Raw genomic sequence first — 333723 nt, 5'->3', positions numbered from 1 at the left:
CCCGTGTTGGTCGATGATTTCAATATGAAGTATAGGGTTGAGGCGGATGAACATTATGCAGGGATGATTAATGTGTTTGTAGATGTCGAGCAAGAAAGCAAGCAGGGAAAAAAATTGCGAAAAGCCTTTATTCAGAAATTTGGTGACGGAGATGCGGATGCCAATTATCAAATTTTGATTTTAACTGAAGACGAAAGTGTTATTGCAAGGGTTTCATTACCTGAATTATAAAAGGAAGGGGCAGTCTGTTGCCCTTCCTTTTTGTTATTGTCTTTTTAATTGAATTTAAACTAACCTGCCCCGTTTGTTTAAGTGAAGATCTTCACAATTTTGATTTTATATTTTAACAAAATATCTCCCATAGTATTGAACACGTTCCTCCATAATCTGGCCCGATTGTTGAAAAATAGTAGGGTGGATATGTAAAAGCATTCTTACTTAGTAAGAATGCTTTTATTATTTATGTAATTATTCTTCTTGGTGGTGACATTTTAATTGGTGAACCGATTTTAAGATGATCAGCTGCGTCAGGTAAAAATTCATCACAAAAATAATTATGATAGTTTGCTATCCATGAATACTTTTTTAGTAATTTATGATCATTTGCATAGGTAGTTAATGCACTTTCAATTTGATTGCGATGTGTCTCTAAGTGAAGTGTGACATCTTCACTGTGCCATTCTAATAAGACATATAAGTAATTTAAAAACCATTCTCCATCCATATCCTCAAGTAATACAGAATTAAAGGGATTATCAGGTTGAGGGGCATATTGTATGTATTCATGCACTTTTTCTATACTTTTTTCACTTAGGATAATTCTAGGATAAACAGCTACTTGTGATTCTAGTTTATATGCCGTAATCAATTCCGGGCCGAAAACGGTTTCTTCATCCATAAAATGAGGACCAATACTTACTCCGCCTCGAGTAAAAAAGCCATTAAGCGCTAACGAAAATTGATATTCTAATAGGTTAAGGAAAGTGGTTCCTAATTCTCCCTCTCCATCTCCATCTTCATGAATAGGCCATCCAATTACTACGTTGTCAGTAAAAACTTTAACTTTTGCTAGTGGCAATTGATCGGTCATAGTACGTCGAGCGTTTTTTAATGAAGTATGTATTTGATTTAAAAATTCATTACCTGTACCATTGGTAAACGCTCTGATACCCAATTGCGAAAATCCTAATACATCAATAAAAGTAACAACTGAAGGAATTAATCTGGGATTACTTGAATCATACTCTATTGGCAAAATATTCTACCTCCTTTATATATTTGTATTATACGCCTAAATAATATAAATATATAATGGTACTTGATAATACTTAATAAATTAATTAAGATATAACTATATTTATTGTTTAATTGATTCCGTTTATTCCCACACCTTATGCGTTGTGGTTGAGTTGTAGAAGCAAGTTGCGTCTTGTTTCAATTGTGAAAGGGCTTCTTTGAGCCGATTAGTGTATATATAGCTTATTTTGCTATGCACATTATTAATCGACTTGAAGAAGCCCTTTTTATGTTGTTTTCAAGTCTGTTTGATTGGTAAAACCCATTATCACATTGGGCAAAAATTATTATTTAGGGGGATTTTTAATGAAACTGAGTTATGAAGTATCCATATTTTGTTCTGCACATCCAAAGGATTTTATACCAAGTTTGCGTGCATTACGAATGAGAGTTACAAAAGAAGGAGCATTTTGGGAACGAGATTGTTATCAGTTTTCAATTAAACCATCAAACTTGTCACAGCGAGCAGCAAAACAAGCAGGGGAAATCTATTTGTATCATGTCTATTTCAATGGATGTATACGAGATTTCCTTTTTTTATTGGAAAAGTGTTTTAGAGGGACGAGTTTTCGTTTTACTGCAATCCGTGGTTTTTTAGATGTAGAAGGGTATTCACTTAAGAAGTGGAAAACGATTCTGCGTAGCCATCATGTAAAGCCTTCAGATGTAGATTGTATTTTTAAGAAAGATGATCTTACAATGCTTGTTCATCATCATGGATGTTTAGAAGTGGTTAAGCGTGCGGAGAAAGGCGAACAATTAAAAAAAGTAAACTTTCTAAAGGTAGATAGCTGGTTACAATCACTTAATCCAACAAAAGAGGATTTATTCTCTTTAACAGGTGTAAGTGTATCGTAATGAATGATTTACAAAACCATATGGAAGTATGCAGACAGAGGGAATGACAGAAATCCGTAGTGGAAAATTACTATGAATTTCTGTCTTTTTATTTTATTGAGGAGGATTAGAGTATGAATTTATTTGAAATGTTTGATTTAGAGGTAGGAGAAAACGTAATGGTACAAGATGTGAGAACAGATAAACAAGTTCGCAATCGATACAGTTATGATGTCGGTGAGAAATTAGTTGGAGCTAAGAAAGAGTTACGAGCCTTAAAAGAATCATTTTTAGTATCTTTTTCCTTAGAAATTTTAGCAGAAATTGAAAAAGAATCTGCAACAGAGGCGCTAAATGCATTAGATCGAAATACACTGATATCATTTTCTTTTGAACAAGAAAAAGAAAATGATATCCCGCCACATGTTGCAAAGTTAAAGCAATTACTGGTAGGTAGGATAAATAAGAAGCCAATTGTAGATACACCGACTGCAAGGAAATTGTATGTTCAAGCATGTAGAAGAATATGGAATGATATACAGTCAGTACATACCTCAGAACAATGGGTAGACCTTGTTGTTTCTTATGGTATGGAAATGAGCAACGGTTGGTCTGCATTTAGAAAAAATAAGAGTGTTACATACACATTTAAAAGAATGGTGGAAGAATATTTTGATGAATTTGTTGATGCAGATGGTATGGAGTTATTGATATTAGGAAAGAAATTCATATCACTTTGTACAAATTCTAAAAGTATTAATTCTACGTATCATCGTGTATCAAATGAACTAACATGGAATGATTTACTTACGAAAAAGGTTACGACTCGTAAGAAATCCGCAGCTGCTTGGAGTAGGAAACTACCAGATACCCTGCAAAGAAAAGGACCAGGAGTAGAACTTGCTACCAAACCTGAGGACGTAGTTGCTATGTTTGGTTTAAAGGGAATGCAATTTGGGCATTATTGCACCGAGCAATATGCGAAAGAGCATATTGGGCATGTATCTGAAGCGTTACATGATTTAGCTCGTATATTGGGGATTCCACCTGAATATATAGGGCTAGGAGGACGCTTAGGACTTGCGATTGGTGCGAGAGGAAGCGGCAATGCATTAGCACATTATGAACCTTCTACCAAAGTAATTAATTTAACTCGTGATAATGGAGTTGGAGCATTGTGTCATGAATGGAGCCATGCATTGGATCATTTCTTGTATGATTGTAGTCATGATTTTCAAAACGGTAGCTTTGCTTTCCTATCAAGTGGGAAGAGTGTCGGGAATATCTTGCCTGCTATTATCAAGGAAAGGATGCAAGATGTGCTAGATGCTTGTAAACAAGGAAAAGTGGCCAGAGTAATAAACGTGGAAAACGCCTACAGTAGAAAGTGGTATTTCTATGGTGGTGTTATCGATAGTTATGATGTATTTAAAGGGAATGTTTCAAATATTTTAGAATCACATCATGCAAGTTTGTACAGGAAACTTGATACTTTGTTAGGAGCAGCAAAAACGCGTATGGAACGTAAAACTGAAAAGGAATTTGAGCGAACTGCACAAATGCTAGCTGCTTTCCATTATAAAAAAACAGGGAAAAAATTTGATGAAATATCCTATCAAGCGAAAGGGTCTGTATACTTTGATACAGCAATTAAGTTAGATAAGAAGAGAACCAAAAAGTATTGGTCTACAAATCATGAGATGTTTGCTAGAGCATTTGAAGCATATGTAGAATCGGCTTTGTTAGATCAAGAACATAGAAGCGATTATTTAGTTTGTGATACACATTCTTTTGTATATCCATTAGGTGAGCAAAGAGAATATCTAAATAGAAGTATAAAGAGTTTAATGGAAGTGGCAGTTCCATATATAATAAACAGTATACAAGGAGTGGGAAATAATGAATTATAACATACAAAAAGGACAGTTTCGTTTAACAAGTGCTTATCCAAGAGGGAGCTGGTGGGAATTTTACCGTGTTACGTGTCCGATTTGTCATGATACAGGTAATTGCATGCTGCATGTTTCGCAAGAGAAGGTAGCATGTACACGTGTAGAAAGTAAATGGATTTACGGAAAAAACACGGGTAACCCAAGCTACATTCACTACATAAATGGAAAAGATAAGTATCAATTGCCTGAGGCGGATGAAATTCAGATTCATGATAAGAAAAGTAATGAGGAATTAGATGTGTTTAATCGTAAATTAATGGATTTCATACCATTACAGGAGCATCATCATACACATTTATTACGAGATAGAAAAATGACTGAAGAACAAATACAAGTTCGTCAATATCGTTCTTTCTTAAAACAACAAATTGTGTTAGAGGAGGATAATACGTATACGACTGTTTGGGAGCAGCTATTTAAACAGATGGGGAATAAAAACTGTTGGCAAGGTGTTCCAGGCTTTTATGAGATGAGGAAAGGTCAACTTTCTCTTCGTTTGATGTCAGGATCTCCTGGTATATTGATTCCTTTTCGAAACCAGTGCAATCAAATTGTTGGATGGCAGGTTCGTGTGGATGAAGTGAAGAACTCCGTTCATTTGAAATTGGCACCTACTGGAGTTCAAGCGGAATTAATTGAACAACCTAATGTTGTAAAGATAACTAAGAATGGTGATTGTATCTTTGAAGGCGAACTAGAAGTGAGCAAAAAAGTAGAGATTCCATTCCGAGAGGAAAGAATTGTTGTAAAGATTCATAAAGGACAAAAATACCTATGGCTCTCATCAGCAAACAAAAATCAAGGAACTGGTGCAGGAGGTAGTGAAAATCCACTTCCTGTACACGTAGCGGTACCGAGTTCTCATTTAAAACATTGGAATTCTGGTACATTGCATCAAACTAAATCAGTAATGATCACAGAAGGACCCATGAAAGCTGATTTGATTGCTGATTTGATTCCAGAGCGATTTAATAAAGCAGAACTTATTGAAGTAGGAACGACGGTTCTTGCGATTCCTGGTGTAAACGCTTGGCGAATTACTATGCCTGTATTAAAGGATATGGGCGTAGAAAATGTCTATTTAGCGTTTGATGCGGATTTAGTAGAGAATCAAAAAGTAAGGAAAGCTCTTATAGACTTTGCGACAGAGTTAAAGCGAGTGGGTTATAACGTAGTTATTGCAGCGTGGAATCCAACGCAAGGGAAAGGACTGGATGATGCTATGCAAGCATTTTTCAAGCCAGTTTTCCGCACAATATAATAAATCGTAAAATTTCAGCTAGGGGATTTTATATAAAAGAAAGGCGTGTATGAAGTACATGAATCTTATGCAACAATTAATGGACGTAGACAAAAAAGCTAGGGAACAAGAAAGAAGGGAACTCATTCAACGATTTTATAATGAGGGGGTTTCTATTACGACAATTGCAAATGCGACAAATATGTGTGAAGAGGACATTTCATATATAGTAAACAACTAGTAGTTGCATTTGGTGAGATAAATAGAAGGAGAAAAAGATAGAATTGTACTTCTATCTTTTTTCTGTTTTTAAATAAAAATTGCAAAAGTAGAAAGGTAGAGGGAAAATATGAGTATATATGTAAAAAAAAATCTAGTGAATTTACGAGTTGATTTTGCTTTTAAGCGTTTATTTGGAGTGGAAGGGAACGAGGATATATTAATTGGGTTTCTTAATGCGGTGCTACAATCTTCTCTAGATGAGAAAATTATTTCTTTGCATTTAGATGACCCACACCTTCCAAGAGAGCAAAAAGATGATAAATTGTCTATTTTAGATTTGCGAGCCACTCTTAATAATGGTATAAAATTAAATATAGAGATACAGGTTCGAGACAAAAAAGATATGATTAAGCGTTCTCTGTTCTACTGGTCAGGTATGTATTATTCTCAGATGACTCAAGGAATGAAATACACGGAATTAAGACCGACAATTTGCATTAATATAGTGGATTTCATTTTGTTTCCTGAAGAAGAAGATTTTCATAATATTGGTGTAGTCATGAACAAAAAATCAAAACACGTACTTACGGAGAATATGCAATTGCACTTTCTTGAGATTCCAAAAGTAATTCGAGAATGGCAAGAAGATCGAATGGATCCATGGGATGATATATTAGCACGTTGGCTACTATTATTTCCTGCATATGAAGATGAGAAATTAACTACAATCCTGGAGGGGATCGCGATGGAAAAAGATCCAGTTTTGAAAAAGGCAATAGAGGATTGGGAGCGTCTAAGTAGCGATAAGGATTTTTTACGCTTATATGAGGCGAGAGAAAAGGCAATAAAAGATAGAATATCTGAAATAGAAACAGCAGAGGAAAAAGCTGCAGAAATAGCCACAAAAAAAGCCACAGAAGAAACTAGAATTGCAACTAAGATAGAGATAATTCACAATTTGATTAAAATGGGGTTGCCTATAGAACAAATTGCGAAAGCTGCTGATTTAAGTGTGGAAGAGGTTAATGAAATTTTAAAAAATAAATAGGTGAAAGTGAGAAAAACAGGTAATTGCGTCAGTTCACATGCAATTGCCTGTTTTTTTATTTTTTTCCATTGTAATTATTATTTCGAATAGAATTTTAGCGTATAGACCTTTATTATAATCTATCTTTTAAAAAAATTTAAAAGATAGAAAAAAGGAATATATTGCATGTTTTAATTTATAGAATTAAAATATAAAGATATAGATTTACATTGAACTTCTGTAATGAGTCTAGCACATTAGTTTAGATGAAGTAGTGAGTGTACTCAAGTATTATATTGAGGGGAAATAATCATATAAACGTAATTTGAATGAAGGAGATAATTTATGAAACTTAAACAGACGGTATTAGCAGGCAGTATTATGTTAGCAACAACATTAACACCAATGATAGATGCGCAGGCAGAAGGAAAAAAGTTTAATGATGTTCCACAAGGCCATTGGTCCTTTAATGCTATTACAGATTTAGCAAATAAAAATATTATTGCAGGTTATGGAAATGGTATGTTTGGTTTTGGTGATAACATAACTCGTGGTCAAGTAGCTAGAATGATTTATGCTTACTTGAAGCCTGCAGACGACCCTAATATTAAAAATCCGTTTACTGATGTCAAAGGGCATATGTTTGAAAAAGAAATCTTAACTCTTACTAAAGTTGGTATTATGAATGGCTATGGTGATGGGAAATTTGGACCTGATAATATCTTAACACGTGAGCAGTTAGCTACTGTGATAACAAAAGCCTTTAATTTAAAAGCGACAGCAACTACTACATTTAAAGATGTGGAAAAAAACTATTGGGCTACGAATGCTATCAGTGCATTACAAGAAAATAAAATTGCTGCTGGTACAGGAAATAATATGTTTGAGCCAAAGCAGGTTGTAACACGTGAGCAATATGCGCAATTTTTATACAGTGCAATTAATTTGAATGAGAAACCAACAACGGTACCAGAGAAGCCAGATAAAGAGAATAACGGCGGTGCAACAACAGAGCAGGAAAAACCAGATAAAGAGAATAATGACGGTGCAACAACAGAGCAGGAAAAACCAGATAAAGAGAATAATGGCGGTGCAACAACAGAGCAAGAGAATCCTAATAAAAATAATGATAATGGGACAACTAATCAAGAAGATATTGCACCACCTAAGCTAAATAAAGTAGAAATAGACAAAAAGACATACCAAGCGGGAGAAAGTGTACAAGTAAGCGTAGAAGCTGAAGATGATGTTTCTGGCGTGAAGTCTGTGTTTATAACTATACAAGGTCCTGAAGGAGAGGACATGAAACAGCATGCAAATTATGATGCTCAAACAAAAAGATGGGTTGCAAATATTCCACTAAGTCCATATGCACAACCTGGAGAATATATAGTAGATAAGATTCTTTTAGAGGATAATGCTAATCATTATAAAGTATATCAGGACAAAGTAGATTTTAATGTGGATTTCATGGTCGGAAATGATTTAGGATCTGATCAACAACCACCTAAGCTAAATAAAGTAGAAATAGACAAAAAGACATACCAAGCGGGAGAGAGTGTACAAGTAAGTGTAGAAGCTGAAGATGACGTTTCTGGCGTGAAGTCTGTGTTTATAACTATACAAGGTCCTGGAGGAGAGGACATGAAACAGCATGCAAATTATGATGCTCAAACAAAAAGATGGGTTGCAAATATTCCACTAAGTTCATATGCACAACCTGGAGAATATATAGTAGATAAGATCCTTTTAGAGGATAATGCTAATCATTATAAAGTATATCAGGACAAAGTAGATTTTAATGTGGATTTCATGGTCAGAAATGATTTAGGATCTGATCAACAACCACCTAAGCTAAATAAAGTAGAAATAGACAAAAAGACATACCAAGCGGGAGAAAGTGTACAAGTAAGTGTAGAAGCTGAAGATGACGTTTCTGGCGTGAAGTCTGTGTTTATAACTATACAAGGTCCTGGAGGAGAGGACATGAAACAGCATGCAAATTATGATGCTCAAACAAAAAGATGGGTTGCAAATATTCCACTAAGTTCATATGCACAACCTGGAGAATATATAGTAGATAAGATCCTTTTAGAGGATAATGCCAATCATTATAAAGTATATCAAGGTGGGCAGGACTTTAATATTTTCTTTAATATTACAAAAAAATAATATACCTTAATAATTTTGTAGTCTGATATAAATTTCTCTCTTTTCTTTGTTGTAAGTATAAGTAACCTATTAGATAGAAGGATATCCATTATTTAATGGATTAGATTCAATCTGATAGGTTAATTTTTTATAATTATCAATATACTGAATTAAGTGTATAAAGGAAGCGGATAAAAAGTGGGAATAAAGTAACATCATCTACCTAATCAACACATATTAATTCATAATACACTTAATAATTATGTAATTTTTATATATCTATATGGTTTATTATTTTGTAGTAAAGGAGGCTATTATACAAAAGAATGCAGAAGCCTATTATGTACATGTGTATACACTTAGAGACAAAAGTACAAACTCTATAAAAATAGAACCATCGTGCTCATTGAAAGAAGAAATGAATGTTTTAGGTCTTACGGGCAGTGATATTTTTCAAATGCAAATGATATGGTACGATCCAAATAAAGAGGCTAAAAAGTAATAAAAGGTGTAAATAAAGGGTTGTATTTTAGAAATCGCATTGCTATAATATAAAAGTAATAAGATTTAACAATAAAATAAAAAATGAATCAGTTCGCATATAAGAGAAGACCTCAATATGCGCCATGTCCTTAGGGGACGTGTGCGTATATTGGGGTCTTTTTGCGTTTTGCGAGCAAAAACACCCGGAGGTGCAGGAATTATGTTGAATTGGTTGTCTGCAAAACTTATGACAACATCAGTAGGAGATTTCTTACTGGCAAAAAATAGTTTTACGGGGGGGCTTGGTGGTAATGGCGGTAAAGGCAATGCTGCAACTGTCCAAAACAGTATGAATACCCTTGTAAAAACATTAATTGGTTTTGGTAGTATTTGGGTAGTTGCTTGTGTTGTATTCGCAGCTATTAAACTTTCTGGTGCGCAAGGGAAGAACCCTGAAAACCGTACACAAGCTATGGTTGGTTTAGCTTGTGCGGCAATTGGAGGCTTTGTCATGATCAAAGCGTACGACATCGCTGCTTGGGTTGCAACAATCTAACATAAGAGTTTGTACAAGCTCTCCTCCATTTGGGGAGAGCTTCTCTTATACAAGGGAGGAAACAATATGAGAAAAGTAACTGTTCCTGTTGACATGACTTCGGAACAAAAAACGTTGTTAGGTGTATTAAGTAAACGCCAATTGATTTATCTATTAGGTGGCGGGGCGGCTCTTTATTTATATGTACCATTTTTATGGCGGCTATTTGCACCTATTGATGCGGTAGTAGCGTTTTTTATTTGCTTAATTTTAGCAATACCAATGGTGGTAGGTGTAATAGCGTTTGCTTTTATTTATAAAGAAAAACAACACATGTATCTAGATAGATTTTTACTTATCAAGATGCGTAGCCGTTCCGAAAAAGGGAAGTGGAGAAAAGGGTACGAGCCAACTATATGGGTAAAGGAGAATGTATAGATGTTGGAAATGATATATTTTGCGGTGATAGCCATTGTAGGGTTTTTCTTTTATCGGAAAATGAACGGGAAACCGCTGTTTGGGTTTAAAAAAAAGGGGAAAAAGCAGGGCGGGGTAGAGAAACACATTGCTGAAAAAGGCGGAAAGAAAAATAGAAAGAATATGCCTCCTGAATCAGAAGTTGATGAGGATAATGTTGATTTCTTTAGCACTTTTGTAGAGGACATTAAGGAAATTGACAATCATATGATTCGGTATCATGATGACACATTTGTCCTAATCGCGGAAGCGCATCCAGTAAACTATTACTTACTTTCCAACATGGAACAAGAAGCGATTGATATCAAAATTGAATCATGGTTAACAACATTAGAGTTTAATACAAAAGTATATATCCAAAGTAAATTTGTAGATTTAACAGATCCTGTACGAAAAATGACAGAAACGATGAAAGGTGCGAAGGACCTTACACCAGAGACAGTACTATATGGTCAAGAAGTTATCGATAACTTAGAGTACTGGCAACGTTCGCAGCCTCGATATGAGCAAAAGCGTTATTTAATTTACCCATACAAGGTGGATATTAGTACGATCACAGCTGATACAGAGGAAGAATTGGAAGAAAAGATTGTAGATAAAGCGTTTAACGAATTATATCGTCGTTATAATGCTTCGCGAAATTTATTATCAAAAGCAAAAATTAATGTAGAAATGTTAACGAAAGATAAATTGATAGAACTCTTATACGTAGCGTTTAATCGTCGTAAAGCTGTGAAAGCACGTTTCCAAGATTTAATTGAAAATGAAAACTTCTCTCTGTATTCAACAGGTGAAACAAATGAGAGAAAACTAGAGTTAATAAAGAAAGTTCTAGCAAAAGAAAAAGCTGAAAAATCAAATAATGGGGTGGCGTAAATATGAAGTTGTTTGGAAAGAAGAAAAAAGAAAAAAAGAAATTAGAAGCAGAAAAAACAGATGAATTAGAGCTAGAGGAGGAAGAGCAGGAGCAAGAAGAAGTGTCTACTCAATTAGACAATCAAACAACAGTGTTTGATGTTATTGCTCCTGAAGGAATGAAAATTGATGCAGAAGACTATGGGGTGATTAAGCAGTCTTTAGGAAGTAATACCTTCTTCCGTCCGTTTTATATTCCACGTGATGGATACCCTCGTATGATGCAAACCAATTGGTTGAACATGTTAACTTCAGCTGGGGAAGTCGATGTCATGATTGATATTCATAAAGAGCCAAAAGCGAAAGCGATGCGATCGTTAGATATGCAGCTAACGATGTTACGTTCGAACCTTTCTTTCCAACGCACAAGAGGAAACATTGACCAAGAAAAAGACTTAGATGCAAAAATTCAAGATACAAACAATTTAATGGATGAAATTCAATTTAATGAGAATGACTCCTATATGGTGAGTACGGTGGGGGTTGCGTATGCTGATTCAAAGAAAGAATTAGACGTTTTATGTGAGTATCTTGAGGATGAAATGCAAGCATCACACTTTAAGATAGCAAGTACTTGGAATCGTGTGAAAAGTGGTTTGAAAGCGGTTATGCCACTAGGTGCACCAAACACTTTGCAAGATACATATCGAAATATTGATAGACGTGCCTTATGTACATTTGCACCATTTGTATCAGGTTCAGGACGATTTAATGGTGGTGTGCCAATTGGTAAGAATAAAATTACTGGCCAAATTGAATTTTTAAATTCATTTGGTAGTGGCGATTATCGTCCACCAAACTACAACATGGGTGTGACAGGTATTTCGGGTTCAGGAAAAAGTTTATATCTTAAAATGAAACTCGCTCGTGAGACGTCTCTTGCAGATACTCATGCGATGATTATTGATCCTGAGGGAGAATTCGTAAAAATTACGAAACGTTTAGGCGGTATTAATTTAAATATTTCACCAGAGAGTAATATCATTATCAACCCTTGCGCGATTGCTGTAACAGAACTTCCGATTACCGATAAAGATGAAGAGTTAGAAGCACTAGAACAATATGATAAGAAAGAACTGGTAGAACGTAATGGTGTGAAATATGTAAGATTCGTACCGATTCTAGAAAAGATTAATGAGCTACTTGGATTCTTTGACATTATTATCCGAGGACAAGACTTTGATCAACCAGGATTAAATGTGTTCCAGCGTACCATGCTAGAAGACGCAATTCGTGAAGTATTTGATCAACATGGGATTACGTCACATCCCACTTCTTTATATACGGATGAGGTAAAGAAGGTAGATGGTCAATTAATCCAGTCTCAAGTCAGAAAACCAGAGCCAGAGCTACAAGAAATCTATGATGCATTAGTAGAGCATCATGGGGAAGATGTGAAAGCGGAAGAGTTAATTGCCGCTATTCGTCCATTCTTACGAGATGGTTCCAAACCGCTATTTGATGGGCAAAGTAACTTTGGCCGTGGTGTAGAAACGCAATTAAATGAATCACGTGTTGTTAACTTTAATATTAGCCATTTAGAGGAAGGGTTCTTAAAACCAATTGCCTTCCACGTTATCTTGAACTATATCTGGGAGCATTGGATTAAGAGCCCGGAGCACGCTGTAAAAAGAAAAGTACTGTATGTGGATGAGATGTGGCAGTTTATCGATTATGAACAAACGGTTAACTTCCTAGAAAAAGTAGCACGTCGTTCTCGTAAGAGAAATGCAGGTATGTGTTGGGCAAGTCAGGACTTTGTTCGTATTTTAGAAAATGTAAAAGCGCGTGGTATCTTGCAATCTACTTTCTCTTATTTCTTCTTAGAACAAAACAAAATAGATAAGAAGAAAATAGAAGAAAACTTCAACTTAACAGCTGGGGAGCTCGATATTATCTTAAATAACCCAGGAAAAGGAGAAGGAATCTTCCGTGTAGGGGATAGTTCGGTTTGGATTCAAACAGATCCATCTGAAAAAGAAATGATGTTCATTGAATCGAATGAAGCCGTACTACAAGAGCTTTTAAATAATATGAAGCAAGTACAAGGGTACGCAGGGTAATAGCGTACCTTTGAAAAGGAAGGTGAAATTATGCTTGAGAAAATAGTAGAGTGGGTCGGAGGTCTAATTATTGTTTTAGTGAAGGCTTTTCTTGGTCCGGTTTATGCGACTTTAGATCCTCTTCCAGTCTTAGTGTTTGGGGGGAATGGGACAGAAGGAAAAGGGACAAATTTAGATTTCTTATTTTCGGGAGATTCCCTAACCAAAGTATTAGACACAGGTATGCCTGTCATGTTTAAGCTTGTTGCTTTTTGTGTCCTCATCAGTGTAGTGATTACAGCAGCAAAATATTCAGCGACAGCTATTAATCCGAATAATCGAACGGCATTAATAGAGTATGCGAAAGATTTAATGATTATCTCGATTTGTCTTTGGCATTTGGATTACTTCTATACTCTTATATTTGATATCAATTCGTGGGTAATAGTAGAGTTCCGAGATGCTATCAATGGAGTAAGTGGTGGGAATTTTGACCCGGATAAGGGTACTAAATTTCTACAGCCTGGATTTGGTGGGGCTGGACTTACAATTACTGAGCTGAGTCTGAAAGGTCATGAAAACGACTATATGTTTATTATATTTGGTTTGTTTATAGAGGCTGGTCTCATCATCTGGGCAAACTTTTACTATTTAATGCGTGCGGTGTCACTATATGTCTTAATGTTAATGGGTCCTTTAATGGTAGGTATGTGGCTGTTCCCACAAAAGAAACAACAGACATTATATTGGATACGTGAATTTATGGGGGCAGTGTTCATACAAGCGATTCATGCAATTACTTTATGGCTCATTATTTCTTTAATTGGAGCAGCAAATAGTCCGTTACTCAAATTAATGTTACTTGCTATGTTTATCCCAATAGGTGAGATTGTGAAAAGTTTTATTGGTCTTAGTACCAATGCATCAGGTGGTATTCATAAAGCGGGTACGATGATGGGTATGGGGGCCTTAGCAAGTGTGGCTGGGCTGGTTAAAGGTGTTCGTGATGACTACCGTAATTCGAAAGCGAAACCTAATGATAAAGGGAATAAAGAAGAGACAAAAGAAGATGCTGACAATCCCAAAAATGCATTGGGAGCGAATTTAGGAACAGATATTGGTACAACATCTCGTGCAGCTCGTATGTTAAAAGCAGGGCAAATTGGAAGTTCAATTGGTAAAGCGGCTGGTGGACTTGCAGGTATGGCCGCAGGAGCTGGGCTTGGACCAGAAGGAATGGCAATAGGGACAATGGTTGGTAGTAAAGCGGGTGGAATTACTGGTGCAGTGGCTGGTAGAACTGCTGCTACAGTAGGCGAAGGAGCTGTAGCCTTAGGAAAACATATTGGTTCAAGTGTGAAGAAGGGTACAGATACTTATAATGGGTTAAATAGTGAATCTTATCCAGAACTAACGGATGAAGATATCGCACAGGATTTAGCTACAAAAGATTTTGAATCTTGGAAAGCGGATAATTCGGATTCTGCAGTTGCTAGTCGATTAAAACAAGCATTCCCTGGTGCTTCTGATGCAGAGATTGCTAAAAAAGTAGCAAAGACAAATAGCGATCAAATGTCTCATTTCAAAAATCAGCGTAAACAAGATTTGCAAAATATGAAGAAAAACGCTACACCATATGGAAATGCTAGAGATTTAGTCAATGCTGCGACTAACGCATTCCAAAAGGGATATGAGGCAGATCATAAAGACGCGTTTATGAGTCAACTGCCAGAAAATATGTCGGCGGAAGAAAAAGAGAAAAAATGGAACGGCCATCTTAATTCAAAAGTACAAGGGTTTAGAAATCATGCAGAACAAGCGGCAATAAAAGCGGGGGCTATGCCTGTTGATACATCTGCTTCTCAACTTGCACTTGGAAAAGCAGTTGAAGGGGTAAAGGGAGAAACACTAGAGGGTGGTCATCAAAACATGGGACAAGTAGACTCTCTTGTTGGGGCGTCCACTGCTGCATTTAAAAAGGGGTATGCTGCAGATCATAAGGCTGGATTTATGAAGCAATTTTCTGCAGGTGTACCACAACAAGAAAAAGAGGCGGCATGGAACAAGCATTTGAGTCAGGAAGTCCAAGGATTTAAAAATCATGCACAGAAAGCTGCCGAACAAGCAGGGATTGTACAACAAAAAGATGGGACTAGCTATGCCAATAAGGAAGCTTTTGCTTCTCAGTTATCACAACAATTACAAAGCAATCCAAATAAGCAAGGAAATAACTTGTTTGATAAGTCCTATGTTAATAAAGATGCTTTTGCTTCTCAACTTGCATTAGGAAAAGTCGGAAAAGCAGTTGAAGGGGTAAAAGGAGAAACGTTAGAAAGTGGCCATCAAAAGATGGGACAAGTTGGTGCTCTTGTAGGTGCTTCAACCGCTGCGTTTAAGAAAGCATATAGTGCAGATCATAAGGCTGGATTTATCAAGCAATTGCCTGCGAATTTACCACAACAAGAAAAAGAAGCTGCATGGAACAAGCATTTAGGCCACAAAGTACAAGGGTTCGAAAATTATGCCCAAAAAGCTGTAGAGCAAGCAGGTATTGTTCAGCAAAAAGATGGAACAAAATTTGCGAATAAGGAAGCATTCGCTTCTCATTTATCACAACAGTTACAAAATAATCCAAACTTAAATGCAATGGGTGTATCCAGCACTGCGGGCATTCAAAAGGCAGTCAATGGCGTGAAAACACATGGTTTGACAAGTGGATATGGAAGCCAGAATGCAAAACAAGTAAGTAATGTTGGGAACCTGGTACAAGCTTCTACGGAATCCTTTAAACAAGGGTATGCAGGAGAGAACAGGGCAAACTTTATGAAAAACTTGTCTCCAACCATGGCTCAACCGCAAAAAGAGCAAGCTTGGCAGACACATCTAAACCAAAAAGGAAGTGAATTTAAAGCAGTAGCCCAGCAAGCAGCAGTACAAACTGGAGCGATGCCAGTACAAGCAAAAGATACGAGTGGTAAGAGTCTACATGCCCAGTCGTATATCAATAAGGATGCTTTTGCTTCGCAATTAACGAAAGGTTTACAGAGTCATGCAACCCTTGGAACAGTGAGCCAACAAGTAAGCTCTGGGATTACAAGTTCTATTCAAGGAGTTAGATCACACGGTGTTGCTGCAGGTGGTGCAATCAATAAAGCTGTGTATGCAGCTACACAAACGCAAGCGAGTATGGCGCGTGCAGGAAATCTTTCCGTTTCTGAAATTCAACGTTCGTATGCAGATGCGTCTGCAGGTGTAGCAAGTATTGCACAAAGTGCTGGCAAAATGTCTATCCCCACTTCAGCTGTGGGACGTATGACACAGCAAAGTACGAAGATTGGCATGAGTGTGATGGAAGGTGTCAAACATTTTATGCCTACAAATGCACTAGAGAATGTTTCAAAAGCATACTTTAATGCGTCAGATACTGTTCAGCAGGCAGGAGGGAATGCAGTACAAAAAGCGATAAGTGGAAGTGCAGCCGCTGTTCATACTTCATTAGGAGGTAACGCGGCAGAACGCCATTACAATGTCACAAAAGGATTAAGCTATGCTGCTGGTGTGATTGGTGGCGCAGGTGCTTACCAAGCAGCTGCACGTACGGTAAGTAAATATAACCCGTACAATAAAGCAGTTCAAACTGAAGCAAAAGAGATTCAGGAGATTCAGAGAATGGTACCAACGACAATAGACCATACAGGAACGCAATCTGTTGCCAAAGGCGCTGTACGTCTAGTTACAACGAATAATAAGTCATGGATTGAAGCAAAAGATTCCAGTGGAATGACACAGGTTGTATCTCGTTATGGTAGTGGAGATAGTAGTATTCGTTCTGGACAAATGGTATATCAAGATTTAAATATTGCAGACGGGCAGTTGACACAGTACCGAAATGGTATGAAAGCTTCTCCAGCATATATACAAGATTCAAGTGGTGGGAAAATTAGTATAAATCGCTCGATTAATACGAATCCAAATCAATTGGTAGGAAATCAAAATCCAAGACCAATACAACAAAAACCAGTGATAAGTGAACCACCACTTACTGTGAGTCATAAGGTAGACAATGGCCACTTCTATATGTCTGACTTAGATCAAGGTGGATATAAGAATGTACAAATGGTCGTAGAAAGAGACCGTAGTTATATGGTGGCTACCACAACAGAAGGTACAGTTTCACGTATCTCACCATTTGGAAAAGGAGATACACGTTTACAAACAAACCAAAGAATTGAAAGAAATTGTGAAGTAAAAGATAGCAGTATTAAACCAAAAGAAGAAATTTTGGTTACACATACACAGGACGAAGTAGTACGTGCAGAGACACAACTGAATTTATCAGAACATGACCCGCAAAATCTGATTCTATTTGCACCAAACCCGCGTTTAGCACAACGAAAAAGACGAAATGATGAGCATGGAAAGTATGGTGTGACAAGTCTATGAGTCAGAACCCAAACGATCCAAATGAACAGAAAAAAAGCAATCCCTTAAAAGATGTAGCGTCTCACTTTATCAAGAAAAAAGGGATGCAAGCTGGCGGGAAAATGGCAAAATTGGCAGGAAAAGCAGGAAAGGCGGCAGCGAAAGCTGCTGCCAAACTGCTAAAAAAGGCAACGCTTAAAATTGTAGGGTCAATATTAGCCGCGGTTGGATTACCTGCAGCTATCATTATGTCGCTGATTATTGTGGTGTGTGTCATTTTAGCATCTCTTGTACCGTTTACAAAAGATGAAAGTAAAACAGAAGAACAAGTGAAAAAGTATATGGAAGTAGCGATGGCTTTAAATGTGGATTGGAAAGAGGTTGTCGCTTTTGACATGGCGCGTTATGATAATGACCTCACCGGTAAAGATCCACATGATGCCATTTCATATTTTTTGGATATCCAATATGAAGAATATACGGAAAAAGAGGTATGCGAGGCAGGTCCAAACGGTCCTTGTGAAAAAAAGAAAAAGGAGATGCAAAAAACAAAATCTGAGAGTTACTCCGGACCAGATGTAAAAAAGATTTTAGGAGATACAGATTTTAAGAAAAAAATAGATGAGATTAATGCTAGTGGTAGTAAAAAGGTGACAACCTCTTCTCATGGGCTAGAGAAAGCGATGGAACTTGCAAAATTTAGTGAGAGTCAAAAAGATCGCGCGCGTGAGATAGTAGCTGCAGGGATGTTAGAGGGAATGTATGGACATCTAGCCCCAACTGGTGGATTTATCGGGGGCATGTGCGTAGGTTCTGTTAGTCCTGGTGGAGAGCCTGTTAATATCAATGAAAAAGTAACAGGTTATCTTCCCAAAATTAAAGAGATGGCAGAAAAACATGGTGTTGCTCAATATGTTGGTATTCTGGCAGCTCAAATGATGCAGGAATCAGCTGGAGCAGGAAATGACCCGATGCAAGCATCAGAGGGACATTATGGAGACTTGAGTCCATCTTGTATAGGTGTAAAAGGAAATGCTCGAATGGGGTGTATTACAGATCCGAATATTTCTATTGAAGCAGGAGTACAGGAATTTAAAGATGTGCTAGGACAAGCGAATGGTGACGTCGCTCTCGCCTTACAGTCATATAATTTTGGGAGTGGTTTTATTAGCTATGCATTAGCAAAAGGCGGTTATTCAGAGGAAACAGCCATTGAATTCTCAAGAAGTAAGGCACATTTAAATCCGGGTGGTTGTTCTGACCATAATAACTTCCGAACCAAAGTCGGAGCGTGCTACGGGGATTTTACATATGTTTCCAAAGTTTTGAAATATTACAAAGATTTGGGTTGTGTGGCGGATGCATCAGGCGAATGGATTTCTGATAAAGGTTGGAAATGGCCAACGAAATCAGGTCGTATTACAGATACGTTTGATGCTTTTCGTGGTGGAAAACAACATAATGCTGTTGATATTGGAGCTATGACTGCTGGAAAAGCTGGAGATCCTGTATGGTCAATGGAAGCAGGTATTGTAACAAACCAAACAGGAAATGTAAACGGTGGCGGTCTAGGTGTCTATGTAGACCATGGAAATGGTATTGTATCTCGTTACTTACATTTGAGTAAAATATCAGTTGCACCAGGAACCATGGTAACAAAAGGACAAATCATTGGGGAGATGGGCGGTTCTAACTATAATAAAGATACTGGTTTACTTAATATGAATGGATACGCTGTCCATTTAGACTTCCAGATTCGTATTAACGGCCAACCAACAGATCCAATGAAATTCTTTAAGAAAAATGATGATCCGGGATTATCATCAGGCAGTTCTCCTGTTATGACGAATGACAAAAGACAAAAGGTACTAGCAGAAGCGAAAAAATGGCTTGGACAAGGAAAAGTGAGATATGTATTAGGAGATCGTAATCCACCAGGTGGTACTTCAGATTGCTCAGGATTTACGCAGTATGTTTTTAGAACAAGTATAGGTGTACAACTTGGAGAGTGGACAGGTGCTCAAGTCGGACAAGGAAAACAAGTACCAGATATTAATCACGCCCAACCAGGGGATCTTATATTCTTTGAAAACCCAGGACATGTTGCAATTTATATGGGGAACCAGAAAATGATTCATATTGGTGATGATAAGGGTGTACAAATTACAGGTCTAAACTATACGGCAAGAGGACAACATATGACTCAAATTCGTAATGTTATAGACTGATAAAGGATGAGAGAAGATGAAGAAAGTAATCAATATTTTGTCCAATATGCCTCGTAAGTACTTGGTGGTATTGGGGGTCATAGTTTTAGTGCTAGGTGTAGCTACCTATAATACCATTCATCGTTACATGATGAAATCACAAGTACAAGAGGAAGAACAAGTAAATCAAGATGAAATAGAGATGCTTGGAGATAAGCCAAAGGAATTTGATACAAAAGAAGAGGAATATATCGCGAAAACAAGAACAGTAGAAGACTTACTACGAAAAATATCTTCCAGTAGTTATGATGTACCATATTTGTTTACAAAAGCTGGATTTGGTATTGAGCCAATGAAAATGACAAGTAATGAGCGCATGCTTGCTACAGAAGCTGTACAACGATATTTCCTGCATGGAGATAAATTCTATAATGCTCGTATTACAAAAATAGAACGCGGAAAAAAAGTAGATACGTACCACATTGAAGTTCAAATTCAACAAGTGAATTTCCTTGAACCACGTCAATTTAAAGTGCAAGTCAATCAATATGCACAAATTGTAACACCAATTGAACAAATTCCGCACGGGCAAGAAGAAGTACCAGTGGATTAAGTGGAACATGAGGGTTGTGGAAGAAAAAACACAACCCTTTCTAAAAAAATAAAGAGTACCCTAAAAATATTTATTGAATATTCATAATTTTCCGATATAATAAAACCATAGCTAAATGAAATCTATATATATAACTGATTTGAAATAGATATGGAGGAAAGAAAAAATGAGAATGTTATTTGGAACAGCAGCAAACTTTTTTGCGGGATATTCTTCTGGAAGGGGATCAGGATTTTTAGGGGCATTATTCGGATGGGCTTTGTTTTTGGGGGGAGGATATCTATTAGTAGAACATTGGGACAGTATCACGGTTTGGATGCATAGCTTAAATATAGTGCAAGGGTTAGACGGTTATGAAGACATGAGTAATGGGTTCATCTTTGTATGCTTGGTCGTAAGTGCTTTTATTTTTATGCTGTTGTTACCTATTTTCGCAATTGTATTCATAGTAGGTTTAATAATCATGAATATTGTAGTTTGTACGCTTGTATTGTTAACAACACCAAGTACATACACAAAAAAGAAAAATAAGGAGAGTGAGTGGGAATGAATACAATTCTAGTATTAGGTGGATCAAATGGTAGGACGTTAGAAAAACTAGCGAAAAAAAGAGATTGTCAGGTGATTTTTCATGACGGAAAGAATCATGGTGGCGTAAAGAAGACTTTTCGTAGTGTCATTAAAAAATGTGATGTCATTGTAGTGCAGAAAGGTGCATGTGGACATGTCTCTATTGATGTAGCAAAGGAATACGCAAAGAAGTATGATGTCCCGCTTCTATTTAATCAAGGGTTTGGTGGAACGGGTGCGTTAGAAATAGGTTTAAAACACCTGCAGGCAGCGTGAGATTAGTAGGAAAAGAATATTTCGGTTTATAAATCATAAAATTTTTATATATAGATTATATTTTGGTAGGTTTTAATAATATATAATTTGAATTTCATTCAGGATGGGGATTCAGTATAACCAAAAGTAATAAATAAAAGAGAAAATCCCTGCGGGGACAGGGACTTTTTAGGAGAGATATTGTTGTATAATGTCGAAATTTGGCGAATTCAACAAATTAATATTATCACGAATTTTCAAGTAATTGCGGTGGCTGATGTGTCAAAACTGTGTACGATTTTCATATAAAAGCGTTATTTTAATCGGAAATGGCAGGTAATTGACTAGGTTACCTGCCATGCTCTAAAACAATCCGAAGGAGTGAGCACCTGTTTGAAAGAGTGCCGCCGTGGGAAGTCGGCTTATAGGTAGTATGTGGAATGTGAAAAAGATTATTCGAAAAGGGGAATGGAAAATGGAAAACCAAGAAAAATTAGTTGTTTTAAATGCAGATCAAAAGGCAGTTGCTTTAAAAGGGTTAAAGGATTTGTTCTTTGCAGCAAAACAAATGCATGAATGGTTATCACAAGATACATTAACCGAAGAAATGAAAGGCATTCTCATTTCTTTATCAGAAAGTCATATTTCAGATGTGGCAAAAGTAACGGACTATGAATCAAATTTAGCGAAAGAAAAAGAAAAACGTTATGCGGAAATTCGTAATGCCAATATGCGTATTCACGACTTGGAACGACAAATGGCTGATATGAAACCGATCGATGGATTAAAAGAGCAATTGGCGGAGTTAACTCGGAAGATTGATGAATGGTGGGACGAACTAGGGTTCAACTACATTTCGGAAATGAGTTTTAGTAAATGGGGTGGATTAGATATAAAGTTTGGTTTTCAATTAGGTAGACTTTCAATGTTGTTGAGTAGTACACCTGTATCGGATAAGGAAGAAGATGCGGATAAAATACAACAACTTCGCGATAAAGGATTTATTTTCACAGAGGAAGATAGGGAAGCACATCTTGCTGACAATAATACAAACAAGAAATTATTGGTAGAACTTTTAGAAGAAAGATTTCCGAGTATACGAATTACAGGAATGGAAACTTGGAACGGGAGAAGAAACAAGGAAGCGCACATTCGATATGTTACAGCCTATCTAGGCGAATTGCATGAAATTTAAACAAAATAGTTATTTTGTAAACGGAAAATAGGAGTGCTTGACCAGAGCACTCCATAACGCCAATAACAAAACCTATAAAAGTATATGAGACATTTAACTAAATATGCTTAATCCTTATTCAAACAAAAAAGAGCACCAGGGAAAGTGCTCTTTGGCCAAGATTCATATCGAAAAGCTTACCGTGATTAGTGTATGTATATTTTTGATATATGTGCAGTTTTATATAAAATCCTTATTTAAACGGAAAAAGAGCACTCGGGAAAGCGCTCTTTGACCAAGACTCATATCATGTTGAGATGTAATAACGTGACAGCAATATATCTTATGTATGTATTGAGTGTATGTGCAAGTTTAAAACAAAATCTTTATTTCATAACAAGCGAAAAAGAGCACACATATAAGTATGCTCTTTGACAAGAAAGGTAGATTTCTATGAGCGGAGAGCCTCCATACAATAACATATGCTTGTCCAGTTAAAAAGTGACAAGTTTTTAATAAAATCGTTATTTGAATGAAAAGACAACAAACGGAGGGGTTTGCTGTCTTGATAAAAAGGAATGGCACTAAGTATATATTAAAGAGGTAACTGGTTAGTAAAAGTATATGCATTATATATATAAATATCACCAAACAAAGGTGATAATTTTTAAAAACACGTTATTTCATAGTAAATACAAAAGAGCACACATATAAGCATGCTCTTAAATAAGAGAGATTAAGGGTGGATAATCCCATACAATAACATATGTTTGTCTAGATAAAAGGTGAAAGATTTTAATGAAATCGTAATTTAAATAAAAAGAGCGCTTTTTAAGGCGCCCTATGCCCCAGATTTATATATAAAGGTGACTATAATTAGTGTATGTATGCTTTTAATATATGTGCAGTTTTTAAACAAAATCGTTATTTTGCTGAATAAAAATTAGAATCTCTCAAAGAGAGATTCATGGGGAAATTTGTATTTTAAACTACTCTAAAAATCTTTTTTTGATATCCGGAGTAGGGATAAGACATTGTTTTTGTTTGCCAAACCAGTTGTATCTATTTTCTGCAATTTTTCTGTAATAAAGGTTCCGAATAGGTTTTGGGATTATTAAAAGGATGAAAAATAATTTGCAACTTCCTTTTAAGTGCCTACAAATATTCAGTATGGCATCTGATTCTGTATAAGCCTTATTATTATCAATTAATACCACGCTATCTATTGTTTCGCTAATGTTGTATTGATTTAATAACTGAATACCTATGTTACTTTGGCGTGATGCAAATTTAAAATATCCTTTAGGATCTCTTTTAATAATAAATTGAACACTTTGATTACATAAGTTGCAGTCTCCATCAAAAAGTATAATTCGTGTCATTTATAATCCTTTCTAAAATGTTTATTTGAATGCTTTTTATTTTAACTGAAAAGAGAATATAAATACACTCATTGTGAATTATTGAATTACGAAGAGTTTTTAATAAAAATGCTATTTTAGAGAAAAAGGTAAAGGGTGAATCCAAGAATATGAATAATAGTAATATATACAAATCAGGTTATGTCATTCTTATTTATTTTGTTATGACTCAATTTGTCGGAATTATAGGAGTACAATTACTGGCTAAGACAGGTTGGTATGATATTCAGGGGAATCAGCAACAAGCGATTCAAGAGATCCTTGTACATTGGGAGTTAATAGGGTTTCTGCTTACATTAGGAATCATATTTTTTGTATATAAGAAAGAAGGGATTAAAGAACCTAGGCTATCAATTAAATTATCGAAAGCCACATGGCGGTGGATTCTTGCTGGAATCGTATTCGTTTTTCTTGCACAGATGATTGGTAGCTTTTTAGATAAGAGTTTATTCCAGTTATCTACGCAATCAGAAAATACATCTAGTACAGTCGCAGCTGCAGTGATATCACCAATTGCGATTGTATCCATTGTAATTCTTGCCCCATTAGTAGAGGAACTGGTATTTCGATATGCAACCATGAATATTTTAATAAAGAAGTTTAAAGAAACAGGGAGTATCGTAATCAGTGCCTTGTTCTTTGCAATTATGCATTTTGATTTTCCATTTATCTTTGGGTATTTTTGTATTGGGGTTGTATTAGCCTTCGTATATAAACGTTCAAATCAATTATTAGTTTCTTATATTGTTCATGCAGCGATGAACTTCATTGTACTGATGTTACAAATAATCTAAATATGAGTAAATAAAAAGACATGCTGGACAAAACAGCACGTCTTTTTATTTATAAGTCCATTTTCTCCATAGCCATTCGATAGGTCCATATCGGAAATACTTACTCCATAGTGTACTGCATATACATTGTACGATACAAATAAGAAGTCCAAAGATACATAGCTGCCAGTAAAATAAGTGTGAGATATCCTGAAAACATCCTGAAAGAATGATAAGTGTTAGTATGCTTTGGGCTATGTAATTTGTTAAAGCATATTTACCTACGTTCATAAGGGGGTATAGCCACTTTATATATCTTTTTTTCTCACAAATTAAAAGTAGAGAACAAATATAGAATATAGATAGCGTTTTTCCTCCAAAAAGAATCCATAGCTGGATATGGCTAGAGTAATAGACATCTATTTCAATAAAATAATAGATGATAGGGAGAGAGAGCAGACATGATAGGAATAGCGAAACCCACTGTAAAACTTGAATTTTCCCTCTGAGATCCGATATACTTCTAAAAATATTCTTCTTTCCAGCCCATAAACCTATTAAAAATAACCCAATATATTCCGGGATTCCTATTAGAAGTTGCTGAAATTCCTGTGTCATAAGAAAGAACAAACGAGCTTTTACTTGATGTAAATAATTCGAAAATAGATTCACTGTTTGATTAGTAGTGTTGCCTGTAAACATATATTGATAGTATTTTGGTATCTCTTCAGGAATAGAAGGACTTGCCTGTAAAAATAAAATAACATGTAGAGTATAACTAGCAAGTAAAAAACTACAACCTGTTATAAAAATAAGCTTAGTAGACCGCTTATAAAAGAACAATAGAACAAAACCAGCTATAGCATATGCATGTAAAATATCTCCATACCACAGAAAGATAAAGTGAATTACACCAAATAGTAATAGAATACATAACCTACGACTAAATAGTTTATATATGGGATACCCCTTTTTTTCTGTATTTCTCATAAAGATATAAAATCCCACGCCGAATAAGAATGCAAAAATGGTATAAAACTTTGATGATAGTAGTAAATCTACTAGAAAACGAACTACTTTATCTATACCGGAGTAACCTGCTTGATTAAAGGGATCTAGTCCTGTCATAGTAGGTAGATTAGCAAATAGGATACATAGTATGGCCATACCCCTTATTATGTCTAAAGAATAAATACGGGCGTTTTGCTGCATGTAAATTCTCCTTTCTTACAAAGAAAAACGAGCACTATATTAACTAGCACTCGAATTACGTCTCGCAAAGAATCCATCATATGTAGCAGCTGACACTGCCCCTTCTAGGCGTTCAATTTCTTCGCCTCTGTTATAAGCTACAACAACTGGAGTACCAGGAATGTCGAACTCTTGGAAGGCACTTTGATTTTCGGGCGTAGAGATATCAATACGATAGATGGTTCTATCATGCTTTTTTGACATACTATCGATATCTGGTGCAGCCTTTTTACAATAATGACAGGTTGGTTGATAGTAATATGCAATAAACTCTTCATGGGATTCTATTTTTTTCTTCAATTCTTCTTTTGAAATATCTTTTATATTTTTGGGTGCTCTTTCTGCATCTGCAGCAGATACAATTGCTTTTTCTGGTGTTACAGTTTCTGTTTTGACTGATTCATTCTTAGTTAATGTAAAGATCGCGATACAAGCAACGCATAATGTGGTGACAATTGCTCCGATTTTATACATTTTTTTCATAGTAAATTCCTCCTTAAAATAAAAAAAGGACAAACCTCGCCCGAGTTAACTGGGCGTAAGGTTTGTCCTTCACGCTACGTACAATAGAGTATAAACAATGGATAACAATTTTTCTACTTATATATTACCATATAATCCATATAGAATGCTATATTAATTTTTACAAGTAACACAAAGAATATACAAAATCATTATAATTTCACGTACCAGAATAATAATAGAAAAACAAACAACATACACAAGGGGATTCTATACAGTTTATAACTATGTATTAGTTCTACCCTAGTATTAGGGGTCAAAACGTATAAAAAGACACTTTAAGTAGTGTCTTTTTATACGTTGACATGCTATTTAAGAAAATGTAGTGATTAATCAAGATTAATCAAGATTAATTAGATGCTTCCCGATTAATCTTAGTATAACATCAATATAGAAGATATCAAATGTAATTTCGTATATATAGATTATTATATATAATTCTACCTTAAATCTCAATTACCAAAATTACCAGTTCCCTTATTTTTATATTTATACTATAATTTAACTGCTAAATAGTATTAAAGGAGCTTTTAAAGATATGGAGATGAGAGATTTACAAAAACTAATTGAATCAAAGAAACAAGAACTAATTAAACTTGTAGAGAAGTATGGGTTTACCCATAAGCAAGTTTTGTATTTAAGTCAAGACATCGATATGTTAATTAATGAATGTATATATAATAATTTTAATAAAGGTGAATGAAGTTACAGTTTACATAGGGAAAGCACCACATCGCTTAAAGCTAATAAAAAGAAATTCCCCCTAAAATAAAAAAATACGCTATCCTTTCTGTAGAATCATAGGAAAGGATGGCCTTTTTTACTCTTGAGGGCAGTTAATATTTTTAAGTTGATGGGCATGTGGGGGTCCCGCCAACATAACGCGAATTTCGTACGCTAAGAAGGTTCCATAAACGGTATTTGTTATTTAGTATGATGCTTTGTTTTTGGTAATGAGTTTTGGAACTAGTCTATAAACATATTTCAGTCAGTTTTGATAGATATAAATAAAGTTCCTTAAACGACCGTTTTCAGTACTTTTTAGACGTATTGAAATGGATAAATATGTTATTATGGAATTGACATTGCAAAAGAATGCACTTAAATGCTTTGTGATAATAAAGTCTTTTAAAATTAAAATGTCGATTATACTATTCCACAAACGGGCCATTTAATTGAGCAAAGCTTTTTAAGATAATGTGTAAATAAGTATATATTTTTAAATTAATACCTTAAAATAAATGGAAAAACCGAAAGGAAGAAACTCATGAAAAACTTTATTATCTTCGGAGCAAGCAAAGGATTGGGTCAGGCATTCGCCAAAGGGTTGCCAGATACGGGTGATAGTTTATGGATTGTTTCCAGAAGTTGTCCTGAGAGTTTGAAACTAAACGATGGAGTCAATAGATATTGGATAGAAGCTGACCTATCGAAATCTGATGCAAGCAATCGGATTGCGAATACATTAAATGGCGTTAAATTAGACGTATTAATATATAATGTTGGCATATGGGAGAGCAAAGGATTTAGAGAAGACTATGATTTTGAGAATGATGATCCAGAAGAAATTGCAAAAATAATTCATGTAAATGTAACATCCGCAATTACCTGTATACAAAAGTTATTACCGAATCTTAAAAAATCTGATAACGCAAAAATTTTCTTAATCGGATCTACGGCAGGTCTTGAAAATAATCAATTAACACAAATTTCATTTGTGGCTTCTAAATTTGGTTTGCGTGGTATTGGTAATTCTTTAAGAGAACATGTAAAAAAATATGGAATCGGTGTAACCTGCATTAATCCTGGCGAAATTGCAACCCAAATTCCTTATGAAGATGGAATTGAGAAGGTTTTGACAACTTACAATGGCACACAAATTCCCCTTCAGGATATCGTTTCATTAGTTAAATGCGTTATGAACCTTTCCAAAGCGTCTTGTGTAAAAGAAATTAATATTCCAGCAATGCTCGATACAAATGCATAATTAATGGGAAACGATATATTACTAACCGTCCTATCAATTGGGTGGTCATTTCTTGGTCGAACAATAAATGAAAACAGAGCCAAAAATTTAAGCAATGATCTTCAACAAAAAGGCGCGATTGTCGCATAAAAATCAAATTTTTAAACGACTTTATTATTACATCCGAACTAGCACTTTCTTGTTAAGCTAACGGGTAGAACAAACCAATCTAAAAAAGTGGCATCCACATATTTTTGTGGATGCCACTATCCGTATAGTATAACTATACGGATAGTAGTTTGTTATGCTGCCTTTAGCTTGATGGGAATTCTTTGATCCATTTTAATTTGGAATGTCCCATATGGATTTACATGGCTGTAGAATAGGGGAGTCAATCCCCTAAAGTCCTCCGGTGTCATTCGCTTCAACCAATATTGGTTATCATGATAAAGAATGTCTTGCAGTATGAGCGTATTCATGTAGACTAGGCAATTTTGCAATAGCTGTAGGGAGAGAGCCGAGACCTCCTGGTCTTCTATGGAATTAAACCGAATCTCACTGTTCTTTCCATAAAAAATGTAACTGTTCACTGAATTCCATTGTTCCACCGTATTGAGCCCTTCATGAATTTCTCTCCGGATTTCCTCATGATGCAAGTAATCACATAAAAAGATTGTCTTAATGGCTTTTCCTAATTCACATAAGGCTTGATAGGTTGGGTGCTTCGTATCCCTTGTAAAGCGCTTCAGAATTGCTTCGGCTGATGCAGTCCCAACCCGTAATGCAGTGGCAAATTTGATAATTTGCTCATATTGTTGACGAATGAGATCCCAGTTAATAGGCTTACTCAGGATTGGATGCAACTCCGGATACTCCTGGTTCATTATCCGGACCAGTAAGCTCTCGAAAACCAAAAAATTCCCTTATCGTGTTACGATGTCGAGTATAAGTTTTTTCTTTTCCACCCCATCCATACTCTTCAAATCGATCTGGGGATAAATCTATTTGTTTTGCAATATATTCAATAATAATCCTTGGAATATCTTGTTTTGCCGTTGGGAATTTTGCTTCCTGTTGGAAGTATTTCAATAACAGAGCAAAACCCAGACGGTTTGCCTCCTTTCTATTACCCATAAGTAAATTTAGTTCATCTGGCATGAGTATAAAATCAGTTATAAGCTCTTCTTCAGTCCAGTTTCGTTTCAAGATTTTCCCCTCTAATCTATGGTGTTTATTTCTAGTATAATTTTGATAGGGGAACACCAGCAAGAGAGCTAAAAGAATTAATTTCATTTATTCTTTTCCACTTATTGTAATCCTTATGACGGACTAGAACAGCAACCCTGTGATCGGTCACAAGTAGAGGAATTATAGAGGAGACTAGATTCCACTGAAAAAAATACAAAGCATCGCAACTTTATTTCAAATATATAGTGTACTAATAATTATTATTTTCAAAATTTAACAAATATGATATAATTTATGTTAAGCGATGTTTCTTAAAAGTAAATGGCGGTTCAAGTTAGGGGAAGGGCACTCATACGGGTGCCTTTTTCTTTAGAAATCATTAAAGGAGAGTGCAACATGACTATTATCAACTTGGATGATTTTCGAAAACAAAAAGAAAAACAAGTGGTGACGATACCAATCATTGAACGGATATACAAAGAAGATGGCGAGATTAAGATTGAAGTATCTGGAGAACGAAAAGTTTCTAAATCCTGGTTAAACAGACACGATAAGCAAGTATAATATGTCACTAAAGAAAAAGGACCTGATATGAATATCAGATCCTTTTTCACTATGTATAATTATTTCACTGCTTCTTTTAATTCTTTTCCGGCTTTAAATGCAGGTGCTTTAGATGCAGCGATTTGCATTTCTTCACCTGTTTGTGGATTACGCCCTGTACGTGCAGATCTTTCACGCACTTCAAATGTACCAAAACCAATAATCTGTACTTTCTCTTCATTTGCAAGAGCATTTGTTATAGCATCTAATACAGCTTGTGTTGCTGCAGCTGCATCTTTTTGTGTAAGTTCTGCTTTTTCTGCTACCATTTTTGTTAATTCGGTTTTATTCATTTTTTGCACCTCTTTGAATGTAATAAGAAATTATTATAACGTACCTACGTTTCTGATGTAAATAAGATATATAGAAAAGGCCCTAGCAAGGGGTACCGCCACATCGCTATCAAGCTAACAAAACAAGAGTCACTTTTGTTATAAGATATTTTTGACTTATGTTTCATTTATTATATCTCTAAAATATAGTTTCATATCCTTAGCTTCGAATTCATTTATTTCAAGGGGGGAGCGCAATCATCACATTTAGTATTTATACTTTGCATTGAATGCTTTTATTTTGCATCAATAACATCCATAAATTTAAGAGTAATCCTGTTATAAAAAGCATCTGTACATAGTATAGAACAATTCAATGGATCAATATCAGTCACGGTCATGTAGTTAGTAAGCAGATATCCATCCTCGTAATATGTAATCAACACCTCTTTTTCAGATAGTAATGAGCATAATAACATGTTCTCGATAAGTTCTTTTTCTTCAGAAGTTAAGAGTGGACGTGCTACTTTATTTTTTTCCTTAATAATCTCACGTATACCGTCAAATTGTTCTGTCATTGCAGCGAATGGCGTCCATTTCACCATTCCTCTTCCCTTTGGCATATTAGTGTCGTTCATGATTTGTGCCCTCCTAACAATGTGTTTCTGTATCTTGCTGTAGCACTATTTGTATAAGAAATTCCTCTTAATATGCTATTCTTACCAAACTTAGTGCGTATTTCATCCATCACCTTCGTTAATTTCATTTCTTTTTCTCGTTGTGTTACATTGTCAAAAAGAGATATTTGTTCTTCACCTTCATTGATTAAGTTGGTTAAAGAAACATTGATGGATCTAATTGGTTCCCCGGTATAAAACTTATGTAAAAAATATGTACAAATATGATAGATATCCATTGTTAAATTGGTTGGTCGATTCATAGTGTGAGTTTTTCTGAAACCGCCAGCGTAGTTTTTACTGTAACCAATGGAAAAATGGATTGTTTGAGCTAGTTTGTTTTGTCTTCTCATCCGATAACAAACTTCCTCGATATGTTCCAGTAGGATGATCGCGAATTCCTCTATCGTGTAATCACGCATGAGTATTTGACTTTTACCAATAGATGTTGTTGCGGGTATGTGTTTTTCTGCAATGCGGCTAAAATCAATACCGTTGCTATGCAAGTGTAATTCTTCACCAATAACCCCAAAGCTTTGTATTAAGTATTTGAGAGGATACACAGCTAGGTCACCGATTGAATGTATTCCTTTTCGGTTTAACTTCGCTTCTGTTTTACCCGAAATCCCCCAAAACTTGTTAAGTGGTCGTATCGGCCATAATTTTATAGGGACATCTTCGTAATTCCAGTATGCTATGCAATCTTTCGTTTTCTTCGCTTCCACATCTAATGCCACTTTGCTCATTAAAGGATTAGGTCCAATCCCAATCGTGCATTCAATTCTTGTTTTTTCATATATTTCACGTTTGAATTTTAATGCAAATTCATAGGGCTCATTCGCAAACAGATGAATGCTATTTGTAATATCCATAAAGAATTCATCGATGCTGTATTGATGGAAATCCTCAATCGGAACGTATTGTAGAGCTAATTTCGTTATGTAATTTGAGCATTTTATATAAGTTCCCATGATTGGGTTTACCACAAGAATGTCTTTACGCCGTGGTATTTCGTACAACCTTGCCATTTTCTTAATACCTAATGCCTTTAATGGTGGTGTTGCAGCCAAAACAATGGAGCCACTCCTGTTCACATCTCCTACTACAGCTAATTTAGTATGCAGTGGGTCTAAGCCCATCTTGATACAGGACACGCTTGCATAAAAGCTGCGAAGATCTACACATAAAACAATTCGATTTGGCAAAATTGAGTAGTCATACACCGTTATACCTCCTTAAATAAGAACGTCTGTTCTTATTATATGCGAATGTGCGTTCTGTTATAAAGGTTTTTTTATAAAAAAAAACTGACTCTAGTTAGCCAGTTTTTACATATCCCAAAAGTCGGTGGATTTAACGTTGGGTTTTATTTGCCTAATAACTTTTAAAATTTTTTTCATTACAGTTGGACTAGGTATGTATTCTTTATCATTGCACGCCTTTGAAACTGTAGGGCGACTTAATTTCGCGTTCTTTTCTAAATCATTTTGGGTGAAGCCATTCCGATCTAAAAAATTACCTAATTTCGTTCGGTTTTTACCTCCGAATTTCCAAAACACTTAAATCCCTCCTGAACCTATTTTCAACATTGTGGACATAAATGTAAAAAACTATTCGCATAGACGGAAAAAGTTTTTTACATAATGTACAAGCTGTCCACAATATGATGTATCAAAGCAGCTACCACGGTATTTATTAAGGTAGAAGAATAAGAGGTTACCAAAGTAAGTTGCGAATGATTACCACATTATTTATCAAGATTTCTACCAAGGTAAAACTACCACGGTATTAAGTAGATGAAGCTATGTAATATCTATATTCTAAATTCTGTTTATAAAGGGGGCATTTAAATGCGTGCTAGGAAAGAAACAATTCCTTTTCGCGAGTTTATGGATCGGTCATACAAAGATAAAGAAAAGAAAATACGTAAATACAATTCATTAAGTCCTTTCGCATTCCTTCATATGTCGGATCAGATATTACATACTTACATTGCATTAGGAGTAATGGGTACGGTTTTAATTGGGGCAGTCATGTTAGAAAAATACCTGGTACGAAATGACCATATATTTGCTGCGAAATTTGTGAGTGAAAGTATTTATTACGGTATGCGGATTGGTGGAGTTTGCTTGATTGGATATGTATTTGTTCGCATCGTAATCATGTTTTAGGGAGGTATACATTATATGAGGATTCTAAAGGAGTGGCTTCATAAACAAAGGTTAAGGAATCAACTTATAGAGGTATTTGGAAAAGCAGGTCTATATACGGAACATCAAACACGCGGAGGGAAAGTGCCTATTTATCCAAAGGTACATAATGTTTCTTCTTCAGCAGAAAGCGTGAGGTATGTTTTTACCATACCAAACGGATTAGATCCACAGAAGATTGAAAAGAAGTGGTTTTGTTTTCAGCAAATATTAGGACGGAATATTACGATTGAAGGTGATGTGAAAAGATTTGTCCTACATGTATTCCGTTCAAATGCTGGGCTAAAACCGTACACTTATTATTATAAAGAGTGGCAGCCACTATTAAAAGGTTACCGTTTACCTGTTGTGGTTGGCAGGGACCAATTCGGAAAAATGATTGCGTACGATATGATTGACTCCAATTCACCGCACTTATTAATTGCAGGGGAAACGGGAAGCGGGAAAAGTAGTATGGTACGTGTTGTACTATCCACACTCATTCAATATATGTCTCCTGATACGTTGCATTTGTATCTTGGAGATTTAAAAAACTCTGAATTTCATTTCTTGCGAAGAGTGAAGCATGTAAAAGAAGTTTGTATGGAAGAAATTGAAATGAAAATAATGCTTCAAAAGGTGTGGAAGGAAATTAGAGAACGAAGAAAACTTATGGAAGAATATGAGGTTGATCATATTGATGCGTACAACAAATTAAATCCAGATTATCAAAAACCATATATTCTACTTGCTATCGATGAAGTGGCTATGCTTAAAGATGAAAAAGAGTGTATGACTACAATTGAAAAGATTTCAGCAGTCGGTCGATCACTTGGAGTTTTTCTTATGCTTAGTATGCAGCGGCCAGATGCGAAAGTGTTAGATGGTAAGTTAAAACTAAATATGACCGTTAGAATCGGCTTTAAATGTGATAGTGCAATTAATAGTAATATCATGGGTACTCCTGGTTCAGAGCACTTAGAGCAATCTGGCCAAATGATTTTAAAACGAAATGGATTAAAGAAAGTGCAAGCTCCTTATTTGGAATTAAGTAAGACGAAACAAATTGTTGAACCATATCGCATGCCTAAAGAGGAGAAAATACTCCAGAATTCATCGCAAGAAGAAATTCCGTTATTTGGGGTGTTAGATGATGAAGAGTAGAGATAAAGGAATTTTGAATGATTTGAATCGATTTAGATGCATGTCCCGTGACGATATTATTGACTTGCATTTTCAAGGCTTAAAGAATGCGGTAACTTGCTGTAATACGGTTATGAAACGATTAAGAAGAGATGGCCATGTTGATGCAAATGTTTCGCAGCACCCATACATTTATTTTCCGCAACCGAGTTCTATCAGAAAGACAAGTCAAAAAACCCCTCATTTCCTTGGTATTGTGGACGTATACAAACAACTCGTTCATTATGAAAATCCTAAACTATTCAAAGTTGAACCAAAGTATGGGAAAGAATATATGGAGCCGGATGCTTTTACTATATGGCGTAGATCACCATTCTTTATTGAAGTTCAAAAGTCAGTGTACAGTAAAAAAATAATGCAAGATAAGATAAACAGATACGAATTATACTTCCGTAGCCAAGAATGGCACAATGAATCCTGGCAACCGAAAGGTTCTAAATTCTTTCCTTCAATCCTTATAATTACTGACAAACATTACGACGTTCAATCTCCCCATTTACGTATATTTCAGGCGAATTCTATAGAAAGTTTTATGAATAATTTAGCGGTGAAATCATAAAGAAAGCCTGCATAGTGCAGAGCTTTTTTCTTTATGATAATGTATTAAGCCGTGTGTGATGCGGATTGTTAGAAGGCGGTAAATGAGGGGAGTTAATTTGAAACAAGTCATGAAATAGTAAAAAACATGGAGAAGAAAGTAATCCTTCAAATGATTTTCAATGGTTAAGCAAATATTTCATTGTATAGCGTCTAGGATAATATCTCATTTGTAAGTATTTACGTAGTTAATTTTGTTATCTTACGAAAATGTAATGTAGACGTCATGTTTTTGAATTTCTCTTCAAACGAAAACAGAATAAGATTACAGTATAATAGAAAATCAAAGAGGTGAACAACATGAAAAGACATATTGCACTTTTTAGTATTTTAGTTATATTTGCAAGCTTATTAGTTGGTTGTGATATCAATCGTATGGTTAAAGATGAATATTACGTTAAAATTAAAATGGATGGAAAAGAGGGGGTTTCAAAATCTATGGATGGTGAAGTGATGGGAAAGGAGTATGAATATATATTATCGGGTTTTGATAAGGAAGGTAAAGAAAAGGAGTTAGAATTTACTGCGCAAAAGAATCTTCGTAAAGAAGCATTCCTACGAAAGTGGAAGGAAAATTAGATGTGAAATAATTAGTTATTTGTGATGGCTGATTCTCTTACGTGGAGGGTTAGCCGTTTTTTATTATATTTTATCTCTTAATTTTCTATATAAAGTATATTAAAAAGATAGGGTAAATCTTCTTCTAAAATGATATCTCCAAAATTAATAACTTGTACGATAACCTCTCGATTATCACTATATCCATTCATATCAACAAGTTGTCCCACATATTTGTTTGTACCAATACCTTTTTAAAGTACGCTAAAAAATATCCTTTATCTTAACTTTATCTTAACTTTATCTTATCTTTACCTTATCTTTAGATTTTTATATTAAACTTTAAACCTTAAAGAATTGATGTTTCAGTCTAAAAAGGAGCGGGGGATAGATGGTCACTACATATTTTATAAATAACCAAGCGCCATTGAAAAATAGAATTTCTTATACGAGGAGGAATATATGAAGAATACGAGTAAAATACGAATTATTATATTATTATTTATTAGTATTTTAGGTTTAGGAACAATGCTTGGAATACTATATTTTAATCATAAAACCAATATTCATAAAAATATAGTGCTTGCTACCGAAAAACGTTTATTGCAATATGAGCCCACCTTGAAAAAAGAATTAGAAAAATATGATTTAGGAGGGAAAACTGCAGTTTTGTTAGGAATTATGTACCAAGAGAGTAGAGGTGAGGGCAACGACCCTATGCAGTCTTCTGAGTCACTTGGATTAAAGCCAAATGAACTTCAAGAGATAAGCCTGAGTATTAAACAAGGGGTAAAACACTTTGCTCAAATGTACAAATATGGAACGGAAAAAGATGTTAGCATGGATACAATTATTCAAAGCTATAATATGGGACCAGGGTATATTGATTTTATTGCCAGCCAAGAAGATAAACAACACTCGGAAGATTCGGCTAAAAAGTTTTCTAAGATGAAAGTTGATCAAAATCCAGAGATGTACACTTGTGGTGGAAATCAAAATAATTTTAGGTATCCATATTGTTATGGTGATTTCACATATGCATCAAAGGTGAATGAAAAAACAAAACTTATTCAAGAACGTCTTCGAAATGTACATGACTCTTCTAAATAAGCTGTAGAAGTGAACTACTCGCCACTTAGTAAAGCTTGAAGTGGGAGCTTCTCAGTTCCACGACGAAAGTACCCTTTCGTCTCCCTGAGCGTTACTTCGGGGTGTTCCACCCCTAGATGTCCAACGCTTGGACGCTCTTTTGGTACGGTTGATATTTTACGCAGGAACCGAATGGCTTGGTTTTCGCACTCTATTTTCTTCCTGCAACCTCATATATCAAGTTATCAAAGAACTTCATATAGCTAGTTTATCAAAAGTTTTTGGCTATGCCAAACCGAAATTCATCTCCCACCTACCGTTGGGCTACGCCCTTCACAGGCTTGGGGAATTCGTTAAATATTATGATACCGTCAGTTATCAACAATAAATACACATAAACTCCTTATATCTCCAGATAAACTACGGAATAGCTCCATACAAACTCCAGATAGCGTATATACAATAACAACTATCAAGGAGGTTAGGAAAAATGAATTTTATAAAACGCGCAATTCTCAGTATGAAAAAAAGAATAGGAACATCATTAATTTTGATGGCGGTCTTTCTGATTGTTACAAACTTAGTGCTGGCAGGATTCACAATCCAAAATGCATCAAAAAAAGCTGCTGATTCAGCAAGAAAAAAACTGGGTGCTGATGTTACTTTAGGTCTTGATTTTGATAAATTAGGAAAACAAGCAAGGGAAACTGGAGAAGCGCCTAATCCGCCGCAGCTCAATACAAAAGAAACAGATCAATTAGCGAAGTCCAAGCATGTAAAAGACTATAATTATATAACCAGTAATTTCGGAATCGCAGATGGATTTAAATTAGTAGGAGCTTCAGAAGGAGAAGGAGAAGGAGAAGGAAAAGGAAATGCTAGAATGGCAACGGTGGGAGGATCAGGTTCAGGTTCAGACATAGATATGAATTCTTCTCTTATGATAGAAGGAGTTCGCAAGAGTTTATTACAAGAAAGCTTTAAAAATGGAAAAAGTAAAATCGTTGATGGAAAACCAATTACAGAACAGATGAAAGATCAGAATGTAGTTTTAATGGAAAAACGATTAGCAGAACAAAACAATTTGAAAGTAGGAGATAAGGTTAAAGTTCAATCAGGGGATAAGAAGGAAACTCTTGAAGTTGAAATTATCGGTATTTATGAAACGAATGAGCAACCAATGGGTCAAAATGCCCCTCCTATGATGAATCCAGCTAATAAACTATATATGCCTTACTCTACTTTAAAAAAATTAGAAACAGATGAAGGTATGAGTATTATGCAAGTTGTGTACTTATTGAACGATCCACAATACATTGATGCATTTAAAAAAGAAGCAAAAAAATCTGATATTGATTTTAATTATTTTAAGTTAGATGCACAAGATTCATTGTACAAACAAATGATTGGTCCTATCGAAAATATCGCTTCTACGTCTCAAATGATTATCTATATGGTATCTATCGCAGGTGCGATTATCTTAGGATTAATCATTATGTTATCGATTAAAGCACGTCGTAAAGAAATGGGGATTTTATTGTCCATTGGAGAGAAAAAATGGAAACTGATGGCGCAGTTCGTAGTAGAAGTAGTATGTATTGCTATTTTAGCATTTGGATTATCCATAACAACAGGAGCTAAAGTTTCTCAATTCGTAGGGGATAACTTACTTTCAAGTGAAATTGCTACAGCAAGTGAAGAAACAGACACCTCACAAAATAGTACTGTAATGGTGGCTGGACCTGGTGGTAGTCTACAAGACCAAAAAAAGGAGCCAATTGATAAAATTGATGTAAGTGTAACGGGAGAGGATGTAGGAAAAATGGGGGGAATTGGACTAGCTATTGCTATATTAGCAACGCTTCTTCCAGCATTATCTATTCTACGCTTAAATCCAAAACAAATCCTTTTAAAAGATGAATAAGGAGGCTCGACATGGAGACGATTTTACAATTTAAAAACTTAGATTATTACTATGAAAGTAACGGAAAAAAAGTAACGATACTAGATAATGTTAACTTTTCTTTTCAAAAAGGACATTTCTACACGATTTTAGGGCCATCTGGATCTGGTAAAACCACAACTCTTAGCTTAGGTTGTGGGCTAGATATACCTAAAAATGGTTATGTACTGTTTAATGGAAAGGATATTCGAAAAATTGGTTTGGATCGGTACCGTAATCAAAATGTATCGGTAATTTTCCAATCTTATAATTTGATTACCTATATGACTGCTCTTCAAAATGTACTAACGGCAATGGAAATTACAGGTGTGAAGGTACAGAATAAAAAAGCAAGAGCATTAGAATTATTAGAGAAGGTAGGACTCACAGAAGTAGAAGCGAAACGAAACGTCTTGCAACTAAGTGGTGGGCAGCAACAGCGTGTAGCAATTGCTAGGGCACTATCTTGCAATGTTGATTTACTTATTGCGGATGAACCAACAGGAAACCTTGATGGAGAAACAGCAAAAGAGATTATTGAGTTGTTTCAAAAGCTCGCTCATCAAGAGAATAAATGTGTAATTGTTGTTACGCATTCACAAGAAGTTGCAAAAAAATCGGATCGAGCAGTGTATTTAAGTAAAAAGAAGTTAGTAGTAAACGAAATTAATAATAGCTAAGAAAAAAGCTACTTTTGTTCCGAATTAACATAATTTTCAAAATTAAAATCTATAGATGTTAATATTTGTTATATAATATATTTTTCAAAGCATTACCCCTGTAGTTTCTATGATGAATCTGTAAGATAGTTTGTTTGTCCCGTATATTCACCTGAAAACAAAAAGAACTTGTAGAGATTCCTACAAGTTCTTTTTGTTTTAACGAATTCCTCGAAAGAATTCTCCTTCCTCAAGCGTGTGAAGGGCGTAGCCCAGCGGTAGGTGGGAGATGAATTTCGGTTTGGCGTAGCCAAAAGGCTTTGCTTTTTATTTTGCCTCTGATATAATCAGTCTTATAAAGTACAAAGGTTGGTATATCAATGAAATTAGATAGCAATAATCATTCAGTGTTCTTGTTATATTATCATCTTGTGTTGGTCGTGAAATACAGAAGAAATGTGTTTGATGATGATATGTCAGATTATGCAAAAGACATGTTTATCAGGTTATCCGAGAATTACAACATAACACTGGTAGAGTGGAATGAGGATGTAGACCATGTTCATATTTTGTTCAAGGCACATCCGAATACAGAAATGACAAAATTCATCAATGCTTATAAGAGTGCAAGTTCTCGACTAATCAAGAGAGACTTTCCACAAGTGAAAAAGAAACTTTGGAAAGAGATGTTTTGGTCAAGAAGTTTTTGCTTACTAACTACTGGTGGTTCTCCAATAGATGTAGTAAAGAAATATATTGAAAATCAAGATGAAAAGTGAGGTGAAATGATATGACAAAGCATAATAAAGCCTATAAATTCCGTTTGTATCCAACAGAAGAACAAGCATATCTTATGCGTAAAACCTTCGGTTGTGTACGTTTCGTGTATAACAGAATGCTAGCTGAACGGAAAGAAGCGTACGAAAAATACAAAGATGATAAGGAACAACTAAAGAAACAAAAGCTTCCAACTCCTGCGAAATATAAAGCAGAATTTGAGTGGTCAAAAGAAGTTGATTCATTAGCTTTGACAAATGCTCAACTACACTTGCAAACTGCCTATAAGAATTTCTTTAGTGGTCAAAATGACTTCCCAACATTCAAAAGTAAAAAAGACAGAAAGTCTTATACAACGAATGTAGTAAACGGAAATATTATGTTGCTTACTGGTCATATCAAATTGCCAAAACTGAAAATGGTACGTATCAAACAGCATAGAGAGATACCACAAGATTATATGATCAAGTCATGTACAATTTCTATGACACCTACTGGTAAATACTATGTGTCCATCTTGACTGAATACGAAAAAGAGATTGTACAAAAAGAAGTAGAGACAGTTGTTGGATTAGACTTTGCGATGGATGGATTATACGTTAGTTCTGAGGATGAGAAAGCCAATTATCCTAAGTTCTATTGTGAAATGTTAGACCGATTAGCAAAGGCACAACGAGTATTATCTAGAAGAACCAAAGGTTCTATTCGTCGGAATAAACAATGTATCCGTGTAGCTAAGTTACATGAAAAAGTAGCGAACCAACGTAAGAACTTCCTTCATCATAAGTCTAAAGAGTTAGCTACTCATTTTGATGTTGTAGCTATTGAAGACTTAAACATGAAAGGAGTGTCACGAGCACTTCATTTTGGAAAAAGTGTTGCTGATAATGGGTGGGGTATGTTCACTTCTTTCTTAGCTTATAAACTAAACGAACAAGGAAAACAACTTATGAAAATAGACAAATGGTTTCCTTCCACAAAAACATGTAGTAGTTGTGGAAATGTAAAAAACATGTCATTGTCTGAACGAGTATATTCTTGCATATGCGGTGTAAATCTCGATAGAGATTATAACGCAGCTATCAATACCAAAAATGAAGCAATACGCCTATTAGCGTTAGCATAAATAACAATAAAATATCCTTTGGAACAAGGGAGTTAGCTCGGCTGTCTTAGGACGAATTCGTTAGCTATCAAAAGTAACGACTAACCGAGAAGCCCCCACTTCAAACAGTCCGTTAGGACGTTAAGTGGCGGGTAGTTCACATAATACCCAAGAAGGAGTGGGTTGCAGTTATAGTAATACTCTATTTTTTGTATTTCTATAATAGATAATCTTTTAAAAAAACAGAATTATCTTGACAGTTATTGAATGGATTGATAAGGTTATAAAAAAATATTTCTTATCCAGAGAGGTGGAGGGACTGGCCTTATGAAACCTCAGCAACAGGTCTGCTTAAGTAGACACTGTGCTAATTCCAGCGGGTGATAATCCTGATAGATGAGAGCTTCCGTTTTTATTTGTCAGTAGCGCCCTCTTTTTTAGAGTGCGTTTTTATTTTTTCTGGATAGTAACTAAAGGAGAGTAGAAATGGAGAACAAAAATGGGCGAGAATTTCAAAGGAGAATGCAAGCACGTCATTTAGTCATGCTATCACTTGGTGGGGTGATTGGAACTGGCTTATTCTTAAGCTCGGGTTACACTATTCAACAAGCTGGCCCGTTTGGAACAATTCTATCCTATCTGATTGGTGCGCTAGTGGTTTATCTAGTTATGCTATGTTTAGGAGAGCTTTCCGTACATATGCCTGAAACGGGCGCATTTCATAGTTATGCAGTTAAATACATTGGACCGGGTACAGGGTATACAGTAGCCTGGTTGTATTGGTTAACTTGGACTGTTGCTTTAGGTTCTGAATTTACAGCCGCAGGATTACTTATGAAGCGATGGTTTCCATCGGTTAATGTTTGGGTATGGAGTGCTCTTTTTGCCATTTTGATCTTTGTATTAAATGTCCTGACTGTTAAATTTTTTGCCGAATCCGAATTTTGGTTTTCATCGATAAAGGTTATAGCTATTGTGTTTTTTATTGTTTTAGGAGTAGCGGCAATGCTAGGGTTTCTTCCGATGACTCATTCAAAAGCAGCACCATTCTTTTCTAATTTTACAAGTGGAGGTTTATTTCCTCATGGTGCTACGGCCATTATGATGACCATGCTTGCGGTTAATTTTGCTTTTTCGGGAACAGAATTAATAGGCATTGCAGCTGGAGAAACAGCGAACCCGGAAAAAATGATACCGAAGGCCATTCGAATTACTCTGTGGAGATTAATCATCTTTTTTGTAGGAACGATTGTTGTTTTATCTGCGTTATTGCCTATTTCCGATGCAGGGGTATTAGAGAGCCCTTTTGTTGCAGTTCTAGAACGAATTGGGGTGCCATATTCAGCTGACATAATGAATTTCGTTATCTTAACAGCCATTTTATCTGCGGCAAACTCAGGCCTTTATGCCTCTTCTAGAATGCTTTGGTCGCTTGCTAATAAGAAAACGATATCCCCGATTTTTGGGAAAATGACGAAGCAAGGTGTTCCAATCAACGCCGTCATTTTCAGCATGGTGGGTGGAGCGTTGGCTTTGCTCTCAAGTATTGTGGCACCAGATACTGTCTATATCGTACTTGTTTCCATTTCCGGTCTAGCAGTAGTTATAGTTTGGATGAGTATTAGTGCTTCCCAGTTCCTATTTCGCAGACAATTTTTGAAAGAAGGAAATTCTGAAAAGGACTTGATTTATCGCACACCACTATATCCATTAGTACCAATTGCTTCTTTTATCCTTTGTCTGGCATCGTGTATTGGAATTGCATTCGATCCAACACAGAGAATTGCCTTATATTGCGGCATACCGTTTATTTTATTTTGCTATGGAAGTTATTATCTAACAAAAAATCTAAAAAAGAGGGGCGTAGATTATGTCGAACAAAATCAACCCAATTGATGCTATTTTATCCCAACATTCCATTATGCTTCTTGACGGAGCATTAGCTACTGAATTGGAGGCGCATGGATGTAATTTGGACGATCCCCTGTGGTCGGCACGTGTGTTACTAGAAAATCCGGAACTAATCTATCAGGTTCATTCGGACTATTTTCGTGCTGGAGCGGACTGTGCCATAACAGCAAGCTATCAAGCTACTATTAGTGGTTTTTCCGCGCGTGGAATACAAGAACAGGAAGCTTTGGAATTAATTAAGAAAACGGTGTTACTTGCAAGAAGGGCAAGAGATGATTTTTGGAAGGAAAATACGCAAACGAATAGGCCTAAACCATTGGTTGTTGCATCAGTTGGACCGTATGGGGCTTACCTTGCAGATGGTTCAGAGTATGTAGGCAACTATGGTGTGACAGATAAAACATTAGCAGACTTTCACCGTTCGAGAATGTCTGCGTTAATTGAAGCAGGTGCAGATCTATTGGCATTTGAAACAATCCCTTCCCTGCAAGAAGCAAGAGTATTAGATACATTATTGCGTGAATTTCCAGCAACATATGCGTGGCTTTCCTTTTCGCTAAAAAATGAGAAAGAGGTTAGTGAAGGTATGAAACTCGTGGAGTGTGCACGAGTTTTTGAGAAAAGTGAACAAATTGTAGCGATAGGCATCAATTGTGCGCCAGTAACCGTTGTGACTGGTGCAATCCAAGAGTTGAGGGCAAACACCAAAAAACCGATTATTGTTTATCCAAACTCTGGTGAAACTTATAATCCAGAAACAAAAACATGGCATGGTCATGAACAATGTAACGCGTTGGATATTCAATCTGAAGAATGGTACCAAGCAGGTGCACGTTTAATAGGTGGATGCTGCAGAACGACACCTTATCACATTGAGGAGATATCGAACAAGTGGCGTTCTTCCGAGTTTTCCTATTCGAACGAAGCAAAACAGTAATGTAATGGATGATAATCTAACTTTGTGTGTATTTTCATGATTTTGCTTGTTCAGAAATCTACAGTTACGTCTAGTGGCACAAAATGTCTTTTCAGAGACACAAATGTGGATGGTAGCCTCGGGAATCCAGTGGACTTTTGGGTACCTTAGGTATGGAAAGGAATCAGGGAAAATAAAAACAGCTAGTTTAATAGATATGGTAGACAACACGCTGAATCTTTTAATGAAGATGTAGTTGATCCAATTGAAGGTGAAGGGGACCATTTATTCGTAATTAAAGTTAACGAAGAGGTTAATTTAGTTATTCAAAAAATAGTTCAGTAACTATATGAAAATTTGTTGTTGTAGTAGTAAATGTGGCCATATTGTTGTAAAAAAGGATAGATGTAAACAGGTATACTCTCCTGTTCATCTATCCTTTCCTTTTTACCTTATAAAATGTGTGACATTATATTCAATCACATAAATATAGGATTTCATTACTATTTCCTTGACTTTTAATAAAACGATAGGGTCTATTTGGTATGCGTATTATTAAGAGTATGCTTCTATTTTAGGAATGCTTTACCCAACAAAATGAAAGTACACTTTATTTCCATTCTTAAGTTGATGGGTATCGCCACATCGCTATCAAGCTAAGTTTTTGAAGTACCCCCTAAATGGAAATTTTGTGTTATTATAGCACCGAAGTTTATTTTTATCGTTTTGGAGAACAACAGATTTTTTTAACTTAATAGCGATGTGATCATGCCCTTTTTTAGAGTCATACTATTAGTATATCCAAGATTAGGAGATTACTTGCAAGAGTCTTGGCAGTATTGCAACCGTGCTGTGTTATACTTCTAAAGTACTAATATTTCATGTAGGACTTATAGATGTTGGTATGACATATGAAATGTAAAATCAATCTGTTATTTTGAGGGTTCAGGCTATCGTTATTTAAACTAACATTCACACTAAAAGAAGTACAAGGAGGAAGGTATATCTATTAAAATAGTGAGGTATACCAAATTAGAAATGAACATTAGATTTAATAAAAAAGTAGTAGCATTCACGGCAGGATTAACGGTATTATCTGCACCATTGGTATCGTTTGCAGAGGAACAACAATTAGTAAACAATAAGCAACCTACAAACGTTCAGGAACAAAGTAAAACAACATCAGATGAACAGGCTTTAAAAAGTATTGAAGCTAGTTTTGAAGAGGTAGACGGACGTGGTGGAGGTACTGTCGACAATAAGAAAGTAGATGGTCTTCAACGTTCAGAAGGTATTCATGAAGAAACAGGTACACTAACTGTTCCTAACAATTCAAACAGAACAAAACGTAGTCTGTCTCCCATATCACCTAGCACCTCTAGTACAATAAATGGTGTTCCATTCACTGAATGGATTGTTCCAGCAGGTAACGATAATATTCGTCCTCAAAACTATATGAGTCCAAAGTACATTACAATTCATGAGACTGATAATACAAGTGTAGGAGCAGGTGCTAGAAACCACGCCCAATACCTATATAACCAAGCAGTAGGCAACACAGACCGGGCTGCATCGTGGCATTTTACAGTAGACGATAAAGAGATTTATCAACATCTACCATTAAACGAGAACGGATGGCACGCAGGAGACGGTGATGGTCCAGGTAATAGAGAATCTATTGCAATTGAAATCGCAGTTAACAGTGACGGTAATTATAGTAAAGCGGTAGATAATGCTAAGAAACTTGTAGCTTATTTAATGAAAGAAACTGGTGTACCGTTAAATAACATTGTAAAACACCAAAGATGGAGTGGTAAAATATGTCCTGCTAATATGATTAATAATGGACAATGGGATGCATTCGTAAATGGTGTTGGTGGGTATTATAATAATCTTTATCAACCAAAAGATGACATTACTGGAGGTTGGTATGAAGAAGCTATACGAGAGCTAAATCGAAGGGGTATTATGATAGGGGAAGGAAACGGAGTTTTCGCACCTAATAGAGCGATAACAAGAGCCGAATTTGCTCAATTAATCTCTAAATCTCTAAACCTGCCAGCTGGAGATGCTTCATTTAAAGACCTAAACGATGCAAACTCAACTTTACGAGATGGTATTAAAAGTGCTGCAAGTGCAGGTATTATTCTAGGTAGAGGTGATGGATATTTTGACCCAAACACACCTATTACAAGAGAAGAATCAGCAATTATTGTAAACAAGGCTTTACAGTATAAAGGTATATGGGGACCAGTTGTAAACCTACCATTCTCAGACAAAGACCAAATTAGCTATAAAGAAGACGTACAAAGATTGTATGGCCTAGGTATTGTAAGAGGTAAGGGTGACAATCAATACGACCCTAAAGGAACAACAACTCGTGGTGAAACAGCAACATTCATTCTAAATATGCTACAAGTAATTGAAAATGGTAGTGTTGAAAAGGTAATTGGAACGGCTCAAATTAATGGTATTGGGGTAAATGTTCGAAGCGGATCAGGTACAAACTATTCTATTGTTAGAAAGACAAGTAAAGGCGAAAAAGTTACCGTATATGAAGAAAAGAATGGTTGGCTAAGAATTGGAACAGGTCAGTGGATTTATTATGACTCTAGTTATATCGACTATAACAGATTATAAAAGACTAAATAGTTAAAAGAACAGGTCATATTTGGATATATAACTTAATCTCAGGTTGTGGAGAAAGTCTTCTTCACAACCTGTTTTTGTGTCTGGCACCCTCTTTACCTACCAATACTGATAAAAAGAGGAAAAGGAGAGATTCATTATGATGGGTGCATCGAAAAATCACCGTGTATACAATTTAAACACTAATGTTTTTCTAATAATTAAGTAGGGATCACCGTACATGCCTATCCAACCCATATTTTAAAATACCTCAAAACGAAAAAATGGGCTTTTTTGTTACAAGTTAGCACAAAATTTCGTTCTGGGGGTACTATAAAATTTTAGCTTGATAGCGATGGGGTATCACCACATTAACTTAAAAAATTTATAACGCCCCTAAAACAAAAAATTGACATTTTCATCTGGAAATGTCAATTTTCTCGTTTGGGGGTATTTGCTTTTCTTATCTTATCTTAATAGCGATGTGGTGCTACACCATGCTGCCTATCAACTTAAGAATGGAAACAAAATGTACTTTCATTTTTTGGGGGTAAAGCATTCCTAAAATATAAGCATACTTTTAATCATACGCATACCAAATAAACCCTAACGGGTTTCAGTTTTTTTTAGATATTTTGAAGCTTTTGCACCAGAACTAGATTTACAACTCTTGATAAACTACTGATTATCTCCATGTACACTCCAGATTTAGGGCTTATAGTGAAAATATTAAGTTGGGAATATCCAGGTGACATAAAAGGAGAAAGGAGTGTTCATAATGGGACACTATGATACAAAACAAACAAGAAAGAACAAAAGTAGAGACGGTAAAAAAAATGGTTATTTTTTTATTGGAATAATTGGTGCAATGATCGGGTCAATTACTATTGGCTTGACCACTCCATATATAGATGAGATCAAAGGAGGTACAGGTCAATCCGCTAAAAATAACGAAGTGAATCAGGTTACTCCTGTCTCGCACAAACCAGAAGGTGTGAATAGTCTTCAAAATATGATTGAAGATGCAAAAGAAGTTGTAGTAGGTGTCATTAACTATCAAAAAAATTCAGATCCATTTGCAGTACAAAAACAATCAGAAGAGGCCGGTTCAGGATCAGGTGTCATATATAAAAAAACAGGCAATAAGGTTTTCATTGTCACAAATAATCATGTGATAGACGGTTCAAATAAAATAGAAGTAAAATTGAATAATGGTAAAAAGCTTACCGCTAAAGTAGTAGGGACAGATCCATTATTAGATCTAGCTATATTAGAAATTGACGGAACAGATGTGAAAAAAGTAGCAACTCTAGGAGATTCGGAAAAAATTCGTACAGGAGAATCTGTAATTGCTATTGGGAATCCATTAGGGTTAGAAGGAAGTGTAACAAAGGGGATTATTAGTAGTAAGGATAGAGTAATACCTGTTAGCACACTTGGAAATCAACAAGTGGATTGGCAGGCACAGGTGATTCAAACAGATGCAGCTATTAATCCTGGGAATAGCGGAGGGGCTTTATTTAATGAGCAAGGTGAGGTCATTGGAATTAATTCAAGTAAAATTGCACAACACGCAGTTGAAGGAATCGGATTCGCAATTCCAATTAATATAGCTAAAACAGTTCTAGAATCATTGGAAAAAGATGGTGTGGTTAAACGTCCAATGATAGGTGTACAGTTATTTAATGTGGAGGAAATTACAAATTCTGCACGTGATCAATTAAAACTGCCAAAACAGATAATAAATGGTGTCGTGTTGGGGAGTATATCGAATCAATCACCAGCAGAAAAAGGAGGATTACAGCAGCATGATGTTGTGATCGCATTGGATGAACAAAAAATAGAAAACGTTGTTCAATTCCGCAAGTATTTATATGAAAAGAAAAAATTGGGGGATACAATTAAAGTGACAGTTTATCGCAATGATGAAAAAATAACAAAAATGGTGAAATTAACAGAGCAAAAGTAGTCTGATTTTGAACAGGTCACTTCTGTAAATTGATTTAACTTTTTTTGATCATATACACACGAATTCAATTCTAGTTTAAACTATTTTAGGCTCATCTGGAACTGGTAAAGTCAAAACTCTTAGCTTGGTTTGTAGGTTGGATACATCTAATACTGGGTAAGTATTGTATAAGGGTATTTTAAAAAGTAATAATAAACAACCTCCCCAATTGTTAGGGGAGGCTGTTTATTGTTCAGATATTGGAATACTAACAACAAATTGTACACCTTGTTCTACATTATTAATACAGTACTCTATACCTAGTGCTTCAAAAATTTGTTTTACAATATATAATCCTAAGCCACTCCCACCAGTATTTCGATTTCTTGACTTTTCAATTCGATAAAATGGTTCGAAGACATGTTGTATATCATTTTCTTTAATTTGTACACCTGTATTGATAATTTGAATTAAGATACATTTTTGTTTTGAGTCCTGAGTTAGCTGTATATATATATTCTCGCTATTCGGAGAATACATAATTGCATTATGAATAATATTTTTACAGGCTTTTTCTAAAAGAGCCTGATCTGTATAGACAGAAAGGTTAGAATCAATCTGTTTTATGATTTGAATGTCTTTTTGAGAAGCAAAAAAACTGAGATCTTTTGTGATTATATCCATTAACTCGGAGAGATTTATTTCTTTTAATTGTAGTTTAAATGTATGTTGTTCTAATTTAGACATACTTAAAATCTCACGAACTAGATCTTCCATCTTTTCGATAATTTGGTGGTTTTTCTTTAAGTATTGGTCACGATCTTGATAAGGACCAATGTTATATATCATCCCCTCTAAGTATCCTTTCATAATAGTGAGAGGGGTTTTTAATTCATGTGATACAGTTGCAAAAAATTCTCTGCGTTTTGTTTCTATTTCTCTTTCTTTTTCAATATCACTTTTTAATTGCTGATTTGCTTTTTGTAAATCAAACATAGTTTGTTGTAAATTAATGGACATATCATTCAAGCTATTAGATAGTTCTCCTAATTCATCCATAGAACGAATCTCAATTTTTTCGGAAAAGTCTAAGTCCGCCATTTTTTGTGCCCCTCGATTAATATAAATGAGAGGCTTTGTAATGAACCTTGAAAATAAATAAGCACTTCCTATCCCAATAACAACTACAATAATACTGATATAGGGAAGGAAACGTACCAAAACTTTGGAAGCCTCATCAATAGGTTGAAATGTTGCGTATACTATGACGGTTTGGTTACCATCCTGAAATGGAATATCATATGATTTGTTCAGGCTATTTGAATTCCCTATTCGTGCTGCTTGAGTAACACTTCCTTGAATAAATGTATAAGGAGTAGAATAAACGTTTACTCTTTCGTAATCTGGAAATCTGAGTATTGCATTATTTTTTTGCATATACTCTTCAAAAAGCGGTTGTGCATTTTGAAAAGTAAGATTCTTAGATTTATCAATTATTTCTTCCATTCCGTTTTCAAGCTGCTCTGTTTTATATTGTTCATAAAATGTAGGAAGAAAAAAGTATAAAGTTAAATAAATCATGACTGCAAAGGCTAACAAAATGAGGGATGTAGTCATAAAAAGTTTATAAGTAATTCGCTTCATTTTCATGATTTTTACGATTCTATTCATCGATTTTATAACCAATGCCTTTTATTGTTTTAATGTATGGGATATCTAATTTTTTTCGTATGTTTTTCATATGTGTATCAATTATTCGTGATTCTCCAATATAATCGTATCCCCAAACTTTTTCTACGATGCTTTCTCTTGGGAGTACTCTTTTCTCATTTTGAAGTAGTAGTTGCAGAATTTCGAATTCTTTCGTTGTTAAGGAGATTTCAACCTCATTTACATATACTTTATAGGCGTCGACATCGACACGCAATTCTTTAAAGACGAAATGATTATCTAAGCTTTTATCATTGCTTCTTCTTAGTACTGCTTCGACTCGTCTAATCAAAACATGAAAAGAGAATGGTTTTGTAATATAATCATCGATTCCAAGATCAAATCCTTTCATTTGATCTTGTTCTTCTTCTAACGCAGTCAGCATAATAATTGGCACATTTGATTGACTTCGAATCATTTTCGCAACTTCAAATCCGTTAAGGTTTGGCATCATCACATCCAAAAGAATCAAATCAAAGGATTGCTTATTAAATTGTATCATTCCTTCTAATCCATCTGATGCAACTTCAACTGTATACTGTTGTGTCAATAAAAATTGTTTAATTAATTCCTGAATTTCTTGGTCGTCTTCTATTACAAGAATATGATGGTTGATCATTATATCACCTCTAGTAGCCATTATAACTTTACTATCTGGAGTTTGTATGGAGAATTACTAGAAAACAATATAAAGACTTCACAGGAAAACTATATATATTTCAAATCAGCTCTAGATTTAAGAGATATTATGTATACATAACACTTAAGAAAGAAGGAGGTAAGCAAAATGTCACTTGAAACAGACATAATTCTTTCTATATTAGATATAAAATTGTGGATAATCCATCATTCGGAACATGGTCTTATAAAAATAAAAAAACAAAAAAATAAAAAGTAAAATTATCATCGTATCTATATAAGTACGCAAGTGTAAATAAAAGAAACCTATATAAACCGAGTTAACAAAAATCCAGAAATTAGTTCCTTATCTCTATCAGATGTTAGTTAAACGTTAAAATACTTTTCAAGAGGAATGAAGCCAGAGTAAGAACAGATATCGTTTTTGTAAGATGGATAACTAAATTCAAATGGGTAAAGAAACTTTTGAAAGGTTAAAGAGGCATGTTAAGAATAAATAGAATTGCATGAAACAATTCTTTATAAAAAAGGACGATAATACTTGATTGAAGCTGAGGAGATAAAGATTCAACACCAATGATTATCAATAATTGAAATACTAATGATTAGAATAAAAAAGAACCTTCAGTAGGTTCTTTTTTAGAGTTGGTAAATATGTGATCAACAATAGATAGTAATTTAGATGCTTTTTATTAATCGGCTAAATTTTCTTAGGGAAGAAATCATTTTTTCATGACTTATTACTAGATATAACCAGACATTTCATTTGTTAATTTGGGTGGGTGATTTAGTTTTTTGGGTTTTCCACGCTAAAATGTAAATTTTGTTTAGGGACAAAATGTTAAAGGTGTAAATTCTGAATTAACAGAAAAATTAGGTGGTAAAAATCCCATTGAATATTTTAACATGTAGTTCATTTTTCTTTGGCCATATTTTCATGTTGTTACCGAACGTTTATATGTGTCTAATGGAAAGAAATATTTTAAGTTTGTTACTATCTATTGTTTGATTAAGATGGTAACACGAAAATAAAACGTTTACAATAAAAAAATAAAGAAAAAATATAAAAATCCGACTTTTTTCGACAAAATGATTGAGAGAGAAAAAATCTAAATTAAGTAAATCTTATATGTATAGAGATTCTTAATCTCATAAATAACGGTTATAACATATGTAAATGTTCTATAAGTAATTAAAACGTCGAATATAAAATTATATTGTGACAATTATAAACAAAACATACTTAATAATTCATACTTAGACTAACAAATCAATTCATAATAAGTTAAATACGCTATATTTAATAGATTACAATATGGAATATTTAACTAAAATATTCCATATTGTATATAATAATAAATCATTTAACATATTAGTTGCGGTGAATTTTGACATAAGATATTTTAAATATTAAGCACAGGAACATTTTAAAGAAAAAGAGCTATTTTAAAATGTACCCTAAAAACGTTTTTCCTAAAAGTAGTAAGAATTTTTAAATTGTTTCTGTGCCTAATTAGATCAAAATAATATAATAAATTGTTTGAAAAAGATGAAAATAAATTACTTTTACGGAGAAATATACACCCCACACCATTAGAATTATGTCAAATTATAGCATGCAAATTTCATTCTTCTATCTTACAATCTGCACAACTACCATTATAGGTAACATGTCTGAGTTTTAACTTCACATTCATCATTTTTTTGTCCAAAAAGATTAATAAGGTCAGAAAAACGTGCCGCCATCTACTATGAAAATGTAAGCAATATGAAGAATTATTTATAAGTGTATTTTTAATATTTTTGACGTTTTTCAAAGGATTTTCATTGTAGAATCCTAAATAATCTATAAATTTTTATATAAAGAAATAAGAATTGAGGTATTCATTATGAAATTTATAAAAGGGATATTCGTTTCTACGATTGCACTTACAGCCTTTACAGGATTAGAGTTAATTAAATTTCATGAAAATCCCGATGAAGTGTATGCGGATTCTGAATATTCCGTGAAAAATATAAGTCAATCTGAGGCAGATATTAAAGAAGAAGATCACATTATTGTAAAGTTTAAAAGTGAAGTGAATTTCCCGTATAAGGATGGACTTGAAAAACAAATAAAAAACGAAGATAGCGATCCGGAATTAGTAAAAATCTTTTCTGAATTTCCACAGCTAACATTAAAGCGTTTATTTACATCTGTGGACCCAATAGAGATTGAAAATATTGATAAAGATACGAGGGAAACTGAAAAGAAATCATCTTCTAATTTACTAGATTATTATAAGGTAGAAGTTCCTAATAAAGTAACAGCTGAATCGTTGATGGACAAGCTTAAGAAATCTCATCTTGTTGAAGAAGTATATATGCAAGAAAAACCAACTCTTTTACCAGAAATACAATTACCTACTTTAGCGCTTAACCCTTACGACGATCCAAGATTTTTAAACCAGGGATATCTTAAGGAAGCACCATATGGGATTAATGCATCTTATGCTTGGAGCATTAAAGGTGGAGATGGAAAAGGAACTACTTTTGTAGATATGGAGTATGGGTGGTTATTAGACCATGAAGATTTAGTAAATCAAAAAATTGAACTAATATCTGGTAGAAATATAGATCAACACGTTGGTCATGGAACCTCTGTTCTTGGAATTGTTTCTGCTGAAGATAATAAGGTTGGTAACATAGGAATTGCACCAAAGGCAAAGGTTAAAGTAGTATCCCAAATAAGAGGTGATGGGTCTTATAATACGGCTGATGCGATAATAAATGCTGTACATAATTTACAAGCTGGGGATATTTTATTATTAGAAGCACAAGCATCTTATGATGGATATGGAGATAAATATTTACCTGTTGAAGTACAGCCAGCTATTTTTGATGCAATACGAGCTGGAACTGATAAAGGAATTATTGTGATAGAAGCCGGGGCAAATGGTACTAATGACCTTGATCAATTTAGAGATAAGAATGGAAAACAGGTATTAAATCGCAATAGTCCGGACTTTAAAGATTCAGGAGCTATAATGATTGGAGCCGCATCGTCAACTGTTCCTCATAAACGTTTATGGTTTTCAAATTATGGTAGTAGAATTGATGTTTATGGTTGGGGAGAAAACGTAGATACAACTCGTGCTGAACCTAATAGAATTACTAAAAATCTCTATACAACTGGCTTTAGTGGTACATCTAGTGCTTCTCCAATTATTGCTGGAGCAGCGACTTCAATACAAGGTGTGGCTAAAGAACATTTAGGTCGCCCTTATAAACCAGCTGAATTAAGAAACATACTAAGTAATCCAACTACAGGTACCAAATCTCAGGATCCTTCAATAGATAAAATTGGTGTTTTACCAGATTTAAAGTCAATCTTGTCAAATTTGGGGTATAGTCCAGATATATCAAATACTGTTAATGTTTTAGAGGGAAACCAATTTGTATGGTCAATGAAAGGAATAGGAGATTTTGAGTTTGCAAAATTAGATTTTAATAAGACAAAAGAAGAAATGCAAATTCAATTAAAAGCAGGTGTACCACATCATTACTTTGATAGTACATATGCGAGTGTGAAAGTCCAAAATTCATCTGGAAAAGTGGTATATAATAAAGATATTTATGGAAACAGGCAACAGAATGCTGAAACACAAAAAGTTTCGGTGAAAGTCGGAGACTATATTGAGTTTACGCATTTAGAGGGTGGAAACCGTGCGACTCTTATAAATGTGGATAAAAATGTACAGGAGAGCTTTGGTAAGAAGATAGTGTATCAAGTTACAGTTAATGGTCTTAAGAAAGTTGATCAAATTATTAACCCTAACCCGGATACAGAAGCTCCTACACAGCCTCAAGGATTACAAGCAACCAACATTACTGCAAATAGCGTAGACCTAAAATGGAATCCATCAACAGATAACGTAGGTGTGAAAGAATATCAAGTATTACGTGACGGGAAATTCATTCAAACGGTACAGGGAACCACATTTACTGATAGCAAACTGACTGCTAACATAGAATACAAATATACTGTGAAGGCTATAGATGCAGTTGGAAATCAATCTATTCAAAGTAGTGCTCTTAGTATAAAAACAAAAGAGCAAAATACTTCTTATGAAAAATGGGATCCGAAGAAAGCATATACAAAAGGGGATAGAGTAGAGTATCAAGGGAAAATCTATGAAGCTGTTCAAAGTTACCAAGGAAATGGAGATTCAAATTGGATATTCTCGTTATCCTTATGGAGACCAATTACAGCAAGTTAAATATAGTCTATTTGATAGAATTGTTATTTCAGCATTAGCAAAATAATTTTTTTTATGAATTATATTATTACTTAATAGTGAAGTTTATCATTTTAATTAGTTCTTTAAGACATTTAGTCATTCAAGAATCCCACACGTTAATCCATAAGGATTCGGGCTTGCGACTTCAGTCGTGGGAGTCTCAAACAGCAATAAGTAAAGGTTCGTATTCCATTAAGCGAATTTATTGAAGTTACTGAAGGTGATACCTAAGATGGTATTGAAAAAACATATCCAATTCGAATAGGAGCTGCATACGGTACAATTAATCGTATTTTAAAAAGAGAAATTAGAATTAGTTAAGTAATAAAAAAGTGTAGAAAGGTTTTATTTCTACGCTTTTTTATTTTTGGGGAATTTGTTTTTCTTAGCTTGATAGTGATATGGTGCTCCCCTTAATAAGAGATTAGATGTATTAAAAAGGTTGGGGAATCCTCAGCTTTTTTTTAAACAATGAAATATTATTATATTTGTTTGAAAGAATTGCTTTATTCAAATTGTATCTACTTGAAACTAAACTCTTTTGTTCTATCAAATATGAAAAAGTTTTTGTTGATTTATTACATATAGTAATTAGAGATTGTGGTTTAAGCATTATAAAGCGTTAATATTAATGGTCATTTAGTATTTTGAAATGTCATTAGGACGAAAGTAATAAGTAGAAACCCTGTGTCATATTTTGTTCCTTGGTGTATAAAAATGATTAAAATAACAAATATAATAAATTAAAATCTATATATATTTATAAAAAAATCAATTAGAGTTGGATTTATCAATAAAATTCCGATTTTTCAGTCATGTATATAACATACATATATTTCAAACTAGAATTTGAAGAAATATGAAAAATAGCTTGGATTTACTAATAAATAAAAAAATGCTAAAAAATACATAATTATCGAAAAATGTAATAATTTGTAGTATTTTTTGCGTTCCAAAAAATAATTCCTGTGTATAAACTTTGGGTTGTAACGTTTATTACATAATTTAGTAATTATGGGGTTGGATGTGATGAAAAATAATATATGTATTGCATAGTTTAATTAAGTAAAAAGGAGAGGATCTTTAATTAATACTTTAATATTTTCAAAATTAGAGGAAACGACGGATTTTATCCCAAGTTTAGAAAAACAAAAATGGCAACTAGAAAGAATTAATGAAGTTTTATCTTTAGCTAAGGAATATTCACCATTTTATAAAACATTTTATAAAGAAGTGAAAGTCAATCTTAATAGTTTGGAGGAGTTCCAAAAAATTCCTATGATAAGTTCTAAAGATATTATTAAAACGACACCTCCCAGACATATGCTAACAGGTTTACCCCAGAATTCGTATGTATTTACAAGTGGAGGGACAACTGGAGAACCTAAAATTATTTATTTGACCTCAGATGAATTGAAAGAGAATATTTTCTTTCATGGAAAAGGTTATGCAATGGCTGGGATTAATGAAGATGATACAGTTGCTACATTTGGAGTGCCTGGATTTTTAACATCTGAATTTACTGTTTACCTAGGACTTGAAAGAACAGGATGTAAAATTGTTCCCATTGGTATTAGCTCAGATCTCGAAAGACTGTTTAATTATATTAAAATGTTTAATGTTACAACGCTATTGGTTATGCCATCTGATGTAATACCGTTAGCGCAATATATTGAGAAGTCAAACAAAACTCTTTCAATAAATCAGATTGTTTATGGTGGCGAAAAAATGTATTCTTCTACAAAGAATTATTTAGAGTCCATATTAGGAGTAAAAAATTTTAAATCTGTATTTCAAAGCATGGATGTGGGTACTATAGGTTTTCAGTGTGATTACTGTGAGCCAGGTATGTATCATATACATGATCAGCTGCAATATACTGAAGTTTTAAATGAAAAAGGTCAACCTATACAAGATGGGGATATTGGTGAACTTGTTATTACAAATTTAAAAAGAAAGTTAATGCCAGTTATTAGATACCAAACTAACGATTTAGCAATGAAAATAGATACTTTATGTCCATGTGGTAGAACAAATCCTAAAATTAAATTAGTAGGGAGAAAAGGGGAGATAATTAAATTAGGTGGGGAACAAATATTTCCACAAATATTCGCCCAAGCATGTAGTCATTTAGAAGAGCAAACTGGGGAATTTCAATTGTTAATAACTAAACATCAAAATAGAGATAAGATTCAAGTGTCCTTTGAAGTTTCAGGAAAAAATCTGGATGAGAAAATTGAAGAACATTTGATAAGTATAATTAAAAATCGAATATTAAACTTTACACCTAAATTAAAACAAATGATTCAATTACAAGTTATTGAGCCATTGGAAGTTAGCTTAGTAGGAAGAGAAAAAATGAAAATTTCCGAAAGTTCAGGAAAAGTCGTTCGTGTAATTGATAAAAGAAAATAAAAGGAGGAGTTTTATATGTTATTTAAAAAAATCGAATCAGAATTTCATTCTTTAGCAACAAAAAATGAAGTAGGTTTAAAAGAAACATTAAGGAAAGTAGATCAAATAATTCAGAATGAGGGTTTGGTTTTTAAAGGAAAGGTACTCCCTTTTTCTGTGCAACCTTTAGCAATTACAGATGAAGAAAACGATTATTTTAAGAGGGCTTCTGAAATATTATCTGATTCTCTAGAAATAGTATTAGATGCTTATGAGAAAGATACAGAGATTAGGGAATACTTTTCATATTATAGTAAATATGAAAAGCTAATTAATATCAATCCAGGTTATGAGAGGAAGATACGCATTTCAAGGTTTGACTGCATATGGAATGGTGGATATGAATTTAAAGTAGTTGAACCGAATGCTTGTTGTCCTGGAGGCGTTGTTGTATTGGGAAAATTGAAAGAGAAATGGTTTGATTTACCTATAATTAAAGAAATCACTAATTCTTATGAAAAGAAGCAATTTCTGTGTGATACACCTAATGGATTCCTTAATGAACTGGTCAGTGCTTATAGAGAAATGGGAGGTAATGAGGAAGAACCTCAAATTGCGCTTGTGAATTATGCTGAAAAATACTCGTATGAATTAGAGCACATTCAAAGATATGGGTGTGAAATGGGTTACAAAATTATTATTTGTGATTTGAGAGATTTAAAATTAGACTCACAAGGAAAACGGTTAATGTTTAATCAACAACCAATTGATATTATTTATAATAAAGTAGACCAATTAGAGTTGGGAAATGAAGATATGAAGGATGTAATTGAAGCATGTGAACGAGGATTAGTCTGTAACGTTAACTCGTATTCTTCTATGTTTATTGGAGAGAGTAAAATGACTTTAGCGTTACTTACAGATTCAAAATTCCAAGAAAAATATCTATCTAAAGAACAAATTGAAATGGTTAATAAGCATATTTTATGGACAAGGAAATTAGAAGACACAATTACTAGTTTCAAAGGAGAAGAAGTAAATTTAATTTCATATATTATTGAAAATAAAGATCTTTTTGTTTTAAAAGTAGACAATTCTACACGTGGAGAAAACGTATTTTTAGGTAAATATACAAATCATGAGACATGGTCCAAAATTATAAAGAATAATAAAAATGAAAACTGGATAGTCCAAGAGTATAATAAAATTCCAAGTGTGGAGATATTGGAATGTAAAGGCGAAAATATTATAAAAGAAAATAAAAAGTTTGGCATTGATATATTTATGTTTGGAGGTAAATATGCTGGGATTGTATCACGTATTTCAGATAAAGCTGTTATAAATTTAGGACAAGGTGGATACGAGCAGCCTGTAATAGCATTAAAAGCTATAAAAGAAGAGGTAGCGAGTATATGAAGGCACTTATTGATGATTTCAACTTAAAGGTTTTAGATATGCCTCAACTGGCAGTCGATTCATTTAAAAAGTTACAAAATAAAATGGTTGAAGACCGAATCCTTCAGTATTATTTGGACAAGGAAACAGAAATCATTCCAAAACCGGGGATTTTAGATGAAGTACAATTAAACCTTATTAGTGAAGATACTAAATCATTGTTAGATATTATTGTATCTTTACCGGAACGCATATTTAAGGGAAATATCTTAACTATGTGCACAGCTTTAGGGTTTTCGGAGAAACAATATGAATTAATGATATCGACATATCAGAATGATAATTTAATAGCTCGTAGTGATTTATATTTCACAAAAATTGGACATAAATTGTTAGAGTTAAATGTGGATAGTAGTGTCGGAGGAATCGATATAGGTCATTTAAATAAAATGATGACATCTTATGGGTTTTACAAATCATTAACTGGATCTGAAAGATGGAATTATATTGACCCGATGGATAAATTAATAAAGAGTATCCAGGATTTAGCTATAAAAATTGGAAAAGAAAATAGTGAAATAACAATTGCTGTTATGGATTGGGATGAATATTTGGATAGTTATTATGGGACTTTAAATTATATTAAATTAAGGTTAATAGAAGCTGGATATAAGGCAGTGATATGTTCTCAAAAAGATGTAGAATGTAATAATGATATGCTAGTGGTAGGAAATCATACAATTGATATTGTATATCGAGTATTTTTGTGTGATGATGCTCTTCATAATCCTGAAGAAGTAAAACCAATCGTTCAAGCTTACCAGGCAGGGAATTTGGAACTATTAACAGGATTTCATACAGAGCTTTATAGTAATAAAGGGAATTTTGCATTTCTTTCAGATCCAAAGTATAAACATTTATTTACAAAAAAAGAGTTGAATTTAATAGAAAGGTGTATCCCATGGACGCGATTTTTAAAAGACATTATAATTCCAGATAATAATTTGGACACTAATGGAATTGATTATATCATAAAAAACAAAGATAACCTTGTTATTAAACCTACAATTGGATATGGGGGAAATGAGGTACTATTAGGTTGGAAGTTTAATGAAAATGATTGGGAAAACAAAATTTCGAATTTATTAAAAACTGATTCCGTATATATTGTTCAAGAGAGAGTATATCCAATTGAAGAGGAGATTCCTTTTTTGATAAATAAATCAATCGAATTAAGGAAAGCTATTTTATGTTGGGGGCTTTATGTTATCAATGGAGAATTTGCAGGAGCAATGTTAAGAGGTTTACCATGTGAACAAAGCGATGTAGTAAATTTGGGAAATGGTGCAGCAGTGACATGTCTTTTTTATAGGAGTTGAAAATGAGTAAAAATAAGAAGATTTTAAAGATGACAATTCCTACCATAATTGAAATGAGTTCAACTAACTTTATGGGAGTAATAAACCTTATAATTATTGGCCATTTAGGCTATGAAGCCATTGCTGCAGTAGGTATTACAAATGTAATTATATTAAATTTGTTTGCTCTATTCAGTGGTATTGGTTTTGCTGTAAATTTCTTAGTATCCCAATCTTATGGAGCTAGAGAATTTAAAAAATGTAGTATATATACTTATACTGGAATCTATTCTGTTATTGTTCTGTTTCCATTCTTTATACTATTTGCATTCTTTGCGCCTAAATGGATCTTTGAAGTAATGGGAGTTTCATCTAGTATTGCAATGATAGGGATAGGATATTTAGGATTAAGAATAATCGCATTTTCTATAAATATGTTTCGTGTAGTATTAAATGGATTTTTTAGAGGTATAGGAAATACAAAAACTCCAATGTATTTTTCTATGCTGGGTAACACTTTAAATGTTTTATTAGCATTGTTACTAGTAAATGGTTATTTATATTTCCCTAAATTAGGTGTGCTAGGGGCAGGTTGGGCATTCATTGTTTCAGAAATTGTCCAGGTTACTTGTTTACTAGTTTGTTATTTAAAAGAAAATAATTGGTATGCTACAAAGAAATTAATAAGTTTTAAAGAGACGAAATTCAAATTAGTAAATTTCGAAGGTTTAAAAATCGGTCTAGAAGAACTTGGAATGAGTGGGGCGATGCTTCTCTTTACTGTGTTCATTTCTAGAGTTGGTGATATAGAATTGGCTGCCACGGAGATTGTGTTGAATGTAATATCACTTGCATACTTACCTGGTATAGGATTCGGCGTAACAGCAACTATATTAATAGGTCAACAGATTGGAAAAGGAAGTCCATTGATTGCAAAAAAAATCGGTATTGATGTTGTAAAAATAGGGTTATATTTTATAGTTCCTTTTACAATTATTTATTTTTTAGGTGCGGAATATATCGCAAAATTATTTACTACAGAAGAAATGGTACTGTCCTTAACTGTTGAGATATTACGGTTTGCTTCACTGTTTGTAATTTTTGACGGACTTCAGTTAATTTTGGCTGGGGGACTAAGAGGAATTGGAGATAATTATTATACAATGAAAGTCGCTTTGATTTTAGGGTGGTTCGTGTTTATACCATTATCTTTTATATTTACCTTTGTATTAGAATTGGGGATTTACGGTCCTTGGGTTGGATTTTATATTTACATTGCGGGACTATTTGTTGCTTTTGGTTATAGGTATTTGAAGCTAGATTGGTCTAGTATAGCAATAAAAGATGCTGCTGCGAGTGGTTAATGATATTAGTAAATTACTTAAGATAACTTTTGATTAACCGTTTTAAAATAGTGAAAGTAATAATGTATGTAACGTTATTTCCTTAATATGTTATTAAGAAGAAGCATTATATCGTCCGGGTTAGGGAATGAGCTTTAAGATTTATTAATTAATGAACTGCATGTAAATTGTAAGGAATTATAAACAATTTACATGCAGTTTTTTTGAAGTACATACTAATTCAATCTTGTTATCAGTTAACACTTGGTAGTTATTAAGTGGTTTAACTCGGAAGAAGACACCTTAGGGTGTCTTTTCTTTTAAAAAAATAATGTTTTATAACGATAAACGGATTAATTACAATAGGGGGCTTATCATTAGAAATAATCAAATAGAAAACAAAATATCAAGTGCCTTTTTATCCAGTTATTCATGGAAAGGAAAGGAAAAGAGAGGAAACAAATTATTGAGGAAATGGAACTTGAAGATTATGAACAAAAATATGTAGATCAAGTAATGAAAGAGTTAATTCAAGGAGAAAAAATATAATGGTTTTGAATTAGATAAGAGAATTCTTTTACTAATTGAAATGAATGAAGAAGGAGATGATGGATTTGATGAAAACGATGCTGAATATATGTGGTAAAAAAGTAGGTGAATAGATTAGGTGATATTTCTAAATGAGCACGAAGAACTTCTGTAATTATCCAAATAAAACACAAGCACCCCTAATTAATAAAAAGATTGGCTGTTCTCGTTTTGTATTCAATCATTTCCTATCTCTATGGGATAACGCATACAAAGAGACAGGGAAAGGTTTGACATATGGTACATGCTCTGCCAAAATTCCTGCCATGAAGAAAGAGTTTGTTTGGCTAAAAGAAGTGGATAGTATTGCGATTCAGTCGTCTGTTCGCAACCTTGCGGATGCTTATACACGCTTTTTCAAAAAACAAACTAGTGCCCCGCGTTTCAAATTTAAGAAAAACAACGTACAATCTTACACCACAAAACAAACAAACAAACAAACAAACAAACAAACAAACAAACAAATGAAAACATTGCCGTTGTAGGAAACAAAATGAAGTTGCCAAAACTCGTGAAGTAAAGGGACGTATTTTAAATGCTACGGTTAGATGGAACTCTTCTGGCAGATACTTTGTGTCATTGTTAGTTGAAACAGAAGTGCAAGAACTTCCGAAAACAAATTCTTACATTGGAATGGATGTGGGACTAAAAGATTTCGCCATTTTGTCAGATGGAACAACCTATAAAAATCCGAAGTTTTTTCGATCGTTAGAAGAGAAGTTGGTAAAAGCACAGCGTGTTCTTTCTAGAAGAATGAAAGGATCTTCTCGCTGGAATAAACAGCGAGTAAAAGTAGCTAGAATTCATGAATACATGACGAATGCTAGAAAAGATTACTTGGACAAAGTGTCAACTGAAATCATCAAAAACCACGATGTTATCGGTATAGAGGATTCTCAAGTATCGAATATGTTAAAGAATCATAAGTTAGCAAAAGCCATTAGTGAAGTATCATGGTCGCAATTTCGATCCATGTTGGAATACAAAGCAAAATGGTATGGCAAACAAGTCATTGTCGTATTGAAAACATGTGCTTCCAGCCAATTATGTTCTTGTTGTGGATATCAAAACAAAGACGTTAAAAATCTAAACCTACGTAAATGGGATTGTCCTTCTTGTCGTACACACCATGATAGGGATATTAACGCAAGTATTAATCTAAAGAATGAAGCGATAAGGCTTCTAACCACAAGGACTGTGGAGCTAGCCTAATCAATTAGAGTTCGTTAGAACTCTTTACTTGGGAATCCCTCACTTCTAAACGAAGTGAAAGTGGGGGTAGTTCAAACCGTTGTGAATGATAGCATTATGGTTTTTGGAGACAAACATTCGTATGATCCATTTTCGGAAATTGAATTAAAACGGAAATTTACACTGCCAAAAGAGTTATTAAATCCAAACCTGAAAGATGCATTGTTAGGATTGAATCTTACTTATGACGGCCAAGTGGTCTTTGTAACAGGAGGAGGTGTAGTTGGGGTTATTGATCGCTATTTCAAAGAGCAAGTACAGTATATTAAGCTGAGTGGGGAAACTATGTCAAACTCCTTTTCTCTTGATGAAAAAGGAGTAGAAAAATTCGAGTGGGATTTTAAGACAAATAAGTGGAAAAGAGCATGGGCGAATCCAGATGTGAGTTCTCCATCGGTAGTGCCTATGGTAAGTGCGGGTAATAATCAAGCTTATTTCAATGGTTACGTTGATGGAGATTGGGAGATTACTGGACTCGACTGGCATACAGGAAAGGTTAAAACGCGCCTAATCTTAGGAGACAGTCAAGCATATAATGGAGCTTATTCCTTGATTCAGGTTTTGCCAGATGGTGATATTGTTTACGGAGGTTTAACCGGATATCTGAGAATCAATGCCAAATAAATAAAATAAAAAATTATTGTGGAGTCGTTTATTTAATAAGTAAACAAAAAGGCTTACTCTTTATTATAAAAGGGTAAGCCTTTTTGTTGCTGCTGATAATGATGGATTATGTTGACTCGTTATGAATAAGATATTGGAGTATGACACCCAAAAGAACATAGGTATGTAAATTCTAAATTAGAATAATATATGTTTGTATTTGTAATCGATACATACTTCCTTAACGTATAATTTTCTTTTTTAGGTCGTGTGTCCCCATCTAGAATCCGAATACGACCAAAATATGCTGAAAAAGAAGAAGGAAATCACCATGTACCCATTAAGTTCGAAAGAACGTCCAATGATTGTAAAAGTGTCGTCTAAAGAACGAGCTGAAAAGATAGCTACCATTTGTGCTACGTATGATTTCGACTACATACAACTGGATATTAAATTAGCAAAAGATTGTTGAAAAAAGAAGATAAAAAGAGAAGGCATTCGAAATAAGGGGGCAATGTTTTGCTAATAGATTAGTGCTGGACTAGGATGAAGGTGGTCATGCATAGCGTACCATTTAGCAGTGATGGTTATTTATATTTTATAATTAAGAAATAACGATATGAATATTTACATTTGATTTAACACTTATTTTTTTCAATAATAAAAATATGGAGATAAAACATTCTACTAATAAAAGGTTAATATTTTACCTTTTTTAAAAATCAATTCTCGTTTATAAATATAAATATATATATATATATTTATACAGATGGATTAATCGACGTTATTTGAAAAGAATTTATTTGAATGATACATCTGACATTTTGGAGAGGACAAGCAAAAATGGGGAATAAAGAGAAAAAGCCTAGCGAGTCAGAATAAAAAACTAATTAAAATAAAATTTCATACAATTCTAATAAGTTTGCAGAAATTCTCTAATATGGTTTATACTGTAATAGGAGTTATTAATGACCAAATAATTAATAGATAGTTAATGTTGTGTATTAATTTAACATGTTATATTTAAGGTTATTGAACATATTACTCCTCAACCCATGCTTTATGCTGAATATACAGTAGGGAAAATATAATTTGAAAGTTTGAGGTGCTCTTATGCTAACAACAGTTTCTAATAAGACAAGCAGTTTTGACGTAGAACAAAAGGTACATGAATTCGAATCAAATGGATACATTCAAATCTCTAATGATATTTTTTTACAAGATCAAGAAGATCAAGCATTACTAACGAAAGCACAGTTAGACTACTACAGCTTACAAAACGACGCATATGGCGAATGTCGCGCTAGAGCCTATTCAAGATATATAAAATACGCGGGTTCTTCAGATTATGTTCTAGATACAGACAATGGATATTTCCAATCTGAAGAATATAATTATGACGATGGTGGGAAAATTAGAAATTTCAACAGTATAACAGATGAATTTTTACATAATTCATTAATTGAGAAAATTGTTCGCTTTGATAGTGAATTTGCATCTAATACAAATATACTTGATACAAGTAAGGATTTGGTTATAGGTCTACATCAAGTCAGATATAAGGCAACTAGAGAAAATCCTTCTTTTAGCTCTCCAATTTGGCTACATAAGGATGATGAGCCGATTGTCTTTTTACATCTCATGAATTTAAGTAATACAGCTCTTGGCGGAGACAATCTGATCGCAAACAGCCCTAGGGAAATTAACAAGCTTATTAGCTTGAAGGATCCCCTAGAAACTTTAGTATTTGGACAAAAGGTATTCCACGCTGTAACACCACTAGGAACAGAGTGTAATACAGAAGCCTTACGTGACATTTTATTAGTAACGTTTTCTTATAAGGAGCCAAAATGATAAAAAATAAGACTATTATGATCTCAGGTGCCAACAGTGGTATAGGAAATGCTTGTATTGAATATTTTTTAGAAAAATCATTTAATGTAATAGCTCTTGATATTAATACAAATAAATTAGTAGACTATACAAAAACACATACGTCTTTTAAGTTAGTACAAATAGATTTAAGTAACAGCAATGAGATTAATAATCTTTTTATACAATTGGATACAGATACCCTTTGTCCCGACATACTTATAAATGCGGCTGGTATCAGGGAAATAACACCTGTATTAGAACTCTCTGATGATCTATTTAAAAAAGTAATAGATGTTAATTTAGTAGCACCATTTATTCTTTCAAGGGAAGCAGCTAAGCGTTGGTACAAGTCTAAAACAAAAGGTTGCATAGTAAATATAGCATCTGTTTCAGGATTAATGGCTGAACCTGAAAGAGCAGCTTATGTTGCATCAAAACATGCTCTAATTGGACTTACTAAACAGATGGCTATGGAATTTGGTAAGCAGAACATACGAGTGAACAGTATTTCTCCCGGTGTCATTAGGACAGAGCTTACAGAAGAATATTTTAGTGATGAGCGTTTGGTATCCCTTATAAAAAGCAATCAATCCTTAGATACGTGGGGACTACCGCAGGATATTGTTTCGTGTATTGAATATTTAATTTCTGATCAGGCTCGCTTTGTTACAGGTTCCAACTTTGTCATAGATGGTGGTTGGACAGCTGGGAAAAATTTATAATGAAGGGTTTTTTGTAGATAAATTAAAAGCACCTGCCCTTTATAGAAGGACGGTGCTTTTCTTACTAAAAATTAGATATTTAACGGGGGGATTAAATTGATTCAACAAAATTCTATTGAGAGAAAATCATTACCGGCTCTGAAGATGATAATATCAATGGTTATTTTCGGTTCAGTCGGCTTTTTTTCCGTACAAACAAATTTACCTTCATTTGAGTTGGTATTTGTACGATGCATTTTTGCTACAATATTTTTAAGTCTATGCTGGCTAATTACTGGACAGTACAAACATGATAAATGGGAACGAAAAGAAGTTATTCAAGTCTTGATATGTGGATTTTTCCTTGTATTTAATTGGGTATTTTTATTTAAAGCGTTTGAAAATATGTCGGTCACAGTTGCTATATCAGTCTATCACCTTGCTCCAATAATTGTACTTATCATTGGAAGTATTGTTTTTAAAGAGAAATTAACAGTATTATCTGTTATCTCTATCATTATCTGCTTTGTAGGAGCGTTATTAATCGCTGGCATAAACAAAAACTTCTCTTTCGACTCGTTAATGTCTTCTGGCATGGTTTGGGGACTTCTCGCAGCTCTGTTTTATGCATTTACAACTTTATTTGGGAAAGGTATTAAGAACATGAGTGCTTATGCAATGACCTTTTTGCAAACACTTTTAGGGATTTTTCTTCTAATACCCTTTATAGATTTTGATGCATTCCATGGACTGACTCAAAGTAATTGGACGTATATTATAGCAACCGGCCTTATCCATACAGGATTGGTATACTACTTATTCTTTGATAGCTTACGTGATTTATCAACAAAATTAATCTCGATATTAGTTTTTTTAGATCCAGCTGTAGCAATTTTATTGGACACGGTGCTTACAGGATTCCGACCAACTTTAATGCAAGTATCAGGGATTACTCTAATTTTTGTTGGTATGGCTCTAACTTTTAAAAAATCTAAAAGTAAGACCCGAAAATTTAAAAAACAAACTATAGAAGACGACGCTCGTGTATTGTAAAACAATCAAATCATAAAAAAACACTTGCTACATAATTGGGGTAGCAGGACATGTCCATCAATCTAGTGAAAAGAAACACCCCAAAACAGTAAAAATTCACGAAATTCTTGTTTTGGGGGCATCATGAAAACTTAGCTTGATTGTCATGGGGGCACCATATCAAAAAAAGAAAATTGTACATTTAGACACATTTTAGATACAAAATAACCGATTCCTTATACGTTAAGGAATCGGTTATTTATTTTCCTGCTTTTTTAGGGAGTTTTTTCTTGTAATGGTCTTATATGATTGATTTAAGGTTATAAACTTAAATCATAAATAAACGATAGAGTAAAAACTATATAAGAAATAAATGTAGCGAAAATAAGAAAACATATAAACTGAGCATTAGATACATATTGTTCTATTTTTTTTCATTTTAATTAGTATTATTTTTTAATGTGAAGTATCAATTTGAATTTCAACTTTCCAAGATCCAATTACTTTTCCAATTCTATTTATATTTACATCTAAAGTAAGGGGCTGTTTAAAATCGTCTTTTCCTCCAGTAACTATAACAAATATAGCAAGACCTTCAGGTTTATCATTATCACGAATGCCTACATCATTTAATTTTTTACCTGCTGCCATAATTTCAAAAGGAAGACTTGTATGAAATGGCACGTTTTTTAAAATCTTTATTTAATAAATATGATTATAGTTGTTATGGGTGCACTTGGCTTTCATAAGACTTTGCTCTTGGATGATCTTGTAGAGAATAGCATGCTCCTCTGAATACATAAATACATGACATATAAAAAACGTTACTATTCCCATTAAAATAAAAGAATAGTAACGTTTTTTCACTTCAAAAATAGTCTAAATCTTAAGGTTAATAGATGTGGGTTAACACTAAACATCCATTGATTAGTTACTGTAAACAAGTTGCTTTAATGGAAGTTTCACTTTATATGACAACATGAGATTTTCGGTATTTACCAGGTGTTTCGTTGGTGAATTTTTTAAAAATTTTAGTGAAGTAGCTTTGATCACTAAAATTGAGCGAAGCACATATGTCTGATAAGGAATAGGTTGTGAAAGTTAATAATTTCTTTGCTTCTTCAATTCGTTCACATTGAATATACTCACTTAATGAAATACCAACTTCTTTTTTAAATAATAAAGATAAATAATCCGAATTTACGTTTGCAACTTTTGCAAGTTGTTTAACAGATATTTGATTATAAATATTTTTGAAAATGTAGTTTTGGCAAATCGCAATAGTCTTTGAGTGTTGCTGTGTTTTTTGTGCCTTTACACGGTCTGCGAAAGTACAGAAAACGTTTTTTAATAATTCCCAAACGGACTCTGTCTCTTTTGAATTTTCTGTCTTTTGGATGTGTAGGTCATAAATCGTATAAGCAATCCCGGAAGGAAGACCTCCTTTTATCGCATATCTAGTAGCGAGTGTTATGGATGAAATACAAACATTTTTATGACGTCTCAATTGATGAAATGAAGATAAGGATGCAAGAGTCTCTTGTTGGAATACATGAAAATATTTGAGTACTGTTTCTTTATCTCCATTTTCTACTGCATCAAGTAGTTGTTGTTCTAGATACAAATTATGACAGTTAGATTCGTTTTTTTTTTGCATTGAAATATATACATCTTCGTTCAAGAAACCACTATGAGTTTCATGAAGTGAGTCGCTGTTATTTAAAAAGGTACTTACATCTAAATCTAAATCTTTTTTATAGAGAATGTTATAGAACAAGATCGCTATATTTACATAGGAATATTGATCTTTGACCGGCAATGAAAAGTAATAATCACTTAGTTTTTTATAATTTGGAATGAAGTGCAAGCTTCTACCCGTTCTCTTTTTAGAAAAGCTTACATGTGTTGCAGGTCCAATAATAACAGTACCGTTAACCATATAATCATGTTTTATGTGAATTAAAATGAAGTGCTCTAGATGTTGGTGAGTTCTAAAGATAGGGAAATTATATGGATCGTTTTTCTGATAAAGCGCATGTAACTTTTCTTCTTTTGATGTATAAAATGGAGGTGCATCATTATGTGATGTGAAATCTAAAAGAATATTTTTGTTGCAATCTAAAAAACAAACTGGAATTTCAAAAGACTGGAAAAACATATTGCAAATGTACTCTATATCTACTTGACTGAGTGTTTTATTCATATTCTTCCTCCTTACAGTTGCGTGTAATAGTTGAATAATTACATATCCTTTTCTCCGAAAGTAAATAGAAACAGAAAGCCTTTACATAAAAAAATTCTAAAAAAAATTCTAAACTTCTAAGAATAATACCATAATTTAACATGATTAGCACATATTATTTGAATATACAGGTAACGGTTTTTGAGGATAGCGGAACATATGAACCACCACACTTATTTGCTAGTAGTTGCTGGAAATTATTAAAAGATGATTAAGATTGGATTTTAAATAGGGATAAGAGGGGAGAGATTAATAGATTGCCTTCTAAGTGATTAGTGAAAATTATCGATGAAATCTAATATGTAACAATTGTAATGATTTTTGAAGTAGAGATATAAGTGTAATTTAGGGGAGAAAATTACACTTATATCATATGGGGAGACAACATAAAGGTAGAAAATGAGAAGAGTGAATAAGTGATTATAAACAATGGGGTATTGAGACAACTGTGTTTTATGTTATTCGTTCAATGCTGATACTTGGTACACTATTGCTATTTAGATAAAAATAGTAATAAATAGGTTTTTAAAATGATAGAAGTAGTAAAGGGGATAAGAGAAATGAAAAAATTATTTAGTGTGCTTTTAGTCTTTTTCCTAACGTTCTCTACGTGGTCTAGTATATTGGTAAAGGCAGCTTCACCAACCAAAGGTTCTTTAACGATTCATAAGTATGAACAAGAAAAAGATGGAGCACCAGGGGTAGAAGGTGATGGTTCTGCAAATCAAGAGGTACCAAAAGATGCGAAACCATTAAAAAGTGTAACGTTTGAAGTGAAACAGGTTGCGTCGTTCGAAAAAATTTCAAATGATGGGAAGATTGCGAAAGAAGATGCGAAGCCTGTAATGGGGGCAACTCCAACTCAAGTAGTAACAGATGATAACGGACAAGCTGTATTGAAAGATCTTCCGTTAGGACGTTATGAAGTGAAAGAAGTGGCAGGTCCTCCTCATGTTAACCTAAATCCAAATACGTATACAGTGGATATTCCATTAACAAATAAAGAGGGTAAGGTATTAAACTATGATGTTCATATGTATCCGAAAAATGAGATTAAACACGGTGCAGTAGATTTAATAAAAACAGGTGCAAACGATAAAGCGTTAGCAGGTGCAGAATTCTCTTTATTTAAAAAAGATGGCACAGAAGTTAGAAAAAAGTTAGTAACAGATGGTAAGGGTCATATTCGCGTGCAAGGATTAGAGTATGGAGAATACTATTTCCAAGAGACAAAAGCTCCGAAAGGCTATTTGTTAGATTCAACTAAACGCGAATTTTTTATTAAGAACTCTGGAACAATTAACGAAGATGGCACAATTACTTCTGGTGCAATAGTAAAAGTAGAAGTGAAAAACTATGAAGAACCAACTATTGACAAAAAGATTAATGGAAACCTAGGAACGTTACCAATTAATCCATTAACTACTTACAATTATGATATTAAAACATTAATTCCAGAAGACATTAAAGAATACAAAAAATATGTGGTAACAGATACTTTGGACAATCGTTTAGTAATTCAAGGAAAGCCAGTCGTAAAGATTGACGGAACGGAAGTAAATGCAAGCGTTGTAGAAATAGCTGTAGAAGGTCAAAAAGTAACAGCTACGGTAAAAGATTTCACAAAGTTAGATGGTAAAAAAGAATTTCATTTACAAATTAAATCGCAAGTAAAAGAAGGGGTGCCATCTGGTACAGAAATTCTAAATATAGCAAAAATTGATTTTACAAATAAAAATGAAATAATTGAGGAAAAGGAATCTAAACCCGTAGTTGTTGTGCCGACAACTGGGATTATTGAGTTAGCAAAAATTGATGGTGCTGATAAGAAGAAATTAAAAGGTGCAGAGTTTGTACTTAAAGATAAAAATGGAAAAATAGTTGTTGTAGCAGGAAAAGAAGTAACAGGTGTATCAGATGAAAATGGTGTTATTACGTGGACTAACATTCCATACGGAGACTATCAAATTTTTGAAACGAAAGCACCAACATATACAAAAGAAGATGGTACAACAGCTTCTTATCAATTATTAAAGGACCCAATTGATGTAAAGATTAGCGAAAATAATCAATCGGTTAAATTAACGGTAGAAAATAATAAAAGTGGCTGGATCCTTCCAGTGACAGGTGGTATAGGAACGACTCTATTTACTACACTAGGTGTTACGTTAATGGTTACAGCGGCATTTGTATTCTTTAGAAAAAAGTTTGCAAATAATTAAGGTTTTAGGAGCATGTAACCATATGATGTGAAAAGAGGAGAAGCAAAATGCTTTCCTCTTTTCGATATTTCAGTATATATAGAGGTGGGAATATGAAACGAAATCTTGTTTTGGGAGGGATTTTTTTATTAGGATTAGGCATTTTTTTATATCCTACTATTAGTAATTGGTTGGCGACTAGGGTTCATTATTCTGAGATTAGCTCTTACGATAAGAAAATCAAAGCACTAAAAAAGAAAGAAATCGAGCGTAGGGAAAAAGAAGCAGCGGAATATAATAAACAAGTTCAAACAACCAAGAAAACATTTGCAGATCCATTTGCTGAAGAAAAAAATAATCAAGAAGCGTATGCCGATGCGTTAAATTTAGGTGATGCAATGGGGTATATTGAAATATCGAAAATTAATATAAAACTGCCAATCTATAAAGGGACTTCTGAGGAAGTATTAAGTCGCGGGGTAGGTCATTTAGATCATTCTTCACTCCCGGTGGGTGGGAAAAATACACACGCTATTTTAACAGGACATCGTGGTTTACCATCAGCAAAATTATTTACAGATTTAGATAAGTTAAGTGAAGGAGATTTTTTCTATATTCATTCTTTAGACAAAGTTCTTGCCTATAGAGTAGATCAAATAAAAGTAGTGTTACCCCATGAAACGGATGATCTACAAATTGTGGAAAATCAAGATTATACCACATTAATTACATGTACGCCGTATGGAGTAAACACAAATAGATTACTGGTTCGAGGTGAGCGTGTAGCGTTTAACCAGAAAGAAAAACAAGAAATAAGTACAGAGTTATTTATGTTTAATAAGTGGACGATAATTGTTCCAATTCTATTGTTAAGTGTGTTTCTAGGCGTAATTTATAAGGAAAAAATAACTAGATAGAATGTATTTAGTTATCCCGTATTAACGGGCAGCTGGCCCAAAAATTTAGAGAGAAGTAAAGAAGATATGTGGGGGATGAAAAAAATCCCGAATAATAAAGATTTCACTTTATTCGACTGTAGAAAAGAATAGGGTAAAGGTGGGGACAGGGGAATTGAGGTTACGATTACAGCTGGTAAGTATTCATTTTATGGTTTTGTTAATGATATGTGGAAGTTTTGTCGTATATTTACCAAAAGAAGCATATGGATCCACGATAAACTTAGAAGGTTTAGGTGATATATCGCGTTATAATGCAGTTGTATTTGGTGACCATAGGGCTGTAGGTGGCGACATTGAAGGGGCAATCGCAGTTCAAGGTCATATGGATGCATCAGGTTATACGATTGTAGGTGCAGCAGCGGGAACATCTAATATAGTTGGTGAAAAATGGATTGATGAGGGATATCCGTCCTTGTTATTGGCTGGAAAATTTGAAAAATCAAGAGAGGAATCTTTTATCATTCAAAATGGGATAGTCGTAATGACAAAAGAGAGTGATCCAGATCGTATCATACAATCTTTTTATGATTGTATTGTTTATAAAGACAAACAAGAAATTGACGCCAAATTTAATGAATTCCGTAATATGGTGAACCAAGTCAGTAAAAATGCAGTTCAATATAAAACTAATACCCCAATTCCAAATATGAGTTTTGGTATCGGAAAAGATATAAACAATCCTAATATTTATGTTTCATCAGAATTGACAGGAAAAACAAATTTAGATGTAAGAGATGTATTTTTACCCAATGCTAAGGACATAGATTTTATTGTTATGTATTCGGATGCAAAAGAGGTTACATTTAAAAATGGGTCTATTCTATATGACACAAATAATATTGGAAGGGCTACGGATATTATTCCTACTTCTCAACCATACTCTACCGATTCACCATTTACTGAGCTATATGGGAAAGTGATTTGGATTTTTCCTAATGCGAAAAAGATCACAACAGAGGGGTATGGTGTTGTTGGAAGTGTATTTGCTCCAAATGCTGTGTTAGAAACAAAAGGCGGTTCAATTAATGGACAAGCATTTGTCGGTGCAGTGGAACAAACTGGTGGATTTGAATTTCACAATTTCAAATTTAACTGGCAACATTGGAACAAGCATAGTACAGGGAAAATAAAAATTAAAAAAGTAGATAGTAATAATAATGATAAAAAATTAGTAGGAGCTAAGTTTAATATTGAAGATTTAAATGGAAAAGTAATTGGAGAGTTAGTAACAGATGAAAAAGGAGAAGCGATATCTAAAGATTTACCAATAGGTAACTATAACCTAGTGGAAGTAGAGGCGCCTAAAGATTACGAATTATTGAAAGGTAAGATGGCTGTAAAAGTAGAAAAAGATGCGGTAGTAGAAATGAAAATAGGAAATAAGAAGTTGCCAGATCCAATAGGGAAAATCAAGCTGATGAAAGTAGATACGAGCAATAAAAATAAAAAGCTACCAGGAGCAAAGTTTAATATTGAAGATTCAAATGGAAAAGTAGTTGGAGAGTTAGTAACAGATGAAAAAGGAGAGGCAATATCTAAAGATTTACCAATAGGTAACTATATCCTTGTGGAAGTAGAAGCACCTAAAGATTATGAATTATTGAAAGATAAAGTAGCTGTAAAGGTAGAAAAAGATGCAGTAGTAGAAATGAAAATAGGAAATAAGAAGTTGCCAGATCCAATAGGGAAAATCAAGCTGATGAAAGTAGATACGAGCAATAAAAATAAAAAGCTACTAGGAGCAAAGTTTAATATTGAAGATTCAAATGGAAAAGTAGTTGGAGAGTTAGTAACAGATGAAAAAGGAGAGGCAATATCTAAAGATTTACCAATAGGTAACTATACCCTTGTGGAAGTAGAAGCACCTAAAGATTATGAATTATTGAAAGATAAAGTAGCTGTAAAGGTAGAAAAAGATGCAGTAGTAGAAATGAAGATAGGAAATAAGAAATTGTCAGATCCGGGTGGAAAAATTGAAATTGAGAAAGTTGATGACAAGGATATCAATTTAAAACTAAAAGGTGCTGTATTTCAAGTCTTAGATAAAGAAGGTAAAGAAGTTGCTAGATTAACAACAGATGAAAAAGGAAAGGTGATTTCCAAGCAATTAGTACTTGGGAAATATACGATTAAAGAAATAAAAGCACCAAATGGCTATATGTTAATTAGAGATCCAATAGATGTAGAAATTACAGAGACAGTAAGGACACAAAAAATAACAGTGAAAAATACGAAGAATAATTGGGTGATTCCTAATACTGGTGGCAGCGGCACAACAATGTTTTATGTGATTGGTGTTATACTAATGTTTGGTGTGTTATGTTTCTATAAGAAAAATCGTGTATAAATAGTTAAAAAACAGCTGTGTATAATGATGCTGTTTTAGATATTAAGAGTTTCATGATGAGGAAAAGAGGGAGAACAACTTGCTTCCTCCAATTACTACTGATTAAGGTAAGGAACAAGATGATTTAACAGGTGAATTTAACTATATAGTTTCTATTTAAAATAATTTACCACTAAAAATAAAAGAAAAGGTACCCCTGCTGCAAGGTACCTTTTCTAAGGGGTATAACTCATTAGCTAAGCGGCCGTTGGTCAAGTATACCGCCTAAACTATTACATGAGTTATGTTTTTATTATACATTGATCATATCAAAAATATTATCATTAGTGAAATTAACATTCATTATTTTTTAATTTTAAAGCTGCCACCATAATAAGAATTTTCTCCAAGTTTCATAACAGCTACATATGATCCTGGCTTATAAACTGATGTAATAGGTGTTACAAATCTACCATAATTATGCGCAGTACCAGTATCATAAATTGTTTTATATCTTTGCATATTTACTACTTCATTCTCATCTTCACTTAATCGGTATATCTTTACAATACCTGTATCTTTACCACCTGTATAAATTGTAATGTCAAAAGTATCTCCATGCTTCAAATCACCAACAGCTAATTCTTGTAGAAAGTCTGCATTATGGTGGAGTAAAAAATAGTTTTGCCATTGCCAGTTATCAAAAACCGGTGATGCTTTCTGTATAAATTGAGATTCAGCAGAAGCAGGTGTACTGCCTCCTACAGTATAGGAAAATACACTTCCTCCAATAGTTAATGCTCCAATAATAGCTACTTTTCCTAAAAGTTTCATTTTTAAGCCTCCTAGTTTATTAAGAACTTTAAAATCTTACTCATGAAAAACAGCTGTCTAATCATCATATGGGAATATTTTCTATTTGAATTTTAACATATACAGATTTTCCTGACAATCAATCGATAAAAAAGAATTTTTAACTCAAATACCTTTTGTTCCAGAAGCAGTAAAAGAAATGAAAGCCATCGCAATATTTCTTTCTCCAAACTTTGCTAAAGACTTGTCCAACTTATCAGGAAATTTTTGTATTAGAGAATATGATTCTTTAGAGGAACTAGTACCGGATGAGATGTCACTTAAGTTTCCGAATCTAAAACCTTTTCCCTTAATACCTAGATTAGTAACTGATGAGTTTCCACAATGGGATACGGAAGATTTTCCAAACAACATGCAAGATGGAATTTTAGAACTTGAAAACACAATTGATATTGACTACTACGAGGATATTTTTGAAGAAAATCATTACATACATAAATTAGGTGGCTATGCTAGTTTTGCCAAATCAGGCATTCAATGGCCCGCGGGTTATGAATTTATTTTTCAAATAACAGACGATCCAAAAGCACATTTAAAGATTATTCATGGTGGCGGAATTTATTTTGCTAAAAATAGTAAAACAAATGATTGGATCGCACATTGTGATTTCTTATAGGGGTCCCGCAAACATAACGAGATTATCTTAACTAGTCATTACGTATGACTTTACAGTATTCATTGTAAGGTCATACGTTTTTTTTATCGAGACGCCCTTTGAACACATTTGGAATTGGAACCTAACTATTGCTATCATATTGCCAATTTAATTAGAAATTTTAAAATGCCAGGTGCTGTCATACCTGATTTTGAAAATAGAATGGTTGTGATTGCAAAAGAAGGGAATTATGGACCATTACATCAAGTACTTGATGTAGTGGTTGATTATTGGGGGTTAAAAGACTTACGACCAATTGCACCTTTAGCTGAAAAAGCAAGAATTGAGATTATGGAGTACCACACAAGATTGAAAAAAATACGGGAGCGATTTGGTCGTTTTCAAGGGAAAACTAATCCATGTTAATGAGTAGAGATTTCAGAATATAAGCAGGGAAATTCCCCTTCCCTTTATGGGGAATTTGACACACTCCCTATTGTTTTTGGGGTGTTTTTTACTAAATTTAATTTTTGCTAAAAAAGTAGTTGACTGCAAAAATGATTTTATGATATTATAAAATATTTGATAAAAAACAACATGTGTGTTAAGGTTAAGAAGGTTACCATATATGGAGGTGGATTATATGTTTCAAATTGGCGATAACATTGTTTATCCAATGCACGGAGCAGGTATAATTGAAGCCATAGAAGAAAAAGAATTCTCAGGAAAAAAACAACAGTATTATGTTATAAAAATGTCAATCAGTAATATGCAAGTCATGATTCCTATGGGGAAAATATTAAGTTCGAGTATACGCCCAGTTACTGATATACTTGCATTAAAAAACATTATACACATTTTTCAGCATGGAGAATCAGATAGATTATTACCGTGGAAACAAAGGTATAAAGTGAACACGGACAAAATAAAAACGGGTGAAATACAAGAAGGTGCCGAAGTTGTACGTGATTTAATGCGTATGAAGAAAGAAAAAGCACTGAATACAAGCGAAAAAAAATGTTGGATAACGCACATGGATTTTTGATTAGTGAACTAGGATTAATTAAAGGGATCACTGAAAATCAAATAAAAAGTTTCTGTTAAGATTCATTATAGATAATGTATTACATACCCCGAAAATATCCTGAATTTTTCGGGAATATGATTATTATTAAAAGTAAATCATTTCAAAGACATTCAACTTCTTCAACTCACTTTTTGAGTAGGAACCTCTTTTATTATTACTTCAATCTAATCCATTTTTATTTTTAAATTTCTTTTACGAGCGTTCGAAGTTTCATCAAATAACGCGATCAAATAGTCACTTGATTTTTGAAATCCTGATTCACACTGGCACGGACAAGGATTCGTAAAGATGAAAGAGAGGTAGGGCTTTCATTGTTTTAGGTAATATATTATCTAAGTCATTATTTCTAGAAGAAAAAACAATCGATCTCACCGCTATCTCTTTAAGAGTTCCTTACATCTATTGAGACAGTGAATAGGCAATTGTTTATCTCTTCTTTACGTAAAATTGATAAACGAACTGGTAACACCATATGGTCAACTACAAAAAATGGTTTCCAGACCAGGAAACCATTTTAAATTTCATTTACATAACAATAATAAATTAAGCAGCAAGAAGGAGTGCACACATGAAAAAAATGTTAACAAAAGAATTAAGTAATGAATTAAAGAAGCGGGAAGGGGTCATTTCTATTACAGTTGAGCCTTATGAAAAAATCGAAGTTGGTGGAATTCGTGTAGATGGACCAGCTGTTATTCTAATTAATCAAGAATAGTTGAATGCATGAAGAAAAGGATCAGCCTTTAAAAGAAGGGAGGATCCTTTTTGTTTGCTACTTTTATCTGATGTGTTGGAGCTAAAACGGAAGGAGAGGGTCGGGATTATCATGTTGGAAAGCTTAATATTGGTAGGATTTCTTTTTACGTTATATAAATTAGTTGATAAAAAAACAAGCTAATTATTTAAAAAGATATATTCTTTCCCTTTTAAGGGCGAGATTTATTTGATCGTGGAATGGATAATGTAAAGGAGGAATTTAGATGGATGCAAGGAAAGAACGCATAAAATACGAGAAGATGTCAAAGAACTATGAACATATTTATTTAGTTTCGTTACTCCTACTAATTGTACTTGTTTGTAGTAGTGTGGTTATCATAGGAGCTACAGGGGGAACATATGGAGTGTTTTTGTTGTTAGCAATTTTACTTAACGCACGTATTACGAAAGAATCTCAAAAAAAGTATGAACACTATTCTAATAAAGGGCGTATTTAAAATGATACATAGCCTGAAAGGAACAACCTAGATGTACATGCAAAGTATCCCTATATCATTACCTATTAATTAGTAAAAAAGAATCGTATATAAATAATTTTTTAGTAATTTAGGAATAGAAAACGTAACTTAGTGAACTACTCGCCACTTAGCAAAGCTTGAAGTGGGAGCTTCTCAGTTCCACGACGAAAGTACCCTTTCGTCTCCCTGAGCGTTACTTCGGGGCGTTCCACCCCTAGATGTCCAACGCTTGGACGCTCTTTTGGTACGGTTGATATTTTACGCAGGAACCGAATGGCTTGGTTTTCGCACTCTATTTTCTTCCTGCAACCTCATATATCAAGTTATCAAAGAACTTCATATAGCTAGTTTATCAAAAGTTTTTGGCTATGCCAAACCGAAATTCATCTCCCACCTATCGTTGGGCTACGCCCTTCACACGCTTGAGGAAGGAGAATTCTTTCGGGGAATTAGTTAAAATGTTATTTTCGTTCATATAATGAATTATCCTTCTAGCATATTTATAGGATTTATATCATATAGTGAGAGAAAGAAAGAATGTAAGTTAGAAAGGAGTCTTATAGAATGAGTTGTTTGGAGGGAAATGACTTTAGTGAACAAAAATATGGTAAGTGTACCTAATCCCTTAATTTGATTTATAATAGATTGGCGTCATAGACGACCAAATAAAAACACAGGGTTTTATCGCTGTGTTTCTTCAAATTTTCGTTTTTGAATATATGCTTGCGCATGAATAATTTCTTCCTGAAGCTCTTTTAATTCTTTCATAGATTCTGATTCAATAGCCATGTAAGTAGTAACTAAACTGATCATCATATCCATCTTCTCTACTATATTTTGAATGACCTGTTCAGATTGCTCTTTTTTAGGGTGTTGTATGGCTATTAATACATTTTCTATATAATTGTTCTTTCTTTGCTGGATATCATAAATAAACTGTTTTGTGTTTGAGTTCATTTGTTGTTCCTCCGTTTTGGATATACTTCTATTCTATCATATTTGAATAGAAAATATTGGATTCCCCTAAATTCACACCTGTCTCGTACACCTCCTCAAACAAACTTAGCTTGATGGCCATGGGGTACCGCCACATCGCTATCAAGCTAAGATGATACAACGTCAATTATAGTAGAGGTTGTTTCTTTTTTCTAAAGGCTACGTGTAGGGAATTTAAAGATTTGCATACGAAATAACCCCTAACGGTTTTCATTTTTTTGAATTAAGCGGCTTGATTATCAGATGTGCCACAATTTTAAACGACACCTAATATATCAAAGACTGTTTTCTTCTCATATCGATGAGATTTTCGCCCGTTTTTCTGTAGGAGGATAAACAGGAAAAGCAGAATCACTTGAGTTGGAAGCTTTTGATACAATCCGATAGAGGCTTCGTGAATTTCGTGGGTTTGTCCTGGTTGTAGCTGGAATGGATTTGGAAATTGTTGCAGAAAAAAGACCCGCCATTCTTACAAATCTGGAAAATCGAAAATGGCTGTTTATGAAACTTTCTATATTTATACTTAAAGTTGGTGCTACTTCTTTATTGCATTAGATAGTAATGTAATTTATAATACGTTTAAATGATTAAATTCTTAAACGGAAGGTAATGTTAGCGAAATGAACTGTAATGATAAAGTAATGCATATTTTAGAAAATTTAAGACCATGCTTTCAAGGGTTGGGAGATCCAACTCGTCAGCAAATTGTATCACTTTTAATTGATAAAGATAGCTTGAATGTGACGCAAATTGCGGAGAATATTCCCATGTCAAGACCTACTGTATCTCATCATTTGAAAATATTGAAACAATCAGGGTTACTTCAAGTTCAGAAAAAAGGCACTGAAATGTATTATTGTCTTGAATTTAATGAAACAATAAATCTTTTAAAAGAACTTGTTTCTTTAGTTGAAGATGAATGTAAGAACTAGGTACTCATTTATAGTTTAGGGACACCTTTTGTCCCTTTTTTTAGCGATTATATGTTAAAAGGTTTAAGTTTTTAATCATTTAAACTTATAATCTCACACTAATTAAAATGGAGGTTTCAGATGAATAAAAAAACAGTATTAATTGTTGGTGGGTATGGAGTTGTTGGTAGTCAAATTGCTCGAATTTTACATGATCGACATCCTGATTTGGAAATTAGATTAGGAGGAAGAACCTTAGGGAAAGCGTTACCTTTTGAATCAGAGAGAGTAAAAATAGTCAAGGTAGACAACACAACAGATGATCCCTTAAGAAATTTGGATGATAATTTCACATTAGTTGTTAATGCGGTTAATGACCCTCAAGATAGACTACTCCTATCTGCAGTTCGAAAAAAAATTCCATTGGTTGACATTACTCGTTGGACTGAAAGCTTTAAGAGTTCTATTGATCGATTAAAAAATGTTGAGGTGCAATCCCCTGTTGTATTAGCTTCAGGGTGGATGGGGGGGACAGCAGCCCTTTTTTCTAAAATTTATTCAAAAGATCTTCAAGAGGTTACGGTTGATATCAACGCACTATATTCTCTTCAAGACAAAGCAGGACCAAATTCAACAGCGTATATGGACCGGTTAACTATTCCGTTTGAAGTCAAAGATCGAGAGGGAATGCGACAGGCTTATCCAATGACGAATCCAATCAAAGTCCGCTTTCCCAACGGTTATATAACCAAATGTTATCGTTTGGATACTCCCGATCACGTAACCCTGCCAGAATCAATTCATGCTGTTTCGACTAACTTTCGTATTGCTTTTGATAGTAAAATCTCTACATATGGACTGGTTTCTCTGGTGAATTCAGGGATTTGGAAAATGATTAGTGGAGAAAAATTTACCAATTTACGGAAAAATATTCTCTATAAACCCGGAAGGGGAAGTGCACATAACATAGTTATTCACCTTAAAGGTTATGATGCTACTGGTGTATTGCATAGACGATGTGTGAACATATCAGATCCGTTAGGACAGACACATCTTACTGCTTTAGGGGCAGCTGTCCAAGCAGAGAACATTTTACAAACATCTGATATTGTGGTTCCGGATTCTGAAATTTACTTTCCGGAAAATCTATTAGATTTGGGTGTGAATGCATCTGCAATTATAGATTTTTATAAAGAATATGGGGTTAATATTACGAAAGAAAATATATAGAAGGTACCGTCCTATACTTGGTAGTACACATATGGCTATCAAGCTAAGAAATACAAATATCTCCAAAAAGAGAGAATATGCATCTTCATGAGAAAATGTACATTCTCTCTTTTTGCGGTGTTATAAAATTCTTAAGTTGATGGACATGGGGTACAGCCGAGATACGTGTAAAAATAGGACATAGAATTACTTTTATTTCCAATAAGTTTTGAAATCGGATTTTTTCTTTTTTGGCTTTGTTAAATTATATTGTTAGTAATTGAGATATAAAAATGACTTATCAATAGATAAGTCATTTTTTAATTGCCAGTTCGGCTATTTATTATTCCCAAGGACCTTTTGGCTTCATTTCTTATAATCGGCTGATCATCATTTTTTTCGATATCCAAAAGAGTGTGAATAACATTGATATCATTAAAACTTTCAAAAGCTCTAACTAATTTCCAACGAGTAACCTCATCTTTGAAATTGGTCTTTAAATATAGTAAAAGTGCATCAATAATTTGATGACTTGAATGTAGTTTTTGGTAAAAACACATAAACCCTATTGCATCAATGACTTCTCTAATTGCAAGAATATTATCTGTCTTTAGTACATCCAATAAAACTGGTAGAATCTCTTTTTTCATATGAGCTAGAGTTCTGGCGATAGTATCCTCGGCAAAGGATAACTTTTCTTATTGAAACCATTAGTAGGTAATACTTTATGTTGATTATTGCCTATCTGCCCTAAATATTCGACCATAATCTTAGCAGACTGAACATTATCTTTTGAAAGTACGTCACATAATTCGATTTTTGTATAAAGTTTGTTTTCTTGTGTAAGAGTTTGAAGAAACAAACGAATCAAATCATCATTTAAATCTTTTTTCTCTGTTAGTAATTTTATAGCGATAGTTCTTTTATATGCTTCTTTTGATTTAATCATTTCTAATAATTCAAGCTTTGAGTGATTATTATAGTGTTGTAAATCTTCAAATGTAATTTTTCCACGACTTTTTAATTGAGAATCCGAACTCTTGAGTACCATCTACACAATATTTTCCTTTCGGGCCCTTTTTATTGCTTCTTCGCGGTTGTTGACGCTGAGCTTTGAGTAGAGAGTCGAGCAATAATTGCGGATCGTTCCCTCCGATAAAAATAACTTGGCGGCGATCGACTTATAACGCAGTCCACCTGACAGATGCTCCAGAATCTCCATTTCACGTTTCGTAAGCCCGTACGGGAAGTTTTCCTGACTTGAGCCGAGCTTCTCCAATTGCTCGCGTTGACCTTTCATCTCTTCGAAAATTCGCGTAGCGACCAATTGATCGATCCAGATTCCTCCGTTATAAATTAATTTCAAGGCCTCCTTCATCTCTCGCGGATGAATCGACTTCAGCATGTAGCCCTCCGCCCCGTGCTCCAATGCAGTTGCTGCCTGCAAGGAATCCTCAAACGTTGTCATGAACACAACCTTCATATCAGGCCATCGTTGTTTCATCTCAAGTAAAGTTTCAATCCCGCCCATTCCCTGCATACTAATATCCATTAGCACGATATCCGGTTGGGACCGCTCACAATGTTCTAATGCTTCGCCACCGTCCTTGGCTGTACCAACTACGTTAAAATCAGTATGCTGATCCAAAATTTGCTTCAAACTGTCGGTAATGATCACCTGGTCGTTAACGAGCAGCAGGCGGATTGTATCATGTGCAGGCTCTGTCTGCAACGGAATATTACATATGACGAAAGTTCCTTGTTCTGGCTCGGAATGCACGGACACCGTGCCGTGAAATAGCTTAAGTCGTTCCTTCATCCCATTAAGTTCAAATCCAAATTGGATTTCTTCCATTCCGATGCCGTTATCTTCGATCTGTAACCTGAGCTGCTGACTCTCGAAATACAACTGAACGGATATCAAGCTCGCCGAACCCTGCCGAACCGCATTGTTCAGAGACTCTTGAAGGCAACGATATAGACAAAAGTTTATTTTTTGCATTACGAGAGTCTCGCTGCCGATCACACGGAATTTGACCATTATACCTGTTGACTTCATAAAATCTTCGGTAAATTGCCGTAGAGATTCACTTAACGAATGGTTCAATGGAGTATGAGAGAGCTGATGCAGATGTTTTCGGATATCAACCAGACCGTGTTGGGCGATTCCGACAAGCGAATCGATCCTCTCTATCTGTGAATTCGGTACGGACGATCGCAGCGATTCAACGCCGACGATGAGTGAGGTAAGCGTATGGCCAATCGTGTCATGCAGCTCATGTGACAGCCGGCTGCGCTCCTCCATCAGTGTAAGTTCCTCAATCCGCTCAATATGCTGTTCCAGCAATAGCTTTTGCTCATGAATAATTAGGGCTTGCTTATGGGACTGAATTAATATATTAAACGTGAAGCCGATGGCGAATCCAAAACCGTTGCTAACGATAAATTCATACGGGAGACGACCAGCGATCCAACCGTTCAATGCCGGCAATATGATTCCACAGAGGAGACCTGTCCATACATAGGTTCTTCGATTGCTCGCCAAGCCGATATTCATCACAAGTAAAACGAAAGACCAAAGTAACTCCGGTGCTGTATAGGCTAAATAAAGATGAAATACCCCCGCTGCCATGACGTCGACTGCAAGATACCAATCTGCATTTCTACACCAGGCGATTAATGGAACGAGATAAACGACGAAAGCAAAAGAAAATAAGACCCAAAAAGACGCATCGATTAATGACGGTTTGATAAAACTAGCGCTTATGATAATGACCATCCAAAGCGTTCGTATGGCCACAAATATCCAATCATACCAGAACCATTTTTTTATTATAGAGAACACGGATTATGCACACCTACTTGTATTTTTGAAAATTAATTCTGAATAAATCAAATCTATCATGCACCATAAACTTCTGATCCGTCAAGCGGAAGAGAGGGTAAACAGTTAGAATTTACTGTAACAAGCACGTCACATGAGATATTTGACAGTTTGTCATATGGTATATGTGACAAGTCCAATTCCGAGTGTCAACAAAAGTTTGGCGGTTTCATCACTATCCGATTTAACAATTTTGGGGATAAGGTGAGGATGTAAAGCAACACAACATTCCAAAATAATAGGAGCGATACGTTATGAAATTACTCAAGATTCAAAAAGGAGCTGTACTTGCATTAACAGCTATATCGGCGAGTACACTGGTATTTTCTGCTTATGGGTCTGTAAACCCGGTACAGACTGAAGGCGCGGTACAAGTGAAGACAGAGAAGGAAAAGAAAAGCAAGCATCGGGATGAAGTCAAACGCGTCATTGATGAGGTGGTAACCATCAAAGGAGTCCCAAGTGTCATAGCTGGCGGGTTACAGAATGGGAAACGCTGGTCTTACGCTACAGGTACAGCCAGTTATGAAGTACCACACCCGGTGGAGTCCAATTTTTCATTCCGTATTGGAAGTATTTCAAAGACTTTCACAGCGTCCGTTGTATTACAGTTGGCTGACGAGAAAAAATTGAATCTGGATGATTCGGTTGAAAAATGGCTGCCAGGTGTCATATAAGGTGAAGGGTATGATGGCAACAAAATTACGATCCGTCAGTTATTGAATCATACAAGTGGGCTTGCTAGCTATACAGATTTGGATTTCCGGGATATTACTTTGCCTCGAAATCCATACCGTTACTATTCCGTCGATGAGCTTATCGACCTTGGACTTTCAAAGCCACCTGTATTTGCACCAGGGAAGGGCTGGAATTATTCCAATATGAATACTGTACTATCCGGTCAAATTATTCAAAAGGTAACAGGAGAAACGTATGCGGAGCAGATCAGGAAACGGTTTATCATACCGCTTGGAATGAAAGGGACATTTGTGATGGGGAATAGTCACGAAATTCCGGGTAAGCATGCCACAGGATATAATATGGATAGATCGGGTCATTTGTATGATTTAACAGAAATGAATCAATCATGGGCAAATGCGGCGGGAGATATAGTCTCAACAGTTAATGATTTGACTACCTTCTTCAGTGCGTTGTTGGGCGGGAAGCTTCTGACTCAAGAGATGATGGACCAGATGCACACAACAGTAGATGGACCTTTTGGTAAAGTCGGACTAGGGATTTATGAATTTAAAACAGCGGATGGGCAATCTTACTGGGGGCATGCCGGAGGTACTTTCGGATATGAATCGAGAGCCGTCGGATCTCTAGACGGGAAACATATTCTGGTAACGTGCATCAACTCGGTAGGTCCACAAGTAGCGCCAGCTCACGATAAAATAATCAATAAGGAATTTAGCCATTACGCAAGTCTAAACAGACAGTGAATTATATATGTTTGACCTGCTTGGAAAACGAAAACATACCGATCTATACATGGTTACGAGTGCCGGATCATATCTATCACTCCTCATGGGATTTATACACAAAAGGACCGTCAGGATGTTTTCCTAGCGGTTTTTCTTATGAGATGGATGTATATTTTATTCATAGAAGTTAAAATAAAGTCCTATTATCGGTAGCAAGGACAAAGAGGAGCCCCTAATCTCATAAGGGAACCTCCTTTTTTGCTCTAGGGATCTATGCATTTTTTTATACACTCCTATCCTGGTGCGATTTTAGGGTTCTTGTTTGTTATTTAATTAGCTGAAAAACTGTATAAAATCTTGCATGCTCTTAGCGTGTTTTTTTTCCGAAATGCTGGCGGTACCCCATGCCCATCAACCTAACAGAACAGGTTGCCCCCAAAACGATAAAAATGAACTTCATTGCTATAAAAGACTCTAATTTTTCGTTTTGGGGCATTACAAAATTTCAACTTGATGGTGATGGGCGATACCCCTTCAAAGGAATCCCTCCTTTAATGTCGAAATATTTTGTTAAAATGAGAATCAAGGAGAGAGGAAAATGGATAAGGAATTTTTCAGCAAACATTTTAGTCTTGAAAAAGTTAGTGAAGGGATATACGTTGCAATAGCAAGAGAAGGCAGTGGTGCCGTAGCAAATGCAGGCTTTATTGATTTAGGAGATAAAACAATAGTTTTTGATACATTTAACACACAACAAGCTGCTGAAGATTTAAAATATATTGCAGAAAAAATAACAAATCGACCCGTAACATGGGTTGTAAATAGTCATTGGCATGGCGATCATATTCGAGGTAACCAAGCATTTAAGGAAAGTAATATTATTTCAAGTCAAGTTACATATGAAAAAATGAAGGATATTCATCCATCGAGAATCAATAAGCAGAAAAATGATATACAAGGTCTAAGAAATTATATTCATTCTTTAAAAGATCAAATAAATCAAACCAATGACCCTAAGTTAAAACATCAAATAAACTTTCTAAGCGAATTGGAAGTTTCATTACCAACTTTGAAATTAGTTTTACCTCAAAAAACATTTTGTGATGCAATAACGTTTCATGGAATTGAACGCAGTGCACAGCTTTTCACATTAGGTGGTGGGCATTCATTTTGTGATGCAGTTCTCTATATTCCAGAAGAGAAAGTAATATTCATGGGTGATTTATTATTTGTTGATTGCCATCCAACATTTTTTGAAGAATCGAATCCTGAGAATTGGATTCGCATTTTGGAAAAGGTTAGCGATATGGATGTTGAGATAGCGATTCCAGGACATGGTTCAATTGGAACGAAAATCCACATTGTAGAATTAATAGACTATATAACTGATTTAACTGTAATTGCACGAGAAAAAGACCATATCGAAGATATTAAAGTACCTAACAACTACAAAAATTGGGGTTCTCCGGAGGTTTATCAACAGAATTTTAAAATGCTAAAAGGAATATTGGAATGTTAAATCATATAGAAATCCCTTTTACATTCCACAATATGGGGTCCCGCCCATCGCTATTAAGCTAATAAAAAGAAATACCCTCAACATTTGGAGAGAGGTACGATCCGTTCTCAATATTTTTTCTTTTTAAGTCGGTAAAGTCCTGTCAGACTAGCTCCTGCTGCAATGACAATCATAATAATAAAGATGCTTAGAGAATCAACTTTATTTGGAATCAACTTAGCAAAGTTTGTCCAAAGTAATGCAATGGTTGCTAACCAGACTAATCCTATTAGACTAGTCCAACCCGTTTTTTTTGTCATATTTCACTTACCTCCTATTTCTTAATTGTATCATTTAAAATAAGCGATTTTCTTTGTGTTTTTGTATGTTAACCGTATTCATGTCCGGTTAACATAACATCCTATTATCGGTAGTTAGGAATGAGTTTAGTAAATTAGTAAATAAATCCCTGAAAAACATTTACAAATAATCCTATAAAAGGTATTGTTTATAACATAAGTAGACTTTATTTTCAGAATATTTTCATATTTTAAATTTCAATTCTCTTATAATAATTATGATTGGGGGGATGTCTTGTGAATGCAATGTTAACTTCTTATCAAGTGTTTCTCATGACAAAAGCAAATTAGATAGGTTTCCTAATGATATTCGTTTAATGAGGCATGGAACACTTACTTCTTTTAAAGGAACGACTAATGAATTAACTAATTTAATTAGACGGGAAGGAATATCCATTTCTTTGTTTAATAGCATTTCTTATTATCACAATTTATAGTCTTCTTCTAATTAAATTAGACAAAGAATGTTGAAAAACCGAAGTATGTTGTTATCGGCCAAAAACGATAATTTGCAAACACTGGGGAGGAAATACATTGAAAAAGAAAAAGAAATTAAAACCTTTAGCAGTATTAACAACAGCGGCAGTGCTAAGTAGTATTTTTGCTTTTGGAAGTCATGCAACGTATGCTGAGACATCAACCTCATCTATACTAATGGATGAGCATTTAATACCGGAGGAGCGTTTGGCAGAAGCACTAAAACAACGGGGAGTAATTGATCAATCTGCGTCACAAGCTGAGACATCAAAGGCTGTCGAAAAATATGTTGAGAAAAAGAAAGGGGAAAACCCTGGGAAAGAAATCTTGACAGGAGATAGTCTTACGCAAGAAGCTTCTGATTTTATGAAAAAAGTAAAAGATGCAAAAATGAAGGAAAATGAGCAGCCCGCAGTAGGACCAGTAGCTGGACAAGATGCAGGGGTGAATCCTGGAAAATTAAATGGAAAAGTACCTACTACACCAGCTAAGCAAGAAGAGTATAATGGGGCTGTTCGAAAAGATAAAGTACTTGTTTTACTTGTAGAATTTAGTGATTTTAAGCATAACAATATTGATCAAGTGCCAGGATATATGTATTCTAAGGACTTTAATCGCGAACATTATCAAAAAATGTTATTTGGTGATGAACCATTTACGTTATTTGATGGATCGAAGGTTAACACATTTAAACAATATTATGAAGAACAATCTGGTGGTAGCTACACAGTTGATGGAACTGTAACGGAATGGCTTACTGTTCCAGGAAAAGCTTCAGATTATGGCGCGGATGCGGGAACTGGTCGTGATAACAAAGGTCCTTTAGGGCCACGTGATCTTGTGAAAGAAGCATTAAAAGCAGCGGTAGCGAAAGGGATCAATTTAACAGACTTTGATCAATATGATCAGTACGATCAAAATGGTGATGGAAATAAAAATGAGCCAGATGGCATTATTGATCATTTAATGGTTGTACATGCTGGCGTGGGTCAAGAAGCTGGCGGCGGTAAATTAAAAGATGATGCGATTTGGTCTCATCGTTCAGCACTTGGTGATGAACCATATAAGCCATATGAAATTGATGGCACAAAATCTTCTGTTTCGAATTGGGGCGGAAAGATGGCTGCATACGATTATACAATCGAGCCTGAAGATGGAGCGGTTGGCGTGTTTGCGCATGAGTATGGTCATGATTTAGGCTTACCAGATGAATACGATACGAATAACTCAGGACAAGGTGAACCTGTTGGGGCATGGTCTATTATGAGCGGCGGCAGCTGGGCTGGAAAAATTGCAGGAACAGAGCCAACTAGTTTCTCGCCACAAAATAAAGAGTTTTTCCAAAAGAATATGAAGGGTAACTGGGCGAATATCGTCGAGATAGATTATGATAAACTTCGCACGGGAGTCGGTGTTGCAACATATTTAGATCAAAGTGTTACAAAATCAAAACGACCAGGAATCGTTCGTGTCAACTTGCCGGACGAGTATATTAAAAATATCGAATCGGCATTTGGTAAGAAGTTTTATTACAGTACACAAGGAAATAACATTCATACAACACTTGAAACGCCAGTATTTGACTTAACAAATGCAAAAGATGCTAAGTTTGATTATAAGGCATTCTATGAAATTGAAGCGAAGTATGATTTCCTTGATGTAAATGCGATCATAGAAGATGGAATGAAGATACGTATTGATAGAATGGGCGAAAAAGATGTAAAAGGCGGTATGGATACAACTGACGGTAAGTGGGTTGATAAATCATACGATTTAAGCAAATTCAAAGGGGAAAAAGTTAAACTGCAATTTGAGTATGTAACAGATAAAGCAGTAGCTTACAAAGGATTTGCATTAGATAATGCCGCATTAACTGTAGATGGAAAAGTTGTTTTCTCAGATGATGCAGAAGGCCAATCAGCAATGACGTTAAAAGGATTTACTGTGTCTAACGGATTTGAACAGAAGAAACATAACTACTATGTAGAGTGGAGAAATTACGCTGGTTCTGACACGGCGTTGCAATATGCGAGTGGCCCAGTATTTAATACAGGAATGGTTGTATGGTATGCGGATCAAAGCTTTACAGATAACTGGGTAGGTGTTCATCCAGGTGAAGGATTCTTAGGAGTAGTAGATTCTCATCCAGAGGCAATTGTAGGGACATTAAACGGACAACCGACTGTGAAAAGCAGTACGCGTTATCAAATTGCTGATGCAGCATTCTCATTTAATCAAACGCCAGCATGGAGAGTAGATTCGCCAATTCGCGGTATTTTTGACTATAAAGGATTACCAGGAGTTGCGAAATTTGATGATTCTAAGCAGTACATCAACAGTGCAATTCCAGATGCAGGACGTAAGTTGCCGAAATTAGGATTAAAGTTTGAAGTAGTAGGCCAATCAGAAGACAAGTCTGCAGGTACAGTTTGGATCCATCGATAAAATAAGGTGAAATGAAGAGGAGCTGTCTCATAAGTCGTTGAAACGGCTTATGGACAGCTCTCTTCTTATTGTGAAACGAGTTTGCTATATAAATATAAATTGAAAAAACACTCGGAAATTCTGCTACATCTACTTCTCGCATTTTAGGAATATGAAGACAGTCAGTTTCTACTTACGTTCATACTTTCAATTCCGATGGAACAAATACATGATTTTTACTCTCTTCGCTGGCAAATCGAAATCATTTTTTCAAATCCATCATTGGCAAAATATCAAACAAGAGCGATTAGAATGTCACATTTATGGAAAAATTATTGCTATTTTTCTATGTTCTTCTACTATGTTTAAGATGCGACAGTTGATTTTACAAAAGAAACAAAAAGAATTAAGCGAATATAAAATCATTGGAATGATACAAGATCATCTATACATCTTGTATCAGGCTATACAACACAACATTCAAGAAATAACAAAAATCTTGTGCCGTCTATTCAGCCTCTTACTGAAAAATGGACGAAAATCTCACAGATATGAGAAGAAAACAGTCTTTGATATCTTAGGCGTCGTATATAACTTTTCTATGTCCCACAATCATGTAGCGTAATCAAAAAAATTGAAACCCGATAGGGTTTATTTGGTATGCAAATCTTTAAAGAACTTACACTGGATCTTTAGAAAAAAGAAAAAATCTCATGTGAAATTAAACTTATATAATCTTAGCTTGATGGGCTGTACCCCATTTCGGCCCGGGAATTTTTAGATAGCCTCCAAAAAAGGAATCGCGCACAGGACCCTTTTAGTTTTTATAACGCTACACATTGTTAAATAGCTATTTCAATATAAACTTTCTAAAGTAGCAATTATAGAAACCAAAAAAGAAGGCTGTAGCATACTTCATATTCCTTATACAGATTTAATAATTTATATATATTTCCTTTATTTGTGACAAAAATGTTAAATATTTGAATGCAAAAAGGTTTCTGCACTACTACAAAAGAAATATACAAATGTACGGATAAGTAAATATATTATAAAGGGGATAATTTAGTATGTTTACCAAAAAATTAGTGAACGTAGCAACTATAGTAGCATTAGGATTTGGATTAACTGTCGGCATTACACCAGCTTTCGCAGATTTTAATGAGGTTCTTGCAAGTCACACAACATATCCTACTGTCCAGAAACAAGAACAAATACCCTTTACTGGGTATGTTATTTCAGTGGATGATAATTATCTAGTTGTTGCGAATACAACTACAAAAGAAGAAGCACTCTCATATCAAAATGATTGGTGGGAAGTGGCTTCTCAAAATGAAATTTTAAGAGTTCCTATTTCTTCTGGGGATCATTACCTACCAGGTGAAAAACTAAATATATATTCAGTAGGTTGGACTTTCTCCATTCCGCCAATTGCTGTAATGCCTAATATTGAAACAGTAATTGAGTAAGTAATCGTAGGAAACAGAATTGTATTCACTTTGTATTTTTGTGGATTCAAGCTTTGTATTACCTTGAAAAATGAATAAAAATTGTCGTGGTCTAACAGGAGTGAGCTCTCTTTTCAGGGATTGAGAAAGGCTGACGATTTCGTATGCCTCTTTTGGTATTTTAAATGGAAAAATTTAGATAGGGGATGATTTTTAGAATGGAACAGACATTGAAGAATTAGCCATATCCATTTTATTACAGGATATGGCTAAGTTAATGAGCTTACTATTACTCCATTGTTGCAAGTGAAATAAATGTTTTGTTTGTTGATGCGCATACGCGGGATTAATGTTGAGAATATTCAGTACGAATAATATCAATTTACTATAGTTTACAATTATGTAAAACTATAGTGGATATTAATTTTACTTTAAAACTTACCCCTAATAAAGATTTAAAGAGATTTTTTTCCAGTCATCATTAAGAAGGAAGCCAATTTCTTTACAAATTGGCCTCTTTTGAATCCATACTCTTTTTCATTTATAATTTTACCACATCAACAACATTTGTATAATTATTAATTCTTAAATTTCTGACTAAACGACTCGTTTTGATGAGGGGAACTGTAGGATTGTTTAGGTGTAGGTTCAAAAAGGATAGACTAATTCAAATCTACCAATTTTCGAAAGCGTTGTCATTAACGGTATAATACAGACAAATATATATACCGAGAAGAGTGGAATTATGAATAAAAGAGAAACGCGAATTCGCATTTTAGATTTGCAAGATCAGCATTGTATGGGGTGTCATTACCATAATAGTTTACGCACATATTGTATTGATGATTGTAAGATTGGAAAAGAAATATATCAATTAGAAACTGGATTAATTTTTGATGAAAAGGACTTGAAAAGAAAAGTAAAACGGAAGTGGAATCATATTTGTCAGCAAGCGCTCGAGTTAAGAGGCAAAGGATATACATATAAAAAAATTGCACACCAATTAGGATGTCATGTAAGTAGTTTGCGTAAACAGCTAAATCAGCGCGGATTGTAAATAGTAGGATAAAAGCTGTCATAGAAGGGATAAGAAATGAGAGCATCAATGGCCTTCTTTTAAGAATTATCTGAGAAACTAGCAGGGATTGCAGATAATTTAGTAGGATGCGAACACTTGTGGAATGTATCAAACGAAATGAGGTGAATGTAGCATGAGAGCAATTGCGAAAAAAGTACAAATGATACGCTTACAGGAGGAGCATTGTGAGCGTCAATTAGAAGCAGAACAGTATTGTGCCAAACGGTGTAAAATAGAAAGAGAGTGTATCAAACTAGAAAAAAATAAAGCTAAAAAACGAACCCAAAAAGTACAAATGCCAGAAGGAAAATGGGATGAAAAATGCCAACAAGCAGTACAATTATTTAATCAAGGAACGGAATACCCAACTATTGCAAAAATGGTGGGATGTAATGTGAGTAGCTTGTATAGAGAGCTCAAGAAACGTGGTGTATTACAAATGCCAAAGCAAGTAGCACCATCTAAATCAGTAAAGTCATCCAGAATACCACCACAAACAAAAAAATCGAAGTTCGAACGATATAAAGAATATTATATGTATAAATAGGAGAATTAATGGCTATAAGATGATTTATCTAAATTTGGAATACTATTACTAGATACATATTTTTCCTATGACCAAAGGGATTTTAACAAATGTTTGATTAAAAAAATACACTTGAATAGTAATTACATCTACAACGCGTTATTTTTAGATGTACAACAAAATACACTTTTGAGCATTGTATTTGAATTTTTATGAATTAGGCTTATTCTCTTTTTATCATTTTAGCCAAGCAAAGACTCCTTCCTCAAGGAACGTGAAGGGCCACAGCCTAGTGAGTAGGTGGGAGATGAATTGGCTTCGGACAAGGGATGGCAAGAGCCATCTTAATTGTTCGACGGGTAGTAAAGTGTTACTTGACAAATTGTCATGATCATTTCACTATATGACGAATGTACGTTCGGTGTGCGATAGATATATATTGAAATGGAGGTGAAACTTATGATTATCAATAAAGCATATAAATTTCGTATATATCCAAATAAAGCACAAGCAACTCTAATCAATAAAACGATTGGTTGTTCTCGTTTTGTATTCAATCATTTCCTATCTCTATGGGATAATGCATACAAAGAAACAGGAAAAGGTTTGACATATGGTACATGCTCTGCCAAACTCCCTGCCATGAAGAAAGAGTTTGTTTGGCTAAAAGAAGTGGATAGTATTGCGATTCAGTCGTCTGTTCGCAACCTTGCGGATGCTTATACACGCTTTTTCAAAAAACAAAACAGCTCCCCGTGTTTCAAATCTAAGAAGAACAACGTACAATCTTATACCACAAAACAAACAAATGAAAACATTGCCGTTGTAGGAAACAAAATGAAATTGCCAAAACTAGGTCTTGTTCGATTTGCCAAAAGTCGTGAAGCAACCGGACGTATTTTAAATGCTACGGTTAGAAGGAACCCTTCTGGTAGATACTTTGTGTCATTGTTAGTGGAAACAGAAGTGCAAGAACTCCCGAAAACACTTTCTTACATTGGAATGGATGTAGGGCTAAAAGACTTCGCGATTTTGTCAGATGGAACAACCTATAAAAACCCGAAGTTTTTTCGATCGTTAGAAGAGAAGTTGGCAAAAGTACAGCGTGTTCTTTCTAGAAGAATGAAAGGATCTTCTCGCTGGAATAAACAAAGAATTAAGGTAGCTAGAATTCATGAATATATAATGAATTCTAGAAAAGATTACTTGGACAAAATCTCAACTGAAATCATCAAAAACCACGATGTTATCGGTATAGAAGATTTGCAAGTATCGAATATGTTAAAAAATCATAAGTTAGCAAAAGCAATTAGTGAGGTATCATGGTCACAGTTTCGGACCATGTTGGAATATAAAGCAAAATGGTACGGCAAACAAGTCAGTGTCGTATCGAAAACATTTGCTTCAAGCCAATTATGTTCTTGTTGTGGATATCAAAACAAAGACGTTAAAAATCTAAACCTACGTAAATGGGGATGCCCTTCTTGTCGTACACATCATGATAGGGATATTAACGCAAGTATCAATCTAAAGAATGAAGCGATAAGGCTTCTAACCGCAAGGACTGCGGAGATAGCCTAATAAATTAGAGTTCGATAGAACTCTTTACTTAGGAATCCCCCATTTCTAAACGAAGTGAAGGTGGGGGTAGTTCAAGAGGATGAGTAAAGGTACCAAAATACCCAAAAACACATTTGAAAAAAATCTTAAGAGATTTTGTAACATTTGCTCCTTATTGTCCGCTAATGTTTATTGATACAAAGTCTCTGAAATGTTTTATTCAAGCCATAAACTTAATGGGTCGTAATAGCATTAAACGAATACATTTTCTGTGAATGGAAGGGGATATATCATGTTAACTGAATTACAAAAAAAGTTTTTCTTAAAATTAAAAATTCCACCAAAAGAAAATGTGAATTTCGAAGATTTACATACAATTCTTTTACAGATGGGGTACTTATTACCGTATGAAAATATAGACATCATGGAAGGAAATACGAAAGAATTTTCTAGGGGAAATATTGAAGAAAAGCTGCTTTTAAAGAATCGTGGCGGATTATGCTATGAAATTAATTCTTTATTATATTATTTTTTGTGTGATTGTGGATTTAAAGTATATCGAATAGCTGGAACTCTTTATGATCCGAAAATAAGAAAGTGGAACCCTGATGATGGTCACGCACTTATAGTTTTACAGCACAAAAATGACAACTATATAATAGATGCTGGCTTCGCATCCTATCTTCCTTTACATCCAGTTCCTTTTCATGGTGACAGCGTGACTTCTGTAACGGGCGAATATCGTGTTCGTAAACAAAATACGAAGAAAGGAACCCATGTATTCGAAATGAAAAAAGGAAAAAATGGAGAAACTTCGCATTATTTTGATTCGAATCTTACTGATACCTGGTCTATCGGTTATGCTTTTTATTTAAATGCAATTAATGAAAAAAAAGTGAATGATATACAAAATATGGTTATAGAGCATCCAGAATCGCCAGTGAATAAGGGGAATATTATTTGTAAATTGATTGAACACGGTCATATTGCACTTACTAAGCAAAGTTTTACAGAAACCCGACATGGAAAAAAATCTAAAAAAGAAATAACAGAGAAACAATATCATCAAATACTTAAAGATCAATTTAATATTTTTTAGACAGGTAACATGAAGGTAGTTAGCTATAAGCTGTAATAACTCGTTGTTCTCTTTTTTGTATGTGGATTCTGACTATTATATCCTTTTATGATATTTTAAGGATGGGCGAGATAAGAATCGAAACAATTCATGCGATATACAAGAAATTACAGCAATTATACATAGCTATTTAAACTATAATCGTATTTTTTAAGCAGACGTATACTTTTTTTGAACTTTGCAACAGAATCCAAATTAGCACAAAATCTTGTTCTGGGGTAGTTGTATTTTCTTAGCTTGATAGCGATGTGACTCTATCCCTATTAGGCAAAATAAAAATGGATATCATGCTAGAATTAATGTGAGATTGTAAAAAATTGTACCTAAACCAAAGGTCAAGTTTGGTCAAGGTGATAAAGTGGGATAATCTGTGAATAGTTCAAGAAACAGGCTTGAAAGTATTCGTGTACTTGTTAATGAAATACTTGATTTGGACAGCTTAGTTAACAGACAAGAAGCTTATGCTACTTAATGGAGTATCATCTTTCGCTTCGATGTTTGCAATGAAGAGAGGATTAGAGACAGAGATTGCGGCTATCACAGGTTTGCTTCACAACTACTATTTCTATAAAACTGGTATTAGTTATTTTCTCGGTATTAATAGTGCTAAAACCGTTAGACCTATCATAAGAGATTTAAATATTTTTTCTAAGGATGAACAACTTACCATTCTTCGGGCAATATTCTACCAGAATCAGCGTGGGAAAGTCCACGGTCCATACGATGAATTAATCAAAGATGCTATTATGTTCAATAATTTCTTTCAGGACTTGGATCACACCGTATCCCATATGGATGTTCAAAGATTTCATAATGTATTTGGCGACTTATCCATTCCAAAGGATCAATTTGAAGAAGTAGTTCCAACCAATCATAATGAAAAGATTACCAAAAATAGAAAAGATAATCGAAGTTTGTTGGCCGATATTTCCGAAGAACTAGCAAGTCAAAACATTATTGGAATTCCAGAAGATAAACTGTATACGGAAATTTCCCATTATTGGCCTAATCCCGATATATATAAAGTACTCCAAGGGAATTGGTGTGCAGCATTCGTATACCATTGCTGTATGCAGGCAGGAATGGTATACGAATGCTGTATGCAGGCAGGAATTTTGCTGCCGATACGTTATCCAAACGGTAATTATCGACTAGCTGGTGTAGGTGCTATATTTGAGTGGGCTCAACTAACCGAAACTGGATTTTTTTATTATGATGACCAGAACTTTAGACCACAACGCGGAGATATAGTTATTTATGAAAAACTTTTATCAAATAATTCTCACGACCATATTGGAATTGTCCTTGACTGCGAAGACCAAGAAATTCTTGTCGCAGAAGGGAACAAAGATAATGAGAACTATTCAAGCGTTTTTCGTAGGTATAGGGAACGCAATATTCTAGGGATTGTGTATAAAACGACGGTGAAGCATAGACAAGCTGTCTAGCGAAAAAATCACGTTTTAATAGGCTTCTTTAGCATGCCTACTTTTCTATAAATTGCTAGTTTTGAAACAAGGATCGTTTCATATCTAGTAATTTACTTGGTTAGCTTGATGGGCATGCGGCTGTACCCCTATTTGTTAAAACTTATATCTTAATGAGACACGATGTAGGAATTATGAGAGAGAAAAGACCTAAAAATAAGATATATATTAGACCTCGTTTACGCATTCATGGATCTACAGATATCTTGGAACATTTAAATGAGTTTATGTTTGAGGAGTTAGACATTAAAAAGAAAAAGTTGCAGACTGATGGGAAAATACAAAAAGCAAAAACGGTATATTTCCAATCATATAAAGATATTGAGAATATTTTTATATGATTGGAGCTTCAGAAACATTAGAAACGTTGTATTCATTTGATATTGGTTTTCATGATGCTGATGAATTTGCAGAGACCCACCTTCGGGAATAGGTGGATCATTAGGGTACTACTATCTCATTGCACAAAAGGGAATTTGCATTTAAATAATAGCATACTCTTAAAGTTCTTATATTGAGAAATAAAGAAAAGACACCCTAAGGTGCCTTCCTCCGACTTGAACCACTTAACTTTTAATAATATGTATTGGACATCAAGTAAACACGACCTATAAAAAAGAATCATTTATTTTCACCAGATTGTTAGTGTACAAATACAAGAGAATCGAGATCGTTTGTTTGGCTAGATTAAAGCAACGCCACATCTATATGGTTGAGATGTGTTACGCCTTCTAATCGGAGAATCTGCTTTATAGAACGTGTCCACGAATTATATTTTACTACATATAATATTTATTTGGTGTAATTTTTCTGAATATGTATAATTGCATTAAGTTTACGAGAAAAAGAGAGTATACTTTGGTATTGTGTAATAAAGAAAAAGCCCACCTACGGAAATAGGTGGGCTTTTTAACGCATAAAGAAAAGACACCCAAAGGTGCCTTTTCCAATAGTTTTTTAGCAGAAGCAACTGCATCCGATAATGATTAATAAAATAAATAATACAACTAATAAAGCGAATCCTCCAGCAAAACCGCAGCCTTCGCCGCAACTACCACCATATCCCATAATAATAGTTCCTCCTTTAGATAAGAGGGTGAAACTAGGGTTCATTCCATGTATTTTAACGGGTTCACTTTACCTTATGTTTTTACGCCTGAATTGAGCAGGTCCTAAAAAAAAGACGCCATAAGGCGTCCCCCACAATTGGGTAGATAGGGTTTAGTTTTCCAATTTGAAGAAATTATGTATCACACCTTGAGAGTATATCATAATATCTGGTTGATTTATTATGCATTACTACATACTCTTCTAAAACCCTCTATTTTCCAGTTGAAAAAATAGAATCCCAATATTATCAAAATTTAAATAAATATTTCTACATATTCAAAATATTTACAAAAATTAAAAAGGTGATACATTTAAGTTGTAAGCTATAAAAATTATTATAGGGGGATTTATTATGTTCAAGAAATTAGTAGTAGGAACATTAGCAACTGGTATTGCATTAACAGGAGGAATTGGAGCAGCTTCAGCTGATACGCAACAATCTGTGAGCTCTCCGAAGCAAGCAACATGCTCAATTCCTTATGAGTATTCTAATGGTAAATTCAAAAGAACTCTTTATTACTCAAATGGAGTATATGCTAATAGTTTTAATGAAAATGTTTGTGGCGGGACGATTACGTGGTATTTAAAACATGTTCAAAATGGAGTTGCTTTTTACGAAGGTAATTTAAAATAGTAAATTTTTTGAACCTCATTTATTGAGGTTCTTTTATTTAAAATTTTTAAATGGATTCTCCATAAAAAAGACACCCAAAGGTGCCTTCCTCAAACTTGAACCATCCCAATTTTAATAATATGTATTGAACTCCTATCCAAATCTTTTTTTACATGTTAAGTAATATTGTACATTGAGAAATCTGGTATACCTCTTTATTTAAACGTAAAAAGCCCTAGAGGGGACTAGGGCTTTTTGACAGAATGAATATGATTCAAAAAAGGACTTGTATAACGTAACATATAAATGTTTCATAAATGTATCGTAAAAGTGAACAAAATCTATAATTGATTAGAAAAATTAGCTTAATAAAAAGTCGAACAAAATAGTTATTTGAAACTATTCGCGAAAAAAGAGCACTAAAGAAAGTGCTCTTAGAAAATACATTTTATATTCTGTTTTGAGCTACGATCTTAATATTCTCTGGTGGAATGATAGCTTGAATTTTTTCTTTTAAATCTACTTGGACCATTTCTTCAAGATGTTCAAGTGAAACATCAAAGTTTATGCATTCCGCAGTTGCGATGTTTAATAAAGAATAATTTTCATTCTTTTTAACAACAAGATATTGTGATTGATCTGTTAGTACTATGCATCCTTGTTGAATTCCTAATTTACGATTATCTTCAAAAGTCATAAATAAATCTCCTAACATTTTTCTGATAAGAATTGTACTACATAAAAATGTTAGTGTCTAGTCGGTCTTATGTAAGAACTAAAGTCAAACAAAATCCTTATTTTAAATGAAAAAGCCCTAGAGTTAGGGCTCTAGGGCTTTTTGTGTTGGTATATCTCACACGATTTTATAAAAAGAATAGAACGTACTGAAGATAACACATGAATGTTTCATAAATGTATCGAAAAAGTGAAAAAAATCAAAATGTGAATAAAAAAATAGCTCTTACAATTATGTAAGAGCCCCCTAAACAGAGAAAAAGTCGTATGTGAAACCATATGGGAATCACAATAACATTTTAACACCTAAATATATAGTTGTCTATATGTCTCGGCGTGATAGAACTAAACAAAAACGCTATTTGGTGGAAAAGGATGTGCAGTTTGAAATCTGAAGAAGTTAAACAGCTCATTACTGATTTAGAACGTAGAAAATCAGTTTAAAACGAATCAAAATGGCTTTTTGAGAATCCATAGTGAGGAATATTGCGATGGTGTTAATAATCAAATAGGTATCCTGGACCACGTACTTATGAAGTTGAATTGGATTATGAGAGATGAAAGTAATTAGTATAAAAATTTCATTTGGTAGAAATAAAAAACCTAGTTTCCTAGGGTAATGGTATAACAGCTCAATATATTTTATTCTTTTATTTTTTAACGTAATATTACGTTAAAAAAATCAGATAAATGTAACCAATTACAGAAAATAAGAGCAGCTAACAAAAGCTAACTGCTCATATAAGGAAAACAGAGAAAGGATAACCATGTGTCTACAGTATTGACGGAATATTTATTTTTAATCAAGGGAGATTATATTTTACAAATTAGATTATGATAGCCGATATTCTCCATATTGACCAAAAAAGAACCAAAAATTCTATTGAAATTCCAAGTGTTCTTTTCCTAGTTTTTTGAAATTCTTTTATTAAATAGCCAACAGCACTAATTGCTATAAGAATGAAAAGAATAAGTTCTAGTGTAACTGGCATGTGATCTACTCCTAATCCATTGAATAATTTAGTATATAACGATTATAAGATATTTTTGTGGTTAATGGTGAAAAATTAAACAAAACTATTTCTATATGAAAAAAGGCCCCGTTGTCTCCAACAGGACCTTTCCTAAAATGGCAAAGAGTAACTCTTACCTTACTCTTTGTTCATATACTACAAGATTATTAACGAAAATCCAAGGCTCTTTATATTGAGAAATAAAGAAGAATCATTATAAAGGATTTTATCTTTTTTCATAAATAAAAGAGCAGCTAGCAAAAACTAACTGCTCGGCTGGTTCTCCAAAAGGGGGAAAGGAGAAAGGTTAGGGACTTCATTAAATGAGTTATGGCCATCGCCTATCTATATTATTGACGAAATATTAAGTTTTATTCAGGGAGGAAATCATAATCTATAAATTAGATTATGATATTCACTATTACCCATATCGCCCAGAAAAGAACTAAAAATTCAATTGTAATCCAAAGTGCTTTTTTCTCAGGTTTTTTAAACTCTTTTATTAAAGAGAAAACAGCACTAATTGCTATAAGGATGAAAAGAACGAGTCTTATTGTATCTGGAATTTTAACCACTCCTAATTTCAAATTAAATTCATTATATAACGTTTTTAAAATTTTTAGATAATTATTGGTGAGAATTAAGCAAAATTTAAACAAAATAATCCTTTAAATAGAAAGCGAGGAATAACAATGGGACTAGGAAACCGCAGAATGGCATTTGAAATGCTTATCAATCTGGCGAATGAAATGTATCAAAGAGGAGGAGTGGCACTTATAAACAAGCGTCCGACTCCTGTGAAGGTGTTAAAGAGTAAAGGTGGCCGTGTACTAAATGGATTCTATGAAGCTAAGAGTACAGTAGACTATGATGGCGTGTATAAGGGACGGGCTATTGCATTTGAAGCGAAGAAGTCTACACGATTTGATTTAAAGAACATTGCGCAGCACCAATTGGATTATCTGGAGAAAGCAGAGAAGATGGGAGCGATTTGTTTCTTCCTTATGAATTTTATTCAGGGAATAAATACCTTTGATATCCTAAGCTAGTTTATCTAAAGTGTAAATGGGTATATTGATGGCACTAGTATTTTTATACTGCATAATTCATTAATTCAAAGCTACAAAGAGATAAAATTTCTTTGTAGCTTTTTTAATTACTAAACACATCTAAAAAACTTCACGACAAACACATATTAACTTCGCACATAGCACAAGTTGAAAATATATAATTAACTTATATTTAAACGTGCAAATAATTTTAATATAATAATATTAGGAATATACATTGAAAAATTCGAATAAAATATAAATTGAATGCGAGGTTGTATTATGAACAAATTTAATAATGGTAATGTACAAGGTTTAGTTTCTGAAGAAAACGTTGAACTATTAAAAGTTATGGCTCATCCAATACGTCTACAAATTGTTAGTGAATTGGCTAAGAGCAAGAAATTAAATGTAACACAATTAACTAATATTTTGGATATTCCACAATCAACAGTATCGCAACATTTATCCAAAATGAAAGGGAAAGCGCTGAAAGCTGAAAGAAAAGGGTTAGAGATGTACTATCATATTCAAAACTCCAAAGCTGATAAAATCATACAAATACTAGGCCATGCTAATTAAATAAAAAAATAGGTGGATGTATACCCAATCACGGTTTACAATTCACCTATTTTTTATTTTATAAAAACATAAAAACGTTATAGTATAATGTCTATAATTATAGTCCTTGTTCTATGTATTAAAGGTTTTAAAGCGTATGTTATAGAATTTAAGTCTTTTAAAAATGAAAGAATGAGCGTACTTTATAGTGTGAAATGCTGAATTATCAACGGAGACAGTTTATTTAGTACCCATTTTCTTGTCTGAAAAGTATCCAGTTTTATATCTTTTTACATCTTAGATAGAAAGTGGGATATAATACTAATATGATATACGAATTGAGTAGATAAGTTTAGAGACAGCTATTGAATTAGGTGGCATTGGGCTTAGAGAAATCCTCACGTGAAAATAGTTCTGCAGGTGGAGAAATTAAGAGATATTTATTTCGAATTAGAAATAAATAATTATCAGATGAAAGGACCTGGAACTGTCTTCCATATAGCAATAATAAAGATGTTTAATTTCTAATATAGAAAACAATAGGGTTACTACATTCAATATGTAGTAACCCTGTTTTTAAAAAATTATCTATCAAAAATGATACTCAATTAAATTCGTAAGTTTATCCTTTATTGTATCTTGTAACTACATTTTCCCTTGCTGTAAAGAAACAAAAAAACATTTTTTTATTCAATAATTCCAATTTCTAGAGCCTTGTGGACAGCTTCTTCCTTGTTTCGCACTCCGGTTCTGGTGCAAAAATTTAAGGACAATTGCAAGGAATCTATAAATCTTGGACATACTGTTACTATTACTTTAAAAAGGGTGCGTGATTTGGTGGAAATGCTAGAAGAACGGGGTTTATCCATTTCTCATACAACGATTATGCGTTGGTTTCATCAGTATGGTCCTGAATTGGACAAACGGATCCGCCGTCACCTCAAACAAACAAATGACTCTTGGAGAGTCGATGAAACATATATCAAAGTAAAAGGTCAATGGATGTATCTGTATCGTGCTGTTGATTCGAAAGGAAACACAATTGATTTTTTCCTAAACAAAACAAGAGACCAAAAGGCTGCAAAGCGCTTTTTCAAGAAAGCTTTGCGGTCTTTTCATGTTTCAAAGCCACGTGTTATAACAGTCGATAAGAACCCGGCTTATCCTATAGCAGTTGAACAGTTAAAAAAAACATACTAAGATTAGTAGTGCAGGCCAAGGCATTGGTTCGCACTACTATTTTTTATATAGTAGAAGTGAAGAAAGGGTCGTGTATGCTTTAGGATTCTGAATCCGTAAAAAAAACTGACCTTCTTCACTTACCTTATTTGAATCAGTTTTTAGTATGTTGGTCCTCGAGATCGTGTATAAGAAATGGGAATCGATAAGTGTAAGATGAAGACTTCAACTTTACGTCAGGAGGAACCTTATGAGACACGTAATTGCATTTGATATCAGTATGGGTAAAAGTTATATGGTCATTTATAATGCACAAAAACAATGTATCTTTGAAAAAGAAATCAAACATTCAAAGTCTGAATTTGAAGAGCTACAAAAAAAGATACATGAGCTTACCAATGAAACTGGCAAATCACCTGAAATTGTGTTCGAAGCAACAGGCATTTATTCCAGGCAGCTAGAACGATTTATGCAAGATAACCAATATACATATTGTCTATTAAACCCCTTAGAAGCAAAATTACAATGTGATTCCTTACGGATTCATAAAACGGACCGAAGTGATGCACATCGACTAGCCATTACTCATTTTACAGTTACCCGAAGGGTATCTCATAGAACGGACCACTTATTCCATCAGTTAAAGTCTCTTTCGAGATTTTATAGCGAACTGGATGGAGAATTATCGATGATTCGTAGTCGTATGCACAAAGTAATTCAATTAACATTTCCTGAATTAGAAAAAATGTTCACTAGTAAATCGGATCTATTTTTAAATTTTGTTCAACTATTTCCCCATCCAGATTGTGTTTTAAATCTTTCTAAAACAATCATAAAAAATCGTATTCGTGCCAATACCAATAAAAAAATATCAACTATCATGGCAGAGAAAAAGGCAATTCAAATACTTGAAATAGCGAAAAATTCCTATCCAGCCGTTTCACAAAATGATGTCCTATGTGATCAACTCAAGGTATACGCAAGGCGTTATCAAGAACTTCTTCATCAAAAGGAACATTGCATTAACAAGATGGTACATCTTGCCGAACAACGTGCAGAATATAGTATCATTTTGAGCCTTCCTGGAATTGGGCCAAATACAGCTGTACGTTTAATGGCTGAAATAGGAGATATTACTCGTTTTGCGAATAACAAGCAATTGAATGCATATGCCGGTATTGATATACGTCGCTTTCAATCCGGTAAAACTTTTTATAAAGATAAAATTAATAAACGTGGAAATAAACATTTACGAAAACTACTTTTCCTGATTATCCAAAACATGATTAAACAACGGCGTTACGGGCGAAATCACATTATAGGGTACTACGATAAATTAAAAACGCAACCCTATAACAAATGTCATAAAGTTGCGTCCATTGCGTGTGTGAATAAGTTACTGAAGCTTCTCTTTCATCTTATTACACACGATATACACTATGATTATCGGTTAACGGCCTAATATCATAGTTTTATTCATCATATCATATCTCCCCCTAGTAAAAAAACGAATCATATTAGGGGTATTTAGTATGCGTTATACGTGGATACATGTGTGATATAGATTTTTGGTACTCAATCCATCAAAAATCTATAAATACAGGTTGACTAATCGTAAGAAAAGCATACCTGATGGTATGCAACTTAGACAACAAAAATACTTGAATAACATAGTAGAACAAGATCATCGCTTTATAAAGAAGCGATGATCTTGTTCTATGCTAGGGTTCAAATGTTTTGACACAGCTACATCCATTCTTTCTGGAGTAGAAGCCATGCATATGATTAAAAAAGAGCAGCTTGATTTACGGGACCAGTCTGTCCAAAATCAGAAAGAATTCATCCATCAATTGTTTGGACTTGCAGCATAAGATACGATTCCGTTAGGAATATATGTGCTTTATTCTCCTATATTTTATTTTTGCACCAGAATCCTTATGAATCAACCCTTAAATTTTAAGATTAGTATGTATATAAAAAGAGGATAACCAGCCTCTTTAATAGACCAATTATCCTCTATTCTTATACCCTTATATAATGTTAAGCTACGCCTCCTTTTTTTAAGTGAATTTTAGATGCTATATTTTGCGACCAAAATTATCATCATCTTTTGGGGCAACAACGGTTTTAATGAAGAACAATGGATAGATAAGTAAATATCCGTTAAATACCCACCAAGTAATATCAAAATCATTGTTATAAGCCCAAAATGCAATGGCTTGTAAACCAGAACAAAATGTTAAAATCAACGATATTAAAGCAAGGGAACTCCAAGAAGAACGTTTTTTGTTATATAGGTATATGCTGGTAAGGCCGGTAATAGAGATTAATATATCCAGAGGGAAAAACGACCAATTCCATGCCACGATGATTGGATTATCATAATCCTTAAACGCCCAACTCTCCGGTATAAGGTGGAAAATAGTAACTAGCCAATAAATAATAAACCCAATATCAGTTACGAAGAAAAACGGTTTTAAATAGTTCATTCGTTCCTCCTATACAAATTTAGTATAAAGTGTGCCTTATCTAGGATGTAAATTATATTATTTTGTTTATTCTAGGAATCCGAAGCAATAACATGCTTATTCCTAGTGATAAAACAAAGGTTAATATTGTTACTAATATTGTTTTTAAAATAACATTCAATTCAAATGGACTAAACATAAGTTGCAAACCAACAATAATAGGGCCCTGAATTATATATATAGAATAACTAGAACGGCTAATTTTACTAAGAAGGGGAGTCGTGTAGTTTAATTTCTTCTTGAACAGAACTAACAGTTTTAAAATTATGCCTACAAAAGTAAATGGTTCCCAAAAAGAATAACATAGCGATTCCATAGTAACTCCGCCGAAAAAGTAATTTATGCGATCCCCATCTAAAAAGAATACAATAGGCATTGTTAAGAAAGAAACTATTGAAATTCTAAAATAGATGGAAGCAGCTCTTTCGTTTATTTGATTCAGCCAATTATTTCTGTATGCAATGATTCCAATTATAAATAATACGATGTACTGAGGAAAATATCCAAGTGTGAAGTCATGTATGTATAGTCGATCAGTTGGAAACAGTAATCGAACAACAAAGTTACAGATACCCATAAATATAATAAAGACGAATATTTTCTTTATGCTTGGGAAACTAATCTGTGGTATTTTTATTGCCGTAGTTTTTCTTATAATGGCATACATTACAGTAAAGTAGAATAACGCCATAACAAACCATAAATTATAAAAGCCTAATGACGAGAGATAACTTTGTTTCTTTACAAGGTTGATACTCAAGGGGTTTAAAACAAAGAAATAAACAAAAGCAGGGATAAGTAGTTTAGGAACTCTATCTCTCAAAAAATTGAAAAAGCCTTTGTCGTCAAAAGACCTAGGTGAAAAATATGCTGCGATAAAAAAGAAAAGGCCCATAAAAAAGCTTTGGCATAGAGCGTTTATTAGAGTAAGGACAGATGTGGAAATGGTATCATCCGACGGTTCTATATAATACCATCCTCCAGCTCCCCCGTAGGCACTACTCGTATGAAATAAGACAACTAAAACAGCAAGAAATGCTTTTAAGTTGTTTATATAATGGAGTTTCTCATTGCCCATTTACTCGTCTTCCGCCTTTCATATACTACTACCTTTAGATGCCACCCCAGCAACAAATGTATGGCTTAATTTAAATTCATTGCCCTGTTGAATAAATAGATTTATTTGTTCTTTAATTTTATGTAATATTTCTTCTTCTCTATCTCTATCGAGTACATCTAAGAAGCCAGCTGCGGCACCAGAACGAAAAACCCATTCCATCGCATCTTCTGCATCTTTACAAGGAAGGATTTGTTCCCCTTCCCAGCGATCAATTGTATTTAAATTCCCTTTATTAAACCATTTTTGTAGGGTAAGAGAATTCGGTGGCAAGTTAATACTGATGTAACGTTTTAAATATGTAGGGTCATTACTAAGAACCCGTTCAAATGCGTTCATAAGAATTTCTTCTGAATCACATCTTGTTTCTATTATTCCAACTTGGCCATTAGATTTTAGAACACGATGGACCTCTTTGAGAAAAATAGCTGGATTTGTATAGCAAATAGCCCAACCGCACACCACCGTATCAATGCTTGAGCTAGGGATTTGTTTTAAAAATTCCACCATATCTCCTTGGTGCATATTGAATTTCAATCCAGAATATTTAGATATTTTATTCCGTGCAACGTCTAGCATACCAGCAGATTGATCGACAGTTGAAATTGTACCTTCACCATTTAGACGATTGGCTACCTCCGCAGTAATAAAACCAGTTCCACAAGCTAGTTCTAATACGTGTTGTCCAGGTTGTATATTCATTTTATTTAGTAAACCTAGTGAATGTATTCCCATTGTACTAGAAAAGAAAGAATCATAATCATCACTAGCTTTATCGTAATCTTTGGAGCTATCTGCATATTGATTCGAAACTTTAAACCATGCTACTCGTGCTGCTAATTTGACTTTGTTTAACATGAATTTCCCTCCGTAAATAGTTAATTAGTAATTAAAACGGCTACCTACCAACAATACTAGAGTGACCTAATGAGATGTCATTTGTAAAAAAACGGAATTTGCAAACCCAGAATTCATGCTATCACTGAGAAAAAATTTCGTCAAGTTATATTTTATGTACATGATATACAAATTATATAAATAAAATTAAGCGGAGTTTCTCAGGATAAGGTTGCAAAATTTACTAAGATGTTAATAGAAAGTGGCAAGTAATCAGAATTATTTAGCACAAAATGACATAGAATCATATCCTAATTTTCAGATAAATTAATTAGAAGTATTTGACAGAAGGTACCATATTGTCATATCATAATTTTCAGACGAGTTAAAATCGTCAATCATTTCCGGAATCTAAACGGAAAGGAGGATAATACTGAGTGACAAGATTTCAAAGTCTGAAAAAAAATCCGCTAACTGGATTACTTGTAATTTCTATGGCTGTATTTATCGATATGTTGCTATATAGTTTAGTGGTTCCTATCGTCCCTTTATATGTTACGAAATTTGGAGCTTCTCAGACTACTGTTGGGATTTTAATAAGTTGCTATGCTTTTACTTTTATAGTTTTTACCCCGATTTTAGGTGTAGTATCTGACAAGTTCGGAAGACGTGGCTCAATGCTTTGGGGAATGGTAGTACTAATAGCAAGCACTTTAATGTTCGCTTTCGCAAGTAATATGTACATATTAATTCTAGCAAGGCTATTACAGGGGATTGCCGCCGCTGCCACATGGACCGCTGGCTTAGCCCTTATTACCGACCTATACCCAGCAAATAAAAGAGGTAAGGCTTTAGGGACCGTTATTACTTTCATGTCAGCTGGAACACTTCTAGGGGCGCCTGTTGGTGGATTATTATATGAATGGGGAGGATATCAACTACCTTTTCTACTTGCAGCCTGTATTGCGTTATTAGATGGTTTAGCAAGGATGTTTTTATTAGAAGATCCACCGAAAGATAAAGAAGCAAGTAGTATAGACATCCTGAAAATATTTAAAGACTTTGAAGTGTTAAAAATCTTTGGAGTTGTTTTACTTGGGTCATCCGCAATAAGCATTCTAGAACCAACATTGCCTATTTATCTTATGGAACATCTAGGCGCAAATACTGTACATATAGGTTTTCTGTTCGGGATTACAACTCTTGCATATGGATTGGCAAGTCCAATTGCCGGTTGGTTATCAGATAAAAGTGGGACTTTTTCTATTATGATGATTGGTTTAATCATTCTGGCTGCATTCTTACCTTTAGTAACGATTCCAAATTCATTGGTATTAGAAGGAGTTATATTGTTCTTTTTAGGGGCAGCGGCTGGTTTGGTTTTGACACCTACACTTCCAGAACTAGCGAATTCTGTTGATCGCTTAGGAGGGGGAGCATATGCTACTGCATTTGCCGTTTTCAATGTTGCGTACTCTGTCGGAATGATGATTGGTCCAATATTCGGTGGCTTTTTTGCAGATATGTTTAATGTATCAGCAGCTCTTTATATTCTAAGTGCTATTTTGGTATGTTACAGCATTGCATTAAGATTTTTGAAGGGCGAAACAAAAAAGACCGAACATAAAAATTATTTATAGAATAATAGCCTTATAACTTAGTTTTTATTGTGCTTAAGGAAATTGGAATTAGCAATTATAAAATAAATGATATCAGGGATATTTGGAGGAAAACAATGGACATATTTAAAAAGTGTTATGATTGGGATTTTGTTAAGGGGTTACGAGAAAATAATATGTATCCTTATTTCAAAAAGATACAAAATAAATTCGGAACAGAGATAGTTGTGGATTCCAATAAAATGTTGATGGTCGGTTCTAATGATTATTTAGGCCTATCTAACGATGTACGTTTAATAGAAGCTTCTGCGGAAGCAGCCGCAAAGTTTGGAACTTCTTCATCTGGTTCAAGGTTTTTAAACGGAACTTTATCCATTCATGAAGAACTAGAGGAACGGTTAGCAAGATTTTTACATAAAGATAGAGCATTGGTATTTTCAACAGGATTTCAGACAAATTTAGGTGCGATTTCCCCTCTCTTAGGACGACATGATATCGCAATTATTGACCGAACAGTTCACGCTTCTATTGTAGATGGTATACGTCTAGGATACGGAAAAATGAAACGTTTCCGCCATAATGATATGGAAGACCTTGAAAAACAACTTAAAAGTTGCCCGGAAAACGTAGGGAAACTAATTATCGTTGACGGTGTTTTCAGTATGGAAGGCGATTTAGCAAAACTCAAGGAAATAGTAGAATTGAAAAAGAAATATGGTGCACGAGTGTTAGTTGATGATGCACATGGAATTGGGGTTCTTGGAAAAAATGGCCGTGGTACATGTGAGCATTTTGATGTCGAGCCTGATATTGACCTGATTACTGGTACGTTTAGTAAATCATTTGGTAGTTTAGGAGGATTTGTTGCTGGTGATGCCGATGTTATTGATTACATTCAGCACCAGGGAAGAAGCATGATTTTTAGCGCGAGTATGACTCCTTCAAGTGTAGCTGCTACAATAAAAGCATTGGATATCATAGAAAGTGAGCCAGAAAGACGCGATAGATTGTCTCAAACTACCCAAAAAGTGTGTGGTGAATTAACAAGATTAGGTTTCAACATAGGTGAAACAGAAACACCAATTATACCGATCATTATAGGTGATACTACAAAAGCATTTTCATTTTGGCAGGGCTTAATGCAAAACGGTTTATTTACAAATCCAGTTATTTCTCCAGCAGTACCGGAAGGAAGCGAATTACTTCGCACATCATTTATGGCTACGCACACGGATGAGCAAATTGATGAAATACTAAATATTTTCGAGAAGGTTGGCCGTGAGTTTAACATAATTAAAAATGAAGTAGGTGTATTATCTACTAACTAAGTTAATGTTAATCGTTCTGTTATTTATTGAGTTTACTGCCTCTATTTTTCTTTTAAAAAAAGCATTGCAAAATATGTAAAATCTTGGTAATATATATATTAACTTGTCCTACTACTTACACAGTAGTAGAAAAAAACTAGAGAACTTTTCTCTAGTTTTTTTGTGTGAAGCTATTCTATATTTGGTTCTGGTGCAAAGATTGTATTTATTTGAAAGAGGTATATAGATTCCTAATGGAATCTATTCTTATGCAGCCATTCCGAATAGTTGATGAATAAACTTCACTTCATTTTTGACAGACTTGTCCCGTAAAATAAGTTGACCTTTTTTAATGATATGCATCGCTTCTATTCCTGAAAGAATAGATTTAGCTGTACGAAAAGATTTCAATCCTAGCATTGAACGAACTCTCTTTTTAATAAAACGATGATCTTGCTCTACAATGTTATTAAGGTATTTCACCTGCCTTATTTGGATGCCCACAGGCATCTTTTTCTCTGTCTTCAACTCTTCAGTCGCTATAGGATAGGCCGGGTTTTTGTCCACTGTAATCACACAGGGCTTTGAAACATGAAAAGACTGCAAAGCTTTCTTGAAAAAACGCTTTGCAGCCCTATGATTTCTTGTTTTGCTTAAATGAAAATCAATTGTATATCCTTTTGAATCAACAGCACGATATAGGTACATCCATTGACCTTTGACTTTCACATACGTCTCATCGACTCGCCAAGAATCATTGGTTGACTTAAGATGACGTCGTACTCGCTTATCTAATTCGGGACCATATTGATGAACCCATCGCATGATAGTTGTATGAGCAAGGGATAGCCCGCATTCTTCCATCATTTCGACTAAATCACGAAAACTGAGGTTGTACTGTAGGTACCATCTCACAGTTAATAAAATAACATCCGGTTGATAATGTTTCCACTTGAATAGATTTTGCTTTTTCATACCAATCACATCCTTTTTTAGAGTAATAGTATCAGTATGTCCAAGTCTGAAAGACTTTTTTTAGACATTTTGAAGTTTTTGCACCAGAACCCTCTATATTATCCTATTAAACTTTGAAATATTGGTAAGAAATGCTAAAGTTAAGTAGGTTAAAAAACATATAAAGTGAGGCGATATTCTTGAAGAAGTTAAGCTTGTTACTAACAGCATTTGTAATGGTTTTATCATTGTTCATCCCTAATCTTGCAAGTGCTAAATCTTTCCCTGATGTCCAAGCTGGCCATTGGGCAATTAAAGAGATTAACTATTTATCAGAAAAAGGCATTATTAATGGTACTCCAGAAGGACATTTTAAGCCAAGTGACAATGTAACTCGCGGACAAATGGCATTAATGCTAGATTTATCGTTAAAATTAGAAAAACCATCTAGCTATGATCATATCTTTTCTGATGTAACCAAAGGTATCTATTACTATGATTCTGTACATAAGTTAGCACATAATAACATTGTACAACGTGAGAAAAACTACTTCCCTGACCGCTCATTATCTCGTGCAGAAATGGCAGTAGTTCTTGTTAAAACTTTTGATTTGAAGCCTACAGGTGCGGACGTCAATTTCCCTGATGTTCCATCTACTCATTGGGGTTACCAATATATCAAAACGTTAGCTCAAAACAATATTACTGCTGGATTCCCTGACGGTACATTTGGTCCAGACGTAAAAGTAACTCGTGAACAATTCGCTGCATTCTTGGCTCGTGTATTAGAACCAAGTTTCCGTCCGTCTCTTCCTAAGCCTCAGGGTAACTTAGAGGTTCATTATATTGATGTGGGACAAGGTGATGCTACATTTATTAAGTCACCAAGTGGAGAAACAATCCTCATTGACGCAGGTAACAATGGAAAAGGTAAAGTAGTGGTGAATTATCTAAAAGGATTAGGATTCAACACAATTGATTATATGATTGCTACTCATCCTGATGCCGATCATGTAGGCGGGTTAGATGAGGTCCTTTATTCTATGAATGTAAAAAATGTTTACGCTCCTAAAGTAAGTCATACGACACAAACGTATAAAGACTTTTTAACTGCAGTAGCTAACAAAGGATTAACAATTAAAGAAGCAAAAACTGGTGTGACTTTACCAATCAATGGTTTAAACTCACAATTCTTAGCTCCTGTTAAAGAATATGGTGACGACTTAAACGAATGGAGTGCTGTGTTAAAAGTAACGCATGGTAGCAAATCATTCTTATTTACTGGCGACGCTGAGACAAAAAGTGAAAAAGATATGGTTGCAGCGCATGGTTCTAACCTAAAATCTGATGTATTAAAACCTGGTCATCATGGAAGTAAGACTTCTTCTTCTCAACCATTTTTAGATGCAGTTAAGCCAAGCATTGCTGTAATCAGTGCCGGTGCAGGTAACCGATATGGACATCCAACACAAGAAACTTTAGCTAAGTTATCTGCAATGTCTGTTACGGTCTATAGAACTGATTTAAATGGAACAGTAGTTGTTAACAGCGATGGTTCGAATATTTCTGTAAGAACGGAGAGATAATTATGAAAAGAGGTATTATTGACCGTTTTGAGGGAGAACTAGCAGTTATTGAAATTAATAACTCCACAATTGATGTACCTAAATCGAAACTCCCTTCTACTGCAAAAGAAGGTGACGTTCTTATTATTGAGGATGATAAGTATACAATCGATAAGAATGGAACAGATAAAAAAAGACGTGAAGTCCAAGATTTAATGGATAAACTATTTGAATAGCAAAATTAAATATTAAAATGAGAAGAGCCGCCCGACAGGACGGCTCTTCTTTCACATATACATAGGCTTTATTTACAATTAAGCAAATTATAAATGTTAAAAATCTGAATCTACGTAAATGGGACTGCCCTTCTTATCGTACACATCATGATAGGGATATTAACGCAAGTATTAATTTAAAGAATGAAGCGATAAGGCTTCTAACCGTAAGGAATCCCCCAATTCTAAACGAAGTGAATGTGGAGGTAGTTCAAACTGTTTCTTTTTAGTCATATTGAACACCCTCTAACTTATTCATAGTTATATAATAACCTTAATTAATTTCTGTAAATTTATATACAAGGTTTTTGATATTGATGCATAAGAACTATTACTATAAAATGAAGATGCTGTGACTATCGGAATTTTATCTCTTATCATGTTTATCCTCATCTTTTCTACAACTGTCATAGTGATGAGTATTGTCTTATGGCTAAAAACTAACCAGCTTTATACTCCCGACATCATAAGATTAACCGGCGCAATTATATGTTTAATTAGTTCTGTAATTTTACTTATTTTTAAGAATAAATTCGAAGTCACTTATAACAAATTCACTGAAATATTTAGTCAGTATACAGGGGTCTCGTTGCATGTAATAGTTTTAAGTTTATTTGATTATTTCTGGTGTTTGCTATTGTTAAAGTGATTAGGCCATAAATAAATTTAATACGTTGTTAGGCGAAATTGTGGCGTACTAGCATAGTAAGGTAACTTATGAAAAACGAGCATTTAGCAAATGGACCTTTGTAAACTATTTAAAAGGAGATTATACATGTTAGAGACTCTTGAAATGAGAAAAAAGCAACACGAAATAAAAATATAAAAATATACAAAAATACTACAATCCATTTTTGTGGGTAATCTCAATTATTTATTTTCTCTATTTCATGTTCATTAATAATTCTCTCTCAGTATATCTATTACTTTCTTTCATTATCGGTTTAACCCTATGGAGCATCGGCATAGCTATAAATTTAAAACTCATACATGAGCTAAAAGGAAAAGAAAAAATCTTAAATATAGAAACAATAAACGAAATGAAAAAAAATAAATATATGAGTCCAGGAAGAAAAGAACGTTATATCAAAGATTATAATGCGAAGAAAGATGAACTAGAAAAGATAATGATTTACGCTAAATTTATGTTAGAGGCTAAAGAAAGAGAAAACGAAATAAAAGATGATAATAGCAATTTAGATATATAATTGTAGTGAGAGGAGAATAAAAATATGTCGATAGAACCGTATATAAATCTTCGTAAAACAGGGAAAGAAATTGATGAAATTCAAAAACAATATCTGTTAAGTGAGGCTACGGTTTTAACTTTGGAACTAGGCTATAAATGTTATGAAAAAAATATTTCGTTGGATAAAGCTATTAATCTTGTAGATAAAATTGTAGTATTAAACGCAAATGATACTAAGCATACATCATTTAGTCCATCTGTTCATATATGATTTATAGCTAACATGAAAATTTATTAAAAGAATTGGATCATTTAAAAAATAAATAAAAGGGTGGTATAATATGAAATCAACAGGTGTGACACGTAAAATAGATGGATTAGGACGTATTGTTCTTCCCAAAGAGTTAAGAAGAACATTAGGAATTGCAGAAAAAGATCCTATAGAAATATTTGTTGACGGTGAGATGATAATATTACAAAAATACAAGTCATATGATGCTTGTACAATAACTAGTGATATTTCAGAAAAAAATATTTCATTAGGTAATGGACAAATTGTTCTTAGTCCTGAAGGGGCTGCACTTTTAATTAAGGAGATTCAGCAACACTTAGTGAAGTAAGATCATTTTACTTAGCATTAAACCATTATTAAACTATGTTATCAAAATAAACCATATTAAAAGTGTTTCACGACACAATTTAATATGGTTTATTTAAAAGAGGGGAACACTATGAAGCGAAACAAGAAAATGCGAAAAAGAAATTTTCTTCAATTAACATTAATAGTTCTATATTTAATGGTTGTATTGAACATAATATTAAAAGCTGACGTTAGAACTCTCATACAAATGGCTGAAGAACAATCTTTCTTACTTCAGAAAATAATTCTGGTATTTGTCTTTATCGGAACTATATTTATATCTCTTTACAATATCACTCTTCATAAAAAACAAGCAGATGAGAGAAAAAAAGCAAAATCTTTATTACCTATGTATATAATCGTTACATTTATGGCATTGTTTTCTAGTGACATAGCTAATTACATTAAAAATTTTATTTAACCTAATTATATATATTCATCCACAAAAAGAAAAAAGACATCTTTAACGATAAGATGTCTTTTTTCTTCAACTTGAACCACCATAACTTTACTAACATTACTTTCACAATAACAAATATATCAGCAATCTTTCATATCACAATCATTCTAACATTATAAATCATGCTTTCGTTATATATAAATTCAAATGCAATAAAAGTTCACAAGTCATATAAAAGGTGCTATATGAAAACCTTAAATTCATTTAGTGAAATGTTTTTTAATGAAATTAGTATAATCAATAAGAACATCAAAAACTTCCTGTTGTTTTTAAGGGGATAGATCTGACACTGCTACTTTAATTGATTCTAATTTACTTTCTAGAGGTGCGTTTCGTCCAAATAATTCATCAATGGATACATTGTATAAGTCTGCAATACTCATGATTGAATCTACGTCTGGGTCAGTTTTTCCATATTCCCAATTGGCATATGTGGTACGTGCGATATTCAGGCGATATGCTACATCGAATTGAGTATATCCCTGTTTTTTTCTCAACTCAGCAAGTCGCTTACTTAGTTGAGACATATCATCACATTTCCTTTCTGATTTATAACGTCAGTGTAAAACAGAAAAGTTAAATTGCATCCTTATGACTTATAATAAGTCATAAATTATTTTTATTTGTAATAGTTAGTCTTGATGTTGTGATAATAGAAAGCCATTAATAATTCTATACGCGAAAAAACAGGAAGAAATCGATACATCAAATCGAGAATCTTCCTATTATATATGTTTACTAAAACAATGAATTTCCTATATCTATTGTGGCCAAGTTTTGACGTCTTGTACGTTCCCTTAAATAGCGTTCCGTCGTCATAATAGATTCGTGTCCTAGATAGTCACGTATTTTCTTAAGTTCGACACCTTTTCCCATCAAATGATTCGCAAAGAAATGTCTGCAGGTATGGGGGGTAATTCTATCCTTTCGGTAACGTAAAAATGGTAAGTTTGTTTCTTCAATCTTTTCTGCTACATATTTTGATAAGTAGTCGGCCCTATAGTAAGAGCCATCGGCTTTAGGTAGAAAAGCCGATGTACTAGAGGCGTCCAATTCACTTGTTTGTTTCCGCAATTGACGAAGGCGACAGATATCGTCGAGTACATCTTCAAAAATACGAACTTCCCTGGCTTTATTTCCTTTCCCAACTACACGCAAGAGATAAGCATTTAATGAGGAATGGAATACAAGATCTGCCCATTTTGCGTTTGCAACTTCCTCAATCCGGAGTCCAGTAGTCGTAAGAAGGAAAAACAATGTATACATAAAGAAATTTGTTTTCTTCAGTGCATCTAGTATTTCATTTACTTCTTCAGGAAAGAGGTCACGATTGACCAGCTCTTCTTTTTTTACAGATACTTTTTTGAGACGACTACTATAGTCATCTGAGAGACCATTGTTATCATAAACGTATTTTAGAAACTGCTGGACTACCGTTTTCTTTCGACGTAATGTAGTGGCAGCATACTTCTTACTTAGTTGATAGAAGTAGATTTCCATCTCATTATGCGATAAATCGTGAATAGTTCCGATTGTTTCTTTTATGTAGCGAAGAAAATGAGACAGATCATGCAGATAAATCTTTTTTGTTCGTTCACTTCTTTTTTTCGTTAAAGAAGGTTCATCGTGTAGAAATAAATAAACCAATGATTCTTCACTTAATTTAGAATAGTCAATATTTCTGATGCCCATACCCATAATTTTTTCAAAATGACTGCTATCAAAAAAATCTGATTTTGATTTTAAAAGTTGGTTACTATGTTCGTAATTTATAATATTCAAATTTAAACACAACCTTTAGTAGAATGAAATATTAATCAAATGTTTTTTATATAAATTTTTATGATTCTAATTATACCACAATAAATGCGTTATTTATTGTGGTATAAAATGAAATGTTTAAATATATATATTTACCTTAATATTTAACGTTTCTGTTTAGATTATGTATAATGGAAATGTTTAATTTGTTTTTTTGTACATTTCAATCCAAGTGCGGTAGGAGGAGATTTTTTTGACTAATCTTCGTCGGAAAATTTTACATGAAATCTATAATTTAGAAGATACCCATTGTTCAATTTGCCCTCTGAACAACCTATCAGTGAATTGTACAGATGAGCAAGAACAGGCAAAACAAAGAAACTACAAACAATGCAAAGGTTGTCCCATTTTCGATTCAATCCGAGAGAAAGGAGAGAAATGGAATTCTTTATCGAAAAAGAGTACATTTAATAAGGTACGAGAACGTTATATGGAAAATCCATTTAAGTATCTGCAGTATAAGGAGTACTCAATCACAGATGTAGTAAAAGAAACAGGTTTAACAAAGTATCAACTAAGAAAATGTAAACAACAGCTAGAATGAAAGTTTCGGATGAGGTGAGAAATGGACTATTTATCTTTAGAAGAGGTATGCGATAGGGTAGGTTTAACAAAAAATCAATTAGGCTATTTAATTAAGTATACACACATCGAACCTATCAATCTGGATACCTGGAAAGCAGATGGTGGATATCGTTTTGAGCAAGAAGATGTAAAAAGGTTAGAGGAATTATACAAAGACTCTTTAACATTAAAAGAAGCGGCTGAATTTCTAAATAAATCTAAGACTTACGTTCATAATGCAGCTAAAGATGGGATATTACCCTTTAAAGAGATTGCTAAAGGGAAATCTACTGAACGATTGTACTTAAAAAACGATCTGGAAATTTTCAAAGAAAGAATTGAAAATAGATCAAAAGAGGAGTCGAAAGAAAAAAAGCAACATTTAAGTCTATATCTTGATGAAAAGGTAGTAGAAGCAATAAAGAAAAAGGCTGCAAAGAAAGGATATAATGGCTACAAGAAGTTTGCTGAAGAAATTTTATCCGCAGAAGTAAAAGAAGACATAGAATAATAGAAATCCTAGTGAGAATAGACCCCTAAAAAATATAAAAACGTTCTAATGGGCCTATTTTTATTTCCAAGAGACTTTTTAACAATCAGGTATAAATGCATTACATTAGATAGTAATGTTGTTTACGGGCTGATTTGAGAGGTCATTTTTTCGGGTCCGTTCCGGGAAAAATTCATTGTAATTACAAAAAAAGGGTTTATATATATAATATAGAAAATAGAGGGAAAGATAACAGGTAATTTTAAGAGCGTTTTATTTAAGTTGAGAAAAGTGTAAAGAAAGAAATGAGAGGTAAGGATCCCAGTATTATAAATACAAAGACTTCATTTGGAATTTGGTATGCCTATGAGAATGCTAGAGAGTTCGGGCTGACATATATCACGGAATACATCAAAAAGCATACAAGCTTTATTTGAAATTTACATAATAAAAAACAGCATATCAAACTATAATAAATTATGACAAAACAAGAAATATAGTATACATATTTAGATTATAGTAAACTAAAATCTTTTCAAAATTCTAAACTAATAGACTATGAAAAGACTGAATTGGCTTTATAATTTACGAATGAAGAAATTCAATTATTTAAAATAGAAAAATTCCAGAGCATTATACATGGCATCATCATCAAGACACTGGAAGGATGCAAATTGTAGATTATTAGACTCATCATGATACTGGTCATACAGGTGGATATAAAATTTGGGGTAAAGATAACGATAAATAGGGAGGTACTTGGTCATGAATCACATTACATGGATTAATGTAAGTGAAAAAAGAGTAACAGATGGCCAAATAAAATAATTAGAACAATACTTTAATATTAAATTTCCTAATGATTTTATTGAGTGTGTACAAAAATATGATGGTGGATATCCAACGCCAGATACATTTAATATTCCAGATCAAGATGAAAATTCACTTAATAATCTATTAACCTTAGATTCTGATAGAAAATATTCCATTCTAAAAACAAATAATACTACGAAAGATAGATTACCTGACAAAATATATCCTTTTGCTAGAGATCCATCCGGCAATCTTCTATGCTTTGATTATCGAAACAACACTGATTCACCAAAAATCGTATTCTGGGATCATGAGGAAGAAGACATAGAGGAAGCGATATATCCTGTTTGCTCAACATTTACAGAATTGCTTGCTAGTCTACGTGATTTCGAAGAAGAAGATTGAGGGCACTAAAAAGCGGCCTAGAATTCTAGACCGTTTTTTTATGATTTACTAATTTTCCAACCATCATCCGGTGTGAAAAGTATCAACAGTCAATTGCTCTTCATAACCCAGAAATAGCAAAAGAATGGCATCCTACAAAGAATAAAGAAGTATATGGTGTAACAACACCTGAGGAGACATCTACCAGATGTAACGAAAGAGCATGGTGGGTTTGTGGTAAGTGTGGACATGAATATAAAGCAATGGTCAAAGATAGACATGAAGGGGCTGCAAAATGTCCGTCATGTTACCCTCCAGAACCAAGGGTAAGAAAAAAGAAAAGAGAAGCTTTATTTCAAACTTATAATAAAATGGAGGATAATAGGGTTATCTTTGAGAAGAATTTAAGAGGAAAATTTAAAGAGAGTGAAGGATAGCTTGAAATCTTTTTTCAAATTTGTGCTTGGAAGCTAGTAAAACTAAAAAAGTGTCCTTTTTGCTTTTTTAGTTTCTTTACATGTTATTTTGTGGAAATGAATTTAAATAAAAGTACCTATAAATATCAAAGGTGCTCATTTTACTATATCTAGACCTTGCTATTTTGTGTAGCAAGGTCTTTTATTTTATGTTCTATTTATGAGAGAATCAATTGCTGGCAGGCTAACCTATCTATCTTGTTTATTTTTTATGTACTATGTATTTAAATTTGTTACCGAATAGATAGGCATCTTAGGATGCCTTTTTTACAAATAAAAGTAACGTAGTATTTAAACCTATACGTTCACGCAAGATTACATGTATTTAGTTCTGTAAATCTATAAAATTTTAATTTGGATTTTCTTGGCCCAAGCAAGTCCTAAAAATGAAGGTTTAGACTTTCATGTCTTTGTACATGTAAAAAGACATGAAAGTAGGAACTAATTGTATAGTGTAAAATGCTTAACTATTAACGGATACAGTTCATTTAGTACCCATTTTCTTGTCCACATATCAAGACAAGAAAATGGGTACTTTTTTAAACTAAGACACCAAAGTGGGTACTTTTTAAAAATAGCAAAACAGGCAACTAAATTTGTTATAATTGATAAATATTACATTTGAATATTTGGAGGAATTGAATTTTGAATAAGAAATTATTAGTAGCTCTAACATGTAGTACTTTATTTATGGGGATGACAGCGTGTGAATCTAATGATACTGCTAGCACAGCGGAAAAATCAAAGCAAGAGAGCACAAAAAAAACAAACGACAAACAGAAAAAAGATACAAAAGGAGATGTACCGGTAAAAGAAATAAATACAACTATTAATGCGGGTTCCTATAGATATAGTCCTAATGGTCATAATGCCACAAATAATGAGCATTTCATAATTTATGATAATGCAAAATTCGAAGATAACTTTGACGGACTTAAAGTATCAATGAACCAACTATTTTTAAGTAATAAGAAAGGCGTTTATAATGAGAAGGATGTTGGCTCTATTAGTATAGCCTTTACAATTGAGAACACATCAAATTCCACTTTTATTCTTAAGACTAATAAGATGCAGGCCACAACTGATCAAGGGCATCAAATAACACCAGATAAACCTATGAAAAGTGTTTTGTTAAATCCAACTATGAAAATAGAGAGTCCACAAGAGGGTACACCCGAACTTGCACAGGAGAATAGGGTTATTTATGAGGCTAACGACTCAAATTTTGAAGCTATAAACTGGGTTGATTTTACTTTTGAAATCCATAGACAAAGCCCAGAAATGACAATTGCAAAAACTCGAAAATATAAAATTAGATTTAATATAGATCAGCATTATACAGGGACTACAACTAAACAAGAACAGCCTCAATCTTCTTCAAATACGGATGCTGTTACATACAAAAATGAAATTAAACCTAAAATTGATTCCATGATAAAAGAGTTTAATGATATATGGAATCAAGAAGTAAAATCAGTTTTCAACAAAGAGGGGGAAACTCCAGCAACTGTAAACCAAAATACTTTACAAGAACAGATGGAGCTTGTATCTACCAAATACAGGGAATTATCAAAAGAGAATATTAACTTTAATGCCTCTGATAAAATAAATGACCCAACTTTAAAAGAGAAAATAAATAAATTTAGAGAAGAGTTTGGTGCTGCGGCAAATTATAGAGAAAATGCAGCAAATGCTATATTGCAAGGAATACGAGGTGTAGCTCCAATGGAAGACAGAATGAAAGAAGCACGAAAATCCATTGAAATTTCTGAACAAAAGTTTAATAACGCTTCAACTCATTTAACTGAATTTGAAACAAAACTAAATAGTAAATAGTATAACAAGAGAGCCATACTCTCTTGTTTAGTTCTCAGTAAAACCTAATTAAATGTGAAGTTCAACTAAATTTTTATTCTACATAAGTAACAAAAGACATTCATGAAGTATCTACTTTCATGTCTAAAAAGTATCCATTTTCATGTCCTTGTTGTACAACGACATAAAAGTCTAAACTAAAATCTCATGAACAATCGTTGATAAATAGTCATTATCATAAATTTTGTAGGGACTTTCATGTCTCAATAACGGGACATGAAAGTCTGAACCTTTTGAACATAGGACAAGAAACTCTAAACTACTTAGCCAGTAATAATAAAAAAGATGAAAGTAAACTTTTGGCTATTAGTTTACTTTCATTTCATTGCAAATACTGAATTTCTTCTATTTGAGCTTAAATAGGATTTGGCATAAAATTAGGATTTAGGTTGATTGCTCTATATAAAAACATAGCCATTTGTTCTCTTGTGACAGAAGCGTAAGGACTGAAATTTTTACCACCTGTACCACTAGCTATCCCGTTACTATAAAGAGCCTTTACATATTCATTTGCCCAATGCCCTTTCATATCATCAAATTCGTAGGGAGCCTTTACTTCCAAATCAAATGATTTTGTTAATACAGATGCTATTTCAGCTCTTGTTGTTGTATTTTTGGGGTTGAATTTTTTTTCTGGATTTACACTAAATATCCCCATCTTTGTTAATGCTAAAATCTCCTTTTTAAAAGGAGTATCATTTATGTCAGTAAACGGATTATTAGTTGTATCTTGTGGTTTTAGATATCTATACAGAACAGCTGCTAATTGTTCTCTCGTAATATTATCAGTTGGACCAAAATAACCATTTCCATACCCACTCATAAATTTCTTCTGAATCATATAAGTAATTTCGTTATAAGCCCAATGATTTTTAGGAACATCAAGTAAAGAAAATGGTGTAACAGTAATATAACTAGTAAAATATTTTGCAGATTTATCATAATTTACATATGCATCTGTTGGTGAATCACTCCATGTATCGTGCACTACTATGTCACGAAAGTTTTCATTTGATTCAGGAAGATATAGTTGCATATAACCGATTCCAGTCATTGTATGATTCCCATAATAAGGTTCCGCAAGGGTGTTTATTATTATCGGTCTATCCGAATCAATTTCTTTTATGTATTTTTCATAAGTAGGTTTCTCATCATACACAATTACAGGATTATACCCGCGACTCTGAAAATACTGTTCAAGCCCTGGCTTCATTCTAGATTCAAAAGTGCCACCAGCTGAATCTGTACCCATTGCGGCTCCTAAATTATCAATTAATTGATTAGAATTTTCATTACTTCGAAATAAATTATTGTATCCATTTTGTCCCCAATAAGCCACTAGGTTTGCAATTGCTGTTGGAGAACAGCCATGATACCAGGTGTAATCAGGCACATTACTAATATTGTGTTCTTTATAATCCGGTTCTTGTGAGTTTAATTTCATCTGGGGTGCATTGTATGTGTGAGGTTGAAGTTGATGTTGTTTTTCTTTATCTATTTGCATACTTTTCGCCTGATCTATATCTATGGCTTGATCAGTATGGATATTGAGTACCTTGTCTTTTTCTTTTTTTAGATGATAAAGTGGTCCAGTATATATAGCTTTTCCTTCTTCAATATTTTTGTAAGGATTAGAACCTTCTCTAGTAGATTCTAAGATAGAAGAACTATCGTTCTTACTATCCGTAATGATGTAACCGAGATCTTCATTATTTTTTTGTACTTGAAATAAGTATCCAGTAACATGTCCTTCTAGATCGTACAGTGTTTTACTTTCACTAAAATGAGTATCTTGCCACTTTGAGTTGGGTTGTTTACTCACTCCTTTAAGATATTTTTCAGCTTTACTTTGTGCTTCTTGTTTCGAAATGGTGTGGGTATCTGTTTCTGCAGCGTACGTATTGCTAGGTTGGTTTAGAGATAAACTTATAAAAATTGCAGCCACAGATGATAATAAGTACTTTATTTTCATTCAAATTCCTCCTGTGTATTTTTTCCATAAAGCAACAATGTTTATAACATAGCATACTTTTCTAAATATTTACATATTTTATTTCGAATTTTGTAAAATTTTAGAAAGTTTTAGGGTTTTAAAAGGGGATTTCATATATTGCTAATTTAATAGATGATCAAAAAGTTAGAAGTTAATCGTCTTGATATTGCTATGTAATAATTAAATCTAAATTAATTAATTTTTTTATTCTAGAAGTTATACGTATGTTTAAAACTAGAGATGAAAAAATTGATGTATACAAAATTTAAGACATTATATTTGTGGTTCTTATTTTATTATCAGCTCTTGTTAACTTGTTGATTTAGTGAATATTTGCATATAACTTATTTTTTACTAGACATCATGTTTGGGTATAGAGGAATAAGAGACTTGAAGTTAAAGAAGCCTTTTCTAGTAATTACTAGTTAATTATTATTTGGTTTTGTTTTGAGTGTATATGTAGTCGTAAATGATTTAATTTTCAAAAATATATTTACAATTTTTAGTTCACGTGTATATAATTTACATCGAATACACTGAATAATATGTTTAGTGTAAAAATACAGAATAATCGGAGGGTATTATGAATAAAAAAATTGTAACTAGTTCGTTAGCGGCTATCATGTTATTATCGGCTGCACCTATTTCTTCTTCGGCAGCAATTCAATCTACCAACTACCAAGATATTCAAGAAAACATAATCCAAGAAAGTACATTAGGAAATGTGAATTTTAATGTGTTAGAAACAACAGAATTTAGAACTATTAAAGTTCAGGAAAACGGAAAGGATAGTATTGTTAAGTTTAATAAAATAACTAACAAATTAACTATCGATGGTGAATTAATCGAAGACTTGAATATGAATAGTATGTTACAAGGACAACCCCGTACACTTAATGGATTGGACAAGGGTCCTCAGTATAATCGAGGAGGGCAGGAGTTTACATATATGGGTAAATTGTATGGCAGTACAAGACCATTAAGAGACTCTGTAGCAGTAACAGCTGCGGGTATTTCTGCAGTAACCAAATGTCCAGTTGCAGCCATAATACTTGCTATGGGAGGCACAAAGGCAGGTTTACTTGATATTTATTACTATGAATATGAATTATATGAAGCAAATCCTTTAACTACAAATTGGTTACAATTTACTATTACACGTTTATATAAAGATGAAGCAAGAAGCCAACAGCTTGGAGGAGAAATGACAGGTTCTGTTTATAAAATCGCTTTACCAAATAGTTAATATAATCCAAGTTTCTTTTTTTACTAGTATAAACACGGCTTTCATCTTTAATTATGGAGGCTGTGTTTATTACCGTCTAAAATTAATTAATGATTTTCACGCCTAAATAGTTTGCGATGATTTAAGAGTCTTTATCCAAATATCTTAAAGTTAATTTAAAACACTTAAGATGATGTCTATTTCTTTATAATAATTTTGAGGCTATATATCAGGAGGGAAACTTATGAAAAAAACATTAAGTTCTATGATGGTAATGGGAATAGGGATAGGTTTAGTTTTCACCAATCCTGCATCTGCAGAAGTTAATTTACCTAATTCAAATGAGAAATTCGAAATTGTAAAAACTCACGATGGTAGAATTAAAGGGGTAGAATCTTTAGAAAATTTGAAAGTTGAGCAAATTGAGCATATTTTAAATGAGATGGGATTCTCACAAGATGAGATTTCAAAAATGAACGGCCAGTTAAAAAAGGACATAGCAAAAGCGGGAGGGAAGAAGGCCTCTTTAGAATTTTTAAAAAAAGAGCATGAATATACAAATTTAAAAGGAAATAAATATATTATTGGTGATCATAATAAAGAATCAATAAAAAACATAGAGACAGAAGATATAAATGAAATTTTAAATAGAAATTTTAAAAAGAGTAATGCTATCCAATATATGGATCCACCTTCAATGGTGACGGACCAAGGCCAAACTTTTAATTTAATGGCCATATATCAGGGGGAACAAGGTTCTAATTACGTTTATCAGGTATTTTCAAGTCAATTTTGGAACGAAATGCCCCGTATTCGAGGGAATGATACACTTGGAATTGCGTGGGGAGATAAAGCCAAAGCTTTAGATAATACGGATTCAGCTCGTCAATCTTGGTTTGCTGGTGATGAATTTGAGCAAACTTTAAAAGCGGATCGTTCAAGTATATATGGAACCCAATGGAAAATACCAGAAATAAATAATTCTACTGCCAGAGGTGTTTACACTTCTCAAAAAATTTCCATACCTATCCAATATAAAGATTCAAAAATTAATATCAGCTCTGGTTTCGTACATGGTTGGGGGCAACCTAATTATTCATTTAAATTCGGGCCGAGTGCAACTATTGATTTAAGTAATGCAAATGGACATCATAAGTGGAGTTTAAACTATAATATTAATGTAGGATCTTAATAATTAATATTTTTAAGAACATTAATTATGATTGTTGTAGAGATTATTTGTCAAAAGATTAACCTAGAATTAAAAAATGGCAATTATAAAAAATATGGTTCTGGTGCAAATATGAAGTAGATGGATGATAGTAGATTCCTAACGGAATTGTAATTTATGCTATAAGTCCAAACACTCGATGGATGCACACTCTTTCTAATTTAGGACAAATTGATTCTGTAAATCAATTTGTCCCTTTTTTATTATGTGTATGGCTTCCACACCACTTAATATAGAAGTTGCTCCCATTATTACCTAATGACTTATAACATCATTCTTGATAATTCGTTCATATAAATATATTGATTAGAATTGATTACGGGAATTACATTATCTTGAAGAAAAACTTTTTCCTAACAATTCATATATGATTCAAAAGGTCTATGTATTTATGAAGTTAAATAATACATAAAATTACAATTATTCATCTTTATCCCTTTTGTGTTATATCACGTTTAAATCAAGCGATATTTTTAATGTGCTGTATATTTAAAATTATCAAATATTAATTTAAAAATATTTCTATATATGTTAGAATATAGTCTGCGATATCTGTTTTTATAGTAAATTTTCATATTAAATATCTATCAATATTAGGTATTAAAAACGGTGCCACAATTATGTAATAAATATGTAAAACTAAATCATTTTTATATTAAGGAGGTATAAAATGTTAAAAAATAGTGAGGAGAAATTCATAAAGTTCCAGGTGCCAGATATTATATTTACTGTTTTAATTGTATTATCCGCTCTTATAACTTTTAGAATTAGCCAATATTTGTACATAACCTATTTATTATTAGGGACTATGTTTATATTTAGAGGTATAAGGGACTTTAAGTTAAATAAATCCTGGGTATTGGCTAGCATTGAGTTGATACTAGGTCTTGCTTTAAGCATATATATACTAATTAATAATTTAATTTTCTGAATTTAAATTTGAGTTTATTGACTTATAAAGTCATATTATTATCAACTGCACCAATTTCTTCATCTGCAGCAAGTCAACCCAACAACTACCGAGATCTTTAAAAATATGCAGTACAATAGACAATGTGAATTTTAAAACCCCAGAAACAACACAATTTAAAACTATTAAAGTTCAAGAAAAACATAAAAACAGCTCAAATTTAAAACATTGAGCTGTTTTTTATTTTTATTATATCGAGTTGGAAAATTATCATTTGGTACTTTTGAAGTGGGAGATCCCATTCCACTATCTTCAAACAGAGTTCCGTTTGGCGTAATTACCTTTGCATCAGCAAGAGTCCATTCTAAATTTTTGTTTGGATAATAATAAGCTAACCAGTAATCAAACGGAACAATGTCAGAAAAAATGACTGCATTTCCCGTATTTTCCTAAAAATCCGTCTGAATAGAATTTTGTCCTTTAGTTACTTTTGTAAGTAATGCTCTGTCAATTTTTCCAGCGGAATCATACCAGCGATCAATTATTTTTTTATTATCAAAGGTTACATGGACTCTATCATCTGCTAGTGTTTGTACAAAATGATCTCCTTTGTATTATATTGTATTTAAAACATGCGATATTTTTAATAAAAGTAGATAAGAACCCTGCCTATCCTGTAGCGATGCAAGAGTTGAAAGAAGAGAAACATATGCCTAAAGGAAAACAACTAAGGCAAGTTAGATATCTCAATAATATAGTGGAACAAGATTATCGTTTTATCAAGAAACGTGTGCGTTCTATGTTGGGATTTAAGTCGTATAAAACAGCATCTTACACAAGATTAAATGGGGTTAGTTCTGTAAATCTATAAAATTTAGGTTTAGACTTTCTTGTCTAAATAGTTCATAGTTTCATGTCTTTGTACATTGTACAAGTAGGGGAAAAGATTAGCTTACAATCTTTATCTGTTCGTTAAATTATCATTTAACGAACAGATAGAAGGGGGATATAATACTAATATGATATACGTACACATGTTTACAAATTGGCAAGTAATTTGGATAGAGACTCCAAAACTTATGAAATCTCTTTTTATGTAATAATTATATATTATAATTATTACACTTATTTTTATTGAAAATTGATATATTAAGCAATATTCCTATTGCTATTAAATTGACCATTAAAGAACTCCCACCAAAACTAACAAATGGAAATGGGGTACCAGTAAGAGGAAATAGTCCCGTAATACCACCTAAATTTACAATGGATTGCATACCAATCATACATCCTATACCAATTGCTATAAAACTTCCGAATGGATCTACACATAGTTGTGCAATTTTTAAGGAACGAAGAACGATAGTCAAAACCCCTGCCAATATAATAAATACACCAATAAACCCTAGTTCTTCAGAAACTATTGCCATTATAAAATCAGTATGTGGTTCTGGAAGATAACCGGTTTTTTGAATGCTATTTCCGAATCCACGTCCAGTAATTCCTCCAGAGCCAATGGCAATAAAAGAATTTACAAGCTGATATCCTTTTCCTTGCGCATCAACAAAGGGATTGAGAATTGTAGTAATACGTGTCTTTTGAACTTCTGACAAGCTAAATTGAAGTGAAAAGTATAAAAAAGGTAACCAAAAAATAGAACCGATTATAATTCTTTTAATTAATAGATTTACATTTATTCCAGAGCAAAGAAATATGCTAAAACCTATACCTAATATTAAAAGTGCAGATCCTAAGTTTGGCTGTTTATAGATTAGGAAAAAAATTGCAGCTAAAAAAAATAAAAGTTTTCCGCTACCACTCCAAATATTTTTAGCTTGTTCTTGTCGTAATGCAAAAAAACGGGCTGTTACAAGTATTGTTCCTAATTTAAGAAATTCAGCTGGCTGTATTCCAAAGATCCATGATTGAGCATTATTTACCACTTTTCCTTTCCACAAAACCATAATTAATAAAAAAATTCCCCCAACCATAATACAGATAGAGACTATTCGTTTTTTCCATATTTCATATGGGAGAATAGCACAAACTATTAACCCTATTGTTCCTAAAAATAGCTTTGTTAATTGAGAATCAACAAAATGCCTACTGTTATAACCGTAATGTTGAACAGCAACAATGGAGCTCGCGCTATACATCATGATAATACCTAAAGTACATGTTATGAATAGAGGGAGGAGCAATAGATAATCGAGTTTTAATATTTTTTTCATTTTAATATCCTCCTGATTACATTAACACTTAATATTACATTTGCTAATGAGTAGAATCTTGTTCTCATCAACTACTAAATAGTATTCTTGTTTTGAAAGATTCTATAGCTTACACCCTGTTTTCTTACGCAAAAATCCCCCCTAGTTACATACTAGGGGGGATTTAAATTGGCATGACTAAATAAAGCTTTCCTCCCCCTAGTAGAGCTTTGGCACTATACAACGTAAAGTAATGGAAATTGATTACTTAGCTATCTTAAGAAGAGCCTTAATCCGACAATTCCTGTTCTACCCATTGGCGTCTTTCGACATTTTTGGGCAATAGCCTGTGTTTGTATAGGAGCCTCACCTAACAGGTTTAGCAATATAAGTTTTATGTATTTATTTCGTGTAGCCAGCATAAATATTTTTTTTTTGCTTGTCAAGTAAGCATATTGCTAATTTTATATTCTTTATTGTTTTATGAATTTTGAGAAATAATGCAAGGAAATGTATTTAATCATCTCGTATAGATACTTATTTTCGGCCTGTAGTGGATAATTTGATTAAGTGGTTTAACCATATAAATTTGATAAACGGTAAAGAAGATTTTAATCATAAAATAAGATTTTTGAAGAATGTTCTTTTGAAGTACGGTATGACTAATAATTCAACTTCTGCTATAAAGTTACAAATAAATCATAAACAATAAGTTTTCTATACGAAATTTCATATATTTTATAACGTTTCTTCGAACTAATTGTATATCTTTTAAGTTGAATTTCAAATTTACAATAGAGTCGAATTACATTTCTCTAAAAAAGAATGTATTATGAATCGAATCGAAAGTTAGTTGACAAATATTAAATTCTGGTTTAAATTTTGAAGTAATTCAATAATCTTTGTTAGGTGAGGCTCCTGTATAGAGAAACGCTGCTGCCCAAAAATGTCGAGAGACGCCAATGGGTCAACAGGAACGGTCGGATTAAGGCCCTTTTTAATGTAGCTGGTTATAAAAACCTATGCTATACAGTGCTAAAACTCAACGAGGGAGTGGTATACGATTTGATAGAAAGGCACCTCTGGGATTTTTGCAGAGCTGTCTTAATAATCATTTATTTGTATTGTAAAAAACCTTTACTCCTTTTTGAGTAAAGGTTTTTTTGTTTAATGTTATTTATTTTTATCTTGTCTATATTCAAAAAGGAGGTAGTTCTAAATAATAAATTGATTGCAATGTAACTATTAATGCTCTAATAAAAATTTTAGACAGATAAAATAACTCAAAACCACTCATGAAACTCTAGAGTCTCCCTTAGCAATATAAGGAGGAGTTAACATGAAGAAATTATTAAATGAATTACTTGTAACCCAAAATAATTTGGATGCAGAGAAAGTTTTACGTCATCCGTCGTATGATGTTGCGCAAGAAGTAAAACGGTTTTCAATTGAAGATCAAGTCATATTACTAGATAAGATTCCTGTATTAAAAAGCTCAAAAATTCTTCAACATTTGAGTACAGAAGAAAAATATAATATCTTAATTCACTTATCTGAAAACAAAGCTAAAAAGTTACTAGATTTACAACCGATTGATGAAACAGTAGATCTACTTCTAGCGGTTCATCCGGAAAAACAAGCTAAATTAATGGCGTATTTAAATAAAATTACAAAACATAATGTAAAAAAATTAATGGCTTTCAAACCTGAAACGGCAGGAAGTCTTGTCACAAGTGATTTTGTTGCAGTTAGAGGGAATTGGTCAGTAAAAATGACATTGAAGTACATTAGGGAGCATTCTGAAAATGTAGAATCAATATCTTATATCTATGTTTTTGATAGTCATGGTTATCTTAAGGGAATCGTTTCCATACATGGGCTATTACTAGCAGCAGATGAGGAGATATTATCTACTATCATGATTCAAGAGGTAATTTCAGTACACGCTGAAGTTGATCAGCAAGAAGTTGTAAAAAAGCTACTGAATTATAATTTAGCAGCATTACCCGTAACAACAGCAAATAATGAAATGATTGGTATTATAACATTTGATGATGTAATGAATGTTATGGAAGCAGAAGCTACAGAAGATATCCAAAAGTTAGGCGGAAGTGAACCGTTAAATCAATCTTACTTTGAATCTAGTATTTGGAGCATTTTCTTCAAACGTCTACCATGGTTATTGCTTCTTTTTGTTGCTGAAGCATATACAGGTACAGTACTAAAGTATTTTGAAGACGAAATTGAAACAGTAGTTGCCCTAGCTTTCTTTGTACCGTTATTAGTAGGTACTGGAGGAAATACAGGAACACAGGTTGTAGCAACAATTACTCGTGCAATCGGTATTGGAGAGGTGAAATTTAAAGACATTTTCCGTGTAATGAAAAAGGAATTTGCAATTGGCATGCTTCTCGGACTTGCACTTGGGTTAGCTGGGCTCACTCGTGCTTATATGTTAGGAGTTGGAACAGAAGTTGCACAAGTTGTAGCAATCACTTTATTATTTATTGTTATTTGGGCCTCTCTTGTTGCAGCTGTTTTACCTTTGATTCTGAGAAAATTAAAATTAGATCCTGCAGTCGTTTCTGGTCCATTTATTACAACATTTGTTGACGGAACAGGATTAGTAATTTATTTCATGGTTGCAAAAACGTTATTAAATTTGTAAATATACACTGAAATAAATACGAAATGTAGAATAAATATTTTGCTTTGCTTGCCAAGACATAATGGGGAACTCGGGAATGAGGGAAATAACCACTTTTGTCTTTAGGCAAATAATATCTTAAAGGATTCATTGAATGTAATTAATGCCGGAGGAGAAACCTATGAAACATCTAAGAAAAATCTTCAAACGAATTTTGCTTCTTTTTTCTATTTTCATACTTATTGGCATAGGAATATTATTTGGTACTAACTATGGCCGAGATCTTCGTGTAACAATTGCTGGAAGTATACTAACTTCTCAGCATCCACAATATGCGAAATATACATTCCTATCCCAAAAGGAACTAGATAAACTGCAAGATAGAATTAATCATCCAAAATGGTCAAATAGTGATGAGGCCATTTATAAAAAAATAGCAGGAAAAAGATTAGAAGAATTAAAAAATCAGCCATTAGAAATTGATGTAGAAACAATTAAAAGTAATAAAGATAGTCGTTTTCTTTTCGAAGGGAAGTTAATTACCATTAGCAATCCCTTCAATGTTAAACTTGTTAGCCATCAAGGAACACAAGGAGCTAACAGGGGAGAAAAAATTAGTGTAATGGCAAAACGTAATCATGCACTTGTTGCAGTGAATGCAAGTGGATTTGCTGATGAAACAGGAAGGGGTGGAGGAAATATTGCAACTGGAATAGTAATAGAAAATGGGAAAGAAATTGATACAAATATAGATAAAAATACCCCTACAATTATTACGGGCTTAACAAAGTTTGGACAAATGATAACAGGGAATTATTCTACCCAACAACTTTTGGATAAACAAGTCGTTTCAGCAGCAGGATTTATGCCACAGTTAATTGTTAATGGAGAAAAAATGATTACAGAAGGAGACGGTGGTTGGGGCTCTGCTCCGCGAAGTATTATGGCACAAAAAGAAGATGGCACAATAATGTTTCTAGTGATTGACGGTAGGCAGACACATAGCATAGGAGCTACGTTAAAAGAGTGTCAAGATATTCTATATGAAAAAGGAGCAATAAATGCAATGGCTATGGATGGAGGTTCTTCTGCTACGCTATATTTAGGAGGAAAGGTTATAAATTCACCTTCTACATTATCCCATGAAGATCGTTATTTACCGAATGCTTGGATGGTAACAGCAAACCAAAAACAAGAAATAAGAGTGACAATAGATGGGGAAAAAATAGATACTAAAAAATCAGATGAATTTGATGCGAACATTTCAACGAATTTATAAATTATTAAAAATGGTACAAATACATGATTTTTATTCCATTCGTTGGCAGATTCAAATTATCTTTAAGACTTAGAAATCCTTATTTCATATTCATGATTGGCACAATTAAACCAGCTATAAGAGCTGGTTCTTTTTTGTAATTCAATCTGTGACTCACTTTCGGTAGCTGTCATTTATTTTTAGAAAAGCTGTTTGGCGGGGAATTTACTACAAGTATTGAAAGTTTAGAAGTTGGCTATTGATAAAGTAAAGTGATTTGTTGTTGTTTTTAAAATGGTAGATGATGAGAAAATTGATGCCAGAGAGCTTTGCAATATCAAATCATACGCCCAGTTTGCAGCTACTGCCTTTTTAATTAAAAAATAGTTATAAATAAATAATCAGAGGCGCCTGATCTTTCCTCATGAAAAGATCAAAAAAGCCCTCAAAGATTTGGAGAGAGAAGGAGTGAACCGACTGTTCACTCCTTTCTTTTATTATTCCTTACTGAAATTTTCCAAGAACTTTCTGGCCAATGAGGACATGTAACGGTCCTTAATCCAGATTGCCGCGATCCTGGTCTGGAGGGAAGGACTGTCGATTTCCCTATAGATCAGACTACTGTGGTTCGCCAGCTCAAACGCGGATTTCGGGATAATTCCGATTCCGAGGCCGGCATTGGCCCATAGTAGGGTGGTACGTGCATCATCATTTTTACAGAATAGGTTTGGCTCGAAGCCGGCTTTCTGACAAGTCTCGCGAATCAGCTGTTCGAATCGGCGGTAAATGACCAGAGGGCGCTCGTGCAGCTCTTCGATTCGGATTGCATCCTGCCCGCTGCTCCAATCCAGCTCCGGGGTCATCACGGCGATCATCGGCTCGTTTTCCGCACATTTGTATCCCATCCCCGCATTATGAAAGGGAGTTCTGACGATTCCCAGTTCGATGACCCCACTCTGTAGCAATTCAATGACCCTGAACGTGTTTCCCTCATGGATTTCAAATTTGATCCCGGTGTAAGCTTTGTGAAATTCGGATAATCTATCCTTTAATAACGTTGCTCCAGAGGAGGAAACCGTTCCAATTGCCAATGTTCCCTTCAATCCTTTGGCAAAGTCACTGACCTCTCTTGACGTCGAATCTGTTAAATCTACAATTTGCTGCGCTCTGCGGCGCAGCATCTCCCCGGCGTCCGTGAGTCGGATACTGCGTGCACCGCGCTCTACCAGCTTTACGCCAAGCTCCTCCTCCAACAGCTTAAGCTGCTGGCTGAGCGGGGGTTGAGCCATTTGCAGTTTTTTGGCGGCCGAGGTAATCTGGCCTTCTTCCGCAATCATCAGGAAGTATTTCAATTGCCTAATGTCCATAAGGTTCTCCTTTTGAATTGCCATATTAATTTCATATAGATTAGATACTAATCAAATATTATTAATATGGAAGATGTTATGTTATTTTTTAATCATATCCGGTAAATAAAATTCGTCAAACCTTTTGAATTGCATTAAATTAAATATTTTAGTCCAATTTCAGAATGGCCGCTTTTTAGTACTGAGAAATTTGGATGAAGCTAGGCCATGAGGAGCGGAGCGTACATAGTTTGTACGTGAGCGCAGGAATGCCCAGGTGAATTCAAGATTCGATATCGAAATCACTTCATAATCAAAAGCGACCTTATGACAATTATGATGGGGATGATACTTTGTTTAGACTCACAACATTTGAAAGTATTCTTGGCCCTTTCTTTAAGCTGGTGGAAGCAATTTTCGAGCTTCTTCTGCCGACGATTGTGGCCCTGATTGTCAACCATGGAATTGGCAGGCATGATATCGCTTATGTATGGAAGATGGGTGGTTTAATGGTCGTCATGTCGATAATGGGGTTCGGTAGCTCGCTGATTTGTCAATATTATGCAGCCCGGGCATCACAGGGGTTCGGTACAACACTGCGTAATACGCTGTTCCGGCATATCTCGACGCTGTCTTATACTGAGATTGACCGCTTTGGGACACCATCATTGATCAACCGTATCACAAATGATGTCAATCAGCTCCAGATTGCAGTAGCGATGCTGATTCGGCTTGTGATTCGTGCCCCGTTCATTTGCATTGGTGCAATCATTATGTCGATGCTGCTTGATTTTAGACTATCGCTTGTTCTGATTGCGGCGACACCAGTGTTTGCTATTATTCTATATTTAATAATTACCAAAACAGCACCTATGTATCGGTTATACCAGAAAAAGTTGGACAGAATCGCACTAGTATTGAGCGAAAATTTGACGGGAGTTCGCGTCATCCGTGCGTTCGCCAAGAGACAGGCAGAGAAGGTGAGATTTAGCGAGGCTTCCGACGACATTACGGCCACTGCAATCCGAGTAGGGCGGGTGTCTGCGCTGCTTAATCCGGCAACGACGGTTGTTGTCAACGGAGTAATTATCGCTATTCTATGGATTGGTGGTTTCCATATTAATGCGGGGACATTATCTTCTGGCGAGGTTATCGCCTTTATTAACTACGTAACGCAAATTTTACTCGCTTTGATTGTCGTGTCGAATCTGATTATTATTTTTACCAAGGCAGCGTCCTCAGCATCACGGATCAATGAGGTGTTCGAAACCGTTCCTTCCATCGCTGACCTTGTGCCTGAGGAGCAAAAACAGTCTGCAGCGAAAATAGAAGACAAGAAGGATGGTCCTGCTGTTACATTTAATCATGTTTCCTTCGGATATAGTACAACGAGTGAACCGGCACTGACAGATATATCGGTGGAGATAAAACGTGGCGAGACTGTGGGAATTATCGGTGGTACTGGTTCAGGCAAATCTACATTTGTGAACTTGATTCCGAGATTTTATGACGCTACCTCCGGACAAATACTCGTCAACGGAATTGATGTAAGGGATTATAGTCTACATGAGCTACGCGGCGAGATCGGGATCGTTCCGCAGAAGGCACTGCTCTTCACAGGGACGATTGCCGATAATATCCGCTGGGGCAACGAATTAGCTTCGGATCAAGAGGTCAAACGGGCAGCTATCATTGCCCAGGCTGATGAATTCATAACGAAAATGCCAGAAGGCTATAACACTCTGGTGTCAAGGGGCGGACTTAATTTGTCGGGTGGGCAGAAGCAGCGCTTAACAATCGCCAGGGCAATTGTCGCCAGTCCCGATATTCTCATCCTTGATGATTCTTCGAGTGCACTTGATTTTTCCACAGATGTGGCGTTAAGAAGGTCGATCCGGGAAAACAGCCAGGGAATTACGGTATTCATCGTCTCGCAGCGGGTTAGCACCGTGCAGCAGGCGGATAAAATCATCGTCATCGAAGACGGACGGATTGCTGGCATCGGCACCAATGCTGAACTCAAGCGAGATTGTAGTGTCTATCAAGATATTTGCCGCTCACAGTTCGCTAATGAGGAGGTAGGACAACAATGAACATGAAGCAAACATGGGGAAGACTACTAATTTATACAGGAAAATATAAAAGGTATACAATCTGGGCCTTCATTAGTGCGATTATTAGCGTAGCTTCCAGCTTGATCGGTCCATTTATGATTGGGATTACGATCGACCATATGGTCGGCAAGGGTGCTGTTGAGTTCGCGGACATATTCAGACTGCTTATACAGCTTAGTCTGGTGTATCTCATCGGAGGCTTGTTCGGTTGGCTGTTGACATATCTTACGAATCGACTTGCTAATCAAACAGTAAATGATTTGCGCAGCGAAATGTTCGACAGGCTGAATGTACTGCCACTGAAATATCATGATAATCATCCGCAAGGGGACAGCATCAGCCGATTCGTAAACGATATGGATGCCATATCGGACGGGTTGCTGCAGGGATTCTCCACATTATTAACCGGTGTTGTTACAATCATCGGGGCGATCGCGTTCATGTTGTATACGAATCCGCTCATGACCATCGTCGTGCTGTTATCTGCTTCTTCGTAGCGCGGTTCATCACGATGCGCTCTCAGCAGTTATTTCGTGATCAGGCCCGTATATTGGGTGGGCTGAATGGCTATGTCGAGGAGATGATCGGCGGGCAGAAGGTTGTTCAGGCCTTCCGTTATGAAGACCACTCTTTTGCGGAGTTTACAGCGCGAAATGATGAATTGTATCACACCGGGGTAAAATCACAATTCGTCAGCTCTCTGTCAAATCCATCCACCCGTTTTGTGAACAATGTTACCTTCTCAATCATCGCCTTAATTGGGAGTATTATGGTCATTATGTCTAGAATATCGGTCGGGGGACTATCGAGCTTCCTGATTTATGCCAATCTGTTCGCTAAACCGTTCAACGAGATTACCGGAATAATTACACAGTTGCAATCAGCTACGGCCTCGGCACAACGTATCTTCCAGGTACTTGATAAATCGGCGGAGTCACCGGACGTTGAAGATGCAGTTCATATCCCAGCTAAGCAGGGGACGATTACATTCCATCATGTGAAGTTCGCTTACCAGCCTGACCGCCCCCTTATTACCGATTTGAACCTAGTTGTCGAACCAGGAACACGTGTCGCAATCGTGGGACAGACGGGTGCTGGCAAGACAACGTTAGTGAATCTGTTAATGCGATTCTATGATGTTAATGCCGGCGAGATTGCGATAGATGGTATTAACATTAACGATATGGACCGTGACAGCTTACGCCATACCTTTGGGATGGTGCTACAGGATACTTGGCTGTTTGGCGGGACAATTCATGACAATATCGCCTACGGGAAACCGAATGCTAGCCAGGAGGAGGTTATTGCTGCCGCTAAGGCAGCTAACGCCCACAGCTTCATCAAGCGGCTGCCGCAGGGCTATAATACAATAATCAATGGCTCCGGTGACAGCCTATCCCAGGGACAGAAACAGCTATTGACGATCGCTCGGGTTATGTTGGTTGATCCGCCTATGCTAATTCTCGACGAAGCAACGAGCAGCATTGATACGCTTACGGAGATTCGTATCCAGGGGGCGTTCCTGAAGATGATGGAAGGCAGAACGAGCTTCGTTATCGCCCACCGTTTGTCGACAATCCGTGAGGCAGATATGATCCTCTACATGAAGGACGGGGATGTCGTCGAGAGCGGCAGTCATGAGCAGCTGCTGGAGCGCAGCGGCTACTACGCCAATCTGTATAACAGCCAATTCGCGGCTGTTAATGGTTAGTAGACCACCATTCCAAAAGTGCGCACAATACGTGGACAGGGTCTTGGCCTAACTAATCTCCATCATTTTATAACTATATTTATCATATGTATTAGAGGATAGTGCAACATCAAAAATTAACCCTGATACAGTGTAGTCATATTGTATCAGGGTTTGTATTATTTTATAAAAAACATAATATATTCAGTTGAATAAACTTTGTTGTAATGAGTAATAAGAGTAATCAATGTGTCTCAGTAAAAACACCTATTGCTTTCTTTAACTTATTATTTCTCCCTTCTTTCCATTCGGAAGAAAAGGAGGTGATATAACAAGGAATTATTGTTTGAACTTTTAAAAGAAATTGCCAGAGCAGTTGTGTGTGAGCTTTCAGCCTACGTATTAAGAAAGCAACTGCAAAAAAGGACAGCAAAAAAAACAAGCTTCACTGTAGGAAGCTAATCGCCAAAAACGCAGGAATTGAATTTGATAATATTAATAAAGTTGTTAAAAAATATTATGGCACATACAGAATAAAGTCTGTTGCTCAGCTATAATAAAGACGTATATATACTAGGTGAATTGGAATTTAAGATATACTTAATATCAGTAATTCATGTAATTAGGAGTGATTTCTATATTTAAGGAAAATGCAAAAAGATACTCCTGTCATTAGTAACAAATCCAATACTAATAATTGTATACGGGATTTTTTGTTATGAGTTAGCCTTATACTGTAAGTACGGAAGAAAGAATTATAATATTTATATTAACTGCGAGCCAATTTAGCAAAGTCTATGCAGAGATGAAAAAATATGAAGGTAAACCATATAAATATGGTGGGAATAGTCCTAAAACTGGATTTGATTGTTCGGATATGGAACACAAGGGATTAAATTACCGCGTACATCACAAGATCAATATAATAAAACAACACGCGTTGAAAAAAAGGCTCTTCAACCAGGAGATTTAGTTTTCTTTAAAGGAACGGTCGCGGGCAAATCAGGTATTACTCATGTTGGTATGTATATTGGTAATAACAAGTTTTATAGTGCTAGTAATTCCGGAGTAGGTGAAGCTAGCTTAGATAGTACGTATTGGAGTAAATATATTGCAGGATATGGTCGAATCAAATAAAAAATGGATTATAAGGTTCCAGAAAAAGAACTGAAGTCAATTTTGACTTCAGTTCTTTTTGATTAATTAATGTCCTCGGACAACAAAAGTACTAATCACACGGCCATTGTAAGTTACCTCATATTTATTTCCCTCTGTGATTGGCATAGGGAAAACAACCGAAAAAGACGGTCAATATTGAACCGTCTTCTAAGAAATAAAATGCAAATGTACATTCATATATGACAGCTAAAAACCATATAGAAAACTATGTGCCATACGGAATGAAATACCAATATCTTTTAACAGCATTTCTCTTTCATAGCTTTCATCATAGACATAGTAGAAGTCATCATTTCATCACATTCATGCATTGTATTCATCATAGCTTTATCCATGTTTACATTCATTTGCATCATGTTGTTCATCATCATCTTCATACACTTCATTTCACACATCATTTTTTCCATAGACATCATCATATTTGTTGTACCTACCATCATTGTTTTTTCCATTTTAACATCCTCCTACATTTTTAATTTTTTTATCTAGCAATTATAAACATTCTTTTTCTTTTTACAAATACCTCCAAATTTCTTCCTAGATAGATATTGATAAATAATTTCTAGTTAGGATAAAGAAAAATATTATAAAAAGAATAATCTTTTTCATGTAAAAAGCTTCCTTAACGTACAATTTTCTTTTTTGATATGGTGACGCCTTAATGGAAACTGTATTGTGTGTTTTGGATAGATTTCTTGCGAAATATGTACCTAGAGCAGTATTTCAATTTAAATGTGATACGATAGTTATATATTCGTTTTGCTAGTAAAAGGGGAGGAGTGTCGATGAAAAACCAGATAAAAGTAAATGGAAAAATCCTTCAAACAAATAAAAAATGGTCACATCTCAAGCAAAGACAAAGACAACATATTTCTAATTGGTTACGTAGAGAATATACACAGTTTGTAAAAACACATTATAGAAAACCTAGAAAGTATGAACATGATGAGATTCTTCATGAAGTGATGAATCAAATACAGGAACGTGAAATTTGGATTCCTAATGGCGAAGTAAAAAGATATTATCTAAGCAAAATAGGAAAATGGTTTAGAAAAATAGAAAGCGAATGGGAATCACAAATATCCAACAGTGAAAAGCAGCAGGTATTAGAAGAAAAGTAAATCCAAACAAACCAGGGGGCGCATTTCATGTTTAATTTACAAGAAGATATGTATGAACAATTGAAAGAGAAAAAAGGGGAAGTTACTGTATTTTTAAAGAATGGCGTTCCAGTGCGTGGGCAGATCCTTGCAACGGATAAATTTACCGTTCTTATGATGGTTCAGAGTAAACAACAACTAGTCTACAAGCAAGCTATTTCCACAATTGCTATGTAAAAATAGTGTCTTCTTAATAATTAACAAAAGAGAACAGGAGTCAATTTTGACTCCTGTTCTCTTAAAATTTTGAAAGTATTATCTCATAAAATATAGCGACCCCTAATATAGGATTTATGTCATTTGGGTATCGAGACCTCATATAGATCTTGCAACATTAAATTTATATTTCATCTCCAAAACCTTTGTAAAGGTGTGGATAATCCATGTTTCCTTAACCATCTTTTACTATATATTTGTAATAAATCAGCTTTTGTTAATTTCTCTTTTTCTTCAATTGTCCAACGTAATGCTTCGAGTCCTGCTACCGATAATGAGACGTTATGTTAACCTCACGTGAATACGGTATACATTGATTTTCACTTTTGAATTTTACATAAACTAAAAAAGCTAATTTATATAAAATTAGCTTTTTTTAAATCATTATTAGAAACATTCCTAAACTTATAAGTAGTAAAGATCCCCCAAGTTGAATAACCCAAAATGGTATAACCATTGTTTTTATAGTTGTACCATATTTGGAAAATCTGAAACAAAGACTTTTATAAATATTATAACCACCAATAATAATTAAAAATATACCAACTATGTAAGCAAATAGGTTCATATTTTAATTCCCCTTATTTTGTTTAATAAAATCATAGTTTATCACCAAATCAACATAAATTGTAATTGAAAAGAAGATGTTAAACTATCGAGAAATATATTTGAATTATTTACTTCCGTTTTCGATAATTATGTAAATAAGCTGTCTATATGGACAGCTTATTGTATTTTTGGCTTAGCGTGGTTTTTTTCCGAAATGCTGGCGGTACGCCAGAAAGATAAACACATTTAAAAACATTGTAGAATTTATGACAATTAACAGTAGATTTCTTAATTTCTATATATCTTTTTATCTTAAATATGACATTAACAAAAAAATTAACATATTTCTAGATGCATATATGTAATAAAACGTAAAAAACTAGTTAATTTTATCCGATAGCGACTAATTAAATGGAATGTTGAGTATTTTCTGTCAATTAGATATATTAATAGCATAATGCTAAATCTATTAAGAGAGGTGGAATATTGATGAAATCATATAAAAAAATGGCTGTAATGATGCCATTCGCATGTATGTTAAGTATAGGAGTAGTAAGTATGCCTACTACTTCTTTTGCAGATGCTACAAAAAGTACAATATTAAATGTTAATACAAAGAGTGATAATGTTTATAATGAAGATAAGTTTATACAAGATATAAAAGATAGAATGACTCCAGAAGGCACTGCAGCTAATCCAAATACTGCAACTAAATATGTATCTAAGCCCGAATATCATACTGATGTTAATAACTTAGATATAACAGCACATTTTGATAGTTGGGGACCTACACAACAAATAGAACTACTATCATACAAAAATGATGGATTAGTAGACCAAACATGGTATTCTCCTGAAAAAAGTATCAAAACAACAGAGTCTTTTACCTATTCAAACCAAGAAGGGGCTAAATTAGGAGTATCTTCAAAATCAACGTTAGCAGTTAAAATTCCTTTTGTTGCTGAAGGCGGTCAAGAGATCACACTTTCATCTGAATTTAATTATACTCATACAAGTTCTAACACATCTACTCATGAAGAACAAATTATATTTAAATCACAGCCTGTAATTTGTAAGGCTGGTTATACCACAACATATTTTGGTATAGTGAAAGCCGCTAATTTCTCAGGAACATTTAAAACGAAATCAAAAGTTCATGTTCCGAAACTATCCTACTATGATCAAAATGGATATGGATGGACGTGGCAGGAATCACGTCCTAATTTTTACAATTCAAAAGTGTATTCTTTACTTACGAATGGTTCAAAACCAACACCATCATATTTAAACTTTGAATCTTATGTACAACCAGATAATAAAAATATACAAATACCAGTAGTAGATATTCAATCTGAGTTTAGCGGTGAAGGTGGTCATTATTCTGAGATATATGTTAAAGCAACTCCAATAGATGCACCAAATAAATCTATTACACTACCCCTTAAAGAGTATCAAAATAGAGTAGCCAAAGGATTACCATTATAATAAGAACTAAATTTATATATTTTTCTGTAAAGAGATATAAAAAAAGATTATTATTATGGAGTTTTAATTTATGTATGAAAAGTTTATTCAGAATACTCAATACGCAAAATATCTCTTACAAAGATATAATGTAAATTCTCTTCTATCTCAATTATCTTGTGCACCCCAATTGTTAGACACGAAAGACAATTGGAGGTGTACTTTTTATATACAAGTTATTAGTTCTTCAGAAGAAGCGCCACATATTATTGATGGCTTACTATATCATGAAACAGATTTGGAAATTGAAGAACATTATACGGACGCAGCGGGCTTTGTAGATCATGTCTTTGCCATGTGTCATATGCTAGGATTTCGATTAAAACGTTTAATAAAAATAAAATCTATACTTTTGAAAAGCTCATAAATCAATCACATCTAGAATTTATGATTGGTGGAACAATTCATACAAAGAAAATAAGAGAAAATTGGGATGACTTATTGCGATTAACTAGCTCTGTTCGTAATGGGACCGTCACAGCTTCCCTTATTCTCAAGAAACTTGCGGTCTATCCAAGGCAGAATAGCTTATCTGTAACTTTACGTGAAATAGGAAGAATTGAAAGAACTTTATATACATTAGAATTGTTGCAAAGCCCTGAGCTTAGAAGACGTGTACAGGTCGGTTTAAATAAAGGTGAAGCAAAACATGCACTTGCTAGAGCTGTGTGTTTTAATTGATTAGGGGAAATTCGTGATCGTTCTTATGAGGATCAATTACATAGAGCGAGCGGTTTGCAACTTCTTATTTCTGCAATTGTATTATGGAATACTGTATATATATCGCGTGCAGTAGATGCATTACGTGCAAAAGGCGTAAACATTCCAGAAGAATATTTACAACATATATCTCCACTTGGCTGGGAACATATTACATTGACGGGTGACTATGTTTGGAACTTAAATGAAAAAACAAATTTTAATAATTTAAGACCATTACGAGACAAAATCTATATATAAAAGTAGTAAAGTAAGTAAGCCGGTTCCTTAACGTACAGGGAACCGGTTAATTTGTGTCCAAATTATGTCTAAACGTACAATTTTCTTTTTTTGATATGGTGACCCCTACTATATAACATCGGTAGAATAACCCCTTACTTTTGAAGTAGTAAGGGGTTATTCTTGCAAATTTTAGCTTGATGGGCGTGTATGATGCCCCCTTTTATATACAGCTTCTTATTTTAGTTTTGTAAGTGGATCCAAAAAGAAGTAATCGTTGCCGCACCCCTTTTTCGGAGGATGGACAACGATTCCAAATTAAAATTTATACGATATGCGAAATTGCATATTCATTATGAAAACCTAGAAAACTCAACACTTTAAGGTCTTCTACAACCAGAATTATAAGTAAATAGATATAAATAATATGAATTATTTCCCATTTATTACAATCTCCTACCTTTACAGAATCTATATATAAAAATATAATTTTCAAAAAATATAAATATTCTGTTTAAAACAGGGTGTAAAAACAAAGGAGAAGAAAATATGAAAACAAAGAAACAAAGTCCAGCAGTTTTATTGTCAGCTGGTGTTATTGCTACATCAATTAGTTTACCGACACATAGCTATGCCGCTACATCAAGTAATGTGCTGTCTACAGAGAAGTATAATGAGGTCATTAAGTCCCCAGAATTTATTTCTGGGCAGCTGACTACACCATCTTCAACAAAAACTGAGGATGTAGTATTTCGATATGTTGATGAAAATAAGGACAAATATAAACTAGGTACAAAAAGTGCTAAAGAATCATTCACTGTAAAGAAACAAGAAGATGACAAGTTGGGTGCAAAAGTTGTTCGATTACAACAAACATATAGCGGTGTTCCAGTATGGGGATCTACACAAGTTGCACATGTTGATAATAAGGGAGTATTAACCGTTTTTTCTGGAACCGTGATTCCTGATTTAGATAAAAAATTACAACAACCAAATCAAAAAGTCTCTGCCGATGAGGCAGTGTCTATTGCTGAAAAGGAACTAAGTTTTAAACCAAACTATGATGTAAAACCGACATCTGAACTTGTAGTATATGCAAAAAATGACACAGTATCCTATGCATATCATGTTCATTTAGGATTTTTATCTCCACAACCAGGTAACCATGATTATTTTGTAGAAGCAGAGACTGGAAAAATCTTAGATCATATTGAAGTTTTACATACAGCAAGCACCCCAAAAAATATTATTGGGACAACAACAACGGGAACAGGAAAAGATTCATTTGGAAATACAAAAAATTTGAATCTCTTACAATCTAATAATACTTATTATTTAGTAGATCAGACCCGTGGAAAGGGAATTTATACGTATGATGCACAAAATCAAGGAAGTGATGATGACACTTCGTTTCTCCCAGGTGTCCTTTTAAGTAACAGCACTAACAGTTTTACAAGCAAAAATGCACAGGCAGCTGTGGATGCTCATACTTATGCCGGAATTGTATATGATTATTATAAAAACGTTCAGGGAAGAGATTCTTATGACGGAAATGGAGCCAAAATTGTTTCATCTGTTCATTTTGGAAAACAGTATGAAAACGCATTTTGGGATCCAGACCTAAAACAAATGGTTTATGGAGATGGAGATGGATCAACCCGTTCATTTACAGCCGCAATTGATGCTGTTGGTCATGAACTAACACATGCAGTAACAGAATCATCATCCAACTTAATTTATCAAAATGAATCTGGCGCACTTAATGAATCAATGTCAGATATTTTCGGAACATTAATCGAATATTATAATAACTCAAATCCCGATTATCTAATCGGAGAAGATTTATTCTTCCAATCGGGACAGGCCCTTCGTTCTATGAGTGATCCAACACAATACGGTGATCCAGACCATTATTCTAAACGTTATACAGGAACGAATCAAAGCAAATTAGTACACACAAATAGTGGGATTATCAATAAAGCAGCGTATCTTGTTGCAGAGGGTGGTACTCATTATGGAGTAACTGTGAACGGTATTGGTAAAGATAAAATGGGTAAAATCTTTTATCGCGCAAATACTCAATATCTCACAGAATCGGCAACATTCTCTCAGACAAGACAAGCTCTTGTACAGTCAGCCGCAGATTTATATGGAACACAATCAGCTGAGGTTACCTCTGTAACCAAAGCATTTGATGCTGTTGGTGTTAAATGATTTGGTTTTGGTGCAGCTCTTGCAAGTAATCTCCTAAACTTGGACATACTGATAGTATGACTCTAAAAAAGAACTTGTAGGGATTCCTACAAGTTCTTTTTGTTTTTTCTAGCTCAATACAAAATACAACGTTCAAACAACCGTATACCTTGAAAATAGAATGAAAAAATACAAAATGTTAATTTTATAAAAGCCATTGATATCATGCGCAAATACTAATATCAATGACTTTTGGTATGGATGTGTAGTAATCAGTTTTACTTTTTACCAACAATATGTTCGTAAAATTATTTTTCTTGTCCCTCTGTTTGATTGGCTTGGAACTCCATTTTTAGTGCAATACTATCCCCCTGGAACACATTTTGATCCATTCCGTTGTCTTCAAATATAAACTTCATCCAAAACCAATCCATTTTCCCAGACTTTAATCCCCCTGTTTCAGCCCACTTAGGATGAAATACTTTTTTGGAGGCAATTTCTGGACTTTGTGATTTTAGTTCTGCAAGAGTTGTTTCGTGTACAGGGCTTTTTGCTGGATCCCAATCCCAAAGAAATTGTACTTTAATATATTTGCCGAAATCCTCTGTATTATTATTTTGTTTTAAATCGTTTACGGTATAATCAATTTTCATCATGATATCTTTAATATCTAATGTACCACTATTTGTTAAATTGAATTTCTTTAATATTTTGTCCCCGGGTTTCAAATTTCCTAAGTTAAGTGAAGTAGTTGGTTGCATAGCTAAATCTAATGTACCTGCAGCAAATGTATTATTTGTTACAGCTTGATCGCTAAAATATGCATATGTTCCCCCACCAATTAAAGATAAGCCAAGAGCGGCTGAAACCACTCCAATACCTAATTTCTTTTTCAATGACATTTTTTTGTTCCTCCCATATCATTTTTATAATTTTTCTCCCTAATTAACTGAAAAGCTCCCCTTAATACAGGTATAACATTAATTGTAAAAAATTTATATTAAAATCAAAAAAATACTTATTGAGAAAATTATGTCATCGTTTAGCTTTTTGATAGTTACGAAATGTCCCAAGATTGGTATCGTATATATTGTTTAAATACGTTATCAAAACTTCTGTCAAAAACAAATTAGTATTAACTAACCTTTATGATTAGAATTTTTATCTCTTTAGGCTTATTTCATTGTATCAAAAGGTACGCCTTTTGATGTAGTTATATTTCTTTAAAAATCAATGTGTCGAAAGGTTCGAGATAACATTTTGAAGGACTTCAAAAATACATAGACCTTTTGAATCATATATGAATTGTTGGGAAAAGTTTTCCTTTAAGATAATGTAATTCCCGTAATCCATTTGAATCATTATATTTACATGAGTGCATTAACAAGAATGATGGTATAAGTCATTAGGTAAGAATGGGAGCATCTTACACAAGATTAAATGGGGTTAGTTCTGTAAATCTATAAAATTTAGGTTTAGAGTTTCTTGTCCCAGCCAATAATCTAAAAGTGAAAGTTTGAACTTTCTTGTTCAAATAGTTTGGAGTTTCATGTCCTTGTACAGATGGGGGAAGGGGGCTACTCCCATCATCCACCTAAGTGTTCGTTAAATTCTCATTTAACGTAAACAACAATTGTAGGAATCTAAAATTATCATTTATTTAATCTGTGATTTGAACCATAACTTTGCCGTTTAGGCAAGGTTATGGTTCTTTTTCTTAGAGGAAAATTTATGCTTCCAACGATAAAATTTTAAATCATTCATAAAATCGCTTAAAATTATAAAGGCATTAAAAATGAAATTTCACCAAATCCACTTAAAACAACTTAATTATATAGTGTTTTCGTATCAAATCACTTAAACTAACTTGAAAATAAACTTATTTCAACTTAATATATCTTTATGGAGGTTACTTATGAATCAAGAAGAACGATTGATACGAGTCTTTAATTATTTAGAAACACATAAAACCATGAATATAAAACAAATGTGTGAAATGTTTCATATCTCACGAGATACTGCAAGAAGAGATATAGTAAAACTTTCAAAAAATAAAGCAATAGTTAGAACTTATGGTGGAGTGGCTTTAGCTACTTTTCATAAGAAAATTGATACGTACCAAAAGCGGTCACAGACTGAATTAGAAACAAAAAAATTGATTGGAATGAAGGCTGCAAATATAATTGCAAACAATGACATGATTTATTTAGATGTTTCAACAACAGTCAACTTTGTAGCGCAACATTTGCAATCGAAGAACGTAACTATTGTGACGAATTCAATTGATACTGCTTATATGTTAGCTCAATCTGAAGATACGACTATTCACCTTTTGGGAGGAACTTTAAATAAGGTTTCTCGACATACTACAGGGACTTCTACCACTGAAAAACTCAAAGATTATCACTTTGACAAGGTGTTTATTGGAACCGCTGGTATTACAGAAGACGGGATATACTATGGTTTTGAAGAAGATATTTATTTCAAGCGTGAATTAATAAAACATGCTGATCAAGTAATTTTAGTGGCAGATCACACTAAATGGAATCAGCGTCGAAATTATAAGGGTTTAATGATTGAATCTATAGACACTTTCATTACAAATCAAGTTATGTCTGATGATTTATATAACACTTTAAAAGAAAACGGTGTTGAAGTAGTAATTGCGAGTGATGATTAAAAATAGGGAGGATTTATTTTGATTACATCTCTTGTTTTTGACGTAGACGGTACAATTTTAGACACAGAAAAAGCAATACTAAAATCCTTACAAAAAGTTTTAAAGGAAGAACTAAAGAAAGATTATGCGTTAGAGGATTTAAGATTTGCATTGGGGATTCCTGGAAAAGAAACTTTAAAAAAATTAAATGTACAAAATATAGACGTTGTTCATCCGAAATGGGCCAAATCTGTACTAGATTTTTCTCATGAAGTCTCCGTGTTTGAAGAATTAGAAAGCATTATTAAAGAGTTATCCCCTAGTAAATTAAAGCTTGGTATTGTTACATCAAAAACTAGGCAAGAATTAATAGATGAGTTCGAGCCGTTTGGTCTAAGCGGTCATTTTGAACATACAATTTGTGCGTGTGATACGGATAAACACAAACCACACCCTGAACCACTATTAGTTTGTTTGAAACAATTAGATGTTTCTAATAATGAGGCCGTATATATCGGAGACTCTATATATGATATGCAATGTGCGGAAAGTGCTGGTGTGAAATTCGCACTCGCTTTATGGGGCTCAAAGACAAAAGAAAGTTTTGAAAAAGCTGATTATATATTAGATACCCCAAAAGATATTTTAGCTTTAATTTAATTAAGCTCATTTCTAATAAAGACATTAAATTACTCATTAAAAAGTCGATTTCTTAATGTACAGGAAATCGACTTTTTATTAATAGTTTTTTAACATCAAAATACCTTAATTCTTGTTAACTTTATGCTTCTTATTACAATTTAAGGAAAGTTTATGGGTTAATAATTAATTTCCGGCAAGTTTATGCTTCCAATTGCGGTATACTTATGAGTAAAGTGACATAATCTAACAAGAGAGAGTTTTTATATACCAATTAGATTAGAATTTAAACTATGTATTTTTTATATAATAAAATTAAAGATGAAATGAATAATACATAACATTTAAAACACTACCTCTAGCAGGGAAAATAATAAAAGTTCAGCAATTTTGCATTGCTGAACTTTTATTATTTATTTTTTCCTATTCTGCCTAAGCTATCTTTAATAGTTGTTTCTCCAAGCTGTGTGTATAATAAGGCCGTATCTTGGCTGGTATGCCCAAGTTGCTGCATCACTTGTAATGAGTCTTTTTCCTCCATATATAATTTATTTGCCAGTGTATGTCTTAATTTATGAGGAGACATCTTTTTACCATAAGCCTTAGTATATTTTTCTACTATATCTTGGATAGCCCTAACCGAAAGAGGCTGTGCAGTATGTTTATACTTCGATAGAAACACATTTTTTAATTCCTTCCCTGGAGCATATTTCTTATCTCTAATTTCCATATACTTTTCAAGATCATTCAATGCAATTGGGGTAATCCATACGGAATCTTCTTTGTTTCCTTTTCGGATTACATCAATTAATCTTTCTTTTAAGTTTATATCTTCCATACGAAGATCGGCCAATTCACTTACACGAATACCACTACCAAGAAAGAGTGAAAGAATAGCTACATCACGATCTTTATCTCTTAGGAAATAGAACAACTGATGTTTTGTTAAAGACTTTTCATGCTCGTACTTAATATAATTCAAAAACTCTTGATCATCATTATTATGAAATATTTTAGATCTCATACGTTTTGCACGGGCATTTAATGTTTCCTTATCTTTATGTATTTCAATTTTAGCCATTACATTTCTATAAAAATAACATTCTCCATCATCATTCTCTGATAGGGAGGTAAGGTACTTAAATAAAGACTTTAAGGCTGAAATTTTTCTGTTAACAGAGGAATTCTGCATATTTTGTTGTAGTTTTAAAAACCTCATAAAGTTCTCAACATCTTTTTTCTTTAAATTCTCCAAATCAGAGAAGGATATGTCTTTAATGGGCTTAAATTCAATAATTTGTTCAGATAATAGCCAATTAAAGAAAACTCTAAAATCATATACATAATTCAGTAGGGTGGAGGGAGAGGCATCATGCAATTCTTTGTACTCCACAAATTCTTCTATGTAAAAGGGCATTTCATTTAAATTCTCGTATAATTTCTTACGATGTACTGATTTTTGACGTTGCTTGCTGTAATCCATAAAAATCACCTCATATATACTATAACAGAAAAAACACACGAACACAAGTTCGCATTAAATTCAATTTTTACACGAACTTATTTACATAATTAAATTATGTAATACTAAAATTCACTCGAAATTGAATGGGAAAGTGTAATTATTCTAATAAAAGTTATAGATAACCAAGTGATAAATTCATATTTGGCGATAAAAATTATATATGTATATAAAATAAAACGATTTTCAAATATAAGTTCTAACAAAATGAATACATGAACACAGTTTGAAAATCATTATAAAATGTGAATTGGTTAATTTAATCAAGGTTAATCAGGAGTTAGTTAGATCAACACAAGAAAAGCTCTTATAAATTAAAATTTAATTCACTATAAAAATTGTTTATGAGTAATTCAGCATTTGATTATTCTTATATAAAATATCAATTATATGGCGTATACCAATATACTAAAATTCATGCACTTGGGCTTGAAATCCCTAGATACTGTATTTGATTTTTATATAATCGTATTATTCTGCGTAAAATTGGTATTTCGTGCGAAGTTGTAGAATGTTTATTTTTCCCCCCTTTTTATAATTCTTTTATGTACATCCAACAAAATACATCATGCACCTTTCATCAGTATGAATATCTTTTAGTTGCAGATACATTCACCTAGACATTTTAATATTGATTACATGGTTGCTTATAGGGTATAGCTAGCATATAAATACATGTTAAAAAAATTTCAATGCAATACGGGTAACTTTAACCACTTAAGACTACATAGGATGTGCTTTACCCAAAACTTAATTGTTTTTATATTGAAAGAGAATGTTTCCTATAGTCCTGTAAAAAGTATTCTTTATTGTACTTTGTTTATGTGAACATACAATGATTTTTAATTCTAATACAGATTTTAAAATATAACTTCGCAATTTCTCCTTCTGTCTCAATAAGATAAGAATTCTTTTCATTTTGAGACGAATTTTACTCCTTTTTTTCAAATATCTATAATATCTCTTATGTAAACTAAATATAAGTAGGTACGCAATTTTTTTTTTTGAAAGTTCTTCCGTGTTTTCTATTGTGGTAATCCACACAGATTGTTTCTAGATTATCTATATCTAATACAAGTGTTGAATGATGTTCGAGTTCTTTTATATGATGGATAACGAGTTGCATCTTCTTATGCTTCTGTTGTTTGGCTTTGTATTTATTCATGAAGCTTCCCCCTTCAACTAAGCAATATCAAATGTTAAAATGATAATCCATAAAGGTGTTAAACAAGTGATAAATACTAATGATACAAAACAAGCAGTCTTTTCTATCACATTATTAGATCCCTTCAGTCTATTCATTGGACTTAGAAACGTGGATAAACTTTGACCAATTTTGTTTTTCCACTCGTGGTTAGTGTTGTGTCTTCTATTTTTAGCAAATGGCTTGATAATCGCCTAGATAATTATAAACACCGTAAAAAACGCTATAACTAACTCCAATAGGTCGTGCTCCCTTCAGGATAACTAACTCGTACGTTGGCATTTTTTTCACACTTAACAAATGGCAAAAAATGCAAGTCTGCTGGAACAGGCTTGCTTTCTGATAGAGCTTTGACAGCTCAAAAACCATTTCTCTATATTATTTAAAAATAGTAATTCATGAAAATTATTGCACTCACTTAATAGAGAAATTAAAGTCATGAACCCTTACATAAATATTTTAATAATTACTATAATCAATCATTAGAATTAAAACAATGCTATATAACACTAATTGAATTATTTTTAATGTACGTAATTTGGTTCTGGTGCAAAAACTTCAAAAAATCTAAAAAAAGTCTTTCAGACTTGGACATACTGATACTATTACTCTAAAAAAGGATGTGATTGGTCTGGAAAAGCAAAATCTATTCAAGTGGAAACAATATCAACCGGATGTTATTTTATTAACCGTGAGATGGTACCTACGGTACAACCTCAGTTTTCGTGATTTAGTCGAAATGATGGAAGAACGCGGGCTATCCCTGGCTCATACAACTATCATGCGATGGGCTCATCAATATGGTCCCGAATTAGATAAGCGAGTACGACGTCATCTTAAGTCAACCAATGATTCTTGGCGAGTCGATGAGACGTATGTGAAAGTCACAGGTCAATGGATGTACCTATATCGCGCTGTTGATTCAAAAGGATATACAATTGATTTTCATTTAAGCAAAACAAGAGATCATAGGGCTGCAAAGCGTTTTTTCAAGAAAGCTTTGCAGTCTTTTCATGTTTCAAAGCCCCGTGTGATTACAGTGGACAAAAACCCGGCCTATCCTATAGCGATTGAAGAGTTGAAGACAGAGAAAAAGATGCCTGTGGGCATCCAAATAAGGCAGGTAAAATACCTTAATAACATTGTAGAGCAAGATCATCGTTTTATTAAAAAAAGAGTTCGTTCAATGCTAGGATTGAAATCTTTTCGTACAGCTAAATCTATACTTTCAGGAATAGAAGCGATGCATATCATTAAAAAAGGCCAACTTATTTTACGGGACAAGTCTGTCAAAAATGAAGTGAAGTTTATTCATCAACTATTCGGAATGGCTGCATAAGAATAGATTCCATTAGGAATCTATATACCTCTTTCAAATAAATACAATCTTTGCACCAGAACCTACGTAACTGCCCTCTTTTTATTACTGATTTCTTTTAGAATATTTCAAAGGATTCTATTTCTCTCTCATTTGATTCTTCTGACATTTTTTGAACTTCTTGTTTTACCTGTTTTTCTTGTATTGATACCTGATTATTATCAGATGTCATTTTGTATCCAAAATAAATTACAAAAAACAACAAAATAATTATCCAAATACATATAAACACTTTATAAGAATTTTTCACTTTATATACCTCAATCACTCTATTTAAATCCATCTCGAGATTAATTTTTTTTATGCTGTTATAATTACCAATCTCTTCATTTATTTCGATACACTCATATGCAAAAGTAGCTGTGCAGCAATTAGACTGAACCTTAAATATGTACTAATTTGTGTGGGGAAGGAAGTACATTTTATATAATCTCATTACCTAAAAGCCCCTATATAGTTGGTATTCTTCTTCTTTTAAGACGGAAAGGATTTTTAATATAATGTATGAAGTTCTAACTCAGACTTCTTATCACACACACCCTTACGCACATGGAAATAACGCTTTTAGTATATGATTTGTAACTAAAAATAAATAATAAGAAAATAAATTGAAACAAAAGTCACATAAATAGATAATTTTGTAACATCAATGTAACATATAAGTTTTTAACATACAATAGTTTTTTTACAGTATTTTTTATAAGCATATACTCATTGAACATCTGCCTTCCTTACAATATATCCCCAGATACTTTAATGAGTATTTTATGTCTTGATTAGAAACTAGCTTAATTAAATAAGTCCTGTGTACTTCTTGTAATACGTGCTAATTCAGTAACTACAATTACATCACCTTCACGCAGATTCTCTAGCATGCGTAATAACTCTGGTCCGTCTGTTGTAGCTCCACTAACTTTTTCTTCAAACACATAATCACTCAATTGCTTGAGTTGTCTTGCTAAGTTCTGATCTTGTGTTGATACACGAGCATATCCAAGAATCATTCCGTTTCTCCCCTTTTGTCCGTTTAAGTGTCCGTAAATTAACTATAGCTTAATAACAGCATTTAATTTCCGTACATGTAAACCGAACAAGTGAGTTGTTGGAAAATAAGGGTTCTAATTATGTGAACAAATGCAATTCTAAATAAGTACACCCATATTGGACGTTTTATCCTCTATTTTCGTTCGTTGTGTTCGTTTGTTTTGTTATCTTTCCTTAACAACAGATAAGACACTATACCGATCACCGCCGAGCTTAAAATAGTCATTCCTATATACATGTCATAACCTCATTTAATGTCCATTTTGTTCAATAAAAAAGAGCACCCGTTTCCACGGGCACTCCTTTTAAGGGATTGAGATACAAGTAGTATATGCTTGTCCTTTTCAAAAGGTGTAAGAGAAAGAGAAAGAGAAAGAGAGCACCTCCCAGTTCAAGTGCTCTCTTATAAAATGTATAGAGTAACATGTTGGAAAGACCCTTCTACGATATTATATGATGCTCAATCCTAACTATACCTAAGGCAACTTTTTAAAAAGTTTAATGTGTAATTTCTATATAACAAAGAAAAAAGCACCCGTTTGGGATGCTTTTCTAGTTTCATTTTAAAAATATCCCTTTATCATCCGTAATAATTTGCTGAATCTCATCATCATTATCAATTTCTTTTCTTAAGTATTCAAGGGTAATTTCAATTTCTTCCTTATTCTCATAATAAATCCCTTTTGTACTTTTAATTTCTTGGTTTAATTGTTTCTCTCTGTCTTGAAGCGGATTGATTTCTGCTCTTACGAAAAGTTTCTTCCTTTCCCCTTCAAACTTTTCACTCACTTTTTTTAGAATTTCAATTTTTTTCATCAGAGTAAAGGATTCAAGTTCTCTTTCTTTTTCTACTTTTACAATTGCTTTATACTTTTCTATTAATCTTTTTTCCCAATTTAATAATTCATCAAAAATATATTTATCCATCTCCTAATCCCCTCCAAATTAAATTATTCGATAAGAGTTACAAATATCCCTTTATCCGAATAAAATAATTATACATTTCGGATAGAAAACCTAAATAGAATGTGGGAAAATAAATGAAAAATTCACTATTAGTTCAAGGCTGAGTACTCTCGACCTTCTCCAAGACACCGTATCATGTAATTTTCTAGCTTTTATTAGCTACGCGCTTTACGTTCGGTGACTGGGAGAAGAGCGAGAATTCATCTTCTCAACTTTATAGTCCTCTTCTCGTTTATACTCCGTAGAGCTGGCTCAATACTTCGGCTACTTAATGTCATTTTCTCCTTTGCTGGCCAATATCGAACTATAAAGGATCTATATCAAGACGTATGTGTTTCTTCCGACGCCTTGTTTGAACCAATACACTAGAGGTACGGAAGGGGAATATTTCCGCTGTATTGGCTCAAACAAAGAGCGGAACTCTTTGCCCTCGTTTTGGTCATTAATAAGAATCGTGAGTAATTACTAATGTACGAGATCACGTATACTGTTTTAGATTTTTAGAATGCAAGCGTCACCCAATCATGAGCAACCACCCCCATTCCATTTTCAAGAACCGTTATATTAGAGAGAAATAGACTTATATTTATTATCAACCCAGAGGACGTATTCCGAGCTGATTTATAAATACAATAGAAACAGCATGACGAATGCGGGTTATTCCACACCCGCCATACTGGAATATGTCATTTATATTGGTCTTTTCGTCTTAACGCGGGTTCTTACCGCCTTGCCCGCCATACTATGCGGTATACGTTACCGTGACATTCTCTCATCATAACGTTTCACTTATAGGTGTACTAATCCTCTTTGATATGCGGTTGTCAAAGGGCTTGTACATTAAGAATACCGTTGATTTCATTATCAAAATCCCCCCTATTTAGTCCCCATTTTTGTCGGCATTTTGTCGAAGTTTTTAAAAACATAAACATTCCAATTTATTATATTTTTTCTTTTTTGATAATATTTGTATCCAGTTCAGGTAATAATATCACATAATTAAAATATTATAATTTTATAAAAGTAAGGATGGTTAGACATGACGGTACAACAAGAAAAAGTAACAAGGCGCATTGTTTGTAGGAAATGTAAATCAGATCAAATAGTCGGTAATAAGCGTGGTTATAATTTCAAAAGGGCGTTTTTTATTCTGTTTCTTCTGTTAGGTACACTTATAACTATTGGAATAGCTTCTAATTTTATATAACTTTATTCAGTGGATTTGTTGGTAGTAAGTATATTGTTAATGGCTGCATGAATTGCGGGCATACATGGCTGCCTAAAAAATAAAACATAAAAAGCCAAATGGATAGTTAATTAGAAACTGTCAATTTGGCTTTTTTGTATTATTAAATCATCCCTAAAGATGTAGCAATCAATCGAATTACATTTTTCTTCTTATAGTATAAGTGATCTTTCTTCATCGATAATTCAGTGTAAATAAAGCTGTCTTTCGGCCTATCTGCATTTAAGTATTTCCTCTTGATAATCTCTGCCTCGTCATAATCCAAAACATACTGTAAAGCCTTATCGATCTGCTTGAACTTGATATTGCTAATATGTCTCGTATCTCTAATCTCTGGAACAAACTAATTCCTTCGTGTTTTAACTCCACTTCATTCTCAAAACGAGTTTTCAATGCGCGGTATTCCTTTAGTATTTTCACTACTTCTTTCTGAACTTGTTTCTCTGTCTCTCTATCGATAGCTGTTAATAATGTTAATTGTCTCTCCATGAAGTAATCCCCCCTATTTCTGAATTTATCTTTTTAACATCACGTCAGATACGTGAAATTTTACTATCTCATTGTTGAATAAGGGAACATCGCGCATTAACATAGCCCCCACCACACTATTGCGCATTGTTCCGTTATCCATTAAGCTGATGCTTTTTTATTCATGGCTTCTATCTTCTTATCCTCATCATGAATTCTCCAGCCATCATTAAAATGGTCCCCTAACTCCTGATACTTAAATACATCGAATTTCGTAACGTACTGATTATCTCCAAACCCTGTCTCTTTTGGGAATAACATGTATTCTCTTGTACCTTCGTATCTTCCAATAACACTCAACCCTTTATGATCTCGTCCATTCGCCTAACTTCTTGTCCCATATCACAACGATTAACTCCTGTTTGTTTAAGTACTCCCATAACTTCTTACGCAACGGAAACCCCTCGTTTATTGCCTTCTTATGGCCTTTCACATCTACCGTCTCCACACGTCCATCTGAATACGTTACACGAAAGTCCGGTGTAAATCTCATAGCTGACTTTTCCGACTTGCCACTCTTTGTTATACTGCTTTTAATCGTGAATGTTGGAATTAGTTCATACTCGGGATGAACATCTATTTGCAAGACGTCATCCCTTGTTTTTAGGTACTTATAATAGTCACATTCTGTTTTACTATCGAATTTCATATCATCATATATAACTTCTTTATTTCTAATCTTTGGTTTCGCTGTTTTCTTTTCTTAATCAACTAGTAACCTCACTTTCTATTCCATTTGTTCTTTGCACTCTTCAAGAAAGTCGATAACTTCCTGAATACGCCCCATTGTTGTCATACTCTCCATTACGTATCCTTCATCGTAATAAACATTGACCTTGCTTCCGTTAAACTCCATTCCTAACATTCCATCATCACCTAATAGCTTTACGTTATCCTCCATTCTTTTAACCTCGCTTTCTATTCAAAGGATTATTTTATTAAATCCTCTATGAATTATTTTCTTCTATCTCTTGGCTTTCTTCTCTTATTTGACCAATTAATGAAACTACTGAACCGACTGCTTGGACCCAACTCCCCATAATCACTATAAGCTGCCCATCCTCCTCATCACCTTCCGAAATTCCCTCCACTTTATCCCTACTAGCTTTCAATTCATCTATCCCCCCTATTGCCTGAAATGAATTACCCGTCGCTTGTAACACATTTCCGACAATGTTATAAGATTCATCTATATTTGAACTATCCTCTATTTCCCCACCTATTGCTGTAACACCGCCTAATGCCTGTACCCAATTCCCTGCAATTACTAATTTTTTTTGCGTTTCATCTTCAAAATCTATAATGAGTCCTGTTAGTACCGTTACATTACCAATTGATTGGATTCCGTGACCAATCAATTCGAAGGATATTTCTCCTTGCCCATCAGCTTCCAGACTGTTCCCCGTTGCCTGTAATACATTGCCCCATATGCTCAAGTCTTTTCTTAATTCGCTGTTCAATCTTTTTAAAGGTGTACTCCCAAGCGCAGCAATAATTGTCCCTACTGTAACAAACCAGGCGCCAACTATCTCCTTAATCGGATCATCCATTCTCAATCTATCCCGTCATTAATTTATTACTTACAGGATATGAATTGGCACATATCCTGGTTAATATCTTACTTCTCTCCCTCTGAATAAAACTCAATATTCTGTCAATAATACAGAAACATGGTTATCCTTTCTCTGTTTTCCTTGGGTGAGCAGTTAGCTTTTGCTAGCTGCTCTTTTGTGATTCATCGTCACATTCTGATGAAATGTTCATATATTATCTCGAAGCAAAAACCCTAATTTACTTTTCAATATCTTACTTTTCTCTTAAAGAGCACTTTATTTAGTGCTCTTTTTGGTGTTTCAAATTTCTACAAAATGAAATTTTTATTGAGTTTCTTCATACTGAATAATATTTCCAAGCCCGTTTATGCTAATACGGTAACCTTAAGTTACAGATTATGAAACATTGCTTGTAGGGCCTAATTTTCTTTTGTACAACAAGTGGTTAGCTGATTAAGCTGGCTACTTTGTTGTGCCAAGTGATTTTTTCTCAATATCTAACATATAGAAATCAGATTCCATTTTTGGTAATATATATGTAATCTCTATATGCTTAGCTTTATTAAAAGGACCCACCCCCTCACTGTGGGTCCTTTTAAATGTTTTCTACTAAAATAGCGTTTTTGTTTAAAAATTATCACCTTTGTTTGGTGATATTTATATATATAATGCATATACTTTTACTAACCAGTTACCTCTTTAATATATACTTAGTGCCATTCCTTTTTATCAAGACAGCAAACCCCTCCGTTTGTTGTCTTTTCATTCAAATAACGATTTTATTAAAAATTTTTCACCTTTTAACTGGACAAGCATATGTTATTGTATGGAGACTCTTCACTCATAGAAATCTACCTTTCTTGTCGAAGAGCATACTTATATGTGTGCTCTTTTTCGCTTGTTATGAAATAAAGATTTCGTTCATTTTTTGATACATTTATGAAACATTCATGTGTTATCTTCATTAAGTCCTTTTAAAAACAGAAAGATTTATTATGTAAAAGACCCTAGTCCCCTCTAGGGTTTTTTACGTTCAAATAAGGATTTTGTTTAATTACTTCTAGATTCCACTTGACCATTTTCTTTAGTGACATGCTCCATAACTCCAAGTAAGGCATACAATATTAAAAATTCACTCGTGAAAATCTGATTACGATTTTTTGAATTTTTTATATCTCATGAGACATTTACCTGCCTTACTAAGAGTGCATATAAAAATGTGCTCTTTTTATTTGTTGTTAAATAAGAATTTTATTCAGTTTCACTCTAAAAGTAAAATTTTCATTTTTTCATTCAACCAAGTTCATAACATATTCTTTTCTTCCCATAAAATAATGATTAGGTGCCCCACGCACCTTTTATTCACTGGAAATAATACCTTTTACGCACTTACGTATTAGAAACTTCATTTCTGCTTCTTCTGCAATAGCAATTTTGTTCACTTTTTTGATACATTTATGAAACATTCACATGCTATCTTCAATATGTTCTATTCTTTTTGAAAAACCATGTGAGAATACCAAAACAATAAACCCTAGAGCCCTAACTCTAGGGTTTATTGTTTTCAAATAAGGATTTTGTTTAAATTTCTTTAACCTTATTGATTCTTTTGCATACAGTATTATCACAAGAAATTCCATAAGTGCTCCGGTCTAGTTACCTTGAATTTCTTGCAAACCTTGTACGTAGAATCCGTTTATAACAAACGGGTTCTTTTATTTATTCGTCATAGTTGCGATAGGTAAGACTTTGAAGTTATCTCCATCTTTTCCCCCGCTTAACACTGTACGTGCGACTTTCATCGCATACAGCGCCCCATCTTATTCTTCTATACTAAAGCAACTAGATTACAAACAATGTTGTACTCATCAACGTATTCATTCCCCTTTCTTACGAAAGGTCACATCATCTTACTCGATCCTGTGAGTTACATCTAATTGATTTAGTTTTCAACGAACAAGACTAGGGACTATCCCTCCACATCTATTACATGCTTCTTCGGTACTATGTCCCCACCTTCACAAGAATGAAGCAATTTCGGTTCGTTAGAACCTTATATGCACCTGTCTTCTAGTAGGCTTTGATGACAATTTCTTGCTTACCACGTTCCAATTGACTTAGCTATACATATATCCTTAGGTGCTTGCTTTAAGCCTGTTATCTTTACACCTTCATCGTTAGATGTTCCGAATTTCATATCATTTGCTCTTACTTTTCGGTAGATAACGTCGTCATTAACGACATACAAATTTCTAATGTATTAATAGTTTAGACCCGTACATTCGCAAGTTCTCCAGTCCGTTAGGACATTCTCACCGTAGGTATTTTGTAGCATCCCGACCTATCCATTACCATATGATTTCTCACTTAGGTTTTGTTCAGCCGACTTCACCTAGCTTCATACAATTTGTGACTACTATCACTCCATGCATGTAGGAGTATCAGATAAGTAGTTTCAGCTCAACCTGACGGCTTTCATTCCTACTTTCAGTCAATCAGTTGTTGTTATTAAATTGATAACCCTCCTATTTCGTGTTTACACACTTATAAGGAAACGTGTCGCGCAAATAACTAGTTTGTTGAATTTCTCAATTCACAAAGTACTAACTTTATAAAATGAGTTCATATATATTTATTGAATACATTTTAAGTTCTTATAACATCCAATAATTTAGGAGTTGATTAATATGTCAAGTAAACCGCTGGCTATAACGCTTCCTCCTATATCAAAAACCAAAATTACATTTTATTCTTCTGGCCAAGTAATTAACCACACTTTTTTAACGAATGAAACTTCAGAACCTATCGCAACGTTTGCATATTGTCCAATTGACTTTGAAAGATTTGAAACTAAAAGAATGCCCGTCCTTATAAAATAATTTTTAATTCTCATTTACGAATTATTTTTTTTACATTACACATACTATCCTCAAGTTAGCTACACTCTTTCAAAACGGAGCTTTACCCCTCCGGACTGTTCAGGCACATGGCAGGTGATTTGGTCAATTACCTGCCATTTCCGATTAAAATAACGCTTTTTGTTTAATAAAAACCAATTAACTATAATTTGAAAAATCGGAAACATTTACTCAATGTTTTTTCTGAATACTCATGCTATTATTTATGTGCTGGTGTTCACCATCCCAAGAACTCAGTAATTTCATCCACAGACTCAACTCTCACCCTTCTGAGAGTTGAGTTTTTATTTATATGATTATCCCCATCCCCTCTGCATATTTGTACAAAATTCAAATTTTGTCTTACTTTACTCCTGTAGATCCAAACCCATCAACGCCGCGCTCGCTACCCGATAGCTCGTCCACCTCAACAAAATGAGCTGTTTCCGCGTGTAGGTAATTGCCACCAAAATCTAAGCAACTTTCACCAAAGTAGATTTCACCTTCGCAACCACAACATAGTTCAATGAAGTCTCTTGCTGATGAATCTTGACGATTGCCAATTAACATTCCATTTTCAATCATTTCCAATTCCTCCTTATTTACTTCTGGAGAAATGATTTGGTATAATGTAAGTAGAACGATTTACATTTCTTTTCTCCAAACCGTCCTAGGCGTAGGGCGGTTTTTTATTTTCTCAATATCAATTAACGAATGATTCTGTTAATATCTAATTACCGATATGTGTATCAACCAGCCTGTGCTTCTGTACGGGCTTTTTATGATGCTTTCACGCATCGGAATATCCAGGAACCCATTTGCTAGGTGGGGAATACCATTAGATTGCTGAATATTCAGACAAACGAACACTTGTCCTATTAACTCTATAAAGACGCTATTGCAAACATATTCCCTTATAGCTTCTATGGATTATCAGCTTTTTTCATAATTTTTATCTTTGTTTTTTATATTCACATTTCTGCAACATCTTTATATAATGTTTTAATGAATTTCGTGCTAAAATTATAACATTCCAAGAAGTCCTTTACTTTTAGAATCGACAATTCTTCAATACCCTAGTCTTGCCCTACATCCCCTGTAGGGCTTTTATCATTTAGTTAGAGTGATATACTTGTATGTTTCCTCAACCTTATCTGCGCTGTTATGTACACCCTTCGCGCTTAAATCCTTTATGATCCACAAGATTTTCTTTCCTTCGTATTCATCACGCTGCTGTTTGTCCATTACCTTACCACCCTATTTATCTATTACTCTGTTAATTTGGTATAATATCCCTATCAAATAAGATAGGAAATGCATTTATGAAACTAAATCATGAATGTATACGGGATTTATTATTAACCGTTGAAGAATCAACTACTGATGAGACATTATCACTTAATTTTCTACCCCAAAAACAGCGTTTAGAGCATTACCAAGTTGATGATATAGCTTATACTATCCAACGTTTAAAAGAGGCTGGTTATCTAAATGTCATGGATATCACGACATCTGATGGATACAGTGTAGTAATTAATTCAATTACCTGGAACGGACACCAATTCCTCGATAATATACGTGACAAAAGTATTTGGGAAAAAACTAAAGAAAAAGCATCCGTTGTCGGTGGCGTATCTCTTCCAATACTGTCGGAACTTGCTAAAGTTTATATTGCTGATAAATTAGGTTTAAAATCTTAAAAATTAGCTTTCATATTCCTATTTTCAATAAATTCACGAATTTCTTTTAAGAAGGATGCTTGTGCCGACACGCATTCTTCTTTACTCCAAAAGGTTAACTCTAAATTAAATTGACTTTCTTTAACATTTCCCGTTAAATTTGTCGTCTTTGCATTGTAGTTTGTAATAAACACCTTTGCATTCATTTTCATGCCTCCTTCATAAACCGTTTGTCTATCCGATCCATCAGGTAGATGAATCCAGCAAGTCTGATGACTAGAACCAGTATCATTAAATGTGAGAATGTGCTTTCTTCCATTGTTTACACCACCTTCTGTTCATTTTCCTTTTTCAGTCGGTCTTCTATGATGTAGGCTTGTCCTTTTTGCGTTACGTATGTTGTTGTCCATGTGAATGCTTCGCCATTTGGCTTCTGCTTAACACCTTGATTTACCTCAAACAATTCTCTTTCACATGCTTTTTGAGTAGGTTCTGTTGGGTTCTTAAACATTAATCCCCACTCACGTAATTTATTGAATAATCGTTTTTGTCCGATTTTGATACCTTGCTTCATAGCTAACTTTGCAACTTCACCAACTTTTAACGTTTAATCTGACTGCATGCAAGCTTCTGCGAATGTTACAAGTGGTTGTTGTGCTGCTGCAAGCTTTTCTTTCTTTTCTTTCTCTTCTTTTAATTTAGTGAGAAGACCAATTGCGAAATCTGGATTAGTTACCGCTTGTTCCAGGACCTGATCTGTCATGTATGCTCCGTGTTTACGAATTGTTGGAAGCACTTCACTTGTTACCCACTTTTTGAATGATTTCGCTTCTTTTTTACGTGATCTCAAGATTGAGGAATACAATCCAGATTCATTAATAACCGTTAATTTTTGCACCCCTTGAACGGTCTGTATATTGTACAGACCGTTTTCATCTTTATCTAGTGTTCTTGTCATCGCGCTCGCTTCACTAAAACCTAAGATGTCGGATACCAACGAGCGCAAATACTACAACAGACAATAAAGAGACTATTAAGCCTCAAGAACAAGCTAAGCAGGAAAATACACAACAAGAAAATACACAACAAAACAACCATGCAACAAACGATAATAAGCAAGAACAAACTAAACAAACAGCTGTAAAGGCTGAAACAAAAAAACAAGGTGAAAAGTTACCTAATACAGCATCAAACGGTGTTACAATGATGCTTGCAAGTGCTGCTTTAGTATTAGCAGGCTCAATTCTTGTATTCTGTCGTAAAAAAACGAATGCCTAAACTAATCTATATTTTTTGTTGCACTTTGTATCCTTTGTTTATGTCCTAAGAAAAGCGACCGCCCGTAATAGGCGGTCTTTTTACGTTTACCTGTAACGCCTACCTTTCGAGTTCGTCTAACTTTTTGAGGAATGTCAATTCCGCTTCTAAAAACGCAATACGTGCTTCCTTTCCCACGGCATTCTGTATAAAAGCCTTCCTCACCAATCACAGCTGAGTTGAAATTTCGTTCTGGGGGTGCCACAAAACTTCAAGTTGATAGCGATGTGTTGCTATCCCAATGAATAAAATTTGATTATATAAAAATAATAAAAACACGACTGTTATACGTAAAGAGGTGTAAATCATGTCTTTAAATGAAAAGACCTTAGAAACCATGGAAAATACCATTGTTGAAACTATCCAGACAAATAATTTACAAGAACTTAAGAATACATTAGAACAGATCTTTGATATTTCTGCCGATTTAGTCGAACATCCATTACAATTAAAAACAAAAACGAATGTTTTACTATATTATTTTGAAGGTCTGACAGATGGTTTTGCACTAAAAGGAAATGTCGTTACACCATTATTACAAGAAGTAAATGAAGACAGGAAAGTATTTAATTCTAATATTATTGCTACTTATACAAAAACAGTATATACATGGAATGAAATTAAAAAAGGGCTGCTCGAGGGACAATGTGTACTGTTTATGGAAGGAGAAAAGAAAGCCCTTCTCATAAATACAAAGGGATGGGCAGAAAGATCGATTCAGGAACCTATTTCAGAAGTTACCATTAAAGGTTCTCATGATGGGTTTATTGAGAATGCCACTAAAAACATAGGTCTCATTCGTAGATATATTCCTTCTACTGAGTTAAAAATCAAAAAGTTGACAATCGGAGAACGGGCCACTACTTTTGTATATTTACTTTACTTAGGCGATGTAGCTAACGAAGATGTGGTACAGGAAGTGGAGACAAGAATCTGTAAAATTAAAACTGATACAGTATTGAGCGTAGGAGAATTGTCAAACTTTACAAAAGATCAAAATTGGACTCCCTTTCCACAGGCTTATTTAAGTGAACGCCCAGATGCTATTTCTAATCATATTCTTGATGGTAAAGTAGCAGTGTTAATTGATAGATCTCCTGGTGCAATGATCGTTCCAATGAATTTAATTGGATTTTTTCAGACTCCCGATGATTATAATGTACATTGGCTGATTGCATCATCTTTTCGCTTATTACGATTTTTAGGATTTATTATAGCTATATTTTTACCCGCAATATATATTGCAATGGTTTCATTCCACTTTGAAATCATTCCTTTAGATTTATATACTTCTATAGCAACGTCAAGAATTAAAGTCCCTTTCTCTCCTTTACTAGAAGCATTTATTATGGAAATCACATTAGAAATGCTTCGTGAGGCTGGTATTCGTCTACCACAACCAATTGGACAAACAATTGGAATTGTTGGAGGTATTGTAATTGGACAAGCAGCTGTTCAAGCAGGACTTGTGAGTAATGTTATGGTTATTATCGTATCTATTACTGCCATTGCATCATTTGTTGTTTCTAATTATGATTTATCAAGTTGTATTCGGCTTATTCGTTTTCCAATGATGTTATTTGCCTACTTTTTTGGAATTGTAGGTATTGTTAGTGGATTAATGCTCTTATTTGCTCATTTTGTTTCACTAACTTCCTATGGTTCACCATATGGATTGCCAATTGCACCTTTTCGTTTCCAAGAATTAAAAGATTCTTTTGTAAGATTTCCTATTTCTATGCTCACCACCCGCTCTAGTACAGGACAACCGAAACAAAGAAAGAAAAAAGAAGGTGGCTCACATGGGGAATCTTAAATTCCAAAGTATAACCTTATTCGAATATATTGTTTTCATCCATTCACTGCAACTTGCATCAGGTATGTTAATTATGCCAAGCCCACTTGCTACTACCGCTGGTACAGACGGCTGGATTTCTATCATTCTGGGATGGATAATTACTTCTATAATTGGCGTAATTATTATATTAATGTTACAAAAAAATCCTAACAAAAATTTCTCTCAGATCTTAAATGCATACTTTGGTAAATGGCTAGGAACAATTTTTCTTCTTTTATATGCCTTTTATCTATTTTTTGCTGGTTTTAATACTTTATTAAAGGCAACTGATATTGTAAAAGTATGGATATTCCCTTCCACTCCTGCTTATCAAATCTCCATATTATTACTATTGCCTTTTATTATTTTAGCCCTAAGTGGGATAAGGGCTCTTACTAGTTATTCTATGCTTGTTTTCTTCTTCACTACTTGGATGCCACTATTTCTTCTTTTTTCACTAAAGAGTAACTACAATCCTTTACACCTACTACCTATTTTTAAAGATGGCTTATCCCCTATTGTAAAGGCAACAAAAGAAACCATTACTCCTTATGCGGGCTTAGAAATTGCATATTTTATTTATCCGTTCTTACAAAAAAAACAAAAAGCCATAAAAGGAATACTAATAGCGAATACTGGAACCATGTTTTTCTATCTATATGTGACTATTCTTTCTTATATATACTTTAGTCCGGAGGGGATAAAAGACGTAATTTGGCCAGTATTTCATCTGTTAAAAGGAGTTCGTTTTTCTTTCATAGAACGATTAGAAATTATATATATCGCTTACTATTTGATTGTATTTTCCACTACAATATATCCGTATTTATTTTTCAGTTTCGAATCTGTGACCATTTTATTTCAAAAAACCGTTCGCAATTGGGTGCTGGTTGGTTTTATGGTATTAATAGTCGGCTTATTCGTTTTTCTAAATCCCGATGTGGATCAATATTTATTTATATATTCTCTTATGGATATCTTAAATATCACTTTCTTTATTCTATTACCAATCTTCTTTTTCGCTTACAGCATTGTTTTTACTTGGTTTACTAGGAGGAAACAGCTTTGATTCGAAAATGGATATGGATTGTAATCTGTTGTGTATGTTTAATTGGTTGTAGTCAGAGAATTCCTCTTGAAAAAGTTTCTTTAATCCTTTTAATCGGCTTAGATAGAACTTCTAATGGAAACATAAAAGTGGGCACAAGCATACCACTCTTTCATCATAAACAGCAAAGCAGTACTGTAGAGCATTGGACGCAGGCATCAACTGTATATAATGGATTCAGTAAGATAGATACGAAGTTAACGGGCTATATGACAGCCTCCAAAGCTGAAATCATTTTAATTGGAAAAAAATTAGCGCAAGAATCAAATTGGTTGCAGGAGCTTGATTCTTCTTACCGTGATCCTTACGCTACCATTAATGCTAAAGTAGTACTTGTAGATGGACCTGCAGATGAAATTTTTAAAGTTCATAAGCCTAGTAAACCATCTCTACCATCTTATATAAATGGTGTAATCGAATCGTCTATTCAAAATAATCAATCTGTCTCTTCCACGATTCAACAATTAATGAGAGAAAAAAATGAACAGGGAATGACGCAAACTGTTCCCATTATCAAGAAAACAAATAATGAAATTGATACGGTAGGAATTGCATTTTTAAATCATCAAGGAAAGTACTTAACGAAGATTCCTAAAACCGATGTGAAGTTTTTCAACCTTATTAATAAGTCAAAAAATACAGGTCGGATAATACTACACCTTGTTCTTTCTCCAAAAAAATCTGATAAAAAGCCAAATACGTCTGTTTTCGTACAAAATGCAAAGAGAAAAATTAGTGTTGATTTCCAAAAAGGTAAATTTATTTTTAATATAGATGTAAGTATGAATGTATCCTTAATTGAAAAAACCAACGGACACTTAACTAAAACTCCTTTACATGGTAATAAGAATATAGGTAGATTGGAACATGAAATCCAGGAAGAGTTCAATAAAAAATTACAAGGCATGTTACAGGATATGCAGAGAAATAAAATTGATCCAATTGGTTTATCATTACACGCTAGAGCTTTTCAATATAAAGAATGGAAAAAGGTAAAAGAAGATTGGTTGCGCGCTTTTTCAAAAGCTAAAATACGTGTGAATACACACGTTAAAATAAAAGATACAGGAACAATTAGAAATTAAACTATCTAGATTATTTTTAGCCAAGAAAACTTCCCCCTCAATTTGTGTGAAAGTGCATAGCATCAATAAGTTAAGTGGAAGATGAATTCACCTTTTCTGTAGGGAAACATTTGTTTCTAGGGTATATATGGTTCTGCTGCAAAGTTTCTCAAGAGATAAACAGAGGCATGAATATATGAGGAAATATTATGAGGCTACTAGTAATTCCTGTAATTCATGATATACCGAAAAGGCGAAGTCTCCAAAGAGACTCCGCCTTTTCAACGTACAATGAACTTCAACAAAATGTTTTAGTTTTAAAGCCATCGATTAAACTTCCTGATGTATATTCTCTTTATAATTTCAGTAACTAGAGCATATATTGTTAAAATTCCAAATAACCACGGGAAATAATTCAACGGAAGTGGAGTTAAGCCAATTTGGGTACTTAACCTGGTAAATGGAAGGGAAATCCCTATAATCATAACTAAACCTGTAAGTATCAAAACAGGTCTAGCAGCCGTACTTTGTAGAAAAGGAATATGTTGAGTACGAATCATATGCACAATTAATAATTGTGTTAGTAACCCTACTACGAACCAACCCGTTTGAAATAAGGATTGCATTTCAAGAATATTTGCACCAAATATATTCCACATTACAATAAAAATGATTATATCAAAAACACTACTTACCGGCCCAATAAGAATGATAAAACGAAATAAATCTTTTGTATCCCAACTTCTTGGTTTCACTAAAAATTCATTGTCTACTTTATCCCATGGAATTGAAAGTTGGGATAGATTATATAGTAAGTTTTGACATAATATTTGAATTGGTAACATTGGAAGAAAAGGAAGAAATGCGCTTGCCATTAATAAACTTAATACATTTCCAAAATTTGAACTTGCTGTCATCTTAATATACTTCAGTATATTTCCAAACGTTGTCCGTCCTTCCACAATAGCATCTTCTAATACATGTAAATTCTTTTCTATAAGTATAATATCTGAACACTCTTTAACGATATCATCTGCTGTATGGATAGATACACCAACGTCAGACTGTTTTAAAGCAAACACATCGTTAATTCCATCCCCCATAAATCCAACTGTATGGCCATTCATTTGAAGTGCCTTAATAATACGAAATTTTTGACTAGGATTTAATTTTGCGAACACACTTGTTTTACTTGCAAGTTTTACCAATGCTTTATCAGGAAGACTATCTATTTCATAACCCAGTACTGGTTCTCCTATATACAAGCCCATTTTCCTACATACATTTCTTGTCACGGACTCATTATCACCAGTTAAAATTTTCACTTGTACCCCTTTCTTTTGTAGAGTATGAAGTGCAGCCATAGCCGATTGTTTGGGTGGATTTGAAAAACCAACATATCCAACAAGTATCATATCTGATTCATCATCAATAGAGTAACTCCCCACTTTATCACTCTTTAACTGCTTATATGCAACTGCAACAGCTCGCATCCCACGTTCCTGCCAGAGCTCAATTAAGTGTTTATTTTTACGTTGGATTTCATCTGTAATAGGAATTATCTTATTATTTTCTTTTATATAACTACAAATTGATATAACTTCTCTAACAGCACCTTTACATAGCATTATTCGTTCGCTAGCATTTGTTTCTACAACAACTGAAACTCGTCTTCGATTAAAATCAAATGGGCATTCATCTATTTTTGAGTATTGAGATATATCATATTCACTACTATCTCTTACATAACGCATAACCGATAGATCAATTTCATTTTTATATGCTGTATGAAAGTAACTATTTAAATACGCTAATTTCAAAACCTTATCCGACTTTTCTCCATTTGTATCTGTATATCGTACCAGGTCCATTTTATCTTCTGTCAATGTGCCTGTCTTGTCGGTACAGAGAATATCCATAGCTCCGAGATTATGGATAGAAGATAGTTGTTTTACAAGTACCTTCTTTTTACTCATATTAATAGAACCTTTAGCCAAATTAGCGGTTACAATCATTGGAAGCATCTCTGGAGTAAGTCCAATCGCTACAGCTAAAGCGAATAAAAATGCCTCATACCAATTCCCATTTATAACTCCATGTATCATCATAACAATTGGTGTCATGATAATCATAAATTTAATTAATAGCCAGCTAACTTTGCTTACCCCTTTATCGAATCTAGAATCAGATCTCTTGTTCAGTTTAAATTGATTCTTTGCTATTGAACCAAAGTAAGTATCTGTTCCAGTACCCACAACTATTGCTTTTGCGGTACCACTTATAATATGAGTTCCCATAAAACAGAGATTTTCCAATTCGATCAAATTTTGGATTTTTCTAATTTTACGTTTTTTGTACATATGGAAATACTGATTTGTTTTAACAATGGGTAACGCTTCCCCTGTTAGTGATGATTGATTTACAAGTAAATTTTCCGATGAGATGATTCGTACATCTGCAGGTACTATATTCCCGGCAGATAATTCTATAATATCCCCTGGTACAAGATTCTCAAGAGCAACTTGTACCTTTCCACTTTCTTCTAATACCGCCCTCTTATTTTCCTTATATAAAACATCTCCTCCCCTGAGAACAGTTACCCTTTCATATACAAGATTTTTTAATTTTTCTATAGACTTCTGAGAACGAATTTCTTGTATGAACCGAATTAACACACTTACAGCCACCATAATCCCTACAATAATAGTACCCTTTATATCATTAGTAAGAAAAGATAACATCCCTAATATTATTAGAAGAGAAATAAACGGACTTCTAAAAGAATTAAATAATGTTATATACCATTTTATTCTTTTTTGATAAATCACTTTATTTTCCCCATATACTTCAAGCCGCTTAGTAGCTTCTTCCTGAGAAAGTCCATGAGACGATGTTTTAAAAAAAGCAAACGTCGACTCAACATCACTTTTTGCAATTTCACTTAGCATTTTATAATTTTTTCCTAGTACTTCCTGATTATAAAAAGATTTTTTTTTATTAGATCGCAACAACTTAACCTCCTACCCATTAAATAAAATCCCCCTGTTTTTTCAAAATATAATTTTAAAGCTACATTTTTATAATCACCTTGAATTTTCAATCAAATTTAGAAGTGCAATTGCACTTAAATAGTATTATTCTCACCGTAAAAAGTAATTTTTATTTATAAGTTTCCTCTTATTAGCAGCAAAAATTTTGAATATAATGTGGTCTGTCGCAAGTATAATAGTGTAGACGCTTTATTTATTATTTTTGAAGTTAGTTTTAACTATATAATGGATTATGAAGGCCCATAAAAATCCTAAAACAGCTCCTATTAATACATCCAGCGGATAATGTACTCCTACCCAGACCCTTGAAAAAGCAATTAAAAAAGCTAACAATAAAAATGCTTTACCTAAACGTTTTTCATATAAGCATAAAGTTATAGCTATTGCGAAGGCACTTGTAGCATGATCACTAGGAAAAGAGGCATTAGCGGTATGCTCAACAAGTTGTTTTATATTCAACTGAGAAACAAATGGTCGTTCTCTATAAAAAAACAATCCAATAATCCTATTCAATCCAAAAGCAAAACAGCATGCTATAATAGCTTGAATTACACAGGTTCTATTTTTATATTTTTTGTTTAACCAAAGAATCATAAATAATAGTATGAACATATACTGAGCATATTCAGCAAAAAAGATCATTAAATAGTCGATGTATACATTTCCTTTCACATGCTCATTTATATACCGAAATCCATTATAATCTAGATTGTTTATTAAATTTAACATTTCTCCTCCATAAGCAAATATATTATCTGTCTTTTTATTGAAAATCGAGATATTTATCAACAGTCCCATTGCTATTAAATTAGCCATTAAAAAACTTCCACCAAAACTAATAAATGGAAGGGGGGGTGCCTGTAAGAGGGAACATTCCCGTGACACCTCCTAAATTAACAATAGATTGAAGACCTATCATACTCCCGATTCCTATTGATATTAGACTTCCAAATTGACTTTTACACTCTTAAGCAATCTTAAAAGAGCGAAGTACTATAGTTAATAAACCAGTTAATATGATTAGTACCTCTATAATTCCAAGCTCCTCAGATACAATTGACATAATAAAATCAGTATGAGGCTCAGGTAAAAAACCTTCCTGTTGAATACTATTTCCATACTCACGTCCACTAACTCCACCAGATCCTATAGCAATAAATGAATTTACAAGTTGGTAACCATCCCCTTTTGCATCAAGAAATGGATTGAACACCGTTGTAATACGTGCCATTTGAACATCAGATAAACCAAACCTAAAAAGAAAGTATAAAGTCGGTATCCTAACAATTGAAGTAACAGTTATCCATTTCATTAAAATAGAAATGTTTATTCCAGAACATATAAACATACTTGCCCCTATTCCTGAAATTAATAATGCAGAACCTAGATTGGGTTGTTTGTATATCAAAAAGAACGTAAACATTAAAAACAAAATAACTTTACAGATTCTCCGAACGGGAAAGCCCAATACGGTGCGATAGCACCCACTTTAGAGGTGGGATGAGAATGAGGTCAAATGCGATGTACAAACAAAACACCGAAGATACGTTCTGTACATCAAGAATTTGAAATGGTATAATTTTCATAATAGACAAGTAAAAGTTTCTAAAACAATCTTGTTCTCTGAAAACAGAATACATATGAGGTTGGAGTAACAAATTCTTCTACTCCGTAAAATGTATTGAGTCGTCAAGCACAAGACCCTAAAACACATTTGAGAACTACTAATCTGACTCGTTTGGTAATAGAACGAGTGCCGTATCTGCTATATGCACTGGATACGGAGTGGTGATGGCACACCGCAATCTTGCACGTCAGCGATACTAGAAATAGACTTCGCCTTGGGTAGCAAGAATCCCACTGACGTTGTCAGCTTGTGGCTTTAGCCGTGGGAGCCTCAAGGGAACGAACCTAGGTATAAAAACTTAGTATAAATTTTTTATAAGCCTAATAACATTTTTGCAATGGTAAAGTACAGAATTAACCCCGTCCCATCGACTAATGTCGTAATGAACGGACCTGAAATAACAGCTGGATCCAACTTTAACTTATTTAGAATCAAGGGTAATACAGATGAAACAATAGACGACCAAATAACAATGAATAATCCAGTTATAGCTACAACTTGTGCGACTTCTGTACCTACGCCTAAAGTGTACGCACGAATTAATGCCGCCACGGCTAATGTAAGCCCAAGTAAAATACCTACTAATGCTTCTTTTTTCATAACACGAAATATATCTTTAAATTTCACCTCATTTAGAGCTACAGCACGAACCAATGTAGTTACGACCTGTGTACCTGTATTTCCACCAGTTCCAATTAACAATGGAATAAAGAAAGCCAGTGCTACTACATGAGTCAAAGTTTCTTCATAATGTCGAAGTACAGAACCAGTATATGCTTCCGCTACAAACAGAAGTAATAACCAACCTATACGTTTACGGTATATTTGCCAAATAGAGGTTTCAAAATATGGCTTATCTAATGGGGTGCTCCCTCCTAATTTTTGAATATCTTCAGTTGCTTCTTCTTCGAAAACATCCATTGCATCATCAAAGGTTATGATACCTATCATCCTATTATCTATCGTTGTTACAGGTATAGCAGATAAATCATAATCCATTAGCTTTTGTACAGCTTCCTGTTGGTCTAGATCCACTGAAACTGAAATGACATCTGATGCCATTATTGATGATAAATTCTTATCATCAGAAGCTAGCAATAATTCACGAATAGAAACAATTCCATTAAGCTGACCACGCGTATCAAGAACATAAATATACGAAATTGATTCTACCCCTGCCCCAATTTTTCTAATATGCGACAGCGTATCTTTCACTTTCCAATTTTCCCTGGCGGCAATATAGTCAATTGTCATCAGACTGCCCGCTGTTCCAGATTGAAAAACCAGCAGACTTCTAATTCTTTGTTGAGATTCTTCAGACATAAGTTGTATCAGCTTTTTAGCCTGAAGTGCATGAATTGAAAGAATTACATCAACAAGGTCATCAATAGATTGCCTTGCTAATAGCTCTTCACCTTTATCCAAAGGCAAATTGGTACAAATATTATATTGCTCCTCTGGAGTAAGGTAACTAAGAATTTTCGCACCTTTTTCAGTAGGAAAATATTTCATTAAAGATATCTGATCTTTATGATGAAAATCTTTCATTTCCATTGCAATATCATAGGATTGAGTTTTTATAAGCTCTTGCACTAAGTGTATGTCTTGTGTCTTTAATAATTGTTGCAAACATTTTTTCATCGTAATTCCTCCTTAAGGACAATGGTACTTGTTATCATTTTCCCACTTCTGGGAAAACAAATTTCTTAATAAATATGGGATCAATATCATCAATCATTAGTTTTCCCCCCTTTTATAAGAGATTTATTACAAATAAAATTTTGCATATAAAAAACCTCCCCTAGTGATTCAACTAAAGGAGGTCGATTTAAAAAAGACATAGCTAAATAAAGCTCATTCCCCCTAGTTGAGTTTTGGCACTATACAACGTAAAGGATGAATGATTCATCACTTAGCTATCTTAAGAAGAGCCTTAATCCGACAATTCCTGTTCTACCCATTGGCATCTTTCGATATTTTTGGGCAATAGCCTGTGTTTGTATAGGAGCCTCACCTAACAGGTTATAAATATTTAAAATTTTTTGTTTGTTTCGTGTTAAAGCATATCCACTATTTTTGAACTTGTCAAGTAATAAAAAAACCTATTTCTTCACTTTTTGATATCATAACATTCCCAAACCACAGATATAAACATCTGTATAATACTTTATTTTTATACAACAAACTTTACAATTTATGCAATAATTTTTATAAACTATAAACTATTAAATTAATTTATTTTTTTATTATTACACGTGTCCTGATGCTTTATTATTGAAGATTATTGTCCGGAAAAATTTTAAAAAACAAAAAACGCCCAATAGATAACAAAAATTTCAACTTGATTTCCTCTCACTTTCGATATAACCTGTATCTTGAAAAGGGATGAATTTTGAACTCATTATTTTCACATTAGATAAACACGCAAAATATAATTTGCTTATTAGTGCAATTAAAATATGTCTCTGTTAGGTGAGGCTCCTGTATAGTATCTACTATGCACAACCTGATATAGAAAGTGTTCAACAGATTTCGCAAGATTTAAAACAGGAATTACAAAAAAACAAACATTTTTAATGTATTTCATTTCAAATAAGATTTATACAGATAAAGTGATATATAGATTTTCCATATGGATTCATCGAAATATTTGAAATTTAAATGCAAAAAAGTAGAAAGCATTCTTGCTAACAAGAATGCTTTCTGTTTTACACGATTTTTCTAGTATTTATTTATTTTTATTAAAAAAGATATAACTAGGGTCATAAAATAACCATTGATTATCACCAATACTTAACCATCCATTTTGTTCCTTATATACAGAATATGATTCATTTTTATTTAGTTTACGAATTACTTCATAAGTCGTCCCAGGTCCCTTGCGCAGATTTACACCAGAACCAGTTATGGTAACAACACCTATTGAATTATTGTTATCATTATTTAATACATGTAGCATTCTATTCAGAAAGGCAGCAGCTTCTCCGCGAGTGGCTGTACCTTTGGGCATAAATTCGTTTTTTTCATTTCCTTTTACAATCCCTAGTCCATAAACACGTTGTACAGCCTGTTTATCATACGCTAAGTTCTGATCAGTAAAAGGCAAGTCTACTAGCTTTCCAATAATATTTTTATACTGTAACGCTCGATCAATCATAATGACCACTTCATCACGCTTAATTGTGTCATTTGGAGCAAAAATATTATCTCCCCTACCACTAATGATTCCAGCTGCTGCTGCACGATTAATCCCATCTATTAATGAGGGGTGTGCCGTATTAAGATCAGTAAATTTTGAAGTGCCCTCAGGCAATTTTAAGGCTCTAGTAATAAATGTTGCAAATTCTGCTCGAGTAACAAGACGATCCGGCCAATATGAACCTTGTCCATCTCCTACCATAATCCCTTGCGATGCTAATTCACGAATATCTTTTTCATACCAACCACCGGTAATATCATCTTTATTGTTAGCGTTATAATAGTTTTTTGTACCAACTAAGAAATCATTCCAAGCATCTCTTTTAATCATTTTTGATGGACAAATTTTCCCGCTCCAATTTTGATGTTTAACCACATGATCTACAGAAATATCTAACTCCCTCATCAAATATGCTGTTAATTTACGAGCGTTATCCACAGCTTTATCATAGTTCCCATCACTATTTACAGCGATCTCAATTGCAATGGATTGTCTATTTCCAGTTCCATTCGTTCCATCACCTGCATGCCACCCATTCTCATCTAAAGGTAGATGCTGATAAATCTCTTTATCATCCACTGTAAAATGCCACGAAGCAGCACGATCTGTATTCCCTGTTGCTTGGTTATATAAATATTGTGCGTGATTTTTTGCACCTGCCCCTGGGCTCTCATTATCTGTTTCATGAATTGTAATATACTTTGCATTCATCGCATATCCAGGACGAATATTATTGTTACCTTTTGGAACAATCCATTCTGTAAATGGTACACCATATATATTACTAGTAGTAGCTCTTTGCTTAATAAGTGAAGGTTTTGACCCTTTAAATTTTACAGAATGTGATTTTATCCATTTGATTTCACCATCAGTTTGTATTTGAAACCAATCTCCTGCCTGTGCTATAGCATCTAGTGTTTGGGGTTCTAAACTACCATTTTCTTTAAATTCATCAAATGGAGATGAATAAACTTCTGTTTTCTCATTAATTACTATTTTTCTTGAATCACTTGGTAAAGTATAGATATTTCTTTCTATAAAGGTTTGATTACTATTATATATCCAACCTTCTCCCGAGCTTGTTTGAACAAAATACCAGTCACCTTTCTTCTTTGTTCCTGTTGCTATTTGTTTAGGTATTTCACTGGTAACAGTAGATTGTATATTTGGAGAATCATATAAAGTAGTTTGTCTTTGGATATTTACAATAAATTTTCCTTGTATTTCACCATTTTCATCTATTTTATCCCCTTTTCCATCCTCATCTCTCATATCATCTTCAATACTCTTTATCGCTTCTATATCAGAAGACGTTATTTTAGTTCCCGTTACTACATTTTCTACTGAATCTGCAAACGAAGTAGTAGGAATGTTTATGTTTACTATTTGAAGTACCATGACCGTTGCTAAGACGTTATAAAGTCGTTTATTCATATTAATTTTTAACACACAATGCACGGATTGCGCTGTGTTAAATCCCCCTCCTTTTTAAAATAGTTTTAGCACATTTACAAACTAAAATAATTTCAATATTCTGTAATTTTATGCTAAAAACCACCATTTCTGTATTATTGTATATAAATAAAAGTGGAAATTATCTTTAATAACAGTTCTCCCTCCTCTTCCCATATTCATATTTCTAATAATTACACGCATTTTAGAGTAGCGTATAAAAAAGAACTACAATGATAAAGAATAATTTACCTCTTGAATTTCAGAGTTTAACAAAATTTTATGCAGTGAATATGGGGAAATTATGTCCGTTATTTGAATTCTGATATTTATCTATAGTAATTATATATTCGAAATAAAATTAACTTATTCAAAACAGGTCTGTTTTCTCACGGGCACCAATAAACAGCACGTTCCATCGGTGCCTGTTCCTGTTCATGTCCCTTTTCTTTTTTCTTTGCTTCTACTATCTGTAGAATCATAGGAAAGGATGACTTATTTACGATTGAATTTATACCAGGTCTATTTAATTGATATGGTGACCCTCATTATAAAAACTAAAATAAATTACACTTCGCAGCAAAATCAATTCATAATAATTAATCAAGAGACGCTTATACAAATAGCTGCTGATCCCTTCATCCTCTTTTAAATTTCAATATAATAATTTTTGGTATAAAGATATTTCTATATTTAGAGTAAGACAGCACAATAAATTTGAGTATTTATATCATTTTATTTATTTCAAATAGTATTTCAAGTAAAATAAGGGATTTTTTTCATTTTTATTTTTCTGTATTTTCTAATTTCATATGTTATAATGAAAAAAACTTAAATTTCGACATTTTTCGTCAAAAAAGGAGAGTACTCTATGAAACAATCGTTAACTTTTAAAGAAACAATCCCTATTGGACTTATGCTGTTTGCAATATTTTTCGGTGCAGGTAATATGATATTCCCTCCATTATTAGGATATTCATCTGGAACGAATATTTGGATATCGATTTCGGGATTTGTTGTGAGTAGTATTGGACTTCCATTACTAGCCATCGCTGCTATTTCCCTTTTTGGTGGAAATGTTAGTACCCTTGCTAGTAGGATTCACCCCGCCTGTGGTGTTATTATCCCTCTTATCATTTATTTAGCAATTGGCCCTTTTTTCGCCATTCCTCGTACAGGCACTGTTTCATATGAAATGGCAGTTGCCCCCTTTTTAAGTAACACCATGCATAATCAATGGTATATATTACTCCTATACACATTTGTATATTTCGCTATAACGTATTATCTATCTTTAAATCCCTCTAAATTGGTAGATAGAATTGGAAAATATTTAACCCCGCTGTTACTAATCATGATTAGTATTATTATTGTTAAAGCAATTTCTTCACCAGTTGGATCTATTTCAACACCCTCTGATTCATATCAGGAAGCTCCTTTTTTCAAAGGATTTATTGAAGGGTTTTTAACAATGGATGCCCTTGCTGCTCTCGTATTTGGAATTATCGTAATTAACGCTATAAAAGAAAAAGGTGTTACAAATAAAAAATCCATTGCTAAATCTACTATAGTAGCAGGGCTTATAGCCGCACTTGGATTATCTATCATATATATATCACTTGCTTATATTGGAGCTACTTCTCAAACATTTGGCACATTTGAAAACGGAAGTGTGTTATTAACAAATGTAGTACAACATTTATTTGGTCAATATGGTCTTTCCTTATTAGGAATTACAATGTTATTTGCATGTTTAACTACATCTGTAGGACTCGTTTCAGCATGTGGGAGATTTTTCACAACACTATTTCCAAAGATTTCTTATAACAAAATCATTTTAATTATTTGCTCATTTAGCTTTGGAGTATCAAACCTTGGTTTGTCTATGCTAATTAAACTTTCCCTACCTATCCTAATTGTTATCTATCCTGTAGCAATTGTGCTAATTATCCTCGCTTTTTTTGATCGATTTATAAAAGATAAGCAGGCAGTCTATGTTGGATCAGTTTTAGGAGCATTACTGATTAGTATAGTACAAGGATTAGAAACAGCAGAACTTGCTAGTGACTCGTTGCTTACTTTCATGCAATACGTTCCTCTATATAATGAAGGAATGGGATGGGTTTTAATATCTTTACTTGGTAGTTTGATTGGTTTGATGATTTCAGGAAGAACTAAACAATATTCTACTACCTAAAATCATTAAGGCAATTGTAATCATTGGAACAATGTAACTCTAAAGGGGCGTCTGATTCGTGTACAAAAAGAAAATATATAAACGAAAATAGTATCGGGATTGAATTTTTCCTGGTAATAACATTATGGTAGCTTTTTTGAACTCCCTCCACTTAACACTCTTACGAAATGTTTGAAGTGGGGGATTCCTGCGAACATCGATGTATCCACCAGTTATCTTAGCAGTCTTTGCCCGTAGTTCCTACGGTAAGAACTGAAGTGCGTTGTACGTTGACTCATCACGCTTCCTACTTTAGCTTGGTTTTCGCAACTTCGGCAAGCGTGGGACGATGGAACGTTGGAAATTTGACGATTGCAACGATTTTTCTTTGAAAACCTCATATCTTCAGTTTTCAAAGAGCAATCTGTACAAGTATATGGTCGCAAACGTTTTGACTTACGCCATCAAACATTTATCTCCCACCTACCTACTGGTGCTATCACACCTTCACACAAATTGAGGAGTAAGTGTTCTGTCGGAAAAGGATAAAATAATTTTTGCACATCATGTTTCCGCTTATTTTTTTGGTCATACTGAATCCATTTCTTTTTAGATAAATATATATTCATTAGAATAAGGAGGAGTAAGCATATGGATTTTATTAAAGATGTAATCACTCCCATCCACAGATTCATTGGAATTACAAATGAATTTTTATGGGGTTACATCCTAATTGCTCTTTTAATTGGGGTTGGATGCTATTTTACAATTCAGACAAGGTTTGTACAATTTCGCTATGTTGGTGAAATGATTCGCTTACTTAGTGATGGTGCAAGTTCCTCAACTCGTAAAGCACAAAAAGAAAAAAATGGAGTTTCTTCTTTTCAAGCATTTTGCATGAGTACAGCTTCTCGAGTTGGTACAGGAAATCTAGCTGGTGTCGCCATTGCGATTTCCACCGGCGGGCCCGGTGCAATATTTTGGATGTGGCTTATCGCAATAATTGGAGGAGCTTCTGCATTTGTTGAAAGTACACTTGCTCAAATATACAAAGTAAAAGATGGAAATAAATTTCGAGGCGGTCCAGCTTACTATATGGAAAAAGGATTAAATAAACGCTGGATGGGAGTTATTTTCTCAATTTTAATTACAGTTTGCTTTGGTCTTGTGTTTAATGCTGTTCAAGCGAATACAGTTACGCTAGCATTTGAAAACGCATTCAACCTGGAGCCTACAATGGTCGGCTGTATACTAGTAGGTTTGATAGCACTAATCATTTTTGGAGGCGTAAAACGGATTGCTCGTGTCGCAGAAATGATTGTACCATTTATGGCAATTCTTTATGTTGGTGTTGCACTATTTGTGGTTATTACAAACATTACGCAAGTTCCTATTTTATTCAAAGAAATTTTGCTGCATGCTTTTGGTATTAAGGAAGTTGTAGGCGGAGGGCTTGGTGCTGCGATTCTTCTAGGAGTAAAGCGTGGTTTATTTTCAAATGAAGCTGGCATGGGAAGTGCGCCAAACGCAGCTGCGACTGCCAATGTTACACATCCTGTTAAACAAGGATTTATTCAAACACTTGGTGTTTTTACGGATACACTAATAATTTGTAGTTGTACTGCATTTATGATACTTCTATCCGATATGCACAATGCTACAGATCTAAATGGGATTCAATTAACACAAGAAGCATTAAAAACTCATATTGGACCATGGGCACCTACCTTTGTAGCAATAGCTATTTTTCTATTTGCTTTTAGTTCTCTCGTTGGAAACTATTACTATGGGGAAACAAACATTGAATTCTTAAGTGGTAGTAAGACATTATTACTGATATATCGTATTTCGGTAATTGGTATGGTAATGCTAGGCTCTATAGCAACGGTTCAAATTGTGTGGGATATTGCAGATTTATTCATGGGGATTATGGCCATTTTCAACCTAATTGCAATCATCCTCCTTGGAAAATATGCTTTCTCCGCTCTCAAAGATTATTTAAGGCAAAAGAAAGCCGGAAAAGATCCGATTTTCTATGCAACTAATATTCCTAATTTAAATAATACTGAATGCTGGAACAGCGAAAGCACCAAAGAAAAGATTGGATAACAAAAATCTTTTCTTAAATACAGAGGAGTCAATTTTAGAATACCGAAAATACACCTTTAATCAGGTCGTTTATTAAATACAGATTATATGAACACAACTTTGAACTACCCCCACTTAACACTCTAATGAGATGTTTGAAGTGGGGGATTCCTGCGAACACCGATATATCCACCGGTTATTTTAGCAGGCTCTGCCCGTAGTTCCTACGGTAAGAACTGAAATGTCTTGTACGTTGACTCACCACGCTCCCTACTTTAGCTTGGTTTTCGCAACTTCAGCAAGCGTGGGACGATAGAACGTTGAAGATTTTACGATTGCAACGATTTTTCTGCAACCAACCTCATATCGTCAGTTATCAAAGAGCAATCTGTACAAGTATATGATAGCAAATATTTTGGCTTACGCTAACCGACATTCATCTCCCACCTATCTGCTGGTGCTAGCATATCTTCACACAAATTAAGGAGAGAGTCTTCTGGCGGAAAAAGATAAAAAGGAAAAGGACGTATTAGTTATGCACTCTATTCGAACAAATAACCTAGAACAATTACTAGAGCAAGTACAATCATATACAAAAAGAGGTAAACTGGCTACTTATATCCCAGAACTAAGAAATGCAAATCCAGATGATTTAGGGATTGCAATTTATCATAAAGAAACAGATTATATCCATGCTGGGAACTCCCAAACTCTTTTTACCCTTCAAAGTATTTCAAAAGTAATTACGCTTGCACTTGCAATTTTAGAGCGTGGCGAAGAGTATGTATTTTCTAAAGTTGGAATGGAGCCAACTGGTGATCCTTTTAATTCTATTATAAAACTAGAAACAGCTAACCCTTCTAAGCCACTCAATCCAATGATTAACGCAGGAGCACTAGCGATTACAAGTATACTAACAGGGGATAGTAATGACGAGAAGATGGAACGGATTCTTTCCTTTGTGCGTGATATTACGGACAATCCTACGATTAATTACTCTTCAAAAGTAGCCAGCTCTGAATTAGAAACAGCTTACTTGAATCGTTCTCTTTGCTACTATATGAAACAAAATGACATTATCAATGGCGATGTAGAGGCGTTAATGGACTTATATACACGTCAATGTGCAATTGAGGTAAACTGCATTGATTTAGCACGGATTGGTTTGATTTTTGCAATGGATGGATATGATCCATATAGAAAAAAACAAATCGTTCCGAAACATATAACAAAAATTTGTAAAACATTTATGGTCACATGCGGCATGTACAACGAATCTGGTGAATTTGCAATTCGCGTCGGAATTCCCGCCAAAAGTGGGGTTGCCGGTGGGATATTCGGATGCGTAAAAGGAGAAATGGGAATTGGTATTTTTGGACCCGCTCTAGATGCTAACGGAAATAGTATAGCTGGTTTTAAAATACTAGAACTACTTTCCGCGCAAAAAGGCTGGAGTATGTTTTAACGAATTCCCCGAAAAAATTCTCCTTCCTCAAGCGTTGGACATCTAGGGATGGAACACACCGAAGTAATTCTCAGGGAGACGAGAGGTTGCTTTCATCGTGGAACTGAGAAGCTCCCACTTCAAGCTTTGCTAAGTGGTGAATAGTTCACATTCATAAGTTATTATCTAATTGATACAATATGTCCTCTTACTGTTAAAATGAAGAAAGTACCTTTAGTAGTATAGGTACTTTCTTTAAATATACCTTCTATTTACTTATTTAGCTATTAGAAATGCCTCGTTTCCTAATCCCTTAAGTATTCTTGCAAAGAGATGGAATCCCCCCTACTGCAAAATGATAAACTAAATAGCTATATAAAAATTATATAATTATTAAGTGTATTATGAAGTAATATGTGTTAATTAAGTGGTCATAACTTTACTTTATTTCTTCTCTTTATACTCTTTAATTATCGATTCCAACTACATAAACAAAGACGAGGTCTTCAATAAGACCTCGTCTATTCGTCGTATAGCGTATTACAAAAATTATTAGCGACTTCATAAAATTCAATTGTAATTTCCTCACCGTTTTATGTGTTAAGAAGCGTTACAACAGAACCGTTTCTAATTTATCAGAAATTTTTTGGCTGCATCAAACAGAAAGATTTCTCCCAACTATCGCCCTGTACAAGCTTGAGGAAAGAGAATTTTTTCGGATAATGGGCTGAAAATTAATTTCAAAATGAATCCAAATTATCACCATTAGAGGCAATAACATTTTTATACCATGCAAAGCTTTTTTTTCTATAACGTTTTAGGGGTCCATTTCCATCATTATCCTTATCTACATAGATGAATCCATAACGCTTTTTCATTTCTGCTGTTGATGCACTTACTAAATCAATTGGTCCCCATGTAGTATAACCTAATAAATCGACTCCATCAGCGATGGCCTCTTTCATTTCTTTAATATGAGATTTCAAATAATTAATTCGATAATCATCATGTACTGTACCTTCTGTATTTAGTACATCTACTGCTCCAAAACCATTTTCAACAATGAATAGAGGTATTTGGTATCGATCATATAACAAGTTCAAGGCTATGCGTAAACCTTTTGGATCAATTTCCCATCCCCAATCTGAGACCTTTAGGTATGGGTTTTTAACACCACCAACCTGTAAGTTACCGGCAGAAGTTTCATGTTTATCAGGAGAAGCAGATGCCGTACCGCTATTATAGTAGCTAAAACCTAGGTAATCTACTTTATGGGATGAGAGAATTTCCTCATCACCAGGTTCCATTGTGATTTGTATTTGATTTTCAGCGAAATATTTTTCAGTATATGACGGATAATATCCTCGAACTTGAACATCAGTAAAGAATACTGTTTCACGATCTAACATCATAGCTTTCCATACATCTTCAGGATTACAAGTATGCGGATAAGTTGGCGCATAGGCAAGCATGCAACCTATCTTACTATTCTTTATCGTTTCATGACCTGCTTTTACAGCTAAAGCGCTTGCGATAAATTGATGATGAGCCGCTTGATACTGTATATTTTGTTTATGATCCCCTTCTTTAAACTCGAGTCCCCCACCAGTAAAAGGAGCATGAATTACAAAATTAATTTCATTAAACGTCAACCAATATTTCACGTGTTTATAGCGATCAAATAAAGTAGTAGCAAAATTTAAATAAAAATCAATAAGTTTACGATTTCGCCATCCTCCATATTTTCTCACTAAATTGAGAGGCATTTCATAATGAGATATTGTTACGATAGGCTCAATGTGGTATTTTTTCAATTCGGCAAATACTTGATCATAGAAAGCTAATCCTTCTATATTTGGTTGAGACTCATCACCATTTGGAAAAATTCGAGTCCATGCTATACTCATACGGAAGCATTTAAATCCCATTTCTGCAAAGAGAGCAATATCTTGTTTATAGTTATGATAATAGTCAATTGCAGTATGATAAGGGCAATCTCCATTTAGTAAGAAATTTGGTGGGCTAAATACACCATTTGGTAGTACATCTGCTGTAGAAAGGCCCTTTCCACCTTCTTTATAAGCCCCTTCAATTTGATTCGCTGCTGTTGCTCCACCCCATAAAAAATTTTCAGGAAACGGTTTAGAGAATGGTTTCATATTTAATACCCCCTATTTTACTATTGTTAATAAATTTGCATTAGTTGAGACGGATTGATTCGTCGTGTGAATAATATCTAGAAATTGATTGCTATTTGTCACAATAATAGGTGTCGTTGTTTCATATCCAGCTTCTTTAATTTTATCGATTTCAAATTGAATTAAAGATTGTCCCATCGATACTGAATCTCCTGTTTCTACAAGCTTAGTGTAATACTTTCCATCTAATTGAACTGTATCAATTCCTACATGAATTAAAATCTCGATTCCATCATCTGAGGTAATTCCCACTGCATGTCCAGTTGGAAACATAGTAGTCACAGTCCCGTTTACTGGGGAAATCACCTCACCCTTATTAGGATCAATGGCTATACCTTTACCCATTGCTTCGGATGAAAATACTTGATCGTTTACTTTTGATAATGGGATGACTTGTCCAGATAATGGACTGTTAATTATCTGTTTGTTTAATACTTTTTTCGTGTTATTAGGATTACTCAGCTGCTTAGGCTCCACTTCTACCTTTCCCTTCTGTTTTGAAGGTTTATCTTCATATCCAAAGAAATAAGTAAGCAGTGTAGCTCCACCAACGGTAAGTAAGATCATGAAAAAGTAAGGTAACCATGGAGTGGTAGAACCGCCTAGTGTAAAAATACTATGCAGCATAAACGCTTTCGCTTCGGCTTTAAATGACCCAATAAATGCGCCTCCGATAGCACCAACAATAATGACATAAGCTAGGGTACGCTTATGAGTTAAAATTAAGCCATAAATAATTGGTTCTGTTACACCAGAAAGTAAACCAGTAATTGTAGTAGATCCTGCTAGAGATTTTAGTTTTTTGTCTTTCGTTTTCAGGAAAATTCCTAAAGCGATTCCCATTTGTGCAAATGTACTTGCTGCCCACATTGGATCTATTGGATCTCCACCATTCGTTAAGTTTTCGATACTCATTGGAATGAGTGCCCAATGAAGTCCAAAGACTACTAAAATAATCATTGTACCTCCAATCACTGCACCAGTCAGTAATCCACTGTGTTCACTTAAAAAGTTAATGCTAGAGGTAATCATTTTTCCTACATAAATTCCGAAAGGCCCAAACGCTAGTACTGTTAATGGAACTATAATAATCAATGAAATCATTGGAGAAAGAAATAATTGTAAATCCTTATGGATAACTTTTTTTAGGAACTTCTCCAATTGTGCATAAATAAGTACAGCAATAAAGGATGGAACGATACTTGAAGAATAATCCATTAATAAGACCGGAATTCCCAAGAATGAAGTTGTATCCCCATTGCTCATTAGACTAGTAAAATTCGGTTCTAATAATGAAGCTCCAATAATTCCACCCATATATCCATTAGCACCAAGTTTAATAGCAAGAGTAATACCAATCATAACAGGTAAAAAGTATAAAATAGCATTTCCTGCTGCTGCTAGGATTCCATACGTACCACTTTTTTCAGAAAGAACATCAAACATAACTAATACTGCTAATATCGCCTTTAACATCCCAGCTCCAGCAAGTGGTGCTAAGAGTGGTGTAAACGTACCAGAGATTAATTCGAAAATCATTGCTGTGAGCTTTACCTTTTCTTTAGGTTGATTATTTGATTGAGCAGATCCACTATTAAAGTTTCCTACTTGAACTAAATCATTGTACACATCTGCAACATTTGAACCAATTACAATTTGAATTTGTCCTGTACTCTCAACAACACTAAGTATCCCTTCTAAATGTTCTAACTTTTCTTTGTCTAAAAGCGTTTTATTATTTAGTTGGAAGCGAAGACGCGTAGCACAATGGACAACGCTTTTGACATTCTCCTTTCCTCCAATTCCTTGTATAATCTTTTTTGATAATTTTTCATATTTCATTCTACACACTCCTTTATTATTGAAAATTATTATATATATCAAGACAGCCTGAATTTCCTTAGAGATTTGTACTCAAGCTCTTAACCCCTTGGACACCAAAAGAGGAAATTGGAGAAACAAAAGGTTTCTTCTAAGAGAATTTCTTAGCTTTTGATTAGATAAGGATCAATGCTATAAAATGTAGCATCAGAAATATAAAAAACCTGAGTTGAAACTATGTATATACATAAGCTTCAACTCAGGTTTTGCCTGCCAAACAGTCACAATCCTGTAAATTAATCATTTTGATTTAGTTTTCTTTGAGTAACACGGTTTATATGAATAACAAAATAAGTAATCTCATTTTTTGTAAGTTTTTGATTGTAGTTAGATTTTAAAAGCGCCATTATCTTCTTTGCACAACCGTAAGCTTCCGGATAACTTTCCTTAACTTGTTGAAATAATAAGCTATCTTCTTCTACTATTTGTTCATTACGAGAGAGACGATAAGCAAAATACCTTAAATGTGTCACAAAACGATTATAGTTCAGAGATTTCTCATCTAATTTGATTCCAAAATGATAATTTACAATTTTTAATATTTCTCCTACTATTTTTGTTACCATAATGGTTTCTTCCATTACTATATTATCTTGTTGTGCATTAATTACATGTAAGGCAATAGAACCTGCTTCTTCTTCTGGTAGTTCAAATCCAGTATGTTCTTTAATTATTGTAAGAGCTGTTAAACTAACATTATACTCTTCTGGATAAAACTTTTTTATTTCCCAAAATAAAGGATTCTTAATAATTTGACCTTGTTGAAATCGATTAATTGCGAAGTTAATATGATCAGTTAAGGTAAGGTAAATATTATCACTAATTGAGTTAGAAATTTGTTTCTTTATATATTCCACAATTTGGGTAGTAAGCTCGAAGTGTTCCGTAGGAATCTCATTAATTAATTGTAATAATTTATTCGATACTTGACTTTCCTTCTCTAGCACAAATACTTTATCCACTATGGATTCATCAATATATTCACCTACTTTTTTTTGAAAAGCAATTCCTTTACCCATGACAATCATTTCTGTTCCAGTACGTTTTACCAAAGCAACATTATTATTGAAAACTTTTTTTATGAGCATATATCATCACCTTATTAGGTTTTTAGATATTGATTGCTCAGCAGCAGCTACATACTTTAGAGTATAAAAAAACCTAAATTAATTAGAATCCAGTATTTCAAAATCTGGTTTCACCATAATTTAGGTTTTGCCTGCCGAACAGTCACAATCCATTTAAAGTTTTATACCCTGATTATAGCCAACAATGTTAGCGTTTTCAATAGGTTTTTATAATTACATATTATTTCCTGTTTTTTTAACCGGTTTAAAAGTACATGTTGACCATAAGGTTGGTAGCATAAATTGAATACGAATCATAGCTCGCAATCCTCTACTATGAATTGATTTGAACTACTCACCACTTCAAACAGTCCGTGAGGATTTTAAGTATTGAAGCTCTTTTTTGTTATCATAAGAAAACGAACAGTTCTATTAGCATAGTCTGTTCGTTTAAAAAAGAGATAAGAATAGAACCTTATCCTTATGAAGAAACTCTACACTAAAACCTTAATTTGTAATAGCGTATATTTTCACTGTAAATTTGTTAGTTGCGCCACTTGGGTTTGCAATATAGTATTTAGAATTTGTATATGCTTCAGTTCTAGATCCATTCGAAATGTTTCCCCAACGAACAGAATCCGTCCCCAGAGAAACATCAATCATAACATTGAAGGAAATAGTAGAAGCATTATCTTTTTCTGTAGGCTCGATAACCCATTTTAATCCCTTTGTTCCTGTGGGTAAATTATTAATGCTAAAGTTTTGACTTGAACGATTTTTTTGTCCAGATAATGGCTTAGATTCAGAAGAAATTTGGGAAATTAATATTTCTTTTTCACTTGAGTCTATCCCATTTAATCTGATAATACTATCTATTAAACCTGGTCCAGGAAAATCAGCAGCAATAATACCAGAATGCTTAATACCACCTTGTTGTATGAAATCAGTTCCAAGTGTATTCATTCCCCCATAAAATACTTGTCCATTTATGTCACGAGGGAAATCCCTCCATTCATTTGTTACATTTTTTTGAATCAGTTTTGGATTACTATTAGTATTTCTGCTCTCTTTTCCGCTTGCAACAAACCAAGGATAAAAATTATTTAATAATGCTGCTGCACCACCCGTGCCACTAAAATGGTTGAGATAGATCTTACCATTGTTAAAGTTATTATTTGCATTTAGAAGATGGGTTTTCACCGCATTCCATTTTTCATACATTCCGTCTGGTCCAGTGCCAACTTCAAACTTATCTTGGGTATTCAGAGATTCATAATTAATACCATATTCTTGAGATGCCGAGAAATTTTGTAATATTACAATTTTCCCTCGAACATCTCCTAACTTAGGATTATTTTTTTCTGAGGATGGTGCAGAATTCGGATTCCAAAAATAGGAAGCATTACGGTCTTTATACTTTTTAAATATTTCCTCGAATGATAGCGAGCCACTTTCAGGATCAGTATCTTCCTTTAAACGCATTAAAATAGTTTCTTTAGGATTATCTCTTAGAAATTGAATTGTCTCTTTTAATACATCTTCAAACATTGCTTTTTGATTTACAATTCCATGGTGCATCGCAAAAGAATCTTTTACACGTTTAACACGCATGTCTACATAACGAATTCCTGCATTGAATTGTTGAGATAGGGTCATTGTTTGATTTCTTGTCAAATTTTCATCAATAAAACTTGCCCCATGTAAAGCCATTGAACCATGAGTCCCCGGGATAGATACTTCGCTTATTCTTTTTGTATCTTCTAGTTTTGACATCCATGTTGGATTTTGATAGCCTATATTGGATTCATAGGAATAACCTGGATGACTATCAGCAAATACTGTAGAAGTCGTACATAAACTTGCAAGTGTAAAACAAGTAAGGATTCCACTTTTTAAGATGTTTTTCATTTTTATTTTCTTCATTATATCTCTCCTAATTTTTAATAGATTAGTCTCGTAAAATAAGGTACGTCTTTTTACAATATAAATTGCTTCTTTTCCCAGAATAATGAGATTTTCTGCTTAAAAATATTTTTTTATAGCGGTCAGTTACTTGAAATTTTGAAGGACCATAGCGGTTCATCCAACAACCATCAGATTCATACATATACAAATTTCATAGAGCTAAATCCTAGACATGTAAAGACACCATTCTTCATCATACGTCACGGATTTTAAAAAGAATCGAAGTCACTCATTTTTTAAACAAACAAAACAGAAGTCTTAAACAAGACTCCTATTTTGTGACATATAATGATAGACAAGATGGTTAACAAATTAAGAAAATACAACAGATGTGTTAATACTTGGTTTATATTTATATAAAAGTTTTTTATAACAAGGATACTTACGAAAAATGGGCTTCTGCAAAACTAAACAATAACTTATTTCCCTTCAATTTCTACTCATTAAAAGTTAAACTAACTACAGTGGAAATAGATTGTGCTGCTTGTTCCCAGCTTCCATCTATAACTTTTCCAATCTGTTGACCAAGTGAGTTTAAATCGTTTGGATTAACTGGGATTCCATTATACGCAGCAAGAATTGATAAAAGCGGAGCCACAAATGGTGTAAAACCACCCCTATCAATATTAAATACAGGCTTATCTATCACCTTTCCATCTTGTACTGTAAACTCATAATAAAATTGATCATCTGGACGAAAACTTAAATGATGAGAAATTTGTCCCTTAACATATGTTTTACCGCCAGCTAACTTTACAACTTCAATTGGTTTTACATTAAATTCGTGCTCAAATACTTTGATTTTTTTGACTTCGGGACCATGTAAAGCAGCATTAACAGCTGTTTCCAAATTATTCTGTGCCAACGGTTGAATACTAATTTGTGACTCTTTTTGTTGAATAGGTGCTTCTTTTTCTGCAGCAAATACCGATGTAGTAGGTAATGCACCTGTAGCTAAAGTAGCTGCAAGCGCTGTTGTCATGATCATCTTACTCTTCATTTTCATAGTTTTCTTCCCCCTTTAAGTTATGATATATAACCTTTTAAATACTGACACCGTTCATTGTATTTATCACAATATACACCAAAGATTATTATAAGAATACCGATGATTACTGTCAGAAAATTAAAATGAATTATATATGTATTTACAATAATATCTATCTACACATATTTTCTCAATTTTCAGATAAACAATTGGATAATAGTCTTTTATAAGATAGTTTATCATCTTAAATCTTTATATATACTCTATAAACATAGTAAAATCATATTGCTAATACTATAATTGAAGCGAAAAATCATATTAAAATTAATAAATTAACATAAATTTTCATATATATTTTTAGGTTCTGTTACAAACTTTCTTAATAGATAAAAGATGAGAGAGTTTACAAGTTACATTAAAAAATATAGTAGTTGATGAAAATAAGAGTATATATAAACAAGTGAGTATTTTCATTCCACTTCTCTTTAAATAAAAGCTAAATAGTCGTTCATAATTAACGACTATTTAGCATCTTACTAATAATTCGAAGGTTCTTCATATTAATCTATTTTGCTTAATCCCGTAGAAGTAACTTGATAGGTTCTTTTCTTACCTATATATTCCTGTTTACTATTCTCAAGGTTAGTTAGTGTAGCTCGTGTCTTTTCCTTTACTGCTTCCCCTTCTATATGGGTAAACTCAATGTAATCTCCCACTTTTACGGGCACGGTTTGGCTTTCAGCAGTTTGTTTTCTATTTCCCATGATTTCCTTATTGTACACAACACTACCAGATGAATTCTGTACTTTAATACTTGCATACGTATTATTAAAGTAAGAATGTGGTACACCTGCTTCTAACTTCACCTGCATTTTCTCTGTTTCCCTATTATAATCTACTTTTGCGATTTCTCTATCACTATAACCTTTTAAATTCCAACCAAATTGATTTCCGTCTAAAACCGTTGTTTCTGGCATTTTTTCTACTTTCTTCAGACCTTCTTTTGTAACCCGATACCTTGCTGTCTTTCCAATTGTTTCATTTTTGTTATTTTCAAGATTGGTTAAAGTAGCTCGTGTCTTTTCCTTTTGTGCGTCTCCTTCTATATGAGTAAATTCAATGTAATCCCCCACTTTTACGGGAACTGTTTGAGTTCCAACATTTTGTTGTCTATTACCCACGATTTTTTTATTGTACACAACAATACCCGATGAGTTCTGGACTTTAATACTTGCATACGTACTGTTAAAGTAGGAATGTGGTATGCCAGCTTCCAATTTTATCTTCATCTCTTCTGCCTTCTTGTTATAATCTACTTTTGCGATTTCTCGATCACTATATCCTTTTAAGGACCAAGCAAATTGATTTCCGTCTAATAGTTCATTAATAGGTTCTGTTGAATTGGAATCCCCTTGAACTTTTTTAATTAATAAATCTATGCATCTATAAGTCAATGGAGCCTTATCTTTTAGCTCTTGCTTGGATGATTCGCTAAAATAATAATATGTAAAACATTCCGCAAAATATTCTTCCTTATTTTCGTAATATTTATCCGGGAAAAACTTCTGTCTCTCTTGACTAAAAGGAATATCAAACAAATCAGTATGACTTATATTTAAAAAAGCCACTCGATCAATTGCATGCGCTATTTCATGAAGTTCTAAATTAATGGAACCATGCCCCTTTCCTCTTTCACTAAAACCTATTCTAGCCATTACAGGTTTTCCGCCAATATCAGATCCAACACCTGGTACATCATCCCAGGTCAATTGTTTTCCTTCGGCATTGGTTTGTCCTTCCCATCCTCGTGGAATTAATCCCTTTAGGTCCCTGTACTCGTCAGACTCAGTGATAGGATAATTAACAAGTTTTACATATGTTCCGTCTGCCACTAATTTATCAAGTATGCCGCTTTTTATTTTTTTTATTCTATCAACCATATGTTGTGCCTCTTGATATTCTTCCACATTATTTCCTCTTATATCAATATGAATAAGATTTTCATTTTTAGTCTGTTGTTCTTTTATAAACTCAAATTTATTTAAAGTTTCGGCTGCAAGGGAATGGTTTGTAAGGGAAATAGAAAAAACAAATATCAATAATATCAAAATTGTATTTTTTTTCATATAAATCCTCCTGTTATATGATTTTTAATAAATAGGGATATTTCAAAAACAAAATTGATAGTGATTGAAGAAATAAGCATTCCTTTTAAAAGCCTCATTTCATGATTCCAATAATTCTGGGTTAATTTTATTTTCCATACTGGTTTGCCTCTTTATATTGTATGTATTGAAGGTATTTTAAATGAAAACAACATAATTCATTTGCTATTACAGTTGGGACACACAGAGAGCCGTAAGTTTACCTGGGCCTGTATGAATATGTAGGAACTTTCCACTTAACAAACCATTCTCAAGTTGATTTGTTATCCCAGCTGTATGGCTGCATCCTCCTGCACCTGGATAAACCGATGAAAATACATCCGTGAATTGAAATGCAGTTGAATCTAAAATACGAATATGCTTAAAAACAGAAGTGCATAGAGAAGAAATCGGCATAGATGCGGCCAATTTTTTGCTTAGTAGTTCGGCTAGTAGGTGTTGTAAAAGTAGGACGGCCGCCTTATTAAACCGTTGATTCAGTCCCTCAGGACTTGATGAGTGCTTCGGTTGATGCTTCTAAACAACTAGATAACTAAGTTAAAGAAGTCATAGCTGTATTTTGGCTCACCCATACACATAAAGTGACTAAATCTATTGCTTGGTACTTACTGGTTCGTTGTACAAAACCAACATCTCTAGCAAGATCCCGTAAGGTATTTGGAGATAAAAAACTTTGAATCTCTTGAGCAAATAGTGGTAATTCATTGGATACAGAAATAGACATAAAAACTGCCATCCTTTCCTATGATTTCTCAGAAAGAATAACGTCTTTTTCATTTTAGGGGGATTTTGTCTTGTTATCTTGATAGCGATGGGTTAGCACCAACCAAACGCGAATTTCGTACGTTAAGCAAAAATTCATAAAGAAAAAGCCGATTTCCTGTACGCTAAGGACTCGACTTTTTTAGATTGATCTATTCAGCTAAAACTCCTGATAATACAATAAGATTCATCATATATTTAATTATTGTTTATCAAAAAAAATCAAATAATTTCCTTACATGCCCAAGCCTCTATCTCTACTTTAAATACAGGAGCTGCTAATGCCACCACATAAATCATAGTAGTACAGGGAAGATGTTCACCTAGAAAATCTCCAATAATTTTCCTTCGCTTATCTGCATTAAAATCACCTACTAAATAAAATACCATCTTCGTTAAATCTTCTATGTTCATATTAGCAGCCATAAGATTTCTTCTAATATTATCTAGAGCTAATCGTAACTGTTCCAATGGATCTTCCGGAACCATTCCATCTATTTCCATACCTAATTGACCTGATAATGTGAGCCATTTATTAGGACCTGTTACTTCTATTTGATGGACATATGGTGCTACTTGTTTATGTACTGTTTCGGGATTTCTTCAACTAGAATCATCACTTTACTGAAATTTTATAATAATCTAAATTATTATATCAGTTTTCTGAGTATGGTGTTAACCGGCCTTGTTAGTTAAATTATATTTTTTCATAATCTTTTTTTGTAATATATTTATCCAATTAAGTTTCTCTAAAAGTACCGAAAACGACCGTTTTAGGTACTCTATTTAGTTCTAACAAAACTGAAAGAAATACGATCAAAAATCAGTTCTAAAACTCATTACCAAAAACAAAGTTCCATAACAAACATTAAATGTCGTTTATGGAACTTTGTTTACGTAGGGTAAAACCTAGTTTTTCAACTTGAAAATTCCTTAGCGTACGAAATTCTCGTTTAGTTGGCGAGACCGCGTGTAGTGCGAACTCGATTAGAATGTTCTTTTAAGTTTTTTTGTCTTTAAAAAATGTAGCCACATTTTTTCATTGTTTACAAAAAAAGTTAATTAAAGTTAGAGCCGGAATGTATCAAGTACATTATCTTTTTCTTCTTTATTAATACCAATGTATCTTAGTGTAATTTGTGGTGTACTATGATTCAATATTTCTTGTAACATAGCAATATCCTTTGTTTGCTTGTAAAACCAATATCCAAATGTTTTACGCATGGTATGGGTACCTAAAGATTCGACCCCGGCAAAATCTCCGCCTTTTTGTAATTGTCGATAGGCTTGAATTTTACTAATGGGTTTATCTCCTTTTCTAGAAGGAAATAGCCAGGTACTTTTTAGCTCTTCAGCATATGGAAGTACTTCCTCAAAAATGGACGTAATATTTATGATTCTCTCCTTTTTTGTCTTTCCTTCTTTCATTTTAAATTCTTTCCGTTTTTTTCGCTTCAGTTTTAAAATTTCAACATTTTCGATTTTAAGTAAATAACTTACACGTAACCCTGTATTAATACCAATTAGAAATAAAATGTAATCACGATCTGAACAATGAAGTTTAAGAGACCATTTCATGTCTTCGAGCTGTTCTTTGCTTCGAATTGGTTGTACATCAATTAAATGTTGCTTTTTATCCATCTGTTTTTCAATTCCTTTGATTTCAATGATTTGAATGTATACTTTTTCTATTATTTTTAGAATATAAATAAAAATAGATGAAAGTCAATGTTTAAGGGGAAATGAAAGTATACTAATGGATAAAAGTTTACTTTCGTTTTTCAAACCATTTACAACAAAATTTGTAATAAATTTCTCAATATAGATATACTTGTGAATTATGGTTTTAATATTCAAAATTAACAAAAATTAAAGTATAATAAAAATATGATGGTTATCACTTATGGTTTACTCCTTGTGTTAAAGATAAGATCGTATTCTCCGATCTTATCTTTTTTTATTTTTAGAAATTTAATGCAAAAAAAGAATCCTTATTATAAGGATTCTTTAACAAGAAATGACAGATATATAACAATAAAAAGAATTACTTATATTATAGTTTATATAGTAATAGTATAATATCGGGACATATTTACATAAATCCAGTATGTATTACGTAGCAATTGTAGAAATGGCTTGTTTATGGACTAGCTGTTGCTTACTATAAATTGTGTCTAAACGTACAATTTTCTTTTTTTGATATGGTGACCCCATGCCCATCAACTTAAGAATCCTCTCTACTTCGTCATAAAGTTTTTATGTCTAAAGATAAAATAAAAAAGCCTTACCACTCAAATGTTTGAAAGTTAATGATATGGGCTTAATTTATAAAGTGTAAACTACTATTGATGAACCGTCACAATTACTCCGTCCATATTGTTCCCTGAAATTTCATAATGCTGATTTATCGGGACATTAATGGTCGTATTGTTTGAAACTTTATAATAAGAAACTTTATACTCTTTCCCCTCAACATTAGTTGAAATCTCCTTTTTTCCCTTCAGGAAATCTAAGTATTCTTCTAAAGTAAATTTCTTTTCTTGCATGATTGCGCTATGGGGTAAACCGACGTAACGTATATGCCATGGCTCATATTGAATGCCTGTAATGTTACTCTTATTTTTCGGGTAGCGTAACACAAAACCGTGCTTCCACACATTTTCTTCAATCCATTTTCCTTCAGGAGCTTTCTCCATTTTCGTTTGAGTTGATCCAACGTCCAGTGATAACCCTAAATTATGCTCACTATATCCTGCTGGGAGTGCATAATCAGAGCCCATTTCTTCATATAACTGTCTTTGCTCTTGAAAATCCCGATAGCCACTACTAATCAAAAAATGATTAACATTTTCTTTTCCTGCCGCATCTATAACGTTCAAAAACTTTTTCACAATATCCTTTGATAAGCGAATATTTCTATCCAATACACCATAGCCTCTTACTAATTCACTATTTTGAGCTACATTTATAATATCAGACCTAACACTATCTTTCTTAACTGAATAATTTTTGTTAACTAATAATAAATCCCCTTTATAAATTTGTTCTTCTGTAACCTCTATCTTTTTAGTATTTGCAGCTTTTTCCTTATCATCTTTTTCTGCAATTTTAACATCGATCTCCTTTTGAAATAATGGTGATATATAAAAACCTACGCAGACTATACATAATATAAAAAGAGAAATAAATACCCACTTTTTCATTTCTAGTTCCTCCTTAACGTAACTTACGTATAGAATAGAACAAACTATTAAAATAAAAAGTGGGGTAAAGTTTAAATTTTTATTAAATTGCTTTGCTCTCTTCTTTTGGCAATCTCACTTCAAATGTTGTTCTAATTACATTGCTTTCAGCAGAAATAGTACCATTATGCTGCTCGACAATATTTTTTGCTATAAATAACCCAAGGCCTGTACCACCTTTCTGCTCCGTTCTAGCTTTATCACCTGTATAAAACACATCAAAAAGATACGGTAAATCCTCTTCTGGAATGCTATCTCCGTAATTTATAATTTGTACAACTACTTCTTCACTCTCAATATATCCGTTCACATCAACAAACTTTCCATCATACCCATAGCGAATCGCATTCGTTAAAAGATTTTCAAATACTCGGGCTAATAATTTCCCGTCACCGTTAATAGGTAAATGAGGATCCATATTCAATCTCGCCTCTAACTCCTTTTTTTCTAATAACGGATACAATTCTTCATCTAACTGTATAATCAATTCACTTATATCAATCGGTCTTTTTTCAAGCTGCAACATCCCATAATTCATTCTCGTAATTTCAAATAATTCATCAATCAAATTTTCCAGTCTTTCGGATTTCGTAAAAGCAATTGTGGAAAAATGTTTAATTTGTTCCTTCGTCAAATTCTCATCTTTAAGAATTAAATCTAAATAACCTAAAACGGATGTTAACGGCGTTCTTAAATCGTGAGCTAAGTTAACAATGAGCTGATCCTTACTATTTTCCGCAAAATCTCCTCGTTCAACTGCTTCTTTTAATTTCTCACTCGCTACATTAATTTCGTGGGCGATATATCCAAACTCATCATTGGATGAAACACGAACTTGATTTGTAAAATCACCGTTTGCAAGATGATGAATCCCATTGGAAATCTCATCAAAATATTTTAAATACGGTCTAGTAAGGAAGAAGAAAAACATAATGGATAGAGGGATAAATATAATTAAAAAGAAATTAATATCCCCAATTTGCCTTATCATTGAACGAAATTGAGCTAAGGGATCCTCCGCATAACGAACTGCTGAATTATAATAGAGCCGTAATCCCTCATACATCATATACGTTACGCCAGCAGCTAATATCATGCTTAACGCAAATAGCATAACCATCTCTGAACGAAAACCTCTCATCTTTTTAGCCATTGAAAGTATACCCTCCCCCCCAAACTGTTTTTATTAACTTATTCTTTCTTTTATCTTCCCCAAGCTTCTTCCGCAACGTACGAATGTGTACCATAACTGTATTCCCACCTTCATAATAATCATCTGCCCATACTTGCTGAAATATATTTTCCACACTGCACACTTTCTTCGGATGACTCGCTAATAAGGATAAAATATCAAATTCCTTTGGCGTTAACCCAATTTGTTCTCCGTACACATTTACTGTTCTTTGCTCACGGTCAATAACAACTCCGCCTACTTCTAAAGCGGATTTATTCTCCACTACTTTCGGCTGATTTAACGTAAGAAATCGGCGTAGTTGTGCATTTACACGCGCAACTAATTCAATTGGGGTGAAAGGTTTCATCATATAATCGTCCGCGCCTAGTACAAGACCTGTCACTTTGTCAAAATCAGACGTTTTCGCACTTAAGAAAATGATTGGCATATGATGTTTCGCACGAATCTGCCTCGTCACTTCATATCCATCCATTTTTGGCATCATAATATCTAACACAACTAAGTCAATTGACTGAGACTGAATAACTCGAATCGCCTCTTCCACATCAGCCGCTTTCACAACATGATACCCTTCTTTTTCTAAATGTATCGCAATTAAATCAGCAATTTCCGCTTCGTCATCAGTTATTAAAATTGAAATTCGATTCATTTTACCCCACTCCTATATCATTTCGTTTCTATTCTATTGGCGTTCTAAAAAATTTGCTCATTATATATTTTCATACACCCGATTTTATACTAGTCCACTCTGCTTGTATAATAGGGAGATTCAGTTGAGATACGTTTAAAACTAGATCATAGTACTAGGGAATCTAACTGCCAGTTTAGTGATTTCATCATAAATGCCCTTTAGCTTAAGCTATTTTAATACCCAAAAGTACTTAAAAACCTTTATTTTTTCTAAACAAGCTAAATTAGAAAGGATGGCATTTTTTTATCTGTCTGTTTCTATATCTGACGAGATTTTGCTAGAAATATTAGTTTTGTGCAACGGACCAGTAAGTATCAAGTAAAAGATTTAGTCGCCTTATGTGTATGAGTGAACCGAAATGTCGCTACAACTTCTATAACCCGGTTATATAACTGTTTATGCAAAAAAGACTCCACATGTAGTATGTAAGGAGATTAACTTATGGGTTATTTACAAATAGTAGGTGGGGAATATTTGACGCTTCCATAAATAAAAAAGAATCTAGTTTAAATTAGATTCTGAATGTATCTAGGGGTTCAGCCGAGATACGTGTAAAACTAGGTCACAGAAATACATTATTTACCAATAAGTGTTTTTCGATGTTATTTGTAACATAATCGGTCGTTTTTGTTACGTTTTATATTTAAAAATATGAAATATCTTAACCGTTGAATTAGCTGTAACAAAATCAAAAATATCCGTAACATCATTAATGAAATACCTTTTTGTTACACTAAATCCCGATAATGGAAATATAATACAGTATGTGACCCGAAATTACATGTATCTCGGTCGAAACCCTATGTAAGGGGAATAAACAGTTTAATCTATTATGTTCAGATATTCTTCTAAGGTAATGTTTTTTTCATAAATATCTTTAGCAATTTCACCAACATATCGAATATGCCATGGTTCATATGAATAACCCGTAATGTGTTCTTTTCCTTTTAAATAACGAATAATAAAACCGGCACGATGAGCATTATTTTTTAACCAGGTTCCTTCAGCTGTGTTAGCAAATTGAGTTTCTAATGTATTATTGACACTATCCGCAGAAACATCCATCGTTAAACCTGTTTGATGTTCACTATGCCCTGGCTTTGCGGAAACTTTATCAGCTTGTAACTGACCTTGCGTCTCTACATTTCGCCTATAGACACTTTGTTGATATTTTTCAGAGCGAAAACCAGATATGGCATGTAATACTATTCCATCTTGTTTTGCTAAGAAAAATAATTTTTCCAGAGCAATAGCAGATTCTTTTCGCATATAATTTTTCTCTAGAATTTCATCAAATGAAAACTTAACATTGGGCACAATTAAATCATTAGGTCTATAATTACTTAGAAGTTTTCTATGCTTATTCACTACCACATCCACAGCATCTGGAAAGGTAATAGTTATAACCCCCCCATCACCACTTTGAATGTTCTCTTTACTTTTAGCAATATCAAATACACTTGGGGTAAAATTACATATGCACAGGAAAAGTAAAAAATTCACCCCTACTAAGCCGCCTATTAATTTTCTATTCATTTTATCTACTCCTTATAGATACCACTTTTATAACCTGTTTCGTATTGTGATGTAACGATCTAATAAATTGCCGGGAGGTTTTTTATATAATTTCACTTTAACTATTTATCATAATTTTAAAATACACTTTACAGATTCAAAAAAAGGTATATAAACTTTATGAAACCCATATGAAAATAATTTTTTTGTTTCTATAAATCGCTTGGCATCTACACTGGTTCCCATGACAACAGAAATCATTCTTCTTTCACCTTGTTTTGCTGTTCCTGTAAAACAATAGCCTGCTTCATCTGTAAATCCAGTTTTTAAACCATCGATTCCTTGAAAATGCAATTTATTACTAGATGTATAGAGCATCTTATTTGTGATTTTTAAAGTTGTACCATTAAAATATTTAGGCTTGATTAATAGATTTATTATGTTTAATCTTGCCTTTACAATAAACAGATTAATAGAGAAAGATAAAATGCAGATGATGTCGAAATTAATAAAGAAATACACTATCCTGTAGACAAGAGGAAGATTTTCACTCTAAAGAATGCAACTCTTTCTATTTATATTATTGAAAGAATTGTATCTTTTCATTAATTGATTAATTACAAACAAGTTCATGCTGTAAAATATCCAATAATCCCATCAACAATACCTTTTTTTGATTTTGTTTGGAATTCTTCTGAATTCATTCGTTTCTCATCACTTTCATTCGAAGTAAATCCTAACTCAATTAAAACAGGTGGAGTTGAATTCTCCCTTAAAATAAGATAATCACTACCTTTAACGCCTCTATTTCGAGCATCTACATCTTGATTGAAAATAGCTTTTTGCATGCTCTTTGCTAATTTCTTATCTGACCATTTATTCGCTCCATAATGAGTTGTTATTCCTTGCACACTCGTATCTTCAAAAGCATCATGATGAATGCTAATGTAAAGATCTGCTGAATGATTTTTAGCTATATTTACCCGTGCTTGTAATTCTTCTTTTTGCTTCGTCTCTGATAATAAGCTAGTATCCTTTTCACGTGTCAAAATGACTTTCGCATCCGTTCTCTCTTCTAACTCTTTTTTATATTTTGGGCTACTTTTAAATTAAGATCTTTTTCTATTGTTCCATATTTCTTTCCCTTTGTTCCTCTGTCTCCCCCGCCATGACCAGGGTCAATTACAATTGTTTTCCATAGCCTCTTACTAACCCTTTATTTTGAAATAAATTTATAGTATCGGATTTTATGCTATCTTTCTGAACTGGATAATCTTGATTAACTAGTAATAGATCACCTTTATAAAATTGCTTTTTTGTAATTTCTTTCTTTTCGGTATGCGTAGAAGCTACCTTATCATCTTTTTCCACTCTCTTAACCTCTACGCCATTTTGGAATAATGGTACTATATAAATACCAGCACATACTGTGCACAATATAAAAAGCAAAAAAATACCCACTTTTTCATTTCTAGTTTTCTCCTTAACCTTACTTACGTATAGGATAGAAAAAACTATTTAAATAAAAAGTGGGGTAAAGTTAAAATTTTTATTAAATTTCCACAATCTCTTCTTTCGGTAATCTCACTTCAAATACAGTTCGAATTACATTACTTTCAGCAGTGATTGTCCCATTATGCTGCTCGACAATATTTTTTGCAATAAATAACCCACGGCCTGTACCACCTTTCTGCTCCGTTCTAGCTTTATGGGGTACGGAAACGATTCTGGGTATGAGGGGCCACTATGAAAGAAAATCAAATCCATATAATAAAAAAGCGTAGAAATTATTTTACTTTAATGAAAAATCTTCCTGGCATTTCATTTTGTGCATCTTGAAATGTTTCTAAAATCAAATCTGCTTCTTGTTCTAACATATTCTGACTTTCTTTAAAAAATCCCCATTCTATTGTTAAAGGAAGAGTAACCCATGCAGTTAAGCAATCCCACAACGCATTAGCATTTTCACCATAGTAATCTGGTAGATTTAATTTGCTCTTTAATGTTTTATGCAGTGCATCTTTACTTGTAAACATCCGACCATCTAAATATATTTTTTCCATACCTAAATTCCTTTCTACTTAATTTCAGTAAACGTTTTGTAATGATCTGAAGTCTTATACACCAATCCATCACTAGAATAAAGAATTCTATCATTACCTCGATACCCTGATAAATAATTAATATCAGCTTCATACCAAACTCTACCCGGAACACTTGGCAAGGGGTTTCCTCTATTTTGGAATATATTACCGCCAATACTTTTTCCAGGGGCTACTTTATGAAGGTTCCCATCCTTATTAACCCAACCAAGTGCATCTTATACGTGCTAATTTACTTAAGTATATATTTCCTAAAGAACATTTACACTTTCTCTTTAGTAGAGTCAATGAAAAGAATGGTGTTTTTATTGATATTTCACTAGCAAAAGAGTTTCAACTATTCTCTCAAGAATTACACCATCATTTATGACTTCAGATTCTTTAAAAGCTCGCAAAAAATGTAGAATTTATTCGTTAGGGAAGTAATTTTCAACAAAGCTGAATAAGATAAAATCTTCATGCCGTTAAAGAAAACGATAATCTTCAAAAATACGAGCTGAATTTACATAAATAACTGTAAAGAGATAATTTTTTTGTTTTGGGGGTTCCTCAAAATATTAGCTTGATGGGGCATAGGGTACAGCAGAGTAATTGATAATCTCCTTTCTTGTTTTTCTCTCTATTTTTTTGTTGCTTACATTAGAAAAGCTAAACTGTATAATAACTCATATTAAACTTATAAATAGACTTGCTAGTAACTTTTCATACTAATTATTCCTTTCTTCATACTGTAATACTTAATAGATTACCTAAATAATAAAAGTGTTCCACATTTACAAAAAAAATAATTAACTATAAGATGAATTAGACTACATAAGGGAGGGTTATATGTTACATACAAAAAGATGGAGATTTTTTGCGGTTCTTTCTATTGTAGGTTTGATTTTACTAATTTTATTAAAAATCAACTTTATTTCAATTACTATCGCAACTTCTTCAGCTGAAAGAGGAAAAATATTTGATCAAAATGGTGTAATACTAGCTACAAATAAGAAAGTTAAGTCTTTATATTGCACTTCTAATGATGAAAGGCTATCGGATCATGATACATCAAACACATTAGCCTTTTTCAATCAATTTTCAAAAGAATTTCAACATGACATTTCTGCAGAGGGCATAAATTCACAATTACAACAATCTTGTAAAAAGCAGACTATGAATGAAATACCGTTATACTCTGACATAAATGAGAGTGAACTTACATTCATAAACAAAAACAAACCCAATAATGTAACAATTAAAGATGAATGGATTCGATATTATCCTAAACACGAAGTTGGTTCACAGCTAATTGGGTATGTAGAAAATGACCTTAATTCTAAGTATGGACCTGTTGGGAAAAGTGGGATTGAGCTGCAATATGAGAATGATTTAAAAGGAAAACCCGGAAAAACTCTGATTTTTAAAATGAATAATAAAAAGTTCTTATGGAATATTCAAAAAGCACAAAAAGGAAAAGATATCCGGCTAGCTTTAGACTCGAAATTGCAGCAAAAAACAGAGGAAGCATTAAGATCTCAAATTAAGAAAATACCTGATGTTAAAGCTGGTTATGTCGTAGTAACCGATGTAAAAACTGGCGCAATTTTAACTATGGCCAACTCGGCAGTATTTAATCCAAATGCATTAAATACACATGTATCATCTAAAAATGAAAACTTTAAATCACTTTCGCAAAATAAGGCAATTCAAAAATTAAAGTATGGTGAATCTTATGTGAATATGGCCTCTACTATAAAGCCTCTTACTATTTTAATTGGATTAAATGAAAAGCTTTTTCAACCCGAAGATACTTATGTAGATAAGGGCACTTTTCAGTATGATAATCAAAATAACATTACGAATGCACCTGGAACGCCAACAGGTGAGATTACACCGAGGCAGGCTATCATTAATTCATCTAACACATTTATGACAGCAAAAGTAGCTCTGCCCTTATTCAACCAAAATAATGGGAATATAGAAAAAGTAGCAAATATATGGACAGATTATTTAATGCAATTCGGCCTACGTTCTAAAACCGGGATTGATTTACCCTTTGAAGAAGACGGAAAATATGAATTCCATCCATCTAATAAGTTTGAAAAAGGAATCTCCGCTTTATTAAATGCCTCTTCGGGAGGAAATGAAGTGCATACCCCTCTTCAACTCGCTCAATATGCAGCAACTTTGGCAAGTAAAGGTGATAAATATAAACCTCAAATTGTAAGTGCTATTATTGGTCAGGACGGTAAGGAAACAAAAAAGTTTAAACCAATTTTAGAAAGTTCAAATCGTTATCCTATGGAAATTTGGAGTGTCGTGCAAGGTGGAATGAGTCAAAATATAGAGGAGATTAAAAATTTACCCTTTCATGTCGCAGGTAAAACGGGTAGTACAGGTTCTCCGAATGAGCAAGAAAGAATGATAAATCATTCTCTTTTCATTTCATATGCTCCTACCGAAGATCCACAAATCGCCATTTCTGTCGTTATTCCTGGTAGTAATTCAGAAAAAAACATCGCTGCTCTCGTTACAGCAGAAGTTTTAGAGTTCTGGCATACACTTCAATAAGAAAATAAAAACAAAGAGGAAGGTTCATTAACGTGAACCTTCCTCTTTTACCATATAGAATCTATATTTATTATTTTCCACATACCTTCATGATCCTTTTCGAACACAAATGAATATTTAATATCCGTTAAAACATACTCTTTTTGTACATACCCAGTATTACCGTTAAATGTCGATATTTTTATATATCCATCATTCTGCACTTTTTCTGGAATCCAAGCTTTTACCATTTCATTAGATACTTCATATAAAATTTGTGATTCTCGTTTTGGTTCAGCTAAAATTTTCGTTTTATTTCCAGTAACAGTTACATATATATAATGTTCTCGCTTTGATTGGTTACTTTCTGTCATTCCACTTGGTACTTTATATACTTTCTTTGTATCATTTGCAAATTCTCCCCCCATTGTAAGAGCGACTTGCAACTCATGAAAAATATCTTCATCAAACTTCAATTCATCCTTCTGATAACTCTTCCCTTTAAATAGAACTTCATCATTTAACGCTCTATACAAATCATTTTCATTTTTTGAATTTATACTTTGATATAAATCATTCATAAATTGTTTCAATGATAGATCTTGAGCAGATTCATCTTTTGTTTTCGGCTTAATTTGAGTACTACTTTGTACCGATGATTTATTATCATCAAGCCCAGGTTGTTGAACAATGAAAAATAACATTGTACAAACCAAAACAACTACAATAGGCAATGCTTTTTTACGAAAGGGTCTCTTGTATGGTACAGAGTCTACTTCACTATTTTGGTATATCGATTGCTTTATTTTATAAATAAATGCTTCTTCATCTTTACGACGCTCCATTGGTCCATTTTTTAATTTGCTATACCAGTCAGGATTTTTTTTATTGTTCATCACTTCTACCCTCCCCTATTAATTTTGAAACTTTACTTCTTGCTCTGCTTAACCTAGATTTGACTGTTCCAATGGATACACCTAATGTTTCAGCCATTTCTTCATAAGATAATTCATATTTTGCGTCCAATATTAGTATTTCGCGGTGTTTTTTAGGTAGTTTTAATACAACATCCCACACATCATTCATTTCCTCTTGATTAAAAAATTCTTGTTCTGCCGATGGATATTGCTTATCGTCACTAAAAAATCCCACTAAAGATATCCTTTTAAAATAAGAGGATTTCAAATAGTTTATTGCCGTATTTCTTGTAATTTTTAATATCCACGTTTTAATAGATGACTCCTTTCGAAACGAATTCCAATGTTTAAAAACCTTAATAAATACATCTTGTGTGATGTCATCTGATAAGTGTGGATCTTTCGTAATAATAAATGAATAATTCCATACATCTTGCCAATAGTCTTTTATAACATAGTCAAGCTCATCATGATTACATTTTTCAATAAACCTCTGTTCCATTTCCACACCTCAAACTTATTTGAATAAACATAAAACTGCCCTCACTTTTAATATGGTTTCAATATATAGACATGATACAAGTTTCATTTGTTCCATAGCTCTTATTTCTATATAGCTGCTCTTTCTGTATTTGAATATATTGTCGTTCTTCTTCCTCTTTCTTTATTTTTTCTTGACGGTTACATAGCTCTTCTTGCTCCCTTTGTATTTTGGTTCTGGTGCAAAAACAAAGTAAAAGAGAATAAAACATATATATTCCTAACGGAATCGTATTTTATGTTACATATCCACCTACTATATTATTCAAGTACTTTTGTTGTCTAAGTTGTATGCCATCAGGTATGCCTTTTTCTTTTTTCAACTACTCAATTGCTGTAGAATAAGCTGGATTCTTATCGACTGTTATTACACATGGCTTTGAAATATGAAAAGGCCGCAAGGCTTTCCTAAAAAAGCGCTTTGCAGCCTTTTGATCTCTTGTTTTGTTTAGACAAAAATCGATTGTGTTGCCTTTCGAATCAACAGTACGTTACAGGTACATCCATTGCCCTTTAACTTTTATAAATGTTTCATCAACTCTCCAAGAGTCATTGGTTTGCTTGAGGTGACGAAGAATTCGTTTGTCCAATTCAGTTCTATACTGATGAACCCAACGCATAATGGTGGTATGGGACAAAGATAAATCTCGTTCTTCCATCATTTCGACCAAATCACGAAAGCTTAGATTGTACTACAGGTAGCGGTATTCAAACAATATTAAGAATTGAAAAAGAAAAAATGCAATTATTAAACGATATTATACACAACGTTTTAGCAGGAGACACAGACAAAACAGATTTAAATTTATTCTTCGATAAAAAATCTCAGTAAATAATTCATAATCGCCCCTCTTTTTAAGAGGATGCGCTTAATTATAATATAAAACTTGATTTTGTCTCCTCTTAATTATTCATTTCAAATATACTTGATTACATGAAAAATGAGCTACTAATTAAATTACTATTTTATTTCATTCCATAAAGATAAAGCAAAGATCCAATTCGGATCCCCATTCCCTTGATAGCTTTGAGCCGCCTCGTATTCCTTACCCTCGTGAACTACTCTATCTCCTTTTTTATATGCTTTATACGAATCCCATTTCTCATAAGCGTTTTCTTGTTCCTTCGTAGTAACTGTTAAGATATCACTTTTCATTGATTCATTGCCAGCCGTATCAACTGCAGAAACTGCATACAAATTGAGGCCGCATTTACTTCCGTTACTTCTCCGCCTGTTATATTGGCACCTCCAAGTATTATAAAACCCAGTGCTCCAGCAAGAATCAGTTTTTTCATATACAATTTCAATCACCTCTATTGTTATCTTATGAGAATAGTTGATTCAATACCTATTCAATGTAATTATTATGGTTACATTTTTATTTGATTATCAAGAATAAATAGTATGTAATTTTACATGTGTAAAATTTGTTAAATACACAAGAAAAGTTTCCTGCTTTATAACAGGAAACTTTTTACATATCATTAGCCTAGAAGCCTAAAATTCCTACAATCTGACGAGCTTTAGCATTATCAATATAATAATGCACCTCTAATCCTCTTCTTTCTGTACGGAGTACGGTTCTTCTCAATTTTGATAAATGCTGTGAAACAGTGGATTGAGGGAGTCTTAATATTTCCGTTAATTGTGTAACATTGCATTTTTTATGATGCATTAATTCATTTACAATTTGTAATCGTACTGGATGCGCCATAACCTTTAATAAAGCTACATTCTCTTCCGGAATTCCTTTTACATTTCGATCATTTTTTAATTCTATCATTTCCCATTCTCCTTTATTATTTATTTCTATTTTCCTATTATCCTCATAAGTAGTACTTATAGATAATTACCATTTGTCCTGTTGAGAAAATATATTCCCTTTTTCAAAATAAAAACAACACCTAGCCTGAAAACAGCTTTTTTACTGTTCCAATGAGTTCATGCCCTTAATTTTTTTGCCAGGCTATATTTTTGTTTAAATAGATTATTTTATAGTCTCTTACATACCTTTGAATGATGCTTAACATGCTTTGCTAAGCAAAAATAATACTTCTGTCCCTTATTTAAGACAAATTAATATTCTATTTTTACCTTCTCGTATTTCAAAATCTATAAGAAGCATCTCTTCATTTCATCTTCTACAAAATAGAATTTATATTTCTCAAAACAAAACGAATGGAATTAAAGCCCTAATACTGGTACCTTCAGTTGTCAAATGTCATGCCCTTTTGAAAGCCCTTGTCTTTAATGACAGGTGCTGTTAAATTTATCTGAATAAAAATAACCATTTTATTCCACTTTCTTGTTAAAAACAATAGTATATATATCCTTTTTAATCCCCTGTTACACTCCTCCATTTAGAAATTGTGGAACTTCTCGTTCACATCATAAATTATGCAACATTGCATTTGGTAATCACTTTCGTTGTAACTACAATGATTATAGGTTTGCTATTAATCCAAATATTCTACGTGGAGATTTTATTATGTTTAAAAAAATCATTGTGTCTTCTATGGCACTTACTATGTTTGGTGGAGCTGCAACTGTGCTAGAGACACCTACTGCTCAAGCATCTACTTATAACTCAACATCATCTTCTTACTTTAATGTTACACCTGAAGAAGCCGCTGCTTTCTATCAATCTCAAGACTATAAAAAATTAATAGCATTTATGAATGACTTTGAAGCTAGAAATCCTTATACTCCTGGTGGAGGCTACGCTCCAGGTAGTGTACGTATGCAAAGATTCAACGATGCTCTTAGAGATGCTAAATTAACAAATGTCTATCAAGAATTTATTAGAATCTTATATTACAATCATTATCCAGAACCAAAATAAGCAATACCGATAAAATGCTCTTTATTACTATAACTTAGCCCAATTACCTAATTTTAAATGTATAATCCAAAAATTATTAGAAAAACCATCTATATAAGGGTGGTTTTTCTAATCTTTCATGAAATTAAATATTTTTGAATGCTAATTTAACTCTATTAAAAGTTCTTACAGATTTCGCGATATGGGAAAACCCATATCGGACTTAAGTCCGCCTTTAGGCATGGGATGAAAGTATCCCTTTTTCATAGAAAAACAGTTGTGTTTTGGTTATACTAAAACGTTAGACAAGTACAAGTCTTTAAAATGACATTGTGTTCCTTGAAAACAAGATATCATATGAAGTTCGGTAGCCGAATTCACGCTATCGGTAAAATGATATGTGTCGTCAAGAACAAGACGCTAAAACATTTGAGCACGAAACTGTACGGTATGGTGATAGTACCGTAGCTCACGAACCTATACTGTCGTGAGAGTGGTGATGGCACACCGCAATCTTGCACGTCAGCGATACCAGAAATGGACTTCACCTTTGGTAGCAAGAATCCCACTGACGTTAGTCAGCTGACCCATTTAGGGGTGGGAGTGTCAAACAACCTAATGGACAAACAGCGTTATATCTTGCATACGGTGGAAATATAGAATCCACAAGTACTTCACAAATGTTCATTAAAGTTTTCGTTTATTGAAAGTAAACTAATGAATAAAAATTCACTTTCTATATCATTAAGAAATTTTTAACGAATTCCCCGAAAGAATTCTCCTTCCTCAAGCGTGTGAAGGGCGTAGCCCAACGGTAGGTGGGAGATGAATTTCGGTTTGGCATAGCCAAAAACTTTTGATAAACTAGCTATATGAAGTTCTTTGATAACTTGATATATGAGGTTGCAGGAAGAAAATAGAGTGCGAAAACCAAGCCATTCGGTTCCTGCGTAAAATATCAACCGTACCAAAAGAGCGTCCAAGCGTTGGACATCTAGGGGTGGAACACCCCGAAGTAACGCTCAGGGAGACGAAAGGGTACTTTCGTCGTGGAACTGAGAAGCTCCCACTTCAAGTGGCGAGTAGTTCACAACCGGCCTTTAACCAGCCGTTTTTTTAGCATTTCCTCTTTCTAAAACTACCGAAAAAATAAGAAATATAATTAACACCAAAATAAACCTTACTGCACTTCCATTGCTTACAAAAAATGAGACTAGGGTATACAATAAAAGTACTATTCCCCAAATAAAATTAATAATTTTATGCAATGAACTCCCTCCTTATTCTTAATTACAAGTATCATAAAACAACTATCTGGAGTTGTTATGTTGTTTATCTAGAGTTTATGTAAATATTAAAAAAAGGAAATAAATTTGTAAATAGACTCAATAAGTCATATAACTATAGTTCGATAACGAGAACCTAACCGTTGCTTTCTACTCAACTATCTTACCCTTTCAAAAGCAAAGCTCCAAGACTATCTTCAAAGAGTTCTAGCATTCGTTCTCTCAGCCAATGGAACGATTCTCTGTGTATTAAAATTCCCTTTTACTCCTTCTTTTCAACGCCATTATGTATACAATTCATATAAAAAACCCCAATATTTGATTTCTAAAAATCAAATATTGGGGTTTTTTTGTTTATTTTAAAATATGGGTTTGTAAGGTATTTTTGATCAAACGTTATTTTAAAAATAAAACCAACGATTTCTTCATATTACTTATTATCCATTATCGGCTGAACCCTCTCCTGCATTCTCATCATTACTTGGTTGCTTTGGCGTTCCATGGCCATCCCCATTATTTGGCGCCGTTGTATTCCCTTGTTCACTACCATTATTTGGTGGTGTTGTATTTCCTTGTTCACTACCATTGTTTGGCGGTGTTGTATTTCCTTGTTCACTACCATTGTTTGGCGATGTTGTATTTCCTTGTTCACTACCATTGTTTGGCGGTGTTGTATTTCCTTGTTCATCACCATTTTTTGATGGCTTTGTATTCCCTTGACCACTACCATTTTTTGGAGGTGTTGTATTTCCTTGTTCACTACCATTGTTTGGTGGCTTTGTATTTCCTTCTCCACTACCACTGTTTGGCTCATTTTGCTCTTCTGGTTTCTTTAATTCCTCTTGTTTCTTTTGCTTTTCTTTTTGCTTATTTTGATTATTATTACTATGCTGTTCAGTCGTATTTGGTATTTTCGTATTTGGAGAAGAATCACGCTTCGCACCTTTAATACGTAATTCGCTACCTTCTTGAACTACACTGTTCGGCATTTTAAATTGTGACTTATCTGTAGCGAAATTGCTCATCATTTCTTTAAATATCAATTGAGCAATTTTCGTATTTTTACTACTAATATAATCGTCTTTACTATCTTTTGTATATCCAGTCCATACTGCCATCGTATATTGTGGTGTATAACCAGCAAACCAACTATCACGAGTTGCGCTTTCCGGTAGATTATATTGTGCTATTTGTTCTAAAGAATAGTTTGTAGTCCCTGTTTTACCCGCTACATCCAGAGAACCTATATTAGCTGCTGTACCCAATCCAGATGAAACAAAAGTACGAAGCATGTCAGTAATCATATATGCTGTAGAATCCTTCATAACTCGTTTTGGCTTTTGCTCGAAGCTTTTTGATTTACCATCTGGATAAACGACTTTCTTAACAAAATGCGGCTTCGTATAATTACCATCATTACCAAATGCTGCATAAGCACCTGCAATTTCAGTCGGTGACGCTTCATTTGTACCAATCGCTGTTGATTCCGTCGGTGCTACATTAAATTTAATACCTAGCTTTTCAGAGAAAGCTTTTGATTTATTAATTCCTACTTCTTTTGCAGTTTTAATAGCCGGGATATTTCGTGACGTTTTCAATGCATCTCGCATTGTAATTGGTCCTAAATGCTTTCTATCTGCATTTCTAACTTCTTGTCCTGTTGAATACTTAAATGGGGAATCATCAATTTGATGGTAAGTAGCCCATTTTAAATATTCAATTGCAGGAGCGTAATCAAAAATTGGTTTCATCGTTGAACCTGCTGAGCGATTTAATTCGATAGCTATATTATGTCCTTTAAATACAGCTTTGTTTTCACCACGTCCGCTACCAATTGCACGAACTTCTCCTGTTTTCGTATCCATAAATGTGAAAGCCCCTTGGAATTTCTCATTTGGATAATTAATAATATTTTTATTTAAAAGCTTGTCCGCAAAATCCTGTGCCTTTGGGTCTAATGTTGTATAAATTTCTAAACCGTCAGATCCAATATTAGCATCTGGCAACTCTTTTTCAACTTCTTTCACAACCGCATCCATAAACGCAGGATATGGCATTTCTTGTTGTTCAGTTGCTGTCTTAATCCCTTCTGTTACTGGAACTTTTGATGCTTCTTCCATTTCTTTTTTTGTAATATAACCATGTCGATTCATTAATTCAAGTACAACATTTCTTCTTTCTGTTGCCTTTTGAATATTTTGTTCTTTCGTTGGATCATAGTTATTAGGCGCTTTCATTAAACCCGCAAGCATCGCAACTTCTGGTAGTGTTAAATCTTTTAATTCCTTACCATAGTAATTTTGTACTGCTGTTGCGATTCCGTATGAACGGTTGCCTAAGTAAACTTTATTTAAATACATTTCTAAAATTTCATGTTTTGAATACTGTTGTTCTAGCTTATACGCTAAATATATTTCTTGCGCCTTTCGCTTTGACGTTTTTTCCATCGATAAGAAGTAATTTTTAATAACTTGCTGCGTAATCGTACTTCCACCTTGAGAGCCGTAATTCCCTTTTAGGCTGACTAAAACTGCACGTGCAGTGCCTTTAAAGTCTACGCCTCTATGCTCATAAAAACGAGCATCTTCTGCCGCTAAAAATGCATTTTCTACTAATTTAGGAATTTGATCATACATAATATTTGTTCGTTTTTCTTTCCCATACTCATATATCAATTTCCCATCTTTATCATATATTTTTGAGGATAACGGATTAACAAGTTTTGTTTTCTCAAGTTTTGGCGCATCCTTGATCATAACGAAAAAAGTAGTAACCCCTGCGACTAACCCTACAATACCAAGTAATAAACAACTAATTAAAAACTTACGAAAAAATGATGTTTTACCTTTTGGTTTTTTCTTTTTAGCAGCTGGCTGTTTTTTCTTTTTAACTTGTCGTCGCTCCTCTCGAGAACGATAATTTTCTGACATGCTACTTTCTCCTGCCTTTCAATTCTCCTGTTGATTTACTTAAATTTATTGAAGTCACCTTCAGAAATATACTTATATTTAAACAGTTTACTAATCGAAGGCAGTAAATATTTCCTAATTCATAGATTATAAAACTTAGATTAATTTTTGAACAAACTATTTTCATCTCTATCCTTTATAATAATACTGCCCCTAAAAGCAAGAAAATAGTGAACTGTTCCTTATCTCTTTGTACTATATCTAATACTTGTAATGGTGAGTTCTTGGATTTGCATGTTTTGTTTTCTTTACTTTTACTTTTTCTTTTACTCCCACCTAAAATGGTTCACCTGTAAAAAGTTTTACACTTGCAAGACTTAAACTTAGTATTCCAACACACACACCTATTTTTAACATCCTTGTACTTTTCAAGATAATCAGTCCTTTCGTATTTTGCAGTACTTAAAATAGATGTCAAACCAAATTCAATGTATCAAGATTTGGCACTAAGTTTTTAAGATCACATCTAATAGACAATTTAAGTAATAAATTTGTTCCACTTTAAGATGAGGAACAAATTTGGGTTTATATAGTAACGGAACCGAAATGGTAATAAGGGTACAGCAACGAATATAGAATTTCATAGAAAATCCATTCTTAGCTTGATCGGTATTTAGTACCATCAGCGTTTTGGAACATTACCTCGCTAAGCAAAAAATCTCACTTTTCATCTTTTTTCAGATAAGAAGTGAGATTTTTCGTTTTGGTGTATTTATTTTGATTAACTTGATGGTGACCAGTTTTTATCCATATAGACGTGATTTTTTACTTTTCTGTAATATTTACAAAATTAACGGCTCTCTTGTCCTCAGTGCCTAAAGCCGTATTCACTTTATCTATTTCCTTACTTAATTCTGGTGCTTTCCCTTGATTGACTAAATTACGATTCCCAAAAGATTTATTAAAAGATAGAATCTGTCTAGTTTTTTCTTTCCCATTTATTTCTTTAAATAATGTATCATCTACAATTAATAGGATTACGTTGGATCCACCACGATATGGAGATAGCCATACATCTCCTTTGTATTGGACATTCATTTTTTTCTTATCGAATGTTAGTTCTTTCAAGTCTTTATATTCTTTATTTGCAAACATGATAGTTTCATCTTTTTCTATTTTTGGTAACGAGTCAAGAGGGTCTGAATATAGGAGACCTTCGTTATTATCCCTTTCACGTATAAGTCCCTTTTTATTCATTTTTTCAGCAGTTGTTCTACTAATAAATAGTAAATTGCTAGTAGCAGTATCCATAGAATCCGCAAAATTAGTCGGTAGCTTTATGTCGAGCTTGTTATTATCTATAGTCCCTTCTTTTAATTGATATAGGTCTTGTGAGCTTGTTATATCTTTGTATGAGTCAATTATAGAGTTTCTTGTTTGTTCGCTTATCTCTTCTACTTCTATTGAAATTCCATTTGCTGGAGAGTTTTTTGTACCAAATAATGAACATGCTCCTAACATGGTGATAGAAATACCTGCTACTATTAATAATCCTAGTCTCTTTTTCACTCTAAATTCTCCTACTATTTATTATTTTGAATTAAAAAATCGTTTTATACATCTTTTTCAAATATTGGGAACGAACAAAGTAATAATATATGATTTGCAAAACTAAGAAACAAATCAATACCATAACTGAACTACCCAAGATTGAAAAATTAGCTAACTTTTGTAAGGCCATAAAAGCAACCGCACTATGTGTAATAGCAACTATAATTGGTAAAAAGAATAACAATGCCAGTTGTCGTGATACAATTTTCTTTAATTCTGGTTTACTTAAACCAACTTTTGCTATCATTTTATATTGCTGCTGATTTCGTTCTAAGTCTGTGTATAATCGGAAATATAAAAAGCTTGCAGCAAACGTAAAGAAAACAATACCTATTAATACACTCATGATGGATGCAAGTCCAAAACCTTGCTTCATAGCTATCCATGTAAAAATTAAAGTCGAAAATTGATATGATTCGTTGTATACCCTAGGATCATTTATATCTTTATTCCCTTTCTGTAAGGAAGCCAAGATTTTTTCAGCAACTTTTTTTGTTTTCTCCCAATCTTTCACAACAAAACCATTGATAGTGAATTGACCGTATTGACTCTCTGGATCCACAATCATTTGATTATATACAGAATCCGGAATAATAATTGTCGTTATGTTTGTATCTTGTAGTTCTTTTGGCGTTAGTATTTTATTTACATGCATAGCTTTTTTTATATTTCCATGCAACAATTGAAAGTTATTTTGATTAGATTTTGTATTAGTAACTTTTCTTGATGGTATGACAAAACTATCATTTTCATCTTTTAAGCTTTCTTTTTCAAAACCAAATGCCTCAGCTAACTTATTATAATCACTTATTTTTATAACACTTAATAAAACATTACTGTTATAAATGGTATCCGAAATTTGTTTGATTGAATAAGTCACCCGTTTGAAATTAAACCCGCCATCATTGAGTTCACTTTCAATCCTTTTTATATGTTCTTTTTCTAAATTGTTATTATTATAAGACCGATAAGAAAATGCAAAAGGGCTATCCGATTCAGCCATGGATGAGTTACCTAACCCCATACAAGTCCCCACTGCAGTGAAGGCAACAGCAGAAATAATAGTTACCATAAAAAACATTTTTGCATTATCTTTTAATTGATACACTAAATCTGAGATGGTGAGTATGTTTGTTTTCTTAAAGAAAATATTTTCCCTTTTCTTTAATACACGTAACACATACACACTGAGTTGTGTAAATAAGAAGTACGTTCCAAGTACAACAAAGCTCACCCCTGTCGCCATCATGAATAATACATATTTCATATCCTTGTAATGAATTGCGTTAACACTATGGAAAACAGCTGTATATCCTGATCCAATACAAATAAGCGCAAATAAAGATAGCCAAAAGGATGCTTTTGGTTCAGGCTTTGGCTTTTCTTCTGCTTTTATCAATTCTACTAATTGCTCTACATTTACTAGTCGAGAAGTGAAAAATGAAATAAATAAAAATAGTAATACGAACGCTCCAAATGTTATCCCAATTGCTTTAAATGGCATGTAAAATGGAAGTCCTTTATCAATCATTAACAGATTGTTGCTCATAATTAAGATAAACTTAGAGAACGCCATTCCAATTGTAATTCCTGTTAAAATAGAAGCGATACCAATTATTATATTTTCAATAAATACTAATTTATTCAACTGTGAACGCGACATCCCATGTAGCATTAGAATTCCAAAATCTTTTTTTCTTTTTTTTAAAAATGCACTTACAGAATATAAGATAAAGAAGAATGAGAAGAAAAATATTAACCCCTGCGATATCTGTAATCCTGACTTTGCAAATGTATTGATTGTTATACTGGCAGCAAGATCCCCTTGTAAATTAGGATGAAATGCAAGTAATGCATAAGTAAAGAAAATCATAATAGCAAATGTACTACTTAAAAAATGAGCCAAATATGTTCGTTTACTTCGAATGACGTTATTAAATGCGAACTGTCGAAAAGTCATTTGCATTTCCTCCTAATAATGCTAAAACCTCTAGAATTTTTTGATAGAATACTTTGCGATTATCTCCACAATAAATCTCATTGTATAACTGTCCATCTTTGATAAACACAATTCGATCACAATAACTTGCAGCCATTGCATCATGTGTCACTAACATCATCGTTGTGCTATTTTCTTTATTAAGCTTTGTCAATAATTCCATCACATCACTAGCAGATTTTGAATCCAGATTTCCTGTAGGCTCATCCGCAAGTAATAATTTCGGATTATGAATAGTAGCTCGTGCAATTGCTGTTCTTTGTGCCTGCCCACCAGAAATTTCATACGTACGTTTATCCAATATTTCAGTTATCCCTAGTTTTTCAGCAATAGCTTCCACTCTACCTTCCATTTCTCTAGGGCTTACACCATCAAGCGTAAGTGGAAGAACAATATTTTCTTTCACTGTCAGTGTATTAAGGAGATTAAATGATTGAAAAACAAACCCTAATTCACGTCTTCGAAATAAAGACAACTGATCTGGAGATAACAGGTATGGATTTTCTCCATGAATTAATACTTCTCCTGATGTTGGAGCATCTATAGTAGAAACCATATTTAATAGCGTTGTTTTACCACTCCCAGATGGTCCCATAATTCCTACAAATTCACCTTTATTTATTTTCAAATCAATATGGGATAATGCTGTATAAGAAATTTTCCCAGGATAAACTTTCCCTAAATCTGAAACATGTAGTATCTCCACAAGTATTTCACCTTCCATTTCTCTTTTCTATACATGAAGTGTAGCCTATATATAGTATGTCTCATATCGATTTCCCTAACATTTATCTAACAAGTTTGTAAGATTCAAAAGAAAAAACCGATGAAAAGTTTACCTTTCATCGGTTAACGAGATGAATATGGGAATACGATTTTAACTTTTGTTCCCTTACCTACCTCAGATTCTAACTCAATCTTATGATTTAATTTTTCACATACTTCTTTAACAAGATATAATCCCATTCCCGTAGACTCTTTGAATTTCCTACCATTTTCTCCAGTATAAAACAGATTAAAAACACGTGGTAAATCAGCAGTAGGAATACCCACTCCATAATCTCTTACTTCCAAAATAATTGCTCGTCCTTTTGAATACGCCGATACCATTACTTTCCCTTTCTTACTTGATGAATATTTAATTGCATTTGACAGTACTTGATCGAGTATAAATCGAAACCATTTCTTATCTGTTTCTACAATAAGACTCGGATCTACTTTTAATTCTGGATACACATAACTACGTATAAACAGACGTTTATTTTCATGAATAACAGAATCAACCATTCCCAATAATTGCAATCTTTCTACATGAAAATCCTGTTCAAATGTTTCTAAACGAGCAACATATAAGACCATTTCTAATCCTTTTTTGATTCTTTCCGTTTCTTCATTAATACTGTCAAATTGAGAGTCATCTGCATCTTGTGTAATTAACTCAATAACAGAAAGAGGTGTTTTCATTTGATGAACCCATTGATTCATAAAAATCATTTGTTCTTGTTGTTTTCGTTCCCATTTTTTTAATTGGTTTTGATAATATTGATATTGAGTTTGTAGTAATTTATCTAAGGCCATTGATAATGGAGTCAAATCACTATCTTTTATTGACTCATTTAAAGTTTCTATCGGTGTTGATAGACGCTTGTAGAATGAACGATGACTATAATAACGATATATTAGATAACCCATTAATAAAAAAACACCCAAAAATACAGAATATAATGCTGTCAAAATATGTGGATAACCATCAAACCAATATATAAAAAGAATGATAAGCAATTGAGCAAATGTATAACAAATGAGTGGAGTATGTTCTTGTAAAAATAATTTCATTATTCCTTTCCTTCCTTCTCCCAAGTAGCATGCAAACGATATCCAGCACCACGAACTGTCTCCAGTGCGTTTTCAATACCTAAATCTTGCAACTTCCTTCTAATTCTCCCTATATTTACACTCAATGTATTCTCGTCTATATATGAACTATCCCATAGTTGTTCCAAAATCACTTCACGTTTTACAAGAAGTGGAGACTTTGTTATCAATATTTCCAATAAAGTTGTTTCTTTTTTAGTAAGTATAATTGTCTTATCTTCTAGTTGAAGTTCCATTCTTTCTGGGAACAGGAATAGTCCTGATTGCTCAACTATTCGTTCTTTTACTTTAGGAGCATATTCACCGTATGCTCTTCTGAGTTGACTACGGATTTTAGACATTACAACTTCATAATAAAAAGGTTTCGTAATATAGTCATCACCACCATTTTCTAAAGCCATAACTTGATCCATTTCTCCACTCCTTGCAGATAGAAATACAATTGGACAAGTAGAAATAGCTCGTATTTGACGACACCAATAATAACCGTCAAAATTAGGTAAATTTACATCTAATAGCACTAAATCTGGTTTTATCTCTTGAAATATTTCTAAGATATTTTCAAAATCCTCAATAATAACACTTTGGTATCCATATTTTTTTATATGAGCTCCCAGTAATTCAGCAATTTTCATATCATCTTCTACAATCATGATTGTATTCATTTCGTACTCTCCTTTAATTTAGGTGTAATTTTTAAAGTTCGTATATTGCTTTATATTTTACTTATTTAAAAAAGATGATATCTTACATCCCCCCTCAAATGCAATGCTCCCCCGATAAAGTAGTGTGAGTCTTGGCCAGAGTAAACTCACAGATTTGCCGTGTCACTGAAGGATAAAAACATGGGAGAAACTGTTTAACAGCTATCTCTTAGGCTTTTTTTGTTTTTTTTTGGTAAGAATAAAATTGGAGGTGTCTTTTAAATGAATAAAGACTGGAGTAAAGTATTTGTTGCTGCTTTCTTTGAAATTTTTTGGGTAATTGGTTTAAAGCATGCTGATGACTTTTGGACTTGGACGGGGACTATCATTGCTATATTTTTGAGCTTTTATTTAATGATTATGGCAGGAAGAATACTTCCCGTGGGAACTGTTTATGCCGTTTTTGTTGGATTAGGTACAGCTGGAACTGTCTTTTCTGAAATCTTGTTCTTTGGTGAACCATTTAAAATGGGTAAAGTACTCTTGATTTTACTTTTATTAGCTGGAGTAATTGGCTTGAAATTAGTTACAGATGACAAAGTTCAAGAAGGAGATGAATCCTAATGGCTTGGATTTCCTTAATTTTAGCAGGACTGTGTGAAATGTTTGGTGTTGCTATGATAAATAAATTGCATAAAGATCGAAATTGGCAATCATTATTTTTGTTAATTCTCGGATTTGGATTAAGTTTTATATTTCTTGCTTACGCAATGGAAACACTACCTATGGGGACAGCCTATGCAATTTGGACTGGAATTGGTGCGTCTGGTGGTGCAATTTTAGGCATGGTTTTTTATGGGGAATCAAAAGACTGGAAAAGACTTATTTTTATAGGTATGGTTTTAGGTGCTGCGATAGGTCTAAAACTCGTTTCATAAATGATTTTTTAGATTGTATGATGAAGAAGATAATCTGTTTTTATTAAGCAAATTATTTTCTTTATTTTTCAGTCAACACAATAGACAGATTGTTGAATAACATGACTGTTGTTTTTCAAACAACTTTTTACTACTTAACAAATACTTCGTTTTTATACCACTCGCTGGACTTTTCATGCAAAAAAGACGCTGAAATGCGCCTGATTGTGGAAGATCTTTTTAAAAATATGCATGGCTTCTACTCCAGAAAGAATAGATGTAGCTGTGTCAAAAGATTTAAGGCCTAGCATAGAACGGATTCGCTTCTTTATAAAGCGATGATCTTGTTCTACTATGTTATTCAAGTACTTTTGTTGTCTAAATCGCATACCGCTAGGTATGCTTTTTCTTACGATTAGTCAACCTGTATTTATAGATTTTCGATGGATTGAGTACCAAAAATCTATATCACACATGTATCCACGTATAACGCATACTAAATACCCCTAATATGATTCGTTTTTTTACTAGGGGGAGATATGATATGATGAATAAAACTATGATATTAGGCCGTTAACCGATAATCATAGTGTATATCGTGTGTAATAAGATGAAAGAGAAGCTTCAGTAACTTATTCACACACGCAATGGACGCAACTTTATGACATTTGTTATAGGGTTGCGTTTTTAATTTATCGTAGTACCCTATAATGTGATTTCGCCCGTAACGCCGTTGTTTAATCATGTTTTGGATAATCAGGAAAAGTAGTTTTCGTAAATGTTTATTTCCACGTTTATTAATTTTATCTTTATAAAAAGTTTTACCGGATTGAAAGCGACGTATATCAATACCGGCATATGCATTCAATTGCTTGTTATTCGCAAAACGAGTAATATCTCCTATTTCAGCCATTAAACGTACAGCTGTATTTGGCCCAATTCCAGGAAGGCTCAAAATGATACTATATTCTGCACGTTGTTCGGCAAGATGTACCATCTTGTTAATGCAATGTTCCTTTTGATGAAGAAGTTCTTGATAACGCCTTGCGTATACCTTGAGTTGATCACATAGGACATCATTTTGTGAAACGGCTGGATAGGAATTTTTCGCTATTTCAAGTATTTGAATTGCCTTTTTCTCTGCCATGATAGTTGATATTTTTTTATTGGTATTGGCACGAATACGATTTTTTATGATTGTTTTAGAAAGATTTAAAACACAATCTGGATGGGGAAATAGTTGAACAAAATTTAAAAATAGATCCGATTTACTAGTGAACATTTTTTCTAATTCAGGAAATGTTAATTGAATTACTTTGTGCATACGACTACGAATCATCGATAATTCTCCATCCAGTTCGCTATAAAATCTCGAAAGAGACTTTAACTGATGGAATAAGTGGTCCGTTCTATGAGATACCCTTCGGGTAACTGTAAAATGAGTAATGGCTAGTCGATGTGCATCACTTCGGTCCGTTTTATGAATCCGTAAGGAATCACATTGTAATTTTGCTTCTAAGGGGTTTAATAGACAATATGTATATTGGTTATCTTGCATAAATCGTTCTAGCTGCCTGGAATAAATGCCTGTTGCTTCGAACACAATTTCAGGTGATTTGCCAGTTTCATTGGTAAGCTCATGTATCTTTTTTTGTAGCTCTTCAAATTCAGACTTTGAATGTTTGATTTCTTTTTCAAAGATACATTGTTTTTGTGCATTATAAATGACCATATAACTTTTACCCATACTGATATCAAATGCAATTACGTGTCTCATAAGGTTCCTCCTGACGTAAAGTTGAAGTCTTCATCTTACACTTATCGATTCCCATTTCTTATACACGATCTCGAGGACCAACATACTAAAAACTGATTCAAATAAGGTAAGTGAAGAAGGTCAGTTTTTTTTACGGATTCAGAATCCTAAAGCATACACGACCCTTTCTTCACTTCTACTATATAAAAAATAGTAGTGCGAACCAATGCCTTGGCCTGCACTACTAATCTTAGTATGTTTTCTTTTTTTTACTGTTCAATTGCTATCGGATAAGCTGGATTCTTATCGACTGTTATCACACGTGGCTTTGAAACATGAAAAGACCACAAAGCTTTCTTGAAAAAGCGCCTTGCAGCCTTATGATCTCTTGTTTTGCTTAGGAAAAAATCGATTGTGTTTCCGTTCGAATCAAAAGCACGATACAGGTACATCCATTGACCTTTTACTTTGATATATGTTTCATCGACTCTCCAAGAGTCATTTATTTGTTTGAGGTAACGTCGAATCCATTTGTCCAATTCAGGACCATACTGATGAACCCAACGCATAATCGTTGTATGAGAAATGGATAAACCCCGTTCCTCCATCATTTCCACCAAATCACGAAAACTTAGGTTGTACCGTAGGTACCATCTTACCGTTAATAAAATAATATCAGGCTGATAGTGCTTCCATTTGAACCAATTTTTCTTTTCCATACCGATTACACACCTTTTTAGAGTAATAGTATCAGTATGTCCAAGTTTTAGAGATTACTTGTAATTACCTTGAAGTTTTTGCACCAGAACCTTTTATTTCAATAAAAAAGTTGAGGATTCCCCCAACTTTTTAACGTATTCCCCGAAAGAATTCTCCTTCCTCAAGCGTGTGAAGGGCGTAGCCCAACGATAGGTGAGAGATGAATTTCGGTTTGGCATAGCCAAAAACTTTTGATAAACTAGCTATATGAAGTTCTTTGATAACTTGATATAGAAGGTTGCAGGAAGAAAATAGCGTGCGAAAACCAAGCCATTCGGTTCCTGCGTAAAATATCAACCGTACCAAAAGAGCGTCCATGCGTTGGGCATCTAGGGAGGGAACACCCCGAAGTAACGCTCAGGGAGACGAAAGGTTACTTTCGTCTCGGAACTGAGAAGCTCCCACTTCAAGCTTTGCTAAGTGGCGAATAGTTCACTACATTTATTGTCTTATTAATCCTGTAGATGTAACCTGATATATTCTTTTCTTACCTATATATTCCTGTTTTCCATTCTCAAGGTTAGTTAAAGTCGCTCGCGTTTTTTCCTTTGCTGCTTCCCCTTCTATATGAGTAAATTCTATATAATCTCCCACTTTTATAGGCACTGTTTTGGTTTCAGCATTTTGTTGTCTATTTCCCACGATTTCCTTATTGTACACAACGCCACCGGATGAGTTCTGGACTTTAATACTTGCATATGTACTATTAAAGTACGAATGCGGTATGCCAGCTTCTAATTTTATTTTCAGCTCTTCTGCTGTTTTATTATAATCTACTTTTGCAATTTCTCGATCACTATATCCTTTTAAGGACCATGCAAATTGTTTTCCGTCTAAAATTGTTGTCTCTGGCATTTTTTCTACTTTTTTTAAGCCCTCTGTTGTAACCTGATACCTTGCTGTCTTTCCAATAGTCTCATTTTTGTTATTTTCAAGATTCGTTAATATTGCGCGTGTCTTTTCATTTACTGCGTCTCCTTCTATATGAGTTAATTCAATGTAATCTCCCACTTTTACAGACACAGTTTGGATTTCGGCATTTTGTTGTCTATTCCCTACGATTTCCTTATTGTATATAACGCTACCGGATGAGTTTTGGACTTTAATACTCGCATATGTACTATTGAAGTATGAATGCGGTACACCAGCTTCTAATTTTATTTTTAGCTCTTCTGACTTTTTGTTATAATCTACTTTTGCAATTTCTCGATCACTATATCCTTTTAAGGACCATACAAATTGATTTCCATCTAAAATTGTTGCTTCTGGCATTTTTTCTACTTTCTTCAGACCTTCTTTTGTAATTTCGTACATGGCTTTTTTTCCAAAGCTCTCTTGTTTACTGTTGTCTACATTTTTGAAAGTAGCTCTATTCACACCCTCTAAGTGTGTCAACTCAATATAATCTCCTACTTTGACTGGAATTTTTTGCGATTCAGCATTTTGTTGTTTGTTTCCATAAATATCTTTATTGTATACTACTTTTCCTGATGCATTTTGTACTTTAATACTCGCATATGTTTCATTAAAATAATGATGCGGTACGCCTGCTTTTAAGTCAATTTGCATTTCTTCTTTCGACTTATTGAAATTGATTTTAGCAAACTCGAAATCACTAATTCCTTTTAGGGACCATGCAAATTGATTCCCTACTAAAATATCAGAATTTCCATTTGTTATTGCTACTTTTTTCTCTACAGTTCGATCAAATATATCTGTTAATGTAATTTTAGCATAAGCTGTTTGAGGCAATTGCATAGTTTGACTTACCTCAGTTTGATAGGACTTAATATTGTCGATTACTTTCACAGCTTGTCCCGTTAACTTTTCATTGTCATAGATTTCAATTTTCCCTTTAAACTGGGGAGTACTTTGTTCTTTCAATTTCCAAGACACATTTAATTTTTCATTTTCAAAACGAATATTTTGAATATCAAAATCCAAATTTCCCATTTCTGGTTGACTAGGCTGATTTATATTAAAAGTCTTTCCAGTACCAATAGTTGATTGAGTATTTCCTCCCGCCTTAACCCATAGATATTCTGAAGTTGCTCCTCCATCGTATTGATAAGAGGTATCATGTTGCCCAGAGATACGCTGATTATTCCAAGAATTCCATTGTTTATCTGAAACTTTTCTGCTATAGCCATTTTTAAGGCGTGCTTCTCTTACATCTTGTCCATTACCAGCCCAGTCCTCTTGAAACATCGATAAACCATAGTTAAATGGAACATTCGCAACTGGATGATCCATAATAGCAACTAACTTCCATTGATTTAATTTATTATCTTTTATCCACTGGCCAAACTTTGTATGACCATCTTCTTGCCAAGAACGTAGTGTCATTCGATACCATTCACTATCTTTCCAATTATAAGTTGTTTGTACCTTCAAACCTGTTCCTTCTCCACCAAATCTACTGGCTTCTGAAGTCGGCGATAAATATTCAGCTTTAATTGCTTGGTTTGATGCTATTGGATCCCAAAGTGCAAAGTGAAGGGTACGTTTACCGGTTTGATCAAAACCGCTTTGTTGTTGGAAGCCAGCATAACCGCCACCCTCTCCTCCCTGATTCCAGTTATGTACAGCCCAATATGTATAAGGTGCCGTTTGGATTGGTGACCAGTCTATGCTAATAATATCTGAAGCAGCAGTATTTTGTGGTGTTACATAAACTGATGGAGCATGCGATCGGATTGCTGCCTCTGTACTAGAAATTGGTGCTCCATACATTGACATCATGGTACAAGCCGCAGAAATCATAACAATCTTTTTGATTCTTCCATTTGTTTTTACTTTAAACATAACTTCCTATCTCCTTTTAAATTATTTTAGTTACATTGAATAATAACGATATGCATACTATTAAACAAATTATGCAAAAAAATAACATTAGCTATATTACCTAGTTATGTTTAATGTTTTTTTCACTACTATTACTAATCAAATTATAGTATTTTGTTATAAAATGGTATGATTTAGGACTAGATATATACTAAAAATATTATAAAAATTCATAAATATGTAGTTTTAGATAATTATGCTGAAAGACTCATTTAATAACTTTATTGATTTTTTGATAGATTTATGTCTAATTACTCACACTATTAAACATAAATTTGCATACTGAAATAACATTATGTAAATTTCGAATGTGACAATTTGATAAAATAGCTTATCAATTTGCCAGTATCTTATCATTAGATTAAAAGAGCCCGCTAAAAAACGTAGACTCCTTTACTTACCTAAACATTACATTTATTGCAACCGACCAAAAAATTAACATTAGATTCTTCTGTTAGCTTATTTAATATTTAATGACGTAGATAATGTATTCCAGGGTGCATTTGTAGATGTGCTTTGATATTTAAATTGTCCATTTTGCTGTCCCGAAGCATCCCATTTATATTCTCATCCATCAACTGTTCTATCACCATTAATATCAGTCATCTTAGAATCTACTTTTTTTAGTTTTTGACCACTCATTTGAGCAATCGGATTTTTACCATATCCCATTTCATTTGTATAAATGTATAAATAGCTTCCTCCATGATCTTTAACTGTACTTAGATTATTAGGACCAATAAATCCAACTCCGCCTAATTGAGATTCAACTTTTACTACATTTAATGATTTTAATGGTGGGGCAGGTGCTGCGGATACATCTGTCGCTAAACCAACTGTTGCTCCCACTACTAATGATGAAACTCCTAGAATCATTCTTTTTAACATACACTCATCCCCTTTCGATTTAACGAATTCCCCGAAAGAATTCTCCTTCCTCAAACGTGTGAAGGGCGTAGCCCAACGGTAGGTGGGAGATGAATTTCGGTTTGGCATAGCCAAAAACTTTTGATAAACTAGCTATATGAAGTTCTTTGATAACTTGATATATGAGGTTGCAGGAAGAAAATAGAGTGCGAAAACCAAGCCATTCGGTTCCTGCGTAAAATATCAACCGTACCAAAAGAGCGTCCAAGCGTTGGATATCTAGGGGTGGAACACCCCGAATTAACGCTCAGGGAGACGAAAGGGTACTTTCGTCGTGGAATCAAGCTTTGCTAAGTGGTGCGTAGTTCACTACAAATTGATTCTATCATACTAATTTCATACATTTCCTTCCCTTTAAAAGAGTTAACAAAAAGTACCTATTTATATATGAAATTGTGCATATTCATTGCTTTTTATCATTTATACATAACATTAATCCTACTACCGTATAATTAGTTCTCTACTCTAATTGACTTACCACCTTTGGACCCATTTCAAGTTGGCTATTGTAAGAGCTAATAAGTGGTGCGTAGTTCACTGGTTTAACAAATAAATAATAGATTTGCAAAATCCAGCTTAATTTAAATCGGCTTTTCCTCTAGCATTATAAGCCAAATCCATCACTTGCATCGATTAACTCACCAGTTATCCAACGACTGTCTGATGATGAAAGAAAACCTACAATATCAGCTATATCATTAGGTTCTCCCCACCTATTCACCTATTAAAGGTCAATAAACCTGCATCATATTTTTGTCCATCTTGATTCCCCAATGTCTCAGCATTCATTTCTGTATTAATTATGCCTGGGAGAATTGCATTTACTGTAATACCACGGGCTAAAGTATAAGTGAGTGTATTAATTGCCCCCTTAGATATACTGTAGGCAAAAACACTTGGGCAGGCTATCCGTGTAACAAATGACGAAATATTGATAATCCGGCCTCCATCTTTTAAACGTGGCAAAGCCTTTTGAATAATGAAAAATGGAGCCTTCACATTAATATTCATAACCTCATCAAAAGACTCCTCCGTAGATTCCTCTAACGTTAAAATCTGCCCAATTCCAGCGTTGTTTACAAGTATATCAAATGTAGTATTACCTATATGTTTTTGAAGAGATTGATCCAACATTGAATACAAGTAATTTATAGCGTTAAAAGTACTTAAGTCTGCACTGATTGCAAATGCAGAACCGCCATCTTGTTTAATTTTCTTCATCTCATCATCCCCTTGTTTAAAATTCTACTTAGTTATATCACAAGATACCCTTTGAAATTTTGCTCTCTAATTTGATATCCATAAAACAAAAAGGCCCACTCATAAGTATAAGAGCCGGCCTTTTCACTTCACATATACAATAGCTTTACATACAGGTTCCCTAACTGTTATGTACCTTGTGTCAAGTATAATGGTGTATTACCCAAATAATTAGCAATTCTTTCTTCCAGCCACGTAAGTCGATTACTGTCAATATGAGAAAGCACGACATGTTTAAATTCAAAAATGCTTAAATTTAATTTAGAAGATCATTTTTTTGGCGATAAAATAAAATGAGATAAGAAAACTTCACCTACAGGTAAAGCCTAAATAAACTAAAGTTGATTCATATATTTTGCTTAGAATTCCATCATTACCTACCGTTGAACATTTCGTTGAGGCTTCTATGACTCCATTCAATGATATTCCAGCAGTACCTGTATTTTTCACCTTTAATTTTTGGTTTCTCAGCCATGATTGTACTTAGAAAAACTCTAAAAACTAGTTGAAAATCTTTTAGAATCTAACTTTCTTATAATTCTATTTGCTATTTCTTCAATATTTTCATTTAGAAAAAAATGATTACCTTTAAAAGAGTGAAAAGTACACGTTTTACTTGTGTATTGCTCCCATTTTATTACTTGATTATATGTAGTAAATTCATCATTTTCCCCATTTAATATAAGAAAATCAATATCACATGCTTGCATATTATTGTCATGAATATATGTCTCAACAATTTTAAAATCTGCTCTTAGAATTGGGAGGAAAATTCCCATTAATTCTTCTGATTGAAGTACCCCGGACGGTGTACCTCCCATTGCAATAACTTCTCTTTTAAATTGTTCGTTAGAAAGATTATGTCGGATATTTTTCATTTTACTATTTGGGTGGTTTCTACCGGACAAAACAAGAAATTCAGGCAATACGTTTTTAGAATCTTGTATTTTTCTGGCTACTTCATAGGCAATCAAACTTCCCATGCTATGCCCATATAGAATATAGGGCGAATGCTCTATCTGCTTAACTATATTAGTGTAGACATCATTTACGGCCTCTTCCATACTTTGGTACAAGTTTTCTTCAATTCTATATCCTCTACCAGCTAACTCTATTGGGACTACTTCAATATATGGATTAAAGTAATTTTTCCATTTTGCGTAACTAAACGCAGATCCCCCAGCATGTGGAAAGCAAAAAAGTTTAGTCTTCTGCATTGATTTTCTCCTTACTTTAAAATTTGTTTATATTTTGGCAAATTGTATAAATATCTTTAATTATTATATCCTGCGGAAATTCTTCCCTTGTTGCACAAGCAGATATCTTATAATTCGGCTCAATGCTATATTGTCTAAAGTAAAAGTCTTTAGGTATATTCTTATATGAGATTAAAGTTCGTGACTCTTTTTTTATAGAAAATGAATTTAACGGGATATAAAGCCCTTTTCCAATCGTTTTTATATAGCTTTCTTTTAGTGTCCATATATCATAAAAACAATTAATTTGTTCATCAGAATTCATACTAGATATATCATAAAATTCTTCATCTGAAAAAAACTCATTTGCTAATTTAAGAGCCTCTATTTCTGAAACTTTCTCTATATCAATCCCTACATTAGAATTAGCAGTGCCACAAACCACCCATTCTCCTGAATGTGAAATATTAAAATGAAAGTCAGAAAAGTTTTCAACAAAAGGTTTTCCATACTCATTATATATAAATCTAATTTCTTCATTACTAATTTTATACTTTTGGCAGACTAGAGATCGGATTAACAAATCTCCTATTAAAGTCCTATTAATATCACATAAATTTAATAACCGCTTCATTCGTTCTCTCTTCTCATTTGAAATCAAGTTACTAAATTGATTAAGCAAATGATTTCCAATATTCTTTGGTATTTTCACAGCATGAATTTGTATGATAAATCACTTCCTTTTTAAAAGGATGGCTTCCTATGTATACGTTATAGAAATTCAATTTCATTTTCTAACTTGCATCTATTCAAGTGCAAATATAATAGAAAAGGTGTATATTAACATATCAATGAAAATATACACCTTTCCTCAGCAATATCATCAAAGCATTCGCTTCTGGTACAAAAACTTCAGATAATTTACAGCATACTATGAACAACTCATATATGTTTCTATGTCCCTATCAAGCAATTTTTCATTAGCCCCTTAAAAAGTAATGCTCTTGATATATGCATAATCTCCTACACTTGATGTGCAGTTATTGGACTGCTCTCTTTATTTATACTACTACTCACAAATAACGACTTTAATAATAACAATGTTCGTTTATAAAGTTGCCTATTTTGCGCTCTCTACTTTTCCGTTAGTGAAAGGGACGTCTCTTTTATTCCTTCTAATTCATTTAGTAGATACTTAGCTAACTTTTCAACTGCGGGGGAAGCTACTATTTCTTCGTGTGATCCAGGGACCGAATACATATTCACTCTTCCTTTTAATAAAGGCTTCCAATCCGTAAACAATTCTTTACCTTCCTCAGCACTAAAGTAAATGACTTCTCCAAAATATGGTGTTAAATCATGCTCTGCCATTAAATTAAGACATTTCCTGTGAGCATTGATAATTTGCTTCAAATTCGTAAGATTTGCATCAGGCGGGAGTACTCCTTCCACAATTAATTGCTCAACAAGCATGTCCTGTTGATGAACAAGCTCTTCTTCCTGATCCACTAACTCTATATTGATGAAATGCTCCAATATATAAGATAGCATTTCATCTTCTGTCTTGTAATCCCGTTCTGAAGGCACCTTGGTATCCAATAGTACCAACACCTCAACTTCTTCTCCCTGGTTCCGTAGCATAGTTGCAATTTCATAGGCGATGGCACCGCCCAGAGACCATCCTCCCAGACGATACGGCCCCTCTGGCTGAGCCCGCTTCATTTCCTCGATGTAGAGTTGAACTACTTCCGATAAAATCAACCCGTTCATTCCTTCTTTCTCTACGAGAGGATTCTGTAGACCATAAAATGAGCAGTGATCCTTGAGTAACCTTGCTAGCTGAATGTAACAGAGTACATTACCCATAAACGGGTGAACACAGAAGAAAGGTCTTTTCTCTGATTCTTGTAATGGAACCAGAACCGATAATGATTCTTCCATACAATGATTCTCACGGATGAGACAAGCGATTCCTTCCACTGTCGGATTCTTAATTAGTGCGGGCACCTTAATCTCTTTTCCAAATTTCTCTCTGACCTTTGAAATCAATTTGATTACAAGGAGAGAGTGACCTCCTATATTGAAGAAATCATCGTTTACATGGATATCTTCTAACTGTAGCAAATCCTGCCAGATTGTAATCAGCTGATACTCGATTTCATCCCGTGGGATGATTGGTGTAGAAAAGGTACTTTCTCTTTGAATCGTTAAGCTGTTCAGTGCCTTTCGATCAACCTTCCCATTTGTTGTAAGCGGAATCGCATCCACCTCAATAAAGTGTGCAGGAATCATATAATTCGGTACTTGCCTCTTGAGATGCTCACGCCATTCATGCATACTTCCTTCACCCACCACATAGGCAACCATTCTCCGATCTCCTGGTTGGTCCTCTCTTATCAAGACTACCGCCTCTTTCACCGATGGATGACTTTCTAAATTCGCTTCAATCTCTCCAAGCTCAATCCGGAATCCTCGAATTTTCACTTGATTATCGATTCTTCCCAGATAATCCAAATGGCCATCAGCTAAATAGCGGACTAGATCCCCCGTCCGGTATAACCGTTCCCCTTCATTAAATGGATGAGGAATAAAACGTTCTAACGTTAACTCTGGACGATTCAAGTATCCTCTCGCTAGGCCTGCTCCACCGATATAAAGTTCACCCGTTACACCAACTGGAACAGGTAACAACTTCTCATCCAATACATAGGCTTGAACATTTGGCAACGGACGCCCAATGGTTACTCTCTTACTATCTTTTTTGATACGATAGCATGTCGCATCAACCGTACATTCCGTAGGACCATATACATTATAAAAATGGATATGGTCATTCTCTACTAGTTGTTCCCACAGTGATGGCATAATCGCTTCTCCACCGACCAGTACCTTGCTTGGAACATGAACACTATCGTTTGTTTCTAACAGCCCCTCATCTATGAGTAATTGGAGTAGTGAAGGTGTTATATCGAACATTTCCAACTTATTCTCCCGAATATAAGATACAAACTTTTGAGGATCACTGCGAACTTCTGTTGAAATAATATATAAACTAGAACCATACAAAAGCATTTGTAATTGTTTAACGGATGAATCAAAGGCGATTGAGGCATTTAGACCAACGCGCATGTTATCATGTGCCCGATGTGAAAAAACCTCTTTCTGTAAACCATAGGATAGATTTAATACCGAATGATGCTGCACCATAACCCCTTTTGGATTCCCGGTCGAGCCTGAAGTGTAGATAACATACGCCAAGTTTTCTCCTGTTACTTTACATATTGGTGAAAGGGTGTTTTCTTGCGAAATCATTGCTTGATCTCGGTCCAAACAAACTGTTTCAACTTCTTCAGGTATCCAACCTTGTGATACTTCGTTCGTAACCAATATTTGGATTCCTGTGTCCTCCAGAATATATCGTAGGTGACTTTCTGGATACGATGGATCCAGCGGAACATAGGCTGATCCAGCTTTCAAGATTCCCATGAGACCGACAATCATCTCAACTGAACGTTGGAAACAAAGCCCGACCAATGACTCCGTCCCAATCCCACATTTCTGAAGATAATGGGCCAATTGGTTTGCTTTCTCATTCAGCTCTCGATACGTCAACCGCTGATTTTCATCCACCACTGCCACCGCATCAGGTGTACGATCCACTTGATCTTCAAAAAGTTTGTGGATCACACTTTCACGTGGATACGCTGCTGCATTATCATTCCATTCTTCCAGTAGTTGTTTCTGTTCTATTTCCGTAACATACACCAGCTCCGACAGAGTTTGATCAAAGTTCTCGAACATTTGCTTTAACACCTGGCTTAAATGCCCCAGCATCCGTTCAATAGTGAGACCATTAAACTTGCTACGATCATACTTCAACTTTAACAACAACTGGCTTTCTGGGACAACTGTCAATCCTAATGGATAATGAGTTTGCTCTACTCCTTCCAACTCACCAATTTCTAGATTTCCTGAGGACTCCTCTTTCACTGGGTAGTTTTCAAACACATACAAGCTATGGAACAGCGGGGTTCCTCTAGGAACTTCACTCCATCCTTGAATCTCTGTCAAAGAAGCATATTCATATTGTCTTCTTTCTATCTCTTCCTCTTGTATCTTCTGCAACCAATCCATTATTTTTATATTATCTATCAACTGAATTCGTGTCGGTGATGTGGTAATAAAAGGACCTACAATGTTTTCAACATCAATAATCTCCGTAGGGCGTCCTGAGCTAGTTACACCATAGACAATGTCATCTTCTCCACTATACCGGCCCATGAGATACGCCCACGCACCTTGAATTACCGTATTCAAAGTGAGCCTATTGCGCTTCGCCCAGTTTTGTAACGCTTGGGTTTGCTCTTCTGATAAATAAGTTACCTTCTCTGTGTAACCTTTTTCTTGCTCTTTACTTTCTAAGCCCAGCAGAGTTGGAGCTGTAAAACCTTTAAGTTTCTCTCTCCAGAATTGCTCCGCCTGATCCTGATTCTGCTCTCTTAGCCATTGAATATATTTCTTGTATGGCGATGACTTAGGTAAATGCACGGCTTCTCCATTCATTCTCTTCTGGTACACTGTAAGCAATTCGTTAAAGACCAGTGGTAGGCTCCATCCATCCAACAGAATATGGTGATGTGTCCAAACAATCCGATATTCTTCCTCACCTTCTTGAATGACAGTCACCCGCATCAATGGCGCTTCATCAAAAAGAAAGGCTTGTTTTCGATCCAATGCCAAAAAGGCTTTTCTTTTCCCCTCTTTTTCTTCAGCAGTCAGCGTACGCCAATCTTCTACATTCACCTTAAATGGAACACTCTCATACACCACTTGTAAAGGCTCTTCAACTTCATCCCAAAGGAAAGATGAGCGAAAAATTTCATGCTGCTGAATTACCGATTTCCACGCCTGTTCGAAAGTTACAATATCCAATTCTCCTCTAATCATGAAACTTAATTGCACTATATACGGCGCTACATGTTCATCCCCTTGGTCATGCAATGTATGGAAAATCATACCTTCTTGCAAAGGCGATAGTGGATATAAATCGGTAATCTGATAATTATTTCCACGATTCATCTTGGATAATACTTTTGTCAAACTGGCTTGGTCAAGATTAGCCATCACAAAATCAGAAACGGTCAGTGCAGATTCTCCATCCGCAGATTGAATCAATTTACTTAGTTGATGGAGCATATTCTCTGCAATACTTTGTATCGTTGATTTCGCGAATTGTCCTACATTGTATACCCAAGTGAACTGAAGTTTCCCATCCGTTACAATTCCAATTACATCGATTAAATGCAAGCGCTTGGAACCAGAAGCATGATCTAAGCGCTTAAATCCGTTCTCCGGAATAAGCATTGCATCGTCAGAAAACATTTGGTCAAATTGTCCAAGATAGTTAAAACTAATAGACGGTGTATGTTGAGACCCCCATTTCTCACACATTGTTGTGTTCAGATACCGCAAAACCCCATGGTCAACACCCTTATTAGGAATTTGACGCACTTGTTCTTTAACTAATTTTAATGCTGCAATTGGCGTGTCGGCACCGGTAATATTTAAGTGAACAGGATAAATACTTGTAAACCACCCCACAGTTCTAGATAGGTCAACGTCTTCGATAATCTCTTCCCGACCATGCCCCTCCAAATCCACGGTCAGCGTCGGATGACCTGTCCATGCTGCCGTAGCCTGTACCAATGCTGTCAATAGTACCTCATTGATTTGGACACGATGAGTGCTTGAAATTTCTTTCAATAACGTACGGGTCTCTTTCTCATCCAGCACCACGGTAATCTCCTCGGTTCCTGTGTTTGCTGGAACTTCGAGGGTGGTATCCACTGGTAGCATAGCCACTTCTTGTTCGGATTGCTGCTCCCAGTAATCACGCACTTCTTGCACAATTCCAGCTTCAGCGTAATGATGCAATTTCTCCGACCACGCTTTAAAGGATGTACTCTTTGTAGGTAATTGGATCATCTGATCCTGACTCGCTTGATTATACGCCGTTTGCAAATCCTCCAGTAAAATCCTCCAAGAAACACCATCCACTGCTAAGTGATGAATCACCCAGAATAATCGGCCGGCTCTTTTCTCACCTTCATCAAAATACACCATTCTCATTAGCGGTCCTGCGTGTAAGTGCAAGCTTGCTTGTGCAGTGTCAATCTCCGTTTGAATCACTTGATGCCATTCTGCTTGTGGCACTTCGTCTAATGAAATAACGGTCAGCGTCGATTGTTCTTCGATCCCTTCGTTCCGCTGTTTCCAAGCTCCATTCGGTAACCGTTCATATCTTAAACGCAAAGCATCATGATGGATTAGAAGGGCACTCACAGCTTTCTCCAGTAATACTATATCCAGTCGCTCTTTTGTTCTAAAAAACATGGATTGATTCCAATGGTGTGGGTTTGGATGATCTTGTGCAAAAAACCATTGCTGGATTGGTGTAAGGATCAGTTCTCCAGTTACAACTCCCTGCTCTGCTTGTACACCCTGTTCTTCATTGACTACTTGCGCCAACTCGGCAATCGTTTGGTGTTCAAACATTTGCTTTGGCGTCAATTGCAAACCTGCTTGCTTCGCACGAGAGACAATCTGAATGCTGAGAATTGAGTCTCCACCAATTTCAAAGAAGTTATCATGGATTCCCACCTTTTTAATCCCTAATACTTGCTTCCAAATGGTGGCCAGTGTTTCTTCGTTACCATTCCGCGTGGCAACACATTCACTTTCGATTTCCCTCTCCTCTGGTACAGGTAAGGCCTCACGATCAACTTTTCCGTTAGCAGTTAGTGGAATTGCTTCCATCATCACAAATCCTGAAGGAACCATATGGCTTGGTAGTTCCGCCTTAAGATAATTTCTCCACTCACCTACATTCCCGTCACCCACGACATATGCCACCAACCGTTTATCACCCGGCTGATCTTCTCGAACAATCACAACAGCCTCTTTTATGGAGACATGTGCGTTTAAAGCAGATTCAATTTCTCCGAGCTCAATTCGGAAACCACGGATTTTCACCTGGTGATCAATCCGCCCAAGATAATCCAGATTTCCATCAGGTAAGTATCTCGCTAAGTCTCCTGTCCGATATAATCGCGCTCCTGGGTCACTACTGAATGGATGAGGAATGAAACGCTCTGCAGTCAATTCGGGTCTGTTTAAATATCCACGTGCAAGTCCTGCTCCACCAATATATAGTTCGCCAGCTACGCCAATAGGCACAGGTTGTTGACAAGCGTCTAGTACATACAATTCTAAATCTGGAATCTGTTTTCCTATATTACTTCTCAAAGCATGCTGCACATCATCTTGAGTAATTGGATAATACGTAACATGAACGGTAGTTTCTGTAATTCCATACATATTAATTAACTGTGGGTTCTGCTCTCCATACCTTTGAAACCATGGTAACAAGCTGGTAGGATCGAGTGCTTCCCCACCAAATATGACATAGCGCAGATACAAATCTTTCTTCTCATCTTCTTGTTCACACACTTGTATCAATTGTCGAAATGCGGATGGTGTCTGATTAAGTACCGTAACCTTCTCCTTTACTAACAGTTGATAGAAATCCTTGGGCGATCGACTAATCCAGTAAGGAACAACAATCAATCTTCCGCCATGGAGTAACGCCCCCCAAATCTCCCATACCGAGAAGTCAAACGCATAAGAATGGAAAAGCGTCCAAGTATCTTTTTCATCAAACTGATACCAACATTCCGTTGATTTAAATAAACGAATCACATTGTGATGCTCTACCATAACTCCCTTCGGATTCCCTGTTGATCCCGAAGTATAGATTACATACGCCAAGTTTTCTCCTGTCACTTCACAAATTGGTGAAAGGGTGCTTTCTCGCGAGATCATCGCTTTATCCCGATCCAAACAAACTGTTTTGATTTCTTCAGTTATCCAACCTTCTAATGCTTCGTTCGTGACCAATACTTGAATCCCTGTGTCCTCCAGAATATATCGTAGGCGACTTTCTGGATACGATGGATCCAATGGGACATAGGCTGCCCCAGCTTTCAAGATCCCCATGAGACCGACAATCATCTCAACTGAACGATGGAAGCAGAGACCAACCAATGACTCGCTCCCAATCCCACATTTCTGGAGATAATGTGCCAATTGGTTTGCTTTCTCATTCAGCTCTCGATACGTCAACTGCTGATTTTCATCCACCACCGCTACCGTGTCAGGTGTACGACCCACTTGATCTTCAAAAAGTGTATGGATCACACTCTCACGTGGATACGCTACAGCATTATTATTCCACTCTTCCAGCAATTGCTTCTCCAATTCCGATAGCATCTTCAGCTTCATCAATGATTTATCAGGATGTTCCACGATTTCATTCAACCAGTTTTCAAAATGCTCAGCCATACGTCTGATCGTTACAATGTCAAATAAATCAGTCTTATAGTCAAAACAAAGGAATAAACCCTCTTCCACCTCTGCGGCGCTTAAACTCAAATCAAACTTGGCGATCAAAGCATGACTTTCCATCGGTTCTAAACTTCTTCCATGAAGCTCTGGAAGCTCTCGTTTCGTGTTTTGTAAGGTAAACATGGTTTGGAAGATCGGAGAATGACTTGTACTTCGCTCGGGTTGTATGACTTCTACAATCTTTTCAAACGGAACATCTTGGTATTCATACGCCTTCAATGCTTTTGTACGTACCTGAGACAACAACTCTTGGAATGTCGGTGCGCCACTTAAATCAGCCCGATAGACTAACGTATTGACAAAGAAACCAATCAATCCTTCAATCTCTCGATAATTTCGATTCGCAATTGGGCTTCCAACAAGAATATCTGATTGTCCTGTATAACGGGCAAGGAAACTTTGATAAGATGCCAATAAGGTCATGAAAAGCGTTGCCCCTTCTTGACGACTAAGTTCGTTTAATTTATCCAGTAATGAGCGTGACAACAACACATTATGAGTTAATCCATGGTGGGTTTGCACCGGAGGACGGGGACGATCCATCGGCAACATTAAGACTGGTAACTCACCAGACAGTTCTTCCTTCCAATATGCAAGCTGTTGATTTAGTACCTCCCCTTTTAACCAATCCCTTTGCCATTGAGCAAAATCGGCATATTGAACTGGTAATGGTGCGAGCTCTGCTGGTTTTTCGCCAATCGCCCCCTCATAAAGTACCATCCATTCTTGGAACAAAATTTCCATCGACCATCCATCCGAGATAATATGATGCATATTACACAGAAGAACCCATTCTTCTTCTGAAATTTTCACGATTTGTCCACGGAACAATGGCCCTTGCTCTAAGTCAAATGGGGATTCGACTTCAGTTTGAATCCATTGCTCCACTTCTCTTTCTCTCTCTCCTGGAGAAATCTTAGTTAAATCAATTTGTGGAAGGGAACGGAAAGTATACGGTTGAATATTCTGCACAGGATGACCGTCCACTTCATGAAATACTGTCCGCAATGATTCATGACGCTCTATCAACTGATTCCATCCCACCTCCAACGCTTCAGGTAACCAATTCCCTGTAAGACGGCATACCATTGGCATATTATAAAGTGCACTATTAGGTGCAAATTGATCGATAAACCATAAGCGCTGTTGGGCATAAGAAAGTGGAAGGTTATCTCCTCGTTCCATCGGCATCAATGGTGGAATTTCTTCTCGTTTTTTGCTTCCCTTACGTAACTGATCCATTCGTTTCGATAATGCCTCGACCGTTGAATATTCGAACAGTTCACGTACCGGTAATTTGATTTGAAAGACTTCTTGCAAGCGTGAGACCACTTGTGTAGCAAGTAGAGAATGACCACCAAGTTCAAAGAAAGAATCCTGAACACCTATATTTTCTATTCCTAGCACTTGACTCCACACTGAAGCGATAAGTTCTTCTAACGGAGTTCGTGCGTGAACGGTAATTTCAGTAGATACTTTGCTAGGTATTGGCAATGCCTTTAAATCAAGTTTTCCATTCGGTGTAAGTGGTAAAAATTCCATCTCAATAAAGTTTGTTGGGACCATATAATTTGGTAAATGTGTTTGTAGATGCTCTCGCCATTCTTGGACACTTCCTTCACCAACTACATAAGCTACTAATCTCTTGTCGCCTGGATCATCCTCTCGTACCAATACAACCGCTTCTTTCACAGAAGAATGCACCTGCAAAACTGCTTCTATTTCTCCCAATTCAATCCGGAAACCACGAATTTTCACTTGGTCATCTATACGACCATGGAACTGGAGAGCACCATCAGAAAGATAACTTGCTTTGTCTCCGGTGTAATAGAGACGTTCTCCTGATTTGAATGGATGCGAAATAAATTTTTCCTTTGTAAGGTCCGGACGATTAGCATATCCACGAGCAAGACTCTTCCCTCCAATATAGAGATCTCCAATCACACCACTTGGTACTAGCTGAAGATGAGAATCTAACACATAAACTTCTGTATTCGCAATCGGTCGACCAATCGATGGCGTACCTGTTGTCACTCCTACAGGTACATAACAATCCGTGGTAACAACGGTATTTTCCGATGGACCATACTGATTGATTACCGCAAAAGGAATATCGTTAGATGGATACTGCGTTAATTGATCCCCGCCGGTAATGATAAAACGAAGATCCGTTTTACCTGGCCAAGATAATTTCAAGAGTCTTTCCAGAATAGGCGTAGGTGCAAAACTAGCTGTTATTCGCGAATCAATGAGCCAGTCTCTTAGTGCTTCTGGATTAATTCTCAGTTCCTCTGTTGACAAGTAGAGTGCTGCACCAGCAGTTAGATACGGCCAAATCTCCTGGACGGCCGAATCAAAAGCAATCCCTGCAATCTGAGTCGCACGATCCTCTGCTGTAATACGATAAACTTCTTGATGCCAAGAAACCATATTCATTAATGAGCGATATTCAATCATGACACCCTTTGGTTTTCCTGTAGAACCAGAGGTATAGACAATGTAAGCTAAGTTCTCTGGATTTATCTGCCGCGTAGGTGCGATTACGCTTTCCACTGTTAATTCTTCTAACCTTACCATTTCGACCTGTTCGAAAAGGCCTTCTTGTCCTTCCGCCGTCACTACAAATTGAATTCCTGCATCTTCAATCATGTATTCTAACCTTGATTTTGGATACAACGGATCTAAAACGACATAAGCTCCACCAGCTTTTAATATGCCCAGTAAACTTACCATGAGCTCAGCCGACCTCGGAAGATAAACTCCCACGACTGACTCTGGAGCAACTCCTTTTCGCTGTAAAGCATTTGCCAACTGATTTGCTTGTGCATCCAGTTCACCGTAAGTCCAATCTTTTGTTTGATCAACTACCGCAATCGCTTCAGGACGCTTTGCTACTTGTTCCTCAAATCTGTCGCAAATAAGACCCTGTGGGGGCATTTCCATTACAGTGTCATTCCATGTTTCTAATAACAAAGTACGCTCAGGTTCCGATAGCATGCTCAGACTATGCAACGGATTTTGCGGGTAATGGGAAACTTCGTGTAGCCATTTCTCAAAGTGCCCTGCCATCCGTTCAATAGTTGTGGCATTGAATAAATCCTTATTGTATTCAAAAGTAAAACGTACTCCCTCTTCCGTCTCAGCTACCATTACACTTAAATCAAACTTTGCGATTGGACTATGGCTTTCTATCATTTCAATACTTCTACCAGATAACACCGGGAACTCTTGTTTCATATTTTGCAAGATGAACATAGTCTGGAAGATTGGCGAATGACTTGTACTCCGCTCTGGTTGTACAACTTCTACAATTTTTTCAAAAGGGATATCTTGATATTCATACGCCTTCAATGCCTTTTGACGAACCTGAGACAAAACATCCTGAAATGTCGGTCTACCACTCAGATTAGCCCGATAAACCAATGTGTTGACAAAGAAACCAATAAGTCCTTCAATTTCTCTATAATTTCGATTAGCAATTGGACTTCCGACCAGAATATCTTCTTGTCCCGTATAACGTGATAGAAAACTTTGATATGCAGCCAACAGCGTCATGAAGAGTGTAGCCCCTTCTTGGCGACTAAATTCGTTCAATTTGTCATGTAGCGTGCTTGGCAGAACCAGAGTGTATGTCGACCCGTCATGAGTTTGTATTGCGGGACGCGGGCGATCCATAGGAAGTTGGAGTACAGGAAGCTCCCCAGACAATTCTTCCTTCCAATATTGGAGTTGTTGATCAAGCACTTCCGCCTTCAACCATCCTTTTTGCCACTGAGCGAAGTCGGCATACTGAACCGGTAATGGTTCAAGTTCTGCTACCTTTCCATCCGTAGCTTTCTCATAGAATGCCATCCATTCTTCAAGTAGGACTCCCATTGACCATCCATCTGAAATGATATGATGTAGAGTACAAAGGAGAATCCATTCTTCCTCTCCCACTTGCAAAATACTTGTCCTGATCAGTGGACCCTCGCCTAAATCAAATGGCACTTCTGTTTCTTGTTGAATCAAACGTTTAACTTCTTCTTCTCGGTCTTCTGGAGAAAACATAGTTAAATCCGTTTTCGGAATTAATCGAAAAGCATACGGTTCAATTTGCTGTACGGGTTGACCGTTCACTTCATGAAAGACCGTCCGCAATGATTCATGACGCTCTATTAGCTGATTCCATCCCGTTTCCAATGCCTCAGGTAGCCAACTCCCTGTAAGGCGGCATACTATTGGCATATTGTAAAGTGCACTATTAGGTGTAAATTGATCGATAAACCATAAGCGCTGTTGGGCATAAGATAGTGGAATAGTTTCCCCTCGTTCCATCGGCATTAGTGGCGGAAAATCTCGTTTTCTATCTCCTTTACGTAACTGATCTAATCGCTTTGCCAGTGACTCCACCGTTGCATACTCAAATAGTTCACGTACCGGTAATTCGATCTGAAAGATTTCCTGTAAACGTGACACTACTTGAGTAGCTAGTAGCGAGTGACCACCGATTTCAAAAAAGGAATCCTGAACACTAATATTTTTTATACCTAACACTTGGCTCCATACGGAAACGATGAGCTCCTCCACTGGTGTTCGTGATGAAGTAATATCTTCACTTATGAACTGCGCTTCCAATTCCAGTAAGGCTTTCCGATTCACCTTACCATTTGGAGTGAGTGGCATCCCTTCAATTTTGAAAAAGTATGCCGGAACCATATAATGTGGTAGTTGCTTCTTGAGATATTCACGCCACTCTCCAGTATCCCCTTCACCCACTACATAAGCTACTAACTGCTTATCTCCTGGTCGATCTTCCTTCACCAACACGACAGCCTCTTTTACAGATAAGTGATCATGTAAAGCTGCTTCGATTTCTCCCAGTTCAATTCGGAACCCTCTGATTTTGACTTGGTTATCTATTCTTCCAATATACTCCAAGTTACGATCATTCATATATCTCACTAGATCACCCGTTCGATATAATCGTTCCCCTTCTTTAAAGAGATGCGGAATAAAACGTTCAGTAGTTAAATCTGATCGATTGAAGTAGCCACGCGCCAAGCCTACTCCACCAAGGTAAAGTTCCCCCGCCACACCAATCGGTACCAACTGTTGATGTTGATCCAATACATACAACTCAGTATTATCAATTGGACGACCAATTGGAATAAGCATTGGTTCTTTTTCTAAATCACAATCATAACAAGTCACATCCACAGTCGCTTCGGTAGGGCCATACAAGTTAATTAACTTCGTTTGCTGAACATCGTAAAATCCCCCCTTAAACCGGCGAACCTGTTCAGTGTTTAATGCTTCTCCACTAGTAAAAACCTGATTTAATGACGATACATCTCTTTTCGATTTATATTGTTCCATATAATCCAAGAAAGTAGATAACATCGACGGAACAAAGTGCATCGTGGTCACGCGATATCGTTCGATATACTCCTCAATCATCGCAGAATCTTTCTCACCTCCGGGTGGAAGTAAACAAACACGTGCTCCTACAAATGACCACCAAAATAATTCCCAGACAGAAACATCAAACGAAAACGGTGTCTTTTGTAAAATTGCATCCTCCTCAGATAATGGATATTTTTTCTGCATCCACTGTAGGCGGTTGATTACCGAGTGATGTTCAATCATTACTCCCTTTGGATTCCCTGTTGAACCCGAAGTGTATATGATATACGCTAAGTTATTTGCTGTCACTTCACTCACCGGAGTCAAATTACTCTCTTTAGAAATCATTACCTGATCCCGGTCTAAACAAATTGCTTGGATATCTTTAGGTAACCAGTCCTGTAGTGCCTCTTTTGTTAACAACACTTGAATTTGTGAATTCTCCAAAATGTATCTCAAGCGGTTTTCGGGATAACTTGGGTCCAGTGGGACATAAGCCCCACCTGCTTTCAAAATCCCAAAGAGACCAATAATCATATCAGGAGAACGTTCAATACATATACCAACCAATGATTCAGGTCCTATACCCCGTTTTTGTAGATAATGTGCCAATTGGTTCGATTTTTCATTGAGTTCTTGATAAGTTAACTTTCCACCTTCATAAACTACCGCCACCGCATCAGGTGTACGTGCAACTTGCTTCTCAAACAGCTCATGAATCATAGACTCATGACCATAAACTACGTCAGTGTCATTCCATTCTTCTAGGAGCTGTTTCCGCTCTGTGTCCGATAACATTGACAGCTTTGTATATGATTTATCTGGGTGAAACGCGATTTCATTTAACCAGTTCTCAAAATGGTCCGCCATACGTGCAATAGTACTACTATCAAATAAATCTTTGTTGTATTCAAAAGAGACAAATAGACCTTCATCCACTTCGTAGGCAGTTAAACTCAAATCAAATTTCGCAATAGACATATTACTTTCTACCATTTCGATACTTTTACCAGACAAATCTAGTCGTTCTTGTTTTATATTCTGTAGTGTAAACATGGTCTGGAAGATAGGAGAATGACTCATACTTCGTTCAGGTTGCACAGCTTCTACCACTTTTTCAAACGGTATATCTTGGTATTCGTAAGCTTTTAACGCCTTTTTCTTTGTTTGAAGCAAAATCTCCCGAAAAGTAGGGGTTCCACTCAAATCCGCTCGGTAAACCAACGTATTAACAAAGAAACCAATTAATCCTTCTACTCCCTTATGATTCCGATTTGCAATCGGACTTCCAACGAGAATATCTTTTTGCCCCGTATAACGGGCAAGAAAGCTCTGGTATGCAGCCATTAAAGTCATAAATAAGGTAGACCCTTCTTGTCGACTTATATCCTTCAATTGATTGAGTAATTTATAAGGAAAAATCACATGATGCGTATCCCCAGCGTAAGTTTGCGTAACCGGTCGAGATCGGTCCACTGGCAGTTGTAATATAGGAAGCTCCCCAGACAATTCTTCCTGCCAATACGCGAGTTGACGATTTAGCACATCACCTTGCAACCACTCCTTTTGCCACTTCGCAAAGTCTGCATATTGAATTGATAGTGAATTTAATTTAGCAGGATTCCCGCCCGTTTCTTCTTCATAGAAAGCAAGTAATTCATTCATGAATATACCGATGGACCAAGCATCAGAAATAATATGATGCATCGTACACAGTAATAACCATTCATCCTTTCCTAATTGAACAAGCTGATTACGAATTAAAGGGCCATTCATTAAATCAAATGGTTCTTGTGCTTCTCTCACAATTAAACTATCTACCTCTTTTTCTTTTACTTCTAGAGGAAGGTGAGAGTAATCCCTTACAGGTAATATGCTAGGAAGGAAATCGACAATATGTTGTACAGGTTGTTCTCCTACTTCTTTAAAAACGGTTCGTAATGATTCATGACGTTCAATGAGTCGATTGAATCCCTTTTCTAATGCTTCAGGAATCCAATTTCCTTTTAGACGCCATACCGTTGGAATATTATATAAAGAACTGTTTGGGTTAAATCTGTCCATAAACCACAAACGTTGTTGTGCATGAGACAATGGGAGTGCTTCTTTATTCTCCTTTTTTTGCATTTTCTTCTGAAGCCAAGCTCTCTTCTCAGGAGAAAGCGAACTCAGCTTTGCAAGTAAATCACTTCTCATTTTTTTACCCCTTCCTCAATCAAATTACTCTCGAATATCCCTTGTGCTTCTTCCTCTGATAGCTCTTCTAATTGCTTAAGCAGTTCAAGTAATTCTTCATCATTACTCACTTCTGCTTCTTTTTGAATATAGTCTTGAAGACTTATATTATCCTTACTATCATTCTGCATTCCTTGATTTCTGTTATAGAGCAATTGATCAATCTGTTCTGCCAATTGCTGCACCGTATGGAACATAAATAAATCATGCAATGGTATCTCAATTCCAAAAGCCTCTTTAAGATTGGAAACAGCTTGCGTAGCAAGTAATGAATGGCCACCGATTTCAAAAAACGAATCCTGGATTCCAATATTTTCTACACCTAAAACTTGATGCCATATTGAAACGATTGTTTTTTCCGTAGACGTACAAGGGGCAATATACCCACTCGCTATCTCCTGTCTCTCTGGTGCTGGTAAGACCTTCCTATCAATTTTCCCATTTGGGGTGAGTGGAAATGCGTTCAATCCGACAAAATAGGCTGGAACCATGTAATTTGGTAACTGGGCCTTGAGATAATCACGCCACGTATGAGCATCCCCATCTCCCACAACATAAGCAACCAAACGTGGATCACTAGGATATTCTTCCCGCACCATCACAATGACTTCGTTAACTAATGCATGCTTTTGTAATGTCGCTTCAATTTCTCCTAGTTCAATCCGGAACCCACGAATTTTCACCTGATGATCGATTCGGTCAAGATACTCCAAATTCCCATCCGGCAGATACCTTACTAGATCTCCAGTCCGGTATACTCGCTCTCCATCTTTAAACGGATGCGGTATAAAACGCTCTTTTGTTAAGTCAGGGCGGTTTAAATATCCACGTGCTAATCCTGATCCACCAATGTAAAGTTCACCAACTACACCAATTGGAACCAATTTTTGTTCCGCGCTCAGTACATATACTTCCGTATTAAAGACTGGTTTACCAATTGGTGGTACCCTATGCATGCCACCCTTTTCTAATTCCATATATGTGGAATACGTAGTATCTTCGGATGGCCCGTATAGGTTGTACACCTTTTCAATCGGACTTCTCTCGTATAAGTCTTGAACAAGTGCATGTGGCAATGGTTCTCCAGCCAAATTCATCACCTTTACCGAAGAAGGGATTGTATTTGCTCGAACCAGTTCCTTTGCTGCTGATGGCACAGTATTGACCAGGGTCACACCCTTGGTAAACAGCCTGTCTAGGTGTAGAGCATTTTCAGCGACAATCACCTTACCACCCATTGTCAAGGGAACAAACACTTCAAAAACGGATAAATCAAAGGATAGCGAAGTTGAAGCCAACACTGCTGTTAAATCTTTTCGGGAATATGTGTGATGCGCCCAATGAATCATTGTTACTGTATTTCTGTGCTCAATCATTACTCCCTTTGGATTTCCAGTGGAACCTGAAGTATAGATGATATAGGCTAAGTTATTGCTCATCACTCCACTTGTACACACCGTAGTTACTTCTTGTTCTATTTCTGCTCGATCACGATCAATACAAATTACGTCAACAGATTTAGGTAAAACCATTTTTTGCTGTAACTTTTCCTGTGTCACCAGTACCTTTATATGAGCATCCTCTAAAATATATTGCAGTCGACTTTCCGGATACGCTGGATCAATTGGGACATATGCTCCTCCTGCCTTCATGATTCCTAAGAGGCCGACAATCATCTCGGATGAACGTGTAACGCAAATCCCAACCAATGACTCGCATCCTACACCATTTTTCTGTAGATAATGAGCCAGCTGATTCGAGCGTTCGTCCAATTCTCGATATGTTAGTTCTTCATCTTCGCACACTGCTGCAATTGCTTCTGGTGTTTGTTTCACTTGTTCTTCAAACAATGTATGAATCGTACTTTCTCGTATATCTACAACACCTGTTTCATTCCATTCCTCTAGTAGTTGCTTATATTCTGCTTTCGATAACATATCCATTTCCGATAATAAATTTTTTGGATAAGATACAATTTGATATAACCAATGTTCAAAATGACTTGCCATACGTTCAATGGTTGTATCATTAAACAAATCAGTATTATATTCAAAGGTTAGTGATAATCCTTCTTCCGTCTCAGAAGCAAATAAACTCAAATCAAATTTCGCGACAGAAGCATGACTTCCCATGAGTTCCATGTGTCTTTCAGATAGCTGAGGAAACTCTTGTTTCGTATTCTGTAAAGTAAACATAGTTTGAAATATCGGTGAATGACTTGTATTCCGTTCCGGTTTTACGGATTCAACCACTTTCTCAAATGGAATGTCCTGATACTCGTATGCTTTTAGTGCTTTTTTTCGTACCTGCGACAAAAGTTCTTGGAACGTCGGATTTCCACTGAAATCAGCTCGATAAACCAACGTATTTGCAAAGAAACCTATTAATCCTTCAATCTCTTTAACATTTCGATTTGCAATTGGGCTCCCAACCAAGATGTCGTCTTGTCCTGAATAACGAGAAAGGAAGCTCTGATACGCTGCCATCAAGGTCATAAATAAAGTGGATCCTTCTTGCAGGCTTAAATCTTTGAGCTTTTCCAGTAGGGAATTCGCCACTAATAAGGACTGACTCGCACCACGGTGGGTTTGAACCGCAGGTCGAGGACGATCCATCGGTAATTGTAAAACCGGTAGCTCCCCAGACAATTCTTCCTTCCAATATTGGAGGTGCTGATCCAAATTCTCTTCATTTTGCCATGCCTTCTGCCACATGACAAAGTCTGCATATTGGACAGATAACTCCTTCAGTTCCGCCGGTTTTCCACTTAGTGCTCCTTCATAAAAAGCCATCCATTCTTCAAGTAAGATTCCCATTGACCACCCATCCGAAATAATATGATGCATCGTACAAAGGAGAATCCATTCTTCCCTGTCCACTTTCAATATTCGTGTTCGAATCAGAGGACCTTGTCCAAAGTGAAATGGCTCCTCCGCTTCGTTTTGAATGAGCCGTTTCATTTCTCTTTCCCTATCTTCCGAAGAGAGGTCTGTTAGATCCGTTTGAGGGATGGATCTGAATACATGAGATTGAACCTGTTGAAAAGGTTCACCTTCTTGTTCTAGAATTATCGTCCGTAATGATTCATGACGTTTCAACAACTGATTCCATCCGGCCTCCAATGCTTCAATTGACCATTTTCCTGTTAAACGACACGCTGCATGAATATTGTACATCGCACTATTTGGCATTAATTGATCAATAAACCATAGGCGTTTCTGTGCATAGGAAAGTGGAATAAATTCTTCCCGCATCATAGGTACAAGGGATGGAACCTCTCGTTTTTTATCTTCTTTGCGCAACTGATTTACTCGTTTCGCTAATGCTTCCACTGTATCGTGCTTGAAAAGTTCACGTAGCGGGATTTTAATCTGGAACAATTCTTGTAATCGAGAGACGATTTGAGTAGCGAGTAGTGAGTGCCCACCCCGTTCAAAAAAGGAATCCTGAATACCGATATTTTCTGTTCCTAACACTTGACTCCAAACCGAGGCAATAAGCTCTTCCGAAGGCGTCCGAGGTAGAACATTTAAATTCCCTATAGGTCGCTCATCAGGTGCTGGTAAGGCCTTTCGATTGATTTTCCCATTCGGAGTAAGCGGGAACTGTTCTAACTCTACAAGGTGCGCTGGAATCATGTGATTTGGCAATTGGTTTTGTAGATACTCTCGCCACTTTCGGGTATTTCCATTGCTTATCACATATGCCACCAATCGCTGATCGCCCGGACGATCTTCTCTAACTAATACGACAGCCTCTTTAATAAACGAACATTTTTCTAAAGTCGCTTCAATTTCTCCTAGTTCAATCCGAAAACCACGCATTTTTACTTGATGGTCCATTCTCCCTATAAATTCTAAATTTCCATCAGTTAGATATCTTACTGAATCTCCTGTTCGATATAGTCGATCTCCCAATCGAAATGGATGCGAAATGAATTTTTCGGCAGTGAGAGTCGGACGATTTAAATATCCACGCGCTAAACCAGCACCACCAATATATAACTCACCCTCTATGCCTATTGATTGCAAGCGTTGATTCTGGTCAAATACATATAATTGCGTGTTCTGTATCGGCTGCCCAATAGACACAAATTCTTGAATAGGTTGCAAGTCAAATGCATTTACATAAATAGTGGCTTCAGTTGGTCCATAAAAGTTGGTTAATTTTACTTGTCCGCTATGATTCCATTGCTGTTGAAATCGTCGAACCAACCCTGAACTTAGTTCTTCCCCACCAGAAAACACATGACGTACGGACGAACAATTCATGTTCAATTCAATATGATTGAAGTGATCTAAGAAAACAGATAACATCGAAGGTACAAATTGAACAATAGTAACCTGATGTTTTTCAATCACTTCAGCTATAATGGAAGGATCTTTTTCTCCACCTGGAGGCAGGAAAGATACACCTGCTCCCACGTGAATACCCCAAAATAACTCCCAAACAGATACGTCAAATGAGAATGGCGTTTTCTGCAAGACCACATCCTTTTCAGAAAGTGGATATTGATGTTGCATCCATTCTAGATAATTAATTACTGAATGATGCTCAATCATCACTCCCTTTGGATTCCCTGTAGATCCTGAGGTATACATAACATACGCTAAACTTCTTCCTGTTACGCCACTTATACATGGGGTTGATTCTTCTTTTTCAATTGCAGTATAATCTTGATTCATACAAATCGTTTCAACGTCTTCAGATATATATAAATTTTCAGAATTCTCTTCCGTCACTAGTACTTCAATTCCAGCATCCTCTAATATATAACGAAGCCGACTCTCTGGATAAGTAGGATCAAGTGGAACATATGCCCCTCCTGATTTTAGAATACCTAATAACGCTATCATCATTTGTAATGAACGTTCCATATATACTCCGACAAGAGATTCTGGACCTACACTACGCTTTTGTAAATAATGTGCTAACTGATTAGCACGCTCATCCAACTCTCTATAGGTAATTTGTTCATTTTCGTAAATAGCTGCGATTGCTCCTGGCGTTTTCTTAACTTGCTCCTCAAATGCCGTATGAATCATGCCCTCAGCTGAATATTTTACTTGAGTATTATTCCATTCCTCTAGTAACTGTGTCTGCTCTTCCATTGTTAAATGAGTAATTTCGGAGAGCTTTGAATCTAGGCTCTTTTTCATCTGAATTAATGTTTGCAATAAGTGACCCTGGATTCGATTTATTGTTTCTTCATTAAAATAGCTCCGGTCATACATCAACTTTAAAGTAATTTCCTTACCAGGCATTACAATGAGTGTTAAAGGATAATTTGTTTGTTCCACACTTTTAACATCTAGTAATCTTAAATCATCATTTCTCTCACCTTGAATTGGGTAATTTTCAAACACATACAAGGTATGAAATAAGGAGCTATTCCGCGGAACCTCACTCCACCCTTGAATATCAACCAACGAGTTATATTCATATTGTCTTCGTTCCATTTCTTTCATCTGTATTTTACGAAGCCAATCTACTACTAATGTATCATTCGTTAATCGAATTCTAGTAGGTAATGTGTTAATAAATAGACCTACCATATTCTCTGCTCCTATCAAATCAGTAGGACGTCCAGAGCTAGTTACGCCAAATACGATGTCACTTTCACCGCTATACCTACTCATCAAATAGGCCCATGCGCCTTGTACTAACGTATTCAATGTTAATCGACTATTTCGTACCCACTCTTGTAAATTCTCAGTGAGTTCCTCAGATACCTGATAAACACACTCTCCATAGCCCTTCTCCTGTTCTTGATCTTTTCTTTCCATCGCTAATGGCGTAGGTGCATAAAACCCCTTTAATTCTTCTGTCCAAAATTCCTCTGCTTGACTTTGATCTTGTTTATTTATCCACTGGATATATTTTTTATAAGGAAGAGGTTTAGGAAGATTCAACAATTCTCCCTTTATCATCTTGAGATAAACTTCCATCACTTCACTAAAGACCAATGACACACTCCACCCATCTAGCAAAATATGATGATGTGTCCAAATGATTCTCGTTTCCTCTTCTGCTTCTTTAATCGCAGTGACTCTCATCAACGGTGCTTCATCCAATAAAAATCCTTTTCTACGATCTGCAGTCAAAAACTGGTGTAATTTCTTCTCCCTCTCCTCATGCGAATGGGCACTCCAATCCTCTTGATGAATAGTAAAAGGAAGACGTTGGTAAACTGCTTGCAGAGGTTTTTCTACTTCCTCCCACACAAATACTGAGCGTAGAACTTCATGTCGATGAATAACATATTCCCAAGCCTTTTCAAAAGTAGCAACATCCAATTGCCCCCCGAGCAAGAAGCCTACTTGTACAATGTAGGAAAAAGAATGTTCATCATCTTGATCGTATAAAGTATGAAACAATATTCCTTTTTGCAAAGGTGATAATCCATATATATCTATAACGTCTCCCATCTTTACACCCTTTTCTTTGTTAATTTAAGTAATACTTTGCTCAAACTTTCTTCCGTAAGGTCCTCCGCATCAGCAAAATCTGATACTGTAAAAGCAGACTCTGTTGTTGGTTTATTTATAAGTTGACGAAGATGCCTCAACATACCATCTGCTATCGCTTGAATTTTCAATCTAGAAAACTGTTCTCTACTATACATCCAAACAAAATGTAACTTCTCATCTTTTACCATACCGATAACATCAATTAGATGCGATGGTTTGGAATCTGGAGCATGATTTAAAAATGTAAACCCTGTCTCTTGCATAAACAAAGATTCCTTTGAAAACACTTGATCAAATTGGCCCAAATAGTTAAAGCTTATTGAAGGCTTTTGCTGATAAAACGGAAGTGATTCTTTTTTCAGGTAACTTAAAATACCATAATCAACTCCGCAATTCGGAATTTGACGCAATTGATCTTTTACAGCCTTTAATCCTTCAATAGGTGTTTTAGTTCCTTGAAAATTCAGATGAACAGGATAAATACTCGTGAACCAGCCCACTGTCCGTGATAGATCAATACCTTCAATCATCTCTTCTCTCCCGTGTCCTTCTAGATGAATAGAAACCGTTTGCTGATTTGTACAATCGACGATAGCTTGTCCTAATGCCGCCAATAGTACCTCATTAATCCTTGTCTTATGAGTCACTGGAACTTCTTGTAACAATGCATGTGTTTCTTTTACTCCTAAAGTCCTCGTCACTTGATCAATGGATTCTTCTGTTGTTTCTTGTATTGGGTAGTCCATTGGAATTTTCATCGTTTCTTTTTCTACCCGTTCATTCCAATAATCTTGTACTTTTTTTGAAATACCCGAATCACTGTATGTCTGCAGTCGTTCCGACCACTCTTTAAAAGATGTACTTTTCGCAGGTAAGCGGACTCCTTGACCTTGTTTCATCTGTTTATATACCGCCTGTAAATCTTCCAATAGAATTCTCCACGATACTCCATCTATCACTAAATGATGAATCACCCAAAATAGTCGATCATTTCCATCTGAGATATCCTCGAAGTAAACTACTCTCATTAACGGACCTGTAACTAAATTGAAACTAGCTTGTGTAATGTTCATCTCTTCTTGTATTACTTTATTCCACGCTTGTTCATTAGCTTTGTTCCGTTTTACCACATGAAGTACAGACCGCTCATCAGTCCCTTCATTTCTCTGCCTCCACGTTCCATTTGGTAACTGTTCGTACCGGAAACGTAAAGCATCATGATGTTTGAGTAAATTTAATATTGCTCCCTCTAGTAACTTAACGTCCAATCTCTCTTTTACTCTTAAAAGCATCGATTGATTCCAATGCTCCGGACGTGAATGTTCTTGCTCGAAGAACCAGTACTGAATTGGAGTAAGAGGCACATCTCCTGTCACAATTCCCTGCTCCGCTTGTACTCCCTGCATTTCTATAGCCACTTGTGCCAACTCGGCAATGGTTGGGCATTCAAACATTTGCTTTGGAGTAAGTTTTAATCCCACTTGACTTGCTTGAGATATGATTTGAATACTGAGAATCGAGTCGCCACCAATTTCAAAGAAATTATCATAGATTCCTACCTTTTTAACACCTAATACTTGCTTCCAGATGGTAGCCAGTATCTTTTCGTTACTATTCCGAGGAGCAACAGCTTCACTGTTAGTCTGCTCTTCCTCCGGCATAGGTAAGACCTCACGATCAACTTTACCGTTAGCTGTTAGTGGAATGGCTTCCATCGTCACAAATCTCGAAGGGACCATATAGCTCGGTAGTTTCGCTTTAAGATACTCTCGCCACGCACCTACATTTCCATCTCCTACAACATATGCTACTAATCGTTTATCACCTGGTTGATCTTCTCGAACAATCACAACAGCCTCCTTTATAGATGCATGTGCATGTAAAGTAGACTCAATCTCCCCAATCTCAATTCGGAAACCACGTATTTTAACCTGATGATCAATTCTTCCACGATAATCCAGATTCCCATCCGGTAAATACCTCGCTAAGTCTCCTGTCCGATATAATCTTGCTTTCGGATCACTACTAAATGGATGAGGTATAAAGCGCTCTGCAGTTAATTCAGGTCTATTTAAATACCCACGTGCAAGCCCTGACCCGCCAATATAAAGCTCACCATCTACACCTATAGGTACAGCCTGTTGATAAGCGTCTAGTATATACACTTCTAAATCTGGAATCCGCTTTCCGATATTACTTCTTGAAGCATGCTGCACATCATCTTGAGTAATTGGATAATATGTAACATGAACGGTAGTTTCTGTAATTCCATACATATTAATTAACTGCGGTTCTTTCTCCCCATACCTTTGAAACCAAGGTAACAAGCTAATAGCTTCTAATGCCTCTCCACCAAATATCACATAACGCAGCTGCAAGTTTTTATTCTCATCTTCTTGTTCACACACTTGTATTAATTGTCGAAATGCGGAAGGTGTTTGATTTAGAACTGTGACTTCTTCCTCTACCAATAATTGATAAAAATCCTTAGGCGATCGACTAATCCAGTACGGAACAACAACTAATTTCCCACCATATAATAATGCTCCCCAAATTTCCCATACTGAGAAATCAAATGCATAAGAATGAAAAAGCGTCCAAGTATCTTTTTCATTAAACTGATACAAACAGTCTGTTGATTTAAATAAACGAATGACATTGTGATGCTCTATCATAACGCCCTTTGGATTCCCTGTTGATCCCGAAGTATAGATTACGTAAGCTAGATTTTGGGAACTTACATCAGAAACTGGCAAGGACTTACTTTCTTGCCCAATCTCAGCTCGTTCACGATCCAGGCAAATCGATTTAATATTTTCTGGTAACCATTTCAATTCTTTTAAACTTTCTTGCGTTACGAATAACTGAATGCTAGCATCCTCTAAAATATATTGAAGTCGCTGCTCTGGATATGTTGGATCAAGTGGAACATAAGCTCCACCAGCCTTCAAAATCCCTAAAATACCTACAATCATTTCGAGAGAACGTTCAACGCACAGTCCAACTAAAGTATCAGGTCCTACTCCTTTTTTTTGTAGATAATGAGCTAACTGATTTGCACGTTCATTTAGCTCCCTATAGGTAACTCGCTCTTTTTCATACGTAACTGCAATAGCGTTTGGATAAATCATCGCTTGCTGTTCGAACAATTCATGAATAGTTACTTGAGGTGGAAAATCAAGCTTAGGATTGTTGAACTCTACTAAACTTTTTCTTTTATCTTCTTCAGAAATGATTTCAATTTCAGCTACCTTCTGCTTTGGATTTTCAAACGTATTTTCTATTATTGCTAACATAACTTTGAAAAAACGTTTTATCTCTTCCTTAGAAAATAACTCTTCACGATAATCAATATGTACATGTAAAGAGTCTATATCAATCAAATTCTCAATATGCACTGCAAAATCTTGTACTTCTTCACAGTTTGGAATCCATAGTGAGTCACCACTTTCATCACGATCTCTATAATCAATCGTAGTTCCGAAAAGTCTAACATTGCTGTTATTCTCTTTATTAATCTGCTTTAATAACAAATCAAATGGGTATTTCTGATGTCGTAATGATTTACTTTGTTTTCTGGACACTCTACTAATAAATGAAAGCACTTCTTCTTCTGGATCGATATCCATTCTTAGGGGAACCGTACTCACCATCATTCCAATTAATTCCCGTTCCATTTTAGTCATACGATTGCCATAAGCCATTCCTAATGCAATATCAAGCGATGAGGTCCACCGATGCATAGACAAGGAAAATGCAGCGACAAAAAGAGTATATAAACTAAATTTGTAATTTTCAGAAAATTTTTCTATCTTTCTCTTCAAATTCTCCGATAATATAAACGTCTCACGTGCTGCTCTGGTACTAACTTGGTACGTATTATAGGACTTCAATCCCGTCACAGATGGAAGTGTTTTAAATTCCTCTAACCAGAATTTTTGATCTTTTTGAAAGCGACTACTATTCAAGTATGTTTGTTCATTGGCCAGAAATTGAACATATGAATTTCTAAGTACGCCCTCCTCAGTCTCGCTATACATCCCATAATAATATTTTGCAATCTGACTGATAAATATTTGGATTGATAAACCATCCATGATAATATGATGAACATTCCCAAAGACTGCACATTCATTATCGTTTAATTTTATTAAAGCAAAATAGTGCAAATCTGAATTAAATAATGTAAACGTTTCTTTTGTTTTCTGCTCGATCCATTTCTCAAGCAAATCTGAATCTTCCACGGAACTGAAATCGAAAAACTCAAATTCTTGTTCTGCATGTTTAACAAAATATTGTTCAGGTTGCTGATGCCCATTTTCTTTTAGTCTGATGCAAAGACCATCATTTTCACTAATAACACGATTCACAACTCGGTTTAATTTTGAATAATCCATTTTTCTATGAAGTTTAAATAAAAACCTTAAATTACATATCCCTTTACCGGAATGAATAACTTCTGTATACCATATTCTCCTCTGTGGATGACTTAACGGATAACATTCTTCATTGGCCATAAAAAATCTTCCCTTCAAAAATTATTTACTCTTATAGGTTCTTGTTTGTGTTTAACCCATATATATTTCTGCAGTGAAACCCCAATTACTCCGATGATGATGAGCCCAATACCCACATAAAAATAGAGTTCAATTACTCCGAAAAAGTGAACCAGTGGACCGCTCATAGCAGGAGAAATAATGAGGACTGCATTTGCTAAACTACTTTGAATTCCAAATACTCTTCCGACCTGTTCTTGATGAGATTCTATTTGTAGAATAACTTGATTGGATACAAACATAAGTCCACTTCCAATACCAGCTATAAAACTAATCAGATAGGCAAAAATGAGGGATGAACCAGGACTTATCAGAGTTATCAGACTAATACCTCCAAAGCCAATTCCCATTAAAGCAATGCCTCCACATATTACCCAACCATATTGAAAATGTTTTAATTTCTGAGTTAAGAATGCGCCAATTATTCCCCCAAGACCAATAATAGAAATGATGTATCCCATTTTACTCTTATCATTTGGAAACAAGCTCTTAAATAAAGTAGGGAACTGTGAGTCTACTAATTGTAATACTGCCATAGCTATTGTAAAGAAAATCATAGTTGATAATATCATCCGATTGGATAATACATACCCCCAACCTTGTAACCAAGCAGTCCAAGTACTTTGCTGTTTCTTTTCTATATGTTCTTTTGACAAAGATTCCTGTAACCTTATTGTAGGCAACAGAACCAAAGCAGCTAGTAAACAGCATATTGCCCTTATAATCAAACAAAACTCTGGCTGAAACCAGCTCAGTAACATTCCTCCTATAAGTGGGCCCAGTATCTTGGTTCCTTGCTCAACTATCCCATTGATACTTACCGCTTTGGTAAGCAGATCAGGAGAAACAATCTGTCGTGTTAGTGTTTGCTGTGCAGGATAGTAAAAAACGGTGAAAATGGAACGAACCATTAATGCTAACAAAAGCCAATGAATATTTTGGACAAATAAAAGAACAATTGTTAATAAACCAACCATTAGATTACAAAACATCATAATTGGAATTTTTCTAAAGCGATCAGCAATAACACCTGCCCATGAACTAAATATAATCCCAGGAAGTGCATACGCAACGGGAATTAATCCAATCATGGTGGGATCTACTCCCCATTCAAAACTAACAATGGTCATAATGGCTAACATGTCAATAAATACTCCGAGCATAAGCAGTGAATACGCAGAGAAAACTTGTAAATAAATTGTATTTCCCCATAGACTTTTTGATTCGGTAGTTTTCATAAAAACGAGCTCCTTAAGTTTACTAAATAGGAAGATAGAAACTAATTGAGTGGGATACGAGACTTCTCCCGCCTCTTCAATCCTATTCTTTTTTTGCAGTTCGTTTGTGATGGTAATGAAATCAATAGCTTGCTTAGACTTTCTCAAAGACATTAACGCTCTAAAAGTGAGATATTGACTAACAATTAAATCATAACACTCCTATTAATGGGATTATTTTCTAAAAATAATATAGAAAACAATGAATATTCAGATTATTATTTTCTAAAAACCAGAAATATTTCTATAAAACAACTAAATTAAGATTAAATCGTATCGCAGATTTTAAATAATATTAATAAATAGAATCTATTTTGAACGTAAGAAATTTGTAAGGAATGGGTAAGGAAAAAGAGAGTTTCATTGTATAGGATTAAAAGGTTCTGGTGCAAGAACTTAAGGACAATTGCAATGAATCTATAAATCTTGGACATACTGTTACTATTACTTTAGAAAGGGTGCGTGATTGGTATGGAAAAGGAAAAGGAAATTGCATTCAAATGGAAGCATTATCAGCCTGATATTATTTTGTTAACGGTAAGATGGTACCTACGGTACAACCTCAGTTTTCGCGATTTAGTGGAAATGCTAGAAGAACGGGGTTTATCCATTTCTCATACAACGATTATGCGTTGGGCTCATCAGTATGGTCCTGAATTGGACAAACGAATCCGTCGTCACCTCAAACAACCAAATGACTCTTGGAGAGTCGATGAAACCTATATCAAAGTAAAAGGTCAATGGATGTATCTGTATCGTGCTGTTGATTCGAAAGGAAACACATTTGATTTTTTCCTAAACAAAACAAGAGACCAGAAGGCTGCAAAGCACTTCTTCAAGAAAGCTTTGCGGTCTTTTCATGTTACAAAGCCACGTGTTATAACAGTCGATAAGAACCTGGCTTATCCGATAGCAATTGAACAGTTGAAAAAAGAAAAAGCATACCTGATGGTATGCAAATTAGACAACAAAAGTACTTGAATAACATAGTAGAACAAGATCATCGTTTTATAAAGAAGCGAATCCGTTCTATGCTAGGGCTCAAATCTTTTGCCACAGCTACATCTATTCTTTCTGGAGTAGAAGCCATGCATATGATTAAAAAAGAACAGATTGATTTAGGGGAACAGTCTGTCCAAAATCAGAAAGAATTCATTCATCAATTGTTTGGACTTGCAGCATAAGATACAATTCTGTTAGGAGTATATGCGCTTTATTCTCTTTTATTTTATTTTTGCACCAGAACCCATTCGCAGGTAATAATAATAACCAACGAACAAACGAATCTTCCCCCGGATTGACTTTCTCTTCGTGCCATTGTTGCATCAACTTTGGAATCTCTACTATATGAACTTCTATATCATCACTTAATAGCTTAGTCGCTCACAACAAGAGAGGATAGCATTTACATTTTGCTTATTTATTTTACCACTTGAACAGATACTGGTTTCCAGCCCTGATTCTCTACCCAAGCAATATCAACCTTATATTTTTTATTACTTTGCTTATCTCGTACATTACCGTAGGCTTTATTTTCACCATTATTTCCAATAAAATCAAAAATCAATTGACCCTCTGGAACATCAACGGCATAAGAAATTGCTTTTTTCATCTCATTCCAATCTACTGTTCCTTCTTTAAATTTCATTGCAGGTTTTGCTCCTTGCTCTGTACCAATTGGCTTCCAAGAAGGATTAGTTTGAGAACCCTTTTCTTGAGATGCCGTTTTTTCTCCCTCTTTATTTTCATTTTCGCTGGTTTTTACCGATTTTTCTGCTTTTTGTTTCTCTTCTAACAGTGCTGCCTCTCTCTCCTCACGTTCCTTCTCTTCTAACTGCGCTGCTTCTTTCACTTCACGTTTCTTCTCTTCTAACTGCGCTGCTTCTTTCACTTCACGTTTCTTCTCTTCTAACTGCGCTGCTTCTTTCTCTTTATGTTTCTTCTCTTCTATCTTTGTTGCTTTCTTTTCTTGAGCAATTGCTTTCTTTGATGTATCAGAAGGGGAAAACAACTGGTATGTCACTATACCAACTGCCACTAATACCAAAGTAAATGCAATATTAAAAATCACCTTTTTACGACGATTTTGTTGTTTTTCTTGAAACCTGCTTCCTTGTCCCATTTTTTAAACCTCCGAGTTTATTTTCTCTTCTAATCTTTATGCATTATCCTCATAATTCTTAATATTTTCATTAAACAATGGAAATGAATTACAATTCCCATACAAGATTTCATATCATAATAAAATTTGTGTTGTTTCAAGCATCTGACATATGTTATTCAAAAATATTTTAATACATTAAAAATTGATAAGCATCTGTTCATAAGAAACCTTCAATTTTATTCAAAGGTGATTCCAATTAGGTCCACATTAGATCTCCTGTAGAAATCTTTTTAACAATTAAGCCCCTTCTTCCCTTATTTATAATTTTCAAATTAAACTGCCCTCTATGGTACAATAAAGATGTGTTGTTTTCTACTGGGGTATGCCGTAAAATCAAAAGGGATTTTATCTCTTTTACCTTTTTTTCAGAGAAACTTTCACCACTAGGAGACTCTATTATTCCTAATGTAATCTTTAATTCGCTTTCATCAAAAATCCAATCTTTATTAAGTTCCCTTATCTTTTGTATAAAGCTTCTTTTGGTTTTTCCTATATAGATCAATGTTTCATTCTTAGCATATACTCTAGAGATTGCAAATATTCCCTTCTTAAAAGCTTCTTCTCTATTATAAAAATCATTTAAACTATACAATCCATACCATTTAATATGTACTGTTTCTATTAATCTCACCTCATTTTTATGATAATATTATAATTTCTGAATGTTCAAATTATTATAGATACATAGCCTTGATTACTTGAATTATAAATAGCGCTTTTCAATAATACATTTTATTATTACTAATTTCAATAATGAATATGTACATATGTAGTATTGGATGGCCGCAAAAAAGTTGAAATTGATGATAATTTTAAAGAAACTTATCAAAAATGGAAAAATCATAAAATTACTGCAGTAGAAGCCATGCAAAGAGTAGGAATGAAGAGTAATACATTTTATAGAAGAGTCAAAGAATACGAATATAATTTACAAAAAAGCAATCTTTCTTAAAAGAAGCGGCTGGTTTTTTTATTTTCTCTTTTTGCGAAAGTAATTAAATGGAGAATATCTCAAATTATTTTTATCTTCCTCTTCCTTTAGTGAATGACCTTACATGAATCTGCTTACACATGTCTTTACAAACGAAAAAGAACAGATTATTGAAATAATCTGTTCTGATATAAATGATACAATTTTAGTTTTTTGCACGAGAACCAAATGTTTAGCCGTAATACGAGTCCATTTCTTATTTCCAGCTTTCTTGTCCCCCTTCAGAATGATCAATAAATGGGGGCTGATGATGTTGACACTTCATATAAATCATATCATTACGTTAATCTTCTTTCGAAAGTACAATTCTTTTATATAATTGAACTGTAATGAAGTAATAAATCAAGTAAATTACTACAAAAATAGCAAGTGGCAACCAAATTCGAAAATACGGATCAATTAAAAGAGGGCTGAACATGTTCATACCAACTAATACGTGAACAATACCCACAATTGCTGGTACTAAGAATACAAAGAATAACTCTTTATAAATCGATTGTGTTAATAACTCTTGGCGAACACCGATTTTACGAAGCATTTGATAACGTGTACAATCTTTGGATGCACCAGACAGAACTTTAAACATCAGACAACTTGCCATCATTGCTAAGAATGCAATTCCAACGAAGAAGCCCATAAACATGAGTCCGCTAGAAAAACTTTGGTTCGACTTATATGTTTGATACTTACTATCCAGTTCTTCTGCTTTCACATTTTTATATTTAACTACATGTAATTCATCAAGTTTTTTCCATTCTTTTATGTATGTACCGAAATTATCCGCTTTACCAATAAATACTTTATTTTCTGTATCTTTCATACTATCGTATATGTTTTGATTGACAATTTTCACTTCATGATTCGGATACATATACTTTGGTTGAATTGTTTGGAAAGCATCGCTCCATTGTTTTGGTTTTCCATCATCTTTACCCCATTGTCTTGATAATGCAAATGCATTCATGGGGATTTTTTCTGAAACTTTCATTGTCTTCTCATTTTTTCTATCTTTTACTAAAGGACGATTATTCTCTAACTCTTCTTTTATATAATACACATACGTATCATCCACCTTGTAGCGATATTCAAGTTGCTCTTTAAATGGAATACCGTCTAACAATTTCTTTTCTTCCACTGTTGGATTATGAACTACCGAATCATAAATGGTTCCTTTATCAGTCTGTTTTAGAACATTGTTTTTAAATGCCATACCACAAGCAATTCCACCAGCTCCAAGAGCTACTAATATTGCTACCGTTGCCAGCACGTTTGTTAGACTGTTCATACGGAAGTTTAATTGCGCAAAAGTAAAAGCATTCAGCCCTTTTTCCCTACGTTTTTTATTACTCTGTACCTTTTTCATCATAACGGGGAGAAGGGATCCAAATAGCATGTACGTACCAACTGTAGCCGCGATTAATCCAATAGCCATGAATTTAGGAATGCTTATTATATTTTCTCCTTGTAGCTGTGATATATAGATCAGTGATGTATAACCAATACCTAGTAAAAGTAAACCTAGGAATGCAACTACAGCTGTCATTTTCCCTTTTACCGCGACACGTTCTGTTTGTTCATCTGCATGTACAAGTTGCAAAACAGAAATACGTGACAATTTCATACTATTCATGATGGCTGATAGTACAAATAAGACAAAAAAGAAGATGCAAGTAACAGTCATAGAGGGAATATAAAATGCTTGATACCCCTCACCAGAAAACTCCAACTGTTTCATCAATAACTGACCGATACCTTCTGCAAGTCCTACACCAATTGTAATTCCAATCACAAGAGACGCTGCGCCTAATACGATTGTTTCAATAAACATAAGTAGTGTAACTTTATGCTTTTTTGCTCCTAACATCATATACATCCCAAACTCTTTTTGGCGAAGGGATAATAAGAAAGAATTTGCATATAAAATATAGAAGAACGTTATGATTGCTAGTAAAACTGAACCAATTTGAAATGCAAATACAATAGCAGCTACATTTGAATTAGATTCAAGAAATGCTTTATTTTGTGCTAGAGTTTGGAACATATAGAAAATTGAAATAGATATAATAAGACCCAAAAGTAAGACAATATAGTCTTGCAACTTACTTTTTAGTCCTGACATGGAAATTTTAAATAACATGCTTGAACGTCCTTCCTTATCCTTTTTGAGTGCCTAAGTCTGCCAGCACATCTAAAATTTCTTTATAAAACTCTTCACGGGTACCACCACGATGAATTTCTTTATAGAGCTCACCATCTTGAATGAATAAAATACGTTGACAGTAACTAGCACTATACGGATCGTGCGTAACCATCATAATAGACACACCTTGTTCGGTATTTAAGTTTGTCATGGCATCCAGTAAACTCGTTGCATTTTTAGAATCAAGCGCTCCTGTTGGCTCGTCCCCTAAAATAATTGCTGGCTCATGCACTAACGCACGTGCTGCTGCTGAACGCTGTTTCTGTCCACCGGATACTTCAGTTGGATACTTTTGAAGAATTTCTGTAATCCCTAACATATCCGCTACTTTCTCTACTTTTGGTCCAATATTACGTGATGAAACACCTTGAAGTGAAAGTGGAAGTGCAATGTTCTCATAAATAGATAAGTTCTCTAATAAGTTGAAGTCTTGGAAAATGAATCCTAACTTTTGCGAACGGAAATCAGAAAGCTCACCTTGCTTCATTTTCGTAATGTCCGTACCCGCAATTTCAACAACGCCGCCCGTTGCTTTATCAAGCGTTGAAATTACATTTAATAATGTCGTTTTACCAGAACCAGATGGTCCCATAATACCAACAAACTCACCTTCTTGAATGGAGAATGAGACACCTTTTAACGCATGTGATTGGTTATCACCTTTTTTACCGTACACTTTTTGAATGTTTTTTACATCTACAACTGGTTTCGTCATATATATCCTCCTACGATTGTTATTCTCTTACTTATTTTGCTCTTTTGAGAGATAAATCGCTATTGATTAATATGACAGTAACCTTACATTTTTGTAAGAGGATATTTCTTCCACTTGAAAACATCTACTTTAATGTAGGGAGAATACACACAAAAAAAGAAAATACCAAATGATGATCGGATTGTTACAATGAAGGGTAAATGGTTTAAATGATCTCAAATATACACTTTTACGAACAATATTACTTATCTAGTTTTAATATGTTAATTTCTGAACGTGAGGAATATAAGATATCCAATTGCTTATTCCCCCATTTCGAGGGGATGGGCAAAAACACCCAGCATATAAAATCGATATAAATTGACTGTTTTTTCTGAATTTTATTGAAAAATAACTCGAAATCACTCAAATAATGCTGCTGTTCTGCTATGATGATACTAATTAAATAGGATTAGGATACTTCTATAGGATGGGGGAATATATAATGAGTGTTTTAGTAAAGGGGAATGAGCAATTAACCTCTCTATTGAACGACTGGTACCAATCTATGCTATCTCAACAAATTTTAAAAGCTACCAATTTAAAAAAGGAAATCGATGAAAAAATTAGTAAATTAAGTACTGAGCCGAATCAAGATTGTCAGGATCAAAATTTGCTACTATATTACTCACTACTTGAGTTTCGTTACACAGTCTTAACAGATAGCCTTAGTATTCAAAAAAACAGCTTTGATACTATTAGCGATTATGATATGCCTACAGACCAATTTCTTCGCTTTTATTATCACTTTTTCAAAGCCATGCATGCCACTTTTATCGCAAATTATACTATGGCGGAGGAACATTATAAACAGGCAGAAAAGATACTAGTAGATATACCGGATGAAGTTGAACATGCTGAATTCTATTATAGAATCGCAACTTTTTATCACCATACTTATAACATGCTCACTTCAATTGAATACGCAAATAAATCAAAAGAAATCTTTTCGAAGCATGAAGGCTATGAAGTGAAAGCAGCCTTTTGTAATAGCTTGCTAGGCGGCTGCTGTATCTATTTAAAGCAGTACGAACAAGCAGAAGAATATCTAAATTCTGCAATTGATTTACTTAAAAAGAATAAGGAAGAAGATTCCTTGTTATATGTAAGAAGTACAATAGGTTGGCTATATTCTGATCAAAACATGTCTACTTTAGCTATTCGTCATCTTTCAGAAGTAACAGCTAAAATGCCTACGCACTTTAAGGCTATCTTCCTAGAAGCTAAGGAACATTATAAATTAGGAGAACAATCGGCAGCCAGCCAACTCATTGATAAGGGATTACAGATCTGCAGAGGAATTAATAACGAGGAATATACGCATCACTTCTCTATTTTAAATAGCTTAAACGAAAATATTCCATTGGAAGAATTAGAAAAAATCATTCAAGAAGGAATTGTGTACTTTGAGAAAGAAGAGTTATGGGATTATGTTGTGGAATATGCTGAATTATTTGCTACATCATGTAGACAATTAGAAAATCACAAAAAGGTAAGTGACTATTTCCATATTTGTTATCAAGCTAGACGAAAATTAGTCGAAAAAGGAGCGTTAAAATAATGAAAAAAATCAGCTTATTATTATCTGGTATTGCTTTTATTGGGGCGTTAACGGTGGGAATTACTCAATTTTCTCAGACAGACCAACTTGCTACTCATGGACATTACCCTTCTCCTACATATAGTGTCGGCGACTATGGTGGTGCACCACAACAAATTTAATCTAAGCGCATTTAAAAGTCCTCACTTATTGTGAGGACTTTTATTATCTAATACTTTTTTATAAACCTAGTACACTAACAATCTGGCAAGCTTTGAAATTCTCAATATGATAATACATCTCTAATCCTCTTCTTTCCGAACGTATGATCTTTCCTCTCATTTTTGATAGATGCTGAGAAACAGTGGATTGTGGTATTTTTAATATATCTGTCAATTGCGTTACATTACAGATTCTATGATGATTTAACTCCTTCACAATTTGTAATCTAACTGGGTGTGCCATGATTTTTAATAATTCTACGTCTGCCTCTGAAATTTGGTTCATTTCTTTTTGGTTTTGTAATGTTGTCATTTTTAATTTCTCCTTTTCTATATTCCATTCTTATTTTTTTCGAATTAACTAACGTTATACATGTTCATGTCTATGTATATACAAGGTGTTTTATCGGCTTCCTCTATCTTTCGTCTCTGAGGTATAAAAGTATAATAATAGCTAAAAATCCAACAAAAGATAACATCGGAATTGTGATGAAACCGAACAAATTTAAGTGGTCTTCTGTACAAGAAACTCCTACTGAACAAATCTTCATCTCACTAACAGGAAACGCTTGAATTGTAATTTGATATACAGATAACATTAAACCGATACACGCAAATGGAAATGCATACGTGCTGACATGAGGATCTTTTCTATACATTCCTATCCCCAATATAAATACTAATGGATACATGGCCATTCTTTGGTACCAGCACAAATCACATGGTGGAAGTTTCATCCATTCACTAAAAACCAAGCTTATAAGCATTGCACTTGTAGCTATCATCCAAGCAATTGTAATATGATACTTTCGAATTAACGCCATTCTTCATTCACCTCATTTAATGTTCTGCTCTACTTAGCTTCCGTATGTGATTAGCTCATTTCCATGCTTTGAGAATCCTGTCTCAATGGAAAGTATCCAATTGTTGATATCTTCCCAATCATATCCTTTTTCTTTTAGTTCTATCGGGAACTTATTCTCGAAATCATCCCGCATTTCGTACATACTTTCCAATGCTTTTTCCATTTGACCAAATTTATAAAAAATGTGCGTGTTTACACGTTTGTTTCTCTTTTCTGATACAGCCAAATATACGTAGCATTTTTCTTTCGCTAAAACAAATTTCAAGAATCCCGCTACCTAACTCATCTATTCCATCTCCTTCACTGTTTTCCTTACCACTCTCTTTTTAATGTGAGTAAGGAAAACTTTCTCTCTTACAGTTTAATTCAATGAATATCTCATTTTTTTGCTTTGAACATACAAAAAAACACTCATCATCACAATGTTTATTACACCAGCTGCAGCTCCAATTTTTGAAATAACATAGATGTATTCGTTACTACTGAAAGGCATCATGCTCGAAAATATAAAGACAAACGAAATAACAAACGATAAGATCATGTTTCTTTTATTCTCTTTCACACTTAAAAACCTCCTTATTTTAATCTCAAAGCATTAGTATTCTTACTATGCTTTAGTGATATGCGTTAAGCGGCATTATTTCGGTTATAATGATGTTTCTTTTCATCCACAAAACCTTTGATACTCCACACTCCACTTTTAGATGATTTTGCTTTCTTTTCTGCATCTAACATTTGTGGAAGCAGCGTAGTGTTCGGTTTAGTAATATAAGCTACAATCCCGTATCCTGATTTGACCATTAATTCATTTACATGTATTCCTTCGCAAAATATATACGCTAATTTTCTGCCATACTTGTCTTCTTTTTGTCCATGATCATATACCAGGGTTACATCTTTTCCTTCTATTTGTTTCTTTAGAATAGAAGATGCTTCTTTACCCATCTTTTGTGGCGGAATCTTTCGAGAAACAGATTCAGGGGTGTCTAATAATAGTAACCTTACCGTCTGCTTCTTCCTGTTTACTTTTACATCTACTGTATCTCCGTCTTTTACATATATTACTTTTCCTTTACCCGTTTCTAATCCTTTTAATTTGTCCCTGTATGCTTCCGGAATATCAACATTACTCTTTCCTTCTACATTCTGCTGGATTGCTTTCTGGGCCGTTTGTGCAGGTCTCGAATTATTTGTTTGTGTTGAACTGCTACATGCTGTCATTTGAAAGACTAATGATGTTATACAAGCAATCTTAATCCATGGTTTCATACCGTAGTATCCTTTCCTATTAGTATCACTCTACTTAATATACAAATGGACTATATGCTGGATTAACTTCTTTATAATCACAACACAAGCAAAAACGCACCCACTTTGGATGTTCGTTAAACGTAGCTCTGAATGATTGCTTTTTACATTTGGGACATACTGATATTTCATTCACCTTACTACGCTCATGACTCTCCACATTCTCAAAAGATACATCTGTAGATGGTATTTCACTCGTAAGCAATATATCTTCCCCCTCTCCCTTTTTTAGGGATTTATAGACAACGAAAAAAGGACACACCTATGGCATATGTATGCGTAGGTGTGTCCTTTTGCAGGTAGATTTAGAAGTATTTTGTTACTTTCATCATATCATAATTCTTATTAATTTTATATATGAAATTTAGGATTTTATAATATTATTTTTTCTTCTCATATACAAAGGTTATTCTCTTCTGTGCAGAGTCATATGTTAATTTTGCACCAAATGATGTGCTGTTTGTGTAGAGCTGCTACATGCTGTCATTTGAAATACGAATGATGTTATACAAATAACCTTAATCCATGATTTCATGCTGTTATATCTTCCCTAATCAAATAAAAAATCACTCTATCTATACAACAGAATGCATGCTTCTATTATGTTAAAAAACGTCAATTCAAAAAGTAAGTACTACCCCCCCTACAATAGCTCCTCCAATAATAAATACTACTAAAATCTCGTATAAATGATTTCTTATAAATTCTTTCATCAATTCATCCCATTTCTTTTTAATTTATTCATTGTTTCTAATGCTATCTGATAACTTATTTATTAAAATAAATGCAAAAAGGACACACCTGTAGCATGTGTATGCTTAGGTGTGTCCTTTTGCAAGATAGTTTTAGAAGTATTTTGTTAACTACCTGATCCAACTGTAACGGTTGAAATTTGATCAAAAGCCCAGTTTTTTGGTAGTGGAAATCCTAAATTCCCACTAAATTTTATAGACATTCCACTAACGAAACTTGTTTTTGCATAACCTTTCTCTGAAACTTGAATACATACGTTTCGAGCTCCATAAACACCTACTTTATAATATCCACCAAGTTCAAGCATTTTTGCATGTAAAGCCTTGAAATGAGGAAGGATATTATCCGTAATATCTATCCCATATGCATCAAAATCAACTGCAAAATAAATATTGGAATGCTCTAACTGCACTTTCTATATTCGCATTATATGTTGTTGAAAATGAACCAGAACCAGAATCATAACCATTAAAATATAAAGCATATTGGAATAATGTAACAAATCTACCCGAACTACCTACTTTTAGAATTGGTAACCCTGCCTTTGTTGCTGGACCAATTCTATCTCTTTGAGAATCTGCAGGGATTCCTATTTCTGTCTGTAAACCGTACACTAAAGCCTTATTTGTGTCTGCTTGGTAATGACCATCTGTTGGTTGAACACCAGATGTTTTGTAATAGTTATTATTTAAATCTTGTTGAATCTGTCGTATTTTTGCATCTCCGCCTGGAGTAAGACGATAAGCATCCATTGTTAAGAAAGCTTTAAAAATATAGGCATATACTTTACCATCAGTTACTGGAAGAGCAACATCTTTTTGTAAACTTACAACTGCATTTTTTGTTCTTTCATCAAAAACATCATCAAATTTACCTGGATTATATCCTTTACAATACATAGCACCTTTTAAAATTTTAACAATCGCTTTTCCTTTTTCATCCGTAGGAACATTTCCTAGTGACATTTCACCCCACTGCTTGTATTTAGCAGTTGTAGTTACTCCGAATTTATCTGCAAGCTCAGTAATACCTAATTCAATTTGAAGGGCTCTTGTTAAAGCATAAACAGTTGACCAACCTGTTTTACCATTTAAAGGTGCTAGTTGAAAACCTGCGACTTTTTCATATTTTAAATTTACCCATGTTTGTACTGCTAATACTGCTGGTCTCCTTTTTGTTCTGCCATTATAAACTCTCTCCCTTTTTTGAATTTTTTGTTAATGAAACTTAATGTACTAATGTAATAGAACATAATTCTGTTCTATTGCTACACGAAAGACAATATTCATATTCAAACAAATGATGAGGTGAATTACGCTCCTACATTATTAAGTGAACGGAACGTAGAATAACTAAAACACTTTGAAAAAAATAATTTAATAATAAAAATTTAACTATCGAACCATGAAGACGAGTTATTTCCAATACAATAATTCAAATTATCCGTGCTCTCTCTAAAAGAGAACCAGCCTCAAAAAAATCAAAGAAAAAAATTTTTTTGATCGTTGGACAGAAATAAATATATATCTCTATCTATTTTTCTGTTTCAATAAAGTCAAAAAATCCAGGTGTAGAAAAGGCATGTAATACCTTTATTTTTTCATAGATTTTTAATCTCAACTCTGGTTCTAAATTTTCTCGATCTTGTCGAGGTGTATATTTTATACACTGTTGAATTTTTGATTGAAATAGTTTCAAAATCATCTATATTCATTATTTTGTCACTAGCGACATGCATCACAATAGTCCAACTCCTTTTTATGAATGAGATGTGAGAATGTGTCTTAGCTTACTGATGGATTTTCTATGATGGTAAGAAATATTTTGTTCGGATTTCTGTAAAATGTGTGCAATCTCTTTGTTGGTATAGTTATACACATACATTAAATCTAAGATTTTTAATTGGTTAGCCGATAAGGTAAGTTAAGCCCGAAAAAGAGCCTGATCAGAAACACAATCTTTTATACTTTTTTGCTTCTTATCATATTCAATTAGTGTTGCATCTACTGTTGTTGCTATTTCTTGTGTCAAAAAAGAATCGTCATGTAAATAGTTTCTTTTGTTATATCGTGAAATTTTTTTATCAAAATCAATAGAGTAAAAATAAATCAATTTACTTATGTAATTAACCATTTTGATGTTTTTAAAATAAATCTGAAATGCCGTATCTAATTGTTGTTTATTTTCAATGGTAGGCTTTAGAATTGCTTGTTCAAATAATGCATAATTTGTGGGTTCATTTAAAAAATGTTGCACAATAGGCTCATTCAATTGATTTCTATGTTTTTCACAAAACTAAGACAATACCTCTTTAGACATATCATAATTCCTCCTTAAAACCCATTTATCCAATAAAGAAGGAATAGGATAATAATCACAACAAATCAGAATTTACGTTCTATTTTAAACAATTTTTGTCTAGAAAGAAAGGGAGATTCAGGAGATAAATACTTGATAATATTCGAGAGTTTTCCTCTTTGATGTTTAGGAAAGAGGGATATAAAGGAAAATGCACATGCTGATTGATGAAAAAGGGCAATTATTTAGAAAGAGAGGGAGGAACGCTTTGAAAACACAAACTATTTTAAAAAGACTCCGAAATTGGCAAATGTGGGTTGCAACATTTTCTTTAGTTGGGTTTCTTTTTGTAAAATTAGGAGCAATTGAAGCCAAAGATTTTTTAGACGAGCTAATGCCTTATCTGTATTGTTTAGGTATTTCATTAGGGATTTGGGCAGATTATGAAGAAGAAGAACGAAAGACAGAAAAAGAAGAATGAGAGAATAGGAACATCAAAAAGAAGGCATTTGAAAAAATACCTCCTCTTTGATTGAATACTATTTATCTAGTGTTTAACGACCACACCATGCACTTTCTGCATCCCATGGTGAGTCATCAATTCTAATTTGCTTTACGCCTAAAGAGAATGAATCCCATGGGTTTGTATCACTTAACCAACTCGAACAAGTATATGGGGATACACCTGTCCACACATTTTTATTAATTGTACCTGCTGCCCGAAATTGATATGCCCACCCTAAATCTGTCCATCCGCCATGTTCTATGCTAAAGTACTTTGTACGTTTTTGAACACCAGGGAGTCCTGGGTGTAAATCATCAATTATTACTTCACCATGCGTTTTTAATTCCCATTTTTGTGCAGGCGTTAATTGTGTCGTATCTGCCGATGCACCAAAAGGAACAGTTAAACAAGCTGTGGTAAGTACTGTTGCAATACCTAAAAATTTTTTACATGCATGTTTCATTCTATACACTTCCTTTTCTATTAATGAAATGGTTTTAGAATGTTATTACCATGATAGATTAGTAGCTTCAAAACCAGACTTCCAAATTATAACATGAAATACCGATTAATATACATAAAATTCTTTCTATTCTGTCCATTGTGTTATAATTGTAATTGTAATTTTTTCACTTCAATTCAAAAAGGACTTGCAAAGTTACTACAATCTATAGGAGGAGACGATGAAACAATTAATAAAATGGGGAAGCATAGTCTGTGTGTTGTTCATTTGTTGTGTAGGAGCAACGATTGGCGTACTTTATATGAGTGGTTATGAATTGGAGAATATATATAAAACTTCAAGTATAGATCATTCTCAAAACATGGAACAGAAAAAAGAACCAATATTAGTGGATGCCCAAGTTTTTTTTCAAGATGCGGTTAGGTTAAAAAATGAGAATTACTCTTTGAAGAATAGTCAATTTAATGTGAAAAGAACATGGGAAGAAAAAGAAGTCCAACAGGTTCTACATGAAATGTCCCATCAAAAAATAGGTGCTGAAGAGAAATTTGGATTTCTATTAATTACACAAGAACGGATTGAAAGCTTACAACATATAGTGAATCATCATAAATTCTTATCAGAAGTTACCTATAAGGAGATTTTAAAGAGCTGGGAAAAAGGGGATTATACAAATGTAGTTCCACATCATAATAAGATTTGGGGATTACAATATGGACAAATAGGAGAAGCCTTTTCCCATTTGACACAAGAAGAAGAGGAAGCCTATATTCACAGTGTCTTAACAAGGGAGTTTACTTTTTCAGGGAATTCTATTGTAGGATGGAGTAAAAAAAAGAATCCTGAAATGAACAAATGAGTCGTATAAGGATAACTATGCCCATTCCCCGAAAAAGGGGAATAAGACAGAAAATATCAATTAATAAACAGTCCATGTAACAACAAGGTAGCAGTTTTATATTGTGACAAATTATTTTTGATACAGTATTTTGTTACAGACAAATTGACTAAATAAAGGCGAATACTTCTTGAAACCGATGTTGTAACATCAGATGAAAAATCCAAGTGAAGTTTTCATAACATTCACTTGCAACCAAAATTCTCAAACACTTCCTAAAATTAGCTTTTTGGAATACTTATTTACAACTTCTTATATAATAAGAAATGCTAACGCTACTCTATATCTTTTGAACTACGTGATAAATCACATTGGATAGAACAAGAGCCATCATCCCAAACATTAGGAATGATGGCTCTTGTAAGATGCGAAAAAGATAACGATAGAAGAGACTTGTCACTGTAAAAATTATGACATAGAGTCATTTCAAGAATCCTCAAAATAATAATGGTCTATACGATTATTTTCAGAGGGAATCATTCTTTTCTATAGAATCTATACACCATACCATGTTTAGAGGAGTGATTTTCATTGACAGGAACAATAAAAATTGAAGAACTTAACACGTTCTTGGCATTGGCTTCTTTAGAAGCGCTTCCTGCTGAAGACCAAAAAATGCGCCTGCAATATTGAAAGGAACATTTTTTAAGCCAAGAAATCTTAGAAGGATTAGGAACATATAAAAGTAAACTCTATGATTTATATAAAAAACATGAAATTACGACGCAAAGAATAGTGAATTTAAAACGAAAAGGAAACGAAACGACCAATTCCAAAGAAGATATACCTACTGATCTGCAATATCCTCATTCTACCGAACCAGCTCAAACGCAAACACCTGCACCCACAACGATTTCATTAGAACCTATAGGGGTCCCGCCACATCGCTATCAAGCTAAGCTCATGTAACGTCAATGATAAGCGAGATTGTTTCTTTTTTTCTCTTACAGTTTGATCTTGTAATCGTTTTTGTTGTTGTTCTTTGGTTAGTCGATGAACAATCACACGGGTTGGTACCTTATCAGTCATTCCTACATAAGCGTTAGATATTTCACATGTTTGTCCTGGTTGAAGAGAGTTCATTAAGACCTGCATATCTATCTGTATATGCTCTGTACCTTTCTTGATTCTTCCATCTTGAAAATAATTAGGAGTGGGATTTTTTTGATACATACGTGTATTTGATTTAATACGAGAGATATAGTAAGCTTTTTTATCTTGTATATGTTGAAGATCTTTCAAGTGAAAATAACCTAAATTACGGATACATAAATCATTCGCTGCCACAGTTGGGGCACATAGAGAACCATAGGTTCGATCATGTTGTTTACCTGGGCCTGTATGAATATGTAGGAACTGTCCACTTAATAAATCATACTCAAGCTGAATCTTCATCCCAGCTGTATGGCTGCATCCTCCTGCACCTGGATAAACAGATGAAAATACATCGGGAAGTTGAAAGGCAGTTGAATCTAGGATACGAATACGTTTGAAAATAGAAGCGTATGGAGAAATGAGCATCTTAGTTGAAGATAACTTTTGGTTGAGAAGTTCGGCTAACACTTGTTGTAGGAATTGCACGGCTGTGGCATTAAATCGTTGATGCTTCTAAACAGCTACATAAATGAGTTAAAGAGGTTTTAGCGACTTTTTGACTGATCCATACACATAAAGCGACTAAATCTTTTGGTTGGTACTTACTGGTTCTTTGCACAAAACCAACATTTCTAGCAAGATCTCGTAAGAAATTTGGAGATAAGAAGTTTTGAATTTCTTGAGCAAATAGTTGTAATTCATCAGATACAGAAATAGACATACAAAAACGCCATCCTTTCCTATGATTCTACAGAAAGAATAGCGTATTTTTTCATTTTAGGGGTGTAATAAAACTCTAGGTTGGTCTGTACCCCTAATTTAAGATGATGTCGTACTCCCTCTTCAATCAGATTCAACTATACTTATTCTAACTTTCTACCTGTTAAGAAACTTTACAACAGAACCGTAATTTACAAGCTGGCGGAACAAATCGAAATATCATGCTTTCACATCAAATAGCAAACAGCAAAAGTACTTTAAATTTAATTCTTAGGATATCGCTCTTTTACAATTTCTTCGATGTTAATAGCTTTTTTAATTTCTTCTGATGATAACCAGGGTGTATATCTTGTTCTATTCTTAGTTTGTAAATATATCTGAAATTTTTTATTATATAGTTCTTCTTTAAGGATTGTGGCTACCTTAATTAAATCTTTAATTACAAGGGGATTATTTTCAAATTCATTACTATCGGTATTAATAATTAAATTCACCTTATATCCTCGAACATCCACATATTCCAAATTCGAATAAGTAATACCTTTTAATTCAAAACGATTGTTTTGAATTGCAATTAATCTCTCTTCTATTTTTGTATGATTTTTAATCCAATTTTCCAAATAAATGTCTATGGCATTGTTCATCGTTTTTTTCATTGTTAGTAACAGCTCTTCTTTTGTTATCATTTTTTGCACATTTTTAAAAGGTCCACCTAAAGATTTGCCATTATAATCCTTGATTTCAAGTTCTGTTATCTTTTTATTATTTTTCTGGATGAGTTGAAATAGAGTATATAAACGATCTAATTCTACTGATTCAAATTGGCTAAAGTCCATCTCGTTACTCATTTGAAGAGTTAATAATAATTCATTAGTTGGTTTTCCTACATCTGAATCTCTATTATCTGTCAAATATTGAAGAGCGTTATCAGTTTCAGTTTCCACGTACCCTAACTTTTTGATTTCTTCTAGAGTAGGTTGGAATTTCTGATATGCCTCATATGTTTTTTTTCCATATTTGTATTCATCACTTTTTATGGATGAATAAAAGAGACCATCTACCTCTACTCGAAATTGAATATTTTTATTGTTCTTTGCTTGCACAGTATGGTATGCATGTCCCATATTATTTTCATTTAAAGGGCTCATATTTGTTACATCAACATCAATTCCGTGTTTTTCTTTTATATATTTTTGTACCTCATCTTCATTAACTTGATTACAACCACTCAAAAATAAAAAAAATACCACTAACAATATTACATTTTTCACTCTTTCCATCTAATCCCTCCTTAGGTAAAAAATGATTTTGGTTGTGCAGCGTAGCTCAAAGCCTTCTTTTCTTTATTCATATACTTTAACTTTTATATAACGTGAACCTTAAATCATTTAAGTTCTTGACGTTTTCACCTATACTGTCTGGAGCATTACTGTCTTGAAATACAGATAATTAATTTTTTTAAAAATCTTTTCAAATTCTATAAGTATATGATTCATTGAGCCCATCTTTAAATTTTACATTCATACTATGAAACCTATTCTACTACAAAATCTAGTTCTATTATTAAAATATTCCTTTAATTATATCCTTCACCTTACGAATAATAAATTACATAAATGATAAATTATGCGATTTATCAAAATTTAACTTTTCTCAAAAACTTTATTGTTGCCCTAGTACCAGCATTCTTGTAACCAAAAGGAAATAGTAAAGTTCAGTTTTGTTTATATTTTTGAATTTCCAGTTAAATACCCACGAAAAAACAGCTATATTGTGCAAAATTCGCACAATATAGCTGTTTTTTTCAATTCCCTATTTTCTTAGCATTTTAAAAATCATTTTTATTTTCTGCCCTTTTAACTTTTTAGATACCAACTTAATAAAATGTAAATACATTCTTATTCTTACATAAGTACAGCATTATTATAAATTAATATAATATTTTTATCATTTATTACAAATAAGATAAGGAGGCCCATAATAAATACGATAAGAGAGATTCCTTGAATAGAGAAAAATTCTTCCCACAAGTCAAATACCGTATACTGTCTGGAGAATCTGTTGCCAATCCATCTATAAAAACAGAGAGTGGTAGCAAGCAAAGATTCAACCACAAACGACCGTGGAGAACAATAGAATTTTTTTTCACAAAAAGAAATTCCCTCCATTTTCCTTGAACGATATAGTGCTCCTATTAGAATCATTTTTATTTTAAATTTAATTCTTTAAAGCGAGCTAGACTATGATAATATTCTAGACCGGAATCTCCCTTCTTAGCCTCATATTCATTCAATCTTCCTAATTTACTTCCAAATCGACTTATAGGATCTTCCGAAATACGATGATTAATTATAAGGCTATCATATTTGTGTTTTTCATTTTGGGAAAGTTTATAATCTACTTTTTTTTGAAATTCTAAAAAATTTATAGGTAATTTGAAATTATTAAAACCTGGCGCATTAAATGTCACTGTGAATGAATCCAGCCAAGGTAAAGTTCCATCAATTATTTCACTTTGTACCCATTGTGCTAAGTATCCCCCAAGTGAATGACCTGTAAAGTACATATGAGTTATCATTTTATAATCAGTCTCTATTAATTTTTTAACAAGATCAATAGCGCTACGACTTTGAAGACCTCCAAAATTCCCCACTACTGAGTATAAATCTTCTAAAATATCATTAAGTTCCTCTTTTTGTGTACCCCTAAATGCAACTGTATATGCATATTTGGGTGTTTTGGTTAAATCCGTGGGCATTTTTTTTCTAAACACAAATGCATCAAAACCATTAGTATCAATTCTATGTTTTTGGTGTAATACCCAGCCTCCTGAACTCGTGAAGGTCTTATCAGGTTTGGCATCAGTTTCTAGTTCATCATGATACGCATTTCTCGACATTTCAAGAAGTTGATTTGTAAAGGAAATAGTACTACCATTATCTTCTTTTATAGAAACGCCATTATCCCGCTCTGATTTAATGTTATTATCTATCTCAATAGCACCACTACCTGATCCAACTGTAATCGTTGAAATTTGATCAAAAGCCCAGTTTTTTGGTAATGGAAATCCTAAATTCCCACTAAATTTTATAGACATTCCACTAACGAAACTTGTTTTTGCATAACCTTTCTCTGAAACTTGAATACATACGTTTCGAGCTCCATAAACACCTACTTTATAATATCCACCAAGTTCAAGCATTTGTGCATGTAGAGCCTGGAAATGAGGAAGAATATTATCCGTAATATCTATCCCATATGCATCAAAATCAACTGCAAAATAAATAGTCGTACCATATGGGAATCCATATTCTTGCGCTGCAGCGTATGCTGCTTTTGCATCCGATTTACCTTGGTCTGCATTAAAATATGAAGCCTTTGCACCATTAGTTTGGAAAATTGGAAACACAGATAATCCAGCAGCAAAAATATTTTCCAATTCACCTGGTTTTATTTTTTTATTTAAACCACCTGGAACATTAGTAAGATAACGTCCTACAGTTTCATAACCAGCATCAAATAAAGCTTTCCCTCTCTCTAAAGTGACTTCTGTTATACAATCACAAGCCTTTCCTTTTCGATCAGGTTCCCCCGTACTAACTAATGCTGATAACCAAGTTGACTTATCTACAATACCATCTTTAGGAAGTAATATGAATTCTTGGAATGCTCTAACTGCACTTTCTATATTCGCATTATATGTTGTTGAAAATGAACCAGAATCATAACCATTAAAATATAAAGCGTATTGGAATAATGTAACAAATCTACCTGAACTACCTACCTTTAGAATTGGTAACCCTGCCTTTGTTGCTGGACCAACCCTATCTCTTTGGGCATCTGCAGGGATTCCTATTTCTGTCTGTAAACCGAACAGTAAAGCTTTATTTGTGCCTGCTTGATAATGACCATCTGTTGGTTGAACACCAGATGTTTTGTAATAGTTATTATTTAAATCTTGTTGAATCTGTCGTATTTTTGCATCTCCGCCTGGAGTAAGACGATAAGCATCCATTGTTAAGAAAGCTTTAAAAATATAGGCATATACTTTACCATCAGTTACTGGAAGAGCAACATCTTTTTGTAAACTTACAACTGCATTTTTTGTTCTTTCATCAAAAACATCATCAAATTTACCTGGATTATATCCCTTACAATACATAGCACCTTTTAAAATTTTAACAATCGCTTTTCCTTTTGCATCCGTAGGAACATTTCCTAGTGACATTTCACCCCACTGCTTGTATTTAGCAGTTGTAGTTACTCCGAATTCATCTGCAAGCTCAGTAATACCTAATTCAATTTGAAGGGCTCTTGTTAAAGCATAAACAGTTGACCAACCTGTTTTACCATTTAAAGGTGCTAGTTGAAAACCTGCGATATTTCCATAATCTGAATTCACCCATTTTTGCACTTCAAATACTGCTGGATCTCCCTGTGTCTCTGCCATTATAATTTCTCTCCCTTTTTCTTATTAATGAACTTAATTTGCTAATGTGATTGAAAATAAATATTATGTAAACAAACCATTAAATAAATTAAGCTCTTACTCTATTAAGTGAAAAGAAAGTAGCATAACTAAAAGAAATTTAAAAGAATTTAGGTTGAATAAAAAGGTTCTTGTGCAAAAATAGTTTGATAGAGACATAGAACATACACGTTTCTTAATAAAACGTTAATCTTATTTTACTCTATTATCGAGATATTTAACTTGACTTAGTTGTATGCCTTCAGGCATAGTTTCCTCTTCTTTCAACTCTTAAATTGTTACAAGATTGCAAGGTTCTTATCTACTGTTATTACGCTAAGTTTACAAATATAGGAATCAGCAGCCAAGACTCTCTAAAAAAGCGCTTAGCTGCTTATTTATCTCTTAATTCACTTAGGTAAAAATCAATGATTTTTCATTCTGAATCGAATGCTCGATATAAATACATCCATTAGCCTTTTACTTTCACATACGCTTCATCGACTCTCTAGAATTATTTATTGTCCTGAGATGACACCTTATTCTCTCATCTAATTCAGATCCATATTGATGTACCCAACATATAACGGTGGTGTGAGCAATCGACAAACTTCATTCTTCTATCATTTCCAACAAATAACGAAACCTTAAGTTGTACCGCTAATAAGATAATATTCAGATTATCAGTACCAATATGTCCAAGATTTAGAACTTATCTTAAATTCACCTGAATTTTTTGTAATAGAATTTGATAACTAGAATTTTAATATTTGGGCACTTTATAAATCCCTTAAATTCTAAAGAATATAGAAATTACAATTAAGAAAAGAGCAAAAGTTAACCAATAAACCACGATAATGTCTTATCCCCAATAAGATAATTCATATCACATTTTCCTATACCTGCAACTTCTCCAGAATCTGTATATTGCCAGATGTCACATGAATAATCTGGCTTTTTACTCCCATAACGGGGAATCCAAATAAAATCAGAATTAATATTAGCTGCGCCAAATGCTTCGTAAGTATGGTGACCAATGTATAAACCAACTTTTTGGGCACCTAAATTACGTAATTCATCGATAAAAGCTTTTGTTCCTACTTGCATATTTCCCATCGTTTTTACTTCAACATCTGCTACCCAAAATAACGAATCTTTATCCCCACGCTCCCAAAAATCTTGTGCTTCTTTTCTAGCATCATTGATAGATACAAAGCGGCAAAAAGCATAATTTCCAAATGGAATTCCACGATCCTTCATAGATTTCACATATCCTTTATACATAGGATCAACATAATTTGAACCATCTTGTACACGAGCAATAACTAAATCTAGTTGTGGGGCCGCCTTGTCCCAATTAATATTACCATTCCACTTTGAAATATCTACAATATTACCCATTAATTAAACATCTCCTTTTTTATCTTCTTGTTTCTCTTTATCAATCAGGATTTCAACGGTATTTGTTAAAACAGTCGGTAACTTAATCCCTATACTCCCAGCATTCTCCAGAATAGAAAGTAATTCATTTCCCATAAAGAAAAAGATTGTTGCTTCACGTACAGCGCTATTACTTCCAAGGACAAAGTCTAATTGTGCTGCCACGCCAATCAATAGAAAAAGTACAACTTTTTTGGAAATACCTTTAAAACCAACTTTACTTTTTAACTCTCCTTTATATCCTGCAGCAATAATTCCTGTAATATAATCAATAACTGCTAATATCACTAGAATTTTCAATATAGCATCCCATCCTCCAAAAAAATATCCACAAAAAGCTCCAAAGATAGCTACAACAGTTTTTATTAACACATTAATTTGATCCATCTTTTACCTCCTTATCTTTTAAACTACCTAAACTCTTCATGCAATCCAATCTTGATTTCCAAATTTCCTCATACTCATCCCCCCTAAATATAAAAAGAGAAACAAAGTTCTCTTCTCTCAATTTATAAATTTTGAAATACAGCTTTATTTTAATTGAATGCGCTTTCTTTACATAGAAAATCACCCATACTAGCATCTTTTGAAATCTTTTGAAATCTTTTGAAATCTTTTGAAATCTTTTGAAATCATTCAATCCACAGTTAAAAACCTTTTCTTTTTAATGGAAAAGTGGCATAATAATGGAATAGTTAAGAACGTATGTTCTTTTTTGTTCACTTTGAATTATTAAAGAATTAAAATTATATTTTCGAAAATTAATAATTATAAAATTTAAAAATAAATTATTTTTTTGATTTTTCAGCTTTCATTCCTCTTTTATTAATATGTTTATATACCTTAACTATTATTCTATTCTTGATATATTTTTAAATATTAGGAGGTTTTTTTGTTGAGTAATAAATCGTTAGCAATTTTCCATAGTAAATATCAAAATAAATTAAAGGAACCTATTTTACAGCGTTTCCTAGAAAATTCAGAGAATTACTCGTTATTACTAAAAGCAGTCGAGCATCCTACAACTGAAAATAAACAGTTAGTAGATAACGCTTTTAAAATTCATTTTAAAAAAATAAAAATAATAAGTTATATTAGTAATTTAATTTATTTTTATTCAATAGATTTTGATAAAAAAGTCTCCCTTAATAAAAATAGATATTTATTAAATTTGGATAAAACAATTACTAATGAAGAGGATAGTCATTCAACTCTCTTGGAATTAATCAATAATGATTTAGTAGATTTAACTTCTAAACAATTTGAAGAAAATCAACTTCACTTAAAAGAACATATAACAAATAAATTATTATATGAAGGTCTCAATCTATTAACAGAAAAACAGTTAAAAATACTGGAGTTATATTATGTTTGTGAATATAACAATAAACAAATTGCAAAGATTCTATCGGAATCAGAGCAAACCATTTCTTATAATCACAAAAAGGCTTTAAAAAAACTCAAATCAAAATTAATATAAGGGGAAATAATAAATGCTAAAATTCGAGGATAAAAACATAAGTAATTATAATTATGAGGGAATTTTACAAATCTTTAATCTTAAAATAAGTAAATGTTTAAAAAATACACCTTATCAAGAAAGAGAGGATTTAGAGCAAGAGATTAAAGTGAAGATATTTGAAAAAATAAGTATACTTAATGATTTAGAAGTTCCTGGTTTTTTCGATTTTTTAGATGATTCTGTTATAAATTCTCCAAAAGCTAAATTAGGAGTACAGACCCCGAATCATCAACTTAATAATTCTGACTATTATAAAAATTAAAAGTGCATTATGCTTATATTAAATGAGAAATGGTGAAGTGCTTTTATTAATATGTATCAAAAACAATAGTTATATTTATTTTCAGAAAATTTCGAGACCTTAATCAAAATAGTAATTAATCTATCAAAGTTGTAAAATAAGGGTAATAATAGTTCTGGGGGGATTTATATCAATTATAATGCTATTAATCTAAGCGAGAAACTGTCCAAATTCAGTGAACACTGGTCGCCCAAAGTAATTGGTGAAATGAATGACTATCAGTTTAAGTTAGTTAAGATTCTAGGAGATTTTGTATGGCATGATCATAAAGACACCGATGAGGTATTCATCGTGATAGACGGCGAGATGTCCATCGTATTCCGCGATGGACAGGTTAAACTTTCCAAAGGAGAAATGTATGTGATACCAAAAGGTGTGGAGCATAAGACCTATGCTGAAAAGGAATGCCATATAATGCTGGTAGAGCCTAAAGGTGTAGTCAACACTGGTGAAACTAATTCCAAACTAACTGCTGATAATAATATATGGATTTAAATCAATATTTCAATTACTTTCTTTGGATCAACATATAAAAGGAAGTTACATATTAGTTAATGACTAATATGTATCACTCCTTATTTTTTATGACTTTTTTTGATTTAGGTCTTAATACTGTAAATTAAACAACTTTATTGTCACTAAACAAATATATCTTTAATCATTCTTTTTCATCACAAAATCTTTTGGATTCCCTTTTAACTTGTAATACTTCTTGTTAAGATGAATACTTACTATGAAAATCACTAAAAATCCTATTACATATAACATGTCTCTTTCTCCATTTTCTTATTGTTTAGCGAACTTATTATGTAAATATTCCACATGTTTCTTCTCAATATCTTTATCGGTAATGTTTGCTCGCAATATAGTTTGATAGATATGCTGGACCTCTTCTTTTGTTAACTGAATGTCTGTATAAGATTCAATACATTTCTTCAGATTGTAATAATATAAGATATGTTTATCTTTTGAATGTACATTAACTTTTTTTAGATTGCATTTCGGATGAAACGCTACAATAGAGATACACGGCAGCTGTTGTTCCATCACCCATTCGATTGCTTTTATATGTTTATAGTTTTGGCGAAATGGATTTTGAAAAGAGTGTTTCTTTCTAAAAATACCTTGTGTCCATCTTGCTGATTTCTCACTGCCATAAATCCAGCCCTCGTAGTTCTTCGTCTCTATAACGAATACACCTGTTTCCGCAATAACAATATGGTCAATTTGCATTGTATCACCATACTCCGTATGAACCGTCACATCATGTAGCACATAATAACTTTCAAGATCTAATTTACTTAATATACGTTTCACCAGTTTTTCTCCGGCTTTCCCTTTCCATTTAGGTACATGTTTTTTTACAATGCTATTCAATGGAATCAGAATCGCAATGAGAACTAATTCAAATATTAATACTTTCATAATGAAATCCTCCCTTTCTTTTTACACTTTTGCGTTTCTGCGCATTAAACGGAATACATGTGTTTCTAATCCTAAAATAAAATATGAAATACATAGGCCTTTTATCACCATCTCTACGAATCCTAACGCTAATGAAACAATGAGCCCACCCCGAAATTGAAAGGGTCTTGTCACCCTTCGATTCACTGGCTTTTCAATGACACCAAAGTTAGCCCAGGTTGGTAAACGTTTTTCCACATTCTTTATGGTGCCCATTAATCCATATTTAAGCGACAAAATGAAACATCCGATTAATAAATACACAATGGAAGAAAAATAGACTGACAGGCCCATAACGATAAGTGTGAGTAACCAACCTATCAAAATGGAATTTCGTAAAGCGATATATTCTCGATGTCTTTTCAAAACAAACAATCCTTTCAAAATAAATAAGGTTATTTTTATTTGGAAAATATTTACATTTAATTATAAGCATGATATGATACGTCTATATTAATTTACGAACTAGCCTAAAAAGGATTGTGATAGACATGTTAAAACTTGTAGTAGATAATACCGTAACAGTTCAAGAAACAGATTCAGCTTTTTCAAACCTTTTTACCTGCAAAGACTGTGTATACTATCTTTCAAAAGTGGATTCTTGCAGTCTACAATTAGCAGCTGATTCAAATAATCCCCTTATCCCTTATGAGTGTGGGAATTTTGAGGAAACCTATGAAATCGGAACGGAAGATCCATTGAATTCACATATTCATCAACGACTTCGTGATGAAAAAGCACAAATACTAGCTGAAAATTATCCAGCAAAACCTTCTATTGATCCGATTCATAAAGAAGCAATATGGTATGGAACAGCAGATTATGGTTGTTGGATTGTAAACGATTCAAAGAAACGTTTTGCTCTTGCAGGACAGGTTCCTTTCGGTGATAATAATATGTCATCTGAAAAATACGCATCTCCTTTCCCTTTACATGATCATGGAGCAAAAGAAGGTATTAGGCACTATATGTGCTGGTATGTAAACGAAAAAGGAATAGGCGAATACCATCTACTTATTGGTGGTGTCATCATGAAAATTGCAGAAGGAGTTAAGAAACTTGGATTCAATTACTAATCACCTCTACAAGAAAAGAATGTTAGAACATACGATTTTATTTAGCCTGGTACATCTGGTACCAATCCTTATCTTTACCGGCATCATATACTTAGTACTAGATCTTTCTAATTCGGAATGGCATACTTGGCTTATGTATGAAGGAATCTTTACGATCCTGTTCCTCATAACGAGATTCCAAGTCTTTCAAACGAAAAAAAGTATTCTTTCTATGAAGCAATACGAGAAATGGTTTTCGAAGTTAAATATTATTTTAGTTTCTATTTTCCTTGTCTGTTTTGCAGGCATACCAGCTCTACTACAAATTGTGTTCATTCTACAAATGGCACTCATTTTCTATCTGTTAGAGCGTAGTTATCTGTATATCGAAAGATTACCAATACATAACGTCTATAAAATCAAGGCAATTATTTGCGACAAAAAACAACTGAAAATTGAACGAATTATCCCCAATAACGAGGAACACGGCACTCTTACAGTTCGAACAAAAGATGAACAATACTTTTTATATACAGCTGTATATCTAAGTGGCATATTATCTCCTATATCACCGGAAGTATTTGAAGAATACGAACGAAGAAATCATATGGGTAGATAAAAGGTACTGAATATAGATTCAGTACCTTTTTCATTCCTCTTATATGTGTTTCTTTACATATTCGCAAATAGCCATGGAGCGAGTACGGCTAACATACAAAGTAAACACGATCCCGTTATGACACGATTGGACCAACGATAATACTCAGGTTGTTTCGTACTCTCATGAATTTTTCGTAAACGAATACCTGCAATTAACATAAATGGTGTAAAAATAAGTGCTGTTGATTTAAACAGGTCTAAAAAATCCGTAAAGATGTTCATAAACGAAACTACATCGGAACTGAATAAGAAGTACACACTTAGTCTCATCGCCATCATACTAACGAATGAAAAGATCATACTCCCTGTCGCCCACTTCATCCATTGACCATTCTTCGTAATTAATGCCATAACCATTACAATAACGCCTAATACGAAAGAGATAGAAAAGATATTTACCCCTACTTTAAAGGCAGGTGCATACATACCCTCAATTTTTTGTATTAATGATGAACCGAATGAATCATCCTTCTCTGGTGTTTTGGTTCGATTGTTTAATCCCTCTTTAAAGGATGACGAAACATCATTCCCTTTTAATTCATTAAAGTCCACTTTTACAGATGCATGAGCTGCTTGTAAGGGGATAAGAAGTAAAGCCATCAAAACAAGCGTACATAAGACTCCTATCATCCCTTTTTCTTGTTTCATCACACATCACCCGCTAATTTCGGTTTAACGCTCTTTAATTTGATTTGATTTCCTTCTGCAACATAATAGAGATCTGCTGAGTAATAGATATTTGCTTTTGTATATGCTCCCATAATTGCATTCGCGATTTCTTCCTTCTCTACTGCCATGTATGTTTCATTTTCATTATAAAATTCAATTTCAATTCGATTAATATTATTATTTAATACTGTAATATGTAACTCTTTTAAGCTATCTAAACGATTGCCTAATCCACACACTAACTTAAATACTTTATTTGCAATCGTTGGTGGTTTGACATAAGTCGTATTAAAATGAAGAGTTTCATCATCAATCACACCATCTTCCTCAACTGTACACGTCATAATGAAAGAATGATTTTGTTTTTCAATTTCTTGTTGACTCAACTTGCGATCAATGACATACTTCACGCTTGTTGATAGGTTTTCTATATATTCATCCAGTTCGGTATTTGAAATTTTAACCTCTGAGAATTCCGGAAAAATCATGTAAGCGTGTGTATTAGAACTACTTTTACTTACACGTAATACCTGGATTTGTTTCTTTTCATAGCGCACCGTTTGTTCTAATTTTTCTACTACGTTGTTGCTTATATGATCGATTGCCATATATTATCACTCCTATTTACTTTGATAAAAATTTTTTCATACAATACTCATGATTTGATACTATCTATTTAAAGCATTGTAATATTACGAAAATTTCTCAATTCTACTGTTCTAAGACTGTTAATCACCTGAATCTCAAAACATTGTAATATTACAATGACGTACAATGTTTCATTATAGTCGAATATCCTTATATGGTGAATCATTCTGTCCCACTCATTTGTACAAAAATAAAAATTATTTTATCCTTGTACAAATGAGTGAGAACCTAGTGTGTTTAATGCTATATAACTAAGAAAATACCAACTAGGAAATAGATTTATATACTCCCTAGTTGTCTATCACTCCACCCAACTAATTTATAGGAATAAGGTGAATCAACCTCTAATTCTATATACATTAGTTTATTTTCTGGTAATATCTCTCCCTCTGTATGTATCCAATAGCGCTTCCTATTAGACATATTCATCACACGTGTCAGTCCTTGTTCTCGTTCTATCACTTTTGCGGTCCACTTTACCACATTCACATCCTGCACTTCTGATACTTCTTGTTGAACAGGAAGGATAAGTTCTGTTTCTGCTGAAACCGGCAGCTGTTCTAGTTCTGGAAATGTATCTTCATATCCTAAGAATTCCTCTGGTGTATCCATATCGCTTGGAAACGGTATATCCTCATCACTCAGGAAGGGGATATCATATACTGCTTCTACAACTTCAATTTCCTGTTCTAATTTGTTACTCGCTTCTTCACACAGATTCTTTTGAACCGATGTTGCAACTAAATCGTATATATTTGCTACATCCTTTTCTAAGGTAATTTCTTTCGTTGGAACAGTAACACGTTCTTGTTCCCTGCCAATAGGCCTATTTTCTCTCGGACACCAATAAACAGGTCGTTCCAACGGTTCAGGTCCTTTTTCTTTTTTCTTTTCTTCTATCAACATATTTTTTCTTGTTTTGTAAACAACAAAACACATATAGCAAATTAGTGCGATAAGAAGTATTGTAAACATGATTTTCTCCTCTCATTTAACCAAATAAATCGAACTTGAATTGTCCATCATTTACAATAAAAAAAGGAAGATCCAAGTATATACATCACTTAGTTCTTCCTTTTACCCTCTATAAACTACCTCGCCTTGTTTAAAATGGTAGTTCTTCATCTGTAATCTCCGTTAGCTCATCTATACCAGCAAAAATATCATCCGGCTGTTGGGATTGCTCTCTCGTCTCCTGCTCTTTTGGATCATCTACTACTGTCCAAATGTTATCTTTTTTCATATTTATATCCCTCTATCCTTCTTATTTTTCAGTTTCATAAACAACTTCCTCGTAATCACATAAATAATCTTTCATCTTACGTAGGATTGTACCATGATAAAAACTTTGTTGCCCGACAAAGCGCCATAGGATGACATAGCTTTCTTTTGCTTCCTGGATGCCTTCAATAAATAATGCGATTTCGTGAATGGCTTCCTTTTCATTAAGAGTGTCTGGTTTAAAATATTAAAATTTACCATCTGGTAATATAATTTCAGCTTTAAAACAACCTCTCATTTGATTTACTCTTGCTCTGGATTCAGATGACATGGCTGGTGTAGCATATGACTTCTGATTTTTTTCCATTCGTGTTTTATGTTCCTCTACTGTTGGTACTAGTCATAAGTGTCTACAATCTTTTTTAATTTTCATATCTCCTCTATTTTGTAATTTGTTATGATTCATAACCCAGCCTGCGAACTTGAAAACAACACAAAAAGGGCTTCTTCAAGTCGATTAAATATGTGCATAACAAAATAAGCTATATATACACTAATCGGCTCAAAGAAGCCCTTTCATAAATGAAACAAGACGCAACTTGCTTCTACAACTCAACCACAACACAAAAAGGTGTGGGAATAAACGGAATCAAATAAACTAACAATATACCTATATATTACATAATAACATAATAGGTTTCAAGAAGTATTAATTAATATTAACGCATTACACAAAAGAATTCTTATTCCTCAAGCTTGTGAAGGACGAAAACCCATTGGTAAGTGAGAGTTGAATTTTGGGTAATGCGCAAACTCATAATAAATTATTATCAAGGATCTAACCAGTCTTAATCCACGCACCTACTAGGGGTGCGAACCCGATTTGTGTTTAAAATCACTCACAAATACGTTAATTCTATTCAAAAGTATGCAAATATTTTTATTTGAGAAAGTAAGTTGTATAAAAGTCATAAATTCCAGGTGCAAATGTACTAGAAATTTCATGTTTACTATACATTCGCACCTAAAAAATTATAGGGCTTTCTTAATCATTTAATTCTTTTACACCAATATCTTCGCGCTTATTTTATAGCTATCACCTAACTGATAAACAAAAATACATAGTTCCACCATAGCCGTTATATATAGTAAGTCATAATTTACAATAAATTAAATACCTCTTGTCTTTCAATCTACTTATCAAGTTTATTCTTTGTACCATCGTTCAATCTTTTTCTTTTACCAGATAGCATTCTTGAGAGCGTTGAATACGAAATATCTATTTCTTTCGCTAACTCACGAATACTTTTATTATTCTTCTCTTTATATGCGTTCATCTTTTTAATATAAAACTCGATACTATTAGGGATTTCTTCATTTAGTATACTTATTGGCTTCGCTTCAATTACTGGTGGCTTTTCCACTCTAAAGAAAATCCGGCTCGGGTTTTTTACATATTTCATCTCAATGACAATCAACTGATCTAAATACTGTTCTTGGGAAATATTAGTTTAGACTAGCCACGTTCTAGGATTTTCCCTACATATTTTTCTTGCGTTATTCCAAATACATCTATAAGGATTTTATTATATTCTTCTTCGGTTATAGATTGTTTTATTTTTTTACCTCTGCAAGTTTCAGTGAAACTTTGTTTAGTAAGTGAAACATGTCCTGTGTCATTCAATTTACATATAATATGTCCCTTGTTAAAAGGTGATTCTTTATGTTCTACAATAATTCTTTGTATTTCATTCACCTTTGCTTCACTTATTTTTTCTAAAGTAAAAGTATACCCAATTTTCCATGCATTTGTAGGCTCAGAACCAAGAAAATCAGCTGTTTCTCCATTATTTCCTTTTTTCATTTGTAGGATGTAAGTCCCTTTTAGAGTGTCCTGTTTACAAATTCGATATTTTCCTGTTTGAGAAGAGATAATTTCTCCACTGAATGGAACAGGGTACAGTGGAAGATGTGAAGCAAACCCTCCATCAATAATATATTTTTGATTCTCGTGAGTCATAATGATGATTACATGACCATCATCTGGTTTCCATTTCTTATCTTTTAAATCGTATATAGTTCCAGCTACTTTATATACATCAAACCCACAATCAATTAAAAAGTAATATAATAATGAATTAAGTTCGTAGCATAAGCCACCACGTTGTCTAAGAAGCAGTTTTTCTATGAGGTTCTCTCTAGAAATATTCTTTGTAGATTGTTCCATAACATCTAAATTCTCATAGGGTAGAATTTTACCCATACGGAAAAGAATTTCAGGTAAGTCTTCAAATAATACCTTTTCCTTTACAGGAATCCCTAACCTTAAAAACAAATACTTCTGTAAATCAGTCACAGCGAAAACCCCTTTCTATTTATAGTAAATAATAACTATACCTAACAGATTAGTACTTCTTAACATGCAATTCAAGTTCCGGAAATTTATAATAATATTCATTTCTGGAATCGATTCTATAAATTCGGAATATTGCAACTTGTTAACTTATCCCCTCATATCAGTATAAAATGTGGCATATAATATGTATATTAATCCCTATAATTAAATGTAGTTTTTAATATTTTTATTAATTTAATGAATTTAATGAATTTTTCAGACGATAATTTGTTGTATTAACTGAACTTTATCAACATTTACAAGCAAAAAAATCTTGAAATAGTCATTTAATAGTTACATAAAACCTAATTATTTCTGAATTATGCTGATAAGATTTGCACAAATTTAACGGTTCTGGTACAAGAAATCTATAAAACTTGGACATACTAATCTGATACTATCAATCTAAAAAAGGACGTAATCTGTATACCTCTTTCAAATGAATGAAACCTTTGCACCAGATCCGAAATGAAGACGCCTCTCTCCCCTGCTACTCTATACGGATATATTATGGAATATGAAAAGTTCTTTAAATGAATTATAAAAAATATAGATATAGGTAAATAAAGAAGAATGTAGCATTCTTACAAAAAGACCTATATTTAGGATTAATTAACTATAAGAAAATCAATTTCGTATTGTAACTAAATATAATTCTTAAATATATGTAAATGAAATTTTCTTATATTTTTTTACTTATGATGAAGAAAACAGTTATGGAAAATTAAACAAGCGCTTGTTTAATTATTCTGATTATGAATCAATGTGTGAGATATGAGGATGACAATTTTCCGCGTGGTTAAATTTCTTATTTATTATATAACTTTTATATAGCAAAGAAAGAAGCACCTATTTTCATAGGTACTTTATCGTATCTGATTAATGGATGCTCTGGATGTTTTTAAATTTCAATTAAGGTCAATAGCACATCGCCATGCAATCAAGAAATTGGTTTTTCATAGAACAAAAAATGAGTTGAATTTATATATATAGCTGTAAAATAATAATATTTTTGTTTTGAGGATACTTCAAAATCTTAGCTTGATGGGCATAGGGTGGAACCCCTATTTGTAAATCTAATATCCTTATTTATGGCGTACATGTATCACCTTTCTCTATTCATCTTCTAAATCTTGTTCTTGCTTTACTCTTAATCTATATACATAATACATCGGTATACACCCACAAATAAATAGAATAGCTCCTACTAATAGACCATTAATCCAACCAAAGTTTGGTGTAATAGAAATAAGATATGCAACAGTCACTACAATAATAGTTAGTACTACCATACTAACTATAAGTGATTTCTTTGGATTTCTTATTTCCTTTTCATGTTCCACACTAACACTCATCGATAAATATGCAGATACAATAGATGTTAAAATAAATACCATCCAAAGTGGGTTTTCGCGCATCCCATCAAGTCCACCTTGAAAGAACTCGTAACCAAGAATACATAAAATTCCGATTGTTTGGACAATGTACGTAATTCTAATATTTTTCAAATTCCTTAAAATGAGTCTTTCATCTGTAATCTTCTTCATTCAAAATCCTCCTGATTTATCCAAAATATTTCGTCTAAGTTTGCATTTACGGCATAGCAAATTTGTAAACATAGCTTTAGTGACGGGTTATATTTCCCTTTTTCAATTAGGCTGACGGTTTGCCTTGTAATACCAACTGCATCAGCAAGCTGCTGTTGTGTTAAATCTGCTTTGACACGAGCAATTTTCACGTAATTTTTCATATAACACCCTCCACAGAATAATGTAACTTATATATTACTTTATGTAAAGTATAAATTACATTAAACAAAAAAACAGCTTCATATCATAAAATAGTAGCTGTTTTTAGCTTTGAAAAATAACTTAAATCCTTAGAGATCTCCTCAAAAATAAGAAACAGTTTATATCCGACTTTAATACAAATTATCAATCTTTTTTTAAATTACCAAACTTTATGCAAATGATACAAAAACCCAATGCGCATATGCGTAATAAAATAAAAGAAGGTCATAACATGGAAATGAATTCCATACTATGCCCCATTTTCACACGAATCTCGGCTGAATCACTTAAGAAGGTTCCTTAAACGGCCTTTAATGTTTGTTATGATACTTTGTTTTTGGCAATGCGTTTTGGAACTAGTTTTTGACCGTATTTCTTTGAGTTTTGTTAGAACTAAATAGAGTTCCTTAAACGATCATTTTGGGTTAAAAAGAATTTCATTTTATTTATTGACTATGAAGTAACCACATAGTTTATAGTATGAATATTATTCCTTATAGGAGGCAATATAATTAGATGGATAGCTATAAGTTAACTAAAAGTGATGTAATTAAGATTTTTAATACAACGAAAGAAACACTTCGATTCTATGAAGAAAAAGGACTAGTTCAGCCAAAGGTAGGTAAAAATAACTATAGACTTTATGGAAATGAAGACCTACAGAGAATTAGCCAAATCTTTTTTTGTAAAGGTATAGGTTTTTCAATTGAAGAAATTGATTTAGTAATAAATAAGAAAAATATAATAAACAATATAAATATCTTACAGAACAAAAAAAATGATATTGAAACTGAAATTTATCGATTTATGGAAACGCAAAAGAAAATTACTAGGCTCCTCGATCTCCTTCAAAATAGAAGTAGAAACTTCAATGAAATTCAGAGTGTCTATTTTGAGGAAAGAAAATATTATCACATCAAAGGAGAAAATTTTAATAGTGTAAAATCCTTTTTTGATAAATTCCGTTCTATTTTTAAGCAAGGTGAATTTTTTCAAGAACAATTTATAACAATCTGTCCTATTAAAAATTTATTCCATGATGATCTGGGACTATCGGTTTATTATCCTGTTTTGAATGATACAGAGATAGAGCATGTTGATATTCTTAGTATACCTGCAGGTAATTATCTTTGTGTTGATTACGTATGTACAGAAGAGCATACGGATGAAGTACGACGTCAAATATATACAAATATTACAGACTATATAGAGAGAACTGGTTTACAGTTTAGATCATGTAATGTAATTGAAACAGATTTACATGAATTGAATCTGTTTTATCCACAAGGACAGATAATTATGAATATGCAAATTCCTGTTGAAGAAAAATCAAAACACCAAAAGAAATGAGCATTTATTGATGCAACACAATTTACAAGGAAGGCGTAAAAATCGGCCCTTTTATCAAAATGTGCTTAGTATAATTCTTTTACGAAGTGCTGGTAGTCCACTTATTATAAAATCATAGAATCTCTTTAAATTAATACAAAGAAAAAGCCAATTTCCTTAACTTACAGGAAACTGGCTTTTTCTTTGTATTAATTTGCTTAGCGCACGAAATTCGCGAAATGTTGGTGCGACCCCATGCCCATCAAGCTAATAATTTAGGACTATCCCCAAACGATAAATCTGTACAAATTGCTCAATTCTATCATTTTGGGTTAGTTTATTTGTGTTAAGTTGATGGCGATGTGGTGCTACCCCGTGTAGGAAATTTAAAGATTTGCATGCGAAATAACCCCTATCTGTTTCTTTTTTTATGGTTTACTAAATCCTAATAACCCAAAAATAATTACTAAACTTTCATCCATTGGGCATTTCTTCCTTTTGAGATTAACTTAATATAACCAAATAATTGTAAGGAGCTTAAAGTTTTACTGATTGTACTTTCGGCTATATCTGGATGGATGCTACGGATACATTCTTTAGTAAAAGGAAGTTTTTGTTTAAGTATAAAATTTTGAATGCGTTCAACCTTAGTATTGTTACATATAGAATCTCGGATTGTAGAATGCAAGTCTTGATAGGCCTCTAATATAATATTTAAAAATATTTTTATCCAAAAACTAATATTGTGCTCACCACAGTACCAATTAACTGAAGATTTATATATCGAATCGTAATATTCTGATTCGTTCTTCTTGATATATTTATCTAAACAAACATATTTTACAAATGTGTGTCCGTTTTTTACTAATAGTAATTGCATTAGCATAAGCGCTAGTCTACCATTTCCTTGACTAAAAGGGATTATGCAATAAAAATTTAATATAAAACGAGCGATTAATAAAAGGGAATGTAGTTCCTTTTTATTGTTTACTGAATTGTATTGATTACATAATTGTTCCATAGCCTCTAGAATAAACTCGTGTGGGAAAGGACGATAACTACTTGTATACATCCCACTTTCCGGAATTCCTGGGATGTAAAATGGTTTTTTGCGCCATTTTGCACTATCAGAGGTACTATAATGTATTAATTGAAAATGCAATTCTTGTATAGTTTCTGGGCTAATTGATAAAGTACAAGATCTTTTATGTACAAGTGACAAAGTTTTAAAATAACAAAAAACGGCATCTTCTTCGATGTTTTGAGGCACTATATCATCTAAACTAAGTTCTTTTAATCTTTTATTTGGAACTTTTATATCTTTATATACAGTAGTAAAGTTTTTTATGTAGTGCAAAGGTATATTCTTCTCTAAATTAATGAATATATCAGGCTTTTGTTCTTGATAGGTAGCTAATCTTCCCTTGTATTCACTAATTTCACTTACTAAGTTTATTAATTTTCTTTTAAGCCCAATATTTTTATAATTGTCTTCAAAAAAGTTTCTCATTTTTCCCCCTGGTACTACCCCTAACTTGTTGCTACATAAAATCATTCATCCAAAAGATATATTACAATAATAACATTGAGTAATGCTATAGTTTTTTATTTTTTATACCTGTTTACTTATAATTTTGGTTGTACAGGACCTTAAAGTGCTGAGTTTTCTAGGTTTTCATAATCACTATGCAATTTTGCATAGTATATAAATTTTAATTAGGAATCGTTGCCCCTCCCCAGAAAAAGGGGTCACCATACATGCCCATCAAGTTAAAATTTATAAGAATAACCCCTTACCACTTCAAAAGTAAGGGGTTATTCTATTGCTGTTGTATAGTATAAATAAAGTTATTTTTTTTGTTTTATTTTAGAAACTCCAATTACCGTTTTTGCATGACTTTGTATATTTTTATCCAAAAAGGTAAACCTCCCTTCATCAGAATTATGAATGTTAAATGAATGCCATATTCATAATGTCGTGAAGATAAATAAACACAATATTTTAATTATATAATAGTATTTTATCATTTTGAGGATACCAGGAGAATTAGAATAAAGTTAGTGTTTTTAGGTGTGTGAAAGTAAACTAATGAGTAAAGAAATCTCAGTTTTTATAACAATCTTGGAGAGTTAACTATTGTATTATTTTTTAATAAACCGGGGTTTACTAAAAAATATAGCAAGTATAAAAAATAAACTTGTAAATAAAATTGCTAATGATGTTTTATTTAGTAAAGGTAATATTATTGCTGAAAGAGCGGATAATATAAAGAAAAATTTCATCAAGTGCATCAACCTCCTAAAGTATTTTAATTATCTCATTAAAAATTAATAATATAAATATTTGAAAGTAAACTAATATATATAAGTTTACTTTCGATCTTCGAATCATTTATAGCTAATTTTCCAATAAATTTCTCAATATAGATATATATGTTATTTATGGTTTTATATAGAAGATTAATGAAAAATATAGTATTATAAAAATTAAGCTGCTGTCATTTGTTTTTCCCTTACGCTAAAGATAAGATCATACTCTCCGATCTTATCTTTTTCATTTGTAGATTCGTAATACAAAAAAGAGAATCCTTATAACAAGACAAGGATTCTGCAACAGGAAAGAACAAATATATAATAATAAAAAAAATTACTTATATAATAATTTAAAAATAAGACAAATATATTGAGAAAATTCAGAACGAATTGAATGTTCCTATACGTTAATTTATAATTGATTAAGAGTTGGAGTAGTAATCTGTCATCTGTTCCTTTTTCTAAAGAAGATTGATTTCAATCTTCTTTTTTTATGTTTGTTCCTCTTCCCCATCTCCATCCAGCTAAGAAACTCATTGTTCCCCAAAACAAAAAAGTTAGTTGAATTCTCATAAATAACTATAAAATAATAAATTTTTCGTTTTGTGGATACTTCAAAACTTTAGCTTGATGGGCATGGGGTAATCGACTGTTGTTATTTTCTCAATAACGATTATTCAATAAATCTGTTAACATTTAATTACCGATATGTGTATCAACCAGCCTGTGCATCTGCACAGGCCTTTTACTATGCTAATTTTAGTTAGCAGATGTATTTTTCTCACCCTTTATGATGCTTCGCACATCAGAATAGTTCATAATTCCGTAACACATGCATACGAGTTATCGTGTTAAAATTAAGCCATTCTCAAGAAGTAATTCTTATTTACTCGACAATTCTTTTACCCTGTTTAAAGCCTTGCCCCCTGCGAGGCTTTTTTATTTAGCTAAGGTAATATATTTATGTGCTTCCTCTACCTTATCTGCGCTGTTATGTACCCCTTTAGCTCTTAAATCTCGTATCATTTTGATTAGGTTTGCTATTTCTTCTTTGTCAGGCTGCTATTTATCCATCACTTTTCATCCTTCATAATCCGTTTGTCTATCTACATCAGGTAAATGAATCCTGCAATTCCGATAACTAGTACCAGTATCATGAAATGGAAGAATGTACTTTCTTCCATTTTCTAGAGGTGAAATTATGTAAAAAATTCACCAAATTAACCAATGAGAGATACGGCTCTCTTTTTTATTTCCAATCGACAAAATATAACAATATAAGAATGTTTATTTTGATAAGATTGTCCAGAAATATTACATTTTATATATCTTGGAGGAATTAAATTATGAACAAGAAATTATTAATGGCTTTAGCATGCAGCGTGTTACTTATGGGATTGACTGCTTGTGGTTCAAGTGATAAAGCAAGTACATCAGAAGAACCAAAACAAGAAACTAAAAAAGAAGATGAACAAAAGAAAATAGAAGAACAGAAAAAAGCCGAGGAACAAAAAGAAGTTGAAGAGCAGAAACGATTAGAAGAACAGAAAAAGGCTGAAGAGCAAAAGAACAGGAGCAACAAAAAGCTACTGCTAATACAGCACCTCAGCAACAAGCTGCACCTAAACAAGAGAAAGTGCACTTTGCAAACTGTACAGATGCAAATAATGCCGGTTACTATGATATAACTCCAGATAGCCCAGCTTATGCTTCACATTTAGATCGCGATGGCGATGGCGTGGCTTGTGAAAGAAATAAAGGACATAAAAAATCTATTGACACTCCCACCCCTAAAGGGGCCAGCTGACTAACGTCAGTGGGATTCTTGCTACCAAAGGCGAAGTCCATTTCTTGTATCGCTGACGTGCAAGATTGCGGTGTGCCATCACCACTCCCACAACAGACCATATAGGTTCGTGGGCTACGGTACTGTGACCATACCATACAGATTATTGGTTCTCAAATGTTTTTACGTCTTTTGCATGACTATAAATAAAGTATACCATGTTTTGCTATGCAAAAACGCTGCTTTCATCCCACGTCTAAAGACGGACTAAAGTCCTGCGTGGGCTTTCACGCTTCATAAATTCTGTAAAAAACATTAGATTTATGGATAAGCACTCTTTTGAGTGTTTTTATATTTCTCAATAACTGAAATTACTTAACGTGGTAAAATAATAATTGGATTGGCATCCAATACCATATTAAGATGGTTCAAATCGCAAGAAGGCACCTTAGGGTGTCTTTTCTTTATGAAATTTACATTAAATTAACTAAACTTTATAAGTAAATGTAGTAAAATATAAATCGGGTGGGAACCCAGATATATTTGTGCTGTAAGAAAAGTCTTATGTAGATTAAGTAGGGAAAAGGCACCTTAGGGTGTCTTCTCCCTTTATATAAATCCGTTCGATTCTTTTAAAACTATAATAAATTATTAATTTAACAATCCTAATAAATTGATAATATTAATAGCTTTTTTCTCTTCTACTCTGCAATAAATCTTTGTACCCTTCCGTTCACTAATGACAACCTTACTTATAGTTAATTTTTTTAAATGTTGTAAAATTTTATATTCTGCAATTTGTGTTGCGGCACTAAGTTGAGAAACTGTCATAACACCATTTTTAATCAATTCACGAACAATCAATAAACGGTTTGAATTACCCAACATTTCTAAAATTTTAGCACTCCTTTCATAATGACTATAATCCATATTAAAATCATTAGACATAACACTTATCCTCCTGGACCATCAGAAATAATAGCTAAAAAAAATTGGACATAAGTAACACTATCCTAAAAATTACTATAAAAATACAATAAATTCAAATTTTAATGTGTCTTTCTTTATTTTCAAAAGGACCTGCTCAATAAATACTTAAAAACATAAGGTAAAGTGAACCCGTTAAAATAACAACTTACCCATTGTTCTATCTCCTAATTAAAGGAGGAAAAAATATAAGTTTCGGTGGTTCTTGCGGTGGCTTTGGTTGCGGATTTGCTTTACTGATCGTTCTATTTATCCTGTTAATTATTATCGGATGTAGTTGTTGGGGCGGCGGCGGTGGAGGATTCAGATACTAACAAGGTGGCACTCATAAGAGTGTCTTATTTCTCAATATAAGAATTCTAAGAATGTGCTATTATTTTAATACAAATTCCCTTTTGTGCAATGAGATAGTAATACCCAAAAAAAGCCCACCTATTTCCGTAGGTGGACTTTATCTTTATTACACAATACCAAATTATACTCTCATTTTTCCATAAACTTTATGCAATTATACATGTTTGTAAAAATTACACTAAATAAATATTACATGGAGTAAAATATAAATTGTGAACACGTTCTATAAAGCTGATTCTCCGATTAGAAGGCGTAACATATCTCAACCATATAGATGTGGCGTTGCTTTAATCTAGCCAAGCAAACGATCTCGATTCTCTTGTATTTGTACACTAACAATCTGGTAAAAATAAATGATTCTGTTTTATAGGACGTGTTTACATAATTTCCAGTAAAGTGGTTCAAGTCGCAGGAAGGCACCTTTGGGTGTTTTTTTTATGGAAAATCCCCACATAAGGTGCAGGGATTTTCATGCTACGAATATATAAAACTGATTATTTAATATATAACGAAGTGCGCCACGTATCTCTTGGATAATTTATTGAAGTCTTTTGATATTCAAAAGTCCCTTCTTGATGGTTTGATGCGTCCCATTTATATTCCCAACCTACAATAGGATTACCACCAATTATTTGTGAACCAATACTTTTCACATCAAATCCATTCATTTTGGCAAAAGGAAACTGGCCATACCCTATTTCTTTTGTGTAAACATACAAGTAACTACCCCCATGATCTTTAGTTGTACTAAAACTATTAGGGGTAATGTATTCAACTCCACCCAATTGTGATTCCACTTTTACTACACTTAAAGAAGTTAGAGGTGCTGCTGGTCCTGCTGATGCCTCCGATGCCATTCCTAACCCAACTACCGATGCCACCGCTAATGATGATATCCCTAATGCAACTTTTTTAAACATATAAACATCCCTTTGTTTTATAATAAGTACAAGTTTGATATTAACAGAAATTTATAAAAATATTCCTTATTTTGAAAACGTTAACAAATTCTACTTTTTTCGATATGCAATTTAGCATATCGATTGACATACAAAATAATTCATCCACTACTTTCGATATAAAACTATTTTCAAATTTTAATACTATTTACTCACTAAATTCTCATAAAAAGACTGGTCGTCTATACAATGGTTTGATAAAATATAGATATCTTTTAAGAAGAAAAAACTAATATAGATCAACTAAATAATGTAAAGAAAATGTTTTATTGCATAAAAAAGGCTCCACTGCTGGAGCGCTCAAAAAATAATATAAGTAAATGAATTAAAACAAATAACAGACAATTAAACTATATAGATATCCTGTTTATCGATGCTATAATAAGCTTACTCGATGATTGTTATATTTTTTTATGGTTTCTAAGCAATACAATACCTTCTTAACACTAATTGTACAAGGAAAAGAAGACATCGATTAAGATGTCTTCTTTTCTTATATGATAACAACACAATAAAATTAAGATGGTTCAAGTCGGAGGAAGGCACGTTTGGGTGTCTTTTTTTATAAAAATTTACATTAAATTAATAAAATCATATAAATAGTTGTAGTAAATTAGAATTGGGTGGGAACCCAGATATATTTGTGCCGTAAGAAAAGTCTTATGTAGGTTAAGTAGAGAGAGACACTTTGAAGGCAGTGTCTTTTCTTTATTTTCAAAAGAACCTGCTCAATTAATGCCTAAAAACATAAGGTAAAGTGAACCCGTTAAGATACATGGAATGAACCCTAGTTTTACCCTCTTATCTAAAGGAGGAACTATTGTTATGGGATATGGTGGTAGTTGCGGCGAAGGCTGCGGTTTTGCTGGAGGATTTGCTTTATTAGTTGTATTATTTATCTTATTAATCATAGTTGGAGCTAGCTGCTTCTGCTAAAAAACTATTGGAAAAGGCACCTACATAAGGGTGCCTTTTCTTTATGTACATTACTTATTATCCGATTCATCAGTTTTATTATAGACACATTTAGCTTCTCCAAAAAGACCACCGGTGTCTCATTCTCCACCATAATGAGCACACTTCCCAGGTGGATGATCGTTTCGCATACTTGGATTTGTAGGTGATTCATAGTCATAATTTAAAAGATTTTCAACTCACACTCTTTAACATACTTCCTGTTATTCTTTCCTATAATCTGAACTTATACCTTAAACCCTCCAATCAACTCTTGAAGTTCTTCTGCCATTTTTGCCAATTGAGTTGCTGAAGAATTTATCTCTTCCATGGAAGCATGTTGTTCTTCGGATGAACCAGCTATAGTTTGCATACTTGTGGTGTTCTCTTTTACAGCTACTGCTATTTGATTAATAGATGTATCGACTTGCATTGCATCAGATGTCATCTTATTTGATAGGTCCACCATACCATGTACTTTGGAAACGATATTATTCGCTGAATTTGAAATCTCATAAAAACTTTGTTTTGTATCATTCGCTACCTTAATTCCCGACTGTACTTCTATTCCTACTTCATTCATAGCTTTAACAGTCTCATGTACATCTAATTGTATTTCCTTAATTAATTTTCCAATTTCCATTGAAGATTGTCCTGATTGTTCCGCTAATTTCCCAACTTCATCCGCAACAATTGCAAATCCACGTCCCTGTTCTCCTGCCCTAGCCGCCTCAATCGCCGCATTTAGTGCTAGTAGATTTGTTTGTTCAGCAATATTTTGAATCGCTTCTAATATAGTGCCTATTTGCTGCGATTTCTTATCTAATAATTTAATTACATTATCGGATTGGGAAACAGAATTATGTATAGACTGCATTTGTGTTACAGTTTGTTCTACTAATTGTTCCCCCTCATTTGCTTTTTGTTTTGTGTATAAAGATGAGGTCGATACTTCAGAAGCATTATCAGCTACACATTGAATATTTCGTGTTACCTCACCTATTAATTTAGCTCCAGACTCAACTTCATTATTTTGAACTTCTGCACTATGTGAGATTTCTTCCATTTCTTTTGTAATTTGTTCTGTTGCAACACTTGCTTGCTCTACACTAGCAGTTAGTTCCTCAGAAGAAGCTGCTACATGTCCTGCAGATGTGTTAATTTGTGAAATAATATTGCGTAAAGACTCTGCCATTGCATTAAAACTATCACCCAATTGACCAAGTTCATCCTTTGAACGAATATCAATTTTCTCCGTTAAATCTCCTCGACTAATTCTTTGAGCTGAAATAACTAATTGTCTTAGTGGATTAATAATAGATCTAAGAATGAAGAAAATTATAATTCCACCTAATAATAAAGAAGCTCCTATTATAGCAAATGTTTTATAAAAAATAGGATTGGTAGCTTCTTCAATTTCTTTCGTAGGCATTACACCAGCTATTTTCCAACCTGTTTTTTTATTTGCCTTAAAGCTTATGTTTCGGTCCTCACCATTGAGGCTATACGTAATCTCTCCATCTTCTTTCTTATAAAGTTCATCTGCTAAAGATTTCTCTAATTTTTCACCCGGTTTTAATGTTGGATGAACAACTATAGTTTTATCTTGCCCCACTATAGATACAAAACCTTGCTTTCCTATTTTTATCATTTTAGATGTTTTTACGATATCATCAATATTCAAGTCCATACCAATGACACCACTTTTATCTTCATTTTGTTTAGCAACTGCTATTACCATATTTCCAGTAGCCTTTGATTTATACGGAGATGAAACAATAATTTCACCATTTGCATTTACAGCATCCTTATACCAACTACTTTCTAACGGATTAAATCCTTCTGGTATGTCTCCAACAGGCGCATGAATAAATTGATTGTTACTGGATGCGGAATAAATTGTTTCTATCTCTGGATGTAACTGTATATATTGTTCAAATTTACTCTGTACATTTTGTAATTGATCAGGATTATAATTGCCTTGTGTGAGTAATTTTGCAAAATAAGTTACATCTATATATTTGTTTTCTAATTCATCATCAACAATCTTATCTAAAATACTTACATTATCTTTTGCTGTTTGTAGAATTGTTTCATTAAGATCTGTTTTCGCCTCATCATAAGATGTTATTCCTACGATAAGACTAGGTATAATTAATATTGCAATAAATGCCATAGACAACTTCGTTTTGAGCTTTATTTGTTCCAATCTTTTTTTTATATTAAACACGATTTTCTTCTCCTTTTCATTCTTACAACTCATATTATTTATTTAAATGTTTACTCCTTTATCTTTTTCTACAATTATTTATGGTATCATTTGAAATGAAATCACTACTATATCCTTTTACATGCATCTTTAGAAATAGCAATTTAGCTTTCACAAGCGGAGTTTTATTTATCCCCCCTTTCAAGTATGTTATTTTTCTATTTTAAGCAAATATAAAAATAAGAATTATTCCAAATAAACCGTATTAAATATATACTTCACTCTATTAAAATGGTTTTTAGTTTTGATTGGATAAAAGGTTTAATTTAGGCCTAATTAAATTGTATGAAATCCTTACCATAAGAAATTCACTAAAACTTAACTAAGTGAATATATCCCCTGGATAATTCTACTTAATGGCTTTTTAAACCACTCTAACTGCTTCACTTCATTCATACATCTATTTACTACAGCCGCTTGTTGTTTTGTTGGATTACTGAACCATAAATTCTAAATAGAAGAATACAATAAATTGGAGGACTATATTGTAACATGTATACATAAGTTTTAAATATTAAAATCAAAAAATATATAAATTTTACATTATACGTATCTTCATATATTACAATTATTTAGTATTAATTTTAATTTGCTGCCTTATATACAGAAAATGCACTAGCATTAGAGTATCTAACTACAGGAACCAATATATATTTTGGAGAATAAGGCAATATATCACGTCTAAAAACTACTTTCGTCTTATCGCGGATTCTTACCACCCACGCCCGTTCTTCCGGTTACGTTTTGATAAAGGGGCAATGTTCATTGATCAATAGTTAGTTATGACGTTTAGGTATTTATTTACATTAGGAGGATAGAACTAATATGTTTAAAAAATCATCAGTATTTCTTATTGGCACTCTACTATTATTCAGTTGAACAGCTTGTGATAGCATTAAATCAATGGAAAGTAATGTTGCAGTTAGTAAAAATTTAAAGGTGCAGGATTAGAAGCAGAAGAGCCTACTGATCTACCACAAAAAGAGTTTGGTAATACTAGAAAAGATGCGAAACGTATTCTGGTACCTGCTTTAGGAGAAGATAGCGGCAGTAGATTATTCGAATTTAAAAACAAAGAAGATCTTGAACAGGCTAAAAAGTACTATGACGATTTAGGAAATGGAAATCAAATGCTCTTCTCTCATACCTACTCACTGGACTGTGGCACTTCACGTTCCTTGAGGAAGGAGTCTTCTTGGCTAAAATGATAAAAAACATCTAATTCTATTTGAATTAGATGCTTACATTTAGTCCTTAATCCTAACATTCTAAACTATTTATGAGCCTGTAAATCTTTTTTTATTACATCCCAAAGTGAATTATCTTGACGTATCGGTTTACCCTCTTCGTCCCATTTTATTTTTCCTGTTCCTAATTCATAATTCATTCCCGTCCAAGTGTCTTCACGGAACGCATAGAATGATTTATGCCAACCTTTTTGGTTGAAGATAGAAATAAGGTCTTGCATGTATTGGGTAGCTCCAGGGACAGTACGGTTAATTCCAAACTCCTCCGCAATAATTCGATTAGATGGTACATGATTTTTCTTAGACCATTGTTGGATTGGCTTTAAAAATTTCTCTAATCCCTGTTTGTTCCACATTACAGGTTTCTCTAAATCCCCTACTTTTACAAATCCCGGATATTGATATTCCTTGTTTTGTTTTTCACCTTGGCTCGTTAATTCATATGGTTCATACATATGAAATGCGTAAAGTGTTTTTTTATCCTTTATTGGTTTTAAATATTTAAAGGCCCATGGAGTAGCATATAAACCTGAATCTAAAATAATCGGTGTTTCTTGGTCCACTTCACGAATGGAATTAATGACCTTTTGATTAAATCTATTTAAATCCGCTGTCGTTCCTTTCACTTTTTCATACCATTTCTCGTAATCTTCCGTCCAAAAATCATTATATCTATTATTTTTAGCTGTTTCTGGATGCGGTTCATTTATAATATTGTAACCAACTACTGCAGGGTGATCTTTTAGTTCAAGAGCAAGGTCCTTCCAAAATTGACTTGCTTGTTCTTGATACTTCTCTTCTTCCCATATTCTGTCGTCATTCTTATTATTATTAAATTGGCGCCATCGATCACCAGGTAAGGATAACATTGTAAGAACGACTTTCATTCCTTGCGATTGTGCAGCATCTAAATCCGCCTTTAATTTTTCTAGATCCTCATTTACTAATCCCTGATAGTTATCTGCATTACCTATCAGAAAATCCTTTCCGGAAGTATCTGGTTTATCTTCAAATAGAAAACCTTTATCCTTTGCCCATTTATCTGGTGCTAAACGAACATATTCAATATTTGCTTCTTTTGCACTTTTATAGTTTTCAGGTAATGAAGTACTATTCATAAAATTAGTACCTTTTCTTTTGGAATCCCAAAAATTAATTTTGGAATCACTCTTGTGATAAGTATCAGCTTTCACATTCATTTCCTGTACTCCAAAACTCATCATTCCTAATAACGCAACAATTGGCAAAACTTTTTTCACAACTTTTCCTTCTTTCTATATATATTTTACACACATAACATACCTTTGTTTTGTTACAGGAATATGGCAATTTTACAAAAATAAACTTTAAGTTTATAAGGTGATAGTTCATTCATAAAAAAGAAAGAGACAATTAGAACGTTGCTTCATTTAAAAAAAACAAAAAAGGAATCCTTGACGGATTCCTTTTTTGCAAATATGTCAATGATATTGTGGACAGCCCCATTTTTTATAATCTTAATTATTTTATTAGTTTTCGGGCCTCTTAAAGGAATTTTATATGTATTACAAGGAAAAGATTTTCATTATCCTATTATCTCCAAATGGATTAGCAAGTAAAAAATCAATAAAGAAGATTCCAGTGAATTATGGATTCTTCTTTATTTTGTATTTAGTATCTATTTATGAACTATAAACTCATATTTTGTGTTTTAATTCTATTTGTGTTTATAATTAAGCTATCTTGATGGATTTGACAGAATGACCTCTGGGTTTTCATTTTAGAATCCGTAATTTTTTATAAAAAAGATTGATCATTTTATGTGACCTTCCCTCCATTACAGTACCGTATCTTCATTTTTAGCTGACAGTTACTATTGAGGAGTTATCTATCACTCTTTATTTTATATATACTTTTCTTTAACTTAGGCTTTTTATGTAATCTTACTTTGGTTCCATTAATATCAAAATCAACCTTTACTTCCTCCAAAGACTCCATTTTCCATATTTGGGATGTTCAAATTTCTTATAAAGCATACCTAATGCTAGAGATATTAAAAACATTAAAACAGCTGTTCCTAAAATTATAGAAGTAATTAAGCCCATCAAATTACTCATAAAGGTTTGAAAATCAAAAGAACGGGTTGTCAGCATTAACACTGGTAAAATCCTTATTAGTAGTATGAGTATAAATGAATCTACTCCAAAATAAATGGATCGCTTTTTCCACTTTATATGCTTAAACCATAAAGAAGCTCCAAAAACTAATAAAGAAATTAAAATTACTACAGAAAGGATAAGGAAAATAACATCAATAAATGCAGGCACACTCGCATGAACTGCCCCATCTATTTTATCTCCCCCATCTTTCATTACATCACTGCCGCCATTAAACAAAGGACCAAACCAGTCTACAATCCAATCGGTCATCCAGGAAATATCAAATGGTAACTCTTCATTTTTTATTTGTATAGAAGCAACTGAGTTGAAAATTTTCAAATTCTCCTCCCCCTTCATTAAAAATCCCCCCTTTACTTTAAGTATATAAATTTCCTTAACCAAAACTAATCAAGTATTAAATCATACTTGATTAAATAGAAGGACCACACTTATGAATAGAAATTTCATTTGTTACATTTGTACACTCGCGTTTTGATAACGATCCGTTGCATTTAGCTTTGTACCTATTTTGGAATAAGTAAAAAAGTACCCATCCAATTGTGATACACATAATAATTGGATGGGTACTTCATTACACATTCTTTATTCTGTTTTTATTGACATAGACGAGTTTTATACATTTCATGGTGATACAAACTATAGTACCGAATTAAATAATTTTAAAATATTACTACGTAATTCACTCGATTTAAGAAAATAAAATTTCACAAACCTTTGATGATAGCTTCTTGGTTTATCGGATAGAACATACGTATGAAAAAATGCAACATAATATCGGTTTTTCTAACCTTGTAAATGACTTAATATATATCTTTGCGTATTTATGTCTTGGCGTTTTAATGCCGTTACTAATTCTCGATTAACATCTGATACAGGTAATGGTTCTCCATATATATCAAATAATCTTATACCCAACTTACTTAAAATCCGTATATTATTAAGATTCCTACTCTCTTGTGTATAACTAATAATAGTGCGTAAATTAATCCCAAAACTTATCATAAACTAACGCTCCCTCTTCAATGTAAATAGATATGGATATACTTCTATTTATTTTCGAGGAATCCCTTGAAGCTTAATAAGCCCTATATATTTCTCAATACCATAACAGTATAAACTCTCTCTCTTTCTAATATAGTGCTACGCCACCTCTTATAAGAAGTATTCAATAGACAACCATTAATAAATTTTGAAAAAACCATTAACGAAACTAGTACTGTCTTAACTATACTATTTCAAATTTAAAAGCATGGACATTATTATAATTCGGAATATTCTGTATATTAATGAAAAAAATCGTAGTTACATTTAATGTATCTAATTCCTGTTATTATCAGAATAAGCCTTTACAGAGAAATGGGGGATATTATGACTGTTCAAGAAAAAAGTAATAAACAATTGATGGAACTATTACATGAATGGTATGAAGAAATTCGTTTATATCATGTAAAAGAAGCAAAACAGACATATCTACAAGTAAAAGAACGTTTAAAGGAAATAGAAACAGACCAATATGTATCATTCTATTATTCCCTACTGAATTTTAGATATAAAGTCTTGGTAGATGGAATGAGTATTACAAAAGATTCTTTTAATCAAATAGAAAAACTCCCTAATATCAAAGAGGAATTTTCATTTTTAGCTTACTATTATTATTTCTTTAAGGCAATCCACTCTACAATTTCAGCAAATTATACTGAAGCGAAAACACACTATGGAAAGGCAAAAGAAATTTTAATTGATATACCTGATGAAGTAGAAAAAGCCGAGTTTGAGTATAGATTTTCAACTTACTGTTATCAATCTTATCAACCATTTGAAGCGATTCAACATGTAGTAAAAGCCAAAGAAATATACCGGAATCATGGAGGCTATGAAATTAATATTGCTTTATGCGACAATGTATATGGACTGGCTTGTATAGATCTAAGAGAATTTGAAAGAGCGGAAGAATGTCTCAATACGGTTATTGATGTTTTTAAGAAGTATAATGAAGAACAATTATTATTACGAGTACGATCCAATTTAGGCTGGTTATATAATATTCAAGATCTATATCCATTGGCGATTAGACAGAGTTCTGAGATTATAAATACCATACCGAATCATTTTAAAGCATTATTTGTCTTAGCAAGAGCATATTATAAATTAGAAGGCGTTGAAACAGCAAAAGCATATATCGAGCAAGGAATGAAGTATACAAATGAATTAGGAAATGAGGAATATAAGCATCGTTTCGCAGTTTTAAATGAACTAATCACAGAACTACCTAAAATTAAACTAGAAAAAGTAGTTACTGATGCAATTTTTTATTTTGAAAAAGAGGACATGTGGGATTGTGTAAAAGAATATGCAGAGATTTTAGCACTCCAATTTTACGAGGCAAATAATCATGTTAAAGCGAGCAAATATTTCTATATTAGCAATAATGCTGATAAGAAACATTTGAGAAAAGGAGCGTTAAGGTAATGAAAAAAACAAAAAAATTGTTTTTAAGTATGGTAGTAGTAAGTGCATTAGCATGTAGCATGATTAGTTTAAATGTATCACAACACTCTTCGTTTAATGGTGGAGATACGCCAGCACCAACAAAACTGATTGTCTCTAGTGGAGTATCTATTGATTAACGTAATACATTTTTCTTGCTTTTAAAATCAGAAAATTCAGCCTCTTAATTTTTAAAAAATGTTAAATACATGGATAAAATATTGAACCCCTTGTCCGAAACATATTTGTTTCGGACTATTCACGTTCTTCTTTCAACTTTTCTATATAATTGTGAGCAGAATGAAAAATATTAAAAAGTTGATTGAGAAAAAGCACTGCTAAAATCTTCAGCAATGCTTTTCTATTAAACATACCATGATAATGAGTATCTACTTTCTTTTATTCATGAGTACTGTAGGTACATATATATTTACTTTAATTTCAAGATACGTTCTATTTCCTCCACACTCAACTTACTTGCTTTTGCAATAGTTTCAAGCGGCACACCAATTTCATGCATCCCTCGAATCATTTGCATCTTACCTTGCTCAATGCCTTTTTCCATACCCTCTTGTTCTGCATGTGCTAGCTTAGCTTGTTCATCTAGAAGTAATTTCTCTCGAGCTTCATATGCTGTTCGGAAAGAAGAATCGTGGCTCATATTCTCCCATTTATTTATCGCCTTTTGTAAAATTGGATCTTGATTCATCGCAATCTCCTCCAATGTTTGAGTTAAATGTTCATCTTCATGTGCTGGTAATAATAACATCCAACGAACAAATTTATTTTCCCACGGGTTTACTTTTTCTTCACGCCATTGTTTTACCAATTTCGGTATCTCTACAAAATGGATTTCAATGTCGTCACTTAATAGTTGCTGCATTTTTGTATTCCATAATTGTCCGATGGTATGAAATGCATCATCCTGAGAAAATAAAATAAAGTCTAGTAAGTTAATCGTAATTGTTTTTCGAAGTGAACGATATGGCATCCCTTCTTGCATTTGGGATGTATATAGTTTACTCCAATAGTATAAAGATCGCTTCACCATATCATGTGTATTTCGAAGCTGGATTTCTATATTTACTTGCGTCCCATTATCTAGTGTTGCTAATAGATCTAAAATCGATAACTTATCATCTTCATAAGATTTATGGAGGTGTGGATCATCTAATTGTAGCGAAGTAATAGGTGCATCTAAAGATTCCTCTAAAATTGCATTTAGGAAACCCGTTAAAATTTCCTCATTTCCTTTTGTTCCAAATAGCTGTTTAAAAGCAAAATCAATCCGTAAATTTACTAATTTAGTGGACATGGATTTCCTCTCCCTGTCTATATCATCTCTTATTACTATTGTACATAAAAAAAGGTAGAACATGCAAACAGGCTCTTACGTTACCTCACATAAGAGCCTGCCTACATTGACAAAAAATTAGTGGTTCTTAGCAAAAACAATTGCAAGTGACATCGTTTTTGTCCAGAACCTTTATTTTCATCTATTCTTTTTCTGGCCAAATTTTCGCATTTGGTTCTAATAACCACTTGTGTTCTTCCTCCATGATACGATCATTCCATGGGTTATTCTCAAGATGTCGAATCATCCAACAAAAATACATTGCATATCCAGGTGCCGTTGCTTGTGGGTGGTCTAGCTCACCCGGAATTGTAATGAAGCTATTATGTACAACGCGATAAGCATCCTCACCTACCATTGCACATCCAAATCCCTGCAGCTTATTAAAGCGATAATAATATACCTCTGGCTGGTCATGATGATGCGGTGGATAACTAGACCATCGACCTGGATAAGAAATAACTTCTCCTACTACCATATTAGAATATGCTGCATTTTTATAGTCAAAAATCGTACGAATAACACGTTGTGCTGTTCCCTCCCATACTCCTTCTCCAGCTACAACACTTTGACACTCATTTGGAGTATACAACTTGGACGCAAATTCTTGATCATTATCTGTTTTTTGAACAAGCACTTCACTATCTGAAAGAGCAGTAATTGTAACCTTCACATTTTTAGCCACATGTAAACACCAAGGGTTTTCTTCAAAAACAGACTGTCTTTGAATAACTTGTTCTATTCCTTCCCACTCTAGACGTATTGTCCCTTCTAGTAAAAGTACTGCCGTTTCATTTTTATTATCAAATAGCAACTCTTCTTTTCCATTAGACATCTTATATATGCCTATATCCATTAACATATCACTGCATTGACCGTTCATTTCTGTTAATACATTATAGCCTTCATTTAATTCACCTAATTTTCCTAACATGATGTTCTCCTCCTTTTTTTAATGGCTACTCTATCATTCTCTACTTTTGTCAACTAACTAAATTATGAGTTCCTTCTATTATTTAATGAAGAAGGCTTTTCTGGTTATGCTTTGTTTTCACTTCCGAATATGCGTATATGATTTTTAACGTTTTCGTATGCGGCCTCAATTACATCTTGTTGGTACGTAAAGTAATCTAAATAAGGAGTATTTAAGGCCGTAGTGTTAACTCTAGTAATTACATTCTGAAACGTGGCTGTTGCTACATTAATTTTTCGAACACCATGTTGGATGCATTGTTTAAAAATATCTGGGCTAATTCCAGATCCACCATGTAATACGAGCGGGATATGAACTACCTCATTAATTTCCTGTAGACGGTCTAATCGTAAATCAGGATCTCCACTGTACATACCATGCGCATTTCCAATTGCAACAGCTAACGCATCTACGTCTGTTTCTTCTGCAAATCGTTTTGCTTCTGTAGTGCTTGTCAGCAACATTTCAATATCTTCTGATCCATCCTCACTACCACCAACTCTACCAATCTCGGCCTCTACCGTCGCTCCATACTGTTTCGCAAGTTCTACAATTTCTTTTGTCTTTTGGATATTTTCTTCTAATGGATAGTGAGAGCCATCAAACATAACCGAGCTAAAGCCAATCTCTAACGTCTCTTTAATCTTTTCAAACGTCATCCCGTGATCAAAGTGAACTGCTACTGAAACAGTTGCTTTTTTTGCTGCAGCTACCATCAAGGGACCAATCATATGAATTGGCGAATGATTCAAACGAACTTCCGCGATTTGTAGAATAAGCGGTGAACTTAACTCTTCAGCTGCTTTAATAGCTCCCATTACCATTTCCATATTAGCGACACTAAAAGCTCCAACCCCATAATTCTCTTGATTTGCTTTAATTAAAATATCTTTCATTTGAACTAATGGCATTACATACTCCCCTATTTCAATATTATTTATTACATGTAAAACCAACCTTCACGTCTTTTTACCCCTTTTGTAAGAAGATATGTTGATTACCATACCATTTACTTAGGGATAATCTTAAAATGCTTAAATTACAGACCTGCTTTTTCTTGTATAAATTTTCGGGCTTTTAATGCGTATTCAAAGGGATTCGCTAAAGCTGGGTCTTGCTCTGCTTCTACCACAAACCACCCTTGATAATCAGAGTTTGCAAGGATAGTAAACAATTCATCAAACACAATTACGCCATCCCCGGGAACTGTAAATGCTCCATTCTTCACTGCCTGTAGGAAACTTAATTTGCTTTCCTTTACAGCATCTACTACTTCTTGACGAATATCTTTTAAATGTACGTGTTTAATACGAGGTAAATATTTCTTCAAAATATAAAGTGGCTCTTCTCCTGAAAAAACAAGATGACCTGTATCAAAAAGCAGAGATACAAGCGCTGGATCAGTCATGTCCATTAACTTTTCAATTTCTGCCGTTGTTTGAACACCTGTACCCATATGATGATGGTATACAATATGCAGCCCCTTTTCTTGAGCTAATTTACCGAGGTTATGCAAACCCTCCGCAAGCTTATCCCACTCTTCTTCTGTAAAAATAGGCTTATTTTTAAATAGTGGTACATCCATTAAACCTTGAATACTATGCCCTTGCTCTGAAACAACGATGACTTTTGCACCCATGTCATGCAAGAAATCCCTATGCTTAATAAATTCTTCTACTGTCTCTTCAAGTGGCTTCGTTGTTAAAAACGTACTAAACCATGCACTAGCAATCTCCAAGTTTCGTAATTCCAAAGATTTTTTTAATACAACTGTATTTCTCGGATATTTATTCCCTACTTCACTTCCATTAAATCCAGCTAGTGCCATCTCACTAATACATTGTTCAAACGTGTTTTCTGCCCCTAGCTCCGGCATATCATCATTTGTCCAAGCAATTGGTGCAATACCAAGCTTAACTGTATTTTCTTTAAACATCCCCTTGTCTCTCCTCTTTACAAAATGTGATAGAATTTCGCCAAATTCTCTTAACTGGTTATTGAAAAGAGAGCTTCCTAATCAATATGCATGTAGATAAGAAGCTCTCTTTGTGTCCTAATCTAATAAGATCTTGCCTGTTGCAAGTTACTTACTTTACTCTCGTACGCAGCTTGTATACTTTGACTTTTAGATACTTCCGCAACACCTACATGCCACCATGACTCGTATCCATTTGTCATTGTTTTGGGTAATACTTTAATATCAATTAATGTGGAAACTGTTTGTTTTTTCGCATCTATAAGCGCTTCCTGTAATTGTTCTAGTGATGTAACATGATATGTTTTCACACCATATCCAGCTGCGCTAGCTGCAAAATCAATTTTCATAATTGCCCCGTCTAATTTACGAGTTTCCTGGTTTCGGTAGCGAAACTCTGTTCCAAAGCTCCCCATTCCATTACCCATTTGTAAGTTATTAATGCAACCAAATCCGGAGTTATCAAACAATAAAACGTTAATTTTTCTGTTTTCTTGAAGACTTGTGACAAGCTCAGAATGAAGCATCTGGTAACTACCATCCCCTACCATTGCATATACTTCCTTCGATGGTTCAGCTAGCTTTGCACCTAGTGCGCCCGCAACCTCATAGCCCATGCAAGAGTATCCATACTCCATGTGATATGTATTTGGTTTTCTTGATGCCCACATTCTTTGTAAATCACCTGGAAGACTTCCTGCCGCTCCAACGATAATTGCATCTTCATCAAGTAATGTATTGATTTGTCCAATGACTGCAGTCTGTGTTAATTGTGTACCAAGTGCGTCTACATACTCATTTAACTTTCCATCGAAATGGCCTTCTACTTCTGGTGTGAAATCTTGACCTGTAAAGCAAATATTATGTAGACGTGATAATTCTGTTTCCCAAGCCTCTTTTGCAGCAGCAATTTCCACTGTATAACTAGATCGATAATCAATTACTTGCAGTTCATCAATTAGAGCAAGAAGCGCTTCTTTCGCATCCGCTATAATCTTTAATGCATCCAGCTTATTGGTATGGAATTCTGAAATATTGATGTTTAAAAACTCAACTTCCTCATTTTGAAATAATTGTTTAGATGCCGTTGTAAAATCAGTAAATCTCGTCCCGATCCCAATAACAAGATCCGCTTCCTTTGCAATTGTATTAGCTGCTATATTTCCAGTTACCCCGATGCCACCAAGATTATATGGATGACTACTTTCAATCGCACTTTTTCCAGCTTGTGTTTCTCCAAATGGAATGTGGAATGTTTCAGCAAACTGTTTTAACTCTTCTGCCGCTTCTGCGTATCTTACACCACCACCGCAAATCATAACTGGCTTTTTCTTTCTCTTAATCATTTCCACTGCATCCGCTAAGCTGGCTTTTGTAGGTGGACGACGTTCAATACGGTGAACACGCTTTTGGAAGAAGTAATCTGGAAAATCCCATGCTTCTCCTTGGACATCTTGTGGTAAACAAATTGTTACAGCTCCTGTATCTGCCGGATTTGTTAAAACACGCATCGCTTGAATCATAGCTGTCATCAATTGTTCAGGACGATTTATCCTGTCCCAGTACTTACTTACTGCACGAAAAGCATCATTTGTAGAAATAGATAAGTCATGTGTTTGTTCAATTTGTTGAAGAACAGGATCAGGTTGTCTCGTTGCAAATACATCTCCTGGAAGTAGTAACACGGGAATATTATTTGCAGATGCTGTTGCTGCAGAGGTAATCATATTTGCTGATCCAGGACCAACAGAAGAAGTACATGCCATAATTTGTTTTCTATGTTTTTGTTTTGCAAAGGCCATCGCAGCATTTGCCATTCCTTGTTCATTTCTCCCTTGGTAAACTTCTAATTCCCCTGCGTCTTCTTCTAAAGCTTGACCTAGGCCTACTACATTCCCATGACCAAAAATCGTAAAGATTCCCTTAATAAACTTTTGTTTCTCTCCATCAAACTCTACGTACTGCTGATTCAAAAATTTCACCAATGCTTGCGCAGTCGTCATTCTAACAGTTTGCATATAATTTGCTCCTTTCTATCTCTAACAGTCATTCTGCATATGAAAAAGGAGTATTAGGAATTTGATAGATTCCTAATACTTCCTTCTTATGTTTTACTACTTGCGTTACTTTCGCTTCCAAGCAACTAGACAGATTCTACTTCTCTCTTAATGATTACTTTTCCCAACGAGATGTAAGCATTTTCTTTCTAGTATAAAACTCAACGCCGTCCGTACCGTTCGCATGAAGATCACCATAGAAAGAGTCTTTCCAGCCAGAGAACGGGAAGAACGCCATTGGTGCCGGAACCCCAACATTCACACCTAACATACCTGATTCAATTGTTTCACGGAATTGACGTACACTTGCCCCACTATCTGTATAAATGCAAGCTCCATTTGCAAAACGAGACTCATTGGCAATTTCAATCGCTTCATCCAATGATTTCACACGAACAATAGATAGAACAGGAGCAAAAATCTCATCTTGCCAGATTTTCATTTCTTTTGTGACATGGTCAAAAATTGTTGGCCCAACGAAGTAACCAGCTCCTTTTACAGCTGTATCTTCGCGTCCATCACGAACTAATGTAGCGCCCTGTTCTACACCTGAATCGATGTAACCAATTGTGCGCTCTTTATGGTTATCACGAATAACAGGCCCTAAAAACACATCTTCATCAAGACCATTTCCGATGATAATTTTGTTCGCTTCTTCTACTAATCTTCCAACTAATTGATCTGCAATTTCTTCTTCTACTGTTACAACAGAAGCGGCCATACAACGCTCACCAGCTGAACCGAATGCAGCACTAATAATTTGCTTTGTCGCTAGCTCAAGATTCGCATCATTTAATACAATGGAATGGTTTTTCGCACCTGCTAGTGCTTGAACGCGTTTTAAGTTTTCTGTTCCTTTTTTGTATACATATTCTGCGACAGGCTGAGAACCTACAAATGAAATTGCCTTCACTAATTTATGTTCAAGAAGACCGTTTACTACATCGTGAGCACCATTTACAATATTTAATACACCTTTAGGTATGCCTGCTTCTGCAGCTAATTCTGCTAATCTTGCTGCTAGAAGTGGTGTACGCTCTGAAGGTTTTAATACAAATGTATTACCACAAGCAATCGCAAGTGGGAACATCCAGCATGGAACCATCATCGGGAAGTTAAAAGGTGTAATGCCGCCTATAACACCAATTGGGTAACGATACATACCAGACTCAATACCTGTTGCAATATCAGGTAATTGTTTTCCCATCATTAATGTAGGAGCACCCGCTGCAAACTCCACGCACTCAATACCACGAAGAACTTCACCGTAAGCCTCGTTATAGCTTTTTCCGTTTTCAATCGTAATAAGTTTCGCTAACTCTTCCCAGTTATCTACTAGTAATTGTTGATATTTAAATAGAATACGAGCGCGTTTTGGCACAGCCGTTTTAGACCAATATTTGAATGCTTCATTTGCTGCTAATACAGCATGTTCAACATCTTCTTTTGTTGAAAGTGGTACTTGAGCGATTACTTCCCCTGTTGCCGGATTATATACAGCTTCCATCTTAGTTGAAATGGATTCTACCCATTCGCCGCCAATGTAGTTTTTTACAATTTGTGCTGTTTGTACTGTCATATTCATTCTCTCCCTTTTATGTAATGTAGAAGCATCTAATAGGATAAGCCCTTACTTGATTATTAATTCATGAGATTTCTATACCAATTCCTCAGCCGTTTCCATGAATGCAGAAATCTCTGCCCTTGTTGGCATTGCATCAGAACAGCTATGTTTAGAAATAACGATCGAAGCAGAAGCGCCACCTAATCGCATCGCTTGAGGGATCTCAAGCCCTTGCATTAAGCCATAAATAAACGCAGATGCATACGAGTCGCCCGCGCCAAACGTCTTTAACACCTTTGTTTTAAAGATACCGCCTCGATGAGATTGACCGTCTCTCGTATAAGCGATTGAACCATCCCCGCCATGTTTAATTACAACGATTTTCGCATGATGAGAAAACCATCTTTCAGCCGTAACTTGGTCATTAGACTGTTCATAGTTTAATAGTTTTTCCATCATATCGAATTCTTCACGCGTTCCAATAATGACATCAGATTTTTCAGCTGCTAGATTGTAATACACAGCCGTTTCAGCTTCTGACTGCCATGTATAAGGGCGGTAATCCACGTCAAAAAATACAACTACATCATGCTTACGCGCATATTCTAGCGCTAAAAATACCGCCTCGCGAGAAGGACTCTTCGCTAAAGCTGTTCCTGAAATTAAGAGTGCTTTTGATTGTTTAATATAATCCTCAGATACCTCTGTTGGATCAAGGTTTAAGTCTGCGACATTGTCGCGGTACATTAAAATACAGCAATCTTCAGGGCTTTTAATTTCTGTAAATGCTAAACCTGTCACTGCACCTGTACGATCGATACATATCTGATCTGTATTAATATTGTTGTCCTTTAGGTACCCAGTAATAAAGCGGCCCATTTGGTCATCGGACACTTTACCGATAAATCCTGTTTGTAAGCCAAGACGTGCAGCACCAATCGCAATATTTGCAGGAGAACCTCCTACATATTTAGTAAACGTTCTAGTTTCTTCCATAGGACGTTGTGTTTCATTAGCATTTAAATCAACGCATAAACGTCCAACTGCAATAAGGTCTAATGGACAATCTTCTTTAAAAATAAGTGGATTCATTGTTACTACCTCCCATGCTTTATGAAAGAATGAATGATATAGTTCATATTTTTATAAACCTACTATTCATTACTCTTTATTTATCTATCTAGAAGTAAGCGCTCTCTTTATTGATTTAATGCAGGCTGTTTATGTTCAATTTGAACAGGTTTTCCTGTTAGCAAAGATTCCTTCGCAGCTTTCGCAATCCGCTCTGCTTGTAACCCATCATTACCACTGCAAATAACAGCTTGTCCTTCTATAATTGACTTTGTAAATTGTGTTACTTCCTCAATGTAAGCCTGCGTGTAACGCTCTAAAAAGAAATAAAGCGGCTTATCTTTTACAACACCTTCTGTGTTAGAAACTTGTACTGTTGTCGGGCAGCAATTATCCGCAGCAACCGCGCCTTTTTCACCAAACACTTCAACACGCTGGTCATATCCATAAACAGCTTGGCGGCTATTATCAATTACTCCTAAAGCTCCATTTGTAAATTTTAATGTGACAATTGCTGTATCAACATCATTTACTTCCTGAATGGAGGAATCAATTAATGTTGTTCCATATGCAAATACTTCAACGACTTCACTATTCATCACATAGCGAGCCATATCAAAATCATGAATCATCATATCCATAAACAATCCGCCTGAAGAGCGAACATATTCTATACTTGGCGGTTGTGGATCACGTGACGTAATTTTTAAGATATGCGGCTGCCCAACTTCACCTTGTTGAATCAGATCATAAACTTTCCTGAAGTTAGGATCAAAACGACGATTAAAACCTACTTGAAGTGATACTCCCTGATCTTTTACCACTTCTAATGCTTCTAATGTTTCTTCTACTGAGAAACTAACAGGCTTTTCACAGAAAATATGTTTTTTCGCAAGAGCTGCTTCTTTAATAATTTGCGCATGTGTATTTGTTGGTGAACAAATAAAGACAGCATCAATTTCTGGATCTGCTAATAAATCCTGATAGTTTGTAGTTAGAGTGGTAATCCCTTTATCTTGAGCCCACTTTTCTAGATGACTAATTACTACATCTGAAACCGCTTTAATTTTTACTTGTGGCATAAGCTGCAAATTATCAACATGTAGTTTCCCAATTCGCCCAGCACCAATAATCCCAATTTTTAAAACGTTCATATGATTTCTCCCTCTATATTAAAATTTAAGAAACGAAATGAAAGTCTATAAGGTTAAGCACATTAAATTAAGTTAAGCGCTTTCCTTGTTTTTCTTCATTATACACACTTGATTCTAAATTGAAAACATTTTTATTTTTTGGAATACTCCCCTTTTCATCTGAATTTTAAGTTCCCTCTATAAACGTATTACATAAAAATAAAAAATAATAATTTAGAAATAAATCATCTAAAAAGCTATAAATATATTCTTTTAAAATACTGATATAACAAAGAAAACCGAGCCTTTTAAATAGTCACCTCCATCTATAAGGTATTTCTCTCTTTTCATACTCACTATTATTTTATTGTCCAATAAGTAATTAGATTGCCTCTATAAAAGAAAGTTGTAAATTGTCAAAAAATTTAATTGACGACCTCATAATGTAAGCGTATACTTTTTTTATCAAAAAGAATTAAGCGCTTAACCAAAAAATAACTTATCGGTGGTGGGAGAATGAACGCTATTAGTTCAAACAAAACATTTATGGACAGGATTGGGATCCCTTCTAATTTAACTTGGGGATACATAGGGATTATTGTTTTTATGATTGGGGACGGTTTAGAACAGGGATGGTTATCCCCTTATCTCGTTGAAAAAGGATTAACGCTAGAACACGCTGCTTTCCTGTTTACTATTTACGGAATTACTGTATCTGCTTCTTCTTGGTTTTCTGGGGTATTTGTACAAATGTGGGGGCCAAGAAAAGTCATGATGTTTGGTTTAGTATCATTCATTTTAGGTTCAATCGGGTTCATAGGTATAGGAATTCAACATATGAATTATCCCGTAATATTAATTTGCTATGCCCTACGAGGGTTCGGTTATCCTTTATTTGCTTATTCTTTTCTAGTTTGGGTATCTTACAGTACTCCTCAACAAATGCTTTCAAGAGCAGTTGGTTGGTTCTGGTTCGTATTCCAGCTAGGGCTTAGTGTTATAGGAGCCTTTTATTCTAGCTATATGGTTCCTAAAATCGGAGAAATCGCTACATTATGGAGTGCTTTAATTTTTGTTGTCGTCGGTGGATTATTCTCAATTGTTGTGAATAAGGATAAATTTAAAGCACAAACCGTAAGCGCTAACAAATCAAGTGAATTACTAAAAGGCATTACCATCGCATTTGAAAATCCTAAAGTTGGTATAGGCGGTATTGTAAAAATTATAAACTCGGCCGCTCAGTTTGGATTTGTTGTTTTCCTACCTACCTATATGATGAAATATAATTTTACGATGACTGAATGGCTTCAAATTTGGGGTACTCTATTCTTTGTAAATATGGTATTTAATATTATTTTTGGTATTGTTGGAGACAAGTTTGGTTGGGTAAATACAATTAAATGGTTCGGAGGAGTCGGTTGCGGTATTGTAACTCTTGCACTCTATTATGTACCACAAATGGTAGGACATAATTATTGGGCAATATTATTTGTTGCCTGTTGCTATGGAGCAACACTTGCCGGTTATGTACCTCTTACCGCATTAGTCCCATCTTTATCTCCTGAAAATAAAGGAGCTGCAATGTCTGTCTTAAATTTAGGTTCAGGATTATCAGCATTCGTCGGGCCATTAGTAGTAACCGTTTTCATCGGTCCATTAGGTGTTGGCGGCGTGATGTGGATCTTTGCTGGTTTGTACTTCTTTGGTGCATTTTTAACTCATTTCCTTACTATTCCAAAGGAAAATGAGATGGAGCAGGATTTAAATACGAAAAGCGGAGAACAATTCTCAGTATAAATCCTAAATATAAAAGAAGGTCATCCTAACTATACTTAGTTACGATGACCTTCTTTTGTTACATTCAAATAGGCTTATAAAAAATCTATCATGTAATATCCTTTACTGAGAATCGCTCTACTAACTGAGGAATAATTGTAATTTTTTGCTTAGCATGCTCCTTCATTTCCATCGTTTTTAGCAGTTGTTCAAACGTACAGGCTGCCATTTGTTTAATTGGCTGCTCAATTGTTGTTAACCCTGGATCTGCAATCTCAGCATAGATTGTATTATCAAATCCGATTATTGATAAATCTTCCGGAATTGAAAGTCCTTGTTTTCTTGCTTCATTCATAAGGCATATAGCAATTAAATCTGTACAAGCAAAAACCGCTGTAGGTCTGTTAGGCAAATGAAGTAATTCCTTACTTGCACGTTTACTGTCTTCCACTGTCGAATAGCAACTAATAATAGCATCATCATCTAACGATATCGCTGAATCCGTAAGAGCTTGTTTGAAACCATTCAATCTCCCTAAGCTACTTTTTCTATCCTTCTCCATCATAATTGTTAAAGATGTATGGCCATTCTGCGTTAGATAACTTCCAGCTAGATAGCCTCCTCTCATATCATCAGTTGTCACAACATGAGTTGTGATGGAATGGTGATCTACAGTGAATAGTACAAGTGGCAAATCTCGATTCACGATTTTTTTTACAAGTTTATAATCATTTAGCTCCGTTGCAATAATGATGCCATCTACTTGCTTTTTAAATAATAGATCAATGTATTCGTGTTCACGTTTTGTTTGATGGTCTGTACTACATAAAATGAGTGTATACCCGGATTCTCGTGCACTATTTTCAAACGCTCTTGCTACTTCTGCAAAAAAAGGGTTTGAGATATCTGGGACAAGTACCCCAATCGTATATGTTTTTTTACCTGTTAACGCTGCTGCTACACTACTTGGCTGATAATCTAATTCATCCATTACCTGATTTACTTTGTTTATTGTTTTTTCACTAATACGCCCAGTTTGATTAATTACCTTGGATACAGTCGCTATTGATACACCTGCTTTTTCCGCAACATCATAAATTGTTGGTTTCACTTTAATTATCCCTTCTTAATCATCTTTTTCTATATTTTATCATAAATATATTTTGCTTCTTGGTACATAAAAGGAATTCTTTTGAAATTTGTAAGTATTTCTATCTTATAGCGTAAAGCTTCATATTTACGAGCTAATTAACCTTGATGAAACACCGGTAGAAAAAAATCTGACCAATTTACTTACTAGACATTTAATATCCAAATGCAAGGCTCATTACAACCAGAGAATGCAGTAATGTTTGTGGTCCTTTCTCCTATTAACACCACCTCACGGTAATTTCTAATTATTAATTGTAATTCCTAATATTAAGATGTAAAATAATATTATCTTATATGCGCTTAAGATAGATCGGAATAAGAAAAGGAACCCTCCTGGGTTCCTTTTTCTATGCAAAGTAAAAAATTATCCAATTTAGATGCTCTGAACACCTAGTTTTTCTATATAACACTAATTCATATCGCTATAAGGATACCTCATACAATACATACTAACCCTACTAATATTGATAGCTCTAGTAACCCAAAATGTCCAAGTATCATACATAGAATTAAGCCTATGATATACAAAGACTTCTATGCAATTTATCCGTTCATTTTCCCTAGCTATATAGGACGTAGTTATACGATAATTAAGACTCCTAATACAATTAAAGCACGCACTTTCTTCAAAATTAATCCTTTTTGCTTTTCCTTTTACTGTCTCGATAATTGAAACTACCCCTTCCCCCTTTATAAAATCAAAAAATTTCATAACCAAATCTAGTTACTGATCCATCTTGCAATTTTTTAATGCTATGAATAGAAATAATAGATCAGATAATAATAATTTACCACTTATTCCTGTTGAGGAAATTGGAGAAAGTGGAGAGTCTCATGTTACTAATGGAGGAACACTATTTAAAGGATAAGATGCACTAATACAATCTTTAAAATTAACCATCTATATCTACTTTCGAATAATACACCGAAAGTTTGCTAATACTATAAAAAACCAAGTCTCCAATTCCCCTGGAGCTGAGCAGTTAGTTCATTCTAACTGCTCTTTTTATTTTTTATCGTCACCCTTCCATAGTACCTCCATATGTTGTATAGAGATATCTCCTTCTAAATTGTCATTGATACCTCTTTCAAGTCCTAATACACACCTTAAAAAGAGCACTTTTAAAAAGTGCTCTTTTTACTTTGCATGTCACTCATCCTACAATGAATTGAGATTTTAACTTACGAATAATTCATGTGATTATTTCCAATACTACGAATAGATTGGTAACAGCCAATCTGTATCCATAATGAATCTCTGATTTTCTTGAACTCTCCCTGAGGCAAGGCGGCTATTTTTAATAGCCGCCTTTCTTGTATGAATTATAAATATTTGCACATACTATTAACGGAATGGTTGAATCATTGTCATTGAAAATGTTCAGCACTTCCGCTCCTTAAGAGAACAGTCTACGCAATTGTTCTCTTTCCTATTTCCTTTTTTCACGCATATAATCTGACAAGCATTATTAACTCTAACTCCCCTACAATCAATCGCATTGCAACATTTTCAACGTTTCCTCAACAAATTCTCAATATTTTTCATGGACAACAGCACACTTTCTCAGCAGTTTTAATATCTTAATATTAGATACTGAAAGGAGGTGTTGAAAAATGACTTGGTTCATTATTTTAGGATTTATGCTTATTCTAATAATAAGCGGTTTTCATGCACATAGTATTCATATTATTTTCAAAATAGGTTCAGATACAAAGGCTGTGCCAAGTTGGTCTTTCGTTAATAAAATAAACTTCCAAACATTAAAAGAATTAATAATAGGACTAAATAAGGATAAACTTAAAATCCTTACAATAGGAGAACTTGTTATTCCTTTAAGTTTCTTTAATAGATTATTTAGCAAAACATTAATATTTCTATTCCTATTCTTTTACTCTCAATACTTAAACTAACGTAATATGAGATGAGTTAAAGAATAACAATCACTAAGCGTAGCAGGCCAACAATCGATCGCCTATGATGAACTGGACCTGAAGAATTAAACAAAAAATTAAGCGGCTGTTTGAATGTGAGTCCGGTATTGTACTGGACTCATTCCTTTTAACTGTACTTTAATTATCTTGCGATTGTAATGAACTATATAATTATCTAATACTATCTTAATATGTTATATACTTTCGAATTTTGTAAGATAAATTACTCTTGCTTTGTCTTGTTCTGTAATTCCATCTCTTTTTGAAGGAAGGCCTTTAACTTTTTTAAGTAATCGATTTCCATACATAAACATTCATTTTCATCTTTTAATACCTCTATAGCCTCTTCAATAGCTGCATTATCTAACTTCGATCTTGTATTTGTAATTCCCATACCTGGATCCCCTTTCTTCTTTTATATAGGAAATCCATGTCTTATAAATCATATATTTCCTTTCATCTACGAACTATTTCAATGAATTCCTTAAGAAAAACGATTCATTTATTTCCTTTGTTTTTAATCTATTTCTAAATATTTCAGATCTACCCATTGAAAAAAACTATATTCATTCCATATTTCTCTCTCCTAAATGAATCGTAGTACATACTATCCCCAACACACTTATAAGTTTTTATATTTTTTAACAAAATCTTCTTACATTTAAATAGACATACTACTTTATTCTGTCAACTCCATCTATATTGATAAATATGAAAAAACAAATTCATTTGACATTTCAATGACTTATAACAGGGAAATATATACATTAAATGAAACCTGATATATCTTTAATTTGTAAGTTGTAGTTAGTTGGCCAACTTTCCATACAATTTAATAATTTAAAATATGGGGGATCTAACATGAATCAAGTATTAAGGAAAAGTAAGAAAAAAATGATGTATCTAGTTGGTTCACTTCTAATTTCTCTATCAATGTTTTCAACTACTAGTTTTGCAGCTACAGAAGGTGCTGTAAAAAGTGTTACAAATAGTACCTATACTGGGATTGCAGCTGATATAAATCTACCAAAATCAGTTGTTGTTAAAGATGGATATGTGAATTGGTATTTAGGTATTGGAGCATCTAAAGTTGAGGGTGGTATTTCCAAAACACCAAGTGGGTATAAAGTATTTCTAAATTCAGGATATAATGAATCAGGTCAAAACAGTAAGTATTGGAACACGCAGTATGATGCATCAATTAAAGATGGTGACCGAGTAAACCTTAAACTCGTTAATAACGGAAATGGTACGGTTACTATGTATGTAAATGGAAGCCCTAGATATGCAAATCAGCCTGTATATGGCTCATTTTCTCAATATGAACCAGTAAAAATGGTTCAGGGGGTTGAAGATACTGGACGTAATTCCTTTAGCCAAGCTAGCTTTTCAAACGTACTTCTAAGAACAGATACATCTGGGGTTACCTACAAAAGTTGGAACAATTCAATTTCTTCCTCATTTTCAAGGCACGGTACTTATGGTAACAATTTCACAGTTTATTCTCAAGTACCATTAAGCGCAAGTTTACGCTAAAGGCGTTATTTGAATAATAATGTTTTTGAAAAAAAGTAGTTGCACTTGCAGCTACTTTTTTTATATAGGGTCCATTGTAAAAGATATTCTCGCCAATATAAATACCAACTTTCAATCTTTTCAAAAGACAAGCTGTTTATTTAAACGTTATGTACAAAAAAACGTAAAAATATTTAATTCCCACGTTTTTTATAGGTTAATTAATTCAATAAAAAACCTTTTAATTATATATTAGATTTTTAAATTATTAAAAATAACCAATATAAATATACATAATTGCATATTTATATTCTCAATAGTGCGTTTTCCATCCTATTGGGAAAGAATCTTTTCTGTACCCCTAAGTTATCTTTTCCAAAAAAGAACCTGTTTTCCATGGAAAACAGGTTCTTTTTTGTTCATAATCTATAATATATTCTATAAAAGTATTGGTTCTTTAAATAATGGTAAATACTCTATACTCATGGCGTAATTTAATAACAAATTAATATATTCTTGATTTGGTTTTAAACAATGTACATTCTTCAGATATTTTTGCGTATACGAACAAGATGGTATAGATACAGATAGCTCTTCTACAGATTCTAATAAAGGCATTATAAGCTCTAATGCTATCTGTTCATCAGTAGTTAGATTCGTATTAAAAAACTTCTCTATATACTTCTCTTGTTTCATTGACAGAATATTGTATCCGAAAACTTGTAAACTATTAATAAATCGGTCCCACTTTAGCTGAGCTGGATTACAAATATGCATGGTTTTATTTACTGTGTTGGCCTTATAAGATAGTTCAGTAATGGCTAAACTTCCATAGTCCACAGGCGTTAAATCTACATACGTATTGATTTCAGGTGCTATGCTAGATAGGCATATCCCTTTTAATAATCTATAAAATGCGTTTTCATTAATATTGTATTGAAATTTACCCGTTTTAGAGTTACCCACTAAATTCCCCACACGGTATATCGTGGCACGAACTCCTCTTTCCATTGCTTCTCTGACCATTTTCTCGCCTTGAAACTTACTTTCTAAGTACACATTATCTAAATTTTGCCCTCTATCAAAATTAGACTCAAAGAATTCAAATTCTTTTGGATCGCTTTCAGCCTGACCTACCACACTTAAAGTCGATATATAATGATAACGTGCATTTGTATTCTTAGCTAATTCCAATAAGTATTTTGTAGACTGAACATTTACTTTTTGAAAATGCTCACGTTCTCCATAGTGTCTAACTTCTCCGCCACAATGTATGATTGACTCTACGTTACTCTTTAAATAATCCAATTGCTTTGAATCCAGACCTAGATTTATCAAAGATAAATCTCCTTCAATTAATTCTACTCTCTCTTCCAACTTTTTAAGAATTTCTTTACCGAAATAAAAACTCATTCTTTCTTTTAACTTTTCATCAATTACTTGATTCTCATTTTTTCTCACTAAACAGTAAATAGTCGTAGATGGCAACTGTAATAATCGTTCTAAAATATGAGCTCCTAAGTATCCTGTTGCTCCTGTAAGAAAAACTGCTTGTGGATAATTCACCATATCTAACTCACATTCTTCTAATTTAGTTCTTTTATAAACAGGAGTCGTTTTCGTTTCATTTTCAATACATGCTACATTCATATTTTTCTCTTTCTTTAACGACATATTTTCCATCTCTTCAATATGAGAGGCTAATTTGTCTATTGTTCTATACTTAAAGAAGTCTTGAATTTTCAAGTTAGGATATATCGGTTTTAATTTAACTAATGCCGGCATAACTTTTAAAGAATGCCCACCTAAATTAAAGAAATCATCTTTTAAGCCAATAGATTTTATGTTTAAAACTTCAGACCATACTTTTGCAATGTTTTTTTGCACTTTAGTTTGAGGCTTAAGTATACAATCATCCTTTTTCTCATTGTCAAACTCTATTTCTGGCAGTTTTCCGAAATCAATTTTCCCATTAGCCGTTATTGGTATTTCTAACACATGAGAGTAATATTTAGGGATCATATATTCTGGCAATACATTTGATAAATGTATTGCTAACTTATTTTTCTCTATTTCTATACCGTCCACTGTTTTATAGTAAGCTTGCAGTAGCATTCCATCTTTCGTTTGTGTTACCACAGCCTGACTTATCCCCTCAAATTGTAATATGGAATCTTCTATTTCCCCTAATTCAATTCTATGCCCTCTAATCTTAACCTGCTTATCTTTTCTTCCCATAAATTCTATATTTCCATTTGGTAACCACTTTGCTAAATCACCTGTTCGGTATAACCTTTTACTATTATCTTCTGAAAATGGATTTGAAATAAATGCCTGTTTTGTTTTCTCTTCCTGTTTCCAATACCCTTGGGCCAATCCTAAACTCTCAATATATAATTCACCCATGCCCCCTACCGGACAATGTTGCATATATGAGTTCAAAATATGAACCTTTGTATTAGAAATTGGAATACCAATCGGTATACTACCTAAAATATTATTTTCGCATTCTAAGTCTGGTATGAAATAATACATCGCTGAAACAGTTGCTTCAGTAGGTCCATACTCATTTACCAGTTGCCCTTGGTTTTTAAAAGTATTTTGCCAACTCCTAATAGCATTTGTTGATGCAGCTTCCCCTCCCATTATCATAAATCTTAAAGAACGTATCTTATCACTATCCAATTTAGTTAATGAAGTCGATAATTCATTAAAAAATACTGTTGGCACGTCAGAAATAGTTGCTTGTATTTCTTGGATAGCTTGAGCATATGCGAAAGTTGAATAGCGCTGTTCATCACTTAATACATATAGTTCAGCCCCATTTAACAAGGTAGAAAAAATTTCCGATACAGAAGAATCAAAACTATGGGAATAAAACTGTGTTACTTTATCATTTGGGGAAATATGAAATACTTCATTTCTCCATTCAGCTAAATTTAATACTCCGTTATGAGTTAATAATGTACCTTTTGGTTTGCCTGTTGACCCTGAAGTATAAATTACATATGCCAAGTCATCTGGTTTATTTAAAATTTTAACATCATCATTTATTGTCGTACGATATATATCCTCTATTATTGAAACGCTATAATTAATTGAATTCAAATGATTTTTGTATTTGTAATTCGTTATAATTCTACATGCCTTGCTGTCACTTACTATATAATTAATTCTATCCTCGGGGTATTTTACATCGATTGGTATATAGGCAGCGCCAGCTTTTAATATTCCAATCATAGAGACGATACTATTGATACTTCTATCTAAAAATATGGCTACTTTGTCACCTGTTTTTATACCTTTTTCGAGTAAATGTTGAGCTACTTGATTAGAACTCCTATTTAATTGCCTATATGTTAAAGACTCTGTTTCTGTAGCTATAGCAATCCTATTTGATTGTCTTTCTACTTGCTTATAGAATTGCTCCTGTATATTTTGAAAATAAGGATACGGTCTTTCTGTATGATTTACCTTTCTATATAGAGATTCCTCTTCCAGTGATAGGAATGAAAGATTCTCATATGCCACTGTTCTTTGATGAATAAATGCGTCCAGTATATTAAGTAAATTTTGAGTAAACCTATTAATTGACTCTTCCTTGAAAAGATTAATATTATACTCAAATGAAATCTCTACATAATCCGATCCTTCTTCAACAGCTAAAGAAATGTCAAACTTACTAACATCTTGTTTATTAGGTAACAATTGAAGCTTGTATGCATCATGCTGTTGCAAAATATCTTTCTGATAACTAAACATTGTAGAAAAGATAGGGTTATTTCCAAAACTTCTATCAGGATTTATTTGCTCAATTACTTTATCAAATGGGTACGATTGGTTTTGGAAAGAATTCAAACATTTTTCTTTAACGACTTGTACTAGTTGTTTTAAATTTTTCACATCATTTAATTGTGTTCTAATAGCTAAAGTATTTACAAAAAATCCTTGTATTTGTTCAAATTCCTGATAATTCCTTCCAGCAACCGGTGTACCTACAATAATATCTTTTTGATCCGTTAGATAGTGTAACAATTGTATATATGCTGCCAAAAATAGCATATACATAGACACATTCTCTTGTTCACATACTTGTTTCAAAGACTCTTTCATTTTATTATCTAACTTCATTTCAAAGACTTTACCTTTATTTGTACTTTGACGATCCCTACTAAAATCTAACGGAAGATTTAGTAGGGGAAGAGGCGCCGCAAGCTCGGTCATCCAATAAGATTTTTCTGTATCCCACCGGCCTAATTTTAACTGCTTGTGCTCCCACTCAACATAATCCACATATCGATTAGAAATAGTTGGTAACTCAGGATTTCTTCGATTAGCAAAGGCATTATATACCTTCATTAATTCATCTAATAAATTCCTTACACTCCACTCATCGGTAATAATATGGTGTAAATTGATATATAAATAGGATCTTTTCTTATCAAGATTAAAAATTCTAATCCGGAAAAGTGGTCCATTTTCCAAATCAAATGGTGTATGATCCGTTTGATTTATTGTTCTACGTATATATTCTTGTTGTTCCTTTTTAGCTATGTGTTCAATATCATCGTGAATAAGGTCAATAGATATTGATTTTAATATGACCTGCCTAGGCTCCCCGTTTTTTTCAATAAACACTGTTCGTAGCATCTCGTGTCGTTCAACTAAAAATCTTATGGCGTCTTGTAAAATATTCTTTTTTAAACTTGGCTCAATATTTATGTGTAGTTGTGTATCATATACTCTATTAATAGCGTTATACTTATTTAAAAACCAGATTCTTTTTTGAGCACTGGATAACTTATAACATTCCTTATCTGCAACCTTTAATACTTGCATATCATGTTCTTCTCTATCCGTATTTACTTCCATTAATTTATCAATGTAAGCAGATAGACTAGCAATTGTTGTATGCTCAAAAATATCTCTAATTTCTATTTTCAAATGAAACTCTTTTTGAATTTGATTTAACACTTGCACAGCAATTAATGAATGTCCCCCAAGTTTAAAAAAGTCATCATCTCTGCTGATTCTATATTTCCCTAAATTTAAAATCTCTGA

The 333723-nt window shown here is 33.9% G+C and carries 230 protein-coding genes, 60 pseudogenes and 4 riboswitches (1 of these 294 running past the window's edge); of the genes and pseudogenes, 140 read left to right on the top strand and 150 right to left on the bottom strand.

Translation table 11 applies throughout. The annotated features are described in order from the left end of the window. Nucleotides 1-231 (top strand): annotated as a pseudogene (locus I6L50_RS31275) (hypothetical protein); the annotation flags it as partial. Nucleotides 232-460: 229 nt separating this feature from the next. Here I6L50_RS31275 and I6L50_RS31270 read toward each other — a convergent pair. Further along, nucleotides 461-1255: a hypothetical protein gene (locus I6L50_RS31270; RefSeq protein WP_219304038.1), complete on the bottom strand. Its 795-nt coding sequence runs from the start codon at nt 1253-1255 to the stop codon at nt 461-463. Nucleotides 1256-1602: 347 nt separating this feature from the next. Here I6L50_RS31270 and I6L50_RS31265 point away from each other — a divergent pair, with 347 nt between their 5' ends. The 17 genes and pseudogenes from I6L50_RS31265 (at nt 1603) to I6L50_RS31190 (ending at nt 22439) form a co-directional block, all read left to right on the top strand. After that, nucleotides 1603-2154, top strand: coding sequence for a hypothetical protein (locus tag I6L50_RS31265; RefSeq protein ID WP_219304037.1), 552 nt, complete (start codon nt 1603-1605; stop codon nt 2152-2154). A 113-nt stretch (nt 2155-2267) separates the two neighbouring features. After that, nucleotides 2268-4043 carry an LPD1 domain-containing protein gene (locus I6L50_RS31260; protein ID WP_219304036.1) on the top strand — a complete coding sequence of 592 codons (1776 nt, stop codon included), beginning with the start codon at nt 2268-2270 and terminating at the stop codon, nt 4041-4043. Beyond that, nucleotides 4033-5346: a DUF3854 domain-containing protein gene (locus tag I6L50_RS31255; protein WP_219304035.1), complete on the top strand. Its 1314-nt coding sequence runs from the start codon at nt 4033-4035 to the stop codon at nt 5344-5346. The genes I6L50_RS31260 and I6L50_RS31255 overlap by 11 nt, the downstream gene beginning before the upstream one ends. Nucleotides 5347-5395: 49 nt before the next feature. Next, the gene (locus I6L50_RS31250) at nt 5396-5566 is read left to right on the top strand and encodes a hypothetical protein (protein ID WP_219304062.1); all 171 of its coding nucleotides are present in this window, start codon (nt 5396-5398) and stop codon (nt 5564-5566) included. Between the two features lie 108 nt (nt 5567-5674). Beyond that, nucleotides 5675-6595: an Rpn family recombination-promoting nuclease/putative transposase gene (locus I6L50_RS31245; protein ID WP_219304034.1), complete on the top strand. Its 921-nt coding sequence runs from the start codon at nt 5675-5677 to the stop codon at nt 6593-6595. Between the two features lie 324 nt (nt 6596-6919). Next, nucleotides 6920-7546: pseudogene (locus tag I6L50_RS35205) on the top strand (S-layer homology domain-containing protein); the annotation flags it as partial. Nucleotides 7547-9041: 1495 nt separating this feature from the next. Next, nucleotides 9042-9227: a hypothetical protein gene (locus tag I6L50_RS35200; RefSeq protein WP_257475455.1), complete on the top strand. Its 186-nt coding sequence runs from the start codon at nt 9042-9044 to the stop codon at nt 9225-9227. A gap of 117 nt (nt 9228-9344) precedes the next feature. After that, a complete protein-coding gene (locus I6L50_RS31235; protein WP_219304032.1) occupies nt 9345-9764 on the top strand; it encodes a hypothetical protein in 420 nt (139 codons plus the stop codon). A gap of 66 nt (nt 9765-9830) precedes the next feature. Beyond that, nucleotides 9831-10181, top strand: a complete 351-nt coding sequence (locus I6L50_RS31230) for a PrgI family protein (RefSeq protein WP_113937421.1) — start codon at nt 9831-9833, stop codon at nt 10179-10181. Next, nucleotides 10182-11096, top strand: a complete 915-nt coding sequence (locus tag I6L50_RS31225) for a hypothetical protein (RefSeq protein ID WP_219304031.1) — start codon at nt 10182-10184, stop codon at nt 11094-11096. A gap of 2 nt (nt 11097-11098) precedes the next feature. Then, nucleotides 11099-13198 (top strand): VirB4 family type IV secretion system protein, encoded by a 2100-nt coding sequence (locus tag I6L50_RS31220; protein ID WP_219304030.1) that lies wholly within the window; start codon nt 11099-11101, stop codon nt 13196-13198. A 30-nt stretch (nt 13199-13228) separates the two neighbouring features. Further along, entirely contained in the window at nt 13229-17620 is a 4392-nt protein-coding gene (locus I6L50_RS31215; protein WP_219304029.1) for a type IV secretion system protein, read from the top strand. Beyond that, nucleotides 17617-19827, top strand: coding sequence for a lysozyme family protein (locus tag I6L50_RS31210; RefSeq protein ID WP_219304028.1), 2211 nt, complete (start codon nt 17617-17619; stop codon nt 19825-19827). The genes I6L50_RS31215 and I6L50_RS31210 overlap by 4 nt, the downstream gene beginning before the upstream one ends. Nucleotides 19828-19843: 16 nt before the next feature. Then, nucleotides 19844-20419 (top strand): hypothetical protein, encoded by a 576-nt coding sequence (locus I6L50_RS31205; protein ID WP_113937426.1) that lies wholly within the window; start codon nt 19844-19846, stop codon nt 20417-20419. Between the two features lie 166 nt (nt 20420-20585). Then, nucleotides 20586-20969 carry a hypothetical protein gene (locus I6L50_RS31200; protein ID WP_219304027.1) on the top strand — a complete coding sequence of 128 codons (384 nt, stop codon included), beginning with the start codon at nt 20586-20588 and terminating at the stop codon, nt 20967-20969. After that, nucleotides 20966-21265 (top strand): DUF2325 domain-containing protein, encoded by a 300-nt coding sequence (locus I6L50_RS31195; protein ID WP_002169762.1) that lies wholly within the window; start codon nt 20966-20968, stop codon nt 21263-21265. Before I6L50_RS31200 ends, I6L50_RS31195 begins: the two co-directional genes overlap by 4 nt. A 454-nt stretch (nt 21266-21719) precedes the next feature. Beyond that, the gene (locus tag I6L50_RS31190) at nt 21720-22439 is read left to right on the top strand and encodes a hypothetical protein (RefSeq protein WP_219304026.1); all 720 of its coding nucleotides are present in this window, start codon (nt 21720-21722) and stop codon (nt 22437-22439) included. 968 nt (nt 22440-23407) lie between these two features. Here the strand turns inward: I6L50_RS31190 and I6L50_RS31185 are convergent. Further along, the gene (locus tag I6L50_RS31185) at nt 23408-23800 is read right to left on the bottom strand and encodes a thiol-disulfide oxidoreductase DCC family protein (RefSeq protein WP_219304025.1); all 393 of its coding nucleotides are present in this window, start codon (nt 23798-23800) and stop codon (nt 23408-23410) included. Between the two features lie 149 nt (nt 23801-23949). Between I6L50_RS31185 and I6L50_RS31180 the strand changes: the two genes are divergently transcribed. Continuing rightward, nucleotides 23950-24633: a CPBP family intramembrane glutamic endopeptidase gene (locus tag I6L50_RS31180; RefSeq protein ID WP_219304024.1), complete on the top strand. Its 684-nt coding sequence runs from the start codon at nt 23950-23952 to the stop codon at nt 24631-24633. 45 nt (nt 24634-24678) lie between these two features. Here I6L50_RS31180 and I6L50_RS31175 read toward each other — a convergent pair whose 3' ends face one another. Together I6L50_RS31175 and I6L50_RS31170 are read right to left on the bottom strand one after the other, a co-directional pair. Further along, entirely contained in the window at nt 24679-25824 is a 1146-nt protein-coding gene (locus I6L50_RS31175) for a DUF418 domain-containing protein (protein WP_219304023.1), read from the bottom strand. Between the two features lie 39 nt (nt 25825-25863). Beyond that, nucleotides 25864-26346: a thioredoxin family protein gene (locus tag I6L50_RS31170; RefSeq protein WP_219304022.1), complete on the bottom strand. Its 483-nt coding sequence runs from the start codon at nt 26344-26346 to the stop codon at nt 25864-25866. A gap of 577 nt (nt 26347-26923) precedes the next feature. Here I6L50_RS31170 and I6L50_RS31165 point away from each other — a divergent pair. Beyond that, entirely contained in the window at nt 26924-27088 is a 165-nt protein-coding gene (locus tag I6L50_RS31165) for an aspartyl-phosphate phosphatase Spo0E family protein (protein WP_219304021.1), read from the top strand. Nucleotides 27089-27652: 564 nt separating this feature from the next. After that, nucleotides 27653-28372: an SDR family NAD(P)-dependent oxidoreductase gene (locus tag I6L50_RS31160; RefSeq protein WP_219304020.1), complete on the top strand. Its 720-nt coding sequence runs from the start codon at nt 27653-27655 to the stop codon at nt 28370-28372. Nucleotides 28373-28653: 281 nt separating this feature from the next. Here I6L50_RS31160 and I6L50_RS31155 read toward each other — a convergent pair. Continuing rightward, nucleotides 28654-29232: pseudogene (locus I6L50_RS31155) on the bottom strand (Tn3 family transposase); the annotation flags it as partial. Then, nucleotides 29195-29509 (bottom strand): DUF4158 domain-containing protein, encoded by a 315-nt coding sequence (locus I6L50_RS31150; RefSeq protein ID WP_257475454.1) that lies wholly within the window; start codon nt 29507-29509, stop codon nt 29195-29197. The gene I6L50_RS31150 and the pseudogene I6L50_RS31155, both read right to left, overlap by 38 nt. Nucleotides 29510-29935: 426 nt before the next feature. On the opposite strand from I6L50_RS31150, the gene I6L50_RS31145 reads away from it, so the two are divergent. Beyond that, on the top strand, nt 29936-30103 hold the full coding sequence (locus I6L50_RS31145; protein ID WP_219304018.1) for a hypothetical protein: 168 nt from the start codon (nt 29936-29938) through the stop codon (nt 30101-30103). Between the two features lie 59 nt (nt 30104-30162). On the opposite strand, the gene I6L50_RS31140 is transcribed toward I6L50_RS31145, so the two are convergent. From I6L50_RS31140 to I6L50_RS31125, 4 genes are all read right to left on the bottom strand, one after another. Then, complete coding sequence (locus I6L50_RS31140; RefSeq protein ID WP_002139643.1) at nt 30163-30435, bottom strand: HU family DNA-binding protein; 273 nt, start codon at nt 30433-30435, stop codon at nt 30163-30165. A 275-nt stretch (nt 30436-30710) separates the two neighbouring features. Continuing rightward, nucleotides 30711-31052 (bottom strand): YolD-like family protein, encoded by a 342-nt coding sequence (locus I6L50_RS31135; protein ID WP_219304017.1) that lies wholly within the window; start codon nt 31050-31052, stop codon nt 30711-30713. After that, nucleotides 31049-32314 carry a Y-family DNA polymerase gene (locus I6L50_RS31130; protein ID WP_219304016.1) on the bottom strand — a complete coding sequence of 422 codons (1266 nt, stop codon included), beginning with the start codon at nt 32312-32314 and terminating at the stop codon, nt 31049-31051. Before I6L50_RS31130 ends, I6L50_RS31135 begins: the two co-directional genes overlap by 4 nt. 105 nt (nt 32315-32419) lie before the next feature. After that, on the bottom strand, nt 32420-32650 hold the full coding sequence (locus I6L50_RS31125) for a helix-turn-helix domain-containing protein (protein ID WP_002090389.1): 231 nt from the start codon (nt 32648-32650) through the stop codon (nt 32420-32422). Between the two features lie 291 nt (nt 32651-32941). Here I6L50_RS31125 and I6L50_RS31120 point away from each other — a divergent pair, with 291 nt between their 5' ends. The 4 genes and pseudogenes from I6L50_RS31120 to I6L50_RS31105 all read left to right on the top strand — a co-directional run. Beyond that, a complete protein-coding gene (locus tag I6L50_RS31120; RefSeq protein ID WP_002090390.1) occupies nt 32942-33262 on the top strand; it encodes a hypothetical protein in 321 nt (106 codons plus the stop codon). 15 nt (nt 33263-33277) lie between these two features. Then, nucleotides 33278-34444 carry an FtsK/SpoIIIE domain-containing protein gene (locus tag I6L50_RS31115; protein ID WP_219304015.1) on the top strand — a complete coding sequence of 389 codons (1167 nt, stop codon included), beginning with the start codon at nt 33278-33280 and terminating at the stop codon, nt 34442-34444. Between the two features lie 22 nt (nt 34445-34466). Continuing rightward, nucleotides 34467-35042 (top strand): replication-relaxation family protein, encoded by a 576-nt coding sequence (locus tag I6L50_RS31110; protein ID WP_219304057.1) that lies wholly within the window; start codon nt 34467-34469, stop codon nt 35040-35042. 338 nt (nt 35043-35380) lie between these two features. Further along, nucleotides 35381-35641 (top strand): annotated as a pseudogene (locus I6L50_RS31105) (YxeA family protein); the annotation flags it as partial. Between the two features lie 107 nt (nt 35642-35748). Here I6L50_RS31105 and I6L50_RS35195 read toward each other — a convergent pair. Further along, nucleotides 35749-35871: pseudogene (locus I6L50_RS35195) on the bottom strand (vancomycin resistance histidine kinase VanS); the annotation flags it as partial. Nucleotides 35872-36100: 229 nt separating this feature from the next. On the opposite strand from I6L50_RS35195, the gene I6L50_RS31100 reads away from it, so the two are divergent. The 9 genes from I6L50_RS31100 (at nt 36101) to I6L50_RS31060 (ending at nt 48634) form a co-directional block, all read left to right on the top strand. Beyond that, the gene (locus I6L50_RS31100) at nt 36101-36748 is read left to right on the top strand and encodes a lysozyme family protein (protein ID WP_219304014.1); all 648 of its coding nucleotides are present in this window, start codon (nt 36101-36103) and stop codon (nt 36746-36748) included. Nucleotides 36749-37217: 469 nt separating this feature from the next. Then, a complete protein-coding gene (locus tag I6L50_RS31095; RefSeq protein ID WP_219304013.1) occupies nt 37218-38651 on the top strand; it encodes an ABC transporter permease in 1434 nt (477 codons plus the stop codon). Between the two features lie 11 nt (nt 38652-38662). Next, nucleotides 38663-39349: an ABC transporter ATP-binding protein gene (locus tag I6L50_RS31090; protein WP_219304012.1), complete on the top strand. Its 687-nt coding sequence runs from the start codon at nt 38663-38665 to the stop codon at nt 39347-39349. A 359-nt stretch (nt 39350-39708) separates the two neighbouring features. Beyond that, complete coding sequence (tnpA, locus tag I6L50_RS31085; protein ID WP_219304011.1) at nt 39709-40107, top strand: IS200/IS605 family transposase; 399 nt, start codon at nt 39709-39711, stop codon at nt 40105-40107. An 11-nt stretch (nt 40108-40118) separates the two neighbouring features. After that, complete coding sequence (locus I6L50_RS31080; protein WP_219304010.1) at nt 40119-41231, top strand: RNA-guided endonuclease TnpB family protein; 1113 nt, start codon at nt 40119-40121, stop codon at nt 41229-41231. 274 nt (nt 41232-41505) lie between these two features. Further along, nucleotides 41506-41613: riboswitch (SAM riboswitch) on the top strand. 83 nt (nt 41614-41696) lie between these two features. Continuing rightward, the gene (gene mmuP / locus I6L50_RS31075) at nt 41697-43106 is read left to right on the top strand and encodes an S-methylmethionine permease (protein WP_219304009.1); all 1410 of its coding nucleotides are present in this window, start codon (nt 41697-41699) and stop codon (nt 43104-43106) included. Beyond that, nucleotides 43081-44058 carry a homocysteine S-methyltransferase gene (gene mmuM / locus I6L50_RS31070; protein WP_219304008.1) on the top strand — a complete coding sequence of 326 codons (978 nt, stop codon included), beginning with the start codon at nt 43081-43083 and terminating at the stop codon, nt 44056-44058. Before mmuP ends, mmuM begins: the two co-directional genes overlap by 26 nt. Nucleotides 44059-45075: 1017 nt before the next feature. Continuing rightward, complete coding sequence (locus tag I6L50_RS31065) at nt 45076-46677, top strand: S-layer homology domain-containing protein (RefSeq protein ID WP_219304007.1); 1602 nt, start codon at nt 45076-45078, stop codon at nt 46675-46677. A gap of 757 nt (nt 46678-47434) precedes the next feature. Continuing rightward, nucleotides 47435-48634, top strand: coding sequence for a S1C family serine protease (locus tag I6L50_RS31060; protein WP_219304006.1), 1200 nt, complete (start codon nt 47435-47437; stop codon nt 48632-48634). A 225-nt stretch (nt 48635-48859) separates the two neighbouring features. Here I6L50_RS31060 and I6L50_RS31055 read toward each other — a convergent pair whose 3' ends face one another. Beyond that, entirely contained in the window at nt 48860-50284 is a 1425-nt protein-coding gene (locus I6L50_RS31055; RefSeq protein ID WP_219304005.1) for a sensor histidine kinase, read from the bottom strand. Continuing rightward, the gene (locus tag I6L50_RS31050; RefSeq protein ID WP_219304004.1) at nt 50277-50942 is read right to left on the bottom strand and encodes a response regulator transcription factor; all 666 of its coding nucleotides are present in this window, start codon (nt 50940-50942) and stop codon (nt 50277-50279) included. Before I6L50_RS31050 ends, I6L50_RS31055 begins: the two co-directional genes overlap by 8 nt. Before the next feature lie 1909 nt (nt 50943-52851). Here I6L50_RS31050 and I6L50_RS31045 point away from each other — a divergent pair. The 11 genes and pseudogenes from I6L50_RS31045 (at nt 52852) to I6L50_RS30995 (ending at nt 67803) form a co-directional block, all read left to right on the top strand. After that, nucleotides 52852-55221, top strand: coding sequence for a putative mucin/carbohydrate-binding domain-containing protein (locus I6L50_RS31045; protein ID WP_219304003.1), 2370 nt, complete (start codon nt 52852-52854; stop codon nt 55219-55221). 1299 nt (nt 55222-56520) lie between these two features. Then, complete coding sequence (locus tag I6L50_RS31040; RefSeq protein WP_219304002.1) at nt 56521-57657, top strand: phenylacetate--CoA ligase family protein; 1137 nt, start codon at nt 56521-56523, stop codon at nt 57655-57657. A 15-nt stretch (nt 57658-57672) separates the two neighbouring features. Next, nucleotides 57673-59052 carry an ATP-grasp domain-containing protein gene (locus I6L50_RS31035; protein ID WP_219304001.1) on the top strand — a complete coding sequence of 460 codons (1380 nt, stop codon included), beginning with the start codon at nt 57673-57675 and terminating at the stop codon, nt 59050-59052. Further along, the gene (locus I6L50_RS31030; RefSeq protein WP_219304000.1) at nt 59049-60410 is read left to right on the top strand and encodes a hypothetical protein; all 1362 of its coding nucleotides are present in this window, start codon (nt 59049-59051) and stop codon (nt 60408-60410) included. Before I6L50_RS31035 ends, I6L50_RS31030 begins: the two co-directional genes overlap by 4 nt. A 2-nt stretch (nt 60411-60412) precedes the next feature. Then, on the top strand, nt 60413-61753 hold the full coding sequence (locus I6L50_RS31025) for an MATE family efflux transporter (RefSeq protein ID WP_219303999.1): 1341 nt from the start codon (nt 60413-60415) through the stop codon (nt 61751-61753). Between the two features lie 659 nt (nt 61754-62412). Then, a pseudogene (gene tnpB / locus I6L50_RS31020) lies at nt 62413-63532 on the top strand (IS200/IS605 family element RNA-guided endonuclease TnpB). Nucleotides 63533-63613: 81 nt separating this feature from the next. Next, nucleotides 63614-64195: a hypothetical protein gene (locus I6L50_RS31015; RefSeq protein ID WP_219303998.1), complete on the top strand. Its 582-nt coding sequence runs from the start codon at nt 63614-63616 to the stop codon at nt 64193-64195. Nucleotides 64196-64505: 310 nt separating this feature from the next. Next, on the top strand, nt 64506-64646 hold the full coding sequence (locus I6L50_RS31010; protein ID WP_219303997.1) for a hypothetical protein: 141 nt from the start codon (nt 64506-64508) through the stop codon (nt 64644-64646). 641 nt (nt 64647-65287) lie between these two features. Further along, a complete protein-coding gene (locus I6L50_RS31005) occupies nt 65288-66028 on the top strand; it encodes a 2OG-Fe dioxygenase family protein (RefSeq protein ID WP_085313137.1) in 741 nt (246 codons plus the stop codon). After that, nucleotides 66025-66771: an SDR family NAD(P)-dependent oxidoreductase gene (locus tag I6L50_RS31000; protein ID WP_002144105.1), complete on the top strand. Its 747-nt coding sequence runs from the start codon at nt 66025-66027 to the stop codon at nt 66769-66771. Before I6L50_RS31005 ends, I6L50_RS31000 begins: the two co-directional genes overlap by 4 nt. Before the next feature lie 144 nt (nt 66772-66915). Beyond that, nucleotides 66916-67803: a DMT family transporter gene (locus I6L50_RS30995; RefSeq protein WP_374108440.1), complete on the top strand. Its 888-nt coding sequence runs from the start codon at nt 66916-66918 to the stop codon at nt 67801-67803. Nucleotides 67804-68221: 418 nt separating this feature from the next. Here the strand turns inward: I6L50_RS30995 and I6L50_RS30990 are convergent. Together I6L50_RS30990 and I6L50_RS30985 are read right to left on the bottom strand one after the other, a co-directional pair. Next, nucleotides 68222-68448, bottom strand: a pseudogene (locus I6L50_RS30990) (hypothetical protein); the annotation flags it as partial. Between the two features lie 301 nt (nt 68449-68749). After that, nucleotides 68750-69985 (bottom strand): AraC family transcriptional regulator, encoded by a 1236-nt coding sequence (locus I6L50_RS30985; RefSeq protein ID WP_219303996.1) that lies wholly within the window; start codon nt 69983-69985, stop codon nt 68750-68752. A 599-nt stretch (nt 69986-70584) separates the two neighbouring features. Here I6L50_RS30985 and I6L50_RS30980 point away from each other — a divergent pair. The 3 genes from I6L50_RS30980 (at nt 70585) to I6L50_RS30970 (ending at nt 75531) form a co-directional block, all read left to right on the top strand. Continuing rightward, entirely contained in the window at nt 70585-72246 is a 1662-nt protein-coding gene (locus I6L50_RS30980; protein ID WP_219303995.1) for an LPXTG cell wall anchor domain-containing protein, read from the top strand. Nucleotides 72247-72338: 92 nt separating this feature from the next. Continuing rightward, nucleotides 72339-73142 (top strand): class C sortase, encoded by an 804-nt coding sequence (locus tag I6L50_RS30975; RefSeq protein WP_219303994.1) that lies wholly within the window; start codon nt 72339-72341, stop codon nt 73140-73142. A gap of 154 nt (nt 73143-73296) precedes the next feature. Then, nucleotides 73297-75531 (top strand): MSCRAMM family protein, encoded by a 2235-nt coding sequence (locus I6L50_RS30970; protein WP_219303993.1) that lies wholly within the window; start codon nt 73297-73299, stop codon nt 75529-75531. 342 nt (nt 75532-75873) lie between these two features. Here I6L50_RS30970 and I6L50_RS30965 read toward each other — a convergent pair whose 3' ends face one another. After that, on the bottom strand, nt 75874-76344 hold the full coding sequence (locus I6L50_RS30965; RefSeq protein ID WP_002137427.1) for a DUF5065 family protein: 471 nt from the start codon (nt 76342-76344) through the stop codon (nt 75874-75876). A 139-nt stretch (nt 76345-76483) separates the two neighbouring features. Here I6L50_RS30965 and I6L50_RS30960 point away from each other — a divergent pair. The 5 genes and pseudogenes from I6L50_RS30960 to I6L50_RS30940 form a co-directional block, all read left to right on the top strand. After that, nucleotides 76484-76999: pseudogene (locus tag I6L50_RS30960) on the top strand (DUF1963 domain-containing protein); the annotation flags it as partial. A gap of 81 nt (nt 77000-77080) precedes the next feature. Next, a pseudogene (locus tag I6L50_RS30955) lies at nt 77081-77404 on the top strand (acyl-ACP desaturase); the annotation flags it as partial. A 217-nt stretch (nt 77405-77621) separates the two neighbouring features. Next, a pseudogene (locus tag I6L50_RS30950) lies at nt 77622-78082 on the top strand (CarD family transcriptional regulator). Between the two features lie 551 nt (nt 78083-78633). Next, entirely contained in the window at nt 78634-78780 is a 147-nt protein-coding gene (locus I6L50_RS30945; RefSeq protein ID WP_000738549.1) for a BC1881 family protein, read from the top strand. Between the two features lie 265 nt (nt 78781-79045). Continuing rightward, entirely contained in the window at nt 79046-79279 is a 234-nt protein-coding gene (locus I6L50_RS30940; RefSeq protein WP_002131164.1) for a hypothetical protein, read from the top strand. A gap of 702 nt (nt 79280-79981) precedes the next feature. On the opposite strand, the gene I6L50_RS30935 is transcribed toward I6L50_RS30940, so the two are convergent. After that, nucleotides 79982-80257: a hypothetical protein gene (locus I6L50_RS30935; RefSeq protein ID WP_001087720.1), complete on the bottom strand. Its 276-nt coding sequence runs from the start codon at nt 80255-80257 to the stop codon at nt 79982-79984. Between the two features lie 659 nt (nt 80258-80916). Between I6L50_RS30935 and I6L50_RS30930 the strand changes: the two genes are divergently transcribed. Continuing rightward, complete coding sequence (locus tag I6L50_RS30930) at nt 80917-81228, top strand: ArsR/SmtB family transcription factor (RefSeq protein WP_002013825.1); 312 nt, start codon at nt 80917-80919, stop codon at nt 81226-81228. 120 nt (nt 81229-81348) lie between these two features. After that, complete coding sequence (locus tag I6L50_RS30925) at nt 81349-82437, top strand: saccharopine dehydrogenase NADP-binding domain-containing protein (protein ID WP_219303992.1); 1089 nt, start codon at nt 81349-81351, stop codon at nt 82435-82437. Between the two features lie 299 nt (nt 82438-82736). Here the strand turns inward: I6L50_RS30925 and I6L50_RS35190 are convergent, their stop codons facing one another. The 3 genes from I6L50_RS35190 to I6L50_RS30915 are packed head-to-tail and all read right to left on the bottom strand — an operon-like array spanning nt 82737 to nt 85261. Then, the gene (locus I6L50_RS35190) at nt 82737-83066 is read right to left on the bottom strand and encodes a HEAT repeat domain-containing protein (protein ID WP_257475448.1); all 330 of its coding nucleotides are present in this window, start codon (nt 83064-83066) and stop codon (nt 82737-82739) included. Between the two features lie 5 nt (nt 83067-83071). After that, nucleotides 83072-83467 (bottom strand): hypothetical protein, encoded by a 396-nt coding sequence (locus I6L50_RS35185; RefSeq protein WP_257475447.1) that lies wholly within the window; start codon nt 83465-83467, stop codon nt 83072-83074. Continuing rightward, on the bottom strand, nt 83468-85261 hold the full coding sequence (locus I6L50_RS30915; RefSeq protein ID WP_219303991.1) for a helix-turn-helix transcriptional regulator: 1794 nt from the start codon (nt 85259-85261) through the stop codon (nt 83468-83470). 422 nt (nt 85262-85683) lie between these two features. On the opposite strand from I6L50_RS30915, the pseudogene I6L50_RS30910 reads away from it, so the two are divergent. Together I6L50_RS30910 and I6L50_RS30905 are read left to right on the top strand one after the other, a co-directional pair. Next, nucleotides 85684-86745 (top strand): annotated as a pseudogene (locus tag I6L50_RS30910) (serine hydrolase domain-containing protein); the annotation flags it as partial. 580 nt (nt 86746-87325) lie between these two features. Continuing rightward, nucleotides 87326-88246 (top strand): MBL fold metallo-hydrolase, encoded by a 921-nt coding sequence (locus tag I6L50_RS30905; RefSeq protein WP_219303990.1) that lies wholly within the window; start codon nt 87326-87328, stop codon nt 88244-88246. A gap of 107 nt (nt 88247-88353) precedes the next feature. On the opposite strand, the gene I6L50_RS30900 is transcribed toward I6L50_RS30905, so the two are convergent. Further along, the gene (locus I6L50_RS30900) at nt 88354-88545 is read right to left on the bottom strand and encodes a hypothetical protein (protein ID WP_219303989.1); all 192 of its coding nucleotides are present in this window, start codon (nt 88543-88545) and stop codon (nt 88354-88356) included. Nucleotides 88546-89118: 573 nt separating this feature from the next. Between I6L50_RS30900 and I6L50_RS30895 the strand changes: the two genes are divergently transcribed. The 9 genes and pseudogenes from I6L50_RS30895 to I6L50_RS35180 all read left to right on the top strand — a co-directional run bounded on the left by I6L50_RS30895 (nt 89119) and on the right by I6L50_RS35180 (nt 99063). Next, the gene (locus tag I6L50_RS30895) at nt 89119-91506 is read left to right on the top strand and encodes an immune inhibitor A domain-containing protein (RefSeq protein WP_219303988.1); all 2388 of its coding nucleotides are present in this window, start codon (nt 89119-89121) and stop codon (nt 91504-91506) included. Between the two features lie 189 nt (nt 91507-91695). Next, nucleotides 91696-92110: pseudogene (locus I6L50_RS30890) on the top strand (IS4 family transposase); the annotation flags it as partial. 445 nt (nt 92111-92555) lie between these two features. Next, entirely contained in the window at nt 92556-92954 is a 399-nt protein-coding gene (locus tag I6L50_RS30885; RefSeq protein ID WP_219303987.1) for a DUF3221 domain-containing protein, read from the top strand. A 724-nt stretch (nt 92955-93678) separates the two neighbouring features. Next, a complete protein-coding gene (locus I6L50_RS30880; protein ID WP_219303986.1) occupies nt 93679-93990 on the top strand; it encodes a hypothetical protein in 312 nt (103 codons plus the stop codon). Nucleotides 93991-94144: 154 nt separating this feature from the next. Then, a complete protein-coding gene (locus tag I6L50_RS30875) occupies nt 94145-94558 on the top strand; it encodes a hypothetical protein (RefSeq protein ID WP_219303985.1) in 414 nt (137 codons plus the stop codon). A 438-nt stretch (nt 94559-94996) separates the two neighbouring features. Further along, complete coding sequence (gene tnpB, locus I6L50_RS30870) at nt 94997-96118, top strand: IS200/IS605 family element RNA-guided endonuclease TnpB (protein WP_219303984.1); 1122 nt, start codon at nt 94997-94999, stop codon at nt 96116-96118. 271 nt (nt 96119-96389) lie between these two features. Then, on the top strand, nt 96390-97196 hold the full coding sequence (locus I6L50_RS30865) for an arylamine N-acetyltransferase family protein (RefSeq protein WP_219303983.1): 807 nt from the start codon (nt 96390-96392) through the stop codon (nt 97194-97196). Between the two features lie 542 nt (nt 97197-97738). Then, nucleotides 97739-98683: a CHAP domain-containing protein gene (locus I6L50_RS30860; RefSeq protein ID WP_257475446.1), complete on the top strand. Its 945-nt coding sequence runs from the start codon at nt 97739-97741 to the stop codon at nt 98681-98683. A gap of 173 nt (nt 98684-98856) precedes the next feature. Then, complete coding sequence (locus I6L50_RS35180) at nt 98857-99063, top strand: hypothetical protein (protein WP_257475445.1); 207 nt, start codon at nt 98857-98859, stop codon at nt 99061-99063. A gap of 616 nt (nt 99064-99679) precedes the next feature. Here the strand turns inward: I6L50_RS35180 and I6L50_RS30850 are convergent. Next, complete coding sequence (locus I6L50_RS30850) at nt 99680-99790, bottom strand: YjcZ family sporulation protein (RefSeq protein WP_000540371.1); 111 nt, start codon at nt 99788-99790, stop codon at nt 99680-99682. A gap of 394 nt (nt 99791-100184) precedes the next feature. Between I6L50_RS30850 and I6L50_RS30845 the strand changes: the two genes are divergently transcribed. Then, on the top strand, nt 100185-100466 hold the full coding sequence (locus tag I6L50_RS30845) for an LCI fold-containing protein (RefSeq protein WP_088037994.1): 282 nt from the start codon (nt 100185-100187) through the stop codon (nt 100464-100466). Nucleotides 100467-100893: 427 nt separating this feature from the next. On the opposite strand, the gene I6L50_RS30840 is transcribed toward I6L50_RS30845, so the two are convergent. Continuing rightward, nucleotides 100894-101142: a hypothetical protein gene (locus tag I6L50_RS30840; RefSeq protein ID WP_219303982.1), complete on the bottom strand. Its 249-nt coding sequence runs from the start codon at nt 101140-101142 to the stop codon at nt 100894-100896. 1743 nt (nt 101143-102885) lie between these two features. Here I6L50_RS30840 and I6L50_RS30835 point away from each other — a divergent pair. The 5 genes and pseudogenes from I6L50_RS30835 to I6L50_RS30815 all read left to right on the top strand — a co-directional run. Next, nucleotides 102886-103227 (top strand): annotated as a pseudogene (locus I6L50_RS30835) (Holliday junction resolvase RecU); the annotation flags it as partial. 297 nt (nt 103228-103524) lie between these two features. Then, a complete protein-coding gene (locus I6L50_RS30830) occupies nt 103525-103824 on the top strand; it encodes an ArsR/SmtB family transcription factor (protein ID WP_219303981.1) in 300 nt (99 codons plus the stop codon). Nucleotides 103825-104631: 807 nt separating this feature from the next. Next, nucleotides 104632-104994: pseudogene (locus tag I6L50_RS30825) on the top strand (IS6 family transposase); the annotation flags it as partial. Between the two features lie 238 nt (nt 104995-105232). Beyond that, nucleotides 105233-106444: an IS110 family RNA-guided transposase gene (locus I6L50_RS30820; RefSeq protein ID WP_219302052.1), complete on the top strand. Its 1212-nt coding sequence runs from the start codon at nt 105233-105235 to the stop codon at nt 106442-106444. Between the two features lie 163 nt (nt 106445-106607). After that, nucleotides 106608-106853: pseudogene (locus tag I6L50_RS30815) on the top strand (DDE-type integrase/transposase/recombinase); the annotation flags it as partial. Nucleotides 106854-107060: 207 nt separating this feature from the next. Here the strand turns inward: I6L50_RS30815 and I6L50_RS30810 are convergent. From I6L50_RS30810 to I6L50_RS30800, 3 genes are read right to left on the bottom strand one after another with little or no spacing between them, the layout of a single operon-like run. Beyond that, nucleotides 107061-107471: a YvaD family protein gene (locus tag I6L50_RS30810; RefSeq protein WP_219303980.1), complete on the bottom strand. Its 411-nt coding sequence runs from the start codon at nt 107469-107471 to the stop codon at nt 107061-107063. A gap of 52 nt (nt 107472-107523) precedes the next feature. Further along, on the bottom strand, nt 107524-108588 hold the full coding sequence (locus I6L50_RS30805) for an acyltransferase family protein (RefSeq protein ID WP_219303979.1): 1065 nt from the start codon (nt 108586-108588) through the stop codon (nt 107524-107526). Between the two features lie 18 nt (nt 108589-108606). Further along, nucleotides 108607-109485: a class I SAM-dependent methyltransferase gene (locus I6L50_RS30800; RefSeq protein ID WP_219303978.1), complete on the bottom strand. Its 879-nt coding sequence runs from the start codon at nt 109483-109485 to the stop codon at nt 108607-108609. Between the two features lie 416 nt (nt 109486-109901). Between I6L50_RS30800 and I6L50_RS30795 the strand changes: the two genes are divergently transcribed. Both I6L50_RS30795 and I6L50_RS30790 read left to right on the top strand, forming a co-directional pair. Continuing rightward, nucleotides 109902-111104, top strand: a complete 1203-nt coding sequence (locus I6L50_RS30795; RefSeq protein ID WP_219303977.1) for an MFS transporter — start codon at nt 109902-109904, stop codon at nt 111102-111104. A gap of 95 nt (nt 111105-111199) precedes the next feature. Next, entirely contained in the window at nt 111200-112411 is a 1212-nt protein-coding gene (locus I6L50_RS30790) for an aminotransferase class I/II-fold pyridoxal phosphate-dependent enzyme (RefSeq protein WP_201033367.1), read from the top strand. Between the two features lie 246 nt (nt 112412-112657). Here the strand turns inward: I6L50_RS30790 and I6L50_RS30785 are convergent, their stop codons facing one another. Next, nucleotides 112658-113365 (bottom strand): IS6 family transposase, encoded by a 708-nt coding sequence (locus I6L50_RS30785; protein WP_219303976.1) that lies wholly within the window; start codon nt 113363-113365, stop codon nt 112658-112660. 179 nt (nt 113366-113544) lie between these two features. On the opposite strand from I6L50_RS30785, the gene I6L50_RS30780 reads away from it, so the two are divergent. From I6L50_RS30780 to I6L50_RS35170, 7 genes and pseudogenes are all read left to right on the top strand, one after another. Further along, nucleotides 113545-114930: an S-layer homology domain-containing protein gene (locus tag I6L50_RS30780; protein WP_219303975.1), complete on the top strand. Its 1386-nt coding sequence runs from the start codon at nt 113545-113547 to the stop codon at nt 114928-114930. Nucleotides 114931-114932: 2 nt separating this feature from the next. After that, nucleotides 114933-115145, top strand: coding sequence for a DUF3006 domain-containing protein (locus I6L50_RS30775; RefSeq protein ID WP_002069688.1), 213 nt, complete (start codon nt 114933-114935; stop codon nt 115143-115145). A 92-nt stretch (nt 115146-115237) separates the two neighbouring features. Next, a pseudogene (locus I6L50_RS30770) lies at nt 115238-115414 on the top strand (zinc ribbon domain-containing protein); the annotation flags it as partial. Between the two features lie 545 nt (nt 115415-115959). Beyond that, a pseudogene (locus tag I6L50_RS35730) lies at nt 115960-116392 on the top strand (hypothetical protein). Between the two features lie 24 nt (nt 116393-116416). Next, complete coding sequence (locus I6L50_RS30760) at nt 116417-116644, top strand: hypothetical protein (protein WP_088030772.1); 228 nt, start codon at nt 116417-116419, stop codon at nt 116642-116644. 70 nt (nt 116645-116714) lie between these two features. Further along, complete coding sequence (locus I6L50_RS30755; RefSeq protein WP_219303973.1) at nt 116715-116993, top strand: AbrB/MazE/SpoVT family DNA-binding domain-containing protein; 279 nt, start codon at nt 116715-116717, stop codon at nt 116991-116993. Between the two features lie 111 nt (nt 116994-117104). Then, nucleotides 117105-117434, top strand: a complete 330-nt coding sequence (locus I6L50_RS35170; RefSeq protein ID WP_257475443.1) for a hypothetical protein — start codon at nt 117105-117107, stop codon at nt 117432-117434. A 239-nt stretch (nt 117435-117673) separates the two neighbouring features. Here I6L50_RS35170 and I6L50_RS30745 read toward each other — a convergent pair. Beyond that, nucleotides 117674-118000 (bottom strand): annotated as a pseudogene (locus I6L50_RS30745) (helix-turn-helix transcriptional regulator). A 211-nt stretch (nt 118001-118211) separates the two neighbouring features. After that, entirely contained in the window at nt 118212-119255 is a 1044-nt protein-coding gene (locus tag I6L50_RS30740) for a tyrosine-type recombinase/integrase (RefSeq protein ID WP_219303972.1), read from the bottom strand. A gap of 232 nt (nt 119256-119487) precedes the next feature. On the opposite strand from I6L50_RS30740, the gene I6L50_RS30735 reads away from it, so the two are divergent. The 6 genes and pseudogenes from I6L50_RS30735 to I6L50_RS30710 all read left to right on the top strand — a co-directional run bounded on the left by I6L50_RS30735 (nt 119488) and on the right by I6L50_RS30710 (nt 123857). Then, nucleotides 119488-119838, top strand: coding sequence for a transposase (locus I6L50_RS30735; protein WP_219303971.1), 351 nt, complete (start codon nt 119488-119490; stop codon nt 119836-119838). Between the two features lie 21 nt (nt 119839-119859). Beyond that, the gene (locus I6L50_RS30730) at nt 119860-120369 is read left to right on the top strand and encodes a helix-turn-helix domain-containing protein (protein ID WP_219303970.1); all 510 of its coding nucleotides are present in this window, start codon (nt 119860-119862) and stop codon (nt 120367-120369) included. Nucleotides 120370-120932: 563 nt separating this feature from the next. Further along, a pseudogene (locus tag I6L50_RS30725) lies at nt 120933-121099 on the top strand (HNH endonuclease); the annotation flags it as partial. Between the two features lie 14 nt (nt 121100-121113). Then, nucleotides 121114-121566, top strand: a pseudogene (locus I6L50_RS30720) (SMI1/KNR4 family protein). Between the two features lie 62 nt (nt 121567-121628). Continuing rightward, nucleotides 121629-121982, top strand: a complete 354-nt coding sequence (locus I6L50_RS30715) for a zinc-ribbon domain-containing protein (RefSeq protein WP_307897089.1) — start codon at nt 121629-121631, stop codon at nt 121980-121982. A gap of 684 nt (nt 121983-122666) precedes the next feature. Continuing rightward, nucleotides 122667-123857, top strand: coding sequence for a ribonuclease (locus I6L50_RS30710; protein WP_219303969.1), 1191 nt, complete (start codon nt 122667-122669; stop codon nt 123855-123857). Nucleotides 123858-124251: 394 nt separating this feature from the next. Here the strand turns inward: I6L50_RS30710 and I6L50_RS35165 are convergent, their stop codons facing one another. Further along, entirely contained in the window at nt 124252-125868 is a 1617-nt protein-coding gene (locus tag I6L50_RS35165) for an S-layer homology domain-containing protein (RefSeq protein ID WP_257475442.1), read from the bottom strand. Between the two features lie 604 nt (nt 125869-126472). Between I6L50_RS35165 and I6L50_RS30700 the strand changes: the two genes are divergently transcribed. Next, on the top strand, nt 126473-127135 hold the full coding sequence (locus I6L50_RS30700; protein WP_219303968.1) for a hypothetical protein: 663 nt from the start codon (nt 126473-126475) through the stop codon (nt 127133-127135). 223 nt (nt 127136-127358) lie between these two features. Continuing rightward, nucleotides 127359-128306, top strand: a complete 948-nt coding sequence (locus I6L50_RS30695) for a hypothetical protein (protein ID WP_219303967.1) — start codon at nt 127359-127361, stop codon at nt 128304-128306. 154 nt (nt 128307-128460) lie between these two features. Here the strand turns inward: I6L50_RS30695 and I6L50_RS30690 are convergent. Then, a pseudogene (locus I6L50_RS30690) lies at nt 128461-128588 on the bottom strand (IS6 family transposase); the annotation flags it as partial. Between the two features lie 1310 nt (nt 128589-129898). Between I6L50_RS30690 and I6L50_RS30685 the strand changes: the two are divergent. After that, nucleotides 129899-130126, top strand: a pseudogene (locus tag I6L50_RS30685) (DDE-type integrase/transposase/recombinase); the annotation flags it as partial. A 232-nt stretch (nt 130127-130358) separates the two neighbouring features. Here the strand turns inward: I6L50_RS30685 and I6L50_RS30680 are convergent. After that, nucleotides 130359-131486: an FtsW/RodA/SpoVE family cell cycle protein gene (locus tag I6L50_RS30680; RefSeq protein WP_219303966.1), complete on the bottom strand. Its 1128-nt coding sequence runs from the start codon at nt 131484-131486 to the stop codon at nt 130359-130361. A 187-nt stretch (nt 131487-131673) separates the two neighbouring features. Further along, nucleotides 131674-131850, bottom strand: a riboswitch (M-box (ykoK) riboswitch). 509 nt (nt 131851-132359) lie between these two features. After that, a riboswitch (M-box (ykoK) riboswitch) is annotated at nt 132360-132527 on the top strand. A gap of 277 nt (nt 132528-132804) precedes the next feature. On the opposite strand from I6L50_RS30680, the gene mgtE (I6L50_RS30675) reads away from it, so the two are divergent. Together mgtE (I6L50_RS30675) and I6L50_RS30670 are read left to right on the top strand one after the other, a co-directional pair. Next, complete coding sequence (mgtE, locus tag I6L50_RS30675; RefSeq protein ID WP_219303965.1) at nt 132805-134133, top strand: magnesium transporter; 1329 nt, start codon at nt 132805-132807, stop codon at nt 134131-134133. A 160-nt stretch (nt 134134-134293) separates the two neighbouring features. Next, on the top strand, nt 134294-135391 hold the full coding sequence (locus I6L50_RS30670) for a phosphodiester glycosidase family protein (protein ID WP_113937243.1): 1098 nt from the start codon (nt 134294-134296) through the stop codon (nt 135389-135391). A gap of 476 nt (nt 135392-135867) precedes the next feature. Here the strand turns inward: I6L50_RS30670 and I6L50_RS30665 are convergent, their stop codons facing one another. Next, nucleotides 135868-136737, bottom strand: coding sequence for a LysR family transcriptional regulator (locus I6L50_RS30665; RefSeq protein ID WP_219303964.1), 870 nt, complete (start codon nt 136735-136737; stop codon nt 135868-135870). Nucleotides 136738-137069: 332 nt separating this feature from the next. Between I6L50_RS30665 and I6L50_RS30660 the strand changes: the two genes are divergently transcribed. The 4 genes and pseudogenes from I6L50_RS30660 to I6L50_RS30650 form a co-directional block, all read left to right on the top strand. Next, the gene (locus I6L50_RS30660; protein WP_219303963.1) at nt 137070-138809 is read left to right on the top strand and encodes an ABC transporter ATP-binding protein; all 1740 of its coding nucleotides are present in this window, start codon (nt 137070-137072) and stop codon (nt 138807-138809) included. Next, nucleotides 138806-139611 (top strand): annotated as a pseudogene (locus tag I6L50_RS36055) (ABC transporter permease); the annotation flags it as partial. The gene I6L50_RS30660 and the pseudogene I6L50_RS36055, both read left to right, overlap by 4 nt. Continuing rightward, nucleotides 139600-140541, top strand: a complete 942-nt coding sequence (locus I6L50_RS36050; protein WP_307897088.1) for an ATP-binding cassette domain-containing protein — start codon at nt 139600-139602, stop codon at nt 140539-140541. The pseudogene I6L50_RS36055 and the gene I6L50_RS36050, both read left to right, overlap by 12 nt. A 748-nt stretch (nt 140542-141289) precedes the next feature. Continuing rightward, a pseudogene (locus tag I6L50_RS30650) lies at nt 141290-141657 on the top strand (C40 family peptidase); the annotation flags it as partial. A 281-nt stretch (nt 141658-141938) separates the two neighbouring features. Here I6L50_RS30650 and I6L50_RS30645 read toward each other — a convergent pair. Continuing rightward, nucleotides 141939-142151 (bottom strand): hypothetical protein, encoded by a 213-nt coding sequence (locus tag I6L50_RS30645; protein WP_086390030.1) that lies wholly within the window; start codon nt 142149-142151, stop codon nt 141939-141941. Between the two features lie 333 nt (nt 142152-142484). On the opposite strand from I6L50_RS30645, the gene I6L50_RS30640 reads away from it, so the two are divergent. From I6L50_RS30640 to I6L50_RS30620, 5 genes and pseudogenes are all read left to right on the top strand, one after another. Then, entirely contained in the window at nt 142485-142820 is a 336-nt protein-coding gene (locus tag I6L50_RS30640) for a transposase (protein ID WP_113937248.1), read from the top strand. A 27-nt stretch (nt 142821-142847) separates the two neighbouring features. Then, nucleotides 142848-143036, top strand: coding sequence for an RNA chaperone Hfq (gene hfq / locus I6L50_RS30635; protein WP_113937249.1), 189 nt, complete (start codon nt 142848-142850; stop codon nt 143034-143036). A gap of 1077 nt (nt 143037-144113) precedes the next feature. Further along, nucleotides 144114-145109 (top strand): ETX/MTX2 family pore-forming toxin, encoded by a 996-nt coding sequence (locus I6L50_RS30630; protein ID WP_113937251.1) that lies wholly within the window; start codon nt 144114-144116, stop codon nt 145107-145109. Between the two features lie 202 nt (nt 145110-145311). Then, nucleotides 145312-146108 (top strand): annotated as a pseudogene (locus tag I6L50_RS30625) (Tn3 family transposase); the annotation flags it as partial. 528 nt (nt 146109-146636) lie between these two features. After that, a complete protein-coding gene (locus tag I6L50_RS30620; RefSeq protein ID WP_219303962.1) occupies nt 146637-148301 on the top strand; it encodes a M4 family metallopeptidase in 1665 nt (554 codons plus the stop codon). A gap of 287 nt (nt 148302-148588) precedes the next feature. Here the strand turns inward: I6L50_RS30620 and I6L50_RS30615 are convergent, their stop codons facing one another. Further along, nucleotides 148589-149182: a TasA family protein gene (locus I6L50_RS30615; RefSeq protein WP_113937253.1), complete on the bottom strand. Its 594-nt coding sequence runs from the start codon at nt 149180-149182 to the stop codon at nt 148589-148591. Nucleotides 149183-150195: 1013 nt separating this feature from the next. Here I6L50_RS30615 and I6L50_RS30610 point away from each other — a divergent pair. Together I6L50_RS30610 and I6L50_RS30605 are read left to right on the top strand one after the other, a co-directional pair. Further along, a complete protein-coding gene (locus tag I6L50_RS30610; RefSeq protein WP_113937254.1) occupies nt 150196-150960 on the top strand; it encodes a DeoR/GlpR family DNA-binding transcription regulator in 765 nt (254 codons plus the stop codon). Between the two features lie 18 nt (nt 150961-150978). Further along, nucleotides 150979-151599: an HAD family hydrolase gene (locus I6L50_RS30605; RefSeq protein WP_219303961.1), complete on the top strand. Its 621-nt coding sequence runs from the start codon at nt 150979-150981 to the stop codon at nt 151597-151599. Between the two features lie 388 nt (nt 151600-151987). Here the strand turns inward: I6L50_RS30605 and xerS are convergent, their stop codons facing one another. Both xerS and I6L50_RS30595 read right to left on the bottom strand, forming a co-directional pair. Continuing rightward, entirely contained in the window at nt 151988-153061 is a 1074-nt protein-coding gene (gene xerS / locus I6L50_RS30600) for a tyrosine recombinase XerS (protein ID WP_113937256.1), read from the bottom strand. Nucleotides 153062-154073: 1012 nt separating this feature from the next. Further along, nucleotides 154074-154238: pseudogene (locus I6L50_RS30595) on the bottom strand (HNH endonuclease); the annotation flags it as partial. 697 nt (nt 154239-154935) lie between these two features. On the opposite strand from I6L50_RS30595, the gene I6L50_RS30590 reads away from it, so the two are divergent. Next, nucleotides 154936-155643: an IS6 family transposase gene (locus tag I6L50_RS30590; protein WP_219304054.1), complete on the top strand. Its 708-nt coding sequence runs from the start codon at nt 154936-154938 to the stop codon at nt 155641-155643. A gap of 833 nt (nt 155644-156476) precedes the next feature. Here the strand turns inward: I6L50_RS30590 and I6L50_RS30585 are convergent. Together I6L50_RS30585 and I6L50_RS30580 are read right to left on the bottom strand one after the other, a co-directional pair. Further along, nucleotides 156477-156686: pseudogene (locus tag I6L50_RS30585) on the bottom strand (recombinase family protein); the annotation flags it as partial. 598 nt (nt 156687-157284) lie between these two features. Next, nucleotides 157285-157653 carry a hypothetical protein gene (locus I6L50_RS30580; RefSeq protein WP_219303959.1) on the bottom strand — a complete coding sequence of 123 codons (369 nt, stop codon included), beginning with the start codon at nt 157651-157653 and terminating at the stop codon, nt 157285-157287. 1078 nt (nt 157654-158731) lie between these two features. On the opposite strand from I6L50_RS30580, the pseudogene I6L50_RS35150 reads away from it, so the two are divergent. Further along, nucleotides 158732-158982, top strand: a pseudogene (locus I6L50_RS35150) (hypothetical protein). Between the two features lie 59 nt (nt 158983-159041). Here I6L50_RS35150 and I6L50_RS30575 read toward each other — a convergent pair. The 5 genes and pseudogenes from I6L50_RS30575 to I6L50_RS30555 form a co-directional block, all read right to left on the bottom strand. Next, nucleotides 159042-159427 (bottom strand): annotated as a pseudogene (locus I6L50_RS30575) (ArpU family phage packaging/lysis transcriptional regulator). A gap of 141 nt (nt 159428-159568) precedes the next feature. Next, the gene (locus I6L50_RS30570) at nt 159569-159766 is read right to left on the bottom strand and encodes a hypothetical protein (protein WP_219304061.1); all 198 of its coding nucleotides are present in this window, start codon (nt 159764-159766) and stop codon (nt 159569-159571) included. 4 nt (nt 159767-159770) lie between these two features. Then, nucleotides 159771-160115 (bottom strand): DUF1064 domain-containing protein, encoded by a 345-nt coding sequence (locus I6L50_RS30565; RefSeq protein ID WP_219303958.1) that lies wholly within the window; start codon nt 160113-160115, stop codon nt 159771-159773. A gap of 78 nt (nt 160116-160193) precedes the next feature. Continuing rightward, nucleotides 160194-160367 (bottom strand): hypothetical protein, encoded by a 174-nt coding sequence (locus tag I6L50_RS30560; protein ID WP_219303957.1) that lies wholly within the window; start codon nt 160365-160367, stop codon nt 160194-160196. Nucleotides 160368-160413: 46 nt separating this feature from the next. After that, a complete protein-coding gene (locus I6L50_RS30555; RefSeq protein ID WP_219303956.1) occupies nt 160414-161016 on the bottom strand; it encodes a DUF6944 family repetitive protein in 603 nt (200 codons plus the stop codon). 2690 nt (nt 161017-163706) lie between these two features. On the opposite strand from I6L50_RS30555, the gene I6L50_RS30550 reads away from it, so the two are divergent. After that, entirely contained in the window at nt 163707-163898 is a 192-nt protein-coding gene (locus I6L50_RS30550; RefSeq protein ID WP_219303955.1) for a hypothetical protein, read from the top strand. Nucleotides 163899-164279: 381 nt separating this feature from the next. Here the strand turns inward: I6L50_RS30550 and I6L50_RS30545 are convergent, their stop codons facing one another. Next, nucleotides 164280-164501, bottom strand: coding sequence for a hypothetical protein (locus I6L50_RS30545; RefSeq protein ID WP_257475440.1), 222 nt, complete (start codon nt 164499-164501; stop codon nt 164280-164282). 525 nt (nt 164502-165026) lie between these two features. Then, nucleotides 165027-165161: a hypothetical protein gene (locus tag I6L50_RS35145; protein WP_257475439.1), complete on the bottom strand. Its 135-nt coding sequence runs from the start codon at nt 165159-165161 to the stop codon at nt 165027-165029. A gap of 77 nt (nt 165162-165238) precedes the next feature. Between I6L50_RS35145 and I6L50_RS30540 the strand changes: the two genes are divergently transcribed. Then, nucleotides 165239-165616 (top strand): DUF2513 domain-containing protein, encoded by a 378-nt coding sequence (locus I6L50_RS30540; protein ID WP_219303953.1) that lies wholly within the window; start codon nt 165239-165241, stop codon nt 165614-165616. Here the strand turns inward: I6L50_RS30540 and I6L50_RS30535 are convergent. After that, nucleotides 165613-165801: a hypothetical protein gene (locus I6L50_RS30535; protein ID WP_219303952.1), complete on the bottom strand. Its 189-nt coding sequence runs from the start codon at nt 165799-165801 to the stop codon at nt 165613-165615. The genes I6L50_RS30540 and I6L50_RS30535 overlap by 4 nt on opposite strands. Nucleotides 165802-165917: 116 nt before the next feature. Further along, a pseudogene (locus tag I6L50_RS30530) lies at nt 165918-166589 on the bottom strand (phage antirepressor); the annotation flags it as partial. Between I6L50_RS30530 and I6L50_RS30525 the strand changes: the two are divergent. The 4 genes and pseudogenes from I6L50_RS30525 to I6L50_RS30510 form a co-directional block, all read left to right on the top strand. Continuing rightward, nucleotides 166583-166873, top strand: a pseudogene (locus tag I6L50_RS30525) (LPXTG cell wall anchor domain-containing protein); the annotation flags it as partial. The pseudogenes I6L50_RS30530 and I6L50_RS30525 sit on opposite strands and share 7 nt — an antisense overlap. Before the next feature lie 346 nt (nt 166874-167219). Further along, nucleotides 167220-168728 carry a spore germination protein gene (locus tag I6L50_RS30520; protein WP_219303951.1) on the top strand — a complete coding sequence of 503 codons (1509 nt, stop codon included), beginning with the start codon at nt 167220-167222 and terminating at the stop codon, nt 168726-168728. Beyond that, nucleotides 168715-169818 (top strand): GerAB/ArcD/ProY family transporter, encoded by a 1104-nt coding sequence (locus I6L50_RS30515; protein ID WP_219303950.1) that lies wholly within the window; start codon nt 168715-168717, stop codon nt 169816-169818. Before I6L50_RS30520 ends, I6L50_RS30515 begins: the two co-directional genes overlap by 14 nt. Next, nucleotides 169815-170942 carry a Ger(x)C family spore germination protein gene (locus I6L50_RS30510; RefSeq protein ID WP_219303949.1) on the top strand — a complete coding sequence of 376 codons (1128 nt, stop codon included), beginning with the start codon at nt 169815-169817 and terminating at the stop codon, nt 170940-170942. Before I6L50_RS30515 ends, I6L50_RS30510 begins: the two co-directional genes overlap by 4 nt. Before the next feature lie 296 nt (nt 170943-171238). Here I6L50_RS30510 and mgtA read toward each other — a convergent pair whose 3' ends face one another. From mgtA to I6L50_RS30485, 5 genes and pseudogenes are all read right to left on the bottom strand, one after another. Further along, nucleotides 171239-173932, bottom strand: a complete 2694-nt coding sequence (gene mgtA / locus I6L50_RS30505; RefSeq protein ID WP_219303948.1) for a magnesium-translocating P-type ATPase — start codon at nt 173930-173932, stop codon at nt 171239-171241. A 228-nt stretch (nt 173933-174160) separates the two neighbouring features. Continuing rightward, nucleotides 174161-174700, bottom strand: coding sequence for an undecaprenyl-diphosphatase (locus I6L50_RS30500; protein ID WP_098765524.1), 540 nt, complete (start codon nt 174698-174700; stop codon nt 174161-174163). 33 nt (nt 174701-174733) lie between these two features. Next, nucleotides 174734-175418: pseudogene (locus I6L50_RS30495) on the bottom strand (FtsW/RodA/SpoVE family cell cycle protein); the annotation flags it as partial. A 492-nt stretch (nt 175419-175910) separates the two neighbouring features. After that, nucleotides 175911-177239: a magnesium transporter gene (mgtE, locus tag I6L50_RS30490; RefSeq protein WP_219303947.1), complete on the bottom strand. Its 1329-nt coding sequence runs from the start codon at nt 177237-177239 to the stop codon at nt 175911-175913. 211 nt (nt 177240-177450) lie between these two features. Further along, a riboswitch (M-box (ykoK) riboswitch) is annotated at nt 177451-177627 on the bottom strand. A gap of 699 nt (nt 177628-178326) precedes the next feature. After that, a complete protein-coding gene (locus I6L50_RS30485; RefSeq protein ID WP_219303946.1) occupies nt 178327-180231 on the bottom strand; it encodes an S-layer homology domain-containing protein in 1905 nt (634 codons plus the stop codon). An 889-nt stretch (nt 180232-181120) separates the two neighbouring features. On the opposite strand from I6L50_RS30485, the gene brnQ reads away from it, so the two are divergent. From brnQ to glsA, 3 genes are all read left to right on the top strand, one after another. Beyond that, nucleotides 181121-182446 (top strand): branched-chain amino acid transport system II carrier protein, encoded by a 1326-nt coding sequence (gene brnQ, locus I6L50_RS30480; protein ID WP_219303945.1) that lies wholly within the window; start codon nt 181121-181123, stop codon nt 182444-182446. Between the two features lie 630 nt (nt 182447-183076). Further along, nucleotides 183077-184534 (top strand): alanine/glycine:cation symporter family protein, encoded by a 1458-nt coding sequence (locus I6L50_RS30475; RefSeq protein ID WP_219303944.1) that lies wholly within the window; start codon nt 183077-183079, stop codon nt 184532-184534. Nucleotides 184535-185048: 514 nt separating this feature from the next. After that, entirely contained in the window at nt 185049-185978 is a 930-nt protein-coding gene (gene glsA, locus I6L50_RS30470; RefSeq protein ID WP_219303943.1) for a glutaminase A, read from the top strand. A 719-nt stretch (nt 185979-186697) separates the two neighbouring features. On the opposite strand, the gene I6L50_RS30465 is transcribed toward glsA, so the two are convergent. From I6L50_RS30465 to I6L50_RS30375, 19 genes and pseudogenes are all read right to left on the bottom strand, one after another. Then, nucleotides 186698-188116, bottom strand: coding sequence for a 6-phospho-beta-glucosidase (locus I6L50_RS30465; protein ID WP_219303942.1), 1419 nt, complete (start codon nt 188114-188116; stop codon nt 186698-186700). Between the two features lie 12 nt (nt 188117-188128). Continuing rightward, nucleotides 188129-189997, bottom strand: coding sequence for a beta-glucoside-specific PTS transporter subunit IIABC (locus tag I6L50_RS30460; protein ID WP_219303941.1), 1869 nt, complete (start codon nt 189995-189997; stop codon nt 188129-188131). 275 nt (nt 189998-190272) lie between these two features. Further along, nucleotides 190273-191124 carry a BglG family transcription antiterminator LicT gene (gene licT / locus I6L50_RS30455; protein WP_016092548.1) on the bottom strand — a complete coding sequence of 284 codons (852 nt, stop codon included), beginning with the start codon at nt 191122-191124 and terminating at the stop codon, nt 190273-190275. 486 nt (nt 191125-191610) lie between these two features. Beyond that, entirely contained in the window at nt 191611-193026 is a 1416-nt protein-coding gene (locus I6L50_RS30450) for a phosphatidylinositol-specific phospholipase C (RefSeq protein WP_219303940.1), read from the bottom strand. A 478-nt stretch (nt 193027-193504) separates the two neighbouring features. Next, a complete protein-coding gene (locus I6L50_RS30445) occupies nt 193505-194074 on the bottom strand; it encodes a hypothetical protein (protein WP_002136407.1) in 570 nt (189 codons plus the stop codon). A 542-nt stretch (nt 194075-194616) separates the two neighbouring features. Further along, nucleotides 194617-196182: an anthrax toxin lethal factor-related metalloendopeptidase gene (locus tag I6L50_RS30440; RefSeq protein ID WP_219303939.1), complete on the bottom strand. Its 1566-nt coding sequence runs from the start codon at nt 196180-196182 to the stop codon at nt 194617-194619. A 145-nt stretch (nt 196183-196327) separates the two neighbouring features. Next, nucleotides 196328-196945: pseudogene (locus tag I6L50_RS30435) on the bottom strand (transposase); the annotation flags it as partial. 260 nt (nt 196946-197205) lie between these two features. Next, a pseudogene (locus I6L50_RS30430) lies at nt 197206-197586 on the bottom strand (RidA family protein); the annotation flags it as partial. Between the two features lie 465 nt (nt 197587-198051). Next, nucleotides 198052-198624, bottom strand: a complete 573-nt coding sequence (locus tag I6L50_RS30425; protein WP_219303938.1) for a tyrosine-type recombinase/integrase — start codon at nt 198622-198624, stop codon at nt 198052-198054. Nucleotides 198625-199325: 701 nt separating this feature from the next. Continuing rightward, the gene (vanY, locus tag I6L50_RS30420; protein WP_219303937.1) at nt 199326-200186 is read right to left on the bottom strand and encodes a VanY-A/VanY-F/VanY-M family D-Ala-D-Ala carboxypeptidase; all 861 of its coding nucleotides are present in this window, start codon (nt 200184-200186) and stop codon (nt 199326-199328) included. Between the two features lie 82 nt (nt 200187-200268). Further along, nucleotides 200269-201378 carry a sensor histidine kinase gene (locus tag I6L50_RS30415; protein WP_219303936.1) on the bottom strand — a complete coding sequence of 370 codons (1110 nt, stop codon included), beginning with the start codon at nt 201376-201378 and terminating at the stop codon, nt 200269-200271. After that, nucleotides 201371-202069, bottom strand: a complete 699-nt coding sequence (locus I6L50_RS30410) for a response regulator transcription factor (protein WP_219303935.1) — start codon at nt 202067-202069, stop codon at nt 201371-201373. Before I6L50_RS30410 ends, I6L50_RS30415 begins: the two co-directional genes overlap by 8 nt. 864 nt (nt 202070-202933) lie before the next feature. After that, nucleotides 202934-203647 carry a M15 family metallopeptidase gene (locus I6L50_RS30405; protein ID WP_219303934.1) on the bottom strand — a complete coding sequence of 238 codons (714 nt, stop codon included), beginning with the start codon at nt 203645-203647 and terminating at the stop codon, nt 202934-202936. A gap of 108 nt (nt 203648-203755) precedes the next feature. Next, nucleotides 203756-204031 (bottom strand): annotated as a pseudogene (locus I6L50_RS30400) (D-alanyl-D-alanine carboxypeptidase); the annotation flags it as partial. Nucleotides 204032-204255: 224 nt separating this feature from the next. Next, nucleotides 204256-204821 (bottom strand): annotated as a pseudogene (locus I6L50_RS30395) (N-acetylmuramoyl-L-alanine amidase family protein); the annotation flags it as partial. A 2-nt stretch (nt 204822-204823) separates the two neighbouring features. Continuing rightward, nucleotides 204824-205095 (bottom strand): annotated as a pseudogene (locus tag I6L50_RS30390) (D-Ala-D-Ala carboxypeptidase VanY); the annotation flags it as partial. A gap of 83 nt (nt 205096-205178) precedes the next feature. After that, a pseudogene (locus tag I6L50_RS30385) lies at nt 205179-205334 on the bottom strand (ATP-binding protein); the annotation flags it as partial. Between the two features lie 79 nt (nt 205335-205413). Next, complete coding sequence (locus tag I6L50_RS30380) at nt 205414-205689, bottom strand: barstar family protein (protein WP_219303933.1); 276 nt, start codon at nt 205687-205689, stop codon at nt 205414-205416. A 14-nt stretch (nt 205690-205703) separates the two neighbouring features. After that, nucleotides 205704-205931: pseudogene (locus I6L50_RS30375) on the bottom strand (ribonuclease domain-containing protein); the annotation flags it as partial. Between the two features lie 625 nt (nt 205932-206556). Between I6L50_RS30375 and I6L50_RS30370 the strand changes: the two are divergent. Further along, nucleotides 206557-208281 (top strand): peptidoglycan D,D-transpeptidase FtsI family protein, encoded by a 1725-nt coding sequence (locus tag I6L50_RS30370; protein ID WP_219303932.1) that lies wholly within the window; start codon nt 206557-206559, stop codon nt 208279-208281. Between the two features lie 47 nt (nt 208282-208328). Here I6L50_RS30370 and I6L50_RS30365 read toward each other — a convergent pair whose 3' ends face one another. From I6L50_RS30365 to I6L50_RS30345, 5 genes and pseudogenes are all read right to left on the bottom strand, one after another. Beyond that, nucleotides 208329-209156, bottom strand: coding sequence for an SH3 domain-containing protein (locus tag I6L50_RS30365; protein WP_219303931.1), 828 nt, complete (start codon nt 209154-209156; stop codon nt 208329-208331). Further along, complete coding sequence (locus I6L50_RS30360; protein ID WP_219303930.1) at nt 209146-209679, bottom strand: RNA polymerase sigma factor; 534 nt, start codon at nt 209677-209679, stop codon at nt 209146-209148. Before I6L50_RS30360 ends, I6L50_RS30365 begins: the two co-directional genes overlap by 11 nt. A gap of 292 nt (nt 209680-209971) precedes the next feature. Further along, a pseudogene (locus I6L50_RS30355) lies at nt 209972-210409 on the bottom strand (IS6 family transposase); the annotation flags it as partial. Between the two features lie 269 nt (nt 210410-210678). Further along, a pseudogene (locus I6L50_RS30350) lies at nt 210679-210912 on the bottom strand (carbohydrate-binding protein); the annotation flags it as partial. A gap of 295 nt (nt 210913-211207) precedes the next feature. Continuing rightward, nucleotides 211208-211501 (bottom strand): ArsR/SmtB family transcription factor, encoded by a 294-nt coding sequence (locus tag I6L50_RS30345; protein ID WP_219303929.1) that lies wholly within the window; start codon nt 211499-211501, stop codon nt 211208-211210. 705 nt (nt 211502-212206) lie between these two features. On the opposite strand from I6L50_RS30345, the gene I6L50_RS30340 reads away from it, so the two are divergent. Continuing rightward, nucleotides 212207-212560, top strand: coding sequence for a hypothetical protein (locus tag I6L50_RS30340; protein ID WP_219303928.1), 354 nt, complete (start codon nt 212207-212209; stop codon nt 212558-212560). A gap of 1079 nt (nt 212561-213639) precedes the next feature. On the opposite strand, the gene I6L50_RS30335 is transcribed toward I6L50_RS30340, so the two are convergent. The 7 genes from I6L50_RS30335 to I6L50_RS30305 all read right to left on the bottom strand — a co-directional run bounded on the left by I6L50_RS30335 (nt 213640) and on the right by I6L50_RS30305 (nt 222884). Then, nucleotides 213640-213807: a hypothetical protein gene (locus I6L50_RS30335; protein ID WP_219303927.1), complete on the bottom strand. Its 168-nt coding sequence runs from the start codon at nt 213805-213807 to the stop codon at nt 213640-213642. A gap of 455 nt (nt 213808-214262) precedes the next feature. Further along, nucleotides 214263-216755: a transglycosylase domain-containing protein gene (locus tag I6L50_RS30330; RefSeq protein WP_219303926.1), complete on the bottom strand. Its 2493-nt coding sequence runs from the start codon at nt 216753-216755 to the stop codon at nt 214263-214265. An 804-nt stretch (nt 216756-217559) separates the two neighbouring features. Next, the gene (locus I6L50_RS30325) at nt 217560-218303 is read right to left on the bottom strand and encodes a lipoprotein BA_5634 family protein (RefSeq protein ID WP_219303925.1); all 744 of its coding nucleotides are present in this window, start codon (nt 218301-218303) and stop codon (nt 217560-217562) included. A gap of 31 nt (nt 218304-218334) precedes the next feature. Beyond that, on the bottom strand, nt 218335-220305 hold the full coding sequence (locus tag I6L50_RS30320) for an FtsX-like permease family protein (RefSeq protein ID WP_219303924.1): 1971 nt from the start codon (nt 220303-220305) through the stop codon (nt 218335-218337). After that, on the bottom strand, nt 220280-221050 hold the full coding sequence (locus I6L50_RS30315; protein WP_307897087.1) for an ABC transporter ATP-binding protein: 771 nt from the start codon (nt 221048-221050) through the stop codon (nt 220280-220282). Before I6L50_RS30315 ends, I6L50_RS30320 begins: the two co-directional genes overlap by 26 nt. A 143-nt stretch (nt 221051-221193) precedes the next feature. Further along, on the bottom strand, nt 221194-222180 hold the full coding sequence (locus tag I6L50_RS30310) for a sensor histidine kinase (RefSeq protein WP_219303922.1): 987 nt from the start codon (nt 222178-222180) through the stop codon (nt 221194-221196). Continuing rightward, nucleotides 222180-222884: a response regulator transcription factor gene (locus I6L50_RS30305; protein ID WP_219303921.1), complete on the bottom strand. Its 705-nt coding sequence runs from the start codon at nt 222882-222884 to the stop codon at nt 222180-222182. The genes I6L50_RS30310 and I6L50_RS30305 overlap by 1 nt, the downstream gene beginning before the upstream one ends. A gap of 261 nt (nt 222885-223145) precedes the next feature. Between I6L50_RS30305 and I6L50_RS30300 the strand changes: the two genes are divergently transcribed. Both I6L50_RS30300 and I6L50_RS30295 read left to right on the top strand, forming a co-directional pair. After that, nucleotides 223146-223487: a DMT family transporter gene (locus I6L50_RS30300; protein WP_219303920.1), complete on the top strand. Its 342-nt coding sequence runs from the start codon at nt 223146-223148 to the stop codon at nt 223485-223487. Continuing rightward, complete coding sequence (locus I6L50_RS30295) at nt 223487-223801, top strand: DMT family transporter (RefSeq protein WP_000312326.1); 315 nt, start codon at nt 223487-223489, stop codon at nt 223799-223801. Before I6L50_RS30300 ends, I6L50_RS30295 begins: the two co-directional genes overlap by 1 nt. Nucleotides 223802-224016: 215 nt before the next feature. On the opposite strand, the pseudogene I6L50_RS30290 reads toward I6L50_RS30295, so the two are convergent. The 13 genes and pseudogenes from I6L50_RS30290 to I6L50_RS35895 all read right to left on the bottom strand — a co-directional run. Next, nucleotides 224017-224172: pseudogene (locus I6L50_RS30290) on the bottom strand (DDE-type integrase/transposase/recombinase); the annotation flags it as partial. Nucleotides 224173-224345: 173 nt separating this feature from the next. After that, nucleotides 224346-225557, bottom strand: a complete 1212-nt coding sequence (locus I6L50_RS30285) for an IS110 family RNA-guided transposase (protein WP_219302052.1) — start codon at nt 225555-225557, stop codon at nt 224346-224348. A 254-nt stretch (nt 225558-225811) separates the two neighbouring features. Next, nucleotides 225812-226255: pseudogene (locus I6L50_RS30280) on the bottom strand (IS6 family transposase); the annotation flags it as partial. 481 nt (nt 226256-226736) lie between these two features. Next, on the bottom strand, nt 226737-229100 hold the full coding sequence (locus I6L50_RS30275) for a putative mucin/carbohydrate-binding domain-containing protein (protein WP_219303919.1): 2364 nt from the start codon (nt 229098-229100) through the stop codon (nt 226737-226739). 498 nt (nt 229101-229598) lie between these two features. Beyond that, nucleotides 229599-230027, bottom strand: a pseudogene (locus I6L50_RS30270) (DUF4879 domain-containing protein). A 643-nt stretch (nt 230028-230670) separates the two neighbouring features. Continuing rightward, a pseudogene (locus I6L50_RS30265) lies at nt 230671-231284 on the bottom strand (SDR family oxidoreductase); the annotation flags it as partial. A 536-nt stretch (nt 231285-231820) separates the two neighbouring features. Continuing rightward, nucleotides 231821-232543 carry a thioesterase II family protein gene (locus tag I6L50_RS30260; protein WP_219303918.1) on the bottom strand — a complete coding sequence of 241 codons (723 nt, stop codon included), beginning with the start codon at nt 232541-232543 and terminating at the stop codon, nt 231821-231823. Nucleotides 232544-232559: 16 nt separating this feature from the next. Next, nucleotides 232560-233234: a 4'-phosphopantetheinyl transferase family protein gene (locus I6L50_RS30255; protein WP_374108438.1), complete on the bottom strand. Its 675-nt coding sequence runs from the start codon at nt 233232-233234 to the stop codon at nt 232560-232562. 422 nt (nt 233235-233656) lie between these two features. Then, nucleotides 233657-248566 carry a non-ribosomal peptide synthetase gene (locus I6L50_RS30250; RefSeq protein ID WP_219303916.1) on the bottom strand — a complete coding sequence of 4970 codons (14910 nt, stop codon included), beginning with the start codon at nt 248564-248566 and terminating at the stop codon, nt 233657-233659. Continuing rightward, nucleotides 248563-255033, bottom strand: coding sequence for a non-ribosomal peptide synthetase (locus I6L50_RS30245; protein WP_219303915.1), 6471 nt, complete (start codon nt 255031-255033; stop codon nt 248563-248565). Before I6L50_RS30245 ends, I6L50_RS30250 begins: the two co-directional genes overlap by 4 nt. Nucleotides 255034-255035: 2 nt before the next feature. Next, on the bottom strand, nt 255036-259592 hold the full coding sequence (locus I6L50_RS30240) for a non-ribosomal peptide synthetase (protein WP_219303914.1): 4557 nt from the start codon (nt 259590-259592) through the stop codon (nt 255036-255038). Between the two features lie 14 nt (nt 259593-259606). After that, nucleotides 259607-260869 carry an MFS transporter gene (locus I6L50_RS30235; protein WP_257475438.1) on the bottom strand — a complete coding sequence of 421 codons (1263 nt, stop codon included), beginning with the start codon at nt 260867-260869 and terminating at the stop codon, nt 259607-259609. A gap of 48 nt (nt 260870-260917) precedes the next feature. Beyond that, nucleotides 260918-261022 (bottom strand): annotated as a pseudogene (locus I6L50_RS35895) (hypothetical protein); the annotation flags it as partial. A 357-nt stretch (nt 261023-261379) separates the two neighbouring features. Here I6L50_RS35895 and I6L50_RS30230 point away from each other — a divergent pair. Beyond that, nucleotides 261380-262092 (top strand): IS6 family transposase gene (locus tag I6L50_RS30230; RefSeq protein WP_374108437.1). Its coding sequence is split into 2 segments (ribosomal slippage): nt 261380-261851 and nt 261851-262092, totalling 714 coding nucleotides; the frame shifts between segments, so codons are not numbered across the junction. A gap of 64 nt (nt 262093-262156) precedes the next feature. Here I6L50_RS30230 and I6L50_RS30225 read toward each other — a convergent pair. The 3 genes and pseudogenes from I6L50_RS30225 to I6L50_RS30215 all read right to left on the bottom strand — a co-directional run. Continuing rightward, nucleotides 262157-262285 (bottom strand): annotated as a pseudogene (locus I6L50_RS30225) (Rpn family recombination-promoting nuclease/putative transposase); the annotation flags it as partial. 43 nt (nt 262286-262328) lie between these two features. Beyond that, nucleotides 262329-263030, bottom strand: coding sequence for a YrrS family protein (locus I6L50_RS30220; RefSeq protein WP_219303912.1), 702 nt, complete (start codon nt 263028-263030; stop codon nt 262329-262331). 238 nt (nt 263031-263268) lie between these two features. Beyond that, nucleotides 263269-263703, bottom strand: a complete 435-nt coding sequence (locus tag I6L50_RS30215) for a sodium:proton symporter (protein ID WP_219303911.1) — start codon at nt 263701-263703, stop codon at nt 263269-263271. Between the two features lie 150 nt (nt 263704-263853). Between I6L50_RS30215 and I6L50_RS35725 the strand changes: the two are divergent. Further along, a pseudogene (locus I6L50_RS35725) lies at nt 263854-264024 on the top strand (recombinase family protein); the annotation flags it as partial. Nucleotides 264025-264346: 322 nt separating this feature from the next. Here I6L50_RS35725 and I6L50_RS30210 read toward each other — a convergent pair. Further along, on the bottom strand, nt 264347-266200 hold the full coding sequence (locus I6L50_RS30210; RefSeq protein WP_219303910.1) for an ABC transporter permease: 1854 nt from the start codon (nt 266198-266200) through the stop codon (nt 264347-264349). 16 nt (nt 266201-266216) lie between these two features. Further along, the gene (locus tag I6L50_RS30205) at nt 266217-266978 is read right to left on the bottom strand and encodes an ABC transporter ATP-binding protein (protein WP_219303909.1); all 762 of its coding nucleotides are present in this window, start codon (nt 266976-266978) and stop codon (nt 266217-266219) included. Nucleotides 266979-267462: 484 nt separating this feature from the next. Between I6L50_RS30205 and I6L50_RS30200 the strand changes: the two genes are divergently transcribed. Continuing rightward, nucleotides 267463-268578, top strand: coding sequence for a response regulator aspartate phosphatase (locus tag I6L50_RS30200; protein WP_219303908.1), 1116 nt, complete (start codon nt 267463-267465; stop codon nt 268576-268578). After that, the gene (locus I6L50_RS30195) at nt 268578-268739 is read left to right on the top strand and encodes a hypothetical protein (RefSeq protein ID WP_219303907.1); all 162 of its coding nucleotides are present in this window, start codon (nt 268578-268580) and stop codon (nt 268737-268739) included. Before I6L50_RS30200 ends, I6L50_RS30195 begins: the two co-directional genes overlap by 1 nt. Before the next feature lie 58 nt (nt 268740-268797). Here the strand turns inward: I6L50_RS30195 and I6L50_RS30190 are convergent, their stop codons facing one another. The 10 genes and pseudogenes from I6L50_RS30190 to I6L50_RS35125 all read right to left on the bottom strand — a co-directional run bounded on the left by I6L50_RS30190 (nt 268798) and on the right by I6L50_RS35125 (nt 273960). Then, complete coding sequence (locus I6L50_RS30190) at nt 268798-269091, bottom strand: ArsR/SmtB family transcription factor (RefSeq protein ID WP_219303906.1); 294 nt, start codon at nt 269089-269091, stop codon at nt 268798-268800. Nucleotides 269092-269194: 103 nt separating this feature from the next. Beyond that, entirely contained in the window at nt 269195-269602 is a 408-nt protein-coding gene (locus I6L50_RS30185) for a disulfide oxidoreductase (RefSeq protein WP_219303905.1), read from the bottom strand. A 33-nt stretch (nt 269603-269635) separates the two neighbouring features. After that, on the bottom strand, nt 269636-269908 hold the full coding sequence (locus tag I6L50_RS30180; protein WP_257475437.1) for a hypothetical protein: 273 nt from the start codon (nt 269906-269908) through the stop codon (nt 269636-269638). Between the two features lie 96 nt (nt 269909-270004). Then, nucleotides 270005-270205, bottom strand: a complete 201-nt coding sequence (locus I6L50_RS30175; protein ID WP_219303904.1) for a hypothetical protein — start codon at nt 270203-270205, stop codon at nt 270005-270007. Nucleotides 270206-270270: 65 nt separating this feature from the next. Further along, entirely contained in the window at nt 270271-270912 is a 642-nt protein-coding gene (locus I6L50_RS30170) for a thermonuclease family protein (RefSeq protein WP_219303903.1), read from the bottom strand. A gap of 34 nt (nt 270913-270946) precedes the next feature. Further along, nucleotides 270947-271156, bottom strand: coding sequence for a hypothetical protein (locus I6L50_RS30165; protein WP_219303902.1), 210 nt, complete (start codon nt 271154-271156; stop codon nt 270947-270949). A gap of 252 nt (nt 271157-271408) precedes the next feature. Next, a pseudogene (locus I6L50_RS36045) lies at nt 271409-271486 on the bottom strand (thermonuclease family protein); the annotation flags it as partial. A gap of 327 nt (nt 271487-271813) precedes the next feature. Beyond that, nucleotides 271814-272915: pseudogene (locus tag I6L50_RS36040) on the bottom strand (glycoside hydrolase domain-containing protein); the annotation flags it as partial. Between the two features lie 547 nt (nt 272916-273462). Further along, a pseudogene (locus I6L50_RS35130) lies at nt 273463-273612 on the bottom strand (sigma factor-like helix-turn-helix DNA-binding protein); the annotation flags it as partial. 15 nt (nt 273613-273627) lie between these two features. Beyond that, the gene (locus I6L50_RS35125; protein ID WP_257475434.1) at nt 273628-273960 is read right to left on the bottom strand and encodes a hypothetical protein; all 333 of its coding nucleotides are present in this window, start codon (nt 273958-273960) and stop codon (nt 273628-273630) included. A gap of 259 nt (nt 273961-274219) precedes the next feature. On the opposite strand from I6L50_RS35125, the gene I6L50_RS30150 reads away from it, so the two are divergent. Beyond that, the gene (locus I6L50_RS30150; protein WP_374108436.1) at nt 274220-274483 is read left to right on the top strand and encodes a hypothetical protein; all 264 of its coding nucleotides are present in this window, start codon (nt 274220-274222) and stop codon (nt 274481-274483) included. A 73-nt stretch (nt 274484-274556) separates the two neighbouring features. On the opposite strand, the gene I6L50_RS30145 is transcribed toward I6L50_RS30150, so the two are convergent. Then, nucleotides 274557-274970 (bottom strand): hypothetical protein, encoded by a 414-nt coding sequence (locus I6L50_RS30145; RefSeq protein ID WP_219303901.1) that lies wholly within the window; start codon nt 274968-274970, stop codon nt 274557-274559. 220 nt (nt 274971-275190) lie between these two features. On the opposite strand from I6L50_RS30145, the gene I6L50_RS30140 reads away from it, so the two are divergent. Then, the gene (locus I6L50_RS30140; RefSeq protein WP_219303900.1) at nt 275191-275829 is read left to right on the top strand and encodes a DUF6241 domain-containing protein; all 639 of its coding nucleotides are present in this window, start codon (nt 275191-275193) and stop codon (nt 275827-275829) included. Nucleotides 275830-276747: 918 nt separating this feature from the next. Here the strand turns inward: I6L50_RS30140 and I6L50_RS30130 are convergent. The 6 genes and pseudogenes from I6L50_RS30130 to I6L50_RS30110 form a co-directional block, all read right to left on the bottom strand. Beyond that, a pseudogene (locus tag I6L50_RS30130) lies at nt 276748-277684 on the bottom strand (IS4 family transposase); the annotation flags it as partial. A gap of 262 nt (nt 277685-277946) precedes the next feature. Continuing rightward, nucleotides 277947-278963, bottom strand: coding sequence for a hypothetical protein (locus tag I6L50_RS30125; protein WP_219303899.1), 1017 nt, complete (start codon nt 278961-278963; stop codon nt 277947-277949). Between the two features lie 926 nt (nt 278964-279889). Next, the gene (locus tag I6L50_RS30120) at nt 279890-282133 is read right to left on the bottom strand and encodes a glycoside hydrolase domain-containing protein (RefSeq protein WP_219303898.1); all 2244 of its coding nucleotides are present in this window, start codon (nt 282131-282133) and stop codon (nt 279890-279892) included. A gap of 165 nt (nt 282134-282298) precedes the next feature. After that, nucleotides 282299-282811, bottom strand: a pseudogene (locus tag I6L50_RS35120) (IS6 family transposase); the annotation flags it as partial. 180 nt (nt 282812-282991) lie between these two features. Beyond that, a pseudogene (locus I6L50_RS30115) lies at nt 282992-283552 on the bottom strand (glycoside hydrolase family 25 protein); the annotation flags it as partial. A gap of 3 nt (nt 283553-283555) precedes the next feature. Continuing rightward, nucleotides 283556-283978 carry a phage holin family protein gene (locus tag I6L50_RS30110; RefSeq protein ID WP_098675597.1) on the bottom strand — a complete coding sequence of 141 codons (423 nt, stop codon included), beginning with the start codon at nt 283976-283978 and terminating at the stop codon, nt 283556-283558. Nucleotides 283979-284486: 508 nt separating this feature from the next. On the opposite strand from I6L50_RS30110, the gene I6L50_RS30105 reads away from it, so the two are divergent. The 3 genes from I6L50_RS30105 (at nt 284487) to I6L50_RS30095 (ending at nt 285909) form a co-directional block, all read left to right on the top strand. Continuing rightward, complete coding sequence (locus I6L50_RS30105) at nt 284487-285071, top strand: sigma-70 family RNA polymerase sigma factor (protein ID WP_219303896.1); 585 nt, start codon at nt 284487-284489, stop codon at nt 285069-285071. A gap of 13 nt (nt 285072-285084) precedes the next feature. Beyond that, a complete protein-coding gene (locus tag I6L50_RS30100; protein ID WP_257475433.1) occupies nt 285085-285375 on the top strand; it encodes a hypothetical protein in 291 nt (96 codons plus the stop codon). 168 nt (nt 285376-285543) lie between these two features. After that, nucleotides 285544-285909, top strand: coding sequence for a cupin domain-containing protein (locus I6L50_RS30095; protein WP_219304049.1), 366 nt, complete (start codon nt 285544-285546; stop codon nt 285907-285909). A 291-nt stretch (nt 285910-286200) separates the two neighbouring features. Here I6L50_RS30095 and I6L50_RS30090 read toward each other — a convergent pair whose 3' ends face one another. Both I6L50_RS30090 and I6L50_RS30085 read right to left on the bottom strand, forming a co-directional pair. After that, nucleotides 286201-286839 carry a nuclease-related domain-containing protein gene (locus tag I6L50_RS30090; protein ID WP_219303895.1) on the bottom strand — a complete coding sequence of 213 codons (639 nt, stop codon included), beginning with the start codon at nt 286837-286839 and terminating at the stop codon, nt 286201-286203. Between the two features lie 21 nt (nt 286840-286860). Further along, complete coding sequence (locus I6L50_RS30085) at nt 286861-287244, bottom strand: hypothetical protein (protein WP_219303894.1); 384 nt, start codon at nt 287242-287244, stop codon at nt 286861-286863. 125 nt (nt 287245-287369) lie between these two features. Between I6L50_RS30085 and I6L50_RS30080 the strand changes: the two genes are divergently transcribed. Together I6L50_RS30080 and I6L50_RS30075 are read left to right on the top strand one after the other, a co-directional pair. Continuing rightward, nucleotides 287370-287954, top strand: a complete 585-nt coding sequence (locus tag I6L50_RS30080; protein WP_219303893.1) for a hypothetical protein — start codon at nt 287370-287372, stop codon at nt 287952-287954. After that, nucleotides 287938-288552, top strand: coding sequence for a hypothetical protein (locus I6L50_RS30075; protein ID WP_219303892.1), 615 nt, complete (start codon nt 287938-287940; stop codon nt 288550-288552). The genes I6L50_RS30080 and I6L50_RS30075 overlap by 17 nt, the downstream gene beginning before the upstream one ends. Before the next feature lie 53 nt (nt 288553-288605). On the opposite strand, the gene I6L50_RS30070 is transcribed toward I6L50_RS30075, so the two are convergent. The 9 genes and pseudogenes from I6L50_RS30070 to I6L50_RS30030 form a co-directional block, all read right to left on the bottom strand. Beyond that, nucleotides 288606-289241, bottom strand: a complete 636-nt coding sequence (locus tag I6L50_RS30070; RefSeq protein ID WP_219303891.1) for a hypothetical protein — start codon at nt 289239-289241, stop codon at nt 288606-288608. Then, entirely contained in the window at nt 289241-289870 is a 630-nt protein-coding gene (locus I6L50_RS30065; RefSeq protein WP_219303890.1) for a hypothetical protein, read from the bottom strand. The genes I6L50_RS30070 and I6L50_RS30065 overlap by 1 nt, the downstream gene beginning before the upstream one ends. 319 nt (nt 289871-290189) lie before the next feature. Then, on the bottom strand, nt 290190-290885 hold the full coding sequence (locus I6L50_RS30060; protein ID WP_219303889.1) for a transposase: 696 nt from the start codon (nt 290883-290885) through the stop codon (nt 290190-290192). 130 nt (nt 290886-291015) lie between these two features. Beyond that, a complete protein-coding gene (locus I6L50_RS30055) occupies nt 291016-291153 on the bottom strand; it encodes a hypothetical protein (protein WP_219303888.1) in 138 nt (45 codons plus the stop codon). Nucleotides 291154-291174: 21 nt separating this feature from the next. Continuing rightward, a pseudogene (locus I6L50_RS35115) lies at nt 291175-291498 on the bottom strand (DUF6018 family natural product bioysynthesis protein). Nucleotides 291499-292324: 826 nt separating this feature from the next. Continuing rightward, nucleotides 292325-292552: pseudogene (locus I6L50_RS30045) on the bottom strand (helix-turn-helix domain-containing protein); the annotation flags it as partial. A gap of 95 nt (nt 292553-292647) precedes the next feature. Next, entirely contained in the window at nt 292648-293487 is an 840-nt protein-coding gene (locus tag I6L50_RS30040) for an arylamine N-acetyltransferase family protein (RefSeq protein ID WP_016096770.1), read from the bottom strand. Nucleotides 293488-294641: 1154 nt separating this feature from the next. Continuing rightward, complete coding sequence (locus tag I6L50_RS30035) at nt 294642-295073, bottom strand: hypothetical protein (protein ID WP_016096771.1); 432 nt, start codon at nt 295071-295073, stop codon at nt 294642-294644. Continuing rightward, nucleotides 295070-295276: a helix-turn-helix transcriptional regulator gene (locus I6L50_RS30030; RefSeq protein ID WP_016096772.1), complete on the bottom strand. Its 207-nt coding sequence runs from the start codon at nt 295274-295276 to the stop codon at nt 295070-295072. Before I6L50_RS30030 ends, I6L50_RS30035 begins: the two co-directional genes overlap by 4 nt. A 556-nt stretch (nt 295277-295832) precedes the next feature. Between I6L50_RS30030 and I6L50_RS30025 the strand changes: the two genes are divergently transcribed. Further along, nucleotides 295833-296666 (top strand): MerR family transcriptional regulator, encoded by an 834-nt coding sequence (locus I6L50_RS30025; RefSeq protein WP_219303886.1) that lies wholly within the window; start codon nt 295833-295835, stop codon nt 296664-296666. Nucleotides 296667-297111: 445 nt separating this feature from the next. Here the strand turns inward: I6L50_RS30025 and I6L50_RS30020 are convergent, their stop codons facing one another. Further along, nucleotides 297112-298155, bottom strand: coding sequence for a Fic family protein (locus I6L50_RS30020; protein ID WP_219303885.1), 1044 nt, complete (start codon nt 298153-298155; stop codon nt 297112-297114). A gap of 2149 nt (nt 298156-300304) precedes the next feature. Here I6L50_RS30020 and I6L50_RS30015 point away from each other — a divergent pair. Beyond that, a pseudogene (locus I6L50_RS30015) lies at nt 300305-300765 on the top strand (excalibur calcium-binding domain-containing protein). Between the two features lie 630 nt (nt 300766-301395). Here the strand turns inward: I6L50_RS30015 and I6L50_RS30010 are convergent. Next, a complete protein-coding gene (locus I6L50_RS30010; RefSeq protein WP_219303884.1) occupies nt 301396-301692 on the bottom strand; it encodes an ArsR/SmtB family transcription factor in 297 nt (98 codons plus the stop codon). 227 nt (nt 301693-301919) lie between these two features. Here I6L50_RS30010 and I6L50_RS30005 point away from each other — a divergent pair, with 227 nt between their 5' ends. Next, nucleotides 301920-302045 (top strand): YjcZ family sporulation protein, encoded by a 126-nt coding sequence (locus I6L50_RS30005; RefSeq protein WP_219304048.1) that lies wholly within the window; start codon nt 301920-301922, stop codon nt 302043-302045. Between the two features lie 534 nt (nt 302046-302579). On the opposite strand, the gene I6L50_RS30000 is transcribed toward I6L50_RS30005, so the two are convergent. Then, nucleotides 302580-303005, bottom strand: a complete 426-nt coding sequence (locus I6L50_RS30000; RefSeq protein WP_016096878.1) for a DUF4879 domain-containing protein — start codon at nt 303003-303005, stop codon at nt 302580-302582. Between the two features lie 864 nt (nt 303006-303869). Here I6L50_RS30000 and I6L50_RS29995 point away from each other — a divergent pair. Next, nucleotides 303870-303980, top strand: a complete 111-nt coding sequence (locus I6L50_RS29995; protein WP_000540373.1) for a YjcZ family sporulation protein — start codon at nt 303870-303872, stop codon at nt 303978-303980. A 265-nt stretch (nt 303981-304245) separates the two neighbouring features. Here I6L50_RS29995 and I6L50_RS29990 read toward each other — a convergent pair whose 3' ends face one another. Beyond that, nucleotides 304246-306228, bottom strand: a complete 1983-nt coding sequence (locus I6L50_RS29990; RefSeq protein WP_219303883.1) for a methyl-accepting chemotaxis protein — start codon at nt 306226-306228, stop codon at nt 304246-304248. An 864-nt stretch (nt 306229-307092) separates the two neighbouring features. Here I6L50_RS29990 and I6L50_RS35110 point away from each other — a divergent pair. Then, a pseudogene (locus I6L50_RS35110) lies at nt 307093-307421 on the top strand (stress protein); the annotation flags it as partial. A gap of 119 nt (nt 307422-307540) precedes the next feature. Here the strand turns inward: I6L50_RS35110 and I6L50_RS29985 are convergent. From I6L50_RS29985 to I6L50_RS29975, 4 genes and pseudogenes are all read right to left on the bottom strand, one after another. Continuing rightward, nucleotides 307541-308773 (bottom strand): glycoside hydrolase family 5 protein, encoded by a 1233-nt coding sequence (locus I6L50_RS29985; RefSeq protein ID WP_219303882.1) that lies wholly within the window; start codon nt 308771-308773, stop codon nt 307541-307543. A gap of 696 nt (nt 308774-309469) precedes the next feature. After that, nucleotides 309470-310009 (bottom strand): hypothetical protein, encoded by a 540-nt coding sequence (locus I6L50_RS29980; protein WP_219303881.1) that lies wholly within the window; start codon nt 310007-310009, stop codon nt 309470-309472. A gap of 303 nt (nt 310010-310312) precedes the next feature. Further along, nucleotides 310313-310423, bottom strand: a pseudogene (locus I6L50_RS35105) (DNA-binding protein); the annotation flags it as partial. Nucleotides 310424-310456: 33 nt separating this feature from the next. Further along, a complete protein-coding gene (locus tag I6L50_RS29975) occupies nt 310457-310675 on the bottom strand; it encodes a hypothetical protein (protein WP_033706791.1) in 219 nt (72 codons plus the stop codon). A 366-nt stretch (nt 310676-311041) separates the two neighbouring features. On the opposite strand from I6L50_RS29975, the gene I6L50_RS29970 reads away from it, so the two are divergent. Next, nucleotides 311042-312142 carry a response regulator aspartate phosphatase gene (locus I6L50_RS29970; protein ID WP_219303880.1) on the top strand — a complete coding sequence of 367 codons (1101 nt, stop codon included), beginning with the start codon at nt 311042-311044 and terminating at the stop codon, nt 312140-312142. Further along, entirely contained in the window at nt 312142-312300 is a 159-nt protein-coding gene (locus I6L50_RS29965) for a Phr family secreted Rap phosphatase inhibitor (protein ID WP_219303879.1), read from the top strand. The genes I6L50_RS29970 and I6L50_RS29965 overlap by 1 nt, the downstream gene beginning before the upstream one ends. Nucleotides 312301-312590: 290 nt before the next feature. Here I6L50_RS29965 and I6L50_RS29960 read toward each other — a convergent pair whose 3' ends face one another. The 8 genes from I6L50_RS29960 to iolG all read right to left on the bottom strand — a co-directional run bounded on the left by I6L50_RS29960 (nt 312591) and on the right by iolG (nt 322308). Next, complete coding sequence (locus I6L50_RS29960; RefSeq protein ID WP_219303878.1) at nt 312591-313475, bottom strand: Rpn family recombination-promoting nuclease/putative transposase; 885 nt, start codon at nt 313473-313475, stop codon at nt 312591-312593. 181 nt (nt 313476-313656) lie between these two features. Then, nucleotides 313657-314448: a 5-deoxy-glucuronate isomerase gene (locus I6L50_RS29955; protein WP_219303877.1), complete on the bottom strand. Its 792-nt coding sequence runs from the start codon at nt 314446-314448 to the stop codon at nt 313657-313659. Between the two features lie 104 nt (nt 314449-314552). Then, the gene (locus I6L50_RS29950) at nt 314553-315398 is read right to left on the bottom strand and encodes a class II fructose-bisphosphate aldolase (RefSeq protein WP_219303876.1); all 846 of its coding nucleotides are present in this window, start codon (nt 315396-315398) and stop codon (nt 314553-314555) included. Between the two features lie 128 nt (nt 315399-315526). After that, nucleotides 315527-316423: a myo-inosose-2 dehydratase gene (gene iolE, locus I6L50_RS29945; protein WP_002065461.1), complete on the bottom strand. Its 897-nt coding sequence runs from the start codon at nt 316421-316423 to the stop codon at nt 315527-315529. 122 nt (nt 316424-316545) lie between these two features. Continuing rightward, the gene (gene iolD / locus I6L50_RS29940; RefSeq protein ID WP_219303875.1) at nt 316546-318480 is read right to left on the bottom strand and encodes a 3D-(3,5/4)-trihydroxycyclohexane-1,2-dione acylhydrolase (decyclizing); all 1935 of its coding nucleotides are present in this window, start codon (nt 318478-318480) and stop codon (nt 316546-316548) included. A gap of 154 nt (nt 318481-318634) precedes the next feature. Then, on the bottom strand, nt 318635-320098 hold the full coding sequence (locus I6L50_RS29935; protein ID WP_219303874.1) for a CoA-acylating methylmalonate-semialdehyde dehydrogenase: 1464 nt from the start codon (nt 320096-320098) through the stop codon (nt 318635-318637). A 78-nt stretch (nt 320099-320176) separates the two neighbouring features. Continuing rightward, entirely contained in the window at nt 320177-321175 is a 999-nt protein-coding gene (gene iolC / locus I6L50_RS29930) for a 5-dehydro-2-deoxygluconokinase (protein ID WP_219303873.1), read from the bottom strand. Nucleotides 321176-321282: 107 nt separating this feature from the next. Next, nucleotides 321283-322308, bottom strand: coding sequence for an inositol 2-dehydrogenase (iolG, locus tag I6L50_RS29925; protein WP_219303872.1), 1026 nt, complete (start codon nt 322306-322308; stop codon nt 321283-321285). 495 nt (nt 322309-322803) lie between these two features. Between iolG and I6L50_RS29920 the strand changes: the two genes are divergently transcribed. Beyond that, a complete protein-coding gene (locus tag I6L50_RS29920) occupies nt 322804-324084 on the top strand; it encodes an MFS transporter (protein WP_219303871.1) in 1281 nt (426 codons plus the stop codon). A gap of 88 nt (nt 324085-324172) precedes the next feature. Here the strand turns inward: I6L50_RS29920 and I6L50_RS29915 are convergent, their stop codons facing one another. Beyond that, on the bottom strand, nt 324173-325174 hold the full coding sequence (locus I6L50_RS29915; RefSeq protein ID WP_219303870.1) for a LacI family DNA-binding transcriptional regulator: 1002 nt from the start codon (nt 325172-325174) through the stop codon (nt 324173-324175). 1655 nt (nt 325175-326829) lie between these two features. Between I6L50_RS29915 and I6L50_RS29910 the strand changes: the two genes are divergently transcribed. After that, nucleotides 326830-327126, top strand: coding sequence for a hypothetical protein (locus I6L50_RS29910; protein WP_000219732.1), 297 nt, complete (start codon nt 326830-326832; stop codon nt 327124-327126). Between the two features lie 98 nt (nt 327127-327224). On the opposite strand, the pseudogene I6L50_RS35890 reads toward I6L50_RS29910, so the two are convergent. Both I6L50_RS35890 and I6L50_RS29900 read right to left on the bottom strand, forming a co-directional pair. Then, nucleotides 327225-327362: pseudogene (locus I6L50_RS35890) on the bottom strand (IS3 family transposase); the annotation flags it as partial. Between the two features lie 8 nt (nt 327363-327370). After that, complete coding sequence (locus I6L50_RS29900; protein ID WP_219303869.1) at nt 327371-327541, bottom strand: hypothetical protein; 171 nt, start codon at nt 327539-327541, stop codon at nt 327371-327373. A 467-nt stretch (nt 327542-328008) separates the two neighbouring features. On the opposite strand from I6L50_RS29900, the gene I6L50_RS29895 reads away from it, so the two are divergent. Beyond that, nucleotides 328009-328683 (top strand): hypothetical protein, encoded by a 675-nt coding sequence (locus I6L50_RS29895; protein WP_219303868.1) that lies wholly within the window; start codon nt 328009-328011, stop codon nt 328681-328683. A gap of 417 nt (nt 328684-329100) precedes the next feature. On the opposite strand, the gene I6L50_RS29890 is transcribed toward I6L50_RS29895, so the two are convergent. Next, nucleotides 329101-333723: the 3' portion of a non-ribosomal peptide synthetase gene (locus I6L50_RS29890; RefSeq protein ID WP_219303867.1), read on the bottom strand. 2976 nt of this gene lie beyond the right edge of the window; only the last 4623 of its 7599 coding nucleotides appear in the window; its start codon lies off the right edge, out of view; it ends in the stop codon at nt 329101-329103.

It is taken from the genome of Bacillus sp. FDAARGOS_1420 (assembly GCF_019344915.1).
Lineage (GTDB): Bacteria > Bacillota > Bacilli > Bacillales > Bacillaceae_G > Bacillus_A > Bacillus_A mycoides.
This window is presented reverse-complemented; position numbering and strand designations above follow the sequence as displayed.

Bases quoted from the DNA above. Each gene is read 5' to 3' on its own strand.
- I6L50_RS31265 (WP_219304037.1), top strand. From the start codon at position 1,603: ATGAAACTGAGTTATGAAGTATCCATATTTTGTTCTGCACATCCAAAG.
- I6L50_RS31260 (WP_219304036.1), top strand. From the start codon at position 2,268: ATGAATTTATTTGAAATGTTTGATTTAGAGGTAGGAGAAAACGTAATG.
- I6L50_RS31255 (WP_219304035.1), top strand. From the start codon at position 4,033: ATGAATTATAACATACAAAAAGGACAGTTTCGTTTAACAAGTGCTTAT.
- I6L50_RS31250 (WP_219304062.1), top strand. From the start codon at position 5,396: ATGAAGTACATGAATCTTATGCAACAATTAATGGACGTAGACAAAAAA.
- I6L50_RS31245 (WP_219304034.1), top strand. From the start codon at position 5,675: ATGAGTATATATGTAAAAAAAAATCTAGTGAATTTACGAGTTGATTTT.
- I6L50_RS31235 (WP_219304032.1), top strand. From the start codon at position 9,345: ATGCGCCATGTCCTTAGGGGACGTGTGCGTATATTGGGGTCTTTTTGC.
- I6L50_RS31230 (WP_113937421.1), top strand. From the start codon at position 9,831: ATGAGAAAAGTAACTGTTCCTGTTGACATGACTTCGGAACAAAAAACG.
- I6L50_RS31225 (WP_219304031.1), top strand. From the start codon at position 10,182: ATGTTGGAAATGATATATTTTGCGGTGATAGCCATTGTAGGGTTTTTC.
- I6L50_RS31220 (WP_219304030.1), top strand. From the start codon at position 11,099: ATGAAGTTGTTTGGAAAGAAGAAAAAAGAAAAAAAGAAATTAGAAGCA.
- I6L50_RS31215 (WP_219304029.1), top strand. From the start codon at position 13,229: ATGCTTGAGAAAATAGTAGAGTGGGTCGGAGGTCTAATTATTGTTTTA.
- I6L50_RS31210 (WP_219304028.1), top strand. From the start codon at position 17,617: ATGAGTCAGAACCCAAACGATCCAAATGAACAGAAAAAAAGCAATCCC.
- I6L50_RS31205 (WP_113937426.1), top strand. From the start codon at position 19,844: ATGAAGAAAGTAATCAATATTTTGTCCAATATGCCTCGTAAGTACTTG.
- I6L50_RS31200 (WP_219304027.1), top strand. From the start codon at position 20,586: ATGAGAATGTTATTTGGAACAGCAGCAAACTTTTTTGCGGGATATTCT.
- I6L50_RS31195 (WP_002169762.1), top strand. From the start codon at position 20,966: ATGAATACAATTCTAGTATTAGGTGGATCAAATGGTAGGACGTTAGAA.
- I6L50_RS31190 (WP_219304026.1), top strand. From the start codon at position 21,720: ATGGAAAACCAAGAAAAATTAGTTGTTTTAAATGCAGATCAAAAGGCA.
- I6L50_RS31185 (WP_219304025.1), bottom strand. From the start codon at position 23,800: ATGACACGAATTATACTTTTTGATGGAGACTGCAACTTATGTAATCAA.
- I6L50_RS31180 (WP_219304024.1), top strand. From the start codon at position 23,950: ATGAATAATAGTAATATATACAAATCAGGTTATGTCATTCTTATTTAT.
- I6L50_RS31175 (WP_219304023.1), bottom strand. From the start codon at position 25,824: ATGCAGCAAAACGCCCGTATTTATTCTTTAGACATAATAAGGGGTATG.
- I6L50_RS31170 (WP_219304022.1), bottom strand. From the start codon at position 26,346: ATGAAAAAAATGTATAAAATCGGAGCAATTGTCACCACATTATGCGTT.
- I6L50_RS31165 (WP_219304021.1), top strand. From the start codon at position 26,924: ATGGAGATGAGAGATTTACAAAAACTAATTGAATCAAAGAAACAAGAA.
- I6L50_RS31160 (WP_219304020.1), top strand. From the start codon at position 27,653: ATGAAAAACTTTATTATCTTCGGAGCAAGCAAAGGATTGGGTCAGGCA.
- I6L50_RS31150 (WP_257475454.1), bottom strand. From the start codon at position 29,509: ATGCCAGATGAACTAAATTTACTTATGGGTAATAGAAAGGAGGCAAAC.
- I6L50_RS31145 (WP_219304018.1), top strand. From the start codon at position 29,936: ATGACTATTATCAACTTGGATGATTTTCGAAAACAAAAAGAAAAACAA.
- I6L50_RS31140 (WP_002139643.1), bottom strand. From the start codon at position 30,435: ATGAATAAAACCGAATTAACAAAAATGGTAGCAGAAAAAGCAGAACTT.
- I6L50_RS31135 (WP_219304017.1), bottom strand. From the start codon at position 31,052: ATGAACGACACTAATATGCCAAAGGGAAGAGGAATGGTGAAATGGACG.
- I6L50_RS31120 (WP_002090390.1), top strand. From the start codon at position 32,942: ATGCGTGCTAGGAAAGAAACAATTCCTTTTCGCGAGTTTATGGATCGG.
- I6L50_RS31115 (WP_219304015.1), top strand. From the start codon at position 33,278: ATGAGGATTCTAAAGGAGTGGCTTCATAAACAAAGGTTAAGGAATCAA.
- I6L50_RS31100 (WP_219304014.1), top strand. From the start codon at position 36,101: ATGAAGAATACGAGTAAAATACGAATTATTATATTATTATTTATTAGT.
- I6L50_RS31095 (WP_219304013.1), top strand. From the start codon at position 37,218: ATGAATTTTATAAAACGCGCAATTCTCAGTATGAAAAAAAGAATAGGA.
- I6L50_RS31090 (WP_219304012.1), top strand. From the start codon at position 38,663: ATGGAGACGATTTTACAATTTAAAAACTTAGATTATTACTATGAAAGT.
- tnpA (WP_219304011.1), top strand. From the start codon at position 39,709: ATGAAATTAGATAGCAATAATCATTCAGTGTTCTTGTTATATTATCAT.
- I6L50_RS31080 (WP_219304010.1), top strand. From the start codon at position 40,119: ATGACAAAGCATAATAAAGCCTATAAATTCCGTTTGTATCCAACAGAA.
- mmuP (WP_219304009.1), top strand. From the start codon at position 41,697: ATGGAGAACAAAAATGGGCGAGAATTTCAAAGGAGAATGCAAGCACGT.
- mmuM (WP_219304008.1), top strand. From the start codon at position 43,081: ATGTCGAACAAAATCAACCCAATTGATGCTATTTTATCCCAACATTCC.
- I6L50_RS31065 (WP_219304007.1), top strand. From the start codon at position 45,076: ATGAACATTAGATTTAATAAAAAAGTAGTAGCATTCACGGCAGGATTA.
- I6L50_RS31055 (WP_219304005.1), bottom strand. From the start codon at position 50,284: ATGAATAGAATCGTAAAAATCATGAAAATGAAGCGAATTACTTATAAA.
- I6L50_RS31050 (WP_219304004.1), bottom strand. From the start codon at position 50,942: ATGATCAACCATCATATTCTTGTAATAGAAGACGACCAAGAAATTCAG.
- I6L50_RS31045 (WP_219304003.1), top strand. From the start codon at position 52,852: ATGAAATTTATAAAAGGGATATTCGTTTCTACGATTGCACTTACAGCC.
- I6L50_RS31040 (WP_219304002.1), top strand. From the start codon at position 56,521: ATGATAAGTTCTAAAGATATTATTAAAACGACACCTCCCAGACATATG.
- I6L50_RS31035 (WP_219304001.1), top strand. From the start codon at position 57,673: ATGTTATTTAAAAAAATCGAATCAGAATTTCATTCTTTAGCAACAAAA.
- I6L50_RS31030 (WP_219304000.1), top strand. From the start codon at position 59,049: ATGAAGGCACTTATTGATGATTTCAACTTAAAGGTTTTAGATATGCCT.
- I6L50_RS31025 (WP_219303999.1), top strand. From the start codon at position 60,413: ATGAGTAAAAATAAGAAGATTTTAAAGATGACAATTCCTACCATAATT.
- I6L50_RS31010 (WP_219303997.1), top strand. From the start codon at position 64,506: ATGTACCCATTAAGTTCGAAAGAACGTCCAATGATTGTAAAAGTGTCG.
- I6L50_RS31005 (WP_085313137.1), top strand. From the start codon at position 65,288: ATGCTAACAACAGTTTCTAATAAGACAAGCAGTTTTGACGTAGAACAA.
- I6L50_RS31000 (WP_002144105.1), top strand. From the start codon at position 66,025: ATGATAAAAAATAAGACTATTATGATCTCAGGTGCCAACAGTGGTATA.
- I6L50_RS30995 (WP_374108440.1), top strand. From the start codon at position 66,916: ATGATAATATCAATGGTTATTTTCGGTTCAGTCGGCTTTTTTTCCGTA.
- I6L50_RS30985 (WP_219303996.1), bottom strand. From the start codon at position 69,985: ATGAATAAAACACTCAGTCAAGTAGATATAGAGTACATTTGCAATATG.
- I6L50_RS30980 (WP_219303995.1), top strand. From the start codon at position 70,585: ATGAAAAAATTATTTAGTGTGCTTTTAGTCTTTTTCCTAACGTTCTCT.
- I6L50_RS30975 (WP_219303994.1), top strand. From the start codon at position 72,339: ATGAAACGAAATCTTGTTTTGGGAGGGATTTTTTTATTAGGATTAGGC.
- I6L50_RS30965 (WP_002137427.1), bottom strand. From the start codon at position 76,344: ATGAAACTTTTAGGAAAAGTAGCTATTATTGGAGCATTAACTATTGGA.
- I6L50_RS30945 (WP_000738549.1), top strand. From the start codon at position 78,634: ATGAAAAAAATGTTAACAAAAGAATTAAGTAATGAATTAAAGAAGCGG.
- I6L50_RS30940 (WP_002131164.1), top strand. From the start codon at position 79,046: ATGGATGCAAGGAAAGAACGCATAAAATACGAGAAGATGTCAAAGAAC.
- I6L50_RS30935 (WP_001087720.1), bottom strand. From the start codon at position 80,257: ATGAACTCAAACACAAAACAGTTTATTTATGATATCCAGCAAAGAAAG.
- I6L50_RS30930 (WP_002013825.1), top strand. From the start codon at position 80,917: ATGAACTGTAATGATAAAGTAATGCATATTTTAGAAAATTTAAGACCA.
- I6L50_RS30925 (WP_219303992.1), top strand. From the start codon at position 81,349: ATGAATAAAAAAACAGTATTAATTGTTGGTGGGTATGGAGTTGTTGGT.
- I6L50_RS35190 (WP_257475448.1), bottom strand. From the start codon at position 83,066: ATGAAAAAAGAGATTCTACCAGTTTTATTGGATGTACTAAAGACAGAT.
- I6L50_RS35185 (WP_257475447.1), bottom strand. From the start codon at position 83,467: ATGGTACTCAAGAGTTCGGATTCTCAATTAAAAAGTCGTGGAAAAATT.
- I6L50_RS30905 (WP_219303990.1), top strand. From the start codon at position 87,326: ATGGATAAGGAATTTTTCAGCAAACATTTTAGTCTTGAAAAAGTTAGT.
- I6L50_RS30900 (WP_219303989.1), bottom strand. From the start codon at position 88,545: ATGACAAAAAAAACGGGTTGGACTAGTCTAATAGGATTAGTCTGGTTA.
- I6L50_RS30885 (WP_219303987.1), top strand. From the start codon at position 92,556: ATGTTTACCAAAAAATTAGTGAACGTAGCAACTATAGTAGCATTAGGA.
- I6L50_RS30880 (WP_219303986.1), top strand. From the start codon at position 93,679: ATGAATAAAAGAGAAACGCGAATTCGCATTTTAGATTTGCAAGATCAG.
- I6L50_RS30875 (WP_219303985.1), top strand. From the start codon at position 94,145: ATGAGAGCAATTGCGAAAAAAGTACAAATGATACGCTTACAGGAGGAG.
- tnpB (WP_219303984.1), top strand. From the start codon at position 94,997: ATGATTATCAATAAAGCATATAAATTTCGTATATATCCAAATAAAGCA.
- I6L50_RS30865 (WP_219303983.1), top strand. From the start codon at position 96,390: ATGTTAACTGAATTACAAAAAAAGTTTTTCTTAAAATTAAAAATTCCA.
- I6L50_RS30860 (WP_257475446.1), top strand. From the start codon at position 97,739: ATGAAGAGAGGATTAGAGACAGAGATTGCGGCTATCACAGGTTTGCTT.
- I6L50_RS35180 (WP_257475445.1), top strand. From the start codon at position 98,857: ATGAGAGAGAAAAGACCTAAAAATAAGATATATATTAGACCTCGTTTA.
- I6L50_RS30850 (WP_000540371.1), bottom strand. From the start codon at position 99,790: ATGGGATATGGTGGTAGTTGCGGCGAAGGCTGCGGTTTTGCTGGAGGA.
- I6L50_RS30845 (WP_088037994.1), top strand. From the start codon at position 100,185: ATGTTCAAGAAATTAGTAGTAGGAACATTAGCAACTGGTATTGCATTA.
- I6L50_RS30840 (WP_219303982.1), bottom strand. From the start codon at position 101,142: ATGACTTTTGAAGATAATCGTAAATTAGGAATTCAACAAGGATGCATA.
- I6L50_RS30830 (WP_219303981.1), top strand. From the start codon at position 103,525: ATGAACAAATTTAATAATGGTAATGTACAAGGTTTAGTTTCTGAAGAA.
- I6L50_RS30820 (WP_219302052.1), top strand. From the start codon at position 105,233: ATGAGACACGTAATTGCATTTGATATCAGTATGGGTAAAAGTTATATG.
- I6L50_RS30810 (WP_219303980.1), bottom strand. From the start codon at position 107,471: ATGAACTATTTAAAACCGTTTTTCTTCGTAACTGATATTGGGTTTATT.
- I6L50_RS30805 (WP_219303979.1), bottom strand. From the start codon at position 108,588: ATGGGCAATGAGAAACTCCATTATATAAACAACTTAAAAGCATTTCTT.
- I6L50_RS30800 (WP_219303978.1), bottom strand. From the start codon at position 109,485: ATGTTAAACAAAGTCAAATTAGCAGCACGAGTAGCATGGTTTAAAGTT.
- I6L50_RS30790 (WP_201033367.1), top strand. From the start codon at position 111,200: ATGGACATATTTAAAAAGTGTTATGATTGGGATTTTGTTAAGGGGTTA.
- I6L50_RS30785 (WP_219303976.1), bottom strand. From the start codon at position 113,365: ATGAAAAAGCAAAATCTATTCAAGTGGAAACATTATCAACCGGATGTT.
- I6L50_RS30775 (WP_002069688.1), top strand. From the start codon at position 114,933: ATGAAAAGAGGTATTATTGACCGTTTTGAGGGAGAACTAGCAGTTATT.
- I6L50_RS30760 (WP_088030772.1), top strand. From the start codon at position 116,417: ATGTCGATAGAACCGTATATAAATCTTCGTAAAACAGGGAAAGAAATT.
- I6L50_RS30755 (WP_219303973.1), top strand. From the start codon at position 116,715: ATGAAATCAACAGGTGTGACACGTAAAATAGATGGATTAGGACGTATT.
- I6L50_RS35170 (WP_257475443.1), top strand. From the start codon at position 117,105: ATGAAGCGAAACAAGAAAATGCGAAAAAGAAATTTTCTTCAATTAACA.
- I6L50_RS30730 (WP_219303970.1), top strand. From the start codon at position 119,860: ATGGACTATTTATCTTTAGAAGAGGTATGCGATAGGGTAGGTTTAACA.
- I6L50_RS35165 (WP_257475442.1), bottom strand. From the start codon at position 125,868: ATGAAAATAAAGTACTTATTATCATCTGTGGCTGCAATTTTTATAAGT.
- I6L50_RS30700 (WP_219303968.1), top strand. From the start codon at position 126,473: ATGAATAAAAAAATTGTAACTAGTTCGTTAGCGGCTATCATGTTATTA.
- I6L50_RS30695 (WP_219303967.1), top strand. From the start codon at position 127,359: ATGAAAAAAACATTAAGTTCTATGATGGTAATGGGAATAGGGATAGGT.
- I6L50_RS30680 (WP_219303966.1), bottom strand. From the start codon at position 131,486: ATGAAAAAAATATTAAAACTCGATTATCTATTGCTCCTCCCTCTATTC.
- mgtE (WP_219303965.1), top strand. From the start codon at position 132,805: ATGAAGAAATTATTAAATGAATTACTTGTAACCCAAAATAATTTGGAT.
- I6L50_RS30670 (WP_113937243.1), top strand. From the start codon at position 134,294: ATGAAACATCTAAGAAAAATCTTCAAACGAATTTTGCTTCTTTTTTCT.
- I6L50_RS30665 (WP_219303964.1), bottom strand. From the start codon at position 136,737: ATGGACATTAGGCAATTGAAATACTTCCTGATGATTGCGGAAGAAGGC.
- I6L50_RS36050 (WP_307897088.1), top strand. From the start codon at position 139,600: ATGGTCATTATGTCTAGAATATCGGTCGGGGGACTATCGAGCTTCCTG.
- I6L50_RS30645 (WP_086390030.1), bottom strand. From the start codon at position 142,151: ATGGAAAAAACAATGATGGTAGGTACAACAAATATGATGATGTCTATG.
- I6L50_RS30640 (WP_113937248.1), top strand. From the start codon at position 142,485: ATGAAAAACCAGATAAAAGTAAATGGAAAAATCCTTCAAACAAATAAA.
- hfq (WP_113937249.1), top strand. From the start codon at position 142,848: ATGTTTAATTTACAAGAAGATATGTATGAACAATTGAAAGAGAAAAAA.
- I6L50_RS30630 (WP_113937251.1), top strand. From the start codon at position 144,114: ATGAAATCATATAAAAAAATGGCTGTAATGATGCCATTCGCATGTATG.
- I6L50_RS30620 (WP_219303962.1), top strand. From the start codon at position 146,637: ATGAAAACAAAGAAACAAAGTCCAGCAGTTTTATTGTCAGCTGGTGTT.
- I6L50_RS30615 (WP_113937253.1), bottom strand. From the start codon at position 149,182: ATGTCATTGAAAAAGAAATTAGGTATTGGAGTGGTTTCAGCCGCTCTT.
- I6L50_RS30610 (WP_113937254.1), top strand. From the start codon at position 150,196: ATGAATCAAGAAGAACGATTGATACGAGTCTTTAATTATTTAGAAACA.
- xerS (WP_113937256.1), bottom strand. From the start codon at position 153,061: ATGGATTACAGCAAGCAACGTCAAAAATCAGTACATCGTAAGAAATTA.
- I6L50_RS30580 (WP_219303959.1), bottom strand. From the start codon at position 157,653: ATGGATAAATATATTTTTGATGAATTATTAAATTGGGAAAAAAGATTA.
- I6L50_RS30565 (WP_219303958.1), bottom strand. From the start codon at position 160,115: ATGAAATTCGATAGTAAAACAGAATGTGACTATTATAAGTACCTAAAA.
- I6L50_RS30560 (WP_219303957.1), bottom strand. From the start codon at position 160,367: ATGGAGGATAACGTAAAGCTATTAGGTGATGATGGAATGTTAGGAATG.
- I6L50_RS30555 (WP_219303956.1), bottom strand. From the start codon at position 161,016: ATGGATGATCCGATTAAGGAGATAGTTGGCGCCTGGTTTGTTACAGTA.
- I6L50_RS30550 (WP_219303955.1), top strand. From the start codon at position 163,707: ATGTCAAGTAAACCGCTGGCTATAACGCTTCCTCCTATATCAAAAACC.
- I6L50_RS30545 (WP_257475440.1), bottom strand. From the start codon at position 164,501: ATGATTGAAAATGGAATGTTAATTGGCAATCGTCAAGATTCATCAGCA.
- I6L50_RS35145 (WP_257475439.1), bottom strand. From the start codon at position 165,161: ATGGACAAACAGCAGCGTGATGAATACGAAGGAAAGAAAATCTTGTGG.
- I6L50_RS30540 (WP_219303953.1), top strand. From the start codon at position 165,239: ATGAAACTAAATCATGAATGTATACGGGATTTATTATTAACCGTTGAA.
- I6L50_RS30535 (WP_219303952.1), bottom strand. From the start codon at position 165,801: ATGAATGCAAAGGTGTTTATTACAAACTACAATGCAAAGACGACAAAT.
- I6L50_RS30520 (WP_219303951.1), top strand. From the start codon at position 167,220: ATGTCTTTAAATGAAAAGACCTTAGAAACCATGGAAAATACCATTGTT.
- I6L50_RS30515 (WP_219303950.1), top strand. From the start codon at position 168,715: ATGGGGAATCTTAAATTCCAAAGTATAACCTTATTCGAATATATTGTT.
- I6L50_RS30500 (WP_098765524.1), bottom strand. From the start codon at position 174,700: ATGTTAAATTTAATAAACAATCTAGATTATAATGGATTTCGGTATATA.
- mgtE (WP_219303947.1), bottom strand. From the start codon at position 177,239: ATGAAAAAATGTTTGCAACAATTATTAAAGACACAAGACATACACTTA.
- I6L50_RS30485 (WP_219303946.1), bottom strand. From the start codon at position 180,231: ATGAATAAACGACTTTATAACGTCTTAGCAACGGTCATGGTACTTCAA.
- brnQ (WP_219303945.1), top strand. From the start codon at position 181,121: ATGAAACAATCGTTAACTTTTAAAGAAACAATCCCTATTGGACTTATG.
- I6L50_RS30475 (WP_219303944.1), top strand. From the start codon at position 183,077: ATGGATTTTATTAAAGATGTAATCACTCCCATCCACAGATTCATTGGA.
- glsA (WP_219303943.1), top strand. From the start codon at position 185,049: ATGCACTCTATTCGAACAAATAACCTAGAACAATTACTAGAGCAAGTA.
- I6L50_RS30465 (WP_219303942.1), bottom strand. From the start codon at position 188,116: ATGAAACCATTCTCTAAACCGTTTCCTGAAAATTTTTTATGGGGTGGA.
- I6L50_RS30460 (WP_219303941.1), bottom strand. From the start codon at position 189,997: ATGAAATATGAAAAATTATCAAAAAAGATTATACAAGGAATTGGAGGA.
- licT (WP_016092548.1), bottom strand. From the start codon at position 191,124: ATGCTCATAAAAAAAGTTTTCAATAATAATGTTGCTTTGGTAAAACGT.
- I6L50_RS30450 (WP_219303940.1), bottom strand. From the start codon at position 193,026: ATGAAGAAAATAAAAATGAAAAACATCTTAAAAAGTGGAATCCTTACT.
- I6L50_RS30445 (WP_002136407.1), bottom strand. From the start codon at position 194,074: ATGAAAATGAAGAGTAAGATGATCATGACAACAGCGCTTGCAGCTACT.
- I6L50_RS30440 (WP_219303939.1), bottom strand. From the start codon at position 196,182: ATGAAAAAAAATACAATTTTGATATTATTGATATTTGTTTTTTCTATT.
- I6L50_RS30425 (WP_219303938.1), bottom strand. From the start codon at position 198,624: ATGGATAAAAAGCAACATTTAATTGATGTACAACCAATTCGAAGCAAA.
- vanY (WP_219303937.1), bottom strand. From the start codon at position 200,186: ATGAAAAAGTGGGTATTTATTTCTCTTTTTATATTATGTATAGTCTGC.
- I6L50_RS30415 (WP_219303936.1), bottom strand. From the start codon at position 201,378: ATGGCTAAAAAGATGAGAGGTTTTCGTTCAGAGATGGTTATGCTATTT.
- I6L50_RS30410 (WP_219303935.1), bottom strand. From the start codon at position 202,069: ATGAATCGAATTTCAATTTTAATAACTGATGACGAAGCGGAAATTGCT.
- I6L50_RS30405 (WP_219303934.1), bottom strand. From the start codon at position 203,647: ATGAATAGAAAATTAATAGGCGGCTTAGTAGGGGTGAATTTTTTACTT.
- I6L50_RS30380 (WP_219303933.1), bottom strand. From the start codon at position 205,689: ATGGAAAAAATATATTTAGATGGTCGGATGTTTACAAGTAAAGATGCA.
- I6L50_RS30370 (WP_219303932.1), top strand. From the start codon at position 206,557: ATGTTACATACAAAAAGATGGAGATTTTTTGCGGTTCTTTCTATTGTA.
- I6L50_RS30365 (WP_219303931.1), bottom strand. From the start codon at position 209,156: ATGAACAATAAAAAAAATCCTGACTGGTATAGCAAATTAAAAAATGGA.
- I6L50_RS30360 (WP_219303930.1), bottom strand. From the start codon at position 209,679: ATGGAACAGAGGTTTATTGAAAAATGTAATCATGATGAGCTTGACTAT.
- I6L50_RS30345 (WP_219303929.1), bottom strand. From the start codon at position 211,501: ATGATAGAATTAAAAAATGATCGAAATGTAAAAGGAATTCCGGAAGAG.
- I6L50_RS30340 (WP_219303928.1), top strand. From the start codon at position 212,207: ATGTTTAAAAAAATCATTGTGTCTTCTATGGCACTTACTATGTTTGGT.
- I6L50_RS30330 (WP_219303926.1), bottom strand. From the start codon at position 216,755: ATGTCAGAAAATTATCGTTCTCGAGAGGAGCGACGACAAGTTAAAAAG.
- I6L50_RS30320 (WP_219303924.1), bottom strand. From the start codon at position 220,305: ATGACTTTTCGACAGTTCGCATTTAATAACGTCATTCGAAGTAAACGA.
- I6L50_RS30310 (WP_219303922.1), bottom strand. From the start codon at position 222,180: ATGAAATTATTTTTACAAGAACATACTCCACTCATTTGTTATACATTT.
- I6L50_RS30305 (WP_219303921.1), bottom strand. From the start codon at position 222,884: ATGAATACAATCATGATTGTAGAAGATGATATGAAAATTGCTGAATTA.
- I6L50_RS30300 (WP_219303920.1), top strand. From the start codon at position 223,146: ATGAATAAAGACTGGAGTAAAGTATTTGTTGCTGCTTTCTTTGAAATT.
- I6L50_RS30295 (WP_000312326.1), top strand. From the start codon at position 223,487: ATGGCTTGGATTTCCTTAATTTTAGCAGGACTGTGTGAAATGTTTGGT.
- I6L50_RS30285 (WP_219302052.1), bottom strand. From the start codon at position 225,557: ATGAGACACGTAATTGCATTTGATATCAGTATGGGTAAAAGTTATATG.
- I6L50_RS30275 (WP_219303919.1), bottom strand. From the start codon at position 229,100: ATGTTTAAAGTAAAAACAAATGGAAGAATCAAAAAGATTGTTATGATT.
- I6L50_RS30260 (WP_219303918.1), bottom strand. From the start codon at position 232,543: ATGCAGAAGACTAAACTTTTTTGCTTTCCACATGCTGGGGGATCTGCG.
- I6L50_RS30250 (WP_219303916.1), bottom strand. From the start codon at position 248,566: ATGAGAAGTGATTTACTTGCAAAGCTGAGTTCGCTTTCTCCTGAGAAG.
- I6L50_RS30245 (WP_219303915.1), bottom strand. From the start codon at position 255,033: ATGGGAGACGTTATAGATATATATGGATTATCACCTTTGCAAAAAGGA.
- I6L50_RS30240 (WP_219303914.1), bottom strand. From the start codon at position 259,592: ATGGCCAATGAAGAATGTTATCCGTTAAGTCATCCACAGAGGAGAATA.
- I6L50_RS30235 (WP_257475438.1), bottom strand. From the start codon at position 260,869: ATGAAAACTACCGAATCAAAAAGTCTATGGGGAAATACAATTTATTTA.
- I6L50_RS30220 (WP_219303912.1), bottom strand. From the start codon at position 263,030: ATGGGACAAGGAAGCAGGTTTCAAGAAAAACAACAAAATCGTCGTAAA.
- I6L50_RS30210 (WP_219303910.1), bottom strand. From the start codon at position 266,200: ATGTTATTTAAAATTTCCATGTCAGGACTAAAAAGTAAGTTGCAAGAC.
- I6L50_RS30205 (WP_219303909.1), bottom strand. From the start codon at position 266,978: ATGACGAAACCAGTTGTAGATGTAAAAAACATTCAAAAAGTGTACGGT.
- I6L50_RS30200 (WP_219303908.1), top strand. From the start codon at position 267,463: ATGAGTGTTTTAGTAAAGGGGAATGAGCAATTAACCTCTCTATTGAAC.
- I6L50_RS30195 (WP_219303907.1), top strand. From the start codon at position 268,578: ATGAAAAAAATCAGCTTATTATTATCTGGTATTGCTTTTATTGGGGCG.
- I6L50_RS30190 (WP_219303906.1), bottom strand. From the start codon at position 269,091: ATGACAACATTACAAAACCAAAAAGAAATGAACCAAATTTCAGAGGCA.
- I6L50_RS30185 (WP_219303905.1), bottom strand. From the start codon at position 269,602: ATGGCGTTAATTCGAAAGTATCATATTACAATTGCTTGGATGATAGCT.
- I6L50_RS30170 (WP_219303903.1), bottom strand. From the start codon at position 270,912: ATGAAACCATGGATTAAGATTGCTTGTATAACATCATTAGTCTTTCAA.
- I6L50_RS30150 (WP_374108436.1), top strand. From the start codon at position 274,220: ATGCTGATTGATGAAAAAGGGCAATTATTTAGAAAGAGAGGGAGGAAC.
- I6L50_RS30145 (WP_219303901.1), bottom strand. From the start codon at position 274,970: ATGAAACATGCATGTAAAAAATTTTTAGGTATTGCAACAGTACTTACC.
- I6L50_RS30140 (WP_219303900.1), top strand. From the start codon at position 275,191: ATGAAACAATTAATAAAATGGGGAAGCATAGTCTGTGTGTTGTTCATT.
- I6L50_RS30125 (WP_219303899.1), bottom strand. From the start codon at position 278,963: ATGGAAAGAGTGAAAAATGTAATATTGTTAGTGGTATTTTTTTTATTT.
- I6L50_RS30120 (WP_219303898.1), bottom strand. From the start codon at position 282,133: ATGGCAGAGACACAGGGAGATCCAGCAGTATTTGAAGTGCAAAAATGG.
- I6L50_RS30110 (WP_098675597.1), bottom strand. From the start codon at position 283,978: ATGGATCAAATTAATGTGTTAATAAAAACTGTTGTAGCTATCTTTGGA.
- I6L50_RS30100 (WP_257475433.1), top strand. From the start codon at position 285,085: ATGCTAAAATTCGAGGATAAAAACATAAGTAATTATAATTATGAGGGA.
- I6L50_RS30090 (WP_219303895.1), bottom strand. From the start codon at position 286,839: ATGAAAGTATTAATATTTGAATTAGTTCTCATTGCGATTCTGATTCCA.
- I6L50_RS30080 (WP_219303893.1), top strand. From the start codon at position 287,370: ATGTTAAAACTTGTAGTAGATAATACCGTAACAGTTCAAGAAACAGAT.
- I6L50_RS30070 (WP_219303891.1), bottom strand. From the start codon at position 289,241: ATGAAACAAGAAAAAGGGATGATAGGAGTCTTATGTACGCTTGTTTTG.
- I6L50_RS30065 (WP_219303890.1), bottom strand. From the start codon at position 289,870: ATGGCAATCGATCATATAAGCAACAACGTAGTAGAAAAATTAGAACAA.
- I6L50_RS30060 (WP_219303889.1), bottom strand. From the start codon at position 290,885: ATGTTTACAATACTTCTTATCGCACTAATTTGCTATATGTGTTTTGTT.
- I6L50_RS30055 (WP_219303888.1), bottom strand. From the start codon at position 291,153: ATGAAAAAAGATAACATTTGGACAGTAGTAGATGATCCAAAAGAGCAG.
- I6L50_RS30035 (WP_016096771.1), bottom strand. From the start codon at position 295,073: ATGAAGAAGATTACAGATGAAAGACTCATTTTAAGGAATTTGAAAAAT.
- I6L50_RS30030 (WP_016096772.1), bottom strand. From the start codon at position 295,276: ATGAAAAATTACGTGAAAATTGCTCGTGTCAAAGCAGATTTAACACAA.
- I6L50_RS30025 (WP_219303886.1), top strand. From the start codon at position 295,833: ATGGATAGCTATAAGTTAACTAAAAGTGATGTAATTAAGATTTTTAAT.
- I6L50_RS30020 (WP_219303885.1), bottom strand. From the start codon at position 298,155: ATGAGAAACTTTTTTGAAGACAATTATAAAAATATTGGGCTTAAAAGA.
- I6L50_RS30010 (WP_219303884.1), bottom strand. From the start codon at position 301,692: ATGTCTAATGATTTTAATATGGATTATAGTCATTATGAAAGGAGTGCT.
- I6L50_RS30000 (WP_016096878.1), bottom strand. From the start codon at position 303,005: ATGTTTAAAAAAGTTGCATTAGGGATATCATCATTAGCGGTGGCATCG.
- I6L50_RS29995 (WP_000540373.1), top strand. From the start codon at position 303,870: ATGGGATATGGTGGTAGTTGCGGCGAAGGCTGCGGTTTTGCTGGAGGA.
- I6L50_RS29980 (WP_219303881.1), bottom strand. From the start codon at position 310,009: ATGAAGGGGGAGGAGAATTTGAAAATTTTCAACTCAGTTGCTTCTATA.
- I6L50_RS29975 (WP_033706791.1), bottom strand. From the start codon at position 310,675: ATGATAAGTTTTGGGATTAATTTACGCACTATTATTAGTTATACACAA.
- I6L50_RS29970 (WP_219303880.1), top strand. From the start codon at position 311,042: ATGACTGTTCAAGAAAAAAGTAATAAACAATTGATGGAACTATTACAT.
- I6L50_RS29965 (WP_219303879.1), top strand. From the start codon at position 312,142: ATGAAAAAAACAAAAAAATTGTTTTTAAGTATGGTAGTAGTAAGTGCA.
- I6L50_RS29960 (WP_219303878.1), bottom strand. From the start codon at position 313,475: ATGTCCACTAAATTAGTAAATTTACGGATTGATTTTGCTTTTAAACAG.
- I6L50_RS29955 (WP_219303877.1), bottom strand. From the start codon at position 314,448: ATGTTAGGAAAATTAGGTGAATTAAATGAAGGCTATAATGTATTAACA.
- I6L50_RS29950 (WP_219303876.1), bottom strand. From the start codon at position 315,398: ATGCCATTAGTTCAAATGAAAGATATTTTAATTAAAGCAAATCAAGAG.
- iolE (WP_002065461.1), bottom strand. From the start codon at position 316,423: ATGTTTAAAGAAAATACAGTTAAGCTTGGTATTGCACCAATTGCTTGG.
- iolD (WP_219303875.1), bottom strand. From the start codon at position 318,480: ATGCAAACTGTTAGAATGACGACTGCGCAAGCATTGGTGAAATTTTTG.
- I6L50_RS29935 (WP_219303874.1), bottom strand. From the start codon at position 320,098: ATGACAGTACAAACAGCACAAATTGTAAAAAACTACATTGGCGGCGAA.
- iolC (WP_219303873.1), bottom strand. From the start codon at position 321,175: ATGAATCCACTTATTTTTAAAGAAGATTGTCCATTAGACCTTATTGCA.
- iolG (WP_219303872.1), bottom strand. From the start codon at position 322,308: ATGAACGTTTTAAAAATTGGGATTATTGGTGCTGGGCGAATTGGGAAA.
- I6L50_RS29920 (WP_219303871.1), top strand. From the start codon at position 322,804: ATGAACGCTATTAGTTCAAACAAAACATTTATGGACAGGATTGGGATC.
- I6L50_RS29910 (WP_000219732.1), top strand. From the start codon at position 326,830: ATGACTTGGTTCATTATTTTAGGATTTATGCTTATTCTAATAATAAGC.
- I6L50_RS29900 (WP_219303869.1), bottom strand. From the start codon at position 327,541: ATGGGAATTACAAATACAAGATCGAAGTTAGATAATGCAGCTATTGAA.
- I6L50_RS29895 (WP_219303868.1), top strand. From the start codon at position 328,009: ATGAATCAAGTATTAAGGAAAAGTAAGAAAAAAATGATGTATCTAGTT.